Below are 445,654 nucleotides of genomic sequence, written 5' to 3' on the forward strand. Positions count from 1 at the left end.
AGTCCGGGAACCCACGCGAGATCATCGCCAACCCCCAACACCACCGCACCCGCGAATTCCTCTCCCGCGTGCTCTAACACCCCCCCCAACTGGGCCGGCCCAACCAGGGCGCGGCAACTGCACGGAATCCCGGGATTCCGTGCAGTTGCCGCGCCCTGGTTGGCGTTTAAGGCCAGGCGGGCGTCAGGCGCCCAGCTTCAGCACGTAGCTCTTGAGGTCGTCCAGGGTCTGGGTCATGTGGTTGTCCATGGCGATCCTGGCCGCTTCCGGGTCCCCGGACTCGAGGGCGGAGAGGATCGCGGCGTGCATGCCGATGGCGTGGTCCTGGATATCGGCAACGGCCGAGGTCTGCGCGCGGCGCGTTTCCAGCACGCGGTGCAGGGGCTCGAAGAGCACCGCGACGAACACATTGCCCGAGGCATGCAGGATCACGTCGTGGAAGGCCAGATCCCCGGCGACAAACCCCGCCACGTCGTTCTCCCGGTGGGCCGCGCGCATCGCGTCGAGGTGCTGGGCCAGGAGCAGGAGATCGCCCGCTGAGATCCGCGCCGCCGCCAATTCGCAGGCGCCGGTTTCCAGCATCCGGCGCAACTCGATCAGCTGGATGGCCGCCGCGGCATCGTTCGTCCCCTCCGACGCCGCCCGCAGGACCGCCTCGAGAGAGGCCCAGCGGTTGAGCGGGTTGACGAAGGTTCCGCGGCCCCGTTCAACGCTGAGGATGCGCTGGGCCTCAAGGGTCTTCATGGCCTCGCGGACAGTCATGCGGCTGACCTCGTGCCGCGCACTGAGCTCCAGCTCCCCCGGAACACTTGAACCCGGCGGGAACTCGCCGGCGACGATCCTGTCCAGAAGCTCATCGGCAACAACACCGACCAGCGATTTGCGTGCCATGATTCCCCCTCTTGCGGCTCTTTGCACCGTGGCTTGACCAGTTTACGTGCCGCTTTCCCCGCCCGGCAGGGCTCTGGATCCGGCCCGAACGCCGGGCGCCGCAGGCCGCGTTTGCATTAATCCGCTGTGTCCTGTCACACTATCATTCAAATGTAAAATGTCAGACATCTTACATATGTATCGTTCGACCACGAAGAGGTGCCCAATGATCCTTGAAGCTGATGTTCTTGCCGGCTTTCCAGCCGAAGTCCAGGTCCCGGCCGGAACCGTAGCAGCCGCCGTCGCCGTGTCGGCGCGTGTGCTGGTGGTGCTCGACGACGACCCGACGGGCACGCAGTCCGTGGCGAACCTGCCGGTGCTCACCCGTTGGGACACCGAGGATTTCCGCTGGGCCTTTGCCCACCGCATCGGCGGCGAGCAGGCCCGCGCTGTCTACGTGCTGACCAACACCCGCAGCCTTGACCCTGACGAAGCGGCCGCCCGCAACGTGGAGATCGTCACCAGCGCCCTGGCGGCGGCCAAGGAATCCGGCACCACGCTGGGCTTTGTCAGCCGCAGCGATTCCACCCTGCGCGGCCACTACCCGCTGGAGCCGGACACCATGGCGGCCACCATCATGGCCGTGGCCGGGGAGTCCACCGACGGCGTCGTCATCGTTCCGGCGTTCCCCGACGCCGGCCGGATCACCATCGGCGGCGTGCACTACACCCGCGCCGACGGCGGCACCCTGGTCCCCGTGGCCGAGACCGAGTTCGCCCGGGATGCCAGCTTCGGGTACAAGCATTCCGCCCTGGCCGAGTACGTCCAGGAGAAGTCCGCCGGCCGGTTCCAGGCCGCCGACGTGATCGTGCTGGACCTGGACACCATCCGCGCCGGCACGGCCGAGGAGGGCGCCCAGGCGATCGCCGACGCCGTCGACGCCGCCGTGGACTCCACCCCGATCGTGGTGGATGTGGTGACGGAGAACGATCTGCGCATCTTGGCCCTGGGCCTGGAGGAAGCCGAAAAGCGCGGCAAGAAGCTGCTCTACCGCGTCGGCCCGCCGTTTGTCCGGGCCCGCATCGGCCAGGAAATCCACGCGGAACTGGCGCCGGAGGAAATCTACCCCGCGGCCGGCCACACGCCGTCGTCCCACGGTGGGCTGATCGTTGTCGGCTCGCACGTAGGCGTGACCACCCGCCAGCTGGCGGCCCTCACCGCGGCGCACAGCGCGGCCCGGATCGTGGAGATCGACGTGGAGCAGCTGCTGGGCGCCGGCGCCGCGGCCTACCTGGACCGCACCGTCGACCAGGTGGTGGAGGCCCTGCACGATGGCGACGCCATTGTGCACACCAGCCGCCTGCTAATCAAAACCGACGACGCCGCACAGAGCCTGGAGATTGCCCGCACCGTCTCCGCCGCCGTCGTCGCCGTGGTGAACCGGACGTTGAAGACCTTCCCGCCGCGCTTTGTCATCGCCAAGGGCGGCATCACCTCCTCCGATGTGGCGGCCCACGGCCTGCAGATCCGCCACGCCATTGTCCGCGGCCCCATGCTGCCGGGCATCGTCTCCCTCTGGGAGCCGGTGGACGGCCCCGCGGCGGGCATCCCGTACATCGTCTTCGCCGGCAACGTGGGCGACGACCAGTCGCTGGCCGCCGTGACGCGCAAGCTCAGCAGCACCTTCTAGCCTTCCTCCCCCACCCCCGTCCACCCCCGCCTTCCCGCCGGGGCGGCCTTCCTTCCAAGGAGAATTCCCATGTCCAACAACTACACCGTCACCGTCCTCGGCCTGGGCGCCATGGGCCTGCCGATGGCCACCCGGCTGGCCACGAAGCTCACCGTGCACGGCTTCGACATTGCCCCCGCCCGCCTGGAGCTGGCCCGCGAGGCCGGCGTGCGCACCTTTGACTCGGCCCGTGCCGCCGTCCAGGGCACCGACGCCCTGCTGCTGGCCGTCCGCAATGGCGAGCAGCTCAACGACGTGCTCTTCGGCGACAACGGCGTGGCCCCAGCCCTGGCCAAGGGCTCGGTGGTGATCCTGACCAGCACCGTGGGCACCGAGGCCATTGGCGGCACCGTTGCCCGGCTGGCCGAGTACGGCGTCGAACTGGTGGATGCTCCGCTCTCCGGCGGCCCCGTCCGCGCCGGCGAAGGCGACCTGCTGATCGTCGTCGGCGCCTCCGACGCCGTGCTGGCCCAGTCCCGCCCGGTGCTGGAGCTGCTGGCCTCCACGCTGTCCATCGTTGGCGACAAGCCCGGCGACGGGCAGGCGCTGAAAACCGTCAACCAGCTGCTCTGCGGCGTCCACATCGCCGCCGCCGCCGAGGCACTGGCACTGGCCGACGCCCTCGGGCTCGACCAGGCCAAGACACTGGCCGCGCTGGAGGCCGGCGCCGCCGGATCCTTCATGCTCTCCAACCGCGGCCCACGCATCCTGCAGGCCTACACCGAGGACGGCGCCGAGGTGCTCAGCCGCCTGGACATCTTCGTCAAGGACATGGGCATCGTCGGCAAGGCCGCCCGTGCCGCCGGCCTGGCCGCGCCGGTGGCCGCCGCCGCCGAGCAGCTCTTCCTGCTGGGCCAGGCCCAGGGACTGGCCGCCGCCGATGACTCCGCCGTCATCAAGGTCGTTGCCCCCGCCAAGCGCACCACGGCCTGATCCCGGCCTAGCATCGTTACGTCAAAGGAGACTGCGACACCATGATTGAGCTCATTAATCCCTTGATGCTGGCGGCAGCCGATGCCGCACCCATCAAGCCGGCCATGGCGTTGGGGACGCCGTTGCTGCTGGCCATCGCCGCCGCGGGTGTGGCGTTGCTGCTGGTCATGATCATCCGTTTCAAGATCCAGGCCTTCGTGGCCCTGCTGGCCGTCAGCATCATGGTGGCCGTCGCCTCCACGATTCCGCTCAAGGACATCTTCACCGTGGTGGCCAACGGCGTCGGCGGCACCATGGGCAAGGTCGCGCTGCTGATCGCCCTCGGCGCCATCCTGGGCCGGATGATCGAGGTCTCCGGCGGCGTCCAGTCGCTGGCGGACCACTTTACGGCCAAGCTCGGCGCCAGCCGCGTGGCCATCGCATTGACGCTGGTCGGCTTCCTGGTCGCCATTCCGGTCTTCTTCGAGGTCGGCGTCATCGTCCTGGTGCCGATCGTCTATGCCTTCGCCAAGATCGCCAAGGTCCACCCGGTGAAGTTCGGTCTGCCGATGGCGGGCATCATGCTGGCCATCCACGTGGCAGTGCCGCCGCACCCCGGCGTTGTTGCCGGCGCCGGCGTCATGGGCGCCGACATCGGCCTGATCGCGATGATTTCCCTGTCCATCTGCGTCCCGCTGGGCTTCCTCTCCTACTGGGTGGCGAGCATCCTGAACCGCCGCGACTACGAGCTGCTGCCTTCCGTCAAGGCGCAGATCGAAGAGTTCGGCAACCCGGACACCCTCGTTGCCTCGCACCGCGGCACCATGGCTCCGCCGCGCCCGGCCCTGATTATCACCCTGATCGCCGCCCCGATCGTGCTGATCCTGCTCGGCACCGCGGGAACACTGGTCCTGGACAAGGCCAACCCCTGGTACGGCGTCTGCGCCTTCATCGGCAACCCGTTCTTTGCCCTGTTGTTCGCCGTCGGACTGTCCTTCGTCCTGCTCGCGGTCCGCCGCGGCTGGTCCATGAAGGAAACGGGCGAAATCTTCGAAAGTGCCATGCCTCCGATCGCCTCGATCCTGATGATCGTCGCCGGCGGCGGGATCTTCGGCCAGGTGCTGCAGGTCAGCGGCATCGGCACGGCACTGTCGGAAACACTCGACCAGCTGGGCCTGCCCATTCTGCTGCTGGGCTTCATCATCTCGCTGGCACTGCGTGCCGCGCAGGGATCGGCCACTGTCGCCATCGTGACCACCACCGGCCTGCTCTCCGCCGCCGTCGCGGGCGGCGGCTACACGCCGGCACAGATCGCCGTGATCGTCATTGCAATCGGCTTTGGCTCGCTGGGCCTCTCGCATGTCACAGACGCCGGCTTCTGGGTGGTGGTCCGGTACTACGGACTCACCGTGGCCGACGGCCTGAAGACCTGGACGGTGCTCACCACTGTGCTGGGCGTGGCCGGCTTTGCCCTCACCTACGTGGCCTGGATCCTGGTGGGCGGGTTGGCCCACTCATGAGAGCACGCATGAACGATCTCGCTGCCAAGGCATTGGCCCGCGGCGGCGCCGTGCCGGCCTTCACCTGCTACGACTTCAGCACCGCGCTGGCCGTGGTGGCGGCGGCCGAATCCGCTGGCCAGAGCGTCGTCCTCAACGTCGCGCCCAAGACGGCTGCCACGCCCAATGGCCGCCGGCTCATCGCCGCCCTGCGCTCGTTGGCCGACAACGCCGCGGTCCCGGTCTGCGTCCAGCTGGACCACGCGTCCAACCTGGACGTGATCGCGGCCGCGGTGGCCGCCGGTGCCGACGCCGTCCTGGCCGATGGCTCGGCCCTGCCCTACGAGGAGAACATCGCGCTGGTCCGCGCCGTCCGCGCCCTGGTGGGCGAGGACATCGTGCTCGAGGCCGAACTCGGCGGCCTCGCCGGCGACGAGGACAAAGCCTTCGCCCTGGACGCCGCGGAGCAGGCGGCGGCCGGGCTGACCGACGCCGCCCAGGTGGCTGACTTTGTGGCCCGCACCGGCGCACAGCTGCTGGCCGTGGCCGTGGGCAATGTGCACGGCAAGTACAGGGGCGCCCCGGCCCTGCGCTGGAATCTGATGAAGGAGATTTCGGCCGTTTCGGCGGTGCCGCTGGTGCTGCACGGCGCCTCCGGGATTCCCGCCAAGGACCTGGCCGCGGCCCCGGAGCTGGGTGTGGGCAAGGTCAATTTCAACACCGAGCTGCGCACCGCCCTCCTGTCGACGGTGGAGGATTCCGTGGCCGCGCACCGCGCCGACGGCGAGGACCTCCAGGGCTTGCTGGGGCGCTGGACCGCCTCGGCCGGCGGGTTCGCCACGGCAACGCTGGCCACGCTGGACGGCACCGCCTAACTGCTTTTCTCTTTGGCGGCATGGAGTGGAAGAAAGCCGGTTCGGGTCCTTGGAGGCGGTCCTCACACCGAGGGTTTTGCGGGACCGTGGAGGAGGACAACCCGGACGGGGATATCGTGGGGGCCACAGGCGCCAGCATGCGTGCAGCCATGGCGGCGGTGCACGGAGCGGGAGCGGGTCGCCGTCGCAGTCCCGGTGGCCGCACTCGACGCGCAGGGGTCCCTAGGGCCGTTCGCCGAGGCCGTCGTCCGCCTCGTCATCGTCGTCCGCCTCGTCATCCTCGGAGGGTTCCGCACGGTCGGCAGCTGCTGCCGCGCGTCCGGGCAGGTGGGCGACGACGGCGTCGTCCGGTTGCCGGGCGCCCGGCAACCGCAGGCCCGTCTCCCGCAGCACCACAGCAACGCGGGGTTCACATCGCGCCCATCCGGAAGCCCCGGACGGGCTGCATGTGACCCCACGTTGACGGAAAAGAGCTAGTGCTTTGCCGATCCGGCGGGCAGGTGCGCGTGGACACCCAGCGGCCGGCCCCGGGTTTCCTTGGCCAGCACGACGCCGACGGCGGAGATGACGCACAGGATCATGACGTAGATCCCGATCGAACCGGTCCACTTCGTGCTCTGCAGCAGCGATTCGGCGATGGTTGCCGCGAAGGCGCCGCCCAGGATCGCGCCGAAGGCGTACCCGATCGAGATGCCCGAGTACCGGACGTTGGCCGGGAACATCTCGGCGTACATCGCGGACATCGGGCCGTAGGACAAGCCCAGGCCGATGGTCAGGACGAACAGCGCGGTGCCGTAGAGCACGATGTCCTTGGTGTCGATCAGGGCGAACATCGGGATCATCCAGGCGAAGACGATCGCGTAGCCGATCAGGAAGGTCTTGACGCGGCCGATCTTGTCCGAGAGCCAGCCGCCCACGAGGGTGAAGATCAACCAGCCGAAGGACGCCAGTGTGGTGGCGAGCAGGATCTGCGGGGTCTGCATCTTCAGCGATTTGGTGGCGTAGGAGATGAAGAACGCGATCAGCAGGTAGCCGGCGGCGTTGTTGCCGATGAAGATCATGGTCGAGTAGAGCACGGCCTTCTTGTGGTTCCGGATGAGCTCTCCCAGCGGGGCCTTGCTTTCTTCCTTGCGAGCGGCCATTTCCTTGAAGACGGGGCTCTCTCCGACCGCACGGCGGATCAGGTAGCCGACCACGATCAGCACGATGGAGAGCAGGAACGGCACCCGCCAGCCCCAGGCGGCGAAGTCTGCCTTGGACATGCCCGTGTTCAGGAAGTACAGCAGGCCGGTGGCCAGGATCATGCCAACCGGAACGCCGATCTGCGGGTACGCGCCGAACAGCCCGCGCTTGCTCTTGGGGGCGTGCTCCACGGCCATCAGGGCAGCTCCGCCCCATTCGCCGCCGGCCGAGAAGCCCTGGATGACCCGGAGTGTGATCAGCAGGATCGGTGCCCAGACGCCGATCTGGCCGTAGGTCGGCAGCATGCCGATCAGGGCCGTGGCGGCACCCATCATGACGAGCGTGAAGACCAGCATGGCCTTGCGGCCGAGGCGGTCGCCGAGGTGGCCGGCAATGATCGCCCCAAGCGGGCGGAACAGAAAGCTGATGCCGATCAGGGCGAAGGAGAGGATCTGTGCCAGACCCGGGTTCGAATCGTTCAGCGGGGCCAGGAACAGCGGCGACAGCAGCGTCGCGGTCAGCTGGGCAAAGATGAAGAAGTCGTACCACTCGATGGTGGTCCCGACCAGCGTCCCGGCCAGGACCTTGCGTTCCTCATGCTTGCTGCGGGGGCCCGCTTCGGAATCGACGGATGAAGTTGCGGTCATTGGAACTCCGTTACTGGGGGCAAAGGTACCGCCCGAGTGGGTGCGAGGTGATTTACCGATCGTTCGGTCAGTTGATAGGACGTACATTACTACGGAAATGTGACCCGGCGCACATATTTCGTAGAAGGGCACGGCCCGGTGGACGGACGGCAGCCTCAGTCCCCGCGGGCGCAGCTGTCCACCGCGGCACCGGCCATCCGGATCCACAGGGCCTTCCGGCTGCGCCCGGGGCGGTCAAGCCAGAGGTGCTTAAGCCGAGGGTGTCTACGCCAGGAGGGCCTGGCGGACGCGCCAGTGCAGGTCCCGCAGTCCGGCCCGCGACGCCGCGACCTCCACGATGCTGCGCCCGCGCACCGGCCCGGCCAGGGCCGCGGCGAGCTCCGCCGCCGTGCTGGCGGCGGTGTGCCGCCAGCCGTAGGCGGCGGCCAGCGCGGCCAGGTTGGCGGCGTGCGGGGTACCAAAGAGCCGTTCGACGGCGGCCGCATAGGCCGGTTCCCCACCCAGCCGGCCGTGCTCCAGCAGCGAGAAGATGCCCCCGCCGCCGTCGTTGAGCACCACCACCTGCACGTCTGACTCCCGCTCGCCGGCGCCCAGCAGCAGCGCCCCGGCGTCGTGCAGCAGAGTCAGGTCGCCCAGCAGCACCCGGGTGGGGCGGCCGCTGGACAGCGCGATGCCCGTGGCGGTGGCCACCGTCCCGTCGATCCCGGCCAGACCGCGGTTGGCAAAGACCGCCGGCCTGTCCCCGGCGGCCAGGCCGGACAACGGCCCGGACGGCTGCGCGGGCATCGGCCTCCCGGCCAGGTCCACGTCGCGGATGGGGTTGGAGGAGCCGAGCACCAGGTTGCTGCCCGGATCCGCTGCGGCGCGGTCCCAGACGGCGCGGGCCAGCTGCAGCCCGTCTAACGGAAGCCCACCGCCCCCGTCCGCTGTGGCCAGCACCGTGTCCAGTGCTGCCTCGGCGGTTGCGGCCGCCGCCTGCCAGGCCTCCAGCCAGCCCGCGGGTCCGTGCCCGGCGAATCCGGCCAGCTGGCCCCACTGGGTGAGCACCAGCTCGGGACGGCGCCCGGGCTCAAACCACGACACGGGACGCGGCAAGTACAGCGCGCGCTCCAGGTCCGCCCGGGCCAGCAGCGCCGCCACCGGCCGGGACAGCGTGGGCCTGCCAAAGACCACCACGCGCTCGATCGGCCAGGCGCTGCCCGGGCCAAATTGCTCCAGCAGCAGCCGGTACGGCCCCACCGCATTGGCACCGTAGCGGGCGTTCGACGACGGCTCGGCCAGCAGGGGCAGACCCAGCGCGCGGGCAAAGATCTCCGCGGACGGCCCGGCATCGTGGCCTGCCAGCACCACCGTGCGGCGCTCGGTCCGGGCCGCGGCGGGGGCCTGCGGCTCGCCGCCCCCGGGCTGGGCGGCGCCGGCATCGGCATCCTTGGAAAAGTAGCCCTCAAAGGGGTCGGCCGCGAGGTCGGCCCCGGACCCGGATCCAGCGGCGGCGGCCGGGGATGCGAGGCCGGCGGCTGGCGCGCCGGCCTCCGCCTCGACCATGGCGGGCGGGGCGGCGGGACGGGCCAGCCAGCCGGTGCCGTCCAGCGGCGGGGTCAGCGGATCGCGGAAGGCCAGGTTCACCTGAACGGGCCCGGCGGCAATCCCCGCCAGCCGGCCCTGCGCCGCGCTGAGCCCGGTGGCCACGGCCGACGTCGGGTCCGTTCCGGCCGGCACGTCAGTGGCAAAGCGCACGTGCTCGCCAAAGAGGTCCAGCTGCATGGTGGTCTGGTTGGCGCCGGTGCCGCGGAGCTCCTCGGGCCTGTCGGCCGAGAGCACCACCAGCGGCACGCCCGCGTGGTTAGCCTCCATCACGGCCGGCAGGAGGTTGCCGACGGCCGTGCCCGAGGTGGTCACGACGGCGGCTGGGGCGCCGCTGCCCAGCGCCAGCCCCAGCGCGGTGAAGCCGGCCACGCGCTCGTCGATCCGGACATGGACCTCAACCCGGCCGTCCGCGGCGGCCTCGGCCAGGGCGTAGGCCAACGGAGCGCTGCGCGATCCCGGAGCCACCACCACCGACCGGACCCCTGCGGCCTCAAGGGCGTCGACAACCAGGCGGGCAGAATCCATGGAGCTGAGGAAAGTCACCCACCCATCTAACCATCCGGGCAGCCACCCGGTGCCCGCGGCGTTCAGCCGCCCGCGGGCACGGGGACCAGCCGGCGGCGAGCACAGGGATCAGCTGGCGGCGAGCAGCGCATGGCAGCGCGCGAGCCGGTCCAGCCACCACCGCGTCCGCTCCGCCGGCGCCGCATGGCGGGCCAGCAGCCCCGGATCCGCGGCCACCGTGCGCACGGTGATCCCGCCGTCGTGCGCCACCATCGGCTCCAGCGCCACGTCGGCGGACATCAGCGCCACGGTGCCCAGGCCGCAGGCATAGGGCAGTTCGGGCAGGGCCGCGGCCAAGGCGACGCCGGCGCGGATGCCCACGGAGCTGTCCAGCGCGGAGCTGACCACGGCCGGCAGCCCCGCCTCGGCCACGATCTCCAACGCCTTGCGCACGCCACCCAGCGGCGCCGCCTTCACGATGATCAAATCCGCCGCACCGGCCCGCGCCACGGCCAGCGGGTCGGTGGCTTTGCGCACGCTCTCGTCGGCGGCAATCAGGACTCCAGTGCCGGCGGCCCGCACCTGCGCCAGGCCCTCGATGGTGGGCACCGGCTGTTCGGCGTATTCGAGCCCAAACGGGGCCAGGGCGGCCAGGGCGGCCACGGCTTCGGGCACCGTCCAGCCGCCGTTCGCATCCACCCGCAGCGCGGCGCCCGGCAGTGCCTCCCGCACGGCCGCCACGCGGGCGACGTCGTCGGCCAGGCTCTGGCCGCGCTCGGCCACCTTGATCTTGACCGTGTGCACCGCGTCGAAGGCGCCCAGCACCCGCGGCACCTCGGCCGTGGCCACCGCGGGGACCGTCGCATTGACCGGGATCCAGTTCCGCACCGGCTCGGGGAAACCCTCCCAGCCGGCCTCCACGGCCGCCGCCAGCCAGCGCGAGGCCTCGGCGTCGTCGTACTCCACGAACGGCGAGAACTCGGCCCACCCCGCCGGGCCGTCCAGCAGCAGGACCTCCCGTTCCAGCACGCCGCGGAACTTCACCCGCATGGGCAGAACCACCACGCGGGCGGCGTCGAGCAGGGCATCAAGCGGGGGAAGCGCGGACATGGTTTCACTGTACGCGCCGGGGCAAGGCACCCCGGCGGCTCCCATGATTGTGTGGGAGCCTTGTAAGGATGAGCACCAAAAGCCCCGCCCTCCGCCCAACCCGCCGCAGGGCGGCCCCCCATCTGGTGCTTTTCGTGTTGGCCGCTGCCGTTTGTGTCCTGGGCCTGGTGGCCACGTACTGGTTCTATGTGCGCACCACCACGGGGCAGTACATCGATGAGTCCGCCCTGGACGAGGCGGTGCGGGTGCAATCGGTGGTGGGCGATCCCGTCTCGCGCTTTCTGGATGCGCTGCCGGTCACCTCCGTGGTGATTGCCGCCGTCGTGGTGCTGTTCGTGACCCTGGCCCGGCGGCGCTGGAAGGCGGCGGGCATCTCCCTGGCCGCCATGCTGGCCGCCAACCTTTCCACCCAGCTCGTGAAATACCTGCTTCCGGACCGGCCCGAGCGTGGCGTGGTCACCCTGGACCTGAACTCGCTGCCCTCCGGCCACAGCACACTTGCCGCCTCGGCCGCCGCCGCCGTCTTCCTGGTGGTGTCCCCGCGCTGGCGCCCGGCCGCGGCGTTCCTGGGCGGGACCTACGCCATCGTCTCCGGCGTCTCCACGCTAGTGAACCTGTGGCACCGCCCCTCCGACGTCGTGGCGGCGTTCCTGGTGGTGTCGCTGTGGACGGCGCTGGCCGCACCGCTGGTGATGCGCACGGGATCCTCGTGGAATGTCTGGCGCGGCTACCGCGGACACTGGGCCTCATCCCTCTGGTGGCCGGTGCTCGGCCTGCTCGCCGGCGCCGGCTCGGCCGCGGCGGTCCTGCTGGCCGTGGGCCCGCTGTTGTGGGGCAGCGGCGCACCGCTGGGCGCCAGCGGCTACTTCTTCGCTGGCGTCGGGCTCATTGTGGCCTGCGGCTACTTGCTGACGGTGGCCGGCATGCTCCTGTTGGGTGCCCAGGCGCGCCGCTGGACCAGCTAAGGGGCCCGCAGCGAGCCTGAGAGCCGCGGGAGCATCTGGGGCGCACCAACTGCACCAAACGGGCCGTTTTCCAGCAGTTACCGCGCCCTGGATTCAGGCGCAGTGCCCAGTGGTCTGACGACGGCGGCGCCGGTCTAGCGGGGCACGCGCGGAGTGCGCGGCACCCAGTACCAAAGCACGACGGCCGCCGCCAGGCCCAGCAATCCGGTGGTGCCGATCCCCACCGCCAATGAGGCCAGCGCCGTCATGCCGGAGAGCAGGGCGGGCCCGCCGGAGCCGCCCAGGTCCGAAATAAACCGCCACACGCCTAAGAATTGGGCCCGGCCGGGCGAGGGCGAATAGTCGGCCCCCAAGGTCATGACCATGCCCGAGCCAATGCCGTTGCCAAAGCCGATCAGCAGCGAAACCAGCAGCAGGGGCACGGCCGAAGTGGTGAGCGGCATCAGGATCAATGAGGCCCCCATGATCAGCATGGACGGCACCGCCACCCAGGTCCGCCCCTTCTTGTCCATCACCTTGCCCGCGGGGTAGAACACCAGCATGTCGATGGCACCGGAGAGCCCGTAGATCAGCGACGTGGCGGTGGCATCCAGGCCCAGGTTCTCGGCCCAGAGCGGGATCACCACCTGCCGGGACGAGCGCACGGCGCTGACCAGCAGGATCCCGACACCGACGGTGAGGAATAGCCTGCCGTGGTTGGCGAGGATGCCGCCGAGGCCGGGGGCCGGCGCCGGGGCCCGGCCGTCGTGCGGATGGACCAGATCGGGCAGCCCCCAGGCCACCGCCGCGGCGGCCAGCAGGGCCAGCACGGCCACCCAGTAGGCGCCGGCCAGCCCCATCAGGTGGATGGCCAGCGCGCCCAGGAACGGCCCGGCAAACACGCCGATCCGCATCACACCGCCCAGCGTGGACATGGCCCGGGCGCGCATCAGGGGTGGGACGGCCTCGGTCAGATAGCTCTGCCTGGCCAGGCTGAAAACGGCGGAGGCCGCCCCGACCAACAGGATGCCGGCGGCGTACACCCACAGGTTCTGGGCAAAGATGCAAAGCAGCAGGGCCGCAATGCCCAGCCCCGCGGCGCCAACGATGGCCAGCCGTTCGCCGTACTTGGCCGTCAGGAACGACGCCGGGATGTTGCTCAGCAGCGAGCCGATGCCCACCAGGGTCAGGACCAGGGCGGCCTGCGCCACGGTGGCGCCCAGGCCGCGGGCGCTGAGCGCAATGATGGGCAGGATGGCGCCCTCGCCCAGGCCAAAGAGCAGGGTCGGGCCAAAGGCGGGGACGGCGATGGACCACAGGCTGAACTCTCCGGGTGTCTGGCCTCTGCTCACCCGGCCCACTCTATCCCCGCCCCTACTGAGCAACAGTTAGTTGCCTCTTCCCAGCCGTTCCCAGAGGCCGCAAGTCCCCAGGCGTTCCGTTTGCTCGCGAGGGGCCCTCGCGCCTATGGGCCCACGCTCCAGGCCCCTCGATGAGTAGTTCCAAGGGCTCAGTGGTCGCAGGCGACCACTGAGCAGTGGACGGACTGGTCGTTCTGGTCGCTGTGCCAGATTGCCCCTGTCACCGCCAACAGCCGCTGGATGGTCCGTGCGGTGACCTCGGCAAGGGTTCATCCGCTCTGCCGTTCGAGGTCGAGCAGGCCGGTGTGTGCGTCGTCGGCGCTCCGGTCGAAGATCAGTCCCGTTCCAGCGATTTCCCGCACAGCGGTGTGCCCTGCGCCGGCGTCCCGTGTGCCGACTTAGCCGCCGGAGAGGACCAAGGTGCTCCCGGCCCGGGCCGGTATCTGATCCCGTCCGGGATGATCCCACCGGCCTGGCAACGCGGCCGGCCGGCCGGCCCTGCGTCCGGGCAGCCCGGCCCCGGCAGTGGGGCGGCCGCCGGCCCGGCGCGTCAGGCGTACGAGTGCCATCCGGGCGGGACCCGGGTGGTGGTGGACGGTGTGGCACTGAACCGGCCACAGCCGGTGCAAGTGTAGCTCGACGAGGCCGGCCGCAGGGCGCTTCCGTCCGGCGCGCAGCTTGCCGGAATGTAGTTCTCATGGATCAGGAACGCATCCGTCCCGCAGGGTTCGCATCCCGGCGTCGTGGGCGGCGGCGCCGCTGAATTTGTGGTGTGCGTTGCCCTGCAACCAGTGCGGCCGCGCAGGCAATGGCAGGCCCGGACACGCACCGCGAACGGTGCGGCCCCTGTATCTGGACCCTGGATCCTGGACACCTCCTGCCGTTTTCGATCAATGGAGGGAGCAGGAAACCTCCAACACTGCAACTGCGCTCGTCGGCCCGGCCGTGGCCTGAGCGCACCACACGCCCGGGTGACACACAACGGCGCGTGGTGGAACGAACGTCCCGCAGGACTGGCGGCTCATGGGCGCACCCGCGGTTGGGCCAGTCGGCCTTCTGGCACCGTCGCGTCCGCACAGTCCGGCCTGACCCATGAAAGCCGGCGCACGGAAGGGCGCCTTTGCGCCGCCGCGCGGCTAAACTGTCCGTGCCGACGCAAGCCCCGGAATCCCGTTCCGGGCAGCGGTGGAAGGAGGTTGCGGTGGGAAGCAGGCCGTCAGTGATTGTTTTTGATGTCAACGAAACCCTCTCCGATATGTCGCCCATGGCCGATAGATTCGCCGAGGTCGGTGCTCCGGCATCTCTGGCGAGGGAGTGGTTCGCCGGTGTGTTGCGCGACGGGTTCGCCCTCGCCGCGGCAGGTGGGAGCGGGGCCTTCGCGGTGGTCGGCGCCGAATCCCTGCGCGGACTTCTTGGCGCCATCCCCTTGACCCGTGGTCTCGAAGCCGCCGTGGACCACATTATGGGCGGCCTGCGGCAGTTGGGTGTGCATCCGGATGTCGTTCCCGGTATCCGGGCCCTGACCGCGGCCGGATTCCGCCTGGTCACCCTGACCAACGGATCCACCCGGCTAGCCGAGGGATTGTTTGCCGACGCCGGGATCCGCTCAGAGTTTGAACAACTTCTCTCCGTTGAGAACGCCGCCGGCTGGAAACCGATGCGTGCAGCGTATGACTACGCCGCGTACGCCTGCGGTGTCGAGACGGCGCAGATGCTCCTAGGGTGTGTCTCCTAATCAGTGGTTTTGCGGTTTGGCATGATTGATGGGTGCCTTCTCGCTATTCCGTGTTGTCCGATGCCCAGTGGGAGTCCATTGCCCCGTTGATGCCCGATTCGTCGGGGAAACCGGGCCGACCCTTCAACGACCACCGGCTGATGACCGAGGGCATCATCTACCGCTACCGGGCAGGGATCCCATGGCGTGATCTCCCTGCCTATTTCGGGTCGTGGAAGACCGTGTGGAAGCACCACCGCCGCAACGCCGCCAACGGGACCTGGGACAAGGTCCTGGCGGCGTTGCTGACCCGCGCGGACACGGCCGGGCTGATCAACTGGGAGGTCTCGATCGACTCCACGGTCAACCGTGCCCACCAGCACGGCACGAACCTGCCCCGCCACACAGGGGGACCTGTCGAATTACAGGAATCTGCTCGACGAGCCTGAGGACCATGCCATCGGCCGGTCCCGCGGCGGGCTGACCACCAAGATCCACGCCCTGGTGGATGGCAACATGCGTCCCCTGGTCCTGCTGCTGGGGCCGGGCCAGGGCGGGGACTCGCCGATGTTTGAGAACCTCATGGAGGCCCTGAAGGTAGAAAGGCCCGGTCCCGGCCGGGCCCGCACCCGCCCGGACCGGGCCATGGCCGACAAGGCCTATTCCTCCAAAGCAATCCGGGCGTACCTGCGCGGGCGGGGCATCGAGTGCGTTATCCCGGAAAAGGACGACCAGAAGGCCAACCGGAAACGCAAGGGCTCCGCCGGGGGACGCCCCGTCAGATACGACAGGGACGCCTACAAACGGCGCAATGTGGTCGAGCGCAGCTTCAACACCCTCAAGCAATGGCGGTCCCTGGCCACCCGCTACGACAAACTGGCCCTCACCTACCGCTCAGCGGCCGTCCTGCACGCCGTCGTCATCTGGAGCGCCGCATTGGGAGACACACCCTAGTTGCCGTCCACCCATGGGACATCCATGGGGCTTCCCAGGCCGGGCTACACACCGCCTGGCTCAACCGCGGCATGCTCCCCTACCCCGGCTACTTCGCGGCTCCCGAGTACACCTTCCACGCCCTGACAGATCTTGCCGTCATTCTCAGCGGACCCTGACCATTGGCTGATGTAACACGGTAGCCGCATGACTCTTGGGTACTCAGGATCCGCACCGCTGCTTGGCCTGCACAGCGCCAACGGGAGGTCTCAGGACTCCGGTCATGGCGATTTAATGCTTTTAGGATTGAGCCCGGTTTTTGATGGTGTATTTGAGGATGAGATCGGTGCCGGGGTAGCGGGTTTCGGTGGCGGTGAGGTGCTCGCACAACTCGGCGGCGGCCGCGGTCTTGGCCTTGGTTGGCAGCGGATCCAGTCTGATGGTGAGGTATCCGGGGGTGGTGGGGTCGATGTCGCCGGACTGGTTGAACAGTTGGCGCATGAGGGTGTGGGCTTCCTGGGTGGCGCGCCGGTAGCCGGTGTTGGTGCGGATCTCCCTCGCGATGGTCATCGCGGTGTTGTAGGCGGCCATCCGGATGCCGGTATGGATCAGCTTCACCTCGGTATCCAGGACCTGCTGGCCCGGGTTGAGTTCTCCGAGGCGGAGCGTGGCAGGGATTCCCTTGTGGGCCTTCTCGGCTGCGATCAGCGCGTTCTCCGCTTCCCGGAGTGGTGCCATGGCCTGGTTGTGCATGGCACTGCTGACCGTGACGATCAGTTCCTTGCTTCCTTCTGGCGGGGTTTTCAGCTCCAACAGGTTGATATCGGCGATGGCGGCGGCCTCGGCATGGGCATTCCTGGCGGCAACGACTTTTTGGTACGCCTTGGCCTTGGCCAGGTTCGGCACCATCCGGTCCTCGTCGTCCTCGGTGCTGGCGTAGGAGTCGTGGGAGTCAAGGTCGAAGTGCATGCGGGCGTAACGGAACTGGTTCTCCTGCCGCCACCGGTTCCCCATCCGATACACCACCTCCCCGGCGGGAAGGCCGCGATCGGTGGTGAGGATGTGGATTTGCCTCGTGCCCCCGCCGGTGGTGGCCACAACCCGGCTGAGCTGGCGGATCTGGAAGACCTCCCCGGTCGTCCTGGTGGCGTTCAGGGGAAGGTCAACGAGCGTGTCAGCCACTTTCCAGGTCTTCTCTTCACCATGATCGTGGGTGTGGGACACCTCGGCGAACAGCTCTTCCTTGATGTCTTCCGTGGCGCCTTTGCGCCAGGTCAGCACATCAAAACCCGAAGCGTCCATGTGTTTGAACAAGGCCGGTGACCGGCCGCCGCGGTCAAAACCAACCAGCACCCGCCGCTCGTCACCCACCGCTATACGTAGTTCGGGTAGGAGGTCGCGCAGTTCCGCGGCAAGGGATGCACCGGGGGCGGCCATGACGACGAACACGGGGGCGCCGTGGGCGCCGGTGACCCAGGTTTCCTCGGTCGCAGGGACCGGGAACTTCAACCTCGTGGAGTACCGCTTTCCGATCTTCTTGCGTCCCTGGTAGGCGCGCACATGCCCGTCAACATAGAGGACCGCGGCCAGGTTGTCCCCGCCCGGGCCCGTGCCGGCCAGGTGGTGGGCGGCCAGGGCGGCGATCAGTTCGGCGGCTTTGCCCGTCTCGGCGAGGTGGCTGATCCGGCGGCGGATGGTTTTCACTTCCGGGGCCCGGTCCAATCCCAACACCCGCCCAAGTTCTTCCGGGTCAAAACGCGTCGCGCCCTCGGCCCGGGCTTCCCCGGCCAAGGCCCGGAGCACGCTATCGATCAGGATCGTTTCCAGGCCGTAGAAACCATTCGGCAAGGACCCGTAGACATCCTTCGCGCAGGAGAGCAGGCCGGTGGTTTCCAAGGCGGGGAAGGCCAAGAACAGCCCGGCATGCCGGATGTGTGCTGCCGGGGCAAACACCGGACCGCGCACCCGGGCAAGCCGGCGGCGGCACGCTCCGCAGCGCGGGGTGCCGGGGCCGGCCGGAGCGGCAGTTCAGGCTGCTGTGCTGGTGTTGGTTCCTGGGTTTCAGGTTCACCGGCGGCGGGTGTTTCCGCGGCGTTGGCGCCCTGCCCGGCAACGAGTTTCAGGGCGCGGCGGACACTGAACTCGGAGACTCCCACCGTCTCGCCGATGGTCCGCAGTGACTGGTTTTGTGCGCGTAGGGCCACGATGCGCTCGATCGTGGCAGTGACCAGCTGGGAGGGGCGCTTGGGGCCTTTCTTCTCCGCCACCAGGGCGGTAACACCACCGGTGGCTGCCAGCTGGACCCATTTCCACACCGCCACCGAGGAAACTCCGAAAGCTGCCGCGATCTGCGCCTGCGAGGCCGCGCCCAGACGCACCAATTTCACTGCCGCCCACCGGCGTGCCGCAGCATCTTCGGCATCCCACACGTCACAGAGCTGCCCGCGGATATAGACTTCCCCGCCCCGGTCGTTCTCCACCAAGGACACCGCCAAGCCCACCGGCACGGCAACAGGATCCATCGCCACCGGCAGGGGACGTTGAGCAGTCATGAAAACCATCATTTCACCCCTCGATAGACGATAAAATACTAACTCTGTTTTATCGCAAAACAGGTAAAATTAACATCCCCCAAGCCGCTCAAAACCCCCGAAAGTCAACGAACTTCCAAACCCGCCACCAGACCATGACCGGAGCCCTGGTCACAGGTGAATCATGGAATACCTTCTGCAAAGCCATCGGACGAAGACAGGTCGGTGCCGCCCCCGCCAAACCGACAAGTCATGAACAGGATACCGAACCAGGCCAGAGCCAACGCGAGTCACGTCCTGCCGGCAAGCACCGGGCCCCCCACCAATCATTAGGGAATCATTAAGGAATCAATTCCGCCCTTTCTGCACGAATGTGACAGCGGTAAAATTTTCATGTCATTGGTCTCACTGAAGCACACCATGACAGGAGCACTAAAGTGTTCGATCAATCATTCATCAACAATGCCTTGAGCCGCAGCGCGGAAAACAGCCTGGACCGCCGCCGCCTGTTCAGGGCCGCGGGCATCGCAGGGATTGGCGGCGCTGTGGCGTTGCTGTCCGCCACCGCCGCGGCCGCCCACGCCGGTGAAGGTGAGGGCAGCCCCAGTGACGGGGCCATCCTGAACTTCGCCCTCAACCTGGAATACCTTGAGGCCGAATTCTACCTTCGTGCCGTCACGGGCTGGGGCCTGGACGACGGGCTCACGGACGGCAAGGGCACCCGCGGCGGCGTCACCGGCGGCAGCCAGGTCCCGTTCAAGGGCGGCAGCCTCATCGAAAAGTATGCCAAGGAAATAGCGGCCGACGAACGATCCCACGTCGAATTCCTCCGCAGTGCACTGGGAAACGCCGCCGTTGCCCGCCCCCAGATCGATCTGGAAGCCAGCTTCACCGCCGCGGCCCGGGCTGCCGGCCTGATCAAGGCAGGCCAGAAATTCAACCCCTTCACCGATGAGACCAGCTTCCTGCTCGGCGCATTCATCTTCGAGGACGTCGGCGTCACCGCCTACAAGGGGGCCGCCCCGCTCATCGACAACAAGACGTACCTGGAAGCGGCCGCAGGCATCCTCGCCGTGGAGGCCTACCACGCCGGCATCATCAGAACCACCCTGTACGCCCGGGACCTGCAGGAACCGGCGCAGGCCATCTCGGACGCCCGCGACAGCCTCGATGGATCCACCGACCTCGACCAGGGCATCGGCACCAAGGAAACCGCCAACCTCGTCCCCACCGATGACAACGGCATCGCCTTCAGCCGCACCGCCGGACAGGTCCTGAACATCGCCTACCTCACCCCCAAGGCAGTAAGCGAGGGCGGGTTCTTCCCCCAGGGCGTCAACGGCGAGATCAACACCAGCGCCAACAGCGAATAACACCACAACGCCCGCGCACGACGGCCCCGGCCCCGATCCGGCCCGGGGCCGCCCCACCGGCCCGGTCCTCCCGTGGCCGCCCTGCCCCCTTACCCACCTTGCCCGCAGGGACTTGCCCGGCGGCACATCCGACCGTCCCGCCCTGTCCACCCGCCTCGAGTCCGGGAGGCCGGCAGGTCCGGGCGAGCCCGCTCCCCTTGCTCCCGGACAGTCCTGAGGGCACGAGGACATATGACAACAGAGGCCGTTCCGCACGCAACGGCCCGATGACCACACCCGGCGGATTCATGACGAGGGACGCCAATATCCACGCCCAGGAGTGCTTCGGCGCCGCCGTGAACAGCGGCAAACTCATCGAGCGCTGGGGCAGCAGCGATCGGCTCGGCAGGCTCACCCAGCCGGGCCTGGCGCCGAAGCCATGAGAATCATCGGCGCGCTGGCCTCCGGGGCCGTGGCCGGGGCGGCAGGGACCACCGCGCTGGACACCGTCACCTACCTGGACATGGTCTGGCGGGCCCGTCCCGCCAGCAGCACACCGGAGGCGACCGTGGAAAATCCCGCCGACGTCACCGGCGTGGCGATCCCGGGCACCGAGGAAGAACGCACGATCCGTATCGCCGGGCTCGGCCCGCGACAGGGCTCGTCGTTGGCGCCGTCCTCGGGCTGGCCCGGCTGGCCGGATACCGGCCCGGACTCCTCGGTTCATCACTGACCGCGGCGGCGGGCGCACTGGTCGGCAGCAACGGACTCATGACCGTTCTCGGAATTACGGACCCCGCACCCGGTCTCCCACGGACTGGGCCAGCGACATCGGCCCGCACCTGGCCTATGGCTTCGTTACCGGCGCCACGCCGCAGGCACTTGACCCGGGTGCTTCCCGCCGGCTTTGACCGTGCGGGGGCGGGCATGCAGGCAGACTCCCCGTTCCGCCCCCGCCGGTCAGAGCTTTTCATGCCCCGGCCGCCCCTCGGAATACATCGTCAATCGCCCCGGCCGTGGGGGCAGACCACGGGACGCCGGCCCCGCGCAGGTTGGCTACGGAGGGCGGAGACCGGTCCGGCAGCGCCGGTGGCGCCGACACCCCGTGCCGAACGGGGGTCCATGAAGGGTGGATGCGCCACCGCCGGCGGGGTCGACCGCACGTGTCATGAGCCTCCCCCGGTTGAGGTGCCAGCGACATCCGTGGGCCTCCGGCGGCCTACGGCTTCTCGTTCCCTCGCGGCCGTGGGCCCAGCTCCGCGCCCCGGATCGTGCCATGCCTGCCACACAGTTGGGTCAGGAGGAGGTTTCCTTCAGTCGGGTGATGAACCAGCGCGATTGCTCGGGGCCGTAGGGCAGCACAGGGATCGCCTTGGTGGCGTCGTCGGGCATCTCCCGGGTGGCGTCCTGGGCCTGCCGGATGGCCGTGGCCATGGTGTGGGCCATGGTCTGCACAAACTCGTCGTCCACCGGCTCGCCGTGGCCGGGCACCAGGAATTCGTAGCGGTGCCGCAGGGCCGAGAGCTGGCGCAGGGTCTGCGACCACTCCACCGGGTACGAGTCCTCAAAGGCCGGATAGGCGCCGTGCTCCACCAGATCCCCGGCAAACAAGGTGGTGGGGGTGCCCACCAGCAGGTCGCCGTCGGTGTGGCCACGGCCCAGGTGGAACAGCGTCACGGACATTCCGCCCAGGTCCACCAGCACCGGCTGGTCCTTCACCAGGACGTTGGGGACGACGACGGCGGTGGACTCCCCCACGCCTGCCGCCATCTCCGGTTCCAGCCCCGCCACGAGGTCCCGCTGGCCCTCGGCAAACTCGGCGATGTCGCGGGCGGCGTTCTCATGCGCCCAGAATTCCGTGGCCCCTGCGGCGGCAAAGACGGCGTTGCCAAAGAAATGGTCGTAGTGGGCGTGGGTGTTGGCCACCACCAGCGGCAGGTCCGTCACCTGGCGCACGGCGGCGAGGATCTGGGCGCCCTGGCGCGGGCCGCAGCCGGTGTCGACCACCATCGCCCGGTCCCGGCCCACGACCAGTCCGGTGTTCAGCAGCTCGCCCGGCGTCACCAGGACGTAGCTGCCCGCTCCAACGTCTCGCCATTCGCTCATGGGGACCCTCCGTCGCCGTCGACCACTCCGGGACACGGACGCGTCCCGAGCACCATTGTGCCAACAACTTGCTGCGAAAGGCCTGTGGAGGGTGCGGCGCCGCGGCAAAGCGCCGCACCCTCAGCGGCTACAGGTCGGCCAGCACCGAGCCCGGATTTTCGACGGCGTCGGCCACAAAGCGCAGGAATCCGGCGGCCGTTCCGCCGTCGCACACGCGGTGGTCGAAGGCCAGCGTCAGCTCCGCCACCTGGCGCACCGCCAGCACACCGTCCACCACCCAGGGCCGCTCCAGCAGGCGTCCGATGCCCAGCATGGCCACCTCGGGATGGTTGATGATGGCCGCCGAGCCGTCCACGCCAAAGACGCCGTAGTTGTTGACGGTGAACGTGCCGCCGCCCAGATCGCGCGGCGTGGCAGTGCCGCCACGGGCCTTGGTGGCCAGTGCCCGGATGGCGTCGTCCAGGCCGCGGGCGCTGAGCCGGTGGGCATCGCGCACCACGGGGACCACCAGCCCGCGCTCCGTCTGGGCGGCAAACCCGAGGTTGATCCCGTCAAAGCTGACCAGCTGCTCCATCCCGTCCACGCTGTCCAGCCGGGTGTTCAGCGCCGGGAACCGCTCGAGCCCGGCCACGGCGAACCGCGAGATGAAGGCCAGCAGCGACGGCGCATGCCCGCCCTTGGCCTTGAGCTGGTGCCGCAGCTCCGCCAGCGCCGTGGCGTCCACATCCACCCAGACAGTGGCCTCGGGGATCTCGCGCCGGCTGCGGCTGAGGTTGGCGGCGGCGGCCCGGCGCAGCCCGGTCAGCGGGGCGCTGGAGAGCACGCCCAGCCCCGTCCGGGGATCGACGGCGGCGGACCCCCTTCCGCGGTCGGCCGCCGGTGCCGTTGCCGGGGCCTGCAACGCTTCGAAAGCCGGGGACGGCACCGTGCCGGATGCCAGCAGCCCCGCAGCCGGGAGCGGTGCGGCTGGTGGCGTTGCCACAGCGGCGAGCGCCGCGATCGCGGACTCGATGTCGCGGCGCAGGACCAGCCCCTGGTCGCCGGATCCGGCGACGGTGCCCAGCGCAATGCCGTGCTCCGCGGCCAGCCGGCGCACCAGCGGCGAGACCACCAGCGGGACGCGCCGCACGGGCGCGGCGGGAACCGGAGCGGAGCCGGCGGTGGCAGCCCGGGCCGCATCGTCGGCGACGGCGGGTGCCGTGGCGGCCCGAGCGCCCGGCGCGGACGCAGCCACCCCAGATGCCGGGAGCCCCGCGGCAACAGCCACCCCAGCGGGTGCCGGCGGGGTGGCGCCGCCCACCGTTCCCGGCACAGACGCTGCGCCGACGGCTGACCCGGAGCGTCCGGCGGACCGCTTGGCCGGGCGCGAGCGCCCGGGGCCGCCATGCCCCGAGGTTCCGTAGCCGATCAGCACGTTGCCGGATCCCGACGGTGCCGAGGCCGCTCCCGCACCAGCAGCACCAGCACCAGCACCAGCAGCACCGGATGCCACGGTCCCGGCGGCCCCCGCTGCGACAAGGGCGGACCCGCCGGGCCCGCCTGCCGCTTCAGGAGCCGCACCGCCGCGCGCGGACGCATCCACCGCACCGCGGAACCCGGCGGCAGCTTCAGCCGCCGCGCCGTCCGAGGCCGGAGCGCTGCCCGGCCTAGCCGCCGCAGTGGCCCCTCCCCCGGCCGAAACCGCACCGGGCGCGGTGACGGTGATCAGCGGCTTGCCGACCTCAAGCACCTCGCCGGCGGCGCCGTGCAGCACCGAGACCACGCCCGCAAACGGGCTGGGCACCTCCACCACGGATTTGGCCGTCTCCAGCTCGGCAATCGGCTGGTCCACGCCGATGGACTCGCCCACCTTGACCAGCCAGGTCACCAGTTCCGCCTCGGTCAGGCCCTCGCCCAGATCGGGCAGCAGAAACACCTGCTCGCTCATCAGTCCTCCCACTGCAGATCGTCAACCGCGTCAAGGATCCTGTCCACGCTGGGCAGGAAATGGTGCTCCAGCTTCGGCGCCGGGTAGGGCACATCGAAGCCGGTCACGCGCAGCACCGGCGCGGCCAGGGAATGGAAACAGCGCTCGGAGACGCGGGCGGCAATCTCGGCGGCCACCGAGGCAAAGCCCGGGGCCTCGGCGATGACCACGGCCCGGCCGGTGCTGCGCACCGCGGCGCACACCGTCTCGTCGTCGAACGGCACCAGCGAGCGCACATCGACCACCTGGAGCGAGCGCCCCTCCGCCGCAGCTGTCTCGGCCGCGGCCAGGGCCGTGGGGACGGACGGTCCGTAGGCGATCAGCGTGGCGTCGGTGCCCTCGCGGGCCACCACTGCCGTGCCAATGCTCGACGGCGCCGTCCGGCCACTGCCCATGTACCGCGAGCGCAGGGCGTCCAGGTCCACCTCGGCCTTGGAGAAGTACAGCTTCTTCGGTTCCAGGAACACCACTGGATCCGGGGAGTCGATGGCGTCGCGCAGCATCGTGTAGGCGTCGGCCACCGTGGAGGGCGTGAGCACGGTCAGCCCCGGGGTGTGCGCATAGTAGGCCTCGGAGGAGTCGCAGTGGTGCTCCACGCCGCCGATGCCGCCGGCATAGGGAATGCGGATCACCATCGGCAGCCGGACGGCTCCCTTGGTGCGGTTGCCCATCTTGGCCACATGGCTGACCACCTGCTCAAAGGCGGGGTAGGCGAAGGCATCAAATTGCATCTCCACCACCGGCTTCATGCCACCCATTGCCATGCCGGTGGCCATGCCCACGATCCCGGATTCGGCCAGCGGGGTATCAAAGCAGCGGGAGGTGCCGAAGCGGGCGGTGAGCCCATCGGTCACGCGGAACACGCCGCCGAGCGTGCCCACGTCCTCGCCAAACACCAGCACCGTGCTGTCCGCTTCCATGGCGTCGGCCATGGCCAGCGTGAGCGCCTTGGCAAAGGTCAGCGTTTGCACGCCGGAGAGGGGGGCCGGATTCCGGGCAGCCCCGGCATCGGCCGCCCGGGCGGGGGCCTGCGGAACGCTGGTCTCGGAAACACTGGCCTGCGAAACGGTGGTCATCACCGTGCTCCTTCGGGTTCGACGGCGCCGGCACGCTCCAGCTCGGCGGCCAGGAAAGCACTCTGCTCCCTCAGCTGCGGCGTCGGCTCGGCATAGACATGGGCAAAGAGTTCCTGCGGGTCCACCGACACCTCGGTGTTCAGGCCATCGCGCAGCCGGGCGGCCACGGCATCGGCGTGGGCGGCGATCCGCTCCTCGCCCGCGGCATCGAGCACGCCCGCTGTGGACAGGTAGGTCCGCATCCGGGCCAGCGGATCCCGCGGCACCCACCGCGCCACCTCGGCGTCGCTGCGGTACCTCGTGGCGTCGTCGGCGTTGGTGTGGGACTGCATCCGGTATGTGTGCGCCTCCACCAGCGACGGTCCGCCGCCGGCCCGGGCACGGTCCACGGCCGCCCCCAACACCGCCAGCAGCGCGGCCAGGTCATTGCCGTCCACGCGCTCGCCGGGGAGCCCATAGCCAATTCCCTTGTGCGCCAGCGACGGGGCGGCCGTCTGCTGGCTCAGTGGCACGGAGATGGCGAACTCGTTGTTCTGGACCAGGAACACCACGGGGACCCGGGAGACGGCGGCAAAGTTCAGGGCCTCGTGGAAATCGCCCTCGCTGGTGGCGCCGTCCCCGCACAGGGCCAGCACCACCGTGTCCTCGCCCTTGAGCTTGGCCGCGTGGGCCATCCCGACGGCGTGCAGCAGCTGGGTGGCCAGCGGCGTGGCCTGCGTGGCCACCTTCCACTGCAGCGGGTTGTAGCCCGAGTGCCAGCTGCCGCGCAGCATTTCGAAGGCGGCCACGGGATCCACGCCGCGGGCCAGCACGGCCACGGTGTCCCGGTAGGTGGGGAACAGCCAATCGTTAGCGTCCAGCACCATGGCCGCGGCCACCTGGCAGGCCTCCTGCCCGTGCGAGGACGGGTAGACAGCCATCCGGCCCTGGCGGACCAGCGCGCCGGCCTGGTCGTTGATGCGCCGGCCCAGCACCAGCTGTTCGTAGCCGGCCAACAGCACGGCGTCCCCGGGCCGGGCATAGGCCTGCTTGTAGCCGCCGTGGTCCACCGCGGCGCCCGTCTGGTCGATCAATTGGACCGGGCCGTCCGACGGCAGCAGTGCCGTCTCGTCCCCCGGGCTGGTGCGCTCCGCCATTGGTGCCTCCCGTAAAGATGGTCTGTTGCTCCAGTATGTGTTTGGTTCGCGAAACGTATCCAGTGCTTGGCCAAAGTGTGGAAAAGTGAGCACAGAATGGCTAGCATTGAAGACAAATTGCCACTGTGAGCCACGTTACGATTCGAAGTGCATGCGGGCCCTCCCGCCACCGCCGAACAGGGTGCAGAGCGCAGCGTGCAGCGACCCCAAGGAGTTTGCGCATGGATGAAACCACCACAGTCCCGCTCGACGACGTCGACCGGAAGATCATTGCCGAGCTCACCCGGGACGGGCGGATGTCCGTCACGGCCGTGGCGGAAAACGTCCACATTTCCAGGGCCCACGCCTACCAGCGCATCACCCGGCTGACCAGCACGGGCGTGCTGACCAAGTTCACGGCGCTGGTGGATCCGGTCAAGGCCGGCCTGCGCTCCTCCGCCTACGTGACATTGAAGGTCAGCCAGCATTCCTGGCGTGAGCTGAAGGAGGCCCTGCGGGCGATCCCCGAGGTGGCGCACATTGCGCTGGTGGGCGGCGATTTCGATGTGATCCTGCTGGTGCGGGCGCAGGACAATCTGGGCCTGCGCCGGGTGATCTTCGACCAGCTGCAGTCCATGCCCGGCGTGCTGGACACCCAGACATTCCTGATCTTCGAGGACCTGGACAACCGCTAGCGGCCACGACGGCGGCGGCACCTGAGCTGCTCCGGTGCCGCCGCCAGTGGACAGGGTTAACACAAAACACAAAAGGAGCGGTGGCCGTGCGGCCTCCGCTCCTTTCGCCATTGGCTCCATCACCGCCGGCCTGTCACCGCCCCTTGAAGGCGGGAGTCCTCTTTTCCTGGAAGGCGGCAAAGCCCTCCGCATAGTCGGCGCTGCCGCACAGCTGGGCCTGCGCCTTGTTCTCGCCCGCCACGGAGTCCCACAGCCCCAGCCGGGAATCGCGGATGGCGGCCACCAATTCCTTGCTGGCGTTGAAGGCGCCGGTGGCGCCCTGGGCCACCCGGGCCACCGTGGCCCGGGTGGCCGCCAGCAGGTCCGCCGCCGGCATCGCCCGGCTGAACAGCCCCGAGGCCACAGCCTGGCTGCCGCTCATCAGCTCCGCCGTGTAGATCAAATCCAGGGTGCGGTGCGCGCCCAGCCGCTCGGTGAACAGCCAGTGGCCGCCCGAATCCAGCGTGGCGCCCAGGTTGGCAAAGGGGGACCCGATCTTGGCCGTGTCCGCCACGTACACCACGTCCGTGGCGATCAGCAGCCCCAGCCCCACCCCGAGGCACGCGCCCTGCGCCGCCGCGAACGTGGGCGCCGGAAAGGAGCTCATCTTCGCCAGCAGCGGGGTGACCAGGCCGCCCAGATAGCCCATCACGTCGTCGGTCTCCGGGCTGACCCCGGAGATGTCGCGCCCGGCGCAAAACGCCCGGCCCTCCCCGCGGAGTAGCAGCGCCCGCACCTCGCCGCGCCCGACGGCGGCAGCGGCGTCGTCGTAGGCCTGGCCCAGATCGGCCAGCGCCGCCTCGTCCAGGGCGTTCAGCTTCGACGGCGCATTCAGCACCACCTCGGCCACGTGGTTGGCAATGGACAGCTCAATCATCTTTGCTCCTCACTGCTCGGGCCTCGGTCTCGTTCCCCAGTGGGTCTCGACCACCGGTCAGACATCGTAGTCAACCGTCACGGACTCGCTGGTGGGGCGGGACTGGCAGGTGAGCACATAGCCCTTCGCCACCTCGTCGGGTTCCAGCGCGTAGTTCTCCTCCATCTGCACGGACCCCGAGACCACCTTGGCGCGGCAGGTGCCGCACACGCCCCCGGCACAGGCGAACGGCACATCCGGGCGCACGCGCAGGGCGGCATTGAGGATGGATTCGCGGGCGTGCGTGGGGCTCGACACCTCGGCCTTCAGTCCGTCCAGGGTGAAGGAGATCTTGTAGGTCTCCTCCGACTCGTCCACCAGCACCCGGCGGCCGGCCTGGCCCTCGGGCTTGGTGGGGGTGCCGGTGGTGAAGAGTTCAAAGCGCACCTTGTCCTTGGCCACGCCGCGTTCCTGAAGCACGTCGCGGCACAGCTGCACCAGTTCAAACGGGCCGCACAGGAACCACTCGTCCACGTCGTCGCTGTGGATGGCTGTGCCCAGCAGGGCCTCCAGCTTGTCCGCATCCAAGCGCCCGCTCATCAGCGGGGCGATGCGCTGCTCGCGCGAGAGCACGTGGTGCAGGGCCAGCCGGGCCGGGTACTTGTCCTTCAGGTCCGCCAGTTCCTCTAGGAACATCACGTCCATGGAGGCCTTGTTGGCGTAGATCAGGTCAAAGCGCGTCTCGGGGTTCGCGGCCAACAGGGTGCGGGCGATGGCGATCACCGGGGTGATGCCGGAGCCGGCGGCAATGGCCACGAAGGCACCGGCCTGGGCGGCCAAATCCTCCGGGTGGTTCATGGAGTTGAGCACATTGCGGATTTCGCCGTCGTCGGCGCCGTCCCCGGTGCCGCCGCGGCCGTGCTTGGAAATGAACGCACCCATCGGGCTCATCACGTCCAGCTCGGCGCCGGCCGCCAGCTCCGCGTTGGCCCAGGTGGAGAACGCTCCGCCCAGGTCCCGCTTGATGGCCACGCGGATCTCGGAGCTGCCGTCCGGGAACGACACGGGGGCGGCGCAAATGGAGTAGCTGCGGCGGACCTCGTGCGGCTCACCGGACTCGTCGGGCATCTGGGTGCGCAGGGCCACGTACTGGCCGGGCAGGTAGTCATAGTGGCCGGCCAGCTCGGCGGGGACGGCGAAGGCCACCTCGACGGCGTCGTCCGTCAGGCGCCGCACCGCAGAGACCGTGAGCCGGTGGAAGGAGGCCCGGCGGCGGGCGGCGGCATCAACGGGAACAGTCATCAAAGCACCTTGAAGTAGTCGAAGGGCTCCCTGCAGTCCTGGCAGACGTAGAGCGCCTTGCAGGAGGTGGAGCCGAAGCGGGTGATTTCCTTGGTATTGAGCGATTGGCATTGCGGGCATTTGACCTGCAGGGCCAGCCGCACGGCGCCGCTGTGGCCGCCGGCGTGCGAGCGCCCGCTGGGGGCGGCGATGCCGTACTCCTCCAGCTTGGCCTTGCCGGATTCCGTCATCCAGTCAGTGGTCCAGGCCGGCGAGAGCACCATGTCCACATGCACGCTGGGGTAGCCGGCGGCCGTGAAGGCGGCCACCAGATCGTCACGGATGGCGTCCATGGCGGGGCAGCCGGAGTAGGTGGGCGTGATGGTGACCTGCACGGCCGGCACCATGCCGCCGTCGTCGAACAGCACCACGGAGCGCAGGATGCCCAGATCCTCGATGCTCAGCACCGGGATTTCGGGATCGCAGACCGTGGCCGCAACGGCCCAGGCCAGGCTCTGCGCGTTCGGCGCCGGAGCCGGGCGTTCCTGCAGGGGCAGCACGGCCATCACCAGCTCGCGCCGGGGTGCTCGCGGGCCAGCACCTGCATCTCGGCCAGCAGAAAGCCCAGGTGCTCCGAATGCCAGCCCTGGCGTCCGCCGCCCGGGGCCATCGCCAACGCGGGAACGTCGAGTTCCGCCTCGGCCAGCACGGCGGAGGTGAGTGCGTCAAAGTCCGCGCGCAGCGAGGAGGGCGCGACGGCGGTTCCGCCCAGCCGGGCGGTCAGCTCGTCGTCCTCGAAGAGTTCGCCAAGGTACGGCCAGACCAGGTTCAGCGCGGCAACCATCCGGCGGCGGGACTCGTCCGTTCCGCCGGCCAGGCGCAGCACCCACTGCGTGCTGTGGTCGCGGTGGTAGTCCACCTCCTTGACGGCCTTGGCCGCAATGGCGCCCAGCATGGCATCCGAGGAGTCAACCAGCCGGCGGTAGAGCTCGTACTGGTAGTGGCTGGCAATGAACTGCCGTGCAATGGTGAGCGCAAAATCGCCGTTGGGCTGCTCGAAGAGGTGCGCGGAGCGGAACTCCGGCTCGCGGCGGAAGTAGGCCAGATCATCCTCGGTCTTGCCCCAGGCGCTGCCTGCGTAGGTCAGGAAGGAGCGGGCATGGCCCAGCTCGTCCAAGGCGATGTTGCCCAGGGCGATGTCCTCCTCCAGCTCCGGCCCGCGGGAAATCCAGTGGCCCAGCCGCTGGGCCAGGATCAGGGCGTCGTCGCCCAGGCGCAGGGCATATTCGGCGACGTCGTCGCTGGGCTTGGCGGCACCCTGCCGGGCGGCCAGGGCAATGTCCTCCGGGCGCAGCGCGTTGCCGGGCGTGATGCGCGTGGCGCTGGCCGAGCCGTCGCCGGTGGCACCGGCCCCGGCCACGCCTGTCGAAATGGCGCCGTGGCCGCCATGGTCCGGCGCAACGTCGTCGAGGTCTGCTGGGGCCCCGCCCCGAGCTTGCGAAGAGTGGGAGTCGGTGGGGATCACAGGTGCTTCACGCCCTCGCTCTTGGTGTAGTAGGTGGCATGGCGGTAGTCCTTGCCCTGCGGTGATTCGAAGAACGAGCCCTTGGAGTCGGGGTCCGATGCCGCGATGGCGTCGGCCGGGACCACCCAGATGGACACGCCCTCGTTGCGCCGGGTGTAGAGGTCGCGCGCATTGCGCAGCGCCATCTCGGCATCCGGAGCATGCAAAGACCCGGCGTGGACGTGGCTGAGGCCGCGGCTGGAGCGGACAAAGACCTCCCACAGCGGCCAGAGGTGGCGCTCCTGGGTGGGGCCGGGCGTCGTCGTGTTCTCACTGGCCATTGTTAGGCAACCTTCTGTGCGTGCTGGTCATTTTTGGCGGCCTGTTTGGCGGCGTAGGCCGCTGCGGCCTCGCGGACCCAGGCCCCGTCCTCGTGGGCCTCGCGGCGGCGCTCCATGCGCTGGGCGTTGCAGGGGCCGCGGCCGGCCAGGACTTCCTTGAACTCTTCCCAATCCAGCGGCCCGTGCTCCCATTTGCCCGTCTCCTCGTTGAGGCGGACCTCGGGGTCCGGCAGGGACAGGCCCAGGACCTTGACCTGCTCGGCCATCATGCCGACAAACCGGGAGCGGAGCTCGTCGTTGGAGAAGCGCTTGATGTTCCACGCCATGGACTGCTTGGAATTGGGCGAATCGTCGTCCGGCGGGCCGAACATCATCAGGGACGGGGCGTACCAGCGGTTCACCGCGTCCTGGGCCATCTCGCGCTGCGCGGGCGTGCCGTGGGCCAGCTCGAGCAGGATCTCAAAGCCCTGGCGCTGGTGGAAGGACTCTTCCTTGCACACGCGCACCATCGCCCGGCCGTAGGGTCCGTAGGAGGCGCGGCACAGCGGGACCTGGTTGCAGATGGCGGCGCCATCCACCATCCAGCCGATGGCCCCCATGTCCGCCCAGGAGAGGGTGGGGTAATTGAAGATGGACGAGTAGCGGGCCTTGCCGGCAATGAGCTGGTCCATCATCTCGTCGCGGGTGGTGCCCAGCGTTTCCGCGGCGGAGTACAGGTAGAGCCCGTGGCCGGCCTCGTCCTGGACCTTGGCCATCAGGATGGACTTGCGCTTCAGGCTGGGGGCACGGGTGATCCAGTTGGCCTCCGGCTGCATGCCGATGATTTCCGAATGCGCGTGCTGGGAAATCTGCCGCACCAAGGTCCTGCGGTAGGCCTCAGGCATCCAGTCGCGCGGCTCGATCCGGGAGTCCTCCGCCATGATGCGGTCAAAGTGGGCCTGGCCCGCCGCATCGGCGTCTGACAGGCTTCCGGAGCCAGGCTGAACTGCCTGGAGATTCTGCACCATGATTGCTCCTCAATAATTACCGACCGTTCGTTCAGAATATCCGCCGGGTGTGAAATGCGTCAAGCGTCCGCCGCCGGCCCGCCAGCGCCGCGCCCTGCCCGCGCCCTGTTCCGCCGCCGGGGGCGCGCGGCCCCGGCGTTCTTTGTAGAGTTGGCCTCATGACTGCCTTGATCCCCCAGCCGCCCACCGCCGCCAAGATCCCCACCGAGCGCACGCACCACGGGGACACCTTCACGGACAACTACGAGTGGCTCCGGGACAAGGAGAGCGCCGCGGTCAAGGCACACCTGGAGGCGGAGCAGGCCTACACCGACGCCGTCACCGCCGGCCAGGAGCAGCTGCGGGCGGACATCTTCAACGAGATCAAGAACCGCACACAGGAGAGCGACCTCTCCGTGCCCAGCCGCAAGGATGGCTGGTGGTACTACTCGCGCATGGTGGAGGGGCGGGCCTACTCCATCCAGTGCCGGGTCAAGGCCGACGGCGATGGCAGCGCCGTCGAGCACTGGACCCCTCCGCTGGTGGAACCCGGGGTGGACGTCCCCGGCGAGCAGATCATGCTGGACGGCAATGCCGAGGCCGAGGGCAAGGCGTTCTTCGCCGTCGGCGGCGCGGCCGTGACCCGCGACGGCAACCTGTACGCCTACGCCGTCGACAACGCCGGGGATGAGCTCTTCACCGTCCGGATCAAGGACCTGCGCACCGGCGAGCTGCTGGCGGACGTGATCGAGAACGTCTTCTACGGTCTGGCCTTCTCCCCCGACGGCGGCACCCTGTACTACATGCTGGCCGACGATGCCTGGCGCCCGTACCAGATCAAGGCACATGTGCTGGGCACACCCGTGGCGGCCGACGCGGTGCTGTACCAGGAGGACGACGTCGCGATGTGGACGGGCTTTGAGCTCTCCGCCGACCGCCGCCACCTGATCGTGGGCATCGGCTGCAGCGAATATTCCGAGACCCGGCTGCTGCGCTTCGATGACCCCTCGGCCGGGCTGGCGCTGCTCATCCCGCGCAGCGAGCACATCCTCTACGAGGCCGAGCCCTTCCTGCTCGACGGCGAGGAGCGGCTGCTGCTCACGCACAACCGGCACGCCGTGAACTCCATGGTCTCGCTGGCGGATCCGGCCCGGGTGGGCCTGCCGATGGCGGAGCAGGACTGGGCCACCGTCATTGCGCACGACGACGCCGTCCGGATCAACGGCGCCACCGTCACCGCCACGCACCTGGTGGTCTCGCTGCGCGAAGACACCATCGAGCGCATCCAGGTGGTCCCGCTGGAGGGCCTGGGCACCGCCGCCCAGAGTCCCGCCGTCGAGCCCGGTTTTGACGAGGAGCTGTATACGGCCGGCATGGGCGGCACCGACTACGAGTCCCCGCTGATCCGGCTCACCTACACCTCCTTCCTGACCCCGCCGCGCGTGTACGACTATGTTCTGCCCACCGTTTTGCCCACCGGCGGGCCGCCCGCGGCGGCATCGGATCCACGCCCCGGGGGCGGGCTGCTGCTGCGCAAGGAAACCCCCGTGCTCGGCGGCTACAACCCGCCCGACTACGTGGCCGAGCGGGTCTGGGCCGACGCGCCCGACGGCGTGAAGGTCCCGCTGTCGGTGGTCCGCAGGGCGGATCTGCCGCGCGACGGCGGCAACGCGGGCCTGGTCTACGGCTATGGCTCGTACGAGTCCAGCGTGGATCCCGGCTTCGCCACCACCCGCCTCTCCCTGCTGGACCGCGGCGTGGTGTTCGTGGTGGCGCATGTGCGCGGCGGCGGCGAGATGGGCAGGCACTGGTACGAGGACGGCAAAAAGTTGGCCAAGAAGAACACCTTCACCGACTTTCTCGCGGCCACCGACTGGCTGGCCGGCTCCGGCTGGGTGGACCCGGCCCGGATCGCGGCCATGGGCGGATCCGCCGGCGGCCTGCTGATGGGTGCCGTGGCCAACCTGGCCCCCGAGAAGTACGCCGCCATCCTGGCCGAGGTGCCGTTCGTGGACGCCCTGACCACCATCCTGGATCCGGAGCTGCCGCTCTCCGCGCTGGAATGGGAGGAGTGGGGCAATCCCATCGAGGATGCCGAGGTCTACCGCTACATGAAGGGCTACACGCCCTACGAAAACATCCGCCCGGTGGCCTACCCGCGGATCGCCGCGGTGACCAGCTTCAACGACACCCGGGTGCTCTACGTTGAGCCGGCCAAGTGGGTGCAGAAACTGCGCGAAACCGGCACCGGCACCGAGCCGATCCTGCTCAAGATCGAGATGGACGGCGGGCACGGCGGGGCCTCCGGACGCTACGAGGGCTGGAAGACGCGCGCCTGGGACTTCGCCTTCCTGACCGACGCCCTGGGCGCCACGAAACTGCTTTAGGGCACACGGGCGCTCTGCGGGCCGTGCGGACATTTGCGGTGGCCGCGCACCCCGCAAATGTCCGCACGGCCCGCGTAGCACCCGCGTCGCACTGGGCCCGAGGATTGACAGAACCCCTCCATAGGGTATTACCTAATGAACATTCGGTAAGGAAAGTGAGGGGCGCCACATGGCCTCAATCGACACGGGTGCCGAACACCCGATACTGGCGGACGACCGGGCGTCGGACTGGCTCGGCATCACGGTGCTGGACCACGGGGACGGCCACGCCACGATCGCCATGACCCTGCGCGCCGAAATGATGAACGGCTTCGGCATTGCCCACGGCGGAATGATCTTCGCCTTTGCCGACACCGCGTTCGCCTTGGCCTGCAACCCCGCCGACGGCGACGGGAGCACCGTCACGGTGGCAGCCGGCGTCGACGTCAACTTCCTGGCCCCCACCCGGGCCGGCCAGCGGCTCACCGCCGTCGCCACCCGCCGCAGCCAGAACGGCCGCAGCGGGCTCTACGATGTGCAGATCTTCGCCGATCCCCTTTCCTCCGCTCCAGCCGGCAACGGCGTACACCCGGACCGGAGCGTGGTGGCGGAATTCCGCGGCCGCAGCCGGACCGTCCCCGCCCCCAGCACCCGCTAGCATCCGCCCCTTCCCAGGACCGGCCAGCCGACACAGAGAGGTTCATCCACGATGACCGACTCCGCAGTTCAGACCAGCACAGTACAGGCCAACGCAGTACAGGCCAGCACAGTTCAGACCCCCGCGGGCACGCTTTCCGCGGCCCACGACCCGGGCCAGCTGGATCCGGCCGAGACCATGAGCCGCGACGAGCTTGAATCGCTCCAGCTTGGCCGCCTGCAGCACACGCTGGCCTACGCCTATGACCGGGTGCCGCTGTACAAGCGCAAGTTCGACGCCGCCGGGGTCCACCCGAGCGACCTCAAGGAACTCGGCGACCTGGCGAAATTCCCGTACACCACCAAGGAAGACCTCCGCGAGGAGTACCCCTTCGGCATGTTTGCCGTCCCGCAGAGCGAGGTGGTGCGCATCCACGCCAGCTCCGGCACCACCGGGCGCCCCACGGTGGTGGGCTACACCAAGAACGACATTGCGGTCTGGGCCTCCCTGGTGGCCCGCTCCATGCGCGCCTCGGGCGTGCGCCCGGGCATGAAGGTGCACAACGCCTACGGCTATGGCCTGTTCACCGGCGGCCTGGGCGCGCACTACGGCGCCGAGGCCCTGGGCACCACCGTCATTCCGATGTCGGGCGGCCAGACGGAGAAGCAGATCCAGCTGATCCAGGACTTCGAGCCCGATGCCATCATGTGCACCCCCACCTACCTGCTGACCATCATGGACGCCATGGCGCACCGCGGCATCGACCCGCGCTCCACGTCGCTGAAGTTCGCCGTCTGCGGCGCCGAGCCGTGGACCGAGGAGATGCGCCACGAGCTGGAGCAGGGTCTGGACCTGCAGGCCTGCGACATCTACGGCCTCTCGGAGGTCATGGGCCCGGGCGTGGCCGGCGAATCCGTGGAGACCAAGGACGGCAACCACATCTGGGAGGACCACTTCCGCCCGGAGATCATCGACCCCTTCGACCACTCCACCGTGCTGGCCGACGGCGAAGCGGGCGAGCTGGTGTTCACGTCGCTGACCAAGGAAGCGCTGCCGATCATCCGCTACCGCACCAAGGACCTGACCAGGCTCCTGCCCGGCACCGCCCGCCCCGGCATGCGCCGGATGGCCCGCATCACCGGCCGCAGCGATGACATGATCATCCTGCGCGGGGTTAACCTGTTCCCGTCGCAGATCGAGGAGATCGCGCTGCGCATCCCCGCGCTCAGCCCGCACTTCCAGCTGGAGCTCACCCGCACCGGCCGGATGGATGCGCTGACCATCCACATCGAGCCGCGCGAGAACACGGCGCCGGCCGACCGCACCGCCGCGGCCGCCGAGCTGAAATCGCAGATCAAGATCCACATCGGATCCTCCTGCGCCATCGACGTGGTGGAGCCGGGGACGCTGGAGCGTTCCAACGGCAAGCTGCGCCGCATCTTCGACCACCGCACCAACGGCTAGCCGGCCTCCTCGTCGAGCTCGTCGAGACCACCGGGACCGGGCCTGCCGCGAAATGTTACCCACCGCGGCAGGCCCGGCACGATGTAGGACCACCGCGTGAAAGACTAGGGACCATGCCCACTTCCACCGCTTCACAGCCCACCACCAAGCGCGGCCGCCCCGGTTACGACCAGCAGTCGGTGCTCCGCATTGCCGTGGAAGTGTTCAACAAGCACGGCTACGAGGCCACCTCGATGGGCATCTTGGCGGAGAACCTGGGCATCTCCAAGTCCGCCATCTACCACCACGTCCCGTCCAAGGAAGATCTCCTCCGGCTGGCGTTGGAGGAGGCCCTGGGCGGGCTTGAGGGCGTGCTCACGCGCGACGGCGCCACCACCGGCCCATCGGACGCCCGGCTGGAATTCGTCCTCCGCGGCACCATCCACGTCCTGACGGACAAGCTGCCGTTCGTGACCTTGCTGCTGCGTCTGCGCGGCAACACCGCCATGGAGCGCGAGGCCCTCCTCCGCCGCCGCGCCTTCGACCGCACCATCGCCGCGCTGGTCTCCGACGCCCAGCAGGACGGTTCGCTGCGCACGGACATCGATCCCCGCACCATCACCCGGCTGCTCTTTGGCACCATCAACTCCATTGTCGAGTGGTACAAGCCCGGCGGGCCCATTTCCGCCACCGCACTGGCCGACGACGTCATCGCCATCGCGTTCCAGGGCCTGCACAAGTAGCCCTCCCGGTTCGCCCTGCCGATAGGATCGGTTTGTCTGCGCCCAAGAGTGGGTGCAACGCAACTGGACTTTGGGGGAACAGTGGACGATGCATGGGCAACCAGCACCATCCTGAGATCAACCGACCATCGGGACGACGCCGGAAGCGCCACCGCCGGGTACTCCGTCGGCGCCATTCCGGTCGCCTGCTCTCCGGCGGCCGCAGACCTCGACGCACGGCTGAAGACCGGATCCGCTGGATCCGTCACGTCCGCCGCACAATCGTCGACCAGCACACCGAAAGCCGTTGAGGAAAAGTTTGTGTCGGTCGATGGCGAACGTGCCATCCAGACCGCCTTCACCCTGACAGGCCATGGCATCGTGGTTAACGTCGTCGAGGCGACCTTGTTTAGCGGGCCCCATATCTATACGGTCATGGCGGTGAACCCGCCGCCCGGCAGCTGGGAGGGTTTCCTCGGTTCGTTCAAGGCCACGGCCGATCCGGCGCAGCTCCCCGAGTGCGAGCCCCCCACCACTTCCTGACCCACCCCGTTAAGCGCGGAACGGCGGCACCCGGGCATTCAAACCCGCCCAGGTTCCGCCGTCGCGCTTTAACTACTTGGCGTAGGTGGTGTCTTCCTTCTCCACCAGCGTCAGCACGTCATAGGTCGCCACGATCTCGCCGTCCTGGTTGTTGATGACGGCGTCCCAGCACACCTCGCCGTACTCGTCGGTGGTGCGCGGGGTGATCTTCTTGGCCGTCAGCGTCACGCGGATGGAATCCCCGGCCGCCACCGGCGTGATGAAGCGCAGGTTCTCCAGGCCATAGTTGGCCAGCACGGGACCCGGCGCGGGCTCCACGAACAGGCCCGCGGCCCAGGAAACCAGCAGGTAGCCGTGCGCCACGATGCCGGGGAAGAACGGGTTGCGCTCGGCGGCCTCGGCGTTGGTGTGGGCATAGAAGGTGTCGCCCGTGCTGTTGGCAAACGCCGTAATGTCCGCCAGCGTGACCTGGCGCAGCGGCGAGGCAAAGCCGTCGCCGATGGCCAGCTCGGCCAGGGACTTGCGGAAGGGGTGGACGACGCCGGCCGCCCCGCCAAACTCCGGATCCCCGGCCAGGCGCTGGTCGGCGCCCGTGTGCCAGACGCCGGTGACGGCCGTGAGCATATTGGGCGAACCCTGCACGGCCGTGCGCTGCATGTGGTGGAACACCGAGCGGATGCCGCCCAGCTCCTCGCCGCCGCCGGCGCGGCCCGGACCGCCATGGACCAGATGCGGCACGGGGGCACCGTGGCCCGTGGAGCTGCGCGCGTCCTCGCGGTTGAGCACCAGGACTCGACCGTGGTGGGAGGCAATGCCTGTGACCAGCTGGCGGGCAGTCTCGGGATCATTGGTGCATACGGACGCTACCAGGGAGCCCTCGCCCAGGGCGGCGAGCCGGACGGCCTCGCTGACATCGCCGTCGTGCGTCTCGTAGCCGATCACGCTCGACACCGGGCCGAACGCCTCCAGCGAGTGGACCTCCGACGCCTCGGCATCGGCCCAGCTCAGCAGCACCGGGGCCATGAACGCACCCTCGGCCGCCACGTCCACCGTGCCGTCGGCCCGGGTGACCCGCGGCGCATCCAGGGATCCGTACGCCAGCTCGCCGCCGGCGTCGAGCATGGTTTGCACGGCCGCACGGACATCGGCCAGCTGCTCCAGCGATGCCAGCGCGCCCATAGTGACGCCCTCGGCGCGGGGATCACCCAGCACCACGCGCTCGTCGATCCGCGCACCGATGGCGTCGATGACGGCCTGGCGGAGCTCGTTCGGGACGATGGTGCGGCGGATGGACGTGCACTTCTGCCCGGCCTTGACAGTCATTTCCGTGACCACTGACTTGATGAAGGCGTCGAATTCCGGCGTGCCGGGCACCGCGTCCGGGCCGAGGATGGCCGCGTTGAGCGAGTCGGTCTCGGAGGTGAACCGGACACCACCAAAGACCACATTCGGGTGGCTCTTGAGCGTGCGGGCCGTCGCGGCGGAACCGGTGAAGGAGACCATGTCGCGGTAGTCCAGCTCGTCCAGCAGCGTCCGGGCCGAGCCGGAAATCAGCTGCAGCGAACCGGCCGGCAGGATGTTGGACTCGACGATTTCCTTGACCATGGCCGCGGCGAGGTAGCCGCTGGGCGTGGCCGGCTTGACGATGGTCGGCACACCGGCGATGAACGCGGGGGCCAGCTTCTCCAGCATGCCCCAGACGGGGAAGTTGAAGGCGTTGATCTGCACGGCCACCCCGGGAATGCGGGTGAAGATGTGCTGGCCGATGAACGAGCCATCCTTGGACAGCACCTCCGCGGCACCATCCACCACCACGTTGGAGTTGGGGAGCTCGCGACGGCCCTTGGAACTGAAGGTGAACAGCACGCCGATGCCGCCGTCGATGTCCACCATGGAATCGATCTTGGTGGCACCCGTGCGGGCGGAGAGCTCGTAGAGCTCCTGGCGCCGGCCGTTGAGGTACTGGGCCAGCTCCTTGAGCTTCAGCGAGCGCTGGTGGAACGTCAGCTTGCCCAGCTCCCGCTGGCCCACCGTCCGCGCATGCTCCACCGCGGCGCCCAGGTCCAGCCCCTCCGTGCTGACCGTGGCCAGCACCTCCCCGGTGCTGGCATCGCGCACCGGAACCCCGGCGGCCACGCCTCCCGGCGTCCACCAGGAGTCCTGGATAAAGCTCGGGACAGTTTCAACATCACGTTCAACACCAAGAAGAGTCGGCGTCATTGTCGGTTTATCCTTTCAACCCACATCCGCCAACGCTCGGGCAGCGGAAAGACTTTAGCGATATACTGACCGTACGTTCAGTAATATGACCAGAGTACAGTACCTTCCGTATCTGCACACTGGAAACTTTCCACCCCACCTCAGCCCCGTCCCGAAGGAACACCGTGAGCGAAGCAGCGCACCAGCCCTGGAAGATCGTCCTCGGCGAGCTCGACGTCAAAATGGGCGTCCAGATCCTTGAGGAGTCAGCGCAGCGCGTGGTCGCCACCATGCCGGTGGAGGGCAACCGGCAATCGTTCGGGCTCCTGCACGGCGGGGCCTCCCTGGCCGTCGGCGAGGCCGTGGGCTCTTGGGCCGCCGTCATCCACGCCAGCACCTTGGGCAAGACCGCCGTGGGCGTGGACGTCTCCGCCACCCACCACAAATCCGCACGGTCCGGGCTGGTCACCATCACGGCCACCGCCATCCACCTCGGCGGCACCATGACCACGCACGAGGTCCTGCTGACCAACGAGGCGGGCGAGCGCCTGTGCACCATGCGCATCAGCAACCTGATCCTGGACAAGCCCAACCCCAAGGCGCATCTGGCACCCTGACCTCCGGTGGCCGGGCCCGTCAAAACCGGTGGTTGAGCCTGTCGAAACCCCGCGGACCCGGCGGCCGCACCCTATCCGGTTACGACCCGTCGGCCAGCCGCGCCTTCAGCCGCGCCACTTCCGCCGCAGCCAGCCCATTGGCCAGCAGGAACTCTTCCACATCCAGCGCATCGGCAAAGCGTTCCAGCGCGGCCAGCCTGCTCTGAAGCACCGGCGCCAGCTCCTCCTCGTCCAGATAGCGCTCGTGCGGGTGCTTCACCGGGCTGATCAGATGCCAGTCATTGATGCTTCGGGCCGAAAGCTCATAGTGGAGGGCGATCTGCGCGTCATCGGCACCGGCCAGGCGCAACAGCAGCGTGGCAATCAGCCCCGTCCGGTCCCGCCCTGCCGAGCAATGCACCACCACCTTGCCCTCGGCGGCAGCCAATTCCTTGAATACACCGGCCACAAGCCCGGGGAAGATCCGCACGTTGTCCGCATAGGACCGCGGGTGGTTCAGGTACGGCTTGCAGATCACCTTGAATTCCTCGTTCTCGGGGTTCTCCGTGGGGCAATGCACGACGGCGAAACGCGCCATGGCCGCCTCTCCCACCACCGGGTCCGTCGGGCGCCTAACCCGCTCCCCCTCGTTGCGGAGGTCGATGACTGTCCTGACGCCGTCGTCGTAGGCCTGCTGCCAACCCTTTTCCGTCAGCCACTCGCTGCGGCCCATCCGGTAGATGTCGCCGAGCAGCAACCGGGCATTGACGGCACCCTCCCAATACGGTTCCGCGCTCATGGGCGTGCCTTGGCCAGCCGGAGGTCCAGTCCGTTGCGGACCATGGGCCATTCCGAGGCGATGATGGAGAAAATGACGGTGTCCCGCAGCGAACCGTCCGGCATGCGAGTGTGCGAGCGGATCACGCCGTCCTGCTTGGCGCCCAAGCGTGCAATGGCGGTCCGTGACTGCTGGTTCATCCAGTGCGTGCGGAACTCCACCGCCTCGCAGCCGAGCACCTCAAAGGCATGGGCCAGCAGCAGGCGCTTGCTGTCGGGGTTGGTGCCCGTGCCCTGGACACTGGCCGCGTTCCACGTGTAGCCGACCTCCAGCCGGGGCAGGACGCGGTCGATGTTGCAGTAGCTGGTCATGCCGATGACCTTGCCCGGCGCGCCGGTTTCCGGATCATTCAACCGGGTGGCGAACGGCAGGAACGTGCCCGTTTCCTGCCGATCCAGCCGGTTCAGGATCTCGGCCATCATGTCTTCCGGCCGGGGCACCTGTGTGTACCAAAGGTTCCACAGCTCGCCGTCGCAGACGGCGTCAACAAGGCCATCGTGGTGCTCCTCGCTGAGCGGTTCCAGCGTGACGTACTTGCCGCGGAGCGTGATGGGTTCAATCGGTGCGTAGTCGGAGCGTGCCATGGATCCACCCTAATCGTCGGGACGGCGTCCCGCTTATGGTCCCTATGTCGATGGCGCACAGCCGCCCTGATTACCGCCGACTTGGCGGGTGTGGGGTGATGCGGATGGGCGAGGGGTCGTGGACGTGGTTGCGTCGGGGGCGCTGGAAGATGTCCAGGGCCATCGGCGGGATGAACCAGGGCCGGCCCTTGACCATGGTGGCCGCCCAGTCGGTGTGGTGGAGCAGGTGGTGGTGGAAGCTGCACAGCAGCACGCAGTTGGCCAGGGAGGTTTCCCCGCCCTCGATCCAGGGCACGATGTGGTGGGCCTCGGTCCACTGCAGGGGCAGGGTGCAGCCCGGGAACGCGCAGCCGTGGTCCCTGATGACCAGGGCCTTGCGCAGCGGTGGCGGGACGAGGCGCTGGCTGCGTCCGACGTCCAGGATTTCCCCGGCCGCGCCCAGCACGGCGGGGATGATGTCCGCGTCGCAGGCGGCCTGCCGGATCGAAGCGATGGACGTGGATCCAGCGTGGGGCAGCAGGGCGTTGCCGAGCCCGGCGGTGAGTTCGGCCAGGGTCATGGTGATGAACAGTTGCGGGCGCAGCCCGCCATTGTCGGGCAGGGTGTCGGTGCGGGAGGCGAGCTTCACGCAGTCCAAGAGGGTGTGCAGCAGGGCCTGGGGGCGGGGCCGGCGGTCCTTCACGGCCTGGTCGCCACCGCACCCGTCCGGGTCTTCGCCGGCGTCCTGGGTTTCGTGGCTGGAGTCCACCACCCCCGGTGCGGCTGCGGCGTGACCTTCGCCTCTTGGTGTTGCTCCCGCAGTGCCACCCGCTTCGGGATCCCTGGCCCAGTCGGGCATCGATCCGGCGGGGGACTCAAGGGAGTCGAACAATGATGGATCCCCGGTACGGGCCGCATCGCTGGTCATGCCGTCCGCGGTCCCGCCCGCGGGGCTGGTGCCGCGGGTCTGACGCGGGTTGGTGCCGGTGCCGATCGCGGCCATGAGCTCCTCGTAGTCCGGGACGGTCAGGTGCCCAGTGAAGGAGACCAGGCCCCGGCGCGGGCGGGCGAACCGGATGCCTTCCTTGGCCAGCAGCTCGGCCTCGGTGGGTTGCTGCCCGTCCGGGTCCAGCAGGTTGATGGTCCGGTGCGCGCACTCCCTGAGCAGTTCGGGCCGCTCCGCCACCGCCAGGGCCGTCAGCGCCGTTTCGACCTTGCGCACGTCGTGCAGGGTGATCCGGCCGCCGTCGGCCAGGTGCGAGGCCTGGGCGGTGTAGGAGGAGACGACCAGTGCGGCCTCCTGGGAACACCGCCCGGACAGGACCGCTTCGGCCAGAGCCGGCAGGCGGGCCGGGATGGTGCGGGCGCTGATCGGGTCGAGCACGGGCAGCAGGTCCCCGGCCAAAGAGATGCGGTGGGCCGCCTCCCGGCCGGAGATCTGCAGGGTCTCGGCGAGCATTGCGATCGGGTTCGCGGCACCGGTGGCCCGGTACCGGCCGGCCCGGGTGCGGGCGGCGAGTTCCCCGGCGTACTGGAGTTGCAGGGCGCCCAGGTGGCGGGCGAGGGATTCGAGCTGGGCGGCCCTGGTGGCCAGTTGCACGTCCGTCTGCGCGGCCAGGCCGAGCGCGGCGGGGCCGAACCCGGCGGGACCGGCGTGGGCGGCGGCGGCCAGAGCGAGGCGGAGCACGGCGTGCAAGTGGAAGTCCGCGGCATCCGCTGCGGGTGGACCACCACCTGGACAGGAGCCGGCCTGGCCCGGGCGGGCGCTGGCACTGACAGCGGCGTCCGCTGCCTCGGTGCCCTGTCCACGCCCTTGGGCGGTGCCGTCAAACCAATCCATACACATATTCTAATTGTTTCGAAAAGCAGGGAACAGAGGCAGAACTAAATGAAATCAATCTGTGGATAAAAGGGCGCCTGGAGGTGCCTGTGCAGGAAACAAGGGCCATTGATTGTGCTTTATACCGGGCCCGCGGGATTGTCGCGAAGATGGCAGGGCAAATTCCGTGGGTCCGGTCTCGACAAGCCCGACCAGCGGGGTGGGACCGGCCTCGCCGGCCCCGGCCACCGCCGTCGGGTGCGGGAGGTCTCGGCTTCGCTCGACCACCAGGGGCGGCCGGATCTCGACAAGCTCGATCACCGGGGGCAAGCTCGTCCAGCGGGACGGGCAATCAGCTACGCCCAGTCATAAAACCCTTTTCCGCTTTTCCGGCCCAATTCACCGCGGGCCACTTTATCGCGCAATATCTGCGGCGGCGCAAAACGCTCGCCCAGCGTGGAATGCAAATACGCGGCAATTCCCAGCCGCACATCCAGCCCCACAATGTCGGTGGTCTTCAACGGCCCGGTGGGGTGCTTGTAGCCGAGCACCATGGCGTTGTCGATGTCCTCGGCGGACGCCACACCCTCCTCCACCATGCGCATGGCCTCCAGCGCGATGGCCACCCCCAGCCGGGAGGAGGCGAACCCCGGCGCGTCGTTCACGACGACGGCGGTCTTGCCCAGCCCGGCCACCCAGCCGCGTGCGGAATCCACCAGCGCCGGCAGGGTCTGCTTGGCGATGACCACCTCGATCAGCGTGGACGCCGGGACCGGGTTGAAGAAGTGCAGGCCAATGAAGTTCTGCGGGCGCTCCAGCTCGGCCGCCAGCCCGGACATCGACAGCGAGGACGTGTTGGACGCCAGGAAGGCCGACGGTGCCAAGTGCTTCTCCACCCCCTGCAGCGAGGACACCTTCAGGTCCCAGATCTCCGGGACCGCCTCCACCACCAGGTCCCGGTCGGCAAAGCCGGCGTAATCGGTGGACACGGTCAGCCGGGATACGAAGGACGAGACACTGCCGGTCAACCCGCGCTCCACGGACTTGGCCACCGCGGACTCCACCCGTTCGCGCGCGCCGGCGGCGGCGTCGTCGTCGCGCTCCACCACCAGCACATCGCAGCCGTTGACCAGGAAGGCGTGCGCAATCCCGGCGCCCATCCGGCCGCCGCCCAGGACACCCACGCGGCGGGGCAAGGAGGGAACAACATCATCCATGGTCACTTCTTCTTCCGGTCGTGCTTCTTGTCGAGAAAGTCCTGCATGCGGTCAAACTTGGCCTGGGATTCAAAGAGCATCCCCTGGGCCAGGGTGTCGATCATGGGGTGGGCCGAGCGCGGGGCGTGGAACACCGCCTTGGAAATCCGCACGGCCAGCGGATCCTGCGCGGCAATCCTGTCGGCCAGGGCGTTGGCGGCGGCCAGCAGCTCCGTGGACGGCACCAGCTCGGTGATGAGCCCGACGCGCAGGCAGTCCTCGCCGCGAAGGATCTTGCCGGCCAGCAGGATCTCCTTGGCCACGGCTTCCCCCACCAATTCCTTGAGCCGCCAGGTGGCACCGGCGGCGGCCATGATGCCCAGCCCGGTTTCCGGGTTGCCCATCCGCAGCTCGGGCGTGCCGAGCCGGAAGTCCGCGGCATAGGCCAGCTCGGCGCCGCCGCCCAGCGCGTAGCCGTCCAGCGCGGCAATCACGGGCATGGGCAGCTTGGCGATGCGGTCGAAGATGCCGGAGTTGATGCCCGCCAAGGCATCGTCGCGGCGGCGTTCGCGCAGCTGGGCGATGTCGGCGCCGGAGGCGAAAATCCCCTTGGCCCCCGTGGACAGATCGCCCGGCGCCCCGGAAATGATCAGGATCTTGGGCGCGGATTCCAGGTACGCGCACACCAGGTGGAGCTCGTCCACCATGGCCTGGTCGATGGCGTTGCGCACGGCGGGCCGGTTGAGCTGCACGGACACGCGGTCCGCGCCCTCGGCGACCAGCAGCGTGCCGAAACCGTCCACCGGCAGGCGCGCACCGCCGTCGTCCGCCAACTGCGCGTCGTCCGCCAACTGCCCGGCGTCGTCGGTCAAGTCGGCCACGCCAGCCACTAGACCCCCTCCAGCAGCAGCGCGGCGCCCTGTCCGACGCCCACGCACATGGTGGCCAGGCCCAGCTTGCGCCCCGCGCCGCCGCCCAGGGCCTCCATCCGGGACATCAGCGTGATGGCGATCCGCGAACCGGAGGAGCCCAGCGGGTGCCCCAGCGCGATGGCGCCGCCCCAGGTGTTCACGATCTCCGGGTCGATCCCGAGCTCGCGCATGCTGGCCAGTGACTGGGAGGCAAAGGCCTCGTTGAGTTCGACGGCGGCCAGCTCGCCCACGCTGATGCCCTGGCGCTCCAGCACCTTGCGGGAGGACGGCACCGGGCCCATCCCCATGATCTCCGGCGCCAGGCCGGCGGAGGCGCCGTCCAGCACACGGGCGCGCGGGGTGAGTCCGTACTTGGCGATGGCCCGTTCGGAGGCGACGACGACGGCGGAGGCGCCGTCGTTGAGCGAGGAGGCGTTGCCCGCGGTGACCACGGAGCCGCCTTTGACCACGGGGCGCAGGCCCGAGAGCACGTCCATGGTGGTGCCGGCGCGGGGACCCTCGTCCGTGTCGACGAGGGTGTCGCCCTTGCGGCCCTTGACGGTCACCGGAACGATCTCGCGGGCGAAATTGCCGGCGGCGATGGCGGCCAGTGCCAGCTCGTGGGAGCGGACGGCGAAGGCGTCGCAGTCCTCGCGGGAGGTGCCGTAGACGCGGGCCACTTCCTCAGCGGTTTCAGGCATCGAATAGGTGGCCTTGCCGCCGCGGGAGTACTCGCCGGAGAGGAAGGCGGGGTTGGGGAAGCGCCAGCCGATGGAGGTGTCGTAGGACTCCCCCGGCTTGGCAAAGGCCTTCTCCGGCTTGGCCATCACCCACGGCGCCCGCGACATGGACTCCACGCCACCGGCCACCACAATGTCGGCGGCACCGGCCTTGATCATGTGGGAGGCCATGGTGATGGCGCTCATGCCCGACGCGCACAGCCGGTTCACGGTGATGCCGGGGACGGAGTCGGGGAATCCGGCCAGCAGCCACGCCATCCGGGCCACGTTGCGGTTCTCCTCACCGGCACCGTTGGCGTTGCCGAAGATGACCTCGTCGACGTCGGCCGGGTCGACTCCGGCGCGCAGCACGGCATCCCGGACGGTCAGGGCGGCGAGGTCGTCCGGGCGGACACTGGAGAGGGCACCGCCGTAGCGGCCCACCGGCGTGCGGACACCGCCCACCAGGAAGGCTTGTGGAGAGGAAGATTCAGCGGCCATGCGAACACCCTTCAAACGATTCGTAAGGCGGGCACCATCGTCCCGCCGCACCCCGGCCGCCAATTTACCGACCGTTCGTTCTATAAATATTCCATGCCGGCGCCGGGCCGGTCAACCACCACGCCAACTGAGTAACAGTTATCGCACGCTCCGAGCCTCGGAACGTGCGATAACTGTCACCTAGTGGTGTGTCTCCAAAATAGTTAATGACTTTGGGTTTAGGCTGGGATCATGTCGAATCCAGCACCCGCCCTGGCCCTTACCGACGCCCAGCGCACCGTCCTGGAAGCGCTGGCCGCATCCCAGGTGGCCTCCCACCGGGAGGTGCAGCGGGCGCAGGTTCTGCTGATGGCCGCCGAGGGCCTGGCCAACGAGTGGATCGCCCGGGTGGTGGGCATCACCCCGGGCACGGTGCGCTCCTGGCGTACCCGCTTCGCCGAGGAAGGCCTGACCAAGCTCGGGAAGGTGCGTGGCGGGCGGGGACGCAAACCGGTGATCCCGCAGTCGACGATCGACGAAATCGTTGAGCTGACACAGAACTCAAAGCCTGAGGGACACACGCATGGTCGGTGCGCACCATGGCCGCGAAGACCGGGGTCTCCCCGGCGCAGGTGCAACGCATCTGGTCTGCCCGCGGGTTGAAACCGCATCTGGTGAAGACCTTCAAACTCTCCACGGACCCGAAGTTCGAGGAAAAGCTCATCGACGTGTGCGGACTGTATTTGAACCCACCGGAGAACGCGATCGTGTTCTGCATGGACGAGAAGACCTCCATCCAGGCCCTGGACCGCTCCCAGCCGTCGTTGCCGATGACCAGGGGGCGGGCCGGGACGATGACCCACGACTACAAGCGCAACGGAACCACCACGCTCTTCGCGGCCCTGGAGGTCGCAACCGGAAAGGTCATCGGCTCCTGCGTTCCCAAGCACCGCCACGATGAATTCCTGGTGTTCCTGAAAACCATTGAAAAGGAAGTCCCGGCCGGCCTTCAGATCCACCTGGTCATCGACAACTACGCGACGCACAAGCATGCGAACGTGAAGGCGTGGCTGGCCAAACACCCACGGTTCCACCTGCATTTCACCCCGACCTCATCCTCGTGGTTGAACCTGGTGGAGCGGTGGTTCAGGGAGTTGACGGAGAAGGCGCTACGCCGTGGGGTCTTTCATTCAGTGCCTGATTTGATTGCGAAGATCGAGGAATACATCGAGGTGAACAATGCCGACCCGAAGCCTTTGGTGTGGACCGCGGATGCGGAGTCGATCCTGGAAAAAGTGGCTCGTGGCCGGGTTGCGCTCCAAGCCGTCAAGCAAAACTGAGACACTACACTAGTTGGGCGGGCGGAAGACTAGCTGAAGAGCTCGCTCTTGGGCTCGTTGTTCTTGACCTTCTGCCAGCCGAGCCAAAGCACGACGGCGAAGAACGGGATGGTGGCAAGCGTCCACAGACCCAACAGGAAGACCTCGCCGGTGGCCTTGTCGGTCATGGTGTCGAAGCCGATCAGCACGGTGATGGCCAGCAGCGCAATCAGTCCCACCCAGCTGGTCCACGGGGATCCCGGCATGGGCAGCGAGGACACGTTGCCCTTCTTCTTGCGCAGCATGATCTGGCTGGCAAAGATGGACCCCCAGGTGAAGATCACGCCGATGGAGGCCGTGTTCAGCGCCAGGTCGAAGGCGTGCGAGCCACCCAGCCAGATGTTGAGCAGAATGCCCACCAGGTACACCGCGGCGATGCTCAGGATGGCGGCGTAGGGCACGTAGCGGGAAGACATCTTCGTCAACCACTGCGGCGCGTGGCCGTTGTTGGCCATGGTGCGGAAAATGCGGCCAATCGAGTACAAGCCGGAATTGCAGGAGGACAGGGCCGCGGTGATGACCACAAAGTTCATCACCGAACCCACCCAGCCCAGACCCATCGCGCCGAACACGGTCACGAACGGGCTCTCGCCGGACTTGTAGTGGTCCGAGGGCATCAGCATGGCCAGCAGAGTCACCGAGCCAACGTAGAAGACCACAATGCGGACGACGACGGCGCGGATCGCCTTGGGCACCTCGCGGGCCGGGTCCTGCATTTCGCCGGCGGTGATGCCGACCAGTTCGATGGCGTTGTAGGCGAAGATCACCGCGTTCAGCACCAGGATCATCACCAGGCCGCCCTTGGGGAACATGCCGCCTTCAGCACTGAAGAGGTTGCCCACCGAGGCGTGGCGGTCGCCCACCTGGGCGTTGGTGACCACCATGAAGGTGCCCACCGCCAGGAAGGCCACAATGGCTCCCACCTTCAGGCACGAGGCCCAGAACTCAAACTCGCCAAAGGCCTTGACGCTGAGCAGGTTCACGGCCACCAGGAGCACCAGCGCGCAGATGGCGCTGGCTTCCACGGGGACGCCGGGGAAGAAAAATTGGAAGTACAGGCCAATGGCAATGAGCTCGGCAATGCCCGTCATGGCCCAGTTGATGAAATACATCCAGCCGGAGAGGAAGGCGCCCTTCTTGCCGAAGAGCTCGCCCGCATAGGAGACGAAGGAACCGGAGGTCTGCCGGTACATGATCAATTCACCCAGGGCACGCATCAGCAGGTAGGCGATCACACCGGCGATGGCGTAGGAGAACACCAGTGCGGGGCCGGTGGAGGCCAGCCGTCCGCCGGCGCCCATGAACAGGCCGACGCCGATGGCGCCACCCATGGCAATCATCGTGACATGGCGGCGGGAGAGGGTGCGCTTGTAGCCCTCCGCTGTGATGGAGCCCGAATCAAGATCGGCGGCGTTGCCGAGATCGGTGCCCTTGGACAGTTGGTCAGTCGACGGTTGGCTCATGCAAAATCCTTAGATCGTGGGGCGGCCCGCCGCGTCCAACCGCCTTCGTAGGGCAGAGCGACCGTTCGGTGGGCCGCGTCTACTTTACCCCTTTAATTCGGCGTCGTGCTCCGCATCACACCGTACTGGCCGGTACGGCGTCCGGGATCAGGGACCCTGATTGAAGCTCCACGAGCCGTGCCCCGCCCTGCCCGTCGAACCAACGGCGGAGCGCACGATCGTGGCTGACCAGCACCAATGCTCCGTCGAAGTCGGCAAGCGCCTGCTCCAATTCGCCCACCAACAGCGGGGCCAGGTGGTTGGTGGGCTCGTCCATTAGGATGGTGTCGTGTTCGACGGCGAGCAGCCTGGCCAGCGCAAGACGCCGGCGCTGGCCGGCGGACATCGAGCCGACCGGCAGGTGGAAATCGCTCGTCTTGAACAGGCCTAGGCGGAGCAGCCTGTCCGCCAGCTCATCGATGTCCCCCACCATGCCCGCCAGGAAGGCCGGCAGCAGCCGCTGGTGCGGATGGGCCGGGGCATGCAGCTCCTGCGGCAGGTATCCCACGGCACCGATCCGCTGGACGGATCCGCTGTCCGGCGTCGCGGCCCCGGCCAGCACGTCCAACAGGGTCGATTTGCCGGCGCCGTTGGGTCCGGCAACCATCACCTTTTCCCCGGGGCGGACCTCGAAGAAGGGTACATGCAGCCGCCGCGCCACGGATACGTCGCGGGCCTGGATGGAAAACTCCCGGGCAACCACCCGCGGGCCCGCGGCGGATCCTGCTTCGGGTCCTGCTTCAGGCCCGGTTTCGGCTCCACCGCCGGAGCCGCTGCCGGGAACGGAGAGGTGCAGCGGCTCGGGCGGGCGCGGCACGGGGTTTTCCTCAAGCCGCCGCACCCGCTCCTGGGCGTTGCGGACCCTGGACGCCGCAGCCTTTTCCCAGGTGCCGGCCTTGAATCCGAAGGCCATCTTGTCCCCATCGCGGCGGCGGCCGTAGCCCAGCTTCGTCCTGATGGTCTCCGCCTGCAGGCGCTCGGCCGCCAGCTCATCCTGCCACTGCTGGTAGTCCTGCTCCCAGCGGGCCCGTGCGGCGGCCTTTTCACCCAAATAGCCCAGGTAGCCGTTGCCGAAGCGCTCCACGGAGCAGGTGTCGCCGTCGACCTCGATCACCGTGGTGGCCACGCGCAGCAGGAACGTGCGGTCGTGCGTGACGGCAACCACCGTGCCGCGGTGCGCGGCAAGGCGGGCCTCCAGCCAATCGGCGGCGTCCGCGTCCAAATGGTTGGTGGGCTCGTCCAGCAGCATGATGGGCGGCGGATCCGCCAACAGCGCGGCCAGGGCCAGGCGCTGCCGTTCACCGCCGGAGAGGGAGTCCAGCGGCCGCGTCCTGTCCAGACCTTCCAGACCCAGATGCCCCAGGGCGGAATCCAGGCGGGCGTCCACGGAGTAGCCCTCGCGCAGCGCAAACTCATCCTGCAGCGAGCCGTACTCTTCACCAACGTCGGCGCCGGCCGCGAGCGCGTCGGCTGCCGCGCGCAGACGCGCCTCAAGGTCGCGGAAGTCCGCCAGGGCGTTGTCGATGAAGTCCGCGATGGTGGATCCGAGCGGTGCCTCGGGGACCTGGGCCAGGTACGCCACGGGTCCCTCAACGATGACGGAGCCGCCGTCGGGCTCCTCCAGGCCGGCCATCAGGCGCAGCAGGGTGGACTTGCCGGCACCGTTCTCGCCGATGATGGCGACGTGTTCGCCGGGCGCGATGTCCAGCTCGACGCGGTCCAACAGCAGGCGGTCGGCATAGCCGTGCGAGAGGCGTTCAAGTGAAAGATGTGTCATGGCATGTCCTTGGGCCGTGGTGGCCAGTGAGGTGGTTTCGGCATCGCCCGGCGGGCACACTCGTGGGTGCAGGCGGGCGGATCGGGCGAAAGCGCGTCACATCTTCACCCCTCCAGACTCGCGCACGGCCCCAAACGCGTCAAGTTCTTCCCTCCCGGCCGGGTCGTTGGGCAGACTGTGGGGATGGCGTATTCCCTGCAGATTGTCGTTGATTCAGTCAATTCCCACGGGCAGGCCGATTGGTGGGCCGAGACGCTGGACTGGGCCGTGGAGCCCACGGACGAGGCCTTCATCCGCTCGATGGTGGCCCAAGGGTTCGCCACCGAGGCGGACACCCTGGTGCACAACGGTGCGCTCGTCTGGAAGGACGGGGCCGCCATCCGCCCCCGGGACCAGCTGGGCAGCAACGGCCGCGAGCGGATCCTCTTCCAGTCGGCACCGGAGGGCAAGACCGTCAAGAACCGGGTGCACTGGGATGTCAGGCTCGACGGCGGCGACAAGGACGAGGTGTGTGCGGCCCTTCAGGCGCGCGGAGCCACCTTCCTGTGGACGGCCAGCCAAGGGCCACACAGCTGGCACACCATGGCCGATCCCGAAGGCAATGAGTTCTGCATTTCCTAAGCTTCGGCACCGGGTCTCGACAGGCTCGACCACCGGACTTGGCGATCGACCGAGGCCGCTTGCGGCCGCGCGGAGATCCCGGCGCGGGCCCAGATAGTCCCCGGCCACCGCCGTCGCGAATTCATGGCGCACATAACGTGGTCTTGCCGCGGCCAAGGCCACCGGATCCGCGCCATGGATTCAGCCGCCGGTCCCGCCGCAGCGTTATGCGAGCAGCGGGAGCGATTGGGGAGCTTGCGAGCCGTGGGAGGGCCTGGGTGGGCCCACAGCCGCGAGGACCCCACGGGGAGCTTGCGAGCCGTGGGAGGGCCTGGGTGGGCCCACAGCCGCGAGGGCCCCACGGGGAGCTTGCGAGCCGTGGGAGGGACTGGGTGGGCCCACAGCCGCGAGGGCCCCACGGGGAGCTTGCGAGCCGTGGGAGCGGCTGGGGATAAACTCGTTGCGTGAGCACAACTAACCCCGCAGCGGGCGTCCCGGCCAAGGTTTCCGACATTTTCGACCCGCAGCGGTGGCGGCTTGTGGGCGGCTTCGAGGCGCTCGAGGACATCTCCTACCACCGCGCCGTGGAGCGCGACGACGCCGGCGCCATTGTGCGCGACCTCCCCACAGTGCGCATCGCCTTCAACCGGCCCGAGGTCCGCAATGCCTTCCGCCCCGGCACCGTGGACGAGCTCTACCGCACCATGGACCACGCACGGATGACCCCGGATGTCGCCACCGTGCTGCTCACCGGCAACGGCCCCTCCCCCAAGGACGGTGGCCATTCCTTCTGCTCGGGCGGCGACCAGCGCATCCGCGGCCGCGATGGCTACAAATATGCCGACGGCGAGACCACCGAAACGATCGACCCCGCCCGGGCCGGACGCCTGCACATCCTGGAGGTGCAGCGCCTGATGCGCACCATGCCCAAGGTGGTTGTCGCCGTCGTCAATGGCTGGGCGGCCGGCGGCGGGCACAGCCTGCACGTGGTGGCGGACCTGACCATCGCCTCGCGCGAGCACGGCAAGTTCAAGCAGACGGACGCCACGGTGGGCAGCTTCGACGCCGGCTACGGCTCCGCTCTGCTGGCCCGCCAGATCGGCCAGAAGGCCGCCCGCGAGATCTTCTTCCTGGCGCGCGAATATTCCGCCGACGACATGTACCGGATGGGCGCCGTCAACGAGGTGGTGGCCCATGCCGAACTGGAGAACACCGCGCTGGAGTACGCCGCGGACATCGCCCGCCAGTCCCCGCAGGCCATCCGCATGCTCAAGTTCGCCTTCAACCTGGCCGACGACGGTTTGGCCGGCCAGCAGGTCTTTGCCGGCGAGGCCACGCGCCTTGCCTATATGACGGATGAGGCGGTGGAGGGCAAGGAGGCCTTCCTCGAAAAGCGCGATCCCGATTGGTCCTCCTTCCCCTACTACTACTAGGCGCCGAGCATGAATCTTGAGAATGTACTGAAGGCGCTGGCCGACGCCCTGGCCGGCGAGGGCCCTGCCGTCCAGCTGCAGCCCGGCGACGGTCCCGGCGCCGAACCCATCATGACGCTGATTCCGCAGGAGGACCTGGCGCTGGGCTTCGGCGGAACCCTCGACGGCGAGATTGCCGCCGTCGTGGCCACCTCCGGCTCCACCGGGACGCCCAAGCGGACGCTGCTCGGCGTCGAGGCCCTGGCCGCCTCCTCCGTGGGCACGGCCATCGCGCTCGGCGGCGAGGGGCAGTGGCTGCTGGCACTGCCCGTGCACTATGTGGCGGGCCTGCAGGTGCTGGTGCGCTCGCTCTTTGCCGGCACCCGGCCCTGGGCCATGGATCTGAGCCGCGGCTTCACGCCGGAGGCCTTCACCGCGGCCGCGGGCGAGCTCACGGACAACATCCGCTACACCTCCCTGGTGCCCACGCAGCTTGCCCGGCTGCTGGACAACCCCTCCGCCGAGACGCTGGCCGTGCTGCGCCGCTTCAATGCCGTGCTGCTGGGCGGTGCCCCCGCCAGCCGCGCCCTGCTGGATGCGGTCCGCGATGCCGGGGTCCGCGTGGTGACCACCTACGGCATGAGCGAGACCTGTGGCGGCTGCGTGTACGACGGCGTTCCGCTGGAGGGCGTGCAGGTTGCGGTCCGCGATGGCCGGGTCTGGCTGGGCGGGGACGTCCTGGCCAGCGGCTACCTGAGCGCGCCGACACTGACCGCTGCCTCCTTCACCACCGACGGTCCCGGTTCGGCTGGTTCCGGTGAAGATCCGGTGCGCTGGTACCAGACCGGGGATCTGGGCGAGCTCGACGCCGAGGGCCGGCTCACGGTGCTGGGCCGGGTGGACGATGTCATTATCACCGGCGGGCTCAAGGTATCTGCCCATGTGGTGGCCGAGGCCTTGGAGGCCCTTCCCGGCGTCCGCGCGGCGTTCGTGGCCGGCGTGCCGGATGAGCAGTGGGGCCAGCGCGTGGCCGCCGCCATCGCCGTCGACGGCGCGTCGGAGACGACCTATGCCGCCACCAAGTCCGCCATCAAGACCGCCGCCGCCAAAGTTCTCGATGCACACGCCGTGCCCAAGACGCTCCTGGTGCTCGATGCCCTGCCGCTGCTGGCCAGCGGCAAAGCGGACCGGACCGTCCTGGGCACATTGCTGGCCGCCGAGTCGGCCTTCGACACCGCCGTTCCCGACACCGCCGAAGGAGCCTAGCCGTGGCCACTGCCGGTCAATGGATCCAGGGTGCGCGCCTGCGGACGCTGCCGATTGCCATCGCCCCCGTGGTGATTGGAACGGCCGCCGCCTACGACCTGGGCGGCTTCCACTTGTTGAACGCCATCCTGGCCACCGTCGTCGCGCTGTTCATGCAGATTGGCGTGAACTACGCCAACGACTACTCCGACGGCATCCGCGGCACGGACGAGGTCCGGGTGGGCCCGCTGCGGCTGGTGGGCTCCGGCGTCGCGAAGCCTCAGCAGGTCAAGCTGGCCGCCTTCGCCTCGTTTGGCGTGGCCATGCTGGCCGGGCTCGCCCTGGTGGTGCTGAGCCAAACCTGGTGGCTGCTGCTGGTGGGCATCGGCTGTGTGCTGGCCGCCTGGGGGTACACCGGCGGCAAGAACCCGTACGGCTACATGGGCCTGGGCGACGTCTTTGTGTTTGTCTTCTTTGGCCCGGTGGCGACGCTGGGCACCACCTACACGCAGGCTGGGCAGATCAGCCCGGCCGCGGTCGTGGGCTCCATCGGCACCGGGCTCATCGCCTGTGCACTGCTGATGGCCAACAACGTCCGCGACATCCCCACGGACACCGAGGTGGGCAAGCGGACCCTGGCCGTGCGGCTGGGCGACAAGCGGGCGCGGCTGAGCTACGTGCTGATGCTGGCGGTGGCCATCCTGCTGGTGCTGGTCCTGGTGCCGGCCAAGGGCTGGATGCTGCTGGTCCTGCTGCTGATCCCGGCGTGCCTGATGCCCAGCTGGCTGGTGCTCAAGGGCAAGAAGCGCAAGAGCCTGATCCCGGTGCTGAAGCAGACGGGCCTGATCAATCTGGGCTACGCCGGCCTCTTCGCCGCCGGGCTGGTGCTGACGGTTGTAACGCGCTAAAGCCGGCCCGGCAGCCGGCCGGTCCAGTCCTCAAAGCGGGCGACGGCGGCAGGGGCACCTTCGACGTCGATCAGGGCCGCCCTGCGCCGGCCCGAGGCGGCGAGGACCAGCTCCACGACACCGCCGGAGACCGCCACCGTGTCCTCCCCCTTGCGGACCAGCCGGCGTTCCCCGCCCGGGACCACCAGCACCACGCCCACGGGGCTGGTGCGGAAGGCCCTGCGGGCCAGGAACGGCAGGGTGCGCCAGAGCGCCTGCAGCTGCCCCTGAGGCAGTTCCCGCGGCGCCACAGGGGCCGGTCCGCCGCGGCGCAGGTCCTCGTGGTGGAGGGTGTATTCGAGCACCTGGCCGGCATCGCCCAACCAGCTGAACGGATTCAGCGCGGACGTGCCGCCGGCAAAGCGTTGGAGCAGCTCCGCATAGCCTTCGGCCGTCCGGGCCTGCCCGCAGAGCCGGCCCAGATGGCGCTCCTGGCCCGGCTGCGCCCGCCGGAGGGCATCGGCCGCCCGGAGCCAGGGTGTGTGCTCGCGCTGGACCAGATGGGCCAGCAGGCGTCTGGCGTCCCACCCCGTGCACAGTGTTGGTGCATCGGGATCCGCCCAGCGGAAGGATTCCACCAGGGCCGCCCGTTCAATCTCGCCCCATGCCATGGCGTGCCCCTGCCTCGATCGCCGCTGTTGACTTCTCGCAATCCACCCCGTGGCGGGGCGGAGCGGGATGGGATGCCGGCACGTGCGGCGAGGGGCCGCTGCGCCCCTGCACCCCCGGTGCCTGCTGGCCCGTGCGCCTACTGGCCGAGGAACTCGCGGGGCACCTGTGCGGCATCCGCGGCCGGCGCCGCAGTGCCCATTGTGGGGGCCGTGTTCCTGGAGGCTGCATTCCTGGGGGCGGCGTCGGCGTCGATGGCCACGCCCGGATTGCTGTCAACCAGGGCATCCTCGGCGTCGGCGTCGGCCAGCTCGGTGGCGCTGCGCACGGGCTTGGCGTTGCCGGAGAAGCGGTGGCGCAGCTGCTCCGTGGCGGCATCGCGCTGCTTGCGGAAGAACAGGTAGCTCAGGCAGAACGCGATGATGGCGGCGAAGACGACGGCCAAGATGGGGCCTAGGCCCAAAAACAGGAAGAGCACGAACAGCGGCACGAAGAGCGCCGCACGGATCAGGAAGTACTTGAAAAAGGCCACACTCCCAGTTTACCGGCTGAACCTGAGCGCCCGCCGATGGGGCCGGGGATGGGCACCGGCGATAGAATTAGGCATGGTTTTCCGATACCTTCTGGTCATCTTTTTGGTGGCCCTGTACATCTACTGGCTGATCGATTGCCTGCGCAGCGACCCGGCGGATGTCCGCAGCGTGCCCAAGCCCGTGTGGCTGGTGGTGGTCGTTCTGCTGCCCGTCATCGGATGGGCCCTCTGGTACTTGCTGGGCCGGCCGCAATACGCGGACACGGCCCCCGCCGGCGGCCCGGGCCGGCTGGGCCCCTTGACCGGCGGCCGCGGCCCCGGACCCGTGGCGCCCGACGACGATCCCGAGTTCCTGCGCAACCTGGCCGTCCGGCGCCACCAGCAGGAAGAAGCCGAGCGGCTGCGCAAGCTCAAGGCGGAGCTGGACGCCCGCGAGGCCAAGCTGCGCGAGCAGCACCCCGACGCCGGCGCCGGCCCGAAGAACTAGGCAGCCAGGCAGGCCCCCCACAACTGAGGCGCGGCAACTGCTGAAAATCCGCGGATTTTCAGCAGTTGCCGCGCCTCAGTTGTATGAGCGGGAGCGTGTGCTAGGGTGTGTCTCCTAATCAGTGGTTTTGCGGTTTGGCATGATTGATGGGTGCCTTCTCGCTATTCCGTGTTGTCCGATGCCCAGTGGGAGTCCATTGCCCCGTTGATGCCCGATTCGTCGGGGAAACCGGGCCGACCCTTCAACGACCACCGGCTGATGACCGAGGGCATCATCTACCGCTACCGGGCAGGGATCCCATGGCGTGATCTCCCTGCCTATTTCGGGTCGTGGAAGACCGTGTGGAAGCACCACCGCCGCAACGCCGCCAACGGGACCTGGGACAAGGTCCTGGCGGCGTTGCTGACCCGCGCGGACACGGCCGGGCTGATCAACTGGGAGGTCTCGATCGACTCCACGGTCAACCGTGCCCACCAGCACGGCACGAACCTGCCCCGCCACACAGGGGGACCTGTCGAATTACAGGAATCTGCTCGACGAGCCTGAGGACCATGCCATCGGCCGGTCCCGCGGCGGGCTGACCACCAAGATCCACGCCCTGGTGGATGGCAACATGCGTCCCCTGGTCCTGCTGCTGGGGCCGGGCCAGGGCGGGGACTCGCCGATGTTTGAGAACCTCATGGAGGCCCTGAAGGTAGAAAGGCCCGGTCCCGGCCGGGCCCGCACCCGCCCGGACCGGGCCATGGCCGACAAGGCCTATTCCTCCAAAGCAATCCGGGCGTACCTGCGCGGGCGGGGCATCGAGTGCGTTATCCCGGAAAAGGACGACCAGAAGGCCAACCGGAAACGCAAGGGCTCCGCCGGGGGACGCCCCGTCAGATACGACAGGGACGCCTACAAACGGCGCAATGTGGTCGAGCGCAGCTTCAACACCCTCAAGCAATGGCGGTCCCTGGCCACCCGCTACGACAAACTGGCCCTCACCTACCGCTCAGCGGCCGTCCTGCACGCCGTCGTCATCTGGAGCGCCGCATTGGGAGACACGCCCTAGTTCCCGACGCCGGCGTAGGAGTGCAGGCCGGAGAAGTAGATGTTCACGATGGTGAAGTTGAAGATCACGCACAGGTAGCCCACGATCGACAGCCAGGCCGCGCGCGTGCCGGTCCAGCCGCGGGTGGCGCGGGCGTGCAGGTAGCCGGCGTAGACCACCCAGATGACAAACGTCCACACTTCCTTGGTGTCCCAGCCCCAGAAGCGGCCCCAGGCCTTTTCGGCCCAGATGGCGCCGAACATCAGGGTCAGCGTCCAGCCCACGAAGGCGATGGCGTTGATCCGGTAGGACATGTTCTCCAGGCTGAGCGCGGTGGGCACCAGGCGCATGAACGTCAGCTTGTCCGCCTTGCCGGTGGCCAGGGAGGCCTCGCGGCGGGACTGCACCAGCTGGAGCACCGACATGGCGAAGGTCAGCGTGAACAGGGCCGAGGACATGACGGCGATGGAGACGTGGATGACCAGCCAGTAGCTCTGCAGTGCCGGCACCAGGTGCCCGGCGGGGGTCCAGAAGGCCACCGAGGCGGCTGTCAGCATGATCAGGACCAGTCCGACGACGAACGTGCCCAGGAAGCGCAGGTCGCGGCGGGTGAGCACCAGCAGGAACACCGCGGCAACCACAAAGCCGCCGGTGCTGCAGAACTCGTACATATTGCCCCACGGCACGCGCCCCACGGCGATGCCGCGGGAAAGCACCCCGGCGCCATGGATGACGGCGGCCAGCGCGGTCAGGGCCACTGCCACGCGGGCGGCCACGCGGCGCTCGGCACCGTAGCGCATGGAATCGCCGGCCGTCTGGGCCTCGACGGCACCGGCGGTGCCGTGCAGCTTGCTGCTCGGACGCTGGACGCGGCCCTCGGGCCCCTCCAGCGCAGCCTCCTCCAGCCCGGCGTCGTCCGCACGGGCAACGTCGTCGTCAGCGCCGGCACCCACGCGGGCGGGCACCTTCCGGGCGGCGGCCTGCGTGCTGGCGGCCAGCACGGCCTTGGTGGTCTTGGAAAAGCTGACCAGGTCCCAGGCGAAGGCAATGAACGCCACCGCATAGGCCAGGGCGGCCAGGAACATGAACCGTTCGCTGAATTCAGCCATGGTCAGATTGATAGCCGGCATTACTGGTCCTTACTTACCGTGGTGCTGCCATGCGCAGCCGTGGAGGTTGTTGGGTTGTCCCCTGTGCCATTGTCCGCTCCAGCTGTGCCCGGCACCAACCACTTGGCCCGCAGGGCCTTGCCCAGGGCCGTGGATTCGCCGGCCAGCCGGTGGTCCTCGCCGCGGGCCAGCAGCCCATATTCGACCATGGTCCGCCCGTCGGGGTGGTTGCCGGTGCGCACCCAGACGCGGCGCCGGTTGAAGAAGAGCGAGGCCATCAGGCCCAGCAGGGCCAGGACGCTGAAGACCAGCACCATCCCCTGGCCCGGGTCGTGGCGGATGTCCAGGGCGACGTAGCGCTTGATCCCGTCGAAGCTGATGCTGCCCTTGCCCTCGGGCAGCGTGTACGAGCCGCCCGGGGCCAGCACGATGCCGCCCGTGGCCAGATCGCGCCCGTTGAGCTGCGTCAGCCCCTTGGTGTCGAGGGTGAAGACGTTCTTCGGCACGCCCTTGTCCAGGCCCAGGTCGCCGTAGAAGGAGTTCAGGTTCAGCTGCGGGTTGAACGGGTCGGGGTCGGAGCCGAAGGCCACGCCCTTCTCGTCCACCAGCGCCGTCGGCAGGAAGAAGCCCACAAAACCCAGCTGGCTCGGCTTGGCGTCGGGGGCCTTGATCACCAGCAGCGAGGTGTAGGCGCCGTCGGTGGGGACGGAGACCACGGGTCCCTGGAAGGCGACCTTGCCGTCGCCGTCCTTGACGGTGACCACGGGGGCATAGCCGTTGCCGACCAGGTACAGGTTGGTGCCGCCCAGGGCGACGGGGTCGTTGACCTTCAGCGTCTGCGTCTGGGCCGGCGACGACGGCGAATCCTTGGTGGTCAGCGTTGCGTTGAAGTCCAGCGGCTGGCCGTAGTGGGCCTTGGATTCGCGGTCGAACTTGACCTCGAACTTGTCCAGCTGGACCGAGTACGGCGCCAGCTGGGTGGAATCGAAATTGGCGCCCGGGCTGAACGTGTCGTAGCCCACCAGGGTGTTGACGAACGTCTCGCCCTCCACCAGCACCCGCTGGCCGCTGTAGCCGAAGAGGCCGCTCACGGCCACTGCCACCAGCACGCCGATCAGGGAGGTGTGGAACACCAGGTTCCCGACCTCCTTGAGGAAGCCGCGCTCGGCCCCCACCGAGGGCCGGGCGCCGTCGGTGTCGCCGACCTCCACCCGGTAGCCGCGCGACTTGAGCACCGTGGCGGCGTCGCGGACGGCGGCCTGGGCGTCGATGCCGGCGTCCGCGGGGATCTCCACTGTGCCGTACTCGGGCAGCCGGGAGAGCCGCTTGGGGGTGCGCGGCGGCGCCGAGCGGATGGCCTTGAAGTGGATCTTGGCGCGCGGAACCACGCAGCCGATCAGCGAGGTGAACAGCAGCAGGTAGATGGCCGCAAACCAAGGCGAGGAGTAGACGTCAAAGAGCTTGAACCAGTCCAGGACGGGCCCGGTGCCGGGGTTGTCCTGCAGGTACTTGGTGACGTTGGACGGGTTGGAGGAGCGCTGCGGGAACAGGGACCCCGGCACCGCTGCCACAGCCAGCAGGAGCAGCAGGAACAGCGCGGAGCGCATGCTGGTCAGCTGGCGCCAGGCCCAGCGCAGGGTGCCTACAAAGCCCAGCTTGGGCAGCACGACGTCGTCGGTGCCTGTCGGCGTGGCGTCCGTGCGCCCGGCTGTGCCGGCGGCGGTGTCTTCGCTTTTCTTCTCCACTGGGGAGGACCCGTTCTTTCTCATCAGATTGGCATTTTCACTTCATTGGCGAACCAAAACTGGAGCTCGTTGATCCAGATGCCCCAGAGCCCGGTGACCATCAGCAGGCCCAGGACAATCAGCAGCCCGCCGCCGAAGAACTGCAGGCCGCGGCGGTGCGTGCGGAAGAAGGCCAGGGCGCCCAGTCCGCGCCGCACGCCCAGGGCGATCAGCAGGAACGGCAGGCCCAAGCCCAGGCAGTAGACAAAGGTCAGCACGGCACCCTTGGCCGCGCTGGAGCCGTCGGAGAAGGCCAGCGCCTGCACCGCGCCCAGCGTCGGGCCGGTGCACGGCGCCCAGCCCAGGCCGAAAGTCACGCCCAGCACCGGGGCGCCCCAGAGGCCGGCGGGGGGCTTGGCATGGACCTTGGCCTCGCCCTGGAACCAGCCCAGGCCACCGAGGAAGATGATGCCCAGGACAATCACGACGGCGCCCAGCACCTGGGTGACCCAGGCGGCGTCGGGCCCCTTGAGCCAGGCCCCGAGCTGGCCGAACACCGCGCCGATGAGCATGAACACCACGGAGAAGCCGAGCACGAACAGCCCGATGCCGGCCAGCATCCGCCCGCGCCGCTGCTTCTCCAGGTCGACGCCGGTCAGGCCGCTGACGTAGCCCAGGTAGCCGGGCACCAGCGGCAGGATGCAGGGGCTCAGGAAGGAGACCAGCCCGGCGAGCAGGGCCACGGGCATGGCCAGCAGCATGGAGCCGCTGAGCACGGTTTCGGCGAAGGGATTGTTCACGGCTGCACGGCGCGTCTACTGGTTTTCGGCCAGGGCGCTGGCGATGAGCGACTTCAGCGTGCCCTTGTCGGCCAGGCCCAGGATGCGGGCGCTGACGCGGCCCTTCTTGTCCAGGACCAGCGTGGTGGGCACGGCCGCCGGCGGGACGTACTTGGTCAGGGCCAACAGCACGCCACCGTCCTTGTCGGCCAGGGACGGGTAGCTGAGCTTGAAGTTGCGTTCGAAGGCCTCGGCCGTGGCGGCCTCGTCGCGGATGTTGACGCCGTAGAACGCGACGCCCTGCGGCTCGAATTCCTCGTACAGGGCCTGCAGGTCCGGCGCCTCCACGCGGCAGGGGGCGCAGGCGGCGTACCAGAAGTTGAGCACCGTGACCTTGCCGGCCAGTGACTTCGCGTCCACCGCGGTGCCGTCAAAGAGGGCGCCGGCGAAGGACACCGCGTCCTTGCGCTCGGCGGCGGCGTATTCGGTGACGGAGCCATCGCCGGCGATGTAGTTCTTGTTGTCCCCGGCATTGGCCTGCTGGGCCAGCGGGTCCTTGGCGGTGCAGGCGGAAAGCGCCAGCGCCAGGGCGGCGCCGGAGGCGGCCAGCAGGGAACGGCGGCTGAACTGGGTGCTCACTTGGTTGTCCACATCTGAAACGGGGGACGCTTTTCTACAAAGCGTCGAAAACTAGATTGTCTCGCATCCTGGCACATTTTCTCAAGCCCCGGGCGTGGTGGCCGCGCCGGGCAACAGCACCGCGGCGGGCTCCGAGTAGAGAACGTCCACAATCGTCTCGCCCTCAAAGACCAGCGTGGTCAGCGAGGCCAGGGTGCATTCGCGGTGCCGCGGATCGTGCCAGAGGCGCTTGCCCTCCGCGCTGCGGCGGGTGGCCCAGATGGGCAGCTGGTGGCTGACCAGCACGGCCTCGGCGCCGTCGCCGCCCAATTCGAAGGCACGACGGCGGGCATCGTGCGCCGCCGCCATCATGCGTTCGGCCTGGCGCACGTAGGGCTCGCCCCACGATGGGCGCAGGGGGTTGGCGAAATAGCGCCAGTGCCGGGGCTTGAGCAGCTCCGCCTTGGACACCTTCAGGCCCTCGAAGTGGTTCTCCGCCTCGATGATGCGCGCATCGGTGGTGATCTCCAGCCCCAGCGCGGCCGCCGTCGGCGCGGCCGTTTCCTGTGCCCGGGTCAGCGGCGAGGCCACCAGGTGGACCAGCTTGGCACCGGCCTTGGACTTGGCCAACAGGTGCTCCGCCACCATGTCCGCCATGGCATTGCCACGCTCGGACAGGTGGAATTCGGGCAGCCGTCCGTACAGGACGCCGTCGGGGTTGAAGACTTCACCATGGCGCAGCAGATGTACAAGGACTCGGGGCATGAAACCAAGTTTCTCAAAGTTGTGAACCAACCGGTTAATCAGGGAACTCCCAGCCTTGGTTCGAAAACTTTTCAAAAAAGTTTTGGTGGTCCGGGAATATTAGATGCAAACGCATGCTTGTACCCCGTGAAGGTCGATGAACAACCGGCCTGACAACCGTTAGCAACGCACACCCACAGGAGTACACATGAGCACCTCGATCGCCACCGAAACCACTGGACTGACCACCGGCACCTGGAACCTGGATGCCAGCCACTCCGAAATCGGCTTCTCCGTCCGCCACGCCGGCATCTCCAAGGTTCGTGGACGCTTCAACACCGCCACCGCCGTGCTGACCGTTGCCGAGACCCTCGAGGCCTCCACTGTCACCGCCACCATCGATGCCAACAGCTTCGATTCCGGCGATGCCAACCGCGACGGCCACGTCCGCGGCGCAGACTTCTTCGACGCAGAGCAGTTCCCCACGCTGGACTTCGTCTCCACCGGCATCACCGGCGACACCGAAGAGTTCAAGCTGGCCGGCGAACTGACCATCCGCGGCATCTCCAAGCCGGTTGTCTTTGACGCCGAGTTCAACGGCGTGGCCGTGGACCCGTACAACCTGACCCGCGCCGGTTTCTCCGCCAAGACCGTGATCAGCCGCAAGGAGTTCGGCCTGACCTACAACGCCGTGCTCGAAGCCGGCGGCATGCTCATCGGCGACAAGGTGGCCCTGACCCTCGACGTCGCCTTCGTCAAGGCCTAGTCCGGGTCCATGCCGGCCGGCCGCGCACAGCGCGCCGGACCGGCATCTTGGCGCGGCACACCAACGGCCGCCCCGCAGTATGGATTCCCTGAGGGGAGCCAGCTGCGGGGCGGCCGTTGGCATGTAGCAGCCATTGTCCTGTTCGTTGCCCTTTGGACGACCGGATGTACCTATGCAAGGGAAGGGGCCGGGGCTATCGTGTGAGCATGAGCACCCCCCATGAGAACCCAGGTCCCGAGCAGCCCGGCTCGCAGCCACCCGACGGTGGCTACGGTTCCCAGCCCGGCACAAACGCTCCACAGCCCCCTCCCCCCGGCTACCAGGCACCGCCGCCGGGCTACCAGGCACCGCCACCGGGCTACCAGGCACCGCCACCGGGGTACCAGCCTCCCCCGCCGGGGTACCAAGCGCCGCCGCCCGGATACCAGGCACCCGCACCCGGGTACCAGCAGCAGCCGCCTCCCTACCAGCAGCCCGGCGGCAGTGATTTCAAGTTCGAGATGCCCGCCGACATGCCGCACAGCATGAACGACGTGATGCCCAAGGGCGGCCTGTCCGGCATCTTCAGCACCACCGGCCTGCCCACGCTCCTGAAGGTTTCCTACATCCTGTGGCTGGTCACCGCCGGCTTCTGGCTGCTGGGGACCATCATCGGCTTCCTGATCTCACTGGTGACACTGAGCGGGAAGGGCATCATCCTGTCCATCATTTCGCTGGCGGTCATCGCGGCCATCGTGGTCTGCGCCATGAAGCTCAAGGAAGGCCTGCAGTGGCCGCGGATGGCGTTGACCGTCCTGGCCGTGGTCTCGCTGATCCTGGTCTTCGCCGGCGCCGGCGGAGTTGGCGTCATCGGCATCGTCGCCACCATCCTGATGTGGCTGCCGGAATCCACCGCGTGGATCAACTCGCGCAAGGGCTGGACCGGCTAGCATCCGCCGGCCACTGCGCCACGGGCCGCGGTAGGGTGGTTAAACCCCCGCCGCGGCCCTTGCATGTCCGGTGCGAAATCCGCAGTGTGCCCGTGCGCACCATGGGAGTGCAGAAGAGGAACACCGGCCATGACGAATCCCCAGGACCACCAGCCCACCCCGCCGCAGGACGGATCCGCCGCAATGCCCGCACCACCGGCGGCGCCGGTGCGGGGGACCTTCGGCGAAATCTCCCCCGGCGTCCCGCGCTACGGCCAGTACGCCCCGCCCGGCTACCAGCCGCCGTCGGCCGCTCCCGGCCCCGCGGGCTCCCCGACGGCAAACCCGGTCCCGGCACCCGGCGTCCATGCACCCGGTGCCCAAACCGGTTGGCCGGCGCCCGCCGCCGGCGCAGCCGTGCAGGCGCCGCGCCAGGTGCTGCTGGCCGTCCGCTTCATCAGGTTTGCCGGCATCATTTCGGCCATCGCCGCCGTGCTGGCTGTGTTCGCCATGTTCAATCCCGTGGTCCTGGCCGAAACCGAGCGGCAGCTGCGGGACATGGGTTTCACCGACACCTCCATGCTCCAGCCGGCCCTGCTGGTCTCCGTAGTGCTGACGGCCCTGAGCGTGCTGGTGTATTTCTGGCTGGCCAGCGCCATCGGCAAGGGCCACAATTGGGCGCGGATCACGGCAACCATCCTGGCGGGCGTGTCCCTGCTGTCCCTGCTGGTGCCCAGCGCCGTGACAGTCGTGCAGGTCCTCCTGGGCGCGATCGCCGTCCTGATGCTCTGGCGTGCGCCCGCCAAGGACTACTTCAAGCGTTAGCCGGCGCCCGGCAGGTCCTTGGGCAGCGCGCGCTCCAGATCCTGTTCCTGCGCGCGCTGGGCGTGGTAGGCCAGGATCTGCAGTTCGGTGGCCATGTCCACCTTGCGCAGCGTGACATTGTCCGGCACCTGCACCACCACGGGGGCAAAGCTGAGGATGCTGCGCACCCCGGCCGCCACCACACGGTCGCACATCTGCTGCACCGCGGCCGAGGGCAGCGCCAGCACCACCATGTTGGCGCGGGTGCGCTCCAGCACTGCCTCCAGGTCGGCCACGTCGGAGATCCGCAGCCAGCCCACCTCATTGCCGATCAGCAGCGGGTCCGCGTCCATCAGCGCCACCACGTCAAAGCCGCGGGATTCGAACCCGGCATAGCCGGCCAGGGCCCGGCCCAGGTTTCCGGCGCCGACAATGGCCACCCGCCATTCGTGGGTCAGGCCCAGGGCCTGGGCAATGTTCCGGCTCAAATGCGCGACGTCGTAGCCCACGCCCCGGGTGCCGTAGGACCCCAGATAGGACAGATCCTTGCGGACGTTGGAGGAGCCGACGCCGGCCGCCTCGGCCAGCGACTCGGAGGACACGCGTTCGGTGCCATCGGCCAGCATGCTGGTCAGGGCTCGGAGGTAGATGGTCAGCCGGGCCACTGTGGCAGCCGGAAGCTGCCGGGCGGCCCCCTCAGGCTGGCCGGGCGTAGCCTCTGATGTCCCCACGTAGCCTCCAAGGTTCCGGTGGCATAACCACTGACCGGCGGCGGTGGACGTGTCCCCACCACGCCGGAGTATCCTCCACTGTAGAACGCGGTCCGCCGGGCCACCAACTGGCGTCCAACGCCGCGGGGATTACGCCCGTGGGCCGGGGGCCGCCATCGCGGCCCGCAACACCGTCCGCAGCCGGACGGGGTCGATCTTCCAAAAGTCGCGCTGCACTCCATCCACCAGCACCACCGGAATCTCCTCGGCAAAGCGCTCGGCCAGGGCGGCGTCGTCGTCGATCGAGACCTCGGTCCAGGGCAGACCCAGCTCGCCGGTCACGCCGGCCACCACCTCGCGGGCGGCATGGCACAGGTGGCAGGACGCCTTGGAGACAAGGGTCAGGACCGGCACCCGAGCCGGGGCGCCGTCGTTCACGGGGAGATGCGTTTCCATGCTTCCACGGTAGCCCCGCCACGGGGCTTCCGTCACGGGACGGCGCACGGCATCCGGCCGGGGCGGCGGGGACGGGGCAACATGGCGTCCCTGTCCTCCACCGGTTGCCCGGATTGACTAGACTCGTCTCATGCCCGACGTGAACATGGAAAGTGCCGAGGACCGCTCGGTTACTCCGGAGCACCTCGGCGAAGCCGCCTTTTTTGATGTGGACAACACCCTTATGAAGGGCGCCAGCCTGTTCCACGTGGCGCGCAAAATGTACCAAAAGAAGGCCTTCACGCTCCGCGACGCCGCAGGGTTCGCCTGGAAGCAGGCCAAGTTCATCCTCCGCGGCGAGAACATGAAGGACGTCCACTCCGTCCGCGATGCAGCCCAGGCCTTTGCCACCGGCATCAGCTCGGACTTCATCAAGCAACTGGGCGAAGAGGTCTACGACGAGATGATCGTCTCCAAGATCTGGCCCGGCACCCGGGCCTTGACCGAACAGCACATCCGTTCGGGCCGGCAGGTCTGGCTGGTGACGGCCACGCCCGTGGAGGTGGCCAGCGTGATCGCCTCGCGTTTGCACCTGACCGGCGCGCTGGGCACCGTGGGCGAGGTGGAAGGCGGGCTGTACACCGGCCGTCTGGTCGGCGAGATCCTGCACGGACCGGCCAAGGCCGTTGCCATGACCGAACTGGCCGCGCGCGAGGGACTGGACCTGTCCCGCTGCTGGGGCTACAGCGATTCCTACAACGACATTCCGCTGCTGAATGCGGTGGGCCACCCGGTGGCCATCAACCCCGATGCCCGCCTGCGCCGCCATGCCCGGGACAACAACTGGCCGGTCTACGATTTCCGCTCCGGCCGCCGCGCCGCCACGGTGGGCCTGCGCGCCGCCACGGGCGCCGGCGTCGTCTACGGCCTGTGGAAGGGCCTGAGCCGGATGCGCGGCAAATAGCCCAACTGCCACATAGTTGGGCGCGTAGACAGAAATGCCCGCCGCCTTTCGGCAACGGGCACTTCATGCGCAATATGCTCGAAGAAGTATTTCTACTTCTTGTTGCGGCGCTGGTGGCGGGTCTTGCGAAGCAGCTTGCGGTGCTTCTTCTTCGCCATCCGCTTGCGGCGCTTCTTGATTACTGAGCCCATACAGACCTCAAACTTTCATGACAACGTCACTACCGCGAGGTAGCCGTCTTCGAATTGGCTGACCGATCACAGGTATCGGTCAAAACCGAAAATGGATCCTTACTAGCGTACCGTCTCTAGGCAGTATGCGCCGAACCGGCGGAACCGTCGGTGGCGCCATGCTGCGCGGGGCCGTCCACCACGGCCTGCGCCAAATACGCCGCCACGGCCGATTCCGGCACCCGGTAGGACTTGCCAAAACGCACCGCCGGCAGCTGGCCGGAGTGGACGAGACGGTAGACGGTCATCTTGGACACGCGCATGACGCTAGCCACCTCGGAGACAGTCAAGAAGCTCACATTTGCGAAATTCTGCTCAGGCACCATCGCCCCGTTATCCTTCCCTGCCGGTTGCAAAGCCCCGCGGCCGCCGGTGCCCCAGCCATCGAACGCGCGTCCCAGTGCAACTCTAGAGGCACATGGGGCCAATGTGAAAGGATTTCCGGCCGGCCGACGCGCGCACCGTTGGGCGCGCTGTTGGGCGCTCTGGTGCGCCGCGGAGCCTAGCCCCGGGCACGCTCCCGGCGGACGCGGGCGCTGCGGGCCAGGTGGTCCAGCACCGTGGTGGTGACGTCCCATTCCATGCAGCCGTCCGTGACGCTCTGGCCGTAGGCCAGCTCGGCGGTGCCGGCGGCCACGTCCGCCACATCCAGGCTCTGAGCGCCGCCCATCAGGAAGCTCTCGAGCATGACGCCGGCGATGGCCGCGGTGGAGGGGCCGCCGGCCTCCAGCTGGGCGCCGATTTCCAGGGCCACCTCGGCCTGGCGGTGGTGGCTCTTGCCGGAGTTGGCGTGGCTGGCATCCACGATCAGGCGCGGGTTCAGCCCGGAAGCCGCCAGCTTGGCGGAGGCGGCGGCGACGTCGTCGGCCCCGTAGTTGGGGCCCTTGCGCCCGCCGCGCAGGATCAGGTGGGTGTCCGGGTTGCCGGCGGTGGCCACCAGCGCGGCCCGGCCGTCGCCGTCGATGCCTAGGAAGGACTGCGCGGCGCTGGAGGCCGAGCAGGCGTCCAGCGCCACCTGGAGGTCGCCGTCGGTGCCGTTCTTGAAGCCGATCGGCATGGACAGGCCGGAGGAGAGCTGGCGGTGGATCTGGCTTTCGGTCGTGCGCGCACCGATGGCGCCCCAGGTGACGAGGTCGGCCGTGTACTGGGGGCTGATCGGCTCCAGGAATTCGGTGCCCACCGGCATGCCCAGGGCCGCCACCCGGTGCAGGAATTCGCGTGCCATCCGCAGGCCGGTGGCGACGTCGTGGCTGCCGTCCAGGTGCGGATCGTTGATCAGGCCCTTCCAGCCCACCGTGGTGCGCGGCTTCTCGAAGTACGCGCGCATCACGATCAGCAGGTCTTCCTTGTGGCGCTCGGCCGCGCTGACCAGCCGGCGGGCGTATTCCAGCCCGGCCTTGGGGTCGTGGATGGAGCACGGGCCCACAATCACCAGCAGGCGGTCGTCCAGCCCGTCCATGATGGCGCGGACCTGGTCGCGGCCGCGTTCGACGACGGCGCCCACGGCCTCGGTCAGCGGCAGCTCCGCCGCCAGTGCGGACGGGGCCGGCAGCGGGGTGAACTCGCTGACCCGCAGGTTGGCGGTGGACGGGATCTGCTGGGCGGCCTCGGCGGCGATGGTGGGGTTCACGGTGTGCTTCCTGTTTTACTGGGCGGAGCGGGCCCTGGACAGAACCCGCCGGATACGGCGAAGGACAGAGAATGATCTCTGTCCTGTTGGCTCTGAAGGTGTGTGGATGCGTGTCAGTTAGACGCGGGCCCCTCCAGAGCCAACGAAAAATACGCATACCAACGGTTTGTCATAGCCACACCATAGACCCGCGTTTGCCGGGGCGGCAAATCGGCGCGTCACGAAGCGCTCCGTCAGGCCGCTGGTCCAGCCACGCCGGCCTCGCGGTAGTAGCCCTCGATGTGGGCGGTGACCAGCTCGCCGGCCCGCACGCCGTCGCCGGTCCTGATCGCGTCCAGCACGTCGCGGTGCTCCTCCTGCAGCCGCGCGGACGTGGCGGTCCAGTCCGGCAGATTGGCGGTGAGCGAACTCGCGTAGCCCTGGATGGCCGCCCGGAGGGAGCCCATCATGGCGCTGACGACGGCGTTGCCGGCCGCCGTGGCCAGCTCCACATGGAACGCGGCATCGAGCGCCAGGAACTCGTCGGCGTCGGCGCAGGAATCCATCCGCTCCAGCAATTCGGCGGCAACCGCCAGGGACGGCGCCCGCGCGTCGGCACGGGCAGCGGCCCAGGATTCCAGCAGCACGCGGGTCTGGACGATGTCCGCCACCGGGAAGTGCGAGGTGGCCACATGCAGGCGCAGTGCCGAGCCCAGCGCGGCCGTGGGGTCGGCGGTGATCACGGTGCCGGCGTCGGGCCCGGAACCCACGCCGGAGCGGACCACGCCCATGGCCTCCAGGATCCGGATGGCCTCGCGCACGGAGGCACGGGAGACCTCCAGTTGGCTGGCCAGTGCCCGCTCGGGCGGCAGCCGGCCACCGACCTTGAGTTCGCCGCCGGCCAGCTGCTCTTCGATCCAGGCCAAGACGAGTTGGTGGGTGCGCATACCTCAATAGTAGGGTTCGCGGCCTTCCCCGCAGGCCCCGCCGGGGACGCAAAATGGCGCCCGCGTCCGGGCCGGACACGGGCGCCATCTGATGGTGCTAAAAGTGCTGGTGGTGCTAGATCAGGCCCTGGGCCAGCATCGCGTCGGCAACGCGGACGAAGCCGGCGATGTTGGCGCCCATCACGTAGTTGCCCGGCACCCCGTACTCCTCCGCCGTGGCGGCGCAGTTGCTGTGGATGTTCACCATGATCTCGGTCAGGCGGGCCTCGGTGTGCTCGAACGACCAGGAATCGCGGCTGGCGTTCTGCTGCATCTCCAGGGCGGACGTGGCCACGCCGCCGGCGTTGGCCGCCTTGCCCGGGCCGAACAGGATGCCGGCTTCCTGGAAAATGGAGACGGCGTCGGCGGTGGAGGGCATGTTGGCGCCCTCGGCGATGGCGACGACGCCGTTCTTGACCAGGCGCACGGCGGCGTCGGCGTCGAGCTCGTTCTGGGTGGCGCAGGGCAGCGCAACGGTGGCGTTGACGTCCCAGACGGAGCCGCCCTCGACGTAGCTGACGGCCGAGCCGCGGCGGGCCGCGTACTCGCTGAGGCGTCCGCGCTCAACTTCCTTGATCTGCTTGAGCAGGGCCAGGTCGATGCCGGCCTCGTCCACGATGTAGCCGGAGGAATCCGAGGCGGTCACCACGTGGGCACCGAGCTGCTGGGCCTTGGCAATGGCGTAGGTGGCCACGTTGCCGGAACCTGAGACCGATACGCGCTGGCCATCGAAGGAGGAGCCACGGGTCTTGAGCATTTCGTTGGCGAAGAGCACCGTGCCGTAGCCGGTGGCCTCCGGGCGCACCAGCGAGCCACCCCAGGAGATGCCCTTGCCGGTGAGCACGCCGGACTCGTAGCGGTTGGTGATGCGCTTGTACTGGCCGAACAGGTAGCCGATCTCCCGGCCACCCACGCCGATGTCGCCGGCGGGGACGTCGGTGTACTCGCCGATGTGGCGGTACAGCTCGGTCATGAAGGACTGGCAGAAGCGCATGACCTCGGCATCGGACTTGCCGCGCGGGTCAAAGTCGGAGCCGCCCTTGCCGCCACCGATGGGCATGCCGGTCAGGGCGTTCTTGAAGATCTGCTCGAAACCGAGGAACTTCACAATGCCCAGGTACACCGAGGGATGGAAGCGCAGGCCGCCCTTGTACGGGCCCAGGGCGGAGTTGAACTCCACGCGGAAGCCACGGTTGATCTGCACCCGGCCGGCGTCGTCCATCCACGGCACGCGGAAGATGATCTGGCGCTCGGGCTCGCACAGGCGCTGCAGCACGGCGGCGTCAACAAATTCGGGGTGCTTGTCCAGCACCGGGCCCAGGCTTTCGAAAACTTCGCCAACGGCCTGGTGGAACTCGCGCTCACCGGGGTTGCGGGCCAGAACCTGGTTCTGGATGGCTTCAAGGCGTGTATCCATTGCTGTTCCTCACTATGTGGCGCCACGCGCGGCGCTGCAAATGGTTTCCAGTATTTTCGCAGTCATCCCACCACCTCGCCGAATCGTTTCCACAGTGTGAGACGGAATTTCCATCATCCGGCGCTGCCGGCGCCGTCTAGACCGCGTCCAGGCGGCGCAGCGCGCCGTCCGGATCGACGCCGTCGTCCTCGGCCGCCAGCAGCAGCAGCGAGCGCGCCTCTTCGTAGCAGGCCGAGCAGCCGGACAGGTGGGCGCGCAGGCCCGGATTGGCGTGGGGCGCATCGGCCAGCAGGAGCTCGATGTACGCGTCGATCTGGGCGAAGCAATCGTCACAGGAGAGCCAGGGCTCGGCGGCCAGGGTCAGCCGCTCCACCGTTTTCGGTGTGAAGTTCCGGCGGGACGCAGTCATGGGATCACCCTCGTTGTGGTTGGAGCTGGCAAATATCCGGCGAGCGCAAGATGCGCCCGAAGCCGGCCACGGGCGTCGTGGAGGGTCTTGTACAGGGCATTGCGGTTGGTCCCGAGCCGGTCCGCCAGGACGTCGATGGGCACCTCATCCACCAACAGGGCCAGGACCACCCTGTGCTGGTGCGCGGTGAGCGCCTGGTTGATGGCGGCGCCGACGGCCGCGGACAGCTCGGCGCCTTCGGCCAGCTGATCGGGCGAGGATCCCGGGGCGGCCGGCTCAGGCACCAGATCCAGCGGCACCTCGCGGTTGCGCCACATGGTGCGCCGGACCTCGACGGCGGCGTGCAGGATGCCAAATTTGTAGGCCCAGGTGGTGAAGCGGCTGCGCCCCTCAAAACTGGACAGCTTGCCCAGCACGGCGACCATTGCCTCGTCGGCGGCCTGGTTGACCAGCTCGTCCACCCGCACGGCGCCGATCGCCGGCAGCTGCACGTACATCTGCGAGACCTGGTGCCGGGCCGCCTTCACCAGGAGCTGGTGCAGCCGGACCAGTGCGTCCTCATGCCCCGGGCCCGGCGCACCCAGCAGGGCAACCCAGTCCTCCTGCACCGCCGCCGGGCGCACCGTCTGCGCGTCGGCCAGCTCGGGCCCGTCCAAGGCTGCCATCGGATCACTCCTGCCAGTGCGGTTCATCCAGCGGCCCGGCGATCCGGACCGCAAGTTCCGGCGGACAGCCCTTGTCGACCAAATTGAGCAGTTCGTGGATATCCACGCCGCGCGAGGCCGCCATCCGTGCCGCCAGAGTAGCCGGGAAGCCGGCGGTGAGCAGCAGCCGCTCGCGCCAGGCCACCGTCCCGTCCGGGTCGTCGCGGGCGGCTCCAGCCCCCGCCTGCAGTTCTCTTTGCATGTTCATACCTAGTTAGTGTCGCCGGGCAGCCGTCCCTTACCCCGGTAAGAACTTCCCGCCGGCTGCCACTAACCAACCATGACCACCACCAACTGCAGAAAAGGAAGTTCCATCATGGGCACCACCATTTCCCACCGGCTGCGTCTTCGGAGTGCGGCCCTGCTTGCTGTCCTGGCCCTGGTGGCCGGGCTGTCCACCGCGTGCTCGACGACGGCGTTGTCTCCGGCGGGGCAGGGCGTCGCGGAGGCGGCCGCGACCCACGGCCATGGCAGCTCCGACAACGGCAATTCCGGCAAGATCACCGCGGCACAGCTTGAGCTCCGGCTGGCGATGCGCTCGCTCTGGGCCCAGCACATGGAGTGGACGCGGTTGGCCGTCGCCGACTTTGCCTCCGGGTCCGCCGGCTTCGCCACCACGGCCGGGCGGCTGCTGCAAAACCAGACGGACATCGGCAACGCCATCAAGCCCTTCTACGGTGAGGCCGCGGGGAACCAGCTGGCCACCCTGCTCAAGACCCACATCACCGGCTTTGTCGCGCTCTTCCAGGCCGCGAAGGCCGGGGACCAGGCGGCGCTGGCCTCCGCGACCACGGCCGTCTACGGCAATGCCCAGGACATTGCCGATTTCCTCGCCGCGGCCAACCCCTAGGACTGGCCGCGGGACATGATGCGCTCCATGATGAAGGACCACATCGACCTGACCATCGTCTATGGCAGTGATGAGCTCACCGGCAAGTATGCCGACTCCATCACCGTCTACGGCACGGCCGAGTCGCACATGGCCATCATGGCCGACGAGCTCAGCGACGGCCTCATCAACGCGTTCCCGAAGATGTTCCGCTGACGCCTAAGGGCGCACGCCGCACCGCGGGCCGGGTCCGCGGTGCGCTGCGCTGTGCGCGGCTATTCCTTGCGGCGCCCGAACTTCGGCTTGGGCAGGTTGGCCAGCAGGTCGGCGGCCTTGTTGGCGGCCCGGCCCACGCTGCGGCCGATCTGTGCCGGCATGGACCCCTCGGCCTCCGTGCCGCGGTTGGCCGCGGGCACCATGCTGCGCTCAATGGGCTTGGTGTCCTGGATGGGTGTGGGCGCCCAGGCCGGCACGTGGCCCCCCGGCCTTGCCTCAAGCCGGCTGGCCGCTGCCTGCCCCGGCGAGGGCACGGCACCAAGGCTCTCCACGGCGGGGCGCGCGGCCGGGCGGGTGGCGGTGTGCTCGCCGGCGGCCGCGGGCGCCTGGCGCGCGGCCTTGCCGTCGGACGCCGGGCCGGTGGCCACCGCTGTGCCGGGCGCACCAATCTCGACGAGCCACTCCACCACCCCGGCCAGCGGAGCCGTGTTCAGGCTGTAGAAGCGTTTTTGTCCCTCGGCGCGCATGGTGACAAGGGTGGCCTCGCGCAGAACCCGCAGATGTTTGGAAACGGTGGGTTGGCTGGCACCCAGCTCCTCCACCAGCTGCCCCACGGATTTGTCCCCGCCGCGCAGGGCCGCCATGATCTCGCGCCGGGTTGTTTCCGCCACAACGGAGAATACTTCGTCAGTCACCATGTACCTACCCTAGCGATATATGCACCGGAAGGCATCCATTGGAGGCGGTCAGTCGAACCAGGGATCCAGCCCGTAGAGCGGGAAGATCTCCTTGCGGGTGGCCATCACCGTGCGGTCGAGGGCGTCGGCGGGGTTGTAGCCCACCTCCCAGGACCGCCACCAGGTGTCGGCGTCCTCCCCCATCAGCAACGGCGCATCAACACCATGGCGTTCGAGCACATGGTCCCGCCAGGGCTGCGGCACAGGCGTGCGCAGCGGGATGGGCGCCCCGGTGGCGATGGCCATCAGGTGGCTCCACACCCGCGGCACCACCGAGGTGGCGTTGTAGCCGCCTCCGCCGGTGGCGATCCAGCGGTCCCCGCAGTGCCTGGCTGCCAGCGCGGCAATGCTCAGGGCCGCCTCGCGCTGGGCATCGACCGAGGTGTTCAGGTGGGTCAGGGCATCCTCGCGGTGCGAGTCGCAGCCATGCTGGCTGACGATGGCGTCGGGCCGGAAGGCGGCCACCAGTGCCGGCACGACGGCATGGAAGGCCCGCAGCCAGCCGGCGTCGCCCGTATGGGCGGGCAGGGCAACGTTGACGGCGGTGCCGACGGCGTTCGGCCCGCCCGTCTCGTTGGCGAAGCCGGTGCCGGGGAAGAGCGTCAGCCCGCTCTCGTGCAGCGAAATGGTCAACACCCGCGGATCGTCCCAGAAGATGTCCTGGGTGCCGTCGCCGTGGTGGGCGTCGATGTCGATGTAGGCGATCCGCCCGACGCCGCCGTCCAGCAGCGCAGCGATGGCCAGTGCGGCGTCGTTGTAGATGCAAAAGCCACTGGCCTTGCCGGCGTGGGCGTGGTGCATGCCGCCGGAGAAGTTCACCGCCCGGACACTGGTGCCGGCCAGCACGGCCTCGGCCGCCATCAGGGAGCCACCCGCCAGCCGGGCGCTGGCCGGGTGCATGCCGGCAAAGCCCGGGTCGTCCTCGGTGCCCAGTCCATGGATGGGGTCGGCCTGCATCGGGTTCTCGCTGATCCGCCGGACGGCCTGGATGTATTCCGCGGTGTGCACACGGGAGAGCTGAGGGTCGCTGGCCACCTCGGGCGCCAGCATGCGCACCTGCGGCCGGTCGAAGATGCCCAGATCCCGGGCCAGCCGGGCGGTCAATTCCAGCCGGGCGGGTGTCATGGGATGCTGCGGGCCAAAGTTGTAGGCGGTCAGCGAGGGGTCCCACACCAGGGTGGTGGGGACGGCGGCCGGGCCGGAACTGGCAAAGAATGACATCCACCACAGGCTATCGAATGCACGCCCCGGGCGCCGCCCTGGCCGTGGCCGGTGTGGCGCCCGGGGCGCCGGCGGACCAGAGCCGCACGGCCATGGGCCCGCTGCGGCCCCGTAACGGGGCCCAAAAGGTGGTTAACTACTCAACAGGGCCATTGGGGCCCGCGAGGGCCCGCCATTCAAATGCGGGCAGGGAGGTGCCGAAAGCGCAATGGCCAACAAGGCTCAGCTCGCGCCAGCTCGCGAAGGCTTTCCGGCCCAACGTGGCCGAACACCGCGCGTTGTTGGCACGGTGCGCGACTTTGTGGACCGCGTGGCCAACAGCTCCCCCGCCCGGTTGGCGCTGATCGTCTTTGCGCTGGTCATCATGGTGTTCACCACCCTGCTGTCCCTGCCCATCGCCGCCACCAGCGGGACGGCCACCCCCTTCCACGACGCCCTGTTCACCGCCGTCTCCGCGGTGTGCGTGACGGGGCTGACCACCGTGTCCACGGCGCTGCACTGGACGTTCTTCGGTCAGGTGGTGATCCTGGTCGGCATCTTTGTCGGCGGCTTGGGCATCCTGACGCTGGCCTCGCTGATGTCCCTGATGGTCAGCAAGCGCCTGGGCGTGCGCGGCAAGCTCATCGCCCAGGAGGCGATGAATGCCGGCCGGCTGGGCGAGGTGGGCACGCTGCTGCGGATCGTCATTGCGACGTCGGTGGCCGCCGAGGTGGTGATTGCCCTGTTCCTGGCGCCGCGCTTCATGGTGCTCGGCGAGTCCTTCCCTCAGGCCCTGTGGCACGCGCTCTTCTACTCCATCTCCTCGTTCAACAACGCCGGATTCACACCCCATTCGGACGGCGTGGTCCCCTACGAGAACGATCTCTGGGTGCTGGTGCCGCTGATGGTGGGCGGCTTTGTCGGCAGCCTCGGCTTCCCCGTGATGATGGTCCTGCTGGCCACCGGTTTCAACGTCAAACGCTGGACGCTGCATGCCAAACTGACAGTCCAGGTCTCGCTGATGCTGCTGGGGGCCGGGGCCGTGCTGTGGGGCGCCATGGAGTGGACCAACCCGCAAACCATCGGGTATATGAACCTGGGCGACAAGATCACCCACTCCATCTTTGCCTCGGTGATGACCCGTTCGCTGGGCTTCAACCTGGTGGACATGAATTCGATGAATTCCTCCACCATGCTGCTCTCCGATGCCCTCATGTTTGCCGGCGGCGGCTCCGCCTCCACGGCCGGCGGCATCAAGGTCACCACCCTGGCCGTGATGTTCCTGGCCATCGTGGCCGAGGCCCGCGGCGACAGCGATGTGAAAATCTACGGCCGGACCATCCCACAGGGCACCATGCGGGTGGCCATTTCCGTGATCATGATGGGCGCCACCTTTGTGCTGGTGGCCACCGGCCTGCTGCTGGCCATCAGCGGGGCCAGCCTGGACCGGGTGCTTTTTGAGACCATCTCCGCCTTTGCCACCGTGGGCCTGAGCACCGGGCTCAGCGCCGAGCTTCCGCCGTCGGGCGTCTACGTGCTGTCCATCCTCATGTTCGCCGGCCGCGTCGGCAGCATCACCCTCGCCGCGGCCCTGGCCTTGCGCCAGCGCCGCCAGCTGTACCACTACCCGGAAGAGAGGCCAATCATTGGCTGAGAAGTCCAGCTCCAGCAACCGTCCGCCGCACAACGCGCCAGTCCTGGTCATCGGGCTGGGCCGCTTTGGCGCCTCCACCGCAGCCCAGCTGGTCAAGCAGGGCCGCGAGGTCCTGGCCATCGAACGCGACCCGGCCCTGGTCCAGAAGTGGGCCGGCACGCTCACGCACGTCGTCGAGGCGGACGCCACCAACATCGACGCGCTGCGCCAGCTGGGCGCGCAGGACTTCAGCTCCGCCGTCGTCGGCGTGGGCACCTCCATCGAATCCAGCGTGCTGATCACCGTGAACCTGGTGGACCTGGGCATCGAGCACCTCTGGGTCAAGGCCATCACCCAATCGCACGGCAAGATCCTGACCCGCATCGGCGCCAACCACGTCATCTACCCGGAGGCCGACGCCGGTGTCCGCGCGGCCCACCTGGTGGGCGGGCGGATGCTTGACTTCATCGAGTTCGACGACGATTTCGCGATCGTGAAGATGTACCCGCCCAAGGAGACCCAGGGCTTCACGCTGGCCGAATCCAAGGTGCGCAGCAAATACGGCATCACGGTGGTGGGCGTGAAGAGCCCGGGCGAAGACTTCACCTACGCCCAGCCGGACACCAAGGTCTCCGGCAAGGACATGCTGATCGTCTCGGGCCACGTGGACCTGCTGGAGCGCTTCGCCGCCCGCCCGTAGATCTCACGAAAGCCCCCGCGGGGGCGTCTACCCAGTGTTGACGTGCCGTTCACTCCATCCGGGGACTTCGGGCGGCAGTCCCGCAGGGAGTGGAAGTGGAGTGGATGATGAAGACCCATGCAATGATCGGCTCGCCGCTGGGCGCGCTGGCGGCAGTGGCCGACGGCGGCGCCCTGTGCGGGCTGTACATGGAAAGCCACAAACGGCTGCCCGGGATCGAGACGATGGGCGCGCGGGTGGAACCCGGCGGCGACCAGCTTTTTTCCGCCGTGGCGCAGCAGCTGGGCGAGTACTTTGCCGGCACCCGGCACGGTTTCGACCTGCCGCTGGCCGCGGTGGGGAATGGATTCGCGCACAAGGTCTGGGAGGCGCTGGTGCAGATCCCCTACGGCGAGCTGCGCAGCTACGGCGACATCGCCCGCGCCCTGGGCGAGCCGTCCCTGGCGCAGGCCGTGGGCGCCGCCAACGGCCGCAATCCGATCAGCATCATCGTCCCGTGCCACCGGGTGGTGGGCGCGGACGGTTCGCTGGTGGGCTATGCCGGCGGCCTGGACCGCAAGCGCTTCCTGCTGGAGCTGGAAAACCCCGCGCGCGGGCACACCGAAGCGCTGTTCTGATGGCGTCCCCGGCCCGGCTTCCGCCCGGCAAGGCACCGTTCGAGGTGCTGGTGGAGCGGCACGGTGCCGCCGTGCTGCGGCTGTGCCGGGCGCTGGTGGGGTTTTCCGATGCCGAGGACGTGTGGCAGGAGACCTTCCTGTCCGCCCTGCGCGCCTATCCGGAGCTCGACGGCGGCGCCAACACCGAGGCCTGGCTGGTGGCGATTGCCAAAAACAAGGCCATCGACCACCGCCGCCGCGCCGTGCGGCTGCCGCACCCCGTGTCCGAGCTGCCGGAATCCGCCGACCCACGTTCCGCCGTCGGGCTTGGGCTTGAAGCGGCGGCGCTGTGGGGTGTGGTGGCCACGCTGCCGCCCAAGCAGCGCGCCGCCATCGGCTACCACTACCTGGCCGGCCTGCCCTTCGCCCGTGTCGCGGAGCTGCTGGGCAATTCCGAAGCCGCCGCGCGCAGGGCCGCCGCCGATGGCATGAAGACCCTGCGTGCCCGCACGAATGGAGACTTGAGATGACATCCGCACCCCAGACCCAGGCCGGTGGCCCGCCGGAGCTCGCGCCGCTGCTGGCCCCCCTGCTCAGCCCCGCGGCAGCGGCGTCCGACGACGGCGCCGTCGCACGGCTGGCGCTGGCACTCTCCGCCGCGGCGCAGGCCGAGGGCATCCTGGACGTGGCCTACCGCAGCGTCGACACCCCGCTGGGGCCGCTGCTGGTGGCCGCCACCGAGGCAGGACTGGTGCGTGTAGCCTTCGCCAGCGAGGGGCACGACGCCGTACTGGAGCTGCTGGCGCGCACCATCAGCCCGCGGGTGCTCAGGGCGCCCCGGCGGCTTGATCCCGTGGCCCGCGAACTGGAGGAGTATTTTGCCGGCGCACGGCAGAAATTCGACCTGCCGCTGGACTTCCGGCTGGCCACCGGATTCCGGCTCGCCGTGCTGGCGGCGCTGCCCGGGATCGGCTACGGACACACGGCCAGCTACGCCCAGGTGGCCCAGCTGGCGGGCAGCCCGCGGGCGGTGCGCGCCGTCGGCACGGCCTGCGCCAAGAATCCGCTGCCCGTGGTGGTGCCCTGCCACCGCGTGGTCCGCAGCGACGGCAGCCAGGGCGGCTACCTCGGCGGGGCGGCGGCCAAGAGCCTGCTGCTCGCCCTCGAATCCGCCCCGGCGGGCTGACTGGCCCCGGGACGGGCCGTTCCGCGCAGCGTTTGCTGCCAACCGTACGCAGCGCAGCTGCTGCGCAGTGCTGCGGGCTTCCGCTGCGCAGCACGGTGCGGTATTTTCCCGGCGCTACTGCCCGGCGAGCTCGGCGGTGATGGCTGCGGCGCGGGCGGCGGCGGCCTTGGCCCCGGCGGAGATGATGCCCGGCAGGCCCCGGGCGTCGAACGTGGCGATGGCCTGCTCCGTGGTGCCGTTAGGGCTGGTGACGGCGCGGCGCAGGGCGGTGGGGTCCGCCCCGGGCTCGGCGAGCATCAGGCCCGCCCCCGCCACCGTCTCGCGTGCCAGCACGCGCGCGGTGGCCTCGGACAGGCCAAACTCCACACCCGCGGCGGCCATTGCCTCGGCCAGGTAGAACGCATAGGCCGGGCCGGAACCGCTGATGGCAGACACGGCATCCTGCTGGTCCTCCGGCACGTCCAGCACAATGCCGGAACCGTCAAAGACCTGGTGTGCGGTGGCCAGCTGCTCCACGGTGGTGGAGGTGCCGGCGGAGAGCGCCACCACACCGCGGCCCACCTTCAGCGGGGTGTTGGGCATGGAGCGGACCACGGGCTGGCCCGCGGGCAGGGCGGCCTCCAGCTGCTCCAGCGACACGGCCGCTGCCACGCTGATGACAACCGTGCCCCGGCCCAGGGCGGGGGCGATTTCGCGGCACAGGGCGGCGATGCCCACGGGCTTCACGCCCAGGATCACCACATCGGCCCCGACAACTGCCTCGGAGTTGGCGGCGCTTTCCTCGTTCGAGGAGATCGCTGTGATCCCGTGGCGGGCGGCCAGTTCCTCGGCACGCTCAACGCGGCGGACGGTGGCGACGACGGCGGACGGCTGTGTTCCGGCGGCAAGCAGACCGGCAAGGATGGCCTCGCCCATGGATCCGCAGCCCAGGAATGCAATTCTGTTGGTCATGCCCCCATCCTTCCACCAAAGTCCGATTGTCAGCGTTTTCCCAGTATCAGCCAAGGTTTTTGTCAGATTTGCAGCCTAGAGTTCTAAGTACCTCATAAAGGTGCGAGTGATGAAAGGCCAGAATCCGGTTCGCCGGATGCTGGCCTGGGCGCCGGAGGGCTGCCAGCGATTCCCCCCAACCGCTGGACTGGCCCTTCGGCGCGTTCCCTTTTAACGAGGCTTGTGCCGCAGCCGGCCCTCCCACGGAGCGTCCCGGCGATTAACGGCAAACATCCAGCCAACGCACTGCCTGCTCCCAAACTGTGGTCCTAGAGTTCTAAGTACCTCATGAAGGTGCGAGTGATGATCGGATTGGTCCCGTCCTGGAGACCGATCGAATCGCCGGAGAGCAGCCAGGGTTTCCCCCCATCCCCAGGCAGGCCCTCCGGCGATTTCGCTTTTAAGGCCACTTCGTTGGTTTCGACAGGCTCAACCAACGAAACGCCCCGGTGGTCGACCGAGCGAGGAACGAGCGCGCGGAGACCCAGGCCCGGCCGCCGGGTTTCGGCTCCGCAAGCTCCGCTCCCGCGCACCGCCGGAAGGCTAGGTGTCCTGGCCCAGATGCTTGCGGGCGAACTGCAGGGTCTCGGCGAGCCATTCCTCGCGCTCCCCCGCCCCCTTGGCCTTCCGGGTGGAAATCTCCGCCACCACCACGCCGTCGAACCCGTTCCGGCTGATCAGGTCCAGGACCTCCGCGCATTCCTGGTCCCCGTGCCCGGGAATCAGGTGGTCGTCGCGGCCCGAGCCGGTGCCGTCGGTCAGGTGCACATGGCGCAGCCGGCTGCCCAGCGCCTTGGCCGCCTCGAGCGAGCTGACGTCAGCGGTGGCGGCGTGCGAGAAGTCCCAGGTGACGTCCTCGTAGTCTTGGCGGACGGGATCCCAGTGCGGCAGGTAGGCCAGCGCCTCGCGGCCGCGCACCCGCCACGGGTACATGTTCTCCACCGCGATCTTCACGCCAAAGGTCTCCGCAATGTCGCGCACGCCCTGGGCAAAGGTCTCCGCGTAGCCGTTCTGCCAGCGGAAGGGCGGGTGGACCACCACGACGTCGGCGCCCACATCCACCGCCATCTGGGCCGAACGCTCGATCTTGGTCCAGGCGCTCCCCCACACCTGCTGGGTCAGCAGCAGGGTGGGTGCGTGGATGGCCAGGATCGGCTGGTGGTACCGCTCGCTGAGCTGGGTGAGCGCGGCGGCATTCTGGCTGGTGGCGTTGTGCGTGACCAGGATTTCCATGCCGTCATAGCCGAGGTCGCTGGCCACCGCGAAGCCGTCGTGGACCGTGAGCGGATACACGGAGGCCGTGGACAGCGCAACGGGGATGTGGCGTCCATTCACTGCTGAGCCGTCCATGGCCGCTACCCCGCCCGACCGGACACGAGCGTACCGGACACGGGCGCGGCGGACCCCGGCTTGCCGGGCTTGTGCTTGTAGCTGACATGGGCCGGCGGATCCAGCGGGCCGTCGAAGACCAGCTGGTCCAGCCGGCGCAGGATCAGCCCCTCGCGCAGGGCCCACGGGCTGATCTGCAGGCTGGGCACCTTAAACAGCTCCAGGGCCGCCTCGGCCACCAGTGCCGCCGAGAGCATCTGGCGGGCACGGGCCTCGGACACGCCGGGGAGGTGCAGCCGGTCCGCGGCCGACATGGCGCTCAGGCGCTGGCTCCACAGGCCCAGGTCGGAGAGGTGGAGCTCGCGCTTGACGTGGGGGCCCATGGCGCTCGGTGCGGCGCCGGTGATGCGGGCCAGGGCGCGGAAGGATTTGGAGGATCCGGTGACAAGGTTGGGCCCGCCCAGCCGGCAGATCTCCGCCACCGGGGCCTTGAGGGTGGAGCGGATGTGCTTGCGCAGCTCCTTGACGCTCTTGGCCGACGGCGGATCCTCCGGCAGCCAGTCGCGGGTCAACCGTCCGGCGCCCAACGGAACGGAATGGGCCAGTTCGGGCAGCTCGTCGCGGCCCTGGGCCATTTCGAAGGAGCCGCCGCCAATGTCCAGGTTCAGGATGGTGCCCGCTCCCCAGCCATGCCAGCGGCGCACGGCGAAGAACGTCATGGCCGATTCCTCGGCACCGGTGAGCTCGGTCAGCGTGATGGTGGTTTCGCGGACCACGCGGGCCAGCACCGCGGCGCCGTTTGTGGATTCGCGGATGGCCGAGGTGCAAAAGGCCAGCAGGTCCTTGGCCTTGTGCTTGGCGGCAAACTCCCACGCCTCAAGGATGAACTCGATGAGCTCGTGCTGGCCCTGTTCGTCGATGTTGCCGTCGCCGTCGAGATGCGCCACCAGGCTCAGCGGCCGCTTGAAACTGGCATAGGGCACCGGCTGGGCGCCCGGATGGGCATCGACCAGCAGCAGGTGGACGGTGTTGGAGCCGATGTCGAGCACGCCTAGTCGCATGTGCCCATTATGTCGCGTCAGGCACCCGGGCACACAGAAGGCCGCCCGGTCCGGAGCAACATTTGTTGCCAGTTGCCCGGACCGGACGGCCTTCTGCACCGTGGCCGGTGCGGCGGACCCCGCTACTTCTTGGCTGCCACCTTGCGCTTGGCCGGGGCTTTTGCCGGGGCCTTGGCGGTGCGCTTGGCCGGTCCGCGCTCACGCTTGTCGGCCAACAGCTCCACGGCACGCTCGCGGGTCAGCTCCTCCAGCGTGGTGTCGCGCGGGATGGTGATGTTGGTGATGCCGTCGGTGATGTAGGCGCCGAAGCGGCCCTCCTTCACCACGATGTTCTTCCCGGACACCGGATCCTCGCCGAACTCTGCCAGCGGCGGCACGGCGGCACGGGCGCCACGCTGCTTGGGCTCGGAGTAGACCGCCAGCGCCTCTTCGAGTGTGATGGTGAAGATCTGGTCCTCGGAGGCGATCGAGCGGGAGTCGGAGCCCTTCTTCAGGTACGGGCCAAAGCGGCCGTTCTGCACCGTGATCTCGTTGTCCTCGGCGTCGGCGCCGAGCACGCGCGGCAGGCTCATCAGCCCCAGAGCCTCGTCCAGCGTGACCGTCTCGACCGTCATGGTGGAGAACAGGGATCCGGTGCGGGGCTTGGCCTTGACGGGCTTCTTCGGCGGCTTCGGCTTGCCGTTCTTGTAGTACTCCACCGGGGCGTTGGCCAGCTCTTCGGCCGTCGGCTCCGGGATGACCTCGGTGACATAGGCGCCGTAGCGGCCGTTCTTGGCCACGACGGAGTACCCGGTGGCGGGATCGACGCCCAGCACGCGCTCCTCCGGGGCCGCCGTCTCCATCAGCTCGCGGGCCTTCTCCGGCGTCAGCTCGTCCGGGGCCAGGTCTTCGGGGACATTGGCGCGGGCGGACTCGATGATCTCCCCGGTCTTGGGGTCCACCGTAGGGACGGTGCTCTCCAGGTACGGGCCGAACTTGCCCACGCGCAGCACCAGGGTGTCGGTGATAGCGATGGAGTTGATGTCCCGGGCGTCGATCTCGCCCAGGTTGTTCACGATGGAGGCCAGGCCGGCGTCGTGGTCGGAGCCGAAGTAGAAGGCCTTGAGCCAGTTCGCCCCGACCTCCTCGCCCTTGGCGATCCGGTCCAGGCCCGTCTCCATGCCGGCGGTGAACTTGTAGTCCACGTAGTCGGTGAAGTGCTGTTCCAGCAGGCGGATGACGGAGAAGGCGACCCAGCTGGGCACCAGCGCGGAGCCCTGCTTGCGCACGTAGCCGCGGTCCATGATGGTGGATAGCGTGGAGGCGTACGTGGACGGGCGGCCGATGTCCCGCTCTTCCATCTCCTTGGTCAGGGATGCCTCGGTGAAACGCGGCGGCGGGGAGGTCTCGTGCCCGTTGGCCGCCACGTCGGTGGCGCGCAGGGCGTCCTTCTCCTTGACGTTGGGCAGGCGGCGGTCGCCGTCGGACTCGCCGTTGTCACGGGCTTCGTCCTTGCCCTCCTCGTAGGCGGCCAGGAAGCCGCGGAAAGTAATGACTGTGCCGGAGGCGGAGAATTCGGCGTCCTGGCCGTTGGCCGGCCCGCCCACGGCGGCCGCACCCAGGCGGATGGTCGCCGTCGAGCCCTTGGCGTCGGCCATCTGGGAGGCGACGGTGCGCTTCCAGATCAGCTCGTACAGCTTGAACTCGTCACCCTTGAGCGCGGAGGCCACCTGGGCCGGCGTGCGGAAGGAGTCGCCGGCGGGGCGGATGGCCTCGTGGGCCTCCTGGGCGTTGGAGCTCTTGTTGGCGTAGACGCGCTTGGCGGCGGGGATGTACTCCGCACCGTACAGCTCCGAGGCCTGGCGGCGGGCGGCGTTGACGGCCTCGTCGCTCAGCGCGGAGGAGTCGGTACGCATATAGGTGATGTAACCGTTTTCGTACAGCCGCTGGGCCACCTGCATGGTGGACTTGGAGGAGAATCGCAGCTTGCGCCCGGCCTCCTGCTGGAGGGTCGACGTCGTGAACGGCGCGGCGGGGCGGCGCGTGTACGGCTTGTGCTCCATCGAGCGGACGGCGAAATCGGCGTCCTGCAGGGCCTCGGCCAAGGCCTTGGCGGTGGCCTCGTCCAGGTGGGCCACGTTCTTGCCCACCAGCACGCCGGCGTCGTTGAAATCGCGGCCGGAGGCAACGCGGCGGCCGTCCACGGCGGCCAGCTTGGCGGTGAAGGCCTCGGTGGAGTCCACCGGGGTGAAGGAGCCCAGCAGGTCCCAGTAGGAGGCGGACTTGAACGCCATGCGCTCACGCTCGCGCTCGACCACCATGCGGGTCACCACCGACTGCACACGGCCGGCGGAGAGGCCGCGGGAGACCTTGCGCCAGAGCACCGGGGAAATCTCGTAGCCGTAGAGGCGGTCCAGGATGCGGCGGGTTTCCTGGGCATCGACCAGGTCCGTGTCCAGTTCGCGCAGGTTGCCCAGGGCGCGCTGGAGGGATTCCTTGGTGATTTCGGCAAAGGTCATGCGGTGCACCGGCACCTTGGGCTTGAGCACTTCCAGCAGGTGCCACGCGATGGCCTCGCCCTCGCGGTCCCCATCGGTTGCGAGGTAGAGTTCGTCGGCGTCCTTGAGCTGCGCCTTGAGCTCCGCCACCTTCTTCTTCTTGTCCGGGGAGATGACGTAGTAGGGCTTGAAGCCGTTCTCCAGGTCCACCGCAAACTTGCCGATGGGCCCCTTCTTCATCTCCGCGGGCAGGTCCGAGGGCTGGGGCAGGTCACGGATATGGCCAATGGAGGCCTCCACAACAAAGCCTTCCCCCAGGTACTTGCCAATGGTCTTGCTCTTGGCGGGGGACTCGACGATGACAAGCTTTTTGCCTGTTTTTGGCTTGTTGGCTGCCTTGCTGGGCACAGTACTCCTACAGGGAAATGAAGATGGGCGAACGGCGCCCCCAAGTGCTTAGTTCACCATATTTTTACCCCGAACGCGCATTGAATAGGTAAACGGGCCTGCTGGCCGCGGCACCGGCCGGGCCGTTCCCGGCGCCGGATCACTCGCTTTCGTCGTCGATCGAGACGGCTGTCACGGCGCCGATGCCGGAGAGTTCACCCAGCAGCGTGTCCGTCGAAGCCAGGCCCTCGAGCTCCAGTTCAAACTCCACCAGGTTGGTGGCCGCCGCGGCATCGCCGCCGTTGAGCAGCCGCGCGATGGTCCCACCGGCGTCCTCCCCATCCACCCGGCGCCACCAGTCCCGCCCCGGCACTGGATCCGACCGGCGCCGTCAGCCAGATCGAGGAGGCAGTGGTCAGCCCGCGCACCTTGTTCCGCCGCACAAACACCCGCCCGGCGCCGATGAACCCGATGCCCGTCACAATCTGCGCCGCCATCCTGGAGGGGTCCAGCACCACCGCGCCGGGCACCAGCACATCGCCGAAGCCGTATTTGCTGGCCACCACGAACAATGCCGCGCCCAGCCCCACCAGCGCATGGGTCCGTATGCCGGCCGATTTGTTCATGATCTGCCGCTCCAGGCCGATCACCGTCGAGAGCAGCAGGGCAATGCCCAGGCAGAGAAACATCTGCCACCAGGTGGTGCCCGCCGCGAGGATCATGGCCGGGTGCCGCCGGGGTCCAGGTCGGGGGTCAGGACAGTGGTCAGGTGCATCCGCGCCAAAACGCCCGGGCCGCCGTCGGCTTCGGCGTCCGGCCCTGTGGCCCGGTGCAGCGCCGCGTACCGCTGGACCAGCACCTCAAGCTCCAGCGCCAGTTCCTTGGCCTCGGCCTCGGTGAGCAAGAGCTGCGACGTCGAGACCACCAGCGTGGGCTTCCCGCCGTCGGCGGCCCCGTCCGCGCGGCGCAAGGCCGCCACCACCCTGTCCCGGGCGGCATTGAGCGTGACGTCGATCAGCGCGGAGCTGACCAGGTCCGAGGCCGCGGCCAAGCCGCCTACATTCAGGGTGTCGCCCGCCGCCTTCCAATGGCGCTCCCGGGCATCGGGCCCCGTCTGGGCGCGGACCACGTAGCCCCACTTTTCCAGCGCGCGCAGGTGGTAGCTCATGGCGCTGGGCGTGAGCCCGAACCGGTGCGCCAGGGCCGTGGCCGTGTGGCTGGCCTCCGAGGCAAAGAGCTCCTCGATCACGTCCAGGCGCACCTTGTGCGCCAGCGCGCGGATGGCCAGCGGATCGGTGATGGTCACCACCGTCCGTTCGGCCGTGGCCTGCGGCGGCACCGGCCCGGTGCCGGGGGTCCCGTGCTCGTGGGCGTTCATGGTCCCAGCATAGCCAGATCTGAAACATCCACTTGAAGTTTCACCGGGCCCCGGGGGCCTCAAGCGGGGAGCAGGAAGCCCTCCAGCACCAGGTTGCGCACGTCCTCCAGCAGCTGGTGGGCAAACGCGGCGTCGTCGCGCTCCAGCAGCGTGGCGAGCGCGCCAACCAGCTGGCCCGCCGTCAGGTCGCCGTCGCTGGCGGAGACAAACCCGGCCAGCTCGGTGCTGAGCAGGTTGGTCCGGCGCAGGCCCGCACCCTGGCGCAGCAGGATCACGCCCGGGTGCTCGGCACCGGGCTTCTGGTGCCGCTCCTCCGTAACGTCTTCGGCCACCACCAGGTACTCGCCGGCCAGGCCCTCGGCATCCGGGTCCAGGGCGGCCACCCAGTCCGCGCGCTGGACCGCGGCGGCCAGGTGCGGGCCGATGGGTTGCTCGATGGGGTAGAGGATTTCCTCGAACCGGTGCAGTGCAGCGCCGGACGCCGGTGCGGTTTCCGGGCGGCGGAGCCAGATGTAGCCAAAGCCGATGCCCGCCACATTGCGGGAGGCAAAGTCGTCCAGGTAGTCCGCGTAGGCCTGCTCGTAGTGGCCCTGGTCCCGGGCTTCGGAGGCGTCCTGCAGCCAGGTCTCCGCATACTGGCCCGGGCCCACCATCTCGCGCTGGATGAACCAGGCCTCGGTGCCCTCCGCCAGCCACGACGCCGGGCGGGCGTGCCAGGCCCCGGCGTCGGCGCGGATCTCCCAATTGCCGAGCATCTGGGCGGTGCCGCCGGGGGCCAGCACGGTGGGCAGTGTGCGCACCAGTGTCGCCACAATGTCATCGCCGGGCAGGCCGCCGTCGCGGTAGGTGAACTGGTCCGCCGCCGCCTCGTCGCGGTGCCGTGGGGTGATGACAAACGGCGGGTTGGACACCACTAGGTCGAACTCCTCCCCGGCAACGGGCTCGAGCAGGCTGCCCAGGCGCAGCGAAATCCGTGCCTCGGGATTGGCCGGGTCGAAGTCCGCCGCCGACAGCTGCAGTGCGGGGGCGTTGAGCAGCAGGTTGAACCGGGTGAAGGCCAGCGCGCGCTCGGAAATGTCGGTGGCCACCACCGTGCGGGCGTGGTGGAGCAGGTGGAAGGTCTGAATGCCGCAGCCCGTGCCCAGGTCCAGGGCGCGGTCCACCTGGCGGCGGATGGTGCCCTGGGCCAGCGTCAGGGAGGCCTGGCCGATGCCCAGCACATGGTCCTTGCGCAGCACCCCGGGGCGCTGGTGTGCGGCGAGGTCGCTCGCCACCCACAGGTCCGCACCGGGCGCGCCGTCGGCATCGGCGGGCCAGCCGTAGGGCCGCAGGTCCACCGCGGCGCACAGCGTGGCGCCGTGGTGCGCATATTCCGCCAGGCCCAGCGCCAGCAGCCCGTCCACGCCGAGGGCGGGCAGGGCGGCCCCGACGGCGGCGTGGTCCAATGGCTGCGCCAGCAGCCAGAGCTTGACCACCGTGGCCAGCGGGCCGCCGTTGTGCCTGAGCGCCAGCGACGCCGGCACCGTCTGGTCGCGACCAAAGGCGGCGTAGGCCTCGGCCCCCAGCAGCGCCTCCACGCCGTCCACGGTGTAGTCCAGGGCGGTGAGGTCGGCGGCGAGCGCGGCCAGCAGAGCGGGCTTGTCGCTGCGCGGGGCATCGGGGATATGCGAGAAATCAGTCACCCGACAAGTCTATGGCGGCCCTTACCTGCATCTGTGTGACAGCAAATGCTCCCATGGAGCGCCATGGCAGCATTTGCTGTCACACAGTTGGTGAGGGGTTAGGCGGTGGCGCGCTCCGGAGCGCGGCCAGCAGCGCCAGGGTCTGCGCCTGCGCCTCGTCGCTCACAGCGGCGCAGCCATCGGCGACGACAGTGACAAAGCGCCCGGCGTCGCCCCGGGGGAACGGCCATCCCACCAGGTTTCAGCTCCCGCTCGCCAGCCACCCTAACCTCGCTTCGCTCGGCCAGGGAACCCTGCTGCCTCTCTTGGCTCCGCTCAATCACCGGCCCCGTTGGTCGAGCGGGGGCCCGCAGCGACCTTGCGAGCTGTGGGAGCGTCTGGGGACCGAGGCCCCTGGCGCCAACGGCGGAACCCGGCGGCCCGGCGGCAGCCTATTCCTCCGGTGCCGACTGCGCGTCCAGAAGCTGCGCGCAGCGGATGAAACCCAGGTGCGAGTACGCCTGCGGGTGGTTGCCCAGGTGCATCTCCGTGGCGGGGTCGTACTCCTCGGGCAGCAGCCCGGTGGGGCCAAAGAGGCTCACCAGCTGGTTGAACAGTTCCAGTGCGTCGTCATAGCGGCCCACCGCAAGGTAGGCCTCGATCAGCCACGTGGTGCAGATGTGGAAGCCGCCCTCCAGGCCCGGCAGCCCGTCGTCGTACCTGTACCTGAACACGGTGGGACCCTCGCGGAGCTCGCGCTCCACCGCGGCCACCGTGTCCAGGAAGCGCTGGTCCGCGACGTCCAGCAGGCCGGACAACCCAATGTGCAGCACCGCCGCGTCCAGGTCCGGGCTGTCGTACGCCACCGTGTAGGAGGCGGCGCCGCCGTCCCAGCCCTCCCGCAGGACCTCCTCGCGGATGGTGGCCGCCGTCGGCGCCCAGTCGGCGTGCGGCTCGCGGCCGAATTGCTCCGCCGTCCGCAGCGCCCGGTCCAGCGTCACCCAGCACATGACCTTGCTGTAGACGTGGTGCCGGGGCGGGCGGCGGGCCTCCCAGATGCCATGGTCCGGCTCATGCCAGCGGGCCAGCACCGCGGCGGCCATCTGTTCCAGCAGCACCCAGTGCGCGTCGGTCAGCGCGCCGGTGCGCACGCCCAGCGCATGGATCAGCTCGGCGATCGGGCCGAAGACGTCCAGCTGCACCTGGTGGTCCGCGGCATTGCCGATGCGCACCGGCCGGGATCCGGCATAGCCGGGCAGGCTTTCGATGGTGGCCTCGGTGGACAGCGGCGAACCGGACACCGAATAGAGCGGATGCAGCCATTCCGGTCCCGGAGCGTTGTCAAGGATCCGCCCCAGCCAGTCCAAAAAGCCCTCGGCCTCCGCCGTCGACCCCAGGTCCACCAGGGCCTTGACCGTCATGGAGCCGTCGCGGAGCCAGCAATAGCGGTAGTCCCAGTTGCGGGTCCCGCCAATCCCCTCCGGGAGCGAGGTGGTGGGCGCGGCCAGCACGGCACCGGTCGGCTCGTGCACCAGGGCCCGCAGCACCAAGGCGGAACGGCGGACCAGGGCGGTCTTCACGGCCGGCAGCTCCAGACCGCGCACCCACCGCCGCGAGGCAAGGGCGACGGCGGCACGCCGCCCGGTCTCCCCCTGCGGATCCGCGGTGAAGGGCTCGGTGTCGCCGCAGCGCAGGGTGAGCACCACCGGTCCATTGCGCAGATTGGCCTCCGCCGTCGCCGTCGCATGCCGGCCGTCCGTGGTGATGGAAAAGTCCAGCACCGGGGCGGAAAGGATGATGGGGTCGGAGGTGCCCATGATGTGCAGCTCGTCGCCGCGGGCCTCCATGCTGAACGAGGCATTGGCATAGTCGGGCCGCGGGGCGAAGACAATCCGCGCACCGCCTGTTCCGGACAGGACGCGGACCAGACTGGTGATGCCCTCGGGCGCCGGCTCCAGATAGTCCGTCACCGTCACATCCGCCCAGCGGGTTTCCACGATCATCGTGCTGTCCAGATAGCGCTGGGCCAGCACGGGAGAGGGTTTGAGCGGCTCGACGGAAAAGTGCCCGGCGGCGTCGCCCCCGAGGATGTGGGCAAAGATGGACCCCGAATCCGGCAGCGGGTGGCTCATCCAGCAGATCTTGGCCTCGGGCGTGATCAGCGCGGTGGAGGAGCCGTTGCCGATCATCGAATGCCGTTCCAGGCCCACCGCGTCCTCGCCGAACAGCCAGGCCCGGCGCAGCTCGAACAGCATGGCCAGCACCCGGGCAAAGGACTCCGGGTCGCGCAGCCGGTGGCCCGGGGCGGGCATGGCATCCCCCACCCGGATCGCCAGGTCGGGGCCGCGCAGGGTGGCGATGGCCAGTTCGTCGCTGGGCGCATCCCCCGCGTACAGCGCCGCGCTCACGCCCAGCCGCGCCCGCAGGCGCTCCAAAGCCTCGCCCTTTGACGGCTCGACGACGGAGAGGTCCAGCACCGATCCGTCGATGATGAAGTGCAGATTGTGCTCCCGCGCCACCTCCTCGGCACGCCTGGTGACCGCTACCACCACCGCGGGCTGTGCCGGGCGCGTGTGCACGGCCACCGCCACCGGCTTGCGCTCAATGCTGATGCCCTTCTCGAACCCCACGGCCTCCATCAGCGCCAGGCTCGCCTTCTGCAGCACGGATTCCGTGGCCAGGGACAGGCCGTGGGCATAGCCCATGTCGAACTCCGCACCGTGCGAGCCGACCAGGTGGACCTCCGCAGGCAGCCGCGACACGGCGGCTAGGTCCCGCAGCGACCGGCCGGAAATCACGGCGGTGTGGGTGTTCGGCAAGGCCGCCAAAGCCCGGAGCGCGACGGCGGCGCTGCCCAGCGGGAGCGTCTCCGTGGAGATCCCCTCGGCGGTGCACAGCGTGCCGCCGTAATTGCAGGCCACCAGCAGATTGGGGGTGCGGGCCAACAGCTTCAGATCCGCCAGGAACCGCGGTGTGAGGCCGTCATCGACGGCATCCGACTGGACGAAGGCCCGGAGCAATTCCAGGGGCAAAGATTTGGTCAACAGGGCCGAATCGGCCACCGTCTGGTTGAGTCGAGTTGGCATGGTCCGCGCCCTTCGTAGATACCTCCCCCAAGCTGTCCGAGTGAACACCTCCCAGTATCCTCAGGATGCCGTTTCGTAGGAATATCCACGCGGTTTCAAGGTTGTTGCCGCGCCGCCGGGTTCGCTGGTCGAGCCCGTCGAGACCCGGCGGTCGAGCGAAGCCGAGACCTCCCGCGGACGACGGTGGGTTCGCTGGTCGAGCGGAGCCGAGACCTCCGGCAGCCTGCGGCGGCACCCGGGGACACGCTCGGCCCACCAGGTTTCGGCTCCGCAAGCTCCGCTCAACCAGCGAGGGTTTCGGCTCGGCTCGGCTCCGCTCCGCTGCGCTCAACCAGCGAAATCGGTGGTCAAGCGGGGGGGCCCACTGCCGAGAGGGACCCGCTGCGAGCTTGCGAGCTGTGGGAGCGGCTGGGGACCGAGACCCTCCGCGGAACACGATGGTGGCCGGGGACACGCTCGGCCCACCAGGTTTCGGCTCCGCAAGCTCCGCTCAACCAGCGAGGGTTTCGGCTCGGCTCGGCTCCGCTCCGCTGCGCTCAACCAGCGAAATCGGTGGTCAAGCGGGGGGCCCACTGCCGAGAGGGACCCGCTGCGAGCTTGCGAGCTGTGGGAGCGGCTGGGGACCGAGACCCTCCGCGGAACACGATGGTGGCCGGGGACACGCTCGGCCCACCAGGTTTCGGCTCCGCAAGCTCCGCTCAACCAGCGAGGGTTTCGGCGCGCTCAACCACCGAGGGTTTCGGCAGGCTCAACCAGCGGGCGCTCCGGTCGAGCGGGGCCAGAGGGTGTCGACGGCAGCGAGGACGGCATCGGAGGCCTCGCGGCAGCCGACGGTGACGCGCACGCCCTCGCCGTCGAACGCGCGCACCGAGACGGACTGGCGGACGCATTCGCGCTCCAGCTCAAGGGCGCGGTCCGCCGGAATCCAGACGAAGTTTCCACCGCTCGCGGGCACGGACAGGCCGCGGTGCCGCAGCCCGGCCGTGAGGTATGCGCGCTCCCGGGCGACCGCCGCCACGGCCTCCGCCATGAGCTCCGGCTCGTGCCAAGCGGCCAGCGCGGCCGCCTCGGCCACCATGCTCAGGCCGAACGGCGGCGCTGCGCTGCGGATCGTGCCGGCCACCTCGGGCGACGCAATCAGGTAGCCGGCGCGTGCCCCGGCCAGTCCGTAGGCCTTGGAGAAGGTCCGCAGCACCACCAGATTGGCGAAGTCCGCCAGCAGCGCCACGGCATCGTCGGCGGGTTCGGTGAATTCCCGGTAGGCCTCGTCCAGAACCACCAGCACATGGGGAGGGACGCGTTCCAGGAACCGCACCAGATCCTCGTGGTTGCGCAGGGTTCCGGTCGGATTGTTGGGGTTGCAGACAATCACCACCCGGGTCTGCTCCGTCACGGCGGCCAGCATCGCATCCAGATCGTGCCGCGCGCCATCATCCAGCGGCACCCGGACGCTCTGTGCCCCGGCGACGGCGACCAGGATGGGGTACGCCTCGTAGCTGCGCCAGGCGTGCACGACGTCGGTGCCGGCACCAGTGTACGCGCCGAGCGTCTGGGCCAGCAGCGGCAGGGAGCCCGCACCGGCCAGGACCTGCTCCGCAGGCACCCCCAGCCGGCCGGCGATGGCTGCCGTCAGCCGGTCGCCAAACAGGCTGGGGTACCTGTTGACGCCGGCCCCGGCGGCGGCGATGGCCGATTGGACCGCGGGCGACGGCGGCACCGTCGACTCGTTCGAGGAGGCCACCCAGGTGACGCCCGCCAGCCCGGCGGCCCGCGAGTAGCGCGGCAGTGAGGCGATTTCGGGCCGGGGCACGGGCCGCACCGCTGGCGCCTCCGGTCCGGCACTTCTGGTATCCAAAGTCATGCTTTCTGCTCCTTCGAAGTCATCGTTCGATCAGCTGCGGCCAGGCCTGCGCCCGGCCGTGGTCCGCCACCAGCTCCGGCCCGTGCTCGCGCAGCTCGGCCACGCTGGCCACGCCCAGCAGCGCCATGGTGCGCCGGAACTGCCCCACCAGCAGGGCCGCCAGATGGTCAACCCCCTGCTGGCCCGCAGCGGCCAGGGCCCAGAGGTAGGGGCGTCCGACCATCGCGGCGTCGGCGCCCAATGCCACCGCCGTGGCAATGTCCGCACCGTGCCGCACCCCGGAGTCCACCAGAATGCCGAAGTCGGCGCCCACGGCCGCCCGCACCGGCGCGATGAGGTCGACGGGGGCAATGGAACGGTCCAGCTGCCGGCCGCCGTGGTTGGACAGGTGCACGCCGTCGAGCCCCAGGTCCCGGGCACGGAGCGCGTCAGCCGGCCCGAGGGGGCCCTTCAGCACCAGTTTCCCGGCCCAGGCCGCGCGCAGCCGCGCCAGATCGCCCCAGGTGAGGGCGGCGTCGAACGCGGACCCAACGTTCTCGATCGTGCAGCCGCCCGCCCCTCCGGAGACATTGGCGAACTCCAGCGCCGACCCGCGCAGCATCCGCGTCCAGTATGCGGGCTTGGCCCCGATGTCCAGCAGGCTCCCCGGGGTAAGCCGGGGCGGGATGGTGAAGCCGTTGCGGACATCGCGGACCCGGAAGCCAGGCACGGCCGTGTCCACGGCCACCTCCAGGACCCGGTAGCCGCTGGCTTGGGCGCGCTGCACCAAATCCATGGTCCGGACCCGGTCCTTGAAGACGTAGAGCTGGAACCACAGGTCTCCGTCGCCCGGTTCCCCGGCCAGGTCCTCGAGGGAGGTGGTGGCCATGGTGGACAGGACGTAGGGCAGCCCGGCGCCGGCTGCCGCACGGGCGACGGCGGCCTCCCCGCCGGCGCCGACCATCCGGGTGTAGCCGGTCGGGGCAAAGCCCAGTGGCGCCGCGGCGTGCCGGCCCAGGATCCGGGTGCCGAGGTTGGGCGCGCTGACGTCGCGGAGCACCGCCGGGGTGTACCCGTAGCGCCGGAAGGCCTCGGTGTTCCCGCGCAGGGCGAGCTCCTCGTCGGCACCGCCGTCGACGTAGTCAAAGACCGGGCGGGGCAGCCGCCGTTTGGCCAGCGCGCGCACATCCTCCACAGTGTGGCAGCGGGCCAGCAGGCGGTCCGTCCGGCTCCCGGTGGGCAGCGGCACCGAGACCAGACGCAGGGCCTGGGACAGCCTCACCGCACGCCGTCCGGTTCCGCCAGCACCTTGCCGGGGTTCATGATGTTGGCCGGATCCAGTGCGGCCTTGATGGCGGCCATGACGCCCACGCCGCTGGGGTGTTCGGCCCGCAACGACGCCGTCTTGCCCGCGCCGATCCCGTGCTCGCCAGTGCAGGTGCCGCCCATGCCAAGCGCCCGGGCCACCAACCGTTCGTTCACGGCGGCCGCGGCGGCAAACGCGCCGCTGTCCCCCGGCGCCAGGACAAAGGCCAGGTGGAAGTTGCCATCTCCCGCGTGCCCGGCGATCGGCGCCACCACCCCGGAGGCGAGGATGTCCTCCTTGGTGGCGGCGATGCATTCGGCCAGCCGCGAGATGGGGACGCAGACATCCGTGGACCAGGTGTGCGACCCCGCCAGCAGTGCCTGGCAGGAGGGCAGCACGTCGGTGCGGGCCCGCCACAGCCTGTCCCGCTCCGCCTCCCCGGCGGCGAAGTCAAAGCCTATGGACCCATACCGGGCGGCGATGGCCCGGACCTGCTCCGCCTGCTCCACCACACCGTGTTCGGTGCCGTGGAACTCAAAGAGCAGTGTGGAGAGCGGCGCCAGGCCCAGCGCCGAATAGCTGTTGATGGCGGCCACCATGGTGTCGTCGAGCAGTTCCACCCGCGCCACCGGAATCCCGGCCTGGATGGCCCCCTGCACCACCAGCGTGGCCGCCGCCAGGGTGGGGAATCCGCACACGGCCGCGGAGACCGCCTGCGGTTGGCCGTGGAGCCGCACGGTGACCTCGGTGATGATGCCCAGCGTGCCCTCCGCCCCCACGAAGAGCCGGGTGAGGTCGTAGCCGGCCGAGGACTTGCGCGCCCGGCCGCCGGTGTGGACCACCTCGCCGCTGGCCAGCACCACCGTCAGGCCCAGCACGTTCTCCCGCATGGTTCCGTACCGCACCGCCATGGTGCCGCTGGCGCGGGTGGAACTCATGCCACCCACGCTGGCATCCACGCCGGGACCCACCGGAAAGAACAGCCCGTCCGCTTCCAGCGCGGCATTGAGCCGGCTCTTCATCACCCCCGCCTGCACTGTGGCGTCCAGGTCGGCCGAGCTGACGCGCAGGATCTCCGCCATGCCGGACAGATCGATGGTGACCGTCCCCGGCCGGGCGTTGGCCCCGCCCTCCAGCCCGGTGCCCGCGCCGATGGGGACCACCGGCACGCCGTGCGCGGCGCAGATGCGCACGGCGGTGGCCACATCCGCCGTCGAACGGGCGCTGACGACGGCGTCGGGGAGCCCGGCGGGCAGGTGCGAGCGGTCGCGGGACCGGCCGGTCCGGCTCGCAAGGTCGACGGCGACCACCGGACCCAGCGCCCGCTGCAACTCGGCCACGGCACCCGACGCACCGCCGCCGTCGCCGGTGAACGTACCCGCGCCGGACACCGTCTGGATCGACCGCGCTCCCACGCTCAGGCCAGCACCTTGGACAGGAACGCCTGGGTGCGCACTTCCTGCGGGTCCTCCAGCACCTGGCGGGGATCGCCGCTTTCCACCAGGTGGCCGTCCGCCATGAAGTGGACCACATTGCCCACTTCCTTCGCGAAGCCCATCTCGTGCGTCACCACGATCATCGTCATGCCGGATTCGGCCAGCGCGCGCATCACATCGAGCACCTCGCCCACCAGCTCCGGATCCAGCGCCGAGGTGGGCTCGTCAAAGAGCATCAGCGCCGGCTTCAGGGCCAGCGACCGGGCGATGGCCACGCGCTGCTGCTGGCCGCCGGAGAGCTGGCCCGGGTAGTGGTTCCGCTTGTCCGCCAGCCCCACCCTGGCCAGCAGCGCCATGCCCTCCTCGATCGCCGCCTCCCGCGGAATCCGCTGCACGATGGTGGGGCCCTCGATCACGTTTTCCAGCGCCGTGCGGTGCGGAAAGAGGTTGAACTGCTGGAACACCATGCCAATCGAGGCACGCTGGCGGGCCGTCTCATGCTCCTTGAGTTCGTGCAGCTTGCTGCCGGCCCGGCGGTAGCCGATCCGCTCGCCCTGCACCCACAGCTGGCCGCCGTCGATCTTCTCCAGATGGTTGATGCAGCGCAGGAAGGTGCTCTTGCCCGAGCCGGAGGGGCCCAGCAGGCACGCGACCTCACCTTTGGCGATGTCCAGGCTGATGCCCTTGAGCACCTCAACGTGGCCGAACGATTTGCGGACATCGCGGGCCCGCAGGATGGGTTCGTTGATCACAGCTTCTCCAATTCCGATACGCGCCCGACGGCGGCGGTGGGGTCGGTGGTTTCGGCGGCAACGCCGGATCCGGAGACCGGCGACGGGCCGCCCGCCTTCGCGGCCTTCATCGGGGTGAACCCGCGCTCAAACCGCTTCTCGATGTAGTACTGCCCCACGGACAGCACGGCGGTAACCGCCAGGTACCACAAGGCCGCCACGATCAGCAGCGGAATGGTCTGGAAGGTGCGCGAGTAGATGATCGAGACCGACGTCAGCAGCTCGCTGTAGCCGATGACGATGACCAGCGAGGTGTACTTGAGCATGCCGATGGTTTCGTTGCCCGTCGGCGGGATGATCACGCGCATCGCCTGCGGCAGGATGACCCGGCGCATGGTCTGCATCCGCGACATCCCGATGGCCTTGGCCGCCTCGGTCTGCCCCTGCGGAATGGCCCGGATGCCCGAGCGGACGATCTCGCCCATATACGCGCCCTCGTTCAGGCTCAGGCCCAGCAGCGCGGCCGTAAACGGGGAGATCAGCGTGTTGGTGGAGATCTCGAAAAAGCTGGGGCCAAACGGGACGCCGAGGACAAGCTTGGGCACCAGCGCCGCCATGAAGAACCAGAACAGCAGCTGGACCATCAGCGGAGTGCCGCGGAAGAACCAGGAGTAGGCCCAGGCCGCCGTGGACAGGATCGGATTGGCGGAGAGCCGGCACACCGCCACCACAATGCCCAGCAGGATGCCGATGGCCATGGATACGGCCGTCAGGAGCAGCGTGTTCCCCAGGCCGGCCAGCACGGGCGGGGCAAAAAGGTACTCCCCCACGGTGTCCCAGTGGAAACGCTGGTTGGTGAACATCGAGTACACCAGCAGGGCCAGCAGGGCCAGGACGACGCCGGCCACGATCCACCGCCCGGTGTACCGGGCTGGCACGATCGTCAGGTTGCCCTCCTCCTCGGAGGCTTCGTACAAGGTCATTTGGTGACGCCGTTGACGGTGAACTTATCAACCGCGTGGTCACCCATCTTGTACTTCTCCAGCACCGACTTGTAGGTGCCGTCGGCGGCGATCTCCTCCATGGCCTTCTGCACGACCCCCATCAGCACCATGCTGTCCTTGGGGAAGACGAGGCCGAAGGGCATCTGCTGGTAGCGGTTCCCCATCGCCAGCTCACCCTTGCTCTCGGCGGCCACCACGGAGCCGGAGGTCGAGTCGACCAGGAACGCATCCACTCGGTCACTTTGCAGCGCGAGGACGGCCTGGTTTTGGCCGGCGTAGATGGTGGTCTCCAGGGCTGGCTTGCCCGCCGATTGGCACTCGGTGGACTGGGCCGCCGCGTCGGCGTCCTCGGTGGTGCCCTTGACGATGCCGACCTTGAGCCCGCACAGGTCCCCGAGGGCCTTGATGCCGTGCGGGTTGGCCGTGGTGGTCATGATGCCGCCGCCGGCCTCAAAATAGTCCAGGAAGCTCACCTGCTTCTGGCGTTCCACGGTGTCGGACATGGCGGAGATGCCCATGTCGTACCGCCCGGAATCTAGGCCCGGGATGATGGCGTCGAAGGCGATGTTGTTGAACTCAAACTTCACGCCCAGTTTCTTTTCCAGCGCGTCGGCCAGTTCCCGGTCGATGCCGACCACGGTCTTGCCGTCGGTGTCGAAGGACTCGAACGGCGGGTATTCGACATTGCTGGCCACGTTGACGGTTCCGGCGGACTGGATCGCCGCCGGCAGCTCGCTGAAGAACGGCGCCTTTGCCGAACCAGACGAGGACGCGCCGGCCGTGGGATCCCCCGCATCGGCCGCACCACCACAGGCGGTCAGCCCGACGGCGGTGGCGAGGGCGAGTGCCCCCAGAACGGAGGTGCGAGTGGAGAGGAAGAAAGGGCTCATGGTGTTTACTCCTGGATTTTCAAGAATCGCTGGGGATCAGCCTCGGGAGCAGGCTGCGCGTTCCGCTTTCCGGCGTCGCTTGCCCATTAGCATATGAATTAAAAGTGCATCCAACAAGGTTTGTTCAATTCAAAATGGATAACTTTTCAGAAACGTTCCGGACGGATTTGTTAAGCCTGAAAAATGGCACGGGAAAGCCACCCAACGGTTAATTCATGGGTGGCGATAAACAATGCATTGTTTATCGCCGACGGTCAGCCCGGCGCGCACCGCCAGCAATGCCACGCGTCTGCGCCGACGTTTCACGGGCCGCCGTCAGAGGTCCAGGACCAGCCTTTCCCCTTTCGAACGCGATACGCAAATCATCATGGTGGAGTTTTCCGCGCGCTCCTCGTCGCTGAGGATTTCGTCCCGATGGTCCGGCAATCCGGCCAGGACGGATGTTTCACAGGTGCCACAGGTGCCTTTCCTGCAGGAATTCAGAGCCGGAATGCCAACACGTTCCAGCGCCTCCAGAATTGTTTCATCGGCGGCAATGCCTATTTCGGTTCCATCGGCCGTTTCCACCACAAAGGTCGTGCCACCCTCGACGGGCTCCGCTCCCTCCGGAGCATTGGAGAAATCCTCGCTGTGCAGCACCGCCACCGCCCCGCAGGCACGGGCCGCACGCAGCTGGAGCAGCAGGCGTTCGGGCCCGCAGGCAAACACCTCGACATCCCCGTCCGGCGCCGCGCCGGCGAGGTAATCGTCCAGTGACAGTGGCCCGGATTCGTCCTTGGCATGGATCCGCACCCGCTCCGCGGCCGCCCCGATCCCGTCGAGCTCCGCCAGGAAGGCCATCGACGTCCGGCCCGCGCCCAGGTAGAGCAACCGCCAGTCGGCGCCGCGGGCGGCGGCCGCCCTGACCATGGGCAGCAACGGCGTGATGCCGATGCCGCCGGCGATGAAAAGCACCGTCCCGGCCCCGGGCACCGCCGCGAAGTTGTTCCGCGGACCCCTGGCCTGCAGGACGTCGCCGGGCCGCAGCCGCTCGTGCACATAGCTGGATCCGCCGCGGCCCGCTCGCTCCAGCAGCACGGACACCCGCCAGGCGGTGTGGTCGGCCGGATCGGAACAGAGCGAATACTGGCGCAGCATCCCGCCGGGAAGCTGCACATCGATGTGCGCCCCCGGCGTCCACTCCGGCAGGTCCCCGCCGTCGGGCCGTTCAAGGCCGAGGGAGAGGATGCCCGCCGCCTCGGGCCGGAGCTCCTTCACCCGCACCGGGAAGAAGGCCTTGGGGTCCACGCCCACGGCCGGACCGCTAGCGAGCTGGAGTGTCATCCGCCTCGGCCAGCTTTGCGTCCACGGCCGCCGTCACCGCCCCGGTGTGGACCAGTTCGAGGGCCTTGCGGACCCGCGGATACAGCACCACGTCGGCGGTGATGTGGTCGATGCGCCGCCCGTCCGCCGACGACGACGAGCGCACCAGTTCCAGCGCGGCCAGGCTTGCCGGCCCGGCCTTGGCGCCGTTCGTGGCGGCCATGCCCATCCGCAGCTCCAGCGCCTGGGCCGCCATCAGCAGCTCGATGGCCACCACCGACTCGATGTTGGCCACGATCTGGCGCGCATGCCGGCCGGCGTTGTTGGCCATCGAGACGTGGTCCTCCTGGTTGGCGCAGGTGGGGATCGAATCCACGCTGTCCGGATGGGCCAGCGTCTTGCAGTCGGAGACCAGGGCCGCGGCCAGGTACTGCGGCAGCATGTAGCCGCAGTCCATGCCGATCTGCTCGCTGGCGATGAGCATGTCCGGCAGCCCTCGGTTCAGCGTGCCGTCGTCGAGCCGGAAGAGCCGGCGCTCGGTGATGCTGCCGATCTCGGTGACCACGATGGAGATGAAGTCGGCGGCGAAGGCCATGTATTCGGCGTGGAAGTTGCCGCCGGAGACCGCCTTGAGAGTGCGCGTGGCGGGCAGCGAGGGAAAGATCAGCGGGTTGTCCGTGGCCGCATTGATCTCGTTCTCGATGATGCCCGCGGCGAAGTCCAGGGTGTCCTTCACCGGGCCGAAGACCTGCGGAATACAGCGCAGGGAGTAGGCATCCTGCGGCGGCTGGCGCACCGGGTCGCGGCCGGCGTCGCCGTCGATGAGGCCGCTGCCGGCCAGCAACTGCCGGATCCGGGCCGCCACCTCGATCTGGCCCTTCTGCCCGCGCGCCTGGTGGAGCTCGTCGATGAATGCGTCGCCAAAGCCGATGAGTGCCTCGATGGTCATGGCCGCGGTGATCTGCGCCGTCTGAAGCAGATTCTGCGCATCGAAGAGGGCCAGCGCCGCCTGGGCGCAGGAGAAGGAGGTGCCGTTGAGCAGCGCCAGGCCGTCCTTGGCGCCCAGCGGCAGCCGGTCCAGGCCGGCGTGCGCCATGGCGGCAATGCCGGAGACGACGGCGCCGTCGACGAAGGCCTCGCCGGAGTCCAGCTCGATGTCCTCGCCGGTGTGCGAGCGCGACATGACAATGGCGATGTGGGCCAGCGGGATCAGGTCCCCCGATGCGCCCAGGGATCCGTACTCGGGGATCGCGGGGTGGACGCCGCGGTTGAGCATCTCCGCCAGGGTGGTGACGAGCTCGGGGCGGACGCCCGAATAGCCCTGGGTCAGGCTGACCATGCGGATGAACATGGTGGCCCGGACCACCTCTTCGTCGACATAGCGCCCCACGCCTGCGGCATTGGAGAGGACCAGGCGGCGGGACAGCTCGGCGGCGTCGGAGGGCGTATCGAACGCCTTGCGGCCGGCCAGCGAACCGAACCCGGTGTTGATGCTGTAGATCGGCGCCGTCTCCTTCCCGGCCGCCATGTCATCCATGACGTTCCCGAGCCATTCCTGGCTGGGGGCCATCCGTGCCAGCGCCTCCGCATCGACCACCACGGGCCGGCGGTGGCGGGCGACGTCGACCAGGTCCGCCAGGGTGGAGCGGCCCAGCCCCAGGACCACGGGAGCCGTGTCAAGCAAGGTTTCGGACGTCATCGCGTACCTCTCGTAGGATGTGCCGGGGAGCGACGGATTCCAGTGAGGCCGTCAGGTTCCGGGCAGCTTCGTTCATGGTTTTCACGGTGGAATCGATCCAGGACCGCGAACCGCATCGGCCCTCCGGCCCCGCAACGTTGAGGGAGCACACCACCTCGCCGCCGAAGAAGACGGGCACGGCCACCGAGACGGCGCCGGGGTCCAGTTCACCGCGGGTGACCACCCAGCCCGTGGCCCGGATCTGGGACAGCGAGGCAATGATCTGTTCGGCCGTGGGCGAGTGCTCCGTGTAGCGGGGCAGCTCGCCGTCGAGCACCGCCCGGACCACGTCCGACGGCGCCCAGGCTAGGAGCATCCGGGGGCCGGCCCCGGCGCTGAGGGAGAGCAGCTCGTTGACCGCAAAGGTGTATTTGATGGCCTTGTCCGGTTCGGACCGCCGCAGGCACATGGCCTGGGTCCCCACCCGGATGACCATCACGGCCGTCTCCCCCACGGCGTCGACGATGCTTTTCAGCACGGCCGTGCCAACTTCGGCCAGATGGCTCTGGGTGAGGTGCCGCCCGGACAGCGCCAGCAGGGCATGCCCGGGCCGGTAGTGTCCGGCATCCTCCTGGACGAAGCCGTGCTCGCGCATGGTCCTGAAGTACCGGTAGGTGGTGCTGACCGGCATGCCCAGCTTCTGCGCCACGCGCTCGACGGTGGTGTCGCCGCCGTCGGCAATCTCCGACAGGATCATCAGCCCCCGCTCGAAGGACGTATGGGTTGCCATGCTCTTGCCTCCTCTCCGTGTCGCCGGTGACACACTGATGGTGCACGGGCAACATCCGATGGAACAACTCATATTCTCACTGGCCGAGAATGGCGTTTAGCCGCCGGTCTCTGCTGCCGATACTTTGATCCCACGAACCCGCTGATCGAGCGCAAGTGAGGCCCACCGATGTCTGTAACAATCCGCCCGGAAACCATCCCCGTGATGGCGGACGATCCCTACTCCGATGAAAACCTCACCAATCCCTACCCGCTTTTTGAGCGCATGCGTGCGGCGGGGCCGGCCGTCTGGCTCGAGAAGTACCAGGTGCTCGCCTTCGCCGGCTTCCAGGAGTGCAAGGAGATCCTGGACGACTACCGGACCTTCATCTCCAGCGCCGGGGTAGGCCCGAAGGACCTGCACAAGGAGCCGGCCTGGCGCCCGCAGGGCATCCTGGAATCGGACCCGCCCGTGCACGGCCCGATGCGGGCCGCCATGGCCGGGGTCATCTCGCCCCGCGGCGTGCGGGAGCTGCGCCCGGCATTCGAGGCCTTTGCCGACGAGCTGGTGTCCGCGCTAATCGAGCGGGGCGGGTTCGACGGCGTCACGGACCTCGCCGAACTCTTTCCGATCCGGGTCTTCGGCGACGCCGTCGGCATTCCGCGCGAGGACCGGGAGGCCAACCTGCTGCCGCACGGTGCGATGAACTTCAGCGCGTTCGGCCCCGACGACGAGCGCTCCCGGGAATTCTTCGGCAAGGGCGAGGGGACCCACGAATGGGTGATGCACAACTGCGACCGTGAGAACCTCTCGCCGGACGGCATGGGGGCCAAAATTTGGGAATTCGCGGACCGCGGGGAGATCACCGCCGACCAGGCGGCCCTGCTGGTGCGGGCCATGCTCTCCGCCGGGCTGGACACCACCGTCTTCTCGATCGGCAACACGCTGCACTCGCTCGCCGCGCATCCGGAGCAATGGGCCCAGCTGCACGCCAATCCGAAGCTGGCCAAGTTCGCCATCGACGAGGCGCTGCGCTACAACTCCCCGTTCCAGTCCTTCTTCCGGACCACCGGCCAGGACACCACGTTCCGCGGCATCGAACTGCCGGCCGGGACCAAGGTGGTGCTGTTCATGGGGGCGGCCAACCGGGACACCAAGCATTGGGGGGAGAACGCGGACGAGTACATCATCTCCCGCAACGCCGGCGGGCATCTGGCCTTCGGCATGGGCATCCACCAATGCGTGGGGCAGCCCATCTCGCGGCTGGAAATGGACGTCCTGTTCACGGCGCTGGCCAAGCGGGTCAAGAGCATCGAGCTCGCCGGCGAGCCCGTGCCGTACCTGCACAACACCCTGCGCGGCTGGAAGTCGCTCCCCGTGCGCATCACGCCCGCGTAGCCGGACCCGCTGGTCTCGCTGGTCGAGCGAAGCCGAGCGAAGCCGAGACCTCCCGCGGACGACGGCGGCACCCGACGGCGCACGTCGCACCGGGTTTCGGCTCCGCTTCGCTGCGCTCAACCAGCGAGACAGGGCGGGGCGCTCAGTCCGTGCAGCTCTGCGGGCACATGAGCGTTTCGGGGCTGGCGGCGCAGGCCTCGCAGTACAGGCTCAGGTTGCGGCAGCTGGGGTCGGAGCAGTTCTCGAACTTGGACGTGGCGGCGCTGCAGCGGACGCATTCGCCAATCGTCTTGGCCTCGTCGCTAAACTCCAGGTGCATGCGCTTGTCGAAGACGTACAGCGAGCCCTCCCACAGGCCCTGGTCCTTGAAGGTCTCGCCGTAGCGGACGATGCCGCCGTCGAGCTGGTAGACCTCCTTGAAGCCCCGGTTCACCATCAGCGAGCTGAGCACCTCGCAGCGGATGCCACCGGTGCAATAGGTGACCACCGGCTTGTCCTTGAGGTTGTCGTACTTGCCGGAATCCAGTTCCTTGATGAAATCGTGCGTGGTGGCGACATCGGGCACCACGGCGTTCTTGAACTTGCCGATCTGCGCCTCGAAGGCGTTGCGCCCGTCGAAGAAGACCACCTCCTCGCCGGCGGACTCCTTGGCGGCCACCAGCTCGTGGACCTCCTCGGGCTTGAGGTGCGTGCCGCCGCCGACGACGCCGTTCTCGTCGACTTCCAGCTCGCCCGGGGCGCCGAAGCTGACAATCTCCTCGCGCGCCTTCACGCTCAGCCGCGGGAAATCCTCGGCACCGCCGTCGGACCATTTCACGTCGATGCCGTGGAAGCCGCGGTACTCGCGGGTGGTCTTCACATACTGCTTGATGGCGTTGATCTCCCCGCCCACGGTGGCGTTGATGCCGTCCTTGGAGATCAGGATGCGCCCGCGCAGGCCCAGCTTCTCGCACAGCGCACGCTGCCAGAGGCGGACGGCGTCGGGGTCAGCGACGGGGGTAAAGCCATAAAAGAGCACAATTCGGTTCAAAGCCACGCATTTAAGCGTACGGCGTGCCGCCAAATGCCCGCCGGGCGGATCTGGCGGCGCTGGCACCGCCGGGCGGACACTTGGGGTATGCCCACGCTCGGGGACGGCGTGGACACGGTGGACCGGCCGGAGACCCGCCAGGCATCCTGCCCTGCCTGCCACGCACCGCAGGACGAGCAGAAGGAGACGGAAACTGATGGAGCTCACCGACATCGCCCGCGCCACGGACGGCATCAAGGCGGACCTCGCGAACGGCGTCGAGCACTGGCGCGAGCGCGTCCACACGCTGGCCCGCGGCATCCATGCCAACCCGGAGCTGTCCTTTGAGGAGGCCCGCTCCGCGCAGGCGGTGGCATCGCTGCTCGCCGACGGCGGTTTCGCCGTCGAACGCGGCACCAGCGGGCTGCCCACCGCCTTCACCGCCACCGCCGGCAGCGGCGAGCTGGTGGTTGCACTCTGCGTGGAATACGACGCGCTGCCCCAGGTGGGCCATGCCTGCGGGCACAATCTGATCGCCGGCGCCTCCGTGGCGGCCGCATTGGCGCTGGCGCCCCACGTCCACGCGTTGGACATCACCCTGAAAGCCATTGGGACTCCAGCGGAGGAACACGGCGGCGGCAAGGCCCTGATGCTGGCGGCCGGCGCGTTCGACGGCGTCGGGCTGGCCCTGATGGTGCATCCCGTCCAGGACGGGGTCACCTACAACCCCGCCGGCACCAGCGCCCAGGCCGTGGGCCGCTACCGGGCGGTGTTCACCGGCAAGGCCGCCCATGCCGCCGCCGCCCCGCACCAGGGGGTGAACGCCGCCGACGCCGCCGTGCTGAGCCAAGTGGCGGTCGGCCTGCTGCGCCAGCAGATCCCCGGCGACCACCGGGTGGCGCTTTACGTGGCCGAGGCCGGGCACGTCACCAACATCATCCCGGAGCGTGCGGTGGTGGAATTCGAATGCCGGGCGTTCACGCTGCCCGAATACGAGGCGCTGCTGGTGCGGGTGAGGCGCTGTTTCGAGGGCGCGGCACTGGCCACCGGCACGACGCTGGAGATCGAGCCCACCGAGCCGTTGTACGAGCCCCTGCGCCAGGACGACGACCTGGCCGCGCACTGGACCGCCGCCATGGACGTGTTCGGCAAGGACACCAGCCCGGCGGCCGGGCTGGGCGGCGGGTCCACCGACATGGGCAACATCTCCCAGGTGATCCCCAGCCTGCACCCCTGGCTGAGCATCCCCGGGGCCGATGTGCCGATCCATTCGCACGGCTTCGCCGCACTCGCTGACACGCCGGCGGCGTACACAGTGATGTTCGAGGCCGCCGTCGCCCTGGCCTGGACCGTTGCCGGAGCGGCCACCACGCCCCAGGAAAGGGAACGCTTTCTCCGGGCCGCCTACCGGCGCCCGGCACCAGCCCAGAAAGGTGCATCATGACCACCCACAGCACCACACCGGCCATGGCCGAAACCCGGCACGCCCTGCCGATAGCCGCCCTGGCGATTGTCATCGCCGTCGCGGTCCAGCTCATCGGCCAGCTCAACATCAACGTGGGCATTGGCACGATCGTCATTTTCCCCATGGTTTGGGGCCTGATCGTGGGCCTCATCGTCTCCATCCAGAAGTTCAAGCCGCTGGGCATTGACCTGCAAAAGGTGGCCGCCGCCCTGGTCGGCGTGGCCGTGCTGCTGCTGGTGGCGCGGCTGGCCTTCAACATTGGGCCGAGCCTGCCCTCCCTGGTCAAGGCCGGGCCTGCCCTGCTGCTGCAGGAGGTGGGCCACCTGCTGGGCACCATCGCGCTCGCGCTGCCGTTGGCGGTGCTGCTGCGCATGGGCAAGGCGACGGTTGGCGCCACCTTCTCCCTGGACCGGGAGCCCTCCTTCGCCATGGTGTCCGAAAAGTACGGGCCCGATTCGGACCAGTACCGCGGCGTGCTGGCGATGTACGTGTTCGGCACACTCTTCGGCGCCGTCTTCATCACCTTGTTGACCTCGCTGGTGGCCAACTGGGGCATCTTCGATCCGCTCGCGCTGGCCATGGGGGCCGGAGTGGGGTCCGGCTCCATGATGGCCGCCTCCGCCGCCAGCACCATCGCGGCCTACCCGGGGCAGCAGGAGGCCATCCTGGGCATGGCCGCCGTGTCCAACCTGATCACCACCATCCTGGGCGTCTACGTCGGCATCTACATCGCGCTGCCGCTGGCCGACAGGTTCTACACCTTCCTGACCCGCAAGCAGACGGCCCGCGAGATGGCAGCCGTGGCAGCCGGCGGGGGAATGTCCGGAGCGTCCGACGCCGAGATCGCTGCCGCCACAGCACGCGAGGAGGCCCAGGCCGAGGCCAACCGGAAGTTCCGCGAGCAGGTGGCCGAGTCCTCCGCACCGGTGTCGATGCCGCTGTGGCTGTCGCTGGGAATCCTGACAATTCTGGGAATCGCCACGGCATCGGTGGCGGCGAAAGGCTTCAGTTGGACGATTGTCGGCGGCTATGCGGTGATGCTTGCGCTGATGCTGCTGAGCCTGTTCCTGGCCAAGGTGTCCCGGAAGATCTCCGCCATCGTCTGGATCACCACCCTCGGTGCCTACATCTCCAGTCCGTGGTTCTTTGGTGCCCCTGCACTGACCGCGCTGGTCAAGTCAGTGGATTTCCTTTCCATTGCCACTGTCATGCTGACCCTGGCCGGCCTGTCGCTGGGCAAGGACATCCCCCTGCTGAGAACCATCGGCTGGAAGATCATCCCGGTGGGCCTGCTGGCCATCGCGGCCTCGTTCCTGCTGGCCACGGCCATCGCGGAATTTACCCTCGGATTCTGGGACTGACGCCGCGGGCTGGCAACCACCGCCCTCCACGTGTCCGAGGTCACATTAGTTCCACAATGGCCCCGGACGTAGGCTCAATGCATGCGGCGTCCACCCGAAGAAATCCCCGACATGCTGCAGCACTGGTTCATCGGTTGGGCGGCCCTGCGCGCCTATCCCACGTCCTGGGCTAGCGGCCATCCCGCCGCGCGCCGCCGCGAGCGCGCCAGCGGGTGGGAATTCTTCATCGGCAATCCGGCTCCGCTGGATCTGGCCGCCCTGGCGGCGGTGGCCGCCGATTCCCCGGACAGCGTGTTGTCCGTCTGGGGACCGGATGTCCAGCGCTATGTTGACCAGGCACATCTGGCCGGACTGTCCCTGGTGTCCACGGCTGAAACCCTGATGGAGCTGGACCTCTCCGGCGCCGACGCCGAAGACCCGTACCTCGCTGACCCCGAGTTCACCCTGGCCACGGCCCGGGTGGGCGGCCGCCACGATTCCTCGGACGCCGTGGCCCGCTACGCCACCACCATCAGGACCGGGCAGACCCTGGCGGCGTGGGGCACGGTGGCCGTCGTCGGCGATGCCGCCGTGTTTGACCAATTGCAGACGTCCCCGGACTTCCGGCGCCGCGGCTTCGGCCGGATGGTGGTGGACGCGCTCACCGCTCGGGCCTTGGACCACTCCGTGCAGCGGGGGCTGTTGCTCGCCTCCCCCGCCGGGCAGACGATGTACACCAGACTGGGTTGGCACGTGGTCTGCCCGGTGACGATTCTGGCCGCACCGTCTGCCGCGCCAGTGGCAGAATGAACCGTGGCCACTTCCGAATCGCTGATTTCCCTGCTGGGCCGCGGCGACGCCCCCGAGCAGCTGCAGCATGTCCGCCACATTCCCGCCCGCACCGCCGTAACGGCGCCCTGGCCGGACTGGGTCCACCCCGACATCCTGGCCGCCTTTGCCGGGGTGGGTGTCCATGAGCCCTGGCGCCACCAGGTCGAGGGGGCGCAGCTGGCCCACTACGGGCGGCATGTGGTGGTAGCCACCGGCACGGCCTCCGGAAAATCGCTGGCCTACCAGCTGCCCGCCTTGGACGCGATCCACCGTGCCGAGCGCTGGATCCTTGACCACCCCGGCAAGCTGGACCCCGACGGCGCCGTCGCCCTCTACCTCTCCCCCACCAAGGCGCTGGCCGCCGACCAGTTCGCGGCGATCAAGGCGCTGAAGCTCCCCACGGTCAGGGCCGCCACGTACGACGGCGACACAGCCCCCGGCGAGCGCCGCTGGATCCGGGACCACGCCAACTTTGTGTTGTGCAACCCTGACATGCTGCATTTTGGCGTGCTCCCCAACCACACTTGGTGGGCCCGGTTCTTCCGCCGGCTGAAGTACGTCATCATCGACGAGGCCCACAGCTACCGTGGCGTGTTTGGCTCGCAGGTGGCCACGCTGATGCGCCGGCTGCGGCGGATCTGCGCCCACTACGGCTCGGAGCCGGTGTTCATCGCCGCCTCCGCCACGTCCTCCGACCCCGAGGTGTCGCTGGGCCGGCTGATCGGCGCCCCCGTGGCGGCCGTGACCGAGGATTCCTCCCCGCACGGCGCCACGACCGTGGCGTTCTGGGAGCCGCTGCTGACCGAGCTCAAGGGCGAAAACGGCGCCAAGACCCGCCGCACCGCCATCGCCGAGACCTCCGATCTCATGGCCAATCTGGTCTCCGCCCGGGTCCGCACCATTGCCTTCATCAAGTCCCGGCGCGGGGCGGAGACCATTTCCACCATCACCAAGCGGCTGCTGGACGAGGTGGACCACAGCCTGCCGCAGCGTGTGGCGGCCTACCGTTCCGGCTATCTGCCCGAGGAACGCCGGGCCTTGGAAAAGGCGCTGCGCTCCGGCGAGCTGCTGGGCGTCTCCAGCACGTCCGCGTTGGAGCTTGGCATCGACATCTCCGGCCTGGACGCGGTCCTGGTGGCCGGCTGGCCCGGCACCAGGGCCTCCCTGTTCCAGCAGATCGGCCGGGCAGGACGTGCCGGGCAGGACGCCATCGCCGCCTTTGTGGCCAGCGACGATCCGCTGGACACCTACCTGGTCCACCACCCCGAGGCCATCTTCGACGTCCCGGTGGAGGCCACGGTCTTCGACCCCTCCAATCCCTATGTGCTGGGCCCGCACCTGTGTGCCGCCGCCGCCGAGCTTCCGCTCACGGCGGCCGACCTCCCGCTCTTTGGCCCGACGACGGCGGCCCTGCTGGAAAAGCTGGTGGCCGACGGCTACCTGCGCAAGCGCCCCGCCGGCTGGTTCTGGACCCACCCGCAGAGCGCCGCCGGCATGGTGAACCTCAGGGCCGACGGCGGCGGCCCCATCAGCATCGTCGACGCCGACACGGGCGCCCTGCTGGGCACCATGGACTCCCCCCAATCGCACTACCAGGCCCACCAGGGGGCGATCTACGTCCATCAGGGCGAGAGTTACCTGGTGGAGGAGCTGGACGAGGCGGACCACTGCGCCATCGTGCGCCGGAGCAACCCCGACTACTACACGAGTGCCCGCGACGTCACCCAGATCGCCGTGCTGGACTCGCTGCGGGACGAACGTTGGGGCCCGGTGGAGGTGCACTTCGGCGAGGTCCAGGTGACCACGCAGGTGGTCTCCTTCCAGCGCAAGGCCTACACCTCCAACGAGGTCCTGGGCGAGGAGCCGCTGGAGCTTGGGGCCCGCGACCTCTTCACCAAGGCGGTCTGGTTCACGCTGGACAACCGGACGCTGCTGGACGGCGGCCTGGTGGAGCCACAATTCCCCGGAGCCCTGCACGCCGCCGAACATGCGGCGATTGGGCTGCTTCCGCTGGTGGCCTCCAGCGACCGCTGGGATGTTGGCGGCGTCTCGACCGCCATCCACGCCGACACCGGGCAACCGACCATCTTTGTCTACGATGGACACCCCGGCGGGGCAGGCTTTGCCGAGCGTGGTTTCGACATGGCCCGGGTGTGGCTCAAGGCCACCCGCGACGCCATCGAGGCCTGCGAGTGCGACACCGGCTGCCCGTCCTGCGTGCAATCTCCCAAGTGCGGCAACAAGAACAACCCCTTGGACAAGCGCGGTGCCGTCCTGCTGATCGACGTGCTGCTGGCCAACGCGCCCTAAACGCCCTGCGCGCAGCCGGGTCCAGGGTGGGCGGGTCCGGCCGCGCGTCCGTCAGGGCGGCGGTCCGGCCCGGGCCCGGCCCGTTGCGGCGGCCCACGGCACCCCGCCGTCGACGGCCACTTCAACCTCCACGGTGTCCGCCTGCGCACCCTGGACCACGCACGCCACCAGCACGGCCTCGTGCCGGCCGGCGATGTCCGCTGCCACGGTGCACGGATCCCCGGACGACAGGCCCCGGGCCGCATCCGCGCCGGCCAGTGCCGCCAGATCCGCCGCCGTCGCCGCGCGGGACGCGGCCACCGCAGCGCGCGCCAGCATCATGGTGGCACCGAGCAGCACGATCAGGACCAGCGCCAACCCCGCGGCGAGCACCGTCCCCGCGCCGGCTTCGGTACTCATCCGTGGATGGGGTGCCCATGGACCTTGCGTCTGGGATCGGGCGGCCGTCATGGAGCAATCCCCGCTGCTGCGACGGCTGTGGCCGAGTAGCGCCCGAGTGGGTTGGGCCTGCCCGCTTTGGCCCGGGCGTGTGCGGCCTCGGCGCCGTCCGACTCCAGCCGGGCCGTGGCAGTCGCCGCCAGCGGCCACGGAACCAGCGCCGCCAGCGCTCCGCTCATGCGGGCCTCCACCGTGACCCTTGCGATGCCGCCGTCGGCGCCGATCGATACGGCGGCGCCTGCTCCGGCAATGGACGTGGCGATCCCGGCGGACGCGGCGGTCGTCTCCCCGCGGGCCATGGCCCGGGCCGCGGCCCTGGCCGATTCCTCCAGCCTGAGCTGCAGAACCCCCGCGCTGCCGCCCAGCAGGAGCAGCGCCAGCAGCAGGATCACCGCGGGCAGGGTGACGGCGAGCTCCGCCGTGACCGATCCACGCTGCGCCGCGGCCTCCCGGACCGGCACGGCAGCGGAGTGGATCATTGCAGGCTCAGTGCGCTGCGGATGATGGCCAGCAGGAATCCCCTGACTTCCTCGCTCCTGAGGATCACCACCAGCAGGCCGGCAAACCCCACCGCAGCGAGCGTCGCGATTGCGTACTCGGCGGTCGCCATACCCAGCTCCGAGCCCAGGTTCCGGCGCCGGCGGTCGATCCCCACGGGCCTGCCGTTGGAGTCCCGGTGGGCACCAGGGCCGCTTTGGGCGGGGGCGGGCTCGGCGGTCCGGATGCCATTCACGACCGGTGGCTGGCTCGCGGCGCCCGGGTAGATCTCCGTCACCGGAGCCGAGGCGGGTCCGGGATTGGGTCTCTCCGCCCCGATGCTGGCCACTGTTTCCATGGTGCGTTTCATTGTTGCTCCCAACCTGGTTGACACCGCCCTTGCGGCGGCTTCTTCCACTGTTGGCCCAGCTGGCCGGTGGCCACAGGGCCCGAACGCAATCCGTGGACTCGACCGAAGCCGGATAGCCCTGTGCAGGACTGCTAGGGCAGCCGCGGAACCATCGCGACCACCACGGGCACCACGCCCAAGGCGATGAAGGCAGGAAGGGAGCACAGGCCCAGCGGCAGCACCAGTTTCACGCCAAGGGCCGCGGCCCGCCGCTCGGCCGCCCGCTGGGCATCCCGGCGCAGCTGCTGGGCCTCGGCGTAGAGCAGGGACGTAGACGGCGCACCGGTCAGCGCCGCGAAGCTGAGTGCACGGTACAGTGCCGCCAGCTCATGCTGGGTGCGGACGCCCCGCCAGGAATGCTCCCATGAGGCACCCATGGCCAAGCCCGCGACGACGGCGTCAAGGCCGTCCCGCAATCGCGGTGTACACACCGCCGACACCAGCTGCAGCGACCTTGGCACCGACGCTCCGGCATCCAGCGCCGCACCCAGCAGCTCCAGGACCAGCGGGAGGTCATCCACACCGTCCGCTGTCTCCGGCCGTTCCGAAGGTTCCTTGCCATCAAGCAAACGGCCGGGCAGGGCCCGCCAGCGGCGCGCGCCGGCGGCCGGAACCAGCAGCAGGGCGGACGCTGCCAAGGCAATGAACACCAGGGCACCCGTCACTGAATCCTCCTGTCCCTGGCCGCGGCCGCGATCAGACGTCCTGACCATAGACGCCCGGCGATGGCCAACCCGACGCCGATGGCAAGCGCAGCCCAGCCAATGGGGCCGCCGAGCAGGACGCCCAGCGGATCCACGCCCATGGCCATGCCGAGAAGAAGGCCCAACACCGGGAGCCAGCCCAGCAGCCGCACCGTGGCCCGCGGGCCGGCCAAGGCCGTCTCCCGCTGGGCGGCGGCGTCCAGGTCAGCCTCCAGTTTGGCGGAGAACCGGGTCAGGACGGCAGCCAGCGGCGCACCGCTGGCCTCCGAAACCTCAAGGCACGCGGCCAGGTCCCGCCAGGCATCCAGCGCCGCGGCATGCTCTCGCGGCGCCATGTCAGGGCTGCGGCATGCAGCCCTGACGGCGGCTCCGGCAGGCAGCCCCATCAGGGCTGCCTGCCGTGCAGACGAGATGACACCGAGATGAACCTCCCGTGGCGTTCTTCGCGGCCCCTTGCTGCCTCGGCGGGATTTCGGTCCATCGGGTTCCTGTCCGTTGGCGGCCGGCCCTGCAGCGTTTGGAGGCGACAGACCGTCCTCTTCTTCGGCAGCGAGCGCCGCGGCAAGGTCCTGCCACATCAGCGGACCGGAGCGTCCCGCGCTCAGCAGAGCCGCCAGCTGGCGGACGATGCGGACCATCAGTGCGGGGCCGCCCGGCTCCGGTGCCTGCCGCCGGCCAGGTCGGATCCGGGCGCCCGCGGCACTCGCGGCGGCCCGGGGAGACCCATACCGGCGGCGGGCCCCGCCGCCGAGCAGCAACACCGTTGCCGCGGCCAGCAGGGCAAAGAGCAGCAGCGTTTTCATCCGCCCCTCCCCTGCACCAAAGGTCCGTCGTCTGGCGCCGCTGGCCCCGGCAGCCAGTCGCGGCCGGCCGGGTCTTCACCGGAGCTGTGGCCCGAAGGACCGCCATGCACCGGGTCGCCACCGGGCCCGTCACCATTGCCCTGCACCACCCGGAACCCGCCACCGGGAAGGGCGGAACCGCCGGAGTGGCCGCGCCCGGATCCACCGAGCAGGCGTTGCAGCACGGCCCAGCCCGGGCCCTCGACGACCTGCCCCGCCCTGTCCGGACCGCCGGGCCCGGCATCGGCGGGATCACATACTTGGAGGGCCGGAACCACCCGCAATTGGGTGCCGTCCAGCTCGACGACGCCGAGCTGCACCAGCCGCCGGCCGCTGGGTCCACGGTGGACATGCAGCACCACGTCCACCGCGCTGGCCGCCTGCACGGCAATCGCGGCGCTGTCCAGCCCTGCCAGCACGCCGAGGGCGGCAAGCCGGGCCGGAACGTCTGCGGCGCTGTTGGCATGCAGTGTTGACCCGGCGCCCGTGTGCCCGGTGTTCAGCGCGGCCAGCAGCTCGCGCACCTCGGCCCCGCGGCATTCGCCCACCACCAGCCGGCTCGGGTTCATCCGCAATGCCTGGCGGACCAGTTCGGCCAGATCAATCCGGCCCATCCCTTCGGCGTTGGCGTGCCGGGTCTCCAACGTCAGCACGTGCGGATGGTCCGGATCCAGCTCCGCGGCGTCCTCGATCAGCACCAGCCGCTCCGCGGGGCCGCACAGTCCCAGCAGTGTGGCAAGCAGCGTGGTCTTGCCCGAGCCGGTGGCGCCGCTGATCAGGAAGCTCAGCCGGGCACCGATCATCCTCACCAGCAGCGGCGCCAGCTGCGGATGGACGAAGCCGCACTCGACCAGCTCCGCGAGAGTGAAAGCACTTCGGTGCCGGATGCGGATGGACAGCAGCGTCCCGGCGGCGGAGATCGGCGGCAACACGGCGTGGACACGGAAGCCGCCGTCGAGCTTCACATCGGCGCACGGCGAGCTGTCGTCCAGCCGGCGCCCGCCCGCCGCAACCAAGCGGACGGCCAGAGCCCGCAGCGAGAGCTCGTTGTCGAAGGCGACCCCGGCGGGCTCGGGGCCGCCGCCGCGGTCCAGCCAGACCGAGTCCGGCGCATTGACGAAGATGTCCGTCACCCGCAGGTCCTTCACCAACGGCTGCAGCGGGCCGAGCCCGTTGAGTTCGGCGCTGATGCGCTCGACGGCGGCCAGCGACCCTGAGGCGCCCAGCAGCCGGCCGCTGTCGCTGACGGCCGTGGCCACGCGCAGGGCCGTCACCGGGCCGGACTGCTGCAGGACCGACCGGCGCACTGTGTCCAGCAGCGCCTCGTCGACGGCGTCCACCCGCAGGTGCCTGCTCATGCCGGAGCCCGCCCGGAACCCTGGGGACCAGCAGGGCCGTGCAGGAGCGCCGACACCGCACGCCGCACCGGCCGGGACGATGCGGCGTCGGCCAGCCGGCCGTTCTCCCCGGCCTGCGCCAGTCCGCGCAGGTGGGGCAGCACTGCCGCCACGGGCACTCCCACCGACGCGCCAATCAGCTCCGCGTCAAGGCCTTCGCGCATCCGGCCGCGCACCACCAGCCGGGTGGGAACGGGCGGCAGCTCGGCCAGCAGCCGCGCGGCCGCCACCGCCGGACGCAATTGGGTGGGGACCACCAGCAGGAACTCGTCGCAATGCCGGCCCAGCGTGGCCAGGGACCGCGGCGTCCGGCCCACATCCACCACCACCAGTTCGTAGCCGCGCCGCGCGGCCCGGAGAACCTCGGCTCCGGCGTCCTCGAGCCGGGCGGCCCGGGCGGGATCGGCGGCGTGCGGTCCCCAGGACAACAGGGAGCACCCGGCGACGACGGGCAGGGCCGCGGCCAGCTGGCCCGGATTGATGGTTCCGGAGGCATTGAGCAGGTCGGGCCAGCGCAGGCCCGGCACCTCCTCCGCGGCCAGCGCGACATCCAGCCCGCCGCCCCACTCGTCCGCGTCGACCAGCAGCGTGCGGATCCCCAGGGCCGCCGCCCGGACCGCCAGCAGCACGGACAAGGTGGAAGCCCCCGCCCCGCCGCAGCCACCCACCACGCCCAGCACATGCCCCTCCGCGGACGGATCGCACAGCTGGCCCAGGAACTCGGCCAGCCACTCGGCGCCCTGTGGCAGCACCGCCACCCTGTCGACGCCGGCCTCCGCGGCCCTTTCCCACAGCGCCCCGTCGCCGCCGAGGCCCACCATGATGGTCGGCCCCGCCCGGCTGCTGCCGCGGCCCCGAACATCGGCCCCCAACAGCACCGCCGCCGCACGCCCCCACTCGCCGGCGGCGGCCTGCACGCTGCCGGCAATGGAGAGCTCGACGGCGGCTGCCGCGCTGGCGCGGGCCACCTCGCCCTGCAGCTCGGCGGAACCGGTGACCAGCAGGACCGATGCACGCGATCCGGGGATCCACGCGGTTGCGGAATCCATCGGCACGGCGGTGGGGTGGAGTCCGCCGCCGCGCGGCGGGCCCTCGCTGTGCCTGCTGCCGGACGGATGCGCTGCCATGGACCCATCCTGCGCCGACACCAGGCCACCGTCGACCGGTGCCGGCGCGGCTGTGCAACCCCGCACCGCGCAGCCGCCCTGTGCAGGGGTGCCCATCGGCAGGACGGCCAAGCGGCGGCCGGCCGGACCGGAACCGAACGGCGAAGGGAAGATCCGGGCGCGGTGGCGGAACCTGCGGCTGCTGCGGACGCTGCGGACGCTGGCCGTGCCAAGACCCCGGGGGCCGCCCCTGCGGTCCGGTGTCGGAGCCCCGGGGGAGAATGGACCCATGTACATGCTCCTGGCCGCCGCCCCGCCCCCGGGCATGAACCCGGACGGGGACCAGAACAGGAATCCGGACAGGGACCCGGGCCGGGATGCGGGCGCGCTCCGGGACGGCACGGAGGCAGCGCCGGACGGTCCCGCCGTCGTGCTCCAACCGCTGGACGCAACCGGTGCCGCCGCGGGGCCGGCCCGCAGGGTCCCGCTGGACCGGCTGGCGGATGCGGTGCGGTCCATCGAGGACGGTGCGGACGCCAACCCGCCGCGCTGGGTGTGGGACCTGACGCAGCATTGGTACCCGCGGCTGCTGGCCCAGGGCATCTCCGTGGAGCGCTGCCACGATATCTCGTTGTGCCGGAACATTCTGGTCTTCTCCGCATTCACCCAGGCCAGCGCCTATGCCCAGAAAACCAGCTACGTCCCGGTGGATCCCGGCCCGGAACCCGAGCCGCAGGACAACGGCCAGGACAGCCTGTTCGAGGCCCCTGTGGTCCACACCGGCCCCAGCCCCGAGGAGCTGGCGCGGGAGCTGCGCGAGCAGCTGGACACGGTCAGGACCTCCACCCAGCCGCGCCGGCTGGGCCTGCTGCTGGCCGCCGAATCCGCCGGCGCCCTGGTGGCCAGCGAGATGGCCCATGCCGGCATTCCGTGGCGCGAGGACCTGCACCGGCGGATCCTGGCGGACCATCTGGGCGCACAGCCGCAGCAGGATTTTGCCCGTCCGGAGCGGATGGAGGCCATCGCCGCGGAGCTGCGCGCCCTGCTGGGCGCCCCCACGCTGAACCCGGATTCCCCGGTGGAGCTCATGCGCGCCCTGCACCGGGCCGGCATCGAGGCCAAAACCACGCGCTCCTGGGAGCTGCAGGAGATCAACCATCCGGCCATTGGGCCGCTGTTGGCCTACAAGAAGCTGAGCCGGCTCTTCTCCGCCAACGGCTGGGCCTGGCTGGAGAACTGGATCAAGGACGGCCGCTTCCGCCCCGAATACGTAGTGGGCGGCGTGGTGACGGGCCGCTGGTCCTCGCGCGGCGGCGGGGCGCTGCAGATCCCCAAGCAGATCCGCGGCGCAGCCCATGCCGATCCCGGGTTCAAGCTGATCGTGGCCGACGCGGCCCAGCTGGAGCCGCGGGTGCTGATCGCACTCTCGCAGGACACCAAGATGGCCGAGGCCGCGCACGGAAAGGATCTGTACGCGGGCATCGCCGCGCAGGGTTTTGGCGGCGAACGGGACAAGGCCAAGATCGCACTGCTCGGGGCCATGTACGGTGCCACCACCGGCGAATCCGGCCGGCTGATGCCCCAGCTGACGCGCACCTATCCCAAGGCCGTGGGCCTGGTGGAGGCTGCCGCGCGGGCGGGCGAACGCGGCGAACGGGTGGGCACCTTCCTGGGCCGGGGCACTCCCCCGCCATCGCCCGAATGGCTGGCCCTGCAGCAGACCACCAGCGCCGAGGAGCAGCGCAAGGCGGATTCAGCTGCCCGGTCCCGCGGACGCTTCACCCGCAACTTTGTGGTCCAGGGCTCGGCGGCGGAGTGGGCGCTGTGCTGGCTGGCCGATCTGCGGCGGCGGCTGCGTGCCCTGGCCGCACACGCCCCTGCCGGCGCCCCGCTGCCCCAGATGGTGTTCTTCCTGCACGATGAGGTCATGGTGCACTGCCCCGACCAACTGGTGGGCACCGTGTCGGCGATGATGCATGACTCCGCGGCGGCCGCGGCCCGGCTGATCTACGGGGACATCCCGATCAAATTCCCGATCAACGTGGCCGTCGCGGACACCTACGCGGACGCGAAGTAGCGCGCAGCCCTAGACCGGGGCGGCGATTTCCCTGGATGCGTCCCACGGCACGGACCAGCCCAGGTGGTCGAACGCGCGGCTGAGCAGGATCGCCGTAAAACCCCAGACCAGCACGCCGTTGACGGCAAATGCGGGCGAGGAAAACGATTGCGTCCCCCGGGTCACGGTGGCCGTGTACCGGTTGTCCGGGTCCAGCAGGTCGCGCACGGGCACCCTGAACACCTGCGCGGATTCGCCAAAGTCCACCACGTCAACGGGCGACGGCGAGGCCCACCAGCCCAGCACCGGCGTCACCATGAAGTTGCTCACCGGCAGGGACACCTCGGGCAATAGGCCCAGCACCTCGACGCCGGCGGGGTCCAGCCCGGTTTCCTCCTCGGCCTCGCGCAGGGCCGCGGCCTCCAGTGAGGCGTCCTCCGGGTCCACCCCGCCACCGGGGAAGGCCACCTGGCCGGGGTGGTCGCTCAGGGTGGCCGCCCGCTCCACCAACAGCACGTCCAGGTCCGCCGGGGCCAACGGTTTCACCGACACCGCCGGGACGGTGTCCAGGGCACCAAAGAGCATCAGCACGGCGGCCTTGCGGACCACCGCCGGATCCTGCGGGGCATTCCACCGGTCGTCGTGGCCCAGCGACACTTCCCCGGCCCGGGCGCGCCGGGCCAGTTCCACCAGATCCGCGTAGGCGGTCATGGCGTCTGTCCGAGGGCCGCGCGCTGGGATCTCTGCCGGTATTCCGCGGCCCGGGAGACGTCGGCCAGCATCCGGGCCAGCAGCTCTTCGTTCCCGGGGGCGAGCTCGTACTTGAGCAGCTTGACGGCCTTGGCCGGATCCGTTTCGCCGTCGCCGAAGGCCGGGCACAGGTGCGCGATGGGGCACGCTCCGCAGGCGGGTTTGCGGGCGTGGCAGATGCGCCTCCCGTGGAACACCACCCGGTGCGAGAGCATGGTCCAGTCGCGCGGCTCAAACAGCGCCGCCACGTCGGCCTCGATCTTCACCGGATCATCCGAGGCGGTCCAGCCGAAGCGCCGCGCCAGCCGCATAAAGTGGGTGTCCACGGTGATGCCGGGAACGCCAAACGCATTGCCCAGCACCACGTTTGCCGTCTTGCGCCCCACGCCCGGCAGCGTCACGAGCTCCTTGAGCGTGCCCGGCACCTCACCGTCGTACTCGTCCACGATCCGGGTGGAGAGCGCCAGCAGGTTGGCGGCCTTGGCGCGGAAAAAGCCCGTGGGCTTGATGATGGTTTCCAGCTCCGCGGAGCTGGCCGCCGACATCGCCAGCGCGTCCGGGTACCGGCCGAAGAGCTCCGGCGTGGTGGCGTTGACCCGGACATCGGTGGTCTGTGCGGAGAGCACGGTGGCCACAAGCAGCTCAAAGGGATTGCGGAAATCCAGCTCGGCGTGCGCGTAGGGGTACTGCTCGGCCAGTTCGCGGTTGATCCGGCGCGCACGGCGTTTGAGCGCCAGCGTGGTTTCGCCGGCGCCCGGGCCTGCCGCTGGAGTGCGTGGCACCGCTTACGCGCCCTCGGGTGCCCGCTCGATCCCGCTCAGGTCACGCAGCACGCCCACGCGGCCGTCGGTGTCCTGGACCAGGAAATCGTGGCCGCGGTCCGCTAGGGCCAGCACCCAGTTGCCCGGTTCCACGTTGTACAGGAAGGCACCGGATGCCTCGTCCACCACCGGCCGGGGTCGGTCCACGGCGAACCAGAAAGCGTCGTAGGCCTGCTGGGCCGACGGATCGACGACGGCGCCAATGCTCTCCGCGGCCGGCGCTGCCTCCGCTGCCGGAACCTGGGCCTCGGCCGGAACGGCCTCCGCGGCCGCCTCAACGGCCGGCTCCGGCTCGACAGCCGGCTCGACGACGGCGGCCGGGGCACCGGTCCCGGCCGTGGCATCCACCGTGGCCGGGTCCTGCACCTGGCCGGCTGCCTGGACATCCGCCGGTTCGACGACGGCGTCCGCGGCCGGGTTCTCCGGGATGCCGATGGCTTCGCCATCGGCGGAGCCCGGGGCCTCGGGAGCGAGGGCGTCCGCGGCAGCCGGCTCTGCCGCGGGCCCGCCACTGGCTTCAACGGCTTCGGGAGCGTCGGCGGCCAGCGCCTCGGGGGCAGCGGTCTGGGCACCTGCGGTGTCTGCGGTGTCTGCTGTGTCTGCCATGCCGGTCACGGGCATGGCCGTGGTGCCGGGCACGGAGGAAGCCTGTGCGGCGGCGGCGCCGGCCTTGCCAGCGGCAGCGGCAGTGCCAACACTGGCAGCGGTCGCCGCAGCAACGGATGCAGCTGCCGCGCCGGTGCCCTCGGAGGCGGCAACAGCATCGGCCGCTGCGCCCACCCGCGGCGTAGTGGCCGCCGGCGTGGCGGCCGGGGCCGGCTTGGCCTGGGCGGGAACGGCGTCGCGCGCCACACGGTGGGCCGAGGCCTCCGGCCGTGCGGCGAACTCGACGGCAAAGAGCGGAATCACCGCGGCGCCCACCGTCGCCGCGAGCAGGCCGAGGGAGCCCAGCAGGCCCACCAGGAAGCCGATGCCAAAGGTGGTCACGGTGCTCAGGAAGAAGAAGGCCGTAGCAAAACCGGCCACCACGGAGGCGAACTGGTCCACGGACAGGGAACCGATGCGCAGAGTGGAGGACGGAGAGAACCGGCGGACCAGGAACAGGGCGGCCACCGCCAGCGGCAGCAGGATGCCAATGCCCAGGAAGAACAGCGGAACCGCGTTCCAGAGGTTGATCAGGTAGTTGGCAAAGACGATCGGCAGGATCGAGCCGATGAAGATCACCAGGACGGAGCCCAGGACGGTAAGGTCTCGGGCGGTCAGCGGGCCCAACATGGCCTGTCCCGGCGCCGGAGCGTTTCCGTCCTGGCCGGATGTGGTCTGCTGCTGCGTCATAGAAATACTCCTAGGCAGGTAGCCGCATCTGTAGCCACCCGTTGTGTTTGGGGTTGCCCACCGGCCTGCGCACCCATTGCTGGCTGCGCCGCCGGTGGACTTCTGGTCAAAGACACGAATCTGTTACAGCCTAGTAAAGGCCGGGCGGCAAGACTACTTTCCCGCGCCGGAAACTCACTGTGATTGCGCCCGGAAGCACCGAAAAACCCGGTCCTTCCAGGGCTCCTGGGGGGCTCCGCCGGCCGCTGGGGGGCTCCGCCGGCCGCTGCGGGGCCGCAGCTCGGCGCAGATTGGCGTCCATTGGCCGGAACTTCGTGTGACCGTGGACACGTAGGACCTTTCCAAGCGATAAGGTGAAATCTGGAACCAATGCCCACACCGCCGTGCAACCCCTTTCGCTGGGTACTGGACGGCACACGGACGGGCGCAGCACGAACTTTATTGAAGGGGTTACACGATGTCGCAGGACACCACAGCGGCCGCCGATCAGCAGAACGGCGACGCCCTGGAGAATCTTCTCCACGAGAACCGCAAGTTTGCGCCGAGCGCCGAATTTGCCGCCAACGCCGTCGTCAAGGCCGGTGTGTACGAGGAAGCCGCAGCGGACCGTCCCGCCTTCTGGGCCAAGCAGGCCCGCGAGCTGCTGACCTGGGACAAGGACTTCACCCAGACCCTGGACTGGTCCAACCCGCCCTTCGCCACCTGGTTTGCCGACGGCAAGGTCAACGCCGCCTACAACGCCCTGGACCGCCACGTTGAAAATGGCCTGGGCGACCGCGTGGCCATCTACTTCGAGGGCGAGCCCGGCGACACCCGCACCTACACCTACGCGCAGCTCACCGACGAGGTCAAGCAGGCCGCCAACGCCTTCGAGGCCCTGGGCGTGCGCAAGGGCGACCGGGTGGCCGTCTACCTGCCGATGATCCCCGAGGCCGTCATCACACTGCTGGCCTGCGCCCGCATCGGCGCCATCCACTCCGTGGTGTTCGGCGGCTTCTCCGCCGACGCCCTGCGCAGCCGCATCGACGACGCCGAGGCCAAGCTCGTGGTGACCGCGGACGGCACCTTCCGCCGCGGCAAGCCCAGCCCGCTCAAGCCCGCCGTGGACGAGGCCCTGACCGCTCCGGGCCACACCGTGGAAAACGTCGTCGTCGTCAAGCGCAACGGTGCGGACGTGGCCTGGGTGGATGGCCGCGACAAGTGGTGGGGGGACACCGTGGGTGCGGCATCCACCGAGCACACCGCCGTCGGGCACGAGTCCGAGCACCCGCTCTTCATCCTCTACACCTCCGGCACCACGGGCAAGCCCAAGGGCATCCTGCACACCACCGGCGGCTACCTGACGCAGACCGCCTACACGCACAAGGCCGTGTTCGATCTGCACCCGGAGACGGACGTGTACTGGTGCACGGCCGACGTCGGCTGGGTCACCGGCCACTCCTACGTCACCTACGCCCCGCTGGTCAACGGCGCCACCCAGGTCATGTACGAGGGCACCCCGGACTCCCCGCACCAGGGCCGCTGGTGGGAGATCATCGAGAAGTACAAGGTCTCCATCCTGTACACGGCGCCGACGGCGATCCGCACGTTCATGAAGTGGGGCCGGGAGATCCCGGCCAAGTACGATCTCTCCTCCATCCGCGTGCTGGGATCGGTCGGCGAGCCCATCAACCCCGAGGCGTGGATGTGGTACCGCGAGGTCATCGGCTCCAACAAGGCCCCGATCGTGGACACCTGGTGGCAGACCGAGACCGGTGCCCAGATGATCGCCCCGCTGCCCGGCATCACCGCCACCAAGCCCGGCTCCGCCCAGACCCCGCTGCCCGGCATCGCCGTGGACGTGGTGGACGAGCTCGGCGAGTCCGTGCCCAACGGCCACGGCGGCTACCTGGTCATCCGCGAGCCGTGGCCGGCCATGCTGCGCGGCATCTGGGGCGACCCGGAGCGCTACAAGGACACCTACTGGTCCCGCTTCGACACCATGTACTTTGCCGGCGACGGCGCCAAGAAGGACGAGGACGGCGACGTCTGGCTGCTGGGCCGCGTGGATGACGTCATGAACATCTCCGGCCACCGCCTCTCCACCACGGAGATCGAATCCGCGCTGGTCTCCCACCCGTCCGTGGCCGAGGCCGCCGTGGTGGGCGCCGCGGACGAGACCACGGGCCAGTCCGTCGTGGCGTTCGTGATCCTGCGCGGTTCCGCGGTGGACGACGACGACATCGTCGCCACCCTGCGCAACCATGTGGGCAAGGAGATCGGCCCGATTGCCAAGCCCAAGACCATCCTGGTGGTCCCGGAGCTGCCCAAGACCCGTTCGGGGAAGATCATGCGCCGCCTGCTCAAGGACGTCGCCGAGGGCCGCGAGGTGGGCGATGCCTCCACGCTGGCGGACAACTCGGTAATGAACCAGATCGCGGAGTCGCTCAAGAAGTAACAGTTCCACACAACTGCGCCGGGCTCCGGTTTCGCTCAATGGGCGAAACCGGAGCCCGGCGCTTTTCTGTGCCCCGCGGGTGCCCGGCCGGTGCCCGGCGGGTGCCTGGCGGGTGCCTGGATCGACGCCGGATCGTTGCATAATGATTGAAAAGTTTCCCTTTTGAGTCTTGACGTTCGTTTTTGAGCCATTATGCTGTTCGTATGTGATCCGATTCACACCTCATGTCTTTCAAGGGAGAAATCATGACCCCCAATGGATCGATGCCGGCCTTCGGAATGGACCGCCGGACCTTGCTCAAGACCCTCGGCATTGGTGCGGCCGGCCTGGCCGGCGTCCCGCTGCTGTCCGCCTGCACCGGGGGCACCGGCCCCTCCGTCGGCTCCGGCACCGCCAACTCGCTCACGTTCGGCTCCGGCTCCTCCGATGACGTGCCCAAGGCCGCCTACAAGGCCGTGACCGACGCCTTCACCAAGAAGTCCGGCATCACCGTGGCCACCAATGTGGTCCCGCACAACGACTTCCAGAACAAGATCGCCACCTACCTCCAGGGCAGCCCGGACGACACCTTCACCTGGTTTGCCGGCTACCGCATGCAGTACTACGCGGCCCAGGGCCAGCTGGCACCGATCGACGACGTCTGGGAAAAGATCGGCGGAAACTTCTCCCCCGCGATGAAGAAGGCCTCCACCGGCCCCGACGGCAAGATGTACTTCGTCCCGAACTACAACTACCCCTGGGGGTTCTTCTACCGCAAGAGCCTCTGGGCCGAGAAGGGCTACGAAGTTCCGACCACCTTCGATGCGCTGACGACGCTGGCCGCCAAGATGAAGTCCGACGGCCTGATTCCGATCGAGTTTGCCGACAAGGACGGCTGGCCCGCCATGGGCACGTTTGACTACATCAACATGCGCCTGAACGGCTACCAGTTCCACATGGACCTCACCGCCCACAAGGAATCCTGGGACCAGGACAAGGTCTCCAAGGTCTTCGACACCTGGCGGGAACTGCTGCCCTTCCAGAATCCGGCCGCCTTGGGCATGACCTGGCAGGACGCCGCCATTTCGTTGGGGGCGAAGAAGTCCGGCATGTACCTGCTGGGCTCCTTCGTGACCCAGCAGTTCACCGATCCGGCCATCCTGTCGGACATCGACTTCTTCCCGTTCCCGGAGATTGCCATGGAGGGCCAGGACGCGGTGGAGGCGCCCATCGATGGGCTGCTGCTCTCGAAGAAGGGCGGCAGCAACCAGGCCGCCCGCGACTTCATGGCTTTCATGGGCTCCGCCGAGGGGCAGGACGCCTACGCCGCGGTGGATCCGTCCAACATTGCCACGGCCAAGGGCGCCGACACCTCCAAGTTCACCCCGCTGAACAAGAAGTGCGCGGATGTGATCGCCAACGCCAAGAGCATCAGCCAGTTCTTCGACCGCGATGCCCTCCCCGCCATGGCGACGAACGTGATGATCCCGGCCCTGCAGGGCTTCGTCAAGGACGGGGCCATCGACGTGAAGAACCTCGAGGCCCAGGCCAAGGCGCTCTACGCCGCCCAGTAGCACCCCGGGTGCAGGTGCCGGGCGCACCGCCCGGCCCCTGCACCCGGCCCCAACGTCTTGACCCGTACTCCGGGCCCCCGCACTCGGGGATACTGAACAACCCAAGGGAGAACTCCCCATGAGCTCCACCACTGATGTGCCACCGGCTGGCCACGCCGTGGCATCAGCGACCACCACCGCCCGCCGCGGAATCCGCAAAAGCCGCGGCGTGCGGCGCCTTTCCCGCCGGGACAAGATTGTCCTGAGCATCATGGTCGGGGTCCCCACCCTGATCCAGCTGGTCCTAGTCTGGATCCCCACGCTGCTCTCCATCCTGCTCTCGTTCACCCGGTGGAACGGCCTGGGCCTGGACGGCATCCGGGCCGCCGGCCTGGCGAACTACCAGTACGTCGTCAACGACAGCCCGGCCTTCTGGCCCGCCGTCCAGCACAACATCCTCTGGCTCGGCTTCCTCGCCCTCATTGCCACGCCGCTGGGGCTGCTGCTGGCGGTCCTGCTGGACCAGAACATCCGCGGCTCGAAGATCTACCAGAGCATCTTCTTCGTCCCGGTGATGCTCTCCCTGGCCCTGATCGGCATCATTTGGCAGCTGTTCTACCAAAAGGACAACGGCCTGCTGAACTTCCTGCTCGGCACCGCCGGCACCCCGGCGGCCGTCGACTGGTTCGGCGATCCCCATGTGAACATCTGGGCAGCCCTGGTTGCCGCCACGTGGCGGCATGCCGGCTACGTCATGATCCTGTACCTGGCCGGCCTGAAGGGCGTCGACGGCTCCCTGAAGGAGGCCGCCTCCCTGGATGGTGCCAGCGCCGCGCAGACGTTCTTCCGCGTCGTGTTCCCGGCCATGCGCCCGGTCAACATCGTGATCGTGGTCATCACTATCATCGAATCCCTGCGCGCCTTTGACGTGGTCTGGGTCATCAACAAGGGCACCAACGGCCTGGAACTGATCAGCGCCCTGGTCATCACGTATCTGGTGGGCGAGGGCCAATCCATCGGCATCGGCTCCGCGTTCGCCGTCATCCTCCTGGTGATCTCCCTGGTGCCGATCATCATCTACCTGTCCCGCACCTTCGGGAAGGAAAGCAAGCCATGACCAGTACAACAGCACACCCCACGCCGTCCCTGCGCGGCCCCTCCGGCGCAATAGTGCGCGAGGGCAGTAGGGCCAGGCGCCACTACGGCACACACATCTTCCTGACGGTGATGGCCGTGATGTGGATGGTGCCCCTGGGCTGGGCCCTGTTCACGGCGCTGCGGCCCAAGGCCGACACGGACAAGTACGGCTATTTCAGCCTGGGCGGCGCCTTCAATTTCGACAACTTCGCCACGGCCTGGACCCAGGGCGGCTTCCCGCGCTACTTCGCGAACTCCCTGATCATCACCGTGCCCACGATCGTCCTGGTCCTGCTGTTCTCCTCCATGATGGCCTTCGCCGTCAGCCGGGTCAGCTGGAAGTTCAACATCACCCTGCTGATCATGTTCACCGCCGGAAACCTGCTCCCCCCGCAGGTGTTGGCCACCCCGCTCTTTGAGATGTTCAAGCTGCTCCAGCTCCCGTACTGGTTCAGCGATTCGGGCAACCTGCTCAACACCTACCTCTCGGTGATCCTGGCCAACACCGCGTTCCAGATCGGCTTCTGCACCTTTGTGCTCTCCAACTACATGAAGGCCCTCTCCCCGGATCTGACCGAGGCGGCCCTGGTGGATGGGGCGGGCATCTGGCGCCAGTACTGGTCCATCATCCTGCCGCTGTGCCGCCCGGCCCTGGCCGCCATGGCCACGCTGCAGGTCATCTTCATCTACAACGACTACTTCTGGCCGCTGCTGTTCATCCAATCCGGCGACCGGCTCCCGGTGACCACGGCCATCAACAATCTGCAGGGCACCTTCCTCTCCAACTACAACCTGCTGGCCGCCGGTGCCACCATCACGGTGATCCCCACCCTGCTGGTGTACATCGCCCTCCAGCGCCACTTCGTCGCCGGGCTGACCCTCGGCTCCAGCAAAGGATAGATCCCTACATGAGCATGGACTACGTCACCTCACGGCTGGGCAGTGCCGGGGAGGAGCAGCGGCTTGCCTTTGGCGGCGACTACAACCCCGAGCAGTGGCCCGAGGAGATCTGGCACCAGGACGTTGCCCTGATGCGCGAGGCCGGCGTCAACCTGGTCAGCGTGGGCATCTTCAGCTGGGCCCTGCTTGAACCGTCCGAGGGCGTCTATGAGTTCGGCTGGCTGGACCGGGTGCTGGACCTGCTGCACGGGAACGGGATCCGGGTGGACCTGGCCAACGCCACCGCCTCTCCCCCGCCCTGGTTCAGCTCCAAGTATCCGGCCTCGCTGCCGGTGACGGCCGACGGCGTGCGGCACAGCTACGGTTCCCGGCAGGCCTTCAGCGCCAACAGCCCCGAGTACCGCCGCGCCGCCGCGGCGCTGACGCAGGCCATCGTGGACCGCTATGCCGGGCACCCCGCCGTCGTGATGTGGCACGTCCACAATGAATACGGCTGCCACAACCAGCCCGATTTCGGCGACTATTCGGCCGCCGCGTTCCGGCTCTGGCTCCAGCGCCGGTACGGCACGCTCGAGGGCCTCAACCAGGCCTGGGGAACGGCGTTCTGGTCCCAGCACTACTACAGCTGGGAGGAGATCCTGCCCCCGCGCACCTCCGGGACCTGGGTCAACCCCACCCAGCAGCTGGACTTTGCCCGGTTCTCCTCGGACGCGCTGCTGGAGTGCTACCGGGCGGAGGCCGCCATCATTCGGGCGGCGTCGCAGCACCCCGTCACCACCAACTTCATGGGCTCCAGCATGGGCCTGAACACCCCCATCGACTATTGGCGCTGGTCACAGGAGATGGACCTCGTCTCCAACGACCACTACCTGGTTGCGGAGGATCTGCGCAGTTTCCAGGAGCTGGCGCTGGTGGCGGACCTGGTGCGCGGCTTCGCCAACAACAAGCCGTGGCTGCTGATGGAACACTCCACGTCGGCGGTGAACTGGCAGCCCCGCAACATTGCCAAGGCGCCCGGGGAAATGATCCGCAACTCGCTCCAGCATGTGGCCCGCGGGGCCGACGGCGCGCTGTTCTTCCAGTGGCGCGCCTCCCGGGCAGGTGCGGAAAAGTACCACTCTGCCATGCTGCCGCACGCCGGAACGGACACCAAGGTCTGGCGCGAGGTGGTCCAATTGGGCGGCATCTTGAAGAAGATCTCCGAAGTGGCCGGTTCCACCGTGGACGGCGCCCAGGTGGCCATCCTGCATGACACGGATGCCCGCTGGGGCTCCGAACTGGATTCCCACCCCAGCTCCGACACGGATATCCTGGCAGAGACCCGGCGCTGGCACGATGCCTTCTACCGGGCCGGGATCACCACCGACATCCGCCAAAGCACCGACGACCTCTCCGGCTACAAGCTGGTGGTGGCCCCGATGCTGTACCTGGTCACCGATGAGGGCGCAGCCAACATCGAGGGCTACGTTAACGCGGGCGGCCACCTCGTGGTCACCTACCTCTCCGGCATCGTCGACGCCAACGACCACATCCGGATGGACCCGCTGGAGGGCGGCGGCTATCCGGGGGCGTTCGCCGGCATCCTGGGCGTGGCCATGGAGGAATTCCATCCGCTGCGCGCCGGGGCCACAGTGGAACTGAGCGCCTACGGCAGCGGTACCATTTGGAGCGAGCTGGGCCGGACGACGACGGCGGAAACGCTGGCCTCCTTCGCCTCCGGCGCCACCGCCGGTTCCCCGGCCGTCACCCGGAACTCCTACGGCAAGGGCCTCGCCTACTACGTGGCCACCACGCTGGGCGGGGACGGCGTCTCGGAGCTGGTGGGTTCCATCTGCGCCTCCGCCGGGGTGAACCCCGCGGTGCCGGACATCCCCGCCGACGTCGAGGTGGTCAAGCGCTCGAAGGACGGCACCAGCTGGCTGTTCATCATCAACCACAGCGGAACCGAGGCGGCACTGCCCGTGCGCGGAACAGAGCTGATCAGCGGCACCGCGGCCACGGGCCGGCTCCGGGTCCCGGGCTCCGGCGTCGCGGTGGTCCGCTTGTCCGGCACCGCATAACCGAATCCTGCGTTCCCCGGCCCCGGGAGGGCCGGGGAACGCACCAGCCATCCGCACAGAGTCCATCAGCACAATCTCCATCAGCACAGCGAAGCGAGGTAGGAAAATGCTCGCCGACACCAGACGCTCGGCCATTGTTGACGCTGTGGAGCGTGAACGCGTGGTCAGCGTTGCCGCCCTGGCCAAGATGTTCAACGTCTCCCTCATGACGGTGCGGCGGGACATCGATGCCCTCGAGGACGCCGGGCTGCTCGAAAAGATCCATGGCGGGGCCAAGATCCACACCGGCGTCAGCACCCACGAGCCAGGGTTCGACCTCAAGTCCACCCAGGGCCAGGGCGAAAAGCACGCCATCGCCCGCGAGGCCGCCAAGATGGTCAAGCCGGGCATGGCCATTGGCCTCAGCGCCGGAACCACCACCTGGGTGCTGGCCAAATACCTCACCGCCGTGCCCGACCTGACGGTCGTCACCAACTCGGTGCACATTTCGGAGGTCTTCCGTGCGGCCAAGGCCGCCACCACCGTCATCCTCACCGGCGGTGAGCGCACGCCGTCGGACGCCCTGGTGGGGACCATCGCCGTCGCCTCCATCCGGCAGCTGCACATGGACCTGCTGTTCCTGGGCGTCCATGGCGTGGATGCGGTGGCGGGATTCACCACGCCCAATCTGCAGGAGGCCGACACGGACCGGGCCCTGATCGCGGCCTCGCGGCGGGTGGTGGTGCTGGCCGACGAGAGCAAATGGGGCGTGCTGGGCATCAGCACCATTGCCGGACTGGACGACGTCGACGAGGTCATCTCCGATTCCGGGCTGGCCCCCGAAGCCCAGCGCGTGCTCGGCCAGCACCTGCGGCTGCGGCTGGTGGAGGTCCCGGGCAGCGCGGGCTGACCCGGCAGCGCGTCCCGGCTGTTCCCAGGAACCCGTGGGGCATAGTTAAGCCATGACTTCCACCACTTCGCCCCGCGGCACCATCTTGGTCCTCAACGGCCCCAACCTGAACCTGCTGGGCACCCGCGAGCCTGCCATCTACGGGACGGACACCCTTGACGACGTCGAGCAGCTGGCCATCGACGCCGCCACCGCCCACGGGTTCGACGCCGACTGCGTCCAGTCCAACCACGAGGGCGACCTGCTGGACGCCATCCACGCCGCCCGGTCCAGTGCCGTCGGCATCGTCATCAACGCCGGGGCCTACACGCACACCTCGGTGGCCCTGCGCGACGCCCTGGCCTCCGTGGCGCTGCCCGCCGTCGAGGTCCACATCTCCAATGTGCACAAGCGCGAGGAGTTCCGCCACCACTCCTACCTGTCACCGGTGGTGGACTCCGTCATCGTCGGTGCCGGCGTGCACGGCTACGCCCTCGCCATCGACTACCTCGCCCACACCCTCCCCTAACCCAACTGAGGCGCAGCAACTGCAGGAAATCAACGGATTCCGTGCAGTTGCTGCGCCCCAGTTGCTCCGGGCGGGGCTAGGGTGTGTCTCCTAATCAGTGGTTTTGCGGTTTGGCATGATTGATGGGTGCCTTCTCGCTATTCCGTGTTGTCCGATGCCCAGTGGGAGTCCATTGCCCCGTTGATGCCCGATTCGTCGGGGAAACCGGGCCGACCCTTCAACGACCACCGGCTGATGACCGAGGGCATCATCTACCGCTACCGGGCAGGGATCCCATGGCGTGATCTCCCTGCCTATTTCGGGTCGTGGAAGACCGTGTGGAAGCACCACCGCCGCAACGCCGCCAACGGGACCTGGGACAAGGTCCTGGCGGCGTTGCTGACCCGCGCGGACACGGCCGGGCTGATCAACTGGGAGGTCTCGATCGACTCCACGGTCAACCGTGCCCACCAGCACGGCACGAACCTGCCCCGCCACACAGGGGGACCTGTCGAATTACAGGAATCTGCTCGACGAGCCTGAGGACCATGCCATCGGCCGGTCCCGCGGCGGGCTGACCACCAAGATCCACGCCCTGGTGGATGGCAACATGCGTCCCCTGGTCCTGCTGCTGGGGCCGGGCCAGGGCGGGGACTCGCCGATGTTTGAGAACCTCATGGAGGCCCTGAAGGTAGAAAGGCCCGGTCCCGGCCGGGCCCGCACCCGCCCGGACCGGGCCATGGCCGACAAGGCCTATTCCTCCAAAGCAATCCGGGCGTACCTGCGCGGGCGGGGCATCGAGTGCGTTATCCCGGAAAAGGACGACCAGAAGGCCAACCGGAAACGCAAGGGCTCCGCCGGGGGACGCCCCGTCAGATACGACAGGGACGCCTACAAACGGCGCAATGTGGTCGAGCGCAGCTTCAACACCCTCAAGCAATGGCGGTCCCTGGCCACCCGCTACGACAAACTGGCCCTCACCTACCGCTCAGCGGCCGTCCTGCACGCCGTCGTCATCTGGAGCGCCGCATTGGGAGACACGCCCTAGTGGCTGGTGCAGTGGCCGGAGGAGACCGGCTCGGAGAGCGACGGCGCAACCGAGGCCACCGGGCCAAGCTCGTCCATGGTGAAGGCAAATCCCACATTGGCGGTCGACGTCGCCTTGGCGAACACCACCCCCACGACTTGGCCGGCGGTGTCCAGCAGCGGGCCGCCGGAGTTGCCCTGCTGCACATTGCCCGCCAGCTGGTAGACCTGCGCCACGACCGGGTTGGTGCCGTAGATGTCCGGGACCATGAGCGGGCCCTCGCTGGCCACGGCGGCCGGGCGCAGCTGGAACGGGCCGCCCAGCGGGTAGCCGGCAAAGGCCGCAGAGTTCCCTGCCACCAGGGCCGGGCCCAGCGGCAGCGGCGCCACGCCGAGGCCGTCCACAGCCACCACTGCCAGATCCTTCTGCGGGTCGAAGAACACCACGCGCCCGGCCGCGGATCCGCCGCCGGGCAGCTCCACCACCGGGCTGCTGACACCGGCCACGACGTGCGCATTGGTCACCACCCGGTCGGGCGCCACCACAAAGCCGGAGCCGGTCTGGTTCTGCCCGCACTGGAACGCAGTGCCCGTGATCTTCAACACAGACGATGAGGCGGCGGCCAGGGCCGGAATGTCGACGCTGGAGTCGGGCGGCGCCACCTGCGGCAGCACATTCTGCGGGTTGAGGATTTGCGGAATGCCGGCATCGAACACCAGCGCACGCAGCTGCGCGGCGCCGGACTTCACGCCGTCGGGGGTGTACTTGTCGATGCTGCGGATCACCTGCGACTGGGACAGCGCCGCGGACACGAACGGGATGCCCAGGTTGCCCACGCCGAAGGCCAGCACGGAGAGCACCAACGCCCCCACGATCAGGTTCAGCGCGCCGCCGAGGAGCCTGTTGACCAGCCGCAGCGGGCCAATGTTCGCGGCCCGGCCAAGCAACGTGCCAAAGCGCATACCCAGCCCATGGCCCACGGCAATCAGGGCCAGGGTCGCACCAATGACCAATACAGTCCGCCAGCCGCCGTCACCCGCCATGGAGCTGACAAACGGCGCCGCAAAGAAGGCCGCGACGGCGCCCGCGGCAAAGCCGGCGATGCCCCCGAGGCTGGCGAGCAGGCCGACGCGCAGCCCGTAGACAAGCTGCCCCAGCAGCCACAACCCCAGCACGACGTCGAGCACGGTGAATCCGAACATAACTCCCTAACTCCCGGGCAATGGACGCCAGCGGCGGCGCGGACAGGGCCGCTGCGGCACAAAAACGGCCCCGGCCCGGACTGCAGATGTTACCGTCCCAATCTGGGAGCCGGGTTTAAAAGCGTCTCCGCCGGAACCCTTTGCGGCGCCGACACCGCCACTGGATGCCAAATTGGTCACAAAAAGACCAAAATTCTGAAACAATCAGTAGCAAGGACACGCACATTGGCTACATATTCAGGAGATTTCATGGACATCGAGGTACTGCGCCGCGCACCGCTTTTTGCCACACTTGACGACGAGGCGTTCCGCCTGCTGACCGACGAGTTGGCCGAGGTCGACCTCTCCCGCGGCGCATCCGTGTTCCGCGAGGGCGACCAGGGCGACCAGCTGTACTTCATCGTCTCCGGCAAGGTGAAGCTGGGACGCACCTCCCCCGATGGCCGCGAGTCCCTGGTGGCCATCCTCGGCCCGGGCGAGCTCTTCGGCGAGATGGCCCTCTTCGACCCCGCCCCGCGCAGCACCACCGCGACGGCGGTGTCCGAGACCCGCCTGGCCGGGCTGAAGAACGAGAGCCTGAACGCCCTGCTGCGCCAGCGCCCCGAGGTCTCCATGCAGCTGCTGCAGGCCCTGGCCCGCCGCCTGCGCCGCACCAACGACAGCCTCTCCGATCTGGTCTTCTCCGATGTTCCGGGCCGTGTGGCCAAGGCCATCCTGGACCTGGCCGACCGTTTCGGGCGCCCGGCCACGGACGGCATCCTGGTGGCGCACGAGCTCACCCAGGAGGAGCTGGCCCAGCTGGTGGGCGCCTCCCGCGAGACCGTCAACAAGGCCCTGGCCGAGTTCGTCCAGCGCGGCTGGCTGCGCCTGGAAGCCCGCGCCGTGGTGATCCTGGACGTGAACCGCCTGCGCCAGCGTTCCCGCTAGAGACAACGCAAAACTGTCCCGCAGTTGTCGTCCGCTTGGAGCTCCAAGCGGACGACAACTGCGGGACAGTTTTTTGCATTCAGCGTTCGCGGGCCGCGGCACCTTCGGAGGCAGGGGCCACGTCAACCTCGAGCAAAAAGTCCTCGCCCGAGCGCACCAGCCGCGGCTTGTAGGCCACGATGGGGCGCTTGTGGTTCAGGTAGGCGATGCAGCCGCGGGCAGCAGCGACCTTTTCCAGAATGATCTCAGCACCCGGAACCGTCAGCTCCTCCAGCGTCAGGCCCACCGTGTTGGGCGCGCCGATCTCATCGCCCAGCGCGGTGCCCTTGCGCCCGGCCACCAGATCGCCGGCACAGACCCACCGGCCCCACACGCCCTTGCTTTCCAAGAGCGCGGGTTCCTGGTTGATGGGGGCCGCTGCGGCAAAGTAGCGGGTGTTGAAGCGGCGGTGCATGAAGTCGGGGCTGACCCAGTTCACCAGCGGTTTGAGCAGGTCGGTCCGCAGTGCCAGGCCGCGGCGGCCCAGCATCTGGGCAAACGTCTTGTCCTGCGCGGCGATGGCCTCGCGGGCCTTCATCCACTCCGGGCTCTGCACGCCCTCCACCAGGGAGGACGCATCGGGGCCCGCCAACAGGATGCCGGTCTCCTCAAAGGTTTCGCGGATGGCGGCCACCACGTGGCGGCGCGCCATCACCTCGTCCTCCATGCCCATGGCCTTGGCCCATTGGGCAGGCGTCGGGCCAACCCAGTCGACGGCGTCGTCGTCGGCGGATTCAATGCTGCCGCCGGGGAAGGCGACGATCCCCAGCGGCGAGGCGCCGCTGCGGTATCCAAGGTAGGTCTGCAGGCCGGACGGTCCGTCCTTGAGCAGCACCACCGAGGAGGCAAAACGTGGCTTGCTGGGGGTCCGTTCGCCGAAATCCACCCAGGCTTGTGCGGCCTCCCGCTGGTCGGGATGGAGCGGGAAGGTCCGCTTCGCCGCGGGCTTGGCGCCCGCGGCGTTGTTACTGGAATTCAGCAATCAGCTCTACCTCTACCGGAGAATCCAGCGGCAGCACGGCCACGCCCACTGCGGAGCGGGAGTGCACGCCGGCGTCGCCAAAGACCTGGCCCAGCAGTTCGGATGCTCCATTGATGACACCGGGCTGGCCGGTGAAGGACGGATCGGAGGACACGAAGCCCACCACTTTGACGATCCGGGTGACGCGGTCGAGGTCGCCAAGAACGCTCTTGACGGCGGCGAGGGCGTTGATGGCGCAGGTCGCGGCCAGGGCCTTGGCTTCCTCGGCTGTGACGCCCGTGGCGCCGTTGTCACTAACTTTGCCCGAAACTGTGAGTTTGCCGTCAATAAAGGGCAGCTGGCCGGAGGTGTAGACGTGGTTGCCGGAGATGACGGCCGGCACGTACGTGGCCACGGGGGCGGCGACGGCGGGGAGCGTCAGGCCCAGCTCGGCCAGGCGGGCCTCGATGGCCGAAGTTCCTTGAATTTGCGCGTTTTCCACTGTTACTGCTTCTCCCTCTTCAGGTAGGCAACAAGCCCTTTTCCATCCGGTCCGGGAACAACCTGGACCAGTTCCCAGCCGTCCTCGCCCCACTGGTCGAGGATCTGCTTGGTCGCGTGGATGATGAGCGGAATAGTGGCGTACTCCCATTTGGTCATGAAAGAAAGAGTAGCCCGTGCCGGTAAACTGGGAAAATGGCAGCACAGAAGAACCCCCTTTTCGATACGGCCACAACCCTTGGAAAGATCGTACTCCTCCTTGGTGTGAGCTCTATTTGTGGTGTCCTGGTGGCCGGGCTGATGGTTCCGGCCGCAGCTCTCACCGGCACCGCGGCAAGCAACTCCATCAGCTTTTTTGACGATCTTCCGGCGGATGTGAAGATCGACGCGCCGCAGCTGTCAACCAAATTGCTGGCCAATGACGGGTCGCTGATCGCCAACTTCTACGACCAGAACCGCATCGAGGTCGGGCTGGATGAGATGTCGCCCTACATCAAGGATGGCATCGTTGCCATCGAGGACGCCCGCTACTACGAGCACGGCGGCATCGACACCACGGGCATCCTGCGCGCCCTGGCCGCCACGGCCAATGGCGGACGCCAGGGTGCCTCGACGCTGACGCAGCAGTACGTCAACAACGTCATCATCCAGGAGCACGTTGCCAACGGCGAGGTCGACCAGATCAAGCTGGGCGGCGACAAGACCGTGGGCGACAAGGTCCGCGAGATGAAGCTGTCCATCGCCTTGGAGAAGAAGTACTCCAAAGAGGACATCCTCAAGGGCTACCTGAACATTGTGCTGTTCGGCAACGCCACGTACGGCGTGGAGGCCGCCTCCAACCTGTACTTCGGCGTCCATGCCAAGGACCTGACCCTGCCGCAGGCTGCCCTGCTGGCGGGCATCGTCAATTCCCCGGAGTACTACAACCCGATCAAGAACCCGGACAACGCCAAGGGCCGGCGCAACCTCGTTCTCGGCAAGATGCTTGAGACCAAGAAGATCTCGCAGGCCGACTACGACGCCGCCGTCGCCACACCCGTCACGCTGAACGTCCAGCGCAGCCAGCGCGGCTGCACCGCGGCCGTCCAGGCACCGTACTTCTGCGACTACATCCAGAACCAGATCATGAACGACGCCACCTATGGCGCCACACCGGCGGACCGCGAGAAGCTGCTGGCCCGCGGCGGCCTGACCATCAAGACCACCTTGGATCCGCGCCTGCAGGGGCCGGCCCAGGCCCAGGTCAACGACACCCAGCCCGCCGACGACCCCTCCCAGAAGGGCACCGCGCTGGTGACGGTGCAGCCGGGCACGGGCAAGATCCTGGCCATGGCGCAGAACACCAGGTACAACAACGAGGACGCCTTGGGCCAGACCGCGCTGAACTTCAACGTGGATGCCAGGGACGGCGGCGGCGCCGGCTTCCAGCCCGGCTCCACGGTGAAGACCGTGACGTTTGCGCAGTGGCTGAACTCGGGCCGGTCCATGGGCGAGATCGTCAACGCCGCACGGCGGGACTACCCGATCTCCTTCCCCTGGAAGGCATCGTGCACCCCCGGCTACAGGGGCTTTGGTTCCTATTCGCCATCCAACGGCACACCGCTGCTGCCTAATGACGGTCCGGATTGGTACAAGTCCATGAGCGTGCGCGAGGGCATCGCCCAGTCCATCAACACCGCCACCTTTGCCACGGCCAGCCAGCTGGATCTCTGCGACATCACCGCCATGGCCGCGGCCATGGGCCTGCACAGCGCTGCCGACGGCTCCCCGTTGGACTTCAACACCTACATCTCCAGTCTCATCGGTGGTGGCAAGGGCGTCTCCCCGCTGACCATGGCCAACGCCTTTGCCACCTTTGCCAGTGGCGGTGTACTGTGCACCAATTCCGCCATCGAGAGCATCACGGACAACGCCGGCAAGGAGTACCCGGTGCGGTCGTCCGACTGCAAGCAGACCATCAAGCCGGAGGTGGCCGCGGCCGTCAACACCGGGCTTCAGGATGCGCTGGGCTTCGGCCCGGGCCGCAGCTATGGTTCCGCGGCTGGCTTGGCCCTGGATCCATCCAACCCTGCCGCTGCCAAGACCGGCACCACCGATGGTTCGCAGGACACCTGGATTGTCGGCTACACGCCCAAGCTGGCCACTGCCTCCTGGTGGGGCTACTGGAAGGAGGGCTCCCCCCAGTACGCCCTTGACTTCACCTACAAGGGCAAGTTCTACACCCAGGTCGACGGTGCCAACATCGCCGGTCCGCAGTGGAAGGCCTACATGCAGCAGGTGGTCGGCTTCTACCCCGGCGGCGCCTTCCCCACGGCCCCGGCCAACCTGGTGAACCCGCCCTACGTCAAGCCCACCACCCCTGTCGCGCCCACGGTGCCGTCAACGCCGGCGAAGGACAACACCAAGGACGCCACGAAGGATTCCGGCGCCTCAACCGACGACACCAAGAAGCCGTAGCCGATGGCCACCCGGAGCGCCGGTGCCACGCTGGGCCGGGCGGCCGTTTTGGCGGCCGCCTCGGCGGCGGGCTGTGTTGCCTACGGTGCCTTTATTGAGCGCAACTGGTTTACGCTCCGCCACGAGAGGGTGCCGATCCTGCCGCCCGGCTCGGCGCCGCTGAAGGTGCTGCACCTCTCGGACATCCATCTGAGCCTGGGCCAGGGCCAGAAGACCCGCTGGCTGGCGGGCCTGGCCGGGCTGGAACCGGACCTGGTGGTCAACACCGGCGACAACCTCAGCCACCCCCGGGCCATCCCGCCGCTGCTGGCGGCGCTGCGTCCGCTCATGGAGTTCCCCGGCGTCTTTGTGCCCGGCTCCAACGACTACTACGCGCCCACGCTGAGAAACCCGTTCGTGTACTTCACCGGACCGTCCACGCTGCCCCGCAGCGGCCGGGCCCGGCGCCAGCCGGTGGTCCTGGACACGGCCGCGCTGCACGCCGGTTTTGGCATGGGCGGGTGGGTCAACCTGACCAACCGGGCCCAGTCGGTGGTACTCAAGGGCATCCGGTTCGATTTCTCCGGCGTTGACGATCCGCATCTGAACCGCGAGGTCTACGCCGGCTGGCCCCGCGGCTCCGCCTCGGCGGACAGCGCCCCGCATGTGAAGATCGCCGTCGCGCACGCACCCTACCAGCGGGTGCTGGACCATTTCACGGCCGACGGCGCCGACCTGATCCTCGCCGGCCACACGCACGGCGGCCAGGTCTGCATCCCCGGCTACGGTGCGCTGGTGGCCAATTGCGACCTCCCCACCTGGCGGGCCAAGGGCCTCACCGAGTGGGAGACCAATGGACGCACGACGCCGGTGAACGTCTCCGGCGGCATCGGCACCTCGCGCACGGCCCCCTTCCGCTTCGCCTGCCGCCCCGAGGCCGTGCTGCTGACCCTGACCGCGCGCAGCTAGGGCCGCGGCAGGTTCGCCGAACCCGGGCACATCCGGCTGCCATCGGCCGGGGCGGGAAGTAGTGTGGTTGTTCTAGGCAATTGTTTATTGCCCGGAACAACCATCCAGATCCGACTGCACCTAAGAAGTGGCATGGCAGACACACACTCCCCGCAATCCACGCTCTTTTCCTCCATCGCGCGGCTGGCCCCGCATGTGAGGCCCATCTTGCCGCGCCTGCTCCTGGGCCTGGCCTCGGCCCTGGCCGCCAGCATCGTGGCCCTGGCCATCCCGCAGGTCTACCGGGTGCTGGTCAACTCCGCCCTGCACCAGGGCGGGGAGACCGCCAGCGTCTGGACGGCGGCCGCCGTCGTGCTGGGCCTGGGCGTGCTGGAGGCCGCCTTCGTGGCCCTGCGCCGGCAGTTTGTGATTGTCCCGGCCACCACCGTGGAAACCACCATGCGGACCTCCTTCTACCGGCACCTGCAGAGCCTGGCCGTGGCCTTCCACGACCGCTGGGGATCCGGGCAGCTGCTCAGCCGGGCCATGAGCGATTTGAACTTCATGCGCCGCTGGATGGCGTTCGGGGCCATCATGCTGGTGGTCACCTCGCTGACGGTGGCCATCGGCGTCGTGCTGATGTTCTCCATGAGCGTGCAGTTGGGCCTGATCTTCCTCGCCGCCGCCGTGCCGATCGTTCTCTTCGGCTTCCGCTTCCGCCGCACGTACGGGCGGGCCAGCCGCAAGAGCCAGGACCAGGCCGGGGACCTCGCCACCGCAGTGGAGGAATCCGTCCACGGCATCCGCGTGCTCAAGGCCTTCGGCCGCGGGCGCGAGGCCCTGGACGCCTTTGCCGAGCAGGCCTCGGAACTGCGCGAAACGGAGATCCACAAGGCGAAGTCGCTGGCGGTCTTCTCGCTGGTGGTCACACTGCTGCCCGAATTGGCACTGGGCAGCGGACTGGTGGTGGGGATCCTGCTGGTCTCCCAGGGCCAGCTGAGCGTGGGTGCGCTGGTGGCCTTCTTCGCCACGGCGGCGGTGGTGGCCGGCCCGGTGGAGGCCATGGGCCCGCTGATGGCCATGACGCTGGCCGCCAAGACCGCCATCGACAGGCACTACGAGGTCATGGACGCCCTGAACACCATTGCCGACCCCCAGCAGCCGGTGCGGCTGGACCGCGTCCGCGGCGAGCTCGCGTTCCACGGCGTGCGTTTCAGGTACCCGGACGCCGCCGAGGGCAGCAAGGACACGTTGGCGGGCATCGACCTGCTCCTGCGGGCCGGGGAGACGATGGCCCTGGTGGGTGTCACCGGCTGCGGCAAGAGCACCCTGCTCCAGCTGGTCCCGCGGCTCTACGAGGCCACCGGCGGCGCCGTCACGCTGGACGGCGTGGACCTGCGCCGGCTGCGCGTGCATGAGCTGCGCACCCATGTGGCGGTGGCCTTCGAGGACACCACGCTCTTCTCCAGCTCCGTCCGGGACAACGTCCTGCTGGGCGCCGCGGAGCATCCGGGGATGACCCCCGACGAGGTCCTGGCCCAGGCCCTGGACGTGGCCCAGGCGGAGTTTGCCCTCACCCTTCCCGACGGCGTGGACACGCTGATCGGCGAGGAGGGCCTGAGCCTGTCCGGCGGCCAGCGCCAGCGCATCGCCCTGGCCCGGGCCATCGCCGCCAGGCCCGCCGTCCTGGTGCTGGACGATCCCCTCTCGGCCCTGGACGTGAACACCGAGGAACGCGTGGAACGGCGGCTGCGCGAGGTGCTGCGCGAGACCACCACGCTGATCGTGGCGCACCGGCCCTCCACCGTGGCCATGGCCGACCGCGTGGCGCTGCTGCAGGACGGCCGGATCGCCGCCGTCGGCACACACACGGAGCTGCTGGCGCACAACAGCCACTACCGCTATGTCCTGGCCAGCCTCAATGAGGAGCCCAGGGATTTGGATTCAGAGCTGCACGGCGAGCTCGACGACGACGCCCGGGAGGTGCGCGCATGAGCCAGGCCCCCAGCCAGGCCCCCAAGCCCAGGGGAACGGCGGACGAGGACCGCGTCAACCTGTCCAAGGCGGACGGCAGGTCCGTGCGGCAGCGCTCGGTGCGCCTGCTGGGCTCGCTGATCGGCCCCGTCCGCGGCCGGTTCATCTGGACGGTCGTCCTGGTGGTGCTCTCGCAGGCGGCGCGCGTGGCAGGACCGCTGCTGATCGCCTTCGGGATCGACCATGCCCTCCCGGCCCTCACCGCCGGCGCCAGGGACGCCTGGCCGCTGCTGGTGACCGGGGGCGGCTACATCGTGGCGGCGCTGGCCGCCGCCGGGCTGACCGCCGCCTACCTCACCGCCACCGCCCGGCTCAGCCAGGCAATGCTGTTGGATCTGCGCATCAGGGTCTTCCGGCACACCCAGCGGCTCAGCCTCGAGTTCCACGAAAACTACACCTCCGGGCGCATCATCTCCCGGCAGACCTCCGATCTTGAGGCCCTGCGCGAGCTGCTGGACTCCGGCGTCTCCTCCCTGGCCTCCGGCATCATCTTCATGCTGTTCACCGCCATCAGCATTTTCTCGCTGGACTGGATCACCGGCATCATCGTGCTGCTGGCAGGCGTCCCAATGTTCTTCCTGGCCCGCTGGTACCAGGTGCGCTCGCAGCTCGCGTACCGTGCCTCCCGCGTGGTCTCGGCGCGGCTGATCATCCACTTCATCGAGACGATGACGGGCATCCGCGCGGTCAAGGCCTTCCGCCGCGAGGAGGACAACGCGGCCCGCTACGACCAACTCGCCGAGGACTACCGCCAGGTGACGGTGCGTTCCATCAACCTCAACGGCGTCTTCCAGCCCGGGCTGGTGCTCATCGGCAATGTGACGGTGGCGGTGGTGTTGCTGACCGGCGGCTTCCGCGTGCTGCACGGCGGCATCGCAGTGGGTGCCCTGCTGGCCCTGCTGCTGGCCACCAAGCGCTTCTTCCAACCGGTGGACCAGATGGCCATGTTCTACAACTCCTTCCAGTCCGCCCAGGCGGCGCTGGAGAAGGTCTCCGGGCTGCTGGAAGAGGTGCCCACCGTCCGCCCGCCGAAGAACCCCGTGGCCCTGCCGCACGCCCGCGGTGCCATTGACTTCACCGATGCCGAGTTCGGCTACGGCAACGGGCCGCTGGTCCTGCCGCGGATGTCCCTGCACATCCCCGCGGGCCAGACGGTCGCCGTCGTCGGCCAAACCGGGGCCGGCAAGTCCACCCTGGCCAAGCTCATCGCACGCTTTTACGACGTCACCTCCGGCTCGCTGGCACTGGACGGGGTGGAGCTGCGTGACCTCTCCCCCACCGACCTGCGCCGGGCCATCGTGATGGTCACCCAGGAGGCGTTCCTGTTCTCCGGCACCGTGGCGGACAACATTGCCCTGGGCAACCCGCAGGCCAGCCGCACGGAGATCGAGGCGGCGGCGAAGGCCGTCGGGGCGGATGCCTTCATCACGTCGCTGCCGGAGGGCTACGACACGGACGTCAACAAGCGCGGCGGCCGCGTCTCCGCCGGCCAGCGCCAACTAATCTCCTTCGCCCGCGCCTTCCTGGCGAGCCCCGCCGTGCTGATCCTGGACGAGGCCACCTCCTCACTGGACATCCCCTCCGAGCGCCTGGTCCAGCAGGGCCTGCGCCGGCTGCTGGACGCCCCTTCCGCCGGTTCGGCGGGTTCCGTGGGTCCAGGCCCCGGTACGGACCACAGTGCCCCGCCGGCGGGCCGGACGGCCCTGATCATCGCGCACCGGCTCTCCACGGTGGAGATCGCCGACCGCGTGCTGGTGGTCCACGACGGCGTCATCGTGGAGGACGGCACCCCTGCCGAGCTCATTGCCGGCGGCGGCCGCTTTGCGGCCCTGCACGGCGCCTGGCGGGACTCGCTGGTGTAGCCGCGCCCGCCGATTTCGCATTGGGAGCCAGTGTCCGCTATTCTTTAGAAGTTGCTTTTGCAGGGCTGGAAACGGTCTGCAAAGGTTAATGGATCGGGGTGTGGCGCAGCTTGGTAGCGCGCGTCGTTCGGGACGACGAGGCCGCAGGTTCAAATCCTGTCACCCCGACCAGGCAAAGAGAGGGCCTTCCGCAAGGAAGGCCCTCTCTTTTTTGTGTGCCCCCGCGCCGGCGTCCGGTCCCGGAGACGGCTGTGCCCGGACACCCCATGGAGTGTCCGTGCACAGCCCGAAATACTAAATCTCAGGTTTGGCTAGTACAGCACGATTGTAGCGTCCGGCCACTTGCCGGGGGCTGCGCTGACGTGGTCCGGCCACTTGCCGGGAGAATCCGGCCAAATGCCCGGCGAAGAGAAAAGACCGACGGCCACTACCCCCGCAAGCATGAGCGACGCTGCAAGCTTCTTCATGACACCACCTTTTTTACGTTGAGACGTATTTCATCGCGACCCATGGGTCTCGAAGACGCGACACAAGCATGTAGGAGCTTGTTGACAACAATTGTAAAATCTATCCTTAGCGTGGTGTCAAGATGGTTACAGTGTTTGTAAGCACATTGCGCGTGAAGGTGCACCTTGGCGCCGGTTTCTGATTGGCTTTCACCAATGTGTGCATGGGGCACGGCGCACGAGAGGACTTTGTGGGTAACAGTTTTGGAGACCGGCTCCGCAACGAACGCATGGCCAGGAGCCTGACGCAGGCGGAGCTTGGTGGCGACCTGTACTCGGCCAGCTATGTCTCGCTGCTGGAAAACGGGCGGCGCGAGCCCACCGCCGAAGTCATCAAGCAACTCGCCAAACAGCTCCAGCTCGCCCCGCACGCGGTGCAGGAGTGGACCATGCCCGTCTCCCCGGCCGAGACGGCCTACCTGCTTGCCGCCCTGTACGCCCGCCAATCGTGGGACATGCGCGACTATGCCGCCGCCGCCCGCCAGGCCGGTGCCGCCGCGGACCAGGCGCTGGAGAACAAGGATCCCGTCTCCTGGTGGAACATGGCCTACCTGCAGGCCAATTCCATGCTCAAGGACGCCGATTTCGCCGGTTGCAAGAACGTGGTCGAAGAGCTCCTCAAGCACCCCCTCTCCGAGGAATCGGCCGGACTGTCCGTGCGCGCCCGCCAGCTGATGGCCTCCGCCGCGCTCGGGATGGGCCAGCTGAGCGAGGCCATCGACCAGGCCACGGCCGCCGTCGAACGCGGCAACGGCATCCCGGAGGAATTCGACGCCTACATCGCCGCGCTGCGCACGCTCATCGGCGCGCTGGCCGAGACGGGCCGGCTCGACGATGCTTGGGGCCACTGCGTCACGCTCTCGGCCCTGCTGGATGATTCAGTGCCCTCGCAGGTGGCGGGGGAGATCTACTGGGTCATCGGCAACGTGGCCTTCATGCGGCACGACGTCGATGCGGGCCTGGCCAACCATGCCAAGGCCAGCCGAATGCTCTCCCCCGCCAGCGATCTGGCCCTGTGGGCCCAGTTCAACAAGGCCACTGCATGGGTCAGGCTCGCCGCCGGAGTGGTGGAGCCGGCCACGATGGAGGCGATCGAACGCGCCGAGCTGGCTCAGTCGGTCGTCGGCGCCAACCTGGGCGACCGCCTCGAGGTGTCCCTGCTGCGGGCGCGTTGGCTGTACCTCAACGGTGAAATGGAGGCGGCGCTGTCGCTGCTGATGGCCATCGACGACCAGCAGGAAGCACTGGCCAAGCACACCGCCGGAGACACCGCCCTGCTGCTGGGCAAGACGCTCAAGGCCCTGGGCCGCACCGAGGAGGCGCTCGTGGCGCTGACCGCGGCACGGGACCACTTTGCCGACGCCGGTGCCGCCGACCGCGTGGCCCTGACCGTGGACAACATCCTGGAGATCCGGGCCGCGGACCGGCAAAAGTAGCCCCGGCGCTACGGCAGATGTGAAAGCGCCCGCAGCCGGATGGCCGCGGGTGCTTTCACATCCCTGCGGGGTTCCTAGGCGAAGGTGCGCCCCGTGAGCTTCTCGTATGCCTCCACGTAGCGGGCGCGGGTGCGCTCGACGACGTCGGAGGGCAGGGTCGGCGGCGGGGTGTCCGCGGCCTTGTCCCAGCCGGAGGCGGCGCTGGTGAGCCAGTCGCGCACATACTGCTTGTCGAAGCTGGGCTGGGCCTTGCCCGGCTCCCAGAGTTCTGCGTCCCAGAAACGGGAGGAGTCAGGGGTCAGGACCTCATCGCCCAAGGTGATGGTGCCGGTGGCCGGATCCACGCCGAATTCCACCTTGGTGTCGGCCAGGATGATGCCGCGGCCGCGGGCAATTTCCTCGGCGCGGGAGTAAATCTCCAGCGTCAGCGTGCGCAGGGCATCGGCGGCGTCGGCGCCCACGGTCGCCACGACGGCGTCGAACGTGATGTTCTCATCGTGCTCGCCCACCTCCGCCTTGGCCGACGGGGTGAAGATGGCAGGGTCCAGGCGCGAGCCGTCCACGAGCCCGGCGGGCAGCGGCAGGCTGCAGACCGTCTGCTGGGCGCGGTACTCGATCAGGCCGGTGCCCGTCAGGTAGCCGCGGGCAATGCACTCCACCGGAAACATCTGCAGCTTCCGGCACACCATGGCCCGGCCGGCGACGGCGGCGGGGACGCCGCCCTCGATGGTGCTGGCCACCACGTGATTGGGCACCTCCAGTTGGTCGAACCACCACAGGCTCAGCTGCGTGAGGATGCGGCCCTTGTCCGGGATCTCGCTGGCCAGGATGTGGTCGAAGGCGCTGATGCGGTCGCTGGCGACCACCAGGACGACGTCGTCGCGTCCGGCAAAGGGGGCCGCGGCGGATGGGCCCCCGCCCGCAGGGTCCCCTAACCGAGCTTGCGAGGTTAGGGAACGGGTGGGGACGTACAAATCGCGGACCTTGCCGGAGTAGACGTGCTCCCAGCCGGGCAGGACAAGGGGTGCGGAGCTCATGCCGGGGCCTCCGCACCGCTTGCCGGGTCGGCGGGTCCCGCCACGGTGATTTCGCCGCGGGCGGCCTTGGCGGCAATGTCGGTGCGGTACTGGCCGCCTTCCAGCTCGATGGCCTCGATGCCCTCGTAGGCCTTTTCGCGGGCCTCCACCAGGTCGGCGCCCAGGGCCACCACGGCCAGCACGCGGCCGCCGGCGCTGACCACGTTGCCGTCGTCGTCGGCCGCCGTGCCGGCGTGCAGCACGTGCACGCCGTCCAGGCGGTTGGCCTTCTTCAGGCCACGGATGCGGTCGCCGGTGCGCGGGGTGTCCGGGTAGTTGGAGCTGGCCAGCACCACTGCCACCGCCGTCTCGGGTGCCCAGCGGAGCTCCTCGACGCCGGCCAGCTGGCCCTTCGCCGCGGCCAGCAGGAGCCCGCCCAGCGGGGTCTTGAGCCGGGCCAGCACGGCCTGGGTCTCGGGGTCGCCAAAGCGGGCGTTGAACTCGATGACGCGGGTGCCGCGGCTGGTCAGTGCCAGGCCGCAGTAGAGCACGCCAACGAACGGGGTGCCGCGGCGGGCCATCTCGTCGATGGTCGGCTGCGCCACGCGGTCGATGACCTCCTGGACCAGGCCCTCGGGGACCCATTCCAGCGGGGAGTAGGCGCCCATGCCGCCGGTGTTGGGGCCCTCGTCGCCGTCGAAGATGCGCTTGAAGTCCTGGGCCGGGGCCAGCGGAACCACATTGTGTCCATCGGCCAGGACAAAGAGGGAGACCTCGGGGCCGTCCAGGAATTCCTCGATGACCACCTGGCCGCCGACGTCGAAACAGCTCTGCGCGTGGGCCAGGGCCTCGTCGCGGTCATCGGTGACCACCACGCCCTTGCCGGCCGCCAGGCCGTCGTCTTTGACCACATAGGGTGCACCGAAGGTGTCCAGGGCATCCGTCGCTTCGGCCGCGTTGACGGCCACGCGGGCCATCGCCGTCGGCACCTGCGCCTCGGCCATGACGGCCTTGGCAAAGGCCTTGGAGGCTTCCAGCTGCGCGGCCTCCTTGCTGGGGCCGAACACCGGGATGCCCGCGGCACGGACGGCGTCGGACACGCCCGCGGCCAGCGGAGCCTCCGGGCCCACCACCACCAGGTCGACGTCGAGCTTGGTGGCCAGCGCGGCGACGGCAACGGGATCGTTGGCGTTGATCGCATGGGTGGGCACCAGCTCGCCGATTCCGGCGTTGCCGGGCGCAGCGTGGACCTCGGAAACGTTGGGGTCGCGGAGCAGGGAGCGGACAATGGCGTGTTCGCGGCCGCCGGGGCCAATCACTAGTACCTTCACGCTTTAAAGGGTACTTTGCCCCGGCGGCCAATTTCCCACCGGGCACCAATGCGAAGCACACACCGCTGCCCCGCAACAAATGGGCGTCCGTATCCCGCCCCCGTGTCCCGTGCCCGTATCCCCGGGGACGGGGTCCTCCAATGCATAGACTGGCACCATGTTTGCCACCTTCACCGCGGACGACGCGGCCGAACTTGCTGTGCTTGAGCGCAGCGGCTTTGTGGAATCCCGACATTTGGGCTCCGCCGTGCTGTTGGCCGGCGACGGATCCGTGGTGACCACCCTGGGCAGCCCGGACGGCCCGGTGTACCCACGCTCCAGCGTCAAGCCCCTGCAGGCATTGGCCGCCATGCAGGCCGGCGTGCCGCTGCGCGGCGTCCAGGTGGCGCTGGCCACGGCCAGCCACGTGGGCTCGCTGAACCACTTGGACGTGGTCTCCGGCATGCTCAAGGCGGCAGGCCTGCGCGAGGAAGACCTCGGCTGCCCCGCCGTCTGGCCACGCGACGAGGAGGCGCGCACGTGGCTGGTCCGCACCGACCATGGCAAGAGCAAGCTGGCCATGAACTGCTCCGGCAAGCACGCCGCCTTCCTGTGGGCGTGCACGGAGAACGGCTGGGACAAGCGCAGCTACCTCGAACCCAACCACCCCGTCCAGCAACGGGTGCGCCAAACCGTGGAGGAATACACCGAGGAACGGGTGCTGCACACGGGCGTGGACGGCTGCGGCGCCCCGGTCTTTGCCGTCACGCTGACCGGGCTGGCCCGCGCCTTCGCCACCCTGGCCAAGGCCCCCGCCGACAGGCACGCCAATGCCCGCGCGGCCACGGTGGCGACCTCCATGCTGGACTACCCCTGGGCCGTCCAGGGCCCCGGTTCCTCCGACACGCTGGTCATGGAAAACCTGGGCGTCATCGCCAAGTCCGGCGCCGAGGGCGTGCTGGTGATGGCCACGCCCTCGGGCGCCTCCGTGGCCGTGAAGATGCTCGACGGCAATGGCCGTGCCGCCACGCTGGTGGCCCTGACCATGCTGGCCGCAGCCGGTGCCCTGGACATCCCCGAGGTGGCGAGCGTGCTCGAGCAGGTGGTGGCCCCGGTGACAGGTGGCGGCCGCCCGGTGGGCAATCTGCGCCTGGGTGCCGCCGTCAGCGCACTGCTCGACTGAGCCTTAGGTCCGCAGGAGGCAGCCATGGTGGCCAAACGACGCATCGACATCGAGGCGGGCCGCGCGGCTCTCTCCGCCTGGCAGGCGGGCGAGGTTCCGCGCCCCGTGCTGGCCACGGCGGTCCGCTACGCCCTGGAGGAGGTGGCCGCCCGGGCGCCCGGCAATTCCGTGGAGGTCCGGGTCCCGCCCTTTGGCGTGGCCCAATGCATCCCGGGTCCGCGGCACACCCGCGGCACCCCGCCCAACGTGGTGGAGTGCGACGCCGGCACCTGGCTGGCCATGGTGGCCGGCACGCTGGCGTGGGCCGACGCCGTCGCCGCTGGCAGGGTGGCCGCCTCCGGGCTGCGGGCCGACCTCTCCGCGCTGCTGCCGCTCATCTAGCGCAGGCTGGCGCGGGTAGTCTTGAACCATGACGCAAGAGCCCGCCGCACCCCAGCCCATCCCCGCCGAGCGGCGCGAAATCACCGTCCGCCGCGCGCCCAAACTGGTGCCGTTTCTGGTTTTGGGCGGCATCCTGGGGATCATCGCGGCCGCCATCGTTGCCGTGGTTGGCCCGGGCAGCGACGAGTTCGACCGCTCCACCGTGTTTGGCTTCTTTGCCGTGCTGCTGGCCATCCCCGGCGTGGGCCTGGGTGCCGTCGCCGCACTGGCTTTTGACCTGGCGGGACGGCGGCACAGCACCACCGCCGTCGTCGAGGCCGTTCCGGATTCCGAAGAACCCTGACCGTCGAAGACAACCTGCGAAGGGCCGGTGACGGAGAGCGCCCTCGGGCATGAGATGATTTTCCTGTGGCACGCGGAGACGGAAAACTATCCCACGATCTTTTACCCGATGAAAAAGGACCCCAGGATGCCTGCGGCGTCTTTGGTGTTTGGGCACCCGGTGAAGAGGTCGCAAAACTAACTTATTACGGGCTGTATGCACTGCAGCACCGTGGACAGGAATCGGCTGGCATCGCAACAAGCGATGGCAGCCGGATCAATGTCTACAAGGACATGGGCCTGGTGTCCCAGGTCTTTGACGAACCCACCCTCAATACCCTGACCGGGCACATCGCCGTCGGCCATTGCCGGTATTCGACCACGGGTTCCTCAAACTGGGCCAACGCCCAGCCCACCCTCGGTGCCACCGGCACCGGGACCGTGGCGCTGGCGCACAACGGCAACCTGACCAACACGGCCGAGCTCTATGACATGGTCATCGCCCGCGACGGCATTCCCACCTCCGGCGAAATGGCCCAGGGAAACACCTCCGACACGGCGCTGGTCACCACCTTGCTCAAGGGCGAGGAGGGCAGCTCCCTGGAGGAGACGGCCCTGGAACTGCTGCCGAAGATCCACGGCGCCTTCTCCTTCGTCTTCATGACCGAGGGCACCCTGTACGCCGCCCGCGACCCGCACGGCGTCCGCCCGCTGGTCCTGGGCCGGCTCAACCGCGGTTGGGTGGTGGCCTCCGAGGGCGCCGCCCTGGCCACCGTCGGTGCCAGCTTCATCCGCGACATCGAGCCCGGCGAGTTCATCGCCATCGACGAGGACGGCGTGCGCACCCAGCGCTTCGCAGCGGCAACCCCGGCCGGCTGCGTGTTCGAGTACGTCTACCTGGCCCGTCCGGATGCGACCATCGCCGGCCGCTCCGTCTACGAATCCCGCGTGGAAATGGGCCGCCAACTGGCCCGCGAAAACAGCTTCGACGCCGATATCGTGATCCCCGTGCCGGAGTCCGGCACACCCGCCGCCGTCGGCTACGCGGAGGAATCCGGCATCCCGTTCGCACACGGTTTCGTGAAGAACGCCTACGTCGGCCGCACCTTCATCCAGCCCTCCGAGACGCTGCGCCAGCTGGGCATCCGGCTCAAGCTCAACGCCTTGGAATCGGTCATCCGCGGCAAGCGCATCGTGGTGGTGGATGATTCCATCGTCCGCGGCAACACCCAGCGCGCCGTGGTGCGCATGCTCCGCGAGGCCGGCGCCGCCGAGGTCCACGTCAAGATTTCCTCCCCGCCGGTGCGCTGGCCCTGCTTCTACGGCATCGACTTCGCCTCCCGGGCGGAACTGATCGCCAATGGTGCGGCCATCGAAGAGATCAGCACCTCCATCGGCGCCGACTCCCTGGCGTACATCTCCGAGGACGGCATGATCGAGGCCACGCACCAGCCGCGCGAGCGCCTGTGCACCGCCTGCTTCACCGGCACCTACCCGATCGAGCTTCCCGCCAGCGACCGGCTGGGCAAGAACCTGCTCGAGCGCACGGCCGCCGGGAACGATGCCACGTCCACGGGCTGTGACCCGGGCCCGGACGCAGAGTATGAAAACCTGCTGACCGCTGCTGACAAGTCCGTCAAGAAAGAGACGCCATGACCTCCGCACCCAAGGATTCCGCACCTGCAGGCATCACCTACGCCTCCGCCGGCGTCGACACCGAGGCCGGCGACAGGGCCGTTGAGCTGATGAAGGAGGCCGTCAAGGCCACCCACAACTCCTCCGTCATTGGCGGTTTCGGCGGATTCGCCGGACTGTACGACGTCTCCAAGCTGCTCACGTACTCCAAGCCGCTGCTGGCGACCTCCACCGACGGCGTCGGCACCAAGGTTGCCATCGCCCAGGCCATGGACATCCACGACACCATCGGGTTCGACCTGGTGGGCATGGTCGTGGACGACATCGTCGTCGTGGGTGCCGAGCCGCTGTTCATGACCGACTACATTGCCACCGGCAAGGTGGTCCCGGAGCGCATCGCGGACATCGTCCGCGGCATCGCCGCCGCCTGCACCGTGGCCGGCACCGCCCTGGTCGGCGGCGAAACCGCCGAGCACCCGGGCCTGCTGGCCGAGAACGAGTACGACGTCGCGGGTGCCTGCACCGGCGTCGTCGAGGCCGACCTCCTGCTGGGCCCGGAGCGCGTGCGCGCCGGCGACGTCATCATCGGCATGGCCTCCTCCGGCCTGCACTCCAACGGCTACTCCCTGGTCCGCCGCGTGATCAACCACGCCGGCTGGGCCCTGGACCGCCAGGTCTCCGAGCTCGGCCGCACGCTGGGCGAGGAGCTGCTGGAGCCCACCCGCGTCTACGCCGCCGACTGCCTGGACCTGGCCCGCTTCCTGCCTGTCACGTCCGAGGACGCAGTGCACGGCTTCAGCCACGTCACAGGTGGCGGACTGGCCGCCAACCTGGCCCGTGTGCTGCCGCAGGGCCTGGTGGCCACGGTGGACCGCTCCACCTGGAGCCTGCCGGCCATCTTCAACCTGGTCTCCCAGCTGGGCAATGTCCCGCTGGCCGATCTGGAACGCACGCTGAACCTCGGTGTGGGCATGGTCGCGGTGGTCTCGGCCTCCGCCGCCGACGCCGCCGTCGCCCGCCTGAACGAGCGCGGCCTGCCGTCCTGGATCATGGGCACCGTCTCGGTGGAAAGCGCCGACTCCGACAAGACCGGCCCGGATTACGTCCAGGGTGCCAAGGGTGTCAACGGCGGTGCCGTCCGCCTGGTCAACGCCTACGCCTGACCCGCACCACCCAACTGGGGCGCAGCAACTGCACGGAATCCGCGGATTTGGTGCAGTTGTTGCGCCCCAGTTGGCGTTCAGGCCTAGTGGGCCATCAGGCAGAAGAGGGACCCCTGCGGGTCGGCCAGGATGGCCAGCCGGCCAATGCCGGTCACATCAAAGGCCGGCGCCAGCACGGAACCGCCCAGCTCGACGGCACGTGCGACGGCGGCATCGGCGTCGGCCACGTTGAAGTACAGCGCCCAGGCGTTGGGGGCCTCGGGCATCGGCTTTTTCAGGGCGCCCGCAACGCTCTTCCCGCCGGCAAAGAACTCGGTGTACTCACCCAGATCACCCGCGGGGCCGGTGTTCGCCTCCAGTCCGGCCACGGCCTTGTAGAACGGCTTGACGGCTTCGACGTCGTCTACCTGGAGTTCGTACCAGCTCACGGCCCCGGGCTGGTCCACCACTGCCGAGCCGATCAGGCCCTTGCCCTCCCAGAAGCCGATGGATGTGCCAAGGTTGTCCGCGGCGAGCACAAAGCGGCCCACCCCGGGGATCTCATCGACCGGGAACTTCAGTGTTCCGCCGGCCTGGGTGACGGCCACGGCCGCCGCGTCCGCACTGTCGACGGCCAGGTAGGCGTTCCAGCCCGTGGGCAGCCCGGCGTCGGCCATGGTGGCGTCCTGCTGCATCAGCCCCGCGACCACGGCACCGCCCGTGGACACCGTCCAGTACGTCATGCCGGGCGCCATCTCGTTGGCCTCAAACTCCCAGCCGAACAAGCCACCATAAAAGGTTCGGGCCGCAGCCTCGTCGGCGCTGAGCATCTCCGCCCAACAGGGTGTTCCCTGCACGTAACTTTCCACTGTTGCCATTGCCTGACCTCCTGCTGCGCCCCGGGGCAGCTGCGGTTGTTCGAACGGTTGGTTGGAATGCACTCTGCTGCGGGAGCCAAACCCCTGCTCCCCCAGACACATCCAACCACCGTCGTGCCTTGCACGCCAGAGAGGCAAACCAGATGTCCCCGGGCACAACAAAAGCCCCGCCCAGGGGGCAGGGTTTGTTGCGTATATGTGTCGGCAGTTGTGGACTAGCCGATGCGCCGGGTGTCTACCTCGTCGTCATCGTCCTCAACCTGATCCGCATACTTGTCCTCGTAGGCCGAGTAGTCCGGCTCCGCCGGGACCTCGCTGTGGTGGCTCGGGGCTCGCCTAGTAGGGACACCCAGCTCACGCTGGAGTGCCGAGTAGTCAGTGTTCGGGGAGTAGTACTTGATGTCCCGAGCCTGCTTGGTTGCCTTCGCCTTTTGACGGCCGCGCCCCATGGCGTGACCCCCTTTTGCACTCGGACCGGAGGTGGTCGCTCGGCTGCAAGCGAGGCTCCGGAATATTCGGTCAATTTGTCGTAGCTCTAGATTACATGGTTTCGACCCCTCCTGCTTGCAGCATGGGTCCCGCCGCCCAAGTGGTGGGGCGAAAACCCGAGACCGGGCCGCCTCCGATTGGGTAGAGTCGCCCTCAGGGGACCTTCGCGCTCCCCGGGAAAGGCCAAAAGTTGGCGCGTTTGCTGCCCATTTGGCGGCCCGACCCTCCCTGTGCCCTGCGCTTGCCAACGGCAGCCACGGCAGCGATTGAAGGTGGGTTCATCGATGAGCGAACACGGCGGCACGGCGCGCGGGGCCGGGGACGGGCAGGACGACGACGGCGCCGGGCCGGTGCGCCCTGAAATTCCGCTGCCCGAGCCCGCCCTTCCCGAACCGCAGCTTGGCCCCGCTGAGATCAGCTCCGACGTCGCCGCCAGCACCTCACTGGCCATGGTGGAGGCCGAGGCCGCCCGCACGGGCGCCGAGGCCCAATCCGTCAACCCCACCCGTGGGGACAGGGTCCTGCGCCCTCCTGCGGCCGCAGGCCCGGCAGCGCAGCAGCCGCCCGCCACGCCTGCATGGCAGGCCCCCACATCCCCGGTTCCGGTGCAGGCCGGCCCGCCCGCAGGCTGGAACGCAGGTTCGAACACAGGCCCGCAGGGCACCGGAGGTCCGCAGGGCACCGGCCTCGGAAGCCCACAGGGCCCCGGAAGTCCACAGGGCCCCGGCCCCGGCAACCGGAAACTGTTCATCATCCTCGGTGCGGTGCTGGCGGCCCTGGCCGTGTTCGGCCTGCTGATCTGGCTGGCCGTCTCGCTGCTGCTGGGCCTGGCCAGGTCCGCCGCCACCGGAACAGCGTCCCCGTCCGCCAACCCGGCCGCCAGCCCGCCGGCGGCGCAGAGCAGCAGGCCCGCACCCAACCCCTCCGGCGCCGAGGGCCTCATCCTCGCGGCCGTGTCGCCGCTTGACTGGATCCGGGGCGATTGTCTGCGCGGCTACGCCGGGGCCAACCAGCCCGCCGACCTGGTGGACTGCTCCGCCGCGCACGGCGCACAGCTGGTGGGTACGGACTTCTACGCACAGTCGGACAGCTTCCCCGGGACCGACGCACTCAAGGCCAAGGCCAAGGAGGTCTGTGCGGGCGTCAGCCTGCTCAGCACCGCTGACAACTACAACCTCCAGACGGCCAGCGGATATCCGTCCGAAGACTCCTGGACCCAGCAGGAGGACCGCCGGGTGGACTGCATCGTCTATGACCCCACCGGCGACAACATCAAGGAAAACCTGCTGCCCTAGGAGGGCGCTGAACAAGGGGCAATTCGGGGCCGCGGGTTTGGCTGTCGCACCTTTCCGGGGCCTTTGGCGGCCCGCTGGGGGTCTCCTTTCTGATCGCCGGAGATCTGGTTCGTGATTTTTGCGGGCCTTGTACCTCCGTTCGTGGCTCCCCGCGGCTGGGATTTGGCCCAGGACCGGGGTGGGGGCCCTTTCCGGGTCTTATCCCAGGGCCCAGGCCCCGTTGTGGCGGGTGAGGCCCAGTTTCAGGAGTCGCCGGAGGTTCAGCGCGGCGGTGCGGACCTGCAGCCAGGCGTTGTTCTTTTCAACTCCCCGGTATCTCAGGGCCCGGTTGCCTCCGGCGACCAGCCAGCCGATGGACCGTTCCACCAGGGGCCGGTGGGCCCGGTAGTCGTGCCGGAACCCGGGCTCGAGGGCGGCGGCCCGGTGGGCGCGCTGGCGGGCGTGGTGGACGGTGATGACGACCTTGCGCCCGCCCTTGGCCGTGGTGCATTTCTCCCGCAGCGGGCAGGCCTTGCAGGCGGTGCCGAAGTTCACGTTGCCTCTGGCGCTGATGGTGCGCACCTCACCTTTGGGGCAGGTGAGCGTGTTCTTTGCTTCGTCGTGGGTGAAGTCGTCCAGGTCGTAGCCGCCGGGCACTGCCGGGCGCAGCGGCCTGGGCTTGACCAGCCCCTGGTGCCCGGCCCCGTCGAGGTGTTCGAGCATGGGCCCGGAGCCGTAGGCCGAATCGCCAAGCATTTGGTAGTCAACCTCCGTATCCTTCATGGTCGGATCGGCGGCGGCCAGCCCGATTCCGGCCTCCGCGTCGCTGGAACCGGGGCCGGCGGCCCGGGTCATCACGGCGCTGGTGTAGAGCCCGGTTTCCGGTTCGGCAATGATGTGTCCCTTGAACCCGTCCATCATCACCGAGCGGGACTTGTGCGCGTGCCTGGCCTCGGGATCCACGATGGAGACCATCCGGTCCCGGGCGACCTTCCGGGCGATCCGCCACCGCCCGTCGGTGCCGTCGGAACCCTCGGCCGGCTCCACGTCCTGGCCCGAAACCAACGCCAGCAGCACGTAGGCCTGCGCCTGCGGCGAGTCTTCTTCCAGGGTGTCGGGATCCACCGCGCCAAGCAGGGCCAGGGCGTCGGTGACCAGCCCCGAGACCAGGGCGTCCTTCGCTTCCTTGTCGTCCCAGGCGATGTCCGGCTTGCCCACGTGCGAGTAATCGTAGGAGGTGGCATGGACCGCCATGAGCGTGGCCCCGTGCTCCATGGCCCTGCCGAAACGGCGGATCACGGCAATCAGCTGGGTGATGGTGTCCTGCCGGGCCACCGCATCGGCGAACACGGTCGAATCCACCGCCCGGCGGTGCCGGCCGGTGAGGACACCGGTCGCGGTGATGACCTGGGCGACGGCTTCGGTGATGCGGTGCGGGTTGCTGCTGCCGCGCAGGCGGTTGCGCCAATGCACCAGCGCCGTGGGATGGAACGCGGTCTCGGTCAGCCCGTACCCGCAGGCGGCCTTCCACCGCAGGTCAAAGGTCAAGGCTTCGGCGGCGGCCCGGTCCGAGAGACCCTCCAGGGCCTGCAGGACCAGGACGGTGCCGATGACCGCGGCCGGGATCGAGGGCCTGCCCCGGGTGGAGGGAAAGGTCCAGGTCCTCCATCATCGAGTCCGGGAAAAGCTCCGAGCGGTGCCCGGCCAGAAACGCGTAGGCACTCCCCGGGGCCAACAGCTCCCCGGCCAGCGCCTCCACATCCAAATACCCGCGCTGGGCCTCTTCAATTCCTTGCATGCATCCAGTCTTAAGGACCAGGACCCGAAGTCCAGCAGGCGCGCCTTAAACCACCCAAATTGTTCAGCACAGTCCTAGGCCCGGTGCGCATCAATGCAAAGACCCACGGCTACTCCCTGCGCCGGAGCGTCAGCCCGGCGGAGGGGCCGCCGCCGGCCAGCGCATCCACGCTGAGCTCGTCCAGATCCGCCGCCGTGTCCACGACGACGGTGTCGCCGTCGTTGATCTCCCCGGACAGGATCGCGCGGGCCAGCCGGTCCCCGATCTCGCGCTGCACCAGCCGGCGCAGCGGGCGGGCGCCGTAGGCCGGGTCGTAGCCGGTCATCGCCAGCCAGGCCCGGGCGCCGTCGGTGACGTCCAGGGTCAGCCGGCGGCCGTGCAGGCGCGATGCCAGCGACTGGACCTGCAGATCCACAATGTGGGTGAGCTCCTCGATGCCCAGCGGGTCGAACATGACGATCTCGTCCAACCGGTTCAGGAACTCCGGCTTGAAGGAGGCATTGACCAGGTTCATCACGGCGGCGTGCTTGGCCTTGGCATCCAGTGTCGGGTCCACCAGGAACTGGGAGCCCAGGTTGGAGGTCAGCACCAGGATCACGTTGCGGAAGTCCACCGTGCGGCCCTGGCCGTCGGTGAGCCGGCCGTCGTCGAACACCTGGAGCAGGATGTCGAAGACCTCCGGGTGCGCCTTCTCCACCTCATCCAGCAACACCACGGAGTACGGCCGGCGGCGGACGGCCTCCGTCAGCTGGCCGCCCTCCTCGTAGCCCACGTAGCCGGGAGGGGCGCCCACCAGCCGCGCCACCGAATGCTTCTCCGAGTACTCGCTCATGTCGATGCGCACCATGGCACGCTCGTCGTCGAACAGGAAGTCGGCCAGCGACTTGGCCAGCTCGGTCTTGCCCACGCCCGTCGGGCCCAGGAACAGGAAGGAGCCGGTGGGCCGGTCCGGGTCGCTGATGCCGGCGCGGGCGCGCCGGACGGCGTCGGAAACGGCGGCGACGGCGGTGCTCTGGCCGATCAGCCGCGCGCCGAGCACCTGCTCCATCTGCAGCAGCTTCTGGCTTTCGCCCTGCAACATGCGCCCGGCCGGGATGCCCGTCCAGGCGGAGATGACCTCGGCAATGTCGTCGGCCGTGACCTCCTCGGCCACCATCAGGTCGGCCTTGTCCACCGACTCCTCCGCCGCCGCGGCGGCGTCGAGCTCGCGCGCCACGGCCGGGATCTCGCCGTAGAGGACGCGGGAGGCCAGCTCCAGGTCGCCGTCGCGCTGGGCCTTGTCCGCCACCGAGCGCAGTTCGTCCAGCTTGGCCTTGAGCTCGCCCACCCGGTTCAGGCCGGCTTTCTCGGCCTCCCAGCGGGCATTGAGCCCGGCCAGGGCTTCCTTCTTGTCCGCCATGTCCGCCCGCAGCGCGGCCAGGCGCTCCACGGAGGCGGGGTCGGTCTCGCCGGACAGCGCCAGTTCCTCCATGGTCAGCCGGTCGACGGCGCGGCGGAGCTGGTCGATCTCCTCCGGGGCGGAGTCGATCTCCATGCGCAGCCGGGACGCGGCCTCGTCCATCAGGTCGATGGCCTTGTCCGGCAGCTGGCGGCCGGAGATGTAGCGGCTGGAGAGCGTGGCCGCTGCCACCAGCGCCGAGTCAGCGATGGCCACCTTGTGGTGGGCCTCGTAGCGCTCCTTGAGGCCGCGGAGGATGCCGATGGTGTCCTCCACGCTGGGCTCGCCCACGTAGACCTGCTGGAAGCGGCGCTCCAGGGCCGGGTCCTTCTCGATCCGCTCGCGGTACTCGTCCAGTGTTGTGGCGCCGATCAGGCGCAGCTCGCCGCGGGCCAGCATGGGCTTGAGCATATTACCGGCATCCATGGCACCCTCGGAGGCGCCGGCCCCCACCACCGTGTGGATCTCGTCGATGAACGTCACGATCTGGCCGTCGGAGTTCTTGATCTCCTCCAGCACGGCCTTGAGCCGCTCCTCGAACTCGCCGCGGTACTTGGCGCCGGCCACCATGGCGGCCAGATCCAGGCTGATCAGCGTCTTGCCGCGCAGGGACTCGGGCACATCGCCGGCCACCATGCGCTGGGCCAAACCCTCGACGACGGCGGTCTTGCCGACACCGGGCTCGCCGATGAGCACGGGGTTGTTCTTGGTGCGGCGGCTGAGCACCTGGATGACGCGGCGGATCTCCGCATCACGGCCAATGACCGGGTCCAGCTTGCCGGAACGGGCGACGGCCGTCATGTCCACGCCGTACTTCTCCAGGGCCTGGAAGCTGTTTTCCGGGTCCGGGCTGGTCACCTTGGAGTCCCCGCGCACGGTCGGCAGGGCAGCCTCCAGAGCGGCGCGGGTGGCGCCGGCCTGCTTCATCGCGGCGCCTGTCGCACCGGCGTCGCCGGCCAGCCCCAGCAGCAAATGTTCGGTGGAGACAAAGCTGTCCCCCATCCGCTCCGCCGCCTGCTGGGCGGCCTGGACCACCAGCAGGGTGTTGCGGCCCAGCTGGGCCTGGGCCACGGAGGTGCCGGAGGAGGCGGGCAGGTTGCGGATGGCGGTGCTCGCGGCGGTGCTGACGGCGTCGGGATCCACCCCGGCGGCCTTCAGCAGCGCCACGGCCACGCCCTGGCGCTGGTCCATCAGTGCCTTGAGGAGGTGGGCGGGTTCTACGGTGGGGTTTCCAGCGGTGGAGGCGTTCATCGCCGCAGCGGACAGAGCCTCCTGGCTCTTAGTGGTGAATTTGGCGTCCAAGAGAGCTCCTTCCGAGCAGTCGTGGTGGTGTGGTTCCTTCAAAGTTGAGTCTAATACGCTCAAGTTTGGACCGCACGTTCCCATCCCATTGTTTGCCGTGGGCGAAAGGCTGTCCACACACCACGCGGCCGGAACCCTTAGCGGGCCTACACTGGCGCCATGATCTTCATCGATCCGCCCTTCTGGCCCGCCCACGGCACGGTGTTCTCGCACCTGGTCTCGGACACCTCGCTGGCCGAGCTGCACGCCTTTGCCGCGGCCGCCGGCATTCCGGACCGGGCTTTCGACCGGGACCACTACGACGTCCCCGAGCGCCGGTACGGTCAGCTGGTGGCGGACGGCGCGGTGGAGGTGTCCGGCAAGGAGCTGGTGCGGATCCTGGTGGCGTCGGGCCTGCGTGTTCGCTCCCGGCACCGGAACACCAAGGTCCGCACGGCCCTGCAGTACCGCTGGGACACGCTGATGGAGTCCACCGGGAACCTGGCCGGCGCCGGGCTGCGCGAGGAGTTGCTGGCGCGCTGGTCGGAGCCGCACCGACACTACCACGGGGCCACCCACCTGCTGGCGGTGCTGGAAGCGCTGGATCTTTTGGCCGGGGATCCGCGCGGTGCGCCGCTGTCCGTGGTGCTCGCGGCCTGGTTCCATGACGCCGTGTACGACGGCGTGCCCGGCGTCGACGAGGAGGCCTCCGCCGCACTGGCCCAGACCGCCCTGGCGGGGTTCCTGCCGCCGGCCGAGGTGGCGGAGGTGGCCCGGCTGGTCCGGCTGACCGCCACCCACGAACCGGCCCCGGGCGACGGTGCCGGCGCACAGTTGTGCGATGCGGACCTCTCCGTGCTGGGCGGGGAGCCGGAGGCCTATGCCCGCTACGTTGCCGCGGTCCGGCTGGACTATGCGCACGTCCCGGACGCCGCGTTCGGCGCCGGGCGGGCCGCCGTCGTCGGCCGCCTGTTGGCCCTGGACCCGCTGTTCCGGACGGAGACCGGCAGGGAGCTCTGGGCCGCGGCCGCCCGGCGGAACCTGACGCGCGAACTAGACTCGTGGCATGCGCCCGGCCAAGATTGAAGCTCCCCGCCTGCCCGTCCTCAACCTCCCCGACCTGGTGGAGAACACCGACGAGGACTTCTATTCCGGGGACCACTTTGACGGCCAGCGGTTCACCGCCCCGGCCTTCGACGGGCTGGACCTGACCTCGGCCGACTTCGCCGAATGCGAGCTCACCAACCCCACCTTCCACGAGGCCATCCTGCGCGGCGTCCGGTTCCGGGACTCGGTGCTGGCCAACAGCTTTGCCCCGGTGTTCACGGCCCCGCGCAGCAGCTGGCGCGAGGTGGAGATCACCGCGCCGCGCTGGGGCTCGGCGGAGATCTACGACAGCAGCTGGGAATCGGTGCGCATCGACGGCGGCAAAATCGATTTCCTGAACCTTCGCGGGTCCAAGATCCTGGACCTGCAGATCAGCGATTGCATCATCGACGAACTCGACCTCGGCGGTGCCAAGGCCAGCCGCGTGGCGCTGGTGAACTGCCGCATCGGCACGCTGGACGTCCGCGCCGCGACGCTGAAGAACGTGGACCTGCGCAGCAGCGAATTCCGCACCATCACCGGCCTGGAAAATCTCGCCGGTGCCATCGTCGACGGCTACCAGCTGGGGCTACTGGCCCCGCTCATGGCCGCCCACCTGGGACTGACCGTCCAGGGCTGAGGGGCTTCACTCCCCTGCGCGAACCGTCATTTGTGGGCAGTGTCGGGGCTCCGGACTGCCCACAAGTGACGGTTCGCGGAGCGTGGCTGGCCTAGAGTTGGACCATGACTGAGGGCATTGTTGAGCAGGTATTGGCACGGCGCGGACTCGGAGGGTACCGGCAGTACCGGATCCCTGCCCTGGCCGTGAGCACCCACGGCACCATCCTGGCCGCCTACGATGGCCGGCCAAACCTGGACGATCTGCCCAACCCGATCGACCTGCTCCTGCGCCGCAGCACCGACGGCGGGCGCACCTGGGGTGCCCAGCAGGTGGTCCGCACCGGCACCGGGCTGGACGGCTACGGCGATCCCAGCCTGCTGGTGGACGCCCAGACGGGGCGCATCTTCCTCTTCCACGCCGCCGGCACCCAGGCCGGCTTCTTCGAGGCCGTCGAGGGCCTCTTCCCGGACGACGCCGTCCAGCACACCGATGTGAGCTTCTCCGACGACGACGGCCTCAGCTGGACACACCGGCGCCTCACCGCCGGCCTCAAGCGGGCGGGCATCACCGGCCTCTTTGCCGCCGCCGGGCAGGGCATCCAGATCCACACCGGGCCGTTCGCCGGACGGCTGGTGCAGCAGATGGTGGTCCTGTTCCACGGCGGCATCCACTCCGCCTCCGCCTACAGCGACGACCACGGCGAGACCTGGACACTGGGCGAACTGGTGCCCGGCGGCAACGAGAACAAGGTGGCCGCCCGCGACGACGGCACGCTGCTGCTGCACACCCGTGCCACCCCGTTCCGGATGGCGGCCGTTTCGTACGACGGCGGCCACGGCTATGGCGCGCTGGCGCCGGTGGCCGAGCTGCCGGACCCCGGCGACAACGGCTCGCTCTCGCGCTGGGACGGGCTGCCCACCGTGCACGGACTGGGCACCCAGGACACGGCCGGCTGGCTGCTGGCCTGCAACAACCAGGACCAGCAGCTGCGCCGGAACACGGTGCTGAGTCTCTCCACCGACAACGGTGCCAGCTGGGGGCGAAAACTGGTGCTCTGCGCGGGCAGCTCCGCATACTCCTCCGCCGCCAGGCTGCCCAACGGCCGCATCGGCGTGCTGTACGAGCGCCAGGGCTACCAGGAGATTGTCTTCGCCAGCGTGGACCCGGCGCTGCTGGCCGGCGCCCCGGACCTCTCTGCCTCCCCCGGCTTCCCCGGCGGCAAGGCCGGCGGTCCGGACGGTGCGCTGTCGCTGGATGTGGTGCTGCGCTCCATCACGCCGGGCCGGCCCGCCAGCTGGCAGACCGTCGGCGAGAGCGTCGCCCTGGCGCCGGCCGACGGCGAGTGGGATGCCGCCGTGTGGAAGGAGATGGGCCAGGCGTACTCCGCCGCCCAGCCGCAGATCCTTTCCAACCGCGAGTCCCAGGACCTGAACTACGGCCCCATCGTGCCCGGCTACAAGGCCGGCGACGTCCTGGCCTTCAGCGGCCGCGCAGCCAACCGGACCGCCGAACCCGCCGGCGCCGTCGTCGTGCTGGCAGCCGACTGCCCGCTGGCCGAACCGCTCGATCTTGCCCCGGACACCCACTGGCAGTTCACCTCGAACTACACGGTGACCGCCGACGACGCGGCCGCGGACCGCTTCGAGGTCCGGTTCACCCTCGCCGCCGAGCACGACGGTGCCCCCGCCGGGCGCACCCGCACCTTTACCTTCGACACCGCCACCGGCGACGTCACCGAAGGCTGACGGCCGAGCCCGCTAGTGCTTGCCGCGACCCCGCCCGCCGACCACGGCGGCTGGGGACACCATCGGCCCGCCAGGTTTCGGCTCCCGTTCGCCAGTTGCCCTAGCCTCGCTTCGCTCGGCCAGGGAACCCTGCTGTCTCTCTTGGCTCCGCTCAACCAGCGAAGCCCGCGCCATCCGGCTCAGCCTTCGGTGATCTGGCGTTCCTCCTTCAGGCGCGCCAGCTCCAGCTCCACCGCCTGGTCGGCCGCCAGCTGGTTCAGCTGGCGCTCGAGCGGATCCTGCATCGGCCGGGAGGGGTCGGCCAGCACTCCGCTGGCAAAGAGTTCCTCCAGCGCCGCGGACCGCGCCTGCATCCGGCCCGCATGGTCCTCCGCCCGGCGCATGGCATCCCCCACGGCCGCCATCTCGGAGCTGAGGCCACCCAGGGATTCGCCGATCCGACTCTGGGCCTCGGCCGCGGAGTAGCTGGCCTTGATGGTCTGCGCCTTGGCACGGAAGGCCTCGACGCGGGTCTGCAGCTGCCCCAGCCCCACCGTCAGCCGGGTCTCCTGGGCCAGCAGGGAATCGCGCTGGACGACAATGTCCGCCAGCTGGGATCCGATGTCCGCCCGCCGGGCCAGCGCCGCCCGGGCCAAATCCTCCCGGTTGAGCGAAAGCGCCTGCTGGGCCTGTCCGTGCAGCCGTGCCATGGCACCGTGGAGTTCATTGGCCTGGTGTTCGAGCCGGGCGCGGCTGGTGGCCACGTCCGCGATGCCCCGCCGCACCTCATGCAGGGCCTGCAGCTGCTTCTCGTAGGAGTAGTCCATGGCCAGGGCGGGGTCCTCGAACTTGTCCACCGCGGCGTTGGCCCTGGACCGGAAGATGGTGGTGATGCGCTTGGTGATCTTCATTCCGGCTCCCGGCCCTAGTCCTTGCCCAGCTGCGTGTACGTTGCCGACCAGTTGTCCAGCATCTTGGCCTCGATCTCCAGGCGCCGGGCCAACGCGCCAATGTCCGTGTCCGCCATGGGCTGCGCGGTGCGGGCCAGCGCGGTGCGCACGCCCGTGGCCGTGGCGGAAATCTGCTCCACCTGGACGCCCAGCGTCTGCGCATACACCTTCTGGATGGCCGGATCCGGGTCCTTCGCCGCGACGGCCAGCTGGCGTTCCACCACGGAACCGGCGTGCTGGAGTGTTTTGAGGATCTCCGGCAGGTTGCCGGTGTGCTGGCGCGAATCCATGGCCACGCCCAGGCTGCGTTCGGTGGCCTCCAGCGCCTCAAGCAGCCGCACCCGCAGCGAGGCGAGTTCCCGGCCCGGGCCCGCGCCGGTCTGGGCGCGCACCTTCAGGGCCTGCCGGCGGAGCTTGTCGACGCCGGGTTTGGAGGCACGCGCGACGGTGTGGATCCCGCGCGAGAGCAGGATGGCCAGCGTGATGAAGACGCCGCCGGCCATGGCCACGATCGCCAGCAGGACAACCAACAGCACTGTCCCCGGATCCATCCGGCCACCTCCCGCACACCGCGTCCGCCCGCCGCTGCACCGGCACGGTGCAACCCGCTCAGTGCAAGGCGCACCGCCGGCAGGGACGGTCTTGTACGACAGCGTAGCACCGGGCACCCCCGCCGTCTCGGGCTCCGGCGTCGTCGCCGGCCGGGCAGAATCAGGGGCGCCTCAGGGGGATCCCGGATGGCTCCACCGGCGCCGGCGGGGCAGGATGGAAGCATGAAGACAATCCTGAATGTCATCTGGCTGGTGTTCGGCGGCATCTGGCTGGCCCTGGGCTATCTGCTGGCCGGCCTCGTCTGCTGTCTCCTCATCGTCACCATCCCCTGGGGCATCGCCTCGTTCAGGATCGCCGGCTATGCCCTGTGGCCCTTTGGCCGGACGGTGGTGGAGAGGGCCGGCGGACCCACGCTGGGTGCCACGCTGGGCAATGTCATCTGGCTGCTGGTGGCCGGGATCTGGATTGCCATCGGACATGTGGCCACGGCGTTTGCCATGGCGATCACCATCATCGGCATCCCGCTGGCCATCGCCAACCTCAAGATGATCCCCATCTCCCTGATGCCGCTGGGCAAGGTCATTGTGCCCACCAATGCCCCCTACGCGGCCCAATACCGTTAGCCCGGCCACAACCGCCCGGCGATGGGGACGATCTTCCCCTGCCGCTGCACCATGGCTGCGGACTAAACTGGCGGGCAACAGAAGAAACACCCATGTTTCGGAGGTTGCCATGAGCCAGGTTCCACGATCGGCCAATCCCTATTCCGTGCTGAGGCGAAAGCCCCTCGACGGCGAGGATGAGGATGGCCCGAGCGGGCTCTTCAAAAGCCTGGGGCTGTGGCAGCTCACGGCCATCGGCGTCGGGGGCATCATCGGCGTCGGCATCTTCACGCTGGCCGGCGTGGTGGCCCACGGCGACAGCGCCAACCCTGCGGTGGGGCCCGCCGTCGTCATTTCCTTCCTGATCGCCGGCCTGGCCAGCGGCGCCGCCGCCCTGTCCTACGCGGAATTTGCCGGGATGATCCCCCGCGCCGGCTCGGCCTACACCTACGGCTACGTGGCCCTGGGCGAGCTGGTGGGCTGGTTCATCGGCTGGGACCTGCTGCTGGAGTACATCGCCATTGTGGCGGTGGTGGCCATTGGCATCTCGGGCTACTTCGGCGCGTTCATGTCGGGCGTTGGCGTCGCGGTGCCGGAGGCAGTGAACAGTTCCTGGACCCCCGACACCCCCAACGGCATCATCAACCTCCCGGCCATCGGCGTGTGCCTGCTGGTCACCTGGATCCTCAGCCGCGGGTCCAAGAGCTTTGGCCGCTTCGAGCTGGTGGCCGTGGGCCTGAAGGTCCTGCTGATCCTGGGCATCATCGGCATTGGCGTCTTCCACATCCATGGCAGCAACTTTGTGCCCTTCATGCCCAGCAGCTTTGGCCCGATCCTCACCGGTGCAGCCACCGTGTTCTTTGCGGTGTTTGGCTACGACGCCATGAGCACCGCGGCGGAGGAGGCCACGGACGGCAAGAAGCACATGCCCAAGGCCATCATCCTCTCCCTGGTGATCGCCATGGTCCTGTACGTCATGGCCACCCTGGTGCTGACCGGGATGCAGAACTACGCACAGATCAACCCCACCAGCGCATTCGCCTCGGCCTTTGATTCGGTGGGCCTGCCCACCATCGCCACCATCATTTCGGCCTTTGCGGTGATCTCCATCCTGACCGTGATGCTGACCTTCCTACTCGGCGTCACGCGCGTCTGGTTCTCCATGAGCCGCGACGGCCTGCTGCCCAAGTGGTTCGCCAAGACCGACGCCAAGCGCGGCGTGCCGCAGCGCGTGACCTGGATTGCCGGCCTGACCTCGGCCCTGCTGGCCGGGGTGCTGCCCATCCGGCTGGTGGCCGACCTGACCAACATCGGCATCCTCGCGGCCTTCGTGGTGGTGTGCGCCGCCGTCATCGTCCTGCGCCGCACCCGCCCCGAGGTGGACCGGACGTTCCGGCTGCCGTTCATGCCGGTGGTGCCCGCCTTCGGCGTGCTGGCCTCCTTCTTCCTGATGACCCAGCTGCACTGGGAGACGTGGCTGCGGTTCGGCGTGTGGCTGATCATCGGCCTGGTGATCTACTTCTCCTACGGGCGCAAGCACTCACTGATGAATCCGGACAGCCCCCGGCACGCCCTCGCCAAACAGGGGCCCTGAGGACCTGACCGGCGAGGGGATGTCCCCACGGATCGGGCGCGGGCCGCCGCTGTCCGCCCGGGTACGCTTGCAGCATGCGTAAAAAGACCGATTGGCTCGACATTGCCTTCCAGTTCCTCAGCTTCGCGCTGGTGTGTCTGGCGCTGTCCGTGGCCAAGTGGCCGTTCCTGGTGAACATCATCGTTGCCTTTGGCGTCTCGCTGGGCCTGTCCTGGGTGTACGGCAATGTCCGCCGCGCCGTGGCCGTGCGCCAGGCCGCGCCCAAGCGGCTCCGCGTGGTCAGCATCAAGAACGTGGAGGACTAGGCCATGGAGATCATCCGCTACGCCGCCCTCGCCCCCGCCCGCTGGGCCAACGGCGGCGGCGTGACGCGCCAGGTGGCCGCGGGCAAGGCCCCCGGGAACGAGGCCACCCCCGAGCCGTGGGACTGGCGCATCAGCATCGCCGAGGTGGCCTCGGCCGGGCCGTTCTCCCCCATGCCCGGCATCGAGCGGATCATCACCATCATCGAGGGCGAGCTCATTGCCCTCACCGTCGACGGCGTGGAGCATGCCCTCGAGAAGTACCGCCCGTACCGCTTTTCCGGCGACGCCGACACCAGCGCCACTCTGCCCACGGGCAATCTGATGGACCTGAACCTGATGGCCCGCCGCGGCGCGGTCAAGGGCTACATGGCCATCGTGGAGCTGTCCAAGAAGCGCCCGCACCCCGTCTTTGCCGGCCAGCATGCCGTGCTGCTGCAGGGCACCGCCAGCGTGGCCGGCTCCGACGGCTCCGCACCGGCCGAGCTTGGCCGCTACGACACCGTGGTGGGTGCGGAGGATGCCCCGGAGATTTCCGGCCGCGGCTTCCTGGCCGTGCTCAGCATCGACCCCGTGGAGCCCGACGCCGGTTGAGGCGTGAGTTGTTGCCCTTTAGGCCGCGTCTAAAGGGCAACAACTCACGCCTCAACAATGCTGCTCAAACGACGACGGCGCCCGTCCCCACCGAAAGTGGGGACGGGCGCCGTCGTGCTTAGCGCGAGGCGACCTTAGCGGCCGCGGCGCTGGTTGGAGGCCGGGGCCGACGCGCGGCGGGGTCCGCCCGAGCGGGCGCCGCCGGAGCGTGCACCGCCCGCGTTGCCCGAGCCGGAGCCGAAGCTGCCGCCGGAGGTGCCGCCGGTATTGGAGGACCACACGGCAGCGGAGCCGCCCTTGGAGGCCGGAGCAGCGCCTGCGCCGCCGCGGGCGCCGCCGCTGCGCGGAACGTCGTTGCGGTGCGAGGAACCCTCGGGGGCGCGCTTGGGGCCGCGTGCCACATCGCCACGGTTTTCGGAACGGCCCTCGCCGCGGTTGGCGCCACCGGCCTCGCCGCGGCCTTCACCGCGGGCCGGACGGCGGGTGTCCGCGCCGAAGCGCGCGGCCTGCGGCTGCTCCTTGCGGCGCTCGGTGCGGTTGGCGCCGACAGAGGCAACGATTTCCGAGGCCGGAGTGCCGGAGACGCGTCCACGTCCACCGCGGCCGCCACGGCCGCCTGCCACCGGTGCTGCACCGGTGCGGCGGGCGCGCTTGCGCTCGGCGTTGGCGCCGGTGGACTGGCCGCCACCTTGCTGCGGGGCCTTGGCGGCCTGCAGTGCGGCGCGGGTGCGCGGGTCGATCTTGTCGGCAACCTCGCCCACCAGCTTGCCCACCAGCGGGGAGTTGGCACTGACGCGCTCGAAGGAGACGTCGACGCCGGCGGCCTTCATCAGCTTCTTCACATCGGACTGCTGCTCGGGCAAGGTGATGGTGACTACCGTTCCATCGGAGCCGGCGCGGGCCGTCCGGCCGGAGCGGTGCAGGTAGGCCTTGTGCTCCGTGGGCGGGTCAACGTGGATGACCAGCTCGACGTCGTCCACGTGGACACCGCGGGCGGCGACGTCGGTGGCCACCAGGACGCGGACGTCACCGGAGGAGAACTCGGCCAGGTTGCGGTCGCGGGCATTCTGCGACAGGTTTCCGTGCAGGTCGACGGCGGGGATGCCGGCGTCGGAAAGCGTCTTGGCCAGCTTGCGGGCGTGGTGCTTGGTGCGCATGAAGAGCACGCGGCGGCCGGCGCCGGAGGCCAGCTCCACAATCAGCTGCTTCTTCACGGTCTGGTCGTTGACCACCAGCACGTGGTGCTCCATGGTGGTCACCGCGGCCTGCGGGTCATCCACCGCGTGGGTCAGCGGGTTGGAGAGGTAGCGCTGGACGATCTTGTCCACACCGTTGTCCAGCGTGGCCGAGAAGAGCAGACGCTGGCCCTGCGTGGGGGTGGTGTCCAGCAGTCGCTTCACGACGGGCAGGAAGCCGAGGTCGGCCATGTGGTCCGCCTCGTCCAGGACCGTGATCTCCACGGACTCCAGCGAGATGACCTTCTGCTTCATCAGGTCTTCCAGGCGGCCCGGGCAGGCGATGACGATGTCGACGCCGGCGCGCAGCGCCTTCTCCTGGCGGGCCTGGGGCACGCCACCGTAGATGACAGTGGTGTTCAGGCCCATTTCCTTGGCCAGCGGCTCCACCGTGTTGTTGATCTGGGTGGCCAGCTCGCGGGTGGGGGCCAGGATCAGGCCCAGCGGGCGGCCCGGCTTGCGGAAGTAGGCTGCCTCGCGCTCGGCCAGACGGGCCACCAGGGGCAGCGCGAAGGCGATGGTCTTGCCGGAGCCGGTGCGGCCGCGGCCCAGGACGTCGCGTCCCGCCAGCGTGTCGGGCAGGGTCTTGACCTGGATGGGGAAGGCCTCTTCGATGCCGTTGGCGGCGAGGGAATCGGCAAGTGCCTTGGGCACACCAAGGGAGGAAAACGTAGTCATGTAGAGAGACTTTCTTACGGCGTATGGCTCGTCCCGCCACCAGTTTTGGCCACGGGTTCGCCGATTCAATGCCAGACATTGTCAACCGCTGATGCGCCTGACCGGCTTACCGGGCTGCCCTGGGCGGGCGTGGCTGCATCCCAAAATTGCGGGACAGATTGAATGCGTTCATCGACGCAGGATGCGCATCAATGCACATCAAGTGTCTTCATTCTATCAGGAGCGCGCTGCGGGCGTACAAAACGCTGGCGGGAGGGTAGCCCAGGTCACCTTCCGCCGCCGCCACCTTGGACCTCAAGCGCCGCCATGGGGATGGCCCCGGGAACCATGTTCACAGCGGTGCTGTCCGGGTTGAGCATCCAGCCCACGCGCTTGGCCGTGGCGAGGATGACGGCACTCTCCACCAGCTCGATGCCGGGAATGCTCTGCTGCAGGACCAGTTCCATGTCCATCACCTCGGCCACGCTGCGCAGCCACATGAAGACCAGAAAGTTGGTCCGGCCCGTGGTGGAGGCGCAGAGGCGGACGTTGGGCACCCTGGCCAGCGCCGCCGCGGCGCTTTGGTGCGAGCCGGCCGGGATCCGGGCAAACCACTGGCAGGACACCGGGAACCCGGAGTGCCGCTGTGCCATTTCACAGCGGAAGGACAGCACCCCCGAGCCCAGGACGCGGTTGAGCTGGCGCTGCACGGTGGCCGGGGTCCGGCCAAGCACCCTGGCCATCTGGGCCGCCGTCGCCCGGCCGTTGGCCGCCAGCAGCGGCAGCAGCGCCTTGTGGCTGGCCGGCAGCGGGCCCGGCGCCGGGTGGTTGTGGTTCAGCGCCGCCAGTTGCTGCTGCTGCGGCCGGTCCAGCACATTGAGCCGCCAGGCATAGCCGCCGCTGTGCAGCCGGGTGCACAGGGACGTCTGGCTCTTCGTCACACCGTCGATCGCGGCGATCGCCGGGATCACCTCGCCGCTGAGGTTCTGCAGGGATTCGGTGATCACGGTCAACACCAAATCCCGGTTGCTGGCCGCCTCCTCCACCGTGACGATCTCCGGCACGGCGGCGAGCGCGGCCACCACCTGCGCCCGGCGCTCCATCTTGCAGTCCACCTCGATGAACGCCAGTGACATCTGCTTCGGATCCCCGACCAGGTGCCCGGTGACCCAGGCCGCACCCCGCCCGTTCAGCCGTTCCCAGCGGGCCGCCAGGGAGGTGGGGTGCACGCCCAGCACCTCTGCGGCGTCGGTCCAGCTCACCCGGGGCGCGATCTGCAGGGCGTGGATCAGCGCCAGGTCCTCTTCACTCAGTTCCACCGCGGAGCTCCATTCCATCGAATGCATGATTCCATCTGAATCAAACCATGATGTGCACGTTTTCAGGGATTTGAAAGAGCAATCGCCGCGCGGGCCGACAATGGTACAAAGCCCGATGTGAGCCAGACCACAAGGAGAATGAATGTCGATCGACGCCGCCGGCCTCAGCGCAGACTTGATCCGCTTCCGGCACGAAATGCACCAGGATCCGGAAATCGGCCTGCACCTGCCGCGGACCCAGGAGAAGGTCCTCAAGGCCCTCGACGGCCTGCCCTACGAGATCACCCTGGGCAAGGACACCAGCTCCGTCACGGCCGTGCTGCGCGGCGGATCCACCCCCGCCAACGGTGCGCCGAAGCCGGCCGTGCTGTTGCGCGCCGACATGGACGCCCTCCCCGTCCAGGAGCGCAGCGGCGTCGACTACGCCTCCCGCGTGGACGGGGCCATGCACGCCTGCGGCCACGATCTGCACACCGCCATGCTGACCGGTGCCGCGACGCTCCTGGCCGAGCAGGCCCCCTCGCTGGCCGGCGACGTCGTGCTCATGTTCCAGCCCGGCGAGGAGGGCTACGACGGCGCCTCGGTGATGATCCGCGAGGGTGTCCTGGACGCCGCCGGCCGCCGCGTGGATGCAGCGTTTGGCATGCACGTCTTTGCCGGACTGGCCCCGTACGGCCAGTTCTGCACCAAGCCCGGCGTCATCATGAGCGCCTCCGACGGCCTCGTGGTCACCATCCTGGGGGCGGGCGGCCACGGCTCGGCCCCGCATGCCGCCAAGGACCCTGTCACCGCCGCGGCGGAGATGGTCACCGCCATGCAAGTCATGATCACCCGCCAGTTCAACATGTTCGATCCGGTGGTGCTGACCGTGGGCCTGCTGGCGGCCGGCACCAAGCGCAACGTCATCCCCGAGACAGCCCACTTCGAGGCCACCATCCGCACCTTCTCGGACGAATCCCGGACGAAGATGCAGGCCTCGGTGCCGCGGCTGCTGAAAAACATCGCCGCCGCCCACGGCCTGGAGGTCGACGTCGATTACCAGACCGAGTACCCCGTCAGCATCACCGACGTCGGCGAAACCGAACGGGCCGAGGGCGTCATCACCGAGATGTTTGGCTCCGGACGCCTCACCCGCTTCGCCAACCCGATCAGCGGCTCGGAGGACTTCTCCCACCTCATGGCCGCCGTGCCCAGCACCTTCATTGGCCTCAGCGCCGTGGCACCGGGAGCGGATTTCAACACCGCGGCGTTCAACCACTCGCCGTACGCAACCTTCGACGACGGCGTCCTCACCGACGGTGCCGCCCTCTACGCCCAGCTGGCCGCCAGCCGGCTGGCCTCCCTGGCCGCAGGGCCGGCATCCTCCACCCCCTCCGCCAACTAGCCACCCGGAGCCCTCCATGAGCACCACAGCATCAACACCTGCGGGGATCCCCTCCGCCACGGGCCGCAAGGCCCCCTCCAGCCACGAGCCCGCCACCGGAAAGGGCGCACTCTGGCGCACCCTGCTCGGCACCGGCATCGGCAACGCCGTCGAGTGGTACGACTGGGCCGTGTATGCCACGTTCACGCCCTTCCTGGCCGGGGCGCTCTTCAACCCCCAGGATCCGACGTCGGCCGTGCTCTCCATCCTGGCGATCTTCGCCGTCGGCTTCGTGGCCCGCCCGTTCGGCGGCTTCCTGTTCGGCTGGATCGGCGACCGCATCGGCCGCAAGACCTCGATGACGCTGGCCGTCGGCCTGGCCTCGCTGGGCAGCCTGGTCATCGCCGTCGCCCCCACCTACGGGCTGGCCGGGGCCTGGGCCTCGCTGACACTGCTGGTGGCCCGGCTGCTCCAGGGCCTGGCCCACGGCGGCGAGCTGCCGTCGTCGCAGACCTACCTCTCGGAGATGGCGCCCAAGGAAAAGCGCGGCTTCTGGGCCACGCTGATCTACACCTCTGGCACGGCCGGCATCCTGTTCGGCACCCTGCTCGGGGCCATCATGACCACTGCACTGCCCAAGGCAGAGATGCAGGCCTGGGGCTGGCGCGTACCGTTCGCCATCGGCGCCGTCCTGGGCCTGTACGCCCTGTTCATGCGGGCCCGGCTGCACGAGACGGAGATCTTCGCCGAGGAGGACAGCGCCACCAAGCGTGCCCCGATCTGGCCGCAGATTGTGCGCTACCGCAAGCAGGCCCTGCAGGTCATCGGCCTGACCGTGGGCCTGACAGTCATCTACTACATCTGGGGCGTGGTGGCACCGAGCTACGCGGCCACCTCGCTGCACATGGACCGCGGCGCGGCACTGTGGGCCGGCGTCGTCGGCAACATCGTCTTCATCGCCGCGCTGCCGTTCTGGGGCAAGCTCTCGGACAAGATCGGCCGCAAGAAGGTGCTGCTCTCCGGCGCCATCGGCACCGCCGTCCTGCACTTCCCGATGACCTGGCTGCTGAAGGACTCCCCCTGGCAGCTGGCCGTGAGCATGTCCGTGATGCTGATCTTCATCGCCGCCAGCGCCGCCATCGTGCCGGCCGTCTACGCCGAACTCTTCCCCACCAGCATCCGCACCGTGGGCGTGGGCGTGCCGTACTCCATCTGCGTCGCCGTCTTTGGCGGCACCGCGCCCTACCTGCAGACGTGGCTGGCCTCGATCAACGTCGGCGTCCTGTTCAACGTGTACGCCGTGGTGCTGCTGCTGGTCAGCGCGCTGTTTGTCCTCACCATCCCGGAGACCAAGGGCAAGGACCTCAACGAGGTCCCCGCCGCCTAGGTTCCACTTCCTCCACCGGGACTGTGGCGGGACTGTGGCGGGCGCCCCCGGGCACCCGCCACAGCGCTTTAACCGCAATGCCGGGGAGTTAAGGTTCGGGGTCGTGGGTCAAGGACCGGCTGCGGCGTGTCGTTCCCTCGTCCAGGGGGTCGTGCCCGCTGGCGGTGATGGTGAGCCGGGTGATCCGCAAGTTGGTGCGGGGTTTGCCCGGTGGCTGCTTGTTCCAGCGTGATAGCGGGGATTTCACGCGCCGGGCGCAGACGCGCGGCCGTCGGGGCGGGTTCAGGTTGGCCAGGACTGCGCGGCCGATGTCGCCGGCCAAGTCCTCGTTGCCGGCGGTGACGTTCTCGGCGCCGATGACCAGGTTCTGGGCGGTTGTCACCGCGAGCTGGTAGCTGGCCCGGTCCGGATCGGTGCCTGGCACCGTGGTGATGGCGTCGGTGATCGCGATGCGCAATGTCTGGTAAACGGCGAGCAGTGCCCACATTTCCTGTTCCAGGCCGGTCGGGTCGCCGGAGCGCAGCACCTGGCCCTGGAGCAGGGTGTGCCGCAGGGCGAGGTAGGCGATTTCGTGTTCCCACCGCTCGTGGTAGAGCCCGATGAGCGCCCCGGCCGGGTACTCCCGGCAGTCGGTCAGCGTGGTGGCCAGCCGGTAGTCCTCGCCGTACGTGGTGCCGTCGTGGCAGGTGACGCCCACGTGTGCGGTAATGATCCGTACCTTCAGGCCGCCGAGGCACGAGAGCACCGAGCCGTCGGGCAGCCGCCCGGTCACGGGCAGCCGGCGGCCGGCTTTGATCCGGACCAGGAACCGGGCGCCGGTACCGGCGACGTCGGCCAGGAACGCGGCGGCGTCGAAGCCGCGGTCGGCCAGGACGAGCATGCTCCCGTCCAGGTGGTGCAACAGCCGCCGGGCCCAGGTGATTTCGCCATCGGCGGGCGTGCCGAACACGGCACCGATCAGTGCGCGGGTGCCGGTTTCGACCAGTGTCATCAGCTGGATGGCCGGGTAGCCGGTTTGGCCCTGCGCGGCGTTGAGCCTGCCCAGCCAGCCGCGGTTGCGTTCGGTGTCGGGGACCTTGATCGACCGGCAGCCATCGAACGTGACGGTGCGGTACCGGCCAAAGCGCACCCCGGGCGTGGACGGCTGTCCGAGCGGGCCGGCCAGGATGTCGAAGAGCGCCCGCAGCGGGGCCGGACCCAGGCGGCGGCGCACGTCCCGCAGTGCTTTGCCCGACGGGCGGGGCGCCTGTCCCCGCAGCGCCGCGGTCAGGTTCGCCCACACGCCCTGGTAGCCGCAGCGGGGGAACAGGCCCAGAGCGAGCACGAAATAGATCCCGACCCTTGAGGGCAGCGTCCGCAGCCGCCGTTCCCGGGTGCGGGTCCGGGCCAGCACCGCATCGGCCAGCTCGAACGGCACGATGCGGGTCAGCTCGCCCAGGTGTCCGGGGGCGAACACCCCCGCCGCGACCGTGATCGTGCGGGTAATGGTCGTAACAGCGGAACGGATGGCAGAATGGGAGCGCAACGGAGGTCCTTACAGACGGCTTTCTTGGTCGATTTCCGTCTTACCGGACCTCCGTTCGCCTGCCGGTCAACAACACGCCGACGCAGAAGATTGACCCACGACCCCGAACCTTAACTCCCCGGCATTGGCTTTAACCGGCGCTTTGGGCGGGGCCGGTATTCTGGAAGGGATGAGTGAATCCCCAGAATCCGGCCTTTCCGCGTCCCCCGCCGAGGCATCCGCCCACCAGGCGGCACCGCGCACGAGCGAGAACTCCGCACGCCCCGTCACCCCCGGCAGCCAGGCCGCAGAAGGCACCTACCGCTTCCAGCCGGTGTCGTTTGTGCGCCGCGGGACCCGGCTGCAGGGCCGCCGGCAGAAGGCCTGGGACGACCATTCGGACACCCTTGCCGTCGATGTTCCCCGGCACATCGCCGACACGTCCGTCCACCCCGAGTACACCTTCGACGCCGCCGCCGAATTTGGCCGGACGGCGCCCCTGGTGGTGGAGATCGGTTCCGGCCTGGGCGAGGCCGTGGTCCACGCGGCCAAGGCGAACCCGGACAAGGACTTCCTGGCCGTGGAGGTCTACACGCCCGGCCTGGCGCAGACCATCCAAAAGATTGTCGCCAACTCCCTCACCAACGTCCGCGTGGTCCAGGCCAATGCTCCCGAGGTGCTGGGCACCATGCTGCCGGCCGGCTCGGTGAGCGAAGTCTGGGTGTTCTTCCCGGACCCGTGGCACAAGACCAAGCACAACAAGCGCCGGATGGTGAAGGACACCTTCGCCCCGCTGGTGGCCCGTGTCCTGGCCCCGGGCGGGCTGTGGCGCCTGGCCACGGACTGGTCCACCTACGCCGAGCAGATGCACGCCGTCGGCACCGCCTCGGACCTGTTCGCCAATGTGCACGGCGGCGAGCGCACCGGCGCGCAGAGCCCGCTCACCGAGGCGCGGACCTCCGGCGCCGACTGTGACGTTTCCGAGGAGCCCGACGCCGTGGGCGGCTGGGCGCCGCGTTTCGAGGGCCGCATCCTGACCAGTTTCGAAAACAAGGCCCACAAGGCCGGCCGCACCATCTTCGACCTCACCTTCCGGCGGCTGTAGGGTCCCGCACGGATGCACCGCCGGCGGGCCCGAGCGGCGGGCCGTCGGCAGGCCCGGCCGGCCGCTCAGGCTCCGAAGCCGCCGGCCAACCGGGCGCGCATCTTTTCGGAGGCCTCGTTGAGTCCGGTGACCTCCACCGTCTTGCCAGCCCGGGCGTACTTGTCCGTGATGGCATCCAGGGTGGCGATGGTGGAGGCGTCCCAGAGGTGCGATTTGCCCATGTCGATCACCACCTTTTCCGGATCCGCCGCGTACTGGAACTGGGTGTAGAGATCATTGGAGGAGGCGAAGAACAGCTCGCCGTCCACCACATAGGTGGCGGTGCCGCCGTCGTCGTCCACGCTCCTGGCCACCGTCACAAAGTGGGCCACCCGGCGCGCGAACAGCACCATGGCCACCAGCACCCCCGCCCCGACGCCGATGGCCAGGTTGGAGGTGGCAACCACCAGGGCCACGGTGGAGACCATGACCGCCGTCTCGCTCTTGGGCATCCGGCGCAGCGTGGCGGGGCGGATGCTGTGCCAGTCGAAGGTGGCGGCACAGACAAAGACCATCACTGCCACCAGCGCGGCCATCGGGATCATCGCCACGAGATCGCCCGCCGCCAGCACCAGAATGAGCAGGAACGCCCCGGCCAGGAAGGTGGAAATGCGGGTGCGGGCGCCGGCCACCTTGACGTTCATCATGGTCTGGCCAATCATGGCGCAGCCGCCCATGCCGCCAAAGAAGCCGGTGATGATGTTCGCCCCGCCCTGTCCGATGGCCTCGCGCGTCTTGGAGGAGCGGGTGTCCGTGACGTCGTCCACCAGCTTGGCCGTCATCAGCGACTCCAGCAGGCCAACGCACGCCATGGCCAGGGCGAATGGGGCGATGAGCGCCAACGTGTCCCAGGTCCACGGCACGTCCGGCAGCGACAACCCCGGCAGGGAATCGGGCAGGGCCCCCTTGTCGCCCACCGTGGGCACGCGGATCGCCGCGGAGGCCGTGATGGCCGTCAGCACCACAATGGCCACCAGCGGCGCCGGAATGGCGCTGGTCAGCCTGGGCAGGCCAAAGACGATCAGCAGGGCCAGCGCCAGGAGCGGATAGACCAGCCATGGCACGTTGGCCAGTTCGGGAAGCTGGGCCAAGAACACCAGGATCGAGAGCCCGTTGACGAAGCCCACCATGACCGAGCGCGGGATGAACCGCAGCAATTTGGCCACCCCCAGCACGCCGAAGAGGATCTGGATGATGCCCGCCAAGATCACTGCCGCGACAAAGTAGGAGCCGCCGTGCTCCTTGACCAGCGGGGCGATCACCAGCGCCACGGCACCCGTGGCGGCGGAGACCATCGCTGGGCGGCCGCCCAGGAAGGCGATGGAAACAGCCATGGTGAACGCGCTGAACAGCCCCACGCGGGGGTCGACGCCGGCAATCACGGAGAAGGCGAGGGCCTCCGGGATGAGGGCCAGCGCCACCACCAGGCCGCCGAGCACCTCGGTCTTGAGCCTGCGGGGCGAGGCGAGCGTGCCCAGCACGGTGGGGGCCTGCGGGAAGTCCGTGGCGGGGGTGTTCATGTACATCCAATTCATGGGCGGCGGGTGTGCGTGGCGGCTCCACGGGCGGGCCCGGGGCAGTCTCAGGATAGTCCAGGCCCTGCACAGGGCGGCCTGTTGGTGGGGCATTCCACATCCGCTGCCGCCGCCCGCCCGATGGTGCGGCACCTGCCCTAGCGTGGGGGCATGGATGAACACACGTCGATTGCAGACATGGACATTGCCGACCGGCCGCGCGAACGGCTCCTCGCCCTGGGTGCGGACCGGATGCGCGACGCCGAGCTCCTGGCCGTGGTCATCGGCTCCGGCACGGCCGCCCAGAGCAGCCTGGAGCTGGCCCGGGCCATGCTGAAAAAGGCCGGCGGCCCGGCCCGGCTGGCCCGCTGCACGCCGGCCGAACTCATGGATACGCACGGCGTCGGCCCGGCCGTCGCACTGCGGATTGTGGCCGGTCTTCAGCTGGGCCGGCGGGCCGCGGCACGGAGTGCGGATCTGCCGGGCGCGACTGGCGGCTGAGCGCCGCCTAAGATTGATCAGATGGGTACCAGCCGAGGTGCCCACCCCAGACGTGCAGGAAGTACACAGTGACTCAGCCCCCGACCAGTTCGTCCGGCCTGGACATCCGCATTGCCGGGTTCACGGACAACGCGGTGGCGGCCGGACGCGCCTATGCCAGCCAGGGGCGCGTGTCCGCCATGACCTTCGAGCCCGGCACCGGGCTGCTGACCGGCAAGGTCACCGGCACGGCCACATACGGCGCCACCGCCAAGCTGATCCGCGAGCATGACGACGTCTGGGCCTGCCGGGTGGGCGTGTGCAGCTGCCCGGTGCGGCAAAACTGCAAACACGTCATCGCGCTGCTGTTCGCGGCGCAGGAGGATCCCGAGGTGGGCCCGGCCCTGGTGACACGGCCCCCGACAGTGCTGGAGACGATGCTGGCCAAGGCCGCCGGGGCCAAATCCGCCCGTGCCGCCAGCGATTGGGAGTCCGAGCTGGCGGATCTGCTGCCGACCGCCCCCGGCGCCGTGTCCTCCGATGCCCCGCCGCTGGGACTGCAGTTTGAGATCGAGATGCCGGTGCAGCGCTTCAGCTACAGCGGCCGCAAGTCCCCCGCCCCCTCGACCCCCATCCTGAATGTGCGTCCGGTCCTGATGGGCGCCAAGGGCAAGTGGGTGCGCACCGGAATTGCCTGGAACACCCTGAACTATCTGAACTTTGGCCGGAAATACAACGAACAGCACCTGGACTGGCTGATCGAGTTCCTGGGCTCGCATTCCACCTCCAGCTACCGGGCCCAGGCCGCCTCGCCGTGGCTCGCGATGAATGATTTCGCCGGCCGCAACCTCTGGCTGCTGCTCGAGGAGGCGCCCAAGATCGGCCTGGCCCTGCTGCACAGCGGCACGTCGGATCCCATCCGGCTCCTGCACACCCCGGCGGACGTCCAGCTGAACGTGGTCCGCGCCGAAGCCGGCGGGTTGGACGTCGATGCCCGGGTCGACATCGGCGGGTCCCCCCTCGAGGCCAAGGTCATGGCCGCCATCGGCCAGCCGGCGCACGGCCTCTTCTACGCGGAGCCCACACCGGGCCACGGCCAGGCCGTGCTGCCCAGCATGGCCCCCGCCGCCGAGCCCGGAACCATCACGCTGGTGCCGCTGGAGCCCAGCACCTCACCCCAGCTGGTGGGCTTTGCGGTGACGCGCCACACCGTCCACGTGCCGGCGTCGGGCGAGGACAAGTTCCTGACGCAGTTCTACCCGCGGCTCAAGCGCGCCGCCCCGGTGGTCTCTGCCGACGACTCGGTGGAGCTGCCCAGCTATGCCGCGCCCACCTTGTCGCTGCTGGCCAGCTACGGGGCCGACCACGTGGTCCGGCTGCATTGGGAGTGGCACTACGCGGCGGGTGAAAAGACCAGTGCGCAGCCGCTGTGGCCGCTGCCGGGCGAGAGCGCCATGCGCGACAACGCCGCCGAGGCCGCCATTCTGCGCTTGCTCGGACAGCCGTGGAAGGTGGTTGGAGCACTCGGCGAATCCCCCACCGAGGCCTGGGGCGAGCCCCGGCTGGCCGCCGCCGCCACGCTCTCCGGCCTGGACACGATGGCCTTCACCGAGGATGTCCTGCCGGCCCTGCGCGCCCTGGACAGCGTTGACGTCGAAACGGTGGGCGACATCGCCAGCTACCGCGAGGCCAGCGAGGCGCCGGTGGTCACCATCTCCACCGAGTCCACCGGGGACCGGGACTGGTTCGACCTGGGCATCATCATCACGCTGGAGGGGGAACACGTCTCCTTCGCCGCCGTCTTCTCGGCGCTGGCCGCCGGGCACTCGCGCATGCTGCTGCCCTCCGGTGCGCACTTCTCGCTGGACATCCCCGAGCTCCACCAGCTCCGTGCTCTGATCGACGAGGCCCGCGAGCTGCAGGACAACAAGGACGGCGCGCTGCGGATCAGCCGTTTCCAGGCCGGGCTGTGGGATGAGCTCTCCCAGCTGGGCATTGTGGACCAGCAGGCCGCCGAGTGGCGCCGCTCCATCTCCGGACTGTTGGGCGCGGCCGATGAGAAGCCGCTGCCCACCCCGGAGGACCTGGACGCCACGCTGCGCCCGTACCAGCTGCAGGGCTTCAACTGGCTGAATTTCCTCTTCACCCACCAGATGGGCGGCGTGTTGGCCGACGACATGGGCCTGGGCAAGACCGTCCAGACGCTGGCGCTGATGTGCCAGGCCCGGCGGGTCGACCCGGCGGGCGCACCCTTCCTGGTGGTGGCCCCCACCTCGGTGGTGGCCAACTGGGGCTCGGAAACCGCCCGCTTCGCCCCCGGCCTGCGGGTGGCCACGGTGGGTGAGACGTTTGCCAAGAGCGGGCTGGTGGCGGAGGACGTCTTTGCCGGTGCCGATGTGGTCATCACGTCCTACGCGCTGTTCCGGATCGATTTTGAGGAATATTCCCGGCAGCACTGGTCCGGGCTGATCCTGGACGAGGCGCAGTTCGTGAAGAACCACCAGTCCAAGGCGTACCAGTGCGCCCGGAAGCTGGACACGTCCTTCAAGCTGGCCATCACCGGCACGCCGCTGGAGAACAACCTGCTGGAGCTGTGGACGCTGACCTCCATCGTGGCGCCGGGCCTGTTCCCGAGCCCCAAGCGCTTTGCCGAGTTCTACCAGAAGCCGATCGAAAAGAACGGCGATTCCAAGCTGCTGGCCAAGCTCCGCCGCCGGGTGAAGCCCTTGATGCTGCGCCGCACCAAGGAGCAGGTCATCAAGGACCTGCCGCCCAAGCAGGAGCAGGTGCTCGAAGTGGTGCTGAACCCGCGCCACCAGAAGGTCTACCAGACGCACCTGCAGCGCGAGCGGCAGAAGATCCTGGGCCTGCTGGCGGACGTGAACAAGAACCGCTTCACCATCTTCCAGTCGCTGACCCTGCTGCGCCAGCTCAGCCTGGACGCCTCGCTGGTGGACGAGAAGCTGCACGCCATCCGCTCCTCCAAGCTGGACGTGCTCTTCGAACAGCTGGACGACGTCATCGAGGAGGGCCACCGCGCCCTGATCTTCAGCCAGTTCACCGGCTTCCTGGGCAAGGTCCGCGGCCGGCTGGACGAGGCCGGGATCGAGTACTGCTACCTTGACGGCACCACGCGCAACCGCGGCGCCGTCGTCGATGAGTTCAAGCAGGGCAAGGCCCCGGTGTTCCTGATCAGCCTCAAGGCCGGTGGCTTCGGCCTGAACCTGACCGAGGCGGACTACGTCTTCATCCTGGACCCGTGGTGGAACCCCGCCTCCGAGGCCCAGGCCGTGGACCGCACGCACCGCATCGGCCAGAAGAAGAACGTGATGGTCTACCGGCTGGTGGCCAAGGACACCATCGAGGAAAAGGTCATGGCGCTCAAGGCCAAGAAGTCCGCCCTGTTCTCCGATGTCATGGGCGGCGACGCCCTCTCCTCCGGCGCCCTGACCGCCACGGACCTGGCCGGGCTCTTCACCGACTGACAACTGTGTGACAGCAGTCGTCCCCATGAGGCGTCATGGGGACGACTGCTGTCACACAGTTTTGGCCTAGGCCTCGGCGAGCTCCTCGTCGTCCTCAAACTCGACGGCGGCGAGGATTTCCTTGCTCTGAGGGTGGATCATGAACGCCTCGTCGTCCTCCTCGACCATCAGGAACTCGCCCTGGTCGGTGGTGAAGTGCCAGGCCAGCGTCTTCTCGCCGTCGTGCACGTAGTTGGGGTCGCCCATGGTGATCTTCACCAGCTCGTGGCCGGCCAGCTCGCACAGTTCGCGGATGATCAGCTCAAAGGTGGGTGCGTTTGCCAGCGCCTCTTCGGCGGCCGCGGCCTGGCGCTCGGCCAGGTTCGGGATGAGGGCCACGCGCTCGGCGATGTGCGCGGCAAGCCCCTCCTCGTCCAGCTGCAGCGGCGCGAGGCCGCGCAGCCAGGCGGCATTGAGCGTGATGAGGTCCTCGGTTTCCAGCAGCGTTTCGAAGGCCGTGTCCAGCTCGTCCAGTTCCTCCACCGTGGCGGGGCGCTCCTCGGACTCGTCCAGTTCACCGTCAAGGTAGACCTCGGCGTCGGACTCGGAGAGCGCATCGAAGGCCGCGGCGGTGCGGTTGAAAAGGTCCAGGTGCTGCACGGCCCCCATGGCGGCCAGGCCCTCGCGGACATAGCCGTCCACGTCCTCGCGCTCGGGCACAGTGAAGTCGTACTGGGCAAAGCCGCCGGACAGGGCCTGGGTCAGGAAGAAATCGACAAAGTAGCTGCGCAGGGCGTCGGCCGACATCTCCTCTGAGGTCAGCAGCTCCTGGTACATCGCGTTCACCGCGTTGACGTTGGCGTCCACCACGTCCTCGTTGGAGGCCTCAAGGGTGGCCTGGGTCAGCACGACGGGGTACTCGGTGGGGTTCATGGGAATTCCTTACGTGAAGAAGGCTGGTGCTGCCGAACCCTTTCAACGTATCCCCGCCGCAGCGCCCCGCAGCCAAGCTGGAAGTGAACGTCGGGCAAAGATTGCGTGCCGCCCTCCCGGACGCAACTGGGGCGCAGCAACTGTCGAAAATTCGTGGAATTCGTGCAGTTGCTGCGCCCCAGTTGGGCCGGGCGGGTTAGGGTTGGGGGCGCCAGACGACGACGGCTTGGCTGCGCGGGCGCGGACGCTGGCCGCGGGCCAGCGAGACCACATCGCCGCCGGCCAGCCCGGCGGCAAAGATGCGTGCCGTTTCGCGCGGCCGCCCGGCCGTGGTGGCGGCGTCGAGGGCGAGGGTGAGCTCGCGGACGCGGACCTGCAGCGCCCCCACCTGGTTCTCCAGCTCCATGATCCGCTTGATGCCCTCCAGCGAGACCCCCTCCTGGGAGAGCCGCTGGACCTCCCGGAGCATGTCGACGTCGTGCTGCGAATAGCGGCGCGAGCGGCCGGGCAGCCGGCTGGGCTTCACGATGCCCAGCCGGTCGTACTGGCGCAGGGTCTGCGGGTGCATCTCCGCCAGCTCCGCGGCCACGGAGATCACGAAGATGGGGATGTTGGCATCTATGGTCATCGTGCTCTCCTTCAAGGGTCGATGGGTGGCTACAGGCGGGCCATGGCGGCCAGTGTGCTGCGGGGATCGCCGTCGGCGGTGGCCTGGGCAAACGCCCGGACGGCCTCCTCGGCCTCCTTGCTCAGCTTCTGCGGGACGGCGACGTCGATGGTCACCAGCAGGTCGCCGGCTTCCTTCGCCGTTTTGACCCCGGCGCCCTTGACGCGCAGCGTGCGGCCGGACGGGGTGCCGGCCGGGACGCGCAGGCGCACGGTCTCGCCGGTCAGCGTGGGAACGGAGATGTCCGCGCCCAGGGCCGCCTCGGGGAACGTCACCGGCACATGGATGCGGATGTTGTTCCCGTCGCGGACAAAGAACTCGTGCGGCTTGACCGCCACCGTCACCATCAGGTCGCCGGGGCCGGCCGTACCTGGCTGGCCCTTGCCCTTGACCCGGACCTTCTGGCCGTCCTTGATGCCGGCCGGGATGCGCACGTCGATGACGTCGCCGTTGGGCTCGCGCAGGCCGATGGTGGTACCGCGGATGGAACCGGCAAAGGAGATGCTGGTCGACGCCGTGCGGTCCGCGCCCTTGGTGGGCTGTTGGAAGCCGCCGCCAAAGCCGCCGCCTCCGCCAAACAGGTCGGCAAACTCGGGGGGCAGCCCGGAGCCGCCAAAGCCCTGGCTGCCACGGCCGCGCCCACCGCCATTGAAGAGGCCGCCGAAGACGTCCTCGAAACCGCCCGAGCCGGGGGCCCCGGTGCCACCGGCGCTGAAGCGGGCGCCGCCGCCCATGGCCCGGATCGCGTCGTACTGCTGGCGGTCCTCGGCGTCGGAAAGCACCGAGTAGGCCTCGGAGACGTCTTTGAAGGTCTTCTCCGCCGTGGCATCGCCCTGGTTGGTGTCAGGGTGGTACTTGCGGGCGAGCTTGCGGTACGCCTTCTTGATGTCGGCGTCGGATGCATCCTTCGAGAGGCCAAGGATCTTGTAGAAATCCTTGTCCGCCCAGTCCTGGCTTGCCAAGACGTCTCCTTCCAATCGGTGGGCCCGGTGACGGGCGAAGTTAAAGGCGTTGGTCGAGCCTGCCGGGACCAGCATGACCGTGAGGCCATGGTCCCGGCAAGCTCGACCAACCCAGTGTTATTCGGGAACGGCGACAATCACCTGGGCGGCACGGAGCACGCGCTCACCGGAGGTGTAGCCGGCACGCAGCACCTGGCTGACCGTGTCCACCTCGATGTCGGTGCCCGGCTGCTGGATGAGCGCCTCGTGGATGGTCGGGTCGAAGGCCACGCCCGTAGCATCGATGCGCGCCAGGCCGTAGGTGCGCAGCGCCGTCTCCAGCTTCGCGGCAATGGCCGCAAACGGACCATCCGCCAGGTCGCCGTGCTGGCGGGCCGCGTCGACGTCGTCGAGCACCGGCAGCAGGGAGTTGAGCACGCCGACGACGGCCATCTGGCCGGCCACGGCGCGGTCGCGCTCCACACGCTTGCGGTAGTTGACGTACTCCGCCTGGAGGCGCAGCAGGTCGTTCTTCAGCTCGGCGGCTTCCTCGGCGGCTCCGGCACCCTGGGCGACGGCTTCCTCGGCGGGAACCTCAACGCTGTTCAGGATGTCCTCGGCCTGGGCCAGGGCATCGCCCTCGGCACCGTTCTCCGGGACCTCTTCGGGGTGCGAAGACTCCGACATGGCTACTTCTTCTCGCCAGCGGCGTCTTCGTCAACGATTTCGGCGTCAACGATGTCTTCCTCGGCACCAGCGGAGCCGGCGGAGGCACCCTCGGGGGCTGCGCCGTCGGACGCGGCACCCTCGGACCCGGCGGCGGCGTAGATGGCCTCGCCCAGCTTCGACTGGGACTTCTGCAGCTTCTCGAACGCCACCTTGACGGCGTCGTCGTCATCGCCGGCCAGAGCCGTCTTCAGCGCGGCAACGTCGGCCTTGACCTCGGTCTTGACGGCCTCGGGCAGCTTGTCGTCGTTGTCGGCCAGGACCTTGTCCACCGAGTAGTGCAGCTGCTCGGCGCTGTTGCGCACGTCGGCTGCCTCGCGGCGGGCCTTGTCCTCGGAGGCGTGCTCCTCGGCCTCGCGGACCATGCGCTCGATGTCGTCCTTGGAAAGGGCTGTGCCACCGGTGATGGTCATCGACTGCTCCTTGCCGGTGCCCTTGTCCTTGGCGGACACGTGCACGATGCCGTTGGCGTCGATGTCGAAGGTGACCTCAACCTGCGGGACGCCGCGCGGGGCCGGCGCGATGCCGGTCAGCTCGAACGTGCCCAGCGGCTTGTTGTCGCGGGTGAACTCGCGCTCCCCCTGGAACACCTGGATGGCCACGGAGGGCTGGTTGTCATCCGCCGTGGTGAAGGTCTCGGACCGCTTGGTGGGGATGGCCGTGTTGCGCTCGATCAGCTTGGTCATGACACCACCCTTGGTCTCGATGCCCAGGGACAGCGGGGTGACGTCGATGAGCAGAACGTCCTTGCGCTCGCCCTTCAGCACGCCGGCCTGCAGTGCGGCGCCAACGGCCACGACCTCATCCGGGTTGACGCCCTTGTTGGGCTCCTTGCCGCCGGCCAGTTCCTTGACCAGTTCGGAGACGGCGGGCATGCGGGTGGAGCCACCGACGAGCACGATGTGGTCGATGTCGGAGACCTTGATGCCGGCCTCGGCGATGACGTCGCGGAACGGCTTCTTGGTGCGCTCGAGCAGGTCAGAGGTCAGTTCCTGGAACTTGGCGCGGGTCAGCTGCTCGTCCAGGTGGACCGGTCCGTCGGGGGTGACGGAGAGGTACTGGAGGGAGATGTTGGTGCTGGAGGCCGAGGAGAGTTCCTTCTTGGCCTGCTCGGAGGCCTCGCGCAGACGCTGCAGGGCGATCTTGTCCTTGGACAGGTCGATGCCCTTGACCTTGAGCTGGTTCAGCAGGTAGTCAACAACGCGCTGGTCCCAGTCGTCGCCGCCGAGGCGGTTGTCACCGGAGGTGGAGCGCACCTGGATGGTGGAGAAGTTGTCCTCGTCCTTGCCAACCTCCAGCAGGGAGACGTCGAAGGTTCCGCCGCCGAGGTCGAAGACCAGGATGAGCTCGTCTTCCTTGCCCTTGTCCAGGCCATAGGCCAGGGCCGCGGCGGTGGGCTCGTTGACGATGCGCAGCACGTTCAGGCCCGCGATCTCGCCGGCCTCCTTGGTGGCCTGGCGCTCGGCGTCGTTGAAGTAGGCCGGAACGGTGACGACGGCGTCGGTGACCTTCTCGCCCAGGTACGCCTCGGCGTCGTTCTTGAGCTTCATCAGGATGCGGGCGGAGATTTCCTGCGCCGTGTACTTCTTGTCATCGATCGGCACGTCCCAGTGGGTGCCCATGTGGCGCTTGACGGAGGCGATGGTGCGGTCGATGTTGTTGACGGCCTGGCGCTTGGCAATCTCGCCGACCAGGACCTCTCCGGACTTGGAGAAGGCAACGACGGAGGGCGTGGTGCGGCCGCCTTCGGCGTTGGCGATGACGGTGGGCTCGCCGCCTTCGAGGACGGATACAACAGAGTTGGTGGTTCCGAGGTCAATGCCTACAGCACGTGACATGCGTGGATTCCTTTCACTTTTCCGCTGCTCCGGTTCACAACCGGACACTTGACGGGGTCCGGCGTCGCCCAACCAGCGGGTTATTGAGCGTTCTGCACTCAACTTTACTCAGGGCCGGATTTAAGTCAAGCAAAGTTGAGCGCAGGTGGCTCAACTTTCGCTCGAGGCGGAAATGGACGACGACGGCGGGGCCGGTTTGGGCGCGCCCGGGTCCGGAAAGGAACACGATTGCCGCCCATGAACATGGGGACGCATGCGCCCCGGCGGCAATCATGGTCGAAAGCCGCCGGGAGGCCCATCAGCCGGCGCCAAAGAGGCGCAGGACCTCTGACAATCCGGCCGGCACGACCGGCGTGAAGACAGCCGCGAAAACCGCAAGACCCCACGCGGCCCTCCGCATCCCCGCCCGCCGCACGCGGAGCCGCAACGCCTCGAACTCGCTGCCCACCGCGGCCGGATCCGCGGCCGGATCCGCGGCCGGATCCGCGGCCGGACCGGCGGCCGGATCCGCGGCCGGATCCGCGGCCGGACCGGCGGCATCCAGCGCCAGGACGCCGTCGGCCTGGCCCTTGATGGTCAGCGGCCGGGCACCAACCACGGCCACCACTGCCGTGACCGGCACCGCTCCCCGCACCGCCACGGACAGGAGCCTTCCCGCGCGCCGGCCCTCGAACCTGGCGTTGCGCAGGTGCTCCCGCCGTTTGCCCGCAACCAGGAATGTATTGCCGCCCACCCAGACCTTTTGCCCGGCATGGCGCTTGGTGTTCACGGTGAAGACGCCACCGGGCCCCAGCACCACATGGTCGATGTCCGAGCTGCCGGCACCGACGGGAACGGCATGCAACACCGTCCATTCGGGGCCCAGCCCGGCCAGGGCGCGGCCCACCGCCATTTCGCCCAGCGCACCCGAGAACCAACTCCTGCTGTCCGGCGGCAGCGGGCTGGCGCCGAAAAGCCACGCTGCTCCGCTCCGCCGCGGGGCTGCGGCGCATTGGCGCAGCACTTCTTCGGCCACCGACTGGCCGGGCATGCGGCCTTCCAGCGACGGCGCAGGCACAGGCAGGGCGGGCAAGGATTGCGAATCATCTTCCATGCCCGCAGCCTTCCAGTGCCCCGGCAACCGCTCTAGAGTGGCCGCCGCTCCATTTCCATGCACCGTCCACCCGGAGCCCAGCGATGAGCACGATTGCCGCCCATGAACATGGGGACGCATGCGCCCCGGCGGCAATCATGGTCGAAAGCCGCGAAGCTGCTGCGGACTACCCTTGACCCTGACACCGTGTGAGGCCCTAAACCGGAAGATGTCATGTTCTACATAGGAGATTTCGCCAGAGCAGGCCGGGTATCCGTGCGGATGCTGCGGCACTACGACGCCATCGGCCTGCTGGAACCGGCGCACGTTGCGGACAACGGGTACCGTTTCTACACCGCGGCCCAGCTGGAGCGGCTGAACCGGATTGTCGCGCTCAAGGACCTCGGGTTCACACTCGAGGCCGTGGGCGCCCTGCTGGACAAACGGCTCGGCGCGGCCGAGCTGCGCGGCATGCTGCACCTGCGCCGCGAGGAACTGCGCCAGCAGATCAGCGCCGATTCCGCCCGGCTGGCCCAGGTGGAGGCGAGGCTCCGCATCATTGAAAGCGAGGGCGTCATGCCTGAAACAGCAGTCACCATCAAATCCCTGCCGGCGCTGCATCTGGCCGAGCTCACGGGGACGGCCGCAGGCTTTGAGCCCACCGCCATCGGCCCCGTCATCCAGCCGCTCTACCGGGAGCTCATGCGGCGCCTCGACTCCGCCGGCGCCACCCTGGCCGGCCCCGCCGTCGCCTGGTATGAACAGCTCGACGACGGCACCGTGCTGGTCCACGCGGGCGCCCAGGTGGGTGCCGAGACGGTGTCCGACGGCGTGTTCACCCTAGTGGACCTGCCCGCCGTCGGGCAGGCCGCCACGCTGATCCACCGGGGCCCTATGGACCGGGTGATGCCCAGCGTCCAGGCTCTGGCCGGCTGGATCGACGCCCATGGCTACGCCTCCGCGGGCAACAGCCGGGAGTACTACCTGGACTACGCCATGAACGATGATCCGGACAGCTGGGTGACCGAACTTCAAGAACCTGTGGCGCGCGCCTGAACCACGGGAGTAGTGTCCAGTCATGAGCCAGCAAGAGGACATCTACACCCACGGACACCACGAGAGCGTGCTGCGCTCCCATGCCTCCCGGACGGCGGCAAATTCCGCCGCCTACCTTGTCCCGCACCTGACCCATGGGCTCGCCGTGCTGGACGTCGGCGCCGGTCCGGGCACCATCACCGCGGACTTTGCCCGCCTGGTGGCGCCGGGACAGGTCATCGGCCTGGACCGCGCCCCGGAGGTGGTTGCCTCGGCGACGGCGCACGCGGCCGAGCAGCACCTCTCCAACCTGAGCTTCCAGTTGGGCAACATCTACGACCTCGATTTCCCGGACGGGGAGTTCGACGTGGTGCACGCCCACCAGGTGCTCCAGCATCTGACGGATCCGGTGGGGGCGCTGCGCGAAATGCGCCGCGTGGCCAAGCCGGGCGGCATCGTGGCGGTGCGCGACGCCGATTTCCATGGCATGTCCTGGTTCCCGCAGCTGCCCGAGCTGGACGAGTGGATGGTCCTGTACCAGGCGCTGGCCCGGCACAACCGCGCGGAGCCCGACGCCGGGCGGCGGCTGGTCCACTGGGCCCAGGCCGCGGGATTCACCGACATCACGCCCTCGAGCGCCAACTGGCTCTACGCCACGGAGGAGCAGCGGGCCTGGCAGGCGGAGGTGTGGGGCGACCGGGTGGTGCATTCGGCCTTCGCCGAGCAGTCCCTGGGCTACGGTCTGGCGGACCGGGAAAAGCTGGAGCGGATCTCGGCCGCCTGGCGGGCCTGGGGCGAGTCGCCGGACGGCTGGTTCCTGATCCCCAACGGGGAAATCATCGCCCGCGTGTAGCGGGGGCGCCCATGGAAAAGAACCGGCTGGAGGCCCTCAGCGACGGCGTGCTGGCGATCATCATCACCATCATGGTGCTGGAGTTCCGGACGCCGGAGGAGCCCACCTGGTCCGGCCTGGCCACGGTTTTCCCGTCGCTGCTGAGCTACCTGCTCTCCTTTGTGTACATCGGCATCTACTGGAACAACCACCACCACATGGTCAAGCTGGCCGGCAAGGTCACCGGGGGCATCCTGTGGGCCAACCTCCACCTGCTGTTCTGGCTGTCCCTGGTGCCGTTCATGACCCGCTGGATGGATGAGTCGGGGTTCGCGGCGGTTCCGGTGCTGGTCTACGGGATCAACCTGCTGCTGGCCGCCATCGCGTACTACATTCTGCAGGAGCGGCTGGTCCTGGCACAGGGTCGGGACGGCGCGCTGGCCCGGGCCGTCGGGAACAACACCAAGGCCAAAATCTCCCCGTTCATCTATGTGGCCGGCTGCGCGCTGTCCCTGTGGATTCCGGCGCTCGGGCTGGCTGCGTACGCCGTCGTCGCCGCCCTCTGGCTGGTGCCGGACCGGCGGCTGGAGCGCGCCTTTGCCCGCGAGACCGAACGGACCGGCACGGACTAGGACTGACCGGCGGGGCACCCGTAGGCTGGGGTGGTGGAATTTACCCTCTGGCTGGCGCTGGCCGGCGCCGGTGCAATGATCAGCCTGACCCCCGGCGCGGGCGCCATCAACACCATGAGCAACGCCCTGGTTTCCGGCTTCCGGCGTTCGATCTGGGGCATCCTCGGGCAGCAGCTGGCGCTGGTGGTCCACGTCATCATCGTGGCCGCGGGAGTGGGCATCCTGGTCTCCAGCTCCCCCGTGGCCTTCGCGGCCATCCGCTATGTGGGCGCGGCATACCTGGTGTACCTGGGGATCAGGAAGCTGCTGGCCAAGGCGGAGGAGAACGACGGCGGCGACGGCTCCGTCGCGGCGGCCGAGCCGGGCTGGTCCATGTTCCGCCGCGGGCTGTGGGTGAACCTGCTCAACCCCAAGGCCATCGTGTTCTTCCTGGCGTTCATGCCGCAGTTCATCCGGCCCGCCGAGCCGCTGCTGCCGCAGTACACCGTCCTGACCATCACCGTGGTGGCGATCGACATCGTGGTGATGTGGTTCGTCTTTGCCGCCGGGGCCAAGCAGCTGGCGCACCTGACGGCCAGCGAGCGCGGCCAGCTGATCCTGAACCGGATCTTCGGCGTCCTGTTCATCGGCGTCGGCATCGCCTTGGCGCTGGTCTAGGAGGGCGCTGAACAAGGGGCAATTCGGGGCCGCGGGTTTGGCTGTCGCACCTTTCCGGGGCCTTTGGCGGCCCGCTGGGGGTCTCCTTTCTGATCGCCGGAGATCTGGTTCGTGATTTTTGCGGGCCTTGTACCTCCGTTCGTGGCTCCCCGCGGCTGGGATTTGGCCCAGGACCGGGGTGGGGGCCCTTTCCGGGTCTTATCCCAGGGCCCAGGCCCCGTTGTGGCGGGTGAGGCCCAGTTTCAGGAGTCGCCGGAGGTTCAGCGCGGCGGTGCGGACCTGCAGCCAGGCGTTGTTCTTTTCAACTCCCCGGTATCTCAGGGCCCGGTTGCCTCCGGCGACCAGCCAGCCGATGGACCGTTCCACCAGGGGCCGGTGGGCCCGGTAGTCGTGCCGGAACCCGGGCTCGAGGGCGGCGGCCCGGTGGGCGCGCTGGCGGGCGTGGTGGACGGTGATGACGACCTTGCGCCCGCCCTTGGCCGTGGTGCATTTCTCCCGCAGCGGGCAGGCCTTGCAGGCGGTGCCGAAGTTCACGTTGCCTCTGGCGCTGATGGTGCGCACCTCACCTTTGGGGCAGGTGAGCGTGTTCTTTGCTTCGTCGTGGGTGAAGTCGTCCAGGTCGTAGCCGCCGGGCACTGCCGGGCGCAGCGGCCTGGGCTTGACCAGCCCCTGGTGCCCGGCCCCGTCGAGGTGTTCGAGCATGGGCCCGGAGCCGTAGGCCGAATCGCCAAGCATTTGGTAGTCAACCTCCGTATCCTTCATGGTCGGATCGGCGGCGGCCAGCCCGATTCCGGCCTCCGCGTCGCTGGAACCGGGGCCGGCGGCCCGGGTCATCACGGCGCTGGTGTAGAGCCCGGTTTCCGGTTCGGCAATGATGTGTCCCTTGAACCCGTCCATCATCACCGAGCGGGACTTGTGCGCGTGCCTGGCCTCGGGATCCACGATGGAGACCATCCGGTCCCGGGCGACCTTCCGGGCGATCCGCCACCGCCCGTCGGTGCCGTCGGAACCCTCGGCCGGCTCCACGTCCTGGCCCGAAACCAACGCCAGCAGCACGTAGGCCTGCGCCTGCGGCGAGTCTTCTTCCAGGGTGTCGGGATCCACCGCGCCAAGCAGGGCCAGGGCGTCGGTGACCAGCCCCGAGACCAGGGCGTCCTTCGCTTCCTTGTCGTCCCAGGCGATGTCCGGCTTGCCCACGTGCGAGTAATCGTAGGAGGTGGCATGGACCGCCATGAGCGTGGCCCCGTGCTCCATGGCCCTGCCGAAACGGCGGATCACGGCAATCAGCTGGGTGATGGTGTCCTGCCGGGCCACCGCATCGGCGAACACGGTCGAATCCACCGCCCGGCGGTGCCGGCCGGTGAGGACACCGGTCGCGGTGATGACCTGGGCGACGGCTTCGGTGATGCGGTGCGGGTTGCTGCTGCCGCGCAGGCGGTTGCGCCAATGCACCAGCGCCGTGGGATGGAACGCGGTCTCGGTCAGCCCGTACCCGCAGGCGGCCTTCCACCGCAGGTCAAAGGTCAAGGCTTCGGCGGCGGCCCGGTCCGAGAGACCCTCCAGGGCCTGCAGGACCAGGACGGTGCCGATGACCGCGGCCGGGATCGAGGGCCTGCCCCGGGTGGAGGGAAACAGGTCCTCCATCATCGAGTCCGGGAAAAGCTCCGAGCGGTGCCCGGCCAGAAACGCGTAGGCACTCCCCGGGGCCAACAGCTCCCCGGCCAGCGCCTCCACATCCAAATACCCGCGCTGGGCCTCTTCAATTCCTTGCATGCATCCAGTCTTAAGGACCAGGACCCGAAGTCCAGCAGGCGCGCCTTAAACCACCCAAATTGTTCAGCACAGTCCTAGGGCGTGTCTCCCAATGCGGCGCTCCAGATGACGACGGCGTGCAGGACGGCCGCTGAGCGGTAGGTGAGGGCCAGTTTGTCGTAGCGGGTGGCCAGGGACCGCCATTGCTTGAGGGTGTTGAAGCTGCGCTCGACCACATTGCGCCGTTTGTAGGCGTCCCTGTCGTATCTGACGGGGCGTCCCCCGGCGGAGCCCTTGCGTTTCCGGTTGGCCTTCTGGTCGTCCTTTTCCGGGATAACGCACTCGATGCCCCGCCCGCGCAGGTACGCCCGGATTGCTTTGGAGGAATAGGCCTTGTCGGCCATGGCCCGGTCCGGGCGGGTGCGGGCCCGCCGGGACCGGGCCTTTCTACCTTCAGGGCCTCCATGAGGTTCTCAAACATCGGCGAGTCCCCGCCCTGGCCCGGCCCCAGCAGCAGGACCAGGGGACGCATGTTGCCATCCACCAGGGCGTGGATCTTGGTGGTCAGCCCGCCGCGGGACCGGCCGATGGCATGGTCCTCAGGCTCGTCGAGCAGATTCCTGTAATTCGACAGGTCCCCCTGTGTGGCGGGGCAGGTTCGTGCCGTGCTGGTGGGCACGGTTGACCGTGGAGTCGATCGAGACCTCCCAGTTGATCAGCCCGGCCGTGTCCGCGCGGGTCAGCAACGCCGCCAGGACCTTGTCCCAGGTCCCGTTGGCGGCGTTGCGGCGGTGGTGCTTCCACACGGTCTTCCACGACCCGAAATAGGCAGGGAGATCACGCCATGGGATCCCTGCCCGGTAGCGGTAGATGATGCCCTCGGTCATCAGCCGGTGGTCGTTGAAGGGTCGGCCCGGTTTCCCCGACGAATCGGGCATCAACGGGGCAATGGACTCCCACTGGGCATCGGACAACACGGAATAGCGAGAAGGCACCCATCAATCATGCCAAACCGCAAAACCACTGATTAGGAGACACACCCTAGGCCCGGCAGCGTCCCATTGTCTGTGCAGGAATGCCTGCGTCGCTAGACTGATCCAATGACTGCGCCCTCCCCCCTCATCATTGCGGTGGACGGCCGTTCCGGCGCCGGCAAGACCACGCTGGCCCTGGAGCTGGCAGCCCTGCTGCGCGAGCACCGCCGCGTCTCCGTCTTCCACCTCGAGGACATCTACCCGGGCTGGAACGGGCTTGCCGCGGGCGTGGAGCGCTACGTCAGCACCGTCCTCACCCCGCTCTCCGAGGGCCGCGATGCCCAGTGGGCCAGTTGGGACTGGGAGAACCACTTTGACGGGCCCGTCCACACCACCGCGCTCGCCGACGTCGTCATCGTCGAGGGCGTCGGGGCGGCCCACGCCAGCGCCAGGCCCTTCCTGGACGTGGTGGTCTGGGTGGAGGCGCCCGCCCCGGACCGCAAGAGCCGTGCCCTGGCGCGCGACGGCGACACCTACGCACCGTTCTGGGAGCAGTGGGCGGCCCAGGAGGAGGAGCTGCTGGCGTCCGACGACGTCGCCGCGGCCGCCGATCTGCTGGTCGCCGGGCTGGCCAACGACGCCCTCCCCGCCCAGGTGGTGCTGGCGCTCTCGTCGCTGCCCGCGCTCGAGGCCCTGTGCGCCCCCGAGCGTGCCCGCCGCCGCGCCCTGGAACTGCACCTGCACCGGCTGGACACCTTCCCGGACGCCCCCGCCCTTTTCCACGCCCTGTACGGCGGCAGCGCCAACGCCGTGTGGCTGGACAGCTCCAATGCCGACGCCGGCGGCGATGCCTCGGGCCAGCAGCACCGCTTTTCCATCCTGGCGGACAACGGCGGGCCCTTTGGCCAGCTGGCCCGCCACACCGACGGCACCACCACCGTCGAGGCGGGCCATGTGACGGCCCGGATCCAGGGGCCGTTCTTCCGCTGGCTGGACACCGTCTGGGGCCGCCGGGCCGTCCGCACGCCCGAGGGGTACGACGGCGAATTCACGCTGGGCTGGCTGGGCTACCTTGGCTACGAGCTCAAGCGCGAGACCGGAGGATCCTCCGTCGCTCCGGACGGCGCCACCCCCGACGCCGCGCTCATTTTTGCCGGCCGCGCCGTGGTGGTGGACCACCTCCAGCGCTGCCTCTTCGTGCTGGCCCTGGGCGAGGCCGGACACCCCGCTGACACCGCTGGGGCCCACCATTGGGTGGAAGCGGTGGCCGCCGCCTGTGCCGGGCTGGACGACGGCGCGGCCGGCACGGCAACCGACACGGCAACGGACTCCACAGCGGACCCGGCCCGCGCCGCGGACGGTGCTCCCGCCGTCGGCGTCCATCCCGTCTTTGGCATCCGCGACGGCGAGGGCGCATACAAGGAGCGGATTGCCGAGTCGCAGCGGCAGATTTGGGAGGGAAACTCGTACGAGATCTGCCTGACCACCACGCTGCACGCGGACACCGCCACGCCACTGGATCCATGGGCGAGCTACCTGGCCCTGCGCCGCCGCAACCCCGCCCCCTTTGCCAGCTTCCTGCGCTTTGGCCCGCTGGCGGTGGCCAGCACCTCCCCCGAGCGCTTCTTGCGGATCGATGCCGCGGGGCTGATGCGTGCGGAGCCGATCAAGGGCACCCGGCGCCGGCACCCGGATCCGGAGCAGGACGCCGCACTCAAGGCTGACCTGGCGTCCTCGCTGAAGGACCGGGCGGAGAACATCATGATCGTGGACCTGCTCCGCAACGACCTGAGCCACTTTGCCCTGCCCGAATCCCTGCACGTGCCCCGGCTCTGCGAGATCGAAAGCTACGCCACGGTGCACCAGATGGTGAGCACCATCGAGGCCCGGCTGCGGCCCGGCTGCTCCCGTGCCCAGGCCGTGGCTGCCGCCTTCCCGGCGGGGTCGATGACCGGGGCGCCGAAGATCAGCACGATGGCCATCCTGGACACCCTGGAGGCGGCCCCGCGCGGGGTCTACTCGGGCGCCGTCGGCTATTTCTCGCTGAACTCGGCCACGGATCTGTCCGTCACCATCCGCACGCTGGTGCTGGCGGGGACGGACGGCGGCGGGACCCACCTCTCGCTGGGCGTGGGCGGCGCCATCACCGCCGATTCCTCCCCGCACGAGGAGTGGATGGAGATCCAGGCCAAGGCCTACGGCGTCCTGAGCACCCTCGGCTCCGCCTTCCCCGCCTGACCCAACTGTGTAGCAGTAGTTGTCGTTATGGAGCCCCATAACGACAACTACTGCCACTTAGTTGGGCTGCTTCGCGAGGATGGCGGCCATGGACTCGCGCATGTACTCGGCCACGACGGACTGCGAGACGGCCACGTCCAGGATGAACAGTCCGTGCGCACCGTCGGCCAGCCAGGTCCGCAGGGCCGCAATGTCGGCCAGCGAGCGCATCTTCACGCCGCTGGCGCCCATGGCCCGGCCGACGGCGGCAAAGTCCACCTCGTCGATGAGCATGGCCGCCGGGTCCAGGCCACGGACGGCATACTGGTGCAGCTCGGCCCCGTAGGCGGCGTCGTTGAAGACCACCATCACGCCGCTGGGGATCGCGCGGACGGCCGTGTCCAGGTCGGCCAGGGCCATCAGCGCCCCGCCGTCGCCGGAGATGAGCACGGTGGTGCGGTCCGGACGGGCGACGGCGGCGCCGACGGCGGACGGAATGCCCAGTCCGATGGTCTGGAACGCCGTCCCCACCATCATCAGGCCCTCCGGGTCGGGGGCGGAGCAGTACATGGGCACCCAGCCGGAGAAGTGCCCGCCGTCCTGGACGATGGTGCGCTGCGCCGGCAGCACGTGCTCGAGCAGCTGGGCCACCGCGCGCGGGTTGAGCCGCCCATCCGGGGCGAATTCGTCGGCCGGCAGCTCGCGGCGCAGCGAGCCGTCCCCGACGTCGGGCACAAGGGCGCGCCAGCCCGGACGCGCGCCGGAATCCGGCAGCAACTCCAGCAGCCGGGCCGCGGCCCGGCCCGCATCCGCCTGGACATGGTGCGTGGTGAGGCCGCTGGTGGCGGCCGGCAGCTCGTCGATCTGCACCACCGCGGCGCCGGGGGCGAACAGGGTCTCGTACCGGGTCTGGAAGGCATTGAGGCTGGCGCCCACGACCAGCACGACGTCGGCGGTGCGCATCAGCTCCACCGGGGCCAGCCGGCCGAAGCCGCCGGCGATGCCCAGATCCCACGGGGAATCGAAGATGTTCCGCGCCATGGCCGAGGTGGCGAAGAGCGCCCCGAGCCGGTCCCCCAGCGCGCGCAGGGCGGGCCCCGCACCGGACACCACGGCGCCGCGGCCGGCGATGATGAGCGGCCGCTCGGCCCCCTCCAGCAGACGGGCGGCCCCGGCCAGCTGGTCAGCGGTGGATGCGTCGCCGGACGCATCACCGGCCAGAGCGCCGCTGAGCGCGGCACCGCCGTCGTGCTCCGGCTCCCGGGACGGCACCCACGGTTCCTGCGGCCCGGCGGGCTCGGCCGCGAGGTCGTACGGGATGGCCAGGATGATGGGGCGGCGCCCAGCGGCGGCGGCCGCGTAGGCCTCCTCCGCGGCCCGGTGCGCGGTGCCCGCCGTGGCGGTGATGGTCCGCACGCCCAGGCCGGCCGCGACCATGGATTGGTCGATGTCCCAGGGCCGCGGCCCCGACGCCGGGGCGTCGCCGACCACCAGCACCATCGGGATCCGCGCCTTGGCGGCCTCCGCCAGGGCGGTCAGCGAGTTGGTGAAGCCCGCCCCGTACGTCACGGTGGCCGTGGCGACCTTGCCGCAGGCGCGGTGGTAGGCGTCGGCCATGGCCACTGTGCCGGCCTCGTGCCGGGCACTGATGTAGCGCATGCCGCGGCTGGTCAGATTGCTGGTGTAGAAGGCGTTGCCGTTGCCCATCAGGCCAAAGACCACCTCGCTGTGCCGGGCCGTCACATCGGCGACGACGTCCGACACGGTGCCGGCCATGGTGCCGGAACCGGTGCCCGGTGCGGCGCTCATGCCGGCACCGCCACGGCCAGCCGGCGCGCCAGCCCAAGCACGCGGTCGTTGGCCTCGGGGCTGCCGATGGAGATCCGCAGGCCCTCGCCCGGGAAGGCCCGCACGGCAATGGCGGCCGCCTCGAACGCCGCCGCCACCTGAGCGGTGGCCACTCCGGCGTCGAGCCAGAGGAAGTTCGCCTGCGACGGGCGCACCGGCAGCCCGGCGGCCAGCAATCCGGCGTGCAGGCGCTCCCGCTCCGCCACCAGCACGTCGATCCGCTCCTGGAGCTGCCCCTCCGCGGCCAGCGAGGCAAGGCCCGCCGCCTGGGCCAGCGCGGTGACGGCGAACGGCACCGCCACCTTGCGCAGGTTTGCCACCAGCTCGGGACGGGCGATGGCGTAGCCCAGCCGCAGGCCGGCCAGCCCGTACGCCTTGGAAAAGGTGTGCAGCACCGCCACGTGGGGGTGCCGGCGGAAGAGGTCGACGCCGACGGCGGTGCCGGGGTCCACGTTGAAGTGCAGATAGGCCTCGTCGATGACCACCAGGATGTCCGCCGGCACGGCCGCCACAAACGCCTCCACCGCGTCGGCGGAGAGCACTGCGCCGTTGGGGTTGTTGGGGTTGCAGACAAAGATCAGGCGGGTCTTGTCCGTGATGGCGGCCAGCATGGCATCCAGATCGTGCCCGCCGTCGGCCGTCAACGGCACGGGCACCGGCACCGCGCCGGACACCGTGGCCAGGACCGGGTAGGCCTCGAAGGAGCGCCAGGCAAACATGACCTCGTCGCCGGGGCTGGCGACGGCGTGGATCAGCTGGCTGGCCACCTCCACGGAACCGGCGCCAAAGGCCAGGTTCTCCGGCTGCACGCCCCAGTGGCGGGCCACGGCCCCGGCCAGCGCGGCGGCGGACATGTCCGGGTACAGGTTCAGCGCGGCGGCCGCTTCGGCCACGGCCTCCACCACGGCGGGCAGCGGCGGGTACGGGTTCTCGTTCGAGGAGAGCTTGTACGGGGCCAATCCCTCGGCGGGGGCCGGGCTCTTGCCCTGGCGGTAGGCGGGAATGGTGTCCAAACCCGTGCGGGTGGCGACGGTCATGGTTTCCTCCAAGAATGCTGGGCCGGCTACGGCGCGGATGTGCTGCTCAACACACCGTAGGAACGGCATCCCTGCACCGTCAACCAACCCCCTGGGAGGCCGTCAACCTGTACAGAATGACAGTTCGTTTGGTGCTTTTCCTAGACAATTTGTACGGTCAGAGCCGTTCATCAACTTCCTCGGCCGCGGCGTGCAGCAGCGGCAGGCAGCGGTTCTGGACATGGGTCGAGAGGACTATCACGCTCGACGTCCGGGCCACGCCCGGGGCCTGCGCCAGCGCGTCCAGCACCCGCTGCAGGTCGGTGGTGGACTTGGCCACGATCTTCACCAGGATGTCGCTGGCCCCGGACACCGTGTGCATCTCCAGGATCTCCGGGATGGCCTCCATCGAGGCGAAAACCGTCTCGTGCCCTGTGCCCTGGGTGATCTCGATGGAGCAGAACGTGATCACCGGGTAGCCGAACGCGGCCGGGTTGACCTGCGGCACGATGCCGGTGATGACCCCACCGCGGTGCAGCCGGTCCAGCCGGCCCTGCACGGTGGCCCGGGCAACCTTCAGCCGGCGCGAGCACTCCAGCACGCCGATGCCGGGCTCCTCGGTGAAGATGTCAATGATGGCGGCATCGAGCCGGTCGATCTGCATGCCCCCATTATGTGCCAGCTATTGCAGCGTGGCCGTCAGCCGGGCGACGTTGTCCACGTAGCGGGCGATGATGGGCCGGTCCAGCCACTCCTGGAGCATCAGCTCCCGCGACGTGGCCCGGTACCTGTCCTCGACGTCGTGCATCCGCTGCACAATGTCCTTGCCCAGCATCATCACCGTCACCTCAAGGTTCAGCGAGAAGCTGCGCATGTCCATGTTGGAGGAGCCGATCACCGCCACGTCCTCGTCCACGGTGAAGTGCTTGGCGTGCAGCACCTTGGGCTTGGCATAGAGGAAGATCCGCACGCCGGCGCGCAGCAGCGCCTCGTAGTAGGAGCGCTGGGCGTGGTGCACCAGGAACTGGTCGCCGGATTCGCAGACGAACAGCTCCACCAGCACGCCGCGCTGGGCCGCCGTCGTGATCGCGTAGAGCAGGGAATCGTCCGGCACAAAGTAGGGGCTGGAGATGGTGATGCGGTGCTGGGCCGAGTACAGCAGGGTGTTGAACAGGCGCAGGTTGTTTTCGGTGACAAAGCCCGGGCCGCTGGGCACCACCTGGCACACCACCGCACCCGGCAGCGTGTCCCAGTGGTGCGAGGCCAGCTGGGACTCGAGCGCATCCTCCGTCTCGGAGGACCAGTCGGTGGCGAACATGACGTTCAGCGTGCCCACGATCGGCCCCTCGAGCCGGGCCATCAGCTCCACCCAGGTCCGCCCGGCCCGCTGGTGCTTCTTGTTCCGGTAGGAGGGTTCGACGACGTTCTGCGAACCGGTGAAGCCCACGCGCCCGTCCACCACCAGGATCTTGCGGTGGTTGCGCAGGTCTGGGCGGCGCCACTGGCCCTTGACCGGCAGCAGCGGCAGCATCCGCCGCCAGTGGATCTGGCTGCGCTTGAACCGGCGCAGCATGGCCCCGTAGCCGGGCACGCGCAGCGAGCCGATGTGGTCGAAGAGCACGCGGACGCGCACACCGCGTTCGGCCGCGGCCTCCAGTTCGCGGAACAGGTTCTCCGTGGCGAAGTCCGAGCTCATGATGTAGAACTCGGCGTTGACGTAGTCCGTGGCCCCCCGGACGGCCTCGGCCATGGCGTCCAGGGACTCCTGGTAGCCGCCGATGAGCTCCACCTTGTTGCCCTCCAGCGAGGGGAAGGAGCCCAGCCGCCGGTTCAGCCCCACCGCGGAGTTGATCCATTCCGGGCCGTCGTACGGTGGGGTCTGCAGGGCAATCTCGCGGGTAGCGGCCAGAACGCGCTGGTTGACCTCCGCCTGGTAATCGCGGCGGCGGCGGGACAGCCGGAAGTTGCCGAACATCAAGAACAGCACCAGGCCGATGGAGGGCAGGAAGAAGATGCACAGCAGCCAGGCCATGGCCGTGGTGGGCCGCCTGTTTCCGGGGATGACGCCCAGCACGATCAGCCGGATCACCATGTCCGAGATGTACAGCAGCAGGGAGAACCACGTGGCCGTGGAATCCCACGGCAGGCCGGGAAACAACACTGCAATCCCCCTTCTGCACGGTGCCGGTCGACTGTCCCAGCCTATCCGGTGGCGGGCCCGGGCCGGGGAGGCGTCCGTTCCGGCCGCCGGCGGAGCCGCACTAAGCTGGCTGCATGACTGTTTTGGTGTTCCTGGATCCCGCCTTCCCCGCCGGCCGGCTGGCCGACGCCACCGCCCCGGCGCTGCTGGCCACGGACCAGGGCGCCACGCGCGGCGACGGGATCTTTGAATCGCTGCTGGCCATCGACGCCAAGCCGCGCAAGGTGGCGGCGCATCTGGACCGGCTGGCGTCCTCGGCCAGGGTCATGGGGCTGGACATCCCGGCGCCGGACGCCTGGTTGCGGGCCATCGGGACCGCACTGGACGCCTTCGCGGCGGCGCGCGCGGACTCCGCGGCCGGCTCCGCGGCCGGCCCGGACGAGGTGGTGGTCAAACTGATCGCCACCCGCGGCGACGAGGGCGCCAACTCCCCCACCGCCTGGGTACAGGCCTCCGCGCCGTCGCCCGCGGCCAGGGCCCAGCGCGAAAAGGGGCTGGACGTGCTGCTGCTGGACCGCGGCTACGATTCCGCCGTGGCCGAGCGCGCACCGTGGCTGCTGCTGGGCGCCAAGACCCTCTCCTACGCCGTGAACATGGCCGCGCTGCGGTATGCGCACGCCCAGGGCGCCGACGACGTGATCTTCACCAGCACCGACGGCCGCGTGCTGGAGGGCCCGACGTCCTCGGTCCTGCTCGCGCACATCAGCGACGACGGCGGGCTGCCGGTCAAGCGCCTGATCACCCCCGCCCAGGACAGCGGCATCCTGCCCGGCACCACCCAGGGCGCACTGTTCGCCGCGGCCCGGGCGGCCGGCTGGGAACTGGGCTACGGACCGGTGGTGCCGGCGGACCTGATGGACGCCGACGCCGTCTGGCTGATTTCCAGCATCCGGCTGCTGGCACCGGTGAACCGGATCGACGGCACCGAGGTGGGCACGGCCGCGGTCCGCGCGCAGCTGACGGCCGAGCTCTCGGCCCTGCTGGCCGGCACCGAATAGCACCAGGCCGGGCCTAGGCCGGCTGCAGTGCCGGCGACCCGGTGCGCACCAGCGGGCGCAGCTTGTTGGCGGCCACGGCCAGGACCACGCTGACGGCGAGGAACGCCACGGTGATGCCCAGGCAGGTTGCCGCCACCGGGCCATAGCCGCCGGAGGTGTCGGGGTTCAGGAACGGGTAGGCGTACCAATTGATGGCCGCACCGCGGATGAGCGAGTAGGCCAGGTACAGCACCGGCGGGAGCAGCCAGACCCACAGCCGTGAGTACGCCATCGGCCGCTGCGGGGGCTGGACGAGCCAGTCCAGCACAATGACCACCGGCATGACGTAGTGCAGCACCGTGTTGATCCACGGCAGCAGCGACCCCAGGTCCACCTCGCGCAGCAGGGCACTGAAGACGATGCCCACCAGGGCCATGCACACCACCGAGGACCCGCGGATGATGTCCCCGGTGCGGGTGCCCTCCTTGCCGGTGATCAGGTGGGCCGCGGCAACAAGGAGCACCACGGCGGCAAAGAGGTTGGACAAATTGGTGAAGTAGCTGAAGAAGTTCACCACGTCGTAGCCATTGCCCAGATGGATCACCAGTTGGGTCCCCACCGCAACCAGCGTCAGCACGCCGAAGAACAACCGGGCAACAATAAGAACGATTCTCGGACTCATGGTCCATATCCTGCCATTGGGCCCCGCGTTCTTCATGCAATGCCACATTCGGCGGCACGTTTGCCCGCAGCGCCGGCCCGTATGCTACTTTTTCCCTGAGTAATGAGTGCCAGCGCCAAGCCCTGACTTGCTGGCCGGCAACCCTCTGTTCCAGCGGGGTGCCTTAGGTGAATACTCGGCAATACCTAGTGATATACGGCCAAGGTTTGCAAGTGTGGACGCCCCTGGTGCAGCCTCTTTTTGGCTACCCTCCCCGCTTGCGCTCCCGCCGCTTGCAATCGAGGAGAACCATGTCTGACCACGAAGCCCCGCTCGCCTACCGGCTGATCACCGGACCCGACGACCACGCATTCTGTGTGCGCATTTCCGACGCCCTGGCCGAGGGGTACATCCTCCATGGCAGTCCGTCCGTGACGTTCAACGGCACCACCGTGGTGGCCGCCCAGGCCGTTGTCCTGCCGCACGCCGTCGCCGCCTCCGATGCCGCCGTCGCCAACGCCGTCCAGGACCTGGAGTACGACGGCGAGGGCCACGCGTGAGCTACGCGGGCGACCTCGCCCCGGCGGAGGCCTGGGCCAAGGTGGAATCCGGGGCCCTGCTGGTGGATGTGCGCACCGAGGGCGAATGGGCGCACATCGGCGTCCCGGACACCACCTCGCTGAGCGTTGAGCCGCTGTTCATCCAGTGGAACCTCGCCGGCGGCACGCCCAACGCCGCCTTCGTGGACCAGCTCACCGCCGCCGCACCGGCCGGTGCCGAGCTGGTGTTCCTGTGCCGCTCCGGCGTCCGGTCCATCGCCGCCGCCGAGGCCGCCACGGCCGCCGGCTTCACCTCGTACAACGTGCTCGAAGGCTTTGAGGGCGAGCCCGACGCCTACGGCGACCGGGTGCTAAATGGCTGGAAAAATCGCCACCTGCCCTGGAAATAGCACCCACGCTTTAAGGATTTCAATGAGCAATTTCAACCCCAACGCCGCAGGCTGGGCCCCCGACACGCAGTCCGTGCGCGGCGGACTGGACCGCACCAACTTCCAGGAAACCTCCGAGGCCCTGTTCCTGAACTCCGGCTTTGTCTACGAATCGGCCGAGGCTGCCGAACAGGCCTTCACCGGCGAGGCGGACCGCTTTGTCTACTCCCGCTACGGCAACCCCACGGTGGCCACGTTCCAGGAGCGGCTGCGCCTGCTCGAGGGGACCGAGGCCTGTTTCGCGACGGCGTCGGGCATGTCCGCCGTCTTCACCGCCCTGGGCGCGCTGCTGGCCGCGGGCGACCGCGTGGTGGCCTCCCGCTCCCTCTTTGGCTCCTGCTTTGTCATCCTGAACGAGATCCTGCCGCGCTGGGGCGTGGAGACAGTCTTCGTGGACGGGCCGGACCTGGACCAGTGGCGCGAGGCGCTGTCGGTGCCCACCACCGCCGTGTTCTTCGAATCCCCCTCCAACCCGATGCAGGAGATCGTGGACATCCGCGCCGTGTGCGATCTGGCCCATGCGGCCGGCGCCACGGTGGTGGCCGACAACGTCTTCGCCACCCCTCTGCTGCAGAAGTGCGGGGATCTGGGCGCGGACGTGATTGTCTACTCCGGCACCAAGCACATCGACGGCCAGGGCCGCGTGATGGGTGGCGCCATCCTGGGCACCAAGGAGTTCATCGACGGACCCGTCAAGAACCTGATGCGCCACACCGGGCCGTCGCTGTCCTCCTTCAACGCCTGGGTGCTGACCAAGGGGCTGGAGACCATGGGCCTGCGCGTGGCGCACTCCTCGGCCAATGCCCTGGCGCTGGCCGCGTTCCTGGAACAGCAGCCGGCCATCAACTGGGTGAAGTACCCGCTGCTGCCCTCGCACCCGCAGTTCGAGCTGGCCAAGGCGCAGATGAAGGCCGGCGGCACCGTGCTGACCTTCGAGCTGGCGACGCCGGCCAACGGCACCGCCAAGGACGCCGCGTTCGCGCTGCTGAATGCGCTGAACATCGTGGACATTTCCAACAACCTGGGCGATGCCAAGTCGCTGATCACCCACCCGGCCACCACCACGCACCGCGCGATGGGCCCGGAGGGCCGTGCGGCCATCGGCCTGACCGACGGCGTGCTGCGCCTCTCGGTGGGGTTGGAGGACCTGGAGGACCTGACGAAGGACCTGGCCCAGGCCCTCTCCGCCATCTAACGCCGTCGTCCGCAAACAACTGTGGTGCGGTAGGTGCTCTTATGACGCCTCATAAGAGCACCTACCGCACCACAGTTTTCGGTCAGTCCTGGAAGTACTCGATCTCGGCGCCGATGGTGTTCAGGCGCTCGGCGAGGTCCTCGTAGCCGCGCTCGATCACGTAGATGTTGCGCAGTTCCGAGGTGCCCTTGGCGGCCAGCATGGCCAGCAGGATGCACGCGGCCGGGCGCAGGGCCGGCGGGCAGCCGATCTCCGCGGCGCGCCAGGCGACGGGGCCGGTGATGTCGATGCGGTGCGGGTCCAGCAGGCGCACGCGCCCGCCGAGGCGGTTGAGCTCCGTCAGGTAGATGGCGCGGTTCTCGTAGACCCAGTCGTGGATCAGCGTGGTGCCCTCGGCCATGGAAGCGATGACGGCGAAGAAGGGCAGGTTGTCGATGTTCAGCCCGGGGAAGGGCATCGGGTGGATCTTGTCCGTGGCGGCCTTGAGCGTGGACGCCAGCGTGGTGATGTCCACCAGGCGGGTGTGGCCGTTGTGCGCGCGGTACTCGGCGGACTTGATGTACTTGAAGCCCATCTGCTCGAGGACCTTGAGCTCGATCTCCATGAACTCGATCGGCACCCGCTTGATGGTGACCTGGCTCTTGGTGACGATGCCGGCGGTGATCAGACTCATGGCCTCGATCGGGTCCTCCGACGGGGAGTACTCGATGTCGACGTCGATCCGGGACTGGCCCTTGATGGTCAGCGTGGTGCTGCCGATGCCCTCGACCGTGACGCCCAGGCCCTGCAGGTAGAAGCAGAGGTCCTGGACCATGTAGTTGGGGCTGGCATTGCGGATCACGGTGGTGCCCTCGCGGTGCGCGGCGGCCATGATGGCGTTCTCCGTGACGGTGTCCCCGCGCTCGGTCAGCACAAAGGTGCGGTCGCGGCTGTCGCTCTCCGGGGCCTGCACGCCGTAGAACCCGGCGTGCGCCGTGACGTCCAGGCCGAACTCGCGCAGCGCCTGCATGTGCGGCTCCACGGTGCGGGTGCCCAGGTCGCATCCACCGGCGTACGGGATGCGGTAGCTGGTGGACTCGTCCAGCAGCGGACCGAGCAGCATGATGACGCTGCGGGTGCGGCGGGCGGCCTCCACATCCATGGAATCCAAGTCCAGCACGGCGGGGCGGCGGATCTGCAGGTCGTTGGCGTTGAGCCAGGTGCACTCGACGCCGATGGAGGTCAGCAGCTCCACGATGCGGTTGACCTCCTCGATCCGGGCCAGCCGGCGCAGCGTGGTGGTGCCGCGGTTGATCAGGGAGGCGCAGAGCAGGGCGACGCCGGCATTCTTGGAGGAGTTGACGTCCACGCTGCCGGAGAGTTCGCGGCCGCCGACGACGCGCAGGTGGGTGACCCGGTTCTTGGCCTTGCCGCCAACATTGACGATGCTGCGGCCAAAGATGCTCTCCATCCGCTGGATCATCTTCAGGCTCAGGTTTTGCTTGCCCAGTTCCATGCGGGCGACGGCGCTCTGGCTGGTGCCCAGCTCCGCTGCGAGCCGCCCTTGCGTCCAACCCTTGTCCGAACGCGCGTCCCGGACCAGGACTCCTACGGTTTCTGCAGCCTCTTGAGTCATAGGCACATTTATATCATGGAAAGCATATTTGACCGCAAAATGTGTGGCGCGTCGCTATTATTCGGTAAATTATGCGCAAATTACTCGCATTGTGCGATATTTGCCCGACCGGTGCGCAGCCATGGAGTGGACGAGGCGCCCCCAGGAACCGCCGTCGCTGCTTAACTATATGCCCGCGGGCCCACGCACCCTGCCACGCCGCGGCCGGTGCCCGCGGCCGGCCCGACCATGCCAAACCGCGGTGCGGTACGCTGTCCTCACACGTTTTAGGAGGCGCAGTGGTGCGAAAAGCGACATCGGCCGATGTGGCCCGCAGGGCAGGTGTATCCCGCAGTGCCGTGAGCTTTGTGCTCAACGGCCGCGCGGACGGCAACATCGCCAAGGACAAGCAGGCGCTGATCCTGGCCGCGGCCCGCGAGCTGGACTACACGCCCAACGCCGTCGCCCGCTCGCTGCAGAGCCAGCGCACCCACACCATCGGCGTCGTCACGGACTCCATTGCCTCCAGCCCCTATGCCGGCAAGCTGCTCAAGGGTGCCACGGATGCCGCCCTGGCCCGCGGCTACCTGCTGCTGGTGATCGACACCCACCAGGACGCCAGCCGCGAGGCCGCGGCCTTCACGGCGCTGCGCGACCGGCAGGTGGATGCGCTGATGTTCGCCGCCATGAGCCTGCGCAGCTACGATCCGCCGGCCCAGCTGGCCGCCGGTCCGGCCGTGCTGGCCAACAGCTTTGACCCCTCCGGCGCCCTGCGCGGAGTGGTCCCCGATGAGGTCAGCGGCGGGCGCAGCGCGGCCGGCGTGTTGATCGAGGCCGGCCACCGGGACATCGCCTACCTCTGCGGCACCCCGGAGATGGTGGCCACGGGGCGCCGGTTGGAGGGCTTCCTCCAGGCGGTCGCCGCCGCCGGGCTGCCCCCGGCCACGGTGCAGACGGCCGGCTGGGAAATCAACGAGGGGTACGACGCCGCCATGGACCTGCTGCGCGCGCCCGGCGGCGGGGTGCGCGCGGACCGCCCCACCGGCATCGCCTGCGCCAACGACCGCGTGGCCGTGGGCGTGATCATTGCCTGCGGGCAGCTGGGCCTGCGGGTTCCCGAGGACCTGAGCATCCTGGGCTACGACGACGACGAACCGCTGGCCGCCACGTGCGTGCCGGGGCTGACCACCGTGGCCCTGCCGCACCGCGAGATGGGCGAGCACGCGATCACCCTGCTGCTGGACGCCGTCGACGGCGGGCCCGCCCCTGCCGGCGGACCCACCACCATGCTCCCCTGTCCCGTGGTCACCCGTGGTTCGGTTGCCGGGCCGGCCTTCTAGCCAAACCGGGGATTCAAGGTGGTCGTGACCTCCGTTTTGGCCACCACCTGCCCGCCCTTGAAGACGATGCGCTGCGAGGCGCCGGAGGCCACGGCTTCCTCCAGCGAGGCCGCGTGGATGGCCATCAAATCCGCCGGATACTGCGGTGCGATGCGGACCGCGGGCAAGCCCATGGCCGCGCGGGCATGGGTGGACACGCACTCGTAGGCGGTCCCCACCAAAAGATGCCCGGCCGAAACCAGCAATGAGGCGGTTTCCATCGCATCTATCCGGCCCATGGGGTTGAACGGATCCCGCCAGTTGTCCCCACCTGCTGCCACAGTCACCCCTGCGGACATGAGGTCCTCGACGGCGGTCAGGCCGCGCGGCTTCCGCGTGCTGCTGTCCCGTCCCTGCAGGAAAAGGTTTGTCTGGGGCAGGGCGACGACGGCGATCCCGGCCTCGGCGATGAGCCGGGCAGCATCTCGGACCACGGCCGAATCCTGCATGCCCAGGCTGACACAGTGCGACGCCGTGACGGGGCGGTCAAAACCGGAGCCGACCACCTTCTCCGCAAGCCGCCGCAGGACAAACGTGCCCTCATCGGTGGTTTCATCAATGTGCACATCGATGCCACGCCCAAAGTCATTGGCGATCGCGAAGAGCTCGGCCAGGGAGGCATCCGGGTCGCCTTCCAGCGACGGGACGCCGCCCACAAAATCGGCCCCCAGGTCCATGCTGGCGACCATGGCCGCCCTGTTTCCCCTCCCCTCGCTGCCGCCCACGTCGCCGGCGAGCGCCACGATTTGCACGTCAATGACGTCTTTCAGTTGTTCGCGGAGTGCCACCAGGGCCCGGATGCCCGCCGTCCCGATCTCTTCCCGGCAGTCGACATGGGTGCGGACGGCGGTGAACCCGTGGGTGAGCGCTTCCCCCAACGCCTTCAGGCCGCGCCGGCCGATATCGTCCCCTGTCATGGAGGGATACGCCTCGATGATGGCGGTGATCGCACCGGCCAGATCCCCCGAGACATTGGTGACGCGGCCGCCCAGGAGGGCCTTGTCCAGGTGGGCGTGCGGCTCCACCGGGGCCGGCAGCAACACGTAGCCGTTGAGGTCAAGCTCCTGCGCACCGGCGCCCGGAGCGACGGCGGGGTCCCCCGACACCTCACTGCCGGCGAGCGGAACAACCCGTTCAATCAGGCCATTCCTCAGATGGACATCCGCGCGTCCACCGTCCGCAAGGGTCGCCGAGCGTAGGACAAAGGTATTCTCAAAAACACTGGTCATACCACTACTGTAACTGGCATGATGTAATACATGTCACAGCCAATGATGCACAATTCCGAAGGGAGGTCCTCATGAGGGGACTAGCCGATCGCCGTGTACTGATTACGGGAGCAGCAGGGGGAATCGGTGCGGCCATTGCGCGCCGGTTGAGCGAAGAGGGGGCGGTTGTTGCCGTCACAGACCTCTTCGAGCCGGAGCTGGGCATCAAGGTGGGCTATGCCGGCAAGGCGGACATCTGCAGCTCGGCGGACATGGCACGGCTTGTCGGCGAGGTGAACGCCGCGATGGGTGGAATCGACGCCGTGGTCGCCGTCGCGGGCATCCAGGCTTCGGGCCCCACCCATGAACTGCCGGAGGAGACCTTCCGGAAGGTGCTGGACGTCAATGTGCTCGGGACGTTTCTGACCACGCAGGCGGTGATACCGCAAATGCTCCAACAGGGCTCGGGCACCATCCTGACGTTCGGCTCCACGGCGGCGGTGTGCGGCGCCCCCGAATTGGCCTCCTACGCGGCGGCAAAGGGCGCCATCCTGCAGTACACGCGCTCCATCGCCGTCGAGTACGCCTCACGGGGAATCCGGGCCAATTGCATCTGCCCCGGCGGGACGATGACACCCCTGCTGCGCCAGTTGAACGCCGAGCGCTCGGCGCCGGACCACTTCGCGGCCAAGCATCCCATCGGCCGCTATGCGGAACCCGACGAGATTGCCGCGGCCGCCGCTTTTCTGATTTCCGATGATGCCTCATTCGTTCTGGGCTCGGCCATGATGGTCGACGGCGGTTTCTCCGCCTCCTAGCCCACCACCGTTTTTCAAATCGTCTTAGGAAGGAAAACAGCATGACTGATGCTCTGACAAGGACAACTGCGCGAACAGCTGCCGGGACCACCCTGGCCGAGGGGCTGGAGTTGTTCCGCAAGATGAACCTGATCCGCCGCTTTGAAGAACGCGCCGCACGGCTGCGGGCCGCCGGCTTCATCCCCGGATTCCTGCATCCGTGCAGCGGCCAGGAGGCGGTCGCTGTTGGCGTCTCCGCCGCCCTGCGCAAGGACGATGTGCTGACCTCCAACCACCGCGGCCACGGCCACCTGCTGGGCCGCGGCGCCGATCCGGCGCGAATGTATGCGGAGCTGTTCGCCCGCTCCACGGGGTGCAACGCTGGCAAGGGCGGCTCGCTGCACATGATCGACGCCGATCTGGGCTTCCTCGGTGCCAATGGCATCGTCGGCGGCGGGATCCCCTTGGCCACGGGTGCGGCCCTGCAGTTGAAGCGCCGCGGCAGCGAGGCCGTGGCCGTGACGTACTTTGGCGATGGAGCCTCCAATGAGGGAGCCTTCCACGAGTCATTGAACCTCGCGGCGCTGTGGAAGCTGCCCGTGCTTTTTGTCTGCGAGAACAACCTCTACGGTGAATTCACCCGCCAGAGCGAGCACATGGTCCTGGACAATGTGGCCGACCGGGCCGCCGCCTACGGCCTCCCCGGCGTGGTTGTTGACGGCAATGACGTGCTGGCCGTCAAGAAGGTGGCCGAGGAGGCCGCAGACCGGGCGCGCAGCGGCGCAGGCCCGACCCTGATCGAGGCAAAGACCTACCGGCACAAGGGCCACTTCGAGGGCGACATGGCCCGCTACCGCCCCAAGGAGGAAGTGGAGGCCTGGCTGAAACGCGACCCGCTGCTGCTCTTCCCCGAGGTCCTCCGGGACGAACTGGGCGCCACCGATGCCGAGCTCGACGGCGTCCGGGAGTCCGTGGAGACGCAGCTGGACCGCGACATCGAATGGGCCAAGGAACAGCCGCACCCCACCCCGGAGGACGCGCTCCGCCACGTATACGTCGATTCCCACAACGGAAAGGCCCTCCGATGACCAACTTCACCTTTGCAGACGGCATCCGCCAGGCGATCGCCGAGGAAATGGACCGCGACCCGGCGGTCTTCGTGATCGGCGAGGACGTCGGCGAATCCGGCGGCGTCTTCGGTGTCACCAAGGGCCTGTGGGACCGCTTCGGCCCGGACCGGCTCTGGGACTCCCCCATCAGCGAGGAGGCCATCGTCGGCGCCGCCGTCGGGGCCGCCCTCGTGGGCGGGCGTCCGATCGCCGAAATCATGTTCAGCGACTTTTCGATGCTGGCCATGGACATGATCGTCAACCAGGCGGCCAAGACGCACTACATGACCGGCGGAAAGCTCAGCTCGCCGCTGGTGGTGCGGATGATCACGGGCACCAACGGATCCACCGGGGCCCAGCATTCGCAGAGCCTGGAATCGTGGTTCACCCACGTGCCGGGGCTCAAGGTGGTGGCGCCGTCGACGCCGGAGGACGCCAAGGGGCTGCTGAAGAGCGCCATCCGCGACCCCGATCCCGTGATGTTCTTTGAACACAAGGGCCTGTACACGGGCCGCGGCGGACCTGCCGGCGACGTCGTCGAGGTTGAGCCGATCCCCTTCGGCGTGGGCCGGATCCACCGCGAGGGCACCGATGTCACGGTGGTGTCCTACCTGAAGACAAAGGAGTACGCGATGGCCGCGGCCGAGGCCTTGGCCGAGGAAGGCATCTCCTGTGAGGTCTTCGACCCGCGGACACTGGTCCCCTTCGACTACGAGGGGCTGCGGGCGTCGCTGGAAAAGACGGGCCGGCTGCTCATCGCCCACGAGGCACCCGCCCGGGGCGGCTTCGGAGCGGAGATTGCCGCCTGGGCCGCCGAGAACTGCCACGATGTGCTGCGCTCCCCCGTGATGCGGGTGGGTGGGCACAACACGCCCATTCCCTATGCACCGGTCATGGAGCAGTTTGTCCTGCCGATGACCGAGCGCATTGCGGATTCAATCAGAACCCTTGTCAACAACCCGTCCCGTCAGCTGCAGTCACTCTAAGGAGGAAATAAATGGCAACCGAATACCCGCTGCCCAAATGGGGAGTCACCATGGAATCAGGAACCGTCGCGGAATGGAATGTCAGTGTCGGCGACATTGTCACGGAGGGCCAGGTGCTGGCGAGCATCGACACCGACAAGATCACAGTTGAGCTTGAGGCCCCGGTTCCCGGGGTTGTGGCGGCCCTGCTTGCCGGCGAGGGCGACGACGTCGAGGTAGGGGCCTCGATCATCACGATCGCGGCAGATCAACAGGACTACGATAGCTATCGAGCAAATCTGTAGCCCAGTCGGCATTGGAACATGCGGCGCACCGACTGGGTTGGACTTCTTCGCAGCACGTGTTCGACACAGGCGAAACAGCTGTTATCGCTCGTCAATTGCACAGATTGGAATTAGTCATGAATGAAAAGGGAGCGGTCGAAACCGAGTCCTCCTTCGTCGCAGTTGCACGGATTAGCCCCACCCAACAGGTAAGGGACCAACTCCTGGCTGCGATCCGCCGCAACGAATTCCCGCCCGGAACGCTGCTGCCTTCGGAACGGAAACTTTGCGAGGCGTTTGGCGTCAGCCGCGTCAGCATCCGCGAAGCGCTGGCCGGGCTGGAGGCCACAGGGCTCATTGAGATCCAGCATGGCAAGGGCGCACTGGTCCGCCAGGGCATCACCGGTGCATATGCCGGTCCCTTTGGGCTCTACCTGGAAATGCACCGCGATGAGCTCAGCGAGTTGCTGCGGGTTCGTGGAGCGTTGGATGGACTGGCCGCCGAATTGGCGGCGAACAACGGCGGTGCGGATGCTCTGACACTCATCCAGGGTGCCCATGATTCGTTCTCGGATGCGGCCAAGACGGCCTCCGATCCCGCCGAGCTTGCGGTGCTGGACGTTGCCTTCCACCGGTCCATCGCGTTGGCCTCCGGTGGAAGCCTGCTGCCGGACCTGCTGGCGGACCTGAACGGTGTGCTCACCGAATCCCGGGACATTCTGTTCTCCCAGGAGGGGCAGCTGCCCATCTCGGTGGCAGGCCACCAGCTGATCCTTGACGCCATCCTGGCCCACGACGGCGCCGCGGCGCATGAAGCGGCCGTGGGCCATGTGATGGGCATGCTCAAGTGGGTGGATGGTTTCCGCAGCGCGGGAATCAGCAGCTAGGGGGTCGTTCTCCGCAGAAGAAGGGCCCGTCACACTGGACGGGCCCTTCATCTGCGCCGGAATGCCTCTGCCGAACCGCTGCACCTGTTATTGGTAGACATGGCGCCGATGGGCCACCCGGACGACGGCGATCATGAGCAAGTCGTCTACGACGTCGTACAACACGCGGCAGGAACTCACGCGCCAGGCTCGGCGCGCAGCTCATCCAGGCTGACGCGGCCACCATCGTCCTCGGCCTTGGCGGCGCGGTATTCGGCCACGTCCCGCATCATTTCCAGCTGCTCCAGCAGCTCCAAGTCCTCCGGTCCGATCAACACGGCGGCGGGCTTGCCGTTCTTGGTGATCTGCACCCGCTCGTGCCCGTAGCTGGCCCGCCCCACGGCGTCGGCCAAGCCGTCGCCGAGGGCGCGGATGGTAACGGATGGTAACGGATGAGGTAATCGTGTTCATGGTTCCATGGTTGCCGTTGTATACACAATGGCAATAGATAACTAAGCGTACAAAATGCCGATGGTGGAGATTGCTTCTGCCAGGGCGCCGTGGGAACACTACTACTTCTTCCGAAGGACCCGCTTATGCGGCTTCCCTGCTGCCGTTGAGGAACTTGGCCCAGAACCGGTGCACGGTGATCGAGGCGAAGACGCCGGCCGTGGTGAAAGGATCCTCGTCGATGAACCGCCGGGCTTCGCGCTCATCGGCGGCCTCGACGACATAGAGCTGCCCCGTGCGCTCCACGCCGTCCTCGGCCAGGAGCGGGCCGCTCATGACAATGCGCGCCTGCAGCCCATCGACGTAGTCCCGATGGGCTTCAAGCACGCTGGCCCGCGCCTGGCCGGAATCCGGCGTGTCCAGGCAGTGGATGGCATAGAGCATGCTCAGGCGGACACCGCCGCATCAATGGCGATTTCCGACCCGGAAATGTAGCTGCTGGCGTTCGAGGCCAGGAACAGCACCAGCTGGGCCACGTCGTCGGGCTGGCCCACTTTGCCGGAGGGGATGGTGGCGGCCAGCCGGTCCAGCATGGCCGCGCCCCCTTCGATCATGGGGGTGTTGATGACGCCGGGGCAGATGGCATTGACGCGGATGCCGAACGGCGCCAGCTCATGCGCGGCGGCGCGGGACATGCCGCGCACCGCCCACTTGCTGGCCGCATAGGCGTGCGGCATGCCGCCGCCCACCAGTCCGGCCGTGGAGCAGGTGTTGATGATCGAGCCGCTGCCCTGTTCCTTCATCAGCGGGGCGAAAAAGTGCATCCCCAGGAACACGCCCGTCTGGTTGATGTCCACCACCCTGCGGAATTCCTCCGGTGTGGTGTCCAGCAGACCCTTCTGGAGCCAGACGCCGGCATTGTTGACCAGAATGTCCAGCCGGCCGTAGCCCTCCCGCACCGAGGCCACCAGTTCCTCCCATGCGGCGGCATCCGTGACGTCCAGAGCGTGGAATTGGGCCAGATCGGCGCCAATCTCCGCCGCGATGGCGGCCCCCTCCGAGCCCGGCAGGTCCACCAGCACCACGCGTGCCCCGTTGCGGGCGAGCAGTCTGGCCTCCGCCTCGCCCTGGCCGCCCCGGGATCCGGCGCCGGTAATGACAGCGATCTTTCCCGCCACTGCACTCATGCCTCTACCTGCTCTCGTTGGCCGCAGCAGGCGGCCGGGAAGAATTCCTCGATCCGCCGCACCGCGGTGTCTGGGTTTCCATCGCTGGGGACCACCTCAAAGGTCAGGGTCCCACGCCATTCGTGCTCGTCAAGGACTCCCCGCAGATAGGCGAAGTCGATCTCCCCCACGCCGGGTTCGTGCCGGCCCGGAACCCCCGCAACGTCCACCCGCGCCAAATATGGCAGTGCAGCGATGAGGTGTTCGGCCAGCCGTCCGGTGCCGAGCTGCTGGTGGAAGGCGTCAAAGACCACCCGTACATTGGGATGGTCCACGTCCCGCGCCACGTCGATGACGGACTGGGCGCCGGTCCACAGGTACCCCGGCAGGTGGACATCGTTCAGGTGCTCCAAGACGAGCACCACCCCGGCCTCCGCGGCCAGCGGCGCCAGTTCGGAGACGGCATCGACGCACGCCGCGTGCAGCACGGCGGGAGGAAGGTTGGGGCTGGGCACCACGATGCCGCCGGGGCGGATCGCGTTGGAGAACAGGTGCAGCTGCCGCGCCCCGACCCGCACGGCGCAGGCCAGGGATTCCTTGACCTCGTTGATGAAGGCGGTCCGCTGGGCGGGGTCGCAGGCGGAGAAGGCCCGGTTTCCGAAGAAGCCGTTGATGCCAATGCCCGCCTCCGCCGCGGCGCGGGCGATTTCGTCGATCTCCACGGTGCGCCAGTCCCACAGGTCGACCAGGTCGAACCCTGCGGCCGCCGCCGCGCGGACCCGCTCCGGCATCGGCAGCTGGTCCCACATGAAGTGGATCGACACCGAGCGCAGCATGCGGGGTTCTGCCACGGCAGTCACAGGGACACCATGGCCCGTTCGGATTCCGGAACGGTGACGCAGCGGCCGCGGCCGTAGGGAACCACTGCCTCCTGCGCCGCGTCAAAGACCACCTCGCCGCGGGAAACCGTCATCACGGGCCAGCCGCGCAGGTTCCAGCCCTCGTACAGGCAGGTTCCCTTGCCGTCGTGCTCGACAACGCGCTCCTCATCCAGGTCAACCACCACCAGGTCGGCGTCGGAGCCGACGGCGAGCGCCCCCTTCTGGGGGTACAGGCCAAAGCGCTTGGCCGGGTTGTAGGAGTTCAGTTCAACCAGCCGGGACAGGGACATGCCGCGCTCATGGACGCCGAAGTGCAGCATGAGCGAGAGCTCCCACGGGAAACTCACGACCCCCGGCTTTTCCTTCCAGAGATCCCCGCCGTTCTTTTCGAACGGGACATGGTCGGTGCCCAGGGTGCCGACGCCGCCGCCCAGCACGCCCTCCCACAGGCCCTCCAGCTGCTCGCGGTCGCGCAGCGGCGGGGAGATCTTGGCCGTGGCCGTCAGGTCCGGGTCGTAGGCGGTCCGCGTCAGGTAGTGCGGGCACGTCTCAACCGTCACGTCGACGCCGCGCGCACGCGCCTCGCTCGCCATGACCGGCCCCTTGGCGGCGGTGGTGTGGACGATGTACAGCGGGCAGCCGGTGATCTCGGAGAAGCGGATCATCCGCGCAATGGCCTCCTCTTCGACGAAGACGGGGCGCGATTCCGTGTACGCCGCGAGGTCCTGGCGCCCGGTGGCGACCATGTCCTTCTTCAGCAGCTGGACCAGCTCGGTGTTCTCGCAGTGCACGGAGACCACGCCGTTGGGCAGTTTGGCGGCTTCCCGCATGGCACCAAAGATCCAGGAATCGGTGGAGGAGACGATGCCGATCGGGTTCCCGGGCTCGTAGCCCATGTGGCATTTGAACGATTGCACGCCCGTGACCCGCGCGATTTCCGCGATCTCGCCGACGTGCTCCTCGCGCTGGATGCCGAAGTGGAAGCCAAAATCGACGACGGCGTTCGACTCGCCCCGCTCCCGGCGGTCCTTGTAGAAGGGAATGTAGGAACCGTCCATATTGCGGATGAACAGCAGGATGGTGGTCACCCCGCCGCGGGCGGCGGCGGCCGTTTCGGTGCGCATATCGTCGTCGTACCCGTAGTTGACGCCCAGGTGGCAGTGCGGGTCGATGACCCCGGGCATGACGACCTTCCCGCCGACGTCGACGGTCCGCACCGCGTCGTCAAAGGCGGCAGCGTCGCCGATGGCTGCAATGCGGCCATCCTTGATGGCTACGGCACCAAACTGTTCACCCGCGTGGTCGACCAGCCGTGCATTCTTCAGAACCAAATCAAACTTCATAGCCCTTTGACCTTTCGATGTCTGCGATCCGCCGTACGATGCCGCTCCACTGGCTGGCCCCCACTGTAACCGGTGCCCGGCGGCCCAGGCCGCGTGCCCACACCGCGGTGTGTCCCAGGCGGCGGGCGGCTTCCAGATCGATCCCGCCGGGCGGGGCGGACAGGTCCATCACCAGCGACTTGGGCGGCAACAGCGCCAGCGTTGCGGCGTCGACCACTGAGGTTGGCACCGTGGAAAACAGCATGGAGACCTTCGGTGCGATGTCGTGGATGTCCTCCAGCGGGTGCGGAATGCAGCCGGCGGCGAGCGCATCGGCGCGCTGCACCGGATTGCGTGCCGCCAGATGGACCCGTGCCCCCAGCAGGACGAGCGTGCGGGCCAGGATCCGCCCGATGTTGCCGTGTCCGACGACGAGGACGTCGCTGTTGTGGATGGTGGTGTCCGTGTTGGCAATGATCTGCCCCAGCGCGCCCTCCACAATGGCCGGTGCCCGCAGCAGCATCAGTTCGACGTCGTGCTCGTATTCGCTGAAGCCGATGCCATGGGTGCCCGCGGCCGCCTTCAGCGCCTCATTGGGCCAGCCGAGGATGATCGTGGCCCCGGGGGCCATCACGGACAGCAATGCCTCGTCGGGAATGATCGGCTCCAGCGACTCAGGCGCGAACAGCGTCCCATCCAGCGCCTGTCCGGGGATGGGGAAGAGCGCGTAGTCCGCGCCATTGAGGGCCTCCTTGGCCGAGGCCGCCAGATCCACCCCGGCAATCCCACCCTCGGGCCAGGGGAAGCCGTAGGCGCTGACCGCCGCCCCCGTGGTGGCGGCGAGCCGGGCAATTTCCGCCTCCCTTTCATCCCCGCCGACGACTGCTATCTTCCGGTTCACGAGCTGCATTCACTTCCTGCTTTCTAACCACATGCAAACGAATGAGATGGTGCGATGTTACTGGCGGACGGATTCCAGAAGCTGGTCCCTCGTGGTGCCGGACAGCCCCAGGGCTGCGGCATCCAACCCGGAGGCCAGCAGATCGCCGCCCACCGCCGTCGAGCCCAGCGTCAGCAGCGCCTCGGCCACGGGAACGGGCGTGCCGGCGATGCGTGCCAGCTCGACAAAGGGCAGCAGCCCAAACGCCAGATCCTCCTGGTAGTACCGGTGGGCGAAGGAATCCGGCGCCATAATGGCCGCATTCGCCGTGCCGCCCCTGATCGCCGCCACCGTGTCTCCTGCCCGTGCCGCAACGGGATCCACGGTGCCGATCTCGTCCATTTCGGCCACCAGGGAAGGCAGCTCATGGCCAAAGGCCCGCGCCACGGCGAGCCGCTCGGCGTCGAGCTGTTCCAGCACCCGGCCGACTCCCTCGGTCATGCCCTCCACATAGAACGTGAAGTCCCCACCCGACGCCTCAACCCAGGCCGCGCCCAGGATGGCTCCGGGCGGGTGCAGCACCAGGTTGACGTTGGACAGGCTCGACGCCAGCACGTCCGGGACCTCCTTGCAGCCCGGGAACAGGCGTTTGGCCCATTCCACGGCCGCGGCGCCGCCCGGCAGGGCAGCCACCCGGACCTGCGCGGCGCGGCCGGTGGTGTTGACCACTCCCGCATCATTGACCCGCGCCACGTACGTCAGCGTGGAGAACTCCGCCACCGGCGGCAGCTGAACGCCCGCCTTGGCGAAGACGGTGCGCAGGTGCAGCGCTCCCCCGGTGTGGCCGGGGTTCAGGACCACCGGGACCTGGCAGCCCACGGCTGCCAGGTCGGCGAAGAGCCTGCCGTGGACGATGCTGGGAAGGCAGATGACCACCGCTTCGGCCGCATCCAGCGCCTCCGCCAGATCCGAGGTGATGCGCTTGGGCTGGGCCAGGCCCTCGCCAAACACGCCGCGGTGCAGCACGCCCCCGTTCGCCTGGTGGACGGCGAGCTTGGCGGGATTGCGGTTCCACAGGACGACGTCGTGCCCGGCCTGTGTCAGTTCCACCACCGCGGAGAGGCCGCCGCCGCCGGCGCCCAGGACGGCGATGGTCATACCGCGTACCTGGCCAGCTTCTCGCGGTCCACCTCGATGCCCAGTCCCGGTCCCTCGGGGGCGAAGACCCGGCCGTTCTCAAACTTGAACGGCTCGACGACGAGATCGTCCAGGTAGTAGATGCCGGCCGTCTTGGGCCCGGGGGCACCTTCCGGAGTGGACACCGGGCAGACACTGGGCAGCGTTGCGATCTTGGTGGCGCTGGCCAGGTGCAGGTTGGCCGCGTTGCCAATGCCCGTTTCGATGGAGCCGCCGATGTCGGCGTACATGCCCAGATGCCCGGCGATGTCCCCCACCTGGCGGGCCTTGAACAGGCCGCCCGGCTTGGTGACGTAGAGCGAAATGCAGGCCGCGGCGTCAAGGGCGTTGAGCTCCAGAATGTCCTGCACCGTCCAGGCCGACTCATCGGCCATCACGGGCGAGTCGATCCGTGCCGCAACCTTGGCCAATCCGGCCGCACCCATGACGGGCTGCTCGCACAGCAGGATGTTGAACTCCTCCTGCCGCCGGGTCACGGCCACGGCCTCCGACACGGAGGCGTAGCCCTCGTTGCCGTCGACGCGGATCTTGATGTCATCGCCCAGGCGCCGGCGCAGTTCCCGCACCAGTGTGACGTCGCGTTCCGGGTCCAGGCCCGTCTTGCACTTGATGGTGAGCGCACCCTCGGCCACGGCCGCCTCGGCCTCGGCGTAGCACTTGTCCAGGTCCATGATGCCCAGCGAGTGCGCCACCTCGATCGAGTTCTTGTGCGCACCGCCCAGCAGCGTGCTCACCGGCACGCCGAGGGCCTTGCCGGCGGCGTCGTAGCAGGCAATGTCCACGGCTGCCTTGGCGTAGGGGTGGCCCTTGATGACCTTGTCCATGGCCTCGTGGATGAGGGAGATGTCCACCGGGTCCATGCCCTTGATGGCCGGGAGCAGGTGGGTCTCAATGACCAGCCGCACGGTCTCCGGGGATTCGCCGTAGTACCGCATGTGCGATCCGCCCCAGGTGGCCCCGGCCGGGGACTCGCCCCAGCCAACGATGCCCTCATCCGTCTCGAGCTCGATGATGGCGGTGTGGCCGATGGGGGTGGACATCTTGGATGCCCAGTTGTGCTCGCGCCGCGGTGGCAGGCGAACAAGATGGACTTTGATGTCTGTGATTTTCATGTCGTTCCCTTTGCTACAGGTAGAGAGGAAGAAGGTTTTGGCCACAGCGGAAAGCGCTGGGGCGGTGGGTGTCAGACGGAGATGTCGAAGAGTTCGATCTCGTTGCCGTCGGGATCTTCGATGTAGACGGTGTGGCCGTAGGGGCCGGGGCCGGGGCCGCGGATGATGCGGTGGTCCCCCGCGCGGGCCCGTTCGGCAATGGCGTCGATGCCGCGGGACCGGAAGCACAGGTGCTCAAGGGTTGAGGCGGCGCCGGTGAAGTCAGGACCACCCTCCACCAGGGCCAGGCCCTGGTGCGTGGCGACGAACTTCCGGCCGTCGCGGAAGGCCTCGCGCTTGCGCTCATCGAAGCCCAGCACGTCGAAGTAGAACCTCTCGGAGGCCTCCAGATCCTTGGTTTCAAGGAGCAGGTGGTGCAGTCCGAGCGCCTGGGGCCGGCCGCTGTGTTCCAACCAGTCGGCCACCTCCTCCTCGTCGGCCACAACGCCCAGGTACTGCGCCCAGACCGCCTGTGCCGTATCGATCCATTCGGGCCGGACGGCCGCGATGCCATCGGTGACGGCGACGACGTCGTAGTCGCGCAGGTAGGCCTCGCGCAGCGTCGTCTCCACACAGGCATTGGCCGTCACGCCGGTCACGAACAACGTCTTGACCCCCAGCATGCGCAGGAGTGCGTCCAAGCGGGTTTCATAGAAGGCGCCAAAGCGGTGCTTCACGACGACGTAGGTCGGATCGTCGATGAGGTCCGCGACCTCGTCGACGAACGCGGCATCCCACGAACCGGAAATGGCCGACACCCGGGCCCGCTTGGCGGTGTGGGAGGCCAGGACCTTGGCGTCCCGGGAGGCGTCCTGCTCCAGATGGACCTGCTGGGTCCAGATCACCGGAAGGCCGGCGGCCTTGAACTGCTCGGCCAGGCGGCGGATCGATTGCATGGCCGCCTGGGCCGGTGCGATGTTGACGCCGGAGAGTCCAAGGGTTCCTTCGGGATGGACAAAGGCGTTCTGGGGGTCGATGACCAGCAGTGCCGCTGATTCCCTCGCCAGCCCCGCCAGCGCGCTCATATGTCTGTCCTGTCGACACTGAGGACGCCAGCCCGCGCCCAGTTCTCCAGCGCGTATTCGGAGATCGCCACGTGCAATCCCTCCGCCTTGGCGCCCGCGTGCTCCACCATGGCGTCGGTGACGGCCTTGGTCAGCGCTCGTTTCTGTTCAAGGGTCCGCCCCTCAAACATATGGATTTCAATGAACGGCATGGAAATAGCCCCTTTGCTACTCGATGAATCAGACCCGAATTCTTCGACCTTTGCGGGCTTTTCTTTGGCTCCACAAAGGCCCTTGACTTCGCTGTTGAATGGATCCAGCATTGACCTCAGGTGCAACATATCACACGTCATGCCAGTGGGGAAGAGTTGTAATTCCGCCCCCGGCAGTGCGCACCAATCAAAGACCTACGGCACTCCAACCGGAGTGCCGCACCTTCTTTTCGAAACACTGTCCGGTGTCGACAGCCTCGACCCAAACGGATTGAAAAGGACCAAAAATGAAGGTTTCAAACGTCTTTACCTTCGTCGCCTCGGCGGCTGTCATCGCGCTCGGCGCAACGGCCTGCGGCAGCGCCGCCGCCTCCGGACCGTCCACCGCCAACCCCCAGACGGCCTCCATCCTGATGAACTACTTCGCCCAGGCCGAGCAGGGCGGCTACTGGGACGCCATGGAAAACCAAACCGGCAAGGACGCGGGTTTGACGCTTCAGGTCCAGCAGGGCGGCCCGGGCATCCAGACCATCCCGCAGGTGGCCGCCGGCAAGGCGGACTTCGGCATCGCCAACGCCGACGAGGTGATGGTGGCCCGCAAGAACGGCCTGCCGATTGTGGCGGTGGCCGGCGCCTACGACACCAATCTTTTCTGCATGATGTCGCACAAGGAACAGGGCATCACCGAGTTTTCCCAGCTCAATGGCCACCAGGTGTCCAGGCGGCCCGCCCCCTACTTCGATTTCCTCAAGAGCCACTTCCAGCTGGACGGCATCGAGGAGATCAACTTCACCGGGTCGCTGGCGGACTTCAAGCGCAACACCAACCTGATCCAGCAGTGCTTCGTCACCTCGGATGTTTTCAAGGCCTCACGCGAGGGTGTTGACATCAACGTCCTCAGCGTTGCCAAGGACGGCGGCTACAACCCCTACGGCCTGCTGCTCTTCACCACCGACAAGGTGGTCAAGGAAAAGCCGGAGCTGGTGAAATCCGTCGTTGCGGCATCCATCACCGGGTGGAAGAACTTCCTGGCCGACCCCGCCGCCGCCAAGACCGCGGTTCTGGCGGCCAACAAGGACACCGACCCGGCGATCTTCGATGCCTCGGCCAAGACCATCAAGGACGGCAACTACCTGGGCTCCTCCATCGGCACCATGACCGACGAGCGCTGGAGCACCCTGCGCGACCAGCTGGCCTCCATTGGCCAACTCCCGGCGGATTTTGATCCCAAGACCGCCTACACCAACGCTTTCCTGCCCAAATAGCCGAGGGCGCTGGGGTATTGACATCACCACCAAACACCACCAGCCTTGTAGTACATGTCACACATCAGTCCAGTTGAGTCGACACAGACCCTGATTCAGAGGGTGGATATGTAGAGCGCCTGCACACCAGGGGTCCTTGGATGCAAGCCAGACTGCAACGGCGCGGTACCTGAAGGAGAGCCATCCATGATGAACCAAAAACACATCGACGTGGTCGGTGCGTCCAAGACATATCCAAATGGAACGATTGCACTACAACCCGTTGATCTGCAAATTGGCAAAGGGGAATTTGTTTCGCTGCTGGGCCCCTCCGGCTGCGGAAAATCCACGCTGCTGCGCATTATCGCCGGCCTGTCGACACCGTCCACCGGGCAGGTCACCATTCCGGAGGGCGACCGGCGCGCCTTTGTCTTCCAGGATGCGACGCTGCTGCCCTGGCGGACGGTGGCCCGCAATGCCAGCCTCATTTGCGAGCTGGAGGGGATCGACAAGGCGGAGCGGGCCGAGCGCGTCACCGCCGCGCTGAAAATGGTGGGGCTCGAGGGGTTCGAAAAGGTCTACCCCCGAAACCTCTCGGGCGGCATGAAAATGCGCCTGTCGCTGGCCCGGGCCCTGGCCCTCCAGCCCGAGCTGTTCCTGATGGACGAGCCCTTCTCGGCGCTCGATGAAATCACCCGCGAGGTCCTCCAGGACGAGCTGCTTCGCATCTGGCAGTCCAAGGGGTTCACGTCCGTCTTTGTCACCCACAACCTTTACGAGGCCATCTACCTCTCCAACCGCGTTGTGGTGATGTCCGCACGCCCCGGACGCATTGAACGCGTCTTCGACGTCCCGTTCTCGTATCCACGAACTCCGGAGCTGCGGCTGACGCCGGAGTTCACGGCTCTTAGCGTTGAAATTTCCGATTGCCTGCGGGGAGGAGTGCACGCATGACCATCCAGATCGCCAAACCAGTATCCAAAGCCGGCACCGAGGTGAGCACCAAGGCCGTGGCCGGGAAATCTAAGCCGTTCCTGAAGGCCGCCCTGCCGCCGGCAATCGTCCTGGTCCTGTTCCTGGCCGCCTGGTCGATCGTCGCCAGCACCATCTACGGCGACCGCAACTATCTGCTGCCCCGCCCGGAACAGGTGCTGCAGGCCATCCTGGACAACCCCGACACCCTGTGGCAGGGCATCCGGATCACCTTCTTCGAGGCCACTGCGGGATTCGTCCTGGCCATCGTCGTTGGTTTTGCCGGCGCCATCATCATGAGCCAGTCCAAGATGCTCGAACGCAGCCTCTACCCCTACGCCGTGCTGCTCCAGACGGTGCCCGTGGTGGCCGTCGCCCCGATCATCGTCCTGTGGTTCGGCTACAACCAGAGCGCCGTCATCGTCATCGCGTTCATGATCGCCGTCTTCCCCATCCTGAACAACACCCTGCTGGGCCTGCTCTCGACGGATCGGAACCACAAGGACCTCTTCCGCATGCACCACGCCAGCCGGACCACCGAATTCCTCCAGCTGCGGCTCCCCAGTGCGCTGCCGAACATCTTCGCCGGACTTCGCGTGTCGGCCGGCCTTGCCGTGGTGGGCGCCATCGTTGGTGAATTCATCATTGGCAGCGGCGGCGAGGAAGGCGGACTGGGCGTCAAGGTTCTCTTCGCCCAGTCGCGCCTGGCCACCGGGCTCCTCTTCGCCGAGGTCCTGGCAGCGACCCTGCTGGGCTTCTTCTTCTTTCTGGTCGTGACGTTTGTGGGGAACCGTCTGATCAAGCAGTGGCATGAATCAGCGTTGAAGGACGATGCCTAGGCCTGGGTCCAGGCACCAAGACCGCATCACCTTCATCAACGTCATCAACCAACTAGGTTCTTCTGAAAGGCATTCCCCCATGAGAGTTAAGGTCTTCGCCGGCGCCATCGCATCCGCCGCCGTCATCGCATTGGGCGCCACCGGCTGCGGCAGCGCTGCCGCCTCCGGACCGTCGTCGTCGGCTCCGCAGACGGCCACCGTCTTGATGAACTGGTTCGCCCAGGCCGAACAGGGCGGCTATTGGGACGCCATGCAAAACCAGACGGAGAAGGCGGCAGGGGTGACCCTGAAGGTCCAACAGGGCGGTCCCTCCATCCAGACCATCCCACAGGTGGCCGCGGGCCAGGCGGACTTCGGCATCGCCAACGCCGACGAGGTGCTGGTGGCCCGCAAGAACGGTCTGCCGATCGTGGCCGTGGCCGCGGCCTACGACACCAACCTGCAGTGCATCATGTCGCACAAGTCCATCGGCGCCACCGATTTCTCCGGCCTGAACGGCCACCAGGTCTCCCGGGTCCCCAGCCCCTACTTCGACTACCTCAAGTCCCACTTCAAGCTGGACAAGGTGGAGGAGATCAACTTCACCGGCTCACTGGCGGACTTCAAGCGCAACGACAACCTGGCCCAGCAGTGCTTCGTCACCTCCGATGTCTACAACGCCGGCAAGGAGGGCATCGACGTCAACGTCCTCAACGTGGCCAAGGACGGCGGCTACAACCCCTACGGCCTGCTGCTCTTCACCACCGACAAGGTGGTCAAGGAAAAGCCGGAGCTGGTGAAGTCCGTGGTCAAGGCCTCGGTCGCCGGCTGGAAGAGCTTCCTGGCCGACCCCTCCGCTGCCAAGACGGCCATCACGGCCGCCAACAAGGAGACCGATTCCGCCACCTTCGACGCCTCGGCCAAGACCATTAAGGACGGCAACTACCTGGGCGGCTCCATCGGCACCATGACGGACGAGCGCTGGAGCACGCTGCGCGACCAGCTGGCCTCCATTGGCCAGGTCCCGGCGGGCTTCGACGCCAAGACCGCATACACCAACGCCTTCCTGCCCAAATAACCTGCACAGCCCCGGGCCATGCCAGACGCGGCATGGCCCGGGGCACCTGCACTTCCCCGCCACCCAACCCACGAAAGCGGCCGACCCATGACTGCAACATTCGCCCCCCGCGGCTCTTGGACCCCCGTGGACTTTGATTCCACGCTCCAGCCGTTCCTGTCCGCCAGCGCCGACGCCTTGGCCAGCTACGACCCCGCCACGGGTGGCCTGGTGGCCCGTGTGGCCACGTCCACCCTGGGACAGGTCGATGAGGCCGTCGAGAGCGCCGAGCGCGCCTTCCGCAAATCCTCCTGGCGCAATGATGGTGCGCTGCGCGCCCGGGTCCTGTTCCGCTGGGCGGAACGGATGCGCCAACAGAGCGAGGCGCTGGCCGAGCTGTTGACCCGCGAGCAGGGCAAGACCATTGGCCAGGCCCGCGGCGAGGTGCTCAGCAGCATCAGCATGATCGAATACAACGCCGGCCAGGCGCGGGCCATCTACGGCCGGTCCGCGGCACTCAAGGAGGGCGTGCACGGTGTGGTGCTGCGCGAGCCCGTGGGCATCGTTGCCGCCATCACGCCGTGGAACTACCCGCTCAACCTCACCATCCGGGCCGTGGCGCCGGCGCTGGCGGCGGGCAACGCCGTCGTCGTCAAGCCGGCCAGCCTGACCCCTGCCATCGTCATCGCCGCCCTGGCCCTGCTGGCCCAGGATGACGACCTGCCGGACGGCATCGTCCGCGCCGTGGTCGGCTCGGGAGCCACCGTCGGCGACCGCCTGGTGACCCACGACGGCGTGAACATGATTGCGTTCACCGGGGACTCCGCCACGGGCATCGACGTGATGAAGCGCGGTGCGGACAGCCTCAAAAAGGTCTCGCTGGAACTAGGCGGAAAGTCGCCCAACATCGTCTTTGCCGATGCCAACCTGGACAAGGCGCTCATCGGAGCCGAAAACGCGATCTTCTCCTCGGCCGGCCAAATCTGCACGGCCGGCAGCCGGCTGCTGCTGGCGGACAGCATCCACGACGAATTCGTCGAACGCCTGGCCGCACGGGCACGCGAGATGCGCGTGGGCGACGGCCTGGACCCTGCCACCGAGATGGGCCCGCTGGTCTCCGCGGGCCACCAGGCAACCGTGTGGGACTATGTGGAGATCGCGAACGCGGAGGGCACGGTGGTGGCCGGCGGCCAGGCGCTGGAGGGCGGCGGCTATGACCAGGGGCATTTCGTGGCCCCCACCATCGTCACGGACCTGCCCGCCGGGTCGCGCCTGCTCAATGAAGAAGTCTTTGGGCCGGTCCTGGCCGTGCAGAAATTCAGCACGGAGGAGGAAGCCATCCAGATCGCCAACAGCACGGAGTTCGGCCTGGCGTGCGGCCTGTGGACGACGGACCTTGACCGCGCCTGGCGCGTGGGCCGGGCCGTTGAAGCGGGCACCATCTGGATCAACACATACCACCACTTCTACGGGGAAATGGAGGTCGGGGGGTTCAAGAAGTCCGGCATCGGCCGCCAGCAGGGCGTGGAGGGATTGCTGGAATTCACCGAAACCAAGCACCTGAACTTCGATTCGAATCCGACGTTCTGGTAGATCCGCCGGACAAATAGGAAGCGCCCCGCTGGTTGGACCAGCGGGGCATTTCCATGTGGTCTCAGTCGCCCCAGTTGACCAACTCGAGGATGGTCCCCCACGGGGTGCGCACAAACGCGTTCGACAGACCGGGCGTGGCCCCTTCCAAAAACGTGACGGGCTCCCCCATCACCACCACCCCCGGCATCTGCCGCAGGACCGCAAGCGTGGCCCGAAGGTCCGGGGTCTGCATCGCCAGGTGGCTGGCCCCCACATCCATGGCGGCCGGCTGCTCTGCGCGGGATTCCCCGCTCCACCACTGCAGGAGTTCGAGCCGGCCACCGGCCATTTCGAGCATCACGGCCTCAAACTCGGCCGCCCGGTTGGCGCCGATCCGCTGCATCGAGCCGCCCTCGGGGTCGCGGATGCGGTCCAGGCGGAACACCACCGTGGCGCCGAACGCCTCGACAAAGAACGCCGTCGCCTGTTCAAGATCCGGCACACAGAGGCCAACGTGGTCCAGCCGCACGGTCGGTGCGGCGCTCACGCTTCGATCCTGAAGAGGCTGTCGGTGTCCGTCACATCGGACAGCAGCCGGGTGCCGGAGTCTTCGACGACGATCATGTCCTTGATCTGCATGCCGAAGCCAAATCCGCTGCGGTAGACCAGCGGTTCCATCCCCAGCACCATCCCCGCCTCCACCTTCTCGTTCGAGTAGGGACCAAAGTACGGGGCCTCATGCAGGTTGGTGCCGATCGAGTGGGCCACGAAGGAGATGGCGGGCAGCCCCAGTTCATCGAACTTTGACCTGAACACGTCATAGACCTCCCGCGAGCTGGCTCCCGGGCGGATCGCCTCGAAGACCTGGTGCTTGCAGTCGACAAGGTTCTGGTAGACGCGCTCCGCCTCCGCCGGCGGTTCCCCGACGACGGCGGTCCGGCAGACGCCGGCCTGGTAGCCGTCAATGACGGAGAAGATCTCCACCCGGCAGACGTCCCCGGGCAGCAGGATCCGGTTGGTGGGTCCGACATTGGGCAGCTGGCTGCGCTCCCCCGTGGCAACGATCATGAGCTTGAATTGCTGGGCGCCCTGTTCATAGACGCTGCGGGTCAGTGCCGCCGCAATGTCCATCTCGGTGGATCCGGCGCGCACTGATTCAAACGAGGTCTTGATGGCCGTATCGGAGATCCGGGCCAGCCGTTCAAGCAGGGCGAGCTCGTCCGGCGTCTTGATTTGCCGCGCACTCGTCAACAGCGCATCGGCCGCGACAAAATCCAGGCCGGGAACCAGGGCGGCAATTTCGGCGTGGTCGGCAAAGGAGAGGTAGGAAAGCTCCGTGCCCACGCGCGCCGATTCCAGGCCCCAGTCCGTGAGCAATTCGGCGAGGACCACCATGGGCCGTTCGACGAATTCCTTCCAGATCCGGATCTCCGCGTCCTTTTCGGCCCGGCGGACGGTGGTCTCCTCCATGTCGATGCAGACAATGGCGCTGCGGCCGTCCCCATGCAGGACCGTCGCGGCATGGCGCCAACGCATCAGCGGCTGCGAGGGGATCACATACCCCGCGGTGTAGGCCACGTTTTCCGGGGAAAGACACACCAGCGCGTCCAAACCCTTTTCTGCCATCATGGACCGTAACCGGTTCCCAACGTCCTGCTGCATGATTTCTCCTAGTCTGAAAAGCGGCACTTACAAACTGGTCTTACAACAGATATCCTATAAGCATTGCAGTTCTGAGGCGAGTACAAATCCGAAGATCACAAGGTGAGGAAAACTGTTGAACCATCCTGTAGACCGCGAAACCACCGCAACCACACTCATTGAAAATCTTCAGTTCATTGTCACGGCGAACCGGAGTGACGAGGTCATCCGCAACGCCGCGGTACTGATCAGGGACGGCGTCATTGCCGACATCGGACCCACCTGGGAGGTCCACGCCAGGCTGGCCGGCGCCAGCGTGGACAAGACCATTGACGGGTCCATGCTCGGGATGACGCCGGGGTTCATCGATACCCACGTGCACCTGTCCGAAACCCTCAGCCGGGCCGTCTTTCCCGACGTGCTGGCCACCCGGGCCTGGGTGTTCCACTGGGCCAAACCGTTCTACGCCCATGTTGACGAGGCCGACGAGCGCACCAGCGTGCTGCTGGGGACCGCGGAGATGCTGCGCAGCGGCACCACCTGCTTCCTGGACATGGGCGCCCAGAACGACGCCGGGCTGACCGCCAGGGCCGCCGGCCAGATCGGCATCCGCGGCATTGTGGGCCGCCACGCCGCCGACATCCGCCCCACGGAGATCCCGGCCGGCTGGTCCGATGAAATGATGGACCACCATTTCTTCAAGAACTCCACCGTCGCCCTGGACGCCCTCAAGAGCAGCGTTGAACAGTGGAACGGCTACGCCGACGGTCGGATCCGCTGCTGGGTCAACATCGAGGGCAAGGAGCCATGCAGCCTTGACCTCCACATCGGGGCGCGCGAGCTGGCCGCCGAGCTCGGCGTCGGGACCACTTACCACATCGCCACCAGCATGGAGGAGGCGCAGGTCAGCCAGAAGCGGCACGGTGTCTGGCCCATCAGCCGCATCGCCCGCAACGGTGGACTCGGCTCGAACCTCGTCCTGGCGCACGCCGTCGCCGTCGCCGATGAGGAGGTGAAGATGCTGGCCGACCACCACACCTCCGTGGCCTTCTGCCCCTCCAGCTCGCTCAAGCTCGCCAAGGGTGCAGCCGACATCGGCAAGTACCCGGAGATGATCGAGGCCGGTGTCACGGTGGGGCTGGGGACCGACGGCGTCTCCGCCGCCGGCAACCTCAACCTGCACCGGCAGATCCACATCGTGGCGGGCCTGTTCAAGGATGCCCGCCGGGATGCGACGCTGGTGGGGGCGCGCCAGGCGATCCGGATGGCCACCATCGACGGCGCCAAGGCCCTCGGCTGGGACGATGCGATCGGCTCGCTGGAGGTCGGCAAGCAGGCGGACCTGGTGCTGTTCGATATGAACCACCACGAGTGGACGCCCTACGCCGATCCCGAGCAGGCTCTGGTGTACTCGGCCAGCACGGCCAGCATCGCCCAAACCTGGGTGGCCGGCAAGGCCGTCTTCAAGGACGGCCGCGTGACGGCGATCGATGAGACGGCGCTGCGGGCCGAGGCCCGTGAGCGGGCCGCCCGGATTGTGTCCCGTGCGGGACTGGGCATCCACGTTCCCGTGACCACCACCCTGTACGACTAACCGGCAACGTCCACGGGTGCGGGCCGCCGGCGGCCCGCACCCGTGGCAGCGCCTCCCCTTAGAGGGCCAGCCGGTGCACCACCACCGGGGCGCCGAGCGGGCGCACCAGCCACGACGACGACGCCCCCGGGTAGGCGCGGCGGGTCACGGCCGCGCCGTCGGACGTGAACGTCTCCAGCAGCGAGCCGTCCACCAGGATCCGTCCGCCCCGGGCCAGCTCGGCCACGACCTCTTCACCGGCACCGGTGGCGAACACCAGCTGCACCGCACCGTCGGACACCACCTCAAAGGCGCGCTCGGCGGACGGCACGGCGAAGTCCTGCCCGCCGGCGAAAAGTTTCCCGGCCCGCAGGGTGGCCACCTCGGCCACCGGCTGCGAGCGCAGCACCCCGTCGCCGAAGGAGAGCTCGCGGGCATAGGTCAGCGCTCCGGCCCAGCCGGCCGTGGCCACCTCGGCCGCCGGCCGGGATTCATCCCAGCTCCAGCCCCACAGCAGGGTGCGCGGTTCCTCCGCCGAGGCCGCGAGCACCTGTGGAGCGTAGAAATCGGCACCCGTGTCCACGCGGCCGCCGCCCTGGGGCAGGAACTTCAGGCCCGCACCGCCTTCGCTGAGGTCCCCATACAGGTAGGCCACGCCGTCCAGCCGGTGGGTGCCGCCGTCGTTGTGCCACAGCGCCACGGAGAGGACCCACTGGCCGTCCACGTCGAACAGTTGCGGGCATTCCCAGATGTTGGCGGCCGCGTGCGCCCCGGCGACACCGCTGCCGCCGGCCAGCAGCGGGCCCAGGTACTCCCAGTCGGTCATGGTGGTGCAGCGGTAGAGCAGGATCGCCGGGGTCCCATCCTGGTACCCGGAACCTTGGATGGCATACTGCGTGCCCTCGAAGGTGAACAGGAACGGGTCGCGGACCTGGCCGATGCCGGGCTCGGCGGGCATGCCCGCAATGCCCTGCTGCGCCTGCTGCCAGGCAAGCATCCGCCGGTCCGAGGTGGCGGTCATGACCACCGATTTATCCGCGGTCTCGGCGATTCCGGTGTAGTAGGCGGTGGGAACATCCCCGTCCAGGGCCACGACGCCGGACCAGCAGCCGGCGTCGTCGTCGGCGCCCTCGCGCGGGAAGAGCGCAATGGGCTGCTCGGTCCAGCGGACCAGGTCCGTCGACGTGGCGTGGCCCCAGTGGATCCGGGAGTGCACCGGTGCTTCGGGGTTGTACTGGAAGAACACGTGGTAGACGCCGTCCACATAGGCGCAGCCATTGGGGTCGTTGAGCCAGCCGGCATCCGGGCGGCCGTGGAGGGCGGGAAAGGAGGGATCTGCGTGGGGCATGGGAGAAGCGTTCCTTTGGATGTGGTTCGGAGGGGTTACTTGTTGGCGCCGGCGGTCAGGCCCTCGCGCAGGTAGCGCTGGCCGAACAGGAAGACCAGCAGAGCAGGGATCATGGAGATCACCACGCCGGCCAGGACCGTGGCCACCGAGCCGGTGCCCATATTGCCCTGCAGCGACACCAGGCCCAGCGGCAGCGTGAAGTTCTGTTCGCTGATGGTCATGATCAGCGGCCGGAAGAACTCGTTCCAGTGGTAATTGAAGGCCAGGATGCCCACAATGGCCAGGCCCGGCCAGGCCAGCGGGACATAGACGGAGCGGAAGGTGCGGAAGGGCGAGGCGCCGTCGATCGCAGCCGCCTCGGCCAGCTCGCCGGGCAGGCCCAGAAAGTACTGCCGCATCAGGAACGTGCCAAAGGCGGTGGGGATGGCCGGGAGGATCAGGGCCAACAGGGTGTCCGAGAGGCCCATGCCGCGGATGAGCATGAACACCGGCACGATGGTGACCTGCAGCGGCACCATCATGGTGGCCAGCAGGATGGTGAACAGGATTCCGCGGCCCTTGAAATCGATCCGGGCGAAGACATAGCCGGCCAGGGCGGCGCTGGCCATCTGGCCGATCGCCACCAGGCCCGTGACCAGCGCCGAGTTCCAGATCAGCAGCCACATGTTGACCTGCCGGAACACTTCGCCGTAGGAGCTGAAGTCCAGTCCGCCGGAGAGGACGGATCCGCCCGAGCCGAGGGATTCCGACGGCGGCCGCATGGAGGTCAGCACGGTCCAGACCACCGGCCCGAGGGTGAGGAAGGTGGCGGCAATCAGTGCTGCGGCGCGGCCGGCGGTCCGGCCCGAGATGGGGCGCCGGCGCCGGGGTGCGCTGGCGGGCTGCGTGGCGGTGCCCTTGCCCGCGAAGGTTGAAGTCGTCATGGCAGGGCTCCTAGTTGTAGTGCACGAAGCGGCGGGAAAGCCGGAACTGGAGGGCGGTGATGGCCATGATCAGCAGGGTCAGGACAATGCCGATGGCGGAGGCACGGCCAAAGTCCAGTTGCTTGAAGGCCGATTCGAAGATCACCATCACGGCCGTCCGGGTGGAGTCCCCGGGGCCGCCGCGGGTGATGACGTAGGGCTGGTCGAATATCTGTAGCGCCGAGATGATGGCCATGACGCTGGCCACCAGCATGGTGGGGCTCAGCAGCGGCAGCGTGATGTTGCGGAACTGCTTGAATCCCGTGGCCCCGTCAATGGAGGAAGCCTCGTACATGTCGGTGGGGATGGAGCTCAGGCCGCCGATCAGGATCAGGAAGGTGAATCCGAAGTTCTGCCAGACGTACACCAGGATAATCACCGTCATGGCTCCCGCCGGGGAGGTCAGCCACGGCACCGCCGGAATGCCCACCCAGCCCAGGACCTGGTTGACCAGGCCGAAGTTCTGGTTGAACAGGTACGACATGATGATCGACACCGAGGAGGCCGAGAGGATCACCGGAAAGAAGAACGCCGAACGGAAGAATCCGCGCAGCCAGGCCGGCATCTTGGACTGCACCAGCACGGCCAGGGCCAGGGCCAGGCCCAGCTGGAGTGCCACCGCGATGATGACAAAGCCGATGGTGTTCAGGAAGGCGATCCGCACCGTGGGGTCCGAGCCGATGGAGACAAAGTTGTCCACGCCCACAACCTGCGGGGCGGAGATGATGTCCCAACGGAAGAAGGCCAGCAGCAGCGAGGCCACGATGGGGACGAGGGTGAAGAGAAAGACGCCCGCCATGGTGGGGGCCAGGAACAGGGTGGCCAAGAGGCGCCTGGACCGGTCCGTTGCGGTGGCGCCCCGGCCGGCGCCGCTGCGGCCGGCCGTCCCGGATGCCGGCGCCTTGTCCGCCCGCCGGGTGCGAAGTGCTGTGCTGCTCATCAGTTCCTCCTGAGGGCAAGTTCGAGGTCACGCTGCAAGGTGGACAGGGCGGGCTTCACATTGCCCGCCGAGCCCGTGACGGCACCCAGGACGTTCTTGATCAGGGCGCTTTCCACTGCCGCCTGCTGCGGCGGTGCCGGGATGGGGCCGGACGTGGGGAATTTGTCGAGGGTGTCGTAGAAGACCTGCCAATGCTGGGGCCCCTTGCCCGAGTACAGGGACTCGTTGACCATCGACCGGCGCGTTGGCGTCGTCGTCGGATTCGGCATCGCAATCTCCATCGCCTCCTTGGAGGCGCAGAACTTGATCCATTCCCAGGCCTCGTCCTTGCGCTGGGAGGACTTCATGATGGCGTAGCCCGCCGCACCAAACTGGTGCCGCTGGGTCCGCCACTTCGGGAAGAACTGCACGTCGAAACCGTCCTCGGCCATGCCGGCCTCGTGCAGGCCTTCAACCCAGTAGCCGCCCGCCGGGGTGGTGCCGATGAGTCCGGAGGCGAACTGCGCCACCAGTTCGGTGCCACCGCCCTGGGCCGGGCTGGTGCCCAGGCCTTCGGAGACCAGGGAGCGCAGGAACTCAAAGCTCTCGGCCACCTTGGCATCCTCGGCATTGGGTTCAAGCCACTGGTACCCGCCGGAACGGGCGGCGCTGGCGGGATCGTTGGCGTAGAACTTGTTCCAGAACCACGAGCCACCGGTGCTCTTGGTCTCCTTCAGGAAGCTGGTGTCGTTGACGTAGAGCCACGGCACCACGCCGCCAAAGAGCCGGTTGGTCCAGTAGTACGGCACAAAATTCTTGCCGCCGGTGGATTTCATCGCCGTGAGCGAGTTGTAGAAATCGTCGTGGGTCCAGTTCTCGGACGGGCGGGCCAGGCCGGCCCGCTCAAACGCCGAGGTGTTCAGGTACATGTTGGCGCTGTTGAAATCCATCGGCAGCTGGAACAGGCTGCCCTGGTACATGAACGCCTCCACCAGCGAGGGGTGGACGTCGTCAAAGTAGTCCTGGATGGCGGACTGGTCCCGCTGGACGTACGCATCCAGCGGCTCGGCCAACCGCTCCGCGAAGAGCTGTGCACCCTCCGTGGCCACCAGCACCACATCCGGGGACGTGCCGGCGGCCACCATGGTGAGGATCTTGGCGAAGAAGTCGCCCCAGTCCGCGCCCTGGATGGCTTGGATGCGGACGTTGATGCCGGGGTTCCGTGCCTTGAACGCCGCCACCAGCTTTGACCGGCTGGCGGCATCCTGGGCGGTGCCAAGGATGGCCACGCTCAGGGACGAATCATTGCGGCCGGGGATGTCGGCTCCCGTCAGCCGCGGCCAGCTTGCCCCAACGGCTCCTACGGCCCCCACGCCGAGAAGTCCGAGCATCGCTCGCCTTGTCAGATCACTCATGTTGCCTCCTCGCAACTTCCTAACTCGTGTTAGGAAGTGTGGCAGAATCGCCGAACACGTGTCAAGCATGAGGCACGTCACATTTCCGGCTCGTAGCTGCGGGGAGTGACGCCGTCCCGAAACAAGGACGCCGCTCCCCGCCCGGGACGCGGAAGTTCCGGTGTCCTGGACGGGAAACGGCGTCGCCGGTGCGGAGGTCGGCTAGAAGACCGGGTTCCAGGTCCCGAGGACGACGGCGGCACCCACCGCCGCGGCCGAGACCAGAAGGCCGGCACCAAACACCCAGACGTCCACGACTGAATAGGCGGAACGCCGGGCCCAGGTGCGCGGTCCGGCGCCAAAGCCCTTGGCCTCCATGGTCACGGCCAGGCGCGAGGCGCGGCGGATGGCCTGCACCAGCAATGCCATCGCCTGGCCCAGCGAGGCGACGAACCGGCCCAACACACCGGTGTTGGACCCCACGCCGCGGGCGCGGCGGGCCATGCCGAGGGTCTGCCATTCGGCCACCAGCAGCCCCACCAGCCGCATCGCGGCCAGGGCGCCGAGCACAAAGCGGTGCGGCAGGAGCAGCTTTTGCGCCAGGGCATCGGCCAGATCGGTGGGGTCGGTGCTGGCGAGGACAATGATGCCCGGCAGTCCGATGGCCAGTCCGCGCAGGGCGATGGCCACACCGGACTCCACCGAACCCTCCGTGAACAGGAACGGCCCCCAGGCCAGCAGCACGGCACCCGTCTTGGGTGCCAGCAGGGCCGATCCGTAGGCCCCCACGAGGGCGGCGGCCAGAATGGGCCAGCTGCGCACCAGCAGCATGCGCAGGCTCAGTCCGGCCAGTGGCAGCACCGCCAGCTCGCAGGCCAGCGCCACCACCGCCGACACCCAGTCCACCGTCAGCAGCAGCGCCACGGTCAACACCATGGCGGCGCCCAGCTTGGCAAGCGGGTTGGCCCGGGATAGGAAGGCCGTGGAGCGCGGCTGCGCCAGGATGTCCACGCTCATGCCGCACCTCCCGGAGCCCGGCCGAAGGGCTGAACACCTGCATGAAGACTTGCCTGGACATTTGCCCGGACCGCGGTCCGGACCGGTGGCGCGGCGTGGGCCGGTGGCGCGGCGTGGGCCGGAGCCGCGGACGGTGCCGGAGCACCGGATGCGACACCCCCATGCGCGCCCAGCTCCAGCCTGTTTCCGCCCAGAACCTCGGTGAACTCGGCGTCGTGGGTGACGGAGACGACGGCGGTGCCGGCGTCCAGCAGCTCGCCCACCAGGGAGGCCAGTTCGGCCCAGGTGTTGGCATCCTGGCCAAAGGTGGGCTCGTCCAGCACCAGCACCTGCGGGCTGGCGGCCAGCACCGTGGCCACGGACAGCCGGCGCTTTTCGCCGCCGGAGAGGGTGAAGGGGTTCGCCTCGGCCAGATGCTCCAGCCGAAGCCGCGCCATCAATTCCTCCACCTTGTCCCCGCCATGGCCCAGCAGCTTCGGTGCGAACTGCAGTTCCTCCAGCACGGATCCGGTGACGAATTGGTGCTCCGGCTCCTGGAACACCGTGCCGATCCGCTCGATCAGCGCCGATCCCTTCCAGCGGAAGGGGTCGGGCCCGGCGCCGCGGGCCAGCGGCGCTGCGGCAACCACCGCTCCGGAGGAAGCCGGCATCAGCCCGCCCAGGGTCAGTGCCAGTGTGGATTTGCCGGCCCCATTGGGGCCGGTGATGCTCAGTGCGGTGCCCGCCTCCAGCGCCACAGCGATCCCCGACGCCGCAGGGACGGCCGGGTGCCGGCGTCGTCCGCGCTGCCGGGACACGGCCAGATCCTTGGCGGAGAGCAGCAGCGGCCCGCCGCCGGATCCCGTGCGCCCCCGGGTGGGCGGCACGTAGCCGGGCACCCAGACCCCTGCCGCGGCCAGCATCTCCCGCGCCTGGGCCAGCACGACGGCGGGCGGGCCGTCCAGCAGCACGCCGCCGCCGTGGCCGGAGGAACCGGGCGCCAGCACCACGATCCTGTCAACAAGGTCCGCCCAGACAGCCACCCGGTGTTCCACCACCACCAGGGTTGCCCCCGTTTCGGACACCGTGTTGAGCACGGCGTCCCGGACCTCCAGCACGCCGGCCGGGTCCAGATTGGCCGTGGGCTCGTCCAGCAGCAGCAGCCCCGGGCGCATGGCCAGAATGCCGGCCAGGCCGAGGCGCTGCTTTTGGCCGCCGGAAAGCGCGGAGGAGGAATGGTCCAGCGGCAGGCGGAGTCCGACGGCATCCAGTGCCGTCTGCACCCGCGGCCAGATCTCCGCCGCGGGAACGGCCAGGTTTTCCGCGCCGAAGGCCACGTCGTCGCCAATGCGCGAGAGCACCACCTGGGCGTCGGGGTCCTGCTGCATCAGTCCGGCGCGGCCGCGTGCGGCAGCGGCCGGCACGCCGTCGATGGTCAGGGAGCCAAACTCGCTGGCCTCCTCGTCGGCACCCAGCACCCCGGCCAGGGCATGGAGCAGCGTGGACTTGCCTGCACCGGAGGGGCCGAGCAGGAGCACGCGCTCCCCGGGGGCAATCTCCAAGTCAAGGTCGTGCACGGCCTTGTGCGGCCGGCCAGAATGCTGCCAGCCCCAGCCCCGGGCCGAAACGGCGGCCGGGGCCACCTGTTGGAAAGAAGCCATGGCTAGAGGACGCGCTCCGCGGCCGCATGGCGGGAGGGCAGGTTGGACAGCGCACCGGTGCGTGCCAGTCCGCGGACGGCCAGCCAGGACAGCAGCCCGGCGATCACTGCACCGGAGACAACGGCGAAACCGGCGTAGATGAACTTCCAGGCCGGCTCCCATTCGGCGTTGTAGCCGATGTTGTCGTTGATGCCCATGGCCAGACCGGCAAGCGCACCGGCCAGCAGCGCCACCGGGAGGTTGAACTTCTTGTAGCGGAAGGTGGCAAAGGCCAGCTCCGCGCCAACGCCCTGGACCAGGCCGGAGATCAGCACGGTGAAGCCGAAGTGGGTGCCCAGCAGCGCCTCTACCACTGCCGCGACCAGTTCGCAGTAGAGTGCGGCACCGGGTTTGCGGATGACCAGGCCGCCGATGACGCCGGCAATGAGCCAGCCACCGCCATAGAGTCCACCCAGCGGCGGGAAGGCGACGGTGATGGCGGCGATGATGCCGTAGCCCTGGCTCCACAGCCAGAAGATGACACCGACGGCCACGGCCAGCACGGATGCCACCACAATGTCCACCACGCGCCAGTACGACGCAGTGGTTTTACGGACGGGCGCATTTGAATTGCTCATGAGGATCCTCCTTTACAGGAGGGGCGGCCACACGCATTGATGGCGCGCGGCCGAAGAGAACTCGACTCCCTTCGCCGGTACTAACCGGATCAGGTTCGAGGGTCTGCGGTTTCCCGCACTCTCAGCGCCGCGTCCCTCTCAAGGACCGGTGCTCCCCTGTCGTGTTGATTTGCGGATTCAGTTTACCCCCCGGCACCCGCCAGTGGAACTTCCATGACGCCCGACGGCGCAAGCACACCCGGGTGGGCTCCGCGGCACAGCGCCGCGGAGGCGCTAGGCTGGCACTGACTGCACCACAGCGCCGGACACCGGCCCGCCACCCAGGAGGCCCCATGAATGTTGTATTCAAACTGCTCGGCATTGCGGTGAGCCTTGGCGCCGGGTTTGCGGCCAACAAGCTGGTGGACGCCGTCTGGGAGAAGAGCACCGGCAACAAGCCACCCAAGGACGGCAGCGACCTGGAGAACAGCCTGCGTTCGGCGCTGGTGTTCGCCCTGGTCTCCTCCGCGGTGGCAGCCGTCATCCAGGTGCTGGCCGGGCGCGGCACGCAGCGCGCCATTGCCCGCTTCAACAAGACGCCGGACGAGGTCTAGCACCCGTCCCAGGAAGGGTGCCCATGACCATCAAGAATTGGCACACCGAGCACAAGGCCTCGCTGACCCCGGGCCAGAAGGCTGCCGATGTCCTGCGCAACGGGATGGGCAGCTGGCCCTTCATCGGCACCTTCATCCTCAGCATGGTGCTCTGGGCCGTGGCCAACAGCATCGTCTTGAAGAACGGCTCCTGGGACCCGTACCCGTACATCCTGCTGAACCTGTTCCTGTCGATGCTGGCCGGGCTGCAGGGCGCCATCCTGCTCATCTCGGCAAAACGGCAGGATGCCATCAGTTCGGCGATGGCCAAACACGACTACGACACCAACGTCGCCGCCAAGCTTGAAATCGACCGGCTCATCGACCTGGGCGAACAGCACAAGCAGATGATCGAACAGCTGCGGGCGCTGGTTGCGGAGACGTCCAGGGCCGCACTGGTTTCCGAACCGGGCGCGGGATCCGGCCCGCGGTTGGACGGCCCCGGTGCCTAGACTCCCGGGTCGGCACCCCGGGAGGCGGCGCCGTCGTCGTCCGGATCCCCGGCCAGGTCCTGGGCCGCGGCGGCCACCACGGCGTTGAGCTCGTCCGCGCTGAGCAGGTCCGGGCGGCGGTGCTTGGTCCGGTAGCCGGCCCGCCCCACCATGTGGGCGGAGACCGGCACGGTGAGCAGCTGGAAGATCCAGGCCACCAACAGCACCGGCAGCACCGCCCAGCTGCGCAGCTGCAGCCCGATGGCCGCCAGCAGCATGGCCAGGCCCAGCACCTGCGGCTTGGTGGCCGCGTGCATCCGGCTCATCAGGTCCGGAAAGCGCAGCAGGCCGATGGCCGCCGCCAGGGACATCAACGCCCCCACCAGCAGGCACACCCCCGTCAGCACATCGACCAGATTGTCCACAGTCGTGCTCATGGCTCCTCCCGCCGGTCCGAGACGAACCGGGCCACTGTGACCGAGCCGATGAACCCGATGACGCTCACGGCCACCAGCAGGGGCAAGTTGTTCAGGTGGTGGTTGACCGCCATGTCGGTGGCCAGGGCGGCCCCCACAATGGCCAGCAGCACGTCCGCCGCCAGCACGCGGTCCAGCAGCGATGGCCCGGCGGCGATGCGGTAGATGGCGCCGGCCGCGGCCAGCGAGAGGATGGCCGCCACGGCCACCACGACGATGTCCATGCCGCTCATGGCGCCCCCTCCGTTCCGTCCGTTTCGGCGGCCAGCGCCGCCACTTCTTCCCGGGTCCCCATGATCCTGATCAGCCAGGCCTCCGTGGCCCGCACCCCGGCCCGCACCTTTTCCAGCTGCTCCTCGTTGGAGACGTTCAGGGCGTGGATGTAGAGCGTGGGCGTGGCCCGGTCCACCTCCACCACCAGCGAGCCGGGCACCAGCGAGAGCACATGCCCGGTGGCGGTGATCAGCAGGTCCGAGTGGCTGCGCAGCGGCACGGCGACGACGGCGTTGCGCACTGCGGGCCCGCGGGCCACCGCCAGGTAGAACACCCCGAAGCTGCCGGCCACCACGTCCTTGAGGAAGATGGCGGCATAGACGGCGGCCAGGAAGACGTTGAAGCGCCCGCTCAATTCCACCGGCGGGAGGTAGAAGATGCGCGCCACCACCAGCGCGATCAGCGCGCCGAAGACCAGGTTGCCCACGCTGAAGTCCTGCCAGAGCGAACCCCAGACCAGGACCAGCCAGATGAGCAGCGGCAGTTCCTTCCACAGGGAAATCCTCTGCCGGCTCACCGCCGGGCCTCCGGCGCGCCCATAACGGCGGTGATGTACGCCTGCCGGTCCAGCATCTGGCCCGCACCCTGGTTGGCCAGCGAAAACAGCGGCCCGGCAAACACCGTCAGGGCCACGCCGAAGGCCACCAGCCCGAGGGTGGAGCCCACCATCATGGGCGGCATCAGCGCGGCAGCGGGCACCGTCTTGCCTGGTGCCCCGCTGCCTTTGGCCCGCGGTGCGGCCTTGCGGGGGTCCCCGCTGCGGGCCCCGGCGCGGGATCCGCGGGAGAGCGCGGCGAGCAGCACGGGCTCGGGGGCCAGCGCGTCCGCCGGACTGCGCCAGAAGGCCTTGTTCCACACGCGCGCCACGGCCAGCAGGGTCAGCAGGCTGGCCACCACGGCGCCGGCCACCAGCAGATAGGCCAGCGGGGTGCCCAGCGTGACGCCCGCCTGCAGCAGGCCCATTTTGCCCAGGAAGCCGGAGAACGGCGGGATGCCCGCCAGGTTCATCGCCGGAATAAAGAAGAGCACGCCCAGCAGCGGGGACAGCTTGGCCAGCCCGCCGAGCCTATCGATGGAGGAGGTTCCGCCGCGGCGCTCCACCAGCCCGGTGACCATGAACAGCGAGGTCTGGACGGTGATGTGGTGGATGACGTAGAACACCGCCGCGCCCAGCCCCAGCACGGAGGACATCGCCACGCCAAAGACCATGTAGCCGATGTGGCTGACCAGCGTGAAGGAGAGCATGCGCTTGATGTCGGTCTGCGCCACGGCACCCATGATGCCCACCAGCATGGTCAGCAGCGCCACCACCATCAGCACATCGTCCAGCGCCCCGCCCGGGAACAGCAGCGTTTCGGTGCGGATGATGGCGTACACGCCCACCTTGGTCAGCAGGCCGGCGAACACGGCCGTCACCGGGGCGGGCGCCGTCGGATAGGAGTCCGGCAGCCAGAAGGAGAGCGGGAAAACGGCCGCCTTGATGCCGAACGCCACCAGCAGCAGGATGTGCAGCAGCGTCTGCGTGCCGGGATCCAGCTGGCCCAGCTTGCCGTCCAGGTCCGCCAGCGTGACGGTTCCCGTAGCCGCATAGACCATCGCGATGGCAATCAGGAAGAGCATGGAGGAAACCACGCTGACCACCACATAGGTGACGCCGGCGCGGATCCGGTCCCCCGTCCCGCCGAGGGTCATGAGCACGTAGGAGGCAGTCAGCAGGATCTCGAAGCCCACGTACAGGTTGAACAGGTCCCCGGCCAGGAAGGCGTTGGACACCCCCGCCACCAGGATCAGGTAGGTGGGGTGGAAGACGGATACGGGGCCCTTGTCGTCGCCGTCGGCGGCGCCCTGGCCGGTGGCGTAGACCAGCACCGCCAGGCTCACCGCGGAGGAGACCACCAGCAGCAGCGAGGACAGCTGGTCCACCACCATCACGATGCCGAAGGGCGGCAGCCAGCCGCCCAGGTGGACGGCGCTGGTGCCGGAGGTCCAGACGGAGGCCAGCAGGACCGCCTCCAGCACCAGGGTCAGGGCGACAGCGGAAATGCTGACCCGCTGCTGCGCTCGCGGATGGCGGATCAGCAGGAAGGCCACGGCGGCGCCCAGGAACGGAACGGCGACGGCGAGCGGTGCAAGGTCTGCGAGGTTCATCGCGGGTTCCGCCCCTTTGAGCGTTTGGCCGGGAAGTTGAATTCGGTGGTGTCTGCGGCGATGTCCGCGTCCTCTTCGGCGTCGAAGGAGTCCTTTTTGGCCACCTTGCGGTCCTCGGCGTCGTCCTGGATCTCGTCGCGGCGGGCCAGCAGCCAGCTGCGGTAGATCAGCCCCAGCATGAACGATGTCACGGCGAAGGAGATCACGATGGAGGTTAGGATGAAGGCCTGCGGGAGCGGATCGTTATATTCACCGGGAGGAATGTCTTTGCCGAAGATGGGTGCCAGGCCGGCGTAGCCGCCGGTGGCCAGCAGCAGGATGTTGGTGGCGTTGGCCAGCAGCATCAGGCCCAGCAGCACGCGGGTCAGGCTCCGCTCGAGCATCAGGTAGATGCCCACCGCATACAGCACGCCCATCACCAGCAGCAGGGTCAGGTTGGCGCTCACCGGCCCACCCCCTGTTGCAGCTCGTCCACGGTGGCCTCCAACCCGTTGGCGCTGTCCTCTTCGTGCTGGTCGATCTCGGCGCCCAGGCTGCGCAGCACGTCGATCACCAGCCCCACCACCACCATGTAGACGCCGACGTCGAAGATGGCGGAGGTGACAAACTTGACGTCCCCGAACACCGGCAGGTCCAGGTGGATGATGCCGCTCTGGAACACCTGCCCGCCCAGCAGCAGCGGGAACATGCCCGTCAGTGCGGCCAGGCCCAGGCCCAGGCCCAGCATGGCGCCGGCGCTCACCCGGGTGGCCTCGGCCAGCTCAAAGCGGCCGCCGGCCAGATACCGGATGGTCAGGGCCAGCCCGGCCACCAGGCCGCCGGCAAAGCCGCCGCCGGGGCCGTTGTGGCCGGCCAGCAGCAGGTAGATCGAGAGGATGATCATGGAGTGGAACAGCAGGCGCGTGACCACCTCGAAGATGATCGAGCGCCGTTCCGGGGCCAGCGTCCGCCCGGCCACCAGCCAGGCATCGCGGGTCACATCGGTGAAGCGGCGGGCAAGTTCCGCCGTCGCCTCTTTCCTGCCAACAGCACCGGCCGGCGCACCGTTGCCCCCGGCCACACGGCCCACGCTGCCCGTTGCCACGGTGGCGGCCCGGGGCAGGCGGTCGCCGCGGCCGCGGACAAAGATCAGGCTGGCCACGCCGGTGGCGGCAATGGCCAGCACGGAGATTTCACCAAAGGTGTCCCAGGCCCGGATGTCCACCAGCGTGACGTTGACGATGTTCAGCCCGCCGCCGCCCTCGTACGCCAGCTTGGGGAATTGCAGCGACACCGGCTCGGCCACGCGCGCCCCCATGGCGGCCAGCGCCACGAAGACCATTGTCACGCCGAAGGCAACGCCGATGAGCAGGCGGACGGCCCGGTGGCTGCCGGCCGTGCGCTCGCGCAGCTGGGCCGGCAGGCTGCGCAGGCCCAGCACGAAGGCCACCAGGATGATGGTCTCCACCAGCATCTGGGTCAGGGCCAGGTCCGGCGCACCCTGCAGGGCGAAGATCAGCGCAATGCCGTAGCCGGTGACGCTGACCATCAGCACGGCCAGGAAGCGCTTGTTGGCCCGGGCCGCGGCCAGCGCGCCCAGCACGATGGCGACGGCGGCGATGGGCTGCACCGGGGCACCCGGATCGACGAGGTAGACGGTCTCCGGCCAGTGCTGGCCGCCAAAGACCAGTGCCAGGCCGGCGGCCACGATGGCAGTGGACAGGATGACCGACAGGTAGAAGAAGAGCGAGCCGCGCTGGGTGCGGCCAGTGATCCAGATGGCGGCGGCGTCCAGGCCGTTGACCGCCTGCCGGTACCACTTTTCCGCATCAACCACGGCGGGCAGGCGGTCCTGCACCCCCGCCACGGTGCCGCGGCCGGCGAAGAGCAGCACACCGACGGCGATCGCCAGCGCGCTCAGCCCCAGGGCGGGCGTGAAACCGTGCCACAGCGCGAGATGTGAATCCTTGGCAGCACCGGCGGGGAACAGCTGGGCGTAGGGGGCGATCCAGCCATCAACCGGCCCCGGGACCAGCCCGTACAGCACCGTCAGGACCGTCAGGATGGCCGGGGCGGCCAGGAACGCGGCGGGGATGGGCTTGAACACCGTGGGGGCAACTTTGGGCTTCACCGCGAATCCACCCCAGACGAACCGGGCGCTATAGCCAAAAGTCAGCATGGATCCAAGCACCATCAGTCCGAGCACCAGGTACCCGGTGCCGTTGCCTGTGCCGGCGGCGCCGCCGTGGACGGCGTTGTCCACGAAGGTCTCCAGCACGGATTCCTTGGCCACGAAGCCGGCCAGTGGCGGCACGCCCGCCATGGACGCGGCCCCGATGATGGCCACCACTCCCAGCGCCGGGGCGGAGGAAAAGACTCCGGAGAGCTCGCGGATATCGCGGGTTCCGGTCTGGTGGTCGATGATGCCCACCACCAGGAACAGGGCCGCCTTGAACAGGCCGTGGGCCAGCAGCAGGGCCAGCCCCGCCAGCGCCGCGTCCCGGTTGCCGAGCCCGACGACGACGGTCAGGAACCCGAGCTGGCTCACCGTGCCGTAGGCCAGGATCAGCTTGAGGTCGTGCTGGCGCAACGCCCGCCAGCCGCCCACCAGCATGGTGCCCAGCCCCAGCACGGTGATCATCGGCGCCCAGGACGGCGTCTCGGCAAAGCCGGGGGCCAGCCGGGCCACCAGGTAGATGCCGGCCTTGACCATGGCCGCGGCGTGCAGATAGGCGCTCACCGGGGTGGGCGCGGCCATGGCGCCGGGGAGCCAGAAGTGGAACGGGATGAGTGCCGACTTGGTCACGGCGCCCACCAGGACCAGGGCGATGGCCACATTGACCAGAGCCACCGCCGGGCCCGGGGCCAGCAGCTCGGGGGCCTTGGCCAGCAGGGCCGAGATGCTGTAGGTGCCCGCGGTCTGGCCCAGTATGATCAGGCCCACCAGCATGGCCAGCCCGCCCAGGGTGGTCACCATGAGCGCCTGCAGGGCCGAGCGGCGGGCGGAAATCCTGGTCCGGGCGTAGCCGATCAGCAGGTAGGACAGGATGGTGGTCAGTTCCCAGAAGATGAACATCAGGACCAGGTTGTCGGCGGTGACCAAGCCGAACATGACGCCCGCGAAGGCCAGCAGCTGGGCGCCAAAGCCGCCCAGTCCGCCGTCGCCCTTCTTGAAATAGCGCGCGCAGTAGGCCAGCACCAGCGCCCCGACGCCCAGCACCAGCAGCGACATCAGCCAGGACAGCGCGTCCATCCTGAAGGCCAATTCCAGCTGCAGTTCCGGCACCCAGGGCAGCACCTCGGACGGGTTCGGCGCGGTGGGCGAGTAGACGGCGTCGTGCTGGGCCAGCAGCCACAAGAAGCTTCCGGCCGGCACCGCTGCCAGCAGATAGAAGGCGGACCGGCCCAGCCTGGTGAACAACGCCGGCGCTATCAATGCCACCACAGCATGGATGGCAAGGATCATCAGCACAGTCGGTTCCGCGTTTCTTGGTCGTCGTGGGCGGCGGTCAAAGGCGATTCGGAATCACTTCAGCCTACCAACCCTGCGGCTCCACAATGGCCCAGTTAACCCCGGGTTAACCGCGCCGCGGGGGTGCACTTCCCGGTGCCGGATAGCATGTGCGCTATGACTGAGTACCCGCCCGCCGCCACCTACTCCCCCGCGGTCAACGGCAAGACCCCGGCCACCAAGACGCAGATTGCGGCCTGGGCGGCCTGGGATTGGGGCGGTGCGGCCTTCAACGCGGTCATGACCACCTTCATCTTCACCGCCCTGTACCTGACCGGTGATGCCTTCGGCGGGGCGGACCATGCCTCGGGCGTGCTGGCCATGGCGCTGTCCGTCTCGGGCCTCGCGATCGCCCTGCTGGCCCCGGTGGCGGGCCAGCGCACGGACCACAGCGGCCGGCGCAAGCTCTGGCTGGGCATCAACACCGCGTTTGTGGCGGCATTGACCGCCAGCTGCTTCTTCGTCCAGCCGCACGAGTCCTACCTGCTCTTCGGCTGCTTCGCCATCGCCGCCGGGCACGTGTTCTTTGAACTGGCCAGCGTCAACTACAACGCCATGCTGCTGCAGATCTCCACCAAATCCTCCATCGGGCGGATCAGCGGGATCGGCTGGGCGGCCGGGTATGTGGGCGGCATCGTGGCCCTGCTGATCGTCTTCTATGCGCTGATCAAGCCGGAGGTGGGCATCTTCGGCGTCACCAGCGCCGACGGCATGACCTACCGGGTGGTGGCACTGTTCTCCGCGGCCTGGATCATCCTCTTCTCCATCCCCGTGATGCTGGCCATCCCGGAATCCGTGCCGGACCCGTCCATGCCGAAGGTGGGATTCTTCCAGGCCTACGTGGAGCTGTGGCACACCGTCAAACGGCTGGCCAAGACCTCCCCGCACACCCTGTTCTTCCTGGTGTCCAGCGCCGTGTTCCGCGACGGACTGGCCGCCATCTTCACCTTTGGCGCCGTGATCGCGGTGGGGACCTTCGGCTTCAAGACCGGGGATGTGCTCATCTTCGCCATCGCCGGCAACGTGGTGGCCGCCGTCGGCGCACTCTCGGCGGGCTTCTTCGACGACAGGTTTGGTCCCAAGCCGGTGATAGTCGTGTCCCTGCTGGGGCTGCTGGGCTCGGGCACGGTGCTGCTGTTCATGGAGGGCAAGACGGTCTTCTGGATCTTCGGCCTGCTGCTGTGCCTGTTCGTCGGCCCGGCCCAATCCTCCGCACGCACATTCATCGGCCGGCTGGCCCCGGAGGGCAGGGAGGGCGAGCTCTACGGCCTCTACGCCACCACCGGCCGCGCCGCCTCCTTCCTGGCACCGTCGCTCTTTGCCCTGTGCATCGCACTGTTCGGCGCCCAGCGCTGGGGCATCATCGGCATCCTCGTGGTGCTCCTGGCCGGCCTGCTCCTGCTCATCCCCGTCAAGCCCCCGGCGCACGTCCGCTGAGGCCCCTGCGTTGAGATGGACGTTCTTTTCACTTTGCCGCGTCCATAACTGAAAGAACGTCCATCTCAACCTGTGGATAACCTGAGGTGCCCCGTGCCGGCATGGCCACAATGGGGAATGCGCTGCTCCGAGCCCCTTCCGGAACCCGTGCGGGGGCAGTCCTTTTCGCTCGCCGACGCCGACGATCTGGGAATAGTGCGACGGCGGACCCGCCGCGGCGACCTCGCCATCCCCAGCCGGGGGTTGCGGGTGCCCTGGAATGACGACCAGGACGACGTGGAACGGATCCGTCCGATCGTGCGGATCACTCCGGGTGGTGTGGCCAGCCATACGACCGCGGCCACCGTCTGGGGCATGCCGCTGCCGGGGCGGATCCAGCAGGACCTTTCCGTCCACATCACCCGGCCCACGCATGCGGATCCGCCCAAACGGACGGGCGTCGCGGGGCACCATTGCAGACTGGAACCCGGCGAAGTCCGAACCGTCCGGGGCTTGGACGTCACCTCGCCGGTGCGGACCTGGCTGGATCTGGCTCCGATGCTCACACTCGATGAACTGGTTGCCGTCGGGGATTTCATCGTCTGTGAGCACCACCGAAGCTTTGGACCAGGGCGCGAACCGCTGGCAACGCTTGAGGAGCTGAAGGCTGCGGTTTCCCGGGAACATCGCCGGCGAGGACTGGTCAGGGCGCGGGAGGCCGTGGAACTGGTCCGGGTAGGGGTTGACTCGCCGCCCGAAACCCAGGTCAGGCTGATCATGCTACGTGCAGCTTTTCCCGAACCGGTGCTTAACTACGTTGTCGTGGACGGGGCCTTCAACGAAATGTCGTGGCCTGATTTGGCCGTGCCGGAGTGGAAGGTGGCGATCGAGTACGACGGTGGCCACCACCTGACGGCCCGGCAAAAGGAGATCGATGACGACCGGGATCACCGGATGGCGCAGTTGGGCTGGCGCCAGGTGCGCATCTCCAAAGGCTTGCTGCGGGACTATGGCGAGCGCGCCGTGGTCCGCCGGATCAGCGAAGCCCTCCGCGCCCAAGGCTGGCGCCGTTGAGATGGACGTTCTTTTCGTTTCGAAGCGTTCTAAACGAAAAGAACGTCCATCTCAACGAAGGGGGCTAGATGCTGGTGCGGTGGAAGTTCTGGAAGGACCGCGACGCCGTGGGGCCACGCTGGCCCTGGTAGCGGTTGCCGTATTCGCCGGAGCCATAGGGGTGCTCGGCCGGGGAAGAGAGGCGGAAGAAGCAGAGCTGGCCGATCTTCATCCCGGGCCAGAGCTTGATGGGCAGCGTGGCCACGTTGGAGAGTTCCAGCGTGACGTGGCCGGAGAAGCCGGGGTCGATGAAGCCTGCCGTGGAGTGGGTCAGCAGGCCCAGCCGGCCCAGCGAGGACTTGCCTTCCAGGCGCGCGGCGATGTCGTCCGGCAGCGTGACGGCCTCATAGGTGGAACCGAGGACAAACTCGCCCGGGTGCAGGATGAAGGGCTCGTCCGGGGCAACCTCCACCAGGCGGGTCAGATCCGGCTGGTCCTCGGAGGGGTCGATGTGCGCGTATTTGTGGTTGTCGAACAGGCGGAAGAACCTGTCGATGCGCACGTCAATGCTGGACGGCTGCACCATCGCGGGGTCGTAGGGATCCAAGACAATGCGCTTGGCGTCAATTTCGGCACGTATATCGCGGTCTGAGATCAGCACCATCTAAAAATAGCGCATGGGCGCGCCCGGACTGGACCCGAAGGGCTGCTGGCACCCCGGCCGGCACCCCCTCCGGCGGCCGGCTCAGCGGCCGATTTCCGTGCGGACGGCAAACAACTCGGGGAAGAAGGTCAGTTCCAGGGCCCGCTGCAGGAAGCCGACGCCGGAGGACCCCCCGGTGCCCGTCTTCATGCCGATGGTCCGGGCCACCGTCTTCATGTGCCGGAAGCGCCAGAGCTGGAAGTTGTCCTCCAGGTCCACCAGTTCCTCGCAGGCCTCGTACAGGTCCCAGTACTGCTCGGTGTCCTCGTAGATGGCCTTGTACAGCTGCACCAGGGGCTCGTTGAACACGTGGGCGGTGGAGACGTCGCGCTCCAGCAGCTCCGCCGGCACGTCGAAGCCGCGCCGGGCCAGCAGGCGCAGGAACTCGTCGTAGATGCTGGTCTGCTCCAGCGCCTCGGTCAGCAGGGCCTGGGCCGCGGGATCCGATTCAAAGACCTTCAGCATGCCGCGGTTCTTGTTCCCCAGCAGGAACTCCACCGCGCGGTACTGGTAGGACTGGAAGCCCGACGACGCCCCCAGGTCCCCGCGGAACTGGGCGTATTCCGACGGCGTCAGGGTGGCCAGCACCGACCACTGCTCGGTCAGCGAGCGCTGGATGTGCTTGATCCGGGCCACGCCCTTCATGGCCACGCGCAGGTTGTCGGCAGCCAGCGCGGCGCGCACCGCACGAAGCTCGTGCAAGACCAGCTTCAGCCACAGCTCGGAGGTCTGGTGCTGGATGATGAACAGCATTTCGTCGTGGTGTTCGGGGACGCTGACCGGGTTCTGGGCGGACAGCAGCGTGTCCAGCGACAGGTAGGAGCCGTAGCTCATCTTGTCGCGGAAGTCGGTTTCAATTCCGGCCTCGATCTTGCGCGTATTCTTTTCCAGCGTCACTGCCCGTTCCCGTCTGTCCATGGCATCTTTGCCTACGGATCAGGGTACGCCCGCCGGGGCACGGCGTCCCGGACAGGGCCGCCCCGCCGCCGGACTATTCGTGCCGCAAAAGTTGTTATATCTTCGCCCGGGCCATGCCCGGGCCGAACTAAGGTAGGGACATGAACATTGAAGAGACGCCGCTTCCAGGCATTGGCGTCCGCAGGGAGCTGATGCTCGGTTCGGGCCGGCGCGTGGGGGTTGTCACCCATCGGGACGGGGCAACGGAACTGATCATCTCCCGGATCGAAGACCCGGATGCCTGTGCGGCATCCATCCCGCTGAGCGCCGAGGAAGCCGCCGCGCTCGGCGGGTTGCTGGGCGGCACCCAGCTGATCGCCCAGCTGACGGCGGAGCAGAAGAACGTTCCGGGCGTCACCACCCACCAGATCATGATCCGCCCCGGTTCGGCCTACGCGGGCCGGACCCTGGGCGACACCCAGATGCGCACCGTGACGGGCACCTCCGTGGTGGCCCTGCTGCGCGGCGAGGAAGTCATCGGCTCCCCGCGTCCGGACCAGATCCTCGAGGCCGGGGATCTCGCCGTCATCGTTGGCACCGACGCCGGGCTCGAAGCCGCCGCCAAGATCCTGCAGTCCCGGCCCTGATGGCGGCGGCCTAGCGTGGATCCGACAACCCTCTCCCTCATCCAGCTCGGCGTCGTCTTCTTTGCGCTGGGGATCCTGGGCCGGCTCGCCGGCCTCATTGGCATGTCCCCCGTGCCGCTGTACCTGCTCGGCGGGCTGGCGTTTGGCCACGGCGGGCTGGTGGACCTGGGCGGGATTGAGGACTTTGGCCACATCGCCAGCGAGATCGGCGTGATCTTGCTGCTGTTGATGCTCGGATTGGAATACACCGCCAAGGAGCTGGTCACCGGCCTGAAACAGTCCTGGATGCCCGGGGTGCTGGATCTGGTGCTGAACATGCTGCCGGGCGCGGCCGTGGCGCTCATGCTCGGCTGGGGCCCGGTGGGCGCGCTGGTCATGGCCGGCGTGACCTATTCCTCCTCCTCGGGCATCGTGGCCAAGGTGCTCAGTGACCTGGGCCGGCTGGGCAACCGCGAGACCCCCGTGGTGCTGTCCATTCTGGTCATCGAGGACCTGGCGATGGCCGGCTACCTGCCCATCCTGACGGCCGTCCTGGCCGGCGTCTCGCTGGCCGGCGGGCTCACCGCCGTCGCCATTTCCCTGGCCGTGATCACCATTGTGCTGGTGGCCGCACTGCGGTTCGGGCATCTGGTCTCGGCCCTCATCGACAGCCCGGACCGCGAGACGTTCCTGCTCAAGCTGCTCGGCGCCGCCCTGCTGGTGGCAGGCCTGGCCTCCGCGCTGCAGGTCTCGGCCGCCGTCGGCGCCTTCCTGCTGGGCATCGCCATTTCGGGGGCGACGGCGCAAAACGCGGCCCGGGTGCTGGAGCCCCTCCGCGACCTCTTCGCTGCCATGTTCTTTGTGGTCTTCGGCCTGAACACCGATCCCCGCACCATTCCCCCGGTGCTCGGCGTCGCCGCCCTGCTGGCCGTGGTGGGCGCCACAACCAAGATCGCCACCGGGTGGTGGGCGGCCAGCCGGCAAGGCATCGGCACCATGGGCCGGGCCCGTGCCGGCGCGGCGCTGATTGCCCGCGGCGAATTCTCCATCGTCATCGCCGGCCTGGCCGTGGCCTCCGGCGCCGTGCCGGCCGAGCTCGCCGCCCTGGCCACCACCTACGTGCTGATCATGGCGGTGTTCGGCCCGGTGGCCGCCCGCATGGTGGAGCCGGCCATGGGCGCGCTGCTGCGCAAGAAGCCCGAGCCCGCCATCTAGCCCCGGCCGCCGCCGTCGGCCCCGGCCGCGCGCCGGGCCGCCAGCTCGTCCCGGCGTTTCGGGCTCGGGAAGGCGTCGCGCATGTGGTCGCTGGTGAGGAAGTCGGCGATGCCGATCATCAGCACGGCGAACACGATCTGCTCGATGACCATCCAGTACGGGTACAGCCCGGGGATGGTGGCCACGATCAGCGTGATGACCGGGAAGATCTGGCTGAACAGCCGCAGCCGCTGGTAGCCCCAGTAGAATCCCAGCTGCGCGCGCCAGGCGAAGAAGAACAGGGTCAGCGTCATCAACAGCACGACGGCGCCGCGGAACCAGACAGGGAACGCCACGGCGGTGCCGGTGGACTGCAGCACGGCGGCGATGGCGATGGCCGCCAGGCCGACCACAACCTCCGCGGCCAGGATCCACTGCACGGCCCGGAAGGCCCGCCTGGTGCGGGGGTGCTCGCGCATCGGATTTTCGATCACGTAGTGGCCGTGCCGTCCGCCGGCCAGCCTGTCGATGTCCATGCCGAGAATGACCAGGGGTTTCATGGCACCAGCCTAGCGGCGGACATTCCCGCCACGCCGCAGCGGTGGACCGGGCACCAACTCCGATGCGCTAAGCTGATTATCGCTGCGGTCCAGACCGTGGCAGTGCGGGCGTAGCTCAATGGTAGAGCGCTAGCTTCCCAAGCTCGATACGCGGGTTCGATTCCCGTCGCCCGCTCCGCTGGAAAGGAGGGCCTCCCATCAGGGAGGCCCTCCTTTTGCGTCAGGCCCGCTGCTCCGGACAAGGTGCCCGGCCGGCCAAGCCCTATGGCGGCAGGTGTAATGTCAGCACTATGGGGCCAATTGCGGCCCCACCTTTAGGGAGCTGACATGGCCGATAAATCCCCGCGACAATCTGCGTCAAAAAAATCAGGCAAGTCAATCAAAGAAAAGCGGGCCGACAAGCGCTCCTCCGGGGCCACCGAGCCCTCGATGGACAAACTCGTCGCGAAGAAGAAGTGACGACGGCGGCGAACGGTCTCAGCCTGGGGGTGATGGCGTCCTCGAGCAAACCCGAAGAACGCCGCGTCCCCATCCACCCTGCCCATCTGGAACGCATCGACCCCGCGCTGCGTTCCAGCATTCTGCTCGAACGCGGCTACGGTGAAAAGTTTGGCCTCTCCGACGCCCAGCTGGCGCCCCTGGTGGGTTCCATTGCGCCGCGGGAGCAGCTCATGGACACCGCCGATGTGGTGCTCCTGCCCAAGCCGCAGGCCGCCGATCTGGAACAGATGCGCGACGGACAGGTCCTCTGGGGCTGGCCGCACTGTGTCCAGGACCGCGGCATCACCCAGCTGGCCATCGACAAGAAGCTCACGCTGATCGCCTTCGAGGCCATGAACCACTGGGCCGGCGACGGCGGTTTCGGCCTGCACGTCTTCCACAAGAACAACGAGCTGGCCGGCTACTGCTCGGTGCTGCACGCGCTGGCGCTCACCGGTTCCACCGGCGACTACGGCCGGCGGCTGCGCGCCGTCGTGATCGGTTTTGGCGCCACCGCCCGCGGTGCCGTCACGGCCCTGAACGCGCACGGCGTCCACGAGGTGCAGGTGTTGACCAACCGCGGCGTTGCCGCCGTCGGCTCCCCCATCCACTCGGTGCGCATCGTCCAGTTCGACCATGATCCGGCGGCACCGTACCTGAGCCAGGTCATCACGGACCGCGGCCGGGTGCCGCTGGCGCCGTTCCTGGCCGCGGCGGACATCGTGGTCAACTGCACACTCCAAGACCCCAACTCGCCCCTGATGTATCTGGGCGAGGACGATCTGGACGCCTTCCGCCCCGGCAGCCTGATCGTGGATGTGTCCTGCGACGAGGGCATGGGCTTCAGCTGGGCCCGCCCGACGTCGTTCGCCGAGCCGATGTTCGATGTCGGCGGCCGGATCATCTACTACGCGGTGGACCACAGCCCGTCCTATCTGTGGAATTCGGCCAGCTGGGAAATCAGCGAGGCGCTGCTGCCGTTCATCGGCACGGTGATGGCCGGCCCGCAGGAGTGGGAGGACAGCGAGACCATCAGCCGGGCCATTGAAATACGCGACGGCGTCATCCGGAACCCGGACATCCTGGCCTTCCAGGGGCGGCGCCCGGAGTACCCGCACCTGCCGGTGTAGGCGGATCCGGCAGGACCGTCCTAGCCGGGGACGGTCCGCTGGGCGGCTTCCGGCAGGATCGGTTCGAACAGTTCCACCGGGTTCCCGGACGGGTCCTCGATGAGGACCTGGTTCACCCCGATTCCCGGCATTGAATCGCTGCGGAAAGGCACACCGGCCGCGCGCAGCGCCTCGACGGCCGCGCCCAGGTCATCGACCTGCAGCGAGAACCTGTTCCAGCCGCCCGGGGCGGGAAGCGTGCCGTCGGGCATGGCCTGTCCACCGCCGACGCCCCCAGCGCCCCCACCGGCCGCATCGGGTCCGGCCGGAGCGCTGAGCAGCAGCCCCAGGGCGCCCCGGGTGAGCATGGCGAATGCAGGTGCCGGGTGCATCACTACCGCAAAGCCCAGCTGGCGGACGGAGAACTCCATGGCCGCGTCGACGTCGTCCACGATGTAGCGCACGCTGACCTGTTCCACGGCCCCTCCTTCCAAGCTGCCTGCGGCCGCAGGCTATTTGTACCGGCCGGCCAGCGGGCACTCGAACGGGTCCGCGGCGGACAGGCCCACCCGGTTCAGGTAGGCCACCACGATCTTGTAGGACTGCAACAGGGTGGTCTCGGTGAACGGAATGCCCTCGCTGTCGCAGGCCTGGCGGACCAGGGCAGTGGCCCGGCGCAGCTGCGGGCGGGCCATGTCCGGAAACAGGTGGTGCTCCACCTGGTGGTTCAGCCCGCCCATGAGCGTGTCCATGAAGAATCCGCCGCGGATGTTCCGCGAGGTCACCACCTGCCGGGTCAGGAAGTCCACCCGGCTGCCGGCTTCCAGGATGGGCATGCCCTTGTGGTTCGGGGCGAACGAGGCACCCATGTAGAACCCGAAGACGCCCATCTGCACGCCCACAAAGGCGAACGCCATGCCCAGCGGCAGCATCCAGAAGACCACCGCCAGATAGGCGGAGAACCTGGCCAGCAGCAGCGAGATCTCCACCGTCCGGTACTTCACCGGCCGGCGCCCGCACAGCGTCTTGGCCGAGTCCAGCACCAGGGCGAAGCCGAGGAAGAGGATCAGCGGAAAGAACAGGGTGCCCTGGTGCCGGGTGACCAGCGCCGGAAGCCCGTGCTTGGTGGCCGCCCCCTCCTCGTGGAAGGCCAGCACGCCGATGTGGATGTCCGGATCCTTGCCCTTGACGTTGGGATGCTGGTGGTGGGCGCTGTGTTTGCGGACCCACATCGCGTAGCTGATGCCCACCAGCAGTGGCCCCAGGATCCGGGCCGACCAGTCGTTGGCGCGGCCGGAGGCAAAGATCTGGTGGTGGGCGGCCTCGTGCGCCAGGAAGGCGAACTGGGTGAACAGGATGCCCAGCACCCCGGCAACCAGCAGCTGGAACCAGGTGTCCCCCAGCAGCACAAATGCCGTCCCGGCCGCACCCAGTGCGGCCAGCAGAACGGCAAAAAAGACGATGTAGAACAGCTGCTTCCGGCGCATCAGGCCCGTGGTCCGGGCCTTGCGCAACAGCGCCGCGTAGCTGTTCACCACGGCATTTCCCTTGGGGACGATGGCGCCCGCCGCTGAGTGTTTTCCGATGATGTCCATGCTGCCCACCGACAGATCCGAGTCGACCTGGGGCCGGCAATGAAACCGCAAATGCTGCGTCCATCAATTTTAGTCCCCGAACCCGGAAAAGTCGCGGGGTCCGCCGGGGTCGGGCGGGCCGCCGGACGACGACGCCGGCAACCGCCGCCGTCGTCTCCGCATGGAGCCGCCGCGCGGAGCCTACAGGCGGGCTCCCGCAAGCCGGGATCCGTGGGCCAGCTTGCTGACAATGACCACCGGGCGGCGCGCACTGCGCAGGTTGACCCGCAGCATCAGCTCCCCGCGCCGGGCCAGCACCAGGCCAATGACCACCGCTGCGGCGGCCGGTGCCGCCCCGGCCACCACCATGGCAAACTGCGGCCCCAGATGCTCGGCCAAGGCGCCCATCAGCGGCCCGCCCAGCGCCTGGCCGCCGATGAGCACCATGATGTACAGGCTCATGACGCGCCCGCGGATCATCACATTGGTGGAGGTCTGCACCAGCTGGTTGGCGCTGGTGAGGAACATCAGCGAGGCAAAGCCGGCCACCACCATGACGGTGCCAAAGGCGGCCATCGACGGAGCCAGCGAGCTGAGCACCAGCACCACCCCGTACGCGCCGGCGGCGCCCACCGCCGTGCGCAGCCGCAGCACCCTGATCCTGGTCGATGCCAGCGCGCCGCCCAGGGCACCCACGGCGACCAGGGTGTTCAGCAACCCGTAGCCGGCCGCCCCCGTGTGGAAGATGTGGTCCGCGTAGGCCGCCATCAGCACCGCCAGGCTCAGGCCGAAGACCGCAAAGAAGCCGGCCATGACGGTGGGCCAGAAGATCGTGGGCTTGCCCCGCAGATAGGCCAGGGCCTCGCGGAACTGGCCCTTGGCCCGCGGCGCCGGGGCAAACTTCACCAGTTCGGAGGTCCGCAGGCGCAGCAGCGACACCACTGTGAAGGTGCAGGCGAGGGCGTTAGCCGCGAAGGCCCAGCCCCCGCCCACCGCCGTCATCAGCACGCCGCTGACGGCCGGGCCGATCATGCCGCCCAGCTGAAAGATGGAGGAGTTGAGGCTGATCGCGTTGCGGAGCTGGTCCGGGCCCACCAGTTCGTTGACGAACACCTGCCGTGCGGGCTGGTCCAGCACCGTGGCCAGGCCGAGCAGGAAGGCAATGGCGTAGATGTGCCAGACCTCAATGGTCCCGGTCAGCGCCAGCACGGCCATCACGGCGGCCAGCACGGCCGCGCTGGACTGGGCGATGACCAGGATGCGCCGCTTGGAGTACCTGTCGGCCAGCAGCCCGCCGAGCGGCATGAGCACCAGCGAGGGGGCGAATTGCATGAACACCGTGATGCCGACGGCGGCGACGGAGCCGGAGAGCTCCAGCACCAGCCAGTCCTGGGCCACGCGCTGCATCCACAGCGCAATCACGGCGACCAGGTGCGCGGAGGCGAAGATCCGGTAGTTGCGCACCTTCAGGGAGGAGAACGTTGCCCGCCACGGTGGCCGGGCGGAGACGAGGGGCATGGGAGCGGTGAGGGTGGCCTGCTGCACTGAGGGGGGTGTCAACGTCAGTCCTGGGCTGGAGGGGTGGGGTCCCTTTCCACGCTAGGCCACGGCCGTCACATAATGGCACGGCATGGTGGCTATAAGTAGCATTACGGTTTGTAATGGCAACGACGGCGATCCCAGCCAGGCAGGCGGCCCCATGTTCGACCCCGTGCAGCTCAAGAGCTTCCTGGCGGTGGCGGAGACCCACTCCTTCACCCGTGCGGCGGAGCGGCTCTCGCTCAGCCAGCCCACCGTGAGCCAGCATGTGCGCAAGCTGGAGGCCGCCGCGGGCCGGCAGCTGGTGGCCCGCGACACCCGGGAGGTGGCCCTGACCGACAACGGGGACGCGATGGCCGGTTTTGCCCGCACCATCCTGGCCGCGAACGACGCCGCCACCCGGTACTTTTCCGGCGCGGCCATGCGCGGGCGGCTGCGTTTTGGCACGGCCGACGACCTCGCCATCACCGGGCTCCCCCGGATCCTGCGCGAGTTCCGCCAGCTCTATCCGCGCCTGAACCTGGAGCTGACCGTCAGCCAGAGCGACCAGCTCTACCGCCGGCTCAAGGCCGGCCAGCTGGACCTGGTGTTCGTCAAATGGGTCTCCGGCACGCAGGAGGGCGTGGTGGTCAAGCAGGACACCTTCTCCTGGGTGGGCCTGGAGCAGACCGTGCTGGAGCCCGGGGCGCCCGTCCCGGTGATCGCCTACCCGGCGCCCAGCCTGAGCCGCAAGCTCGCCCTGGACGCGCTGGAGAAGGCGGGGCGCACCTGGCGCGTCACCTGCACCACCAAGCAGATCAGCGGCGTGCTGGCCGCCGTCCGCGCCGGCATCGGCATTGCCGCCATGCCGACGTCGCTGGTCCCGGACGATCTGAAGGTGATCACCGCGCGCTTCGACCTGCCCCCGGTGGGGGATGTGGACTTCACCCTGATCCGCAATCCGCTGGCCAACACCGAGCTGGTGGATGCGCTGACGCAGGCCATCATGGGCCGGAAGCTGACGCCCTTCGACCGCCGGCAATAGCGCGTGACCAACATCCCAGAGCCGGTGGTTGCGCCCGGCGGTAGACTGTAGGCGTTATGAACAGAACCATGTTTAAGTCCAAAATCCACCGTGCAACCGTCACGCACGCAGACCTTCACTACGTTGGCTCCGTCACCGTGGACGAGGACCTGCTCGATGCGGCCGACATCCTGCCCGGCGAGTTGGTTTCCATCGTGGACGTCACCAATGGTGCACGCCTGGAGACGTACACCATTGCCGGCGAGCGCGGTTCCGGCGTTCTGGGCATCAACGGCGCCGCCGCCCACCTGGTGGGCGTGGGCGACACCGTCATCCTGATCACCTATGCGCAGATGTCCACCGCCGAGGCCCGCGACTACGTCCCCACCGTGGTGCACGTCGACGCCACCAACGGGATCGTCCAACTCGGCACGGACCCGGCCGAATCCTTCACCGAGGGCCTCATCCGCCCGCCGCTGGCCACCGTCCGCTAGGCACGGCGCCGGCCAGGCACGCCGTCCGCTAAAGCAGGCCGTCCCGCCACGAATGGGCCGGGGCGTAGCCAATGGTGCGGCGGGCCGCCTCGATGCTGAGCAGCGTCCGGTTCCCTTCCACCGTGCCCCGGCGCTCCAGGCCGGGGAAGAATTCATCGAGCAGCTGGGCCGATGGCTGCCGCATCAGGGTGTCCGCTGCGGCAATGATGACGTTTTGCGACCCGGTGCTGTCCGCTTCCACGGCATTGCGGCAGGCCGCCGCGACGTCGCGGGAGTCAACATAGCCCCACAGGTTCCAGGCCCGGCTCCACGGGTCCTCCCAGAATCCCGGAACGCGCTGGTACTCCGCGGGGTCGAAGATGTTGGTGATCCGCAGGCCCACAAACGGAATCCCCGACCAGGCGGACACGTGGCCGGCAGCCACCTCCCCCAGCACCTTGGAGAGGGCATAGCTGCTGCTGGGGTGCGGGAAATGCGCCTCGTCGACGGGCGCATACCGAAGCGTCCCGCCGTCGCCCGTGCCCTGCTCGGTGAACGGCAGCCCCAGGGTGGTCTCGCTGGACGCCCACACCACCCGCTTGAGCTTCAGCGCCGCCGCGGCCAGGAACACGTTGTGGTTCATGGCCGTATTCCGGTTGATGGTCTCCGCGGGCGGCAACATGCCCGGTTCCGGAATGTTGGCCAGATGGACCACCGCGTCGGCACCGGTGAGGGCCTGGATCGTCTGGCCGTAGTCCGTCAGGTCCACCCGCATGGTGGGGCAGCCCAGATCCGAATTGCGCCCCACCGGCCCGGCAATATCGCTGGCGGTGACCCGGTACCCATGGTCCAGCAGCTCCGCCACGCCCGCACGGCCCGCCTTGCCGTGGGCACCCGTGACGGCGACCGTTTCGATGGCTCCTGTAGGCATCCTGGGCTCCTTCATGTGGCGGGACTGGCGGCGCCCCCAGCTTAGGCTGGGAACGTGCACTCCCACCACCCTCTGACCGCGCCCCGGGGGCAGCCGCCGTGCTAGGCGTGCTCCAGGGCTTCTTTGTGGTCTGGGTGGTCATCCTGGTGGGCTGGTTCATTGCCCGCCGCGGGGTGCTTGGCCCGGAGGCGCAAAACGTCCTGAGCCGGCTGACGTTCTTTGTGGCCAGCCCGGCCCTGCTGCTGGAAACCCTGAGCCGGGCGGACCTGCACACGGTCCTCTCGCTGCCGCTGCTGGTGGCGGCCTGCTCCGCCGCAGCCACCGGGGCACTGTTTTGGTTCCTCTGCCGCTTCTGGCTGCGCCGCACCGTGGCGGAATCGCTGCTGTCCGCCATGTCCTCCTCCGTGGCCAACTCCGCAAACCTGGGCCTGCCGATTGCCGCCTATGTGCTCGGCGACGTGGTCTACATTGCGCCGCTGCTGATCTTCCAGCTGGCGTTCTACACGCCCCTGTACCTGTTGCTGCTGGACAGCGTGACCAGCGGCCACCGGACCACGCCGGGGCGGGTGCTGCTGCAAATCCTGCGCAATCCGATGATCCTGGGCACCCTGGCCGGGCTGGTGCTGGCCGGGACGGGGTGGCGGCTGCCGGACCTGGTGCTGGCGCCCATCCACCTGCTCGGCGGCGCCGCGGTGCCGGCCATGCTGGTGGCCTTTGGCATGTCGCTGGCTGGCAGCAAGCCCTTTGCCGCCGTCGACGGGCGCCGGGCCGACACGCTGCTGGCCGTCGGATTCAAGCTCATCGTGCACCCGCTGGCGGCGTATTTGGTGGCCCGCTACGGCCTGCACATGGACGGGCACGCGCTGTTCGCCGTCGTCGTCACCTCCACGCTGCCCACGGCGCAGAACGTGTATGTGACGGCCCAGCGCTACCAGGTCGGGGTTGCGGTGGCCAAGGACACCGTGCTGGCGACCACCATTTTGGCCATTCCCGCCATGGCCGCCGCCGCCCTGATCCTCGGCTAGGAAATCTGTGCAGCAGTAGATGCTCTAAAAACGCTTCATTCCAGCACCTACTGCTACACAGTTGGGCTACCCTAGCGTCATGGCTACCGCATCAGAGATGATCAGCACACTGACCAAGGGCTACACCTTTGCCGGACCGTCGATCGCGCTGGGCGCGGCCATCGTGGACGGTGCGCTCCATCCGGAGGCGCAGATTTCGCTGCCGCTGGGCATGATGAACCGGCACGGGCTGGTGGCCGGCGCCACCGGAACCGGCAAGACCGTCACCCTGCACATGATTGCCGAACAGCTCTCCACGGCCGGCGTGCCCGTGTTCATGGCGGACATCAAGGGCGACCTCTCCGGGCTGGCAACCCCCGGCGTCGGCTCCGACAAGCTCACCGCGCGAACCCAAAGCCTGGGCCAGCAGTGGGTCGCCAAGGCCTACCCGGTGGAGTTCCTCGCCTTGGGCGGCGACGGCAACGGCGTGCCGGTCCGCGCCACCATCACCTCCTTTGGGCCCATCCTGCTCTCGCGCGTGATGGACCTGAACGAGACGCAGGAATCTTCCCTGCAGCTGGTGTTCCACTACGCCGACACCAAGGGCCTGGAGCTCTACGACCTCAAGGACCTGCGCGCCGTCATCCAATTCCTGACCTCCGACGACGGCAAGGCCGACCTGGCGGAGCTGGGCGGCCTGTCCAAGGCGACGGCGGGCGTGATCCTGCGCCAGCTGATCACCCTTGACGCGCAGGGCATGAGCAAGTTCTTCGGCATGCCCGAGTTCGACACCGCCGAGCTGCTGCGCACGGCCCCGGACGGCCGCGGCGTCATCACCTGTCTGGAGCTGCCCAGCGTGCAGGACCAGCCGCTGCTCTTTTCCACCTTCCTGATGTGGCTGCTGGCGGACCTGTTCCGCGACCTGCCCGAGGTGGGCGACCTGGACAAGCCCAAGCTGGTGTTCTTCCTGGACGAGGCCCACCTGCTCTTCAACGGCGCCAGCAAGGCGTTCCTGAATGCCATCACGCAGACCGTGCGGCTGATCCGGTCCAAGGGCGTGGGCATCTTCTTCGTCACCCAGACCCCCAAGGACGTCCCCGCCGACGTGCTGGCCCAACTGGCCAACCGCGTCCAGCATGCGCTGCGCGCGTTCACGCCCGACGACGCCAAGGCCCTCAAGGCGACGGTCTCCACCTTCCCGGTCAGCGACTACGACCTCGAAGAGGTGCTCACCAGCGCCGGGATCGGCGAGGCAGTGGTGACGGTGATGAATGAGAACGGTGCGCCGACGCCGGTGGCACTGACCAAGCTGCGCGCCCCCGAGTCGGTGATGGGGCCCAGCAGCGATGCCCTGATCAAGGCGGCCATCGCGGCATCGGGCCTGCTGCCCACCTACGGCACCGAGCAGGATCCGGTCTCCGCCTACGAGAAGCTGCAAGCCGCCGCCGCGCAGGCCGCCCCGCCGGCCACCGGCCCCGCCGTCGGCGTCCCGCTGCCGCCCCCGCCACCCGTCTCGCTGCCGGGCCCGGGCGGCTTCCCGGGCGGCTTCCCCAGCACCGTTCCCGGCACCGTCCCGCAGCGGAAGCAGGGCCCCGGCATGGGCGAGGAAATCATGGGTGCCATCGGCGGCGCGTTCAGCGGCGGCGTGAAAAGCATGATCCGCTCGATGGGCTCCAGCCTGGGCCGGAACCTGATGCGCGACATCTTCGGCACGGCAACCCGGCGCCGCCGCTGAGGGTGCCGGTGGCTGCACCGGGTATCGTAGGGCAGGTGAACAACGGGGCCAGACTCATTAAAATCGGAGCCATCTGGCTGCTGATGCTGATTCTGGCTGCCCTCGCCGCCGTCGCCACCATCTCCATGGTGAACTCGAACTACTTCGGCCCGCAGCAGGGCGTGCGCGACTATTTCTCGGCGCTCCACGCGGGCGACGGCGCCAAGGCGATGGGCCTGCTGCGCGCCACTGTGCCCGCCGCCAATGCCGCCATGCTCGACGGCGACGGGCTTAAGACCGCCGCGGCCGCCATCGAGGATCTGCACGTGGGCAACCCGCGGCAGGGCCCCGGCAGCCACTCCACCGTCACCGCCACCTACAAGATCGACGGCGCATCGCTGACCACCGACTTTGAGCTCGAACCGGGGCCGCGGCATTGGCTGTTCTTCGACAGCTGGCGCTTTGTCCCGAGCACGCTGCCCACCATTGAGGTCTCAGTGGTGAACGAGCAGCAGGCCCTGGTCAACTCGGTGCCTGTCAACATGCCCCACGGCAAGAACAGCTTCGCCGTGTTCTATCCGGGCAGGTACCAGAGCGAGTTCCGCAGCGTGTTCTTCCAGGCGCCGCCGGTGGTGCGCACCGTGGCCTCGAGCAATACCCGCGCCCCCGCCGTCGCCCTCGCCACTGGCCCCACCACGGCGCTGACCGGGCAGGTGTCCGACAAACTGCACGAGTACCTGGACGGGTGCGCCGCCCAGACGGTGCTGCTGCCCACCGACTGCCCGCTGAGCAACCACTCCGACAACCGGATCCTCTCCACCGTGAAGTGGTCCATCCTGGACTACCCCAAGGTGGACATTTCGGCCTACGGCGGCACCTGGGTGCTGGCGCCGCTGACGGTGAAGGCACGGGTGGAGTACCAGGAGCAGGAGCTGTTCACCGGCAAGGTTTCGGACGTCAAGACTGCCGAGGACTTCGGCTTCAGCGCCAAGCTCACCGTCACGGACAATTCGGTGACTGTCACCCCGGTGGTCAGCTACTAGGGTGTGTCTCCTAATCAGTGGTTTTGCGGTTTGGCATGATTGATGGGTGCCTTCTCGCTATTCCGTGTTGTCCGATGCCCAGTGGGAGTCCATTGCCCCGTTGATGCCCGATTCGTCGGGGAAACCGGGCCGACCCTTCAACGACCACCGGCTGATGACCGAGGGCATCATCTACCGCTACCGGGCAGGGATCCCATGGCGTGATCTCCCTGCCTATTTCGGGTCGTGGAAGACCGTGTGGAAGCACCACCGCCGCAACGCCGCCAACGGGACCTGGGACAAGGTCCTGGCGGCGTTGCTGACCCGCGCGGACACGGCCGGGCTGATCAACTGGGAGGTCTCGATCGACTCCACGGTCGACTCCACGGTCAACCGTGCCCACCAGCACGGCACGAACCTGCCCCGCCACACAGGGGGACCTGTCGAATTACAGGAATCTGCTCGACGAGCCTGAGGACCATGCCATCGGCCGGTCCCGCGGCGGGCTGACCACCAAGATCCACGCCCTGGTGGATGGCAACATGCGTCCCCTGGTCCTGCTGCTGGGGCCGGGCCAGGGCGGGGACTCGCCGATGTTTGAGAACCTCATGGAGGCCCTGAAGGTAGAAAGGCCCGGTCCCGGCCGGGCCCGCACCCGCCCGGACCGGGCCATGGCCGACAAGGCCTATTCCTCCAAAGCAATCCGGGCGTACCTGCGCGGGCGGGGCATCGAGTGCGTTATCCCGGAAAAGGACGACCAGAAGGCCAACCGGAAACGCAAGGGCTCCGCCGGGGGACGCCCCGTCAGATACGACAGGGACGCCTACAAACGGCGCAATGTGGTCGAGCGCAGCTTCAACACCCTCAAGCAATGGCGGTCCCTGGCCACCCGCTACGACAAACTGGCCCTCACCTACCGCTCAGCGGCCGTCCTGCACGCCGTCGTCATCTGGAGCGCCGCATTGGGAGACACGCCCTAGTCCCCACTTGCCGGCCCACCCGCTCCCAAATCTCGCTGCGCTCGCTTCGGGGCCCCCGCTGGCGTGGGCCCATAAATGAAGACGATCCCCGTTGTGGAGCATGTGCGCACATGCTCCACAACGGGGATCGTCTTCATTTCCGGCTGTTCTGGTCCGGAGCTAGTCCATTCCGCGCAGGTCCAGCGAGAGCTCGGTGGCGCCGTCGGCACTCATCAGCACGGGGATGCCCCAGTCCTGCTGGTACAGATGGCAGGCGGCGTGGTCGGGGATCTCGCCGTCCTCCGTCTCGGGTCCGTCGCAGGCCGCGGCGCGGGCGGTGATGTGCAGGATGCCCTCCGGGACGTCCGCGGAGAGCACCAGCGTGCGTGTGAGGCCCACGGAGGTGCCGCCACCGTCCACCAGCAGCTCCGGCGGGGTGGAGGAGATCTTCAACTGCGTGGGATCGCCCCAGCGGTCGTCCAGCTTCTGCCCGGTGGGGGCGGAGAAGCGGATCTGCAGGGCAAGCTCGCCGGCCGCCACGGGCGTCTTGGGGCGCTGCGTCTGGGCCGCACCCTCATCCACCTGCTGGGCGTCCTTGGGGATCGCCACGCGGACCAGCTGGTGCCGGTTGGCCTCCACCACGATCAGCAGCGGCACCTCCCCCGTGCTGTCCAGCAGGACGTCGGAGGGCTCGGCCAGGCCGCGGGCCAGCGTGCTCACGGTGCCCGTGGCGGGGTCGTAGCGGCGTACGGCGCCGTTGTAGGTGTCAGCGATGGCCACGGAGCCGTCCGGCAGGACCGCCACGCCGAGGGGGTGCTGGAGGCGGGCCTGGCCGGCCGCGCCGTCGCGGAAGCCGAAGTCGAACAGGCCGGCGCCGATGGCCGTCTCCACCGTGACGCCGTCGTCGCCCAGGCGCAGGACGCGCAGTGCGGACGTCTCGGAGTCGGCCACCCAGATGCTGCCGTCCGGACCCTGGGCCAGGCCCGAGGACTGGGCAAACCAGGCGCCCTCGGCCGGGCCGTCCAGCAGCCCCTCGAGGCCGTTGCCGGCGAGAATGGACACGGCACCGGTGGCCGGGTTGAAGCCGAAGATCTGGTGCACGCCGGCCATCGCGATGACCACCTGGCCCAGCTTCTCGGAGTAAACGACATCCCACGGGGAGGACAGCGCGACATCCAGCGGCTCGGTGCCCAGCACGCCGTTGGTGCCGGCGAGACCAATGCCGCTTGCATCAACGCGGGCAGGACCGGCCTCGAGCAGGCGCTGCACGCCGCTGCCGGCCACGGTGCTGACGGCGCCGTCGGACAGCCGGATGCCGCGCAGGCGGTGGTTCACGGAATCGGCGACGATGACGTCGTAGCCGGCCGCCGCTGCGGCCTCGGCGGGGAGCAGGGCCAGGCCCTGGGGCTCGTTGAAGGCGGCCTCTGCGGCGCTGCCGTCAACATGGCCCTTGGTGCCGGTGCCAATGGTGCGCACCACCGTCAGCAGGTCCGGGGCCAGCTCCACCAGGCGGTGGTGGCCGGTGTCGGAGACCAGGAAGGTGCCACCGGCCAGCGGGAGCACCTTGCCGGGGAAGCGGAGGTCGCCGGCGGTGGGCTCGGGGGCCACATAGGGGCCGTCGCCGCGGTGCAGCGTGCCCTTGGCCTCGTGCTCGGCAATGAGTTCCGGGATCAGCGAGGCCAGGCCGGCCGCGTGGCCCTCGCCGGAGAGGTGCGCCACGATGTAGCCCTCGGGGTCCACCACCACGAGGGTGGGCCAGGCGCGGGCGGCATAGGCCTGCCAGGTGACCAGCTCAGGATCGTCCAGCACCGGGTGGTGGATTTCGTAGCGCTCGACGGCAGCGGCCAGCGCCACCGGGTCCGCCTCGTGCTCAAACTTGGGCGAATGCACGCCCACCGTCACCAGGACGTCCTTGTACTGCTCCTCCAGCGGGCGCAGCTCGTCCAGCACGTGCAGGCAGTTGATGCAGCAGAACGTCCAGAAATCCAGCAGCACGATCTTGCCCCGCAGCTGTTCCAGGTCCAGCTGCTTTCCGCCGGTGTTCAGCCAGTTGCGGCCCACCAGTTCGGAGGCGCGCACGCGCTGGGTGGTTCCGGTTGAGGTTGGTGCGTCCACTAGGGCTTCTCTCCTTGGCTGGGGGTGGTGCTGGCGGGCGTGGCGGCCGCGGGGCCGCCGGTGCGGGGGGCACCGGCGTCGCGCTGGGCCAGTTGGGCGAACATGTCGTTGTAAGCATTCAAATCGGCGTCGTTATTCCGCTCGGCCGCGCGGTCCTTGCGTTTGGTCTCCCGCGCATCCGAGCGTGACCACATGATGGCCACGCCCAGCGCGATCGCCACGGTGGGGACCTCGCCGATCCCCCAAGCGATGCCGCCGGCCGTCTGCTGGTCCAGCAGCGCCGGATCGCCCCAGGCCCGGCCCATGTTGCCGAAGTAGTCCCCGGACAGCAGCGCCGTCGAACTCATCAGCGAGACGCCGAAGAAGGCGTGGAAGGCCATGGTGGCCAGCAGCAGGAGCAGGCGCAGCGGGTACGGGGCCCGGCGCGGGAGCGGATCGGAGCCGATCATGCTCATGATGAAGATGTAGCCGGTGATGGTGAAGTGCGCGATCATCAGCTCGTGGCCGATGTGGTTGCGCATGGCGTAGTCGAACGCGCCGGAGTAGTAGAAGAGCACCAGCGAGCCGGAGAAGTTGGCGGCGGCAAAGAGCGGGTGCGTGACCAGCGCCGAGAACTTGGAATGCACCACCACCAGGATCCATTCGCGGATGCCGCGGCTGCCGTCGGTGCGCGGGGTCAGTGCCTTGAGCGCCAGCGACACCGGTGCGCCCAGGACTATGAAGAGCGGGGAGATCACCATCAGGGCCATGTGGTCCACCATGTGCGCGCTGAAGAGCACCATGCCATAGACGGCCGGACCGCCGGAGGTGACGTAGACCAGCGCGGCCATGCCCAGCAGCCAGCAGACGGTGCGGAAGATGGGCCATTTGTCGCCGCGGCGGTGCAGCTTGGCCACGCCGAGGAGATAGCCCACGGCCGCGGCCAGGGCGAAGGCCAGCCAGAGCCAGTCCATCCGCCATTCGCTGAACCAGCGCGACGGCGTGAGTTCCGGCGGGAGCGCATAGCCGCTGAGCACCTCGGCCGGGGACAGCGACTCGGCCCGGTCGGCGGGGGCGGGCGGGGCCGATCGGCTCAGGGCCACGGCAATGCCGCTGGTGACGCCCATCAGCACCAGCTCGGCCAGCACCAGCTGCCAGAGCACGCGCCGGACGCCGAGCTCCTTGGCACCGGGCTTGGCACCGGATTTGCCGGCCATGCCGGACTTGCCCGGGGCCGCCTCCAGCCGCGGGATGATCCAGGACCGGTGCATGTAGCCGATGCTGCCCAGCACCACCGTGGCCACCGTCTTGGCCATCAGCAGCTGGCCGTAGGTGGAGCCAAAGAGCTCGGCCCAGCTGTGGATCCGGATGGCGCCGTTGACCACGCCGGAGGCAAAGACGACGACGAAGGCCAGCACCGCCAGCGCGGAGAAGCGCTTGAGCACGGTGCCGGTGAGCTTGCCCAACGTGCCGGAAACCACCACCAGCGCAATGATGCCGCCCACCCAGAGCGAGACGCCGGCAATGTGCAGCAGCAGCGAATTCACCGCCCCGTTGTGGTCCGCACTGGAGGCCGAGTGCCCCACCAGCGCCTGCGGGGAAAGCGCAATGAGCGCCACCACCAGGGTCAGCGCCAGCCCGGCCAGCGACCGCACGGCAAAGCAGGCGGTGGTGACGACGGCGGCAAAGATGCAGGTGGCCAGCCAGGCCTGGCCCACCGGGAGCTCGGTCATGAAGAACACCAGCTGGCGGCTGTAGTCGCCGCTGCCGGAGAGCGGCAGGCCCGCCACATCCGAATAGGTGAACACCAGAACGGCGACGGCGGCGAGCGTCCAGAGCCCCGACGCCGCGGCCGCAAGGGTCATCGCGCGCGTGAACGCGGGGTGCTCGGGCGACGGCGCCGCGGCGGTCGTGCGCGGTGTGGTCCGGGAGCGGCCCTTCAGCTCACGCGGCAGGATGAACGCGGCAAACACCAGGGCGCCGATGACGCTGGCCACCGACAAGTTGCAGACCGCCTGCGCCACGGGGAGGCCCCAACGGGTCAGGGCACCGGGGTCCGAGAGGTTGCGCGTGGCCGCCGCACCGGAGAACAGCAGGGCGGCAACCAGGCCAAGAATGGCGGCACCGGCGCCTGCCAGCAGCCAGGGGCCGGAGATTCCGTCCGCGAAGGAACGGCGCTGGGCTTGTGGTCCAGGCGCGGCTTCGGGGGTGGTGATTGTGGATGGCACCCCTCCATTGTCTTTCACCCGGCACGGTTCGGGCGAATCAGCCGGCTCCCAGCTTCGTGCCGCCCCCAGTGGCCGTGCCCAAGGACCGCGCCGTTAACGCCCGAAGGGCGGCCGCTCGGGGAGCGGCCGCCCTTCGGGCGTTGTCTACTGGAGACTACTTCTTGGCAACAGCGGCCTTCAGCTTGGAACCAGCGGTCAGCTTGACGCTGTGGCCGGCGGCAATCTGGATGGTCTCGCCGGTCTGCGGGTTGCGGCCCGTGCGAGCGGCGCGGTCGGTGCGCTCAACTGCGAGCCAGCCCGGGATGGTGATCTTCTCGCCGGCGGAGACGGAGCTCTCGAAGACCGAGAACAGGGCATCCAGCACGGAGTTCACTGCGGTCTGGCTGGTCTCAGCCTTAGCAGCAACCTCAGCAACCAATTCACTACGATTCTTAGCCATGTGTGTCCTCCTGGACGTGGGATGGATTCAGCGTGCACGGGATCTCGTGCCAACCACTGCTAGCGAACATATCAGTTCAACCCCGGAATTCCGGCAATTTTGGGCGGTTTTGCCGCCAAAAAAGCCGGATTTGCGGGTTTTTTCGCTCTCAGCCAAGCCCCGCGCCAGCCAGAACGCCCACAGGTGCCGGCCGCCGCCGTCGTCGTGGCCCGGAATCCGGGCACAAAAAAGGCGGTGACCGCAATGGTCACCGCCTTTTCAGCAATACTTACCAGCTGGACTTCGTGATGCCCGGCAGCTCACCGCGGTGAGCCATGTCGCGGAAGCGAACACGGGAAATGCCGAACTTCTGGAGCGTTCCACGCGGGCGGCCGTCGATGGCGTCGCGGTTGCGAACGCGCACCGGCGAAGCGTTGCGGGGCAGCTTCTGCAGGCCCAGACGTGCGGCCTCGCGGGCCTCGTCCGTGGCGTTGGCGTCAACGAGGGTCTTCTTCAGCTCGAGGCGCTTCGCGGCGTAACGCTCAACGATGACCTTGCGCTGCTCGTTCTTGGCAATCATGGACTTCTTAGCCATATGCTTAGCGCTCCTCTCGGAATTCGACGTGCTGACGGATCTTGGGATCGTACTTCTTCAGAACCAGACGGTCCGGGTCGTTACGACGGTTCTTGCGGGTTACGTACGTGTAGCCGGTGCCCGCAGTGGACTTCAGCTTGATGATCGGACGTACGTCCTTGTCCTTAGCCACTAGAGCTTCACCCCACGAGCAAGAATCTGGGCAACGACAGCGTCGATGCCACGAACGTCAATGGTCTTGATGCCACGTGCAGAAACCTGCAGCGTGACGTTGCGGCGCAGGGAAGGAACCCAGTAGCGCTTCTTCTGGATGTTCGGGTCGAACCGACGCTTGTTGCGGCGGTGCGAGTGCGAAATGCTATGTCCGAAGCCCGGCTCGGCTCCGGTCACCTGGCAATGTGCTGCCATGGTCACTCCTCAGTCATGAATGGAACGGTCCACAGGATGCAAACCGTGCGTTAAAGGCGGCGTCCGCCCATCGACACACCCCAGCCGGGACAGCCGCAAGCGGTTGAAACACGATGGGGGTGGATAAGCGAATACTGGAATGCACGCAACTTGAGCCCCTAACTACCGGCCCGCGGGAACCAAATCACCGCACACCGGAGCAATTGCGCACGCTCCGCGCCACCTAGCGCCTAACCATTCTATTGGCTGGGGCAGATTAAGGCCAATCCGCCCGGCGAGGCAAGGTCAGACGGGGGCGTGGAGGGTGGGCCAGCGTGCGGAGAGGGCGTCCCCGGAGGAGACGCCGCGCAGCCGACGGCCGATCCACGGGCCCACGTACTCCCTGGTCCAGGCGGCGTTGGCCTTCAACTGCTCCACCGGGGTGAGCACCGGCAGCGGCGCCAGCTCGGGCAGCGGGAGACCGGCGCCATACTCCAGCACGTCAAGCACCCGGTTGGCCATGTTGATGTGCCCGGCGGTGGACATGTGCATCCGGTCCTCGCCCCACATCCGCCAATCGTTGTACTCGGCAAAGCGCCAGAAGTCCACCAGCCGGGCGCCGTGCCTGTCTGCCACCTCGCGCACCAGCTCGTTGTAGATGGCGGTGCGACCGCGCATGGTGGTGAAGACATTTGAGGTCTTGGCGTCGAAGCCGGTGAACATCAGCACCGTGGCACCGGTGTCGGAGAGCCTGGCGACGGCGTCGTCGTACCGCCCCACCATCGCATCGATGTCCACCTTGGGCCGCAGGATGTCGTTGACGCCGGCGTAAATGGTCACCAGCGTGGGCTTGAGGGCGACGGCGGGGCCGATTTGTTGGCTGAGGATCTGGTCCATTTTCTTGCCGCGGATGGCCAGGTTCGCATAGCCGAACCCACCGCCGGCATCGGCCGCCAGCACCTCGGCCACGCGGTCCGCCCAGCCGCGCACCCCGTTGGGGCGGCTGGCATCCGCGTCCCCCAGACCTTCCGTGAAGGAATCGCCCAGGGCAACGTATCGTGCTGCAAAATCCACCGTGACCTCCGCATCCTCGACATGGCTAGGCTTATCCTATGATCTTTGCCCCCGACCGCCGCCCCGTCCCGGGCGCGCACCCGGCGGGAGGGCCCGCCACGCCATGACCCAGTCCCGGGTTGCCCAACGCGGAGCACCAACCGGCCACACCATCTGGAGCCCCTTCTACCGTACGGCCACCATCGGGCTCTTTGCCCTGGGCTTTCTGGTGGCGTATTCCACGGCGGCGGTCACCACCGCCATGCCCAGGGCCGCCGAGGAGCTCCACGGCCTGCCCCTGTACGGCCTGGCCTTCGCCGTCACCATGGCCACCTCGGTGGTGACCATGGCCCTGGCGGCGCTGTGGATCGACAGGTCCGGACCGCTCAAACCCCTGCTGGTGGGCGTGGGCATCTATGCCACCGGCCTGCTGCTGGCCGCCGCCGCCCCCACCATGGAAATCCTGGTGGCAGCGCGCGCCATCCAGGGCGTCGGCACCGGGCTGGACAGCGTGGCCCTCTACGTGGTCATCGCCCGGGTCTTCCCGGCGCATCTTCGCCCGCCCATGTTCGGCGCCCTGGCCGCGGCCTGGGTGCTGCCCTCCATCATCGGCCCGGCGCTCAGCGGTCTGGTCACCGACCACTTCGGCTGGCGCTGGGTGTTCGTCTCCGTCCCGGTGCTGGCTGTGGGCGCCGCGGCACTGGCCTATGCCGGCATGCGCGGCGCCAAGGTCAACGTGCCGGTGCGCAAGCACGACGGCGGCGCCCCGGACCCGGCGGCCCGGCGCAAGGCCCTGCGCAAACCGCTCTGGGCGGGGGCGGCCGCGGCGGCCGTGCTGGTGCTCGGCGACGCCAGCGCCCGCAGCCACCCGTGGTGGGTGCCCGAGCTGGTCCTCGCCCTCGTGGTCCTGGGCATTGCCGTGCCCCGGCTGCTGCCCCGCGGCACCTGGCGGGCGGCGCGGGGACTGCCCTCTCTGGTCCTGATGCGCGGGCTGGTGGGCACTGCGTTCACCGTGGCGGACATCTACCTCCCGCTCTACATGATCGAACAGCGCGGCATGCCGGCGTGGCTGGCCGGGCTGTCGCTGACCGTCAGCGGCGTTACCTGGTCCATCGGCGCCTGGATGGTCGGGCGAGGGATTATCTCCCCGAGGCGTGGGTTGGTGCTGGGCTCGGCGGGCGTGCTGGCCGCGGTGGCCATCGTGGCGCTGGTGCTGCTGCCGGGCATGCCCGTGGGGGTGGCCTGGGTGGGCTGGACGCTGGGCGGCCTGGCCATCGGCTGGTGCTACCCGGTGCAGTCCGTGCTGGTGCTGGAGAAATCCGAACCCAGCGAACAGGGCGCCAACTCCTCGGCCCTGCAGCTGAGCGAAACGCTCACCACCGCCGCCTGCCTGGGCGTGGTGGGGGCGGTGTTTGCCTCGCTGATCGGCTTGGGCGCCCCGGGCTACGCGGTGGCGTTCGGCGTGTCCGCGGCGCTGGCCGCCGGCGCACTGGCCGTTTCGCGGCGCGCCGCATAGAAACGCCGCGCAGCTTAAACGCAGCTGCACCCCGCCCGAAGGTGGCGTGCAGCTGCGTTTCCAAGCTGCGCCGGGAAACCCGGGCAAAAAAGGCGGGTCAGCCGGCCTTGACGGCGTCCACCAGCGAGCGGACCGCCGTCGGATCGGTGCTGGCCGCCGTGACACTGGCGCAGGCGCAGAAACTCGCTAAGCTGGCGCTGACCGCACCCAGCGCCACCGAAGCGCGGAACCGGGTGCGCGAGCAACTGCCCATCCTTGACGAGCCGGGGCTCTGACAGGCGTGACCCACTCCCCCGCAAGCCAACCCAACCATCCACTCCCGCCTACCCTTACAGGAGCAAAAATGTCCGAGCGCAAAGCAACCATCGCCAGCAGTTCAGGTCTGCATGCCCGCCCGGCATCGCTGTTCGCCGAGGCCGCGGGTGAAGTGGGCGTGGAAGTGACCATCGCCATGAACGGCGCCCCCGTCGAGGACGCCATGGATGCCAGCAGCATCCTGTCCCTGATGACCCTCGGCGCCGGCTACGGTGCCGTCGTGGTCCTGCGGGCCGAGGGCGATGGCGCGGATGCCGCGCTCGATTCGCTGGTCAAGATGCTCGAGACGGATCTGGACGCCGTCTAGGCGGATTCAGCCAGCCGTGTCCAGCTGGGCCGCCGCTTCCAGCGCCTCGCCGGCGGCGGCCAGCCGGGCATAGGCACCGCCGGCATTGCGCAGCTGCGCAGCCGTGCCGCGCTCCACGATCGTGCCGGCCTCAAGCACCACCAGCTGGTCCGCGTCCTCCACGGTGGAGAGCCGGTGCGCGATGGTTAGCGTGGTCCGCCCGGCGGCCAGGGCGTCCAGTGCCTGCTGCACGGCGGCCTCGGTGGTGTTGTCCAGGGCCGAGGTGGCCTCGTCCAGCACCAGCACCCGCGGGTTGCGCAGGATGGTCCGGGCGATCGCCAGCCGCTGCTGCTCGCCGCCGGAGAAGCGGTGGCCGCGGGCGCCCACCAGGGTGTCCAGCCCGTCGGGCAGAGAGGCCACCAGCTCTGAAATCTGGGCCGATGCCAGCGCGTCCCAGAGCTGCGCATCGCCGGCCTCCGGCGCCCCAAGGAGCAGGTTGTCGCGGATGCTGGCGTGGATCAGGTACGTTTCCTGGGACACCACGCCCACCAGAGCGGCCAGATCCTCCGGCGCCAGGTCCCGCACGTCGATCCCGTCAATGCTGATCCGCCCGGCCGTGGCGTCGTGCAGCCGCGGCAGCAGCGAGCCCAGCGTGGACTTGCCGGACCCGGTGGGGCCCACCACTGCCGTCGCGGTTCCGGCCGGAAGCACCAGGTCGATGCCGCGCAGCACCTCGGCTCCGCCGTCGTACGCAAAACGGACACCCTCCAGACGCACCTCGCCGCGCATCCGGGCCGGCGCCACCTTCACCGGATGTTCGGGTGCCTTCACCTCGGGGTCCAGGTCCAGGTATTCAAAGATCCGGCTGAACAGCGCCATCGCACCCACCCACTGCACGCCCACGTTCAGCAGGCCCATGATGGGGCGAAAGATGGTGCTCTGCAGCGCGGTGAAGGCCACGATGGTGCCGATGGTCATGCCTCCGGCGGCGGGCAGGCCGGCGGCCAGGTAGATGGCGGCCGGAATGGCGGCGAACACGATGGACATGGTGGCCATCCGCCAGCGCCCGGCGAGCTGCGAACGCATTTCCAGGTCGATCAGCCGCTGGGAACTGGCGGTGAAGCGGGCGGCGTCGCGGGCGGTGGTGCCCAGCGTTTTGGCCAGCCGCACGCCGGAGATGGACAGCCCCTCGTCCACCTGGGTGAACATGTCGGCGAGCTCGCGCTGCAAGACCGTGGTGATGTCCCGGCGCACCAGGGCCACCCGGCGCGAGAGCCAGATGGCCGGCGGAATGACCAGCAGCGAGAGCAGGCTCAGCTGCCAGGACAGGGCCACCATCGCGATGGCCGTGGCGACGGCGGTGGTCAGGTTGGACGCAATGGAGGTGGCCGTGGAGGTCACCACCGACTGCATGCCGGAGATATCGTTGCTCAGCCGCGACTGCACCTCCCCGCCGCGGGTCCGGGTGAAGAACGCCAGCGACTGCCGCTGCAGGTGGGTGAACAGGGTGGTCCGCAGCGTGTGCATGACACGCTGTCCCATGGCGGTGGCCATCCAGGTCTGCACCACGCCCAGGACGGCGGTGGCGGCGGCAACGGCCACCAGCCCCCCGGCCAGCCACGCGAGCAGGGTCAGGTTCTTGGCCGGCAGGGCGTCGTCGATGATGAACCGGATGAGGAACGGCTGGGCCAGGCCAATGATGCTGGAGAGCGAAATGAGGAGCACGACGACGGCGATGGCCGCCTTGTGCGGGGCGAACAGGGCCGCGATGCGGCGCAGGCTGACCGGATGCATGGCCAGCTGGGAGCGGTCGGCGGGGTTGACGCGCCGGGGGCCGCGGGCCTGCTGCCCGCCGGCGGGAGCGCCGCCCGAGTGGGCGGGGGAATCGGAGAGAAAGGTCTCTGCCATCTGCACCGCCTCCTTACAAGGTGTGCGGGTGCGAGAATCGCACCCGATTTTACAGAGTCTACCTCACTATGTGGTTGCCGGTCAATGGTCCGGTCCGCTCGGCTACTGTTGAAGTCATGACTGAACAGCCGCCACCAGCGGGCGACGCCGACCTCGGCGAACTCTTCCACGCCGCCTTCCGCGGACTGCGGCGCACCTGGGCCGAGCAGCTGGCGCCCTGGGACGTCACCCCGCACCAGTGGCGGGCCCTGGCCACCGTGGTGCGCAGCGCCGCCGGCGGACCCGGCGCAGGCGGCAGCGCCGCTGGCGGATCCACCGGAGGTTCCAGCGGCCTGCGGTTGAAGGACCTTGCGGAGCGGCTGCGGATCGCCCCGCGTTCGGCCACCGAGGTGGTGGACCAGCTCGAGGCCAAGGGACTGCTGGCCCGCACCCCCGACCCCGCGGACCGGCGCGCCACGCTCGTCGCCGCCACCGACGCCGGGCGGGAGCTTTCCGACAGCGTCGGCGAGGCCCGTCGCGGGAAGTCCACGGAGTACTTTGCCCGGCTGGGCGAGGCCGACCGCGCCGAGCTGGCCAGGATCCTAGCGGCCCTGGGCGCCCCGGAGGAGCCCGCTCGCTGAGGTGTGGATCGGACAGTTTCCCGGCGCGCTACCCTGCGGGCTATGGCCCATCGGGCACCGCGGGGGCTACCCTGCAATCACGGCCTGCCGCACCGGCAGGGCCGTGCACGGATCAACGACGATCACCAGGAGCAAAAATGGCCGACCAGACGTACAGCATTTCCGAAATCGTCGGTACCTCGACCGAGGGGGTCGACGCCGCCATCAAGAACGGCATTGCCGCGGCCTCGGAGACGCTGCGCAACCTTGACTGGTTCGAGGTCAAGGAAATCCGCGGCCACATCAACGACGGCGCCATCGCGGACTGGCAGGTCCGCATCAAGATCGGCTTCCGCCTGGAGCGGTAGCGGCGCCCGCACCCCCGGTGGTCGACCGGGGGCCCACGGCCGCGCGGGACCCGCGCCGGGGGCCCACGGCCGCGCGGGACCCGCGGCGAGCTTGCGAGGCGTGGGAGCGGCTGGGGACTTGCGAGGCGTGGGAGCGGCTGGGGACTTGCGAGGCGTGGGAGCGGCTGGGGACTTGCGAGGCGTGGGAGCGGCTGGGGACTTGCGAGGCGTGGGAGCGGCTGGGGACGAGGAACGAGCGCGCAGAGACCCAGCCGCACCATGCGCACCGTTAGCCCGGGGTTTTCATCAGGGTTGGGCTGAGGGGTGTGTTTAAGACACGAAAAGGTGCTCTGACAAGGGAAAATAGGGGTGTCTACGCCGTTATTTCCGTGTCTTGAAGGAGCACCTTTTCGATGCATCAGCCTACCAAGGTCTTCCCGTCCCTCCCGGTCACTTTCACCGGCCAGTCGCTGGTCTCCCATGCCGGGGGACGGATCCTGACCTCATTCATCGACGCCCTCGGGTTCCGGGACCTGTGCGAGGACCGGCTCGGGCAGTTCGTCCCCGCGATGGCCTCACACCGGCCCGGGAGGCTGCTCGGGTCGCTGGCGGTGATGCTCGCCGCCGGCGGCGAGCACGCCTCGGACCTGGACATCCTGCGCGCCCAGCCCGGCGTGTTCGGCAACGTGCCCTCGAACGCAACAGTCTCCCGGTTCTTCGAACGCACCGTGAAGAACCCGGACGTCTTCGATTACGGCTTTTCGACCCTGGCCAAGGAACTGCGGACCCGGGCATGGGAAGCCGCAGGAGACCGCAGCCCGGCGGTGAAGGCGACGGCCGCGGACCCGCTGCTCATCGACCTCGACGCCACCTTGGTGACCTCGCACTCGGACAAGGAACAGGCCACCGGAAACTACAAGGGCGGGTTCGGATTCGCCCCGTTCACCGCCAGCCTCGATTACGGTGCCGGCAGCGGCACCGGGGAGGAACTCGCGGTACTGTTGCGTCACGGCGGGGCCACGGCGAACAACGCCGAGGACCACATCCGCATCTTCGAGGCCGCCATCGCCGTCCTGCCCGACTCCCTCTACGGTGGGACCGGGGAACTGGACGGGGAGAAGATCCTGGTCCGCACCGACAGCGCCGGCGCGTCCCGGAAGTTCCTCTGGTACCTGCATTCGCGGGGCGTGCAGTTCTCCGCCTCGTACCCGGTGCCGGTCGGCAAGGCCCACATGATCGACTGGATCAACGACAAGAAATACTGGCAACCGGCCCTGGACCAGGACGGGGTCGAACGCGATGACGCCTGGGTCATCAACGCCACGCAGGTGATCCCGCTCGATGACTACCCGCCGGGGACGAAGATCTTCCTGCGCGCCGAACCGCTGCACCCCGGCGCGACACCGACCCTGCTCGACATCGACGGTCACCGTGTGACAGCGTTTCTGACGAACTCCCCGCGCTGGCACGGACCTTTTCTGGATGCCCGGCACCGGGCCCGCGGCCGGGCCGAGAACCGCATCAAAACCCTAAAGAACACCGGGCTCGGAAAGCTCCCCTTCTTCGATTTCGCTGCCAACCAGGCCTGGGCCAACCTCGCGGTCCTGGCCGCGAACCTGGTCTCCTGGCTCCAGCTCACCGCCCTGCCCGACGGCCACAAAGCACGGGGCTGGGACATCAAACGCTGGCGCTACCGGCTCTTCGCCACCGCCGGGAAAATCATCACCCGCGCCCGCCGGAACCACCTGCTGCTGCCCGCCGCCGCGCCGGAGCAACCCCTGATCAGCGCCCTGCTCGAAGCCATTGAACGGATCGCCGCAGCCGCGAACCGCCCCGCGGTCCTCCTGCGGGCCTGACACCGCAACCCCCCGTCAACCAACGAGCAGGAAAGAAGAACACCAACGGGAACAGTGGAAGCCCGCGCACAGCCCGGCGCCCCCGGGTCCATCAGCCACACCCGAAATCCGATTCAGCCCGCCGGGACGGCAAAACCCGCACCCAACGCCCCGACCGCCGTCCGATGAAAAATCCGGGTTAGCTGGGCTGGGCCTTGCCGAGGCGCCAGTAGCCCATGAAGGCCACCGCGTTCCGGTCCACGCCGGCGTCGCGCACCAGGTAGCGGCGCAGCTCGCGCACGGTCGCGGCCTCCCCGGCAATCCAGGCATAGAATCCGCTGCCCGTGTCCACGCCCTCCGGCGTCTCCCACAGGATGGTCGCGTCCACGTCCACTGCCTCGGGTTCTTCGCCGCGGTGGCACGCGGCCGGTGCCAGCACCTTCCGCACCGCGTCCTGGAGCAGTTCGCCATGCCCGTGGCCGCCACGGGCCAGCCAGGTGATCTCCACCGCCGAGTCCGTGGCCAGGTCCAGGAAATCCTCCGCCGAGGGCACTTCGAGGACGGCATGTCCACTGACGGAGGCAGGCAGGGATTCCAGGATGGCGCTGATGGCCGGGACGGCTGTCTCGTCGCCCACCAGCAGCAGCCGGGTGGCGTCTGCGGGGTCAAACTCAATGCCCAGGCAGACGCCGGCGCGGGCGTCCGGGCCAATAATGGCTAGCCTGTCCCCCGGCACGGCGCCGGCGGCCCAGCGGGCGGCCGGACCGGAACCGCCGTCCAGGTGCAGCACGAAGTCCACATCGAGCTCGGCGGCCACGGCGGGTACGCCATCAATGCCGGGCCGGCCGGGCCGCAGCGAGCGGACGGTGTAGGTGCGCATGTAGCCGCGGGTGTCCGGGTCCATGGCCAGCCAGCCCTGGTACCAGCCCTCGCCGAGGGCGGTGAAATCGGGCAGCGGCGCGCCCCGGGACGGAACCATCACCTTGATGCGCAGATCCAGGGTCTGGCCGTCGGCATTGCTGCCAAAGTAGTCCAGATCGGCGCCGGTGAAGGTCACCCGCAGCATGTGCGGGGACAGCTGCCGCACGGCGGCGACGGCAACCTCAAAGGCGCGGATCGGATAGATGGTCTCCATGGTTGCTGTGGCGGTCATGCGAGAACTCCTACGGTGGCGGATGCGGACTCGGGGACGGTTGGTGCCTGGACGACGGCGGCGACCGTGGCGGTCATGCCGGCGGGGAAGACGAGCTTCTTGCCGGCCCGGCCCAACGGAACCACCATCGGGGTGCCGGCCACGGGGTCGTCCACCACCACCGATTCGAGGCCAAAAACCTCGTGGACAAGATCGGCGTCCAGCACCGAAGTTGGATCGCCCTGGGCCACGATCCGGCCGGCCTTCATGGCGATCAGGTGGTCGCCGTAGCGGGCGGCCAGGTTCAGGTCGTGCAGCACGATGGCCACGGTGGTGCCCCCATCGGCGTTGAGCTCCGCCACCAGGTCCAGCACCTCCACTTGGTGCGCCAGGTCCAGATAGGTGGTGGGCTCGTCCAGCAGCAGGATGTCCGTCTGCTGGGCCAGGGCCATGGCAATCCAGACGCGCTGGCGCTGCCCGCCGGAGAGTTCGTCGATGCTCCGCTCGGCCAGTTCCAGCGTGCCGGTGGCCTCCAGCGCGGCGGCGACGGCGGCGTCGTCGTCCGAGCTCCACTGCCGGAACCAGCCCTGGTGCGGGCTGCGTCCGCGCCCCACCAGCTCGGCCACGGTGATGCCCTCCGGTGCCGTGGGTGTCTGCGGCAGGATGCCCAGCCGGCGGGCCAGGGTGCGGGTGGGCAGCTTGTGGATGTCTTCCCCACCCAGCACGACGGCGCCGGTGCTGGGCTTGAGCAGCCGCGCCATGCCTCGCAGCAGGGTGGACTTGCCGCAGGCGTTGGCGCCCACGATCATGGTCACCTTGCCCGCAGGCAATTCCACGGACAGGGAGTCAACGATGCGCCGATCTCCGTATCCCAGCGAGAGCCCTTGGGCCGCCAGTACGTTGGATCCGGTCATCTCAGCCTCCTTGGCTGTTGCGGTTGTTGCTGATCAGCAACCAGAGCAGGAACGGCGCTCCGAGTGCCCCGGTGACAACGCCCACGGGCAGGGCGGTGGGCAGCAGGTTTGCCGCCAGGAAATCGGCGCCCAGCACGCTGGCCGCGCCCACCAGGGCGGCCAGCGGCAGCGAGCTGGCGCCGCCGTTGAGCCGCTTGGCGATGGGGCCCGACAGGAAGGCAACAAAGGCGATGGGGCCGGCAGCGGCGGTGGCCATTGCCGCCAGCAACACGCCGAGCACCGTCAATCCCAGCCTTCCGCGGCGGACGTTGAAGCCCAGCCCGGCGGCGGTGTCCTCTCCCAGCTGGAGGCCGGCCAGGCTGCGCGAGAGCGCGGCGGCCAGCGGCAGGAGCAGCAGCAGGGAGATTGCCAGAATGCTGGCGCGGTCCCAGTTGCTGGAGTTCAGCGATCCCGTCAGCCAGACCATGGCGCTTTGGGCGTTGTTGATGTCCGCCCGCGCGAGCATGAACGTGACGGCGGCGTTCATGAACGCCGCCGCGCCGATGCCGATCAGGATCAGTCCGGAGCCACCCCGGCCACGGGCCAGGCCGCTGATCAGCAGGGCCACCGCCAGGGCGCCGGGGATGGCCGCGACGGACACGGTGGCACCGCTGGCACCCAGGAAGACGATGGCGGCGACGGCCGTGGCGCTGGCTCCGTAGCTGATGCCAATGATGTCCGGGCTGGCCAGCGGGTTGCGCAACATGGACTGGAAGATGGCGCCGGAGAGGCCAAATGCAACTCCCGCCATCAGGCCAACGACGGCGCGCGGCAGCTTGTTCTCCATCACGATGAAACTCGCGCCGGGAATGTTCTCTCCGGCCAGCAGCCGGAAAAAATCAGGGATGGTGACGGTGTAGCTGCCCAGCAGCACATCCACCATCAGCAGGACGAACACCAGCACGGCCAGGGCACCGGCCACCAGGATGCGGCGGCGGCGCGGTCCGCGGCGCAGGTTGCGCACGACGTCGGCCGGGGACTGGGCGGCCGGGGCCACGGCAGGCGCGCTCACAGTGCGGCCCCGCGTCCGCGGCGGACGACGGCGATGAACACCGGGGCACCGAGGATCGCGGCCAGGATGCCTGCCGGGATCTCGGCGGGCAGCAGGACCACGCGGCCCACCACGTCGGCGCCCAGCAGCACGGTGGGGGCGGCCAGCAGGGACAGCGGCAGCAGCCAGCGGTAGTCGGGCCCCACCAGGGCGCGCAGCAGATGCGGCACCACCAGGGCGATGAACCCAATGGGGCCGGCCAGGGCCGTGGCGCTGCCGCAGAGCAGCACGATCCCCAGCGCCGACACAGCGCGGCCGACGCCGGGACGCTGCCCCAGCGAGCGGGCCACGTCGTCGCCCAGGGAGAGCGTGTTGAGCAGCTTTCCCGTGCACAGCAGGATGGCCGCGCCCACCGCCATGAACGGCAGCACGGCGCCAATGGACGCCCAGGACTTGGCGGCCAGTGCGCCCACCTGCCAGGTGCGGAAGAGCTCCAGCGAGTCCTGGCTGCTGACCAGCATGGCACTCATGAGGGAGACCAACCCGGCCGAGACGGCCGCACCGGCCAGCGCCAGCTTCACGGGCGTGGCACCCTCACGGCCCAGGCTCGCCACGGAGTAGACCACGACGGCGGCCACGGCCGCCCCGGCGAAGGAGAACCAGATGTAGCTGGCCACGCTGGCGGCACCCAGGAAGGAGATCGCTGCCACCACGGCCAGCGAGGCGCCGGCGTTGACGCCCAGGATCCCGGGGTCGGCCAGCGGATTGCGGGCCACGCCCTGCATGGCCGTGCCGGAGAGGCCCAGCGCGGCACCCACCAGCAGCCCCGCCGCCGTGCGCACCACCCGGGAGAGCACGACGGCGTGGTCGCCGTTGGCGGGGTCCGCGGAGGCCAGGGCATCGAACACGACGGCCAGCGGAACGCTGCGGGCGCCCACGGCCAGTGAGGCCACAAGAACCAGGCACAGCGCCGCGAGGGTGCCAAGCGCGCACCAGCGCCGCGCCGCGGCCGACCTCTTTGCCGGCGACGGTTTCGCCGGCAACCGCCGGGTGGCCGCCGTCGGGCCCGCTGTTTGTGCCGCTGGCGGGGAGGCCACTCCTGCCGCCGTCGTGCTCGTTGCCATGGGAGGGGCTACGCCTTGTCGGCCGCAGCGCCCAGCTGGGGCAGGAACTTGTCCAGCGCCCAGGGAAGGCTCAGGGGCGAGGAGGCGGAAATGGCCAGCGTCAGGGTCTGGTCCGAGTCGGCCACAAAGGCGCCCTTCTTGACGGCCGGGATCTGGCCCAGCAGCGCATCGGCCACGATGGCGTCCTTGGTGCTGTTGTCGGGAACCCAGCTGACAAAGATCTGGGAGTCCAGCTCATTGGCCTTCTCGGCGGACCACTCTATGTAGAAGCCGTCCACGCCCTTTTCCTTTTCCACCACGATGGGGGCCAGCGTCATGCCGATGCTGGAGAGGAACTTGGGACGGTTGTCGGCGGAGGTGTAGACGTTGACGCCGTCGGCCTTGGCCGGCTCCAGGTTGCCGTAGATGAAGGTCTTGCCGGTCAGCTGCGGGTACTTGGCAGCCTTGTCGGCAATGGTCTTCTCGGTGGCGGTGATCAGGGCCTTGGCGTCGGCGGACTTGCCCAGCGCCGTCCCGATCATGGTGGTGGCGTCCTGCCAGGCGGTGCCCCAGGCCAGCTTGGGGTATGCGAGAACCGGGGCAATCTTGCTCAGCTTGTCGTAGTCCTCCTGGCTCAGGCCGGAGTAGGCGGCCAGGATGATGTCGGGGCTAGTCTTGGCGATCTCGGTGAAGTTGATGCCGTCGGCCTCGGAGTACTGGGCCGGGGCCTTGGCGGTGCCGATGGCGGCGCCGGCCTTCTCCAGGGCGGCGTCCTTCCACGGGGTGGAGCCCTTGTCGTTGCCGCCCCACTCGTCCTTGGGCATGCCCACCGGGACGACGCCGAGGGCCAGCGCAACGTCGGCATTGACCCAGGCCACGGTGGCAACACGGGCCGGGGCGGCCTTGATGACCGTCTCGCCGAAAGCGTGCTTGATGGTCACGGGGAAGGCATCAGCGGCGGCTGGCGCGGAGGCTGCGGTGGTGGACAAGCCGGATCCGCCTACGGCCCCGGTGGAGCATCCTGTCATCGCCACACCGGCGGCTGCCATCGATGCCAATAGCCCGAACTTGAGTCCCTGTCGGCGTGAAAATTCCACAATTCTCCCTTGGTGCATAGCTAATAAGGCTTGCCTTAGTTATGCAAGCCTCACCTACAGTAAGTGAAGGGAGGGAATATTACGAAACAATAATGTTCGCTATTTGTGGTTACGCCGTGATTGCGCCGAATTTCCGGGGGAATCCGCTGGTCGAGCGGGGGCCCACTACTGCGAGGGGCCTGCAGCGAGCTTGCGAGCTGATGGGAGCGGCTGGGGACCGAGACCTCCCACGCGGCACCGCTCCAGGACGCACAACTGCAGCCATGACGCCGATTCCCTTCTGGGACATGACCACGACTGCGTCATAAACGGAATTCGGCGTCAGTCTCCGCCGGGGACACGGCCGGCCCACCAGGTTTCGGCCCCCGTTCGCCAGCCACCCTAAGAGGGCGCTGAACAAGGGGCAATTCGGGGCCGCGGGTTTGGCTGTCGCACCTTTCCGGGGCCTTTGGCGGCCCGCTGGGGGTCTCCTTTCTGATCGCCGGAGATCTGGTTCGTGATTTTTGCGGGCCTTGTACCTCCGTTCGTGGCTCCCCGCGGCTGGGATTTGGCCCAGGACCGGGGTGGGGGCCCTTTCCGGGTCTTATCCCAGGGCCCAGGCCCCGTTGTGGCGGGTGAGGCCCAGTTTCAGGAGTCGCCGGAGGTTCAGCGCGGCGGTGCGGACCTGCAGCCAGGCGTTGTTCTTTTCAACTCCCCGGTATCTCAGGGCCCGGTTGCCTCCGGCGACCAGCCAGCCGATGGACCGTTCCACCAGGGGCCGGTGGGCCCGGTAGTCGTGCCGGAACCCGGGCTCGAGGGCGGCGGCCCGGTGGGCGCGCTGGCGGGCGTGGTGGACGGTGATGACGACCTTGCGCCCGCCCTTGGCCGTGGTGCATTTCTCCCGCAGCGGGCAGGCCTTGCAGGCGGTGCCGAAGTTCACGTTGCCTCTGGCGCTGATGGTGCGCACCTCACCTTTGGGGCAGGTGAGCGTGTTCTTTGCTTCGTCGTGGGTGAAGTCGTCCAGGTCGTAGCCGCCGGGCACTGCCGGGCGCAGCGGCCTGGGCTTGACCAGCCCCTGGTGCCCGGCCCCGTCGAGGTGTTCGAGCATGGGCCCGGAGCCGTAGGCCGAATCGCCAAGCATTTGGTAGTCAACCTCCGTATCCTTCATGGTCGGATCGGCGGCGGCCAGCCCGATTCCGGCCTCCGCGTCGCTGGAACCGGGGCCGGCGGCCCGGGTCATCACGGCGCTGGTGTAGAGCCCGGTTTCCGGTTCGGCAATGATGTGTCCCTTGAACCCGTCCATCATCACCGAGCGGGACTTGTGCGCGTGCCTGGCCTCGGGATCCACGATGGAGACCATCCGGTCCCGGGCGACCTTCCGGGCGATCCGCCACCGCCCGTCGGTGCCGTCGGAACCCTCGGCCGGCTCCACGTCCTGGCCCGAAACCAACGCCAGCAGCACGTAGGCCTGCGCCTGCGGCGAGTCTTCTTCCAGGGTGTCGGGATCCACCGCGCCAAGCAGGGCCAGGGCGTCGGTGACCAGCCCCGAGACCAGGGCGTCCTTCGCTTCCTTGTCGTCCCAGGCGATGTCCGGCTTGCCCACGTGCGAGTAATCGTAGGAGGTGGCATGGACCGCCATGAGCGTGGCCCCGTGCTCCATGGCCCTGCCGAAACGGCGGATCACGGCAATCAGCTGGGTGATGGTGTCCTGCCGGGCCACCGCATCGGCGAACACGGTCGAATCCACCGCCCGGCGGTGCCGGCCGGTGAGGACACCGGTCGCGGTGATGACCTGGGCGACGGCTTCGGTGATGCGGTGCGGGTTGCTGCTGCCGCGCAGGCGGTTGCGCCAATGCACCAGCGCCGTGGGATGGAACGCGGTCTCGGTCAGCCCGTACCCGCAGGCGGCCTTCCACCGCAGGTCAAAGGTCAAGGCTTCGGCGGCGGCCCGGTCCGAGAGACCCTCCAGGGCCTGCAGGACCAGGACGGTGCCGATGACCGCGGCCGGGATCGAGGGCCTGCCCCGGGTGGAGGGAAACAGGTCCTCCATCATCGAGTCCGGGAAAAGCTCCGAGCGGTGCCCGGCCAGAAACGCGTAGGCACTCCCCGGGGCCAACAGCTCCCCGGCCAGCGCCTCCACATCCAAATACCCGCGCTGGGCCTCTTCAATTCCTTGCATGCATCCAGTCTTAAGGACCAGGACCCGAAGTCCAGCAGGCGCGCCTTAAACCACCCAAATTGTTCAGCACAGTCCTAACCTCAATGCCGGGGAGTTAAGGTTCGGGGTCGTGGGTCAATCTTCTGCGTCGGCGTGTTGTTGACCGGCAGGCGAACGGAGGTCCGGTAAGACGGAAATCGACCAAGAAAGCCGTCTGTAAGGACCTCCGTTGCGCTCCCATTCTGCCATCCGTTCCGCTGTTACGACCATTACCCGCACGATCACGGTCGCGGCGGGGGTGTTCGCCCCCGGACACCTGGGCGAGCTGACCCGCATCGTGCCGTTCGAGCTGGCCGATGCGGTGCTGGCCCGGACCCGCACCCGGGAACGGCGGCTGCGGACGCTGCCCTCAAGGGTCGGGATCTATTTCGTGCTCGCTCTGGGCCTGTTCCCCCGCTGCGGCTACCAGGGCGTGTGGGCGAACCTGACCGCGGCGCTGCGGGGACAGGCGCCCCGCCCGTCGGGCAAAGCACTGCGGGACGTGCGCCGCCGCCTGGGTCCGGCCCCGCTGCGGGCGCTCTTCGACATCCTGGCCGGCCCGCTCGGACAGCCGTCCACGCCCGGGGTGCGCTTTGGCCGGTACCGCACCGTCACGTTCGATGGCTGCCGGTCGATCAAGGTCCCCGACACCGAACGCAACCGCGGCTGGCTGGGCAGGCTCAACGCCGCGCAGGGCCAAACCGGCTACCCGGCCATCCAGCTGATGACACTGGTCGAAACCGGCACCCGCGCACTGATCGGTGCCGTGTTCGGCACGCCCGCCGATGGCGAAATCACCTGGGCCCGGCGGCTGTTGCACCACCTGGACGGGAGCATGCTCGTCCTGGCCGACCGCGGCTTCGACGCCGCCGCGTTCCTGGCCGACGTCGCCGGTACCGGCGCCCGGTTGGTCCGGATCAAAGCCGGCCGCCGGCTGCCCGTGACCGGGCGGCTGCCCGACGGCTCGGTGCTCTCGTGCCTCGGCGGCCTGAAGGTACGGATCATTACCGCACACGTGGGCGTCACCTGCCACGACGGCACCACGTACGGCGAGGACTACCGGCTGGCCACCACGCTGACCGACTGCCGGGAGTACCCGGCCGGGGCGCTCATCGGGCTCTACCACGAGCGGTGGGAACACGAAATCGCCTACCTCGCCCTGCGGCACACCCTGCTCCAGGGCCAGGTGCTGCGCTCCGGCGACCCGACCGGCCTGGAACAGGAAATGTGGGCACTGCTCGCCGTTTACCAGACATTGCGCATCGCGATCACCGACGCCATCACCACGGTGCCAGGCACCGATCCGGACCGGGCCAGCTACCAGCTCGCGGTGACAACCGCCCAGAACCTGGTCATCGGCGCCGAGAACGTCACCGCCGGCAACGAGGACTTGGCCGGCGACATCGGCCGCGCAGTCCTGGCCAACCTGAACCCGCCCCGACGGCCGCGCGTCTGCGCCCGGCGCGTGAAATCCCCGCTATCACGCTGGAACAAGCAGCCACCGGGCAAACCCCGCACCAACTTGCGGATCACCCGGCTCACCATCACCGCCAGCGGGCACGACCCCCTGGACGAGGGAACGACACGCCGCAGCCGGTCCTTGACCCACGACCCCGAACCTTAACTCCCCGGCATTGACCCTAACCTCGCTTCGCTCGGCCAGGGAACCCTGCTGCCTCTCTTGGCTCCGCTCAACCGACAACACCGCTGGTCGGGCCCGTCGAGACCCGGCGGGGGCCGGCGCGGAGGCCGGAAACTACGGCGCCGGGGTGCGCAGGATCCAGTGGTCGGACTTCAGCCCGGCAACGATCTTGCGGCCAATCCTGGCCAGATCCGCCACATCATCCGCATCCAGCGAATCGAAGACCAGCTGGCGCACCTGCTGCACATGCACCGGTGCCAGCCGCCGCACCAGCTCCAGACCGCCGCCGGTGATGCTGGCGGCCGTCACCCGGGCGTCCTCGGGATGGGTGCACCGGGAGACCAGCGAGCGCGCCTCCAGCTTCTTCACCACATGGGACAGCCGGGAGAGCGAGGCGCTGGTCCGGGCCGCCAGCTCGCTCATCGGCAGCGTCAGCTCGGCGGATTCGGAAAGCATGGCCAGCACGTTGTAGTCGAACAAAGAAAGCTTCCCCTCCCGCACCAGCGCGGCATCCAGCGCAGCCGGCAGCATCGTGGTGGTGGAGAGCAGGGCCAGCCAGGCCGCGCGCTCGTCGACCGTGAGCCACTGTGTTGTCATTTCCGCATCTCCCATAGGAGGCATCATTTCACGCACCGCAACCCGTGCATCCAAAAACACTTGATGCTTCAACCAAATGGGTCTACTTTTAGTTATAGATTCAAGCGATGACCCGCCCACAAGGACAGATCCCGTGAAGAATTTCCTCTCCTACCTCTTCGGAAAGAAGCAGAAAATGACGAACATCACCATCATTGGCAACGGCAACATGGCCCGTGGCATCGCCACCCGTGCACTGGCGGCCGGCCGCCGCGTCGAGATCCTGGGCCAGGACGCCAGCAAGGCACAGGCCCTGGCGGCCGAGCTCGGCGCCAACACCACCTTCGGCACCACCGCCACGGCCCCGGCCGGCGACATCGTGGTGCTCGCCGTCCCCTTCGACGCCGCAAAGGAGGTAGTCACCGCCTACGGCCACGCGCTGGCCGGCAAGACCATCGTGGACATCACCAACCCGGTCAACTTCGCCACCTTTGACTCGCTCGTCGTCGAGCCGGGTGCCTCCGCCGCCGAGGAGATCGCGACCCTCGCCCCGGCTGGCGCAGCCGTCGTCAAGGCCTTCAACACCGCGTTCGCCGGCACCCTGGTGGCGGGCGAGGCCGAGGGCCAGCAGTTGGACATCTTCATCGCCGGCGACAACGAGGCGGCCAATGCCTCGGTCAGCTCGCTGGTGGCCGACGGCGGCATGCGCCCCATCGTGGCCGGCGCGCTCAAGCGCTCCCGCGAACTGGAGGGTTTCCAGTTCCTGGTCATGACCCTGCAGGCCAACCCGGCGTTCGAGACCTTCAACTGGAACACCGGCCTGAAGATCGTCGGCTAGCGGGCCTCAGGCCAGCTTGTCCGCGAAGAACTCCAGCGTGCGCGACCACGCGTCGTCGGAGTCCTCCTCGCGGTAGGTCCACTCGTTGGTGTCGTTGAAGAAGGCATGGCTGGCGTCCGGATAGACGACGGCGGTGAAGTCCACGCCCGCCTCGGCCATGGCGGACCGCAGCGCCGGCAGTGAGGACATCAACCGTTCGTCCTTCTCGCCGTAGAAGGCCAGGATCGGTGCGGTGATCCCGCGCAGCTGCTCCGGAGTGAAATCGCCGTGCCCGTAGAACGGCACGGCGGCCTTCAGCCGGGGCTCGGCCACCGCCAGCGAGAAGCTGTAGCTGCCGCCGAAGCAGAAGCCGGTGATCCCGATGAGCCCGGCCACCGCGTCGATGCCGCTGAGGTAGTCAAAGCACGCCCGCACGCCCGCCAACGTCTTCTCGCCGAACCCCGGGGCCTGCATCGGCGCCATGAGCTCGCGCAGCTGCGGCTGGATCTCGGCCCGGGTTTTCGGGTCGTGCATTTTTCCCTGCAGCTCCGCCACCAGCTTCGGGGCCGGCCCGACGCCGCCCAGCAGGTCCGGGGCGACCACCAGGTACCCCTCGGCCGCAAAGCGGTCGGCGACGTCCTTGGTGTGGTCCACCAGCCCCCACACCTCGTGCAGGACTATCAGTCCGCCCTTCAGCGGAACGGTCACCGCGTGGCGGCCGTGCCGCCAGCCCGCGGGACCCTTGACATATGCGGGAACGTCGCCCGCCAGCGTGATCATGTCGCCCATGCTGTGATCATCACAGCCCCCGCCGGGAAAAGCTAGGGCAAAAAGCTAGGGTTCGTGCCCGACGTCGTCCCCGCCGTCGTCCTCGACAAACCTGGGCCGGCCGGCCAGCGCGCCAAACACCGCGGCGCCCGTGCCGATGGCCAGGAACATCACGCCCGCGGCCGTGAATCCCCCGGTGGCCGCGTGCAGCTGGCCCACCAGCAAGGTCCCCACCGAGCCCACGCCGTAGCCCACGCCCTGCATCATGCCGGAGAGGTGCGCGGCGGTGTGCTGGTCGCGGGTGCGCAGCACGATCATGGTCAGCGCCACCGCCGTCAGGCTGCCCTGGCCCAGCCCCAGCAGCGACGTCCAGAGCCAAATGCCCTGCATCGGGCCAAAGATGCTCAGCGCAAACCCGGTGCCGGTCATCAGCGCCACCGTGGCATTGAGCCAGCTCTGCCGGCGCAGCTTCACGGCCAGCGCCGGGGCCAGCAGCGAGCCGGCCATCTGCAGCACAATGGACACGGCCACGATCACACCGGCGGTGCCGCCGTCCACGCCGCGGCTGCGCAGGATGGGGGCCAGCCAGGCGAAGACGCTGAAGGACATCATGGCCTGCATCGCCATGAAGGCGGTGGTCTGCCAGGCCGTGGCGGACCGCCACACGCTGGGCCCGGTGGCCGCGAGCGACCGGCGGGCGTGCTTTTGCCGCAGCGCGACGGGCGCCCAGACCAGCGCCGCCGCGGCGGCCGGAATGGCCCAGAAGCCCAGCGCCCACTGCCAGGAATTTGTGGTCTCGTAGATGGGGTGGGTGAAGCCGGCGCCGAGCGCGGCGGCGGCGCAGATGGACATGGTGTACAGCCCGGTCATCAGCCCCAGCCGGTGCGCAAAGTCCCGTTTCACCAGCCCCGGCAGCAGGACATTGACCACGGCAATGGCGGCGCCGGCGGCAAAGCTGCCCACCAGCAGCGCCGGCAGCGCCCCCAGCGGGCGCACCGCCAGGCCAAGGGCCAGCAGCACCATGGCACCCAGCAGCGTCCGTTCCGGGCCGAAGCGCCGGGCCAGTCCCGGCGCCAGCGGGGCAAAGACGCCCAGCAGGGTCACGGGCACGGTGGAGAGCACCGTCACCACCCCCGGGGCCATGCCGGTGGCCGCTGTGACCTCGGCCAGCACGGCGGCGAAGCTGGAAAACACCGTGCGCAGGTTCACCCCGCACAGGATCAGCGCAACGGCAATGTACGCCAGGCTGAGCCGGGGGCCGGCGGTGGTGGGTTCCGGTTCGGGGACCTCGTCGATTTCGGCATCGACGAGGATGTCCCCGCTACGCATCGACGGGCCGGGTGGGTGCCGTGCCGTCGCCAAACGGGCGCCCGCCGAGGGATTCGCGCCCGTGCGGCGCCAGCCAGCCGGAGGTGTCGGGCCCCTGGGGCACGATCTGCGTGGGGTTGATGTCCGTGTGGACGATGTAATAGTGCTCTTTGATCTGCTGGAAATCCACGGTGTCGCCAAAGCCCGGCGTCTGGAACAGGTCCCGGGCGTAGGCCCAGAGCACTGGCATTTCGGCGAGCTTGTTCCTGTTGCATTTGAAGTGGCCATGGTAGACGGCGTCGAAGCGGACCAGGGTGGTGAAGAGGCGGATGTCCGCCTCGGTGATGGTCTCCCCCACCAGGAACCGCTGCGTGGACAGGCGTTCCTCCAGCCAGTCCAGGGCGGCGAACAGGCGGCCGTAGGCGGCGTCGTAGGCTTCCTGGCTGCCGGCAAAGCCGCAGCGGTAGACGCCGTTGTTGACCTCGGTGAAGACCCTCTTGTTGACGGCGTCGATCTCCTCCCGCAGCTGGGCCGGGTACAAATCCGGGGCGCCCTCGCGGTGGAATTCGGCCCACTCGGTGGAAAAGTCCAGGGTGATCTGCGGGAAATTGTTGGTCACCACGGCACCCGTGGGGACGTCGACGACGGCGGGCACGGTGATGCCCCGGGGATAGCCCGGGGTCCGGCTGAAGTAGGCATCCTGCAGGCGCTCAATGCCCAGCACCGGGTCAATGCCGTCCTCGTCCAGATCGAAGGTCCACGAGCGGACGTCGTGGGTGGGGCCGCAGACGCCGATCGACAGGACATCCTCGAGCCCGAGCAGCCGCCGGGCGATGGTGGACCGGTGGGCCCACGGGCACGCACGCGCGACAACCAGCCGGTAGCGGCCGGCCTCCACCGGATAGCCGTATCGGCCCTCGCGCGTGATGCGGGTTTCGATGTAGTTGGTGTCCCGGGTGTATTCCTCGTTCCCCGTGACGTAGGCACCCTTGGTGCTGTAGGCGCCGGCGGTGCCCACGCCGATTTCCGTTTGACTCATGCAACTAGCCTAGGCCCCGGCCCCCACACCGGGGTTCCCGGTGGCCGCAGGGCCGCCGGCTAGAGGTCCAGCACCGCCCGGCGCACGGCGGCGCTGAGCCGCATGGCCCGGCCGGTGGTGCCGCCGGCCTCGCACCAGCGCGGAATGTAGCCAAAGCCCAAATCATATTCGGGGTCGGCAAAGCCGAGGGCGCCGTTGGCGCCGTCGTGCCCGAACGCGCGGGCGCTGCCAAAGTCCATCCGGTTGTGGGACTTCATGAACACCACGGCAAAGGCGCTCTCCTGGCTGAACGTGCGGTCCCAGCCCCAGACCTGCTCCTGGCTCATGGCCGCGATGGTGTCCTGGCCCAGGAACGGCGCGGACCCGTCGACGCCGGTGCTCGCGGCCGCATAGACGCGGGCCAGGCCGCGGGCGGAGCCGACGCCCGCACCGCTGGTGCTGCCGGCGGCGCGGACGGCACGGCTGTTGGGCAGGTCAAGGATGTTGCCGGCCGCCACGTTGGCCGAGATCCCGGTGATGGAGGCCGGATCGAGAAACGGCGCGTCCGGATCCGTCCCGAACAGCACGGGGCGGAAGCGAGGTTCCTGCTCCTCGGGCAGGCCCAGGTACATGTCCACGCCGTAGGGGGCGCGGATCCGCTCCTCGTAGACCTCCTGCAGGGTGCTGCCCGTGGCGCGGCGGCACAGTTCCTCCATCAGCACGCCCATGACCAGCGCGTGGTAGCCAAAGGCGTTGCCCGGGCGCCACAGCGGCACCATGTCCGCCAATCGCTGGGCAAGCGCCGCGACGTCGTTGTAGTCCTCCACCGCCACCCCGCCCGGGAGCCCCACGACGCCGGCCTGGTGGCTGAGCAGCTGGCGCACGTTCAGGACGTCCTTGCCATGCCGGCCGAACTCCGGCCAATACTGCGTCACCTTCGCATCCAGATCCACCAGGCCGTCCTGCACCAACAGGCTGAACGCCAGCGCGGCCACGCCCTTGGAGACGGAGAAGACGCCGGTGATGGACTCCGCTTCCAACTCCGGTCCGCCCACCAGGTCCAGGACCGGAACGCCACGGTGGTAGACGGCCAGCTGGGCGCTGTAGGACGGATCGTCCGCCAGCATGGCGTTGAAGAGGGTGCGGACGGATTCGAACGGCGCGGCGGCCATTCCCTGGGCAGGCTCGGTCATGGCACCCAGCCTAGTGCGGGAGGGGCCCCGGCCGAGCGAAGCGAGGTTGGGGAGCGCAGCAGGCGGTACTGGGCGGTAGGGTCCGGCCGGCCAACCCATAGCCGCCGCCGCTGCCCGCGCGTAGCATGGCACTAGCCGCCGGGCCAGCGGGCCCGGATGCCGCCAGTGTGGGTGCCACGGAAGGGGCCGCAATGAGCACCAGGGTCGACAACAGCACGGTCACCGCCGCCCAGGCGCGGGCGGTGGCCGAGGATGCGCGCGAAAGCACCTGGACCCGGCCGAGCTTCGCCAAGGGCCTGTACCTGGGCCACTTTGACCTGTCGCTGATCCACCCGCACCCGGAGCCGGCCCCGTTCGACGCCGAGCGCGGCGAGGCCTTCTTGGCGGAACTGCGCGCCTACTGCGAAACCATCGACTCCGCGCGGATCGAACGCGATGCCCTGATTCCGGACGAGTACCTGGCCGGGCTGGCCACACTGGGCGTCTTCGGCATGAAGATCCCGCGCGAATACGGCGGGCTGGGCCTGACCCTGACGTACTACGGCCGGGCGCTGGAGCTGCTCGGCACGGTGCACCCCGCCTTTGGTGCGCTGGTGTCCGCCCACCAGTCCATCGGCGTGCCCGAGCCGGTGAAGGTCTTTGGCACCGAGGAGCAGAAGCGCGCCTACCTGCCGCGCTGCGCCGCCGGCGCCGTCACCGCGTTCCTGCTGACCGAGCCGGACGTGGGCTCGGACCCGGCGCGGATGGCCTGCGCGGCGGTCCCCAGCGGGGACGGCACCGAGTACGTGCTGGACGGCGTGAAGCTGTGGACCACCAACGGGGTGATCGCGGAGTTGGTTGTGGTCATGGCCGTGGTGCCCCCACACGAGGCGTCCGAGGCCGGCGCCGCCGCCGGCCAGAGCGCGAAGGGCGGCATCACCGCCTTTGTGGTGGAGGCGAATACCGCCGGCATCACGGTGGAGAACCGCAACTCCTTCATGGGCCTGCGCGGCATCGAAAACGGCGTCACCCGGTTCCACCAGGTCCGCGTGCCCGCGGCCAACCGGCTGGGGCGCGAGGGCCAGGGGTTGAAGATTGCGCTGACCACGCTGAACACCGGACGGCTCTCCATCCCCGCGATGTGCGCCGGGGCCGGCAAATGGAGCCTGAAGATCGCCCGTGAATGGTCCAATGCCCGCACCCAGTGGGGAAAGCCGGTGGGCCAGCATGAAGCCGTCGGCAAGAAGATTGCGTTCATCGCGGCCACCACCTTTGCCCTGGAGTCGGTCTTCGAGCTCTCCGCCGCGCTGGCCGACGCCGGCATGAAGGATGTGCGGATCGAGGCGGCGCTGGCCAAGCTGTGGTCCTCCGAAATGTCCTACCGCTGCGCGGACGAACTGGTCCAGATCCGCGGCGGCCGCGGCTACGAGACGGCCGCCTCGCTGGCCGCCCGCGGCGAGCGCGCCGTCCCGGCCGAGCAGATGCTCCGGGATCTGCGCATCAACCGCATCTTCGAGGGGTCCACCGAGATCATGCACCTGCTCATTGCCCGCGAGGCCGTGGACGCGCACCTGAGCGCGGCCGGGGACCTGGCCTCGGCCACCGCCACCCTGGCCGAAAAGGGCCGGGCCGCGGTGGCCGCCAGCGGCTTCTATGCCAAATGGCTGCCCCAGCTGGCCGTGGGCAAGGGCCAGGATCCGCGGGCGTACAACGAGTTTGGCCCGCTGGCCAAGCACCTGCGCTTTGTGGAGCGCGAGTCGCGCCGGCTGGCCCGGCAGACCTTCTACGGGATGGGCCGCTGGCAGGCCAAGCTGGAGTACAAGCAGGCCTTCCTGGGCCGGATCGTGGACATCGGCGCCGAGCTCTTTGCGATGGCGGCCTGCTGCAGCCGGGCGGAGATGATCCGGATCGAGGACCCCAACAAGGGCCGGCACGCCATCGAGCTGGCCGATGCCTTCTGCGGCCAGTCCCGGCTGCGCACGGCCGAGCTCTTTGCCGCGCTGTGGAACAACACCGACGACGACGACGCCACGCTGGCGGCCGCCGTGCTGGCCGGGGACAACGGCTGGCTCGAGGAGGGCATCATCGACGTCTCCGAGGGCACCGGGCCCTGGATTGCCGATGCCACCCCCGGCCCGTCCACCAAGGAGAACCAGCACCGCCGCTACCGCTAGGGTCCGGCACGCACTTCTTACCCCCGCGAAATACGCCCGCAACGTTGCCCTGCGAACCTTAAGCCATGGCCCATTGAAGCCATGTGTGCAGGCGATCAGGAGGTGCGTTGTGTCCATCGATTACGCAGCAGAAACCAGTGAGCAGATTACGCGGGTCCGCAGCCTTGCCCCGCTCCACCGCGGGGACCTGGTGGAGGCCAGGATCCTTGACATGGTGGTCCACCGCGGCACCGTCTATGAGACCGCGCCGGGGATCGGCGCCCTCTGGATCATCAAGGAGGGCACCGGCGAGCGCAAGCTCCTGCATCTGGAGGAATACAGCATCTGGCTGGTCCTCGGGCGGTAGGCGCCCCGCGAGACCTTTCCGTAACCCTCCATCACGTCTTCATGACATTCCCTCAACACGGCATGCCGGGGCCTGCGGCCCTGTGGATCCCCACGTAGCGTCGGAGATCCACAGGGCCGCAGCGGAGGGGATTCCCCTCCGCGGGATGTTGAAGGGAACCGCCATGGATGACGCAAACACCGTCAATGATCTGCTGCTGTATTCGGGCACGCTGCTGGTGGCGGGGGTGATGTTTGCCGTGATGCTCACAGCCTTCCTGGGGATGCTGCTGCTGGCCCTGGCGGCGCGCGGGGTCCAGCTGGTGGTGGTGCCGCTGGCCGAGTCCGTCCGGCGCTCGTGGCTGCTCTGGCGTGCGGCGCTGGCGGCCGCACAGCGCAGCGGTTTCTAACCCGGGCAAGGCCGGAACATCCAGCGGCCTGCCGCAGCGGTCCGTCAGTAGACATCGGAGCCGAAGCGGTTCACTCCGGCCGCGGAAGCGTAGCCGAGGTAGGGCAGGCCGAAGATGTCCTCGATGCTTGCCAGCAGGCTGTAGTGGCTGTACAGGACCTGCGAAGTTGTTCCGCCCTTGATGAACGGGGACAGCACCAATGCCCCGACCAGCCCGCCGTTGGGGCGCCCCATTCCCGCCTCCAGTGCGGGCGAAAAGCTGGGATCCTGGCCCGGGCTATCGCCGTCGGCCTCGTCGAAGGTGATGACCAGCATGCCGTCCTGTCCAAAGGCTGCCGAGGCCATGATCTTTGGCACCCATTCCTGGAGCCAGGTGTCCGCGGTCGCCATACCCCCGGGCCGGCCGTCGACGCAGGGCCTGTCATGACCGTCATTGCAAAGGTTTGGCGTGATGTAGGAGAGGTTGGGGGTGGTCGCCGCCGAGGCAAGGTCCGTCTTCAGGGCGCTAAGGTCCACGACACGGCTGGCGCAGTCGGGAGATCCGGTGATGGCGCTGAAATACACGAACGGATTGTGCCTGGTGGCGTATTGGTCCCCGTCCTTGGCGCCCCGCCAAGGATCCTTCGTGCCCAGAGCCGGGTGGCGGCAGGCCTGCCCCATGTCCTCCATGTAGCCCTTCCACGATTTGCCAGCCGCGCTGAGCTGGCTGGCGATCGTCGGCACGCTGGACGGATACACACAGCCCTCGCCCGCCATCTGGCCGGGGCCGGTGGCCTGCTGCGGGCTTGCATCGCCGGACATCGGCGTGAACTTCTTGCAGTCGTCCTGGGTCTGCGGATTTGGGCCCTGCCCGGAAATCTGGGCCAGGTAGTTGGGGAGCGACTTGTGGGCCACAGCGTAATAGTTGGCCAGCAGGGCCCCCTTGTTCCTCAGTTCCGTTGCCAAGTAGTGGGCGTCGGATTCCGGACCCCACGACTCGTCAAACCCCGTGTTCTCCAAATTGATGACAAACACATGCCCGATGGCGGGAATGGCGGGCCCGGGTGGGGGTGCTACGATGCCGGGTTCCGTTGTTGTCGCGGACGGCGGTGGAACCACGGACGGCGGTGGAACCACGGACGTGCACGCGGGCACTATGACCAAGACCAGAGCCAGAACCGCGGACAGCGTCATCAGGCGGACCGCTCCGCCTGGATTGCCCCCGGCCTGCTTCGATCCGGGCCATGTGGCCATGAGAATTCCCGATCTGCGTGGTTATGGTCAAGCTGCGGCGTGCGTGCGGCTCATGACGCTGGGTAGTCCATGGTTAAAGCATCCTTCACCCCTGCAATTTGTTCCTCAAGCAGTTCCTGGGCCAAGGAGGTCCACCGGGGGCGGAACGAATACAGGCAGGCCAGACGGAGCCGGGTTGAGTCGGAGTACGCCTGAAACCGGGATGGGCTCACCTGCAGCCCGCCCGCGGTAACCAGCACCTGAGAGTGGGCCACCCGGTGGCGTTCCGGCGTCAACACCCCCTGGCTCAGCCGAAGCGTCAGATGGACGTCAAGGTTGGCCAGATCCAAGGCCGCCTCGGCTTGGGCCGCTTCGTCGAAATCCAGCAATCCCAGGGGAGTCCGCCCGGGGCTGCCGATGATTTGCTTGTCATGGAGGTCACCGTGGGCCCACACCAGCGGGTCGGGGGCCGTCCCGAGCAGGTTGGTGGACACTTCCTCCGCCCGCGCCCGGAGGGCATCGCGCAGGAACCACGCCTCGGGGGCATTTTCGCTGTGCCGCAGCCAGCGGTTGACCCATATCCACAAATTTGCTGCCTCGACCTCTGCCGAGCGCAGGGGCAGCCCGGCCTCGGCACTGCGCTCGGCCGCCCCTGACGGCGCGCCAAGCTGGGCGGTCCATGCGCGCGCCCACTCCGCCCATAGCTGGGCGAACGATTCATCGCTGACGGTGGATTGGTCCTTCCCCACCTCGAGCATGGTCCGGCCCCGGAGGGCACTGAAAACGAGCACGTCCCGGGACCGGCGCATGATCCGCGGCGCGGCGAAGGTGTCCGGGGCCAGCAGGGCGTCCATCTGCGCGCAACGCTCGGCGGCCAGGACGGCGCGGCCGGGACGGAAAATCTTGATGTAGCTCGCATCGGCCCGCAGCACCGCCCGTTTGTGGGCCCGGTGGGCGATGATTTCGCCGGCGTGCGATTCCGCCGCCAGGCTGGGCAGCCCGGGATCGTCCCGGGGTACGAGTTCAAACCGGCCATGTCTGAGGTGGGCCGCCCGGACACCCGCACGTCCCGGGGCCCGGACCTCCAGAACGTAGTCGCCCGGCGCTGTGTCCGGCCAGGCCCGCTCGACCAGCCAGCGGATGCGGCGCTCGTCAACGATGTGCAGCGGGACAGCCGGGTGCCACGTCATGTGATCAGCTCCAGGGTTCGACGAATCTGCCAATGTGCTGTGGCCGGCCAGTCCGGGTCACGGTCACGAAACGGGTCCACGGCGGAGATGAAAAACCGCAATGCCGCCCAGGCATTGGCCCGGTACCCAAACGGGTGGCCGCCGGCCCGCAGATATCCGGCCATGAGGCTGTCCGTCTTGGGCCCGCCAGGTCCCCCCCCGCCGGTCCCGCGGTCCGCAATTTCCTCTGCCGCGGCAAAAAATCCGATGTCCAGCTCCGGAGCGCCGGTCCCGATCCTGTCGAAATCAATGATCCGGACCGCAGCCCCATCGACAAGGACCTGGTCCGGTGAGAAATCGCCGTGGACCAGGACCTTCCGCCCGGACTGTGCGCCCATCGTCACGAGGGCCGCCAGCTCGTGCATCGCCAGCGTGGCCGGCTTGTCGAGTTCCGGCAGCAGGGCCGTGACCATGTCCCGGGTGGCGCGGAGCTGGTGCACAAGTTTGGCGGCCCCGTCGTCGGCGGCTCCCGCGGGGCCCGGGTCGACGGCGTGGAGGGCAGCCAGCGCTTCTCCTGCCAGATACGCACAGTGTTCATCGGCGCAGCCGTCCAGATCGCCGTCTCCCCATTGCCGGGAGGCGCTGATCCCGTGCTCCGCACACTGGGCATCGGCCAGCTCGGCCAACACCGGAACACCACCCTGGAGCAGCCGCTCGGCCAAGCCCGGTCCGGCAGCGTGGGGGCGGGGCTGCGTGGCGGTTTTCACGACGATCGCATTCTGCCCGGCAGGGACCCCGAGCACGATCCGGCGCTCCGGCTTGTACCTGAGGACCCTGCCCGTGGGGCCCAGCAGGCTGCCGGGGGCCTCACGGCCGGCGCCAAGGCGCCCAAGTCCGTGCTCAAAGAGCCACAGCAGGTTTTCGCGCAGCGGCCAGTCGTCCTCGATGCCGCCGACGGCCACAATCGACTCCTCGTGGCGAGGCTCCGGCTGGAAGAGGCGGATGCCGCCGCCGTACCTCTCCGAGCGCTGCGCCCGGTGCTGCAGCTTCGCTCCCACACCCGCCGCACGCGTCGAAGCCCAGCCGTAGCCGCCCGGCCCGGCCTGGCAGAAGGCGACGAGCACAGAGGTGCCCGGCTTGTAGCGGACCCTGGTGATGCGGACGGCTTCCCCGAGCAGGGCGGACAGGCGATCGTCGTCGAGCACGCTGCCAAGCGCGGAAATCCGGGGGTCCCTGGCGGCCAGGGCCTGGTCGGCTTGCCGCCGCTGGGCCAGCAGCGGCGTGCTGCTCACGACGGCACCTCGGACATCTCTCCCTGCTGCTTCCCGCGCTGGCGTTGGACCCACCGGGCAAAACGGGATTCCGGGTCCTCCATCAACACCGCCGGCTGGCCGTCCTCGACGATTTCACCGTTCTCAAGCCAGATCGCCCGGTCGCAGGATTCGGCCGAGTAGACGTCGTGGGTGATGGTGATGGAGGTCCGCCCGGCCGTCAGGGCGTCCATGGCACTCAGCACCGAATCCCGGGCCACGGGGTCAAGCCCCGCCGTGGCTTCGTCCAGGATCACGATCGGTGCCTCGCGAAGCATCGCGCGGGCAATGGCAATGCGCTGGCGCTGGCCGCCGGACAGATCGTTGGCCGCTTCGCCCAGAACCGTGTCGTAGCCCTGCGGCAGGGCGCGGATGAAGGTGTCCGCCTGGGCCAGCACGCCCGCCGCCTCGATGTCCTCGTCCGACGCTTCGAGGCGGCCGAAGCGGATGTTCTCCCGCACGGTGGTGCCGAACAGGACGGAGTCCTGCAGCAGGATGGACACATGCGAGCGCACCGACGCTATCGTCAGGTCGCGCAGGTCCTCGCCGCCAAGCTTGACGGACCCGGTTGACGGATCAATCATGCGCAGCACCAGGGAAGCCAGCGTCGATTTCCCGGCACCCGAGGGCCCCAATATCGCAAGGTGCTGGGCCGCCGGGATGACCAGCTTGATCCGGTGCAGCACGTGGGTTCCATCACCGTGTCCGGCCGACACGTCGTCGAAAATGATGTCCGGATTCGGATGTTTCAGGTCGACGGCGTGCGGCGCCTCGGGCAGGTCGGTCTGGGCTTCGAGCAGTTCGGCCACCCGCTCTCCGGAGGCCGTGGCCCGCGCGATCCGCCCGGTCTGTTTGGCCAAGTCCTTCAACGGCTTCATGCCCGTTTTGAGGTACAGCACGAAGAGCACGAGGTCCCCCGGAGTGATCGCGTGCTGCATCACCCGCCACCCACCGCCGGCCAGGACGACCGCCGTCGCGAGACCGATCAGGACGTCGGTCTTGCGTTCAAGTCCGGCCGCCAGCCGCAGCGCGGCCACCCCTGAGCCGAGCGTTGCCTGGTTGCTGGTGCGGAATCCGGAGCTGATCTCATCTTCCAGTCCGTAGGCTTGGACCTCGCGCATGGCGCCAAGAGTCTGCGCGGCGGTGGTGGCCAGCGCGCCTTCGCCCTTGCGGGAGGTGCCGGCCGCTGCGGTGATCGGCCCCGAACTACTGCGGGAAAGCAGTGCGAATATGCCTGCGGCCATAAACACGACGAGGGCAAGCCAAACGTCAAGCCAAATCATGATGACCGTCATGGCGGCCAGTGTGACAATGTTTCCCAGCATGGGAAGTCCGGCCGTGACGGCGACATCCTGGAGACGGGAGACGTCACCGACCAACCGTTGCACGGTGTCCCCCGTCGAGGCGTGGCTGTGGTGGCGCATGGACAGGCTCTGGACGTGGCGGAAGGTTCGGGCGCGCAGATCGGCCGCGACCCGGGAACTGACCAGCGCAAACGAGATGGCTGACCAGAAATTCGCCACGGCCCGGATCAGGCTGATGACGACTATGGCCGTCCCGCACAGCAGCAATGTCTCCACGCTTGCCTCCATGCTCGGCCCGGGACGGCGCAGGGTGGCGCCCAGCGCGCGGGAGACGGCGTCGATGACGATTTTCACCGGCCACGGCTCAAGCAGGCGGAACAGTACATCCGCGGCCAGAGCAACGAATCCCCCCACCAGGAGCAGCCGATGTCCGCGCAGATGAGGACGGACACATCGCAACGTCCGCCGCAGACCCGATTCCGTTGCCCCGGCCGCTGCGTGGCTCCTGCCCCAACGGGTTCTGACCCGCCGGATCCGGTCCATAAACCGCTGCGGCCGCCGCTTGACGTGGGCGCTCACGGGACCGGCACTTTTGGCGACGCGGAAAGGGCGGCCGTGATGCGCGACAGGACACCTTCCCAGGTGAATCGGCTGGCGGCATCGGCACGCGCGTGGCGGCCGAGCCGTTCCCGCAGTGCGGCGTCACCGGCCAGCTCAAGCAGCGCGGAGGCGAAGGCGGGCGCATCGCCCGCCGTCACCACCAGCCCCGTGCGCCCGTGCTCGAGGATCGACGGGATCTGGCCGGTTGAGGTTGCAATGATCGGCATGGCGGCCGCCATGTACTCGTAAATCTTCAGAGGCGAAAAATAGTCGTCACCCCCGGGCTGGGCACCGGGATAGGGCGCGGCCGCCGCATCGCACGCGCCCAGCAGCTCCGGTATGGCCTCGGGCGGGACCGCCCCCGTGAACTCCGCCTTCACGGCCAATTCCTCGGCCCGCCGTTCCAGTTCGGCTCGGCCGGGGCCGTCGCCGATGATCCGCACGGCCCACCGGCGGGTTGGGTCGGTGGTCCTGAAATTCGCCTGTGCCACGGCGTCCAGCAGGATGGGGACACCGTGCCACGGTTTCAGCGTCCCAACGAAGCCAATCGTCAGGCGGTCCATTCTGCGCCAGCCCGGGCGCCGGGGAGTGATCCGGTCCACATTGACGCCGTTGGGTGCCAGGATTACATTGGCGCCCGGGGCCCGCCCCCGGATCCAGCGGACCACGGGGTCCGAGACGCAGGCCACCACATCCGCGGATTCGGCACTTCGGCGGAGCATGTCCTCGGCGCCACCGATGTCCCAGAGCCCCCGGTAGCGCAGTTGTTCCTCGATCAGGGGGGCGTTGACCTCCAGAACGGACGGAACGGCAAGGAGCGGGACGACGACGGCCAGCACCGGGCTGAACAGCGAATACCGTTCGTAGAGCAGATCGGTCCCGTCGCAGACGATCCTGGCGGCGAGGTTGATGGCGGCGCTCTTGGCGGCCCGCTCGCGCTCCCGGCCTTCCGCGCGAGCGGGCACGACTTCAACGACCTTGAGATCGGCCAGATCCGGTGGGCGGGCCGTTCCGGCCCGTGTGCAGTAGACCGTGACAGTTGCACCCGTCTTCCGCCAGGCCCGGACGATTTCCTGGACGTGGACCGAGGCGCCCTTGGTGCCAAAAACAGGCACACCCACGTCGCCGCAAACGTACGCTACGCGCATTGTTCCGCCTCCCTCTTTCCGTCCGCGAGGGCACGGAGCCGCTGGGCCTGGTGCCGGGAGTCGTAGTCCCGCTCAACCACGGCCCTGGCGTTCCGGGCCAATGCCAAGCGGTCGATGCCGGGCCCACTGATTTCGACGATGGCCTCTGCCAGCCTTTGCGGATCACCGGCCGGGATGAGGAGCCCTGTACGCCTGTTGAGCAGGGCTTCTGGAATTCCGGTGACGTCCGTGCCGATGCACGGCACTCCGATGGCCATCGCCTCGAGCAGGACCGTGGGCATTCCGTCCGCGTTGCCGTCGTGGCCCACGATGCAGGGGGCGACGAAGACGTCGGCCCACCGGAGCAGCGCCTGCACCTCGTCCTGGGTCTGTGGGCCAAGCAGCTCCACACTGCCACCGATCCGCAGCCTGTCAATCTCGCCCTGAAGGTCACCGGCCAGCGGCCCGTTGCCGGCAATCCGCACATCCAGCCGCCGGTCCTGGCCCAGCAATATGGCGGCCGCCGTGATCAGCTGGCCGAAACCCTTTTTCTCGACGAGGCGGCCCACGGCCGCCACCCGCACCGTTTCCGCTACGGGCGGCGGATTCCTGTACGGAAACCGTGTCAGCTCCAATCCGTTGCGGACCAGGTGCAGGCGGTCGGTGGCATCGGGATAGCGGCGGCGGAGATAGTTGAAGTTGAATTCGCTGATGGTCACGGTGTGATGCGCTTGTTCGAGTTTGGTCCGCAGCACTGCGCCGTCGACGCTTTCACAGAAAATGTCCACGGCGTGGGCAGTGAAGGAATACGGGATACCTGTCAGCCGTGACGCCAGCCGGGCGACGCTGGTTGCCACCGTTCCGAAGTGGGCATGCAGGTGGACGATGTTGCGGCCCTGCAATGTGACGGCGAGATTGATGGCCTGCACGGCGTCGTCGGGATCGGCGGCGGCCAGTTCACCTAGATGGCCTCCAAGCCTGGCGCCCAGTCCGCGGTCTTCGGCCAACCGGAGGCTGTCCCACAGCTCCTGGGTTTTCTGCGACCGCTCAACATAGGTCACCGGAGCCTGCACGCGGGCCAGCTCGGGATGGAACCGGGGGTCGGTGGGCGGCCGGAGCGAGAATATTTCAATGCGCTCTCCGGCGGCCTCCCTGGCCAGAATCTCCGAGACCACGAACGTCTCGGAAAAACGGGGATACATTTTCAGGACGTAGCCGGTTCCCGGTTCAAATGGCTGCACGGCTGAGTGCCACCTTTACTCTGGCGGCCATGCGGCGTCGGCCGGCCGGAACGCCGGCCAGAGTGCCGGCCAACTGCTCGGCGGCCAGCTGCTCTGCTGCCAACTGCGGAACCCGTGCGAGCCCGTTCAGTTGCAGCCGCCGCCGGTCAATCGTGGTGCCCAGCTGGCTGGAAAGCCACGACGACAGGACTTCCGGGGTCAACGTGCCGATCTCCTGATAGTCCACATAACCGGCCCTGGCCAGCGATCCGGCACGGATCCGCTGTTCCGCGCGCGGCTGGGAACGCGGCACGATGAGTGCAGGAACATCCGTGCTCATGATTTCGCAGACGCTGTTGTATCCGCCCATCGACACTACAGCGGCGGCCTGGCGCATGTGGTGGACGACGTCGTCCACCATGGCTACGACCGTGGCGCCATTGCGGGCCAGCTGCGCAATGTCCCGCCGTTCTTTGTCGGGCATCTGCGGCCCCGTGACAATGAGGTGGCCCAGACCCGCCGGCATCGGCGTGAGCGCGGCAACTCTGGCCAGTGCGTGGCCATCTGATCCGCCTCCCACGGTCGTCATGCAGTACGGTCCGGGCATGCAATTGACTCCGGAGCCGGTGGGCCGGCCGGTGGCCAAGTACCCCGTGTAATGGATGAGCCTGCGCAGGGACCACGGGACCTCGCCGGCCTCGACGGGATCGTGGACAGCGGGGTCGCCATAGATCCAAATACCGTCAAACAACTCCTTGATGACTCCAGGGCCGCCGAGCCGCGCCCATTCCGCCAGGGCGGCCTCGGGCCCGTCAAGGACTTCCCTCAACCCCAGGACAACCCGGACAGCGCTGGTGGCGCGCGCCCGGCGCAGAGCCGTTGCCAGTTCGCCGTGGATGCCTGTGGCATGCCGGTCCACCACAATGAGGTCGGGGCGGAAGCCCGCCAGGACTCCGTCGATCATTCCGGCACGGAGGGCGACGAGGTCATGCATGCTGACCTCCAGGTTTCGGGGGACGTAGCCATCCAGGCCTTTGTCGACCCCGGGCAGCAGCACCCAGTCCCAGCCGCTGGGGGCGCGGAAGCTCGGCGCCACTGACGTGCCGGTAATGAGGAGGCCAGTCACGGGGCGCCCGGTCAAGACGGGCAGTTGGCTGGCCAGGGCATGGGCCAGAGCCAGATTGCGGCGGACGTGCCCCAGACCTACCGAATCATGCGAGTAGAGAGCTATTCGTATCGCCTGCACCGCGATCCTCCCTTGGCCCCATCACCGGCCAAGGCCGGTCCGGCCGTCCCTGACCGGATACTTGATTGTGCGGGGACAGCATGAGAACCGTATTGGCTAAGGATGAAGGAATTCTCACGAAATCACTCCTCCACCAGCCGGTAGCCGGCACCGCGGATTGTGACAAAACGCTCTGCGCCCAATTTTTGCCGCAAATAGTGCAGATAGACATCAACAACGTTCGACGATCCCGCGAAGTCGTACCCCCAGACGTGGCTGAGCAACTGCTCCCTGCTCAGCACCTGCCCGGGGTTGCGGATGAACATTTCCGCCATCACGAATTCGCGCGTGGAAAGCCCGATTTCAGTATTGTTGACCCGGGCCGTGCGGGAGTGGAAATCCAGTTCCAGCGACCCGCACCGAATGGTTTGGCCGGTGTCCTCGGAGCCCTGTTCGCGGAGCCGGAGCCTGATGCGCGCCAGCAGCTCCTCGAAGTGGAATGGCTTGGCCAGGTAGTCGTCGGCGCCTCCCTCCAACCCGGCAACAGTGTCAGTCACCGATGTGCTTGCCGTGAGGATGATGACGGGCAGATGCATTCGGGTCTTGCGAAGCAGGCCAAGCAGGGTGAAGCCGTCGAGCCGGGGGAGTCCGAGGTCCAGGATCATGAGATCGAATTCTCCGCTCGTGGCGTAGTCAAGGGCCCTCACCCCGTCTCCAACGACGGAGGGCGTGTAGCCTGCGGCGCGCAGCCCCTTCTCGATAAACCGGGATATCCGCACCTCGTCTTCGGCTATCAGTATTCGGCTCATCGCGGGAGCCTGCCGTCTGCCACCGGTATCCGGATGGAGAACGTGGACCCCCGGCCCTGCGCGGATTCAAGGGTTATGTGGCCAGCGTGGGCCTCCGCAATCGCGCTGACGATGGCCAGGCCCAATCCGGCCCCGTCTTCTCCGCGGCCGCTGCCCACCCGGCCAAACCGTTGGAATATCCTGCGTTGGTCTTGGGGAGCAATCCCGACGCCGGAGTCCCGGACCCACAGGGCCAGCGTGTCGCGGCCCGGCCGCCGGCCCGCGGCGGGCAAGGCACTGTGTTCGAGTCTGGCGCCCAGGGCGATGACCGAGGATGAATCCGTGTATTTCACGGCATTGGCGGCCAACTGGACCATGGCTTGGGTCAATCGCTGGGGGTCGGCCATGACGATTGTGTCAACCACTTCATCGATCTGCCACCGCCGTACGCCAAGGACGCGGATCTTGTCCATCACATGGTGCGTGAAGTCGAGAATCCCGATGGGCTCCTTCCGCACAAAGTCAGGCTGGCGCGCGTTGGCCAGCAGGAGCAGGTCATCGACCAGGCGTTGCATCCGGTCTACCTCCTCCAACAGCAAGTCCCTGGTGGCGGCAACTTCAACCGGGTCATCGGCCGCCATGAGTTCCAGATGCCCACGCAGAATTGTGAGCGGGGTGCGCAATTCATGCCCCGCGTCGTCCATGAATTGGTGCTGCTCCCGGGCACCCTGGTCCAGCCGCTCCAGCATCGTGTTGAATGTCGTCGCCAGCTGCGTAACGTCGTCCGCGCTCTTGCGGACGGCGACCCGCTTGCTCAAATCGTGTTGGCTGACGATCTCCGTGGCCTCCTGCAGTCTGCGCAACGGACCCAGCATCCGTCCCGCGATGAGCGTTCCGGCCGCGGCAGCGGCAACCAATGTGCCGGCGGAAACAAGCGAATAGGTTTGGATCGAGGACATGATGGGCGCGCGCTGGTTACTGGTGTCGCGGCCGATCATGAGCAAAACGCCGCTGCTCCGCGCCGGCCCGCTCAGGGGACCGACCATCACCCGCACCGGCGCATCACCGGCAAGGTCTGCGGATACGGTCCGCGCTGGACTCGCCAAGGCAGCGGCGTGGGCATACCTGTCATCACCGCCGCCCCCGTCGGCCAGCAATTGTCCTTTCTTGGGATCTCCATCCACCCGCCACGCAATCTGCCCGTCGATGATTGCGGCCACGAACTCGCGCTTGCTCAGATCAACCTCGTTGGCAGCGTCACGAAGGTGCTCGCTAACCGACTCCGGGCTGAAATCCGACGTGATCTTCGCAAGTTTCTGGATCTGGCTTGACTTGCTGTCAAGTCCATCATCCACGCGATTTTCGAGATCCAGGAATTCCAGGGCATGGATCACGAACCCGGCCAATGCCAGCCCACAGAACATCAGCACCAGCATCGTGGCGAGGACCCGGAAGCGGACCGAGTGTATCCTGGTCCGCAGAACCGACCGCGTCCGATTGCCCAACAGGCTGATGGGGGCGAAGGCGCCCCTCGACAACTCGGCCACACGCCACCGCCGGTTCATCTCCCCGGCCGTCCCTGGCGAATGGCACAACTAGCAGCAGAGCCGCCACTGCCCAAATGTCTGCGGCTCCTGAGAATCCTTCCGCACGAATTACTTCCGATCGCCATTATGTGATGCTTTCGTAGGCTCGCTTGGCTTCATCACCTCACATTGAAAAATCCTACTCAGCATCAACGGCTTGTATATAAGTAATTACTCGCATCAAAAATGATTGGCTACGTGCTTTTGCCGGAGAAGCGGCTCGCATATTGTTGGACGGCGGGTCGCCGATTCCGCCGTCGCTTCGCCGACGGTCCGACTCCCGACAGTCAACCCGTCACGGCGTTGCAAGGACCTTGATGCCGTCGGCGGCAAGCACGGGTGGAAGATCCCTCACGACGGCGGTGGGGGTGCCCAGTGCACGGTAGTCCCAGTGTGCGGCCCGGTACGCGGCGGCATTGAGGGCATGCCGGCCATCCACAATGTTGCGGCGCGCCACCAGTTCTCCCAGTGCCACAGGATCCGCCGTTCTGAACACGTCCCATTCGGTCAGCAGAGCCACGACTTCAGCGCCTGTCACAGCCGCTTCGAGTGTGTCCGCGTAGCCTAGGTCCGGATATGCCACTTTGGCGTTGCCCATGGCCTGCGGGTCGTATACGGTCACGTGGGCTCCCGCTTGGTGGAGCATGTGTGCCACGTCCAAGGCGGGGGCATCGCGTATGTCGTCCGAATCGGGTTTGAACGCGGCACCCAGGACCGTGACAGGCACCCCCGTCAGATCCCCGCAGGCCATTTCGGTAATGAGATCCACAGTGCGCTGGCGGCGGCGCTGGTTGATCGCGTCCACCTCGCGCAGGAAGCCCACGGCCTGTCCGACGCCGAGTTCCTGGGCTCGGTGGGCGAAGGCCCGAATGTCTTTGGGCAGGCAGCCTCCGCCGAACCCCAGGCCGGGTTTGAGGAAGCGGCCGCCAATCCGGCTGTCATAGGACAGCGCCAGCGCAAGCAGGTTCACATCGGCGCCTGTCGCTTCGCAGACTTCGGCCATGGCATTGATATAGGAAATCTTGGTCGCCAGAAATGAGTTGGCGGCGACCTTGACGAGCTCCGCGGTGGGCAGGTCGGTGACGATCACGTGCGTGCTGTGGGAAATGATGGGGGCATAGCAGGCCGCCAGCCGCTCGCGCGCCCACTCGGAAGCCACGCCGAACACCAGCCTGTCCGGGTTCAAGGTGTCCTCGACGGCGTGCCCCTCGCGCAGAAATTCGGGGTTCCACGCCAATTCGACCAGTGATCCCGCCGGCGCCGCCGACTGGACCAGGGCCGTGAGCCGCTGTGCCGTTCCGATGGGCACGGTCGACTTCCCGACAATGAGGCACCTGTGCACCAGATGTGGGGCGAGGCACCGGATGGCTTCCTCCAGATGGCTGAGGTCGGCCGCCGGCGAGTCCGCCGATTGGGGTGTGCCAACGCAGATGAAGTGCACGTCGGCGTGTGCCGCGGCAGCCTTGAAATCGGTCGTGAAACTAAGACGCCCCGTCTCCATCGCCACTGTGAGGAGCTCGGCCAGACCGGGCTCGAAAAATGGCAGCCGTCCACCGGCGAGGGCAGTGACCTTGGCCTGATCGACGTCAACCCCGATCACGCGGAAGCCAAGTGCCGCCATGCAGATGGCGTGCGTTGCTCCGAGATATCCGGTGCCGATAACGGCAACCCCGGGCGACTCCAGCGAACCGTCGCCGGGCGAAGTGAGTTCTGTGTCCGTTGCGCCGACTGTTTGCATGATGGTCCTCGTCCCAGAATCGGGGTTTCCCCGTGTGGCTGGCGGATGGATCTTCCAACTGCTCCAGTGTCGACGTCTTCGGTGAGACGATCATGAAAAGACAGTGAGACATTTCTCATTCTCCTGCGGGCTCTGAGGGGTGGCGATTGCCTGCACTGGTGAACGGTGGTTCACTTGAGGGGTGAACGGACGTTCACCCCTCAAGTGAACCACCCGAAGGAATTACGTGCCCTCGCATCTGGCCACCCGGACCCCCACCCCCGAAAAGACCCGCAAACCCACCGGGCTGATCGTCACCATCCTGTGCCTGTGCGGCACAGTGGTGGCCCTGCAGCAGACCCTGGTGGTCCCGCTGCTGCCCGATTTTCCCAAGATCCTCAACACCTCCGCCGACGACGTGTCCTGGCTGGTCACCGCCACCTTGCTGACCAGCGCCGTCGCCACCCCCATCGTGTCCCGGCTGGCGGACATGTATGGCAAGCGGCGGATGATGATCGTCGCCATGGCCATGATGGTGGCCGGCTCGGTCATTGCCGCGCTGGGCGGATCGTTTCTCTGGCTCGTGGTGGGCCGGTCGTTCCAGGGCTTCGCCGCCTCGCTGATCCCGGTGGGCATCTCCATCATGCGCGACGAGCTCCCCCGCGAAAAGGTGGCCTCCGCCGTGGCCCTGATGAGCGCCACGTTGGGCATCGGCAGCGCCCTGGGGCTGCCGATGTCCGGTATCATCTATGAGCAGTTTGGCTGGGAAGCGATTTTCTGGGTTTCGGCGGCGGTGGGTGTGCTGCTGATCGCCGCCGTGCTCTCCATCGTGCCGGAGTCCGCCGTGCGCACCCGGGGGAAGTTCGACGTCGTCGGCGCCCTGCTGCTCTCCGTGGCCCTGACGTCCCTGCTGCTGGCCATCTCCAAGGGCGGCTCGTGGGGCTGGGGCAGCGAACCGGTCATCTTGTTGTTCCTGGGCACGGCGGTGGTGCTGGCCTTCTGGTTCCCCTACGAACTGCGCGCCAGCCAGCCAATGGTCGACCTGCGCACCTCCGCCCGGCGGCCGGTCCTGCTGACCAACATCGCCTCGGTGCTGGTGGGCTTCTCGATGTACGCCAACATGCTCTCCACCACCCAGCAGCTGCAAATGCCCAAGATTTCCGGCTACGGATTTGAACTCAGCGTGGTGGTGGCCGGACTGTGCATGGTCCCCTCCGGACTGGCCATGGTGGCGCTGGCGCCCGTATCCGCGGCCATCACCAAACGGTTCGGCGCCAAGGCGACACTGATTGTGGGCGCCTCGGTACTGGCCGGCGCCTACGTGGCCCGGGTGTTCCTGACCGACGCCGTCTGGATGGTCATTGTGGGCGCCACGGTGGTGAGCATGGGCACGGCCATCGCCTACGCCGCGATGCCAACACTGATCATGCGCTCGGTGCCCATCACGGAAACCGCCTCCGCCAACGGGCTCAACTCCCTGCTCCGCGCGGTGGGCACCTCGACGGCGTCAGCCACCGTCGCTGCCGTCCTCACCGCCGTCACCATCCATGTGGGCGGTGTGGCCCTGCCGTCCCTGGACGCCTTCAAGGACATCTTCTGGTACGCGGCGGTGGCGGCCCTGCTCGCCATCGGCGTCTCGGTGTTCATTCCGAAGTTCCACCCCGCCGCCGCCGCACCGGCCGCGGCGGCCGTTGGTACCGGCACCGTCCCGGCTGTCCGGCCGGCCACGGCAGCGGAACCCATCACCTCGTCCTCGGCCGCGTCGGACACCGAGATCGTGGTCGGCGGAACGGTGGTCCGGGCGGATCTGCGGCCCCTCCGCCACGCCGTCGTCAGCGCCCACCACACCAATGGCGAGCCGGCGGACTGGAGCCGGGCGGACAACGATGGCAAGTACTCGATGGTGCTGCCCAGCCCGGGACGCTACCTGGTGGTCTCCAGCGCCGATGGCTGGTCCCCGCATTCGCAGGTGCTGGAGTTTGCCGACTCGTCCAGCGTCCAGCAGATCCGCCTCTCCCAACGGCTCACCCTGTCCGGGACGGTACAGTCCGCCGGCGCCCCGGCGGAGGGGGCGCTGGTAGCCCTCACCCGGCACAGCGGCGAATCCGTGTCCTGGGCGCATACCGGCACCGGCGGCAGGTACCAGCTGCCGCTGCCCGCCGCCGGGGGCTACATCCTCACAGTGCTGGACCCCGCCGGCAGCCAGGCCCAGGCCAGGCCGGTGGTGGTGGGTGCCCAGTCCGCCGTGGTGGACTTCGACACGGCTGACGTGCACGACGCCGATAGGGTGGCACCATGAGCGAGAACCCCACGCGCGAGGCCATCATCGAGGCCGCCCGGCACCTCTTTGGCCAGCACGGCTACAGCGCCGTCACCATCAAGGACGTGGCGGCCCGGGCCGGCTACTCCCCCGCGATGGTCATGAAGGTCATGGGCAGCAAGGCGGCCCTCTATGCCGCGTCCGCCCCCGAGGAACCCGGCAACGACCACTTCCACGACGCCGGGGAAAGCATGGGTGCGCGTCTGGTGCGCCGGGTAGTTGACCGCCGCGCGGCCGGCGAAACCGAGCCCTGGGCCATGGCGCCCATCCTGGTCCATGATGCCCCGGACCCCGCCGAAACGCGGGCCGAACTCAGCGGCAGGTACCTGGCCTGGGTGGCCCGCCAGATCGGCGACACCAGCGCCGACCAACGCCGGTCATCCCTGGTGGTGTGCGCGATGTTGGGCCTGGCCGCCGGCACCCGGGCGTTCGGGCTGCTGGGCGAAGACGCCATGCCGGCCGAGGAGCTCATCCACAGCTACGGCACGCTGGTCCAGAGCATCATCGACCAGCCCTGATGGCGGCTTAAACGCCAGGTGCCCGGCGGAAAACCGCCGGGCACCATGCGTTGTGCGTCCTAGCTGGCAGTCTTGACAATGTGGACGTCGCACGGGGCGTTGTGCGCCACCGTGTTGGCCACGCTGCCCAGCACCCGGCCCAGGCCCTTCATGCGCACATTGCCCACCACGATCATGCTCGCGCCGACCCGCTCGGCCTCGGCGATCAGTGCCTCGGCGGGCTTGCCCTGCACCGAGGAGTAAGTGGTGGCCACGCCGTCGGCGCCCAGCTCGGCGGCCACGCTGCGGGCCACCTTCTCCGCCTCGTCGGCCGTGGAGAGGAACCACTCGTCGTTGCCGATCTCCACTTTTTCCGTCCGGTCCTGGCCGTAAGCCGTGATGACGCTCAAAGTGGCACCGGTGGCCTTGGCCAGGGCGGCAGCCGTACGTGCCGCCTTCATGGACGTGTCGTTGCCGTCGACACCAACAATGATGATCCCGCTCATGATGTTCTTCCTTTGTGTGGGCTAGTGAATCTTGGACACTACACTAGCCGCCGGAGCCTCGATCCGGCGGAGATTTCGCCGCCGGCACCCGCACCCGTGGGGAATCACACGGCCCGGGCCGCGCCCTACCCCGCAGTGGCCTCCGCGAGCAGTTCCAGCACATGCTTGTACGGCGCCCCGGTGGCACGGGTCATGCCCAGTTCGCAGGTGCGGTTGCAGGAGGCGTGCGCGGTGGCGTCCATCCGGGCCACGTCCGCCGCCTGCGCCGCCGTGGCGGAGGCGGTGAGTTCCGGGTGCAGCATGCCCCTGTCCCCGGCATAGCCGCAGCACCCCCAGTTGTCCGGAATCTGCACCTGCGCCGCCACGGCCCCCGCCACGGCCTCCAACGCCGGGTTCAGGCCCATCCGGGTGGAGGAGCAGGTGGGGTGCAGGGCCAGCGAGTCGATCCGCTGCCAGCCGCCGCCCAGGACGGGCAGGATCCGCTCGGCGGTGAACGCCACGGCGTCCACCACGCGCAGCGGGCGCTGCCCGGGAGCGGGAACCTCCGCCTCGATGGTGTGGAGCAGGCCCTCGGTGCAGGAGGAGGCATCGCAGATGATGTCCAGCTCGCCGTCCCGGGTGGCCGTGCGGAGCACCGCGAGGGTCCGTTCGTGCATGCCGGCCAGTCCGGCGGCCATGCCCTTGGAGGACCACGGCGTGCCGCAGCACAGGCCGTCGATGCCCGCCGGCACCAACAGTTCGATCCCGGCCCGCGCGCAGAGCTGCTCAAAGCTGAGCTGCACGCCCTCGGAGGCGTCGGCGGCCGGGCCGAACATGGCATTCACGCAGGCCGGGAAGTACACGGCCGACGGCGTTCCGGCCGGGGCCGGGCGGCGGCGCTTTGCCCCGCCTCCGGGCAGTTCGGCGGAGTAGAGCGGCACGGTGTCCTCGCCCAGCACCGCCCGGGCAAGCTTGTTGGCCGGAAGGACGACGGCGGCGGGCACCTTGGCGACGACGCTGAGGGCCAGCCCCGCGCCGCGTGTCACACCGCCCCAGTTGCGGGCGGCAGCGGACCACACCGCGTTCTCCACACTCCCGCCGTCGTCCTCGCGCAAATGCTTGACCAGCGATCCGGTGTTGATGTCCACCGGGCAGGCGGTCTGGCACATGCCATCCACCGCGCAGGTCTGTATACCGTCGTAGTCGTACTCGCCCCTGAGCCGCTCGGCGAGTTCCGTGTGGCCATCCAGCCGGGCCTGGGCCATGTCGCGCAGCGTGACAATGCGCTGGCGCGGGGTGAGCGTCAGGTCCTTGCTGGGGCACACCGGCTCGCAATAGCCGCAGGAGACGCAGCGGTCCACCTCCGCGTCAACGGCGGGCGGGGCAGGCTTGATGTGGCGCAGATGCGCCGTGGGGTCCTCGTCCAGCAGCACGCCGGGGTTCAGCATCCCGCCCGGATCCAGCAGCGCCTTGATCCGCCGCATCAGCTCGTACAGTTCATCGCCGTATTGGCGGCGGACGAAGGGTGCCATCACCCGGCCCGTGCCGTGCTCGGCCTTCAGCGAGCCACCCTCCCCCAGCACCAGGTCCACCATGCCCTCGGTGAAGGCCGAGTAGCGGTCCAGTTCGGCCGTGCTGGCAAAACGGTCGGTGAGCATGAAGTGGATGTTGCCGTCCTTGGCGTGGCCAAAGATGACGGAGTTTTCATAGCCGTAGCGGCCAAAGAGGACCGAGAGTTCGGTGCAGGTGCGGCCCAGCGCGGGAACCGGAACCACCACGTCCTCCAGCAGCGCCGTCGTTCCCTGCGGGCGGGCGCCGGCCACGGAGGTGTACAGGCCCTTGCGCAGATGCCACAGTTCCGCCCGCGTGCCTGAGTCCGAACTGAAGGCCGCCGGGGCACCGAGGCGCAGACCGCCCACCAGCTTTCCGGCCCGATCCTCCAACTCCGCCAGGGCGTCCACCGAATCGGCCTGGTACTCCACCAGGAAGGCCGCATGGTCCGCCACCGCCAGGGAGCGCACGACGTCGGGCACCCGGGACAGGCCTTGGCCCACCTTGAGCGAGAGCGAGTCCATCAGCTCCACGGTGGCGGCGCCGCTGTCCACCAGGGCCGGCAGGGCCTCGTTGGCCTGAAGCAGGTTGTCGAAGACCAGCAGGGCGCTGGTGGCATGGGGCAGTTCCGGCACGGTGCGGAAGACGGCCTCGGCCACAAAGCCCAGCGTCCCCTCGCTGCCCACAATCAGGTGGGCCAGCATCTGGGCCGGGCTGTCGAAATCCAGCAGCGAGTTGAGTCCGTAGCCCATGGTGTTTTTCATGGCGAACTGCGCCTCGATGGTCCGCACCGAGTCCGGGTTGGACACCACCCGCTGCCGCAGCGCCAGGAGCCCGTCAAAGATCTCCGGCTCCAGGGCGCGCAGCCGAGCATCGGCGTCGGCGGCACCGGTGTCCACCACCGTGCCGCTGGGCAGCACCGCTGTCAGCGATTCCAGCGTCCGGTAGGCATTGTCGGTGGTGCCACAGGCCATGCCCGAGGAATTGTTGGCCACCACCCCGCCAATGGTGCAGGCGGCCTCGCTGGCCGGATCCGGGCCGAACTTGCGCCCGTAGCGGGCCAGCCGGGCGTTCAGCGCCCGCACGGTGACGCCCGGCTGGACGCGCACCCGAGCACCGCCGTCGAGCACCTCAATGCCGCGGAAATGGTGCCGGACATCCACCAGGACGCCATCGGTGACGGCCTGCCCGCTCAGGCTGGTTCCGCCGGAGCGCAGCGTCAGTGGCACGCCCTGGGCGGCGCTGGCGCGCAGCAGCCGGCCCACCTCGGCGGCATCGGTGGGCACCACCACGGCCCGGGGCAGCAGCAGGAAGTGCGAGGCATCGTGGGCGTTGGCGTGCAGGTCCAGGGCGCGGGTCTTCACCTGCCCGTCCGTGGCGACGGCGGCGCGCAGCACGGCGGCCAGGTCCGTGGTCTCGGAGGTGGCGTCCGGTGCGGTGGAGCGGGTCATGTCCGAGATCATGCCACGATTCAGATTGTCTAACAAGTACACAATGATTTTCGGACAACCAGTACACCTGTCTGACAGAATGGAGGCCCCACAGGAAGGCAGTCCCCCATGGTGCAGCGCGTGTCGGCAACATCCATCGTCGAGGCGATCGGTGACGACCTGCGCGCCCGGATCCTGGCCGGCACCCTGACCGCCGAGGTAGCCGTGACGGAGAAGGAGGTCGCCGGCGCCTACGACGTCGCCCGCCCCACGGCCAAGGCGGCCATCGAGAAGCTGGTGGGCGAGGGGCTGCTGGTGCGCGGGACGCACAAGAGTGCGCGGGTGGCAGTGCTGGGGCCCGATTCCGTCCGCGACATCTACCTCGCCAGGGCGTTCCTGGAGAGCGAGGTGCTGCGCCGGCTGGCCGCCACGGCCACCGTCCCGGCCGCCGCTGTGGCCGCCAACGCCGAGCTCGCCGCTTTGGCCGGGGAGGGGGATCTGGCCATCGTGGATCCGGACATGCGCTTCCACACGGCATTGATCGACGCCGTGGGCAACGAGCGCACCTCGCGGATGTACCGCTCCCTGGTCAGCGAGGTCCGGCTCTGCATGACGCGCGTGCAGTCGCTGCACCTGCTGGACCCGGCGCTCATCCACCGCGAGCACCAGCAGATCCTGGACCATGTGGCCGCCGGCCGCGGGGCCGAAGCGGCCGACGTTTTGGACGCGCACCTGGCCACGGCCCGGGAGCGGTTGGCGGAGGCGCTGGCGGTCCCTGATGTGGAAAAACCTGCCCTGCCGGCACCCGCCGCCGGGTAGGCTGGCCGCAGCAACCACAGCCCCCGGCACAAGGAGCCCGAATGAGCATCGCCACCGCCGACCTCTACGACCAGCGCGGCCACGAACTGGCCTCGGTCTCGCTCCAGCTGCGCTCCTTCGGGGGCGTGGAGGCATTCGACGGCCCGGTGCGCACCGTGGTCTGCTTCCAAGACAACGCCCTGGCCAAGTCCATCCTCTCCTCCCCCGGGAACGGCGCCGTCCTGGTCATCGACGGCGGCGGCTCGCTGGAGACGGCCCTGATGGGCGACATGATCGCCCAGCTGGCCATCGACAACGGCTGGGCGGGCGTGGTCATCAACGGCGCCATCCGCGACAGCGTGGCCATCGCCGCGCTGCCGCTGGGCGTGAAGGCCCTGGGCACCAATCCGGCCAAGAGCACCAAGACCGGCGCCGGCGAGGCCGACGTCGTCGTCCTTCTGGGCACTGTGGCCATCCGGCCCGGGGCCCACCTCTGGGCCGATGCCGATGGCATCCTTCTGGAAACCTAGCGAAGCATTCCACGCATTGGAGGGCCACGATGTCCACCGATCCGCTGCACCACGCGGCAGCCCGGATGGGCGGCCGGGATCCGCAGGAGGCGCACCGCGCCTCGACGCCGCTGGAGCTCTTTTTTGACCTGACGTTTGCCATCGCCTTTGGCGTGGCCGGCGGCCAGTTCGCCTCCGCCCTGGCCGAGGACCGCGTCGGCGCCCGGGCTCATCGCCTTTGCCATGTTCGCCATCATCTGGGCGTGGATCAACTTCAGCTGGTTTGCCAGCGCCTACGACACCGACGACTGGATCTTCCGCGTGGTCACCATGGTCCAGATGGTAGGTGTGCTGGTCCTGGCCATGGGGATCGAGCCCCTCTTTGCGTCCATCATCGAGGGACGCCACGTGGACAACCGCGTCATGGTGCTGGGCTATGTGGTGATGCGCGTGGCCCTGCTCTTCCAATGGCTGCGCGCGGCCAAACAGGACCCGGAACGCCGCAGCGTCACCCTGGGTTATGCCAGGTACCTGGCCGTGGCGCAGCTGGGCCGGGTGGCGGTGATCCTGGTCGACACCACCGTGCCGCTGACCCTGCTGATGGCCGTACCGCTCTTTGCCCTGGAGATGGCCACGCCCGTGCTGGCCGAACGGACGTCGCGCACGGCGTGGCACGCCCACCATATCGCCGAGCGCTACAGCCTCCTGGCCATCATCGCGCTGGGCGAATGCCTGATCGGCACCATCGACACCCTGCGCGCCGTGGTGTCCAGCCATGGTTGGAGCCTGGACACGGCGGTGGTGGGCCTGGCCGGCACCGGGCTGGCCTTTGGGCTGTGGTGGGTGTACCTCATCTTCGCCTCCATCGCGGCCACCGGAGCGGGCCTGCATGTCTTCGCCTACTACCTGCAGCATAAAACCCACATCGGCGAACCTCCGTGGTGGCCACGGTGGCAATTCCCGTCGCCGTCTTCGCCCTCACGCTGACGTTCCGCCATGCCTTCATGGTGGGGCCGGATCCGCTCCACCTGTGGCTGAGCGCCGTCGTCCTCGCGCTGGCGGGGGCCAGCATCGCCCTGGCCGCGCTGGGCGTGACTGTCACCCTGTGCCTGGTGCTGATCATGCTGGGCCCGGCCGTAACCATCGTGGTGGACGAGCTCGTGGGCCACCGGCACCGGGCAGCGGCCTGGCCCGGCTCCGGCAGGCCTACGGTTCCTGAACGTTCCTGGCTGGTCCGGTCCTAGATGGTCCGGGGTGCCTTGGCCAGATTGTCCGCCAGTTCGACGGCGCTCTGCCGGACCACGTAGGCCGGCCGGTCCCGCTCCGCGCGCCAGCTTTCGGACAGCGGGCCAATGTTGACCGTGTCGAAGCCGAATTCGTCGTAGAGGCGGGTGACGAGGTCGCTGGCCTCGGCAAAGTCGCTGGCCGTGGCCAGGGCACGCCGGTTCCGGGTGCCCGCGGGGGGTCCCGGTGGTGGCCTCGCAGTTGTCCAGGGCGGGGAAGTGTCCGTCGCGTTCCCAGTAGTAGTTGTTGGTGTCGAGAATGATCTTGCCCGCCAGCGGCTCCACTGGGATGTCGCGGTAGTTCTTCAGCGGGACGGTCACGACGGCGAAATCGCCCGCCGCTGCCGCTTCGTCCGGGTGGCGGCGCGGGCTCTGGGCCCCAGCTCGGCCACCAGGTCCGCAAGGGTTTCGGGCCCGCGCGAGTTGCTGATGACTACGTCATAGCCCAGATCCACGGCCTTGCGTGCCACCTGGCTGCCAATGTGTCCTGCTCCGAGAATTCCGATTGTTGTCATGGACGGTGCAACCCTGTGGCGCCCGGGCCTATTTCGCCGTGACGAACTGTTGCGTCCGGGAAGTCTGGGCGGCCTGCCGGCGACGGCGATTCAAACAATTGCTACGATGCAAGACAGGCCAAGAGAGGGGTTCCCGGATGGCTGCATCGGACACGAGCACCGGCGGGGGCCGGCTGCGCATCCTTCCCGTGCTGCTGCGCCGCGCACCCTGGTGGGTGCTTGCCCTGGCCGGCATGGCGTGCGTGCTGCTGGGCCTGTTCCTGCTGGTCCGCCCGCTGAGCGCACTCTCGACGCTGGCCGTTTACCTGGGCCTGGGCTTCATCATCTCCGGCATTGGCGACCTCCTCTCCCCCGGCACCTCGTCCCCCGTCTGGATCAAGCCGCTGCTGGCCGGGCTCTGGGTGGCTGGCGGCGTGGCGGTGCTGCTGGCCATTGGCACCGCCGTCGATCTTTTGGCACCGTTTGTGGCCATCTCCTTGCTGGTGTCCGGCGTGCTGCGCGGGTTCAGTGCCATCAGCGGCGGCAAGGACGCGAGGATCGCAGCGTTCATTTCCGCCGTCGCCGACCTGGTCCTGGGCATGGTGGCCCTCTCCTGGCCGGATGTGACGCTGCTGGTGGTGGCCGTGCTGTTTGGCGCACGGACCGTCTTCTTTGGCCTGGCCCGTTTGTGGGAGGCCGTGCTGGTCCTGCGCACCGGCCGCCGCGGACGGCACGACGGCGGCAGGGTCCCCGGGAGCGCCCGCCCACCCGGGCGGTTCGGCCGTTTTGTCCGCGTGGTGGGCGCCGTCGCCGCCCTGGCCCTGGCCACAGGTGCCGCGGTGCTGGGGCTGAGGCTCAGCGCCGCCGCACCGGAGCTTGATCCCTTCTATGCCGCGCCGGACCGCGTCCCCGGCCGGCCCGGCGCCGTCGTGAAGTCCGAGCCGTTCACCCAAGGCATCCCTGAAGGCGCCACCGCCTGGCGCACCCTCTACACCACCCGGGCCCAGGACGGTGCCGCCACACTGTCCAGCGGGCTGGTGGTGCTGCCCACCGCGCCGTCGCCGGGTCCCCGGCCGGTGGTCGCCTGGGCACACGGCACCACCGGCTACGAGCCCGCTTGCGCCCCGTCCAACCTCCCCGATCCCTTCACCGCCGGGGCCATGCCCGCCCTGGCGGACGCGGTGGCCAACGGCTGGGCATTGGTGGCCACCGACTATCCCGGGCTCGGCACGGCCGGCAGCCAGCCGTACCTGGTGGGCAAGGGCGAGGGCTACGCCGTGCTGGACAGCATCCGCGCCGCCAAGGAGTTCCTGGCCGGCCGCGGCGGCACCGGCCCCGCCGTCGTCTGGGGCCATTCGCAGGGTGGCCACGCCGCCCTCTGGGCCGGTGGCCTGGCCGCGGAGTACGCGCCGGAACTGGGGATTTCCGGCGTCGCCGCCCTGGCCCCGGCCAGCGATCCCATCGCTCTGGTGGAGAACCTGCCCAACGTCAAGGGTGGCAGCGTCTTTGCCTCGTTCGTGGCCGCCGCCTACGCCGGCGCCTACCCGGACGTGAAGATCAATGACTACGTGGATCCCACGGCCCGGACGGTGTTCCGCGAAATGTCCACCCGCTGCCTCGCCGAGCCCGGCGTGCTGGTCTCGGTGCTCGCCGCCCTGTCGCTGGAGAACGACCGGAGCATCTTTAGGACCGATCCCGGCACCGGGACCCTGGGCAGCCGGCTGGCCGGGAACACCCCCACCGGCCACATCGGCGCTCCGCTGCTGCTCGCCCAGGGCGGCTCCGATCCCCTGGTCACCCCCGCGGTGCAGGACGCCTACGTCAAGGCCCGGCGCGCCGGCGGCCAGGGGGTGGACTATCGCCTCTACCCGGGACTGGACCACATGGGCTTGGTCGCAGGGGAATCTCCGCTGCTCGGGGATCTCGTGTCCTGGACCCAGGACCGGATCGCCGGGGCCGCCGGGTAGGGTGGGCGGATGAAGGCATTGAAGCGTTCCATCGCCCGGCTGGACCGCCGGCTCATGGCCAAGGTGTCGGCGCTGCCGCCGGGGCCCGCCGATGCCGCGATGCGGCACCTCACCAACGCCGCCACCAAGGGAAAGCTGTGGCTTGCGGCCGCGGCCGTGATGTCCACCGTCCCGGGCACGCCGCGTCGGGCCGCCGCGCACGGCCTGATGGCCCTCGGCGTGGCTTCGGCGGCGGCCAACCTGGTCTTCAAGCTTGCCCTGCCCCGCCGCCGTCCGGCCCAGGATCTGTTGCCGCTTTTCCGCTTCAACCATCCCCAGCCCACCAGTTCATCGCTGCCCTCGGGCCATTCGGCGTCGGCTGCCGCATTTGCCTTGGGGGTGGGGTTCACCAGCCCCGCCCTGGGCCTGGCCGTGGCGCCGGTGGCCGCCGCCGTCGGCTATTCGCGGGTCCACACCGGGGCGCACTGGCCCTCCGATGTGGTGCTCGGCTCCGCCATCGGCGTGGGCGCCGCCGTGCTGACCCGCGGCTGGTTCCCCGCCCCGCAGCCCGTTCCGCCGGCCCAATCGACGACGGCGGAGGCACCGGCGCTGGAGGCGGGTGCCGGCCTGGTGGTGGCCATGAACACGATGGGCGGATCCTATACACCCGAGGCCGCCGAGGCCGTCCGGGCGGCCCTTCCGCGGGCCGACGTCGTCGAAATCGGCGCGGGCGGGGACCTCGCCGTGGCACTGGCCGAGGCCGCGGCACGGCCCGGGACGGCGGCGCTGGGCATCTGGGGCGGCGACGGTTCCGTGGCCGTTGCGGCCGGAGCGGCCGTGGCCGCGGGCCTTCCCCTGCTGGTGTTCCCGGGCGGCACGCTGAACCATTTTGCCCGGGACATCCGGGTGGACTCGCTGGCGGCCGCCGTGGCAGCGGCGGGCCAGGGCCAGGCCGTCCGTTGCGATGCGGCGACGGTGGAGCTGGAGCGCGGCGACGCCGACAACCCCGAGCTGGCGTCCATGGCCATGCTGAACACGGCCAGCGTGGGCCTCTACCCCGATCTGGTGCGGCGCCGCGAGCGCTTGCAGGGCGAGCTCGGCAAGCCGCTGGCGGGCCTCATCGCGGGCCTGCGCACGTTCGCTGCGGCCCGGCCCGTGGCGGTGCGGATCGACGGAGTGCCGCACCGGCTCTGGACGCTCTACATTGGGCGCGGCCGCTACTACCCGCACGACCTTGCACCGTTGGTGCGCCCCCGGTTGGACGATGGATTGCTGGACATCCGGATGGTGTCCGCTGACCGGCGCTTTGCCCGGGCCCGACTGCTCTGGGCGGTGTGCACCGGCACCACCGCCGCGACGCCTGTGACAACGCTCCGGACGGCGCGCAGCCTCACGGTGGAATCGAACGGCGCACCGCTGTCCCTGGCCGTCGACGGCGAAGCGATGGCCGGCGTCCATGCCGCGTGGTTCAGCGTGGCCCCCAAGGCGCTGCGCGTCTACGCCCCGCCGGCGCCCTGATCCGGACCTAGCGGAAGTTCGCCTCGCCCCGCAGCGGTTCCAGCAGGGCCTTCTTCGCCGCGGAGATGCGCAGCAGCGTGCCCAGCGTGGGATTGAAGAACGCCAGCACCGTCTCGGCGAGAACGCATTTGGCCCCGGTGACGGGATCGAAGATGGCGTAGGCCACGGTGAAGGACGCGCCCTTGACGGCGCTGATCCAGACCTCGATCCGGGCCGGGACGTTGCGGTAGTTCAACGCGGAGAGGTACTTGACCCGGTGTTCCACCACCAGCGCTTGGGTGCCCTCGGGGAGGTCGTTGAATACGGGCAGGTCCACCTCGAGGCCGGGCAGCCCGGTGCCGGCCGGCGGGCCGAAGGCGTGGATCCGCGCCTCCTCCAGGATGCGCAGCACCTCCACGTTGTTGATGTGCCCGTAGGCATCCATGTCTCCCCAACGCATGGGGACATTGAGCACCAGCGGGCCGGCGCCGCCGTTCGCGGAATCAGTCATCTCTCCACCACCTCGGCTCCTAGGCTATCGCCTGGCCCCTGCGGCACTGTCGGCGCGGTGCGGACACGTACGACGGCGCCACACCCGGGCCGCGCCATTCCGGCAGGATGCTGGGGCTGAACAGTTCGGGGCGCCGCTTCCGCAAAGCGTCCTGTTGAAGTTCTAGGCAGTCCGGCGGCGCCAGCGCAGGGCCGCAATGCCCCAGACGGACAGGAACAACGCCACCAAGGCCAGGCCGGCATGGCCCAGGTCCAGCTCGGCCAGCCAGGTGGTGACGGGGTCGTTGAGGTCCAGCACGGTGTGCAGGATCCCGCCGATGGTGATGACGGAGATGAACAGGGCCGAGGTGGCGGACAGGCCCGTGACAACCATGTTGAAACCGATCCGGCGGACCGGCTCCACCACGGCCGTGCGGTACATCTTCATCATGGCCATGCCGTTGGCGGTGTCGCACAGGGTCATCGCCGCGGTGAAGCCCAGCGGCAGCGCCATCAGGGCCACGGGCGAGATGCCGGCAAGCGCGGCCGAGGCGGTCAGGAGCAGAAAGGCGATGGTGGAGGCGGTGTCGAAGCCCAGGCCAAAGAGGAAGCCCAGCACGTAGATGTCCCGGGGACGCTTCACCTTCGAGAGCGGCTTGTTCAGCAGCCGGGCGACGGCACCGGTGGGCGCGAGCTCCTCCTCGCTGACGGTGCCGCCGTTGCGCACCCGGCGGTAGAGCACGTTGGCCCGGCCGAACGCGGTGCCGTTGAAGAGTCCGATGGCCAGCAGGAACAGGGCCGAGACCGAGGCTCCGAAGACGGCCAGCAGCGTGTTGGCGGCCGAGCCGTCCTCGAGCACATTGGCCATGATGCCGGCACCCGCCACCACCAGTATGCCGGCCACGAGCACCACGGAGCTGTGGCCCATGCTGAAGGCAAAGCCGACACTGACCGGGGCGCGGCCCTGGGCGGCGAACTTGCGGCTGGCATTGTCGATGGCGGCGATGTGGTCCCAGTCGTAGCTGTGCTTCATCCCGGCCAGGTAGGCGGTGACCAGCAGCCCCAGCGCCAGCGGGTGCGCGTCGGTCAGCAGCGAGTAGCCCAGCAGTCCCAGCACCGCCAGATGCAGCAGGACGACGGCGCCAAAGGTGGCGCCGATGCGCCGGGCGGCGGGGAGCTTTTCGCGTTCCAGGTAGTGGATTCTGGCCAGCAGCGCCATCAGTACTTCCTTAGATTCATTGGTCCCTGGCCGTGCCAGCGGGCGCGGAGGAGGTCCGTCGCGGCGGCAATCAGGGCGTTGAGCGGTTCGGTGGAGTTCGAGAGGGCGCGGACCACCAGGCCCGGCCCCGCCAACAGGGAGATGCCCAGCTGCCCGTCGGGGTCCAGTGGGGACAACAGGTCATGGAGTTCGTCCACCAGCGCGGCGTCGACCCGCTGGTCCACCACCAAGAGCGAGCCCAGATGCGTGTAGTGCTCCAGAAACGCCATGCCGTCCACCGGGGAGCTGCCGGCCGGGGTGATCTGCAGGTTATCCAGCACCACCAGGCGGCCGTCAACGGAAATGTCCGTCCGGAGCCGGACGGTGTCGTAGCCGAACAGCGCGCCGTCCGGGGACCAGCCCGGGGTCACCACCTCGGCCATAACCAGCGACGACGACGCCGCCATCTCCACCACCGTGTTTTGGCGGTAGGAGGCGCCGCGGTAGGCAATCAGCTGGTCCGGGATGGATTCCAGGCTGGCCCCGGCGCCGAGCCGGATCCGCGTGGATTGTTCGGCCTGGCTGCCGGGCGTCCGGTAGATCTTGGTGGCGGACTGCGTGGTGAGCAGCAGCCGCGCGCCGGGCTGGACCTCGACGTCGATGCCGTAGCGGTCCCCGCCCAGATAGGCCCCGCCGGGATTGACGACGACGTAGCAAACCTGGGCGGTGCCGTCCAGATAGTGCGGGCGCAGAATCCGCAGCGCCCCGCGGTGGTACTGCTCCGTGGCGATGCAGCGCTCCCCGCGCAGGCCGACGCTCATGCGCAGCTCGCCCGCCAGCTCCTCCGGCAGCGGTGCTGCGGATCTGCCGGTCGCCTGCGGTGCTGCCGCAGGGCGGGCCGCCACGGCAGTCACTGGGCCAGGTCCAGCATCAGCACCTCGTGCTTGATCCAATCGAGCACCACATCCAGGCCCTCGTCCGTCTTGAGGTTGGTCATGCAGAACGGCTTGTCGCCCCGGAATTCCTTGGAATCGGCGGCCATGACGTTCAGGTCCGCCCCCACGTACGGGGCCAGGTCGGTCTTGTTGATGATGAAGAGGTCGCTCTTGATCATGCCCTGCCCGGCCTTGCGCGGGATCTTCTCACCCTGTGCCACGTCGATGATGTAGATGGAGAAATCCACCAGCTCCGGGCTGAACGTGGCGGAGAGGTTGTCGCCGCCGCTCTCGATGAAGATGATCTGCAGGTCCGGATGGCGGTCCTTGAGTTCCTGGACGGCGGCCGAGTTCATGGACGTGTCCTCGCGGATGGCCGTATGCGGGCAGCCGCCGGTCTCGATGCCAATGATCCGATCCAGCGGGAGAATGCCGTTGGCGGCAAGGATCTTGGCATCCTCGATGGTGTATATGTCGTTGGTGATGGCGGCCATGGAAATTTCCTGGCTCATATGCCGGGTGATGCGCTCCACCAGCTGCGTCTTGCCGGCACCGACGGGTCCGCCGATGCCGATTTTGATGGGTTCCACTGTGTGCTCCTGGGTGCTCTGGCCCCCTCCGGGGCGGATTCTTTAGGACATGAAGATGCGGGCGCGCTGGCGTTCGTGCCGCATCTGGGCAATTTCCAGCCCGGGCGCGGCCGCGCCAAAATCGTCCTCATCGAGGGTGTGGATGGTGTCCACGGCTTCGGCGACGGCGGCGTGGGCTCCACGGAGCACCCGCTGCCCGGCGTTCTGGCCGATGGGGATGGCCCGGATGGCGTTCTGCGTCAGGGACGTGACGGTGGAAAACAGGTAGGCGGCCAGCAGCTGGGCTGTGGGGATGGACAGCGCCCTGCCCACCAGGGCGACGGCGATGGCGGGGTGCCCGGCGCAGCGCCCGTCCGCCACGCGGGCGGCATACCCGTCCAGCTCCGGGCCGGGCGCCACCTGCCGGGCGATGTCCAGCATCCGCAGCCCCATCTTGGTGCCGGCCTCGCGGATCTCCCGGGGCAGCGCGGCGGCGGCCAGCATGGTGTCCAGCCGGAAGGCGTCCTCAACCGAGTCCGCCTCCATCGCCAGCCGGATGGCCAGGCCATCGTTGTGCACCAGCTGGATTTTGATGAACTCCGCCAGCCATTGGGCAAAGCCCGCCTCGTTGGTGATCAGGCCGCGCTCCAGGTACATCTCCATGCCAAAGGAATGGCTGAAGGCGCCCGTGGGCAGGGCCGAATCGCTCAGTTGCAGCAGCGCCAGCAGGTAGGGCGGCGCCGCACTGGCCGATGCCATGGCGCTAGTGCGTGTGGGCCGCGTGCCGGAACGGCACGGGCATCACACGGTTCTGGCGGGAGTAGGGGACGCCCACATGCAGCAGATGGTCCTCCACGGTGTGGTCGAACTGCACCACCATCACCTCGGCGGCATATTCGGAGCCGGCGTCGAAAAACTGCGCCTGGAGGTGCTTGTTGCCCAGGTTGTGGGCCACTGTGCCCATCTCGGTGATGCTGCGCGGGGCAATGACCAGCACGTCCGTGGATTCCACGGAGACCACGATGGCGCCCTTTCCGTCGCGGAACAGGATGTCGCCGTCGCGCAGATCCCCGGCGGATCCGGCCGGGGCGTTCAGCCGCAGGCCCAGCTCGCGGCCGTGGTCGGTGGTGACGCGCTGGATGCGCTTGACCAGGGCGGCGCTGGGCAGCACCACCTTTTCCAGGTGCAGGCCGTCCAGCTCGCCGTCGGGCAGCTCGTGGACATTGGCCAGGACGTTTTCAACAATCATGGGGTACCGCTTTCAAGGAATGTGCGTCTTCGAACAGTCTGCGTTTTAGAACAGAAAGTAGCGTTGGGCCATCGGCAGCACGGTGGAGGGCTCCGCCGTCGCCGGCACTCCGTCCACTGTGACCACGTAGGTCTCCGGATCCACCTGGATGTCCGGGGTCTCGCCGTTGTGCTTCATGTCCGCCTTCGTCAGGTTCCGGATGCCGTGCACGGCCCGGATCTCGTGGTTCAGGCTCAGCCGCTCCGGCACGCCGGCCTCGACGGCGGCCTGCGAGAGGAAAGTGATGGAACTCGAGTGCACGGCGCGGCCCAGGGCGGCAAAATTGCCGCGCAGGGTCCGCGGCTGCGGCGTGGGGATGGAGGCGTTGGGGTCGCCCATCACGCTCATCACCATCTGCCCGCCCTTGAGGACCATCTCCGGCTTCACGCCAAAGAACGCAGGATCCCAGAGCACCAGGTCGGCAAACTTGCCTTCCTCAACACTGCCCACATAGTCATCGATGCCGTGCGCAATGGCCGGGTTGATGGTGTATTTGGCGACGTAGCGCTTGAGCCGGGCGTTGTCGCCCACGGCCGGGTCGTCGTCGAACTTTCCACGCTGGCGCTTCATCGCGTCCGCCACCTGCCAGGTGCGCAGCACCACCTCGCCCACCCGGCCCATGGCCTGGGAATCGGAGCTGGTGATGGAGAAGACGCCCAGATCGTGCAGCACGTCCTCGGCGGCGATGGTCTCCTTGCGGATGCGGGAATCGGCGAACGCCACGTCCTCCGGAATGTCCGGGCTGAGGTGGTGGCAGACCATGAGCATGTCCAGGTGCTCGTCCACGGTGTTCACCGTGTACGGCAGCGTCGGGTTGGTGGACGCCGGCAGCACATTGGGCAGCCCGGCGATCTTGATGATGTCCGGGGCGTGCCCGCCGCCCGCCCCCTCGGTGTGGAAGGTGTGGATGACGCGGCCGGCGATGGCCGCAATGGTGTCCTCCACGAAGCCGCACTCATTGAGCGTGTCCGAGTGGATGGCCACCTGGACGTCGTACTCGTCGGCCACGCGCAGGGACATGTCGATGGAGGAGGTGGTGGCGCCCCAGTCCTCGTGGACCTTCAGTCCGATGGCGCCGGCCCGGATCTGCTCGGCCAAGGGCTCGACGGCGCTGGCATGGCCCTTGCCCAGCAGGCCAATGTTGATGGGCAGGTTGTCCACGGCCTGCAGCATCTTGGAGATGTGCCAGGGGCCGGGCGTGACGGTGGTGGCCTTGCTGGCATCGGAGGGCCCGGTGCCGCCGCCGATCATCGTGGTGACGCCGGAGGCCAGCGCCACGGGCACCTGGTCCGGGCTGACGAAGTGCACGTGGGTGTCGATGCCGCCGGCCGTGAGGATCTTGCCCTCGCCGGCGATGATGTCAGTGGCCACGCCGATGGTGATGGTGACGCCGGAGGAGATCTGCGGGTTGCCGGCTTTGCCGATCTTGAAGATGTGGCCGTCGCGCAGCGCCACATCCGCCTTGTAGATGCCGGTGTAGTCCAGCACTATCACGTTGGTGATCACGGTGTCGGGGATGTCCTCGCCGCGGACCAGCTGGCCGTTCTGGCCCATGCCGTCGCGGATCACCTTGCCGCCGCCAAAGACCACTTCCTCGCCGTAGTTGGTGTGGTCGAATTCGATCTCGGCGAAGAGTTCGGTATCGGCCAGCCGGACGGCGTCGCCGGTGGTGGGGCCATAAAGGTCCGAGTACTGCTTGCGGCTCAGTTCAAAGCTCATTTGGTGTCATCCTCCAGGGAAACCAGGCCGCGCGAGGGGTACAGGGGGCCGTTGACGGCGTCGCGGAGGCCGTAGACCTCACGGCTGCCGCCCAGCGTCACCAGGTTGACGGTCTTGGCGTCGCCGGGCTCGAAGCGGACGGCAGTGCCGGCGGGGATGTCCAGCCGGTGGCCATAGGAGGCCTTCCTGTCGAACTCCAAGGCGTCGTTGACCTCGGCAAAGTGGTAGTGGGAGCCCACCTGGATGGGGCGGTCGCCGCGGTTGGTCACGGTCAATGCGAGCGGGATCAGCCCCGCATTGCAGCTGACGGCTGCGTCAAGCAGCAGATATTCACCGGGTTTCATGGTTTTCCTCCTGCACTCAGCGGATCGGATTGTGGACGGTGACCAGCTTGGTGCCGTCGGGGAAGGTTGCTTCCACCTGGACATCGGCGATCATGTCGGCAATGCCCTCCATGACGTCTTCGCGGCGCAGGATGGTGGCCCCGTAGCTCATCAGCTCGGCCACCGTGCGGCCGTCGCGGGCCCCCTCCATCAGCTCGTAGCTGAGGATGGCAATGGCCTCCGGATGGTTCAGCTTGAGCCCACGGTCCTGGCGCCTGCGCGCCAGATCGGCTGCCACAACTATCATGAGCTTTTCGTGCTCACGGGGCGACAAATGCATTAGGAACTCCTCGGTTCGCAATGAAAAATGAGTCTCCACCCGTTATCTGCGACCGGCCAAGAGGAGGCCGGGAGGTCCGTGGATACGGCTAGGTTATCAGAGATACTACGCCCAGAAACGCCGAATGCCAGCGCACCGGGAGGAACAATCCCCGGCACACTGGCACCCGGTTGCCAAACAGGATTTTGGCAACGTGTCTTGCTTTTTGGCTACCTCGCGGAGGTCAGGGCATCCCAGGCGAAGCTGGCCAGCCAATGGCTGGACATGAACTCCTCCGTGATGACCGAGGACATGCCGGCCGCCAGCAGCGGCACCAGCGCCTCGTCCAGCACGCTGGCAGCATCGGAAGTGCCGGCGGCGGACGCGGCGCCGGCGCCGCGCAGGGCCTTGCCGACGCGGATGATCTGCCCGGCACGGGTCAGATTCAACCCGTTCAGGTGGGCCAGATAGCCATCGGACTCGTCCGTGACGGTGGCCTTGGCCAGGATTCGGTCATCCACCGACAACCCCGGCAGGAACGCGGCAAACCAGGCGGCAAAGGCCTCCGCGTCCAGCACGCGGGCCATCAGGTCCGCCTCGCTGAGACCGGCGGACAGGAAGTCCTGGCCGCTCATCTCCCACTCGCCTGGCCAGCCGGCGTCGTTGGCGAACCAGCGCAGGGCCGCCTGCTCGCACACCGCTGCGGCCTCGTCCCGGGCCAGGGTGCGGAAGGCATCAATCATCATGCCCAGCCCAAAGGCGGAGTTGGTGTGCAGGCCGTGGCGCACCGGGAACTCGGCCTTGGCGCTCCAGCCGGCCACCAGGGAGGCCACGATGTCCACCAGCGGGTCCAGGGACGCGCCCCAACCGCGGATCTGCTCGTCCGTGGAGGTGGCCGCAGCGGCGGCCAGGCGCACCAGCCAGGCCCAGCCGTACGGCCGCTCCCAGCTGGGGTTGGCCAGCAGGTACGCGCCCTCGACGGCCAGGTTCTCCGCCGTCAGGTTTGCCTCCAGCGCGGCGCGCAGGGCCGCGTCGCGACCGGCGTCGAGCCCGTGCTCCAAAAGGCTCACACCCAGCCACGTCATGTGCACGCAGGAGTGCCAGTCAAAGGAGGTGTAGAACGCCGGGTGCAATTCCTGCGGGCTCGGCCGGTCATCCAGCGACGTCTCCACGTGGTGGGAAGCGTACGGGTAGGGCCGGGACAGGTTGTCCAGGACGATGTCCGCGTAGACACCAGCAAGCTGGTCCATCTGTGCGGCGGCGTTCTTGATCATGAATGCTCCTTTGAACAGTTTTCTACTGGCTTGTTGCAGGCGGCGTTAGTTGAAGGCGAGGAAGTACATCAGGACGATGTTGGCGCCCAGCAGCGGGATGGCCGTGGCCACCTGCGCCTTGATGACGCCAAACTTGTTCTTCATCTCCAGCAGGGCTGCGGGGACCAGGTTGAAGTTGGCGGCCATGGGCGTGCACAGGGTTCCGCAGAAGCCTGCCAGCATGCCGATGGCGAAGACGATGGCGGGAGTGCCGTGGAAGGTTTGCACAAGCACTGGCCATCCGACGGCGGCGGTCATGATCGGGAACGCGGCGAACGCATTGCCCATCAGCACGGTGAACAGGAACATGCCCACGGAGTAGACGATGACGGCGGCAATGAGCGAGCCATCGGGCAGGACGCCCTTGGCCAGTGTGCCGACGGCGGTGCCGACGCCGGCCTTGGTGAAGAGGATGCCCAGGGTGGAGAGCATCTGCGGCAGCAGCGCGGCCCAGCCGATGGACTCCAGGATGCGGCGGCCCTCGAACACGGGGGCCAGCTTCTGCTTGGGCTTGAGGATCACGACGGCGACGACGGCGGCCGCAACGGCGCCGATGGCCAGGGCCACGAGGGTGGTGTTCGTGGGGTCGATGATCGGCTGTCCACCGATCTTCAGCGCCGGGGCCAGCAGCACGATGAGCACCGTGACCACGGGCAGGACGAGTGCCGGGACGAAGAGCTTGTTGCCGAACTTGGCGGCCAGCTCGGTGCGCCGTTCCACACTGGTGGTCTTGGTTTTGCCGTCACCGAGCACTCCGGTGCTGGCGAGGGCCACGAGGACCAGAACGGCCACGCCCAGGATCCAGGCGGGTGCCGTCTTGGCCTGGACCCAGGTTCCGTAGAAGAAGCACAGGCCCAGGATGCCCCAGAAGGCTGCGCTGCCCCAGCGCTTGGGGTGGGTGGCTTCGCGTGCGATCAGCAGCGACCACGCCACGAAGAGAATGCCAATCAGCCAGAAGACTGCCTCAACCTTGATCATGCGTTGCCTCCGGCGGTGACGGTCTGTGCAGACTTCTCTTCTGCTTCGGCCGCGCGGACATCCTTGTCCAGCTGGCGGTCGAGGCGCAGCAGGCGGAAGCCGTGGATCAGGAAGGCGATGATGGCGGTGGGGATGGCCCAGACGGCCAGCTCCAGCGGCTCAAGGTGCAGGCCGTAGGTGGTGTCCACGAACGTGGTGATCAGCAGGATGGAGCCGACGGCCACAAACACATCTTCACCGAAGAACACGCCGATGTTGTCCGCAGCGGCGGAGTGGGCCTTGATCTTTTCCTTGACCTTGTCCGGCACCTTGCCGTAGCGGCGCAGTGCGGCACCCTCGGCCATCGGGAACACCAGCGGACGGACCGCCTGAGCGTGGCCGCCAATGCCGGTCAGGCCCACAGCCGCGGTGGCCTGGCGGATCAGCAGGTAGCCCAGCAGGACGCGGCCAGCGGTGAGCTTGGCCAGCTTGGAGATCAGCGTCTTGGCCTGCTCCTGCAGACCAAAGCGCTCGATGATGCCGATCACCGGCAGGACCACCACAAAAATGGTGACCGAGCGGCTGCTGGCGAAGCCGGTGCCGAAGGCTTCAAGGATTTCCATCGGCGACAGGCCACCCAGAAGGGCCGTAACGATGCCGGAAATAGTGACAACAATCAGTGGGTTCAGGCGGAGGGCAAAGCCAACAATCACCAGCAATACCCCGATGAGTACGAGCATATTTGTCCATTCCCGCAGGGACCTGAAGCGGTCCGCGGACGAGTGTAGTTGTTGCAGGCACGGCCAACGGCCTGTTTGTGGAGCGGTGTCCCCCGGGTAGTGGTGCCTGTCACTGTGAGAGAAAGCATATGCTTTTGTTGAACAATCTGGCAACACTTGGTGAACGCCAAAATGGGCGGCAGGTGCCGCCGGCGTCGGTGTTTTGGGCCCGGTCTAGACCGGTCTAGATGCCGGACGCGGGGCCGGAGTCAGGGCATTTTGGCGGCCGTTCAGGCGGCCATTGCCTCCAGCAGCTGCGCCTCCGCACGGTCAAGATAGTGCCGCATGAACTCCGCTGCAGCAGCGTTGTCCCCGGCGGCCACCAGCTCGATCAGGCGGGCATTGTCGGCCACATAGGGCTCATGGAATGCCGGGTCCGAGCCCATCGCATGGAACACCAGCCGCATCTCGGCCAGCACCTGCTCCATCAGCGCATCCAGCCGTTCGCTGGCCGCCCGCGCCACCACGGCGCGGTGGAACTCCTGGTTGGCCGCGGCCATGCCGTCGATGTCGCCCCGCGAACGGGCCAGTTGGGCCTGGGCCACAATCGCCCGCAGGTCATCCACCGACGACGGCGCCTGCCACATGATGGCGGCCGGCTCAAGGTAGCGGCGCACCCGGTAGATCTCGCGGATGTCCTCCGCGGTGGGCTGGGCGACAAACACCCCGCGGTTGGGGATGCGCGTGATGATGTGCTCCGCGTGCAGGGCCGTGAAGGCCTCCCGGAGCGTGTTGCGGCTGACGCCGAGCGCCTCGCCCAGGGCTTCTTCGGACAGCTTGGTGCCAGGGGCCAGCTGGCCGGCCGCTATCCGTTGGCGCAGCTGGGCGGACACCCACAGGCCCGTGTGGGCATGGGTTGCACCCTTGGCCAACCGGCGCAGTTCTTCCAGTACTGCCTCAAACGTCATGGCTCTAAGCCTAGTAGATCGTCGTGGCTAAGGTGCGCAGTTGGAGGGATGATGTTCCTGGCGGGTTCTTCCCCGACCGCCCGCCGGGAGCGAGACCACGATGTCCAGGACGAAGTCGCGGCCGGTGGCGCTCAGCCCGGCGGAGCGGCAGCTGCTGACGGCTCTGACCCGCACGGGCTCGCATCCGGCCCAGCAGGTTCGCCGGGCCAGGATCCTGCTCGAGCTGGACGAGAACAGCCCCGGCCGCCACGGGCCGGTTCCCGCCCAGACGGTGGTGGCCGAGCGGGCCGGCGTTGCCGTTGACACGGTCGTTAAGGTCTCCAAGGCCTACGCCGACCGGGCGGCGACGTCGTCGCCACGATCACCCGGAAGAAGCGGGCCACGCCGCCGGTGGAACCGACCGTCACCGGCGAGGTCGAAGCCCGCCTGATCGCGCTGGCCTGTTCCGCCCCTCCCGAGGGCAAGGACCGGTGGAGCCTGCGCCTGCTCGAGAAGCACGTCGCGCTCATCGAGGACATCCCCGACCTGGACCACTCCACCATCGGGCGGGTCTTAAAAAAACGGAACTTCGCCCCCACCTGAAACAGTGCTGGACCATCCCGCCGCACGCCAACGGGGAGTTCGCCGCCCGGATGGAAGACGTCCTGGACATCTACGCCACGCCCTTCGACCCGGATCGGCCGGTGGTGTGCATGGACGAGAAGCCCTACCAGCTCCTCGCCCACGCCCGGGACCCGATCCCGGCCGCGCCCGGGCGCGACCGCAAGGAGGACTCGGAGTACGTCCGGTGCGGGACGTGTTCGATCTTCGTGTGGGTCGAGCCCCTGGCCGGCTGGCGGCACGTGGACGCCCAATCCCGCCGCACCATGCTCGACTGGGCCCACCAGGTCGAGCGCCTGCTCACCGTCGACTACCCCGACGCCGGGAAGGTCGTGCTGGTGATGGACAACCTCAACACCCACACGATCGGCTCGCTCTACGAGACGTTCGCACCGGCCAAGGCCCACGCCCTGGCCCAGCGACTCGAGATCCACCACACCCCCAAGCACGGGTCCTGGCTGAACATCGCCGAGATCGAACTCTCCGCCCTCACCCGCCAATGCCTGGACAGGCGCATCGACGACCTCGACGTACTTAACCACGAACTGGCCGCCTGGCAAGCCAGCACCAACGCCGACCAGCGGCAGGTGAACTGGCACTTCACCACCAGCGACGCCCGCACCAAGCTCCGCCACCTATACCCCGAATATTAGAGACGACGATCTACTAGTGGTGTGTCTCCAAAATAGTTAATGACTTTGGGTTTAGGCTGGGATCATGTCGAATCCAGCACCCGCCCTGGCCCTTACCGACGCCCAGCGCACCGTCCTGGAAGCGCTGGCCGCATCCCAGGTGGCCTCCCACCGGGAGGTGCAGCGGGCGCAGGTTCTGCTGATGGCCGCCGAGGGCCTGGCCAACGAGTGGATCGCCCGGGTGGTGGGCATCACCCCGGGCACGGTGCGCTCCTGGCGTACCCGCTTCGCCGAGGAAGGCCTGACCAAGCTCGGGAAGGTGCGTGGCGGGCGGGGACGCAAACCGGTGATCCCGCAGTCGACGATCGACGAAATCGTTGAGCTGACACAGAACTCAAAGCCTGAGGGACACACGCATTGGTCGGTGCGCACCATGGCCGCGAAGACCGGGGTCTCCCCGGCGCAGGTGCAACGCATCTGGTCTGCCCGCGGGTTGAAACCGCATCTGGTGAAGACCTTCAAACTCTCCACGGACCCGAAGTTCGAGGAAAAGCTCATCGACGTGTGCGGACTGTATTTGAACCCACCGGAGAACGCGATCGTGTTCTGCATGGACGAGAAGACCTCCATCCAGGCCCTGGACCGCTCCCAGCCGTCGTTGCCGATGACCAGGGGGCGGGCCGGGACGATGACCCACGACTACAAGCGCAACGGAACCACCACGCTCTTCGCGGCCCTGGAGGTCGCAACCGGAAAGGTCATCGGCTCCTGCGTTCCCAAGCACCGCCACGATGAATTCCTGGTGTTCCTGAAAACCATTGAAAAGGAAGTCCCGGCCGGCCTTCAGATCCACCTGGTCATCGACAACTACGCGACGCACAAGCATGCGAACGTGAAGGCGTGGCTGGCCAAACACCCACGGTTCCACCTGCATTTCACCCCGACCTCATCCTCGTGGTTGAACCTGGTGGAGCGGTGGTTCAGGGAGTTGACGGAGAAGGCGCTACGCCGTGGGGTCTTTCATTCAGTGCCTGATTTGATTGCGAAGATCGAGGAATACATCGAGGTGAACAATGCCGACCCGAAGCCTTTGGTGTGGACCGCGGATGCGGAGTCGATCCTGGAAAAAGTGGCTCGTGGCCGGGTTGCGCTCCAAGCCGTCAAGCAAAACTGAGACACTACACTAGTTGCCGCGGGGCCCCGATCGAGCGAAGCGAGATTGGGGAGGCAACTGGCGGTAGTTGTGTTGGAGAGGCGCCCGTCACAGACGTTCTTTGACAGCCATCCATTCACGCCGCAGCATGCCGAAGTAGCACAGCGTGGACCACTCCCCCTTGAACCAGTCCGCATCCTTGAACGTGGCCTCGCGGCGCATGCCCAGGCGTTCCATCAGTGCGGCCGAGCGCTCATTGCGCTCGTCGCAGATGCCTTCCACCCGATGCCAGCCAAAGTCGTCAAAGGCAATCCGCAACGCCTCGCGGACGGCCTCCTGCGCAATGCCACGGCCCTGGACGGAGGGGTGGAAGACGAAGCCGATTTCGCCCTGGCGGGGATCCCCAGCATTCCACTTCAGCAGCACTTCGCCGACGGCGGTGGGGCTGCCGTCGAGTTCAACCGCCAGATCCAACCACTGGCCCGGCACCTGGAGGCCGGCCTGGGCCACCATGGAGCGCAGCGTGGCCTCGGTGTCCGCCATGGTGTGCGGGCCGTGCGGCAGGTAGCGGGTGACGTCCGGCAGGGACCGGTACGCATTGACCGCCGCGAGGTCTTTCATCCGCACCGGACGAAGCCTCAGACGCTCGGTGCGCACGGGGTACTTGGGCTGCACAGGAGTGCTTGTCTTGGGCATGTCGGACGGCAGCATGTGCCGATCTTAGCGCGCACCCGCCCGGGCCGCTCGGCTCCTCCCCGCCGCCGCTCCCAGCATGCTCACTGCTGGCTCCCAACGATCGCCGGTAGCATGGCCAACATGCGGTTCAGAATGGAACGCCGACACCAAGTGAGCCTGATTGTGGTTCCCCTCATGGCTGCCATCGCCATGGCCTTGATCGTCGGCGCCATCTTGCGCGATTCCCGGCCCACCGCGTGCCCCGCCATCGGCTGGATCGATGGCGTGGACATCTCCCTGACGGGCAACGCTGCCAAGGTGGCCTCGCTGACCATCTGCGACGGCGCAGGCTGTGTTCCGGGTGGTGTCTCCGCCTCCGCCGCCCCCACTTTTGGCACCGGAAGCGTCACCCGCCAGAGCGACACCATCTGGCACTACGACGTCGGCATGAACAACCCCGAATGGATCACGGTCCAGGCCGCAGACGCCGCGGGGGCGATTCTGGCCCAGAAAACCTTCATGCTCAATTGGAAGCGCGTGGGCGGCTCCGAGCAGTGTGGCGGCCCGGCCATGACGGACCCCGTGGTGCTGGCCATTCCCTGATTCGGCCGGACCCGCCGCCGCCCTCCGCTGAATACCGGGGAACCATCTCGTGGCACAGCGCTCCAGCCCCGGGCTGGCGCGGGTGGGGCGTGCTTTGGCTTCAGGTGTGAAGCCGACATGGCGTGCGCTGGCCTTGACGGCTGGCCACAGGTGCGGGGTGCCAGAATGCTGCCGGGCGTCACGGTACCGGGCGTCACGGGGCTGACCCTTCCACCACTGTCACTTTGGCCCTGCGCGGACGCCTTCTGCTGTGGTCGAGTTGGCTGCCCCGGCGGCTGCGTTGGCTATTGCGTTGTGGCCGGAGGACCATCCAGTCCCAGTCCTCGGACCCGGCCAGCAGGGCCGCGTCGTCCTCGAGCGAGGCCCCGTCCGGTTCGCTGGCGTCCCAGCCGGCCCCAGGGTCCAGGAAGTCCGGAACGTCCGGGTCCAGGAAATCCGGGTCCAAAAAGTCAGAGGGCGGTGCCGGGAATTCCTCCGGTGCCGGGAACCCGTACATTCCCTCGAACCCGGCACCCCGCCCCGGCGCTTCTTGCAGGGCGGCCGGCAGGAAGGCATCCGGCACGGCGGCGGCCGGCAGCCCGTCCAGGCCTTCCGGTGCGTCCTGTCCGGCCGGAAACCACGCCGGCGTCCCGGGCACGGGCGTGCCCGGCAAGAGTGGCGCGGTGCTCGTGTAGGAGTGCCCGGTCGGGGTCGTCGTCACCACCGTGTGCCGGGGCCCGTCGATGACGGCTGCGGCCCAGCCCTGAAGTTCCTTGGTCTGGTTGCAGCGTTCGCACAACCCCTGGCCGTTGGCCACATCCGTCGGTCCCCCGGCGGCCCAGGCTGTGACGTGGTCCGCGTGCCGGATCGGCGCCCCGCACCACGGGGTCCTACAGACCTGGTCCCGGGCCCTAATGAAGCGCTGCAGCGAGGCCGGGAACCGGCGCGCCCTCGAATCCATGCCGACCAGCTCCCCGGTGCCCGGGGCGGTGAACAGCCGCCGGATCCGCACCCGGTCCGACGCCCCCAACACCGCCCCCGGAACCGCAGGACCACCGGCGGCGGGGCCCGCGGCAGTGGCCGCACCGGCGCTGCCCTTGGCGCTGCCGGCGGAGGGGGCTGCAGAGGGGGCTGCGGCTGCGCCGCCCCCGGCTCCGTCCGCGCCTCCACCTGTCGCGGAGCCGGCAGTTGGACCGTTGCTGCCGCTGTCGGCGGCGGGGGTGGCGAGGCGGCGCGCGTCCGCGGCCGGGATTACCCCGTACCCGGGCAGGTAGGCCGGGTCGTCCCCGTTGGCGAACAGCGCCCGGTCCGTGACCACCAGCTGGACCTCGACCACCGTGTTGGCCGCCTCAGCGGCACCGGTCAGCCGTTCCACGAGCGTGTCGGCCATGACCTGGCCGCGGCTGCGCGGATCCCCGGTGTTCCGCAGCCAGGACGCCTCCCGGTCCAGGACGGCCAGGGCACTGACCCCGGCCTTGAGCGGCAGCAGGGCCGAAAGGAACACCATTCCCCCCGGCGCCGGCCGGCACGACACGGTCCGCTCCCCCACCGCCTGCTCCCGCGCGGCCACGAACCCGGCCGCGTCCGCCCGGTACGCCAACGCCCGCACCCGCCCCACCAGGGCCCGGTCGTTCAAGGATTCCAACGCGTCCAGGTCCCCGGCCACCGCCTCGTCCACGCCCATCCGGTCCGGCACCGACAGGCACGCGGTCTCGCGCACCAGCAAAGTGGCCCGCCACTCCGTGATCCGCCCCAGCGACAGGGCGTGCAGGGTGTGCGGCATCTCCCGCACCAACACCCTCGCCAGGCCCAGATGCCGGGCACCCCGGGCCGGCGGGTCCCGCCGCGCCAGCGCCAACTGCTCCGCCACGCCCTTCCCGAGCCGTGTGGCGGGCACGCCCAAGGCCTCCTGCCCCGCCCGCTGCAGCCCGTCGAACACGGTCGCCAGGACCGCCTGCCGGGCCGCGGCGGCGCCCTTGAGCTCCTCCAACGCCCGGATCTGGTCAATCAGGCCCGCACCGGCGGACACCGCGGACACGGCCGGGCCGGGGGCAGCGGCGCCGGGGGCGGTTGGGCCGGAACGGGAGGACCCGGGAGCGGCCGTCCCCAGAGTGGACACGGCGGGCGGGGCGGAGGTGCCGGCGCCGATGGGTCCCGACAGGGCCTCGATCCAGCCGGCAATGCCGGCCGCGGTCAGGGAGTTCGTGCGGGAAGCGGCAAAGGCGCCAGGGCCGCCGGCACCGGCCCGCCCGGAGGCCGGACCGTCACCCAGTATTGGTGCTGCCGTGCGGTCCGCCATGGTTCCCCCATCGCCGTTGAGGCGGGGCCCCGATGCCCCTTGCGGCTCCGTCCGGGCTGCCGCCATGCCCCAATTTTACGCCAGCATAGACGACAGCACCATACATATATAGAAGATATATTCGATAAAAATTCCAGTATTTTAGATCTTTTCAGAACGAAAACTATAACCAGCTTCCTCCACAGGCGGCACTATGAAAACATTTATCCACGCGGCCGCTGACCCACTGTGGACATAGGCCGAGAGGGCGGCAGCGCAGTCCCGCAACGGCCCGCATGCACGCGGGCGAATCAGCCCAACAGCCGGTGCTCGTAGGCGAAGGCCACCAGTTGAATCCGGGTCCGCACCCCAAGTTTGGCCAGGATGGTCCGCACATGGGACTTGACCGTGGCTTCGGACAGGAACATGCCCTCGGCGATGTCGGCGTTGGCCAGCCCCTTTGCCACCAGGAGGAAGACATCCCTTTCGCGAGGGGACAGGACCTCGATGGCCTGCAGGTCCGGTTGACGTGGCTCGGGGTTGCGGGCCAGATGCGCAAAGAGGTCATGCACGGAGCCGGGAGCAATCACGGAGTACCCGGAATACACCGTTCGGATGGCCGAGAGCAGGAACTCGGGCTCCGCACTCTTGAGGAGGTATCCGCTGGCCCCCGCCCTGATGGCGCCAACCACTGCCTCGTCGCGGTTGAATGTGGTCAGTGCAATGATCTTCGGCTTGTCCGTTCCGGCATGGTGCGCCGCCTCGACAATCCGGCGCGTTGCAGCCACTCCGTCCAGCACAGGCATCCGAAGATCCATCAGCATCACGTCCGGATTCTGCGCCGCGGCGAGTTCCACGGCCTCCTGCCCATTCGCGGCGCCTCCGCAGAAGCGCATATCCGGCTGGGATTCGATCAACATCTGGATTCCACTGCGGAACAGCGGCTGATCATCCACCAGGGCGACGGCGATGCGCCCGTCGTCGTCAGTCATCGCCGCGGACCGCCAACGCCGATGACGGGACGGAGCTGGTGCCGGCAAGAGCCAACGCCGGCACCGCCTGAAGGGGCGCCTGCCCGTACGGAATGAACGCGGTGACCCGGAAGCTGTCCGCATCCGGACCGGCCGTCAGCCAACCGCCGGCCAGATAGGCACGTTCACGCATGCCGGGAATGCCTCGGCCCGTGCCAGCCGGGGCGGCCTCCTGCCGGCCCCCGCCACAGGAGGCGATCTGAACGGACAGCCCCGGGCCGTTCCAGTCCAGATGGACCGTGCAGCGGGCGCCGGGGCCTGAATGCTTGAGCGCATTGGTCAGGCTCTCCTGGACGATGCGGAACACGGCCAGCTCCGCGCCGCCGCCCAGTTCGACGGGCGCGCCCGATTCCGTCTGTTCGACCACCAGTCCGGCCTCGGCGAACCGCGCCAAGAGACCGGCGACGTCGGCCAGGGCCGGCTGGGCCGCCGGGGCGCCGTCGTCGCGCACGCCCTCAATGGCACGCTGCGCGTCCACCAGGGCCAACCGCGCCGCGGCGGAGATGTTTTCCAGAGCGGACACCACCGGCTGGGCCTGGTCCGTGGCGAGATAGCGGGCACCATCGGACTGGGCCACAATGACGGCCAGTGAATGGGCCAGGACATCGTGCAGGTCCCGGGAAATCCGGCTGCGCTCCTGCTCCATCAACAGTTCAATCTCCGTGGCGCGCAGGCCTTCCTCGGCCACCTCGCGTGCTCCGACGAGCTCCCGGCGCTCCATGGCAATGCGCAGGACATAGCCCGCCAGCCCGCAGACCACCATGGCTGCCGCAAACACAAGCGCGTACCGCACACCGCGAACCACCATATCCCCTATAGGGGGCGCCCCGGCCGGAAGGGCAGCTGTGAATCCACGCCAGCGCAGGAAGACCACCAGCGCCATAAGAGCGGCGCAGATAGGGGCCAGGATGAGTCCAGCCAGCGCCACCTTGCGCCGTGCATTGAACGCCACGAAGAACAGCACAGCCGCCGCGGCAAAATAGATCGGCCAGGATTGCGCCTGCATAGCGGGGAACAGGCGCAGCAGCTGCGCCCCCAGGAACGCCCCGATGATCCCCATGGACGCCACCGGGAACCGGGCGGAAATGCCCAGCGCCACGGTGAAGGCGGCCAGCGCCCATGCGTCCAGCCAGTGGGCAAAGCTGCCGCCCATCCGTCCCGCCTCCGCCACGCACCACAAGACAAAGAACAGTGCGGCCACTGCCGGCGCACCCCAATATCGCGCAAACGCCCTAATGATTTTCATAGCTCGACGCTAACCCGCCCCCAGGTCCGTTCCGGCCAAATAAGCGGTCTATCAGCCCTGGGGAGGGAAGAAGTAGCCGCAGGGATGAATGGTGTGCAAGAGCTGCCCGCCGGATCAGGCCAAGCCGCGGGCGTAGCGGGCCGGGCTGGTGCCCACGGCGGCCGTGAAGTCCCGTGTGAAGTGCGCCTGGTCGTACCAGCCCAAATCCTGGGCCAGGGCGGCGAGGTCCCGGTCCGGATTCGCCTGCAGGTCCACCACGGCGTCGTGCAGGCGGAAGCGGCGGATCAGCCACTTGGCCCCGACGCCGATGTACCTTCTGGCCAGCCGCTGGAGCGTGCGGACGCTGATGTTGTGCCGCCGCGCCACCTCCTCGACGGTGGTGGCGGACCTGTCGGCAAGGGCGTCGGCAACGATCGCCAGCACCAGCGGATAGCGGGGGTCGGGCCTGGGCAGCCGGGAGAGCAGGAATGCATCCAGCACGGCGCAGCGCCCGGCGTCGGCCTCCACGGCGAGGACATCGCCGGTAAGCGCTGCACCCTCCGGCCACAGCGCCTCCACCGGCAGGACGCGGTCCGTGAGGCCCTGCACCGAAACGCCGGCCAGCGCGGCGAATCCGCCCGGCCGGAACTTGGCACCCAGCACCCGCCCGCTGCCGCTGAGTCCGATCTCGAAGCGCCGGGTGGGCACGCCGTGCACCAGCGCCGCCGGCAGCACCAGGCCATAGCGGCCAGTGCTGCCCTCTTCGATGGTCAGGTGGACGGCCGGATGCGAGAGGACGTCGGACTGCTGGACCCGCTTCCCGGCGAGCCGCCACTCCACGGCCCAGTAGTGCTCAAGGTAGGGCTCCAGTCGGGGGTCGCACGGGTAGCGCTGCAGGGAGAAGGTCTGGCCCACCAGCTCCGGCCGCAGGATTCCGGCCGTGGTGGTGGTCTGTGGCAACGCCGCCGCCGGTTGGTCCCCGGTTGTCGCATTTGTCCAAGAATCCATAGAGGCAGTCTAGGCAGGATGGATGCCATGACCGCAGAGAAACCAGCAGTGGCCCCCATTCCCGCCGGCTACACGTCCCTCACCCCGTACCTGGTGGTGGACGGTGTCGGCGCCGCCATCGCCTTCTACACCTCCGTTTTTGGCGCCACCCTGGTGGGCAAGACGGACGGGCCGGACGGCAGGATCGCCCATGCCGAGCTGGATTTCGGCAACGGCCGGCTGCAGCTCAGCGATCCCGTCCCCTCGATGGGGCTGCTCCCGCCGGACGGCACCAACGCGGTCAACCACTCCTACGTGTTCTACTGCACCGACGTGGACGCGGTCTGGCGGGCCGCCGTCGACGCCGGTGCGACGGCCTTTGAGGAGCCGTCCACCTTTGTCACGGGCGACCGCTTCGGTGCCCTGCTGGACCCGTTCGGCCACCGCTGGGCCATCATGACCCGGGTCGAGGATGTGGACCCGGCGGAGGCGCAGCGCCGCATCGACGAGTGGTTGGCCACCCAGCTTTAACCACAACTGTCCCGCAGTTATCGTCCGCTTGAGGGCTGAAGCGAGCGTTATCTGCGGGACAGTTTGAGGTTTCTAGCCGATGGTGGTGAGCACTGTGTCCAGCACGACGGCGTCGCCGTCGCCGACCAGCGGCTCGCCGAGCACGCCGTCGCGGTGGGCGCAGACGGTGGTCTCCATCTTCATCGCCTCAATCACCAGCACCGCCTCGCCCTCGGCCACCTCGGTGCCCGGCTCCACCAGCCACTTCACCACGGAACCGGCCATCGTGGCGCGCAGCTCGGCGGGGTCGGCGGCGTCGTCGTCGGCGGTTTCGGCAAACTGCAGACCGGCCGCCATGCCGCCGTTGCGCAGGCCATCCAGCAGTTCGGCGGGCAGGCCCAGGGCCATCCGCTTGCCGTCGAGCTCAATGCTGATGGTGCGGCGTTCGCCCGCCGGGGCGGCCACGCTGAACTCGGGATCGGCGGCCAGTCGGTCGGTGAATTCGCTCTCGATCCACGTGGTGTAGACGCCCATGGCATCCGCACGCGTGAAATCGGCGTCGCGGACCACGGCCCGGTGGAACGGCAGCACCGTGGCCAGTCCGTCGATGCGGAACTCGGCCAGGGCGCGGCGGGCGCGGCGCAGTGCCTGTTCGCGGGTTGCTCCCGTCACCACCAGCTTGGCCAGCAGGGAATCGAAGGTGCCCGGCACCACGGAGCCGGTGCGCACGCCCGAATCCACGCGGATGCCCGGGCCGGTGGGCACGGTGAAGCCGGTAACCGTGCCGGGCGAGGGCAGGAAGCCCCGGGCCACGTCCTCGGCGTTGATGCGGAATTCGAAGGAGTGCCCGCTCGGCTGCGGATCCTCGGTCCACGGCAGCGGCTTGCCGGCGGCGATGGACAGCTGGGCGGCGACCAGGTCGATGCGCGAGGTTTCCTCGGTGATGGGGTGCTCCACCTGCAGGCGGGTGTTGACCTCCAGGAAGGAGACAGTGCCGTCGGCGGCCACCAGGTACTCCACGGTGCCGGCGCCGGTGTAGCCGGCCTCGCGGCAGATGGCCTTGGCGGAGGTGTAGATGCTCTCCCGCTGGGCCTCGGTTAGGAAGGGGGCCGGGGCTTCCTCCACCAACTTCTGGTGGCGGCGCTGCAGCGAACAGTCGCGAGTGCCGGCGACAATCACATGGCCGTGCGTATCGGCCAGCACCTGGGCCTCCACATGGCGGGGACGGTGCAGGAACTTCTCCACAAAGCACTCGTCGCGGCCAAAAGCGGCCTTGGATTCGCGCACGGCGGAGGCGAAGGCCTCCTCGATGGCATCCATCTCCCAGACCACCTTCAGGCCGCGCCCGCCGCCGCCAAAGGCTGCCTTGATGGCCACGGGCAGGCCGTGGATCGCGGCAAAATCGCGCACCTCGGCGGCGGAGGCCACCGGGCCGTCGCTGCCCGGAGCCAGCGGTGCGCCGACGCGGACGGCGATCTCGCGGGCGCTGACCTTGTTGCCCAGCGTGCGGATGGCGTCGGGGGTCGGGCCGATCCACACCAGCCCGGCGTCCAGAACGGCCTGCGCAAAGTCCGCGTTCTCGGACAGGAAGCCGTAGCCGGGGTGCACGGCGTCGGCGCCGGCGCGCAGCGCAATGGCCAGCACCTTTTCGACGTTCAGGTAGGTCTCCGCGGGGCTGTTGCCACCCAAAGCGTAGGCCTCGGTGACGGCGTCAACGTGCAGCGCATCCGCGTCGACGTCGGCGTAGATGCCCACCGTCTCCATTCCGGCGTCGTCGCACGAGCGGGCGATCCGGATGGCGATTTCGCCGCGGTTGGCAATGAGGACCTTGTGCATGGGGAATTCCTTAATCAAAAGTGCAAAAAAGTTTAGAGCGCTGACGCGGCGGAGGTGTCCGGAACAAAGCGGACCCGGGCGCCGGGCGGCAGCTGGGCCGCCTTGTCCAGGTCCACCGTGGCCACCACGCCGATCACCGGGTAGCCGCCTGTCACCGGGTGGTCGGAGAGGAAGAGCACGGGCTGGCCCGACGGAGGCACCTGGATGGCGCCGCGGACGGTGCCCTCGCTGGCGAGCTCGCCGTCGCGGTTGCGCTCCAGAGCGGTGCCGGACAGCCGCAGGCCGATCCGGTTGGACTGCGGGGTGACAGTCCATTCCTGCCCGCCGAAGCCGGCGACGACGGCGTCATCGAACCAGTCCTGGCGCGGGCCGGGCACCATGCGCAGCTCGGTGACCTCCGGCGCCTCGGCGGCGGCCAGCTCGGGGTTGCCCACCACCGACCACGGCGCTGCCTCGAGGACGCCCAGCAGGGCGCCGGGGGCCAGCGGCGCGGGGCCGATGCCGGACATGGTGTCAGTGGACCGGCTGCCGAGGATCAGCGGTGCATCGAGCCCGCCGCGGACGGCCACATAGCTGCGCAGCCCGGACTGCGGGACGCCAAGCTCCAGGGTTTCCCCTGCCAGCAGGGCGAACGGCGCCAGCATGGGCACCTCGCGCTCCCCGCCGTCGACGTCGGTGATGGCCAGGTCCACTGGTGCGCCGGCCACGGCCAGCACTTGGTCCGCCAGCGCGGCAAGGGCCAGCCCGCCGTGCAGTACCTCGATGCCTGCGGCACCCGCTGGGTTGCCCGCCAGCCGGTTGGCCTGGCGCAGCGCGCCGCGGTCCATCGCGCCGGAGGTGGTGACGCCCAGGTCCGCGCTGCCGGGGCGGCCCAGGTCCTGGATGGTGGACTGGAGCCCGGAACGGACGACGGCGAGCCCTGGGGCGGTGCCCGCAGCAGCAGTGCCGGCGGCCGGGGATTCCGGAGCGGACGTAGCAGCCGCGGCGGCGCTCGGGGCCAACGCGGTGGCGCGCACGGCATTGAACTGCACGCGGTTGCCCGGCCGGACCAGGGCCGGGCTGTCGCGGTCCAGATCCCAGAGGACGGCGTCGGTGCGGCCGATGAGCTGCCAGCCGCCGGGGGTCGGGCGGGGGTAGACGGCCGAGTACGCGCCGCCCAGCGCCACGGCGCCGGCGGGCACAGCGGTGCGCGGCGTGGCACGCCGCGGCACCTCCAGCCGGGGATCGCCGCCGGCCAGGTAGGTGAAACCGGGGGCGAAGCCGCCAAAGGCTGCGGTCCAGACGGAACCGGTGTGGGCTGCCACCACACCCTCCGCCCCCAGGCCGGTGAGCTCGCCCACGGCGGCGAGGTCCTCGCCGTCGTACACCACATCGATGGCGACCAGGGCGGCGTCAATCTCGGGACGCTGGCTCAGGTCCAGCGTGCGCACGTGCGCGGCAATCGTGCGGGCGGCATCGCTGGTGGCGGCGGTGACCAGGACGGTGGAGGCCGCGGCCACCACGTCGAGCTGCCCGGCCAGCGGGTGCGCCTGCAGGGCCGCCTGCAGGCTGAGCACGGCGGCGAGGGAGTCCAGCTCCACCAGGATGGCGCGGTCCCCGGCAGGGAGGATGGCGCGGACGCCGGCGTCGGTCATGGCCGGCACCTACGCGAAGCTTTCAATGGTGATGCCCTCGGCACGCAGCGCGGCGTAGACGGCCTGCGCCATTGCCACGGCGCCGGGGGTGTCCCCGTGCAGGCAGATGCTCTCGGCAGCCACCTCGATGACGGTGCCGTCGATGGCGGTGATGGTCCCCTGGGTCACCAGCTGCAGGACGTGCTCGACGACGGCGTCGGTGCTGTGCAGGACGGCGCCGGGTTCGCGCCGGGAGACAAGGGTGCCGTCGGCGTTGTAGGCGCGGTCGGCAAAGGCCTCGGCCACGGTGCGCAGGCCGGCGGCGCGGGCGGCGCGCTGGATCTCCGAGCCCGGCAGCACCATCAGCGGCAGCGTGGGATCCACGGACAGTACGGCGTCGACGACGGCCTGGGCCTGGGCTCCGTGGTGCACGATGGTGTTGTAGAGGGCGCCATGCGGCTTGACGTACTTGACGGAGGTGCCGGCGGCGCGGGCCAGGCCCTGGAGGGCACCGATCTGGTAGACGACGTCGTCCGTGAGCTCCTGTGGGGCCATGTCGAGAAAGCGGCGGCCGAATCCGGCGAGGTCGCGGTAGCCCGGGTGGGCGCCCACCGTGACGCCTGCTGCGGCAGCGGCGGCGCAGGTGGCGCGGATGCCGCTCGGGTCCCCGGCGTGGAAGCCGCAGGCCACATTGACGCTGGAAACGCTGGAAATGATGGCGGCGTCGTCGCCAAACGTCCAGTTGCCGAAGGATTCTCCGACGTCGCTGTTTAGGTCAATGGTGGCCATTGTGATCCCAGTCTCTAGCGGTGTTGTTCCTCCAGAATGACGCATTAATCCAAATTGTTCAACAATCTGTAGCGGTCAACTTCTGGTTGACAATTTTCGTCGTCAACCTTAGATTGACATGCATGAACGCGACGCAGCCCCCGAATCCACGCCCCGTCCCTGCCGATCTTGGCCCGCTGCTCTCCGAGGCCATCGCCGCGGCCGACCCGGCCCTGGCGCAGCGGCTGGCCACCGACCCCGAGGCCTACATCGACCTGGTAACGCTCACCAACGCCGCCCGCGAGGAGACCTCGGCGTTGCTGGACTCCGCCGTCGCTGCGGCCAGGCTCGCCGGGCACAGCTGGGAACGGATCGGCCGCGAGCTGGGCATGAGCCGGCAGGCCGCGCAGCAGCGCTTCGGCAAGGCCTCCGGTGAACCCGGCATTGCCACGGAACACACCAAGGTGGTCAGCCCGCTGACCTCTTTCACGGAGATGGAGGTCCTGAACCGGCTCGGCCGGCACGGCTGGCACTCCGTGGGCTTCGGCACCCTGCACCACATCATGGCCGCCGACACCCAGCAATGGGAGCACCTGCGCGTTCCCCTTGCGCGCGGGAACAAGCTCGAGGCCGCCGGGTGGCAGAAGATCGGAAAGATGTGGTTCCCCTGGGCCTACTACGCCCGACCGCTGGGCATTCCGGTACTGGAGGGCACTCCCCCCGAGGTTGCCTAACCACCCCAACTGTGCAACAGCAGATGCTCCCATGGGGCACCAGAAGAGCATCTACTGCTACACAGTTTCTTGGGCCCAGGCGTGTGGCGCGGGGCGGCGGGAGCCGGGCAGCGCATTGGCCTCGCGCCACTCGTGGATCCACGGTGGCAGCTCCAGCCCCGCCGGCGGCTGGCCGATCTCGGCAAAGATGTCCTCGTTGCCGACCGGGCCACCGTTGGCCACCAACCGCGAGGCGATGTAGGCGCGGGCATAGATTTCGCCGTCGGCCACCATGCGCTGCTCAAAGTACATCGCCTTCTCATCGAAGCCCAGGATCCTGGACTCGATGGTGTACCGCTGGCCCAGCTTCAGCGACTTCCGGAAGGCAATGGTCTCCGCGCTCACCACCGGATTCCAGCCCCTGCGCCGCGCCGCCTTCCACGCCCCGGAGCGCACCAGGAGGTCAAAGCGTCCGATGTCCATCAGGGAGAAATACATGCCGTTGTTGATATGCATGTTGATGTCCACATCGGTGAAAAGTACGCGCATCGGCATGGACGAGGTGTCCCAGATGCTCAGCCGGGGCTGGCGGCTGGACAGCAAGAGATGCAGCAGGGTGCGCAGGAGAAGGTGCATACCATCATGTTACCCAGCAGTAACTTTCGAGCGGAAGAGCCTCTTTCGCCCCGCACGCAGCGGTAGGCTCGCCGACCGATGGCCCGGGCTGCCGACTAGCGGGCTCCTGTGTATCGCCAGCTATCGTCAGCGTTCCCCAAGTAGGTCCCCGACGGTGCGACTAGCGATGGACGTGTCGCCGGTTCAAATGCATCGCTCAAACGAGTAGCAAGGCGGATGATTTGCGCACAGCGGCTTCCACTCAGCCAGCCATGTCCTAGTTTCGATTCCTGAGTCATCTCGTGCACCAGCTTGCGCCACTGAAGATAGGAATCACGTGACTCGGATTGGTGAATCGTCTCACGGTGCAACAAGTACTCAGCCCAGACAATCGCTAGGTCCGCCGTTCCTTCGAGCCGTCGACCACCTGCCCCTGGATCATTTATGCGAACCAGGGCCTGCCAAAAGCTGAGCTGGCACTGGTACTGAGCCGATGAATCTTGACCGTGGAACGACACGGTGAACGAGATTTCCACCTTGAGGTCTGCAGGGACTGCCGTGGTGAGAACGGATGCCTCGGCCAAGAACGCTTCGACAAGGACCGCCGTGCGGTAACGTATCGCTGCCAAAGAGCGATCGTCGATAATAATCCCGTTGCACAAGCGAGAGGTCCTCCGCACTCCAGGCAGGTTGCTTCTGTGAGTTTTACTTGTTGTCTTCATTTCTTCGCTTCCTGTTTGTATATGGATTGGTGGGAGGGCCCGGCCGCTGCAACACGGTGCGAGCGCGGTGCTAGCGCGATGACAAAGTCTTTTGCAGCGCCTTGCACCGCATGAGGTTCCTTCGGCTCACACCCTTTGGGCTGCGGTAGCGGATGCCGTCTTGATCCACGCCGCTCCATTCGGATTCATGGGCCGCGGTCAATACGGCCATTACGTGGTTGCCCAGTTTTTGGCCGAAAAGGATTTCCACATCCGCGGGGGTCCAGCACTCGGCGTCGAAGCCGATGGTCAACCAACCGTCGTGGAAGACCAGGGCTGAAACCTCGCCTGGGGCCAGGCAAAGACTGTCGACGGCCACCCGGCGGAGTGCCAACAGGTGTTTAGTATCGATTCCCCCCAACACAGTTGCTGTGCCTGGATCGCTCGTGATGAGCATCGGGTACACGGCGAATTCCAGAATCCGGTGGCCCAAATCGTCATCACTATCGGGGAAGACGTTGAGCTCAAAAATGGAGTCAAGGTGGGTGCGGTCATTGGACTGTGGATTGGCGGTCATGATGGATCCATTTCTGTATGCGGTGATATTTGGGCAACAAAAAAGACCGTTCCCCGGGATGGGGAACGATCTTTCATGTGATGCAAGTTTGGGGCCAGCGGCGGCTTCGGGCTGTCTGGCTGCTCTTAGGATGCGTCAGCGCCGTCACACTTTCAAGCGAACGCCGTGAACGTGCTCCGATTCATCCGCGGTGTGCGGCGACTCCGTAACAAAGTCAAGTCCACCGTCGCTGAACCGCAATGCATCCGCAGTGTGTAGCAATCGTGTGACTAATGCAAGTCGCAGGGTTATCCATGCCCTTCCTGCGCGCGTTGCCATCAACTGGCCACCCAGTAGGCTCGGGGCATGGCCCACGACCACACCTCCGATGCCCCCGCCAATGCCCCCGCCAGTGACGCCGGCGCCCCCGCGAGCGACGATTTCACCAGCCGCTCGCACATCCTCCCCTCCGGCCTGCGCTACACCAGCACGGCCGGCCGGCTGGTGCTGCGCCAGGAGGAGGCCAAGGACGGCAAGAGCAAGGGGTTCAAGCCCAAGGCGGAGATCTTTCTGGTCAGCTACGTCAAGGAGGACGACGACGGCGCCGCGGAGGCCGCCGCACCCCGGCCGGTGGTGTTTGCCTTCAACGGCGGGCCTGGCTCCTCCAGCGTCTGGCTGCACATGGGCCTGCTGGGCCCGCGCCGCGTGGACAGCGGCGACGTCGGCGCGCTCACCCCGGCCCCGTTTGCCGTCGTCGACAATCCGCAGACCATCCTGGAGCACGCGGACCTGGTGCTGATCGACCCGGTCAACACCGGCTTCTCCCGCGTGGTGGACGGCGGCAAGGCGGACGAGTTCCACGCCTTCATCGAGGACCGGGACCTGGTGGCGGAGGTGATCCGGCTCTGGACCACGCGCAACCACCGCTGGCTCAGCCCCAAGTACCTGGTGGGCGAGTCCTATGGAACCCTGCGCGCGGTGGCGGTGGCCGGGCGGCTTTTCGACGCCTACGGGATGGCGGTCAACGGACTGGGCCTGATCTCCACCGTGCTGAACCTGTCCACGCTGGACTTCCAGCCCGGCAGCGACACCCCCTATGCCCTGCACATCCCCACCTACGCCGCCATTGCGCACTTCCACGGCCGCCACCCGGGCCGCGGGCTGGAGGAGGTGGTGCGCGAGGCGGAGGAGTTTGCCGCCCGCGACTTCGGCTACGCGCTCAGCCAGGGCACGCGGCTCACCGCGGAGGAGCTCGACGGCGTCGTGCGCCGGCTCAGCGAACTCACCACGCTGGGGGAGGATTTCATCCGGCGCTCCAACCTGCGCTGGGACTACTCCGAATTCTCCGCGGAACTGCTCCGTGCCGAGGGCCTGACCGTGGGCCGGATCGACGGCCGCTTCACCCAGCGCCACCTGCGCGGCCAGGCCTCCGTCAACTGGGACGACCCCTCGATGGCCGCCATCACCGGCCCGTACTCGTCGGCGATCAACCACTACGTGCGCGCCGAGCTGGGCTACGAGAACGATCTTCCCTACGAGATCCTCACGGCCCGGGTGCAGCCGTGGAGCTACAAGACCTTTGAGGGCGCGCCCGTGGACGTCACGGGGGATCTGGAGCGGCTGCTGAACTACAACCGAAACCTGCGGGTGCACGTGGACTACGGATACCACGACGGCGCCCCGCCCCACTTCGCGGCGGAGTACGTCTGGGCGCACCTGAACATCTCCGACAACGCCCGGGCCCGCTTCAGCCACCACTACCACCAGGCCGGGCACATGATGTACCTCAAGGACCAGTGCCGGGAGGACCAGCTGGCCGCCCTGGCGGCGTTCGTCACCGGCTAAGGAAGTAGACCAGCACGCCCAGGGCCCAGGTGCCGGCCGCCAGCGAGGCGAAGCCGAACTCCGCCAGGATCCCCAGCCCGGTGGCCTTCAGGGCCGCGCCGCTGGAGGCCAGGGCGGGCTTGAACCCGCGCTGGCGCTCCCATTCGCTCAGGAAGAGTCCGACGGCGAACCCCAGCAGGAGCCCCACCACCGGAACCACGAAGAACCCCACGATGCCCAGCACCAGGCCGGCGATGATGGAGCGGGACGGGATTTGCCGCGCCTTCATGGTCCGCCCGGTCAGCACGGCGCTGGAGAGCATCCCGGCCACCACCAGGGCGGCACCGATGCCGAAGACGATCCAACCCACCGGCTGGGCCACCACCAGCGCCCAGACCAGCAGGGCCAGCCCGATGAGCACGCTGCCCGGCAGCACCGGAACGATGACGCCGGTGGCGCCCACGGCGATCATCAACCCGCAAATGATGGTCCAGATGACGTGTGCATCCATGGCGCTATGTGCGGGCGGGCTGTGCGGCCAGCGCGCCGAGGTCCACGAACACGGCGCGGTTCAGCTCAAAGGATTCGGCGGCGCAGGCCAGGATGGCGTCCCGCTGGTCGAGGCTGAAATCGGTGCTGTCCAGGCGGTTCCGGTACTCGTCCTTGTACGGCCTGGTCTTCTCGATCTGCTCAAAGCGGTAGAAATTGAGCCCCTCGGCGGGGATGCCGTAGTGCCGCTGGACCAGGGCGGAGATGATCTGGCCGCCGGAGAGGTCACCCATGTAGCGGACGTAGTGGTGCGCCAGCAGGAACTCGATGGACTCGCGCCCCATCGTGGCGAGGGCCTCGGCGTAGGCAGCGGTGGCAGGCACGACGGCGATCCGCCCGTCGGCCAGCTGCGCCTCCCAGTCCGGTCCGTAGTGGAAGGCCAGGTCCCGCTCCAGCGCCGGCACGCGGTCCAGCCGGGAGTCGATGAAACCTCCCAGCTGTGGATGGCCGGCGTGGGCGGCAAGGGCGCCCTCCAGGGCGCGGTAGATGAGCAGGCTCTGGGCCAGCAGGCTGGCCAAGGCCGCGGCGTCGAGCCTGCCGACCATCAGCTCGGCCACAAAGGGAGCCTCCTCCGCCCGGGCGTGGGCGGAGGCCGTGTGGGACTTCAGTTCTTCGGACAGCAAAGCGCTCATCGTGACACTCCAGAATAGGATAGGTTTCCCTTACCTAATCAACTTTGCTGACACCATGTCAAGCTTTTGTCGACAATGTGTCACCGAAACCTCAATCCACGCCCTTGATCTTCACCACGAACACCGCACCGAGCAGCCCAATCACGGCCGCCACCACGTACAGCGTCACGTAGCCGCCCAGCAGGTAGACCAGCGGGAAGGCCACCAGCGGCGCAATCACCTGCGGCAGCGAATTGGCCACGTTGATCACGCCCAAATCCTTGCCCCGGCTGGCGGCGGAGGGCAGCACCTGGGTCAGCAGGGCAAAGTCCACGGCCAGGTAGGCGCCGTAACCCACGCCCAGCACCGCGGCGCCGGTAAGCGCACCCGCCCAGGTGGGGAAGAACGCCAGGATCAGCGCGGCCAGGGCAATGATGGCCGAGGAGCCGATCACAAACGGCTTCCGCTTTCCCACCCGGTCCGTCCAGCGCCCGCCGATCACGGCGGTAATAAGGGTCAGAACGGCGTAGACGCCCGTCAGGTAGAAGACCCCCACCTCCGGAGCGGCAAACCCCACGGCATCGCGCAGGAAGAACAGCAGGTACAGCGTCACCAGGTGGTTGCCCACATTGACCAGGAAGCGCGTCAACCAGGCCCAGCCAAAGTCCGGGTATTTCCGCGGGGAGATCCAGAACCCGGTGAAGAAGTTCCGCCAGGAAAAGGCCGGGCGCAGTGCCGGGTCCAGCCGCTGGTCCTCGCCCACAAACAGGTACGGCACAATCCCCAGGACCAGCACCGCGGCGCAGAGCCAGTAGCCCACCACAAAGTCCAGACCCACGGCCGCGGCGATGCCGGCGCCCACCAGGATGCCCAGCACCGTGCCCATGGAGGCCATGCCGCCCACCGTGCCGCGCTGGCGGATGGGCACGCGGTCCGGCACGGCGGCGGTGACCGCGGCGAGCGCGCCGTTGCAGCCGAGCTGGACCAGGCACCAGAGCGCCGCCATGGCCGCCACGGTGGGGGCGCCGGCCAGCCCCAGCAGGCCGATGACGCCCAGGATGGCCCCGATCAGCACCCAGGGGATGCGCCGGCCAAAGCGGGAGGTGGTCCGGTCGGAGAAGGTGCCGAACAGCGGATTGGCCACCAGCGACACGGCCGCGCCACAGCCGGTGACCAGCGCCAGGATGGCCTCCTTGTTCGCCTCGTCCAGGGCGATGGCCTGCTGGCCCAGCAGCACCTGGATGGGGCCAAAGAACGCGGCGTTGATGCCCACGTTGACCAGGACCACGGAGGTGGTCCAGCGGACCCGGACGTTAACTTGGGGCTCGTCCAGCGCCGTCGTGCCCGGCACGAGGTCTCCCCTGCCGGCGCTTGCCGAATGTGCTTCCAAAGCCACGATTCCCCCTTGGTTCGTGCACCGCCAGCGGCGCCCAGAACGCCAGAATATCCGCACCCGGCGGGATCCGACCCCGGTGCCGGCAAATGTGTCCCGTCGGGGCGCCAACCGGGGCTGCAGCGCGTAGCCTAGGGACTGCCGATCCGCGATACCATTCCCGCCCCTTGGAGCCCTGCCATGTCCAACAAGACCAGCGCCGCCCGCCGTCCACCCCAGCCGCGGGCCGGGGCCGATGGCGCCCCGTTCACCCACCGCCAGATCATGACAGTCCTGGTGGGCCTGCTGCTGGGCATGTTCCTGGCCTCGCTGGACCAGACCATCGTCTCCAGCTCCATCTACACCATTGCCAACGACCTCAACGGGCTGTCGCTGCAGGCCTGGGCCACCACGGCCTATCTTGTGACATCCACCGTCAGCACCCCGCTGTACGGCAAACTCTCGGACATCTTTGGCCGGCGCCCGCTGTACCTCACCGCCATCAGTATCTTCTTGGCCGGCTCCATCTACGCCGGCAGCGTGCACAGCATGGGCGAACTGGCGGTGGCCCGCGGCATCCAGGGCCTGGGCGCCGGCGGCCTGATGGCCCTGGGCCTGGCGATCATCGGCGACATCGTGCCCCTGCGCGACCGCGGCAAGTACCAGGGCTACTTCATGTCCGTCTTTGGCGTCAGCTCGGTGCTGGGCCCGGTGGTGGGCGGCTTCTTCGCCGGCACCAGCTCGATCCTGGGCATCAATGGCTGGCGCTGGGTGTTCCTGGTGAACATTCCCATTGCCCTCGTGGCCCTGGTGGTGGTGTGGATCTTCCTGCACCTCCCCGCCAAGCACGTGTCGCAGAAGATCGACTACTTTGGCGCCGCCGCCGTGACGTTGGCCCTGGTGCCGCTGCTGATCGTGGCCGAGCAGGGCCGGATCTGGGGCTGGACGGCCGGCGGTTCCCTCCTTTGCTACGGGCTGGGCGCCGCGGGCATCGTGCTGTTCATCGTGGCGGAACGGCTGGCCGGCGACGCCGCGCTGATTCCGCTGCGCTTCTTTCGGATCCCCGCCTTCGGCTTCTCCGCGCTGCTGAACTTCATCATCGGCATCGGCATGTTTGGCGCCATCGCGATGATCCCGATGTACCTGCAGCTGGTGAAGGGCCTGACCCCCACGGAGGCCGGCCTGCTGATGATCACGTTCACTGTGGGCATCCTGATCGGCTCCATCTCCAGCGGCCAGACCATCTCCCGCACGGGCACCTACCGGATCTTCCCCATCCTGGGCACGCTGGTCCTGGCCGCGTCATCGCTGGCCATGGGGCTGGCGCTGGGCGTGGACACTCCGCTGCTGGTGCCCGGGTGCGTCACGGTGGCCTTCGGCCTGGGCCTGGGCTTCTGCATGCAGCCGCTCACGCTGTCCATGCAAATGTCCGTCCCGCCCAAGGACATGGGCGTGGGAACCTCGACGGCGGCGTTCTTCCGCTCCATGGGCGGCACGGTGGGCACCGCCGTGTTCATTTCGATGCTGTTTGCCAATGCCTCGGACAGGATCGGCACGGGCATGGCCGCCGCGGCGAAGGACCCGGCCTTCCTCGCGGCCATGAAGGATCCGGCGGTGCAGAAGGATCCGGCCAATGCCAAGCTTTTCGATTTCTTCAAGAACGGCGCCGGCCAGGACTCGCTCAACGACACCAGCTGGCTGCACCATGCCAACGCGACCCTCACCCGGCCCATCCGGGCGGGCTTCGCGGACTCCATCGACATCGTGATGCTCACCGCGGCGGGGCTGGTGGCCGTGGCCTTCCTGATCAGTTTCCTGCTGCCCAAGGGCAAGCTGGTGGACTCCCGGCAGGCTCCGGCCCTGCCGGAATAGGACTGCCGGAATAGCACCTAGCCCTGCTGCGCCCTGACCGCTTCGATGATCTTCAGTGCTGCCACGGAGTCCGCAGGATCCACCGGCACCGGGCCGCCGTCGCGCAGGGCGGCGGCCAGCAGTGCATAGAACTCGGCAAAATTGCCGGGCTCCGTGGGCACCTTCTCCAGCGCGCCGTCGCGGCCCAGCACACCCCAATTGGCCTCGGGATCCACGCCATAGTCCGGATCCCCCGGCAGGATGCCGGCCAGGATCTGCGCCTCCTGCTGGTCCGGAACCACCTTGGTGTAGGCCGCCTCGGAGCCCAGCACCCGGTAGCGCGGGCCCAGCTGCGGTGTGGACAGGTTCATCCACAGGTGCGAGCGCACGCCGCTCTCATGCTCGAGGGCCACGAAGACGTCGTCGTCGGCCTTCTCCTGCGGCCGGCGTGCGTCCAGCTCGCCGTAGACACGGCGCACCGGCCCAAACAGCTGCAGGGCCTGGTCGATCAGGTGGGTGCCGAGGTCGTAGAGGATCCCGCCGCCGTCGGCCGCCGTGGCCTCGGCCTTCCAGACTTTGGCGATCTGCGGGGACCAGCGCTCCAGGCGCGATTCAAAGCGCCGCACCTCCCCCAGCGCACCCTCGGCGATGAGCTTCTTCAGTGTCAGGTACTCGCCGTCCCAGCGCCGGTTTTGGTAGGTGGTCAGCAGCTGTCCGGCCGCGGCCGCCTTGGCAATCAGCGCCTCGCCCTCGGCCGACGTAACGGTGAACGGCTTGTCGACGACGACGGCGGCACCGGCGTCGAGCGCGGCCTCCGCCAGCGCCACATGGGTGGCCGGCGGGGTCGCCACCACCACCAGGTCCAGCTCCCGGCCCCACAATTCCGCGGCGCTGGCCAGCACTTCGGCCCCCGGATGGGCGGCCCGGGCCTGGGCCTGCCGGTCCGGGTCGGAGGTGACAAGGAAGTCCAGCGAAAAGCGCGGATCGGCGGCGATGGCGGGGGCGTGGAAGACGCTGCCGGCCAGGCCGAAGCCCACGACGGCGGTGCGGATGGGGGCGGTCATGGCCACCACCCTACCGGCGGGCCCGGCGGCCTGCAGTTGTATGTCGGACGGTGTCCGCCGGGCCGGACGGGCGCAGTGCCGCAGGCCCGGTACCGTGGAGCCAACGGAATGAATCCCGCCGCACTGGGTGCGGCCGGCTGAAGTGGAGAGTGTTGGCATGACGCTGGTTGAACCGCAGGTCACCGATTCCCTGCCCCCTGCGGAGCGGGAGGCCCTGGCGCGCGCTCTGGAGGGCAGCCACGACGTCACGTTCTTCGTGGACGGCACGGCGCACCGGCTCGGCGCCGGCGCGCGCGGCGCCGTCGTCGACCTTTTGGCGAGGCTGTCCCGCGGCGAGGCCGTCACGGTGGGCAGCATCGAGGAGCTGCTGACCACCTCGCAGGCGGCCGCGCTGGCCGGAATCAGCCACACGTTCCTGCGGAACATGACGGACCGCGGCGAGATCCCCGTGCAGTACCGCGGCTCGCACCGGCGCATCCGCCGGCAGGACGTGCTGGCCTGGCTGGCGGGGCAGAAGAATGTGCCGGGCGCGCAGGCGGAGGCGACGCCGGAAGGCTGACCCGACCGCAGTGCGGCCAGCGGGTGTCCGGCGGCAAGCGCACCTGGCGCCTGGCGTCAGGCGTCCGTGCCGGCCCCGGTTTCCGCCCCGGCAGCCCGGGCTTCCAGCCACGGGAAGAAATTCGCCGCATACAGCCGGTGGCCCTCCGCAGCGGGGCTGCCAGCCGCGGCCGGGGAATCGGCCAGGGCCGACATGGCGCGGGCCGCCTCCTCGTAGCGGCCCATCAGGGCCAGCAGCACGGGCCTGGTCCGGTTCTGGGTCTCGGGGCTGCCGATCCGCTGGTTGATGGCCCGCAGCAGGGCCTCCCTGGAGGAGTGGCCGAGCAGGAACGGCAGGCCGTGGCCGCGGACGGCGTCCACCATGGCCGCGGCGTTGGCCTCGGCGGCCGGAAAGCCGCCCAGCGGCCACGTGGTGAATTTCTGTTCCGGCATCAGGTACCCCAGCGATGCCGCCACGGGCGGTGCCTTGTAGGGGTGCGGCCGGACGCCCGTGAGCTGCGCGACGATCCGGGCGGCCTCCTGGTGGCGGATCCCCAGCACGGGGTGGGTGTCCCACACCCCCTCCGCCGATCGGCTGGGCTCGGCGTTGAGGTCGGCAATGCCCAGGATGTCCGGTGCAAGCTCCATGGTGAAGACCAGGCCCGCCCTTTTCCGGAACCCGAGCGCCAGCATCCGGTCCTTCACGAGCGGTGTCAGAATCGCGTTTCGGCCCATGGGGAGAATCTACCGCGCCATCCCCTCGGGCCGCCGCTCAGAGCCGCGGCCGCGTTGCCCAGCGCGCCGCCTTCAGCGCCAGGTGCAGTTCCAGCCGCACCCGCCCGGAGAGCGGATCGGCGCCGGTCAGCGCGCGGATCTTGCCGAGTCGGTTGTAGACGCTCGAGCGGTGCAGGTGCAGCCGCTCGGCGACATCCGCGACGGCGCCGTCGTTGTCGTAGAGCAGCTCCAGCACCGGCAGCAGCAGCCCGGTCTTGCCATGGACCCGGTCGTGCTCGCGGAGCAGGCGGTAGAAGACGCTGCCGGGCGGTTCCGCACCCAGCCCCGAAAGCAGTTGGTAGACGCCGGCCGCGCGCACATCCACCAGCTGCCCCAGTGCCGGGTCCACGGCCGAGGCCTGCGCCGCCACGCGCGACTGCCGGTAGGCATCGGCCAGGTGGCGGAAGGCGCCGAAGGGCTCGCTGATGCCCATGATGACCGACGACGGCGGCAGCCCGGTGCGCTTGGCCAGCTCGTCGTGGAAGCGGCCGAGCACCGTTTCATGGCTGGCCCGGCCGGTCGAGGAGCGGAAGAGCAGCACGGCGTGGGTGCTCGCGCCGGCGCTGAACAGGGCATCGTCGACGCCGATGGTCGCCTGCAGGCCGGCGCTGCGCTGGACCAGCGTGGCCGCCAGCGGGTCGCGGTGCGCATCCAGCGGAGCGGCGGCACCGGGCAGGGCGCCGGGGGCCGCCAGCACCGTCACCACCTGCCAGGGGCCGCGCTGGTAGACCTCGGGCCATTCGGACACGGCGCCCAGCGCGGCCTTGTCCGCGGTGCAGGCGGCCAGGAACAGCTGCTCCCGGGCGCGGCGGTGCTCGGATTCGGCGGTGTTGGAGTCCAGCAGCAGGGCCGCCAGCAGGTCCAGCTCGTCCCGGACGCCGGGCAGCTGGGCCAGGATCGCCGTCGCACTCACCTCATCCTCGTCCTGCTGCACCCAGAGGTAGCCCACCCGGAAGCCGCGCACCAGCAGGGGCACGCAGACGCGGCCCAGCATGCCCAGCTCCTCGTTCGCGGGGATGACCACCGGGCGCACCGCGGCGGCGATGCCGTGCGAGAGCTGCCAGGCGCCGACGTCGGCCGGGACCCGCTTGCTGAGCAGGAAGTTCACGCGCACGCGGTCCGCATGGGACTGGTTGGAACTGTAGGCCAGCAGCACGCCGTCGAGGTCCTCCAGGGACAGTCCGCGGCCCAGCCGGAGGGCCACGCGTTCGACAACGTCCTCAACCTCTTCGTTGCGCATGCTTAAAGACTACGGGGCGCCTCCGGACAGCAGGCGACACTTGACCCGGCCGGGCTCGACATTTGTCGACCATCGCGGCACAAAAACCCCGGAATGGCATGGATCGCACCGGCACCGCTCTCCGCCTTCGTGTCTGGTGGGTCACAGCCCGTCCTAATCTGGAAAAACCAAAAACGCAATAAAGCCGGGAGGCCTCCGCCCCCGCCACCAGCAGGAAGAATGCCATGATCATCGGTGTCCCCAAGGAAATCAAGAACAACGAATTCCGCGTTGCCATGACCGCCTCCGGCGTCCACGAGTTCACCTCCCGCGGCCACACCGTGCTGGTCGAACGCGGCGCCGGGCTCGGCTCGTCCATCTCCGACGACGAATACGCCGCCGCCGGCGCCGAACTCGTCGACACCGCCGCGGAGGCCTGGAACCGGGCCGGCATGGTGGTCAAGGTCAAGGAACCCATCGCCTCCGAATACGGGTATTTCCGCAAGGACCTGGTCCTGTTCACCTACCTGCACCTGGCCGCCGAGCCCGCACTCACCGCCGCCCTGATCGATTCCGGCATCACCGCGATCGCCTACGAAACCGTCCAGGAGGGCCGGGCGCTGCCGCTGCTGGCCCCGATGTCCGAGGTCGCCGGGCGCCTGTCGGTGCAGGTCGGCGCGCAGTGCCTCACCGCCCCGGCCGGAGGCCCGGGAATCTTGTTGGGGGGAGTCCCGGGCGTCCGCCCGGCCAAGGTCGTCGTCCTCGGTGCCGGGGTGGCCGGCACCAACGCCGCCGCGATGGCGCTGGGCGCCGGGGCGGACGTGACCATCCTGGACATCAACATCAACCGGCTGCGCGAACTCGACGCCATCTACCAGGGCCGGCTCAAGACGGTCGCCTCGAACGCCTTCGAGATCGAACGCTCCGTGGTCGAGGCGGACCTGGTGATCGGTTCCGTGCTGATCCCCGGGGCGAAGGCGCCCAAGCTGGTCACCAACGCCCTGGTGGCGAAGATGAAGCCCGGCTCGGTGCTGGTGGACATCGCCGTGGACCAGGGCGGCTGCTTCGAGGACACGCACCCGACCACGCACGAGAACCCCACGTTCAAGGTCCACAACTCGCTGTTCTACTGCGTGGCCAACATGCCCGGCGCGGTGCCCAACACCTCCACCTACGCGCTGACCAACGTCACCCTGCGCTACGCCGTCGCCCTGGCCGAGAAGGGCGTCAAGTCCGCCCTGGCCGCCGACCCGGCGCTGGCCGCCGGCCTGAACGTCGCCGCCGGCCAGGTCACGCACCACTCCGTCTCCACCGCGCACAACCTGCCGCTGGCCCAAGACTGGGCCGCGCTGGTCTAAGCACCCACCCGCGCCCCTCGCGAGCCGTCATTTGTGGGCAGTGTTGCACCCCAACACTGCCCACAAATGACGGCTCGCGAGGGGTTTAAGGGGTCTCGGGGAGGAGTGCGTCCACCAGGAAGTCCCAGTGCGCGGTGATCCGCTCCGCCGGCATGCCCAGACCGCGCAGCTGCCGGGCCAGCGCCGGCGGCTCGATCGTGGCGAGCAGCGTATAGGCCACCAGATCGGCGTCGCCCGCCAGTCCGCCGCGGCGCAGCAGCATTGATACGTGCTGGCGCAGCACGTTGAAGGCCGGCACCTCGTAGGGGTTTGCATTGCCGGTGAAGGCCGCCAGCTGGAGGTCGCCGACGGCGGCAAAACGGTCGACGGCGGCCCGGCCGAAGGCCTTCAGCCTCGCCGCGGGCGCGGCCCCCGGGCCCAGCGGCGGCGGGCCGGAGAGGAACGCGCGCTGGAATTCGGCCTCGGAATGGGTCAGCAGCGACAGCATCAGCCCGGAGCGGCTGCCAAAGTGCCGGAAGACCGTTCCCTTGCCCACTCCGGCCGCTGCGGCCAGACCGTCCATGGTGAGGGCTGAGGCGCCGTCGCGGGCGATGATGCCCACCGCGGCGGCCAGCAGCAGTTCCCTGTTCCGCAGGGCATCCCCGCGCAGCCCGGCGGGGTCCGACGGGCCGCCCAAGGGAATGAGACGCAGATCACTCAAAAGAATTTCCCCCTCGCGGAATAGAAAGCGGACTGCGGTCCGTTTAGACCAATGAGCTGTTCGACGAGCCTATCAACGTCCAGCGCATCCATGACGGCTACACAAAGGAATCCCCTGTGACCACCACGAACGTTTTGACCCTCGTTGGCAGCCTCCGCACCGGCTCCACCAATGCCCAGCTCGCCCAGACCGCCGCAAGCCTGGCCCCGGCCGGCGTCGACGTCACCATCTACGAAGGCCTGGCCGACGTCCCCTTCTACAACGAGGACATCGACGTTGAGGGCTCCGTCCCCGCCGCAGCCGCCAAGCTGCGCGAGGCCGCCAATGCCGCCGATTCCTTCCTGGTGGTCTCCCCCGAGCACAACGGCACCATGCCCGCCGTGCTCAAGAACGCCATTGACTGGCTGTCCCGCCCGTACGGTGCAGGCGCCGTCGCCGGCAAGCCCGCCGCCGTGATCGGCACCGCCTTTGGCCAGTTCGGTGGCGTGTGGGCGCACGACGACGCCCGCAAGTCCTTGGCCATCGCCGGCGCCAAGGTGGTTGAGGACGCCAAGCTGTCCGTGGCCAACTCCGTGGTCCGCTTCGCCGAGACCCACCCGACCGACGACGCCGAGGTTGCCGGCCAGGTGGCAGAGGTCATGGCGACCCTGGCTGCCGCCAGCACCGCAGCCGCCTAGGCTCCACCCGCAGCAGCACAGAGGGGGTCCGCCGGAATGGCGGACCCCCTCTGTGCTTAACCGCGGCATCCATGCCGTTCACCAACGCGTACCCGCGTTGCAATTGGGCCGCACTTTGCACGCACCCCTCCCCCGGTCCGTACGGCAGGCCTATGCTCAAGCCACCATTCGCACTGCTCCGCGCCACTGGCGGAGGTGCCATGGCAGGGGGAAATTGGAGGGGTCCCGTGAACAGATTCAGCATCGCCGCCCTGGCAGCCGCGGCGGCGGCAGCCCTCGCCCTGGCCGCCTGCACGGGCACTTCTCCCAGTCCGGCCCCGAGCACCAACTCCAGCTCCAGCAGCGCACCCGCCCCCTCGGCCACCTCCGGAGGCACCACCGGTCCCGGCACAACCAGCCCCACCCAGCAGCCGACGTCGGGCACCCCCACCACTGCCCCCTTGACCCTGTACTTCATCGCCCTCAACGACAACGGCGCCTCCGGCCCCAAGGTGGGCTGCGGCGACAGCGCCGTTGGCACCTCCTCCGGGCCGGTGACGTTCACCGATCCCGTGGCGGGCGCCATGACCGAACTGCTCTCCCTCCACGACCCGCAGCTGGGCCAATCCGGACTGGACAACACGCTGTGGCAATCGAGCCTGGTGCTGGACTCCGTCACCCGCTCCGGCGGCACCGTGACGGTGGCCCTGAGCGGTGATTTTGTCCAAGGCGGCGAATGCGACACGCCCCGGATCATCGCCCAATTGACCTTGACGGCCCAGGCTGCCGCGGGCAGCGCCACCGTGGACATCACCTACAAGGGTGTGCCCCTGAAGGATGCCCTGAGCCTGAAGTAGCCCGGGCGGGAAGGCGGCCAGAAAAAACTTTTGATGCCTATTTGGCAACCGGGCGCTATCCTGAATCGGTGACTACCAGTGCATCCCGCGCCAATGACGCCGCAGAACAGCTTTCCGAAGAGACCGTTGACGCACTGGCCCGCGCCACCGCCCGAACCCACCCGCACGAGGCCCTGTTCTCGGAGCGGGCGGCCAACATCAAACAGTCGGCCGTCAGGGACGTCTTCGAGATTTCCATGCAGCCCGGCCTCGTGTCGCTGGCCGGCGGCAACCCATACCTGCAGTCCCTGCCACTGGAGCGCCTGGGCCAGACCGCCGCGGCCATCATTGCCGAGCATGGCATGGAGGCGCTGCAGTACGGCGGCGGGCAGGGCACCTTGGAGCTGCGCCGCCAGATCTGCGAGGTCATGGCCGCCGAGGGCATCACCGACGCCGATCCGGAGAATGTGGTCATCACCGCCGGCTCGCAATCGGCGCAGGACGTCGCCGCGAAGGTCTTCTGCAACCCGGGCGATGTGGTGCTGATCGAGGACCCCACCTATGTGGGCGCGCTGAACACCTTCGAGGCCTACCAGGTGGATGTCCAGCCGGTGGCCGTGGACGGCGACGGACTGGTACCGGCCGCCCTGCGCGAGCGGATTGCCGAGCTGGCGGCAGCGGGCAAGTCCATCAAGCTGCTCTACACCATCCCCAACTTCAACAACCCCTCCGGCGTCACGCTGGCCCCGTCCCGCCGCCAGGAGATCGTGGACATATGCCGCGAGGCGAATATTCTGGTGCTGGAGGACAACCCCTACGGCCTGCTGAAGTTTGACGGCCAACTGGCGGCCCCGCTGCGCGCCAACAACCCTGACGATGTACTGTATCTGGGTTCGTTCTCCAAGATCTTCGCCCCGGGTCTGCGGATCGGCTGGGCGCTGGTGCCGGCGCACCTGAAGCAGCGCTTCTACCTGGCCAGCGAGGCCGTCACCTTGTGCCCGCCGTCGTTCAACCAGATGCTGGTCAGCGCCTACCTGCGCGGCTACGACTGGCAGGGCCAGATCCAGACCTACCGCGAGCTCTACCGGAGCCGCTGCGAGGCCATGCTGGACGCCCTGGCCGAGTTCATGCCCGACGGCGTCGGCTGGACGACGCCCACCGGCGGCTTCTTCGTCTGGCTCACCCTGCCCGAGGGCGTGGACACCTATCCGCTGCTCTACCAGGGCATCGACGCCGGTGTGGTGTTCGTTCCGGGCGCCGCATTCACCTCGGCCGCGGGCCCCAGCAACAAGCTGCGCCTGGCCTTCAGCGCCGCCACCGCCGAGAACATCCGCGAGGGGGTCAAGCGCCTGGCCCCCGTACTCAAGGCAGCGATTGGCTGAGGCTCAGCGCGTTGCCCGCAGAGGCATGAGCCCCCACAAGCGGCCAGAGCCGGGTTTTGTGTAGGCACGCCTCGCCGACCAAACCCGGCGCCGGCCGCGGCAGGTGCGGACCTACTCGAGCAGGAGTGCGGGCTCCTCCATGATGGCGGCGACGTCGGCCATGAAGCGGGCCGACAGGTCCCCATCCACCACGCGGTGGTCGAAGGAGCCGCCCAGCGTGGTGATCCAGCGCGGAATGACCTCACCGTCCAGCACCCAGGGCTTCTGCTTGATGGTGCCGAACGCGACGATCGCCACCTCGCCCGGGTTGATGATGGGCGTGCCCGTGTCGATGCCCAGGGCGCCGATGTTGGTGATGGTCAGCGAGCCGCCCTGCATCTCCGCCGGCTGCGTCTTGCCCGCCCGCGCACGCATGGCCAGATCGTTCAGCGCGATCGCCAGCTCCTTCAGGGAGAGGTCCTGCGCGTCCTTGATGTTGGGCACCATGAGCCCGCGCGGGGTGGCTGCGGCGATGCCCAGGTTCATGAAGTGCTTGACGATGATCTCGTCGCCCGTCCAGGTCGCATTAACCGAGGGATTCCGCGCGGCGGCCCAGATGACCGCCTTGGCCAGGATCAGCAGCGGCGAGACCTTGATGCCCTCGAAATCGCGGCTGACCTTCAGCCGCTTGACGAATTCCATGGTGCGCGAGGCATCCACGTCCACAAAGATGGACACATGCGGGGCGGAGAACGCGCTCTCGACCATGGCCTTGGCGGTGGCCTTGCGCACGCCCTTGACCTTGATCCGCTCGATCCGCTGCTCCTGCGCGGGGGAGCCGGCCGGGGCCTGCTGCCAGAACGTGCCGGCGGCGGCCTGTTCGTTGGCGCGCTGCTCCTGGTAGCTGAGCAGGTCCTTCTTGGTCACCTCGCCGCGCTGCCCGGTGGGCGAGACGTCGGCCAGATTGATGCCCAGGTCCTTGGCGGCCTTGCGGACCGGCGGCTTGGCCAGCACGCGGGCACGCGCCTCATCCTCCGCCGTCGCAGCGGCAACGGCCGGGGCGGCCGGGGCCGGCGCCACGGGTGCGACGACGGCAGGGGCCGCAGGCGCTGCGGATGCGGCGCCGCGGCGCGGGCGGCGGTGGACGGCGTCGGCCATCGGGCCCGAGCCCACCAGCGGCTTGGTTCCGGCGTCGGCCTCGGAGGGCCGGACCTTGGCGTCCAGGGCGTGCGGGTGCAGGTCAGCCCCAGCGGGAACGCGCTGTTGCGGCACGGCCGCGGCGGCCGGGAGCTCGGAGCCGATGCTGATGATGGGCGTGCCCACCGGAACGGTCTCGCCTTCCTCCACCAGCAGCTGGGCCACCAGCCCGGCGTACGGGGACGGCAGCTCCACAATGGACTTGGCGGTCTCGATCTCCACCAGGACGTCATTGATGGCGACGACGTCGCCCAGCTTGACCTTCCACGAGACGATTTCCGCCTCGGTCAGGCCTTCGCCAACATCGGGCAGTTTGAAGGTGTTCAGCGTGGTCATTGCGCGCCTCCCTAGTAGGCCAGGGCGCGGTCGAGCGCCTCAAGAATGCGGTCGATGTCGGGCAGGTAGTGCTCCTCGACGCGGGCCACCGGATAGGGCATGTGGAAGCCGCCCACGCGGATCACCGGAGCCTCAAGGGCGTAGAAGCTGCGTTCGCTGATGCGGGCCGCGATTTCGCCGCCAATGCCGCCGAAGGTGGGTGCCTCGTGGGCCACCACCAGGCGGCCGGTCTTCTCCACCGATGCCGTGACGGTGTCAAAGTCGATTGGCGAGATGGAACGCAGGTCGATGACCTCCACGCTGTGGCCGTCCTCGGCCGCGGCATTGGCGGCGGCCAGGGCCACCGGCACCAGCGGGCCGTAGGCCACCACCGTGGCATCGGTGCCCTCGCGGACCACCTGGGCCTTGAACGGATCCATCGGGGTGGCCTCGGTGTCCACCTCGCCCTTGAGCCAGTAGCGGCGCTTGGGCTCGAACACGATCACCGGGTCCGGGCACTCGACGGCCTGCTGGATCATCCAGTAGGCGTCGTGGGCGTTCGACGGCGTGATGATGCGCAGTCCGGGCGTGTGCGCAAAGAGCGCCTCCGGTGATTCGGAGTGGTGCTCGATGGAGCCGATGCCGCCGCCGTACGGGATGCGGATGACCACGGGGGCGCTGAGCATGCCGTTGCTGCGGGTGCGGATCTTGGCCAGCTGCGTGGTGATCTGGTTGAAGCCGGGGAAGACGAAGCCGTCGAACTGGATCTCGCAGATGGGCTGGTGCCCGCGCAGGGCCATGCCGATGGCGGTGCCGATGATGCCCGACTCGGCCAGCGGCGTGTCCATGACGCGGTCCGCGCCGAATTCCTTCTTCAGCCCCTCGGTGACCCGGTAGACGCCGCCGAGGGAGCCGATGTCCTCGCCCATCAGGAAGCTCTTGGGGTTCTTCGCCAAGGTGGCGCGCAGGCCCTCGTTGATGGCCTTGGCAATGGTCATGGTGGTCATGCGGCACCGCCTTCGTTCTGGGCACCCTCGACGGAATCCGCGTCGAGGAAGGATGCCTGGTACTTCTCAAACCACGCCAATTCCTCGGCCACCAGCGCGTGCGGGGCTCCGTAGACATTGGCAAACTTGTCCCGGATGTCCGGGTTCTCCATGGTCAGCACGGCCTTGCGGACGTAGCTGGCCAGCTCGTCTCCCTCGGCGGCGACGGTCGCAAAGAACGCGTCGTCGGCCAGGCCGGCGGAGCGCAGGTAGGCCTCATAGCGGGCCACCGGGTCCTTGGCGCGCCAGATTTCCTCTTCGGCGGCCATCCGGTACTTGGTGGGGTCATCGGCGGTGGTGTGGGCGCCCAGCCGGTAGGTGGAGGCCTCGATCAGCACCGGCCCCTTGCCGGAGCGCGCGTGCTCCAAGGCCCAGGAGGTGACGGCGTGCACGGCCAGGATGTCGTTGCCGTCCACCCGGATGCCGGGGAAGCCGTAGCCGCTGGCCCGGTTGACCAGGGGGACGCGCGACTGCACCTCGAAGGGAACGGAAATGGCCCAGTAGTTGTTCTGGCAGAAGAACACCACCGGCGCTTGGTAGGACGCGGCGAAAACCATCGCCTCGTGGACATCGCCCTCGGAGCTGGCGCCGTCGCCGAAGTAGGCAACAACCGCGCCCGGCTCGGTGGAAGGGTCCGCCTTGATGTCGCGCTGGATGCCCATGGCATAGCCGACGGCGTGCAGCGTCTGCGCGGCCAGCACCAGCGTGTAGAGGTGGAAATTGGTCTCGCGCGGATCCCAGCCGCCGTTGGAGACGCCGCGGAAGAGCTTGAGCAGATCCGCCAGGTCCAGCCCGCGGGTCAGTGCGACGGCGTGCTCGCGGTAGGTGGGGAAGAGGTAGTCGGCCTTCTTGCTGGCACGTCCGGAGCCCACCTGGGCACCTTCCTGTCCGGTGAGCGGAACCCACAGGGCCAGCTCGCCCTGGCGCTGGAGCGCCGTGGCCTCGGCGTCGAAGCGGCGGGCCACGGCCATGTCGCGGTAGAAACCGCGCAGCGCCTCGGCGTCCAGTGCCTCGATGTAGGGGCTGAAGGCCGGGTCGTGGTGCAACTGGCCCTGCTCATCCAGGAGCTGGACCATGTCCGCCTGGTCAACGCTGCTGGATGCCAGCGCCGCGGAGCTGTCCGCCGCCCGTGGCGCGGGAAGGACCGCGTCCTGGGGTTCGTCGAACTCGGTGGTGGGTAGTTCAGCAGCGCTCATACCGTCTCCTCGTCTGCCGCATCTGCACAACAGCACATGGGTCTGATATATGCGCCGCACGGAATGCATTCCATCTGGCGCATATATTTATCGTTTCGATTTACCACTGTATCGGGCCTTGGACCCATTGGCCGCCTGTGAACCGCTAGGAACCCGCGGGCTCTTTTGTATAGGAGGCACAGAGCTCCAGGAAACGGGTGTTGGCCTCAGGTTCGCCAATGGTGACCCGCACGCCGTCGCCGTCGAAGGCCCGCACGGACAGGGCCCGCGCCTGGGCCAGCCCCGCGAATCCGGCGCTGCGGCCCCCCAGCGGAAGCCAGACAAAGTTCCCCTGGGCCTCGGGAATGTCCCAGCCCAGCCCGGCCAGCCCCCGCACCACGCGCCCGCGCTCGTCCACAATGCTTTGTGCTCTTTCTACAACCTGGCCAAAATGGGCCAGCGAGGCCACCGCCGCATGCTGGGCCACGGTGGAGACGGCAAAGGGCGTGGCGGCGGCACGCAGGTAGGGGGTGACCTGCGGATGGGAGATGGAATAGCCCACGCGCAGCCCCGCCAGCCCGTGGGCCTTGGAGAACGTGCGCAGCAGCACCACGTTCGGGTGCCTGTGGTACAGGCCCAAGCCGTCGGCGGCCGCGGGGTCGCGGACAAACTCCAGATAGGCCTCGTCCAGCACCACGAGCACCTGCGCCGGGAGGCCGGCCAGAAAGGCCTCGGTCTCGGCCATTTTCAAGACCGGTCCCGTGGGATTGTTGGGCGTGCACAGCAGCACCACCCTGGTCCGGGGCGTGACGGCGGCGGCCATGGCCGCCAGGTCGTGGGTGCCGTCCGGGCGCAGCGGCACCTGGATCCCGCATGCCCCGGCCAGTCCCACACTGATCGGGTAGGCCTCAAACGACCGCCAGGCATAGACCACCTCGTCCTGGCTGCCGTCCGCGTTCTGGCCCGCGAAGGCCGCCAGGACCTGGTTCAGGGCGCCCAGGCTGCCGGCGCCGGCGACGACGTCGTCCGCCGGGACGCCCAGGAATCCTCCGACGGCCTCGCGCAGCACGGTGGCCAAGCTGTCCGGGTACCTGTTGATGTCCCGCTGGCCGGCGATGGCCGCCAAGACCTCTGGCAGCGGATCCAACGCATTTTCATTGGAGGAGAGCTTGTAGCTCCGCAACCCGGGGATCTCCACGGGCGGCTTGCCCGCCACATAGCGCGGGAGCCGCGCCACCACGGGCCGCGGCCCAATGCCAGGGGTGTCCGATGGGGTCCCGGTGCTCATGCCCCCAGCCTAGACCTGCCCGGCGGGGCACGCGGGAGGGGACGCTGTGGAAGTATTGCCGCATGGGTACTTTCATTGCACGCGTCCTGATCAATGCCGTGGCTCTGTGGCTCGTCACCGTCATCCTGCCCGGCGTCGACATGGTGGACTCCGGCACCGACCAGTTGACCGGAGGCAACACCACCCTCGGGACGGCCCTGGCGTTCGTCTTTGTCGGGCTGGTGTTTGGCGTGGTCAATGCCCTGGTCAAGCCGGTGGTGAAGATCCTCTCGCTGCCTGTCACCATCCTGACGCTGGGCCTGTTCGCGGCGGTGGTCAATGCCGCCATGCTGTGGCTGACCTCCTGGCTGACCAGCTACACGCCGGTGCAGTTCACCATCGACACGTTCTTCTGGTCCGCCGTGCTCGCGGCCTTGCTGATGAGCCTGTTCTCCACCATCGCCACGTCGCTGACAGGCCTGAACCGGCGGTAGCACCTACCTCCCCTCCTGCCACCGGCGCACCTCCGGGCGGGGTTCCGGGCGCCGTGGCGGCGGGGGCGGCTTGGGCACGTCCTTCCCCTCGTAGACATACTGCTTGTATGCCAGCACACCGGTTGCGACGGCCGCCGGTCCCAGCAGCGCGTCAAGCTTCGCCTTGGGCGCCGCGTAGGCGGGATCGCTGCTGGCGTCCAGGGCGCCGGCGTCGTCCAGATACCCGCCTATTTCATGCGCAGTCTTCGCCACGCTGAGCAGGCCCGCCGTGTCCGCGCCGGGCCGTGGACCCGACACCACAGTGGTCCAGTTCTCCGTCTGCGCCGGCTCTCCACCGGCAGCCGCGGTGACGATGTCGTTGGTGTTCTCGAAGTCCACCACCTCCACGCCCGGCCCGGGCACGTTGCCGGCCGCCGGGGCGCCGGCGATGATGGCCATCTTCACGTTGACCTCCGCCAGGAACGCGGGGTCCGAGGCCATCGCCGCAGCATGGATGCCACCTCCGCTGTGGCCCGTGAGCAGTACATCCTCCCCCGCCACCGCCCCCGACGCCGCGAGCGCCGCCTTGACCAGCTCCGCCACCAGAACGTTCTTCTGCTTGAATTCCCCCTTCTGTGCGGCAGTCATCGCCTCGAGGTCACCCTCGACGTCCCAGATGTTTTCCGAATCGAGGCTCCAATCTTCGGTTCCGGGCAGGTTGACGATCCACAGCGTGGTGCCATCCCCCCGGTCCACCTCGCGGACGATGATGGACGACGGCGCCACGCCGTAGGCGTCGTCCGAACCGGACACCACGCCCCGGTAGGTGGGAGCCGTGGCGCCGGCGGCCCAGCCGCCCAGCGCATCGATCCGGCCCAGATGGCCCGGGAACCCGGCAGGCCCCGACGGCCCGTCCGGGTATTTCACCGCCCAGTCCTCCGGCGGCACCCGCCGCATGGCCAGTTCCCCCTGCTGGAAAACCCCCACGCCGTCCAACCCCTTCCGCAGCCCTGCGGCCAGCGGTTGGGTAGGTGCGGCCGTCCGCCCCGCTCCCGTCCAGCCCGCCACCAGCTGCACAAAGCCCAGATCAAGTCCGAACAGGGCGGCCAGGTAGCCGGGCGCCTGCGCCATGGCCGCCATGCCGGCGTGGCGCAGCCCGTCGCGTTTGGCCTCCCGCAGGAAGGAGTCCGCTTGACCCCAGGCCACCAGTGGTGCCAGCGGCCCGGCGAAACGCAGCTCCAACCCCTGGGACCAGGCACTGTGCGCGCGCTGCAGTGCCGTCCACCGCACATTGTCCCGCTCCGCCTGCGCATACCTCGCCGCCGCCGTCCGGGCGGCCTCGGCCAAGGTGCTGACATGGTCCCGGGCCAGTTCGCAGCGGGTGGTGGACAGCCGGGTGGCCGCAATGGCCTCCCCCGGGTACAGCTGGGCGCCCGCGGCGGCGTGTTCGAGCTGGTGCCGCAGCGAGCGCACCGAAGCCTCCGTCGCCTCGAGTTCACGGGCAATCACACCGATGGAAACCCCAATGACGGCGATGGTTTCCAGCTCCATTGTGATGGACCGGTCGCTGGACAACCCGCAGGTGGAGGCCGTGCCGGTCACGGGAGGGCCTCCACCGCGCTGGTGGATTCCGCTTGCCATAGGTGGAACGAATACTGCTGGACCAGGTCCGAGGCAAGCGATAGCTCGTTGGCCGCTGCCGCCAGCTCGGCCCCGCGCTCCGCCAGCACCTTCTGGAACGCCGCCGATGCCGTCCCCGTCCAAGCCACCTGCCCGGCATTATGCAGGCGGCGCCGCAGGCTGTCGACCGCATCGGCCGCCTCAAACAACCGCGCAGCCAACGCCGCCATGTCCGCCGAGCGTGGCTGCGGTGCAAAAGCCGGAACCGACATTGCTTCCTCCCCTTCTGCGTCGGCGCCCACACGCCACCTTGCCGCCAGTGAGGACGCCCCAACATGCACTGCCGGTTCTCCGGTGCCACTGCCACTTGTTCTTCCACGCTAGAAACGCGCGGCCGGGAGCGGCAGTGGCCCCGGGACATCTGTCCATGACGCGGACCCCGCAACGGCCTGTGGAGGGCTGCGGCGGGGTTCATGGAAGAATTGGGGTATGTCTGATTCCACAAACGCCACCACCCGCATCCCCTCCGGACGGCTTTCGCTGGCCGCCTCCGAAGAGCGCATCGCCCTGGGCCCGCTCGACGGCCGCTACTCCGGTGCCGTGGCACCGCTGGTCGACTACCTCTCCGAGGCCGCCCTGAACCGCGACCGGGTAGCCGTTGAGGTCGAGTGGTTCATCCACCTGACCAGCAACAACGTGCTCCCGGGCACCGCCCCGCTCACGGGCGAGCAGCAGGCCTCCCTGCGCGCCATCGTCACAGCGTTCGACGCCGCCGCTGTGGCCGAGCTGGCCGAGATCGAGCGCGTCACCGTGCACGACGTGAAGGCAGTGGAGTACTACATCGGCCGCCGCCTGCCCGGCATCGGCCTGGACGAGCTGACCGCGCTGGTGCACTTCGGCTGCACCAGCGAGGACATCAACAACCTCTCCTACGCCGTCGGCATCAAGGGCGCCGTGGAAAACGTCTGGCTGCCCGCCGCCAAGGAGCTGGTGGCCAAGATCGCCGCCATGGCCGAGGAAAACCGCAACATCCCCATGCTCTCCCGCACGCATGGCCAGCCCGCCACGCCCACCACCTTGGGCAAGGAACTGGCCGTCACCGCGCACCGCCTGGGCCGCCAGCTCGCACGCGTGGAGAAGACCGAGTACCTGGGCAAGATCAACGGCGCCACCGGCACCTACGCCGCTCACTACACCTCCGTCCCCTCCGCCGACTGGCAGCAGGTGGCGAAGAGCTTCGTGGAGGGCCTGGGCCTGGCCTGGAACCCGCTGACCACGCAGATCGAATCCCACGACTGGCAGGCCGAGCTGTACGCCGACATGGCCCGCTTCAACCGCATCCTGCACAACCTGTGCACCGATGTGTGGAGCTACATCTCCATCGGCTACTTCGCGCAGATCCCGGTGGCTGGCGCCACGGGCTCCTCCACCATGCCGCACAAGGTGAACCCGATCCGCTTCGAGAACGCCGAGGCCAACCTGGAGATCTCCTCCGCCCTGCTGGACACCCTGGGTGCCACCCTGGTCACCAGCCGCTGGCAGCGCGACCTCACGGACTCCTCCAGCCAGCGCAACATCGGCGTGGCATTCGGCCACTCCCTGCTGGCCATCAACAACGTCCTGGGCGGCCTGGCCCGGCTGGACACCGCGGAGCCCGTGCTGGCCGACGATCTGGACCACAACTGGGAGGTGCTCGGCGAGGCCATCCAGATGGTCATGCGCGCCGAGGCCATTGCCGGTGTCCCCGGCATGGAGAACCCCTACGAGCGCCTAAAGGACCTCACCCGCGGCCAGCGCGTGGACGCCGCCCGCATGCAGGAGTTCGTCTCCGGCCTGGGCCTGTCCGCCGAGGCGCAGGAGCGTCTGCTGGCCCTCACCCCGGGCAGCTACATCGGCATCGCCCCGGCCCTGGTGGACCACCTGGCCGGCTAGGGTGTGTCTCCCAATGCGGCGCTCCAGATGACGACGGCGTGCAGGACGGCCGCTGAGCGGTAGGTGAGGGCCAGTTTGTCGTAGCGGGTGGCCAGGGACCGCCATTGCTTGAGGGTGTTGAAGCTGCGCTCGACCACATTGCGCCGTTTGTAGGCGTCCCTGTCGTATCTGACGGGGCGTCCCCCGGCGGAGCCCTTGCGTTTCCGGTTGGCCTTCTGGTCGTCCTTTTCCGGGATAACGCACTCGATGCCCCGCCCGCGCAGGTACGCCCGGATTGCTTTGGAGGAATAGGCCTTGTCGGCCATGGCCCGGTCCGGGCGGGTGCGGGCCCGGCCGGGACCGGGCCTTTCTACCTTCAGGGCCTCCATGAGGTTCTCAAACATCGGCGAGTCCCCGCCCTGGCCCGGCCCCAGCAGCAGGACCAGGGGACGCATGTTGCCATCCACCAGGGCGTGGATCTTGGTGGTCAGCCCGCCGCGGGACCGGCCGATGGCATGGTCCTCAGGCTCGTCGAGCAGATTCCTGTAATTCGACAGGTCCCCCTGTGTGGCGGGGCAGGTTCGTGCCGTGCTGGTGGGCACGGTTGACCGTGGAGTCGATCGAGACCTCCCAGTTGATCAGCCCGGCCGTGTCCGCGCGGGTCAGCAACGCCGCCAGGACCTTGTCCCAGGTCCCGTTGGCGGCGTTGCGGCGGTGGTGCTTCCACACGGTCTTCCACGACCCGAAATAGGCAGGGAGATCACGCCATGGGATCCCTGCCCGGTAGCGGTAGATGATGCCCTCGGTCATCAGCCGGTGGTCGTTGAAGGGTCGGCCCGGTTTCCCCGACGAATCGGGCATCAACGGGGCAATGGACTCCCACTGGGCATCGGACAACACGGAATAGCGAGAAGGCACCCATCAATCATGCCAAACCGCAAAACCACTGATTAGGAGACACACCCTAGCTCCACCGGTTGGCGTACGACGGCGGCTCCCACCCTTGTGGTGGGGGCCGCCGTCTGTTGTGGGGCGCCTGTCCGGCCTACGGCCACCCCTCGGAGTACCCGTAACGGTTGCGCCGGCCGATCCACAACGGACATGGCTGTGTGGAACCCGTGCGGGCTCCCATACACTCCAACATCGGCTGGTCAATGACCTCCCCCAGCTCATTCGTGGCAAAGTAGCGAGGGTTCGGATCGAACACATTCATCATGAGTTCGCAGTCGCAATACCCGCCGAGCATTGCCATTCGCCGTTCCAGCGTGGTGGCCCGCGGCGCCCGCAGTTCCCGATAGCGCCGCATCCACTGCGCACCATGGCAGCCGAAGTCCAGCATCCGCAGGACGTAGCACGCCAGACATTCGTGGCTCCGCGGGATCGTCAACGCGGACGAAACCGCACGCAGCTCGGCTTCCATGCCGTCAAAAGAATTCAATTCCATCTCAGTCCCTTCCTTCCACGACCAAGCGTTCCGCGGCCCCGGGCAGCCGGCCAGCCCCGTACGGAGTTTGGGGATGGCGGGGTCAACGAATCCTGCTGTGCAGGGCCGGCCGCGATCCAGGGACCGGCTACTATCGGATGCTGTGGACGCACCACCGCACCCGCACCCGGGCACGGCCCCGGCGCGAGGACGCTGAAAGGACCCGCACCCGTGCCCCAGACCGTCCCGATGGACTCGCTCAACGTTGGATTCACCGGATCCCTGATGGGCACCACCGCGTACACCAGCACGGGGGGCGAGACGATGCATGGCATCCTCCACCGCATCAGCGGCGGCGAGACCCAGGTGCCGGGCAGTGGTGTGCGGCTGGCCGGGGGCACCCAGGGGATCCGCTATGAGCCCTTCGATCTGCCCACCGGCACCGCCGACAGCGGTTTCCTGGGCGAGCTCAGGTTTACCCCGACGGAGCCGGCCACCATGTCCACCCTGTTCGCCACCGGCGGCAACGTCTACATCCGCGCCCAGGACGGGCAGTTGCGCTACGGCTTCGATTCACTGGCCGGCCAGTCCTGGACCACGCATGTGGCGGAGGTGGACTACCCTTCACTGGACCGGGAACATGCCCTCTCCTTCCACTACCTGCCGTCCGCCGTGGGCGCGGTCCTGACCGTCTGGCTCGACGGCGTGGCGCTTCCCCCGGTGTCCAGCGGCCATCCGGCCACTCACGGGGCCCGCCTGGGCGCCGTCTTCGGCTTCGGCAACGAGGCCAACGAGGCCAACGAGGCCAACGCCGAGGGGCTGGGCCGCGGCTTCACCGGCACCCTGCACAAGGTGCGTCTGGCGGCCACGACGGCGGCCTTCACGCCGTCGGACTTTGGCTTCCAGCCGCTCCCGGCCACCACCGCACTGGAAAGCTGGGAGCCGCCGGCTCTGGACCCGGCCAACTTCATCCCCGTGGCCAGCACCGATTCCCCGCGGACCATCCTCGCCAAGGCGGCCCTGGTGCGCCCCACCCTGCCCCAGCTGCGGTGGCAGGAGGCCCGGCAGACGGCGTTCGTGCACTTTGGCATCAACACCTTCTACGACCAGGAATGGGGCCACGGCACCGAGGATCCGGCGCGGTTCAACCCGACCGATTTCGACGCCGACAGCTGGGTCAGGACGCTGCGCGACAATGGCTTCCGCTACGCCATCCTGACCGTCAAGCACCACGACGGCTTCCTCTCCTACCCCTCCCGCTACACCGCCTACAGCGTCAAGTCCTCCCCCTGGCGCGGCGGCAAGGGCGATGTGCTGCGCGAGTTCCCCACCGCGGCCCGGCGGTACGGCATGAAGGTGGGCATCTGCCTGTCCCCGGCGGACTCCAACCAGGAGGCCGACGGCGTGTTCGGCAACGGCAGCGCCAAGAGCATGCGCACCATCCCCACCCTGGTGGCCGGCGACGACCGGGTGGGCAAGGACCTCCCCCGGTTCCACTACGAGGCCACCGACTACGGCGCGTTTTTCCTGAACACGCTGTACGAGACGCTGACCGAATACGGCCAGATCGACGAGGTGTGGTTCGACGGCGCCGGCGGCAACACCGCCAAGCGGGAGCTGTACGATTACCCCGCCTTCCACGAGCTGATCGGCAAGCTGCAGCCCCACGCCGTGGTGGCCGTGGGCGGCAGGGACGTGCGCTGGGTCGGCAACGAAGAGGCGTGGCGCGGGACAGTGAATGGGGCGCCGTCCCTGTCGCGGTGCCCGGTGGCGGCGGGCCGATCGACAGCGTTCCGGGCCAGATGGACACCGGGCTCGGCTCGCGCGCCTCGCTCCTGGCGGCGGTCGGGAGCGGAGCGGCCAACTGCCTGCATTGGTGGCCGGCCGAGGCGGACATGAGGCTGACGGCGGGTTGGTTCGCCCACCCAGACGATGTGCCCAAGCAGCCAGCCGCGATGCTCACCAAGTACCACGAGTCCGTCGGCCGCAACGCCGTGCTGCTGCTGAACGTGCCGCCGACGACGGCGGGCAGGCTGGCGCCGTCGTCGGCCACGGCACTGGCGGGCTTCACCGCCGAACGGGCGAAGGCCTTCACGCAGGACTTTGCCCTGGGCCGCCCCGCCACCGTCGACGGCGGCTCCACGGCCCTGCTCACGGACGGCAACTTCCGCACCGGCGCCGCCGCGGCGCTGGCGGCCGGGACATCCGTGGTGATCGACCTGGGCTCGCCGCAGCCGGTGGACCGGATCGCCCTCACCGAGGACGTGCTCAACCACGGCCAAAACGTGGAGGCATTCACCGTGGAGGCCGCGGTCGACGGCGGGTGGCGCCAGGTTGGCGGGGCCGGCAGCATCGGCGTGCTGCGGATCGTGGAGTTCGCGGACACCGCCATGGCAGCCCAATTCCGCGTCACCGTCACGCAGACCCCCGCTCGGGCCCGCCTGGCCAACATCTCCCTGTACGGAACGCTGGCCACCGCGCCGGCCCCGGTGATGGAGCTGTACGTGGACTGCACGGCGCCGACGGCCGGGACCGGGTCACAGGAGCGGCCGTTCAACTCGTTGGAGCAGTTCCGCCAGACGGAGATCGCCGCGGGCACCACCATCTACTTTCGGGCCGGCACCAACTGCGCGGCGTCGGACACGCCCTTCTGGGGCTACGGCACCACGGATGCGCCCATCACCGTCACCACCTACGGCGGCGGCGGGCCGGCGCACATCGGCGGGGTGGCAGTGGACGAGGCGCTCTCGGCGCTGGCCGCGCAGGGCTGGGTCTTTGGCCCGCCCCAGGAGCCGAAGCCGGCCGGACCGGTGGATCCGCGCGGGGCCGGCGGCTGAACCGCCCGTGTGTTCTTGCGGACATTCCCTGTCTCCGCCTGCCGTTTTCCGGGTAGGTTCGGCCTATGACAAAAGGCGACATCACCTTCCACACCCGCAAATGGGTCCGGCCCGAAGACCTCAACGCCAACGGCACGCTCTTCGGCGGCAGCCTGCTGCGTTGGATCGACGAGGAGGCGGCCATCTATGCCATCGTCCAGCTGGGGAATGGCCGCGCGGTCACCAAGTACATGTCCGAGATCAACTTCGTCTCATCGGCCCGGCAGGGCGATCTGATCGAGATGGGCCTGACCGCCACGCATTTCGGCCGGACGTCGCTGACCATGCGGGCCGAGGTGCGCAATATGTTCACCCGCGAGTCCATCCTGACCATCGACAAGATCGTCTTCGTGAACCTGGGCGAGGACGGCAAGCCGGCGGCCCACGGCTACACGGAGATCACCTACGACCGCGACCGCGTCCCGCACCAGCACCTGGGCCACTTCACGCCGACGGACTAGGGCGCTCTTGTGCAGTGGGGACATTCGCCCCCGGTCAGGTGGACGACGGGCGCTGCGGCAGGCGGATTAGAGCCATCCCCGGCTGATGGCCGTCCGGGCCGCTTCAATCCTGTTGCTGGACCCCGTCTTGCCAATGGCGGAGGACAGATGGTTGCGCACGGTCCCGGCGGACAGGTGGACGGTGCCGGCAATCTTTGCCACCGCCAATCCTGCACCAGCCAGCCTCAGCAACTCCTGTTCCCGCTGGGTCAGTGGGTTCTCGCCGTCCAACAATGACTCGGTGGCCAGCCCCGGGTCCACCACGCGCCGGCCTGCATGCACGGCCCGCACCGCCGCCGCCAGCTCATCTGCCGGAATGTCTTTGACCACATAGCCGGCGGCACCCGCCGCCAGGGCCCGGCGCAGGTATCCGGGCCGGTCGAAAGTCGTGACCATGAGCACCTTGCAGGCGGGCAGTGCGGCACGCACGGCGGCCGCAGCCTCGATTCCGTCCATTCCCGGCATCTGGACGTCCAGCAGGCACACATCGGCCCGGTTTTCACCCGCGGCGTCCACCACCAGAGCGCCGGAAGCAACCTGGGCAACGACGTCGATGTCGGGTTCCAAATCCAACAGGGCAGCCAGTGCCCCGAGCACCAGGGCCTGGTCATCGGCCAGCAGCACCCGGATCACCAGGTCACCTCCACTTGGGTTCCGCCGTCGCTGGCGGGGCCAATCTGCAGCAGGGCTCCTGCCATAGTCGCTCGTTCGCGCATGCCCCGCAGACCATTGCCCTCCTGGCCGCCGGGCCCCGGGCCATTGCCGTCATCGCTCACGCGCAGGCGCCGTGGGGAGAATTCAATCCGGCACTCGCTGGCCCTGGCATGGCGGAGGATGTTGGTCACGGCCTCGCGCAGCACCCAGGCCAAGGGCAGCGCCAACGCCGGCTCCACCGTTGCCGGATCGCCGCCGACAGAATGCCGGATCCCCGCCGCCCGGAGTGCGGATCCGGCATGGGCCAGTTCATCCGCCAGACCGGAGCGGCGCCGGCCGCTGACCGTCGCCCTGACCCCCGCGAGCGCCTCCGCCGTGATGGTGCGGATGTCGGCCAGTTCCGCGCGGGCACGGTCAGGGTCCACGTCCAGGAGGCGCTCGGCCAGTTGGGCCTTGAGCGCGAGGACCGTGAGCGAATGGCCTAGGAGATCGTGTACATCCCGGGCCATCCTGTCCCGCTCGGTGACCACCAAGTACTCGTGCTGCAGGGTCTCGTGTTCCGCACCGCGGCGGATAAGGACCGTACTGACGCCGTGCATGGCCATTAGCGCCACCATGATGCCGGCCAGCGAGAGGAAGGCCAGGCCCTGCCCGAAGGCCAACGGCAGGAGCACAGTAGCGGCGAGCCCGATGCCGCCCACCCACCACATCGTCGGCGGTGGCAGCAAGTAGGCGGCCACGCTGAGGAGGAAGGGCGCAAAGCTGAGTACGTCCAGGCCGATGATGGGGATACAGGCGGCTGCCACCGCTGCAAGAGCGGCGAAGAAGGCCCAGGGCTTGCCGTAGGAGTCGCTGGCTTTGCCCAGGCCGCCAGGGACCTTGAGGAAGGACAACACGTAGACGGTGCCAAACACAACGACCAGCACATAGCCGGTCAGCTGTGCCCACAGTGGGCCGTCCAGCCGTGCCACCGCCATTACCGGAAAGGCCAAGAACACCACCCAGACGGCTGCCATCAGCCATGAGTATGTGGCCCAGGGATTGGCCGGGGCCGCGAGGCCGACCGGCCCGGCCCCGGTGTCCGGCATGTTTTCAGTGTCCAGAGTGGGAAGGTTCACCGGCGTCCGCGCGATCCGCGGACGGCCCAGATGGCGGTGGCGGCGAAGATCAGGGTCCATGCCACCACATTAGTCACCAATGCCCAGAGCGGATCCGTGCCTCCCGACGCGGCGGTGGCGCCCTCCGTCAGCGGGAACCGGGCCAGGCCGGCGTAGCCGTACATCGGGGTGAAACGTGCGATGTCCAGCATGGTTCCGGAAAGTGGCATGAACACGTTGCCGAAGAAGGAGAAGAACACGAGCGACCCGCTGGCCACGCCGATGGCGTTCTCCGATTTGAACAGCAGTCCGGCCGCCAGCCCAAAGAGCGCAAACATGCTGCACAGCAGGAGCGTCAGCAGCCCGGAGGCCAGCCAGACGCCGGCATTCTGCGCCTGCGCACCGGTGACGGCGCCGATGGCATAGACGGCGGCAATGGTCGCCGCCGCCACGGTCAGTGCCACTGCCACCTTGCTGGCAACAAATCCGGCCGGCCGCATTGGGGTCAGGCCGAGCTGCCGCCCCCAGCCGAGCAGGGACTCGGTGGCGGCGGTCCCGGCGATGCCCGTGGTGGCCGTCGCCGCTCCGTAGGCGGCCATCGAGACCATGATGTAGAACTTCACGTTGCCGTGCCCGGCGGAGGCGTTGCCGCCGTCGAACATGTTGCCAAAGAGCAGGTACATGACCACCGGCATCAGCAGCATGAACATGAGGTTGGTGACGTCGCGGCTCTGGCGGACCAGTTCGATCCGGATGTAGGTGGCGTTCATCGATTCTCCTCGGTCAGGGTGAGGAATGCGTCCTCCAGGGTGGGGGCGGCAATCTCCAAGGCCGTGCCGTCCAGCTCGGTGAGCAGGGCCAGGGCAACGGCGTCGGATTCGGTGCCGGTGACGCTCACGCGTTCGCGGTCAAGCTCGACGGCGGTGACGCCAGCCATGGCGCGCAGCACCGCCAGCCGAGGATCGGCGATTCCAGCGCCTGCCAGCGTGGCCGTAACGGTGCGGCCGGCAAAGCCGCCGCGCAGCTCCGCCGTGGGCCGGTCCGCCAGGATGCGCCCGCGGCCCATCAGGATGGTTCGTTGGGCAAAAGCCTCCGCCTCCTCCAGATAGTGAGTGGCGAAAATGACGGTCCTGCCGTCGCGGGCCTCCTGGCGCATCGTGTCCCAGAATTCCCGGCGGGCCGCCACATCCATGCCTGCGGTGGGCTCGTCCAGCACCAGCAGCCGCGGATTGGGCAGCAGTGCGAGCGCAAACTTCAGCCGCTGCTGCTCCCCACCTGAGCACTTGGACACCTTGCGTTTGGCCAGCGCCGTGAGCCCTGTCTTCTCCAGCACCTCCGGTACGCGCTCCTTGCAATGGTGCAGCGCGGCAATGGCCGTGACGGTTTCGCGCACCGTGAGATCGCGCAGCAGCCCGCCGGTCTGCAGCACGGTCGAGACCAGTCCGGCGTCCACGGCCTCGCGCGGAGTCTGGCCGAAGACGGTGATGCTGCCACCGGAGGGCACCGTGAGTCCCAGCAGCATGTCGATGGTAGTGGTCTTGCCGGCCCCGTTGTGGCCCAGCAGAGCGACGATTTCGCCGGCCCGCACGGTGAGATCAACGCCGTCGACGGCGTTGAACGGCCCGCCTGGGGCGCGGTAGGTTTTGCGTACGGAGCGTACATCGAGGACGGTCACAGGGGGTGCAGATGCGGTTTCATCCGCGGTGGCGACCATGCCGGCAGCGGTGGCCAGTGGTTCAACAAGTTCCATGCCTACGAGTCTTCCGGACCCTGCCCCCGCGCAGAAGGGGCTGCTGTCACCACTTCGGCATGACAGTTGTCATGCACCCCGGATCAGGCTCGTGCGTGGTGGCCCGCCTGGAACCGCACGATCCGCTCCACGGCCTCCAGCACGGCGGCGCGGCCGGCGGCAAAGCTGAGCCGCACGGCCCGGGTGCCGCGCACGCCGTCGAAATCCCCACCGGGCACCAGGGCCACGCCCTCGGCCTCCAGCAGTGCCGCACAGTATTGCGCGGAGTCGGCAAAGCCCGCCAGCGCCGGGCCCAATTCGGCATAGAGGTAGAACGCACCGTCGGCCGGTGCGGCGGCGCCCCAGCCCAGCCGGGGCAGGTTCTCCAGCAGCGCGGCGCGGGTCGCGGCAAACTCGGCCACGGACACCTCAGCTTCCGCGTACGATGCCGCACTGAAGGCGTCGACGGCGGCATACTGTGCCGGGGCCGGCGGGCACAGCGCCACATTGCCGGCCAAGGCGTCGACGGCGGCCAGCAGGCCGTCCGGGACCAGCGCCCAGCCCAGCCGCCAGCCGGTCATCCCCCAGTACTTGGAGAAGCTGGAGATGACGACGGCGTTGGCGTCCAGCTCCCAGGCGCAGACACCGCGCGGGTCGGCGGCGCCAGCGGCCGGGTAGGTGATGCCATGGTAGATCTCGTCGCTGATGAGGCGGACATCGTTTCCGGCGCACCAGGCGGACAGCGCGGACAGTTCTGTACGGGACACCATGGTCCCGGTTGGATTCGCCGGCGAGGCCAGCATCAGCCCGGCCAGCTGGCCGTGCTCGCGCACCGCCGCCTCCAGCAGCTCCGGCGTGGGCTGGTACCGGCTTTCGGGGCCGCAGTCCAGCTCCACCACCTCCACGCCGAGGGCGCGCAGGATGTTCCGGTAGGCGGGGTAGCCCGGGCGGGCCAGCGCCACCTTGTCCCCGGCGTTGAAGGCGGCCAGGAACAGCAGCAGAAACGCCCCGGAGGAGCCGGTGGTGACGGCGACATTGCGGGCGGGCACGTCCAGGCCATACCAGCGCTTGTAGTGCCCGGCGATGGCCGCGCGGAGCGGCGCTGTGCCCAACGCCGGGGTGTAGGTCAGGGCCGCCCCGGAGGCATGCAGGGCAGCAGCCACGGCCGACACCGCGGTTGGAGCGCCGCCGCTGGGTTCGCCGGCGCACAGCGAGACGACGTCACGACCGGCAGCGCGCAGCTCCGCCACCCGGGCCAGGATGTCCATCACCTGGAACGGCGGCACCTGCGCACGCGCAGCCACGGACAACGCCATCGCGGCTACTCGGCCGCAGCCAGCTGGCCGCAGGCGCCGTCGATCTCCTTGCCGCGGGTGTCGCGCAGCGTGGTGGGGACGCCGGCGGCAATCAAACGGTCGACAAACTCGCGCGTGACGTCCGGCTCCGAGGCGGTCCAGATGGAGCCCGGGGTCGGGTTCAGCGGGATCGGGTTGACGTGCACCCAGCCACGGCCGCGGGAGTTGAGCTTGCGGGCCAGCAAGTCCGCACGCCAGCCGTGGTCGTTCATGTCCTTGATCAGTGCGTACTCGATGGAAACGCGGCGGCCGGTCTTCTCGTAGTAGCCGTACGCTGCGTCCAGGGCCTCGTCCACCTTCCAGCGGCTGTTGACCGGGATCAGCTCGTCGCGGAGCTCGTCGTCCGGAGCGTGCAGGCTCAGCGCAAAGGTGAAGGGAAGGTTCTCGTCGGCCAGCTTGTTGATGGCCGGGACCAGGCCCACGGTGGAGACGGTGATGTTGCGGGCGCTCATGCCCAGGCCCTCGGGGGCCTCGTCCACCATGCGGTGCACGGCGGTCATCACGCGCTTGTAGTTGGCCAGCGGCTCGCCCATGCCCATGAAGACAATGTTGGTGACGCGCTCGGCGTCGTGCCCCCCGTCCTTGCGCTTGCCGCCCAGGCCGCCTTCGGCAATCACGCGGTTGGCCTGGACGATCTGGTCCAGGATCTCCGCCGCCGACATGTTGCGGGTCAGGCCCGCCTGGCCGGTGGCGCAGAACGGGCAGTTCATGCCGCAGCCGCACTGGCTGGACACGCACAGAGTGATCCGGCCGGGGTAGCGCATCAGCACCGACTCCACCAGGGAGCCGTCAAAGAGGCGCCACAGGAACTTCACTGTGTCGCCCTTGTCCGTGGACAGGCGCTTGACCTCGGTCAGCAGCGTCGGGAACATGGCCTTCACCAGCTCCTCGCGGCCGTCCTTGGGGAGGTCGCTCATCAACGCCGGGTCCGTGGTGTAGTGCTGGAAATAGTGCACCGAAAGCTGCTTGGCGCGGAAGGCCGGCAGGCCCAGCTCCTTGAGCTTGTCCGCGCGCTCGGCCAACGTCAGGTCGGCCAGGTGCACCGGCGGCTGGGACACGCGCGGGCGCGAGGCGAATTCCAGCTTGGGGCGGCCCTCGGCATCCATGGCCTGCTTCCAGCCCTCGGCAGTGGGGCGCACCTGGGTGCGGCCTTCCAGCTTGGCGCGGCCTTCGGAGATCCGCTTGGCCTCGGCCTCATCGGCATGGCGGCGCTCGGAGGCCTGGTGCTTGGCGGGGCGGTCTGCGCGGGCGGCAATGGCGTCGGAGGTCTTGGTGCGGTGGTGCGCGGGGGCAGCGGGGGCATTTTCGGGGGAAGTCATCTTCTCCATTGTCCCATCCTGTGTCCAATGGCCAGATGTGTCCACTGGCCGCACACGGCGGCGGCGCGCACCGCCATTGGTGGGCGCCGCCGTCGGGCGTGGCTTGGGAGGAACGCCGCTAGTCGATGAATTGGGATTGGGTCTCGATGAAATCCCATTCCTTCGCCGTCAGGGTGCCGTTGGCCAGCTCGCCGCCCGCGGCCAGCACTTCCATCGCGACATCGGGCGGGAGGGACGCAGACTCTGGATTCTCGCGGAGCCATTCCTTGGCCCGTACGTCCAGTGCCAGCCACCACATGTGAATCTCCATGCCGGTCATCCCCTTCGATTGGTTCGCTTCGCTAGCGGCCTGGTTAAACGCTATGCCCGCCGGACGCCCGGAACAAGGGTTAGAAGGCCAGCCAGAGCAAGGTGAGTACGACGGCGATGGCCGGGAAGGTGAGCTGGACCAGGGCCGCGCGGACCTTCGACGGCGAGCTGGCCAGCAGCACCAGCCCGGCCAGGACCATGGATCCGGCACCGGCCAGCAGCAGGGCCTCGCCCACCGCCGCTGCCCCCACCGCGATGGCGATGATGCCGGCCACCGCGACGGCGCCCAGGAAAAGGTTGTAGAAACCCTGGTTGAAGGCCAGTTCCTTGGTGGCCAGGGCCTCGGCCTCCGTGGTGCCAAAGGTTTTCCGGGTGGCCGGGGCGGTCCAGCGCAGGGACTCCAGCACAAAGATGTAAACGTGGACCAGTGCGGCCAGGCCGGCGAATACGGAGGCGGCGATGAGCATGGTGGGCCTTTCCAGCGACGCGGCCCAGAGGGTTCCGGTCCGCTGGAATCAACCTACTGCAGGGCGGGACCGCGGAACGGAAGCGCGGCAGTTGCCGAAAGCCCACGCACAGTCCCGGCTATCCGCGGCCAAAGCCGGCGAATCCGCCCAGCGCCGGGCCGTAGTCCACGGCGACGGCGTCCACCCAGCCCGGAGCGTTGGTCGATTGGAGCCACGCCAGCAGCGCCGCCACGTCCTGGGGCGTACCCTCGGCGATGATTTCCACCGAGCCGTCGGCCAGGTTCGTGGCCGTTCCGTCCAGGCCCAACCCGCGGGCCGTACGGGCCGTCAGGTAGCGGAACCCCACGCCCTGCACCATGCCTGTGACCCGCGCCGTCAGCCGGATGCCCGCCGCCCCGGCGCCCTCCTGCCCAACCATGGCACCAGCCTACGTCCGGGGGCGCCTTCCTGGCCCCGGACGCGGTGCAATCATAGACAGGATTTCCGCTGGCGGACATGCTTGAAGTGGGATGGATCCACGTCGGCACGAAGCCTGCCTTGGCAACGCCGCGGGAGGGTCCCGGAACGAAGGGAACGCGCCATGCTCACTTTGGACAATATTGATCTTGACGATCTAGCCATGGCCTTGGAGTTCCAGACTGACTACGAGTCCTTTTGGTGGCTGGATCCGGCAACGGGCGAGATCGGCTTCTGGTCGGAGGTGGTCGAGGACGACACGGATGAATCGGCGGACGATCTGGACGACCGCGGCGTCATCAGGATCGACCCGACGCCATCGTACGAGGGCTTCGCTGAGATGGAATCCTTCGTTGCATCGCTGGCGGATCCGGGAGCGGTGCAACGGCTCCGGGCCGCTCTTCAGGCCCGGCACCCCTTCCGGAGATTCAAGGACACCCTCGTGGACTTCCCTGACCTTCGGCAGCAGTGGCACACATTCCACGACCACGCCATGCGCCTGCGCTGTGTTCAATGGCTTGTCGAGGCCGGCGTCGTGGATTCATCCGCCGCCCCGGGGCAGGTCCATCCGCACTAAGGTCGTAGATACCCGAGAGCAGGAGGCCCCATGCCCGTCCAGCGTTGCGCCGTCGTCGGAGGCGGGATCATTGGCACTGCCGTGGCCCGCGAACTGATGAACCGCATCCCCGGTGCCACCACAACGATTTTCGAAAAAGAGGACGGCCTGGCGGCACACCAAACAGGGCACAACTCCGGGGTGGTGCATGCGGGCCTGTACTACGAACCGGGCGGACTCAAGGCCACGCTGTGCCGGCGCGGGGTGGAGCTGCTGAAAGACTTCTGCGCGGCCAAGGGCCTGCCGTACGAGGAGTGCGGCAAGGTGGTGGTGGCGCAGAACGCCTCGGAGCTGGAACGGCTGCACGCCATTTTTGCGCGCGCGGTGGCCAACGGCTTCCCCGGCGTCCGCATGCTCACGGCGGCGCAGTTGCAGGAGGTCGAGCCCGCCGCGCGGGGAATTGCGGCCCTGCACTCCCCGTATACGGCCATTGTGGACTATTCGGCCGTCACCCGCGCCCTGGCGGCCGATGTGCTGGCCGGCGGCGGTCGCATCCTCTTCGGCGCCGAGGTCACCAGCATCCGGGACACGGGCGCCGGCGTCACGGTGGCCACGCGCGACACCGCCGAGACCTTTGACCTGGTGGTCACCTGCGCCGGGCTGCAGTCGGACCGGGTGTCCCGGGCGGCCGGCGATACCGTCTCGCCGCGGGTGGTGCCGTTCTTTGGCGACTACGTTCTGCTCGCCCCGGCCAAGCGGGCGCTGGTGCGTGGCCTCATCTACCCGGTCCCGGATCCGCGCTACCCCTTTCTGGGCGTGCATCTGACCAAGCGGATCGACGGCGAAGTAATGCTGGGGCCCAACGCGTTCCTCTCCCCCGGGCGCGAGGCCTACTCTTGGCGGCATGCCTCGCTCCGCGACACCGCCGAAACCCTTGCCTTTCCCGGGTTCTGGAAGTTTGCCGCCCGCAACGTCCCCGCTGCCATCCGGGAGGCGCAGACCGTGCTCAGCAAGCGGCTGTTCGTCCGGGCCGCCGCCCGGTACGTGCCGGGCCTGCGCCTGGCCGACGTCGTCCCCGGCGGCCGCGGCATCCGGGCCCAGGCCATGGACGACGACGGCGGCCTGCTGGACGACTTTGCCATCGCCGCCTCCGGCCGGCTGACCTGTGTCCGCAACGCACCGTCCCCCGGAGCCACCTCGTCCCTGGCGATTGCCGAACATGTGGTGGCGGGTGTGCTCGACCGGCTGGGGATCCCCGCAACCGGCTGAGCCGACACTGCTACCGGGAGGCGGGGATGGCGGCGGCTTTCGCGGGCCGGCAGGCCTGGACCGCTGCGTCCGGCTCCACCTCGGCGCCACGCGGACACGACATCGCCGTGGCCGCCCACGCGAACCCGATCCCCAGCAGATTCATGCCCAGGCCGCACACGAAGGCGGCAACGATGTCGCCGGGCCTGGGGCCAAAGTGTCCAAGATGCGTTGCCAGCACGGTGGAGAAGCCGATGAACATGCCCGGGTTCATCACCAGCATGGATGCCAGCAAGGGCACCCATGCTGGAATGGCCGGCCCGGCGATGGACGCCAGGAATCCCTGCAGCCACACCGCGGCCAGCGCGAAGAGCGCCCCCACCAGCAGGGTCCGGCCCAACGCCGTGAAGGACGACCGTGACGGTCCGCCGCACAGCGAGGTGGCGGCCCAGCCCAGAAAGATCCCCCAGATCGGCAGGTTCAGCACCGCGCCGCCGATAAAGACAGTGGAGGCAGCCAATACTGTGGCCGAGGCTTCCATGGGCATCCGTAAACGCATTGGTCCATTCCTTTGAAACGTCAAACGGCGCCCCGGCAGGAAATTCCGAAGGAAACCCCGGGGCGCCGTTTGAAAATGATTAGTGCTCTACTTCGGCGTTGTTTGGCTTCGGAATGAGCAGGGACATGAGGAGGGCCGCTCCGGTGATGGCCGCGCCCACCAGCATGGAGGAGGAGTATCCGCCCAGCGTGGCCCCGCCGGAGGCCATCTGCACGGCCGGCATGATGGCGAAACTCAGCCCGGCACCCAGGCCGAACCCGGAGGCGTTCAAGCCGGGCAGGAATCCGGGATTGTCCTTGGGCGAAAGCACCACGCCCAGGCCGTTGAGCATGATGTTCGCCATGCCGGCATAGGTCGCGCCCAGCAGCACTGTGCCGCCGATCAGCAGCGGCAGCGAGTGGACGCCCCAGACGGCCAGGATCACGATGCCCACAATGCTGCCCACCAGCCCGATGCGCAGAATGGTGCGGTACCCCAGGATCGGGGCCATCTTCCCGGCGAAGGGCCCCACCAGCCAGCCGACCAGCGCATACGGCGTCAGCAGCAGCAACGACGCGGCATCGGCCTGCAGGTTGAAGCCAACCTCGGCATTCTGGGCCAGCGACATCATCACGCCGTTGACGGTGGCGAAAACGCCCGTCATGGTCAGGATGGTGGTCAGCACCATGGCCCAGGTGGAGCGCTGCTTGAGCAGGGCCGGGGATGCCAGCGGTTCGGCGGTCCGGGATTCGAGCCACCAGAACACGACGCCGGAGGCCAGCCCGAGCGCCACAAACGTGCCCACGTGGGCGAAGTTGGCAGCGCCCAGCTTGCCGGTTTCGTTCACCGCCATTTGCAGGAACAGGATGGCGAGGACCAACGGCACCACGCCGCGTCAGTCCATCTTGACCCCTGCCGACGGCCGGGAGTCCGGAGCAATGCGCACCACCAGGTAGGTGGCCAGCACGCCGACGCCGGTGATCACCCAGAAGATGGAACGGAACCCGAACGCGGTGGCGAGGTATCCGCCGGCCAGGGCATCCACGCCCGCGATGCCGCCATTGACAGCCGCCAGCACCGCCCCCACAGTCATGCCGGCAACCATCAGAATCAAGGATCTTGCGGCGGCCGGCAATGTCGCTCCAGCGCGGACGGAAGAGGCCGAAAAGTGCCGTGCTGGTAAAGAATGCCGTCTGCGAGAGCCCAATGCTGACTTCATCGGTGTGCAATTCCCCGGCCATGGTGACCAGGGCCGGACTGAGCATGCTGGCGTTGAGCTGGAAGGCGGTGCAGGCGGCCAACAGGGCCACCATCAGCGCGCCGATGCGGATCTTCTTGGGTGTTGTCGCCAAAGGGGCTGTAGCAGTCGACGTCATTGTGACTACCTTTCATCGGGCATGGGGGTATAGGGAAGGGGGGTCGGTGCGTGTGCGGGTCCCGTTCAAGGACCACGCGGCCGCCAAAAGGTCCTTGAACGGCGGCCGCGGAGAGAAAAGTGGCTCAGCAGGCCTCGGCCATGGAGGCCCCGGGCAAAGCGAGGACTTTCGCCGCTGTGGCATGGCCCAGCTCGCAGGCGTCCCACAGCAGCCGGGTCTTGAGGTAGCCGGCCAGGAAGCCGGCGGCGAAGGCATCGCCGGCTCCGGTGAGGTCGCGGATGCATTCAACGGGCGGCACCGGGACGGTCAGCCGCTCGCCGCCGGGGATGTGCACCACCGTGGGCTCGGGCCCGTATTTGGCGACGACGACGGTCTTCGGCAGGCGGGCCAGGTTGGCTCCGGGCTTGCCCGAGTCGGAGAGCTCCAGCAGCGCCGCTTCGCTTTCATTGCCGATCAGGAAATCTGGCGCCGGCTCCGCCATCAGATCCAGTAACGCCTCCACACCAAAGTGCGTGAGCATGCCCGTGGAGGACGCATCCACCGACACCTTGCCACCGCGCCGCTTCATCCGGCGGATCAGATCGCAGGCAGTGTCCTGCAGCGGTCCGCCGTCGAACGAATAGGCCGGAACGTGCAGGATTTCCAGGCCATCGAGCCATTCGTCGGAGACATCGTGCAGCAAGGTGGAGGCGCCGCGCTGGGGCAGCATGGTCCGCTCACCATTTTGGTCGATCAGAATCACGATGGTGCCGGACTTGCCGCGGCGCTGGACCTTCACGTCCACGCCGCGGCCCTCCAGATCGTCCACCAGGAACCGGCCCACGTGGTCGTCGCCCACGCAGCCCAGGAAGCGCGTCGGATGCAGCGCGGCGGCAAACCCGGCCACATTGGCCCCGCTGCCGCCGCGGGTGTGGAAGATTTCCACCTTGCTGTCAGTGCCACGGTCAGCTGCGCCTCGGCCGATGCGGCAAAGGCCGCCGCCTCCTCGTGCCTGACATGGATCCAGTCGATGCCGCCCTTGGCCGAGCCGCCGGTCTTGCGGACGGCGTCGACTATCGGGTTGAGGCTGTCCCAGACAATTCCGTAGATCCGCCGGACGCCGGCGGCCTGGAGCTGTTCGATGAGCTGGGTGGCAAGTTCCTTGGCCATGGTGGTCTCCTGCGTCTTGGCGGTGGATGGACGGCGGTGGACGGAGGGTGCGTGCCGCCAGGGTTGGCTGGGTGCCTCAGCCGCCGGCCACGGACTGGATGACCATCACCTCCTCCCCGGGTGCGACGACGGTGGCCAGCCCCTCGCGGCGGCGCACGTCCTCGCCCGCCACATAGATGTTGACGTAGCGGCGCAGCGCCCCGGTTTCATTACGGATCCGCCGGTTGAACACCGGATGGACGGCACCAATGGCGTCCAGCAGTTCCGCGACCGTCGTCGGACCCTCGACGTCGAACGCCAACTCCGCGGCGCCGCCGGTGAAGGGGCGCAGCAGACTGGGCACCAGGACTGTGACAGTGCCGTCGTCGGCCATCGCTCAGCCGACGACGGCGGCGCGCACGCAGAGCACGTCCGGCAGGTGGGAGATGGCCTCGGTGAAGCTGGCGCCCTCGTCCGCGCTGGCGTAGACGGACCCGCCCCTGGTGCCAAAGTAGACGCCCACGGGCTCGGCCGTGTCCACGGCCGCGGCATCGCGCAGCACCACGTTGTAGTCCGGGTCCGGCAGCCCGCCGTCCAGCCGCGTCCAGGTTTCCCCGGCGTCGTCCGTGCGGTGCACGGCCAAGTGGCCCTCCGGCGGAATCCGCTCGGCGTCCGCCTTGATCGGGATGACCCAGGCGGTGCCGGAGCGGCGAGGGTGCGTCATCATGACAAACCCGAAGTCCGCCGGCAGTCCGTCCGCGATGGAGATCCAGGTGTCGCCGTTGTCATCGCTGCGGTAGACGCCGTGGTGGTTCTGGGCGAACAACCGTTCGGGGATCTGGGGGTCGCGGGCAATCTTGTGCACGCACTGGCCAAACTCCGGGAGCGGATCCGGCAGGAAGGTGGCCTGGATGCCGTGGTTGCGCGGCTCCCAGCTGGTGCCGCCATCGGTGCTGCGGTAGACCCCGCCGGTGCTCATGGCCATGTGGATGGTGTCCGGGTCGCTGGGGCTGGGCAGCACCGTGTGCGCGGCGGCCCCGCCAAAGCCCGCGCCCCACTCGCTGCGGTGCGGGTGGTCCCACAGGCCCCGGTTGAGCTCAAAGTGCTCGCCGCCGTCGGTTGATTTCCACACCGAGATGGGCTCGCAGCCGGCCCAGACCACGCCCGGGCGCTGCTCGGTGTCCGGGAACAGCTGCCAGACCCGCTCGACGGCGGTTTCCGTGTCCGCAGGGAAGGCAATGGCACCATTTTCCGGTTCAATCCAGGTTGCCCCGAAGTCGTCGGAATGGGCCACGGTGGGCCCCCAGTGCTCGGAGCGGACGCCCACCAGGATGCGGGTGCCGCCATTGCGCGTGTCGATCCCGATGCTGGGGATCTCGTTCATCAGGAAATGAGGTCCGGTGAAGTCGAAGGATTGCCTGTCGGTGCTGGTGCCCAGCCAGAGCCCCTTCTTGGTGCCCACTGCCAACAGGATTTGTGCCGCGCCGTTGCTAGCCATGTCCCCATTCGACCACCGGGGCACGCCGCGGGCAAGACTTCCTAGCCCGGGCGGCTTCCGCTGCGGTCCCCGGTGGAGGCAGACTGGGCGCATGGACCCAAGAGAGCACTCTCGCAACCACTCCAGCCGCAGGTTCGGGACGGGGGCCGGACTGCGCGCGGCAGCCGGGCTGTGCGGTGCAGGATTGGCCGTGTTGCTGGCGGCGGGCTGCACCGGTGCGCCACCGGCCCCCGGCACGGCCACCGGTACAACCAGCGGCACGGCCCCGGGCACCTCCCAGGGCACATCCACGGGCACGGGCACGCTGATTGACGAATCGCGTGCCTCCTCCGCCGCCCCCGCGGACTTCAAATCACGCCGGGAACTGCCCTCCTGTGGCGACATCGTGCTCAAACAGGGCGAAACCATTCCCCAATCGGCCGCCAACTGCCTGGCGTTGGCGGCCACACAGGACGGTGCCGAACTGGCCATTGCCCAGCCGACCACCGAGGGCGACTACATCGTGAGCTTCTACCGGGTCACCCCCCTGATGAACTTCGTGCAGGTCTATGTCGACGCCACCCGGGACCAATTTGGCGCCAAGGAATGGCACACCGGCACGTGCCCCACGGCCCTGGACATCGTCAAGCCCGGCGGCTGCACCCTGTAGGCGGGTCTGCTGCCGCCGCGGCCGGGTGAGCCTCGGCACATACCCCCAGGGGGTACTTGACGCATACCCCCTGGGGGTATAGCTTTGAGCCATGGACACCCAGCAAGAACTGCACGGCCCCCACGGCTACAGCGATGAGAAGCAGGCCTATTTGCGCCGCCTCAAGCGGGCCGAGGGGCAGGTGCGCGGCATCGCCCGCATGGTGGAGGAAGACAAATACTGCATCGACATCCTGACGCAGATCGCCGCCGTCAACAAAGCACTGCATGCCGTGAGCATCGGCCTGCTTGAGGACCACATCGCGCATTGCGTGGTGGGGGCTGCGCATGAATCCCTGCACAAGGATGACCCGCAGATTGTCCAGGACAAGGTCTCCGAGGCCACCGCCGCCATTTCCCGACTTCTGAGGAGCTAGCCATGAGCGCCACCCACCAGCCCGTCACCACCACCGTCAGCATTTCCGGCATGACCTGCGGCCACTGCGTCAGCTCGGTCACCGAGGAGCTGAGCTCCCTGGCCGGCGTCACAGGCGTCAGCATTGAACTGAACAAGGGCGGCATCTCCGAGGCCACCGTCACCTCCTCCCTGACCCTCTCCCCCGCGGAGATCGGCGAGGCCGTGGCCGAGGCCGGCTACCTGGTCGTCGCCAACGAGGCCTAGGCGTCCGCCACCCCGCAGCACCCAAGCATCAAAGGAGCGCCATGAGCGCGGAGCAGATCCTTGCCCAAACGGCCCGGCCGGACACCCACCGGATGGTCGAACTCGACATCGACGGCATGACCTGCGCGTCGTGCGTGGCCCGCGTGGAGCGCAAGCTGGCCAAGATCGACGGCGTCAGCGCCTCAGTGAACCTGCCGCTGGAATCCGCGCAGGTCAGCGTGCCGGCCGGCGTCACCGACCAGCAGATCGTGGATACGGTGAACGCCACCGGGTACAAGGCCCGGCTGAAGACCCCGGCAGGCCGGGAACCCCACGCCGTGGACCACACGGCCCCCGGCCACAACGGCATGGACCACGGTTCCATGGGCCACGACGCCATGGCGGGCGCGGAGCACCAGGACCACCTGGGCCACGGCGGCACGGCCGCAGCACTGCGGCCCCGGCTCATCACCGCCGCCGTGCTCACCGTCCCGGTCTTCCTCATCTCCATGCTCCCGGCCCTGCAGTTCCCGCACTGGGGCTGGGTGGCCGCCGCGCTGTCCCTGCCCGTGGTGAGCTGGTCCGCCTGGCCCTTCCACCGCGCTGCGGCCATCAACGCCCGGCATTTCGCCTCCACCATGGACACGCTGGTGTCCCTGGGCGTGGCCGCGGCATACCTCTTCTCCGCGGTGTCGCTCATCGCCGATCCCCTGCTCACGGCCCACGCCGGCCCCATGGCCGCTGCCATGGGCGCCGGGCATGCGGAGCTCTACTTTGAGGTGGCCGCCGTCGTCGTGACCTTCCTCCTGCTGGGCCGCTACCTGGAGGCGAACGCCAAGGCCAAGGCCGGCGACGCCCTCAAGGCGCTGCTGAGCCTGGGCGCCAAGGACGCCACGGTGCTGCGCAACGGCGCGGAGGCCAAGGTGCCGGCCGAGGACCTGGCGGTGGGCGATGTCATAGTGGTCCGCCCGGGCGAAAAGATTGCGGCCGACGGCGTGGTGGTGGAGGGCTCCTCCGCCGTCGATGCCTCGCTGATCACCGGCGAATCCCTGCCCGTGGATGTGGGCGTGGACGACGCCGTCACCGGCGCCACCGTCAACACCTCCGGCCGCCTGCTGGTGCGCGCCACCCGCGTGGGCGCCGAGACCACGCTGGCCCAGATGGGCCGGCTGGTCAGCCAGGCGCAGTCGGGCAAGGCACCCATTGCACGGCTGGCGGACCGGATCAGCGCCGTGTTCGTCCCGATCGTGCTGGGCCTGGCCGTGCTGACCTTTGCGCTGTGGCTGCTCTTCAGCGGCGACATCCAGGCGGCCTTCACCGCCGCCGTCGCTGTGCTGGTGATCGCCTGTCCCTGCGCCCTGGGCCTGGCCACGCCCGTCGGCCTGCTGACCGGCACCGGCCGCGCCGCGCAGCTGGGCATCCTGATCAAGGGGCCGCAGATCCTCGAGGACACCCGCACGGTGGACACCATCCTGCTGGACAAGACGGGAACCGTCACCTCGGGCAAACTGTCCGTGGCCGCCGTCCGCAGCATGGGCGCCTTGGCGGAAGTGGACATCCTCCGGTTCGCCGGCGCCGTGGAGGCCGCCAGCGAGCACCCCATTGCCCACGCCATTGCCGCCGCCGCACGCACCGATTCCGCCGCGGGGACCCTGCCCGCGGTCACGGATTTCCGTTCCTCCCCCGGCGGCGGCGTGGTGGGCACCGTGGAGGGCCACCGGGTCCTGGCCGGACGGACCGGCTGGCTCACCGAGAACGGCATTGAACTGGACGGCGGACACCTCGCCGCACTGGCCCAGGCCCAGTCGCTGGGCGCCACCGCCATCTGGGTGGCCGTCGACGGCCTGCCCGCCGGGCTCGTGAGCCTGCAGGACACCATCAAAGAGGGGTCAGTGGCTGCCATCGCCAGACTGAAGTCGCTGGGCCTGCGCCCGCTGCTGCTCACCGGCGACAACGCCGCCGTGGCCGCCCAGGTGGCCGCCGCCGTCGGCATTGCGCCGGAGGATGTACTGGCCGATGTACTGCCCGAGGGCAAGGTGGCGGCCGTGCGCCGGCTGCAGGCAGCCGGTGCCACGGTGGCCATGGCCGGCGACGGCGTGAACGACGCCGCCGCCCTGGCCCAGGCCGATCTGGGCATCGCGATGGGCTCCGGCACCGATGTGGCCATCGAGGCCGCGGACCTGACGGTGATGGGCAACGATCTGGGCCAGGTGGCCACGGCCATTGAACTGTCCCGGCGCACGCTGGGCACCATCAAGACCAACCTGTTCTGGGCCTTCTTCTACAACGCCATCGGCATTCCGGTGGCCGCCCTGGGGCTGCTCAACCCGATGATCGCCGGCGCGGCCATGGCCGCCAGCTCGGTGCTGGTGGTGGCGAACTCGCTGCGGCTGCGCCGCTTCGGGCGGTAGCCGCGCCCGGCCGGCGGCATCACGGGCTAGGTGCGCCGGGCATCCACCGGCACCACCAGCACCGGCCGGCCCTGCCGGTGGGTCAGGTGCACGGCCACGGAGCCGATCAGCAACTCCTCGAACCGCGCCCCCAGGCTGTGTTCACGGGTTCCGACAACAATCATCGCGGCATCCAATTCCTCCGCCAGCCGGCCCAGTGCCCTGGCCGGCTCGCCCTCCAGGACCCGGAAGGACCACTTGAGCGGGAGCGGATCCAGCTCTGCGGCGAGCAAGGCCTCCAGCCCGGCGGCCGCGTTCTCGGCGTCGTCGCGGATCTTGGTGGGGCCGGACAGGAGTGCATTCGTGCCGCCGTGGGCGCCGTCGTCGGGCTCGGGGACCAGGAACGTGGTGACGTCCACATAGGCGCACACCAGCTCCACCCCCAGCGCCGCGGCAAGGTCTGCGGCCCGCCGCCGCACCACGGCATGCTGGCCGGGCGAGACACCCGCCACAATGGGGCCGCCGCTCCCCTCGGTGGGACGGTTGGACCCCGTTGCAGCCGGTTCGGCGGCCATGGCCACTCCTTATCGCTCGCGCTTGTCCCTAAGGGTAGCCCCCGGCGGCGGCGCCGTCTCCAGTGCGGCTAGTGCTCCGAGACCACGCGGGCGGGTTCGCGGCGGACCAGCAGCGGTTCGACGCCGCTCGCGTGCTCGCGCGCCGGCACTTCGGTGCCGCGCAGCTCGTCCAGGCGCACCACGACCACGCCGCCCACAATGAGCGCACCGCCCAGCAGCTGGACCGCCCGTGGCAGCTCGCCCAGCAGCAGCCAGGCCCAGATCACGGCGAAGAGCACCTCGAAGAGCGCCAGGAAGGACGCCACCTTGGACCCCAGCCCGCGGGTGGCAATGATCCCGGCGATGTAGGCGAACACCGTCGTGACGAGGACCAGGCCCAGGATGGGCACCAGCCAGCTCACCTGGGTGCTGGCAAACACGGCGTCGGCGGCGGAAAACGTCATCGGCATGACGCCCGCCATGCCCAGCCCAAAGATCATCGCCGCGCCCACGGCCATGCCGCCACCGGCCATCAGCACCGGCGGAACGTTGTCGTCGGCGCGGGCGGACATGAGAAAGAATGCGGCAGAGCACACGGCGGCTGCCAGGCCCCACAGGATGCCCTCGGTGCTGATCTTCTGCGCGCCGCCCAGGTCAAGGACCAGGACCAGGCCGCCCATCGCAAACACCGCACCCAGGATGGTCAGCAGCCGCGGGCTGGTGCGCGTGCGGGCCCAGGCCAGCAGGACCAGCAGCACGGGCGAGAGGTATTCGAGCAGCAACGCCACGCCCACGGACAGGTGCTGGACGGCGTTGAAGTAGAAGAGCTGGCACAGCGCAATCGGGACAATGCCGTACAGAGCCACGCGCGGGAGCGACCGCTTCACGTTGTCCCAGTGGCGCACCAGCGTGAGGACCACGGGGACCAGCAGCACGACGGCGGCGCCGCCAATGCGGACCGCGACAGCCGCACCCGGGGACCAGCCGCTCTCAAAGAGCGATTTGGCGAACGAGCCGGAGAGCGCAAACGCCGACGCCGAAATCAGGGCGAAGAGCAGCGCCGGCGAGGCAACGCGGGAGTGAGTCTGGGCAGTCGTCATGAGGCGCATCCATGGGGGTTGTCACGAGTAAAAGTAGTTATACTGGTGACACTACGCCCCACGCTTGTCAGGAGTCAACGTGATCTTTGCCCATGACACCGAAATTGCCCTGGTGTCTGCTGCCGCGCTGATCAACACGGCCGAGGCCACCCCGGATTCGATGTCCACACTGGCGGATCTGGACGCCTTTGTCCTTGAGCAGCAATTCAGCGGATCCCGCACCCATGACGAGGGGGAACTGAAGGCCGTGCGCCGCATGCGCGGCCAGCTGCGGGCCATCTGGACAGCTCCCGAGGACGAGGCCGCAGGGCTGGTGAACCAGCTCCTGGCCCAGGCCAAGGCACTCCCCCAGCTGGTCAAACACGACGGCTGGGATTGGCACCTGCACGCCACCCCTCCCGCCGCACCGCTGGCCCAGCGGATGGGCACCGAGGCCGCCATGGCACTGGTGGACGTCATCCGCAGCATGGAACTGGACCGGCTGCGCGTGTGCGCCGCCGACGACTGCCGGGCCGTGCTGATCGACCTCTCCAAGAACCGCTCCCGGCGCTATTGCGACACCGGCAACTGCGGCAACCGCGCCAACGTGGCCGCCTACCGCCGCCGCAAGGCCGGCACCGCCGGCTGACGACGGCCCCGAGGGCCGGCCGGCTGAGCCGGACCCTAGGGCCGGCCGCGGCGCTGCAGCGCTGCGGGGGCCCGTGATTGTCCCCAGCCGTTCCCACGGCTCGCAAGCTCGCCGTGGGCCCAGGCCGGCCGCGGCCGCGTGGAGATCCCGAACCCCCGGTAACCGAGCACGCGCCGGTGGTCGAGCCTGTCGAGATCCCGCGGGCTAACCACTCGATGCACGGGGTAAATCACACAATCAGCCCGTACCAGCTAGCAACTCATTCGAATATCAGAACCGGCACCAAAGCGGCTGCAAACACCGCACTTTCCTGCACAGGCATAACTTGGCATCCCTTTATCCACAGATTCAATGAGTTTTGTTCTAAACATATTCAATTGATTTTGACTCAATTAGAATATATGTATGGATTGGTTTGATGGCGCCGGAGACGGTCGAGATGGTGGGGCCGGGTGGAGCGCGGGCGATGCCGCGACCCTCTCCGAGGTGTCCTTGGTCGATACCGGTTCGGCCGGCATGGCCCGTGGGGTGGACGCCTCGTCGGGGCGGGCTGCCCCGGATGGGGCCGGTTCCGGTTCTGCCGGGGATGACGGGAACCACGACGTCGGTGGGCACCTGCACGCCGTGCTCCGCCTGGCCCTGGCCGCCGCCGCGCAGGCCGGCCCGGGCGGGTTCGGCCCCGCCGCACTCGGCCTGGCCGCCCTGCCCGATTTGGAGCTGGCCGTCCTGGCCGGCCAGCTGGAAACCCTCTCCCGGCACCTGGACGCGCTCAAGGTCCGCTGCGCCGGCGAGCTCGCCGTCCGCACCCTCGCCGGCCGGTACCGGGACACCGGGGCCGCGACCCCGGTGGCAATGCTCCGGGACGCCCTGGCCATCTCCGGGGCCGAGGCGGCCAGGCGGCTCGCCCTGGCCGCGGCGTTCCTGCCCGCCGTCGATCCGATCAGCCAAACCGTGGCCCCGCCGAAGCAGCCGGTGCTCGGTGCCGCGTTCCTGGCCGGGAACTGTTCGCTGGAGAACGCGCTGGTGGCTTCCCGGGCCGTGGCCGAGGCCTCCCGCCTGGCCGCCGGCGGACGGATCGGCGCCGCGGAGGTGGACGCAGTCGAGGCGTCCCTGGCGGACACGGCCTGTTCGGAGTCCCCGGACTTCCTGGCCCGGGTCGCCCGCCGCATCCTGGCGCACCTGGACCCGGACGGCCAGGAACCCACCGAGGCGGAGCTGCTGGCGAAGGAGGGCATCCATTTCGGGGCGCCCCGGCGCGGCCTGGTCCGCTTCGAGGGGCACCTGACCCAGCTCTCCTACGAGGAGCTGATGGCCGCGATCGGCACCGGCACCAACCCGCGCACCACCGCCGGCATCCCGGCCGGCGTGGCCGTGCCCGGGCAGGGCGCCCCGCCGGACTGGGCCACCGGCACCGGAACTGACACCGAACCCGCATCCTCTGCGCCCGGGGACGGGGCTGGCGGGGTAGCCGGCGCCGGGGCTCTGCCACGGGGAGCGGCGGAGGCCTCGGACGGCATGGCCGGGGCGGGCGGCCCGCCACGCACCACCCCGGACGCGTTCCCCGGGGCGGGGACCTTGGGCACCGGCAATCCCGGCGTTCCGGGCACCGGCGATCCTGCCACCGATGCGGAGGCGCTGCTGGAATCCGCCGACCCGGCCGGCGTCGACCCCGACGTCGCCCGCAGGCTCCTGGCCGAACAGCGGCCCCGCCCGCAACTGCTGCTGCACGCCCTGCTGGACTGCGTCCGCCTCGCCGCCCGCACCGACACCCTGCCCGACAACGGGGGCCTGCACCCGCAACTGTTCATCACCATGACCCTGGCCGAGCTCGCCGCCGGTCCCGGCAGCGCCGCCGTCCCCCACAGCGGCCCGATCCCGGCCGCCGCGATCCGCACGGCCGCCTGCGACGCCGGCCTCATCCCCGCCGTCCTCGGCGCGGAGGGCGAAATCCTCGACGTCGGCCGGTCCCAGCGCCTCGTCCCGCCGCACATCCGCAGGGCGCTGCTCATCCGCGACCGGGGCTGCGCGTTCCCGGGCTGCGACCGGCCCCCGCAATGGACCGACGCCCACCACATCGTTTACTGGTCCAACGGCGGGGACACCTCGGTGGACAACTGCGTGCTGCTGTGTTCCTACCACCACCACCTCATCCACCACACCGGCTGGGAGGTCGAATCCGTGCACGGCATCCCCTGGTTCACCCCGCCCCCATCCATCGACCCGCAACGGCGGCGCCTGCGCAATAGGTTCCACCACGCCGGGGAACGCGGCGGCTGACACGCGGTGCCGGGGGCCGCCGGGGCCTTGGTCTCGATGACAGGCTCGACCAGCGGGGCCATGCACAGCCGAATCTCCACGTGGCCGCAAGCGGCCTCGGTCGATCGCCGTGGCCGGGCCCACGGCCGCGGGGTGCTCGGCATTGCCGAGTCTCGATGACAGGCCCGGCCAGCGGACACAGGCGGGTGACACCGGCTCGGGCGGTCTCGACAGGCCCGACCAGCGGGAGGCGCAGCCGTGCCGCGCCGGCCCGCCCTTAAAACACAGAGCGGGCCGTCCCTTGTGGGGAGGCCCGCTGTGCGTTGGTGCGAGTGTTACTTCATGGTTCCGGCCGAAACCGAACCCTGCAGCTGGCGCTGGAAGATGATGTAGACAATCAGCACGGGGATCACCGTGATGACGACGGCGGCGAACAGGGCGCCGAAGTCGACGGCGTAACCCATCTGGCCGGCAAAGGCACCAATGCCCTGGGAGAGCACCTTTTGGTCCTCCTTGGTATTGAGCGCCACAGGAATCAGGTACTGGTTCCACAAGCCCAGGAAGTTGAAGATGGCCACGGAGGCAAGGCCCGGCTTGGCCATCGGCAGCATCACCTGGAAGAACGTCCGCCATTCGCCGGCGCCGTCAATGGAGGCTGCCTCGCTGATTTCGTGCGGCAGCGCCTTGAAGAAGGAGAACAGGAAGAACACCGTGAACGGCAGCGCGAAGGCGACGTAGACGATGATCAGGCCCGGGCGGGTGTTCAGCAGGCCGGTGTTCTTCAGCACGAAGAACAATGGCACGATCGCCAGGAAGATCGGGAACGTCAGGCCGGCCAGCATCAGCGTGTAGATCGCCTTGCTGCCGGGGAAGACGAACCGTGCCAGGACGTAGGCGGTCATGGAGCCCAGGACCATGACGATCAGGAGGGCCAGGCCCACGACGATCACGGTGTTCAGGAAGTAGGTGCCAATGCTGGCCGAGGTCCAGGCCGTGGCATAGTTCTTGAAATTGAAGCTGGCGGGCAGCCCGAACGGCGAGGCAAAGATCTCGCTCGTCGTCTTGAAGGAGGACAGCACTGTCCACAGCAGCGGCAGGATCACGATCAGCGCCCAGATCGAGAGCATCACGTGGGAGACGCCTGCAACGGCCCTGTCCCCGGGGGTGTCCTTCGGCTTGCGCTTGATGATCAGTGCGGAGTCGGGCACCGGCTTGGTGGCAATTTTAGTGGACATTAGAGGGACACATCCTTATCGCCGCCGGAGAGCTTGTTGACCAGGAAGACGATGCCGGCAAAGATCAGCGTGATCGCGGCCAACACCACACCCATGGCACAGGCAAGGCCGAACTGGCCCTTGGAGAAGGCGGTGGAGAACAGTTGCTGGCTCATCACCAGCGTGGAGTTGTTGGGGCCACCGCCGGAGTTCAGTGCGGACATGTAGACGAACGCATCCAGGGCCAGGATGCCCATGTAGATGTACGCCGTCTGGATGTTGTCGCGGATCAGCGGGATGGTGATGCTGATGGCGGTGCGGAAGCGGCCGGCGCCGTCAATGCGGGCGGCCTCGAAGATCTCGGCGGGGATGCCCTTGATGCCGGCGATGAAGAGCACCATGTAGAAGCCCACAAAACCCCAGACGATGACGAACATCGAGGCGATCATGGCCGTGCTCTCGTTGCCCAGCCAGGCGAAGTCCTTGAACTGGTCCAAACCGACACCGGTCAGCAGGCCGTTGAGCAGACCGCTGCTGGGATCGTAGACGGCGCCCCAGATGATCCCGACCACGATCGCGGGGATCACATACGGGAAGAACGAGACAACGCGGTAGAAGCTGGAGCCGCGCAGGCCCTTGATCTGTCCTCGGCTGCTGCCCCCAACGGTCACCAGCGAGGCCAGAATGAGGCTAAGCACGATGGTGATGATCGGCAGGAAGATGCCCAGGATGATGCTGTTTCCCACGGACTTCATGAAGATGTCGTCCTGGAAGAGCTTTACATAGTTGTTCAGGCCAACGAAGTCCATCTTGGCGCTGAAACCGGTCCAGTTCGTCAGCGAGTAGTACATCGCTTGGATGAACGGGGAGATCACAAAGACCAGGTAGATGACCAGGGGGATGCCCAGGAAGACCACCATGAAGCTGATCTTGTCGAAAGACAGGTTTATCCGGCGACGCCGGGCAGCGGCGGGGAGGCCGCTGCCCGACTTCACTTCGTTGCTGAGTTGGGTCACTTCACTTCAATCTTCTTAACGGAGCTATCGTTACGGACCTTGTCCGTGATCTTCTGCAGATCCCCGGTCAGGGTGGCGACGTCGCTCTTGCCATCCAGGAAGGTGTTCCAGACAACCAGCTGGTCCTTGTTCATACCGTAAAGGTCAATGAAGTTCCAGGTGAAGATGTTGGAACCGGCGCCATCCAGAAGCTTGGTCTGGGAGACCAGAGCGGTGGAGCCGAAGCCATCGGCCGGGACGGTGCCCTTGACGATGGTCGGAGCCAGCTTGGTCTTGGCGAAGTTGGTTGCGGCATCCTTGGAGAGCATGGTGCGCAGCAGCTCCTTGCCGCCGGCAACGTTCTTGCCGCCGGAGGGGATGATGAACGGCTCGCCCGAGGCGGAGTGCAGGCCTTCGAAGGGCAGCTTGGAGCCGGTGGTTGCGGTCGGAACCGGTGCACCAGTCATCTTGAAGCCAGCCTTGGTCTGGTCCTTCATCTCGTTCTCGATCCACGAACCGGACGGGTACAGCAGAGCATCCTGGTTGTTGCTCCACTGTGCCTGTGCGGCAGTGAACTTGGTGCCGGAACCACCGGGCTTGAAGAAGCCGGCGTCGACGATCTTCTTAATGCCGGCGAACACGGACTGCAGGGCCGGGTGGGACCAGGCATCGGCTTTGAGGTTCTCCAGGCCGAGGCGGACGTCGTCGCCGCCTTCCTTGATGGCGGAGGCGATGGCCATTTCCTGGTAGTACGTGGCGGCTTCCATGCCCCATACGAACAGGTACTTGCCCTTTTCCTTCGCCTTGACGCCCAGCTCGTAGGCCTCATCCCAGGTCTTGGGAACGGTCCAGCCGTTCTCCTCGAACAGGGACGCGGAGTGCCACATTGCGTAGACGGTCAGCACGTAGTTCAGTGCAGCCAGCTTGCCGTCGAAGGTGCCCGGAGCCAGCACGCCGGCGTACAGGGAGTCCTTGATGGAGGTGCCTTCGAGGTTCTTGGCGGCCACGACGCTGGAGAGGTCTTCGAGCTGGTCCAAGATGGTGGAGAAGCCGATGGCCTTGGCACCAGAGTTGTCGATCAGGTCCGGCGGGTTGCCACCAACGAAGCGCGGCTGCAGTTCCTGGGCGATGTCCGTCGACGGGGCGATCTTGGCAGTGGTACCGGAGTGGTTCTTCTCCAGCAGCTTGCCGGCGTACTCGACGTAGTCGATGCCGTAGCCACCCTTGAAGATGACGGCGTCGATGGTCGAGCTGTCGGCCATGCCGAACGGGTTGGCGTCAGAAACGGTGCCACCGGCAGCGGCCGACGGAGTAGCGCTGCCGCCACCGGCACATGAAGCCAGGGCGCCGCCCACGGGAACAAGTACAGCGGTGGCCAGGACGCCGCGCAGGAAGCCGCGACGTTCCAGAGGTTTGTTCTGAATGCTCATTCTTAGTACTGCCTTCCATTGATGGTGCGAATTGAATCGGTACTGCCTTCTTTGTTGCCGTACTGCTGGTGGTGCATCAGGCATCGCGCCTGATTCTGTCCCCGTAAAGGTCTTCAAGAGCCCTGTTGTGCTCGTCGCCGCCCGGAATGTTTGCAGAAACATAGATGGGCGGCTTCTCCCCGGCACTGGCAAGGCGGTGGACCGTCTCAATCGTCAACAGCTGCGCGATGAACGCACCGGTGATGGATGACACGGCCCCGACACCTCCCCCGCCGGAAACTTCCAGGGTGGTGTCGCCAAACGGCGCCTTGTTATCGATAACAATATCCGCAACTTCACTGAGACGCACGCCACTTGGATGCTTTGCGTCGACGGCATTGGTGTGTTCCAGGCTGGTGACGGCAATCACGGTGTGGCCGGCGGCCTTCGCCCGCAGCGCCAGGCCCACAATGGAGCCGTTGACGCCGGAGTTGGAGGCAATGATGAACACGTCGCCCGGGTGGACCGGGGACAGGTCGAAAAGTTCGTCGACGACGGAGGGGTCGCGTTCCAGCGAGGAGCCGGCGAGGATGGCGGCGTCGCGGCGCCCGCGCAGCACGACATCGCGCAGGGCGATCTTGTTGGTCGGGATCAGCCCGCCGGCGCGGCCCGCGATTTCCATCGCAAAGGCCTCGGAGTGGCCGGTGCCAAACGCATGCACCACTCCTCCGGCCGAGATCGAGGCGGCCAGGGCGTCCACCGCGGCGGCCAGGGCGCCATTGCGCGCCTCGGTGGCCAGCGCCTCAAGGCGCGAGGCGACCTCGGAGTGGAAGCCGGCGATGGACTCAGACATGGTTCTTCCTCCGGCTCATTCCCGTGGGCACACCGCTCGCGGCGTTGTCCGCGCGGACCTCGGCCCGGGTGGGGCGCCGGTGCGGCGCCACGGCCATGGCGGAGGAGGCCAGTTTGGCGGTGGTCTGGGCGAAGTTGACCTGGGCCACCAGCAGGTAGATCAGGTCCAGGACCAGCAGCTGCACGTGCTTGGCCGAGAGGTCGTCCGGCTGCAGGAACTGCTCGTGGACACTGGTGATGATCTGCAAGTCGGCGGCCTCGGCCAGTGGCGAGCCCGGGTTGTTGCTCAACGCGATGGTAAGCGCACCCGCCGCGCCGGCCTGGCGGAGCATCTGGATGGTCTCCTCGGTCCGGCCGGTGTTCGAGATGCCGATGGCCACGCAGTTGCTGTCCTGGATGGCGGCACTGGTCAGGCCGGCGTGCACCTCGGACCAGTAATGCGAGTTCACACCAATGCGGTAGAGACGGGATTGGAGCTCCATGGCCATGACGGCGCTGCCCCCGATGCCGTAAATGTCCACATGCGAGCACAGGGCCAGGCGGCGGGCAATCTTGTTCATCAGGGCCAGGTCCATGATGGCCGCCGTCTCTTCCAGCGAGCGGGTGTGCGCGCTGACGAGGGTGCTGAGCACGTCGCGCGGCGAGTCGTCGGGGCCGAAGGAGCGGCCGATGTCGGCCTTCCAGGACTCGCGGGCATCGCTGCGTCCAAGGTCGGTGGCAATGCTGACGCGGAAGGGAACGTAGCCGGCGTAGCCCAGGAGCCGGCAGAAGCGGGTCACGGTGGCCGGAGAGGTTCCGGTCTTCTCGCCCAGCTCCATGATGGACAGCTGCAAGGGTGCCTGCGGGTGCTGGAGGAGGAAGGTTCCGATCTTCGCCATTGCGGTAGGCATCTCGGGTAGCTTGGCCTGGATACGGTTCACCACGCCGACGGCAGCGCCTGCTGCAAAGGGGGTGGTGGTGCTCGTCATGTGAAAATCCGTTTCTTGATTCGGGCTGGTGTATGAAAACTATTCTCATACCCAGTGTTAGTCAAGTCACACTTCAGGCACGGAATGGTAACGATGCAAAGATTTCTCGCGATCGACGCCGGCGGAACCTCCACCCGGGCGGTCATTGTGGACGCCTCCGGACGCTGCCTCGGCTACGGCCGATCGGGCACAGGAAACCCCATATCCAGCGGCATCCATGCGGCTTTGGCATCCCTGGGCGAAGCGGCCGAGAAGGCGCAGCAGGGTGTGCCCGGAGGCGCAGCGGCGCTGGCCGGCGCGGCGGTTGCGATGGCCGGCGCATCGGTCCAAACCCATGCACATCTCTTTCAAGAACGCCTTGCCACGGTCGGCCTCGCCGGTGACCTAGTGATTGAATCTGATCTTTTGGCAGGCTTTTATTCCGGGACATTTCATGACAATGGCTATGCGCTGGTTGCCGGAACCGGGGCCGTGGGCGCGCGCATCAAGGGCGGCAGGCTGGACGCCGTGGGCGACGGCGCGGGCTGGCTTTTGGGCGACGAAGGGTCGGGATTCTGGCTGGGCCGCGAGGTGGTCCGTGCCGTGGTGGCCGCACTGGATGGACGCGGGGCGCCCACGGCCTTGACGGCGCTGCTGCTCCACGAGGTGGGGGTTTCCGGGGAAACCGGGGAACGCCGGGACGGCCGTTCGCTCGCCCAGCAGGCGCTCATGAACGCCGTCTACGCACTGCGGCCGGTGGAGTTGAGCAGGTTTGCCCCGCTGGCGTTTGCCCCCACGGGCGATGCGGTGGCGGCGGAGATCCTGGACCGGGCCGCAGCGGCGCTGGCGCGGACCCTGGCCGCGGTGTTGGACCCCGCGGTCTGCGGGCCGCTGGTCTTTGCCGGCAGCGTGCTCACCAGGGGCTCGGCGGTGGCCACGGCGGTGCTGGCGGCGGTTGGCCCGCTGCCGGGCAGTGCCGGAGGGGCGGCAACCGCAACCCCCGCGGAGGACGGCATGGTGGGGGCCGCCGTCGTCGCCCTGCAGCGTTCGGGCATTCCCGTGGATGCGGATGTGCACGCCCGGATATCGGCCAGCCTGGCCACCCTGCGGTAGCCCGGGGCAGCGCTGGCTGGGTGGATCAGGCGGAGGCCGGGCCGCCGCCGTCGGTCTTGGCCTGGCGGTCCTTCTCCTGCTGCTGCGCGAGGCGCTCGGCCGAGGTGAGGTTGACTCCGGAGCCCTGGCCCAGGTGCGGGGCGTTTTCCTTGTGGCTCATGGACAGCATGGCGGACACCACGAGGGCGACCACGAAGGCGATGCCGAAGGCGATGGAGGCCAGATCCCAGCGCGGCTGGTGGCTGGTGCCGCCGGTGGAGGTGATCAGGGTGACGACGCCGGCGACGAGGGCCAGCACGGTGGAGAACATCAGGGGGGCCTTGACCGAAGTCTTGGGTCCGCCAGACTTCTGCGGTGTTGGGTTGGCCACGTTCTTCCTCCTGGTTGGCCGCTGGTGCGGCATCATTCGTGCGGGTCCATCCCCGCGGCCGGCCTGGATCGCCGGACATTGGTTCTACGCAACGTAGAACCTCTACCGTCTAGTTTACGGCCTTTGCCGCGGCACCGGCGTCGTGCCGGATGGTCAGGGCGGCGAGCAGCCACAGTGCACCGGTGACCAGCGCTCCTCCGCCACTGACGCCCAGCAGCGCATGGGCGCCGCCGCCGATGACGAACGGCAGCACCGCAGCGGTGCCCAGGAGCACCACGCCGGAGATGGTCCAGTCGCGGGCCAGCACGCTGCGGCCCTTGCGGACCAGCCCGGCGTAGAGTTCGCCCAGGCCCAGCAGGGCCAGCGACACCGCGCCGTACCAGCCAAACAGCGGCTCGGAGCCGGCCACGGCAATGACGACGCCGGCCACGGCCAGGTGCGCGGCGGGCACGGCCAGCGCCAATGCCGGGGCGCTGGTGCCCGGCAGCGCCAGGCGGCGGAGCAGGAAGAACTGGGCGGCGGCCAGCAGGACAAAGCCTGTGCCGGCCAGGGCGGCCATGCCGGCGGCACTGGGGGCACCCCAGAAGACGGTGGCGGCACCGAAGGCCAGGGCCACTACCGCGCGCAGCAGCACGGGCAGCCACAAGGTGGCATCGGCCGGGCTGGCGGGCGCGGTGGAGGCGGGACGGGGTACGGCGTGTTCACTCACCCCTCCAGTTTAGGGTGCGCTCAGTGTGCGCCCGTCCGGATCCAGCGTCCGGTGCGGACGCGCAGTCCCAGGGTCAGCGCCCGCGCTGCCATGTAGCCTGCACCAAAGGCCACCCACAGCCAGCCCAATCCCGCCGGCACATCCCCCGGCTGGGCGTGCGCCACCCAGAGCAGCAGCGGCAGATATGCCGCCAGGTTGGCCAGCCCGGCCAGCGCCAGGTACCGCGCGTCGCCGGCCCCGATGAGCACGCCGTCGAGCACAAAGACAAAGCCCGCCACCGGTTGCGCGGCGGCCATCACCAGCAGCGCCGGCGTCAACGCCGCGTGCACCCCCGGATCGGTGCTGAAGATCCAGCCGATGAAAGGCGCCGCGGCCGCCAGCACTGCACCGGTGAGCACGCCAAAGCCCAGCCCCCAGATGACCATGGTCCGGGTAAGCTCCCGCACTGCCGCGGTGTTGCCGGCACCAAGTTCCTTGCCGATGAGTGCCTGGGCGGCGATGGCCAGGGCATCCAGGGCGAAGGCGAGGAAGGTGAAGATGGTCATGGCCAGCTGGTGCGCGGCCAGGTTCAGCGGGCCCTGGGCGGTGGCCACCAGCACCGTGGCCAGGATCGCCACGCGCAGGCTCAGCGTGCGCAGCATCAGAGCGCTGCCCACCCGGGAAAGGGCCCGCACGCCGGCCCAATGCGGACGCAACCCCACCCCCTGCGCGCGGGCGGCGCGGGCCACCATCACCAGGTAGACAGCGGCCATGGCCCACTGCGCCAGGACCGTGCCCAACGCCGACCCCGCGACGGAGAGCCCCAGTCCGTAGACGAGGCCAAAGTTCAGCGCGATGTTTGCCGTGAAACCAGCACCGGCCACCAGCAGCGGGGTTCTGGTGTCCTGCAGTCCGCGCAGCACGCCGGTGGCGGCCAGGACCACCAGCAGGGCCGGGATGCCGGCGGTGCTGATCCGCAGGTACTGTTCCGCGTAGTCCAGCACGGCGCCGCGGGCACCCATGCCGTGCAGCAGCGGGCCGGCGGCCAGAAACCCGGCCACCGTCAGGACCGCGCCGAGCACGACGGCGAGCCAGAGCCCGTCGCGCCCGGCGGCCAGCGCATCCGACCGCCGCCCCGCACCCACCAGCCGCGCTACGGCCGGGGTGGTCGAATAGGCCAGGAAGACCATCAGGCCGACGGCGCTCTGCAGCACGGTGGCGGCCAGGCCGACGCCGGCCAGCTGGTCCACGCCAAGGTGGCCCACTATGGCCGAGTCCGCCAGCAGGAACATCGGCTCGGCAATGAGGGCACCGAAGGCGGGCAGGGCCAGCGCCAGTATCTGGCGGGCAAGGGGTTGTTTGGGCACCATCCAACCCTAGCGGCGCGGGTGGGGTTCAGTTTCGGCAATGACGGCGGCCATGATGGTCCGCAGCGCCGCCACCACCTGCGCCACGCCGCCGCGCTCCAAGGCCTCCGGCCGGGCCAGGATGTCGATGCGCCGCCCCAACACGGGGGCAGCCAGCGGGCGCAGGACCAGTGCCGGGAACAACTGGCGGGCCACGGTGTAGCGCGGAACCAGCGCGGCCAGTCCGCCACCCTCCACCAGCGACGCCGCGACAAAGAACTCGTTGATCCGGTGCCGCACCACCGCTTCTTCCCCCGCCAGCGTCTGGATGAGCTCGATGGCGCCCTGCAGCGGGAAGCCCTGGCGCACCGCCACCCATTCCACCCCGCGCAGGTCCGCCGGCACGAGGGTCTGTTTGGCCGCCAGCGGGTGGCTCCGCGCCAGGGCGATGTCCAGCGGCTCGAACGCCAACGGCACCACTGCCACCGAGTCCGGCCACGGAGGGCTGTTGGGCAACCTGTGCGCCAGCACCAGGTCATAGTCGGCCACCAACGACGGGAAGTCCTGTTGCGCCACATCGGCGTCGCCAAGCATCAACTGCGGACCGCCGTCGTGCACAAATTCCGCCGCCAACCGGCGGAAAAGCGCCAGCCCGGCGCTGTGGAAGGCGGCCACCCGCACCTGGGCGCGGGCATCGTGCCGAAAGCTCCCCACCGCCGACTCGGCCCGTTCCATCGCCACCTCGACACCGACGGCGGCCCGCGCCAAGGCCAGCCCGGCGGGGGTGAGCGCCGTGCGGCGTCCATCCCGGAAGGTCAGCGGGGTGCCGGCCCGCCGCGCCAGGGCGCTGAGCTGCTGGGAAATGGACGACGGCGTGACGTGCAGTGCCCTTGCGGCCGCGGCAATGCTGCCCCGCTCGCTGAGCTCGCGCAGTGCGCGCAACTGCCCCAGTTCCATCATGGGCGGTCTCCGCCGCGCACAGGCACTCCAAGCAAATACATGACCTCAAGCTAATGGAATGGACATCAAATAGGTATCTTGTCCTGTTGTTTCTACCAGCAAAGACTGGAGTGGTGAAGACTTTCTGGACCCGCTTCGGCGTGGATATGGCATTGCTGGGCGTGGCCATTGTGTGGGGGTCCAGCTATCTGGCCGCCAAGGAGCTGACCGAGGAGGCCTCCGTTCCGGCGGTCTTGGCGGTCCGCTTCGGCATCGCCAGCGTGGCGCTTGGCGGCCTGTGGTTCTGGCGGGTCCGACGGCTGCCGGGCCGGGCCGAACTCGCCGCCGGCGTGCTGCTGGGCCTGACCCAGGCAGCCGTGCTGCTGCTGGAGACGGCAGGGGTGGCGCAGACACAGGCCACCAACGCCGGGCTGATCATCTCGCTGGCTGTCATTTTCACCCCGCTGGTGGACTCGGCTGCCCAGCGCCGCTGGCTGCCGCCCGGTTTCTTCGCGGCCGCCGTCGTTTCCGTGGTGGGGGTGGCGCTGCTGGTCTCGCCCCAGGGCTTCCGGGTGCCGAACGCCGGGGACCTGCTGATGCTGGCGGCGGCGGCCGTGCGGGCCGTGCATGTAACGCTGCTCGGCGCCCTGACCCGGGACAAGCCCTACAGTTCGGTGACGGTGACGTTCCTCCAGAGCGTGGTGTGCGCGGTGCTCGCTTTGGCCCTTGACCCGGCGGGATCGGTGGCCGCCGTCGCCGCTTTTAGCCCGGCACAGTGGGGTTGGGCCCTCTACCTGGGCCTGGCGTGCAGCGTGTTCGCCTTCCTGGCGCAGCTGTGGGCCGTGCGGCGCACCTCGGCCTCCCGGGCCAGCCTGTTGATGGGCACGGAGCCCGTCTGGGCGGTGGCCACTGGGTTGCTGGTGGCGGGGGAACGGCTGGGCTGGATTTCCACTTTTGGAGCGGCGCTCATCGTCGCTGCGGGCTACGCGGGCCAGCGCATCGAGGCGAAGTTCCGCCAGCGCACCGCCGGCCCAACTGAGTCGCAGTTATGCCACTCACCGGTGAGTGGCATAACTGCTACATAGTTGGGCTAGTAGCCGCCGCCGGCAGTGGAATCGGCGGCCATGTTGGAGAAGCGCGAGTAGTGGCCCTGGAAGCCCACCACCAGGGTCTTGGTGGGACCGTTTCGGTGCTTGGCCACAATGACGTCGGCCTCGCCGGCGCGCGGGGATTCCTTGTCGTAGATGTCCTCGCGGTGCAGCAGGATGACCATATCGGCATCCTGCTCGATGGAACCGGATTCGCGGAGGTCGGAGACCATGGGCTTCTTGTCCGTGCGCTGTTCGGATCCACGGTTCAGCTGGGACAGCGCCACCACGGGGACCTGGAGTTCCTTGGCCAGCAGCTTGAGGGCACGGGAGAACTCGGAGACTTCCTGCTGGCGCGACTCCACCTTCTTGCCGGAGGACATCAGCTGGAGGTAGTCGAGCACCACCAGTTTGAGGTCGTGCTGCTGCTTCAGACGGCGGCATTTGGCCCGGATCTCCATCAGGGACATGTTGGGGCTGTCGTCAATGAACAGCGGGGCATCATTCATCCGGCCCATGGTGGTGGCGATCTTGGACCACTGGTCGTCCTTGACGGTTCCCTTGCGCAGGTCCTGCAGGCTGATGGTGGCCTCGGCCGAGAGCAGGCGCATCGCGAGCTCGTTGCGGCCCATTTCCAGCGAGAAGATCACCGTGGCCATGTTGTGCTTGATGGCCGCCGAGCGGGCCCAGTCCAGCGCAAAGGTGGACTTTCCGACGGCGGGGCGGGCGGCGATGACGATCATCTGGCCGGGGTGCAGACCGTTGGTGAGCTCGTCGAATTCATAGAAGCCGGTGGGGACACCCGTCATCCCCTGGCCGCGGTGGCCGGAGGCCTCGATCTCGTCCACGGTGGATTCCATGACGTCCTTCAACGCCACATAGTCCTCGGAGGTGCGGCGCTCGGCCACTTTGAAGATCTCCGCCTGGGCGGCGTTGACAATGTCCTCGACCTCGCCGTCGTTGGCGTAGCCCATCTGGACGATCTTGGTGCCGGCGGTGACCAGGCGGCGCAGCACGGCGCGCTCGGAGACGATCTCGGCGTAGAAGCCGGCGTTCGCCGCGGTGGGGACGGACTGGATCAGCTGGTGCAGATAGGCCGGGCCGCCCACCTTGGCGATTTCCTGGCGCTTGGTCAGCTCATCTGCCACGGTGACGGCGTCGGCCGGCTCGCCGCGGCCGTAGAGGTCAAGGATGGCCTCGTAGATGGCCTCGTGCGAGGGGCGGTAGAAGTCGTTGCCTCGCAACACCTCCACGACGTCGGCGATGGCGTCCTTGGAGAGCATCATGCCGCCGAGGACGCTCTGTTCCGCCACCAAATCCTGCGGCGGGGTGCGGGCAAAGTCCGACTCTCGCGAGTGTCCTGCCGTTTCTGCTGGCGCTGACATGGTGTTGTGCCCACTTTCCTGGCCGCGGTGCGTGCCTGTGGTGTGCCGCGGAGCGGTCCACCTGAGTTGCTGCTTCTGTCCTACCAGCAGGCACCGACATCGCGCCGGTTCACTGGGGGATGCTGCTACGTTATGCCACGGATCCTCCCCCACCAACCCCGTTGTCCACCGCCCCTGTGGATAACGTGTGAACAACGCGGCGTGTCTTGTGCACAGGCTGGGGAGAAGGTTGTGGATATCTTTGTGTAAAAGTCCACAACCACCCTCTGACCTGCGCAAACGCTCCACACAGGCTGTGGAAGAAAAGAAGTTTTCAACTATTTTTCATCCACAGACAGGGGAAAATCCGCCCCTTCCACCAGGTTGACAGGAGCACCAAACAGCTATACCGCGGGGGATATCCACAGCGGGCGGTCCAGCCTGTGGATGTGGCGCAGATCCCCTCCGGCATGGTTCGTCCGGACGCCGCACGCCCAGGCGCCGCGGGCCACGCAGGGGCACGCAGGGGGCACGCAGGGCGGAAGCGGGGCGGAAGCGGGGCGGAAGCGGGGCGGCGGCGCGCACCGCGGCCGGCGCCGCGCCGGACCCGAGGCCGGCACCGGCAGCCATCCACGCCTGGACGCCAGCTCCATTGGTCAGATGAATGTCTGCGAAAAAGCCAATAGGCCATGACACCCCGAAGGGTAGGGCCGAGGCACAGCGAAATTGTGGATTGACGAACGGATGAGATTAATCAAGTGCATGAATTTGCCCACACCACAGATCGGATGTTTAGGCCTCCAGATCCGGTCCCAACCCGCCCGGACAATTGGCCGGCCGCGCCGCGCCGCACACCATTCTCCGCGGCCTGCCGGTGGCCTAAGCTCAGGGTATGGACTGGATCATCGTTGCCATTGTGGCCGTCGTAGGATTTGCACTGCTGCGGTGGGCCGCCACGTCGGGCGGCTCCTCGTCCCGTGGGATGAGCGACGCCGACAGGTACCAGCAGGAGCTGGCGCGCCGCTCGGCCGCCAGCACCGCCGCACAGGCCCAGGCATTGGCCTCGCGCCGGGCGGCGCACCCCGCCGGCCGGACGGGCTACTCGGACAGCAGCGCCTTCCGCAGCACCCCTGCGCAGGGGCAGAATGCCACGCACGGCCAGAACCTCCCGGCGCACGGACAGAACGCCGCCCCGCAGACGGGCGGCATCGACCCCGCCCTGCTCCTGCAGGTCCAGGGCATGCTCCGCGGCGGGCAGAAGATCCAGGCCATCGCACTGCTGCGCAAATACACCAACATGGGCCTGTCCGAGGCCAAGAACTTCGTGGATAGGCTGTGAGCATGGCCGAAAACAAGACGGTGGCCACGGCTGTGCCGCCCCGGGAGTTCATCGCCGGCGTGGAGCCGGCGGTGCGCCGCAACGACGCCCTGGTGCTGCTTGAAATCATGGAAGAGATCTCGGGGCAGCCCGCCACCATGTGGGGTCCATCCATGCTTGGCTTCGGGCACCACCACTACGCCTACGAATCCGGGCGGGAGGGCGACACCTTCGCCGTCGGATTTTCACCCCGCAAGACCAGCCTGGTCCTCTACGGACTGCTCTTCGAAGGCGCGGATCTGACGCGCCTGGGCAAGTTCAAACGCGGAGTGTCCTGCGTGTACATCACCAGGCTGTCCGACGTCGACCCTGCCGAGCTCGAGCGGCTCATCCGCGAGGGCTTCGAACGCTTCCACAACCCCTAGGCCCACCGCCGAACGTCCGCGAACCGGCATTTGTGGCCAGTGTTGGGCCACCCGACTGGCCACAAATGCCGGTTCGCGCGGGCAGGCCGTGGGCAAAACAAAGGGCCCCCACCGCAACGGTGGAGGCCCTTCGTATTTGCTAAGGACTACTTACGCAACTAATCCACTCCAGACTCGCAAGCTCGTCCGGAGCCTCTTGGATTACTTGCTTGCTACAACGTCCAGAACGATGGTTGCCGACACGTCGTCGTGCAGACGCACGATTGCGGTGTAGGAGCCGGTGCTCTTGATGTGTGCAGGCAGTTCAACCTTGCGCTTGTCAATGGTGCCCAGTCCTGCAGCCTCAACGGCGGCAGCAATGTCGGCAACCTTGACGGTGCCGAACAGGCGGCCGGTCTCGCCAGCCTTGACAACCAGCTTGACCGGCTTTGCGGTCAGAGCGGCGGCCTGGGTCTGAGCAGCCTCAACGGAAGCGTGCTCGCGAGCGGCGCGGGCAGCCTTGATGGACTCAACCTGCTTCTCGCCACCCTTCGTCCAGGTCAGGGCGAAGCCGCGGGGCAGAAGGTAGTTACGTGCGTAACCGTTCTTCACCTCAACAACGTCACCAGCAGTACCGAGACCGGTAACTTCGTGGGTCAAAATGAGCTTTGCCATGTGTTTTCTCTCCCTTAACCGCGGCCAGCGCCGGAGTAGGGCAGCAGTGCAACTTCGCGGGCATTCTTGATTGCCTGGGCGATCTTGCGCTGCTCCTGAACGGTGACACCCGTGACACGACGTGCACGGATCTTTCCACGGTCAGAGATGAACTTGCGCAGCAATGCTACGTCCTTGTAGTCGATGACGGTGATGTCAGCGGCCTTCAAGGGGTTGGACTTTGGTTTGGGCTTACGGAGTTCAGCCTTAGCCATCGTGGAGCTCCTTAATATCGTGGAGCCCGTGGATATTAATCCGCGGGATGGTGTGTGCACGGCGGTTGCCGCACAAATGATGTTTTTTAGAAGGGAGGCTCGGACGAATCCGGGCCGGCGCCCCAACCCTGCGAACCACCAGAGGGCGTTGCCCACGGGTCCTCTGCAGGGCTGGACTGGGTCTGGCCGCCGCCCCAACCGGAGTTTCCTCCGCCGGAGTTGCCACCGAAACCACCAGCATTGCCACCGGTGCCGCCGCCGAAGTTGCCGCCACCGCCGCCGCCGGAGCGGGGGGTGCGGTTGACCTTGGCGTTGGCGTAGCGCAGCGAGGGGCCGATCTCGTCGACCTCAAGCTCCATGACGGTGCGCTTTTCGCCTTCTTTGGTGTCATAGGTACGCGACTTGAGCCGGCCGGAGACGATGACGCGGGTTCCCTTGGTCAGGGACTCCGCCACGTTCTCGGCCGCTTCGCGCCAGATGGATGCGCGGAGGAACAGCGTTTCGCCGTCCTTCCACTCATTGGACTGGCGGTCAAAGGTGCGCGGGGTGGATGCGATGGTGAAATTCGCTACTGCTGAACCGCTCGGTGTGAACCGGAGTTCGGGGTCATTGGTGAGATTACCAATGACAGTGATAGTGGTTTCGCCTGCCATCTGCTCCTGCTTCCTTGTGTTCCTACGGGTGAAAGCTTCAGAAAGTTGTTGCCGAGATTACTCGGCAACAACCTTCTGGTCTTCCGGACGGATGATCTTGGTGCGCAGGATGGTCTCGTTCAGACCAAGCTGGCGGTCAAGCTCCTGGGCGGTAGCAGGCTCAGCGGTGAAGTTCACCACGGCGTAGATACCTTCGGACTTCTTCTTGATGTCGTAAGCCAGTCGGCGACGGCCCCAGATGTCAACCTTTTCGATGGTTCCACCATCGGTCGTGATGACGTTCAGGAACTTCTGAAGCGACGGCTCAACGGTACGCTCTTCGACATCGGGGTCGATGATTACCATCAATTCATAAGGACGCATATGTGAACCCACCTCCTTTGGGCTAAGCGGCTACGGTCTTTCCGTAACAGGAGGTTCATTTGCGGTGTCTGCGGACGGTGGACCGCAAAAGGAATCGCGGGCCGGTGCCAGCACAGACTTATCTATCTTACCGTATGGACGACGGCGGCCCGGGCGCGGGCCGCCGTCGCGGGCCGGGTGCCGTGCTGTTGCAGCTCCCGCCCATGCCTCCTCGCGGCTCAGCGATTGCGCCATCGCCGGACCAACGGCAGGACCAGCCACGTGCCAAGCCCCAGCGCAAACAGGCCTCCCGCGGTGGCAAATGCCAACTCCCCGGGGAAGACGGCTTCGGTCACGTACCAGACCGCAGAGGTGAGCGATACAAGCAGCAGGGCGAGCCCCGCGACGGCCTGCCGTGTCGCCGTTCGGATCAGCAGGCCCTTGTCATAGGGTTTTCCGCGCAGGCTATGGTAGGCGCTCTCCCCCAGCAGGAGCACCAGAGAGCCTCCGGCCGAGAGCAGGGACACCATGTATACCTCGTGGTCCACCGCCTGCAATTCAGCGAACCGTTCCGAGAAGGGGACGGTGAGCAGGAAAGCGAACAGTACCGTCACCCCGGGAACGATGGTCCGCAGCTCGCCCGAAAGTTCATCGAGCTGCCTGTCTTGGACCTCGGAGTCTTCATCGTCGTCCATCGACTCTTTATGGCAGACAACCAATCCCGCCGGTGCTGCATCCGGTTGGGGATCTGCCTGGACCGGATTCCCCTCATCCGAGGCTCGTTCGAGGCCGGCCGGAGGCCGCCGTATCCGTCCCGCGGACAGCGGCGTACTGTTTGTAGTATCGGCGGGGATCACTGTTGTCCAGCGCCATTGCGGGTCCATAATGGCCCGAAAAACACCCACACGATTGCGGGCCGGCCCCCATCGGCGTTGAGGCCAGACCGCCCGGGCGGGGGTTGAACAGCGCAGCCTTGGTGGACAGAGTGCACCTGCGGCAGGCGGCGCGGCACCAGGCGATTCGGGACGCATCCCGAGCAGCGAGCAGTATCGACAAAAGTGAGGTTGAGATGTCAGGTCTTATCCGCAAGAGCTTCGATTCACCCGAGGAGACCCGACCCTTCGAGGGAGACACCGGCCAGCTTCAGCTGGTGAACGTGGCGGACGGCGCTGTTGGCCGTGCGACCTTCCTGCCGGGCTGGCGGTGGTCGGAGCACGTGAAGCCGATCGCCAAGACGGACAGCTGCCAGGCCGCCCACATGGGCTATTTCATCTCCGGCCGGATGAACGTTGTCATGGACGACGGCGAAGAGGTCGAGTTCGGGCCCGGCGACTTCGGCATCATTGCACCCGGGCACGACGCCTGGATCGTCGGCGACGAACCCTGTGTCGTGATCGACTGGCAGGGATTCACCGACTACGCCAAGCGGTGATCCACCAGAGCCGGCCACCAGCATCCCGGCCCGTGGCATGACCGGGCCATGAACGATTCAACTCGCGCCCCACGCAGCCGCCGTGCCGTCCATGCCCGCCTGCGCTGGGCCGCCATGCTGGTGGCCGGCGTGGCGGCGGCCGCCCTGGCAGGTCTGGGCGGAGCGTGGCTCTACGCGCCGGCGGTGGGGTGGGCCGTGGCGGCGCTGATCTACAACGCCTGGGTGTGGCTGGCCATCGCCCGGATGGACAACACGGCGACGCAGGCACATGCGGTCCAGGAAGACCAGCGCCGGAGCACCTCGGATCTGTTGATCCTGGCAGCGGCGCTGGGTTCACTGGCCGCCGTCGTGCTGGTCATGGTGGGCGGTGCAGGTGCCACCGGTGGGCAGAAGTTCCTGCTGGCGGGCTTGGCTCTGGGCACCACGGCCATGTCCTGGCTGATGGTGCACACGCTCTTCACCCTGCGCTATGCGGAGGTCTACTACACCGGACCAGAGGTGGGCGGGATCAACTTCAACCAGGACGAGCTCCCGCAGTACACCGATTTCGCCTACATGTCCTTCAGCCTGGGCATGACCTACCAGGTCTCGGACACCAACATCGAGACGCGTGCCATGCGCTCGGCGGCGCTGCGGCACAGCCTGCTGGCGTTCGTCTTCGGCACGGGCATCCTGGCCACCACCATCAACCTGGTGGTCAGCCTGGCCCAGTAGGCCGGGCCGCCACGCTGGCGCAACCCTAGATGGTGACGTTCAGCGCCGCCGTGTAGCCCGCCCCGGCGGAACCGGACATCGTGGCCAGCTGGTAGATGCCGCCGTCGTCGCCGAAGACGTTGTCCTGCGCCAGCGGGGTGTTGGGGAAGTTCTGCGCGCTGCTCTCGTAGCCGGCCGTGGCGTACACCTCGTTGCAGGTGGCTTCGGTCATGGCGATCTGCGATGTCCGCAGGATCTGCCCGGCGCTGGTGGCGTTGGACATGTTCTCGAACACCTCGAAGTGGATGTGCGGCCAGCGGCCGTTGTAGGCGCCGGGGAAGATCGAGGTGAAGGTGACCTGGCCGGACTCGTCCGCTTCCTGGACGCCGCGCAGGAAATTCTCCCCGGGCAGGTCGTAGAGGGAGTATTCGCCGTCCTTGGTGGCATGCCAGAGGTACACGGCAGCCCCGGGGAGGTGTTTGCAGCCGTTGGCGTTGTCCAGCAGGTTCAGCGTGACGGTGAGCGGGACACCCTCCGCCTTGGTGCTTGAGGTGCCAAAACTGGCCGTGATGTCGCGGCGCACGACGCCGGAGGCGGTCAGCGCGTCGGGGCCGTTGGAGCCGTCGCCCGGATAGGGGCCGGCCGTCTCCTCGGGAGTGTCCACCGCGCCGCACTCGGCAATGGCGCGTGTGACGGTGGCCGACGCCGTGGTTCCGGCGGTGGCGCTGGCCGACGACGACGCCGTTGCCGCCGCCGTGCTGGAGCTCGCCGCCGTGCTGCCGGCGGGCGCACAGGCCGCCAGCGAGGCCGCGGCTCCGGCGCCCAGGAACAGGCCCAACGTCCGGCGCCGGGTCAGCAGCGTGTTCAGATCGAACTCAAGTCCGCGGTCATGGTTGGGGTGTGGTGAAGTGTTCATCCCCCAAGACAATCGGTGCCGCCTGTGCGCAGACTGTGCGACATCCGTTCCCCCGCTGTGTGTTGGCTGGATGCCGCGCCGCCCGGGTTTGGCTAGACAGCTGTGCGGAAAAACTCCTCGGTGGCACGGGCCAGGTGGGCCGGGTCCTTGACGCCGCAGAGTTCGCGGGCGGAGTGCATGGAGAGCAGCGGCACGCCCACGTCCACGGTGCGGATGCCCAGCCGGGTGGCCGTCAACGGGCCAATCGTGGATCCGCAGGGGACGTCGTTGTTGGAGACAAACTCCTGGTACGGAACGCCTGCGGCCGCGCAAAGCCGGGCCCAGACGGCCGCGCCTGTGGCGTCGGTGGCGTAGCGCTGGTTGGCGTTGATCTTCAGCAGCGGGCCGCCGTTGAGCACCGGCAGGTTGGCCGGATCGTGCCGGTCCGGGTAGTTCGGGTGGACGGCATGGCCGGCGTCGGCGGAGACGCAGAAGGACTTCGCAAAGGCCCGGCGCCGGTCGCTGTCCGAGGCACCCAGACCGTCGGAAATGCGCACCAGGATATCCTCCAGCAGCGGCCCACAGGCGCCGGAGCGGGAGGCGCTGCCCACCTCCTCGTGGTCAAAAGCGGCCAGCACGGAGATCGCGGGCAGGTTGCCGGGGCCCGCGGCCACGGCCAGCAGCGCCGCCAGCCCGGCGTGCACGGAGGACAGGTTGTCCAGCCGGCCGCAGGCGAAGAACTCCCCCGCCGCGCCAAAGACGGCGCCCGGCTGGGTATCGGCCACCACGATGTCGAAACCGCCCACCGATTCCGGCGCCACGCCGGCCCGGGTGGCCAGCAGGCCCAGCAGATCGGACTCCGCGGGGATGCCTTGGCCCCAGACCGGGTTCATGTGGTGCTGCTTGTCCAGCGTGAGCCCGTCATTCACCGCCCGGTCCAGGTGGATGGCCAGCTGCGGGAAGCGCAGCAGCGGACCGGTGGCCACCAGGGTTTCGGTGCCGTCCGTGGCGACCAGGCGGCCGGCGAGCTGCAGTTCGCGGTCCAGCCACGAGTTCAGCAGCGGCCCGCCATAGACCTCCACGCCGGCCTGCAGCCAGCCGAAGCGCCCGGTGGTGGGCTTGGGCTTGAGCTTGAAGGAGGGCGAATCCGTGTGGGCGCCCAGGATGTTGAACCCCGTGGTGGCGGTGGCCGATTCCGGCACGATCCAGGCGATGATCGCGCCGTCGCGGATGACGAAGTGCTTCCCCGCCCCGGCGGGCCATGCGGCGGATTCCTCCAGCCGGGTGAATCCGGCGTCGGCGAGCCGGCGGCCGGCCTCCGCTGCGGCGTGGAAGCTCGACGGCGATGCGCCCGCAAAGGCGGCCAGGTCCTGGATGTGCTCGGCAGTCATACACCGATTCAACCAGACGGGCGCGGCACGGGGGTTGAGCGGAGCGAAGCGAGGTTAGGGTGGCTGGCGAACGGGAGCCGAAATCCGGTGGGCCCGGGGGTGTCCCCGGGGCGCGCCGTCGGCCGCGGAGGCCTCGGCTTCGCTCGACCAGCGGTTCCGGTGGTTGAGCTTGCCGAAACCCGGCGGGTCAGAAGTCCGGGTTGCTGGGTGTGACCAGCCCCGTCTCGTAGGCGTAGACCACCGCCTGCACCCTGTCGCGCAGGTGCAGCTTGGTCAGGATCCGCCGCACATGCGTCTTGACCGTCGCCTCGGAGAGGAAGAGCTGGTGGGCGATCTCGGCGTTGGAGTGCCCCTGGGCCAGGGTCTCCAGGACCTCGAGCTCGCGGGGCGTGAGGTCCTCCAGCAGCGGGTCGCGGGGCACCGCCGGGCGTTCGGGCGAAGAGCGGACAAAGTTTTCCAGCAGCCGCTGCGTGATCCGCGGCGCCACGACGGCGTCGCCCGAGTTCACCAGCCGGATCGCCCGGACCAGCTCCTCGGGCGCCACGTCCTTGAGCAGGAAGGCGCTGGCGCCGGCCTGCAGGCCGGCAAAGGCGTACTCGTCCAGGTCGAAGGTGGTCAGGATGATGATCCGCGCCGCCGCACCGGCGGACGTGATGGTGCGGGTGGCCTGGATGCCGTCCATCACCGGCATGCGCACGTCCATCAACACCACGTCGGGCTGCAGCCGCTCCACCATCCGGACGGCTTCCGCACCGTCGGAGGCCTCCCCCACCACATCGATGTCGTCCTCGCCGTCGAGGATCAGGGCGAACCCCATCCGCAGCAGCGATTGGTCATCCACCAGCATGACCTTGATCCGGGTTTCGTCTACGGGCGGCGCGGTCATGTGGCGTCCTTTGCTGGTTCGGTGCTGGCTGTTGTCCGTGGGCACTGGGCCGCGGGGTTGAGGATAGCCTCCACCACCCAGCCGCCGTGCGGGCCGGGCCCGGCGGTGACGGTGCCGGCGTAGATGCCGGCCCGTTCCTTCATGCCCGGAATGCCCTGGCCCGTTCCCTGGGGCCGGGGCAGGAGATCGCCGGCCGCGGTACCGCGGCCGTCGTCGGCAATCCTGAGCACCACACGGCTGGTGCCGCCGGGCTGTTCGCGGTGCTCGATCTCCACGCCAACCCGGCCGGCGGAGCGGCCGTAGCGCAGCGCATTGGTCAGGGATTCCTGGAGGATCCGGTAGACGGTGAGGGCAAAGGCGGGATCGCGCGGCAGCGGCGGTCCGGTCTGGGTGAGGTGCAGCGGCAGCCCGGCGCGGCGGAAGCCGGCCAGCAGCGCGTCGATCCCGCCGCCGCCGGGCAACGGCTCAAGCGCGGCGTTCGCCAGGCTGCCCTCCTGGCGCAGCACGCCCAGCACGCGGCGCATGTCCGCCAGCGCCGTCCGGCCGGTGCGGGAGAGTTCCTCCAGCACTGTCCCGGCCCGGTCGGGGTCGCGTTTGACGACGACGGCGGCCCCGTCCGAGAGTGCCACCATCACCGTCAGGGAGTGGGCCACGACGTCGTGCATCTCGCGGGCGATCCGGTTCCGTTCCGCGACGGAGGCCAGCTTGGCGTTCCGCTCGGCCCAGGTGCGCAGCTGCGCCTCGTGGTCCCGGTTGCGGTGCACGCTGACGCCAATCCCGGTGGCCACCACGTTCGCCAGCACAATGACGACGGAGGAGATGATGCCCGTGGCCTTCTGGCCCGGCAGCCCGTCCGCCAGGGACTGCGCCGGCATCCGGAAGAAGAACAGCAAGATCACCACCAGCGGGACGCTGACCGCCCCGGCCATGGCAAAGCTCGGCACGACCCGGCGCTGGACGGCCACCGCATAGAGGGCAAACCACAGGCTCAGCGAGGCATTGCTGGAATAGGGCTCCACGGCCAGCAGGACGGTTTCGATGATGGCCAGGGCCACTGTCATCGCCACTGGCCGGTGCCGGCGGACCATCAGCAGCGCCGCGGAGAGCAGGATCAGGGCCGGATGGAGGTATTGGCCCGCGAGAAGGGGTGGCAGCGCGCTGGGCAGCGACACCAGCAGGTAGATGGCCGCTACGGACAAGTCCATGACGTGCGGGTGCTGGTGGAAATACCGCCGGAAAGGGCCCCGGCGGCGGGCGGAAAATTCCGCCGGAGAGAGGGCGGCAGGGGCAGTGGCCGTTCGTTCCACTGCCCCTGCCGGGTCTTGGGCGCGCATGCGCACGGATGGGCCCCTTTCGGCCAATTCGTCCGGTGCTAGACGTCGCGCTTCTTGAAGATGGCGACGGCGGGAACCAGGAACACCAGGATCCAGGCCAGGAAGATCAGCGCGCCCACGCCCGGGTCGATGAACCCATCCTTGTGGCCGATCTCCAGCATCCGGCCGCCGGCCACGCTGGGCACGTACTCGTTGACGTGCATCCAGAAGTCGCCGGGGATCAGGCCGGCCAGCTGGGTGGCGAAGGGCAGGACAAAGAAGAGCGCCACCAGCACCATGATGCCACCGGCCGGGTTCCGCAGCAGGGTCCCGAGGGACAGCCCGATGACGGCGACGCCGGCAACGTAGAGCCCGCCCAGGAAGATTCCGGACACCACGCCGTCGCGGTCAAAGCCCATGTGGATGCCGTAGCCGTTGAGGATGGGAATGGAGGCCAGGAAGGTGATGAACGAGGCTACCAGGGTGAGCAGATAGGAAACCACCACCAGCACAATGGCCTTGGCCCAGAAGGCCGGCAGGCGCTTGGGTACGGCGGTCAGCGTGGAGCGGATCATGCCGGTGGCAAACTCGGAGGCGACCAGCAGCACCGCCAGCGAACCCAGGACCAGGATGCCGATCTGCAGGCCCGCATTGGGGATGCCGTAGATGTTCAGTCCCTGGCCGGCCATGACGCTTTCGGCCTGGTCCAGGGTCATGGCCGGTGCGCCGGAGCCGGTCGCGGCCTCGGGCCTGCCGGCACCGAACTTCATGACCTGCTCGATGGCGGTGGCACGCAGCCAGGCCGCGAGGACGCCGACGCCGATGACGGCGAGGAAGGTGAACAGCACCAGGAGCTTGGTGGAGGTCAGTGAACGGAATTTGATCCATTCACTGCGCAGCACACCGGCAAAGGTGAGCCCATGGTTGCCGGCCCGGGACGAAGGGGCCTTGGAAATGGTCGATGCTGTTGAACTCATGGCCTTAGCGTCCTTCCGAGGTGGACAAGGCGGCTTCGGGCCCGGTCTCGGTGTGGGAGTGGTATTCAACTTCGTCCTTGGTCAGGTCGAAGTAGGCCTCTTCCAGCGAGGCGTTCAGCGGCGTCAGCTCGTAGATGAGCACCCCGTTGTCCAGGGCGATCTGCGCAATCTGGCGCGGATCCAGGCCCGAGACCTCCAGGGTTTCGTTCTCGCCGCTGTCCAGGGTGACCCCCTCGGCCGCCAGCAGGGCGCCGAGCTGGGGCAGCTGGGGCGTGCGCACGCGCGTTTTGGCCGCGGCCTTGCCGGCGATGATCGACTCGATGGGTGCGTCGGCGATGATCCGGCCACGGCCAATGACAATGAGGTGGTCCGCCGTTTGGGCCATTTCGCTCATCAGGTGGGACGAAAGGAAGATCGTCTTGCCCTCCGAGGCGAGGTACTTGGCCAGGTTGCGGACCCACAGGACGCCCTCGGGGTCCAGGCCGTTGACGGGCTCATCCAGGATCAGCGTCTGGGGATCCCCCAACAGTGCCGCCGCGATGCCCAGCCGCTGTCCCATGCCGAGCGAGAAGCCGCCGGCTTTCTTCTTCGCCACTGCGGCCAGGCCGGTCATTTCGATGACCTCGTTGACCCGCTTGGTGGGAATGTTGTGCGTTGCGGCCATCGCCAGCAGGTGGTTGTAGGCGCTGCGGCTGGTGTGCACGGCCTTGGCGTCGAGCAGGGCTCCCACCTGGTGCAGCGGATTGCGGTGCTCGGCAAAGTGCTTGCCGTTCACCGTCACGGTGCCCGCCGTCGGCCGGTCCAGGCCAACGATCATCCGCATGGTGGTGGATTTGCCGGCACCATTCGGCCCCAGGAAGCCTGTCACCTGGCCGGGTTTGACGGTGAAGCTGACGCCGTCGACGGCGCGCTTGCTCCCGTAGGTCTTGGCGAGGTTTACTGCCTCGATCATTGCTGGATCCCCTTTGTGCTCAATCCGACCCCGCTGCGCCGCCGGATGGCGGCAGCGGACCGGCCGCTACGCCCACGCTACGCAATGCGGTGCGCGAATTCGCCCACCGCAGGGATGATTCAGGGATCGTTCAGGGTAATCCCTAAGGAGTAGGCCGAAAATTCTTGGGCGTGTCAGAGGCGGCCGGTCAGCGGGAGCTGATGGAGGCGAATTTGCGGATGCACAGCGGGACAAAGACCACCAGCATCACCGCCGCCCCGATCAGCACCGTCCCCACGGCATGCTGGATGGGCCAGGCATCCGGAACCGGCGCGGACCCGAGGTTGCCGAACAGCGCCCTGGCCGCGTGGACCAGCGCGGAGACGGGATTCCAGTCGGCAAAGATCCGCAGCGGCGTGGGCAGGTTGGCGGACTGGACAAAGGCGTTGGAGATGAACGTGAGCGGGAACAGGATCATGAAGGAGGCGTTGTTGATCACCTCCGGCGTCTTGACGCTCATGCCCAGCAGCGCCATCACCCAGCTGAAGGCGTAGCTGAAGAGCAGCAGCAGGGCGACGCCGGCCAGGAAGGCGGGCGGTGAACTGTTTACCCGCCAGCCCACCAGCAGCCCCGTGGCCATCATGATCAGCATCGAAATCGCATTCAGCACCAGGTCCGAGTTGGTGCGGCCGACCAGCACGGCCGAGCCGGACATGGGCAGCGTCCGGAACCTGTCGATGATGCCGTCATTGAGGTCCTGGGCCATGGCCGCGCCGGAAAACGTGGAACCGAACACCACCGTCTGGGCGAAGATGCCGGCCATCAGGTACTGCGTGTAGTCGGTGCCCGCAACGGAGATGGAGCCGCCGTAGACCTGGGAGAAGAGCAGGACAAACATGATGGGCTGGAGCACTGCGAACACCAGCATGTCCGGGGATCGCTTCATCTTCAACAGGTTCCGTTTTGTCATCATCCAGCCGTCGGAGAACCACATGGCGACCGCGCCCGGTTCGGTGTAGTCCAGGGTTGCCGTGCTCACAATGCCTCCTCCAGTTCGTCCTCGGGGGCGCTTGCCACGGCCACGTGGCCGGTGAGTTTGAGGAACACGTCGTCGAGCGTGGGGCGGCGGATCCCGGCGTCGTGCAGGGCAACGCCGGCCCGCGTCACCTCCCCCAGCACCCCGTGCAGCGCTTCGGGGCCGTTGTCGACGCGCACCCCGAGCGAGCGCCCCTCCGAGGACCGGCTCACCTGGCCGGCGCCGAAGCGTTCCAGGATGGTCTGCACCGCCGCGGCGTCGCGGGCATGCACCAGCGTCACCTCCACCCGGTGCCCGCCGATCTGCGCCTTGAGCGCATCCGCGGTGCCGTCCGCGATGACCCTGCCGCCGTCGACCACGCTGATGTGGTCGGCCAGCTGGTCCGCCTCTTCCAGGTACTGGGTGGTCAGCAGCAGCGTGGTGCCATCGGCCACCAGGTTCTTGATGACGTCCCACATGGCCAGCCGGCTGCGCGGATCCAGCCCGGTGGTGGGCTCGTCCAGGAACAGCACCCGGGGCCGGATCACCAGGGCGCCGGCCAGGTCGATGCGCCGGCGCATGCCGCCGGAGAACCCCTTGACGGGCCGGTTTTGCGCCTCCGCCAGGTCGAAGAGTTCAATCAGCTCCCCCGCCCGCGCCCGGGCACGCCGGGTGCCCAGATGGTAGAGCCGGCCCACCATCTCCAGGTTTTCGAAGCCGGTAAGGTTCTCGTCCACGGCGGCATACTGGCCGGAGACGCCGATGATCCTCCGCACGGCCTTGGGGTCCTTGAGCACGTCAATGCCGTCAATCACGGCGGTGCCCGAATCCGGCCTGACCAGCGTCGCCAGGATCTTGACCACCGTGGTCTTGCCGGCGCCGTTGGGCCCGAGCAGCGCCTCCACGGTGCCCTCGGGCGCATGCAGGTCCAGCCCGTCCAGGGCGTGCACACGCCCTCCCTTGGCCCTGTAGGTCTTGACCAGGGAGCGCGCTTCAATGATGTCCATGGCTGCTGTCCATGTGCCGGTCCTCGCGTGGTGGGGTAGGCCACACCCTACGCCGGCGGCCCGCCCAGCGGAACCCTCGGGCCGGCGGCCTATGATGGGCTGATGCCCTCCCTCCTGCGGCCGCTGCGCCTTCCCCGCCGCCGGACACTCCAGCTCTCGGGCGCGTTTCTGGCCCTGGTGCTGGTGGGCGCTGCGGTGCTGCTGGCCACGGCCAACCGCCCGCTCTTTGGCGGGCTCGACACCGGGTGGGCCGCCGCGATGCTGGCCAACCGCACCCCCGGGCTGACGGCGGTGAACCTGGTGCTGAACTTCGTGGGCAACACCGGGATGGTCATCTACGGCGCCCTGCTCTTTGCCCTGCTGCTGCGCCGGAATCCCTCGTTGGCCCTGTACACCGCTGTGGCCAACCTGGGCGCCCTGGGCCTGACGCACCTCATCAAGTTTCTGGTGGCCCGCCCCCGGCCGGAGCACAGGCTGGTGTCGGTGGACTCCGGTGCATTCCCCTCGGGGCATACAAGCGCCACCGCCGCGGCGGTGGTCTGCACGGCTGTGCTCGTGAACCGGCTGTGGGTCTGGCTGTCCGGCACCTTGTTGGTGCTGGCCATGATGTGGAGCCGGACCTACCTGGGCGCGCACTGGCTCTCCGACACCGTGGCCGGGACGCTGCTGGGGGCCGGTCTGGCGCTGCTGTTCTGGGCGGCGGCGCAGGATCAATTCCTTGGGCGGCATGCTTTGGCCCCGGGGCTGGACGGGGGCAGCTAGCGCGGTTCCAGGTCCCGCTCGCCCGGCGCCCGTACGGGCGGGTCCGACGGCAGTTGGTCCACCGCCGGCAGCGGCCCGGCCGCCGGTGCGGTGAGGATGGAGGCGACAATGGCCACGCCAATGGCCGGCAGCGCCCAGCGGATGGTGACGTGGTCGCCCAGGAAGCCGAGGAACGGCGGGCCGGCCAAAAAGGCCACGTAGCCGATGGTGGACACCACCGAGACGCGGGCGGCCGCGCGGGCGGGATCGTCCGCCGCGGCGGACATGCCCATCGGGAAGCCCATCGCCGCGCCGGCGCCCCACAGCACGGCGCCCAGGCCGGCCAGCCATATGGATGGCGCGAGCACAAAGAGCAGCAACCCGGCCAATGCCGCCCCGAGGCTGGCGTACAGCACCCGGACGCGGCCAAACCTGTCGACCAACCGGCCGCCGGCAAAGCGGACGGTGGTCATCGACGCGACAAAGACGGCAAACATGATGGCCCCGTCGGACTCGCTGGTGTGCAGCCCGTCCACCGTAGCCTTGGCGATCCAGTCGTTGGCCGCACCTTCGGTCAGCGCGGCACCCAGCACCACCAGGCCCACCAGCAGCGTCCGGCCCTCGGTCCAGGCGCTGCGGCCCTTCGGCCCGGCCGCCGCGGCCGGGGGCATGGACGCGTGCGGCAGGAACAGCCGCGGCAGCGCCACCATGGACAGCACCACGACGGCGGCGATGGCCAGCAGGTGGACCGGCAGGCCCACGTCCACCGCGGACAGCCCGGCGCCCAAGAGAGCGCCGAGAAATGCTCCGCCGCTGAATCCGCCGTGGAACTGGGGCATCACCGTCCGGCGCAGCCGGCGCTCGACGTCGGCGCCCTCAATGTTCTGGGCCACGTCCCACAGGCCGAAACCCATGCCGAAGAAGAAGAGTCCGGCGGCCGTCGCCGGCACGGAGACGGACAACAGCCCCAAGGCAATGGCCACACCGGCCGCAGCGCAGAGGAACCCGCCGATCCGCACGGTCCACGCGGTGCCCGCCCGGGCCACCACCGTCCCGGCCAGCGGCAGCGCCAGCACCGAGCCGGCGGCTATGGTGAGCAGCAGCAGGCCCATTTCGACGGCGTCCAGCCCCAGGATCCGGCTTACTGCGGGAATCCGCGCCGCCCAGCTGGCAAACACCAGCCCGTTCAGGGCAAAGATGGCAAAGGTCGCCACCGCGGCCCGGCGGACGGTTGCTGGATTCACGCGGTGTTCCCCCTGTGGTTGGCCCCGCGGCGCCCCTTAGGCGCGCTGGGTTTCGGCCAGGCCCGGCACGTCCGCCACACTGTCCAGAATGTGGTGGTGCGGATGGCCGGCCATCTCGGCGCGGCCCAGTTTGCCGGTCAACACTCCCACGGAGATTGCCCCGGCATTGGTGGCCGCCTGGATATCAACCACGGTATCCCCTGCCGCCAGCACGCTGCGGACGTTGGCCACGCCAGTCTTTTCCATGGCGCGGTGGATCATGTACGGCGCCGGACGGCCGGCGGCCACCTCGGAGGTGGTGACCACCGCATCTACGGTGTGCTCGGGCCCGGCCCCCACGCTCCAGCCCAGGGACGCCAGCAGCGGATAGGCCACGCCGTCGTCGAACCCGGTGGTCAGGGCCACCTTGATGCCGCGGCCGCGCAGCACGGAGATGGCGTCCTCGACGCCGGACAGCGCCACGGGCGGCTGGGCCGCGTAGCGCTCGGCCAGGATGGCGCGGAAGCGCTCGAAGGCACCTGCCACCTGGTCCGGGGACGGCTCGAGGCCGCCCAACCGGGCCAGTGCCGCGATGGCGGTAACCTTGTCCACGCCCATCCAGTGCTGCAGATCGGCCTCGGCCACGGGGGCGCCCAGCTCTTCCACCGCATCCCGCAGGGCCAGGTAGACCTGGCCGTGGTCGTCAATGGTGGTTCCGGCCATGTCAAAGGCAGCGAGCTCAATCATGGGATTCTTCCTTACGTTCGGGGGTGCTTTGCACGCGGGCCATCTGGACCCGCTGGTGCACGGTGTTGTGGACCAAGAAGTTGGCCATTTCCGGCCGGTACCTGTCTTCGGCGAATTCCAGCTTCCGTCCGTCGATGGACTCCGTCACGCGGCGTTCGCGCAGCAGCGGGGCACCCTCGGGAATGCCCAGCAGTGCGGCATCGGTGGGGTCCGCTGCCACGGCGTCGATGATGTGCCGGGCGCTGTGCAGGTCCACGCCGGCGTCCAGCAGGTAACGGAAGGTGGAGCCCGAGTCCGTGTCGAAATCGAACAGCAGCCGGCCCACATCCGCCACGAAGTGGGAGCGCTCAACCAGAGTGGGTTCGCCGTCCAGGAGGCGCAACCGCAGCAGCGAGACCACCGGATCGGCCGGGTCGCAACCCAGCTGCGCGGCGATTTCCGCTCCGGCCGGGCGCCGGGCAATCTCCTGCGTCTGCTGGCCAGGCACCTTGCCCAGAGTCTGGGCCCAATCCGTGAAGGACAGGAACGTTTCCACGGACTGGGACACCACGGCCGAGCGGACCATCGGTGGACGTCCACGCCCGCCCACCACCAGCTGCTCAGCACGCAGCGCGGCCAGTGCCTGGCGGACCGGGCCGCGCGAGGCGCCGAACTCCCGGCAGAGTTCCGACTCGGAGGGGACCTGGGTTCCCTCCGGCCAGACTCCACTGGCAATCCGGGACCGGAATTCATCGCTGAGAAGCTGGTGCAGTGGGACGTTCATCACTTGAGCATACAAGTGGAAATCCGGCCAAAACACCCAAACGGCAGGGCCAAACCTGAACAAACGGTTAACAGACGGGGCCGAAAGCGAACCCTTTCTGAACTTGTATATACATCTGCCGTTTTGGCTTGATCCGGCACGTCCCGGCAGGGCACAGTCGGTGCCATGACCTCAACAATCCAACCTCTGCCGGAGTGCGACGTCCTGATCGTGGGCGCCGGCATCACCGGCCTGGCGCATGCCGCCGAGGCCGTCTCCCGCGGCCTGAGCGTGCACATCATTGATCGGGACTCCCATGCCGCCGGCGCCTCGGTGCGCAACTTCGGCCATGCCTGCGTCACCGCCCAGTCCGGCGATCTGCTCGAGCTGGCCCGCACGGCCCGCGAGGGCTGGCTGCGGCACAGCGCGCTGGCCGGCTTCTTCGCCGTCGAGTCCGGCGGCCTGGCCGTGGCGCGCAGCTCCGCCGAGCTGGCCGTGCTTGAGGAGTTGGCCGCGGCCCGGAGCGGCGAGGTGGAACTGCTGCCCGCCGCCGCGGTGCACCAGCGTCTGGGCGGCACGGGGGATCCCGCCATTGCCGGCGGCGCCCTGCTGCACAGCGACCTCCGCATGGACCCGCGCCAGGCGGTGGGCAGGCTGGCGCTCTGGCTGGCCACCCAGCCCGGCGTCACTTTCTCCTGGCGCACCGCCTACCAAGGTTCCGACGACGGCGTCGCCCGCACCTCCCGCGGCACCATCCGCGCCGCACACACCCTGGTCTGCGTGGGCCACGATCTGGACTACGTCTACCCGGAGCTGGCCGAGGAGTTCGAGGTCAAGCGCTGCGGACTCCAGATGGCCCTGGTGGAGGCGCCCGGCGGGCGGACCATCAACCAGGCCGTACTGTCGGGCACCTCGATGCTCCGCTACCCCGCCTTCGCCCAGACCGCCGCAGCTACGGCCCTGCGGGCGGACCTGGCCGAGCTCTCCCCCGAGCTGCTGGCCATCGACGCCAACCTGATGTTCACCCAGCGCCCGGACGGCAGCCTGCTGGTGGGCGACAGCCACGTCAGCGCCCCCACCCTTGACCCGTTCCTGGACGAACACACCTCCGCCACCTTGCTGGCGGCCACGGCCACGCTGCTGGGCACCGGCACGCTGGCCGTGCGCCAGCGCTGGCAGGGGATCTACGCTACCTCCGCCCGCCAGAGCTACCTCATTGCAAGCCCCCAGCCGGGCGTCACCGCCGTCACGGTCACCTCGGGGATCGGCATGACCATCTCCTTTGGCCTGGCCCGCAAGACCTTTGACCAGCTCTCCCGCTCCGACGCAGCACCGCTGCAGACCTCCCGCTAGAAGGAATCCCCATGAAGACACCTCCCCGCTTCCTTTCCCTGCTCGCGGCTACCGCCGCCGGCGCCATCCTGCTCACCGGCTGCGGCGGCACCGCCACCGGATCCGCAACCACCGGCGCCAGCACCGGCGCAGCCTCCTCCGATACCGTCACGATCTACAGCGCCGATGGACTCGCCGATTGGTACAAGCCCACGTTTGACGCCTTCACCAAGGAAACCGGCATCAAGGTCGACTACGTCGAGGCCGGTTCCGGCGAGGTGGTCTCCCGCGCCGAGAAGGAGAAGTCCAACCCGCAGGCCGATCTCCTGGTCACCCTGCCGCCCTTCATCCAGAAGGCGGAACAGAGTGGCCTGCTGCAGAAGAGCGGAGTCGACCTTTCGGCCATCCCGGCCAAGGACAAGGCCGCCGACGGCGAGTACGTCTCGCTGGTCAACAACTACGCCGCCATGATCCGCAACACCACCGCCACCCCCAAGCCGGAGGCCTGGACGGACCTGCTCGCCGATTCCCAGCAGGGCAAGATCCAGTACTCCACCCCCGGTCAGGCCGGCGACGGCACGGCCATGCTGATCCTGCTGCAGAAGGTCTACGGCAAGGACGGTGCCATGGACTACCTGAAGAAGCTGCAGAAGAACAACGTCGGCCCGAGTGCCTCGACCGGAAAGCTGGGCCCGAAGGTCTCCAAGGGCGAACTCACCGTGGCCAACAGCGATGTCCAGATGGCACTGGCCTCGATCCAGAACTCCAAGAGCGCCTTTGAGGTCTTCTTCCCCACCAACGACGCCGGCAAGCGCACCACCGTGGCCCTGCCGTATGTGATGGGACTTGCGGCACAGGCACCGCACAAGGCCGGCGCCGAGAAGCTCATGGCCTACCTGCTCTCCACGGACGTCCAGTCCACCGTGTCCTCCGCGGCCCTGGGCCTGCCGGTGCGCAGCGACGTCACCCCCAGCGACGCCAACTTCACCGCCCTGACCAAGCTGATGGACGGTGTCGAGGTCTACCAGCCCGTCTGGGATGACGTGCTGTCCAACCTGGACACCGACATCGCCGCGTACAACGCCGCCACCGGCCAGTAGGACACCGGTGGCCTGCGGACCCGCAGGCCACCGGCAATACCCCGGCCACCAAGCCACCTGAACCCCACCGGACCCACCCGCAATGAAGGAACACCCATGACAACCGCACCCGCCCCCACGGCCGTGCCCGTGCACACCGCGAGCGCCGCGGCGTCTTTCCCGAACGGGAACGGTCCAGACCACGCCCGTCCGGCCGCCGTCGAGCTGCGCAATGTCAGCGTCCGCTACCAAAAGACCACGGCGCTGGCTGATTTCTCGCTGCGGGTGGAGCGTGGGGAAACGGTGGCCTTGCTGGGGCCTTCGGGCTCCGGCAAGTCCACCGCGCTGAAAGCGATTGCCGGCTTCGAGCAGACATGCGCGGGCACAGTGCTTCTCGATGGCAAGGACGTGGGCGGGATCTCGCCGGCCCAGCGTGGCCTGGGTGTGGTGGTGCAGTCCTACGCCCTGTTCCCGCACATGCGGGTGGACGCCAACGTGGCGTACGGCCTCAAGGCGCGCCGGATGCCGCGGGCGCAGATCGCCGAGCGGGTTGCCCAGATGCTTGCCATGGTGGGCATGTCCGCCCACGCCCACAAATATCCCCGCCAGCTCTCCGGCGGGCAGCAGCAGCGCATTGCCATTGCCCGCGCCCTGGCCATCAAGCCCTCCGTGCTTCTGCTGGACGAGCCACTGTCCGCACTGGATGCCCAGCTGCGGGCCGAAATGCTGCTGGAGCTCGCCGCCCTGCGCGCCGAGCTGCCGGAGATCGCCATGGTCTACGTGACGCATGACCAGTCCGAGGCGCTGACTCTGGCGGACCGGATTGCCGTCATGCGCAACAGCCGGCTGGAGGAGATCGGCACGGCGGACCAGCTCTACAACCGCCCCGCCAGCTCCTTCACCGCCAGCTTCCTGGGCGGTGCGGCATTGCTGCCGGCCGTGGTCCAGACGCCGCCGTCGGAGTCCGGCTCGCTGGTCACTGTGGCCGCGGGGCCCCACATGCTCCGGGCTGTGGCGCACCACGCCGCCGGCTTGGGCGAGGTGGTCAATGTGGCCGTGCGCCCGCATGCCTGGCGGGTGGGCCCCGGACAGCCTCTGTCCGACGGCGGGCCGGACAGCACACTGCTGGGCACCAACACTCTTCCGGCCCGGGTTGATTCCGTGCAGTGGCGCGGCGCAGGCTCGCGGCTGCAGGCCGACCTTCTGGGCACCGGACAGCGCGTCACGGTGGACATTCCGCCGCTGGCGCACGTCCCCATACCCGGCGACCTCGTGGTGCTGAGCGTCGATCCGCACAACGCCGTGCTGGTTCCGGCCGAGGGTGCCGCATGAGCGCCCTGATCCTGGACGCGGCGCCGGGTGCAGAACCGGGCACCGGCCCGGCGCACCGGACGCGGCGCGGCCGCAGGACCCGTCCGCCGGCGCGGACACTGCGGGCCTGGCTCTGGATGGCACCGCCGCTGGCCTTTGTGGGCATGTTCTTCCTCTACCCGCTCCTGCAGGTGGCCGCCCAGTCCTTCCTCACCAAGGCGGGCGCTCCCGCCGGGCTGGTCAACTGGGCCACGCAGCTGGGCAGCCCGGCGGTGCACAACGCCATCGGCACCACGTTGAAGATCGCCGGGCTGTCGACGCTGGGCGCCGTCATCGTGGGCACCTTCCTGGCGCTGGCGCTGGCCTTTGTGCCCTTCCGCGGGGCGGGCTTCCTGACCCGGCTGATCGAGACGGTGGTGTCCTTTCCGTCCTTCCTGATCCCGCTGGCCTTCGGCATCCTCTATGGCCGCACCGGTGTGGTGAACTCGGTGCTGGAATCGGTGCTCCCCGGTGGTCCGGTGCTCAACTTCGTCAACGACGTCCCCGGGGTGGTGCTCGCGGAAATTGCCTTCTACACACCGTTTGTGGTGCGCCCGCTGCTGGCGGTCTTCTCGCAGCTGCCGCGGGACCTCATCGACGTTGCCGGCTCGCTGGGCAGCGGACCGCTGGCCATTGTCCGCACGATCATCTTCCCCGCCCTGGCCGCGGCAACGGGCCTGACGTTCCTGCTGACCATGAACGAGTTCGGCATCATCCTCTTCACCGGTGCCAAGGGCGTGATGACGCTGCCGATGATGATCTACGCCAAGAGCATCGTCACCTTTGACTTCCCCGCCGCGGCGGTGGTCGCCTGCCTGCAGGTGGCCCTGTCCCTGTCCGTCTACGCCGCCTACCGCGCGGCCGTCAAGAAGCTCTCCGGAGACCGCCATGCTGCTGCACACTAAAACCGCCAAAGCCACCGTCTGGGCGCTTGTGGCCATCACCGTGGCACTGCTGATTGGCGCACCGCTGGTGGTGACGGTGCTGGCCGCCTTTGCCGGCAGCTGGAACTCGGCGCTTCCCTCGGACCCCACGCTCGAGCATGTGGCCGGCGCCTTCGCGCAGGACAATCTGGCCAGTCTGCTGGTGAGCCTGCAGACGGCCACGCTGGCCAGCCTTACCGCCGTCGTGGTCGGCACATGGGCCGCCCTTGCCGCCGCCTCGGCACCGATCCGGGTGGCCAAGGTGGCCGACGCCGTTTTCCACCTGCCCGCGGCCGTGCCGTCCGTCGTCGTCGGCCTGAGCCTGCTCAGCGCCTTCTCCAAGGCCCCGCTGCTGCTCAACGGAACCGTGGCCATCGTGGTGCTGGCCCAGACGCTGCTGGTGCTGGCATTCGCCTACAACACCGTCTCCGCCGCGGCGGCCGGCGCGGATCCGCTGCTGCCGCTGGCGGCCTCCAGCCTGGGTGCGGGGCGGTTGCGCGTGCTGTTGACCGTCCGGCTGCCCGTGCTGCTGCCCTCCATTGCGGCGGCCACGGGGCTGGCGCTGGCGCTGTGCATGGGCGAGCTCGGCGCTACGGTAATGGTCTATCCGGCCAGCTGGCGCACGCTGCCGGTGACCATCTTTGCCCTGGTGGACCGCGGCTCACTGTTCGACGCCGCGGCCAACACCCTGGTGCTCATGGCCGTGACGGTGGCCGTGCTGGCCGCCATCGCTGCCTTCCGCGGCAAGGCCCGCGTCCGCTGACGTTCTCCCCCTCTCCAACCCGACAAGAACCTGAAACGGACCACCATGAAAAATGAAAGAGACCGCAGAGCACTGTTGTGGCGACGGCCGGTGGTGGTCATTGCCACCGTTACCGCCCTGGCCCTTGGCGGCGCCGCGGCCACGGCCGCCATCGCCCTGAACCAACATGCCGGCCCGCAGGCCGACGGAACGGCCTTCACCCCCATCGGCTGGAAGGTAACACCGGCAGGCGACCAAAAGCCCGCCGGATTCTTCCCGGCCAATGCCGTGCTGTCGCCCAACGGCAAGGTTTTGTTGGTGCCCAACATCGTGAAGAATTCCAACAACAAGCAAACCGTCCAGGTCATCGAAGCCAGGGACGGAGACGTGCTCCAGGAGCTTGAACTGGACAACGCCAACACCACCGTTCCGCAGGGCGTCGCACCGGGCCTGGTATTCAGCCACGACGGCAAGCATGTCTACCTGGCGACGGCCAACAAGGATGCCATCCTGGTCCTGGATTGGGATGCGGCCGGCCAAAAGCTGTCCATCAACCGCTCGCTCAAGCTGCCGGCTGGAAGCTACCCGCAGACCGTTGCCATTTCCACCGATGACGCCACGGTGTACGCCACCGGGCAGCTCTCCCGGAAGCTGATCGCCGTCGACGTCGCCACGGGCCAGACCGCCAGCAAGCCGGTGGGCTCCTACCCCTACGGCGTGGTCCTCTCCCCCGATGGCAAAACCGCCTACGTCAGCAACCAGGGCGGCAACACATTGTCGGTGTTCTCGGTTGACGGACTGACCCTCACGGCCGGACCGGACATCACCGTGGGCACGCACCCGAATGCCCTGCTCGTAGACAAGACCGCCAACCGGCTCTTCGTGTCCAACGGGGACAGCGACAACGTCTCTGTTGTCGACCCCACCACCAACACCGTCTCCGCCACCATTTCGGTGGCACCGTACAAGGACGCGCCCGGTGGAACCCAGCCCACCAATCTGGCCCTGTCGGCAGATGCCAAAACGCTGTACGTGACGGCCGCCGGCAACAATGACGTCACAGTGGTGGATCTGTCCGATAAGAAGAACCTCGGCACGGTTACGGGTCTCATCCCCACCGGCTGGTACCCCACGGGAGTCCAGCCGAGCAGCGACGGCAAGAAGCTGCTCATCACCAGCGCGAAGGGCCTGGGAACCGGCCCGAACAAGGGCACCGACCCGACCAACCCCAACAACCACCCCTACATTGAACGGCAGCTCAAAGGCTACGTCTCGCTGGTGGATGTGCCCAACAAGGGCCAGCTGGCCAAATACACCGACCAGGTCCGTTCCAACAACGGCTTCCCGCAGTCCGGCAATGGCAATGGCAATGGCCAAGATGGGCAGCACGGGAACAACGGCAACAATGGCGACCAGCAGTCGCAGGTTGTCCCCCGCCGCCCGGGAGACCCGTCGCCGATCAAGCACGTCATCTACGTGGTCAAGGAAAACCGAACCTACGACCAGGTCTTCGGCGACATGGGCAAGGCCAACGGCGATCCGTCGCTGGCCATCTTCGGCAAGGACGTCACCCCCAACCACCACAAGCTGGCCGACCAGTTCGTGACATTGGACAACTTCTACGCCAACGGCGAGGTCAGCCAAAATGGCTGGCAGTGGGCCACCCAGGCCAGCTCCAATGCCTACAATGAAACCGCCACGGCACAGGGCTACGCTGGAAACGGCTCCCAGTACGACTCCGAGGGCTACCACCCGGACATTGCCGCCGCCGGCCCGGACCCGGCACACGCCTACCTCTGGGACAAACTGGCCCAGAACAACATTTCTTTCCGCAACTACGGCCAATTTGTCGTGCCGTCGGGCTACATCGGCGCCAGCGAGCCGGTCAAATGCGCGGCTGGAAGTTTCTGCGCGCACGACCCCCTGCTGGATGCCAACACCGCACACAACTTCCCGTGGTTCGACATGGGCGTCAGCGACCAGCACCGCTTCCACCTCTGGAACGCCGAGTTCGCTCAGTACCAGGCAAAGGGCAACCTGCCGGCCATGCAATTCATTGACCTGCCCCGCGACCACACCGCCGGCGGCGGTACGGCCAAGCAGTTGGTGGCCGACAATGACCTGGCCCTGGGCAAGATCGTTGACACCGTGTCGCATTCCCAGTTCTGGAAGGACACGGCCATCTTTGTGGTCGAGGACGACGCCCAGAACGGGCCGGACCACGTGGACGCCCACCGGACGGTTGCCGAGGTCATCAGCCCCTACACCCAGACCGGTTCCGTGGACTCCCACTTCTACAGCCAGGTCTCCGCGCTGCGGACCATGGAGCTCTTCCTCGGCGTCAGCCCCATGTCCCAGTACGATGCCGCTGCGCTGCCCATGATCTACTCGTTCACCAACAAGCCCAACTTCGCCCCCTACGACGCCGTTTCGGCCCCGACGGTGGCCGCCTCCATGTCCAGCACAGTGGTCAAGCCGGGGCAGCAGGTCACGGTCAACGGCATGGTGTCCAACACGGGCACCGGCGCTCTGACAGGTGTCGAGGCGACGCTCAAGGCTCCGGACGGGTGGACCGTCGCATCCTCCTCGGGCACCAAGCCGGACTCCATCGCCGCGGGAGCCAGCGCCAAGGCAACCTGGACCCTCAACGTCCCGGCAACTGCCGCCACCGGGCAGCAGCTGCTGACCGTCCAGGCCAGCTATTCCATCAACGGCCGCATGAACGCTTCGCAGCAGGCGACCATTGCCGCCGTCGTCCCTGACCCGCGCACCGCCACCATTGCGCAGGCGTTCGTGGCCAACTACTCAAGCAACACGGTTTCAGCGGTGGATCTGACCACCGGGAAATCGATGGCCGAAATCCCCGTCGGCGCCGCGCCGGGTGCGCTGGTCGTGACCCCGGACAAGACCAAGGTGTTTGTCGCCAACCAGAATGCCAACAGCATCACGGAAATCGACGTCGCCTCCGATGCCGTGCTGGCCACCATCCCCACGGGCAAGGTGCCAGACGGGCTGGCCGTGAGCCCGGACAGCAAGACGCTGTGGGTCACCGACAACGGCGAGAAGGCCGTCCAGTCGATCGACATCGCCACGGCCACCGCATCGGCGCCCATTGCGGTGGGCAACGGCCCCGGCGCTGTCGCCATCAGCCCCGATGGCGCCACCGTCTACGTGGGCAGCTCCACGGACCACACCATCACACCCATCAGCACGGGAACCAGGACCGTGGGCACGCCCATCAACGTGGGCATGCGGACCTCCGGGCTGACCATGACGCACGACGGCGCCGCCCTCCTGGTGCGCGACGGCGGCACGGACACGGTGAGCCGGCTGGATCTGGCCAGCCAGGCCATGGGCCCTGCCATCCATGCGGGAAAGTCCACCTTTGACCAGGCCCTCTCCCCCGACGGCAACACCTTGTACCTGGCGGATTCGGGCAGCAACACCGTGACGCCTGTAGACCTGGCCACCGGTACGGCGAAGCCGGCCCTGACGGCGGGCGCCACCGTGACGAGCGTGGCCGTCTCCCCGGATGGAAGCATGGTCTACGCGACAGCCGCCGGGACCAACCAACTGATCCCGATCTCGGTGGCCACCGGCCAGGCATCCGAGCCCGTCAAGGTGGGCAGTTTCCCGACCGCCGTGGTCTACGCGGCACCCGTGGGTGGGGCGGCTGCCACGGTGGCCGCACCGGCCGCACCCGTGACCCAGTCCAGCCCCAGCCTGCTGCCGGCAGTGAACAGGTCCCTGGTCATGAGCCAGGCCGATATGTCAGGGCATCCCGACGCGGCCGGTGCTGACTCGCTGAACGAGGAACTGTGGAAGGCCGTCCGCGGCCAGGACAGCCAGATGCCCGCACCGCAGCACAACCTCTACGGCAACCTGCAGACCGTTGACGCGGACGGGTACCTGATCGAGGAGCGCGAATAGGCAAAAAGTGCCCGGAAGCAGCAAAACCACTGCTTCCGGGCACTTTTGGTGCCACCTCGCGGCAGCCCGCACCTGCGGCGGACGCCGAGCGTGCGGGCCTTGGGACAAGGTAGGTCAGCGGGCGCGCTGGACCCGCTTCTCGTCCCAGACGGGCTCGGAGTTCTCGTACACCTTGCCGTCGGAGCCGAAGACGAAGAACCTGTCGAAGCCGCGGGCAAACCAGCGGTCGTGGGTCACGGCCAGCACGGTGCCCTCGAAGGCGTCGATCGCCTTCTCCAGCGCCTCGGCCGAGTGCAGGTCCAGGTTGTCGGTGGGCTCATCGAGCAGGAGCAGCGTGGCGCCGGAGAGCTCCAGCAGCAGGATCTGGAAACGTGCCTGCTGCCCGCCGGAGAGGGAGTCGTACTTCTGCTCGGAGCTGGAGGCCAGCCCGTAGCGGTCCAGCGCACCGGCGGCAGCCTCACGGCCCAGGCCCGAGCGGTGCTCGTCGCCGCGGTGCAGGATGTCCAGCAGCGCCCGGCCCAGCAGGTCGGGGCGCGCATGCGTCTGGGCGAAGAAGCCGGGGCGGATGCGTGCGCCCAGCTTCACCGAGCCGGTGTGCGGGACGTGGGCAATCTCCACCTCGGAGACCGGCTCATGTTCCTTGTCCGGGTCCGATCCACCGGCGGCCAGCAGGCGCAGGAAGTGGGACTTCCCGGAGCCGTTGGAGCCCAGCACGGCCACCCTGTCGCCAAACCAGATCTCGGCGTCGAACGGCTTCATCAGCCCGGTGAGTTCCAGCTTCTGCGCCACGATGGCGCGCTTGGCCGTGCGCCCGCCCTTGAGCCGCATCTTCACGTTCTGCTCGATGGGCAGCGCCTCGGGCGGCCCGGCCTCGAGGAACTTGGCCAGCCGCGTCTGGGCGGCCTGGTACCGGTTGGCCATGTCGGAGCGGAACGCGGCCTTGTTCTTGTACATGTTCACCAGCTCCTTGAGCTTGATGTGCTCCTCGTCCCAGCGCCGGCGCAGCTCCTCGAAGCGGGCGTTGCGGTCCGCGCGGGCTTGGATGTAGGACTCAAAGGCGCCGCCGTGCGTCCAGCTGGAGGCGCCGTTGATGCCCGGCTCCAGGGTCACAATGCGGTCGGCGGCGTTGGCCAGCAGCTCACGGTCGTGGCTGACGAACAGCACGGACTTGTCGCTGGCGGCCAGCTTGGCCTCGAGCCAGCGCTTGCCGGGCACGTCAAGGTAGTTGTCCGGCTCGTCCAGCAGCAGGATCTCGTCCGGGCCGCTGAAGAGGGCCTCCAGGACCAGGCGCTTCTGCTCGCCGCCGCTGAGCGTGGAGGCCTTGCGGTGCTGCGCCTTGTAGAAGTCCACGCCCATCGCGGCCATGGTGACCTCGTCCCAGGTGGTCTCCATCTCGTAGCCGCCGGCGTCGCCCCAATCGGCAATCGCCTGGGCGTACGCCATCTGGGTGGGCTCGTCGTCGTGCTCCAGCATGGCCAGCTCCGCGGCGTCGACGGCGGCACCGGCGGCGGCCACCCCGGGCGAGGCCACGGACAGCAGCAGCTCGCGCACGGTGGTCTCATCGCGCACCTGGCCCACGAACTGGCGCATCACGCCCATGTTGCCCGAGCGCGACACCACGCCCTCGTCCGCGGAAATGTCGCCGCAGATGATGCGCAGCAGGGTGGTCTTGCCTGTTCCATTGGGCCCGATCAGCGCGGTCTTGGCGCCGTCGGCCACACGGAAGTTCACCCCGTTCAGCAGCTGCCGGCCGTCGGAGAGGTGATAGTCAATGTTCGCTACGTCGATATGTCCCACACGCCAATCCTCCCATCCGGGCCGCCCTTCGCGGGAACGGCCGGAGAACGACGGCGGCGCAACCGCCCCACGGTCGAGGCACCGGCTAGGGCTTCGGCGTCCCGGTCGGGGTGCTTGTTGGAGTGCCTGTTGCTGTGCTTGTTGCGCCCGGCGACGCCGTGGGGCTGGGTGTGGCCGTCGGTTTGGGACTCGGTGTGGGCTTTACTGTTGCAGTGGGGGTCGGGGTGGCCGACGGCGACGGTGTTGGTGTCGGAGTCGGCGTCGGTGTGGGCGTGGGTGTCGGAGTCGGCGTCGGTGTGGGCGTGGGTGTCGCGGCCGGCTTGGACGGCGTGGGCGTTGCCGTCGGCTTGGACGTCATAGTCGGCGTCGCGGTCGGCGTGGGCGTCGCGGTCGGCTGGGGAGTCGGCTTGGGGCTGGGCGACGGCGTTGCCGTGGGCGTCGTCGTCGGCGTCTCGGCCGGCACGGGGAAGAGGAGATCCCGATCCCTCGCCGCCTGCGGATCGACCAGCGTGAAGTACATCGATTTTCCGGTGACCTCGGTCAGGGCCGTCCGCAGGAGCACCGTCCCCACGCCCGGATTGAGTGCGCTGATCATCTTGCCGTCGCCCACATACAGTCCCACGTGGGACCAGTGGTTGGGACCGTCGGTGTTCTGCACCACCAGGTCCCCGGGCTGCGGGGTGGAGGTGGGCACCATGGCCTCCCACTGCTCGGTGCGGGGCAATTGCAGCCCGGCCTGCCGGTAGGCCCACTGCACAAAACCGGAGCAGTCCCACCCGTTCTGGTAGCTGGTGCCACCCCAGACATAGGGATGCCCCAAGCCTTCGTAGGCGGCCTTGATGATGGCTGCCTGGACGGTGGCTGACATGGTGCCCACCACGCCTGGCACGCTGCCGGGGTCCGGGAAGGTCGCGGCGGGCGGTTTGGCCTGGGACTGGGCCATCACCCACACGCTGGCAAAGCCGATCTTGGTGTTCGCTGGAGTCATCGGCTGCGACACGGTCCAGGGTTCAACCCCGGCGATCGGTCCGGCGGCAAGCACCAGCGGCGTGGCCGTGCCGGACTGGGCAAACGCCGTCGCTGTAAAGAATCCTGCACCCGACAACACGGCACACACCGCCGCCATCGCCACTTGATAGCCCTTTCCGGGCGTTGCCGGATCCTTCACAAGGAGACCTCCTGTTACGGCATGTGCAGTTGTTCAGAGGGTACGCGCGACATCGGCTGGCCGACAGGGCCAGCCAATTAATACAAAGGGGTCGAATTAAAAGCCCGCGGTGGTGACGGGCACTTTGGACTGGATTTCCTCGCCGTCGGCGTGGCTGTACGCCGTCACGATCCGCCCGCGGCCCAGACCGCTGATGGAGGACGCCGGGAAGCTGGCCCGCACCCTTGTCCCGTCACTGTGGACGAAGGACTTGTCGTGGTGTTCCTGGTCCACCTGCTCATGGTTGAAGGTGGAAAAGTCCACCACGTCGCCGTCGATGAACTCGATGGACAGCCGGCGCTGGTGGGAATAGTCCGAGCTGGCGGCCACCACACCCAGCAGGTAGCTCCCATGGTTGGGCAGGGGTTTGTCAAGCACAAATTCCACTCGAATGACATCGCCGGATTCCTCGGCGCTAACCTCTGTCAGTTGCGCTACGCCCATGGCCGCAGTCCCTTCGTTGGAGTCGCTATTGGGAGCGTAGCACCGGGGGCGGCGGTGCGCAGCGGCTGCGGAGAATTCATTTTTACCGCTACCGTCCGCCGGTCCGGATGATCCGACGGGCGGTGGCCGCCGCGATGGCGGCCGTCCGGTTGTCCACTCCCAGCTTCGCGAAGATGTGGACCAAATGCGTTTTCACCGTGGCTTCGGAAATGAACAGCGCGCGGGCAATGGCCCGGTTGGTCATGCCGGTGGCCAGCAGCTCCACCAGCTCCACCTCGCGGGCCGACAGCGCCGGTTCCGGGTTGCGGATGCGGCCCATCAGCCGTGCCGCCACTTCCGGCGACAGCGCGGTCTGGCCGGCGGCTGCCGACGCGACGGCCGCGCGGATCTGCTCCGGCGGGGCATCCTTGAGCATGTAGCCGCTGGCCCCGGCCTCCACCGCCGCCAGAATGTCCGCATCGGTGTCGTAGGTGGTGAGGATGAGCACCGGCGGCGGGGACGCCAGGTCCTTGATCCGGGCCGTGGCGCTCACGCCGTCGAGCCCGGCGCCCATCTGCAAGTCCATCAGCACCACGTCCACCGGCTCGCCCAGCAGCCGCAGCCGCTCGATTTCCGCCACGGCGGCGGCACCCTCCGCGGCCTCGGCCACCACCGCCATGCCCTCGAATCCGGCGAGCATGGCGCGCAGCCCGGCCCGGACCACGGGGTGGTCGTCCACCAGCAGAATGCGGATCTCAGCCACGGTCTTCCGCGCCTTCGGTCCCGGACGGACCGGCCTCCAGCGGCAGCCGGATGGCCACCACCGTCCCCTCGCCGGGCGCCGATTCAATCGCCAGCGACCCCTGCTGGGCCGACACCCGCTCGCGCAGGGAGCGCAGCCCAAAGCCGCTGCCGTCCCCTGCTCCGGGCCCGTCGCCGATCGTCCCGCCAGCGGTCCCCAATGGCTCAAAGCCCACGCCGTCGTCGTAGATGTCAAGGGTCACCTCGGTGTCCAGGAAGCCCAGGGTGACGACGGCGGTGCTGGCCTGCGCGTGCACCCACACATTGGCCAGGCTGGCCTGGGCGGCCCGCAGCAGCATCACCTGATACGGCTGCGGCAGCTCCACCGGGGCACCCGCCAACGCAAACCTGCAGCGCAGGCCCACCCCCCGTGCGGCCGCCTCCAGCTCAGTCTTCGAGCACAGCCGGCGCAGGCTTTCCACCAGCGGATTGACCACGGAAGCGGCCGGGGCCACCGCAGCGGGCTTTGCCGGAGCGGGTTCCGCAGCGGCCGGCTCTGCCGCGGACTCCTCCGGTGCGGGCTTCACACCGGTTTCCGCCTCCGCACCAGTTTCCGCCTCCGGGCCGCCGCCGTCGGCCTCCAGCAGCGGGGACGAGAGCCCGCGGACGAAGTTGCGTGCCTCGGCCAGGTTTTCGCTGGCCGTGCGGCGGACCATCACCAGCGACTCCACAGCCGAGCCGATGTCGCCGCCGGCGAGGGACTTTTCCGCCGCCCGGGACACCAGCACGATGGACGAAAAGCCCTGGGCCAGGGTGTCGTGGATTTCCCGGGCGAGGCGGGCCCGCTCGGCCAGCACGCCGGCCTCGTGCTGGCTGGCGGCCAGTTCCGAGCGGGTGCGCCGCAGCTCCTCCGCGGCCAGCCGGTGGCCCTCGCTCTCGCGGTACAGGAGCTTGTAGGCCTGGCTGGTCACCACGGCAAAGGCCGCGCCCAGGACGGGGCCCACGACGGCGGCCGTTTCAGGCAGTGCGGTGCCGCTGGCACTCCACTGCGCCCACACCACCGCAGCGGTCATCAGCGCCACCACCATCAGGGCGACCCAGCGCTGGAGCAAGTGCAGGATCAGGAAGAAGAGCGGAAAGGCCAGCCAGGAGAACTCGGCGTGCCCGGCCAGCAGCAGGCCCCAGAGGAGAACCACGGCTGCCACCCAGGGCACGGCGTAGCGCGATGGGTCCAGTGCGCTGCGTCCGGAGGCGAAGCGCTTTTCCGCCACGGTGCCAAGCAGATACACCGTGGCCAGGGCCAGCGCGCCGGCCACCAGGAGGTAGCGCTCCGGGCGCATCAGGCCGCCGGAGAGCAGGCGCACCAGGGCCACCGCCAACAACACGGCGAACCCCACGTGCAAGGTCACGCGCAGGAACCGCAGGATGGCGGCGCTGGTGGTCGGGGGTTGATCCAGGGCAGACATGCCACCAGCTTAGGTGCCCCGCCACCCTGCCGGGTCAACCAAACGGTTGATCCGGGCGTCAACCACCCGGATCCCGGGGACCATCCTCTCCCCCGATTCCCCGCGGGGGCTTTGGCGGAAGAGTGGAAACATGCCCCGCTCCACCCATCCGGGGCCCGCCACCGGCCCCTTCCGGGACCACTGCAGAAAGAGGAAACCACCATGTTCCTGGCCCTCCGCGACATCCGTTTTGCCAAGGGGCGCTTTGCGCTCATGGGTGGGGTGGTCGCCCTGATCTCACTGCTGCTGGTGCTGCTCTCCGGCCTCACCGCAGGCCTGGGCAACCAGTCCACCTCCGCCCTTGCCGGGCTGGGTGCGCCCTCCGGCCGGGCGGTGGACATCATCGCCTTTGGCGCCCCGGGGGCCATCGACGCCAAGGCCTCCTTCACCGAAAGCGAGGCCACGGCCGCCCAGGTGCAGGCCTGGGCCGCGGCCGACGGCGTCGCCTCCGCCACGCCGCTGGGCATCAGCCAGACCCGTTTCCAGGGCGTGGGTGAGACCAAGGGGACGGCCAATGTTGCGGTCTTTGGCGTTGCCCCCGGCGGTGGTCTGGCCCCGGGGCCGATGGCGGACGGCTCAGCCCTGGTTCCGGCCTCCATTGCCGCGGAGCTCGGCCTGTCTGCCGGGGACCTGGCCACGGTGGGTGGCCGGGAGCTGCGCATCGGCGCCGTCGTCGAAGACCAGTGGTACTCCCACACCCCGGTGGTCTGGACCTCGCTGGCCGACTGGTCGGCGCTGGCCCACCTCACCGATCCGGCCCAGGTGGGCACGGTGGTGGCCGTGACCTACGACGGCGGCGCCGTGGACACGGAGGCGGCCAACCAGAGCGCGCACACCGTGAGCACCAGCCGGACGGGATCGTTCCAGGCCCTGGGCGGCTACAAGAGCGAGAACGGCTCGTTGTTGATGATGCAGGGCTTCCTCTATGGCATCTCCGCCCTGGTGATCGTGGCCTTCCTGACGGTCTGGACCGTCCAGCGCACCCGCGACATCGCTGTGCTCAAGGCGATGGGCGCGGCGCCCGGCTACCTGCTGCGCGACGCCCTCACCCAGGCCGCGCTGGTGCTGCTGGCCGGAGCCCTGGCCGGAGGGTTGGTGGGCATGGTGGGCGGTTTCTTCGCCGCCCAGGCCGCCCCCTTCCTGCTGACGCCAGCAACGGTGCTGGTGCCCGTGTTGGGCATCGTGGCCCTGGGCCTGGCCGGCGCCGCGCTGGCCGTCCGCCGCGTCACCCGGGTCGATCCCCTGCTGGCCCTTGGCGGCAGCTGACCCGGCACCCCGCCGGCCGAACCACCCCGCCGGCCGAACCACCCCGCCGGCCGAACCACCCCGCCGGCCGAGCCGCCCCGCTGGTCGAGCCTGTCGAGACCCCCGCCCCACACCACCAAAGGACCCCATGAACAGCACCGCAGCCCTCTCCCTCGTCAACACCACCCTGGACTACCCCGACGGCGCCGGCACCGTCACGGCCCTGGACAACGTCAGCCTCTGCGTCGAAGCCGGCCAGTTCCTGTCCCTGGTGGGCCCCTCCGGCTCCGGGAAGTCCAGCCTGCTGGCCACCGCCGCCACGCTGGTCCGCCCCACCGGCGGCCTGGTCCTCATCGACGGAACGGACACCTCGGCTCTGGCCGAGAAGGAGCGCACCGCCCTGCGCCGGGAGAA

Annotated in this window: 420 protein-coding genes, 2 tRNA genes, 7 pseudogenes and 2 riboswitches (2 of these 431 only partly in view); of the genes and pseudogenes, 172 read left to right on the top strand and 257 right to left on the bottom strand. The window is 68.5% G+C overall.

The features are described from left to right. Window positions 1-77: the end of an amino acid ABC transporter ATP-binding protein gene (locus tag ACQCSX_RS11530; protein WP_427015462.1), read on the top strand. Its footprint begins 724 nt before the window's first position; 77 of the gene's 801 nt are visible here — the last part of the coding sequence; its start codon lies beyond the left edge, outside the window; it ends in the stop codon at window positions 75-77. Between the two features lie 106 nt (window positions 78-183). Here the strand turns inward: ACQCSX_RS11530 and ACQCSX_RS11535 are convergent, their stop codons facing one another. Beyond that, window positions 184-891, bottom strand: a complete 708-nt coding sequence (locus ACQCSX_RS11535) for a FadR/GntR family transcriptional regulator (RefSeq protein ID WP_427015463.1) — start codon at window positions 889-891, stop codon at window positions 184-186. A 205-nt stretch (window positions 892-1,096) separates the two neighbouring features. Here ACQCSX_RS11535 and ACQCSX_RS11540 point away from each other — a divergent pair, with 205 nt between their 5' ends. The 4 genes from ACQCSX_RS11540 (at window position 1,097) to ACQCSX_RS11555 (ending at window position 5,885) form a co-directional block, all read left to right on the top strand. Beyond that, on the top strand, window positions 1,097-2,560 hold the full coding sequence (locus ACQCSX_RS11540) for a four-carbon acid sugar kinase family protein (RefSeq protein WP_427015464.1): 1,464 nt from the start codon (window positions 1,097-1,099) through the stop codon (window positions 2,558-2,560). Between the two features lie 69 nt (window positions 2,561-2,629). After that, the gene (locus ACQCSX_RS11545; RefSeq protein ID WP_427015465.1) at window positions 2,630-3,532 is read left to right on the top strand and encodes an NAD(P)-dependent oxidoreductase; all 903 of its coding nucleotides are present in this window, start codon (window positions 2,630-2,632) and stop codon (window positions 3,530-3,532) included. 41 nt (window positions 3,533-3,573) lie between these two features. Further along, window positions 3,574-5,031: a GntP family transporter gene (locus ACQCSX_RS11550; RefSeq protein ID WP_427015466.1), complete on the top strand. Its 1,458-nt coding sequence runs from the start codon at window positions 3,574-3,576 to the stop codon at window positions 5,029-5,031. Beyond that, entirely contained in the window at window positions 5,028-5,885 is an 858-nt protein-coding gene (locus tag ACQCSX_RS11555) for a class II fructose-bisphosphate aldolase (RefSeq protein ID WP_427015467.1), read from the top strand. Before ACQCSX_RS11550 ends, ACQCSX_RS11555 begins: the two co-directional genes overlap by 4 nt. 222 nt (window positions 5,886-6,107) lie before the next feature. On the opposite strand, the gene ACQCSX_RS11560 is transcribed toward ACQCSX_RS11555, so the two are convergent. The 4 genes from ACQCSX_RS11560 to ACQCSX_RS11575 form a co-directional block, all read right to left on the bottom strand. Continuing rightward, window positions 6,108-6,278 carry a hypothetical protein gene (locus tag ACQCSX_RS11560; RefSeq protein WP_427015468.1) on the bottom strand — a complete coding sequence of 57 codons (171 nt, stop codon included), beginning with the start codon at window positions 6,276-6,278 and terminating at the stop codon, window positions 6,108-6,110. Window positions 6,279-6,358: 80 nt separating this feature from the next. Further along, window positions 6,359-7,714: an MFS transporter gene (locus ACQCSX_RS11565; protein WP_427015469.1), complete on the bottom strand. Its 1,356-nt coding sequence runs from the start codon at window positions 7,712-7,714 to the stop codon at window positions 6,359-6,361. A gap of 264 nt (window positions 7,715-7,978) precedes the next feature. Then, window positions 7,979-9,826, bottom strand: a complete 1,848-nt coding sequence (menD, locus tag ACQCSX_RS11570) for a 2-succinyl-5-enolpyruvyl-6-hydroxy-3-cyclohexene-1-carboxylic-acid synthase (RefSeq protein ID WP_427019033.1) — start codon at window positions 9,824-9,826, stop codon at window positions 7,979-7,981. 108 nt (window positions 9,827-9,934) lie between these two features. Further along, on the bottom strand, window positions 9,935-10,915 hold the full coding sequence (locus ACQCSX_RS11575) for an o-succinylbenzoate synthase (protein ID WP_427015470.1): 981 nt from the start codon (window positions 10,913-10,915) through the stop codon (window positions 9,935-9,937). Between the two features lie 68 nt (window positions 10,916-10,983). On the opposite strand from ACQCSX_RS11575, the gene ACQCSX_RS11580 reads away from it, so the two are divergent. Further along, window positions 10,984-11,880, top strand: coding sequence for a phosphatase PAP2 family protein (locus ACQCSX_RS11580; protein ID WP_427015471.1), 897 nt, complete (start codon window positions 10,984-10,986; stop codon window positions 11,878-11,880). A 134-nt stretch (window positions 11,881-12,014) separates the two neighbouring features. Here ACQCSX_RS11580 and ACQCSX_RS11585 read toward each other — a convergent pair whose 3' ends face one another. Beyond that, a complete protein-coding gene (locus ACQCSX_RS11585) occupies window positions 12,015-13,211 on the bottom strand; it encodes an MFS transporter (protein ID WP_427015472.1) in 1,197 nt (398 codons plus the stop codon). Between the two features lie 1,228 nt (window positions 13,212-14,439). Here ACQCSX_RS11585 and ACQCSX_RS11590 point away from each other — a divergent pair. Both ACQCSX_RS11590 and ACQCSX_RS11595 read left to right on the top strand, forming a co-directional pair. Beyond that, the gene (locus ACQCSX_RS11590; protein WP_427015473.1) at window positions 14,440-14,955 is read left to right on the top strand and encodes an HAD family hydrolase; all 516 of its coding nucleotides are present in this window, start codon (window positions 14,440-14,442) and stop codon (window positions 14,953-14,955) included. A gap of 89 nt (window positions 14,956-15,044) precedes the next feature. Continuing rightward, window positions 15,045-15,888, top strand: a protein-coding gene (locus ACQCSX_RS11595; protein ID WP_427018933.1) for an IS5 family transposase whose coding sequence is annotated in 2 segments (ribosomal slippage) — window positions 15,045-15,350 and window positions 15,352-15,888 — 843 coding nt in all. Because the reading frame shifts where the segments join, the coding sequence is not laid out codon by codon here. Window positions 15,889-16,167: 279 nt separating this feature from the next. Here ACQCSX_RS11595 and ACQCSX_RS11600 read toward each other — a convergent pair. Then, complete coding sequence (locus ACQCSX_RS11600) at window positions 16,168-17,832, bottom strand: putative transposase (RefSeq protein ID WP_427015474.1); 1,665 nt, start codon at window positions 17,830-17,832, stop codon at window positions 16,168-16,170. Window positions 17,833-18,146: 314 nt separating this feature from the next. Then, window positions 18,147-18,431: pseudogene (locus ACQCSX_RS11605) on the bottom strand (helix-turn-helix domain-containing protein); the annotation flags it as partial. A gap of 404 nt (window positions 18,432-18,835) precedes the next feature. On the opposite strand from ACQCSX_RS11605, the gene ACQCSX_RS11610 reads away from it, so the two are divergent. The 3 genes from ACQCSX_RS11610 (at window position 18,836) to ACQCSX_RS11620 (ending at window position 20,483) form a co-directional block, all read left to right on the top strand. Beyond that, entirely contained in the window at window positions 18,836-19,771 is a 936-nt protein-coding gene (locus tag ACQCSX_RS11610; protein WP_427015475.1) for a ferritin-like domain-containing protein, read from the top strand. Window positions 19,772-20,037: 266 nt separating this feature from the next. Further along, complete coding sequence (locus tag ACQCSX_RS11615) at window positions 20,038-20,193, top strand: hypothetical protein (protein WP_427015476.1); 156 nt, start codon at window positions 20,038-20,040, stop codon at window positions 20,191-20,193. After that, window positions 20,190-20,483, top strand: coding sequence for a hypothetical protein (locus ACQCSX_RS11620; RefSeq protein WP_427015477.1), 294 nt, complete (start codon window positions 20,190-20,192; stop codon window positions 20,481-20,483). The genes ACQCSX_RS11615 and ACQCSX_RS11620 overlap by 4 nt, the downstream gene beginning before the upstream one ends. Window positions 20,484-21,046: 563 nt before the next feature. Here ACQCSX_RS11620 and ACQCSX_RS11625 read toward each other — a convergent pair. The 4 genes from ACQCSX_RS11625 to ACQCSX_RS11640 form a co-directional block, all read right to left on the bottom strand. Beyond that, a complete protein-coding gene (locus ACQCSX_RS11625; RefSeq protein WP_427015478.1) occupies window positions 21,047-21,856 on the bottom strand; it encodes an MBL fold metallo-hydrolase in 810 nt (269 codons plus the stop codon). A 127-nt stretch (window positions 21,857-21,983) separates the two neighbouring features. Next, window positions 21,984-23,783, bottom strand: coding sequence for a dihydrolipoamide acetyltransferase family protein (locus tag ACQCSX_RS11630; protein ID WP_427015479.1), 1,800 nt, complete (start codon window positions 23,781-23,783; stop codon window positions 21,984-21,986). Further along, window positions 23,783-24,898, bottom strand: a complete 1,116-nt coding sequence (locus tag ACQCSX_RS11635; RefSeq protein ID WP_427015480.1) for an alpha-ketoacid dehydrogenase subunit beta — start codon at window positions 24,896-24,898, stop codon at window positions 23,783-23,785. Before ACQCSX_RS11635 ends, ACQCSX_RS11630 begins: the two co-directional genes overlap by 1 nt. Next, complete coding sequence (locus ACQCSX_RS11640; RefSeq protein WP_427015481.1) at window positions 24,898-26,034, bottom strand: thiamine pyrophosphate-dependent enzyme; 1,137 nt, start codon at window positions 26,032-26,034, stop codon at window positions 24,898-24,900. The genes ACQCSX_RS11635 and ACQCSX_RS11640 overlap by 1 nt, the downstream gene beginning before the upstream one ends. Before the next feature lie 221 nt (window positions 26,035-26,255). Between ACQCSX_RS11640 and ACQCSX_RS11645 the strand changes: the two genes are divergently transcribed. Next, complete coding sequence (locus ACQCSX_RS11645) at window positions 26,256-26,708, top strand: Lrp/AsnC family transcriptional regulator (RefSeq protein WP_427015482.1); 453 nt, start codon at window positions 26,256-26,258, stop codon at window positions 26,706-26,708. Window positions 26,709-26,841: 133 nt separating this feature from the next. Here ACQCSX_RS11645 and ACQCSX_RS11650 read toward each other — a convergent pair whose 3' ends face one another. The 6 genes from ACQCSX_RS11650 to paaA all read right to left on the bottom strand — a co-directional run bounded on the left by ACQCSX_RS11650 (window position 26,842) and on the right by paaA (window position 31,739). Further along, window positions 26,842-27,624 carry an enoyl-CoA hydratase/isomerase family protein gene (locus tag ACQCSX_RS11650; RefSeq protein WP_427015483.1) on the bottom strand — a complete coding sequence of 261 codons (783 nt, stop codon included), beginning with the start codon at window positions 27,622-27,624 and terminating at the stop codon, window positions 26,842-26,844. 57 nt (window positions 27,625-27,681) lie between these two features. Next, window positions 27,682-28,905 (bottom strand): 1,2-phenylacetyl-CoA epoxidase subunit PaaE, encoded by a 1,224-nt coding sequence (gene paaE, locus ACQCSX_RS11655; protein WP_427015484.1) that lies wholly within the window; start codon window positions 28,903-28,905, stop codon window positions 27,682-27,684. Continuing rightward, the gene (gene paaD / locus ACQCSX_RS11660) at window positions 28,905-29,450 is read right to left on the bottom strand and encodes a 1,2-phenylacetyl-CoA epoxidase subunit PaaD (protein WP_427015485.1); all 546 of its coding nucleotides are present in this window, start codon (window positions 29,448-29,450) and stop codon (window positions 28,905-28,907) included. Before paaD ends, paaE begins: the two co-directional genes overlap by 1 nt. Next, window positions 29,450-30,316 carry a 1,2-phenylacetyl-CoA epoxidase subunit PaaC gene (gene paaC / locus ACQCSX_RS11665; RefSeq protein WP_427019034.1) on the bottom strand — a complete coding sequence of 289 codons (867 nt, stop codon included), beginning with the start codon at window positions 30,314-30,316 and terminating at the stop codon, window positions 29,450-29,452. The genes paaD and paaC overlap by 1 nt, the downstream gene beginning before the upstream one ends. Window positions 30,317-30,405: 89 nt before the next feature. Continuing rightward, a complete protein-coding gene (gene paaB, locus ACQCSX_RS11670; RefSeq protein ID WP_427015486.1) occupies window positions 30,406-30,729 on the bottom strand; it encodes a 1,2-phenylacetyl-CoA epoxidase subunit PaaB in 324 nt (107 codons plus the stop codon). Window positions 30,730-30,731: 2 nt separating this feature from the next. Beyond that, a complete protein-coding gene (gene paaA / locus ACQCSX_RS11675; protein ID WP_427019035.1) occupies window positions 30,732-31,739 on the bottom strand; it encodes a 1,2-phenylacetyl-CoA epoxidase subunit PaaA in 1,008 nt (335 codons plus the stop codon). Between the two features lie 155 nt (window positions 31,740-31,894). Between paaA and ACQCSX_RS11680 the strand changes: the two genes are divergently transcribed. The 5 genes from ACQCSX_RS11680 to ACQCSX_RS11700 all read left to right on the top strand — a co-directional run bounded on the left by ACQCSX_RS11680 (window position 31,895) and on the right by ACQCSX_RS11700 (window position 37,426). Beyond that, window positions 31,895-34,102: a S9 family peptidase gene (locus tag ACQCSX_RS11680; protein WP_427015487.1), complete on the top strand. Its 2,208-nt coding sequence runs from the start codon at window positions 31,895-31,897 to the stop codon at window positions 34,100-34,102. A 169-nt stretch (window positions 34,103-34,271) separates the two neighbouring features. Next, window positions 34,272-34,739 (top strand): hotdog fold thioesterase, encoded by a 468-nt coding sequence (locus tag ACQCSX_RS11685; RefSeq protein ID WP_427015488.1) that lies wholly within the window; start codon window positions 34,272-34,274, stop codon window positions 34,737-34,739. Window positions 34,740-34,916: 177 nt separating this feature from the next. Continuing rightward, entirely contained in the window at window positions 34,917-36,182 is a 1,266-nt protein-coding gene (gene paaK / locus ACQCSX_RS11690) for a phenylacetate--CoA ligase PaaK (RefSeq protein ID WP_427019036.1), read from the top strand. 113 nt (window positions 36,183-36,295) lie between these two features. After that, the gene (locus tag ACQCSX_RS11695) at window positions 36,296-36,904 is read left to right on the top strand and encodes a TetR/AcrR family transcriptional regulator (protein WP_427015489.1); all 609 of its coding nucleotides are present in this window, start codon (window positions 36,296-36,298) and stop codon (window positions 36,902-36,904) included. Window positions 36,905-36,985: 81 nt separating this feature from the next. Beyond that, window positions 36,986-37,426 carry a hypothetical protein gene (locus tag ACQCSX_RS11700; protein WP_427015490.1) on the top strand — a complete coding sequence of 147 codons (441 nt, stop codon included), beginning with the start codon at window positions 36,986-36,988 and terminating at the stop codon, window positions 37,424-37,426. A 72-nt stretch (window positions 37,427-37,498) separates the two neighbouring features. On the opposite strand, the gene paaZ is transcribed toward ACQCSX_RS11700, so the two are convergent. Then, complete coding sequence (gene paaZ / locus ACQCSX_RS11705) at window positions 37,499-39,646, bottom strand: phenylacetic acid degradation bifunctional protein PaaZ (protein WP_427015491.1); 2,148 nt, start codon at window positions 39,644-39,646, stop codon at window positions 37,499-37,501. A gap of 221 nt (window positions 39,647-39,867) precedes the next feature. On the opposite strand from paaZ, the gene ACQCSX_RS11710 reads away from it, so the two are divergent. Continuing rightward, window positions 39,868-40,242 carry a PaaI family thioesterase gene (locus ACQCSX_RS11710; RefSeq protein WP_427019037.1) on the top strand — a complete coding sequence of 125 codons (375 nt, stop codon included), beginning with the start codon at window positions 39,868-39,870 and terminating at the stop codon, window positions 40,240-40,242. Between the two features lie 79 nt (window positions 40,243-40,321). On the opposite strand, the gene ACQCSX_RS11715 is transcribed toward ACQCSX_RS11710, so the two are convergent. From ACQCSX_RS11715 to ACQCSX_RS11740, 6 genes are all read right to left on the bottom strand, one after another. Continuing rightward, on the bottom strand, window positions 40,322-41,020 hold the full coding sequence (locus ACQCSX_RS11715; protein WP_427015492.1) for a tyrosine-protein phosphatase: 699 nt from the start codon (window positions 41,018-41,020) through the stop codon (window positions 40,322-40,324). Continuing rightward, entirely contained in the window at window positions 41,017-41,643 is a 627-nt protein-coding gene (locus ACQCSX_RS11720) for a GNAT family N-acetyltransferase (protein WP_427015493.1), read from the bottom strand. The genes ACQCSX_RS11715 and ACQCSX_RS11720 overlap by 4 nt, the downstream gene beginning before the upstream one ends. Before the next feature lie 70 nt (window positions 41,644-41,713). Further along, window positions 41,714-43,462 carry a DUF222 domain-containing protein gene (locus ACQCSX_RS11725; RefSeq protein ID WP_427015494.1) on the bottom strand — a complete coding sequence of 583 codons (1,749 nt, stop codon included), beginning with the start codon at window positions 43,460-43,462 and terminating at the stop codon, window positions 41,714-41,716. A 335-nt stretch (window positions 43,463-43,797) separates the two neighbouring features. Then, entirely contained in the window at window positions 43,798-44,658 is an 861-nt protein-coding gene (locus ACQCSX_RS11730; protein ID WP_427015495.1) for a 3-hydroxyacyl-CoA dehydrogenase family protein, read from the bottom strand. A 2-nt stretch (window positions 44,659-44,660) separates the two neighbouring features. Then, a complete protein-coding gene (locus ACQCSX_RS11735; RefSeq protein ID WP_427019038.1) occupies window positions 44,661-45,446 on the bottom strand; it encodes an enoyl-CoA hydratase/isomerase family protein in 786 nt (261 codons plus the stop codon). Between the two features lie 80 nt (window positions 45,447-45,526). After that, a complete protein-coding gene (locus tag ACQCSX_RS11740) occupies window positions 45,527-46,768 on the bottom strand; it encodes a thiolase family protein (protein WP_427015496.1) in 1,242 nt (413 codons plus the stop codon). Between the two features lie 231 nt (window positions 46,769-46,999). Here ACQCSX_RS11740 and ACQCSX_RS11745 point away from each other — a divergent pair. Further along, a pseudogene (locus ACQCSX_RS11745) lies at window positions 47,000-48,087 on the top strand (IS630 family transposase). A gap of 29 nt (window positions 48,088-48,116) precedes the next feature. On the opposite strand, the gene ACQCSX_RS11750 reads toward ACQCSX_RS11745, so the two are convergent. Further along, the gene (locus ACQCSX_RS11750) at window positions 48,117-49,589 is read right to left on the bottom strand and encodes an amino acid permease (protein ID WP_427015497.1); all 1,473 of its coding nucleotides are present in this window, start codon (window positions 49,587-49,589) and stop codon (window positions 48,117-48,119) included. 115 nt (window positions 49,590-49,704) lie between these two features. Next, window positions 49,705-51,405 carry an ABC-F family ATP-binding cassette domain-containing protein gene (locus tag ACQCSX_RS11755; RefSeq protein ID WP_427015498.1) on the bottom strand — a complete coding sequence of 567 codons (1,701 nt, stop codon included), beginning with the start codon at window positions 51,403-51,405 and terminating at the stop codon, window positions 49,705-49,707. Between the two features lie 183 nt (window positions 51,406-51,588). On the opposite strand from ACQCSX_RS11755, the gene ACQCSX_RS11760 reads away from it, so the two are divergent. From ACQCSX_RS11760 to ACQCSX_RS11775, 4 genes are all read left to right on the top strand, one after another. Continuing rightward, entirely contained in the window at window positions 51,589-52,026 is a 438-nt protein-coding gene (locus ACQCSX_RS11760) for a VOC family protein (protein ID WP_427015499.1), read from the top strand. Between the two features lie 443 nt (window positions 52,027-52,469). Then, window positions 52,470-53,438 (top strand): 1,4-dihydroxy-2-naphthoyl-CoA synthase, encoded by a 969-nt coding sequence (locus ACQCSX_RS11765; protein ID WP_427015500.1) that lies wholly within the window; start codon window positions 52,470-52,472, stop codon window positions 53,436-53,438. 9 nt (window positions 53,439-53,447) lie between these two features. Next, complete coding sequence (gene menE / locus ACQCSX_RS11770; protein WP_427015501.1) at window positions 53,448-54,683, top strand: o-succinylbenzoate--CoA ligase; 1,236 nt, start codon at window positions 53,448-53,450, stop codon at window positions 54,681-54,683. Between the two features lie 2 nt (window positions 54,684-54,685). Then, window positions 54,686-55,570, top strand: coding sequence for a 1,4-dihydroxy-2-naphthoate polyprenyltransferase (locus tag ACQCSX_RS11775; RefSeq protein ID WP_427015502.1), 885 nt, complete (start codon window positions 54,686-54,688; stop codon window positions 55,568-55,570). On the opposite strand, the gene ACQCSX_RS11780 is transcribed toward ACQCSX_RS11775, so the two are convergent. Both ACQCSX_RS11780 and ACQCSX_RS11785 read right to left on the bottom strand, forming a co-directional pair. Continuing rightward, complete coding sequence (locus ACQCSX_RS11780) at window positions 55,567-56,220, bottom strand: TIGR03085 family metal-binding protein (protein ID WP_427015503.1); 654 nt, start codon at window positions 56,218-56,220, stop codon at window positions 55,567-55,569. The two genes, ACQCSX_RS11775 and ACQCSX_RS11780, sit on opposite strands and share 4 nt — an antisense overlap. Window positions 56,221-56,357: 137 nt before the next feature. Beyond that, a complete protein-coding gene (locus tag ACQCSX_RS11785; protein ID WP_427015504.1) occupies window positions 56,358-56,750 on the bottom strand; it encodes a DUF4229 domain-containing protein in 393 nt (130 codons plus the stop codon). 73 nt (window positions 56,751-56,823) lie between these two features. Here ACQCSX_RS11785 and ACQCSX_RS11790 point away from each other — a divergent pair, with 73 nt between their 5' ends. Both ACQCSX_RS11790 and ACQCSX_RS11795 read left to right on the top strand, forming a co-directional pair. Further along, window positions 56,824-57,237: a PLDc N-terminal domain-containing protein gene (locus tag ACQCSX_RS11790; RefSeq protein ID WP_427015505.1), complete on the top strand. Its 414-nt coding sequence runs from the start codon at window positions 56,824-56,826 to the stop codon at window positions 57,235-57,237. A gap of 207 nt (window positions 57,238-57,444) precedes the next feature. Continuing rightward, window positions 57,445-58,288, top strand: a protein-coding gene (locus ACQCSX_RS11795) for an IS5 family transposase (RefSeq protein WP_427018933.1) whose coding sequence is annotated in 2 segments (ribosomal slippage) — window positions 57,445-57,750 and window positions 57,752-58,288 — 843 coding nt in all. Because the reading frame shifts where the segments join, the coding sequence is not laid out codon by codon here. Here ACQCSX_RS11795 and ccsB read toward each other — a convergent pair. The 5 genes from ccsB to ACQCSX_RS11820 form a co-directional block, all read right to left on the bottom strand. After that, the gene (gene ccsB, locus ACQCSX_RS11800; protein ID WP_427015506.1) at window positions 58,285-59,397 is read right to left on the bottom strand and encodes a c-type cytochrome biogenesis protein CcsB; all 1,113 of its coding nucleotides are present in this window, start codon (window positions 59,395-59,397) and stop codon (window positions 58,285-58,287) included. The genes ACQCSX_RS11795 and ccsB overlap by 4 nt on opposite strands. Continuing rightward, window positions 59,397-61,145 carry a cytochrome c biogenesis protein ResB gene (resB, locus tag ACQCSX_RS11805; RefSeq protein ID WP_427015507.1) on the bottom strand — a complete coding sequence of 583 codons (1,749 nt, stop codon included), beginning with the start codon at window positions 61,143-61,145 and terminating at the stop codon, window positions 59,397-59,399. Before resB ends, ccsB begins: the two co-directional genes overlap by 1 nt. Further along, complete coding sequence (locus ACQCSX_RS11810) at window positions 61,145-61,900, bottom strand: cytochrome c biogenesis CcdA family protein (RefSeq protein ID WP_427015508.1); 756 nt, start codon at window positions 61,898-61,900, stop codon at window positions 61,145-61,147. Before ACQCSX_RS11810 ends, resB begins: the two co-directional genes overlap by 1 nt. Before the next feature lie 15 nt (window positions 61,901-61,915). Beyond that, entirely contained in the window at window positions 61,916-62,518 is a 603-nt protein-coding gene (locus ACQCSX_RS11815) for a TlpA family protein disulfide reductase (RefSeq protein WP_427015509.1), read from the bottom strand. Window positions 62,519-62,599: 81 nt separating this feature from the next. After that, window positions 62,600-63,262, bottom strand: a complete 663-nt coding sequence (locus tag ACQCSX_RS11820) for a histidine phosphatase family protein (RefSeq protein ID WP_427015510.1) — start codon at window positions 63,260-63,262, stop codon at window positions 62,600-62,602. Window positions 63,263-63,449: 187 nt separating this feature from the next. Between ACQCSX_RS11820 and ACQCSX_RS11825 the strand changes: the two genes are divergently transcribed. The 3 genes from ACQCSX_RS11825 (at window position 63,450) to ACQCSX_RS11835 (ending at window position 65,740) form a co-directional block, all read left to right on the top strand. Further along, window positions 63,450-64,007 carry a YceI family protein gene (locus tag ACQCSX_RS11825; protein WP_427015511.1) on the top strand — a complete coding sequence of 186 codons (558 nt, stop codon included), beginning with the start codon at window positions 63,450-63,452 and terminating at the stop codon, window positions 64,005-64,007. Between the two features lie 206 nt (window positions 64,008-64,213). Further along, window positions 64,214-64,936, top strand: coding sequence for a hypothetical protein (locus ACQCSX_RS11830; protein WP_427015512.1), 723 nt, complete (start codon window positions 64,214-64,216; stop codon window positions 64,934-64,936). 129 nt (window positions 64,937-65,065) lie between these two features. Beyond that, entirely contained in the window at window positions 65,066-65,740 is a 675-nt protein-coding gene (locus tag ACQCSX_RS11835; RefSeq protein WP_427015513.1) for a hypothetical protein, read from the top strand. Here the strand turns inward: ACQCSX_RS11835 and ACQCSX_RS11840 are convergent. Together ACQCSX_RS11840 and ACQCSX_RS11845 are read right to left on the bottom strand one after the other, a co-directional pair. Then, the gene (locus ACQCSX_RS11840) at window positions 65,737-66,450 is read right to left on the bottom strand and encodes a redox-sensing transcriptional repressor Rex (protein ID WP_427015514.1); all 714 of its coding nucleotides are present in this window, start codon (window positions 66,448-66,450) and stop codon (window positions 65,737-65,739) included. The two genes, ACQCSX_RS11835 and ACQCSX_RS11840, sit on opposite strands and share 4 nt — an antisense overlap. Window positions 66,451-66,579: 129 nt before the next feature. Next, entirely contained in the window at window positions 66,580-66,885 is a 306-nt protein-coding gene (locus tag ACQCSX_RS11845; RefSeq protein WP_427015515.1) for a glutaredoxin family protein, read from the bottom strand. A gap of 130 nt (window positions 66,886-67,015) precedes the next feature. Here ACQCSX_RS11845 and ACQCSX_RS11850 point away from each other — a divergent pair, with 130 nt between their 5' ends. Next, a complete protein-coding gene (locus tag ACQCSX_RS11850) occupies window positions 67,016-67,828 on the top strand; it encodes an HAD family hydrolase (RefSeq protein WP_427015516.1) in 813 nt (270 codons plus the stop codon). A 92-nt stretch (window positions 67,829-67,920) separates the two neighbouring features. On the opposite strand, the gene ACQCSX_RS11855 is transcribed toward ACQCSX_RS11850, so the two are convergent. From ACQCSX_RS11855 to ACQCSX_RS11890, 8 genes are all read right to left on the bottom strand, one after another. Next, the gene (locus tag ACQCSX_RS11855) at window positions 67,921-68,019 is read right to left on the bottom strand and encodes a 30S ribosomal protein bS22 (RefSeq protein WP_003792170.1); all 99 of its coding nucleotides are present in this window, start codon (window positions 68,017-68,019) and stop codon (window positions 67,921-67,923) included. Between the two features lie 116 nt (window positions 68,020-68,135). Continuing rightward, window positions 68,136-68,384: a helix-turn-helix domain-containing protein gene (locus tag ACQCSX_RS11860; RefSeq protein ID WP_427015517.1), complete on the bottom strand. Its 249-nt coding sequence runs from the start codon at window positions 68,382-68,384 to the stop codon at window positions 68,136-68,138. 176 nt (window positions 68,385-68,560) lie between these two features. Beyond that, window positions 68,561-69,688 (bottom strand): 3-deoxy-7-phosphoheptulonate synthase, encoded by a 1,128-nt coding sequence (locus ACQCSX_RS11865; protein WP_427015518.1) that lies wholly within the window; start codon window positions 69,686-69,688, stop codon window positions 68,561-68,563. A gap of 233 nt (window positions 69,689-69,921) precedes the next feature. Beyond that, window positions 69,922-70,614, bottom strand: coding sequence for a FadR/GntR family transcriptional regulator (locus ACQCSX_RS11870; RefSeq protein WP_427015519.1), 693 nt, complete (start codon window positions 70,612-70,614; stop codon window positions 69,922-69,924). A 115-nt stretch (window positions 70,615-70,729) separates the two neighbouring features. Further along, on the bottom strand, window positions 70,730-72,070 hold the full coding sequence (gene gdhA / locus ACQCSX_RS11875) for an NADP-specific glutamate dehydrogenase (RefSeq protein WP_427015520.1): 1,341 nt from the start codon (window positions 72,068-72,070) through the stop codon (window positions 70,730-70,732). Window positions 72,071-72,206: 136 nt separating this feature from the next. Further along, window positions 72,207-72,479 carry a hypothetical protein gene (locus tag ACQCSX_RS11880; protein ID WP_427015521.1) on the bottom strand — a complete coding sequence of 91 codons (273 nt, stop codon included), beginning with the start codon at window positions 72,477-72,479 and terminating at the stop codon, window positions 72,207-72,209. Further along, window positions 72,476-73,144 carry an RNA polymerase sigma factor gene (locus ACQCSX_RS11885; protein ID WP_427015522.1) on the bottom strand — a complete coding sequence of 223 codons (669 nt, stop codon included), beginning with the start codon at window positions 73,142-73,144 and terminating at the stop codon, window positions 72,476-72,478. The genes ACQCSX_RS11880 and ACQCSX_RS11885 overlap by 4 nt, the downstream gene beginning before the upstream one ends. 4 nt (window positions 73,145-73,148) lie before the next feature. After that, window positions 73,149-73,385 carry a hypothetical protein gene (locus tag ACQCSX_RS11890; RefSeq protein ID WP_427015523.1) on the bottom strand — a complete coding sequence of 79 codons (237 nt, stop codon included), beginning with the start codon at window positions 73,383-73,385 and terminating at the stop codon, window positions 73,149-73,151. 114 nt (window positions 73,386-73,499) lie between these two features. On the opposite strand from ACQCSX_RS11890, the gene ACQCSX_RS11895 reads away from it, so the two are divergent. Together ACQCSX_RS11895 and ACQCSX_RS11900 are read left to right on the top strand one after the other, a co-directional pair. Continuing rightward, window positions 73,500-74,033 carry a hypothetical protein gene (locus ACQCSX_RS11895; RefSeq protein WP_427015524.1) on the top strand — a complete coding sequence of 178 codons (534 nt, stop codon included), beginning with the start codon at window positions 73,500-73,502 and terminating at the stop codon, window positions 74,031-74,033. A gap of 27 nt (window positions 74,034-74,060) precedes the next feature. Continuing rightward, a complete protein-coding gene (locus ACQCSX_RS11900) occupies window positions 74,061-74,228 on the top strand; it encodes a hypothetical protein (protein ID WP_427015525.1) in 168 nt (55 codons plus the stop codon). Between the two features lie 59 nt (window positions 74,229-74,287). On the opposite strand, the gene ACQCSX_RS11905 is transcribed toward ACQCSX_RS11900, so the two are convergent. Together ACQCSX_RS11905 and ACQCSX_RS11910 are read right to left on the bottom strand one after the other, a co-directional pair. After that, entirely contained in the window at window positions 74,288-74,926 is a 639-nt protein-coding gene (locus ACQCSX_RS11905; protein WP_427015526.1) for an ArsR/SmtB family transcription factor, read from the bottom strand. 48 nt (window positions 74,927-74,974) lie between these two features. After that, window positions 74,975-76,186 carry an acetoin utilization protein AcuC gene (locus ACQCSX_RS11910; RefSeq protein WP_427015527.1) on the bottom strand — a complete coding sequence of 404 codons (1,212 nt, stop codon included), beginning with the start codon at window positions 76,184-76,186 and terminating at the stop codon, window positions 74,975-74,977. 289 nt (window positions 76,187-76,475) lie between these two features. Here ACQCSX_RS11910 and ACQCSX_RS11915 point away from each other — a divergent pair, with 289 nt between their 5' ends. The 5 genes from ACQCSX_RS11915 (at window position 76,476) to ACQCSX_RS11935 (ending at window position 80,280) form a co-directional block, all read left to right on the top strand. Continuing rightward, a complete protein-coding gene (locus tag ACQCSX_RS11915; RefSeq protein WP_427015528.1) occupies window positions 76,476-77,819 on the top strand; it encodes a TrkH family potassium uptake protein in 1,344 nt (447 codons plus the stop codon). Then, complete coding sequence (locus ACQCSX_RS11920) at window positions 77,812-78,498, top strand: potassium channel family protein (RefSeq protein ID WP_427015529.1); 687 nt, start codon at window positions 77,812-77,814, stop codon at window positions 78,496-78,498. Before ACQCSX_RS11915 ends, ACQCSX_RS11920 begins: the two co-directional genes overlap by 8 nt. Before the next feature lie 107 nt (window positions 78,499-78,605). After that, window positions 78,606-79,115 (top strand): methylated-DNA--[protein]-cysteine S-methyltransferase, encoded by a 510-nt coding sequence (locus ACQCSX_RS11925; RefSeq protein WP_427015530.1) that lies wholly within the window; start codon window positions 78,606-78,608, stop codon window positions 79,113-79,115. Continuing rightward, window positions 79,115-79,624 carry an RNA polymerase sigma factor gene (locus tag ACQCSX_RS11930; RefSeq protein ID WP_427015531.1) on the top strand — a complete coding sequence of 170 codons (510 nt, stop codon included), beginning with the start codon at window positions 79,115-79,117 and terminating at the stop codon, window positions 79,622-79,624. The genes ACQCSX_RS11925 and ACQCSX_RS11930 overlap by 1 nt, the downstream gene beginning before the upstream one ends. Continuing rightward, entirely contained in the window at window positions 79,621-80,280 is a 660-nt protein-coding gene (locus ACQCSX_RS11935) for a methylated-DNA--[protein]-cysteine S-methyltransferase (RefSeq protein ID WP_427015532.1), read from the top strand. The genes ACQCSX_RS11930 and ACQCSX_RS11935 overlap by 4 nt, the downstream gene beginning before the upstream one ends. Before the next feature lie 114 nt (window positions 80,281-80,394). On the opposite strand, the gene proC is transcribed toward ACQCSX_RS11935, so the two are convergent. The 17 genes from proC to ACQCSX_RS12020 all read right to left on the bottom strand — a co-directional run bounded on the left by proC (window position 80,395) and on the right by ACQCSX_RS12020 (window position 103,626). After that, on the bottom strand, window positions 80,395-81,231 hold the full coding sequence (gene proC / locus ACQCSX_RS11940) for a pyrroline-5-carboxylate reductase (protein ID WP_427015533.1): 837 nt from the start codon (window positions 81,229-81,231) through the stop codon (window positions 80,395-80,397). A 582-nt stretch (window positions 81,232-81,813) separates the two neighbouring features. Then, the gene (locus ACQCSX_RS11945; RefSeq protein WP_427015534.1) at window positions 81,814-82,620 is read right to left on the bottom strand and encodes a sugar phosphate isomerase/epimerase family protein; all 807 of its coding nucleotides are present in this window, start codon (window positions 82,618-82,620) and stop codon (window positions 81,814-81,816) included. Window positions 82,621-82,625: 5 nt separating this feature from the next. Then, the gene (locus ACQCSX_RS11950) at window positions 82,626-83,660 is read right to left on the bottom strand and encodes a Ppx/GppA family phosphatase (RefSeq protein WP_427015535.1); all 1,035 of its coding nucleotides are present in this window, start codon (window positions 83,658-83,660) and stop codon (window positions 82,626-82,628) included. Window positions 83,661-83,782: 122 nt separating this feature from the next. Next, complete coding sequence (gene topA / locus ACQCSX_RS11955) at window positions 83,783-86,545, bottom strand: type I DNA topoisomerase (protein ID WP_427015536.1); 2,763 nt, start codon at window positions 86,543-86,545, stop codon at window positions 83,783-83,785. 239 nt (window positions 86,546-86,784) lie between these two features. Then, window positions 86,785-87,246, bottom strand: coding sequence for an MgtC/SapB family protein (locus ACQCSX_RS11960; RefSeq protein ID WP_427015537.1), 462 nt, complete (start codon window positions 87,244-87,246; stop codon window positions 86,785-86,787). After that, a complete protein-coding gene (locus ACQCSX_RS11965; RefSeq protein WP_427015538.1) occupies window positions 87,243-87,902 on the bottom strand; it encodes a winged helix-turn-helix domain-containing protein in 660 nt (219 codons plus the stop codon). The genes ACQCSX_RS11960 and ACQCSX_RS11965 overlap by 4 nt, the downstream gene beginning before the upstream one ends. A gap of 59 nt (window positions 87,903-87,961) precedes the next feature. Beyond that, window positions 87,962-89,584 carry a DUF7059 domain-containing protein gene (locus ACQCSX_RS11970; RefSeq protein WP_427015539.1) on the bottom strand — a complete coding sequence of 541 codons (1,623 nt, stop codon included), beginning with the start codon at window positions 89,582-89,584 and terminating at the stop codon, window positions 87,962-87,964. A gap of 431 nt (window positions 89,585-90,015) precedes the next feature. After that, window positions 90,016-92,649: a trehalase-like domain-containing protein gene (locus ACQCSX_RS11975; RefSeq protein WP_427015540.1), complete on the bottom strand. Its 2,634-nt coding sequence runs from the start codon at window positions 92,647-92,649 to the stop codon at window positions 90,016-90,018. A 748-nt stretch (window positions 92,650-93,397) separates the two neighbouring features. Then, window positions 93,398-94,510, bottom strand: a complete 1,113-nt coding sequence (locus tag ACQCSX_RS11980) for a histidinol-phosphate transaminase (RefSeq protein ID WP_427015541.1) — start codon at window positions 94,508-94,510, stop codon at window positions 93,398-93,400. Between the two features lie 19 nt (window positions 94,511-94,529). Continuing rightward, window positions 94,530-95,771 carry an alpha-hydroxy acid oxidase gene (locus ACQCSX_RS11985; protein WP_427015542.1) on the bottom strand — a complete coding sequence of 414 codons (1,242 nt, stop codon included), beginning with the start codon at window positions 95,769-95,771 and terminating at the stop codon, window positions 94,530-94,532. After that, window positions 95,768-97,210: an FAD-binding oxidoreductase gene (locus tag ACQCSX_RS11990; RefSeq protein ID WP_427015543.1), complete on the bottom strand. Its 1,443-nt coding sequence runs from the start codon at window positions 97,208-97,210 to the stop codon at window positions 95,768-95,770. The genes ACQCSX_RS11985 and ACQCSX_RS11990 overlap by 4 nt, the downstream gene beginning before the upstream one ends. A gap of 2 nt (window positions 97,211-97,212) precedes the next feature. Further along, on the bottom strand, window positions 97,213-97,980 hold the full coding sequence (locus ACQCSX_RS11995) for an amino acid ABC transporter ATP-binding protein (RefSeq protein WP_427019039.1): 768 nt from the start codon (window positions 97,978-97,980) through the stop codon (window positions 97,213-97,215). Then, entirely contained in the window at window positions 97,980-98,945 is a 966-nt protein-coding gene (locus ACQCSX_RS12000) for an amino acid ABC transporter permease (RefSeq protein WP_427015544.1), read from the bottom strand. Before ACQCSX_RS12000 ends, ACQCSX_RS11995 begins: the two co-directional genes overlap by 1 nt. Continuing rightward, entirely contained in the window at window positions 98,942-99,856 is a 915-nt protein-coding gene (locus ACQCSX_RS12005; RefSeq protein WP_427015545.1) for a transporter substrate-binding domain-containing protein, read from the bottom strand. Before ACQCSX_RS12005 ends, ACQCSX_RS12000 begins: the two co-directional genes overlap by 4 nt. Before the next feature lie 315 nt (window positions 99,857-100,171). Further along, window positions 100,172-101,179 carry a PDR/VanB family oxidoreductase gene (locus tag ACQCSX_RS12010; RefSeq protein WP_427015546.1) on the bottom strand — a complete coding sequence of 336 codons (1,008 nt, stop codon included), beginning with the start codon at window positions 101,177-101,179 and terminating at the stop codon, window positions 100,172-100,174. Continuing rightward, on the bottom strand, window positions 101,160-102,857 hold the full coding sequence (locus ACQCSX_RS12015) for an HAL/PAL/TAL family ammonia-lyase (RefSeq protein WP_427015547.1): 1,698 nt from the start codon (window positions 102,855-102,857) through the stop codon (window positions 101,160-101,162). Before ACQCSX_RS12015 ends, ACQCSX_RS12010 begins: the two co-directional genes overlap by 20 nt. Continuing rightward, on the bottom strand, window positions 102,835-103,626 hold the full coding sequence (locus tag ACQCSX_RS12020) for an IclR family transcriptional regulator (protein ID WP_427015548.1): 792 nt from the start codon (window positions 103,624-103,626) through the stop codon (window positions 102,835-102,837). Before ACQCSX_RS12020 ends, ACQCSX_RS12015 begins: the two co-directional genes overlap by 23 nt. 168 nt (window positions 103,627-103,794) lie before the next feature. Here ACQCSX_RS12020 and ACQCSX_RS12025 point away from each other — a divergent pair, with 168 nt between their 5' ends. Beyond that, window positions 103,795-105,003, top strand: a complete 1,209-nt coding sequence (locus tag ACQCSX_RS12025; RefSeq protein ID WP_427015549.1) for a cytochrome P450 — start codon at window positions 103,795-103,797, stop codon at window positions 105,001-105,003. A 142-nt stretch (window positions 105,004-105,145) separates the two neighbouring features. On the opposite strand, the gene ACQCSX_RS12030 is transcribed toward ACQCSX_RS12025, so the two are convergent. Further along, the gene (locus ACQCSX_RS12030; protein ID WP_427015550.1) at window positions 105,146-106,039 is read right to left on the bottom strand and encodes a rhodanese-related sulfurtransferase; all 894 of its coding nucleotides are present in this window, start codon (window positions 106,037-106,039) and stop codon (window positions 105,146-105,148) included. 190 nt (window positions 106,040-106,229) lie between these two features. Here ACQCSX_RS12030 and ACQCSX_RS12035 point away from each other — a divergent pair, with 190 nt between their 5' ends. From ACQCSX_RS12035 to ACQCSX_RS12050, 4 genes are all read left to right on the top strand, one after another. Then, window positions 106,230-107,456: a M20 family metallopeptidase gene (locus tag ACQCSX_RS12035; RefSeq protein ID WP_427015551.1), complete on the top strand. Its 1,227-nt coding sequence runs from the start codon at window positions 106,230-106,232 to the stop codon at window positions 107,454-107,456. Next, on the top strand, window positions 107,453-108,838 hold the full coding sequence (locus ACQCSX_RS12040; RefSeq protein WP_427015552.1) for a DUF3100 domain-containing protein: 1,386 nt from the start codon (window positions 107,453-107,455) through the stop codon (window positions 108,836-108,838). The genes ACQCSX_RS12035 and ACQCSX_RS12040 overlap by 4 nt, the downstream gene beginning before the upstream one ends. Before the next feature lie 81 nt (window positions 108,839-108,919). Further along, on the top strand, window positions 108,920-109,627 hold the full coding sequence (locus ACQCSX_RS12045) for a GNAT family N-acetyltransferase (protein WP_427015553.1): 708 nt from the start codon (window positions 108,920-108,922) through the stop codon (window positions 109,625-109,627). A gap of 3 nt (window positions 109,628-109,630) precedes the next feature. Then, window positions 109,631-111,958, top strand: coding sequence for a DEAD/DEAH box helicase (locus ACQCSX_RS12050; protein WP_427015554.1), 2,328 nt, complete (start codon window positions 109,631-109,633; stop codon window positions 111,956-111,958). Window positions 111,959-112,009: 51 nt separating this feature from the next. On the opposite strand, the gene ACQCSX_RS12055 is transcribed toward ACQCSX_RS12050, so the two are convergent. The 7 genes from ACQCSX_RS12055 to ssd form a co-directional block, all read right to left on the bottom strand. Continuing rightward, window positions 112,010-112,357, bottom strand: coding sequence for an Rv3654c family TadE-like protein (locus tag ACQCSX_RS12055; RefSeq protein ID WP_427015555.1), 348 nt, complete (start codon window positions 112,355-112,357; stop codon window positions 112,010-112,012). A 47-nt stretch (window positions 112,358-112,404) separates the two neighbouring features. Further along, window positions 112,405-112,875 carry a TadE family type IV pilus minor pilin gene (locus ACQCSX_RS12060; RefSeq protein ID WP_427015556.1) on the bottom strand — a complete coding sequence of 157 codons (471 nt, stop codon included), beginning with the start codon at window positions 112,873-112,875 and terminating at the stop codon, window positions 112,405-112,407. Next, a complete protein-coding gene (locus ACQCSX_RS12065) occupies window positions 112,872-113,231 on the bottom strand; it encodes a DUF4244 domain-containing protein (protein ID WP_427015557.1) in 360 nt (119 codons plus the stop codon). Before ACQCSX_RS12065 ends, ACQCSX_RS12060 begins: the two co-directional genes overlap by 4 nt. A gap of 143 nt (window positions 113,232-113,374) precedes the next feature. Then, window positions 113,375-113,947 (bottom strand): type II secretion system F family protein, encoded by a 573-nt coding sequence (locus ACQCSX_RS12070; RefSeq protein WP_427015558.1) that lies wholly within the window; start codon window positions 113,945-113,947, stop codon window positions 113,375-113,377. Next, window positions 113,944-114,789: a type II secretion system F family protein gene (locus tag ACQCSX_RS12075; protein WP_427015559.1), complete on the bottom strand. Its 846-nt coding sequence runs from the start codon at window positions 114,787-114,789 to the stop codon at window positions 113,944-113,946. Before ACQCSX_RS12075 ends, ACQCSX_RS12070 begins: the two co-directional genes overlap by 4 nt. Next, window positions 114,786-116,186, bottom strand: coding sequence for a TadA family conjugal transfer-associated ATPase (locus tag ACQCSX_RS12080; protein WP_427015560.1), 1,401 nt, complete (start codon window positions 116,184-116,186; stop codon window positions 114,786-114,788). The genes ACQCSX_RS12075 and ACQCSX_RS12080 overlap by 4 nt, the downstream gene beginning before the upstream one ends. Next, window positions 116,183-117,352, bottom strand: coding sequence for a septum site-determining protein Ssd (gene ssd / locus ACQCSX_RS12085; RefSeq protein WP_427015561.1), 1,170 nt, complete (start codon window positions 117,350-117,352; stop codon window positions 116,183-116,185). Before ssd ends, ACQCSX_RS12080 begins: the two co-directional genes overlap by 4 nt. Before the next feature lie 268 nt (window positions 117,353-117,620). On the opposite strand from ssd, the gene ACQCSX_RS12090 reads away from it, so the two are divergent. Continuing rightward, entirely contained in the window at window positions 117,621-119,408 is a 1,788-nt protein-coding gene (locus tag ACQCSX_RS12090) for a bifunctional 3'-5' exonuclease/DNA polymerase (protein ID WP_427015562.1), read from the top strand. 9 nt (window positions 119,409-119,417) lie between these two features. Here the strand turns inward: ACQCSX_RS12090 and ACQCSX_RS12095 are convergent, their stop codons facing one another. From ACQCSX_RS12095 to ACQCSX_RS12105, 3 genes are read right to left on the bottom strand one after another with little or no spacing between them, the layout of a single operon-like run. Continuing rightward, window positions 119,418-120,098, bottom strand: a complete 681-nt coding sequence (locus tag ACQCSX_RS12095) for an NUDIX hydrolase (RefSeq protein ID WP_427015563.1) — start codon at window positions 120,096-120,098, stop codon at window positions 119,418-119,420. Then, window positions 120,095-120,919: an endonuclease III gene (gene nth / locus ACQCSX_RS12100; RefSeq protein WP_427015564.1), complete on the bottom strand. Its 825-nt coding sequence runs from the start codon at window positions 120,917-120,919 to the stop codon at window positions 120,095-120,097. The genes ACQCSX_RS12095 and nth overlap by 4 nt, the downstream gene beginning before the upstream one ends. Window positions 120,920-120,922: 3 nt before the next feature. After that, on the bottom strand, window positions 120,923-122,293 hold the full coding sequence (locus tag ACQCSX_RS12105) for a hypothetical protein (RefSeq protein ID WP_427015565.1): 1,371 nt from the start codon (window positions 122,291-122,293) through the stop codon (window positions 120,923-120,925). A 457-nt stretch (window positions 122,294-122,750) separates the two neighbouring features. On the opposite strand from ACQCSX_RS12105, the gene acs reads away from it, so the two are divergent. The 8 genes from acs to ACQCSX_RS12145 all read left to right on the top strand — a co-directional run bounded on the left by acs (window position 122,751) and on the right by ACQCSX_RS12145 (window position 132,783). Beyond that, a complete protein-coding gene (acs, locus tag ACQCSX_RS12110; protein WP_427015566.1) occupies window positions 122,751-124,730 on the top strand; it encodes an acetate--CoA ligase in 1,980 nt (659 codons plus the stop codon). A gap of 245 nt (window positions 124,731-124,975) precedes the next feature. Beyond that, a complete protein-coding gene (locus tag ACQCSX_RS12115; RefSeq protein ID WP_427015567.1) occupies window positions 124,976-126,283 on the top strand; it encodes an ABC transporter substrate-binding protein in 1,308 nt (435 codons plus the stop codon). Window positions 126,284-126,401: 118 nt separating this feature from the next. After that, complete coding sequence (locus ACQCSX_RS12120; protein ID WP_427015568.1) at window positions 126,402-127,379, top strand: carbohydrate ABC transporter permease; 978 nt, start codon at window positions 126,402-126,404, stop codon at window positions 127,377-127,379. After that, window positions 127,376-128,299, top strand: coding sequence for a carbohydrate ABC transporter permease (locus tag ACQCSX_RS12125; protein ID WP_427015569.1), 924 nt, complete (start codon window positions 127,376-127,378; stop codon window positions 128,297-128,299). The genes ACQCSX_RS12120 and ACQCSX_RS12125 overlap by 4 nt, the downstream gene beginning before the upstream one ends. Window positions 128,300-128,307: 8 nt before the next feature. After that, the gene (locus ACQCSX_RS12130; protein WP_427015570.1) at window positions 128,308-130,359 is read left to right on the top strand and encodes a beta-galactosidase; all 2,052 of its coding nucleotides are present in this window, start codon (window positions 128,308-128,310) and stop codon (window positions 130,357-130,359) included. 106 nt (window positions 130,360-130,465) lie between these two features. Continuing rightward, window positions 130,466-131,248: a DeoR/GlpR family DNA-binding transcription regulator gene (locus tag ACQCSX_RS12135; protein ID WP_427015571.1), complete on the top strand. Its 783-nt coding sequence runs from the start codon at window positions 130,466-130,468 to the stop codon at window positions 131,246-131,248. Window positions 131,249-131,300: 52 nt separating this feature from the next. Next, window positions 131,301-131,756 (top strand): type II 3-dehydroquinate dehydratase, encoded by a 456-nt coding sequence (aroQ, locus tag ACQCSX_RS12140; protein ID WP_427015572.1) that lies wholly within the window; start codon window positions 131,301-131,303, stop codon window positions 131,754-131,756. Between the two features lie 183 nt (window positions 131,757-131,939). Further along, a protein-coding gene (locus tag ACQCSX_RS12145) for an IS5 family transposase (RefSeq protein ID WP_427018933.1) occupies window positions 131,940-132,783 on the top strand; the annotation gives its coding sequence in 2 pieces (ribosomal slippage) (window positions 131,940-132,245 and window positions 132,247-132,783; 843 coding nt in all). On the opposite strand, the gene ACQCSX_RS12150 is transcribed toward ACQCSX_RS12145, so the two are convergent. Further along, window positions 132,780-133,964: a MarP family serine protease gene (locus tag ACQCSX_RS12150; protein WP_427015573.1), complete on the bottom strand. Its 1,185-nt coding sequence runs from the start codon at window positions 133,962-133,964 to the stop codon at window positions 132,780-132,782. The two genes, ACQCSX_RS12145 and ACQCSX_RS12150, sit on opposite strands and share 4 nt — an antisense overlap. A 249-nt stretch (window positions 133,965-134,213) precedes the next feature. Here ACQCSX_RS12150 and ACQCSX_RS12155 point away from each other — a divergent pair, with 249 nt between their 5' ends. Continuing rightward, entirely contained in the window at window positions 134,214-134,891 is a 678-nt protein-coding gene (locus ACQCSX_RS12155; RefSeq protein ID WP_427015574.1) for a Crp/Fnr family transcriptional regulator, read from the top strand. 79 nt (window positions 134,892-134,970) lie between these two features. Here the strand turns inward: ACQCSX_RS12155 and ACQCSX_RS12160 are convergent, their stop codons facing one another. Genes ACQCSX_RS12160 through ACQCSX_RS12170 form a run of 3 tightly spaced genes read right to left on the bottom strand, consistent with a single transcriptional unit; the run spans window position 134,971 to window position 136,551 of the window. Next, the gene (locus tag ACQCSX_RS12160) at window positions 134,971-135,912 is read right to left on the bottom strand and encodes an NUDIX hydrolase (RefSeq protein ID WP_427015575.1); all 942 of its coding nucleotides are present in this window, start codon (window positions 135,910-135,912) and stop codon (window positions 134,971-134,973) included. Further along, window positions 135,896-136,393, bottom strand: coding sequence for a RidA family protein (locus ACQCSX_RS12165; RefSeq protein WP_427015576.1), 498 nt, complete (start codon window positions 136,391-136,393; stop codon window positions 135,896-135,898). Before ACQCSX_RS12165 ends, ACQCSX_RS12160 begins: the two co-directional genes overlap by 17 nt. Before the next feature lie 2 nt (window positions 136,394-136,395). Next, window positions 136,396-136,551: a DUF4177 domain-containing protein gene (locus ACQCSX_RS12170; protein ID WP_427015577.1), complete on the bottom strand. Its 156-nt coding sequence runs from the start codon at window positions 136,549-136,551 to the stop codon at window positions 136,396-136,398. Between the two features lie 36 nt (window positions 136,552-136,587). Between ACQCSX_RS12170 and ACQCSX_RS12175 the strand changes: the two genes are divergently transcribed. The 5 genes from ACQCSX_RS12175 to ACQCSX_RS12195 all read left to right on the top strand — a co-directional run bounded on the left by ACQCSX_RS12175 (window position 136,588) and on the right by ACQCSX_RS12195 (window position 143,843). After that, window positions 136,588-138,849 (top strand): transglycosylase domain-containing protein, encoded by a 2,262-nt coding sequence (locus ACQCSX_RS12175; RefSeq protein WP_427015578.1) that lies wholly within the window; start codon window positions 136,588-136,590, stop codon window positions 138,847-138,849. Between the two features lie 3 nt (window positions 138,850-138,852). Continuing rightward, entirely contained in the window at window positions 138,853-139,797 is a 945-nt protein-coding gene (locus ACQCSX_RS12180; protein ID WP_427015579.1) for a metallophosphoesterase, read from the top strand. Between the two features lie 132 nt (window positions 139,798-139,929). Further along, window positions 139,930-141,771: an ABC transporter ATP-binding protein gene (locus ACQCSX_RS12185; RefSeq protein ID WP_427015580.1), complete on the top strand. Its 1,842-nt coding sequence runs from the start codon at window positions 139,930-139,932 to the stop codon at window positions 141,769-141,771. Then, window positions 141,768-143,672, top strand: a complete 1,905-nt coding sequence (locus ACQCSX_RS12190; protein WP_427015581.1) for an ABC transporter ATP-binding protein — start codon at window positions 141,768-141,770, stop codon at window positions 143,670-143,672. The genes ACQCSX_RS12185 and ACQCSX_RS12190 overlap by 4 nt, the downstream gene beginning before the upstream one ends. A gap of 94 nt (window positions 143,673-143,766) precedes the next feature. Beyond that, window positions 143,767-143,843, top strand: a tRNA-Pro gene (locus ACQCSX_RS12195). A gap of 140 nt (window positions 143,844-143,983) precedes the next feature. On the opposite strand, the gene ACQCSX_RS12200 is transcribed toward ACQCSX_RS12195, so the two are convergent. Beyond that, a complete protein-coding gene (locus ACQCSX_RS12200) occupies window positions 143,984-144,139 on the bottom strand; it encodes a hypothetical protein (protein WP_427015582.1) in 156 nt (51 codons plus the stop codon). Between the two features lie 203 nt (window positions 144,140-144,342). On the opposite strand from ACQCSX_RS12200, the gene ACQCSX_RS12205 reads away from it, so the two are divergent. Next, window positions 144,343-145,614, top strand: a complete 1,272-nt coding sequence (locus tag ACQCSX_RS12205; RefSeq protein ID WP_427015583.1) for a helix-turn-helix domain-containing protein — start codon at window positions 144,343-144,345, stop codon at window positions 145,612-145,614. Window positions 145,615-145,688: 74 nt separating this feature from the next. Here ACQCSX_RS12205 and ACQCSX_RS12210 read toward each other — a convergent pair whose 3' ends face one another. After that, entirely contained in the window at window positions 145,689-146,651 is a 963-nt protein-coding gene (locus ACQCSX_RS12210) for a phosphoribosylaminoimidazolesuccinocarboxamide synthase (RefSeq protein ID WP_427015584.1), read from the bottom strand. Next, window positions 146,648-147,961: a phosphoribosylamine--glycine ligase gene (gene purD, locus ACQCSX_RS12215; protein WP_427015585.1), complete on the bottom strand. Its 1,314-nt coding sequence runs from the start codon at window positions 147,959-147,961 to the stop codon at window positions 146,648-146,650. Before purD ends, ACQCSX_RS12210 begins: the two co-directional genes overlap by 4 nt. 157 nt (window positions 147,962-148,118) lie before the next feature. Here purD and ACQCSX_RS12220 point away from each other — a divergent pair, with 157 nt between their 5' ends. The 5 genes from ACQCSX_RS12220 to purM all read left to right on the top strand — a co-directional run bounded on the left by ACQCSX_RS12220 (window position 148,119) and on the right by purM (window position 152,623). Continuing rightward, window positions 148,119-149,123, top strand: a complete 1,005-nt coding sequence (locus ACQCSX_RS12220; RefSeq protein ID WP_427015586.1) for an asparaginase — start codon at window positions 148,119-148,121, stop codon at window positions 149,121-149,123. Between the two features lie 24 nt (window positions 149,124-149,147). Beyond that, a complete protein-coding gene (locus ACQCSX_RS12225; protein ID WP_427015587.1) occupies window positions 149,148-149,504 on the top strand; it encodes a sterol carrier family protein in 357 nt (118 codons plus the stop codon). 28 nt (window positions 149,505-149,532) lie between these two features. Then, complete coding sequence (locus ACQCSX_RS12230; RefSeq protein ID WP_427015588.1) at window positions 149,533-149,847, top strand: hypothetical protein; 315 nt, start codon at window positions 149,533-149,535, stop codon at window positions 149,845-149,847. Window positions 149,848-149,912: 65 nt separating this feature from the next. After that, the gene (purF, locus tag ACQCSX_RS12235; RefSeq protein ID WP_427015589.1) at window positions 149,913-151,481 is read left to right on the top strand and encodes an amidophosphoribosyltransferase; all 1,569 of its coding nucleotides are present in this window, start codon (window positions 149,913-149,915) and stop codon (window positions 151,479-151,481) included. Next, window positions 151,478-152,623, top strand: coding sequence for a phosphoribosylformylglycinamidine cyclo-ligase (gene purM, locus ACQCSX_RS12240; protein ID WP_427015590.1), 1,146 nt, complete (start codon window positions 151,478-151,480; stop codon window positions 152,621-152,623). Before purF ends, purM begins: the two co-directional genes overlap by 4 nt. 83 nt (window positions 152,624-152,706) lie before the next feature. Here purM and ACQCSX_RS12245 read toward each other — a convergent pair whose 3' ends face one another. Both ACQCSX_RS12245 and ACQCSX_RS12250 read right to left on the bottom strand, forming a co-directional pair. Next, the gene (locus tag ACQCSX_RS12245; protein WP_427015591.1) at window positions 152,707-153,480 is read right to left on the bottom strand and encodes a VOC family protein; all 774 of its coding nucleotides are present in this window, start codon (window positions 153,478-153,480) and stop codon (window positions 152,707-152,709) included. Between the two features lie 215 nt (window positions 153,481-153,695). Beyond that, entirely contained in the window at window positions 153,696-153,929 is a 234-nt protein-coding gene (locus tag ACQCSX_RS12250; protein ID WP_427015592.1) for a DUF3073 domain-containing protein, read from the bottom strand. A 324-nt stretch (window positions 153,930-154,253) separates the two neighbouring features. On the opposite strand from ACQCSX_RS12250, the gene ACQCSX_RS12255 reads away from it, so the two are divergent. Further along, a complete protein-coding gene (locus ACQCSX_RS12255) occupies window positions 154,254-155,264 on the top strand; it encodes a hypothetical protein (protein ID WP_427015593.1) in 1,011 nt (336 codons plus the stop codon). Window positions 155,265-155,462: 198 nt separating this feature from the next. On the opposite strand, the pseudogene ACQCSX_RS12260 reads toward ACQCSX_RS12255, so the two are convergent. Together ACQCSX_RS12260 and clpB are read right to left on the bottom strand one after the other, a co-directional pair. Continuing rightward, window positions 155,463-157,041: pseudogene (locus tag ACQCSX_RS12260) on the bottom strand (IS1182 family transposase). Window positions 157,042-157,150: 109 nt separating this feature from the next. Beyond that, window positions 157,151-159,781 (bottom strand): ATP-dependent chaperone ClpB, encoded by a 2,631-nt coding sequence (gene clpB / locus ACQCSX_RS12265; RefSeq protein WP_427015594.1) that lies wholly within the window; start codon window positions 159,779-159,781, stop codon window positions 157,151-157,153. A gap of 159 nt (window positions 159,782-159,940) precedes the next feature. Between clpB and ACQCSX_RS12270 the strand changes: the two genes are divergently transcribed. The 3 genes from ACQCSX_RS12270 to ACQCSX_RS12280 all read left to right on the top strand — a co-directional run bounded on the left by ACQCSX_RS12270 (window position 159,941) and on the right by ACQCSX_RS12280 (window position 163,213). Beyond that, complete coding sequence (locus tag ACQCSX_RS12270; RefSeq protein ID WP_427015595.1) at window positions 159,941-160,846, top strand: DUF4031 domain-containing protein; 906 nt, start codon at window positions 159,941-159,943, stop codon at window positions 160,844-160,846. Continuing rightward, window positions 160,827-161,486: a pentapeptide repeat-containing protein gene (locus tag ACQCSX_RS12275; RefSeq protein ID WP_427015596.1), complete on the top strand. Its 660-nt coding sequence runs from the start codon at window positions 160,827-160,829 to the stop codon at window positions 161,484-161,486. The genes ACQCSX_RS12270 and ACQCSX_RS12275 overlap by 20 nt, the downstream gene beginning before the upstream one ends. Before the next feature lie 104 nt (window positions 161,487-161,590). Beyond that, complete coding sequence (locus ACQCSX_RS12280; protein ID WP_427015597.1) at window positions 161,591-163,213, top strand: sialidase family protein; 1,623 nt, start codon at window positions 161,591-161,593, stop codon at window positions 163,211-163,213. A gap of 179 nt (window positions 163,214-163,392) precedes the next feature. Here ACQCSX_RS12280 and ACQCSX_RS12285 read toward each other — a convergent pair whose 3' ends face one another. Continuing rightward, window positions 163,393-164,103, bottom strand: a complete 711-nt coding sequence (locus ACQCSX_RS12285; protein ID WP_427015598.1) for a PspA/IM30 family protein — start codon at window positions 164,101-164,103, stop codon at window positions 163,393-163,395. 14 nt (window positions 164,104-164,117) lie between these two features. After that, window positions 164,118-164,693 carry a hypothetical protein gene (locus tag ACQCSX_RS12290; protein ID WP_427015599.1) on the bottom strand — a complete coding sequence of 192 codons (576 nt, stop codon included), beginning with the start codon at window positions 164,691-164,693 and terminating at the stop codon, window positions 164,118-164,120. A 222-nt stretch (window positions 164,694-164,915) separates the two neighbouring features. Between ACQCSX_RS12290 and ACQCSX_RS12295 the strand changes: the two genes are divergently transcribed. The 4 genes from ACQCSX_RS12295 (at window position 164,916) to ACQCSX_RS12310 (ending at window position 167,786) form a co-directional block, all read left to right on the top strand. After that, window positions 164,916-165,317, top strand: coding sequence for a YccF domain-containing protein (locus tag ACQCSX_RS12295; protein ID WP_427015600.1), 402 nt, complete (start codon window positions 164,916-164,918; stop codon window positions 165,315-165,317). A 109-nt stretch (window positions 165,318-165,426) separates the two neighbouring features. Beyond that, window positions 165,427-166,890 carry an amino acid permease gene (locus ACQCSX_RS12300; protein ID WP_427015601.1) on the top strand — a complete coding sequence of 488 codons (1,464 nt, stop codon included), beginning with the start codon at window positions 165,427-165,429 and terminating at the stop codon, window positions 166,888-166,890. 74 nt (window positions 166,891-166,964) lie between these two features. After that, window positions 166,965-167,195 (top strand): hypothetical protein, encoded by a 231-nt coding sequence (locus tag ACQCSX_RS12305; protein ID WP_427015602.1) that lies wholly within the window; start codon window positions 166,965-166,967, stop codon window positions 167,193-167,195. A 3-nt stretch (window positions 167,196-167,198) separates the two neighbouring features. Next, window positions 167,199-167,786, top strand: coding sequence for a HutD/Ves family protein (locus ACQCSX_RS12310; protein WP_427015603.1), 588 nt, complete (start codon window positions 167,199-167,201; stop codon window positions 167,784-167,786). Between the two features lie 134 nt (window positions 167,787-167,920). On the opposite strand, the gene ACQCSX_RS12315 is transcribed toward ACQCSX_RS12310, so the two are convergent. Together ACQCSX_RS12315 and ACQCSX_RS12320 are read right to left on the bottom strand one after the other, a co-directional pair. Continuing rightward, window positions 167,921-169,699 (bottom strand): DEAD/DEAH box helicase, encoded by a 1,779-nt coding sequence (locus ACQCSX_RS12315; RefSeq protein WP_427015604.1) that lies wholly within the window; start codon window positions 169,697-169,699, stop codon window positions 167,921-167,923. 266 nt (window positions 169,700-169,965) lie between these two features. Next, the gene (locus ACQCSX_RS12320; RefSeq protein WP_427015605.1) at window positions 169,966-171,024 is read right to left on the bottom strand and encodes an Lrp/AsnC family transcriptional regulator; all 1,059 of its coding nucleotides are present in this window, start codon (window positions 171,022-171,024) and stop codon (window positions 169,966-169,968) included. 115 nt (window positions 171,025-171,139) lie between these two features. Between ACQCSX_RS12320 and ACQCSX_RS12325 the strand changes: the two genes are divergently transcribed. Next, window positions 171,140-172,381: a M20 metallopeptidase family protein gene (locus tag ACQCSX_RS12325; RefSeq protein ID WP_427015606.1), complete on the top strand. Its 1,242-nt coding sequence runs from the start codon at window positions 171,140-171,142 to the stop codon at window positions 172,379-172,381. A gap of 16 nt (window positions 172,382-172,397) precedes the next feature. Then, window positions 172,398-173,747, top strand: coding sequence for an MFS transporter (locus ACQCSX_RS12330; RefSeq protein WP_427015607.1), 1,350 nt, complete (start codon window positions 172,398-172,400; stop codon window positions 173,745-173,747). Window positions 173,748-173,835: 88 nt separating this feature from the next. Here the strand turns inward: ACQCSX_RS12330 and ACQCSX_RS12335 are convergent, their stop codons facing one another. After that, window positions 173,836-175,272: an IS4 family transposase gene (locus ACQCSX_RS12335; RefSeq protein WP_427015608.1), complete on the bottom strand. Its 1,437-nt coding sequence runs from the start codon at window positions 175,270-175,272 to the stop codon at window positions 173,836-173,838. Between the two features lie 169 nt (window positions 175,273-175,441). Here ACQCSX_RS12335 and trmB point away from each other — a divergent pair, with 169 nt between their 5' ends. After that, the gene (gene trmB / locus ACQCSX_RS12340; RefSeq protein ID WP_427015609.1) at window positions 175,442-176,356 is read left to right on the top strand and encodes a tRNA (guanosine(46)-N7)-methyltransferase TrmB; all 915 of its coding nucleotides are present in this window, start codon (window positions 175,442-175,444) and stop codon (window positions 176,354-176,356) included. 65 nt (window positions 176,357-176,421) lie between these two features. Here trmB and ACQCSX_RS12345 read toward each other — a convergent pair whose 3' ends face one another. Beyond that, entirely contained in the window at window positions 176,422-177,915 is a 1,494-nt protein-coding gene (locus tag ACQCSX_RS12345; RefSeq protein ID WP_427015610.1) for a SulP family inorganic anion transporter, read from the bottom strand. 165 nt (window positions 177,916-178,080) lie between these two features. Between ACQCSX_RS12345 and ACQCSX_RS12350 the strand changes: the two genes are divergently transcribed. Beyond that, window positions 178,081-178,410, top strand: coding sequence for a UPF0758 domain-containing protein (locus ACQCSX_RS12350; protein ID WP_427015611.1), 330 nt, complete (start codon window positions 178,081-178,083; stop codon window positions 178,408-178,410). 68 nt (window positions 178,411-178,478) lie between these two features. Further along, the gene (locus ACQCSX_RS12355; protein WP_427015612.1) at window positions 178,479-181,874 is read left to right on the top strand and encodes an SNF2-related protein; all 3,396 of its coding nucleotides are present in this window, start codon (window positions 178,479-178,481) and stop codon (window positions 181,872-181,874) included. 66 nt (window positions 181,875-181,940) lie between these two features. Here ACQCSX_RS12355 and ACQCSX_RS12360 read toward each other — a convergent pair whose 3' ends face one another. The 6 genes from ACQCSX_RS12360 to ACQCSX_RS12385 form a co-directional block, all read right to left on the bottom strand. Then, a complete protein-coding gene (locus ACQCSX_RS12360; RefSeq protein ID WP_427015613.1) occupies window positions 181,941-182,786 on the bottom strand; it encodes a DMP19 family protein in 846 nt (281 codons plus the stop codon). A 196-nt stretch (window positions 182,787-182,982) separates the two neighbouring features. Then, entirely contained in the window at window positions 182,983-183,414 is a 432-nt protein-coding gene (locus ACQCSX_RS12365) for a heat shock protein transcriptional repressor HspR (RefSeq protein ID WP_427015614.1), read from the bottom strand. Between the two features lie 29 nt (window positions 183,415-183,443). Beyond that, window positions 183,444-184,415 (bottom strand): DnaJ C-terminal domain-containing protein, encoded by a 972-nt coding sequence (locus ACQCSX_RS12370; protein ID WP_427015615.1) that lies wholly within the window; start codon window positions 184,413-184,415, stop codon window positions 183,444-183,446. Between the two features lie 117 nt (window positions 184,416-184,532). Further along, on the bottom strand, window positions 184,533-185,081 hold the full coding sequence (locus ACQCSX_RS12375; RefSeq protein ID WP_427015616.1) for a nucleotide exchange factor GrpE: 549 nt from the start codon (window positions 185,079-185,081) through the stop codon (window positions 184,533-184,535). A gap of 2 nt (window positions 185,082-185,083) precedes the next feature. Beyond that, entirely contained in the window at window positions 185,084-186,958 is a 1,875-nt protein-coding gene (gene dnaK, locus ACQCSX_RS12380; RefSeq protein WP_427015617.1) for a molecular chaperone DnaK, read from the bottom strand. A gap of 298 nt (window positions 186,959-187,256) precedes the next feature. Further along, a complete protein-coding gene (locus tag ACQCSX_RS12385) occupies window positions 187,257-188,051 on the bottom strand; it encodes a nuclease-related domain-containing protein (protein WP_427015618.1) in 795 nt (264 codons plus the stop codon). A gap of 213 nt (window positions 188,052-188,264) precedes the next feature. Between ACQCSX_RS12385 and ACQCSX_RS12390 the strand changes: the two genes are divergently transcribed. The 4 genes from ACQCSX_RS12390 to ACQCSX_RS12405 are packed head-to-tail and all read left to right on the top strand — an operon-like array spanning window position 188,265 to window position 191,186. Next, window positions 188,265-189,086 (top strand): MerR family transcriptional regulator, encoded by an 822-nt coding sequence (locus tag ACQCSX_RS12390; RefSeq protein ID WP_427015619.1) that lies wholly within the window; start codon window positions 188,265-188,267, stop codon window positions 189,084-189,086. 22 nt (window positions 189,087-189,108) lie between these two features. Then, window positions 189,109-189,918 (top strand): methyltransferase domain-containing protein, encoded by an 810-nt coding sequence (locus tag ACQCSX_RS12395; RefSeq protein ID WP_427015620.1) that lies wholly within the window; start codon window positions 189,109-189,111, stop codon window positions 189,916-189,918. 11 nt (window positions 189,919-189,929) lie between these two features. Further along, entirely contained in the window at window positions 189,930-190,529 is a 600-nt protein-coding gene (locus ACQCSX_RS12400) for a TMEM175 family protein (RefSeq protein ID WP_427015621.1), read from the top strand. A gap of 33 nt (window positions 190,530-190,562) precedes the next feature. After that, window positions 190,563-191,186, top strand: a complete 624-nt coding sequence (locus ACQCSX_RS12405) for a LysE family transporter (protein ID WP_427015622.1) — start codon at window positions 190,563-190,565, stop codon at window positions 191,184-191,186. A 198-nt stretch (window positions 191,187-191,384) separates the two neighbouring features. On the opposite strand, the gene ACQCSX_RS12410 is transcribed toward ACQCSX_RS12405, so the two are convergent. Beyond that, the gene (locus tag ACQCSX_RS12410; RefSeq protein ID WP_427015623.1) at window positions 191,385-192,959 is read right to left on the bottom strand and encodes an IS1182 family transposase; all 1,575 of its coding nucleotides are present in this window, start codon (window positions 192,957-192,959) and stop codon (window positions 191,385-191,387) included. A gap of 74 nt (window positions 192,960-193,033) precedes the next feature. Then, window positions 193,034-193,933, bottom strand: a pseudogene (locus ACQCSX_RS12415) (IS5 family transposase). Between the two features lie 105 nt (window positions 193,934-194,038). Between ACQCSX_RS12415 and ACQCSX_RS12420 the strand changes: the two are divergent. Then, window positions 194,039-196,150 carry a chorismate-binding protein gene (locus tag ACQCSX_RS12420; RefSeq protein ID WP_427015624.1) on the top strand — a complete coding sequence of 704 codons (2,112 nt, stop codon included), beginning with the start codon at window positions 194,039-194,041 and terminating at the stop codon, window positions 196,148-196,150. 57 nt (window positions 196,151-196,207) lie between these two features. On the opposite strand, the gene ACQCSX_RS12425 is transcribed toward ACQCSX_RS12420, so the two are convergent. The 4 genes from ACQCSX_RS12425 to cls all read right to left on the bottom strand — a co-directional run bounded on the left by ACQCSX_RS12425 (window position 196,208) and on the right by cls (window position 201,154). Next, window positions 196,208-197,938 (bottom strand): thiamine pyrophosphate-binding protein, encoded by a 1,731-nt coding sequence (locus ACQCSX_RS12425; protein ID WP_427015625.1) that lies wholly within the window; start codon window positions 197,936-197,938, stop codon window positions 196,208-196,210. After that, on the bottom strand, window positions 197,935-199,014 hold the full coding sequence (hisC, locus tag ACQCSX_RS12430; RefSeq protein ID WP_427015626.1) for a histidinol-phosphate transaminase: 1,080 nt from the start codon (window positions 199,012-199,014) through the stop codon (window positions 197,935-197,937). Before hisC ends, ACQCSX_RS12425 begins: the two co-directional genes overlap by 4 nt. A gap of 157 nt (window positions 199,015-199,171) precedes the next feature. After that, entirely contained in the window at window positions 199,172-199,657 is a 486-nt protein-coding gene (locus tag ACQCSX_RS12435) for an Lrp/AsnC family transcriptional regulator (protein ID WP_427015627.1), read from the bottom strand. Between the two features lie 18 nt (window positions 199,658-199,675). Beyond that, window positions 199,676-201,154, bottom strand: coding sequence for a cardiolipin synthase (gene cls / locus ACQCSX_RS12440; RefSeq protein WP_427015628.1), 1,479 nt, complete (start codon window positions 201,152-201,154; stop codon window positions 199,676-199,678). A gap of 113 nt (window positions 201,155-201,267) precedes the next feature. Between cls and ACQCSX_RS12445 the strand changes: the two genes are divergently transcribed. Further along, the gene (locus ACQCSX_RS12445) at window positions 201,268-202,191 is read left to right on the top strand and encodes an aminodeoxychorismate lyase (protein WP_427015629.1); all 924 of its coding nucleotides are present in this window, start codon (window positions 201,268-201,270) and stop codon (window positions 202,189-202,191) included. A gap of 13 nt (window positions 202,192-202,204) precedes the next feature. Here the strand turns inward: ACQCSX_RS12445 and ACQCSX_RS12450 are convergent, their stop codons facing one another. Further along, a complete protein-coding gene (locus ACQCSX_RS12450) occupies window positions 202,205-202,852 on the bottom strand; it encodes a Pr6Pr family membrane protein (protein ID WP_427015630.1) in 648 nt (215 codons plus the stop codon). A gap of 98 nt (window positions 202,853-202,950) precedes the next feature. Beyond that, window positions 202,951-203,073: riboswitch (SAM riboswitch) on the top strand. Window positions 203,074-203,142: 69 nt separating this feature from the next. Here ACQCSX_RS12450 and ACQCSX_RS12455 point away from each other — a divergent pair. The 3 genes from ACQCSX_RS12455 to ACQCSX_RS12465 are packed head-to-tail and all read left to right on the top strand — an operon-like array spanning window position 203,143 to window position 205,014. Next, window positions 203,143-203,391, top strand: coding sequence for a DUF1737 domain-containing protein (locus ACQCSX_RS12455; protein WP_427015631.1), 249 nt, complete (start codon window positions 203,143-203,145; stop codon window positions 203,389-203,391). Then, entirely contained in the window at window positions 203,388-203,780 is a 393-nt protein-coding gene (locus ACQCSX_RS12460; protein ID WP_427015632.1) for a rhodanese-like domain-containing protein, read from the top strand. The genes ACQCSX_RS12455 and ACQCSX_RS12460 overlap by 4 nt, the downstream gene beginning before the upstream one ends. 22 nt (window positions 203,781-203,802) lie before the next feature. Beyond that, window positions 203,803-205,014 carry an O-succinylhomoserine sulfhydrylase gene (locus ACQCSX_RS12465; RefSeq protein WP_427015633.1) on the top strand — a complete coding sequence of 404 codons (1,212 nt, stop codon included), beginning with the start codon at window positions 203,803-203,805 and terminating at the stop codon, window positions 205,012-205,014. Between the two features lie 82 nt (window positions 205,015-205,096). Here ACQCSX_RS12465 and ACQCSX_RS12470 read toward each other — a convergent pair whose 3' ends face one another. Then, window positions 205,097-206,629 (bottom strand): UDP-N-acetylglucosamine 1-carboxyvinyltransferase, encoded by a 1,533-nt coding sequence (locus tag ACQCSX_RS12470; RefSeq protein WP_427015634.1) that lies wholly within the window; start codon window positions 206,627-206,629, stop codon window positions 205,097-205,099. Between the two features lie 281 nt (window positions 206,630-206,910). Here ACQCSX_RS12470 and ACQCSX_RS12475 point away from each other — a divergent pair, with 281 nt between their 5' ends. Continuing rightward, a complete protein-coding gene (locus ACQCSX_RS12475) occupies window positions 206,911-207,948 on the top strand; it encodes a LacI family DNA-binding transcriptional regulator (protein ID WP_427015635.1) in 1,038 nt (345 codons plus the stop codon). Here ACQCSX_RS12475 and ACQCSX_RS12480 read toward each other — a convergent pair. Further along, window positions 207,945-209,216, bottom strand: coding sequence for an amidohydrolase family protein (locus ACQCSX_RS12480; protein ID WP_427015636.1), 1,272 nt, complete (start codon window positions 209,214-209,216; stop codon window positions 207,945-207,947). The two genes, ACQCSX_RS12475 and ACQCSX_RS12480, sit on opposite strands and share 4 nt — an antisense overlap. 71 nt (window positions 209,217-209,287) lie before the next feature. Here ACQCSX_RS12480 and ACQCSX_RS12485 point away from each other — a divergent pair, with 71 nt between their 5' ends. The 5 genes from ACQCSX_RS12485 (at window position 209,288) to ACQCSX_RS12505 (ending at window position 213,237) form a co-directional block, all read left to right on the top strand. Further along, a complete protein-coding gene (locus ACQCSX_RS12485; protein WP_427015637.1) occupies window positions 209,288-210,013 on the top strand; it encodes an SDR family NAD(P)-dependent oxidoreductase in 726 nt (241 codons plus the stop codon). 41 nt (window positions 210,014-210,054) lie between these two features. Then, window positions 210,055-211,080 (top strand): thiamine pyrophosphate-dependent dehydrogenase E1 component subunit alpha, encoded by a 1,026-nt coding sequence (locus tag ACQCSX_RS12490; RefSeq protein WP_427015638.1) that lies wholly within the window; start codon window positions 210,055-210,057, stop codon window positions 211,078-211,080. Beyond that, the gene (locus tag ACQCSX_RS12495; protein ID WP_427015639.1) at window positions 211,077-212,087 is read left to right on the top strand and encodes an alpha-ketoacid dehydrogenase subunit beta; all 1,011 of its coding nucleotides are present in this window, start codon (window positions 211,077-211,079) and stop codon (window positions 212,085-212,087) included. The genes ACQCSX_RS12490 and ACQCSX_RS12495 overlap by 4 nt, the downstream gene beginning before the upstream one ends. 11 nt (window positions 212,088-212,098) lie before the next feature. Further along, window positions 212,099-212,371 (top strand): biotin/lipoyl-containing protein, encoded by a 273-nt coding sequence (locus ACQCSX_RS12500; RefSeq protein ID WP_427015640.1) that lies wholly within the window; start codon window positions 212,099-212,101, stop codon window positions 212,369-212,371. Between the two features lie 116 nt (window positions 212,372-212,487). Next, window positions 212,488-213,237, top strand: coding sequence for a FadR/GntR family transcriptional regulator (locus tag ACQCSX_RS12505; protein ID WP_427015641.1), 750 nt, complete (start codon window positions 212,488-212,490; stop codon window positions 213,235-213,237). Window positions 213,238-213,413: 176 nt separating this feature from the next. Here the strand turns inward: ACQCSX_RS12505 and ACQCSX_RS12510 are convergent, their stop codons facing one another. The 10 genes from ACQCSX_RS12510 to ACQCSX_RS12555 form a co-directional block, all read right to left on the bottom strand. Next, window positions 213,414-213,650 carry a type II toxin-antitoxin system prevent-host-death family antitoxin gene (locus ACQCSX_RS12510; protein ID WP_427019040.1) on the bottom strand — a complete coding sequence of 79 codons (237 nt, stop codon included), beginning with the start codon at window positions 213,648-213,650 and terminating at the stop codon, window positions 213,414-213,416. 160 nt (window positions 213,651-213,810) lie between these two features. Continuing rightward, window positions 213,811-214,110, bottom strand: a complete 300-nt coding sequence (locus ACQCSX_RS12515) for a YciI family protein (protein ID WP_427015642.1) — start codon at window positions 214,108-214,110, stop codon at window positions 213,811-213,813. A gap of 2 nt (window positions 214,111-214,112) precedes the next feature. Continuing rightward, window positions 214,113-214,853, bottom strand: coding sequence for an SDR family NAD(P)-dependent oxidoreductase (locus ACQCSX_RS12520; protein WP_427015643.1), 741 nt, complete (start codon window positions 214,851-214,853; stop codon window positions 214,113-214,115). Beyond that, window positions 214,850-215,692, bottom strand: a complete 843-nt coding sequence (locus ACQCSX_RS12525) for a TIM barrel protein (protein WP_427015644.1) — start codon at window positions 215,690-215,692, stop codon at window positions 214,850-214,852. The genes ACQCSX_RS12520 and ACQCSX_RS12525 overlap by 4 nt, the downstream gene beginning before the upstream one ends. Continuing rightward, a complete protein-coding gene (locus tag ACQCSX_RS12530) occupies window positions 215,689-217,056 on the bottom strand; it encodes a dihydroorotase (RefSeq protein ID WP_427015645.1) in 1,368 nt (455 codons plus the stop codon). The genes ACQCSX_RS12525 and ACQCSX_RS12530 overlap by 4 nt, the downstream gene beginning before the upstream one ends. Continuing rightward, on the bottom strand, window positions 217,046-217,945 hold the full coding sequence (locus tag ACQCSX_RS12535; RefSeq protein WP_427015646.1) for a dipicolinate synthase subunit DpsA: 900 nt from the start codon (window positions 217,943-217,945) through the stop codon (window positions 217,046-217,048). Before ACQCSX_RS12535 ends, ACQCSX_RS12530 begins: the two co-directional genes overlap by 11 nt. Window positions 217,946-217,993: 48 nt before the next feature. Continuing rightward, window positions 217,994-219,073, bottom strand: coding sequence for an NAD/NADP octopine/nopaline dehydrogenase family protein (locus ACQCSX_RS12540; protein ID WP_427015647.1), 1,080 nt, complete (start codon window positions 219,071-219,073; stop codon window positions 217,994-217,996). Then, window positions 219,070-220,224 (bottom strand): mandelate racemase/muconate lactonizing enzyme family protein, encoded by a 1,155-nt coding sequence (locus ACQCSX_RS12545; protein ID WP_427015648.1) that lies wholly within the window; start codon window positions 220,222-220,224, stop codon window positions 219,070-219,072. Before ACQCSX_RS12545 ends, ACQCSX_RS12540 begins: the two co-directional genes overlap by 4 nt. 71 nt (window positions 220,225-220,295) lie before the next feature. Then, window positions 220,296-221,288 (bottom strand): isochorismatase family protein, encoded by a 993-nt coding sequence (locus ACQCSX_RS12550; protein WP_427015649.1) that lies wholly within the window; start codon window positions 221,286-221,288, stop codon window positions 220,296-220,298. Further along, on the bottom strand, window positions 221,285-221,590 hold the full coding sequence (locus ACQCSX_RS12555; protein ID WP_427015650.1) for a 2-hydroxymuconate tautomerase: 306 nt from the start codon (window positions 221,588-221,590) through the stop codon (window positions 221,285-221,287). Before ACQCSX_RS12555 ends, ACQCSX_RS12550 begins: the two co-directional genes overlap by 4 nt. 176 nt (window positions 221,591-221,766) lie before the next feature. On the opposite strand from ACQCSX_RS12555, the gene ACQCSX_RS12560 reads away from it, so the two are divergent. From ACQCSX_RS12560 to ACQCSX_RS12580, 5 genes are all read left to right on the top strand, one after another. Continuing rightward, entirely contained in the window at window positions 221,767-222,744 is a 978-nt protein-coding gene (locus ACQCSX_RS12560; protein WP_427015651.1) for an ABC transporter substrate-binding protein, read from the top strand. 186 nt (window positions 222,745-222,930) lie between these two features. Further along, window positions 222,931-223,677, top strand: a complete 747-nt coding sequence (locus ACQCSX_RS12565; RefSeq protein WP_427015652.1) for an ABC transporter ATP-binding protein — start codon at window positions 222,931-222,933, stop codon at window positions 223,675-223,677. Beyond that, window positions 223,674-224,534, top strand: coding sequence for an ABC transporter permease (locus tag ACQCSX_RS12570; protein WP_427015653.1), 861 nt, complete (start codon window positions 223,674-223,676; stop codon window positions 224,532-224,534). Before ACQCSX_RS12565 ends, ACQCSX_RS12570 begins: the two co-directional genes overlap by 4 nt. A gap of 79 nt (window positions 224,535-224,613) precedes the next feature. Beyond that, a complete protein-coding gene (locus ACQCSX_RS12575) occupies window positions 224,614-225,591 on the top strand; it encodes an ABC transporter substrate-binding protein (RefSeq protein ID WP_427015654.1) in 978 nt (325 codons plus the stop codon). 87 nt (window positions 225,592-225,678) lie between these two features. Then, entirely contained in the window at window positions 225,679-227,163 is a 1,485-nt protein-coding gene (locus ACQCSX_RS12580) for an aldehyde dehydrogenase family protein (protein WP_427015655.1), read from the top strand. Window positions 227,164-227,224: 61 nt separating this feature from the next. Here ACQCSX_RS12580 and ACQCSX_RS12585 read toward each other — a convergent pair whose 3' ends face one another. Together ACQCSX_RS12585 and ACQCSX_RS12590 are read right to left on the bottom strand one after the other, a co-directional pair. After that, window positions 227,225-227,689 carry a VOC family protein gene (locus ACQCSX_RS12585; RefSeq protein WP_427015656.1) on the bottom strand — a complete coding sequence of 155 codons (465 nt, stop codon included), beginning with the start codon at window positions 227,687-227,689 and terminating at the stop codon, window positions 227,225-227,227. Continuing rightward, window positions 227,686-228,771 (bottom strand): M24 family metallopeptidase, encoded by a 1,086-nt coding sequence (locus tag ACQCSX_RS12590; RefSeq protein WP_427015657.1) that lies wholly within the window; start codon window positions 228,769-228,771, stop codon window positions 227,686-227,688. Before ACQCSX_RS12590 ends, ACQCSX_RS12585 begins: the two co-directional genes overlap by 4 nt. A 148-nt stretch (window positions 228,772-228,919) precedes the next feature. On the opposite strand from ACQCSX_RS12590, the gene ACQCSX_RS12595 reads away from it, so the two are divergent. Continuing rightward, window positions 228,920-230,377 carry an amidohydrolase family protein gene (locus tag ACQCSX_RS12595; protein WP_427015658.1) on the top strand — a complete coding sequence of 486 codons (1,458 nt, stop codon included), beginning with the start codon at window positions 228,920-228,922 and terminating at the stop codon, window positions 230,375-230,377. Between the two features lie 58 nt (window positions 230,378-230,435). Here the strand turns inward: ACQCSX_RS12595 and ACQCSX_RS12600 are convergent, their stop codons facing one another. From ACQCSX_RS12600 to ACQCSX_RS12630, 7 genes are all read right to left on the bottom strand, one after another. After that, window positions 230,436-231,704 (bottom strand): glycoside hydrolase family 32 protein, encoded by a 1,269-nt coding sequence (locus tag ACQCSX_RS12600; protein WP_427015659.1) that lies wholly within the window; start codon window positions 231,702-231,704, stop codon window positions 230,436-230,438. Between the two features lie 35 nt (window positions 231,705-231,739). Continuing rightward, a complete protein-coding gene (locus ACQCSX_RS12605; protein WP_427015660.1) occupies window positions 231,740-232,627 on the bottom strand; it encodes a carbohydrate ABC transporter permease in 888 nt (295 codons plus the stop codon). Window positions 232,628-232,637: 10 nt separating this feature from the next. Next, the gene (locus tag ACQCSX_RS12610; RefSeq protein WP_427015661.1) at window positions 232,638-233,606 is read right to left on the bottom strand and encodes a carbohydrate ABC transporter permease; all 969 of its coding nucleotides are present in this window, start codon (window positions 233,604-233,606) and stop codon (window positions 232,638-232,640) included. After that, entirely contained in the window at window positions 233,606-235,000 is a 1,395-nt protein-coding gene (locus ACQCSX_RS12615; RefSeq protein ID WP_427015662.1) for an extracellular solute-binding protein, read from the bottom strand. Before ACQCSX_RS12615 ends, ACQCSX_RS12610 begins: the two co-directional genes overlap by 1 nt. Before the next feature lie 201 nt (window positions 235,001-235,201). Then, a complete protein-coding gene (locus tag ACQCSX_RS12620) occupies window positions 235,202-235,996 on the bottom strand; it encodes an energy-coupling factor transporter transmembrane component T family protein (protein ID WP_427015663.1) in 795 nt (264 codons plus the stop codon). Further along, on the bottom strand, window positions 235,993-237,636 hold the full coding sequence (locus tag ACQCSX_RS12625; protein WP_427015664.1) for an ABC transporter ATP-binding protein: 1,644 nt from the start codon (window positions 237,634-237,636) through the stop codon (window positions 235,993-235,995). The genes ACQCSX_RS12620 and ACQCSX_RS12625 overlap by 4 nt, the downstream gene beginning before the upstream one ends. Before the next feature lie 2 nt (window positions 237,637-237,638). Continuing rightward, window positions 237,639-238,253, bottom strand: a complete 615-nt coding sequence (locus ACQCSX_RS12630; RefSeq protein ID WP_427015665.1) for an ECF transporter S component — start codon at window positions 238,251-238,253, stop codon at window positions 237,639-237,641. A 49-nt stretch (window positions 238,254-238,302) separates the two neighbouring features. Further along, window positions 238,303-238,421: riboswitch (TPP riboswitch) on the bottom strand. A 164-nt stretch (window positions 238,422-238,585) separates the two neighbouring features. Here ACQCSX_RS12630 and ACQCSX_RS12635 point away from each other — a divergent pair. Then, window positions 238,586-238,846, top strand: a complete 261-nt coding sequence (locus tag ACQCSX_RS12635) for a DUF4235 domain-containing protein (RefSeq protein WP_427015666.1) — start codon at window positions 238,586-238,588, stop codon at window positions 238,844-238,846. A 23-nt stretch (window positions 238,847-238,869) separates the two neighbouring features. Then, on the top strand, window positions 238,870-239,337 hold the full coding sequence (locus ACQCSX_RS12640) for a DUF1003 domain-containing protein (protein ID WP_427015667.1): 468 nt from the start codon (window positions 238,870-238,872) through the stop codon (window positions 239,335-239,337). On the opposite strand, the gene mnhG is transcribed toward ACQCSX_RS12640, so the two are convergent. The 6 genes from mnhG to ACQCSX_RS12670 are packed head-to-tail and all read right to left on the bottom strand — an operon-like array spanning window position 239,334 to window position 245,664. Then, entirely contained in the window at window positions 239,334-239,753 is a 420-nt protein-coding gene (gene mnhG / locus ACQCSX_RS12645) for a monovalent cation/H(+) antiporter subunit G (protein ID WP_427015668.1), read from the bottom strand. The two genes, ACQCSX_RS12640 and mnhG, sit on opposite strands and share 4 nt — an antisense overlap. After that, window positions 239,750-240,016, bottom strand: coding sequence for a monovalent cation/H+ antiporter complex subunit F (locus ACQCSX_RS12650; RefSeq protein WP_427019041.1), 267 nt, complete (start codon window positions 240,014-240,016; stop codon window positions 239,750-239,752). Before ACQCSX_RS12650 ends, mnhG begins: the two co-directional genes overlap by 4 nt. Window positions 240,017-240,021: 5 nt before the next feature. Further along, entirely contained in the window at window positions 240,022-240,582 is a 561-nt protein-coding gene (locus tag ACQCSX_RS12655) for a Na+/H+ antiporter subunit E (RefSeq protein ID WP_427015669.1), read from the bottom strand. After that, window positions 240,579-242,213: a Na+/H+ antiporter subunit D gene (locus ACQCSX_RS12660; RefSeq protein WP_427015670.1), complete on the bottom strand. Its 1,635-nt coding sequence runs from the start codon at window positions 242,211-242,213 to the stop codon at window positions 240,579-240,581. Before ACQCSX_RS12660 ends, ACQCSX_RS12655 begins: the two co-directional genes overlap by 4 nt. Then, entirely contained in the window at window positions 242,210-242,659 is a 450-nt protein-coding gene (locus tag ACQCSX_RS12665; protein ID WP_427015671.1) for a Na(+)/H(+) antiporter subunit C, read from the bottom strand. The genes ACQCSX_RS12660 and ACQCSX_RS12665 overlap by 4 nt, the downstream gene beginning before the upstream one ends. Then, a complete protein-coding gene (locus tag ACQCSX_RS12670; protein WP_427015672.1) occupies window positions 242,656-245,664 on the bottom strand; it encodes a Na+/H+ antiporter subunit A in 3,009 nt (1,002 codons plus the stop codon). Before ACQCSX_RS12670 ends, ACQCSX_RS12665 begins: the two co-directional genes overlap by 4 nt. A gap of 156 nt (window positions 245,665-245,820) precedes the next feature. On the opposite strand from ACQCSX_RS12670, the gene ACQCSX_RS12675 reads away from it, so the two are divergent. Further along, entirely contained in the window at window positions 245,821-247,140 is a 1,320-nt protein-coding gene (locus ACQCSX_RS12675) for an MFS transporter (RefSeq protein ID WP_427015673.1), read from the top strand. A gap of 195 nt (window positions 247,141-247,335) precedes the next feature. After that, window positions 247,336-248,193, top strand: coding sequence for a hypothetical protein (locus ACQCSX_RS12680; RefSeq protein ID WP_427015674.1), 858 nt, complete (start codon window positions 247,336-247,338; stop codon window positions 248,191-248,193). A gap of 64 nt (window positions 248,194-248,257) precedes the next feature. Here ACQCSX_RS12680 and dcd read toward each other — a convergent pair whose 3' ends face one another. Both dcd and kynA read right to left on the bottom strand, forming a co-directional pair. Continuing rightward, window positions 248,258-248,833, bottom strand: a complete 576-nt coding sequence (gene dcd / locus ACQCSX_RS12685) for a dCTP deaminase (RefSeq protein ID WP_427019042.1) — start codon at window positions 248,831-248,833, stop codon at window positions 248,258-248,260. Between the two features lie 84 nt (window positions 248,834-248,917). Continuing rightward, entirely contained in the window at window positions 248,918-249,772 is an 855-nt protein-coding gene (gene kynA / locus ACQCSX_RS12690; RefSeq protein ID WP_427019043.1) for a tryptophan 2,3-dioxygenase, read from the bottom strand. 161 nt (window positions 249,773-249,933) lie between these two features. Here kynA and ACQCSX_RS12695 point away from each other — a divergent pair, with 161 nt between their 5' ends. Both ACQCSX_RS12695 and ACQCSX_RS12700 read left to right on the top strand, forming a co-directional pair. Continuing rightward, on the top strand, window positions 249,934-250,419 hold the full coding sequence (locus ACQCSX_RS12695) for a cation:proton antiporter regulatory subunit (protein ID WP_427015675.1): 486 nt from the start codon (window positions 249,934-249,936) through the stop codon (window positions 250,417-250,419). A gap of 15 nt (window positions 250,420-250,434) precedes the next feature. Then, on the top strand, window positions 250,435-251,613 hold the full coding sequence (locus ACQCSX_RS12700; protein WP_427015676.1) for a cation:proton antiporter: 1,179 nt from the start codon (window positions 250,435-250,437) through the stop codon (window positions 251,611-251,613). Here the strand turns inward: ACQCSX_RS12700 and ACQCSX_RS12705 are convergent. Beyond that, window positions 251,610-252,152, bottom strand: coding sequence for a hypothetical protein (locus ACQCSX_RS12705; protein WP_427015677.1), 543 nt, complete (start codon window positions 252,150-252,152; stop codon window positions 251,610-251,612). The two genes, ACQCSX_RS12700 and ACQCSX_RS12705, sit on opposite strands and share 4 nt — an antisense overlap. 104 nt (window positions 252,153-252,256) lie before the next feature. Between ACQCSX_RS12705 and ACQCSX_RS12710 the strand changes: the two genes are divergently transcribed. The 3 genes from ACQCSX_RS12710 (at window position 252,257) to ACQCSX_RS12720 (ending at window position 253,762) form a co-directional block, all read left to right on the top strand. Next, window positions 252,257-252,327 (top strand) — tRNA-Gly (locus ACQCSX_RS12710). Window positions 252,328-252,479: 152 nt separating this feature from the next. Further along, window positions 252,480-252,611, top strand: coding sequence for a hypothetical protein (locus tag ACQCSX_RS12715; protein ID WP_427015678.1), 132 nt, complete (start codon window positions 252,480-252,482; stop codon window positions 252,609-252,611). Between the two features lie 32 nt (window positions 252,612-252,643). Further along, window positions 252,644-253,762 (top strand): N(5)-(carboxyethyl)ornithine synthase, encoded by a 1,119-nt coding sequence (locus ACQCSX_RS12720; protein ID WP_427015679.1) that lies wholly within the window; start codon window positions 252,644-252,646, stop codon window positions 253,760-253,762. A 20-nt stretch (window positions 253,763-253,782) separates the two neighbouring features. Here ACQCSX_RS12720 and ACQCSX_RS12725 read toward each other — a convergent pair whose 3' ends face one another. From ACQCSX_RS12725 to ACQCSX_RS12735, 3 genes are all read right to left on the bottom strand, one after another. Then, window positions 253,783-254,220: a VOC family protein gene (locus tag ACQCSX_RS12725; RefSeq protein ID WP_427015680.1), complete on the bottom strand. Its 438-nt coding sequence runs from the start codon at window positions 254,218-254,220 to the stop codon at window positions 253,783-253,785. Window positions 254,221-254,253: 33 nt separating this feature from the next. Continuing rightward, a complete protein-coding gene (locus ACQCSX_RS12730) occupies window positions 254,254-255,336 on the bottom strand; it encodes a fatty acid desaturase family protein (RefSeq protein WP_427015681.1) in 1,083 nt (360 codons plus the stop codon). Between the two features lie 180 nt (window positions 255,337-255,516). Further along, the gene (locus ACQCSX_RS12735; protein WP_427019044.1) at window positions 255,517-256,833 is read right to left on the bottom strand and encodes an MFS transporter; all 1,317 of its coding nucleotides are present in this window, start codon (window positions 256,831-256,833) and stop codon (window positions 255,517-255,519) included. A 181-nt stretch (window positions 256,834-257,014) separates the two neighbouring features. On the opposite strand from ACQCSX_RS12735, the gene ACQCSX_RS12740 reads away from it, so the two are divergent. Together ACQCSX_RS12740 and panD are read left to right on the top strand one after the other, a co-directional pair. After that, window positions 257,015-257,878 carry a LysR substrate-binding domain-containing protein gene (locus ACQCSX_RS12740; RefSeq protein WP_427019045.1) on the top strand — a complete coding sequence of 288 codons (864 nt, stop codon included), beginning with the start codon at window positions 257,015-257,017 and terminating at the stop codon, window positions 257,876-257,878. A gap of 56 nt (window positions 257,879-257,934) precedes the next feature. Beyond that, entirely contained in the window at window positions 257,935-258,351 is a 417-nt protein-coding gene (gene panD, locus ACQCSX_RS12745; RefSeq protein ID WP_427015682.1) for an aspartate 1-decarboxylase, read from the top strand. A gap of 28 nt (window positions 258,352-258,379) precedes the next feature. On the opposite strand, the gene ACQCSX_RS12750 is transcribed toward panD, so the two are convergent. Next, window positions 258,380-259,261 (bottom strand): NAD-dependent epimerase/dehydratase family protein, encoded by an 882-nt coding sequence (locus ACQCSX_RS12750; RefSeq protein WP_427015683.1) that lies wholly within the window; start codon window positions 259,259-259,261, stop codon window positions 258,380-258,382. Window positions 259,262-259,359: 98 nt separating this feature from the next. Between ACQCSX_RS12750 and ACQCSX_RS12755 the strand changes: the two genes are divergently transcribed. The 4 genes from ACQCSX_RS12755 to ACQCSX_RS12770 all read left to right on the top strand — a co-directional run bounded on the left by ACQCSX_RS12755 (window position 259,360) and on the right by ACQCSX_RS12770 (window position 263,981). Next, window positions 259,360-260,286, top strand: coding sequence for an AEC family transporter (locus ACQCSX_RS12755; RefSeq protein WP_427015684.1), 927 nt, complete (start codon window positions 259,360-259,362; stop codon window positions 260,284-260,286). A 79-nt stretch (window positions 260,287-260,365) separates the two neighbouring features. After that, on the top strand, window positions 260,366-262,000 hold the full coding sequence (locus ACQCSX_RS12760) for a helicase HerA-like domain-containing protein (RefSeq protein ID WP_427015685.1): 1,635 nt from the start codon (window positions 260,366-260,368) through the stop codon (window positions 261,998-262,000). An 83-nt stretch (window positions 262,001-262,083) separates the two neighbouring features. Continuing rightward, the gene (locus tag ACQCSX_RS12765; RefSeq protein WP_427015686.1) at window positions 262,084-263,022 is read left to right on the top strand and encodes a hypothetical protein; all 939 of its coding nucleotides are present in this window, start codon (window positions 262,084-262,086) and stop codon (window positions 263,020-263,022) included. A 103-nt stretch (window positions 263,023-263,125) separates the two neighbouring features. Continuing rightward, window positions 263,126-263,981 (top strand): IS5 family transposase gene (locus ACQCSX_RS12770; protein ID WP_427019046.1). Its coding sequence is split into 2 segments (ribosomal slippage): window positions 263,126-263,443 and window positions 263,445-263,981, totalling 855 coding nucleotides; the frame shifts between segments, so codons are not numbered across the junction. A gap of 159 nt (window positions 263,982-264,140) precedes the next feature. On the opposite strand, the gene ACQCSX_RS12775 is transcribed toward ACQCSX_RS12770, so the two are convergent. The 7 genes from ACQCSX_RS12775 to ACQCSX_RS12805 form a co-directional block, all read right to left on the bottom strand. Continuing rightward, a complete protein-coding gene (locus ACQCSX_RS12775) occupies window positions 264,141-266,075 on the bottom strand; it encodes an NHL domain-containing thioredoxin family protein (protein ID WP_427015687.1) in 1,935 nt (644 codons plus the stop codon). Next, the gene (locus ACQCSX_RS12780) at window positions 266,075-268,282 is read right to left on the bottom strand and encodes a cytochrome c oxidase assembly protein (RefSeq protein ID WP_427015688.1); all 2,208 of its coding nucleotides are present in this window, start codon (window positions 268,280-268,282) and stop codon (window positions 266,075-266,077) included. Before ACQCSX_RS12780 ends, ACQCSX_RS12775 begins: the two co-directional genes overlap by 1 nt. A 154-nt stretch (window positions 268,283-268,436) precedes the next feature. Continuing rightward, window positions 268,437-268,721: an HU family DNA-binding protein gene (locus ACQCSX_RS12785; RefSeq protein WP_427015689.1), complete on the bottom strand. Its 285-nt coding sequence runs from the start codon at window positions 268,719-268,721 to the stop codon at window positions 268,437-268,439. Window positions 268,722-268,989: 268 nt separating this feature from the next. Next, window positions 268,990-269,295: a 30S ribosomal protein S14 gene (rpsN, locus tag ACQCSX_RS12790; RefSeq protein WP_026556178.1), complete on the bottom strand. Its 306-nt coding sequence runs from the start codon at window positions 269,293-269,295 to the stop codon at window positions 268,990-268,992. A gap of 4 nt (window positions 269,296-269,299) precedes the next feature. Further along, window positions 269,300-269,467 (bottom strand): 50S ribosomal protein L33, encoded by a 168-nt coding sequence (gene rpmG, locus ACQCSX_RS12795; protein WP_003798558.1) that lies wholly within the window; start codon window positions 269,465-269,467, stop codon window positions 269,300-269,302. Then, window positions 269,467-269,703 carry a 50S ribosomal protein L28 gene (rpmB, locus tag ACQCSX_RS12800; protein ID WP_026556179.1) on the bottom strand — a complete coding sequence of 79 codons (237 nt, stop codon included), beginning with the start codon at window positions 269,701-269,703 and terminating at the stop codon, window positions 269,467-269,469. Before rpmB ends, rpmG begins: the two co-directional genes overlap by 1 nt. A gap of 285 nt (window positions 269,704-269,988) precedes the next feature. Continuing rightward, complete coding sequence (locus ACQCSX_RS12805) at window positions 269,989-270,756, bottom strand: SGNH/GDSL hydrolase family protein (RefSeq protein ID WP_427015690.1); 768 nt, start codon at window positions 270,754-270,756, stop codon at window positions 269,989-269,991. A 103-nt stretch (window positions 270,757-270,859) separates the two neighbouring features. Here ACQCSX_RS12805 and ACQCSX_RS12810 point away from each other — a divergent pair, with 103 nt between their 5' ends. From ACQCSX_RS12810 to ACQCSX_RS12820, 3 genes are all read left to right on the top strand, one after another. After that, window positions 270,860-272,251 carry an MFS transporter gene (locus ACQCSX_RS12810; RefSeq protein ID WP_427015691.1) on the top strand — a complete coding sequence of 464 codons (1,392 nt, stop codon included), beginning with the start codon at window positions 270,860-270,862 and terminating at the stop codon, window positions 272,249-272,251. 107 nt (window positions 272,252-272,358) lie between these two features. Then, the gene (locus ACQCSX_RS12815; RefSeq protein WP_427015692.1) at window positions 272,359-272,526 is read left to right on the top strand and encodes a hypothetical protein; all 168 of its coding nucleotides are present in this window, start codon (window positions 272,359-272,361) and stop codon (window positions 272,524-272,526) included. Window positions 272,527-272,594: 68 nt separating this feature from the next. Next, on the top strand, window positions 272,595-272,873 hold the full coding sequence (locus tag ACQCSX_RS12820) for an HPr family phosphocarrier protein (protein WP_427015693.1): 279 nt from the start codon (window positions 272,595-272,597) through the stop codon (window positions 272,871-272,873). A 6-nt stretch (window positions 272,874-272,879) separates the two neighbouring features. Here the strand turns inward: ACQCSX_RS12820 and ACQCSX_RS12825 are convergent, their stop codons facing one another. Next, window positions 272,880-274,760, bottom strand: a complete 1,881-nt coding sequence (locus tag ACQCSX_RS12825; RefSeq protein WP_427015694.1) for an ABC transporter ATP-binding protein — start codon at window positions 274,758-274,760, stop codon at window positions 272,880-272,882. A gap of 116 nt (window positions 274,761-274,876) precedes the next feature. Between ACQCSX_RS12825 and ACQCSX_RS12830 the strand changes: the two genes are divergently transcribed. The 3 genes from ACQCSX_RS12830 (at window position 274,877) to ACQCSX_RS12840 (ending at window position 277,562) form a co-directional block, all read left to right on the top strand. Next, window positions 274,877-275,380 (top strand): MarR family winged helix-turn-helix transcriptional regulator, encoded by a 504-nt coding sequence (locus tag ACQCSX_RS12830; RefSeq protein ID WP_427015695.1) that lies wholly within the window; start codon window positions 274,877-274,879, stop codon window positions 275,378-275,380. Between the two features lie 137 nt (window positions 275,381-275,517). After that, window positions 275,518-275,727, top strand: a complete 210-nt coding sequence (locus ACQCSX_RS12835; RefSeq protein WP_427015696.1) for a dodecin — start codon at window positions 275,518-275,520, stop codon at window positions 275,725-275,727. Window positions 275,728-276,119: 392 nt separating this feature from the next. Beyond that, the gene (locus ACQCSX_RS12840; RefSeq protein WP_427015697.1) at window positions 276,120-277,562 is read left to right on the top strand and encodes an IS1380 family transposase; all 1,443 of its coding nucleotides are present in this window, start codon (window positions 276,120-276,122) and stop codon (window positions 277,560-277,562) included. Window positions 277,563-277,740: 178 nt separating this feature from the next. On the opposite strand, the gene ACQCSX_RS12845 is transcribed toward ACQCSX_RS12840, so the two are convergent. The 6 genes from ACQCSX_RS12845 to ACQCSX_RS12870 all read right to left on the bottom strand — a co-directional run bounded on the left by ACQCSX_RS12845 (window position 277,741) and on the right by ACQCSX_RS12870 (window position 284,975). Further along, window positions 277,741-278,694 carry a siderophore-interacting protein gene (locus ACQCSX_RS12845; RefSeq protein ID WP_427015698.1) on the bottom strand — a complete coding sequence of 318 codons (954 nt, stop codon included), beginning with the start codon at window positions 278,692-278,694 and terminating at the stop codon, window positions 277,741-277,743. Beyond that, window positions 278,691-279,587 (bottom strand): ABC transporter ATP-binding protein, encoded by an 897-nt coding sequence (locus ACQCSX_RS12850; RefSeq protein WP_427015699.1) that lies wholly within the window; start codon window positions 279,585-279,587, stop codon window positions 278,691-278,693. Before ACQCSX_RS12850 ends, ACQCSX_RS12845 begins: the two co-directional genes overlap by 4 nt. A gap of 1 nt (window position 279,588) precedes the next feature. Continuing rightward, window positions 279,589-280,590 carry a FecCD family ABC transporter permease gene (locus ACQCSX_RS12855; RefSeq protein ID WP_427019047.1) on the bottom strand — a complete coding sequence of 334 codons (1,002 nt, stop codon included), beginning with the start codon at window positions 280,588-280,590 and terminating at the stop codon, window positions 279,589-279,591. Between the two features lie 44 nt (window positions 280,591-280,634). After that, a complete protein-coding gene (locus ACQCSX_RS12860; protein ID WP_427015700.1) occupies window positions 280,635-281,741 on the bottom strand; it encodes a FecCD family ABC transporter permease in 1,107 nt (368 codons plus the stop codon). Window positions 281,742-281,749: 8 nt separating this feature from the next. After that, entirely contained in the window at window positions 281,750-282,835 is a 1,086-nt protein-coding gene (locus tag ACQCSX_RS12865) for an iron-siderophore ABC transporter substrate-binding protein (RefSeq protein WP_427015701.1), read from the bottom strand. A gap of 565 nt (window positions 282,836-283,400) precedes the next feature. Next, entirely contained in the window at window positions 283,401-284,975 is a 1,575-nt protein-coding gene (locus ACQCSX_RS12870; RefSeq protein WP_427015623.1) for an IS1182 family transposase, read from the bottom strand. Between the two features lie 208 nt (window positions 284,976-285,183). Between ACQCSX_RS12870 and ACQCSX_RS12875 the strand changes: the two genes are divergently transcribed. Continuing rightward, on the top strand, window positions 285,184-286,617 hold the full coding sequence (locus ACQCSX_RS12875) for a transposase domain-containing protein (protein ID WP_427015702.1): 1,434 nt from the start codon (window positions 285,184-285,186) through the stop codon (window positions 286,615-286,617). A 132-nt stretch (window positions 286,618-286,749) separates the two neighbouring features. Here ACQCSX_RS12875 and ACQCSX_RS12880 read toward each other — a convergent pair whose 3' ends face one another. Next, entirely contained in the window at window positions 286,750-287,232 is a 483-nt protein-coding gene (locus ACQCSX_RS12880; RefSeq protein ID WP_427015703.1) for a MarR family winged helix-turn-helix transcriptional regulator, read from the bottom strand. Window positions 287,233-287,365: 133 nt separating this feature from the next. On the opposite strand from ACQCSX_RS12880, the gene ACQCSX_RS12885 reads away from it, so the two are divergent. Beyond that, entirely contained in the window at window positions 287,366-288,049 is a 684-nt protein-coding gene (locus tag ACQCSX_RS12885; protein ID WP_427015704.1) for an NADPH-dependent F420 reductase, read from the top strand. Window positions 288,050-288,055: 6 nt separating this feature from the next. Here the strand turns inward: ACQCSX_RS12885 and ACQCSX_RS12890 are convergent, their stop codons facing one another. The 4 genes from ACQCSX_RS12890 to ACQCSX_RS12905 are packed head-to-tail and all read right to left on the bottom strand — an operon-like array spanning window position 288,056 to window position 292,315. After that, window positions 288,056-288,817: a dienelactone hydrolase family protein gene (locus tag ACQCSX_RS12890; RefSeq protein ID WP_427015705.1), complete on the bottom strand. Its 762-nt coding sequence runs from the start codon at window positions 288,815-288,817 to the stop codon at window positions 288,056-288,058. A 45-nt stretch (window positions 288,818-288,862) separates the two neighbouring features. Further along, complete coding sequence (locus ACQCSX_RS12895; RefSeq protein WP_427015706.1) at window positions 288,863-290,125, bottom strand: MFS transporter; 1,263 nt, start codon at window positions 290,123-290,125, stop codon at window positions 288,863-288,865. Continuing rightward, on the bottom strand, window positions 290,118-291,143 hold the full coding sequence (locus tag ACQCSX_RS12900) for a glutathione S-transferase family protein (RefSeq protein ID WP_427015707.1): 1,026 nt from the start codon (window positions 291,141-291,143) through the stop codon (window positions 290,118-290,120). The genes ACQCSX_RS12895 and ACQCSX_RS12900 overlap by 8 nt, the downstream gene beginning before the upstream one ends. Window positions 291,144-291,202: 59 nt before the next feature. After that, a complete protein-coding gene (locus tag ACQCSX_RS12905; protein ID WP_427015708.1) occupies window positions 291,203-292,315 on the bottom strand; it encodes a serine hydrolase domain-containing protein in 1,113 nt (370 codons plus the stop codon). 191 nt (window positions 292,316-292,506) lie between these two features. Here ACQCSX_RS12905 and ACQCSX_RS12910 point away from each other — a divergent pair, with 191 nt between their 5' ends. From ACQCSX_RS12910 to ACQCSX_RS12920, 3 genes are all read left to right on the top strand, one after another. Then, window positions 292,507-294,468 (top strand): acyl-CoA dehydrogenase family protein, encoded by a 1,962-nt coding sequence (locus ACQCSX_RS12910; protein ID WP_427015709.1) that lies wholly within the window; start codon window positions 292,507-292,509, stop codon window positions 294,466-294,468. Window positions 294,469-294,577: 109 nt separating this feature from the next. Further along, the gene (locus ACQCSX_RS12915) at window positions 294,578-294,814 is read left to right on the top strand and encodes a hypothetical protein (RefSeq protein ID WP_427015710.1); all 237 of its coding nucleotides are present in this window, start codon (window positions 294,578-294,580) and stop codon (window positions 294,812-294,814) included. 163 nt (window positions 294,815-294,977) lie between these two features. Continuing rightward, window positions 294,978-295,202 carry a hypothetical protein gene (locus tag ACQCSX_RS12920; protein ID WP_427015711.1) on the top strand — a complete coding sequence of 75 codons (225 nt, stop codon included), beginning with the start codon at window positions 294,978-294,980 and terminating at the stop codon, window positions 295,200-295,202. Window positions 295,203-295,246: 44 nt separating this feature from the next. On the opposite strand, the gene ACQCSX_RS12925 is transcribed toward ACQCSX_RS12920, so the two are convergent. From ACQCSX_RS12925 to ACQCSX_RS12970, 10 genes are all read right to left on the bottom strand, one after another. Then, window positions 295,247-296,215, bottom strand: coding sequence for an alkaline phosphatase family protein (locus tag ACQCSX_RS12925; protein WP_427015712.1), 969 nt, complete (start codon window positions 296,213-296,215; stop codon window positions 295,247-295,249). A gap of 269 nt (window positions 296,216-296,484) precedes the next feature. Then, a complete protein-coding gene (locus tag ACQCSX_RS12930; protein ID WP_427015713.1) occupies window positions 296,485-297,603 on the bottom strand; it encodes a phosphotransferase in 1,119 nt (372 codons plus the stop codon). Beyond that, window positions 297,600-298,874, bottom strand: coding sequence for a phosphotransferase family protein (locus tag ACQCSX_RS12935; RefSeq protein WP_427015714.1), 1,275 nt, complete (start codon window positions 298,872-298,874; stop codon window positions 297,600-297,602). The genes ACQCSX_RS12930 and ACQCSX_RS12935 overlap by 4 nt, the downstream gene beginning before the upstream one ends. Further along, window positions 298,871-300,610, bottom strand: a complete 1,740-nt coding sequence (locus tag ACQCSX_RS12940; RefSeq protein ID WP_427015715.1) for an ABC transporter ATP-binding protein — start codon at window positions 300,608-300,610, stop codon at window positions 298,871-298,873. Before ACQCSX_RS12940 ends, ACQCSX_RS12935 begins: the two co-directional genes overlap by 4 nt. Window positions 300,611-300,771: 161 nt before the next feature. Next, the gene (locus tag ACQCSX_RS12945) at window positions 300,772-301,944 is read right to left on the bottom strand and encodes a glycosyltransferase family 4 protein (RefSeq protein ID WP_427015716.1); all 1,173 of its coding nucleotides are present in this window, start codon (window positions 301,942-301,944) and stop codon (window positions 300,772-300,774) included. Further along, the gene (locus ACQCSX_RS12950) at window positions 301,935-303,164 is read right to left on the bottom strand and encodes a glycosyltransferase family 4 protein (RefSeq protein WP_427015717.1); all 1,230 of its coding nucleotides are present in this window, start codon (window positions 303,162-303,164) and stop codon (window positions 301,935-301,937) included. Before ACQCSX_RS12950 ends, ACQCSX_RS12945 begins: the two co-directional genes overlap by 10 nt. Next, a complete protein-coding gene (locus ACQCSX_RS12955) occupies window positions 303,151-304,269 on the bottom strand; it encodes a glycosyltransferase family protein (RefSeq protein ID WP_427015718.1) in 1,119 nt (372 codons plus the stop codon). Before ACQCSX_RS12955 ends, ACQCSX_RS12950 begins: the two co-directional genes overlap by 14 nt. A gap of 242 nt (window positions 304,270-304,511) precedes the next feature. Then, complete coding sequence (locus ACQCSX_RS12960; RefSeq protein WP_427015719.1) at window positions 304,512-305,177, bottom strand: response regulator transcription factor; 666 nt, start codon at window positions 305,175-305,177, stop codon at window positions 304,512-304,514. Then, complete coding sequence (locus ACQCSX_RS12965; RefSeq protein ID WP_427015720.1) at window positions 305,174-306,592, bottom strand: sensor histidine kinase; 1,419 nt, start codon at window positions 306,590-306,592, stop codon at window positions 305,174-305,176. Before ACQCSX_RS12965 ends, ACQCSX_RS12960 begins: the two co-directional genes overlap by 4 nt. Window positions 306,593-307,037: 445 nt before the next feature. Beyond that, entirely contained in the window at window positions 307,038-308,480 is a 1,443-nt protein-coding gene (locus ACQCSX_RS12970) for a UDP-glucose dehydrogenase family protein (protein ID WP_427015721.1), read from the bottom strand. 226 nt (window positions 308,481-308,706) lie between these two features. Between ACQCSX_RS12970 and ACQCSX_RS12975 the strand changes: the two genes are divergently transcribed. Beyond that, complete coding sequence (locus tag ACQCSX_RS12975; protein WP_427015722.1) at window positions 308,707-310,758, top strand: MFS transporter; 2,052 nt, start codon at window positions 308,707-308,709, stop codon at window positions 310,756-310,758. Next, window positions 310,755-311,297: a TetR family transcriptional regulator gene (locus ACQCSX_RS12980; protein WP_427015723.1), complete on the top strand. Its 543-nt coding sequence runs from the start codon at window positions 310,755-310,757 to the stop codon at window positions 311,295-311,297. Before ACQCSX_RS12975 ends, ACQCSX_RS12980 begins: the two co-directional genes overlap by 4 nt. Window positions 311,298-311,356: 59 nt before the next feature. Here the strand turns inward: ACQCSX_RS12980 and ACQCSX_RS12985 are convergent, their stop codons facing one another. Both ACQCSX_RS12985 and ACQCSX_RS12990 read right to left on the bottom strand, forming a co-directional pair. Then, on the bottom strand, window positions 311,357-311,782 hold the full coding sequence (locus ACQCSX_RS12985; RefSeq protein ID WP_427015724.1) for a universal stress protein: 426 nt from the start codon (window positions 311,780-311,782) through the stop codon (window positions 311,357-311,359). A gap of 125 nt (window positions 311,783-311,907) precedes the next feature. Next, the gene (locus ACQCSX_RS12990; protein WP_427015725.1) at window positions 311,908-314,763 is read right to left on the bottom strand and encodes an FAD-binding and (Fe-S)-binding domain-containing protein; all 2,856 of its coding nucleotides are present in this window, start codon (window positions 314,761-314,763) and stop codon (window positions 311,908-311,910) included. A 120-nt stretch (window positions 314,764-314,883) separates the two neighbouring features. Between ACQCSX_RS12990 and ACQCSX_RS12995 the strand changes: the two genes are divergently transcribed. From ACQCSX_RS12995 to ACQCSX_RS13010, 4 genes are all read left to right on the top strand, one after another. Further along, entirely contained in the window at window positions 314,884-315,561 is a 678-nt protein-coding gene (locus ACQCSX_RS12995; RefSeq protein WP_427015726.1) for a GntR family transcriptional regulator, read from the top strand. A 41-nt stretch (window positions 315,562-315,602) separates the two neighbouring features. Next, a complete protein-coding gene (gene rraA, locus ACQCSX_RS13000) occupies window positions 315,603-316,070 on the top strand; it encodes a ribonuclease E activity regulator RraA (RefSeq protein ID WP_427015727.1) in 468 nt (155 codons plus the stop codon). A 222-nt stretch (window positions 316,071-316,292) separates the two neighbouring features. Next, on the top strand, window positions 316,293-317,036 hold the full coding sequence (locus ACQCSX_RS13005) for a low temperature requirement protein A (protein ID WP_427015728.1): 744 nt from the start codon (window positions 316,293-316,295) through the stop codon (window positions 317,034-317,036). Continuing rightward, window positions 317,000-317,293, top strand: a complete 294-nt coding sequence (locus ACQCSX_RS13010) for a hypothetical protein (RefSeq protein ID WP_427015729.1) — start codon at window positions 317,000-317,002, stop codon at window positions 317,291-317,293. Before ACQCSX_RS13005 ends, ACQCSX_RS13010 begins: the two co-directional genes overlap by 37 nt. Here ACQCSX_RS13010 and ACQCSX_RS13015 read toward each other — a convergent pair. Then, window positions 317,290-317,847 (bottom strand): annotated as a pseudogene (locus ACQCSX_RS13015) (NADPH-dependent F420 reductase). The gene ACQCSX_RS13010 and the pseudogene ACQCSX_RS13015 overlap by 4 nt on opposite strands. Before the next feature lie 137 nt (window positions 317,848-317,984). On the opposite strand from ACQCSX_RS13015, the gene ACQCSX_RS13020 reads away from it, so the two are divergent. Together ACQCSX_RS13020 and ACQCSX_RS13025 are read left to right on the top strand one after the other, a co-directional pair. Continuing rightward, window positions 317,985-319,793 (top strand): lipase family protein, encoded by a 1,809-nt coding sequence (locus tag ACQCSX_RS13020; protein WP_427015730.1) that lies wholly within the window; start codon window positions 317,985-317,987, stop codon window positions 319,791-319,793. A 9-nt stretch (window positions 319,794-319,802) separates the two neighbouring features. Further along, complete coding sequence (locus ACQCSX_RS13025) at window positions 319,803-321,290, top strand: bifunctional phosphatase PAP2/diacylglycerol kinase family protein (RefSeq protein ID WP_427015731.1); 1,488 nt, start codon at window positions 319,803-319,805, stop codon at window positions 321,288-321,290. Between the two features lie 7 nt (window positions 321,291-321,297). On the opposite strand, the gene ACQCSX_RS13030 is transcribed toward ACQCSX_RS13025, so the two are convergent. The 13 genes from ACQCSX_RS13030 to ACQCSX_RS13090 form a co-directional block, all read right to left on the bottom strand. Further along, window positions 321,298-321,780 (bottom strand): acyl-CoA thioesterase, encoded by a 483-nt coding sequence (locus tag ACQCSX_RS13030; protein WP_427015732.1) that lies wholly within the window; start codon window positions 321,778-321,780, stop codon window positions 321,298-321,300. A gap of 162 nt (window positions 321,781-321,942) precedes the next feature. Next, window positions 321,943-322,977, bottom strand: coding sequence for a HoxN/HupN/NixA family nickel/cobalt transporter (locus ACQCSX_RS13035; RefSeq protein ID WP_427015733.1), 1,035 nt, complete (start codon window positions 322,975-322,977; stop codon window positions 321,943-321,945). After that, entirely contained in the window at window positions 322,977-323,777 is an 801-nt protein-coding gene (locus ACQCSX_RS13040; protein WP_427019048.1) for an urease accessory protein UreD, read from the bottom strand. The genes ACQCSX_RS13035 and ACQCSX_RS13040 overlap by 1 nt, the downstream gene beginning before the upstream one ends. An 89-nt stretch (window positions 323,778-323,866) precedes the next feature. Further along, the gene (gene ureG, locus ACQCSX_RS13045) at window positions 323,867-324,481 is read right to left on the bottom strand and encodes an urease accessory protein UreG (protein ID WP_427015734.1); all 615 of its coding nucleotides are present in this window, start codon (window positions 324,479-324,481) and stop codon (window positions 323,867-323,869) included. Between the two features lie 42 nt (window positions 324,482-324,523). Continuing rightward, window positions 324,524-325,219, bottom strand: coding sequence for an urease accessory protein UreF (locus tag ACQCSX_RS13050; protein WP_427015735.1), 696 nt, complete (start codon window positions 325,217-325,219; stop codon window positions 324,524-324,526). Between the two features lie 4 nt (window positions 325,220-325,223). After that, complete coding sequence (ureE, locus tag ACQCSX_RS13055; protein ID WP_427015736.1) at window positions 325,224-325,709, bottom strand: urease accessory protein UreE; 486 nt, start codon at window positions 325,707-325,709, stop codon at window positions 325,224-325,226. Window positions 325,710-325,754: 45 nt separating this feature from the next. Continuing rightward, entirely contained in the window at window positions 325,755-327,467 is a 1,713-nt protein-coding gene (ureC, locus tag ACQCSX_RS13060) for an urease subunit alpha (protein WP_427015737.1), read from the bottom strand. Further along, a complete protein-coding gene (locus ACQCSX_RS13065; RefSeq protein ID WP_427015738.1) occupies window positions 327,464-327,811 on the bottom strand; it encodes an urease subunit beta in 348 nt (115 codons plus the stop codon). The genes ureC and ACQCSX_RS13065 overlap by 4 nt, the downstream gene beginning before the upstream one ends. Before the next feature lie 16 nt (window positions 327,812-327,827). Then, window positions 327,828-328,130, bottom strand: a complete 303-nt coding sequence (locus tag ACQCSX_RS13070; protein ID WP_427015739.1) for an urease subunit gamma — start codon at window positions 328,128-328,130, stop codon at window positions 327,828-327,830. Between the two features lie 209 nt (window positions 328,131-328,339). Beyond that, on the bottom strand, window positions 328,340-329,383 hold the full coding sequence (locus ACQCSX_RS13075; protein WP_427015740.1) for a DUF2891 family protein: 1,044 nt from the start codon (window positions 329,381-329,383) through the stop codon (window positions 328,340-328,342). Window positions 329,384-329,428: 45 nt separating this feature from the next. Then, window positions 329,429-330,400, bottom strand: coding sequence for a DUF979 domain-containing protein (locus tag ACQCSX_RS13080; protein ID WP_427015741.1), 972 nt, complete (start codon window positions 330,398-330,400; stop codon window positions 329,429-329,431). Then, window positions 330,397-331,119 carry a DUF969 domain-containing protein gene (locus tag ACQCSX_RS13085; RefSeq protein WP_427015742.1) on the bottom strand — a complete coding sequence of 241 codons (723 nt, stop codon included), beginning with the start codon at window positions 331,117-331,119 and terminating at the stop codon, window positions 330,397-330,399. The genes ACQCSX_RS13080 and ACQCSX_RS13085 overlap by 4 nt, the downstream gene beginning before the upstream one ends. A 269-nt stretch (window positions 331,120-331,388) precedes the next feature. Then, window positions 331,389-332,066, bottom strand: coding sequence for a GntR family transcriptional regulator (locus ACQCSX_RS13090; protein WP_427015743.1), 678 nt, complete (start codon window positions 332,064-332,066; stop codon window positions 331,389-331,391). A gap of 100 nt (window positions 332,067-332,166) precedes the next feature. On the opposite strand from ACQCSX_RS13090, the gene ACQCSX_RS13095 reads away from it, so the two are divergent. The 4 genes from ACQCSX_RS13095 to ACQCSX_RS13110 all read left to right on the top strand — a co-directional run bounded on the left by ACQCSX_RS13095 (window position 332,167) and on the right by ACQCSX_RS13110 (window position 334,472). Further along, window positions 332,167-332,496 (top strand): hypothetical protein, encoded by a 330-nt coding sequence (locus tag ACQCSX_RS13095; protein WP_427015744.1) that lies wholly within the window; start codon window positions 332,167-332,169, stop codon window positions 332,494-332,496. Further along, a complete protein-coding gene (locus tag ACQCSX_RS13100) occupies window positions 332,457-332,648 on the top strand; it encodes a helix-turn-helix domain-containing protein (RefSeq protein WP_427015745.1) in 192 nt (63 codons plus the stop codon). The genes ACQCSX_RS13095 and ACQCSX_RS13100 overlap by 40 nt, the downstream gene beginning before the upstream one ends. Before the next feature lie 14 nt (window positions 332,649-332,662). After that, on the top strand, window positions 332,663-333,319 hold the full coding sequence (locus ACQCSX_RS13105; protein ID WP_427019049.1) for an IS630 family transposase: 657 nt from the start codon (window positions 332,663-332,665) through the stop codon (window positions 333,317-333,319). A gap of 64 nt (window positions 333,320-333,383) precedes the next feature. Next, a complete protein-coding gene (locus ACQCSX_RS13110) occupies window positions 333,384-334,472 on the top strand; it encodes an IS630 family transposase (RefSeq protein ID WP_427015746.1) in 1,089 nt (362 codons plus the stop codon). Window positions 334,473-334,559: 87 nt separating this feature from the next. Here the strand turns inward: ACQCSX_RS13110 and ACQCSX_RS13115 are convergent, their stop codons facing one another. Further along, entirely contained in the window at window positions 334,560-335,147 is a 588-nt protein-coding gene (locus ACQCSX_RS13115) for a GNAT family N-acetyltransferase (RefSeq protein ID WP_427015747.1), read from the bottom strand. A 150-nt stretch (window positions 335,148-335,297) separates the two neighbouring features. On the opposite strand from ACQCSX_RS13115, the gene ACQCSX_RS13120 reads away from it, so the two are divergent. Next, window positions 335,298-335,729, top strand: coding sequence for a hypothetical protein (locus ACQCSX_RS13120; RefSeq protein ID WP_427015748.1), 432 nt, complete (start codon window positions 335,298-335,300; stop codon window positions 335,727-335,729). A 193-nt stretch (window positions 335,730-335,922) separates the two neighbouring features. On the opposite strand, the gene ACQCSX_RS13125 is transcribed toward ACQCSX_RS13120, so the two are convergent. The 4 genes from ACQCSX_RS13125 to ACQCSX_RS13140 all read right to left on the bottom strand — a co-directional run bounded on the left by ACQCSX_RS13125 (window position 335,923) and on the right by ACQCSX_RS13140 (window position 341,250). Continuing rightward, window positions 335,923-338,073, bottom strand: a complete 2,151-nt coding sequence (locus tag ACQCSX_RS13125; protein ID WP_427015749.1) for an HNH endonuclease — start codon at window positions 338,071-338,073, stop codon at window positions 335,923-335,925. 224 nt (window positions 338,074-338,297) lie between these two features. Beyond that, a complete protein-coding gene (locus ACQCSX_RS13130; RefSeq protein ID WP_427015750.1) occupies window positions 338,298-338,978 on the bottom strand; it encodes a response regulator in 681 nt (226 codons plus the stop codon). Continuing rightward, on the bottom strand, window positions 338,971-340,263 hold the full coding sequence (locus ACQCSX_RS13135; protein ID WP_427015751.1) for a sensor histidine kinase: 1,293 nt from the start codon (window positions 340,261-340,263) through the stop codon (window positions 338,971-338,973). Before ACQCSX_RS13135 ends, ACQCSX_RS13130 begins: the two co-directional genes overlap by 8 nt. 114 nt (window positions 340,264-340,377) lie before the next feature. After that, window positions 340,378-341,250: an AraC family transcriptional regulator gene (locus ACQCSX_RS13140; RefSeq protein WP_427015752.1), complete on the bottom strand. Its 873-nt coding sequence runs from the start codon at window positions 341,248-341,250 to the stop codon at window positions 340,378-340,380. 27 nt (window positions 341,251-341,277) lie between these two features. Between ACQCSX_RS13140 and ACQCSX_RS13145 the strand changes: the two genes are divergently transcribed. Further along, window positions 341,278-341,760, top strand: a complete 483-nt coding sequence (locus ACQCSX_RS13145; RefSeq protein ID WP_427015753.1) for a VOC family protein — start codon at window positions 341,278-341,280, stop codon at window positions 341,758-341,760. A 72-nt stretch (window positions 341,761-341,832) separates the two neighbouring features. Here the strand turns inward: ACQCSX_RS13145 and ACQCSX_RS13150 are convergent, their stop codons facing one another. Genes ACQCSX_RS13150 through ACQCSX_RS13160 form a run of 3 tightly spaced genes read right to left on the bottom strand, consistent with a single transcriptional unit; the run spans window position 341,833 to window position 345,977 of the window. After that, window positions 341,833-343,575, bottom strand: a complete 1,743-nt coding sequence (locus ACQCSX_RS13150) for an acetyl/propionyl/methylcrotonyl-CoA carboxylase subunit alpha (protein ID WP_427015754.1) — start codon at window positions 343,573-343,575, stop codon at window positions 341,833-341,835. A gap of 32 nt (window positions 343,576-343,607) precedes the next feature. Continuing rightward, on the bottom strand, window positions 343,608-345,209 hold the full coding sequence (locus ACQCSX_RS13155) for a 5-oxoprolinase/urea amidolyase family protein (protein ID WP_427015755.1): 1,602 nt from the start codon (window positions 345,207-345,209) through the stop codon (window positions 343,608-343,610). A 9-nt stretch (window positions 345,210-345,218) separates the two neighbouring features. After that, window positions 345,219-345,977: a LamB/YcsF family protein gene (locus tag ACQCSX_RS13160; RefSeq protein ID WP_427015756.1), complete on the bottom strand. Its 759-nt coding sequence runs from the start codon at window positions 345,975-345,977 to the stop codon at window positions 345,219-345,221. A 122-nt stretch (window positions 345,978-346,099) separates the two neighbouring features. On the opposite strand from ACQCSX_RS13160, the gene ACQCSX_RS13165 reads away from it, so the two are divergent. After that, complete coding sequence (locus ACQCSX_RS13165) at window positions 346,100-346,690, top strand: hypothetical protein (RefSeq protein WP_427015757.1); 591 nt, start codon at window positions 346,100-346,102, stop codon at window positions 346,688-346,690. A gap of 57 nt (window positions 346,691-346,747) precedes the next feature. Here the strand turns inward: ACQCSX_RS13165 and ACQCSX_RS13170 are convergent, their stop codons facing one another. Together ACQCSX_RS13170 and ACQCSX_RS13175 are read right to left on the bottom strand one after the other, a co-directional pair. Next, the gene (locus tag ACQCSX_RS13170; protein ID WP_427015758.1) at window positions 346,748-347,305 is read right to left on the bottom strand and encodes an acyl-CoA thioesterase; all 558 of its coding nucleotides are present in this window, start codon (window positions 347,303-347,305) and stop codon (window positions 346,748-346,750) included. Window positions 347,306-348,076: 771 nt separating this feature from the next. Beyond that, entirely contained in the window at window positions 348,077-348,562 is a 486-nt protein-coding gene (locus ACQCSX_RS13175; RefSeq protein WP_427015759.1) for a hypothetical protein, read from the bottom strand. A gap of 345 nt (window positions 348,563-348,907) precedes the next feature. Between ACQCSX_RS13175 and ACQCSX_RS13180 the strand changes: the two genes are divergently transcribed. Beyond that, the gene (locus ACQCSX_RS13180; RefSeq protein WP_427015760.1) at window positions 348,908-350,386 is read left to right on the top strand and encodes a S10 family peptidase; all 1,479 of its coding nucleotides are present in this window, start codon (window positions 348,908-348,910) and stop codon (window positions 350,384-350,386) included. On the opposite strand, the gene ACQCSX_RS13185 is transcribed toward ACQCSX_RS13180, so the two are convergent. The 3 genes from ACQCSX_RS13185 to ACQCSX_RS13195 form a co-directional block, all read right to left on the bottom strand. Further along, window positions 350,376-350,876, bottom strand: a complete 501-nt coding sequence (locus ACQCSX_RS13185) for a DUF456 domain-containing protein (RefSeq protein WP_427015761.1) — start codon at window positions 350,874-350,876, stop codon at window positions 350,376-350,378. The two genes, ACQCSX_RS13180 and ACQCSX_RS13185, sit on opposite strands and share 11 nt — an antisense overlap. Before the next feature lie 4 nt (window positions 350,877-350,880). Continuing rightward, window positions 350,881-351,546, bottom strand: a complete 666-nt coding sequence (locus tag ACQCSX_RS13190) for a heme oxygenase (biliverdin-producing) (protein ID WP_427015762.1) — start codon at window positions 351,544-351,546, stop codon at window positions 350,881-350,883. 91 nt (window positions 351,547-351,637) lie between these two features. Beyond that, entirely contained in the window at window positions 351,638-352,921 is a 1,284-nt protein-coding gene (locus tag ACQCSX_RS13195) for an MFS transporter (protein ID WP_427015763.1), read from the bottom strand. 177 nt (window positions 352,922-353,098) lie between these two features. Here ACQCSX_RS13195 and ACQCSX_RS13200 point away from each other — a divergent pair, with 177 nt between their 5' ends. Further along, complete coding sequence (locus tag ACQCSX_RS13200; protein WP_427015764.1) at window positions 353,099-354,769, top strand: MDR family MFS transporter; 1,671 nt, start codon at window positions 353,099-353,101, stop codon at window positions 354,767-354,769. Window positions 354,770-354,786: 17 nt separating this feature from the next. On the opposite strand, the gene ACQCSX_RS13205 is transcribed toward ACQCSX_RS13200, so the two are convergent. Further along, entirely contained in the window at window positions 354,787-355,812 is a 1,026-nt protein-coding gene (locus ACQCSX_RS13205; RefSeq protein ID WP_427015765.1) for a Gfo/Idh/MocA family protein, read from the bottom strand. 157 nt (window positions 355,813-355,969) lie between these two features. On the opposite strand from ACQCSX_RS13205, the gene ACQCSX_RS13210 reads away from it, so the two are divergent. Further along, complete coding sequence (locus ACQCSX_RS13210; RefSeq protein WP_427015766.1) at window positions 355,970-356,371, top strand: helix-turn-helix domain-containing protein; 402 nt, start codon at window positions 355,970-355,972, stop codon at window positions 356,369-356,371. 56 nt (window positions 356,372-356,427) lie between these two features. On the opposite strand, the gene ACQCSX_RS13215 is transcribed toward ACQCSX_RS13210, so the two are convergent. Together ACQCSX_RS13215 and ACQCSX_RS13220 are read right to left on the bottom strand one after the other, a co-directional pair. Then, window positions 356,428-357,084: a hypothetical protein gene (locus tag ACQCSX_RS13215; RefSeq protein WP_427015767.1), complete on the bottom strand. Its 657-nt coding sequence runs from the start codon at window positions 357,082-357,084 to the stop codon at window positions 356,428-356,430. 37 nt (window positions 357,085-357,121) lie between these two features. Next, entirely contained in the window at window positions 357,122-358,363 is a 1,242-nt protein-coding gene (locus ACQCSX_RS13220) for a PucR family transcriptional regulator (protein WP_427015768.1), read from the bottom strand. Window positions 358,364-358,587: 224 nt separating this feature from the next. Here ACQCSX_RS13220 and ald point away from each other — a divergent pair, with 224 nt between their 5' ends. Then, on the top strand, window positions 358,588-359,700 hold the full coding sequence (gene ald, locus ACQCSX_RS13225) for an alanine dehydrogenase (protein WP_427015769.1): 1,113 nt from the start codon (window positions 358,588-358,590) through the stop codon (window positions 359,698-359,700). 85 nt (window positions 359,701-359,785) lie between these two features. Here the strand turns inward: ald and ACQCSX_RS13230 are convergent, their stop codons facing one another. Further along, on the bottom strand, window positions 359,786-360,400 hold the full coding sequence (locus ACQCSX_RS13230) for a TetR/AcrR family transcriptional regulator (protein WP_427015770.1): 615 nt from the start codon (window positions 360,398-360,400) through the stop codon (window positions 359,786-359,788). Between the two features lie 116 nt (window positions 360,401-360,516). Between ACQCSX_RS13230 and ACQCSX_RS13235 the strand changes: the two genes are divergently transcribed. The 3 genes from ACQCSX_RS13235 (at window position 360,517) to ACQCSX_RS13245 (ending at window position 363,274) form a co-directional block, all read left to right on the top strand. Next, window positions 360,517-361,077, top strand: coding sequence for an NAD(P)H-dependent oxidoreductase (locus tag ACQCSX_RS13235; protein ID WP_427015771.1), 561 nt, complete (start codon window positions 360,517-360,519; stop codon window positions 361,075-361,077). Window positions 361,078-361,304: 227 nt separating this feature from the next. After that, entirely contained in the window at window positions 361,305-361,913 is a 609-nt protein-coding gene (locus ACQCSX_RS13240) for a GerMN domain-containing protein (protein ID WP_427015772.1), read from the top strand. A 68-nt stretch (window positions 361,914-361,981) separates the two neighbouring features. After that, a complete protein-coding gene (locus ACQCSX_RS13245; RefSeq protein WP_427015773.1) occupies window positions 361,982-363,274 on the top strand; it encodes a PLP-dependent aminotransferase family protein in 1,293 nt (430 codons plus the stop codon). A 111-nt stretch (window positions 363,275-363,385) separates the two neighbouring features. Here ACQCSX_RS13245 and ACQCSX_RS13250 read toward each other — a convergent pair whose 3' ends face one another. From ACQCSX_RS13250 to ACQCSX_RS13265, 4 genes are all read right to left on the bottom strand, one after another. Beyond that, a complete protein-coding gene (locus ACQCSX_RS13250) occupies window positions 363,386-364,786 on the bottom strand; it encodes a dihydrolipoamide acetyltransferase family protein (protein WP_427015774.1) in 1,401 nt (466 codons plus the stop codon). Window positions 364,787-364,797: 11 nt separating this feature from the next. After that, entirely contained in the window at window positions 364,798-365,772 is a 975-nt protein-coding gene (locus ACQCSX_RS13255; RefSeq protein ID WP_427015775.1) for an alpha-ketoacid dehydrogenase subunit beta, read from the bottom strand. Then, entirely contained in the window at window positions 365,769-367,007 is a 1,239-nt protein-coding gene (gene pdhA / locus ACQCSX_RS13260; protein WP_427015776.1) for a pyruvate dehydrogenase (acetyl-transferring) E1 component subunit alpha, read from the bottom strand. Before pdhA ends, ACQCSX_RS13255 begins: the two co-directional genes overlap by 4 nt. Window positions 367,008-367,152: 145 nt before the next feature. Next, entirely contained in the window at window positions 367,153-368,274 is a 1,122-nt protein-coding gene (locus ACQCSX_RS13265) for a histidinol-phosphate transaminase (RefSeq protein WP_427015777.1), read from the bottom strand. Between the two features lie 62 nt (window positions 368,275-368,336). On the opposite strand from ACQCSX_RS13265, the gene ACQCSX_RS13270 reads away from it, so the two are divergent. Further along, complete coding sequence (locus tag ACQCSX_RS13270; RefSeq protein ID WP_427015778.1) at window positions 368,337-368,747, top strand: phage holin family protein; 411 nt, start codon at window positions 368,337-368,339, stop codon at window positions 368,745-368,747. Window positions 368,748-368,750: 3 nt separating this feature from the next. On the opposite strand, the gene ACQCSX_RS13275 is transcribed toward ACQCSX_RS13270, so the two are convergent. Both ACQCSX_RS13275 and ACQCSX_RS13280 read right to left on the bottom strand, forming a co-directional pair. Further along, window positions 368,751-370,328, bottom strand: a complete 1,578-nt coding sequence (locus tag ACQCSX_RS13275) for a hypothetical protein (protein WP_427015779.1) — start codon at window positions 370,326-370,328, stop codon at window positions 368,751-368,753. Further along, window positions 370,325-370,648: a hypothetical protein gene (locus ACQCSX_RS13280; RefSeq protein WP_427015780.1), complete on the bottom strand. Its 324-nt coding sequence runs from the start codon at window positions 370,646-370,648 to the stop codon at window positions 370,325-370,327. Before ACQCSX_RS13280 ends, ACQCSX_RS13275 begins: the two co-directional genes overlap by 4 nt. Window positions 370,649-370,835: 187 nt before the next feature. Between ACQCSX_RS13280 and purB the strand changes: the two genes are divergently transcribed. Then, a complete protein-coding gene (gene purB, locus ACQCSX_RS13285; protein ID WP_427015781.1) occupies window positions 370,836-372,278 on the top strand; it encodes an adenylosuccinate lyase in 1,443 nt (480 codons plus the stop codon). Here purB and ACQCSX_RS13290 read toward each other — a convergent pair. Next, window positions 372,275-373,118, bottom strand: a protein-coding gene (locus ACQCSX_RS13290) for an IS5 family transposase (protein ID WP_427018933.1) whose coding sequence is annotated in 2 segments (ribosomal slippage) — window positions 372,275-372,811 and window positions 372,813-373,118 — 843 coding nt in all. Because the reading frame shifts where the segments join, the coding sequence is not laid out codon by codon here. The genes purB and ACQCSX_RS13290 overlap by 4 nt on opposite strands. A gap of 184 nt (window positions 373,119-373,302) precedes the next feature. Then, entirely contained in the window at window positions 373,303-373,701 is a 399-nt protein-coding gene (locus tag ACQCSX_RS13295) for a DUF2695 domain-containing protein (RefSeq protein ID WP_427015782.1), read from the bottom strand. A 210-nt stretch (window positions 373,702-373,911) separates the two neighbouring features. Here ACQCSX_RS13295 and ACQCSX_RS13300 point away from each other — a divergent pair, with 210 nt between their 5' ends. The 3 genes from ACQCSX_RS13300 to ACQCSX_RS13310 all read left to right on the top strand — a co-directional run bounded on the left by ACQCSX_RS13300 (window position 373,912) and on the right by ACQCSX_RS13310 (window position 377,017). Continuing rightward, entirely contained in the window at window positions 373,912-375,579 is a 1,668-nt protein-coding gene (locus ACQCSX_RS13300; RefSeq protein ID WP_427015783.1) for an alpha-L-fucosidase, read from the top strand. A 35-nt stretch (window positions 375,580-375,614) separates the two neighbouring features. After that, window positions 375,615-376,517 (top strand): hypothetical protein, encoded by a 903-nt coding sequence (locus ACQCSX_RS13305; protein WP_427015784.1) that lies wholly within the window; start codon window positions 375,615-375,617, stop codon window positions 376,515-376,517. 65 nt (window positions 376,518-376,582) lie between these two features. Continuing rightward, a complete protein-coding gene (locus tag ACQCSX_RS13310; protein WP_427015785.1) occupies window positions 376,583-377,017 on the top strand; it encodes an acyl-CoA thioesterase in 435 nt (144 codons plus the stop codon). 66 nt (window positions 377,018-377,083) lie between these two features. Here ACQCSX_RS13310 and ACQCSX_RS13315 read toward each other — a convergent pair whose 3' ends face one another. The 9 genes from ACQCSX_RS13315 to ACQCSX_RS13355 all read right to left on the bottom strand — a co-directional run bounded on the left by ACQCSX_RS13315 (window position 377,084) and on the right by ACQCSX_RS13355 (window position 384,404). Beyond that, entirely contained in the window at window positions 377,084-377,689 is a 606-nt protein-coding gene (locus ACQCSX_RS13315) for a response regulator (protein ID WP_427015786.1), read from the bottom strand. Further along, window positions 377,686-378,888, bottom strand: coding sequence for a sensor histidine kinase (locus ACQCSX_RS13320; protein ID WP_427015787.1), 1,203 nt, complete (start codon window positions 378,886-378,888; stop codon window positions 377,686-377,688). The genes ACQCSX_RS13315 and ACQCSX_RS13320 overlap by 4 nt, the downstream gene beginning before the upstream one ends. Then, on the bottom strand, window positions 378,825-379,577 hold the full coding sequence (locus ACQCSX_RS13325; RefSeq protein WP_427015788.1) for an ABC transporter permease: 753 nt from the start codon (window positions 379,575-379,577) through the stop codon (window positions 378,825-378,827). Before ACQCSX_RS13325 ends, ACQCSX_RS13320 begins: the two co-directional genes overlap by 64 nt. Then, entirely contained in the window at window positions 379,574-380,557 is a 984-nt protein-coding gene (locus tag ACQCSX_RS13330; protein ID WP_427015789.1) for an ABC transporter ATP-binding protein, read from the bottom strand. The genes ACQCSX_RS13325 and ACQCSX_RS13330 overlap by 4 nt, the downstream gene beginning before the upstream one ends. Before the next feature lie 83 nt (window positions 380,558-380,640). Further along, window positions 380,641-381,852 (bottom strand): pyridoxal phosphate-dependent aminotransferase, encoded by a 1,212-nt coding sequence (locus tag ACQCSX_RS13335; RefSeq protein WP_427015790.1) that lies wholly within the window; start codon window positions 381,850-381,852, stop codon window positions 380,641-380,643. Between the two features lie 5 nt (window positions 381,853-381,857). Further along, entirely contained in the window at window positions 381,858-383,210 is a 1,353-nt protein-coding gene (rlmN, locus tag ACQCSX_RS13340) for a 23S rRNA (adenine(2503)-C(2))-methyltransferase RlmN (RefSeq protein ID WP_427015791.1), read from the bottom strand. A 118-nt stretch (window positions 383,211-383,328) separates the two neighbouring features. Then, complete coding sequence (locus ACQCSX_RS13345; RefSeq protein WP_427015792.1) at window positions 383,329-383,520, bottom strand: hypothetical protein; 192 nt, start codon at window positions 383,518-383,520, stop codon at window positions 383,329-383,331. Window positions 383,521-383,599: 79 nt separating this feature from the next. Continuing rightward, entirely contained in the window at window positions 383,600-383,986 is a 387-nt protein-coding gene (locus tag ACQCSX_RS13350) for a DUF1304 domain-containing protein (RefSeq protein WP_427015793.1), read from the bottom strand. A 118-nt stretch (window positions 383,987-384,104) separates the two neighbouring features. Continuing rightward, a complete protein-coding gene (locus tag ACQCSX_RS13355; RefSeq protein ID WP_427015794.1) occupies window positions 384,105-384,404 on the bottom strand; it encodes an acylphosphatase in 300 nt (99 codons plus the stop codon). A gap of 162 nt (window positions 384,405-384,566) precedes the next feature. Here ACQCSX_RS13355 and ACQCSX_RS13360 point away from each other — a divergent pair, with 162 nt between their 5' ends. Both ACQCSX_RS13360 and lhgO read left to right on the top strand, forming a co-directional pair. Continuing rightward, window positions 384,567-385,019, top strand: a complete 453-nt coding sequence (locus tag ACQCSX_RS13360) for a UPF0158 family protein (RefSeq protein ID WP_427015795.1) — start codon at window positions 384,567-384,569, stop codon at window positions 385,017-385,019. A gap of 30 nt (window positions 385,020-385,049) precedes the next feature. After that, window positions 385,050-386,267 (top strand): L-2-hydroxyglutarate oxidase, encoded by a 1,218-nt coding sequence (gene lhgO, locus ACQCSX_RS13365; RefSeq protein WP_427015796.1) that lies wholly within the window; start codon window positions 385,050-385,052, stop codon window positions 386,265-386,267. A 10-nt stretch (window positions 386,268-386,277) separates the two neighbouring features. On the opposite strand, the gene ACQCSX_RS13370 is transcribed toward lhgO, so the two are convergent. The 7 genes and pseudogenes from ACQCSX_RS13370 to ACQCSX_RS13400 all read right to left on the bottom strand — a co-directional run bounded on the left by ACQCSX_RS13370 (window position 386,278) and on the right by ACQCSX_RS13400 (window position 390,786). Further along, window positions 386,278-386,793, bottom strand: coding sequence for a DUF1097 domain-containing protein (locus ACQCSX_RS13370; protein ID WP_427015797.1), 516 nt, complete (start codon window positions 386,791-386,793; stop codon window positions 386,278-386,280). 91 nt (window positions 386,794-386,884) lie between these two features. Then, window positions 386,885-387,673, bottom strand: a complete 789-nt coding sequence (locus ACQCSX_RS13375) for a hypothetical protein (protein WP_427015798.1) — start codon at window positions 387,671-387,673, stop codon at window positions 386,885-386,887. A 6-nt stretch (window positions 387,674-387,679) separates the two neighbouring features. After that, window positions 387,680-387,877 carry a hypothetical protein gene (locus ACQCSX_RS13380; RefSeq protein WP_427015799.1) on the bottom strand — a complete coding sequence of 66 codons (198 nt, stop codon included), beginning with the start codon at window positions 387,875-387,877 and terminating at the stop codon, window positions 387,680-387,682. Window positions 387,878-388,284: 407 nt separating this feature from the next. Beyond that, window positions 388,285-389,085 carry a carbohydrate kinase family protein gene (locus ACQCSX_RS13385; protein WP_427015800.1) on the bottom strand — a complete coding sequence of 267 codons (801 nt, stop codon included), beginning with the start codon at window positions 389,083-389,085 and terminating at the stop codon, window positions 388,285-388,287. Further along, a pseudogene (locus ACQCSX_RS13390) lies at window positions 389,037-389,309 on the bottom strand (thiamine pyrophosphate-binding protein); the annotation flags it as partial. The pseudogene ACQCSX_RS13390 and the gene ACQCSX_RS13385, both read right to left, overlap by 49 nt. 76 nt (window positions 389,310-389,385) lie before the next feature. After that, window positions 389,386-389,682, bottom strand: coding sequence for a MoaD/ThiS family protein (locus ACQCSX_RS13395; RefSeq protein ID WP_427015801.1), 297 nt, complete (start codon window positions 389,680-389,682; stop codon window positions 389,386-389,388). A gap of 3 nt (window positions 389,683-389,685) precedes the next feature. After that, on the bottom strand, window positions 389,686-390,786 hold the full coding sequence (locus ACQCSX_RS13400; RefSeq protein WP_427015802.1) for a WD40/YVTN/BNR-like repeat-containing protein: 1,101 nt from the start codon (window positions 390,784-390,786) through the stop codon (window positions 389,686-389,688). A 91-nt stretch (window positions 390,787-390,877) separates the two neighbouring features. Here ACQCSX_RS13400 and ACQCSX_RS13405 point away from each other — a divergent pair, with 91 nt between their 5' ends. From ACQCSX_RS13405 to ACQCSX_RS13420, 4 genes are all read left to right on the top strand, one after another. Beyond that, on the top strand, window positions 390,878-391,435 hold the full coding sequence (locus ACQCSX_RS13405) for a hypothetical protein (RefSeq protein WP_427015803.1): 558 nt from the start codon (window positions 390,878-390,880) through the stop codon (window positions 391,433-391,435). A 91-nt stretch (window positions 391,436-391,526) separates the two neighbouring features. After that, a complete protein-coding gene (locus ACQCSX_RS13410; protein WP_427015804.1) occupies window positions 391,527-391,850 on the top strand; it encodes a metal-sensitive transcriptional regulator in 324 nt (107 codons plus the stop codon). A 2-nt stretch (window positions 391,851-391,852) separates the two neighbouring features. Continuing rightward, a complete protein-coding gene (locus ACQCSX_RS13415) occupies window positions 391,853-392,095 on the top strand; it encodes a heavy-metal-associated domain-containing protein (protein ID WP_427015805.1) in 243 nt (80 codons plus the stop codon). Between the two features lie 41 nt (window positions 392,096-392,136). Then, a complete protein-coding gene (locus ACQCSX_RS13420) occupies window positions 392,137-394,485 on the top strand; it encodes a heavy metal translocating P-type ATPase (RefSeq protein WP_427015806.1) in 2,349 nt (782 codons plus the stop codon). A gap of 26 nt (window positions 394,486-394,511) precedes the next feature. Here the strand turns inward: ACQCSX_RS13420 and ACQCSX_RS13425 are convergent, their stop codons facing one another. Both ACQCSX_RS13425 and ACQCSX_RS13430 read right to left on the bottom strand, forming a co-directional pair. After that, window positions 394,512-395,039 carry a universal stress protein gene (locus tag ACQCSX_RS13425; RefSeq protein WP_427015807.1) on the bottom strand — a complete coding sequence of 176 codons (528 nt, stop codon included), beginning with the start codon at window positions 395,037-395,039 and terminating at the stop codon, window positions 394,512-394,514. A gap of 68 nt (window positions 395,040-395,107) precedes the next feature. Then, the gene (locus ACQCSX_RS13430; protein ID WP_427015808.1) at window positions 395,108-396,118 is read right to left on the bottom strand and encodes an EamA family transporter; all 1,011 of its coding nucleotides are present in this window, start codon (window positions 396,116-396,118) and stop codon (window positions 395,108-395,110) included. A gap of 79 nt (window positions 396,119-396,197) precedes the next feature. On the opposite strand from ACQCSX_RS13430, the gene ACQCSX_RS13435 reads away from it, so the two are divergent. After that, window positions 396,198-396,746 (top strand): CGNR zinc finger domain-containing protein, encoded by a 549-nt coding sequence (locus ACQCSX_RS13435; RefSeq protein ID WP_427015809.1) that lies wholly within the window; start codon window positions 396,198-396,200, stop codon window positions 396,744-396,746. Window positions 396,747-397,151: 405 nt separating this feature from the next. Beyond that, on the top strand, window positions 397,152-399,023 hold the full coding sequence (locus ACQCSX_RS13440) for a DUF222 domain-containing protein (RefSeq protein WP_427015810.1): 1,872 nt from the start codon (window positions 397,152-397,154) through the stop codon (window positions 399,021-399,023). A 314-nt stretch (window positions 399,024-399,337) separates the two neighbouring features. Here the strand turns inward: ACQCSX_RS13440 and ACQCSX_RS13445 are convergent, their stop codons facing one another. The 5 genes from ACQCSX_RS13445 to ACQCSX_RS13465 all read right to left on the bottom strand — a co-directional run bounded on the left by ACQCSX_RS13445 (window position 399,338) and on the right by ACQCSX_RS13465 (window position 404,440). Then, complete coding sequence (locus ACQCSX_RS13445; RefSeq protein ID WP_427015811.1) at window positions 399,338-400,237, bottom strand: carbohydrate ABC transporter permease; 900 nt, start codon at window positions 400,235-400,237, stop codon at window positions 399,338-399,340. Further along, on the bottom strand, window positions 400,237-401,136 hold the full coding sequence (locus tag ACQCSX_RS13450; protein ID WP_427019050.1) for a carbohydrate ABC transporter permease: 900 nt from the start codon (window positions 401,134-401,136) through the stop codon (window positions 400,237-400,239). The genes ACQCSX_RS13445 and ACQCSX_RS13450 overlap by 1 nt, the downstream gene beginning before the upstream one ends. 92 nt (window positions 401,137-401,228) lie before the next feature. After that, window positions 401,229-402,641, bottom strand: coding sequence for an N-acetylglucosamine/diacetylchitobiose ABC transporter substrate-binding protein (gene ngcE / locus ACQCSX_RS13455; RefSeq protein WP_427015812.1), 1,413 nt, complete (start codon window positions 402,639-402,641; stop codon window positions 401,229-401,231). A 76-nt stretch (window positions 402,642-402,717) separates the two neighbouring features. Further along, window positions 402,718-403,473, bottom strand: a complete 756-nt coding sequence (locus ACQCSX_RS13460; protein ID WP_427015813.1) for a sugar isomerase domain-containing protein — start codon at window positions 403,471-403,473, stop codon at window positions 402,718-402,720. Continuing rightward, window positions 403,466-404,440, bottom strand: coding sequence for a MurR/RpiR family transcriptional regulator (locus tag ACQCSX_RS13465; RefSeq protein ID WP_427015814.1), 975 nt, complete (start codon window positions 404,438-404,440; stop codon window positions 403,466-403,468). The genes ACQCSX_RS13460 and ACQCSX_RS13465 overlap by 8 nt, the downstream gene beginning before the upstream one ends. A gap of 93 nt (window positions 404,441-404,533) precedes the next feature. On the opposite strand from ACQCSX_RS13465, the gene ACQCSX_RS13470 reads away from it, so the two are divergent. Beyond that, window positions 404,534-405,532 (top strand): N-acetylglucosamine kinase, encoded by a 999-nt coding sequence (locus ACQCSX_RS13470; RefSeq protein WP_427015815.1) that lies wholly within the window; start codon window positions 404,534-404,536, stop codon window positions 405,530-405,532. A 25-nt stretch (window positions 405,533-405,557) separates the two neighbouring features. Here the strand turns inward: ACQCSX_RS13470 and ACQCSX_RS13475 are convergent, their stop codons facing one another. From ACQCSX_RS13475 to ACQCSX_RS13490, 4 genes are all read right to left on the bottom strand, one after another. Further along, window positions 405,558-405,902: a hypothetical protein gene (locus ACQCSX_RS13475; protein ID WP_427015816.1), complete on the bottom strand. Its 345-nt coding sequence runs from the start codon at window positions 405,900-405,902 to the stop codon at window positions 405,558-405,560. A gap of 109 nt (window positions 405,903-406,011) precedes the next feature. Beyond that, the gene (locus ACQCSX_RS13480) at window positions 406,012-406,611 is read right to left on the bottom strand and encodes a hypothetical protein (protein ID WP_427019121.1); all 600 of its coding nucleotides are present in this window, start codon (window positions 406,609-406,611) and stop codon (window positions 406,012-406,014) included. Window positions 406,612-406,631: 20 nt separating this feature from the next. Beyond that, window positions 406,632-407,960: an MATE family efflux transporter gene (locus ACQCSX_RS13485; protein WP_427015817.1), complete on the bottom strand. Its 1,329-nt coding sequence runs from the start codon at window positions 407,958-407,960 to the stop codon at window positions 406,632-406,634. 6 nt (window positions 407,961-407,966) lie between these two features. Further along, window positions 407,967-408,896: a LysR family transcriptional regulator gene (locus ACQCSX_RS13490; protein WP_427015818.1), complete on the bottom strand. Its 930-nt coding sequence runs from the start codon at window positions 408,894-408,896 to the stop codon at window positions 407,967-407,969. A 113-nt stretch (window positions 408,897-409,009) separates the two neighbouring features. Between ACQCSX_RS13490 and ACQCSX_RS13495 the strand changes: the two genes are divergently transcribed. Beyond that, window positions 409,010-409,960, top strand: coding sequence for a DMT family transporter (locus ACQCSX_RS13495; protein ID WP_427015819.1), 951 nt, complete (start codon window positions 409,010-409,012; stop codon window positions 409,958-409,960). A gap of 5 nt (window positions 409,961-409,965) precedes the next feature. On the opposite strand, the gene dnaB is transcribed toward ACQCSX_RS13495, so the two are convergent. Beyond that, the gene (dnaB, locus tag ACQCSX_RS13500; protein ID WP_427015820.1) at window positions 409,966-411,348 is read right to left on the bottom strand and encodes a replicative DNA helicase; all 1,383 of its coding nucleotides are present in this window, start codon (window positions 411,346-411,348) and stop codon (window positions 409,966-409,968) included. Between the two features lie 871 nt (window positions 411,349-412,219). On the opposite strand from dnaB, the gene ACQCSX_RS13505 reads away from it, so the two are divergent. Together ACQCSX_RS13505 and ACQCSX_RS13510 are read left to right on the top strand one after the other, a co-directional pair. Then, window positions 412,220-412,666, top strand: a complete 447-nt coding sequence (locus ACQCSX_RS13505; RefSeq protein WP_427015821.1) for a hypothetical protein — start codon at window positions 412,220-412,222, stop codon at window positions 412,664-412,666. Between the two features lie 2 nt (window positions 412,667-412,668). Continuing rightward, a complete protein-coding gene (locus tag ACQCSX_RS13510; protein WP_427015822.1) occupies window positions 412,669-413,070 on the top strand; it encodes a DUF1801 domain-containing protein in 402 nt (133 codons plus the stop codon). Between the two features lie 201 nt (window positions 413,071-413,271). Here the strand turns inward: ACQCSX_RS13510 and rplI are convergent, their stop codons facing one another. From rplI to ACQCSX_RS13535, 5 genes are all read right to left on the bottom strand, one after another. Further along, on the bottom strand, window positions 413,272-413,724 hold the full coding sequence (gene rplI / locus ACQCSX_RS13515; protein WP_427015823.1) for a 50S ribosomal protein L9: 453 nt from the start codon (window positions 413,722-413,724) through the stop codon (window positions 413,272-413,274). A gap of 14 nt (window positions 413,725-413,738) precedes the next feature. Then, complete coding sequence (gene rpsR / locus ACQCSX_RS13520; protein WP_003800144.1) at window positions 413,739-413,978, bottom strand: 30S ribosomal protein S18; 240 nt, start codon at window positions 413,976-413,978, stop codon at window positions 413,739-413,741. Between the two features lie 86 nt (window positions 413,979-414,064). Beyond that, the gene (locus tag ACQCSX_RS13525) at window positions 414,065-414,631 is read right to left on the bottom strand and encodes a single-stranded DNA-binding protein (RefSeq protein ID WP_427015824.1); all 567 of its coding nucleotides are present in this window, start codon (window positions 414,629-414,631) and stop codon (window positions 414,065-414,067) included. Window positions 414,632-414,688: 57 nt separating this feature from the next. Then, window positions 414,689-414,994 (bottom strand): 30S ribosomal protein S6, encoded by a 306-nt coding sequence (gene rpsF, locus ACQCSX_RS13530; RefSeq protein ID WP_026556325.1) that lies wholly within the window; start codon window positions 414,992-414,994, stop codon window positions 414,689-414,691. A gap of 218 nt (window positions 414,995-415,212) precedes the next feature. After that, entirely contained in the window at window positions 415,213-415,668 is a 456-nt protein-coding gene (locus tag ACQCSX_RS13535) for a DUF6328 family protein (RefSeq protein WP_427015825.1), read from the bottom strand. Window positions 415,669-416,042: 374 nt separating this feature from the next. Between ACQCSX_RS13535 and ACQCSX_RS13540 the strand changes: the two genes are divergently transcribed. Continuing rightward, complete coding sequence (locus tag ACQCSX_RS13540) at window positions 416,043-416,405, top strand: cupin domain-containing protein (RefSeq protein WP_427015826.1); 363 nt, start codon at window positions 416,043-416,045, stop codon at window positions 416,403-416,405. Between the two features lie 48 nt (window positions 416,406-416,453). Further along, a complete protein-coding gene (locus ACQCSX_RS13545) occupies window positions 416,454-417,119 on the top strand; it encodes a DUF1345 domain-containing protein (RefSeq protein ID WP_427015827.1) in 666 nt (221 codons plus the stop codon). Window positions 417,120-417,144: 25 nt separating this feature from the next. Here the strand turns inward: ACQCSX_RS13545 and ACQCSX_RS13550 are convergent, their stop codons facing one another. The 8 genes from ACQCSX_RS13550 to ACQCSX_RS13585 form a co-directional block, all read right to left on the bottom strand. Continuing rightward, window positions 417,145-418,014: an intradiol ring-cleavage dioxygenase gene (locus tag ACQCSX_RS13550; protein WP_427015828.1), complete on the bottom strand. Its 870-nt coding sequence runs from the start codon at window positions 418,012-418,014 to the stop codon at window positions 417,145-417,147. A gap of 92 nt (window positions 418,015-418,106) precedes the next feature. After that, window positions 418,107-419,384: a M18 family aminopeptidase gene (locus ACQCSX_RS13555; protein ID WP_427015829.1), complete on the bottom strand. Its 1,278-nt coding sequence runs from the start codon at window positions 419,382-419,384 to the stop codon at window positions 418,107-418,109. Window positions 419,385-419,571: 187 nt separating this feature from the next. Further along, entirely contained in the window at window positions 419,572-420,270 is a 699-nt protein-coding gene (locus ACQCSX_RS13560; protein WP_427015830.1) for a response regulator, read from the bottom strand. After that, window positions 420,267-421,475, bottom strand: coding sequence for a sensor histidine kinase (locus ACQCSX_RS13565; RefSeq protein WP_427015831.1), 1,209 nt, complete (start codon window positions 421,473-421,475; stop codon window positions 420,267-420,269). The genes ACQCSX_RS13560 and ACQCSX_RS13565 overlap by 4 nt, the downstream gene beginning before the upstream one ends. A 167-nt stretch (window positions 421,476-421,642) precedes the next feature. Continuing rightward, a complete protein-coding gene (locus ACQCSX_RS13570) occupies window positions 421,643-422,560 on the bottom strand; it encodes an ABC transporter permease (protein ID WP_427015832.1) in 918 nt (305 codons plus the stop codon). Between the two features lie 4 nt (window positions 422,561-422,564). Continuing rightward, entirely contained in the window at window positions 422,565-423,512 is a 948-nt protein-coding gene (locus tag ACQCSX_RS13575; protein WP_427015833.1) for an ABC transporter ATP-binding protein, read from the bottom strand. Window positions 423,513-423,699: 187 nt separating this feature from the next. Continuing rightward, window positions 423,700-424,485: an ABC transporter permease gene (locus tag ACQCSX_RS13580; protein ID WP_427019051.1), complete on the bottom strand. Its 786-nt coding sequence runs from the start codon at window positions 424,483-424,485 to the stop codon at window positions 423,700-423,702. Between the two features lie 41 nt (window positions 424,486-424,526). Next, window positions 424,527-425,513 (bottom strand): ATP-binding cassette domain-containing protein, encoded by a 987-nt coding sequence (locus tag ACQCSX_RS13585; protein ID WP_427015834.1) that lies wholly within the window; start codon window positions 425,511-425,513, stop codon window positions 424,527-424,529. A gap of 102 nt (window positions 425,514-425,615) precedes the next feature. Between ACQCSX_RS13585 and ACQCSX_RS13590 the strand changes: the two genes are divergently transcribed. Then, complete coding sequence (locus tag ACQCSX_RS13590) at window positions 425,616-426,275, top strand: phosphatase PAP2 family protein (RefSeq protein ID WP_427015835.1); 660 nt, start codon at window positions 425,616-425,618, stop codon at window positions 426,273-426,275. Here ACQCSX_RS13590 and ACQCSX_RS13595 read toward each other — a convergent pair. From ACQCSX_RS13595 to ACQCSX_RS13605, 3 genes are read right to left on the bottom strand one after another with little or no spacing between them, the layout of a single operon-like run. Beyond that, window positions 426,272-427,498 (bottom strand): MFS transporter, encoded by a 1,227-nt coding sequence (locus tag ACQCSX_RS13595; RefSeq protein WP_427015836.1) that lies wholly within the window; start codon window positions 427,496-427,498, stop codon window positions 426,272-426,274. The two genes, ACQCSX_RS13590 and ACQCSX_RS13595, sit on opposite strands and share 4 nt — an antisense overlap. A gap of 36 nt (window positions 427,499-427,534) precedes the next feature. Then, window positions 427,535-428,224, bottom strand: coding sequence for a phosphonatase-like hydrolase (locus ACQCSX_RS13600; protein WP_427015837.1), 690 nt, complete (start codon window positions 428,222-428,224; stop codon window positions 427,535-427,537). Next, window positions 428,217-428,987 carry a GntR family transcriptional regulator gene (locus tag ACQCSX_RS13605; RefSeq protein WP_427015838.1) on the bottom strand — a complete coding sequence of 257 codons (771 nt, stop codon included), beginning with the start codon at window positions 428,985-428,987 and terminating at the stop codon, window positions 428,217-428,219. Before ACQCSX_RS13605 ends, ACQCSX_RS13600 begins: the two co-directional genes overlap by 8 nt. Window positions 428,988-429,146: 159 nt before the next feature. On the opposite strand from ACQCSX_RS13605, the pseudogene ACQCSX_RS13610 reads away from it, so the two are divergent. The 6 genes and pseudogenes from ACQCSX_RS13610 to ACQCSX_RS13635 form a co-directional block, all read left to right on the top strand. Then, window positions 429,147-430,319: pseudogene (locus ACQCSX_RS13610) on the top strand (TIGR03364 family FAD-dependent oxidoreductase); the annotation flags it as partial. An 11-nt stretch (window positions 430,320-430,330) separates the two neighbouring features. Beyond that, window positions 430,331-431,398 carry a 2-aminoethylphosphonate ABC transporter substrate-binding protein gene (locus ACQCSX_RS13615; protein WP_427015839.1) on the top strand — a complete coding sequence of 356 codons (1,068 nt, stop codon included), beginning with the start codon at window positions 430,331-430,333 and terminating at the stop codon, window positions 431,396-431,398. A 96-nt stretch (window positions 431,399-431,494) separates the two neighbouring features. Beyond that, the gene (locus ACQCSX_RS13620) at window positions 431,495-432,709 is read left to right on the top strand and encodes an ABC transporter ATP-binding protein (RefSeq protein WP_427015840.1); all 1,215 of its coding nucleotides are present in this window, start codon (window positions 431,495-431,497) and stop codon (window positions 432,707-432,709) included. Then, a complete protein-coding gene (locus ACQCSX_RS13625; protein WP_427015841.1) occupies window positions 432,706-433,632 on the top strand; it encodes a 2-aminoethylphosphonate ABC transporter permease subunit in 927 nt (308 codons plus the stop codon). The genes ACQCSX_RS13620 and ACQCSX_RS13625 overlap by 4 nt, the downstream gene beginning before the upstream one ends. Further along, window positions 433,616-434,413 carry an ABC transporter permease gene (locus ACQCSX_RS13630; RefSeq protein WP_427015842.1) on the top strand — a complete coding sequence of 266 codons (798 nt, stop codon included), beginning with the start codon at window positions 433,616-433,618 and terminating at the stop codon, window positions 434,411-434,413. The genes ACQCSX_RS13625 and ACQCSX_RS13630 overlap by 17 nt, the downstream gene beginning before the upstream one ends. Before the next feature lie 45 nt (window positions 434,414-434,458). Further along, window positions 434,459-438,322 (top strand): beta-propeller fold lactonase family protein, encoded by a 3,864-nt coding sequence (locus ACQCSX_RS13635; RefSeq protein ID WP_427015843.1) that lies wholly within the window; start codon window positions 434,459-434,461, stop codon window positions 438,320-438,322. Window positions 438,323-438,436: 114 nt separating this feature from the next. Here the strand turns inward: ACQCSX_RS13635 and ACQCSX_RS13640 are convergent, their stop codons facing one another. The 5 genes from ACQCSX_RS13640 to ACQCSX_RS13660 all read right to left on the bottom strand — a co-directional run bounded on the left by ACQCSX_RS13640 (window position 438,437) and on the right by ACQCSX_RS13660 (window position 443,956). Further along, entirely contained in the window at window positions 438,437-440,119 is a 1,683-nt protein-coding gene (locus ACQCSX_RS13640) for an ABC-F family ATP-binding cassette domain-containing protein (RefSeq protein ID WP_427015844.1), read from the bottom strand. An 85-nt stretch (window positions 440,120-440,204) separates the two neighbouring features. Next, window positions 440,205-441,287, bottom strand: coding sequence for a C40 family peptidase (locus ACQCSX_RS13645; protein WP_427015845.1), 1,083 nt, complete (start codon window positions 441,285-441,287; stop codon window positions 440,205-440,207). Window positions 441,288-441,383: 96 nt separating this feature from the next. Next, the gene (locus ACQCSX_RS13650) at window positions 441,384-441,770 is read right to left on the bottom strand and encodes a hypothetical protein (protein WP_427015846.1); all 387 of its coding nucleotides are present in this window, start codon (window positions 441,768-441,770) and stop codon (window positions 441,384-441,386) included. A gap of 88 nt (window positions 441,771-441,858) precedes the next feature. Continuing rightward, window positions 441,859-442,512 (bottom strand): response regulator, encoded by a 654-nt coding sequence (locus tag ACQCSX_RS13655; RefSeq protein ID WP_427015847.1) that lies wholly within the window; start codon window positions 442,510-442,512, stop codon window positions 441,859-441,861. Continuing rightward, window positions 442,505-443,956 carry a sensor histidine kinase gene (locus ACQCSX_RS13660; protein ID WP_427015848.1) on the bottom strand — a complete coding sequence of 484 codons (1,452 nt, stop codon included), beginning with the start codon at window positions 443,954-443,956 and terminating at the stop codon, window positions 442,505-442,507. The genes ACQCSX_RS13655 and ACQCSX_RS13660 overlap by 8 nt, the downstream gene beginning before the upstream one ends. 201 nt (window positions 443,957-444,157) lie before the next feature. Here ACQCSX_RS13660 and ACQCSX_RS13665 point away from each other — a divergent pair, with 201 nt between their 5' ends. Continuing rightward, window positions 444,158-445,261: an ABC transporter permease gene (locus tag ACQCSX_RS13665; RefSeq protein ID WP_427015849.1), complete on the top strand. Its 1,104-nt coding sequence runs from the start codon at window positions 444,158-444,160 to the stop codon at window positions 445,259-445,261. A 127-nt stretch (window positions 445,262-445,388) separates the two neighbouring features. Next, a protein-coding gene (locus ACQCSX_RS13670; protein WP_427015850.1) for an ABC transporter ATP-binding protein crosses the window boundary here: on the top strand, window positions 445,389-445,654 show its start. The gene runs 433 nt beyond the window's last position; the window shows 266 of its 699 coding nt (coding positions 1-266); it begins with the start codon at window positions 445,389-445,391; its stop codon lies beyond the right edge, outside the window.

Source organism: Pseudarthrobacter sp. P1 (genome assembly GCF_050156935.1).
Lineage (GTDB): Bacteria > Actinomycetota > Actinomycetes > Actinomycetales > Micrococcaceae > Specibacter.

Excerpts from the sequence above, each read along its gene's own strand:
- ACQCSX_RS11535 (WP_427015463.1), bottom strand. The coding sequence starts at position 891 with ATGGCACGCAAATCGCTGGTCGGTGTTGTTGCCGATGAGCTTCTGGAC.
- ACQCSX_RS11540 (WP_427015464.1), top strand. The coding sequence starts at position 1,097 with ATGATCCTTGAAGCTGATGTTCTTGCCGGCTTTCCAGCCGAAGTCCAG.
- ACQCSX_RS11545 (WP_427015465.1), top strand. The coding sequence starts at position 2,630 with ATGTCCAACAACTACACCGTCACCGTCCTCGGCCTGGGCGCCATGGGC.
- ACQCSX_RS11550 (WP_427015466.1), top strand. The coding sequence starts at position 3,574 with ATGATTGAGCTCATTAATCCCTTGATGCTGGCGGCAGCCGATGCCGCA.
- ACQCSX_RS11555 (WP_427015467.1), top strand. The coding sequence starts at position 5,028 with ATGAGAGCACGCATGAACGATCTCGCTGCCAAGGCATTGGCCCGCGGC.
- ACQCSX_RS11565 (WP_427015469.1), bottom strand. The coding sequence starts at position 7,714 with ATGACCGCAACTTCATCCGTCGATTCCGAAGCGGGCCCCCGCAGCAAG.
- menD (WP_427019033.1), bottom strand. The coding sequence starts at position 9,826 with ATGGATTCTGCCCGCCTGGTTGTCGACGCCCTTGAGGCCGCAGGGGTC.
- ACQCSX_RS11575 (WP_427015470.1), bottom strand. The coding sequence starts at position 10,915 with ATGTCCGCGCTTCCCCCGCTTGATGCCCTGCTCGACGCCGCCCGCGTG.
- ACQCSX_RS11580 (WP_427015471.1), top strand. The coding sequence starts at position 10,984 with ATGAGCACCAAAAGCCCCGCCCTCCGCCCAACCCGCCGCAGGGCGGCC.
- ACQCSX_RS11615 (WP_427015476.1), top strand. The coding sequence starts at position 20,038 with ATGACCACACCCGGCGGATTCATGACGAGGGACGCCAATATCCACGCC.
- ACQCSX_RS11620 (WP_427015477.1), top strand. The coding sequence starts at position 20,190 with ATGAGAATCATCGGCGCGCTGGCCTCCGGGGCCGTGGCCGGGGCGGCA.
- ACQCSX_RS11625 (WP_427015478.1), bottom strand. The coding sequence starts at position 21,856 with ATGAGCGAATGGCGAGACGTTGGAGCGGGCAGCTACGTCCTGGTGACG.
- ACQCSX_RS11630 (WP_427015479.1), bottom strand. The coding sequence starts at position 23,783 with ATGAGCGAGCAGGTGTTTCTGCTGCCCGATCTGGGCGAGGGCCTGACC.
- ACQCSX_RS11635 (WP_427015480.1), bottom strand. The coding sequence starts at position 24,898 with ATGACCACCGTTTCGCAGGCCAGTGTTTCCGAGACCAGCGTTCCGCAG.
- ACQCSX_RS11640 (WP_427015481.1), bottom strand. The coding sequence starts at position 26,034 with ATGGCGGAGCGCACCAGCCCGGGGGACGAGACGGCACTGCTGCCGTCG.
- ACQCSX_RS11645 (WP_427015482.1), top strand. The coding sequence starts at position 26,256 with ATGGATGAAACCACCACAGTCCCGCTCGACGACGTCGACCGGAAGATC.
- ACQCSX_RS11650 (WP_427015483.1), bottom strand. The coding sequence starts at position 27,624 with ATGATTGAGCTGTCCATTGCCAACCACGTGGCCGAGGTGGTGCTGAAT.
- paaE (WP_427015484.1), bottom strand. The coding sequence starts at position 28,905 with ATGACTGTTCCCGTTGATGCCGCCGCCCGCCGCCGGGCCTCCTTCCAC.
- paaD (WP_427015485.1), bottom strand. The coding sequence starts at position 29,450 with ATGGCCGTGCTGCCCCTGCAGGAACGCCCGGCTCCGGCGCCGAACGCG.
- paaB (WP_427015486.1), bottom strand. The coding sequence starts at position 30,729 with ATGGCCAGTGAGAACACGACGACGCCCGGCCCCACCCAGGAGCGCCAC.
- ACQCSX_RS11680 (WP_427015487.1), top strand. The coding sequence starts at position 31,895 with ATGACTGCCTTGATCCCCCAGCCGCCCACCGCCGCCAAGATCCCCACC.
- ACQCSX_RS11685 (WP_427015488.1), top strand. The coding sequence starts at position 34,272 with ATGGCCTCAATCGACACGGGTGCCGAACACCCGATACTGGCGGACGAC.
- paaK (WP_427019036.1), top strand. The coding sequence starts at position 34,917 with ATGAGCCGCGACGAGCTTGAATCGCTCCAGCTTGGCCGCCTGCAGCAC.
- ACQCSX_RS11695 (WP_427015489.1), top strand. The coding sequence starts at position 36,296 with ATGCCCACTTCCACCGCTTCACAGCCCACCACCAAGCGCGGCCGCCCC.
- paaZ (WP_427015491.1), bottom strand. The coding sequence starts at position 39,646 with ATGACGCCGACTCTTCTTGGTGTTGAACGTGATGTTGAAACTGTCCCG.
- ACQCSX_RS11710 (WP_427019037.1), top strand. The coding sequence starts at position 39,868 with ATGGGCGTCCAGATCCTTGAGGAGTCAGCGCAGCGCGTGGTCGCCACC.
- ACQCSX_RS11715 (WP_427015492.1), bottom strand. The coding sequence starts at position 41,020 with ATGAGCGCGGAACCGTATTGGGAGGGTGCCGTCAATGCCCGGTTGCTG.
- ACQCSX_RS11720 (WP_427015493.1), bottom strand. The coding sequence starts at position 41,643 with ATGGCACGCTCCGACTACGCACCGATTGAACCCATCACGCTCCGCGGC.
- ACQCSX_RS11725 (WP_427015494.1), bottom strand. The coding sequence starts at position 43,462 with ATGGATTGGTTTGACGGCACCGCCCAAGGGCGTGGACAGGGCACCGAG.
- ACQCSX_RS11730 (WP_427015495.1), bottom strand. The coding sequence starts at position 44,658 with ATGGATGATGTTGTTCCCTCCTTGCCCCGCCGCGTGGGTGTCCTGGGC.
- ACQCSX_RS11740 (WP_427015496.1), bottom strand. The coding sequence starts at position 46,768 with ATGGCCGCTGAATCTTCCTCTCCACAAGCCTTCCTGGTGGGCGGTGTC.
- ACQCSX_RS11750 (WP_427015497.1), bottom strand. The coding sequence starts at position 49,589 with ATGAGCCAACCGTCGACTGACCAACTGTCCAAGGGCACCGATCTCGGC.
- ACQCSX_RS11755 (WP_427015498.1), bottom strand. The coding sequence starts at position 51,405 with ATGACACATCTTTCACTTGAACGCCTCTCGCACGGCTATGCCGACCGC.
- ACQCSX_RS11760 (WP_427015499.1), top strand. The coding sequence starts at position 51,589 with ATGGCGTATTCCCTGCAGATTGTCGTTGATTCAGTCAATTCCCACGGG.
- menE (WP_427015501.1), top strand. The coding sequence starts at position 53,448 with ATGAATCTTGAGAATGTACTGAAGGCGCTGGCCGACGCCCTGGCCGGC.
- ACQCSX_RS11780 (WP_427015503.1), bottom strand. The coding sequence starts at position 56,220 with ATGGCATGGGGCGAGATTGAACGGGCGGCCCTGGTGGAATCCTTCCGC.
- ACQCSX_RS11790 (WP_427015505.1), top strand. The coding sequence starts at position 56,824 with ATGGTTTTCCGATACCTTCTGGTCATCTTTTTGGTGGCCCTGTACATC.
- ccsB (WP_427015506.1), bottom strand. The coding sequence starts at position 59,397 with ATGCCGGCTATCAATCTGACCATGGCTGAATTCAGCGAACGGTTCATG.
- resB (WP_427015507.1), bottom strand. The coding sequence starts at position 61,145 with ATGAGAAAGAACGGGTCCTCCCCAGTGGAGAAGAAAAGCGAAGACACC.
- ACQCSX_RS11820 (WP_427015510.1), bottom strand. The coding sequence starts at position 63,262 with ATGCCCCGAGTCCTTGTACATCTGCTGCGCCATGGTGAAGTCTTCAAC.
- ACQCSX_RS11825 (WP_427015511.1), top strand. The coding sequence starts at position 63,450 with ATGAGCACCTCGATCGCCACCGAAACCACTGGACTGACCACCGGCACC.
- ACQCSX_RS11830 (WP_427015512.1), top strand. The coding sequence starts at position 64,214 with ATGAGCACCCCCCATGAGAACCCAGGTCCCGAGCAGCCCGGCTCGCAG.
- ACQCSX_RS11835 (WP_427015513.1), top strand. The coding sequence starts at position 65,066 with ATGACGAATCCCCAGGACCACCAGCCCACCCCGCCGCAGGACGGATCC.
- ACQCSX_RS11845 (WP_427015515.1), bottom strand. The coding sequence starts at position 66,885 with ATGGAAACGCATCTCCCCGTGAACGACGGCGCCCCGGCTCGGGTGCCG.
- ACQCSX_RS11850 (WP_427015516.1), top strand. The coding sequence starts at position 67,016 with ATGCCCGACGTGAACATGGAAAGTGCCGAGGACCGCTCGGTTACTCCG.
- ACQCSX_RS11855 (WP_003792170.1), bottom strand. The coding sequence starts at position 68,019 with ATGGGCTCAGTAATCAAGAAGCGCCGCAAGCGGATGGCGAAGAAGAAG.
- ACQCSX_RS11860 (WP_427015517.1), bottom strand. The coding sequence starts at position 68,384 with ATGGTGCCTGAGCAGAATTTCGCAAATGTGAGCTTCTTGACTGTCTCC.
- ACQCSX_RS11870 (WP_427015519.1), bottom strand. The coding sequence starts at position 70,614 with ATGCGCACCCACCAACTCGTCTTGGCCTGGATCGAAGAGCAGCTGGCC.
- gdhA (WP_427015520.1), bottom strand. The coding sequence starts at position 72,070 with ATGGATACACGCCTTGAAGCCATCCAGAACCAGGTTCTGGCCCGCAAC.
- ACQCSX_RS11880 (WP_427015521.1), bottom strand. The coding sequence starts at position 72,479 with ATGACTGCGTCCCGCCGGAACTTCACACCGAAAACGGTGGAGCGGCTG.
- ACQCSX_RS11885 (WP_427015522.1), bottom strand. The coding sequence starts at position 73,144 with ATGGCAGCCTTGGACGGGCCCGAGCTGGCCGACGCGCAGACGGTGCGC.
- ACQCSX_RS11890 (WP_427015523.1), bottom strand. The coding sequence starts at position 73,385 with ATGCAAAGAGAACTGCAGGCGGGGGCTGGAGCCGCCCGCGACGACCCG.
- ACQCSX_RS11895 (WP_427015524.1), top strand. The coding sequence starts at position 73,500 with ATGGGCACCACCATTTCCCACCGGCTGCGTCTTCGGAGTGCGGCCCTG.
- ACQCSX_RS11900 (WP_427015525.1), top strand. The coding sequence starts at position 74,061 with ATGATGAAGGACCACATCGACCTGACCATCGTCTATGGCAGTGATGAG.
- ACQCSX_RS11905 (WP_427015526.1), bottom strand. The coding sequence starts at position 74,926 with ATGGTGACTGACGAAGTATTCTCCGTTGTGGCGGAAACAACCCGGCGC.
- ACQCSX_RS11910 (WP_427015527.1), bottom strand. The coding sequence starts at position 76,186 with ATGTCATTCTTTGCCAGTTCCGGCCCGGCCGCCGTCCCCACCACCCTG.
- ACQCSX_RS11925 (WP_427015530.1), top strand. The coding sequence starts at position 78,606 with ATGAAGACCCATGCAATGATCGGCTCGCCGCTGGGCGCGCTGGCGGCA.
- ACQCSX_RS11930 (WP_427015531.1), top strand. The coding sequence starts at position 79,115 with ATGGCGTCCCCGGCCCGGCTTCCGCCCGGCAAGGCACCGTTCGAGGTG.
- ACQCSX_RS11935 (WP_427015532.1), top strand. The coding sequence starts at position 79,621 with ATGACATCCGCACCCCAGACCCAGGCCGGTGGCCCGCCGGAGCTCGCG.
- proC (WP_427015533.1), bottom strand. The coding sequence starts at position 81,231 with ATGACCAACAGAATTGCATTCCTGGGCTGCGGATCCATGGGCGAGGCC.
- ACQCSX_RS11945 (WP_427015534.1), bottom strand. The coding sequence starts at position 82,620 with ATGGACGGCTCAGCAGTGAATGGACGCCACATCCCCGTTGCGCTGTCC.
- ACQCSX_RS11950 (WP_427015535.1), bottom strand. The coding sequence starts at position 83,660 with ATGCGACTAGGCGTGCTCGACATCGGCTCCAACACCGTCCACCTGCTG.
- ACQCSX_RS11960 (WP_427015537.1), bottom strand. The coding sequence starts at position 87,246 with ATGATCCTCGCGGCGGGCACCACCTGGTGGCAGATGTTTCTCTGCCTG.
- ACQCSX_RS11965 (WP_427015538.1), bottom strand. The coding sequence starts at position 87,902 with ATGAACGCCCACGAGCACGGGACCCCCGGCACCGGGCCGGTGCCGCCG.
- ACQCSX_RS11975 (WP_427015540.1), bottom strand. The coding sequence starts at position 92,649 with ATGCCAACTCGACTCAACCAGACGGTGGCCGATTCGGCCCTGTTGACC.
- ACQCSX_RS11980 (WP_427015541.1), bottom strand. The coding sequence starts at position 94,510 with ATGACTTTGGATACCAGAAGTGCCGGACCGGAGGCGCCAGCGGTGCGG.
- ACQCSX_RS12000 (WP_427015544.1), bottom strand. The coding sequence starts at position 98,945 with ATGACCTTGTACGAAGCCTCCGAGGAGGAGGGCAACCTGACGATCGTG.
- ACQCSX_RS12005 (WP_427015545.1), bottom strand. The coding sequence starts at position 99,856 with ATGAGCCCTTTCTTCCTCTCCACTCGCACCTCCGTTCTGGGGGCACTC.
- ACQCSX_RS12010 (WP_427015546.1), bottom strand. The coding sequence starts at position 101,179 with ATGACACTCCAGCTCGCTAGCGGTCCGGCCGTGGGCGTGGACCCCAAG.
- ACQCSX_RS12015 (WP_427015547.1), bottom strand. The coding sequence starts at position 102,857 with ATGACGTCCGAAACCTTGCTTGACACGGCTCCCGTGGTCCTGGGGCTG.
- ACQCSX_RS12020 (WP_427015548.1), bottom strand. The coding sequence starts at position 103,626 with ATGGCAACCCATACGTCCTTCGAGCGGGGGCTGATGATCCTGTCGGAG.
- ACQCSX_RS12025 (WP_427015549.1), top strand. The coding sequence starts at position 103,795 with ATGTCTGTAACAATCCGCCCGGAAACCATCCCCGTGATGGCGGACGAT.
- ACQCSX_RS12035 (WP_427015551.1), top strand. The coding sequence starts at position 106,230 with ATGGAGCTCACCGACATCGCCCGCGCCACGGACGGCATCAAGGCGGAC.
- ACQCSX_RS12040 (WP_427015552.1), top strand. The coding sequence starts at position 107,453 with ATGACCACCCACAGCACCACACCGGCCATGGCCGAAACCCGGCACGCC.
- ACQCSX_RS12045 (WP_427015553.1), top strand. The coding sequence starts at position 108,920 with ATGCGGCGTCCACCCGAAGAAATCCCCGACATGCTGCAGCACTGGTTC.
- ACQCSX_RS12055 (WP_427015555.1), bottom strand. The coding sequence starts at position 112,357 with ATGAGTACCGAAGCCGGCGCGGGGACGGTGCTCGCCGCGGGGTTGGCG.
- ACQCSX_RS12060 (WP_427015556.1), bottom strand. The coding sequence starts at position 112,875 with ATGATCCACTCCGCTGCCGTGCCGGTCCGGGAGGCCGCGGCGCAGCGT.
- ACQCSX_RS12065 (WP_427015557.1), bottom strand. The coding sequence starts at position 113,231 with ATGGAAACAGTGGCCAGCATCGGGGCGGAGAGACCCAATCCCGGACCC.
- ACQCSX_RS12075 (WP_427015559.1), bottom strand. The coding sequence starts at position 114,789 with ATGAAAACGCTGCTGCTCTTTGCCCTGCTGGCCGCGGCAACGGTGTTG.
- ACQCSX_RS12080 (WP_427015560.1), bottom strand. The coding sequence starts at position 116,186 with ATGAGCAGGCACCTGCGGGTGGACGCCGTCGACGAGGCGCTGCTGGAC.
- ssd (WP_427015561.1), bottom strand. The coding sequence starts at position 117,352 with ATGGCAGCGCATCCGTCCGGCAGCAGGCACAGCGAGGGCCCGCCGCGC.
- ACQCSX_RS12090 (WP_427015562.1), top strand. The coding sequence starts at position 117,621 with ATGTACATGCTCCTGGCCGCCGCCCCGCCCCCGGGCATGAACCCGGAC.
- ACQCSX_RS12095 (WP_427015563.1), bottom strand. The coding sequence starts at position 120,098 with ATGACCGCCTACGCGGATCTGGTGGAACTGGCCCGGCGCGCCCGGGCC.
- ACQCSX_RS12105 (WP_427015565.1), bottom strand. The coding sequence starts at position 122,293 with ATGACGCAGCAGCAGACCACATCCGGCCAGGACGGAAACGCTCCGGCG.
- acs (WP_427015566.1), top strand. The coding sequence starts at position 122,751 with ATGTCGCAGGACACCACAGCGGCCGCCGATCAGCAGAACGGCGACGCC.
- ACQCSX_RS12115 (WP_427015567.1), top strand. The coding sequence starts at position 124,976 with ATGACCCCCAATGGATCGATGCCGGCCTTCGGAATGGACCGCCGGACC.
- ACQCSX_RS12120 (WP_427015568.1), top strand. The coding sequence starts at position 126,402 with ATGAGCTCCACCACTGATGTGCCACCGGCTGGCCACGCCGTGGCATCA.
- ACQCSX_RS12125 (WP_427015569.1), top strand. The coding sequence starts at position 127,376 with ATGACCAGTACAACAGCACACCCCACGCCGTCCCTGCGCGGCCCCTCC.
- ACQCSX_RS12130 (WP_427015570.1), top strand. The coding sequence starts at position 128,308 with ATGAGCATGGACTACGTCACCTCACGGCTGGGCAGTGCCGGGGAGGAG.
- ACQCSX_RS12135 (WP_427015571.1), top strand. The coding sequence starts at position 130,466 with ATGCTCGCCGACACCAGACGCTCGGCCATTGTTGACGCTGTGGAGCGT.
- aroQ (WP_427015572.1), top strand. The coding sequence starts at position 131,301 with ATGACTTCCACCACTTCGCCCCGCGGCACCATCTTGGTCCTCAACGGC.
- ACQCSX_RS12150 (WP_427015573.1), bottom strand. The coding sequence starts at position 133,964 with ATGTTCGGATTCACCGTGCTCGACGTCGTGCTGGGGTTGTGGCTGCTG.
- ACQCSX_RS12155 (WP_427015574.1), top strand. The coding sequence starts at position 134,214 with ATGGACATCGAGGTACTGCGCCGCGCACCGCTTTTTGCCACACTTGAC.
- ACQCSX_RS12170 (WP_427015577.1), bottom strand. The coding sequence starts at position 136,551 with ATGACCAAATGGGAGTACGCCACTATTCCGCTCATCATCCACGCGACC.
- ACQCSX_RS12175 (WP_427015578.1), top strand. The coding sequence starts at position 136,588 with ATGGCAGCACAGAAGAACCCCCTTTTCGATACGGCCACAACCCTTGGA.
- ACQCSX_RS12180 (WP_427015579.1), top strand. The coding sequence starts at position 138,853 with ATGGCCACCCGGAGCGCCGGTGCCACGCTGGGCCGGGCGGCCGTTTTG.
- ACQCSX_RS12185 (WP_427015580.1), top strand. The coding sequence starts at position 139,930 with ATGGCAGACACACACTCCCCGCAATCCACGCTCTTTTCCTCCATCGCG.
- ACQCSX_RS12190 (WP_427015581.1), top strand. The coding sequence starts at position 141,768 with ATGAGCCAGGCCCCCAGCCAGGCCCCCAAGCCCAGGGGAACGGCGGAC.
- ACQCSX_RS12200 (WP_427015582.1), bottom strand. The coding sequence starts at position 144,139 with ATGAAGAAGCTTGCAGCGTCGCTCATGCTTGCGGGGGTAGTGGCCGTC.
- ACQCSX_RS12205 (WP_427015583.1), top strand. The coding sequence starts at position 144,343 with ATGGGGCACGGCGCACGAGAGGACTTTGTGGGTAACAGTTTTGGAGAC.
- ACQCSX_RS12210 (WP_427015584.1), bottom strand. The coding sequence starts at position 146,651 with ATGAGCTCCGCACCCCTTGTCCTGCCCGGCTGGGAGCACGTCTACTCC.
- ACQCSX_RS12220 (WP_427015586.1), top strand. The coding sequence starts at position 148,119 with ATGTTTGCCACCTTCACCGCGGACGACGCGGCCGAACTTGCTGTGCTT.
- ACQCSX_RS12225 (WP_427015587.1), top strand. The coding sequence starts at position 149,148 with ATGGTGGCCAAACGACGCATCGACATCGAGGCGGGCCGCGCGGCTCTC.
- ACQCSX_RS12230 (WP_427015588.1), top strand. The coding sequence starts at position 149,533 with ATGACGCAAGAGCCCGCCGCACCCCAGCCCATCCCCGCCGAGCGGCGC.
- purM (WP_427015590.1), top strand. The coding sequence starts at position 151,478 with ATGACCTCCGCACCCAAGGATTCCGCACCTGCAGGCATCACCTACGCC.
- ACQCSX_RS12245 (WP_427015591.1), bottom strand. The coding sequence starts at position 153,480 with ATGGCAACAGTGGAAAGTTACGTGCAGGGAACACCCTGTTGGGCGGAG.
- ACQCSX_RS12250 (WP_427015592.1), bottom strand. The coding sequence starts at position 153,929 with ATGGGGCGCGGCCGTCAAAAGGCGAAGGCAACCAAGCAGGCTCGGGAC.
- ACQCSX_RS12255 (WP_427015593.1), top strand. The coding sequence starts at position 154,254 with ATGAGCGAACACGGCGGCACGGCGCGCGGGGCCGGGGACGGGCAGGAC.
- ACQCSX_RS12270 (WP_427015595.1), top strand. The coding sequence starts at position 159,941 with ATGATCTTCATCGATCCGCCCTTCTGGCCCGCCCACGGCACGGTGTTC.
- ACQCSX_RS12275 (WP_427015596.1), top strand. The coding sequence starts at position 160,827 with ATGCGCCCGGCCAAGATTGAAGCTCCCCGCCTGCCCGTCCTCAACCTC.
- ACQCSX_RS12280 (WP_427015597.1), top strand. The coding sequence starts at position 161,591 with ATGACTGAGGGCATTGTTGAGCAGGTATTGGCACGGCGCGGACTCGGA.
- ACQCSX_RS12285 (WP_427015598.1), bottom strand. The coding sequence starts at position 164,103 with ATGAAGATCACCAAGCGCATCACCACCATCTTCCGGTCCAGGGCCAAC.
- ACQCSX_RS12290 (WP_427015599.1), bottom strand. The coding sequence starts at position 164,693 with ATGGATCCGGGGACAGTGCTGTTGGTTGTCCTGCTGGCGATCGTGGCC.
- ACQCSX_RS12295 (WP_427015600.1), top strand. The coding sequence starts at position 164,916 with ATGAAGACAATCCTGAATGTCATCTGGCTGGTGTTCGGCGGCATCTGG.
- ACQCSX_RS12300 (WP_427015601.1), top strand. The coding sequence starts at position 165,427 with ATGAGCCAGGTTCCACGATCGGCCAATCCCTATTCCGTGCTGAGGCGA.
- ACQCSX_RS12305 (WP_427015602.1), top strand. The coding sequence starts at position 166,965 with ATGCGTAAAAAGACCGATTGGCTCGACATTGCCTTCCAGTTCCTCAGC.
- ACQCSX_RS12310 (WP_427015603.1), top strand. The coding sequence starts at position 167,199 with ATGGAGATCATCCGCTACGCCGCCCTCGCCCCCGCCCGCTGGGCCAAC.
- ACQCSX_RS12315 (WP_427015604.1), bottom strand. The coding sequence starts at position 169,699 with ATGACTACGTTTTCCTCCCTTGGTGTGCCCAAGGCACTTGCCGATTCC.
- ACQCSX_RS12320 (WP_427015605.1), bottom strand. The coding sequence starts at position 171,024 with ATGCATTCGATGGAATGGAGCTCCGCGGTGGAACTGAGTGAAGAGGAC.
- ACQCSX_RS12325 (WP_427015606.1), top strand. The coding sequence starts at position 171,140 with ATGTCGATCGACGCCGCCGGCCTCAGCGCAGACTTGATCCGCTTCCGG.
- ACQCSX_RS12330 (WP_427015607.1), top strand. The coding sequence starts at position 172,398 with ATGAGCACCACAGCATCAACACCTGCGGGGATCCCCTCCGCCACGGGC.
- trmB (WP_427015609.1), top strand. The coding sequence starts at position 175,442 with ATGAGTGAATCCCCAGAATCCGGCCTTTCCGCGTCCCCCGCCGAGGCA.
- ACQCSX_RS12345 (WP_427015610.1), bottom strand. The coding sequence starts at position 177,915 with ATGAACACCCCCGCCACGGACTTCCCGCAGGCCCCCACCGTGCTGGGC.
- ACQCSX_RS12350 (WP_427015611.1), top strand. The coding sequence starts at position 178,081 with ATGGATGAACACACGTCGATTGCAGACATGGACATTGCCGACCGGCCG.
- ACQCSX_RS12360 (WP_427015613.1), bottom strand. The coding sequence starts at position 182,786 with ATGAACCCCACCGAGTACCCCGTCGTGCTGACCCAGGCCACCCTTGAG.
- ACQCSX_RS12365 (WP_427015614.1), bottom strand. The coding sequence starts at position 183,414 with ATGACCATAGATGCCAACATCCCCATCTTCGTGATCTCCGTGGCCGCG.
- ACQCSX_RS12375 (WP_427015616.1), bottom strand. The coding sequence starts at position 185,081 with ATGTCGGAGTCTTCGCACCCCGAAGAGGTCCCGGAGAACGGTGCCGAG.
- dnaK (WP_427015617.1), bottom strand. The coding sequence starts at position 186,958 with ATGTCACGTGCTGTAGGCATTGACCTCGGAACCACCAACTCTGTTGTA.
- ACQCSX_RS12385 (WP_427015618.1), bottom strand. The coding sequence starts at position 188,051 with ATGGAAGATGATTCGCAATCCTTGCCCGCCCTGCCTGTGCCTGCGCCG.
- ACQCSX_RS12390 (WP_427015619.1), top strand. The coding sequence starts at position 188,265 with ATGTTCTACATAGGAGATTTCGCCAGAGCAGGCCGGGTATCCGTGCGG.
- ACQCSX_RS12395 (WP_427015620.1), top strand. The coding sequence starts at position 189,109 with ATGAGCCAGCAAGAGGACATCTACACCCACGGACACCACGAGAGCGTG.
- ACQCSX_RS12400 (WP_427015621.1), top strand. The coding sequence starts at position 189,930 with ATGGAAAAGAACCGGCTGGAGGCCCTCAGCGACGGCGTGCTGGCGATC.
- ACQCSX_RS12410 (WP_427015623.1), bottom strand. The coding sequence starts at position 192,959 with ATGCAAGGAATTGAAGAGGCCCAGCGCGGGTATTTGGATGTGGAGGCG.
- ACQCSX_RS12420 (WP_427015624.1), top strand. The coding sequence starts at position 194,039 with ATGACTGCGCCCTCCCCCCTCATCATTGCGGTGGACGGCCGTTCCGGC.
- ACQCSX_RS12425 (WP_427015625.1), bottom strand. The coding sequence starts at position 197,938 with ATGAGCGCCGCACCGGGCACCGGTTCCGGCACCATGGCCGGCACCGTG.
- hisC (WP_427015626.1), bottom strand. The coding sequence starts at position 199,014 with ATGACCGTCGCCACCCGCACGGGTTTGGACACCATTCCCGCCTACCGC.
- ACQCSX_RS12435 (WP_427015627.1), bottom strand. The coding sequence starts at position 199,657 with ATGCAGATCGACCGGCTCGATGCCGCCATCATTGACATCTTCACCGAG.
- ACQCSX_RS12445 (WP_427015629.1), top strand. The coding sequence starts at position 201,268 with ATGACTGTTTTGGTGTTCCTGGATCCCGCCTTCCCCGCCGGCCGGCTG.
- ACQCSX_RS12450 (WP_427015630.1), bottom strand. The coding sequence starts at position 202,852 with ATGAGTCCGAGAATCGTTCTTATTGTTGCCCGGTTGTTCTTCGGCGTG.
- ACQCSX_RS12455 (WP_427015631.1), top strand. The coding sequence starts at position 203,143 with ATGTCTGACCACGAAGCCCCGCTCGCCTACCGGCTGATCACCGGACCC.
- ACQCSX_RS12465 (WP_427015633.1), top strand. The coding sequence starts at position 203,803 with ATGAGCAATTTCAACCCCAACGCCGCAGGCTGGGCCCCCGACACGCAG.
- ACQCSX_RS12470 (WP_427015634.1), bottom strand. The coding sequence starts at position 206,629 with ATGACTCAAGAGGCTGCAGAAACCGTAGGAGTCCTGGTCCGGGACGCG.
- ACQCSX_RS12480 (WP_427015636.1), bottom strand. The coding sequence starts at position 209,216 with ATGACCAGTGTTTTTGAGAATACCTTTGTCCTACGCTCGGCGACCCTT.
- ACQCSX_RS12485 (WP_427015637.1), top strand. The coding sequence starts at position 209,288 with ATGAGGGGACTAGCCGATCGCCGTGTACTGATTACGGGAGCAGCAGGG.
- ACQCSX_RS12490 (WP_427015638.1), top strand. The coding sequence starts at position 210,055 with ATGACTGATGCTCTGACAAGGACAACTGCGCGAACAGCTGCCGGGACC.
- ACQCSX_RS12495 (WP_427015639.1), top strand. The coding sequence starts at position 211,077 with ATGACCAACTTCACCTTTGCAGACGGCATCCGCCAGGCGATCGCCGAG.
- ACQCSX_RS12500 (WP_427015640.1), top strand. The coding sequence starts at position 212,099 with ATGGCAACCGAATACCCGCTGCCCAAATGGGGAGTCACCATGGAATCA.
- ACQCSX_RS12505 (WP_427015641.1), top strand. The coding sequence starts at position 212,488 with ATGAATGAAAAGGGAGCGGTCGAAACCGAGTCCTCCTTCGTCGCAGTT.
- ACQCSX_RS12515 (WP_427015642.1), bottom strand. The coding sequence starts at position 214,110 with ATGCTCTATGCCATCCACTGCCTGGACACGCCGGATTCCGGCCAGGCG.
- ACQCSX_RS12520 (WP_427015643.1), bottom strand. The coding sequence starts at position 214,853 with ATGAGTGCAGTGGCGGGAAAGATCGCTGTCATTACCGGCGCCGGATCC.
- ACQCSX_RS12530 (WP_427015645.1), bottom strand. The coding sequence starts at position 217,056 with ATGAAGTTTGATTTGGTTCTGAAGAATGCACGGCTGGTCGACCACGCG.
- ACQCSX_RS12535 (WP_427015646.1), bottom strand. The coding sequence starts at position 217,945 with ATGCAGCTCGTGAACCGGAAGATAGCAGTCGTCGGCGGGGATGAAAGG.
- ACQCSX_RS12540 (WP_427015647.1), bottom strand. The coding sequence starts at position 219,073 with ATGACCATCGCCGTCCTGGGCGCCGGCGGCGGCGGCCTCTCCGCGGTG.
- ACQCSX_RS12545 (WP_427015648.1), bottom strand. The coding sequence starts at position 220,224 with ATGAAAATCACAGACATCAAAGTCCATCTTGTTCGCCTGCCACCGCGG.
- ACQCSX_RS12550 (WP_427015649.1), bottom strand. The coding sequence starts at position 221,288 with ATGAGCGCGCTGGCGGGGCTGGCGAGGGAATCAGCGGCACTGCTGGTC.
- ACQCSX_RS12555 (WP_427015650.1), bottom strand. The coding sequence starts at position 221,590 with ATGCTGGATCCATTCAACAGCGAAGTCAAGGGCCTTTGTGGAGCCAAA.
- ACQCSX_RS12560 (WP_427015651.1), top strand. The coding sequence starts at position 221,767 with ATGAAGGTTTCAAACGTCTTTACCTTCGTCGCCTCGGCGGCTGTCATC.
- ACQCSX_RS12565 (WP_427015652.1), top strand. The coding sequence starts at position 222,931 with ATGATGAACCAAAAACACATCGACGTGGTCGGTGCGTCCAAGACATAT.
- ACQCSX_RS12570 (WP_427015653.1), top strand. The coding sequence starts at position 223,674 with ATGACCATCCAGATCGCCAAACCAGTATCCAAAGCCGGCACCGAGGTG.
- ACQCSX_RS12575 (WP_427015654.1), top strand. The coding sequence starts at position 224,614 with ATGAGAGTTAAGGTCTTCGCCGGCGCCATCGCATCCGCCGCCGTCATC.
- ACQCSX_RS12580 (WP_427015655.1), top strand. The coding sequence starts at position 225,679 with ATGACTGCAACATTCGCCCCCCGCGGCTCTTGGACCCCCGTGGACTTT.
- ACQCSX_RS12590 (WP_427015657.1), bottom strand. The coding sequence starts at position 228,771 with ATGATGGCAGAAAAGGGTTTGGACGCGCTGGTGTGTCTTTCCCCGGAA.
- ACQCSX_RS12600 (WP_427015659.1), bottom strand. The coding sequence starts at position 231,704 with ATGCCCCACGCAGATCCCTCCTTTCCCGCCCTCCACGGCCGCCCGGAT.
- ACQCSX_RS12605 (WP_427015660.1), bottom strand. The coding sequence starts at position 232,627 with ATGACGACTTCAACCTTCGCGGGCAAGGGCACCGCCACGCAGCCCGCC.
- ACQCSX_RS12610 (WP_427015661.1), bottom strand. The coding sequence starts at position 233,606 with ATGAGCAGCACAGCACTTCGCACCCGGCGGGCGGACAAGGCGCCGGCA.
- ACQCSX_RS12615 (WP_427015662.1), bottom strand. The coding sequence starts at position 235,000 with ATGAGTGATCTGACAAGGCGAGCGATGCTCGGACTTCTCGGCGTGGGG.
- ACQCSX_RS12620 (WP_427015663.1), bottom strand. The coding sequence starts at position 235,996 with ATGAGCGTGGACATCCTGGCGCAGCCGCGCTCCACGGCCTTCCTATCC.
- ACQCSX_RS12625 (WP_427015664.1), bottom strand. The coding sequence starts at position 237,636 with ATGGCTTCTTTCCAACAGGTGGCCCCGGCCGCCGTTTCGGCCCGGGGC.
- ACQCSX_RS12630 (WP_427015665.1), bottom strand. The coding sequence starts at position 238,253 with ATGAGCAATTCAAATGCGCCCGTCCGTAAAACCACTGCGTCGTACTGG.
- ACQCSX_RS12635 (WP_427015666.1), top strand. The coding sequence starts at position 238,586 with ATGAATGTTGTATTCAAACTGCTCGGCATTGCGGTGAGCCTTGGCGCC.
- ACQCSX_RS12640 (WP_427015667.1), top strand. The coding sequence starts at position 238,870 with ATGACCATCAAGAATTGGCACACCGAGCACAAGGCCTCGCTGACCCCG.
- mnhG (WP_427015668.1), bottom strand. The coding sequence starts at position 239,753 with ATGAGCACGACTGTGGACAATCTGGTCGATGTGCTGACGGGGGTGTGC.
- ACQCSX_RS12650 (WP_427019041.1), bottom strand. The coding sequence starts at position 240,016 with ATGGACATCGTCGTGGTGGCCGTGGCGGCCATCCTCTCGCTGGCCGCG.
- ACQCSX_RS12660 (WP_427015670.1), bottom strand. The coding sequence starts at position 242,213 with ATGAACCTCGCAGACCTTGCACCGCTCGCCGTCGCCGTTCCGTTCCTG.
- ACQCSX_RS12675 (WP_427015673.1), top strand. The coding sequence starts at position 245,821 with ATGACTGAGTACCCGCCCGCCGCCACCTACTCCCCCGCGGTCAACGGC.
- ACQCSX_RS12695 (WP_427015675.1), top strand. The coding sequence starts at position 249,934 with ATGAACATTGAAGAGACGCCGCTTCCAGGCATTGGCGTCCGCAGGGAG.
- ACQCSX_RS12705 (WP_427015677.1), bottom strand. The coding sequence starts at position 252,152 with ATGAAACCCCTGGTCATTCTCGGCATGGACATCGACAGGCTGGCCGGC.
- ACQCSX_RS12715 (WP_427015678.1), top strand. The coding sequence starts at position 252,480 with ATGGCCGATAAATCCCCGCGACAATCTGCGTCAAAAAAATCAGGCAAG.
- ACQCSX_RS12720 (WP_427015679.1), top strand. The coding sequence starts at position 252,644 with ATGGCGTCCTCGAGCAAACCCGAAGAACGCCGCGTCCCCATCCACCCT.
- ACQCSX_RS12730 (WP_427015681.1), bottom strand. The coding sequence starts at position 255,336 with ATGGACATCATCGGAAAACACTCAGCGGCGGGCGCCATCGTCCCCAAG.
- ACQCSX_RS12735 (WP_427019044.1), bottom strand. The coding sequence starts at position 256,833 with ATGCCCCTCGTCTCCGCCCGGCCACCGTGGCGGGCAACGTTCTCCTCC.
- ACQCSX_RS12740 (WP_427019045.1), top strand. The coding sequence starts at position 257,015 with ATGTTCGACCCCGTGCAGCTCAAGAGCTTCCTGGCGGTGGCGGAGACC.
- panD (WP_427015682.1), top strand. The coding sequence starts at position 257,935 with ATGAACAGAACCATGTTTAAGTCCAAAATCCACCGTGCAACCGTCACG.
- ACQCSX_RS12750 (WP_427015683.1), bottom strand. The coding sequence starts at position 259,261 with ATGCCTACAGGAGCCATCGAAACGGTCGCCGTCACGGGTGCCCACGGC.
- ACQCSX_RS12760 (WP_427015685.1), top strand. The coding sequence starts at position 260,366 with ATGGCTACCGCATCAGAGATGATCAGCACACTGACCAAGGGCTACACC.
- ACQCSX_RS12765 (WP_427015686.1), top strand. The coding sequence starts at position 262,084 with ATGCTGATTCTGGCTGCCCTCGCCGCCGTCGCCACCATCTCCATGGTG.
- ACQCSX_RS12785 (WP_427015689.1), bottom strand. The coding sequence starts at position 268,721 with ATGGCTAAGAATCGTAGTGAATTGGTTGCTGAGGTTGCTGCTAAGGCT.
- rpsN (WP_026556178.1), bottom strand. The coding sequence starts at position 269,295 with ATGGCTAAGAAGTCCATGATTGCCAAGAACGAGCAGCGCAAGGTCATC.
- rpmB (WP_026556179.1), bottom strand. The coding sequence starts at position 269,703 with ATGGCAGCACATTGCCAGGTGACCGGAGCCGAGCCGGGCTTCGGACAT.
- ACQCSX_RS12810 (WP_427015691.1), top strand. The coding sequence starts at position 270,860 with ATGACCCAGTCCCGGGTTGCCCAACGCGGAGCACCAACCGGCCACACC.
- ACQCSX_RS12820 (WP_427015693.1), top strand. The coding sequence starts at position 272,595 with ATGTCCGAGCGCAAAGCAACCATCGCCAGCAGTTCAGGTCTGCATGCC.
- ACQCSX_RS12825 (WP_427015694.1), bottom strand. The coding sequence starts at position 274,760 with ATGGCAGAGACCTTTCTCTCCGATTCCCCCGCCCACTCGGGCGGCGCT.
- ACQCSX_RS12830 (WP_427015695.1), top strand. The coding sequence starts at position 274,877 with ATGACTGAACAGCCGCCACCAGCGGGCGACGCCGACCTCGGCGAACTC.
- ACQCSX_RS12835 (WP_427015696.1), top strand. The coding sequence starts at position 275,518 with ATGGCCGACCAGACGTACAGCATTTCCGAAATCGTCGGTACCTCGACC.
- ACQCSX_RS12840 (WP_427015697.1), top strand. The coding sequence starts at position 276,120 with ATGCATCAGCCTACCAAGGTCTTCCCGTCCCTCCCGGTCACTTTCACC.
- ACQCSX_RS12845 (WP_427015698.1), bottom strand. The coding sequence starts at position 278,694 with ATGACCGCCACAGCAACCATGGAGACCATCTATCCGATCCGCGCCTTT.
- ACQCSX_RS12850 (WP_427015699.1), bottom strand. The coding sequence starts at position 279,587 with ATGACCGGATCCAACGTACTGGCGGCCCAAGGGCTCTCGCTGGGATAC.
- ACQCSX_RS12860 (WP_427015700.1), bottom strand. The coding sequence starts at position 281,741 with ATGGCAACGAGCACGACGGCGGCAGGAGTGGCCTCCCCGCCAGCGGCA.
- ACQCSX_RS12865 (WP_427015701.1), bottom strand. The coding sequence starts at position 282,835 with ATGCACCAAGGGAGAATTGTGGAATTTTCACGCCGACAGGGACTCAAG.
- ACQCSX_RS12870 (WP_427015623.1), bottom strand. The coding sequence starts at position 284,975 with ATGCAAGGAATTGAAGAGGCCCAGCGCGGGTATTTGGATGTGGAGGCG.
- ACQCSX_RS12880 (WP_427015703.1), bottom strand. The coding sequence starts at position 287,232 with ATGACAACACAGTGGCTCACGGTCGACGAGCGCGCGGCCTGGCTGGCC.
- ACQCSX_RS12890 (WP_427015705.1), bottom strand. The coding sequence starts at position 288,817 with ATGGGCGACATGATCACGCTGGCGGGCGACGTTCCCGCATATGTCAAG.
- ACQCSX_RS12895 (WP_427015706.1), bottom strand. The coding sequence starts at position 290,125 with ATGCGTAGCGGGGACATCCTCGTCGATGCCGAAATCGACGAGGTCCCC.
- ACQCSX_RS12900 (WP_427015707.1), bottom strand. The coding sequence starts at position 291,143 with ATGAGTCAAACGGAAATCGGCGTGGGCACCGCCGGCGCCTACAGCACC.
- ACQCSX_RS12905 (WP_427015708.1), bottom strand. The coding sequence starts at position 292,315 with ATGACCGAGCCTGCCCAGGGAATGGCCGCCGCGCCGTTCGAATCCGTC.
- ACQCSX_RS12910 (WP_427015709.1), top strand. The coding sequence starts at position 292,507 with ATGAGCACCAGGGTCGACAACAGCACGGTCACCGCCGCCCAGGCGCGG.
- ACQCSX_RS12920 (WP_427015711.1), top strand. The coding sequence starts at position 294,978 with ATGGATGACGCAAACACCGTCAATGATCTGCTGCTGTATTCGGGCACG.
- ACQCSX_RS12930 (WP_427015713.1), bottom strand. The coding sequence starts at position 297,603 with ATGACGTGGCACCCGGCTGTCCCGCTGCACATCGTTGACGAGCGCCGC.
- ACQCSX_RS12945 (WP_427015716.1), bottom strand. The coding sequence starts at position 301,944 with ATGCGCGTAGCGTACGTTTGCGGCGACGTGGGTGTGCCTGTTTTTGGC.
- ACQCSX_RS12960 (WP_427015719.1), bottom strand. The coding sequence starts at position 305,177 with ATGAGCCGAATACTGATAGCCGAAGACGAGGTGCGGATATCCCGGTTT.
- ACQCSX_RS12965 (WP_427015720.1), bottom strand. The coding sequence starts at position 306,592 with ATGCTGGTGCTGATGTTCTGTGGGCTGGCATTGGCCGGGTTCGTGATC.
- ACQCSX_RS12970 (WP_427015721.1), bottom strand. The coding sequence starts at position 308,480 with ATGCAAACAGTCGGCGCAACGGACACAGAACTCACTTCGCCCGGCGAC.
- ACQCSX_RS12980 (WP_427015723.1), top strand. The coding sequence starts at position 310,755 with ATGAGCGAGAACCCCACGCGCGAGGCCATCATCGAGGCCGCCCGGCAC.
- ACQCSX_RS12985 (WP_427015724.1), bottom strand. The coding sequence starts at position 311,782 with ATGAGCGGGATCATCATTGTTGGTGTCGACGGCAACGACACGTCCATG.
- ACQCSX_RS12990 (WP_427015725.1), bottom strand. The coding sequence starts at position 314,763 with ATGACCCGCTCCACCGCACCGGACGCCACCTCCGAGACCACGGACCTG.
- rraA (WP_427015727.1), top strand. The coding sequence starts at position 315,603 with ATGAGCATCGCCACCGCCGACCTCTACGACCAGCGCGGCCACGAACTG.
- ACQCSX_RS13005 (WP_427015728.1), top strand. The coding sequence starts at position 316,293 with ATGTTCGCCATCATCTGGGCGTGGATCAACTTCAGCTGGTTTGCCAGC.
- ACQCSX_RS13020 (WP_427015730.1), top strand. The coding sequence starts at position 317,985 with ATGGCTGCATCGGACACGAGCACCGGCGGGGGCCGGCTGCGCATCCTT.
- ACQCSX_RS13025 (WP_427015731.1), top strand. The coding sequence starts at position 319,803 with ATGAAGGCATTGAAGCGTTCCATCGCCCGGCTGGACCGCCGGCTCATG.
- ACQCSX_RS13030 (WP_427015732.1), bottom strand. The coding sequence starts at position 321,780 with ATGACTGATTCCGCGAACGGCGGCGCCGGCCCGCTGGTGCTCAATGTC.
- ACQCSX_RS13035 (WP_427015733.1), bottom strand. The coding sequence starts at position 322,977 with ATGGCGCTGCTGGCCAGAATCCACTACCTGGAACGCGAAAAGCTCCCC.
- ACQCSX_RS13040 (WP_427019048.1), bottom strand. The coding sequence starts at position 323,777 with ATGAGCGTCGGCCTGCGCGGGGAGCGCTGCATCGCCACGGAGCAGTAC.
- ACQCSX_RS13050 (WP_427015735.1), bottom strand. The coding sequence starts at position 325,219 with ATGGCATCGGCCAGTGCGGCGCCGCCCTACCTGCTGGCGCTGCTGCAA.
- ureE (WP_427015736.1), bottom strand. The coding sequence starts at position 325,709 with ATGATTGTTGAAAACGTCCTGGCCAATGTCCACGAGCTGCCCGACGGC.
- ureC (WP_427015737.1), bottom strand. The coding sequence starts at position 327,467 with ATGAGCTTTGAACTGAGCCGCAAGCAGTACTCGGACCTTTATGGCCCC.
- ACQCSX_RS13065 (WP_427015738.1), bottom strand. The coding sequence starts at position 327,811 with ATGAAACCCGGTGAATATCTGCTGCTTGACGCAGCCGTCAGCTGCAAT.
- ACQCSX_RS13070 (WP_427015739.1), bottom strand. The coding sequence starts at position 328,130 with ATGCATTTGTCGCCCCGTGAGCACGAAAAGCTCATGATAGTTGTGGCA.
- ACQCSX_RS13075 (WP_427015740.1), bottom strand. The coding sequence starts at position 329,383 with ATGATCAAGAACGCCGCCGCACAGATGGACCAGCTTGCTGGTGTCTAC.
- ACQCSX_RS13080 (WP_427015741.1), bottom strand. The coding sequence starts at position 330,400 with ATGATCAAGGTTGAGGCAGTCTTCTGGCTGATTGGCATTCTCTTCGTG.
- ACQCSX_RS13085 (WP_427015742.1), bottom strand. The coding sequence starts at position 331,119 with ATGCTCGTACTCATCGGGGTATTGCTGGTGATTGTTGGCTTTGCCCTC.
- ACQCSX_RS13090 (WP_427015743.1), bottom strand. The coding sequence starts at position 332,066 with ATGACGTTTGAGGCAGTACTGGAAGAACTGCGCCGGTTGGCCAAGGGT.
- ACQCSX_RS13095 (WP_427015744.1), top strand. The coding sequence starts at position 332,167 with ATGTCCAGGACGAAGTCGCGGCCGGTGGCGCTCAGCCCGGCGGAGCGG.
- ACQCSX_RS13110 (WP_427015746.1), top strand. The coding sequence starts at position 333,384 with ATGTCGAATCCAGCACCCGCCCTGGCCCTTACCGACGCCCAGCGCACC.
- ACQCSX_RS13115 (WP_427015747.1), bottom strand. The coding sequence starts at position 335,147 with ATGCCCAAGACAAGCACTCCTGTGCAGCCCAAGTACCCCGTGCGCACC.
- ACQCSX_RS13125 (WP_427015749.1), bottom strand. The coding sequence starts at position 338,073 with ATGGCGGCAGCCCGGACGGAGCCGCAAGGGGCATCGGGGCCCCGCCTC.
- ACQCSX_RS13130 (WP_427015750.1), bottom strand. The coding sequence starts at position 338,978 with ATGACTGACGACGACGGGCGCATCGCCGTCGCCCTGGTGGATGATCAG.
- ACQCSX_RS13135 (WP_427015751.1), bottom strand. The coding sequence starts at position 340,263 with ATGAAAATCATTAGGGCGTTTGCGCGATATTGGGGTGCGCCGGCAGTG.
- ACQCSX_RS13140 (WP_427015752.1), bottom strand. The coding sequence starts at position 341,250 with ATGGATTCTTGGACAAATGCGACAACCGGGGACCAACCGGCGGCGGCG.
- ACQCSX_RS13145 (WP_427015753.1), top strand. The coding sequence starts at position 341,278 with ATGACCGCAGAGAAACCAGCAGTGGCCCCCATTCCCGCCGGCTACACG.
- ACQCSX_RS13150 (WP_427015754.1), bottom strand. The coding sequence starts at position 343,575 with ATGCACAAGGTCCTCATTGCCAACCGCGGCGAAATCGCCATCCGGATC.
- ACQCSX_RS13155 (WP_427015755.1), bottom strand. The coding sequence starts at position 345,209 with ATGACCGACGCCGGCGTCCGCGCCATCCTCCCTGCCGGGGACCGCGCC.
- ACQCSX_RS13160 (WP_427015756.1), bottom strand. The coding sequence starts at position 345,977 with ATGGCCACCATTGACCTAAACAGCGACGTCGGAGAATCCTTCGGCAAC.
- ACQCSX_RS13165 (WP_427015757.1), top strand. The coding sequence starts at position 346,100 with ATGAACGCGACGCAGCCCCCGAATCCACGCCCCGTCCCTGCCGATCTT.
- ACQCSX_RS13170 (WP_427015758.1), bottom strand. The coding sequence starts at position 347,305 with ATGCACCTTCTCCTGCGCACCCTGCTGCATCTCTTGCTGTCCAGCCGC.
- ACQCSX_RS13175 (WP_427015759.1), bottom strand. The coding sequence starts at position 348,562 with ATGACCGCCAATCCACAGTCCAATGACCGCACCCACCTTGACTCCATT.
- ACQCSX_RS13180 (WP_427015760.1), top strand. The coding sequence starts at position 348,908 with ATGGCCCACGACCACACCTCCGATGCCCCCGCCAATGCCCCCGCCAGT.
- ACQCSX_RS13185 (WP_427015761.1), bottom strand. The coding sequence starts at position 350,876 with ATGGATGCACACGTCATCTGGACCATCATTTGCGGGTTGATGATCGCC.
- ACQCSX_RS13190 (WP_427015762.1), bottom strand. The coding sequence starts at position 351,546 with ATGAGCGCTTTGCTGTCCGAAGAACTGAAGTCCCACACGGCCTCCGCC.
- ACQCSX_RS13200 (WP_427015764.1), top strand. The coding sequence starts at position 353,099 with ATGTCCAACAAGACCAGCGCCGCCCGCCGTCCACCCCAGCCGCGGGCC.
- ACQCSX_RS13205 (WP_427015765.1), bottom strand. The coding sequence starts at position 355,812 with ATGACCGCCCCCATCCGCACCGCCGTCGTGGGCTTCGGCCTGGCCGGC.
- ACQCSX_RS13210 (WP_427015766.1), top strand. The coding sequence starts at position 355,970 with ATGACGCTGGTTGAACCGCAGGTCACCGATTCCCTGCCCCCTGCGGAG.
- ACQCSX_RS13215 (WP_427015767.1), bottom strand. The coding sequence starts at position 357,084 with ATGGGCCGAAACGCGATTCTGACACCGCTCGTGAAGGACCGGATGCTG.
- ACQCSX_RS13220 (WP_427015768.1), bottom strand. The coding sequence starts at position 358,363 with ATGCGCAACGAAGAGGTTGAGGACGTTGTCGAACGCGTGGCCCTCCGG.
- ald (WP_427015769.1), top strand. The coding sequence starts at position 358,588 with ATGATCATCGGTGTCCCCAAGGAAATCAAGAACAACGAATTCCGCGTT.
- ACQCSX_RS13250 (WP_427015774.1), bottom strand. The coding sequence starts at position 364,786 with ATGACCACGCTGAACACCTTCAAACTGCCCGATGTTGGCGAAGGCCTG.
- ACQCSX_RS13255 (WP_427015775.1), bottom strand. The coding sequence starts at position 365,772 with ATGACCACCATGACCATTGCCAAGGCCATCAACGAGGGCCTGCGCGCC.
- pdhA (WP_427015776.1), bottom strand. The coding sequence starts at position 367,007 with ATGAGCGCTGCTGAACTACCCACCACCGAGTTCGACGAACCCCAGGAC.
- ACQCSX_RS13265 (WP_427015777.1), bottom strand. The coding sequence starts at position 368,274 with ATGAGCACCGGGACCCCATCGGACACCCCTGGCATTGGGCCGCGGCCC.
- ACQCSX_RS13270 (WP_427015778.1), top strand. The coding sequence starts at position 368,337 with ATGGGTACTTTCATTGCACGCGTCCTGATCAATGCCGTGGCTCTGTGG.
- purB (WP_427015781.1), top strand. The coding sequence starts at position 370,836 with ATGTCTGATTCCACAAACGCCACCACCCGCATCCCCTCCGGACGGCTT.
- ACQCSX_RS13295 (WP_427015782.1), bottom strand. The coding sequence starts at position 373,701 with ATGGAATTGAATTCTTTTGACGGCATGGAAGCCGAGCTGCGTGCGGTT.
- ACQCSX_RS13310 (WP_427015785.1), top strand. The coding sequence starts at position 376,583 with ATGACAAAAGGCGACATCACCTTCCACACCCGCAAATGGGTCCGGCCC.
- ACQCSX_RS13320 (WP_427015787.1), bottom strand. The coding sequence starts at position 378,888 with ATGGACCCTGATCTTCGCCGCCACCGCCATCTGGGCCGTCCGCGGATC.
- ACQCSX_RS13325 (WP_427015788.1), bottom strand. The coding sequence starts at position 379,577 with ATGAACGCCACCTACATCCGGATCGAACTGGTCCGCCAGAGCCGCGAC.
- ACQCSX_RS13330 (WP_427015789.1), bottom strand. The coding sequence starts at position 380,557 with ATGGAACTTGTTGAACCACTGGCCACCGCTGCCGGCATGGTCGCCACC.
- ACQCSX_RS13335 (WP_427015790.1), bottom strand. The coding sequence starts at position 381,852 with ATGGCGTTGTCCGTGGCTGCGCGTGCGCAGGTGCCGCCGTTCCAGGTG.
- rlmN (WP_427015791.1), bottom strand. The coding sequence starts at position 383,210 with ATGACTTCCCCCGAAAATGCCCCCGCTGCCCCCGCGCACCACCGCACC.
- ACQCSX_RS13345 (WP_427015792.1), bottom strand. The coding sequence starts at position 383,520 with ATGGAGATTCACATGTGGTGGCTGGCACTGGACGTACGGGCCAAGGAA.
- ACQCSX_RS13350 (WP_427015793.1), bottom strand. The coding sequence starts at position 383,986 with ATGCTCATCGCCGCCTCCGTATTCGCCGGCCTGGCCGCACTGGTCCAC.
- ACQCSX_RS13355 (WP_427015794.1), bottom strand. The coding sequence starts at position 384,404 with ATGGTTGGGCAGGAGGGCGCCGGGGCGGCGGGCATCCGGCTGACGGCG.
- ACQCSX_RS13360 (WP_427015795.1), top strand. The coding sequence starts at position 384,567 with ATGCTCACTTTGGACAATATTGATCTTGACGATCTAGCCATGGCCTTG.
- lhgO (WP_427015796.1), top strand. The coding sequence starts at position 385,050 with ATGCCCGTCCAGCGTTGCGCCGTCGTCGGAGGCGGGATCATTGGCACT.
- ACQCSX_RS13370 (WP_427015797.1), bottom strand. The coding sequence starts at position 386,793 with ATGCCCATGGAAGCCTCGGCCACAGTATTGGCTGCCTCCACTGTCTTT.
- ACQCSX_RS13380 (WP_427015799.1), bottom strand. The coding sequence starts at position 387,877 with ATGACTGTGGGGGCGGTGCTGGCGGCTGTCAATGGCGGCATCGCGGGC.
- ACQCSX_RS13395 (WP_427015801.1), bottom strand. The coding sequence starts at position 389,682 with ATGGCCGACGACGGCACTGTCACAGTCCTGGTGCCCAGTCTGCTGCGC.
- ACQCSX_RS13400 (WP_427015802.1), bottom strand. The coding sequence starts at position 390,786 with ATGGCTAGCAACGGCGCGGCACAAATCCTGTTGGCAGTGGGCACCAAG.
- ACQCSX_RS13405 (WP_427015803.1), top strand. The coding sequence starts at position 390,878 with ATGGACCCAAGAGAGCACTCTCGCAACCACTCCAGCCGCAGGTTCGGG.
- ACQCSX_RS13410 (WP_427015804.1), top strand. The coding sequence starts at position 391,527 with ATGGACACCCAGCAAGAACTGCACGGCCCCCACGGCTACAGCGATGAG.
- ACQCSX_RS13415 (WP_427015805.1), top strand. The coding sequence starts at position 391,853 with ATGAGCGCCACCCACCAGCCCGTCACCACCACCGTCAGCATTTCCGGC.
- ACQCSX_RS13420 (WP_427015806.1), top strand. The coding sequence starts at position 392,137 with ATGAGCGCGGAGCAGATCCTTGCCCAAACGGCCCGGCCGGACACCCAC.
- ACQCSX_RS13425 (WP_427015807.1), bottom strand. The coding sequence starts at position 395,039 with ATGGCCGCCGAACCGGCTGCAACGGGGTCCAACCGTCCCACCGAGGGG.
- ACQCSX_RS13430 (WP_427015808.1), bottom strand. The coding sequence starts at position 396,118 with ATGACGACTGCCCAGACTCACTCCCGCGTTGCCTCGCCGGCGCTGCTC.
- ACQCSX_RS13440 (WP_427015810.1), top strand. The coding sequence starts at position 397,152 with ATGGATTGGTTTGATGGCGCCGGAGACGGTCGAGATGGTGGGGCCGGG.
- ACQCSX_RS13445 (WP_427015811.1), bottom strand. The coding sequence starts at position 400,237 with ATGTCCACTAAAATTGCCACCAAGCCGGTGCCCGACTCCGCACTGATC.
- ACQCSX_RS13450 (WP_427019050.1), bottom strand. The coding sequence starts at position 401,136 with ATGGTGGTCTTCCTGGGCATCCCCCTGGTCATCTACCTGGTCTTTGTG.
- ngcE (WP_427015812.1), bottom strand. The coding sequence starts at position 402,641 with ATGAGCATTCAGAACAAACCTCTGGAACGTCGCGGCTTCCTGCGCGGC.
- ACQCSX_RS13460 (WP_427015813.1), bottom strand. The coding sequence starts at position 403,473 with ATGTCTGAGTCCATCGCCGGCTTCCACTCCGAGGTCGCCTCGCGCCTT.
- ACQCSX_RS13465 (WP_427015814.1), bottom strand. The coding sequence starts at position 404,440 with ATGACGAGCACCACCACCCCCTTTGCAGCAGGCGCTGCCGTCGGCGTG.
- ACQCSX_RS13470 (WP_427015815.1), top strand. The coding sequence starts at position 404,534 with ATGCAAAGATTTCTCGCGATCGACGCCGGCGGAACCTCCACCCGGGCG.
- ACQCSX_RS13485 (WP_427015817.1), bottom strand. The coding sequence starts at position 407,960 with ATGGTGCCCAAACAACCCCTTGCCCGCCAGATACTGGCGCTGGCCCTG.
- ACQCSX_RS13490 (WP_427015818.1), bottom strand. The coding sequence starts at position 408,896 with ATGATGGAACTGGGGCAGTTGCGCGCACTGCGCGAGCTCAGCGAGCGG.
- dnaB (WP_427015820.1), bottom strand. The coding sequence starts at position 411,348 with ATGTCAGCGCCAGCAGAAACGGCAGGACACTCGCGAGAGTCGGACTTT.
- ACQCSX_RS13505 (WP_427015821.1), top strand. The coding sequence starts at position 412,220 with ATGGACTGGATCATCGTTGCCATTGTGGCCGTCGTAGGATTTGCACTG.
- ACQCSX_RS13510 (WP_427015822.1), top strand. The coding sequence starts at position 412,669 with ATGGCCGAAAACAAGACGGTGGCCACGGCTGTGCCGCCCCGGGAGTTC.
- rplI (WP_427015823.1), bottom strand. The coding sequence starts at position 413,724 with ATGGCAAAGCTCATTTTGACCCACGAAGTTACCGGTCTCGGTACTGCT.
- rpsR (WP_003800144.1), bottom strand. The coding sequence starts at position 413,978 with ATGGCTAAGGCTGAACTCCGTAAGCCCAAACCAAAGTCCAACCCCTTG.
- ACQCSX_RS13525 (WP_427015824.1), bottom strand. The coding sequence starts at position 414,631 with ATGGCAGGCGAAACCACTATCACTGTCATTGGTAATCTCACCAATGAC.
- rpsF (WP_026556325.1), bottom strand. The coding sequence starts at position 414,994 with ATGCGTCCTTATGAATTGATGGTAATCATCGACCCCGATGTCGAAGAG.
- ACQCSX_RS13535 (WP_427015825.1), bottom strand. The coding sequence starts at position 415,668 with ATGGACGACGATGAAGACTCCGAGGTCCAAGACAGGCAGCTCGATGAA.
- ACQCSX_RS13540 (WP_427015826.1), top strand. The coding sequence starts at position 416,043 with ATGTCAGGTCTTATCCGCAAGAGCTTCGATTCACCCGAGGAGACCCGA.
- ACQCSX_RS13545 (WP_427015827.1), top strand. The coding sequence starts at position 416,454 with ATGAACGATTCAACTCGCGCCCCACGCAGCCGCCGTGCCGTCCATGCC.
- ACQCSX_RS13550 (WP_427015828.1), bottom strand. The coding sequence starts at position 418,014 with ATGAACACTTCACCACACCCCAACCATGACCGCGGACTTGAGTTCGAT.
- ACQCSX_RS13555 (WP_427015829.1), bottom strand. The coding sequence starts at position 419,384 with ATGACTGCCGAGCACATCCAGGACCTGGCCGCCTTTGCGGGCGCATCG.
- ACQCSX_RS13560 (WP_427015830.1), bottom strand. The coding sequence starts at position 420,270 with ATGACCGCGCCGCCCGTAGACGAAACCCGGATCAAGGTCATGCTGGTG.
- ACQCSX_RS13565 (WP_427015831.1), bottom strand. The coding sequence starts at position 421,475 with ATGGACTTGTCCGTAGCGGCCATCTACCTGCTGGTGTCGCTGCCCAGC.
- ACQCSX_RS13570 (WP_427015832.1), bottom strand. The coding sequence starts at position 422,560 with ATGAGTTCAACAGCATCGACCATTTCCAAGGCCCCTTCGTCCCGGGCC.
- ACQCSX_RS13575 (WP_427015833.1), bottom strand. The coding sequence starts at position 423,512 with ATGATCGAGGCAGTAAACCTCGCCAAGACCTACGGGAGCAAGCGCGCC.
- ACQCSX_RS13580 (WP_427019051.1), bottom strand. The coding sequence starts at position 424,485 with ATGTGGTTCTCCGACGGCTGGATGATGACAAAACGGAACCTGTTGAAG.
- ACQCSX_RS13585 (WP_427015834.1), bottom strand. The coding sequence starts at position 425,513 with ATGGACATCATTGAAGCGCGCTCCCTGGTCAAGACCTACAGGGCCAAG.
- ACQCSX_RS13590 (WP_427015835.1), top strand. The coding sequence starts at position 425,616 with ATGCCCTCCCTCCTGCGGCCGCTGCGCCTTCCCCGCCGCCGGACACTC.
- ACQCSX_RS13600 (WP_427015837.1), bottom strand. The coding sequence starts at position 428,224 with ATGATTGAGCTCGCTGCCTTTGACATGGCCGGAACCACCATTGACGAC.
- ACQCSX_RS13605 (WP_427015838.1), bottom strand. The coding sequence starts at position 428,987 with ATGAACGTCCCACTGCACCAGCTTCTCAGCGATGAATTCCGGTCCCGG.
- ACQCSX_RS13615 (WP_427015839.1), top strand. The coding sequence starts at position 430,331 with ATGAAGACACCTCCCCGCTTCCTTTCCCTGCTCGCGGCTACCGCCGCC.
- ACQCSX_RS13620 (WP_427015840.1), top strand. The coding sequence starts at position 431,495 with ATGACAACCGCACCCGCCCCCACGGCCGTGCCCGTGCACACCGCGAGC.
- ACQCSX_RS13625 (WP_427015841.1), top strand. The coding sequence starts at position 432,706 with ATGAGCGCCCTGATCCTGGACGCGGCGCCGGGTGCAGAACCGGGCACC.
- ACQCSX_RS13630 (WP_427015842.1), top strand. The coding sequence starts at position 433,616 with ATGCTGCTGCACACTAAAACCGCCAAAGCCACCGTCTGGGCGCTTGTG.
- ACQCSX_RS13635 (WP_427015843.1), top strand. The coding sequence starts at position 434,459 with ATGAAAAATGAAAGAGACCGCAGAGCACTGTTGTGGCGACGGCCGGTG.
- ACQCSX_RS13650 (WP_427015846.1), bottom strand. The coding sequence starts at position 441,770 with ATGGGCGTAGCGCAACTGACAGAGGTTAGCGCCGAGGAATCCGGCGAT.
- ACQCSX_RS13660 (WP_427015848.1), bottom strand. The coding sequence starts at position 443,956 with ATGTCTGCCCTGGATCAACCCCCGACCACCAGCGCCGCCATCCTGCGG.
- ACQCSX_RS13665 (WP_427015849.1), top strand. The coding sequence starts at position 444,158 with ATGTTCCTGGCCCTCCGCGACATCCGTTTTGCCAAGGGGCGCTTTGCG.